Below are 461,373 nucleotides of genomic sequence, written 5' to 3' on the forward strand. Positions count from 1 at the left end.
GTAACCAGCGGCGTAATTCTTTACGAACTTTGGCATCCAATGCACCAAAAGGTTCATCCAGTAATAACACACGCGGTTCAACCGCTAAAGCACGTGCTAGTGCAATACGTTGACGTTGACCACCTGAAAGTTGAGCAGGGTAACGGTCAGCCAAGAAACCAAGCTGAACAAGATCAAGCAAACGAGTAACCCGCTTTTTGATCTCGGCTTCAGATGGGCGTGTTGCACGTGGGCGTACGCGTAAACCAAAAGCAATGTTGTCAAATACGGTCATATGACGGAATAGTGCATAATGTTGGAATACAAAACCAACTTCACGTTCACGGACATGAACTTTAGTGGCATCTTCACCTTCTAGAATGACTTGACCGCTATCGGCAGATTCAAGTCCTGCAATGATACGGAGCAGGGTGGTTTTACCACAGCCTGATGGGCCAAGCAACGCAACAAGCTGGCCATCAGGGAAATCTAAAGAGATATTTTTAAGTGCATGGAATGCACCAAAGTGTTTTTCAATATTTTTTACTTGAATACTCATGAGGTCATTCCTTAAGAAACTTGTGAATCTTCTTTACGCTTGTCTTGTCGTTCCTGACGTAGTTCAACCCATGTTTTTAAAATCAGGGTCACAATCGCCAAGAGCGCTAATAGTGAAGACACAGCAAAAGCAGCACTAAAGGTATATTCGTTATAAAGGATTTCTACGTGTAGCGGTAAGGTGTTGGTTTCGCCACGAATGTGACCTGAAACTACAGAAACAGCACCAAACTCACCCATTGCACGTGCATTACATAGAATCACGCCGTAGATTAAGCCCCATTTGATATTTGGAAGTGTCACTTTCCAGAAAGTCTGCCAGCCTGAAGCACCCAATACGATAGCTGCTTCTTCTTCCTCTGTCCCTTGAGCTTCCATTAATGGAATCAACTCACGTGCCACAAAAGGAACGGTAATAAACACAGTAGCAAGGACAATGGCTGGAACGGCATATAAAATTTTGATGTCGTTATCCATCAGCCAGCCGCCTAACCAACCTTGAGTACCAAAAATCAATACCAACATTAAGCCAGCAATAACTGGAGAGACTGAAAATGGCATATCAATAATCGTGGTTAAAATAGATTTACCACGGAAATTAAACTTGGCAACACACCATGCCGCAGCTACACCAAACACTACGTTTAGCGGTACGGCAATCACAGCTGTCAGTAGGGTAAGTTTTACTGCTGATAATGTATCTGGATGAACCAATGCTTGGAAGTAAACGCCAACACCTTGTTTAAAGGCTTCAACGAAAACCAAAACCAATGGCAGAATCAGGCAGCTTAAGAAGAAAATTAAAGCAATGATGATCAGGGTATAACGAACCCATGTCGGTTCACGCGTTGCATCACGCGACTGTAATTTTTCCGCAAGCGCATTACTGTTCGTATTCATCGTGCAGTTCTCCCTGTACGGCGACTTGCCCATGCTTGAACCAAGTTAATTAAGAATAAAATGGCAAAAGAAATCACCAGCATCACGACTGCAATCGTGGTCGCGCCTGCATAATCATATTCTTCAAGGCGAGAGATGATCATCAATGGCGCAATTTCAGTTTTGAAGGGTTGGTTACCTGCGATAAAAATCACCGATCCATATTCACCCACACCGCGTGCAAAGGCCAAAGCAAAACCTGTTAACAGCGCAGGAAATAGAATAGGTAAGATCACTTTGGTCACGATCTGAAAGCGATTTGCGCCCAGTGCCGAAGCTGCTTCTTCAAGTTCAGTTTCTAGATCACTCAGTACAGGCTGTACAGTACGAACCACAAAAGGAATACCAATAAAGATGAGGGCTAAGGTAATACCGATCGGGGTATATGCGACTTTAATGCCAATAGGTTCAAGGTACTGACCGATCCAACCAGTCGGTGCATATAACGAAGTTAATGCAATACCAGCAACGGCAGTTGGCAATGCAAAAGGTAAATCAACCAATGCATCGATAATACGTTTACCCGGGAAGGTATAGCGAACCAAACACCATGCTAAGAGCAAACCAAAAACCACATTGACTAACGCAGCAATAATGGCGGCACTAAAACTCAGTTGTAACGATTTTAAAATACGTTCTGAGCTTAAAATCTCCCATAGTCCTTCCCAACCGATACCTAACGATTTAATAAATACGGCCGAAAGGGGAATGAGCACAATTAAGGATAAATACGCTAGGGTAAAGCCTAGAGAAAGACCAAATCCTGGCAGCACTCGGGATCGCTGCGACATGATGACTCCTCAAAATGAGAAAAGCTGACTTAAAAGGTCAGCAAAATTGAATAAATGATTTTGCGACAAGCTTAATGCTCAGTACTTAAAAAGCAAATTGAAATAAATACTTGTTTTCATCAGTAAAGCTGATATGTTTCATGTGGTTTTCTGAAATTAAGTAATTGAAAATTTCAGGAAACGGCCCAAAACCTGATGCAACATTAATGTGACCCACAGCGCCCATATTCACAGGGTAAAGCTTCCAAGCACCTGCAAGTTGTTTTGCATCTTCAAAGCCAAGCCAAGGATCATTTTCACTAATCAACATCGTTGTCGGCACACGAATAGTTAGCTGATGAAAAAATGCTTTGTAATCCGTTGTACTGTCGCGTGCAAAGCCGTTTTCTCCAAAGCGTGCTGGATTGGCGGGTGCGACCAAAACTAAATTTTTGATTTTTTTATTGAGTTCTGGATGCAAGGCCAATGCTGCCACCGTGGTTAAACAACCAAAGCTATGCGCCACAATTTGAATTTCACCCTGTAACGGTCGTACGGTTTGAACGAATTGTTTAATCCATTCTTTTAGTACAGGGTGATTCCAATCCTTTTGCTGAACACGAGAGCTAGACATGAGCTGACGTTGTAACCAAGATTGCCAATGTGCGTGTTCACTACCGCCTACACCCGGGACAATTACTGTATGTGTCATGTCAAGTTCTCCTGATTCAGCCAATGACTGGTCTTATTTTCCATTGTTGGCTTTGACGATTTGGTCAAACACGCCGCCATTTTCAAAGTGTGCTTTTTGGACTTTATCCCAACCACCAAATTCTTTATCAATGGTTACGAGTTTAAGTGGCTTAAAGACTGATGCGTATTGTGCAAGCGTTGTAGCGTTACGTGGACGGTAAAAGTTCTGAGCTGCGATTTGCTGACCACGTGGTGAATAAAGGAAGTTTAAATAACCTTTGGCTAAATAAAGATTACCTTTTTTCTCTGCGTTTTTTTCTAAAACAGCAACAGGGGGCTCAGCTAAAATTGAAAGTGAAGGGGTCACAATTTCAAATTTACCCGGTTGTTCACGAATCGCTAAATGTGCTTCATTTTCCCAAGCCAGTAATACATCACCAATGCCACGTTCAGCAAAGGTCGTAGTCGAACCACGTGCGCCTGAATCGAGTACTTTGGTGTTTTTATAAATCTTACGGACAAATTCTTGAGCCGTTGTATCATTACCACCCGCTTGATGTTTTGCCCAAGCCCATGCTGCTAAATAGTTCCAACGCGCACCGCCTGAGGTTTTCGGGTTTGGGGTGATAATACCTACGCCTGGTTTAACCAGATCGCCCCAATCTTTAATCGCTTTTGGGTTGCCTTTACGGACTAAGAATACAATCGTTGAGGTATATGGCGTTGAGTTTTGTGGAAGTTTCTTCTGCCAATCTGCAGGTAAAAGTTTGGCTTTTTCTGCAATCACATCAATATCCGCTGCAAGTGCTAAAGTCACTACATCGGCATCTAAGCCATCAATGACTGCACGCGCTTGTTTGCCTGAACCACCATGAGATTGTTTAAAATTAATTTTTTGACCTGTACGGCTTTCCCAATATTTGCTGAAGTCTTTATTCACACTTTCATAGAGTTCACGCGTTGGGTCGTAAGATACGTTTAAAAAATCTTTCGCAGCTGCGCCAAAAGAAACCGTCGAAATGACTGCAGCAAGAACACCCAATTTTAACTTTGCGGAAATACTCATGTGAACCTCAATAATTTTTACTTTATCTGTAACATGGGTGAAGAATAGCGCCAATCTTTATGCATAAAAAATAATTAAAAATGAATTTTATATGAATAAAAAAGATAAAAGGCATGTCTATGAAAAAAAAGCATCGACCTTATGCGAAAGGAAGATGCTTTTCAGTATTTAAAGCATTATTTTGAATTATTGATCTTCACGATTTGATCAAAGACACCACCATTTTCAAAATGTTTTTTCTGCACTTTGCTCCAACCACCAAACTCTTTATCAATCGTGACGAGTTTTAAAGGTTTAAAAACATTTTTATATTTTGCTAAAACTGCCGCATTACGTGGACGATAATAGTTCTGTGCGGCAATAGTTTGACCTGCAGGTGAGTACAGATAATTTAAGTACGCTTTGGCTAAATTTTCATTGCCATCTTTCTTAGCATTTTTTCTACAATCGCAACAGGTGGCTCGGCCAAGATAGAAAGTGAAGGGGTCACAATCTCAAACTTACCCGGCTGTTCACGAACTGCCAAATGTGCTTCATTTTCCCAAGCCAATAACACGTCACCAATACCACGTTCTGCGAATGTAGTTGTTGCACCACGAGCACCTGAGTCGAGGACTTTGGTTTGCTTATAAATTTGACGGACAAATTCTTGGGCTTTTGCATCATTACCACCTGCTTGATGTTTTGCCCAAGCCCGCGCTGCTAGATAGTTCCAGCGCGCACCACCCGATGTTTTGGGGTTCGGGGTAATAATGTCGACACCTGGTTTAATTAAATCGCCCCAGTCTTTAATGCCTTTCGGGTTGCCTTTATGCACTAAGAACACAATGGTCGATGTATAGGGTGTTGAGTTTTGTGGGAATTTCTTTTGCCAGTCTTTTGCAACTAAACCACGTGCAGCAATTTCATCAATATCTGCAGCCAAAGCCAAAGTAACGACATCTGCATCTAGACCATCAATAACTGCACGAGCCTGTTTACCTGATCCACCATGAGATTGTTTAAAGTTAATGTCTTGGCCTGTGGTTTTTTTCCAGTAAACACTAAAGTCTTTATTGAAGTTGTCATACAATTCACGGGTTGGATCATATGACACATTTAAGAAATCTTTGGCAGATGCACTGAATGCTGTGGCAGAAATGAATGCAGCCAAAACTCCAAGTTTTAATTTAGATAGATTCATGTTGTCCTCAATTTTTATACATGTTTTGTTGGATGAGGCAAGAATATCTGTAGTTTTTATGCAGAAAAAATAATTAAAAAAGAATTTAATATGAACAAAAAAGAAATATATGCTGAACGATTATTTTTTAAAATAAAGAGATGTAATTGGGATGACGACGTATGCAGTGTTTTAAAAATGCGCAGCAAATAGAACAAGTTGATTTACTTGATCGAGCCTTTCACTATGGCGATGGCTGTTTTAGCACGGCACGTATTCGCCAAGGACAAATAGAACTTTTAGCTTTGCATATTGCACGATTAAAACTGAGTAATGAGCGATTAAAGCTAAATGCAGATTTAAGCCTCATTGAAGACACTCTAAAATTGTTACGTAAACAAGATGTCGTCAATGGCACTTTGAAAATCGTGTTGAGTCGTGGTATCGGTCAGCGTGGCTATAGTTTACCTGAGCATCCAGCAGATGTTTGGGTGTTTTATTACCCCAAAGCTGTTGCAGATTTTGAGTACGAAAATGTCGAAAGTGGTGTATTACATCAAGCCATTGGGTTAACCATGCCAAGTTTGGTGGGCTTGAAGTCCTTAAATCGATTAGAACAAGTCATGCTCAAAGCAGAGTTGGATCAAACCCCATGGGGGGAAGCTTTGGTGACGGATGTGCAAGGTACAGTTGTCGAAGGTGTGAGCAGTAATTGTTTTATTCGTACAAATGAAGGATGGATTACGCCCGAACTTCGTTATAATGGCGTGCATGGTGTCATGCGTGCAGAAATTTTAAAACGGATGCAGCAGCATCAAATTCCATGTACTCAACGTCACGTCAATATGGATGAAATTACGCATTTTCAGAGTGTTTTTTTCTGCAATGCTTTAAGTCCCATGAAAATTGCATCAACTCTGAATGGAGTTGAGTTAGATGTTCAAGCTTGTATTGAACTTTTCCGAACACTTCAATTAAGTCAGATTCGTTAATATGTCCACCGCGTCTAAAAAAACAAATAAGAAAAAATCTGCCACAGCAGGTTTTCCATTTAAAGCATGTTTGGTTGTGCTACTTGGTATCGTTGTACTTGTGGCGATTTTACTGTGGTCGAGTTTATTTAAAGCCTATCCCGTGGAAGGAAAAAAGCAAATGTTGGCGATTGGTGCAGGGGATACCTATTCAGGATTTATTGACCGACTGGCCAAAGAGAAACAAGTTAATTTTCCTATTATTTTGAAGCTGTACCAAAAGTTCATGATCAATGACACCCTGAAAGCGGGTGTATATGAAATCCATGAAGGCATGAGCGTACGTGAAGTCATGAAACTGATTTCTAACTCTGAAAATGCGCAAATGAATCGAATTTTAGTGATCGAAGGGACGACATTTAAGCAACTCATAGATGCTTTAAAAAATGACCCTTTGGTGACACATGACATCAGTCATTTACCATATGCACAAATTTTAAAAGAACTCGGTATTCCGTATTCGCACCCTGAAGGCTTATTCGCACCGAATACATATTTCTTTGCAAAAGGCGAGTCTGATCGAAAAATTTTGAAGGATTTGTATAACCGACAAATTAAAGCCTTAGATCAGGCTTGGACTAATCGAGCTCAAAATTTACCGTATAAAGATAAATATGAAGCCTTGATTATGGCGTCGATTATTGAAAAAGAAACCAGTCTTGATCGTGAGTTAGAGCAAGTATCAGGGGTGTTTGTCCGTCGTTTGCAACAAGGCATGCGTTTACAAACGGACCCTACGGTTATTTATGGCATGGGCGATAAATATCAAGGCAATATTACTCGCCAAGACCTACGTACACCTACAGCATATAATACTTATACGATCAATGGCTTACCGCCTACACCGATTGCTTTGCCAAGTCAAAAAGCTATTGAAGCCGCGATGCATCCAGATGCGTCAAATAACATTTATTTCGTGGCAACAGGTAACGGTGGTCATAAATTTAGCAGTAATTTGTCAGACCATAACCGAGCGGTACAAGAGTATTTATCGGTAATTCGTGCGAAAAATTGAGGAGTGAGCATGTTTATTAGTTTTGAAGGCACGGAAGGTGTGGGTAAAACCACATTGATTCGTAAACTACATGAGCATTTCCAACACTTAGCGAAAGATGTGGTATTAACCCGTGAGCCGGGTGGTACTCCCATGGCAGAGCAAATTCGCTCATTGTTGCTTTCAGTGAACCACGAAGAAACTATGAGTAATGATACTGAGTTATTGCTGATGTATGCGGCACGTGCGCAGCATTTAGAAGCCGTGATTCTGCCGGCGTTGGCTGCAGATAAAATCGTTTTATGTGACCGTTTTACAGATTCGAGTTTTGCATATCAGTGTGCAGGTCGTGGTTTGGACCGAGAAAAACTGAAAGTTTTAAATGACGGTTTTGTGGCGCGTATGCCAGATATTACCTTTTGGTTGGATGCTCCAATTGAAACGGGGATGTTACGTGCACGTGAACGTGGTGCTTTAGATCGTTTTGAGCAAGAGAAAGCAACTTTCTTTGAAAAAGTGCGTTCAGGTTTTGCTGAAATTCACGAAAATGAACCTGCACGCATGAAGCGCCTCGATGCGACGCAAACACCTGAAGAGGTTTTTCAACAGGCATTATTGCATTTGCAACAGATTTAAAATGCCATAGTAATCTTTGGGTATTTGATTTAAAAATCATTCATAGCATAAGTTATGGATGATTTTTTTATGCATGCTACAAAACAGGAGATTATCAATTTCCTTAAGACTGAATTTGCGCCAAGCTTAAAGCATTGCACTATTGTAGAAGTTGGAGAAAAGGCTGCCACTTTAATTTGGCATGTGACTGAAAAAGATTTGCGGCCTGGCAATACTGTTTCAGGCCCGACTATGATGACTTTGGCGGACTTTGCGCTATATGTGGCTATATTGGGGGAGATCGGGATTGTAGGACTGGCGGTCACGACCAATATGAATATTAATTTTTTAAGAAAACCCGAAGCCAATCAAGATTTAATAGGCGAGTGTCGATTGCTGAAAGTGGGCAAAAGTATAATTTATGGTGAGGTGTTGGTGTATTCAGCAGGTGTGGATGAGCCTGTTGCACATATAACAGGGAGTTATTCTATTCCACCAAAACGAATATAAAGGCTCAATTGCATTTGCTGATTCAAATAAAAAGCCGAATTTATATTCGGCTTTTTATGGTTTTTAGACATTTTAGATGTTTAAGAAACCAGTTCTGTATTCACCAATGGACATTCCACTTGGAAATCGGGTGGACTTAACACAGTTTTACGTAGTTCGTCTGCTTGTTCAGGATAGTCTAAAGTGAAATGCAGACCACGAGACTCTTTACGTTCCATTGCACAGCGCACAATCATTTCTGATACCAATACTAAGTTACGGAGTTCAATCAGATTTTTACTGACTTGATAATCTTGATAATACTCGGTGATTTCACGCTTAAGCATTTCAATACGATGGAGCGCTCGTTGAAGCCGCTTGGTCGTTCTGACAATGCCCACGTAGTTCCACATGGTTTGGCGAAGCTCGTCCCAATTTTGCAAAATCACTACATCTTCATCAGGGTTAGTCACTTGCGAGTCATCCCATTCTGGGACATGAGGCGCCTGATAAGTCCCTTGATGTTGTGCTGTGATATGTGTTGAAGCACTCATACCATAGACGAAACATTCAAGTAAGGAGTTACTTGCCATACGGTTTGCACCATGTAGGCCGGTATAAGAGGTTTCTCCAATGGCATATAGGCCTGGAATATCGGTCTGACTGTTTTCATCAACCACAACGCCACCACAGGTGTAGTGTGCTGCCGGAACCACCGGAATCATTTCTTTGGTAATATCAATACCGAGTTCCATTAAGCGTTCATACAATGTTGGGAAATGTTCTTTGACAAATTCTGCAGGTTTATGGGTGATATCAAGCCAAACATGACGGATTCCTAGACGTTTGATTTCATAATCAATAGCGCGCGCTACGATATCGCGTGGTGCTAATTCGGCACGCTCATCAAAGCGCAGCATAAAGCGTTCACCATCTGGAAGACGTAAATAGGCACCTTCGCCACGCATCGCTTCGGTAATTAAGAAAGAGCGAGCTTGAGGATGATATAAACAGGTTGGATGGAATTGGTTAAACTCCATATTGGCAACACGGCAGCCTGCACGATACGCCATGGCAATACCATCACCCGTCGCAATGTCGGGATTTGATGTATATAAATATGCCTTCATGGCACCACCACAGGCAAGGGCAGTGAACGGTGCTAAAAAGGTATGTACTTTTTCGGTTTTTTCATCTAAAGCATATAGACCGAGAGCACGGTTTTCAGCTTCAGGATTTAATTTTTGTGCGGTGATTAAATCGATTGCAATAAAATTTTCAAAAATATGAATATTGGCTTTTTCTTGCGCACGTTCAACCAATGTTGTGGAAATAGCACGACCTGTGGCATCTGCTGCATGGATAATCCGCCGGTGAGAGTGACCACCTTCACGTGTCAGATGTAACTGTTCTTGGTCGTCTAAAGTAAATTGCACACCCTGATTCAGTAGAAAATCGACAGAAGATTTACCACCTTCAACGGTTTGTTTTACCGCTGCCATTTCACATAAATGCGCACCGGCAATCATGGTGTCATTGATATGTTGTTCAATAGAATCTGTTTTATCGAGGACGGCAGCAACACCACCTTGGGCATAATATGTACTGGCATCCGTCAGCGTCGATTTAGCTAAAACAGCAATATTAAAATGATCTGGTAACGATAGGGCTAAACTTAGGCCTGCACCGCCACTTCCCACAATAATCACATCAAATTGATGTGTCGTGTTTAAATTAGACATGTCCATCAGCTAATTTTAAAAATGTCCGATCATCACAACTGTTTTTGCCTAAAAACGCAATGACTATAAATTAACTAAATAATGAAAAATATTCATAGATCTGTAATATTTAAGGAATGTTTAAGATTGTTTATCATAAATAATCATCAAACATTTTATTACGAAGCTTAGACTTGCATTGTGATAAAAACTAACGTATTTCAAATGATAAGCACAATTGAGTGAATGCTAACAATGAATAAATCGTATTTACAAAAGGGACTCTATGCAGCTGTGTTTACGGTTGCTAGCGTGCAGACTCAGGCAGCGGGTCCTGTTGATTTTTCCAATTTGGTTGAACAAGTCAGCCCAGCTGTCGTAAGCGTGAATGTGGTTAAAAAGCTTAGTCAAGAAGAGCTTTTGCAGCAACAAGTCCCAGAAATATTACGACGCTTTTTCGGTAATCAGGTCGTTATCCCGCAGCAAAAAATGCCGCAAGAAAAGACCGGTTATGGAAGCGCATTCTTTATTAGTAAAGATGGTTATCTATTAACTAATCACCATGTGGTAGAAGATGCATCGAAAGTCACCATCGTATTGAATGACCGCCGTGAAATTGATGCCACCGTTGTGGGGAGTGATGAGCGGACTGATGTGGCTTTGCTAAAGGTGAAAGGTTCAAATTTTCCAGAGCTACGCACAGGTAATGTTGACCGTTTACGTGTAGGTGAGCCAGTGTTGGCTATTGGTTCACCATTTGGTTTTGACTATTCAGCTTCGGCAGGGATTGTCAGTGCGAAAATGCGCAATATGATGGGAGAAACCTCGGTTCCATTTATTCAAACCGATGTGGCATTGAACCCCGGAAACTCAGGCGGCCCTTTATTTAACCAGTCTGGTGAAGTGGTTGGGGTGAACTCTCGTATCTTTAGTGGTACGGGTGGTTATATGGGTTTATCGTTCTCGATTCCTATTGATGTGGCGATGGATGTTGCAGACCAATTAAAGAAAAACGGCAAGGTGACACGTGCTTACTTAGGCGTTATGCTGCAAGATATCGATCGGAATCTTGCTGAATCCTATAACCTTTCAAAACCTGAGGGCTCATTGATTACTCAAGTTGCACCGAATTCACCCGCAGCAAAAGCTGGCTTTAAAGCGGGTGATGTCATTTTGAAATTTAATGGTACACCGATTTCACGTACTGGCGAACTACTGAATTATCTCAATCGTACAGGTCCTAATCAAAGTATTCAGCTTGAAGTATTACGTGATGATAAACGCCAAAACATTTCAGCAACCTTGATCACTGCACCAGATGATACGCCTGCAAAAGCTGAAATTGCACCTGTGAAAAAAGGCCCGGTGATTGGGGTGTCAATTCGTAATTTAACTGCAGATGAATTAAAGCAACTGAGTGTGAAAGGTGGTGTATTAATTCAAGATGTACGAGCTAGTGGTATTGCTGCACAAGCGCGAATTCAGCCGGGTGACGTTGTGACTCAAGTTAATAATAAAGCTGTGAATAATGCAGAAGATTTTGTGAAAGTTATTTCAGAATTGAAAAATGGCAGCATTGCACGTGTTTCTTTGATTCGTCAGGGGCAACGTGCGATTGTGGGCATGCGCATTCAATAATGATTTGCTGAATGAAAACCACTCCAAGCGAGTGGTTTTTTAACTTTAGCGTTTTTGCAATTCACCCTTAGATAAAAATGGGTAGACTGTGGGCCACAATTTAAAATTTGCAGGACGCTATGAGCGATATCTTTGATTTAAAAATTACAGTTCAAGCTGAACATATCGACACATTAAATCATGTGAATAACGTGGTGTACGTCAGTTGGATGCAAGATGTCGCGACAGCACATATTGAAGCTTTGGGTTTAGGCTTAAAAGAATATATTGAATTGAAGCATGCCATGGTCGCTGTTGAGCATCATGTGCAATATCGTAAAGCAGCGCTCGAAGGTGAGGAGATTATTCTGCGAACGTGGCTCAATGATATCAATGGATTGTATTCGTTTCGTCAGTATGTATTTTATCGCCCTAAAGACAAAGCGATATTATTTACAGGCAATACGCAGTGGGCATGCATTGAAATTGCCACAGGTCGTCCAAAACGCATGTCGCCAACCTTTACCCAAGCGTATCAACCTATTGCGGATAGCCTAAATCCGCTGGATTTTAGTGCTTATGATCTTTGAGTTTGATTTTATCGCAAAATTTCAAACCAAGACCAGCCAAGTTCTCCATGTGGGATGAATGACTTGCATAAAAGCAATGCATTATTTTCGATACTTTGAAAAATCCATCTGCTATAATCCTCGGCAATTTCTATTCGGCTTTTGCTATGCATAAAGAATTGCATGTATAGCGCTTTTATTTTTCCAAGGTAGCCCATGGCGCAAGCTAAAAAATCTGTTGATATAAAAAACATTCGTAACTTCTCGATCATTGCGCATATCGACCATGGTAAGTCGACACTTGCCGACCGATTTATTCAAACTTGTGGTGGTCTGCAAGATCGTGAAATGCAAGCGCAGGTTCTAGATTCTATGGAATTGGAACGTGAGCGTGGTATTACGATTAAAGCTGCGTCAGTGACTTTGTATTACACACATCCTAATGGTGAAGAATACCAACTCAACTTCATTGACACACCGGGGCACGTTGACTTTTCTTATGAAGTTTCACGTTCATTGGCTGCGTGTGAAGGTGCACTATTGGTTGTCGATGCTGCACAAGGGGTAGAAGCACAATCTGTAGCGAATTGCTATACCGCAATTGAACAAGGTTTAGAAGTCCTACCTGTTTTAAATAAAATTGATTTGCCGCAAGCAGAGCCAGAGCGTGTTATTCAAGAAATTGAAGACATTATTGGTATCGAAGCGACTGAAGCACCTACATGTTCAGCTAAAACCGGTCTAGGCATTGAAGGGGTGCTTGAAACACTAGTCAATGTCATTCCTGCACCCGAAGGCGATCGTAATGCACCATTACAAGCCTTAATTGTTGACTCTTGGTTCGACAACTATTTGGGCGTGGTTTCTTTAGTTCGTATTAAAGAAGGTCGTGTGCGTAAAGGCGATAAAATGTTGATGAAATCAACTGGTCAAACGCACATCATCACCTCAGTAGGTATTTTTAATCCTAAACATACAGAAACTGACATGCTCGAAGCAGGTGAAGTTGGTTTCGTGATCGCGGGTATTAAAGATATTTTTGGTGCTCCAGTTGGTGATACGATTACCTTGGCAACTACACCAGAAGTTGAAAGCTTACCGGGTTTCAAAAAAGTGAAACCACAGGTCTATGCAGGTTTATTCCCAATCGATTCAAGTGAATTTGAACCGTTCCGTGAGGCGCTGCACAAACTGCAAATTAATGACTCAGCGTTGTTCTTTGAACCTGAAAGTTCAGATGCACTTGGTTTTGGCTTCCGTTGTGGCTTCTTGGGTATGCTGCACATGGAAATTGTACAAGAACGTTTAGAACGTGAGTATGATCTGGACCTGATTTCTTCAGCACCAACCGTAATTTATGAAGCGGTGATGAAAAATGGTCAAACCATTTATATCGACAGTCCTTCTAAAATGCCTGATGGTTCAACAGTTGAAGACTTACGTGAGCCAATTGCCGAATGTCACATTTTAGTACCGCAAGAATACTTGGGTAATGTGATGACTTTATGTGTTGAACGTCGCGGCGTTCAAAAGAATATGAAGTTCATGGCGAACCAAGTGGCCATTACGTTTGAAATTCCAATGGCTGAAGTGGTAATGGATTTCTTTGATAAATTGAAATCATGTTCACGTGGCTTTGCATCGCTTGACTATAGCTTTGTCCGTTTTGAGAGTTCATCTCTCGTTAAGGTTGATGTGTTAATTAATGGTGAGAAGGTTGATGCCTTGGCCATGATTTGTCACCGCCAAGATGCTCGTCACCGTGGTATTGCTCTAGTTGAGAAAATGAAAGACTTGATTCCACGTCAAATGTTTGATGTGGCTATTCAAGCAGCAATTGGTGCGCAAATCATTGCACGTTCAACTGTAAAAGCGATGCGTAAAAACGTATTGGCAAAATGTTATGGTGGTGACGTGTCACGTAAGAAGAAACTTCTTGCGAAACAAAAAGAAGGTAAGAAACGTATGAAGCAAGTGGGTAGTGTTGAAATCCCTCAAGAAGCGTTCCTTGCGGTATTGAAAGTAGAAAGATAATAAATAGAGGTTTATGAGCTCATGGATTTTGACTTTAATTTGATCCTTGTTCCTGCCACAGTCATTTTTTTCTTAATTTGGCTGTTGGATAAGTTTGTCTGGAAACAACGACAGACCAAAGGTAAAGGGAATGAAAATGTCGTTATCGCATGGGCTTATGACTTTTGGCCGATTCTAGCGATAGTCTTGGTAATGCGTTCATTCTTATATGAGCCATTTAATATTCCATCAGACTCTATGGTTCCAACTTTAGAGACAGGTGATTTTATTGTGGTGAATAAATATCAGTATGGCGTACGATTACCTATTATCAATAAGAAAATTATTGATGTTGGTGAGCCTGAACGTGGTGATGTCATTGTATTCCGTTATCCACCACAACCAACCATCAGCTATATTAAACGTGTGGTCGGTTTACCAGGGGATCATATTATTTATGATCATGGTCAACTGAGTGTGAATGGTCAGAAAGTGGCAAAAGTTCCTGTGGAATTTAGTCGAGAAAAAGATCAACTCGACACACCTACATCGATTTATCATAAAGAAACCATGGGTAAGCATACGTTTACCATGCGTGAGCTTGAAGGCGTCAATGTTGCGCGCCAAGCGCCATTTATCAACTATGTTGAAAATGGTAAATATTCAACAGAAAATGGTTTATATTGGGAAGTTAAGGTTCCTGAAGGTCACTATTTCGCGATGGGGGATAATCGTGATCAAAGTGCGGACAGTCGTTTTTGGGGCTTTGTACCTGAAGAAAACCTCACTGGACGTGCTTTTTACAAGTGGATGCATAAGGAACCTGGTTTAAAACTGCCTTCATTTAGTCGTAATGGCAGTATTGATTAGTCTTACATCAGGAAAATAAAATGAGACATCAACGGGGAACGTCTTATATAGCAATTTTAATTGCTATTATTGGTTTTGCTTTTTTAGCTAAAGCATTAATTGCGGTTTGGGGACCGTATGTTGACGACCGTCTCGTCAACAATGAAATTGAAGATTTGATGAAGAGCAGTCCTAAAAATATTGCTCCTAGTAAGTTTGAGTCACAAATGTCACAGCGTTTAGATATGAATGGTGTACGTGATTTAAATTTTAAAGATATTGCTCAAGTCACTAATGTAGATGGTCTACAAGTGAAAACAGATTATGAAATAAGAAAACCTTTCTTATTGAATATTGATATTGTGTTGAAGTTCGAGAAAAGTTTTGATCAAAGCTCAGTCCAAGCTAAATGAAGCTCGTTTAGCAAGTCGTATCGGTTATCAGTTTAAACAACCTGAATTGTTACAACTGGCCTTGACCCACCGATCGGTGAGCCATAAATACAATTATGAACGCCTAGAATATCTGGGCGATTCATTATTGGGTATGATAATTGCCAATTATCTGTACCATGCCTACCCGCATGAAAATGAAGGGCGTCTAACGCGTATGCGTGCGACACTGGTTCGTCAGGAAGCGCTAGGAAAAATTGCCAATGACTTAAAACTCAGTCAAGAATTAATCTTGAGTACAGGTGAGTTGAAATCTGGCGGTCATCATCGTGAGTCTATACTTGCAGATACCGTTGAATCGATCATTGGTGCAATCTATGTCGATTGTCAGGATTTAAAAATTCTGGAACCGATTGTTCTTAAATGGTATGTGCCATATTTAGATCATATTGAACCGACCGATCAACTGAAAGACCCTAAATCACGTTTGCAAGAGTATTTACAAGCACGTAAAAAACCTCTCCCGGTTTACGAGGTTGTAGATATTCAGGGTGATGCTCCGAACCAACATTTTAAAGTTGAATGTACAGTCGAAGGGCTCCCTGTTAAATACGGTGAAGGTTCAAGCCGTCGCTTTGCTGAACAAGCTGTAGCGGCAGAAATCTTAGAAATTTTGGAGAAAAAGTCTTAATGACTACTCATTCCGATCACGTAGATGCTGATCACGAGTCGCAAGGCGACAGTAACGATTTAATTAGTCAGTTTTTTAGTGCACAAGGCACTGAAATCCCTGCCGATTTTAAAAGTGGTTTTGTGGCGATTGTTGGTCGTCCAAACGTGGGTAAATCAACGTTAATGAACCATATTTTGGGTCAAAAACTTTCAATTACGTCTCGTAAACCACAAACGACGCGTCATAAAATTGTGGGTATTGACTCACGTGAAAAGTCTCAAGCGGTATTTGTTGATACGCCTGGGATGCACAAAAAAGAAGTTCGTGCCATCAATAAAATGATGAACCGTGCGGCGCATTCTGCACTTCGTGATGTGAACTTGGTTTTGTTTGTGATTGATGCAGACAAATGGACACAGAATGATGATTTAGTGTTAGAGAAGCTAAAAAATGCCGATATGCCAGTTATTCTTGTGATCAATAAAATTGATACGCTAGAAAACAAAAACCATGCATTACCCTTGATACAAGAACGTGCGAAATTAATGAATTTTGCAGAAATTGTTCCTGTATCAGCGTTACGCGGTGCAAATTTGGATCATTTGCGCAGTACGATTGAGAAATATCTGCCGTTCCAACCACCACTGTATTCACTTGAGCAATTGACTGATCGTTCAGAGCGTTTCCTTGCATCTGAAATTATCCGTGAAAAAATCATGCGTCAATTGGGTGAAGAGCTGCCTTATGATTTAACCGTTCAAATTGAGTCGTTTAAAACAGAAGAAGCAACAATTAATCCAAAAACAGGTCGTCCTAAAGCGGCGTGTACCTATATTGATGCGACGATTTTTGTCGATCGCTCTGGCCAAAAAGCCATTGTGATTGGTGAGAAAGGTGCCAAACTGAAGAAAATCGGTATGGATGCACGTGTGGATATGGAAAAAATGTTCGAGCAAAAAATCATGCTGACACTTTGGGTGAAAGTCAAAGGTGGTTGGTCTGATGATGAACGTGCATTGAAAAGCTTGGGTTATAGCGATATTTAATTGCTAGACATTTAAAACTTTGAGGGAAGAGTAATGATGAAAGTATTAGCTGTAGTGGCATGTGTTTTGTTTCTACAAGGGTGTATTCATAAAATCGTTACTGTTCCTGTCAAAGTGGCTTATAAAACCACAAAAGGCGTGGTCAAAGGGACCGCTGCAGTTGTAGGTGCAGTCATTCCAGATGGGGGTGATGATGAAGAAGACGAAAAGAAAAAGAAAGACAAGGATTAATATCTTAAATCATGCGTAATGAGATACTGCATGGTTATTTAATTCACCATCGTAAATATCGTGAAAAAAGTCATATCGTGCACTTGTTTACGCAGGAGCATGGCCGAGTTGATGGTATTCTCAGGCAAACACCTCCGCCTCAGTATCAACCGATCTGCTTGCAAGCCTCCGGCAAGTCTGAGCTTAAAAATTTCAGTAAACTTGAAATTGTAAATCAACCCATATTCTTTTATGGGGATGCTTTTTTTTCAGGTTTTTATTTGAATGAAGTCTTATTGAGGTTATGTCCCTTAGAGGTCGAGATGCCAGAGACATTTGCTCAATATGCGCATACCTTAGAACAACTCCAATGCATGTCTGCGCAAGAAAATCCTGACCTGTTTTTGCGACAAATCCTTAGACAGTTTGAGCATGAGCTACTTGAAGAGTTGGGTTATGCGCTGGATTATTCAACTGATGCAAATCAACAGCAAATTCAGCTTCATGAAAATTATCAATTTCATTTAAATGAAGGTTTTCAACCTGTCATTAAAGCCTCACGCGCAACATTGTCAGGTCAACATATTTTAAGTATGTGTGATTATGAAAAAGGTGGGGAATTTAATTCTGAACAGTTACAATTACTGTCTAAGTTGTACCGACAAATGATTACTTCCTTGCTTGGCGATCGTCCATTAAAAAGTCGTCAATTGTGGATACAGAATTCTCAAACTCAACGTCATTAGGAAAGAATTATGGCAGCTTTGCTTGGTGTAAATATTGACCATGTGGCAACACTACGAAATGCACGTGGGACAACTTATCCAGATCCTGTGAATGCCGCAATTATTTGTGAGCAAGCGGGGGCGGAAGGGATTACGCTACATTTACGTGAAGATCGTCGCCATATTAAAGATGATGATGTTCGTCGTATGCGTTCTGTATTAAAAACCCATATGAATCTTGAAATGGCAGTGACCAATGAAATGGTTGAATTTGCCAAAGAGATTCAGCCGCATCATGTATGCTTTGTTCCTGAAAAGCGTGAAGAAGTCACGACTGAAGGCGGTCTAGATGTTGTTGGGCATTTTGAAGATGTAAAAAATGCGACTCAAGCACTCGCAGCGATTGGTTGCGAAGTTTCATTATTTATTGATGCTGACTTTGCTCAAATTGATGCGGCGATTGCCTGTGGCGCGCCAACGATTGAGTTGCATACAGGTGCATATGCAGATGCTGAAACACCTGAAGCGCAGAAAGCAGAGCTGGAGCGTATCATTCAAGGTGCTGAATATGCGGCATCTAAAGGATTGATTGTGAATGCTGGTCATGGCTTAAATATTGAAAATGTCACTCCAATTGCGCGCATTGCGCAAATTCATGAATTGAATATTGGTCACTCGATTATTGCTGATGCTCTATTTATTGGATTGGCACAGTCTGTGAAACAAATGAAAGCTGCGATTAAAGCCGCACGTTAATTTTTTAAGTAAAGTATATGTCAAATATTGATTATGATGCCCTAATGAAGCCAGTCATTGGCTTCTTGGGGTGTGAAACACCAAAAGCATGGCTAGATGAAGCTTTAAATAATTTGGATATCCTAATGCAGGATCATGCCAATTGTGAAAAGAAAGCTGCAAGTACAGCAATGAATTTGATGTTTCGTTATAGTTTTTTCTCTGATTTACAAATCAAACTAGCACAGCTAGTTCGTGAAGAAATGCTGCACTATGAGCAAGTGCTGGAACTGATGGCAAAACGTGGTCAGGAATGGACTGCAATCAGTGCTGGTCGGTATGCAGGTGGTCTACGCAAAGAAGTACGGACTTATGAGCCAGAAGCGTTAATTGATATCTTGGTGATTGGTGCATTCGTTGAGGCACGGTCATGCGAGCGTTTCTATGCGCTTGCACCACATGTGGATGAAGAGTTGGGGCGTTACTACCGCTATTTGCTAAAGTCTGAATCACGCCATTATGAGGACTATTTAGCATTAGCTATGGACGTAGCGACGACCAATAAGCTAAAGAACCCGAAAGAAGATATTCAGATGCGTATTGAGCATATTCGTGAAGTTGAAAAAAATCTGATTAGCAGCCCAGATGAATTATTTCGCTTTCATAGTGGTGTGCCCGTTAAAGCAGCCTGATAAAAGAGTCCTCCAGAATGGGGGATTTTTTATGCACTTAAAATAAACGATAATAAGAATTATTTACAATATGCTTGGGTGAATCTAAAATGAAACGATCTCTATGAATCAAACAATTTAAGCTCTCTTATTCAATATGAAATTACAATTCACTTTACTCTGTTTCGCTTTGTGTGCGGTTGGTCAGGCTGAAGCGCATTATCCTTATGTTGCGCCTCTAAACTATCAAACATTTAATAATCACAGTGCCATTCTTTCAGGTTTTTATGACAATCCGTTTGTTTCTGAAATAGCCATTAAAAATTTTAATTTCCATGTACATACACCGTCAGGTGAAAAGCTGCATTTAACGGATGCTGATTGGGCAAAAACTCAAACAGTCAGCAGTTATAGTTTAGAAAATAAGCAGGATGGCACGTATCGTATTCGTGGTGAAAAGCAGGGAAGTACAGCGCGTTTTGCTTATGATCAAAAGCAGTGGAAAGCGTTAATCAATGGTGTACGTGATCCTCAAAAAACTGCGAATGCAAATGTTATTTATACAGCCGAGTTGACTAAAAAGTCGCAAATCAAAAGTATTCAAACCCAAGAAATCATTGAAACTTTTGTATCGCGCCGTGTAACGTCTACAAATGTAGTGAATTATTTGCATGATGGTTTTGATGTGCAATTTAGAACCCATCCGAATGCCATTATGCAAAATGAGCCAGTACAACTGAAAGTGCTAGATCAGAAAAAAGCGGTTGCGGGTTTGCAGATTGAAATTTTGCAGCAAACAACGGATTACAGCCGTGAAGGAAAAGTTTATAAAACGCTTAAAACTGATCAAGAAGGAAACTTGAATTTTAGCCTATCAGATCGTGGTCAGTATTTACTGAAAATTGACTATCAGCAGCCTTTTGAAATGAAGGGAGACGCATTAAAACGATATAAATATACTTTGAGCTTTAATGTAATCTAAGGGTAGTTAAATGAGAAAAAGCTCTGCGATTTGCAGAGCTTTTTTATGAAAATGATTTAGCTATCTTTAGGTTCAAGATAAAACATCGATAAACCTATCAATAAAATTAAACTGGTTTGGGTGAAGAAGTGTTTATTAAAACCACCATAATATTGCTGCGAATAGCCTGCAATTAGTAAATAACCCGTTAAATAAAGCAATCGATAATATCGGCTCTCAAAACAATAACAGACACTTGCAAAACATAAAATCAGACAACCAATCACCATATAGTGGATATCCCAAATGATGGTGTTGATTACAAATAAAAGTGCTGAAAGTGCGCCGATAGATAAATTACGCAGGCTTTCAAACCCTTGAAAAATGTGCATCAAAGCTAAAATGAAGAGTGGCAATAGAGCAAGTGCATATTTTATTTTCATACTGTTTTGCGTCATGAGCATATAATTCTGCTGTTTCTCAACAATGGGGCTAGTACTGATGCTTAGCCTAAGCCATTGCAGGGTTAAGTGTTCAGGGATGTTGGCTTTAACTAAAAATTTGAGAGTGGCTTGTGGTGGAATAATATAATTTTCTTGGAAATCATGGCCATAAAAGATCCAAGATTTATTGGTCTCCAATGTGCGATATTGCGTATTTTTTTGAGTTGAGATGTTAAAAAGTTGTCCAGTTGCATTTAATCCAGCTTTCATACATGGTGTTTCTTTTTCGTTAACAATGCATAACGGCAGTACCGAAATTTCAAGATCTTTTCGTGTTTGTTGCTGACCTGCAAAATCGATATGAACATATAGCTGATCAGATTGGTTTTGCAGCGTAATCGGTGTGCTTGACCAATATAGTCCTTCTGTCATCTCGTTCAATACAGATTCAGATATTTCGGGAATAGTATTGTGATTTTGAAACTGCTGAGGTGGAATCAACCATTGTAGCTTGCTGTCAAGAAGGGTGTTCGATTCACTATTATATAAATTGGGTGGTGTTTTGAAATGTTGCTCAATTTCACTTTCGGGTGTGCAGCTCACCAAATAAATTGCAAATGGGCTGATAAAAATTAAAAGAAAAATGAATGCAGTGAGATAGTGTTTTAAGGCAGTTTTATTTGATTCAGCATCAACTTGAATGAACATTTTTTTATTTTAATGACAATGACTTATAGATTATATGTAAATCATAGGCATTAAAAAAGCCCATTTAAATAAATGGGCTTTAGAATTTGGCTCTCCAACCTGGGCTCGAACCAGGGACCTGCGGATTAACAGTCCGTCGCTCTACCGACTGAGCTATTGGAGAATCTGAATGCGATTATAATCAGATTTTGAGGAGGGTCAAGCTAAAAATACGAATATGAGGAGAAATGCGTGATAGATGTTTTTTATTTGAACAAAAAGAAGGATTTTTTAGAAAAAATGAATCTTAGGCTTGCAAAGAAAAAATTCAATTGATAGTCTGAATGCAACAACAGAGCGTTTAAACATATGTTTAAACAGTGTGGATTTAAACCCAACTTGCCAGCACTAAAATGGCTAAACAGGAGAAAGCGAATGAATACGCTGACTATTTCTCAGATTTTTTCAAATTTTTCTTTTTACCAAGAAAACTATCTTTCCATTATTAGTAATCAAGAGCAATATCAAACACCTGTCGAAGGTGCATACGTTGACGTTTGGCCTTTGGGTCGACGTGACTTGGTATTAGGTGATTTATTACAACTGTGGTTTAGTGAAAAATGGTTGATCAACGCGCCATGTCATTTACGTTTTGAACATCAAGATGATGGTCGTCGTGTGCCTTTACAACGCAAGCAAGATTTGTATTTATACCAATTGGCAGGTAATGCGTTATCAGGCTCAAATCGTTCTAAAGTATGGTCTATTTCAGAACAACGCGAACTTCGTGTTGAGTTAGATAGTGCTTTAAAATATTACTGCTTTCAAAAGGGCAGTAATCGCATTGATCTAAGCGAAGGCCAATTAATTCGTGCCTTACATTCAGCAATTTAAGTTTGAATCATCATCTGCTCGCATTGAATTGCGAGCAGAAAAATAAAATATTAAGGACGTATAATCATGCAGGTTGCAGTTGCATGTGCATAAAGTTTGCCATTGTCATCAATAATTTTCCCTTCAGAAATCCCTAAATTTGTACTGATATTAATGACTGTTCCTATCGCTGTAAGTTCAACATCCTTTGGGATTGGGCGACACATTTTTATATTTAAGTCGATGGTGCCATAACCTACACCTGCCTCTAATAACGTGTGAATGGCACAACCTGTCACAGAGTCGAGTACAGTAGCAGCAAAGCCACCATGCACGCCGCCTAGCGGATTTAAGTGTCGTGCATCTGCTTTAGCCTTAAAGCTAATACTGCCCTTAGATACTTCATAAGGCAATAGTTTCGCTAATACTTGCAGGAGGAATTTTCCCTGCACACATGGCTTGTAGAAGTTGCAGTCCGGTCATTTCTTTTGGGTTCATTATTCTGGCCTATTTTACGAGTTCTAAAAAGGAATCTAAGTTTAACATAGCTAATTGTTGAAATTATTGTCAAGTTGATTCTTTGAAGCTTTCATTGAGTAATCTTGCATTTAGTATTTTGGTATCGGCTAAAATCGGTGAGGAGTGTGTTCAGGAGGCATGGCATTTAACTGGCATACGCCGTCGTCTTATTATCCTTAAATGGAAACATAGCAAATATTATAAAATGGCTCAGATATAAAAAAACCCGCGAATATCGCGGGTTTTTTTGATTCGATCTTTAGATCAAATTATTTTTCAGCAGCAATTGAAGCAATCGCAGCGTCTACGCCTTCGATTGAGTCAGCAGCTTTCTTGATACGTGCAAGCGCATCTACAAGAACTTCATCTGCAGTTGCATAAGAAATACGCATGTAACCACCTAGACCGAACGCATCGCCAGGAACTACTGCAACACCAGTTTCTTCCAATAACCATGCAGAGAATTCTGTGCAAGATTTTAAACCTTTTGCACGAATCAATGGACGGATGTTTGCGTATGCATAGAATGCACCATCAGCAGGAAGGCAAGTGATACCGTTGATGTCGTTCAAGCCTTTCACAACTAGGTCGTGACGGCGTTTGAATGCTTCAATCATTGGCTCAAGAACGTCTTGAGGACCATTCAATGCAGCTTCAGCAGCAACTTGTGAAATAGAAGTTGGATTTGAAGTTGATTGAGATTGGATTTTTTTCATCGCACCAATAAGTTTAGCAGGGCCCGCTGCGTAGCCAATACGCCAGCCAGTCATTGCATAAGCTTTAGATACACCGTTAAGAACGATTACGCGATCGTAAAGGTCTGGTGCAACTGTTGCGATGTTGTAGAATTCGTCGTCCCAACGGATTGGTTCGTACATATCATCAGAAGCAACTAAAACTTCAGGGTATTTACGTAGAACGTCAGCTAAAGCAAGTAATTCTTCTTTAGTGTAGATCATACCTGTTGGGTTAGAAGGGCTGTTTAGAACCACTAAACGAGTTTTGTCAGTGATTGCAGCTTCTAATTGAGCAGGCGTAATTTTGAAACGTTGGTCTTCACCACATTTCACGATTACAGGAGTACCTTCAGCAATGATCACCATGTCTGGGTAGCTTACCCAGTAAGGAGCAGGGATAATTACTTCGTCACCTTTGTTTAACAAAGCAAGTGCCAAGTTAAAGAAAGATTGTTTACCACCACAAGAAACCAAGATTTGGTTTGCAGCGTAATCAAGGTTATTGTCGCGTTTTAATTTAGCAATAATTGCTTTTTTAAGACCTGGAGTACCGTCAACAGCTGTATATTTAGTGAAGCCATTGTTGATAGCAGCAATTGCAGCATCTTTGATGTGTTGTGGGGTATCGAAATCCGGTTCACCTGCGCCTAAACCAATTACGTTTTTACCAGCAGCTTTCAATTCAGCAGCTTTGTTAGTAACAGCAAGTGTAGGGGACGGTTTGATGCTATTTACACGATCAGACAGACGTACGTCCACGGCAGTATTCCTTCTTATAGGGATTAAAAAATAAAAAGCACACTATCTTAGCTTAAATGCACAGTAATGGGGAGTGGCAAAATCAACAATGTGCAAAAAAGTGTGATATTCTATCCTAACCATATAATTGAGAAAATTTACATTGAGTTACTTAAATTTTTAATCAAATTTTATGGCAAATTCTTAAAGTCACGGATAAAAAAAAGGCATAAAAAAGGCCACAATATCTGTGACCATTTTTAATAAAATTTTGTGCTTCAAATACTTTGCTTATTGAACAAAACGCGATAGATCTTCTTCGGGGCGAGCAGTTAGCACTTCTACACCATTTTTTGTTACAAGTAGCGTGTGTTCGTACTGTGCAGACAAGCTATGATCTTTAGTAACGACAGTCCATTTATCACCAAGAAGTTTGGTTTTCCAGTCGCCACCGTTCACCATTGGTTCGATGGTAAAGGTCATGCCTTCTTCTAAGATCATGCCTGTATTGGGTTGACCGTAGTGTAAAACTTGTGGTTCGTCATGGAAAACAGTACCAATACCATGACCACAATATTCACGTACAACGCCAAAACGTTCTGATTCAACATATTGTTGAATGGCATTACCAATATCACCCATGGTTGCGCCTGGTTTTACCACCGCCATACCACGGTACATGGCTTCTTGAGCAACTTTACATAAACGGTTCGCTAAAATAGATGTTTCACCGCCTACGATATACATCATGTTGGTATCACCGTGGTAACCATCTTTAATCACAGTGACATCGATGTTTAAGATGTCACCTTTTTTTAACTTTTTGCTTTCAGATGGAATACCGTGACACACCACATGGTTCACTGAAGTACAGATCACGTGCTGGAACGCTGGACGACCCGGCGCAGCACCATAACCTAAACAAGCAGGAATAGCTTCTTGTTTGTTGACAATATAGTCATGACAAATCGTATCAAGTTCTAGGGTAGTCACACCTGGAACAATATGCGGTTTGATCATATCCAAAACTTCTGCCGCCAGTCGACCCGCGACGCGCATTTTTTCAATTTCGTCAGGCGTTTTAATTAATCGACGTGGAGCTTCGTAAGTACTGTTCATGATCTCTAAAAACTTTTGGAAATTTGTATGTGACTATGGTATAAATAGCCGCCCATTTTATCAAATGCTTTTTCGTGAATATCTTTCACGAGCTTTGTGCGATGGGGCAATAAAATCCGCACATATATCGACACATTTCTCTGGGTGCCTTTTTAGGTGGAGAATGCGGGTATATGGAGGCCTAACCCAAACTTTAAGGTAAAGAAAATGGCAGATTACAACGTAAGCATGCGCGACCTTCTTCAAGCAGGCGCACACTTCGGTCACCAAACACGTTTTTGGAATCCAAAAATGCGCGAATACATCTTCGGCGCGCGCAACAAAATTCACATCATCAACCTTGAGCACACTGTTCCTGCGTTAAATGATGCTTTGAACTTTGCTAACAACTTGGCTAGCAAAAAGAACAAAGTTTTGTTCGTTGGTACAAAACGTGCAGCTTCTGCAATCATCCGTGAACAAGCTCAACGTGCAGGTCAACCATATGTTGATCACCGCTGGTTGGGTGGTATGTTGACTAACTGGAAAACTCTTCGCCAGTCAATCAACCGTCTAAAAGACCTTCAAACTCAATCTACTGACGGTACTTTCGCTAAACTTACTAAACGTGAAGCTTTAGAACGTACTCGTGAGATGGAAAAACTTGAACGCGCTCTTGGCGGCGTTAAAAACATGGGTGGTTTACCTGACGCATTATTCGTAATCGATGTTGATCACGAAGCAATTGCAATTAAAGAAGCTAAAAACCTTGGTATTCCTGTTATCGGTATCGTTGATACAAACTCTAACCCAGACAACGTAGACTACGTTATCCCTGGTAACGACGATGCGATCCGTGCAGTTACTCTTTACGCTTCTGCTATGGCTGATGCGATTCTTGCTGGTAAAGAATATGCTCAATCACAAGCAAATGCACAAGCTAAAGGCGAAGAAGCTCCTGCTTCTGAGGCTTAATGCGTTTGACGTAAGCTTGTCATTTTTGCGACACGTGATGGTGGCAAAGTAAGCGTCATGTATGCAGACGGCCCAAGAGACAGCTCTGGGCCGTTTCTGTTCTAAAAAGAATTCATTTTCTACCGTATTTAGGAGATTAACATGACTGCAGTTACAGCAAGCATGGTTAAAGAATTGCGCGATCGTACTGGTCTTGCAATGATGGAATGTAAAAAAGCATTAACAGAAGCGGGCGGTGACATCGAATTAGCGATCGACAACCTTCGTAAATCTGGTCAAGCTAAAGCTGCTAAAAAAGCGGGTAACATTGCTGCTGACGGCGCGATCACTATCGCTCAAGAAGGCAACAAAGCAATCCTTGTAGAAGTTAACTGTCAAACTGACTTCGTTGCTAAAGACGAAAACTTTGCTGGTTTCTCTGCTAAAGTTGCTGCTGCTGCGCTTGCTGCTGGTGTAACTGACGTTGCTCAAATTGCTGAATTGAAACTTGAAGATGGTGCTACTGTAGAAGAAGCTCGTATCGCGCTTGTTCAAAAAATCGGTGAAAACATCCAAGTGCGTCGTGCTCAAATCGTTGAAGGCGACAACCTTGCAGTTTACAAACACGGTTTAAAAATCGGTGTTGTAGTTGCATACGCTGGTGATGCTGATACTGGTAAAGGTTTGGCTATGCACATCGCTGCATTCAACCCAGTTGCTGTAAACGAAGCTGGCGTTTCTGCTGAACTTATCGCTAAAGAAAAAGAAATTGCTGAAGCCAAAGCAATTGAATCTGGTAAACCAGCAAACATCGTTGAAAAAATGGTAACTGGTTCAGTTCAGAAATACTTGAACGAAGTTGTTCTTGAGAACCAAATGTACGTTATCGACAACGATAAGAAAGTTGCAGAAGTTCTTAAAGCAACTGGTACTACTGTTGCTAACTTCGTACGTTTCGAAGTTGGTGAAGGTATTGAGAAAAAAGCTGAACTTTCTTTCGCTGAAGAAGTTGCTGCTGCTCAAGCTGCTGCAAAATAATCTCTGATTATTTGTAGAAAAAAGCCCTCGTTTTAGAGGGCTTTTTTTATGGCTGTAGCTTTACTGATTTCAAAGCTATTTAAACTTTATATTGTGTGCATTCTTGTGCATAGATTCTATTTTTATCCATATTAATGACTATAATGAGTTGAAAATTTAGATTTAAACTATCTTATGGCAAACAAAACAAATTTAACCATCGGCGGAATTATTGTTGCGCTTACAGCCGCTTATTTCGGAATCGATTTACAACAACAAAAATCTGCACCAGTTCAGACGACAGCGGAACAAAACGCACAGCCAAAAATAGAATCAGTACAACCTGTAGATGCTCAACAAAAAGGGCAGAGTGCTGAAGATATTATTGCACATGCATTTAAAAATAAACTCAGTAATGTTCAGGTTGAGGGTGCAGGTCAAGTCAAAGCGGTACTTCGAGATGATAATGAAGGTAGCCGACATCAAAAGTTCATTTTGACCTTAAATAATGGTCAAACGCTTTTGGTCGCACATAATATCGATCTTGCTCCACGCATTGATGACTTGGAAAAAGGCGATACAGTTCAATTTTACGGTGAATATGAATATTCAGATAAGGGAGGTGTGATGCATTGGACACATCACGATCCGAATGGACGTCATCAAGATGGTTGGTTAAAGCATCAAGGTAAAACCTATCAATAAAAATCACGTAGTCATTTTTAACTTTAGTCATTTAAATGATCATGATTCAGATGAAGCTATCAACATAAAATTGGATTAACCATATTGAGTAAAAGCCAGTGTTTAAACACTGGCTTTTTGGTCGTATAAATAGAAAAAATGATTGGAAATACCAGAGATAAATACACCTATAAACAATAGGGTTTTAAGCATCGAATATGAAGAAAACCAATGTCGAATAAGTGAAAAAGAGATCTATGAAATTAATCGTGCTCTAAATGCTCTTTATTTGCGATTTATGGTGTGTTTTCCAATTACTAAGTACTTTGCTTGCAAATGTATCTAAACACCAAATAGGGCCAATGAGGAGGAATTGGAGATCTTTGAAAAAAGAGGGCTTTTTACCTTCAATTTTATGGCCATAAAATTGACCAATCCATGCGAATACAAAGAGTGCGATATAAAAGCCATAACCAACTGGTAGTACCCAAATTAGCCATACCATGATTAACGTTAACGCGGCCATTGCAACAGCAAGGACAATGTCTAAACGTGCGTAAAAGATAAATGCTAAAGCAAGTAAGACAGCAGTAAGTAGCGCGCTAAAATGTGCCAATATGCCAACGATTGAAAAATAAATCGTGGGTACGCAAATCCAGTGAATAATTTTATTGGTTTTATTTTGATGACTTTCGCTGTATTCATCAAACCATTCGTTGATTGTTTTCATGATAGTCCTTAATCATGGGGAAGGACTTCAATATAAACAAGAATGCGGGAAGGGTCAAAATCAGGATTACTGAAGATTAGAAAGGCTAAGAGGCTTCAAATAAAAAACCACGCTAGGCGTGGTCTGTTAAATGCAGTCACTTCATTGGAGAATTAAGAATTTGGACCGTCTACGCGCTCAATGCTCACATTTGCAGTACCCGCACTGGTAATACCCAATTGCTTAGCAGCACCATAAGATAAATCAAGAACACGGTTACCATGGAATGGACCACGGTCATTTACTTTCACCACGACGCTTTTACCATTATTGCGATTCGTAACACGAATAAAGCAATTAAGTGGCAGGCTACGATGTGCTGCTGTAAGTGCGTTCATGTCAAACGTTTCACCGCTTGCTGTTTTACGACCGTGGAATTGACGACCGTACCAAGAAGCAGTACCTGTTTGAGTGAACTTACGAACAGTATTCGATGCAACAGTATTTAACTTTTCAATCACTGAAGGCTCATCTTCAGGAATTTCGATTTTAGCAGCGATTGTTTGACGACGAATTTTATCGCCAGAACGCTCAGTGATTGAAAGGCTACTTAAATTCGTAAAGTTTGAATTGAAGCTTTGAGCTTCTTTATTCAATACACGAGCTGCAAGACGAGAGTTGTCATTATCATGATTGAATGATGATGACTGAACCATCTCAGCTTGTGACTGACTTAGCGCAACTGCCGTGGCAACCGCTAAGGCATATTTAATAATTGATGACTGCATTGTTTATCTCCCAATGGCATATTTACTGGTTCAACTAAGTCGCTGATATCCATGTAAACACGTCTGATATTTCACTTTTGCAACTATATTTAACGAGATGGATAATATTCATGCCATCAATAGGCTGTCTAGTGTTTAATTAAAATACTTTGAAAATGTCTAAAAAATTAACAATAGTTGGTTAAAAAATAATCAATAATGTAACAAGGTGTGTAAAATGTCGAATAAATGCTCATTTTGGTGAAAATATTTGTTGACTTTTTTGCTCTATAAGAAAAAAACCAGTCTTATCGACTGGTAACTTCAGTGCCTAAAAGCCATAGTGCAGTCGCATACATACGGCTTTTGTTATAGGTTGTAATGACCTGAAAATTTGGATAAGTAATGTAATAAATTGGTCCATAACTATCTTGCAATTGGATGACATTGACTAAATCGAGATCATCGATTTTTACCAATGGATTCATAGGGGTTACACCTTGAGCCTTGAGTACACCATAGGGTGTTGGCTGGTTTAAATCCTTTGCAATAATAGCATCTGGGTTATTTCCGCTATAGCGAGCAGCAAAAGCAATCGGTTGATTACGCTGCCAACCATAATTTGCTAAATAATTTGCAATTGAACCAATGGCATCGACAGCTGAATTACGCAGGTCAACATGACCATTGCCATCGTAGTCCACACCAAATTTTGGAATGTTACTTGGCATAAATTGAGGATAACCCACAGCACCTGCATATGAACCGACGACAGAGTTGGTTGGAACACCATCTTTATATGACCAAGCAATCAGTGCAGCAAGTTCATCTTGGAAATATTGCGCACGGCGTTCATAGCCAAAACCAAGGGTCGCCAAAGCATCACGGGTAATAAAATTACCTTTATTGCTGCCATAGCCTGTTTCAACACCCAAAATGCCTAAAATCACGGATTGAGGCACACCAAATTGTTGTTCTGCACGATTTAAAGTGTCGGCATATTGATTTTTGAAGCGAACACCGCGTTGAATTGTACTTTCAGCTAAAAAATTGGTTTTATATTGATACCAAGGCTTTGATTCGCCGGGTCGATTCATAATGCTAATAATATTGGGTAGGTTTTTACTACCTTGCATTGCCCAATCAATTTGACTCTCACTTAAACCATAGGTTTGCATGGTATTTTGTTTAAAAGCTGCATAGGCTGGATGAGACTGAAAGTCGTTGGCTTGACAGAAACTAGTCAGTGAAATTGAACCGGCCATAATGGCAATATGTGATAGTTTTTTATAAAAATTTCGATTTAGCATAAATAAAAAATTTCCAGTTGCTTTAGCGATGAGTATGAACAAAATTTCGAGGGGAAAAGATCCTGAAAATTGTGATGACCTTCTGGTTTCATAGCTCATTAAAGGTAAACGTTACCAATAGCAACTAAGATACCACTGACAGCGCATGCTTTCATAAATAGATATACAAAAAAAGACAAAGCAAAGGGTTTTTTCGCAGTTAACATATTGAAAAGTGACATATTCATTTACATAACTTTCAAATATTCACAAATCATTTGAAATAAAGATGACTCTAAAACTCATGCGTCATAAAAACGCAGAACGAGTAAACTTTATCGCGTTGCGAAATACTGTTTAGAAGCTACAAAAGTTGCAATGTTATATCTAAAAATAAAGGGATAGGATTAAAAAGGTATCGGTCTAAAACACCCATATGCAAGCAGTGTTTTATTCATTACATAGTTTTTGTTCGCCAGCGCTTCAATGCTGTTGAAAACGTCGCTATATAGTAGAAATATAGACTGAATGATAAAAAAGAAAGAGATTGAATATTAAAATGGACGCATTGAAATTTAAGCCAAAATGACGGCTCACATTAAAATATGATCTATATTCAGGTTCTTCCTGTTCTTTGTAGATTTTTAAAAATTGTGGATATCAATGTACTGTCTTTCTTTTAATAAAAATCTGTTCAATTCTAGAACTGTGTTTGCATGACTATATAGTCATTGTATCGGGATTCGATTTTATGCGTTTAGCCATAAAAAAACCTAGCTGAAGCTAGGTTTTGACGAGTAGTGCGATTTATTTGTTAAACATCGAATCATGTGCTTCTGCAAGGGCACCTAGCTCTTCTTTGGTCAGATTTGGGAAAATCTTATCAATTGCAATATGAATAGCTTTAATCACAGCAGAAGAACCGATATCGGCTGCTTTACGCTTAATCATGCCTAAATCGAGTGTTTTATTAAAGTCATTCATAAAATGACGCACTGCAGCTTCAGCAAACTGTTTATACAGTTCACCAAAAGCAGCTTTATTGATATCTACACCCGATTTAATTTCGGCATAACTGTTCTTAAGGTTAGTGACCAATCCTGCATCTAAGCTCAGACCTACACGATAAGTGCCAGTCGCGTCTTGAAATAAACTTCGTTCTGAAAATTCAATGGATTGTTTCACCACATCATTCGGAGATTTACCCAATAGCTGCTTTAACAATACAGCGACTGTTGATTTGACATAGCCAGCCAGTTTTTCTGCTGTGTCGCGCTTATCGCTTGCAGGAAACAGATGAACAGGAGCTAATATAGTTGCACCAATGATTTCTTCATTAATCAGCAAAGCTGTTTTATCACGTAAAGGATAAAGGGGTTCACTCGAATTTTTTTTCGCGTGACCATTTTGGATACTGCTTAGAAGTTCCTCAGAAGGAATAAAACCAAAAAATGGCATCACTAACCTCAATTTTTTTATTGTCGCGCCAATCGAATGGGGCGAGGCATCCATGTTAAATCCGATACACGACAAGGGTTGATATCCAATCCACCACGGCGTGTATAGGCAGCATATACCATCAGCTGACTTGGTTTTAAATGTTGCCAAATATCGGCAAACATTTGCTCCACACATTGTTCGTGGAAACCATTATGCTGACGGTAAGAAATAATATAAGCCAGAATACTACGATAACAAGGCTTAGTACCTTTATACCGTATAAATACCGTTCCCCAATCAGGTTGACCCGTGACTGGACAGTTACTTCTTAATAAATGTGAATAAAGTTGAATTTCAACTTCTTCTTGCGCTGCATCTTCATCTAAAGAGAGTAAAGCTGCATTTGGATGATTTTCTAACTGGGTGGGTTCTAAGTCATCAATACAGATGCCTTGCGGTTTTGAAATTTCAACTTCATCAACATGAAATAGATCAATAGTCACAGCGGCATTGGCTGCAGCAGATAAGTCTTTTTCAACGGTTGCTTTAAACGCTGCCTGAGAATCAAATTTGGTAAAGTTCATACTATTAAAGTAGAGCTTTAAAGATTTCGATTCGATGAGGTTGTCTGAACTTGCAGGCAAAGTTAAACGGCCAATAGCGACTTGAGGCACACCAGAAGCATTTAACCAAGAAATTTCAAAAACATGCCACCAGTCTGTACCTTGGCGGATGCCTTCCACATGGGCATATTGTTCACGTGCAGTGGCACGTGCAATCGGAAACAGAATAGCAGGTTGATATTCTGTTGGGTAATTGGTGTCTTTGCCTAAAAGGGATTGTTCTACACTCATTATTCACGCATTCCTGAACCACGAGAAAGTAAATGATACGCCACGCCATAAAGTACAACGCAACATGCAGTAATAACTGTCAATGAAATGCCGACATTCACATCGCTATGACCTAAAATACCGTAGCGGAATGCATTGACCATATACACGACAGGGTTGATTAAAGAGAGATTTTGCCAAAAAGGACTCAGTGATGAGATGGCATAGAAAACACCGCCTAAATAAGTCAGCGGAGTCAGGACGAAAGTCGGGATAATCGAAATGTCGTCAAAAGACTTTGCATAAACAGCATTAATAAATCCGCCAAGAGAAAACAGCAGCGAAGTAATGAGAACTGTATATATAGTTACGAAGATATTGGTCAGGTGTAATTCAGTAAAAAATAGGCTCATCGCAGTGACAATAAAGCCGACTAAAACACCACGGCAAACACCACCGATCACATAACCCCAAAGCACCATGTGTAACGGCACTGGACTCATGATTAATTCTTCGATGCTTTTTTGAAATTTTGCACTAAAGAAACTGGATGACACATTGGCATAGCTGTTGGTAATGACCGCCATCATAATTAAGCCGGGCACGATGAACTGCATATAGCTAAAACCACCCATTTGCCCAATGCGTGAACCGACTAAATTACCGAAAATCACAAAGTACAAACTCATGGTGATTGCCGGTGGGAGAAGGGTTTGCGGCCAAATACGCATGAAACGGCGAATTTCTTTATACACTAAGGTGTAGAGGGCAATACACAGTTGGTTAAAATTCATTGTGCTGCACCTTCAAGATTTTTTTCGACCATACGGACAAACAGTTCTTCTAGTCGGTTAGATTTATTACGCATACTTCGAACCTGAATACCTTGAGATTCCATGAGTTGGAATAAATCATTCAAGGTATGGCCTTTATCCATAGTGACTTCTAAGGTGACAGGATCTACTAAGTTGAAACGGACACCAATAATTTCTATATGGATCGGTTCAATGGGTTCGGCTAGATCGAAAATAAATGTTTCTTCATTCAACTGGCTGAGGAAACCTTTCATGCTGGTGTCTTCTTTAATCACACCACGATCAATAATTGCGATTCGACGGCACAACATTTCAGCTTCTTCTAAATAGTGTGTCGTTAAAATAATGGACGTGCCTTTTTCGTTCATTTCAGTGAGGAAATCCCACATCGAACGGCGTAGTTCAATATCAACACCAGCAGTCGGCTCATCTAAAATCAGCAGTTTAGGTTCATGCATCATGGCACGAGCGATCATTAAACGGCGTTTCATACCGCCCGATAGCATGCGTGCTTGGGTGCTACGTTTTTCCCAAAGGCCAAGCTTTTCTAAATATTCCTCTGCACGTTTCTCTGCTATCTTTTTAGAAATACCGTAATAACCAGCTTGAGTCACCAAAATATCAAATGTTTTTTCAAATTGACCAAAGTTAAATTCTTGAGGTACAACGCCCAAACACTGCTTTGCATGCGAGGGATGGGTATCTAAATTGTGCCCAAAAATTTCGACAGTACCTGAAGTTTTACGGGTTAGTGAACTGATAATACTAATCGTGGTAGATTTTCCTGCACCATTGGGACCTAAAAGTGCATAAAATTCACCTTCGGGTACTGTTAAATCAATACCTTTAAGCGCCTGAAACCCATTTTTATAGGTTTTTGACAGCTGCTTTAACGTTAGTGCATCAGTCATAAATAATTCACTCTATAAATAGTATGAGTATTGTGCGATATCGGGGCAAATAAACCAAGTAAATCGTATGGAATTCTGCATTTTAAAAATAGAACGTTGTATAAAGCTTAAGCAGAAAAATACCTAACATCTATATAGTTGCTTTACCTTACAGTTTTTTTTGTTATGATGTGCGCAATCCAAAATAAGCGCTCATAGCTCAACTGGATAGAGTACAGGTCTCCGAAGCCTGTGGCGTGGGTTCGAGTCCCGCTGAGCGCACCATTTCCTTGTTTGATCATATCCGAATTAATCCTAATATTATTAAAAATTAATAACTTATATCTACTTATTGTCCGATAATGTCCGAGGGCGTTTTAGGATACCGTAATCTTTTACGGTATTTTTTACGGTACATTCCATTTCTGACAAAAATATACCGTAAAAATGCCTAAATTAGTTATCAGTCTGACTGACTCAAAAATTAAGTCTGCAATATCAATGCAAAAGAAATCATTTGAAAAGAATATTAAGCTTTCAGATGGTGGTGGCCTTTATTTATTGTTAGATAGAAAAGGTGGGGCATATTGGCGTTTTGATTATATTCGCCCAATCTCTAAGAAAAGAGCCACTATAGCTATCGGTATTTATCCAAGTTGTACATTGGCCAGAGCTCGTGCAAAACGAAGTGAGTTTAGAGAACTGCTTGCGCAGAATATTGACCCAGCAATTCAAAAGCAAGATAAACAGTCCCAATGTCGAAATAATAGTTTTAGATCAGTAGCAGATGAATACCGTAAGACTGAAGAGCTGGAATCAAGTACACAACGTCGGAATCAGTTTATCTGGGATAAGCTTTATGTTGCTATTGGTGAGTTCCCCATTGATTCGATAACAGCCACTCAAATTTTGGAAGTATGCCGTCTTTATGAAAGACAAGGTAAGACTGACTCAGCAAAGCGAATGAGAAGTAAAGCATCTCAGGTGTTTCGGTATGCGATTGCTTTGGGTTTATGTCAATTTAATGTTGCTGACCAAATTAGCGGTATTTTGAAGGTGGGTAAAACTAAGCATCGAGCGGCTATTACTGATGAGCAAAAGCTAGGACAACTATTAAAGAATATTAATACACATGCAGGTCGTGGGGATATTGCTATTGATTATGCAGTCAAAATCTTACCCCATGTATTTGTGCGTCCTGGAGAATTACGTGCAGCAAAATGGGCAGATATCGATTTTAAAAATAGAACATGGAGTTATACACCGCCTAAGACCAAAAATCAGACAGCCCTACAACATATTGTTCCTTTGTCTGATCAAGTCTTGAAGCTGTTCCAAGAATTGTATTGCATTACTGGATATACCGAATATTGTTTTGTGTCTATGCGAGATAAAACGAAAACCATCAGTGAATCAACTATTAATAAACGATTGAAACAATATGGTTTTGAAAATGGTGAGACAACAGGGCATGGCTTTAGAGCTACGGCAAGAACTTTATTAGATGAAGTTCTAAAATTTCCTATTGAACGTATAGAACAACAACTTGCACATCAGGTTCGCGATATGCATGGTCGAGCGTACAACCGTACTAAGTATTTGGAGGAGCGTTCAGTGATGATGCAAGCATGGTCTGATTATTTGGATCAATTAACGCATAAAAATGTAGAGTAATTAATTTAATAAATATTAGTAAGTTATAGTTTCAGTTAAGTTGACGCCACCTCTGCGAAATACATACTAAAGAAAAAATTTAAACGATAATTTGTACAACTGATGACATCTCCTGTCATTTTCATGCCTTATCTTCATTTTTCAATTGAATTGATGCTTTAAGTAGTTAAGTTTGATAGAAATATTGAAAGGAAATTTGTATGAAAATATGCCCAACTCCATTTACGAATAAACAAAAGAAGAACGCCTTACAACGTATTTCTAGGGCATTAATACTTGGGAAAATAAAGTGGGCTGAATCAAGAAAATTCTATTTAGCAATGTTGCACCTAGCGCGTTATTTAGATCGGCTAAACTTAATTTAAAGGAAATAAGACTTAATTTTTTTGTGAATTAGTGTAAATTTTTGTACCTTTAATGTGTTATATTTCAAATATAAATTTGATGTTACTTTTTAAAAATTAGAGATAATTAATGAAACGTGATGATTCTACTCATGAGCGTTTAGCTGACCGATTGGCCAATATTTTAACGAAATTAAATATGGGATATCAGTTAAGTATAAAAGAACTAGCCTCAGAATTTGGGGTAAGCACACGTACTATCTCGAGAGATTTCGATCGTCTCAATACTTATTTGCCATTGCTACAAGATAATGAAAATAAAAGATATTACTTAGAATCAAATTATTTAGGGAAAATTGCACCAAAAGATATCCGTAATTTTGCACAGCTCTCAGGAGTTAGTCATTTGTATCCTTCATTGGATATGTCCTTTCTGCGTGAACTTTTAGATAGTCGAGCTCATCAGATTTATAGTGCTAAGGGGTACTCTTTTGAAGATGCAAGTCAGTTTAAAGAACTATTCAAAGTTCTTGGAAAAGCAATTCAAGAATATCGACAAATTGGTTTTGTATATAAAGGAGAACCTAGACTGGTTCAACCTTATCGCTTGATTCATCATCATGGTAGTTGGTATTTGGCAGCAGTTAGAAAAGATCAATTGCGTACTTACCGCATTTCACATATTCAGCTTACGCACTCTCCGCATGAATATTCACAATTTATTCCAGATCAAAATATTGTAAAACTTGTAGAAGATGATGACAGCATCTGGTTTGGACAGGATAAACAGGAAATCATTTTATCTATTGATAGCCAGGTTGCTTTTTATTTTAAACAGAGATCAATATTACCCGAACAGCAAATTTTAAGAGAGTTGGGAGATGGTGGTTTGTTGGTGTCCTCAAAAATTAATCATGATATGCAGCTATTGCCTCTAATCCGGTTTTGGATTCCGCATCTTAAAATTGTAAATCCAGGAAGATTGCAAAATGAGATGGAAAAGGGATTGAAGGAATACATAAGCTCTAATTGATTTTAAAAAAATATAGATCTAAAAAACTTGTAAAGAACTTTAATAAGAGGAATATATAAATGGTATTGCCACTTGTACCGTTATTAATCGGTGTTGGAGCAGCGGCAGCAGGCGCCTATGGTGTTAAAAAAGGATCTGATGCTAAAGCTGGATTTGATACAGCTAAAAGAATTTTTCGTCAGGCTGAAAATAAATTAGATGAAGCTGATGAAACTCTTGAAGAAATGAGAGTGAAAACTAATGAGCGTTTAACTATTTTGGGAGCAACACGTATTGCCGTGGTTGAGCAATGCTATATCCCTTTTAAGAAAGCTTTAGAAGGAATTAAAAATATTGAAATTAGTCAAATACCGGAATTAAAAGGTATTGATGTAGAAAATAGGCTATTAGAGTTAGATAGACTATCTGTTTCATTACCTGAAATAGTATCTGGAGTAGGTGCTGCAGGAGCAAGTGGTGCATTAACAGCTTTAGCTGCGTATGGCGGTACACAAATGCTAGCTGCTGCTTCAACTGGAACAGCAATTAGTACACTCAGTGGTGCAGCCGCAACAAATGCTACATTAGCGTGGTTGGGTGGTGGAAGTTTGGCCGCTGGCGGTTTCGGGATGGCAGGGGGAATGGTTGTTTTAGGGGGAGTTGTTGCAGGTCCGATTTTAGCGGTTGGGGGGGCAATGTTAGCTGCAAGTGCAGAAACAGCTGTTGATGATGCAAAAAGAAATTTAGCTAAAGCTCATGCGATTTACAATGAAAAAATGATTGCAGCCAAAACAACACGTGCTATTGGTAACGCGGCTCATGCGATTGCAGGTTTAATTGGGCAATTGAGTGAAGTTGCAGATGAGTTAATCGCAGAGATAGAAAAAATACGTAAACACAAAGATGATTATCAAACATTTACTCAAGCCGAAAAAGCAATATTAGCAAATGCTTTTTTGTGTATGGGAGGGATTTCTGCATTGGTTAAAGCGCCATTGATTAAAGAAAATGGTGCTTTGGATGTGGCAATTCGTGATGTACGTGACCAAGCTAAAGACTTGGTTGATCGTTTAAATAGTATTTAAGGGGAAATGACATGAGTCAGGATGCTTCAGTAGAGTTGCTAGAAATTGAAAATAAAATTTCTAAAATTGAAGAGCGTATTGAAAGAATTGAGGATTTAATCCAAGAAAAGTGGGATGAGGAAAGTTCTGTTAAGAAAAAGATGTTTGAATCTTTTGATGATTTTAACGATAGACAAAATGCTATATATTTTAAAGCAGTAGAATTTGATCGTATAAAGTCACAAGAAATTAAAGATCTGAAAGAGGAAATATCTGCTCTAGAAGCACGTAAAAAACAATTAAATGAGGAGTTGTTTGCAGGCCTCGATAATTCAGATGATTTCTGATCTGATTTAAAGGAATGATTATGACCTACCTTGATGAAGTATTACATATCTTTGTGGATGATATATCAACAAAACTTAATGTTGATTTATCTTGGACATTGGAGCAGCGCAGTGAAAAGCTGTTGGATGCTTCTATGCAATATCGAGATGAGCTACAAGAGGTATTAAAAACTAAATCAGTTGGTCATAATCAAAACCCTAATCGTCAAGGTAATTTATTTGAAGTTAGGGATGCTTTTATTAATAATTTAGAAGAAGCTATTACGAATTCAGATAAAAAATTTGCAACAGCAGATTACTTGTATGAATTAAAGCAACAAGGAGTACCATTTACAAACTCTATTGCTAAGATGGCGAACTATAATGATAATGCGACAGATGTTGTAGCATTTATTAAAGGTAAAATACTAGAAAGTGAAAAAGCACAATATAAATCTATAAAAAATTTTGCTCAATTAGCGGCAGAGAGATATTTAGAAAATAATGAAAAGTTAGTTGTGCCTCTAGAGAATTTTGAAAAAGCCAGAGCTTTTTGGGAACTTAAAGCTGAATTAGGTGATGTAAATGCGCAAGCAGTATTAGAGAAATTAGTTTCTGGCAAAATTTCCCGTAGTTCTGTTTCATTACAGGGAACATGGATTGAAACAGTAGTGGTAACTTTTTCAGATGAAGAAAAAGCAAAAAAGAATTTACAGAATCTAGCAGATCATTTTTTAATAGCTGAATCTGAACTTTACCATAAGGGACATTTTGTTACTCATGAAGTAGTTAAGCAAGCTAACGTCAGTATAAAACAAGTAATTGCATATATGGTTGGGCGATGTGTAATTGAAATTCGTCAAGCATGGAAAGATGGAGCTATAGACTTTTCTACACGACTTCAAAATGTAATTAATGACACTAAGCGAAAATTTAAAGAAAAATTTGAAGAAGGCGTTATAAAAAACCTATCAAAATCCGCAATTGATTATATTATTGGATTGATTTTAGGCTTTTATAAAAATACTTACCAAGCCATTCAAAAAGGTGGTAAGTATTTTAAAGTTGTTTGCGATGAAATGTGGTTATTTATTTCAGGTGAGAATAAATCTTTATTCCAAACAGTTTTAAATATCTCTAAAGCAATCTCTGCTTTAGCAGTAATTACTTTCATTATGGGACTATATCAATATCTAATTAGTATAGGTATTCCAGAAGTATTTTCTGTTGCGATTACTTCATTTGTTTCAGCATTAGTGACGGTAGCAATTTTTCGTTTAATTGAAAAGGCTGCACAGATTACGGGTTCTGTATTTTATACACGAGATGTTGCCCGAGTCCGTCGTCAGGAAGTTGAGCGAATTTGTGAAGAAGTATTGCCTCTTATAGAAGAGAAAGTTGCTCAGCTAGATGGTTTAATTGAGCAGGAAGATAAAGAGCGGGAAGAAATTTTTAATAAGTCTTTTGTTCAGATCAAGGCATCTTTGAGGTCTGTAGATATAAATAAAATCGTTATCGCTTATCAAGAGTTATATCAGTATCTAGGACAGAAATTACCATTTACAAATGAAAATGAATTTGATGACTTTATGATGAGTAATAAGAGTTTTGAACTTTAATTTAAAAGTAGATGAGGGGGGAGGTTAATGAATAATAGAGATAGGGATAAGGCCGCTGGTCAAGCTGTAGCTTTATGGAAATCCGGTAATCCAGTTGGGCGCATTTTAGCTACAATAATTTTATTATTTCTTGGTCCTTTAGGGTGGCTTGCAATAGTTGTAATGTGGGGAATTCATTTTCTTGACAAGAAAAATTAATGTAATTTTTATCAAATTTAATGCGTAAAAAAGCGAGGGTATAAAATGAGTTTTTGGAATAAAGTCGGACAAGTGGCAAAAGTAGCAGGAGAATATGCAGCTAAAGAAGCTAAAACTCAGTATGAAGGAGCAAAAGAAAGATCTGCTCAATATGCGGAAGAAATGCCTAATCTAAGTGATCGTCAACTAGCTAAAATTTGCCTTACAGAAGCTCAGCGTTCACCTATTAAAGTGGTAGCAGCTCGAAAAGAGTTAAGAAATAGAGGTTATGAAACTATGGAAGATATTAAAAGTATTTAAATTTGTTTGAGATTTTTATCTTTTTTAGAGTAGGTAATCATTTATTAATTTGAACTCATTTATGAGAATTTAAAAGTTAATTAAGTTGCATCATCCTGCTCTAAAATAAATTCATATTTTTAGTCATTATTAAAAATAATTACTTAGTAGTAATTGAGAGGAAACCATGCCATTACCATTAATTTTAATTGGGGCTGCCGTTGCAGCGACTGCGGTTGGAGCTAAAAAAGCTTATGATGGTCATCAAGACAAAAGTCTTGCAGATGATATTATTGAACGCTCAAAAAATATTTATAAAAAGCATAAGGAAGCTCTTGACGAAGTAAATAATAAAACCAGTCAGTCATTAGAAAGCTTAGGCGAGTTAGAGCTCAAAATAGGTTCAGATTTTGATAAGTTTGATCGTTTAGTAGAAGAAATTTTAAAAAATAATAATTTTCAAAAATATAGCGATACAAAAATTCAAATTCCCCAGCATAAATTAAATCAAATAAAGGAAGTTGCTATTACAGCAACTGACTATTTGAAAACTGTTGTTGGTGGTGGTGTTTCGGGAGCAGCAGCGGGATTTGCTGTATACGGTGGAGTTATGGCTCTTGGAGCCGCATCTACAGGGACATCTATAGCATCTTTATCTGGTGTCGCTGCATATAATGCTACTATGGCGGCTATTGGTGGGGGTTCATTAGCTGCTGGCGGTTGGGGAATGGCTGGTGGTGCTATGGTGCTAGGAGGCGCAGTTGTTGCTCCTGTATTAGCTGTAGCTGGTATTGCTTATGCGATTCATGGTTCTAAAGCGCTAGATAAAGCAAGAGATATCCGTTACGAAGTTGACCAAGCTGTTACAAAAATGGAGATTGCACAAGAGCAGTTATTGCGAGTCCAATCTTATGCAGACCGAATTTATAATGAATTAACTAAAATATATAGCGTCTTCAATTTGTATTTTGAAAAGCTAAAAGAGATTAATCAAATACTAAAAGAGGGTAATCAGGAAAAAATACATAGCATTTCGGAAGAGACGATTAGATGCATTGAAAATGGTACAAGTTTAGCTGCAATTATGGCAAAAATGATTTCTACGCCGCTATTCAAGGTAAAACAAGATAATAAAGGTAAGCCTATTTTAGACAAAGATGGTAATGCAGAAATTCTTGTAGACGAGCATGGTATGCAAGTACTTGATCATCAAGGTCTTGAGAAAGTTTTAAAAGAAACCCATGAAGGTTTTAAGCGTTAATAAAATAATTTTAAAGTATGAAGAACTCCTCCTGTCAACACAGGAGGAGTTCTTATATTAGGAACAGATATGTCATCAAAAACATTTGATTGGTCAGATGAAATTAACCAAGTTGTCACTAAAAGTTTAGTGACTACCTTTGGTCTTGATTTTTTATTATTTGAAGATAAAAAAGGTGGAGATGTTGATACGATTCAAAATGTCAGACAAGACATATGGGCAACAGAAGCGGAAAAGATAAAGTATGAAAATCGTGAAAAATATGATTCGGCTGCTTATCATCAACATCATAATTATATTCAGAAAGGGCGGAATGATAAACAAGCGCAAGAAAATGGGACTTTGAAAGATAAATATCGTAAAGATAAAAATCTATCAAAAGGCCAAAACCGTGATTTGGATCATATTATATCGGCGCATGAGATTCATAATGATGCTGGAAGAATGCTAGCTGGACTGGATGGAGTAACATTAGCTAATCAAGACTCAAATTTATCGTCAACGGCTAGCAGTATAAATAGAACTAAAAAACAGCATTCTGTTGATAAATTTTTAAATAATTTACCCGAAACAATTAATAATCGTGAAATTGAATTAAGTAAGTTAAATCAGAAGCTTCATGGAATGCCACAATCTACACCTCAAGAACGGCATGAGTTTCAGCAAGTTCAAGATAAAATTAGAAAAAAACAGCAATCATTGGATGAGCTTAAACAAGTTGATAGTGAATCCATGAAAAAAGTTGATGAAAAGGCAAGAGCTGAAACTGAGAAGCAAATAAATAGTTATTATCAAAGTACTAAGTTTTTTAAGGCAAGCTTAACATCAGCAGGGATTGCTGGTTTAAAAATGGGTTTAAGGGAGACATTAGGACTTATACTTGCTGAAATTTGGTTTGAAATAAAAGCGGTAATTCCTTCTATATACGTGAAGTATAAAACAGTTGAATTTAGAATTAAAAACTTTTTAGATGATTTAAAAGATACGGTTTTAAATATTATTGAACGTGTAAAGCAGCGGTTTAAGGATGTAGTTTCTAGTTTTCGGGATGCAACAATTTCAGGTGTTTTTGCAAGTCTTTCTACAACGGTATTAAATATTTTTCTTACAACAACAAAGTTTTGGGGGAAAATTATAAGAGAGACCTGGTTAAATTTGATCAAAGTCATGAAGATGGCATTCTTTAATCCAGAGAACTTATCGACTGGTGAGTTAACTAAAGCCACTTTTAAAATTCTTTCAGCAAGTATTGGCATAATCGTAGGTATGCTTATGCATGAAGGTTTAGCTGCTCTTAACTCAATGCCTTTAGGAAATTTAGTTGTTGACTTCGCTAGCGCTTTGACAAGTGGTATTGTAATTTTGGCTTTAAATTATTTCATTGAGCAAAGTGAAATAATGCAAAAATTCTGGTCATATTTAGATCAGGTAAAAACAAAATATGAAAAAATACTAGATAACTTTAGAGAGATCAATAAAGAGTTAGACCAATATATTCTACAATTGACGCAATTAGAATTTGGCTTAAATATTGATGAGATTTCTGTATTTACAGAACAACTAAACAGTGCTAATTCTGAATTAGAGCGCAATATAGTTCTAAAGAAAGAAATAGAAAAGCAAGAAATTAAATTACCATTTGAAATGGGGAATTCAGAAAGTACTCGAAGCTGGTTATTAGGGTTGGCTAAAAATTGATTGCTTTTCCATGCACTCAGTGCGGAGCCTGTTGCAGGCATGTTAATTTATCAAACCAAACTGATTTTTTAGATCGTGGTGACGGCATTTGCCGTTACCACGATCTAACATCTCATTTATGTACAATCTATGAAAATCGTCCGGAAGTATGTCGAGTTGATACCTATTATGAGCAACACTTTAAACAAAAAATTTCTTGGGAACAATTTGTACATCTTAATTTGATCGCTTGTGAGCAGTTGGACCAACTTGAATGATTAATCGATTATATAATTTTAAATTCCTAAAACTACTTGATATGGTTTAAATCCTTCTAGTACAGCATCGGAAACTAATTGGATAAAAGCTTCAGTCTTTCCATAAGCCATCCATTGATCTAGGACTTCATAGTAGGCCAGTCGGTTTTCAACTGTGATGACGCAAGGTGGATAACCAGCTTTAAGCAATTCGAGATTCATCAATAGACGTGATGTACGGCCATTGCCATCAATGAATGGATGGATGCCTACAAAATCTGCATGTACTTTAGCTGCACGTTCAATGGGATGAAGCTTATGTGCCTCTGAGTTGTACCAGTCGACTAGTTGAGTCATCTTGTCATTTAATAACGTGTGATCAGGCGGGGTAGACGTAGCACCTGATATCAGGACATTTTGCTGACGATAACGTCCAGCATTATCATCATCAATATTCTTTAAGATAAGCTGATGGATATTACGAATTTGCCATTCAGAAAAAGGTTCTTCTTTTCGAATAATGTCTTCGACATAGTAGATGGCATTTCTGTGGTTGATTGCTTCAAAGTGTTCTCGTAATGCTTTTCCACCAACGGTAATGCCTTCCAAAACGACTTTAGTCTCTAGCAATGTAAGTGTATTACCTTCAATTGCATTTGAATGGTATGTCCAGCGAACAATAAGATCTTCTTGTAGATTCTTTACAATTGCAGGAGAAAGAGGACGATGTTTATCTAATTTTGTTTTTAAAGCATCAATATTTTCAAACATAACTTTTTCGCTGCAGTTGAATTCTTAAATGATACATCAAAAAAACAAATATAAAAAAGGAATGTTATAACATTTCTTTTAATTTTAAATGCATACGTGTTAAAATCAGTACACCATTTCAATTCCTGTTAATGGATTTGAACAAAATAAATTTTGTGATTCAATGCGCTAAATCTAATTTGGGTAAAAAATGGGTACAGGTAAAACGCTATTGACTTTATGGTTCACTAAATCAATAGCTTAGGAGTTGAGTTCAATTGACGCCATCACAGCTACTTTACTAAATATGGCTATGTATTACGTTATTGATAGCTGGAATGTTAAAGTCTAAAACGTGTTATTATTTCATATAAGATTTTGAAATATATAAAAATATAGGTTTATTTTTGTTTGTTTGTTTGTTTGTTTTTTTAATCAATATTATGAAAAAATTATAACAGTAAGAGAAATTAATTTAATAAAAATGGTGTGCTTTTTTAATTTGGTGTGTTGTAACTAAATTTTCATATATATTTAACTAGACATTAGGGTGTGTTGACATTTACAGCCGATAAATTGAGCTAAAGAGGCAACCATATAAATATACAAGCTAAAGCAACAGCGCTTTGATAGTTACGTTTTAGCTTATCGTATCTTGTGGCAATTCCTCTAAATTGTTTTAATCTACAAAATGCATTTTCAACTAAATGTCTGATTTTATACATATACCAGTCCATATCATCATTGCTAGATTTGGCATTTGATCTTCGAGGAATGTTTGCTTTCGTATTACTTTCTCTAATTTTCTTTCTGAAACTTTCTGAATCATAGCCTTTATCTGCACATAGCATTTCTGACTCTGTTAAATCTAATTTTGATACAAGATCAGGTGCAACCTTAATATCATGTGAAGTTCCATCTGAAATAATAAATTCAATAGGATTACCATTTGAATCGATTGCTAAATGTATTTTTGAACTATTACCACCAATACTTTTGGAAATACTTTGATTCTTAATACCAGCTGAATGTTGATGCGCTCGTACATGGCTCCCATCGATAAAAATCCACTCTTTATCAGCATGCTGGCTGAATAATTTAAAAATATTCATAAACTTACTATTTTTAGACCATCGATTATATTTCTTAAAAATAGAATTTGATTTACCAAACTCTTGAGGTAAATCACGCCAAGGACAGCCTGTTCTAATTCGAAATAAAATCGCTTCAATAAAATTCCGTAAATTTAATTTGAGATAAATATTAAAGTGACGGAAAATAGCAAGTAACTTGGACCAGTGTTGATCATTTAGCATTGTTCGAGGCATAGCGAGTGTAAAATTGGGTTTGGCGATTTAATTTTACTATCTCGCTATTTTTTTAATCAACAAATGTCAACAGACCCTAATTATTCGATTCAAAAACTTTTCTTTAATCTGGCTTGGAGAATGGAATTGCTTGTTATTCGCTATAAGCCTTGGATCATGATCATACTACTGGTTTTAGCTGTCAGTTTTGCTACATATCGCTGGTGGCAAGGACCATTGCTGCCTAGTTATGAAGTCGTATCTAGTCCATTGATTCAAACAGTTGTCGCTTCAGGACGGGTAGAGAAAGTATCTCGGACTCAGATTGGTAGTGAAATTACAGGGGTTGTTCTTGAGCGATTGGTTCAAGAGGGAGATCGGGTCTCTCGAGGGGATATTCTTTTAGTACTGAAATCTGATGAAATTTCAGCGCAAGTGCGGCAGGCAGAAGCTGAATTAAAAGAACTCGAAACCACTAGACGCCCGCAAGCAGAAGTTGATTTAGCGAATGCCAAAGTACAATTAGAACAGGCTCAAAGAGAGACGTTACGCAGACGAAATACCGAATCAGGAATATTATCAGCAGAGGAAAGGGAGAAATCGATAGAGGCAGAAAGACTCGCCCGTAATAATTTGGAATCAGCTCGATTAAAAGTTGCTTCACTTGCCCCAAATAAAGTTGAAGAGACAAAATTACGCGAACGACTCGCTGCACTACAAGCGCAACTTGCCAAGACCAAAATTCGTGCAGAAGTTTCAGGTATTATTTTAACGCGTAATGTTGAGCCAGGGGATCTGGTACAACCGAGTCAGACTCTCTTCACTATTGCACTGGATGGTGCGACTGAAATACGAGTGCCATTTGATGAACGAAATTTACCACTGCTGGCTTTACAACAAAAAGCCGCAGTGATTGCAGATGCCTATCCAAATCAATCTTTTCCTGCCCATATTAATTTTATTGCTCCAAGTATTGATGCTCAACGTGGCACAGTAGACGTCCGATTAACAGTTGATCCAGTCCCAGGTTTTCTGCGTCAAGACATGACGGTATCGGTAAATGTTGAAACCAACAAGCGCGAGCGAACCTTGGTCATTCCAAATGATGCTTTAAGCAGTATAAGTGGCAACAAGGCTATGGTTATTTTAGTAAGAGATAGAAAAATTCAACGTCATCCTATCACACTGGGTTTACGTGGTTTGGTTATGTCTGAAGTTGTAGCTGGAGTGAAAGAAGGTGATCACGTCCTTACCGATGCAGAATCAGTGCTTAAAGATGGAACTCGTGTCCGAATAGAGAAAACTAAACGTGTTTTCCAGAGTCAAACGGATCAGAAAAATAGCAAAAATGAATTACCGGTGAAATTCGATTGAAAAACTTTTTTAGGCGACTTTGGACCGAGTGGACCATCGCAATCAGTTTTTTGCGAGAGGGTCGCACACAGTCGATGATGATTACCATTGGCGTCGCGGTGGGGGTAGCCGTCATTGTGTTTATTAGCGCCTTAATTCAGGGTTTACAATCGAATATTGTAGAAAGAACTTTAGGGACACAGGCGCATATTCGTTTGCTCTCACCAGATGAGGTGAATCGTATTGTGCCACCAGCAGCAGGAACACTTCAGTTGTTACTAGAAGATCAGCGTGCACAACGCTTACGTTCTATTAATAATTGGCAGCAGATTACTGGGACTTTAGATCATTTACCGGTGTTGACTGCGGTTTCTCCTGTGGTCTCAGGTCCTGCATTTGTACAGCGCGGAGATGCGATTCAATCTATTGCATTGGTTGGTATCAACCTTGAACGTTATCAACAGATTATTCCGTTGAAGCAATATATGGTGAGTGGTGAATTACAGGTCAGTGCGGATAATGTATTAATTGGGCGTCAATTAGCCAAAGATTTGGGTGTGCAAGTTGGGAGCAAATTAAGATTAGATACCGGGCAACAGAAAAATGCAGTTGTGAACATCTCTGGAATATTTGAATTGGGTGTGCGTGAATTGGATGCGCGCTATGTCTATCTGGATTTGAAACAGGCGCAATCTTTACTTAATTTGCCTGGTGGGGTCACAGTGATTGATCTGACGATCCAAGATATTTTTCAGGCGGATCAAGTTGCCTCACAAGTTGGACGCCTGACAGGATTAAAAGCAGAAAGCTGGATTGAAACCAATGCTCAATTAATGAATGCGATTACCGCTCAAAGTCTTTCTACAAACATGATTATTGTTTTTGTAGGGATTTCAGTCGCTTTTGGAATTGCCAGTGTGATGTCGGTGAGTGTGGTGCAACGGACTCGGGAAATCGGTATTTTACGTGCAACTGGGGCTACACAAACGCAAATTTTAAGAGTTTTCTTATTTCAGGGAGCAATTTTTGGTCTGCTTGGTTCGATGCTTGGTAGTGTTGTCAGTTATTGTCTAATTTGGGGATTTAATCAGTTTGGTCCCGGTTTGTTTTATATTTCGATTTCAATCAAGCTTATCTTGTCAGCATTATTCTTGGCGACTTTAACGGGAGTTTTGGCTGCTGCAATACCATCCCGTCGGGCTGCTGCACTCGATCCTGTGGAGGCAATTCGTCATGTCTGATTCATCTGAGGAAGTACTACGTTTAGAAGCATTGCGAAAGTCCTATAATGTTGGGCAACCTAATGAAGTGGAGGTATTACATGGAATTGACCTGTGTATTCAACGGAATGACTTTGCTGCATTAATTGGTCCTTCTGGTTCAGGCAAAAGTACTTTACTGAATATTCTTGGCTTATTAGATCAGCCTAGCTGTGGTGAGTTGTACTTGTTGGGTCAGGCAACAAGTCGTATGGATGATATGGCTCGGACAGCATTACGTGGCAACAGTATAGGTTTTGTGTTTCAATTCCATCATCTTATACAAGCCTTTACTGCCTTAAATAATGTGCTTATGCCATTAATGCTGAAGCAAGGTAAGCCAGATCAATCTGCGTTGCAATATGCCCATGAATTATTGGCCGCTGTAGGGTTAGATAAGTTCGCTGACCGTAAACCCAATGAGCTTTCTGGAGGGCAACAGCAACGCATAGCGATTGCACGTGCACTGATTACTCAGCCTGCACTATTGTTGGCCGATGAACCGACAGGTAATCTTGATACTCAAACTGCTGCGGAAATGTTTGAATTATTTCGTAAAGTTCATCGCGAACATGGCTGTGCAGTATTATTGGTGACTCATGATCCTAGATTATCGGCAACCTGTGATCGAACCATTAATTTGGTGGATGGGAGAATTCAGAGTGATTTCAAAAAATGATATAAGCTCAGTGTGAATGTGAATCACGTATCTGGGAAAAGCAGTTCAAAGCATATACCTTCTGCGCTATTAATCGCCTGATACATCCCTTGATGAAGCGTCATAATAGATGCCACAATGGATAGTCCCAAACCACCTGTTTGATGATAACTTTGTCTACTGGAACTGCATTGATAAAATCGCTCAAAGAGATGAGGCAAATGCTCAGGAGCAACTTCCAAACCACTGGTGATCACAGATAATGTAATCATCTGCATATTATTAATGTTCTTTCTGTGGCTAAGCACATAAATAGTTCGGTAATTGCTGCCGTGAATGAGCGCATTTAATATTAGATTATACAGCGCTTGTTGTAACAGTTCAGGATCTGCCAATAGCTCAGTCGCTTCAAGCCTTAAAACAAAATTGCAGTGTTGTTCTTCAGCTTGATACTCGAAAATACTGAATATATTTTCTATAAATGATTGAAGTTGAATCTTCTGTTTGTTTAAGCAAACTTTGTGTGCATCTGCGCGGGCGAGAAATAACATGCTGTCAATCATTCTTTTTAAGCGTTGATAGTCCTCTAGGTTGGAAATCAGCACTTCCTGATATTGTACGGGACTGCGTTCACTCATGAGTAAAATTTCGGTTTGTCCTATTAAATTATTCAATGGTGTTCTAAATTCATGCGCAATGTCTTCTGAAAAACGATTCAGCTGGCTATATCCCAGCTCAATACGGTCGAGCATGGCATTGATATCGGAGGCTAGTTGTGCAATCTCTTGAGGGGGATAGGGCAGATTGAGTCGCTGTTCAAGTTGCTGAATATTTATCGCATGGGTTTGTTCTCGCAGGGTTCTTAATACTTTTAATCCCAGATGGCTAGCAATAGCACAAAGGATGAAAATCGCCAAGATACCTGTGAAAACATAAATGACAAGGCTCTTTTGAAAAGGTGCAATGATGCCTAAACGTTCAGACCACTGTTTGCCTGCAATTAACAGATACGGCTGGCGATTAATTTGAATAGTTTTCCAGGCAATGCGGGTGGGATAAGCATGCGCCGATAAATCTTGGAATTGAATTTGGGGCTGATGGGTAAATTCAGGTAGAGGAATGCCAAGAGGATTAATGCTGATCAGCGCCTGATCACCCTGAATCAATAAAAACAAATTATCCTGATTTCCCAACATGTTTTGATACAGCTTCGGGCGAGCGATAATCTGTTCAATATTACTACTGTCTTGCAGCAAAATTTCCAGTCGCTCAATTCGTTCAACCAAAGCCCGATCTTGCTGAGCAATTAAAATCTGGTTGATACCCAGATAGGTCATAAATGCTACAGCGCACAAGACCATTGCAGCACACCCTGTAACCAAGAGCGTTAATCGGAGTTCTAAAGAGCGAATGGGCTTGAACATTATGCTTCAACCGAAATTTTATAGCCCAAGCCACGGACAGTATGAATTAATTTTATCTCATGCTCCTCGTCAATTTTACTGCGTAAGCGTCGTACCGCGACATCAATAAAATTCGTATCGGTATCAAAATTGATATGCCAAACTTCGGAAGCAATTTGCCTACGCGTAATAATTTCATTTGGGTGCCGCAGCATAAAGTGCAATAAATTAAATTCTTTTTTACTGAGTTCAATTAACTGCTCATGTCGCCAAACTTTATGATGGATTAAGTCCATTTTTAAGTTGCCCATCCATAGCTCGTTTTCCTGAACATACTGTTGCCGTCTCAGTAAGCTTTTAATGCGCGCAAGTAATTCAATATAAGAAAAAGGTTTGGCCAGATAGTCATCGGCACCTAGTTCCAGACCTTTGACCCTATCAATAATCTGGTCTTTGGCAGTGAGAAAAATCACGGGTATATGGGAAAATTGACGCAATACTTTTAAGACTGCCCAGCCATCAATATCGGGCAGCATCACATCTAATATGACCAAGGTATAAGGTTGTATTTTTAGTTTTTCCAAGCCTTCGAGCCCTGAATGAACACATTCAGCGGCATAGCCAGATTCATTTAAGCCCTTCACGAGATATGAGGCGATCTTCACTTCATCTTCGATAATTAGAATACACATTTTGCTCAGACTCATTTTGAAGATGACAACTTTGTAATGTGATTGTCATGCTTCAAATCATTCAGGTTGTATAAGATTTTGTAAAACTTAATTCGGGGCAATCATTATGAACAACCTCAAAGGGTTTGTTTTAACAGTAATGCTGATGAGTAGCAGTACTTTTGCACAAACCATTCAATTGAATCAAGTTTATTCACTCGATTCCAACGCTGCACACATCCTTGTTGATGCCGCAGTGGCTGCTTGTCAAAAAATACAGCACAATATTGCTGTGGTCGTGGTTGATCGGGGAGGAAATACCTTGATGGCGAGTAGGCATGAAAATGTCGGCCCCCATAATTTGGGCGCAGCCGAAAAGAAAGCTTATACCGCTTTATCGACCAAAACAGCGACCTTGCTGTTAAGTCAAAATGCTCATGAAAACAGTGATGCAAAAAATTTAACCACTTTATCTAATTTGCTGTTGTTAGGAGGTGGTTTACCAGTGCGTTATGAAAATCAGGTGGTCGGTGCAATTGGGGTTGCGGGTGCAGGAGGCGCCAAAAATGATCAGTATTGTGCTGAGGCAGCCATTCAGTATAGTTTTAATCGTTAAGGATTCCATTATGTTTAAGAAGTTTTTACCACTCTCAACACTGTTATTAACATCAATGACGTTTGCACAAAATAACCCATTAAGTGTGCATGTGTTAAATCTAGAAAATGGCTTACCTTCTGCTGATGTTGAAGTAGTGCTCGAAAAGAGTTCTGGCAATAAATGGGTGCAGCTGAATCAGCAAGTTACAGGGTCGAATGGTCGTATTACAGCACTTTTTCCTGAAAATCAGCCGTTAGCGCAAGGGATTTATAAGGTCACGTTCAAAACTGGTGACTGGTTCAAAAAGAATAATCAGAGCACTTTTTTCCCAGAAGTCCCCGTTATTTTCAAAGTTGATGGCAGTGTCAGTCACTACCACATTCCCTTATTATTAAGCCCTTATGGATACTCGACCTACCGAGGTAATTGATAATCTAAAGGGCTGGTAAAACTAGCCCTTTTAATTGCTTATAATTAGTAAACGTTAGAAAGAATCACAAAAAATTCATGCCCATATTTTTATACTCTTCACCGAATCAGAATAGATTCAAGTTGTACAAGGGATGTGATGAGGCTTAAAGGCCAAAAATTAGCTTTTACTATTATTTGATTAAAAATGAGAATGGCGTGAATCAATTTGCTGAACAAGATTTATCAAGAATTATCGAAATGGCCTGGGAAGATCGAACTCCTTTTGAAGCTATCCAACGTGAGTATGGTTTAAATGAAGCGACTGTGATTCGTTTGATGCGAAAAAACTTGAAAGTATCTAGTTTTAAAATGTGGCGTGAACGGGTTACCGGTCGAAAAACCAAGCATTTGCAGCTGCGATCACCTGATGTAATTCGGGCTTATTGTTCAAGGCAGTATAAACGTTTCTAAGCGCTTGACTTTGTACACCGTCTGGACTCACGTTTACATCGTTCAGAACAGTATCTGACTTCTTCCCAGCAACGTTGCCATTTCTTACGCCAGTTAAATGGGCGTAAGCAGTGAATACAGATTTTTTTAGGAAGATGATGTTTTTTCATTTTATAACTCATCAATCCGACTAAGGAGCTGCTGCGCATGGGTGATAATCTGCTGCCGATCTTGAAGTTTATCGAGTTGTCGATAGATCATGCCCATACGTGGATGAGTACGAAATATCGCTTCATGCCGAATCATAAAAAACCAGTATAGACTGTTAAATGGACAGCTGTCCGGCTCGGTACGGGTTTTGACATTGTAGGTACAGTGCTTGCAGTAATCTGACATTTTATTAATGTAATTGCCCGAAGCGGCGTAGGGTTTGCTGGCCATTAACCCACCATCAGCGTGCATTACCATGCCCAGCGTGTTCGGTAGTTCTACCCATTCATAGGCATCTGCATATACCGCCAGATACCATTCACTGATCTGCTGCGGGTCTACAGCACTTAACAGGGCAAAGTTGCCAGTAATCATCAAACGCTGGATGTGATGCGCATAGGCATTTTGGAAAGTATTGCGAAAACATTCCGCCATACAGTTCATCTGGGTATGACCAGTCCAGTAAAATTGTGGCAGCGGTGACGAATGCTGCAGTGCATTGCGGTTGGCATATTCCGGCATGTATAGCCAGTAAATGCCTCGTACATATTCGCGCCAACCCAGAATCTGCCGGATAAAACCTTCAACTGCATTCAGTGGTACATGACCGGCATGGTAGGCAGCTTCTGCCGCATCACAGACTTCTTTGGGTAATAGTAGGCCACAGTTTAAATAAGGTGAGAGCAGGCTGTGAAACAGCGTGTCTGTACCCTGTGCCATAGCATCCTGATAATCACCAAAATAAGGCAAACTATAGGCAATAAAATGTTCCAGAACACGCTTGGCATTACTGCGTGTGGTGGCCCAACGGAAATTGGCAAGACTTCCAGAATGCTGGCAAAACTCACGTTTAACCAGTGCAAGCACATCTAAATCAATCTGATCTCGTTCAAAATTAAGTTGCGGGGGCAAGGGCGGACTGCCCAACCAAGCCTTGCGATTGGCGCTGTCATAGTTCCACTGTTGCCCTATGGGCTGCTGTCTCTGCATCAAGTAACCAGTCTGCTTGCGCATTTCTCGGTAAAAATATTCCATACGCAGTGTTTGGTAGCGACTGGCAAAGTGGCGGAACTGCTCCAGACTACAGAAAAAACGGTCGTCATTCAGGCACTGTACGGGCAGTTGTAGCCGTGGGCTCCAGTGCTGTTGAATCTGCTGCTGTAGGCGGTATTCTCCACAGTGTGTAATTACCAGTCCTGTTACGGGGAGCAGTTGTTGTTGTGACTGCACAAAATCCAGCAGGCTACGAATAGGACTATCAGATTCAAAAGCATGATACCGTACACGCCAACCATCAGCTTTAAGCGCCTTGGCAAAGTGACGCATCGCACTAAAAATCAGCGCAATTTTCTGCGGATGATGGGCGACATAAGTGGCTTCCTCAACCACTTCGGCCATCAGAATTACATCCTGAGTGCGATCCAGTACTTTGAGCGTAGCTAGCTGATGATGAAGCTGGTCTCCCAGAATTAAACCGAAACGCATACCAATCTCAAAGTTTATAAACACTAGAACAGTGTAAATGTAGGCAGCTCAATTTTTTGTGAAAATACAGATCATCCCAAAGAGACTGTGTCAGATGCGGATCAACCATTGCACAGAAATCATCATCACTTGAGCAAAGCTGTATTTATCTATAAAAATTTCAAACCATTTTACAATACTCGAATTTAATGATTGTTTAATGCATAGTCGGTGTGAAAATTATGTGATTTTAATCAAAAAGATACAAATTATTGTGTTTGTAATTCAGGCAGCTTTCGCCTAGTATCTGGCTAGAAGTTACTCCATGTAAGCTTCCTTAGTTTTGTCCCATACATCCTCTGTGTGGGATTTTTTTTAATCAAGGAATTGTCATGAGCATACATTCAAAAGCGTATATTTTTAGACAGCAACAATTACTGGTGGATGAGCATTTCCAGTTGCCGCATGTAGAACGACTGCAGCATGACCTGAACCTGTTGGAAAATGGCGCGATCATTGCTCGTGACCTGAAAGAAGACGAACCGATACCGGAAGGTTATCAGCTGGTTCCGATCCGGCAACTGGTGCAAGTTTGGAGCATACCGCAGTTTGAACAGGCCAGCCGTGCGGTACAGTTACTGGAATGGCGCCGTAACCACCGCTTTTGCAGTAAATGCGGTCACGCCACCCAACAACATACCAGCCAGTATGCCATGGTCTGTCCATCCTGTTGCTATAACCAGTATCCGCGGGTAAATCCTTGTGTGATTACCATCATTACTCGAGGTGCAGATGAAATTTTGCTGGCAAGAAATGCCCGCAATAAAACCCAGATGTACAGCCTGATTGCAGGCTTTGTTGAAGTTGGAGAAACTCTGGAAGAGGCAGTACGCCGCGAAACGCTGGAAGAAGTGGGGCTACAAATCAAAAATATTCAATATCTGGCCAGCCAGCCGTGGCCTTTTCCCAGCAACCTGATGATGGCTTTCAGGGCAGAGTATCACTCGGGTGAGATTCAGATTCAGGAAGATGAACTCAGCGACGCGCAATTTTTCAAGTATGATCAGTTACCCGAAATTCCGTTCAAGGGTAGTATCGCTTATGCCATGATTCAGCACGTGATGCATGAAACGCCTGTTGCAGATGACAGTAAAGAATGGCTTTGAAATTTAAAAAGAGAAATGTTTGAATATTTAGATGATAATTTCAGGCTGAAATAAGAACGGAAATCTAGAAAAGGAACTCTCAGCACTTGCCACGGACTTTGCCCGTTTTCACTCTATAGACTGAAATAAAGAGCTTGGCAATGATGGTGCTGCATAGTTTTTTAGTGTGGTATCATCGGTTCGACCATGTGAATGTGCTGTATTTTACAGACCTCTATAAACAGATGCCGTCCTGAATAGGTTGGGAATAATTTAGATAATCTTGAAAATTTTTCCACTTGAAGAACTTTGGAAAAACATATCAAAGCTAGGTCGAATATCTTCACCATCCACGGTTATATATTTGATATGGGAGTAAGACTGGCTAGCGTCAAAATGGTGATTAACTGTGGCCTGAATAGAATATTTGATTCCGAATTGATCTTTTATATTTAGATTTTGTTTAAGCATTTACATATACCTTTAATAACAGCACGAAAGAGAAACAATTACATGGCTTCATTATTCATAAATTTTTAGTTAAATCACTTTATGATTTAACTTAAATAATTGATTCATGGAGATATAAAATGTACGACTATCTAAATTTAAATCTACTTCAACGCCAGATTCTAGACGTACTTTTTTACCAACTTCGATCGTTTTAAACCCTTCACGTGTATTTTGCATTTTATTTAAAGGGATTAACGAGACAATAATTTCAGTACCATTTGAAGATTTTGCCACTAATTCATTATTTTTTAACAATGTGTATCCTATTTTTGTGATTTTTTCGAAGAATATGATTAACAACTTTTGAATTAAAAAAGTACAGCGACGTACTTTTTTAATTCATCTAATTACTTAGACCGCAGTAATATTAACTGCGTTTGGTCCTTTTTGACCTTGAGCGATGCTGAATTCAACTTGTTGACCTTCAAATAAGGTTTTAAAACCTGAACTGGCAATTTCACTGAAGTGAGCAAAAACGTCTGGGCCAGATTCTTGTTGAATAAAACCAAAACCTTTAGTTTCATTGAACCACTTAACCGTACCTTTAACAATATTTGAGTTTGACATAATAAATCCTACTGATTTTTTAATAATTTTAGCCATTTTATTGACTGCTGATAACTTGGAAAATAATAATGAATGAGACTTAAAATCTAAAAAAACGAAGGATTATGAATAAAACGACGATACTTAACAGAGATTGAATGAAACAAGACTTTTTTCTAGTTAGGATCACTATACATTAAAAATAAATTTAATCAAGTTTTTTTATATGTATATTTAATTATCTTATAAAAGACATCTGAATCTGGAAAGAGTCTGTTGATCTGGTTGACTTTTTTTAACAAGTCTATTGACAGCACTGATACATTCAAACAGAAAAAACTAATTTACCGCTTAAAAATGGGATCCAATAAAAATGATTTTACCTATTTTTTCAGGCTATAAAATTGAAATTTTGCCTACATTCGTCCTGCATTTAATCTTCACATTTTGTTCACATCGACTTGGGTTATCTTAATCTTGGAAATCAAATAAGGCTTAAAAATGAAAATGCTATTCAAGTCACTTTTTGCCGCTACAGCGCTGGTCACCATTAGCTTAAGTATGACCACCCGAGCTGAAACGGTTGCCCCTCAGGCAGTCGATCAGGTGGATATCCGGCAGTATGCGGGTAAATGGTATGAAATTGCGCATTTACCGATGTATTTTCAGCGTAAATGTGTCTTGGATATCTCGGCACACTACACTGTCAATGCCGATCAGACCATGGGCGTCTTAAATAGCTGCCGAATTGAAAATGGTAAAATGATCAGCTCTGAAGGGGTGGCCTATCCGCAAAATCAGGGCAACAGCAAACTGAAGGTCAGCTTTTTGCCGCCAGGTTTAAGATGGATTCCGTTTACCAAAGGGCATTACTGGGTATTACGCGTCGATCCGGAATATAAAGTGGCACTGGTCGGTGGACCGAGTACCAAATACCTGTGGATTTTATCGCGTGAACCGCAACTGGATGAAGCCATCTATAAGTCTTATCTGGAGACAGCAAAATATTATGGTTATGACATCACAAAACTGATCAAATTGTCGCATTAATCTGTTAACCTTTTGCCGAACTGACCACTCTCTCTACACAGTTCGGCTTTTTTTATTTCATTTCACATAAAATTCATATCTGACTGATTACACTCATCAAATAGAATAAAGACAATCGCTTGAAAATAGGATGAGTCCATGTTGAAAAGTCTGATGCGATGGATAGACAGCTGGTCTACACCCACAGCGCCCGAAACACTGACGGCTGAAAACAGCAAGATTCAGTGGCTGAGGATTTTACCCTTTATTCTATTACATCTAGCCTGTCTCGCCGTGTTCTGGGTGGGAGTGTCATGGTTTGCGCTGGGCTTTATGCTGGCGTTCTACCTCATCCGCATGTTTTCCATCACCGCTTTTTTTCATCGTTATCTGTCACATAAAACTTTTCAGACTTCGCGTTTAGTACAGTTCCTGTTTGTGTTGATGGGTACCATGAGTGCGCAGCGTGGCCCGCTCTGGTGGGCGGCGCACCACCGTTATCACCATCGCTATACCGATACCTTGCAAGACCCGCATTCCTCCACGCATGGTTTTTGGTACAGCCACGTTGGCTGGTTTTTAAACGAATATAACTTTGCCACGCGTAAAGAAGTCATTAGAGATTGGCTGAAATATCCGGAACTGATCTGGCTGGACCGTTTCAGTTTAATTGTGGTGCTGCTGACCGCGGGCGGGATTTATGCGCTAGGGGAGTGGCTGGCCACGGCTTTACCTCAACTCGGCACTTCCGGCCTGCAATTGCTGGTCTGGGGATTTGTGGTCTCCACTGTGTTACTGCTCCATGCCACTTTGTGTATTAACTCACTGGCGCATCATTATGGCAGCCGGGATTTTGACACTGAAGATCAAAGTCGCAACAACTTATTCTTATCCATCATTACCTTAGGCGAAGGCTGGCACAACAATCACCATTATTATGCCGGCAGTACCCGGCAGGGTTTTTACTGGTGGCAGATTGATGTGACCTATTACCTGCTGAAACTCATGTCTTTGTTCGGGCTGGTCTGGGGACTCAAGCCGATTCCGGCACGGGTCTATGAAGCCAGTAAAATTGCCCAGGCTCGGAAACAGAAAAAATCCGCTACGGCAGGCACTCACACGATTCAATCGAAGGAATCACCATGAAAATTGCGATTATTGGTTCAGGTATTTCCGGTCTGTATGCCGCCTGGAAACTCAGCAAAGTGCATGAAGTCACGGTCTTTGAAAAGAATAATTACTTTGGAGGCCATACCGATACCCATCAGCTGAATATAGACGGCGAACAGGTCGCAGTAGACAGTGGCTTTATTGTGTTTAACGAGCACAACTATCCACTGTTCTGCGCCATGCTGAAAGAACTCGGGATTCAATCGCAAAGCAGTGACATGGGCTTTTCGGTGAACAATCAGGTCACGGGCTTGCAGTACAATCCATCGAAAAAATTCTCGCTGCTGTTTAGACCGCAAAACTTTTTAAAGGCTGATTTTCGCGCGATGTTGTCGGATCTGTTCCGCTTCTATGCCGCCAATAAAGATCTGGATGTGGAGCAGGTTGATGCACAGCTCAGTATTGATGAATATCTGAATCAGCATGGTTATTCTGAAGCCTTCCGTCAGGAACATCTCTATCCGATGTGTGGAGCGCTGTGGTCCTGCCCGGTGGAGCAAGCCGGACAGATTCCCTATAAATTTGTGGTGAGCTTTTTCCAGCACCATCGCATGTTGCAATTAAAAGACCGGCCGTTATGGCTGACGGTCAAGGGGGGATCAGCTCTCTACGTTCGTGCGATTCAGTCCCAGGCGAATATTACCTTCCGCAAGATGGGTGTTCTGCATGTATCCCGCAGTGCCAATGATGTATTAGTTGAAACAGCACAGGGCACCGAACGTTTTGACTGGGTCATTTTTGCCAGCCATGCGGATGATAGCTTGAATTTACTTAAAGACCCGTCAGCGCAAGAGCGGGAAGTACTTGGCAAGTTTCGTTATCAGGATAACCATATGGTGGTGCATTCCGATACTCATATCATGCCCAAATCCAGACGCCAATGGGCCAGCTGGCATGTCCACGTAACATCTAGCCGTGCGACTAAATCAACTCCATTCCAGCATCGTGGCATGCATTATGGTTTCAGTTACTGGATGAACCAGTTGCAAAACCTGAATTGTAAAACCCAAATCTTTGCCACACTCAATCCTAACTTTAACCTCGATCCGAAAAAAATATGGGTGGAACGATATTACCGTCATCCAGTATTTGATGCTGCCGCGATTGAGGCACAACAACGTTGGGCCGAGGTCAATGGTCAGAACCGGACGTCATACTGTGGTGCCTACTGGGGCTGGGGCTTTCATGAAGATGGGGCGCGTAGTGCTTCATGGGTTGTCAATCAGTTACTGCAACACACTGAGCAAGCGGCTTAGGAGTACAGAATGCAAATGTATCCACTGGCTATCGCCTCTACCGAAATTCGCCATCGCCGCTATTTGCCCAAATCGCATGCTTTTGAGATGAAGCTTAGCTATTTATGGTTTGATCCGGATCAACTGGCAACTTTTACCCAAAAATCTTGGTTCTGGTCTTCTAGTCGTTGGAATTTATTGACTTTGGATGAGCGTGATTTTCTGAACATGGAATATGGCTCGATTCGGCAGAAAGTTGCACGTTTACTGATCAAGCACGAAAACTATCATTTACCACATGCTGTATCCATCCGTGTACTAGCTTTGCCACGCACACTGGGTTTTCGTTTTAATTCGGTGGTGTTTTACCTGATTTTTGATACAACCGATCTACTGATTTTTGTGCTGAGTGAAATCACCAATACGCCGTGGAATGAACGTCAGGTGTATATTCACGATTGTCGGCATAATGCAGACGAACATGCGCCGTACCAGAGTCACCAGTTTGACTTTAAAAAGGCCTTTCATGTGTCGCCGTTCATGCCGATGGGGCTGGATTATCGCTGGCGCTTCAGCTTTTCGGATCGGCAGAACGTGATTCATATGCAGCTGTTTCAGCAGGGAATCTTGCAATTCGATGCCACCCTGAAATTTTCCTTGCAGGCCATCACGGTTCCTTCACAGCAGCATCGCTATGCTGTACTGAAAGTTCTTGAACCCTTCAGGATGGTCAGCGGAATTTATCTGCACGCCTTTCGTTTATGGAAAAAGAAAATTCCGTTTTACCGACATCCTAAAAAAGAAAAAGGAAACACATTGCGATGAAGACACTATTCATGGGAGAGCAAAGCACACTGCCGGTGGTACTGCGCCACCTGCTGAAATTACGCCATGGTCAGCTGATTTTTAAAGGCGTCTGGAACGGGGCTGTCGGGGAAAATAGCGATTTACAGGCGGTGATACAGGTGCATGATGTCCGTCTGATGGATCTACTGTTCCGTAATGGTGTACTGGGTGCTGCCGAAGGTTTTATCCGTGGCTACTGGAGCAGTGAAGATCTGGTCGATGTGATCCGCATTTTGGCACGTAACCGCGATGTGCTGGATCTGATGAATCAGAATGCAGTGGCCAAAGCCAGCCAGTTACTGTTAAAGGTCTGGTATAAATCGCGCAAGAATTCGATTGATGGCAGCCGCAAAAATATTGCCGAGCATTATGACCTGAGCAATGACTTTTTCAAGCTGTTCCTGGATTACAGCATGATGTATTCAAGTGCTGTGTTTAAAGAGCCGGGCATGACCCTGGAACAGGCTTCGGATTATAAAAAAGAGCTGATCTGCCAGAAACTGCAACTCAAACCGATGGATCATTTGGTCGAAATTGGTAGCGGCTGGGGCGGTTTTGCCATTTATGCCGCGCAGCAGTATGGCTGCAAGGTCACCACCATCACCATTTCCAGAGCACAGTATGATGAAGCCGTGGCCCGGGTCGCTGCAGCAGGATTGTCACATCGTGTGACTGTTCAGCTGAAAGACTACCGTTTACTGGAAGGCAAATACGACAAGCTGGTGTCGATTGAAATGATCGAGGCCGTGGGTGAGCAGTATTTGTCGACCTATTTCCGTAAATGCCGTGAGCTGCTGAAACCGAACGGTCTGGCCCTGATTCAGGCCATCACCATTGAAGATGCCCGCTATGCCAAAGCCCTGAATACCGTGGACTACATCAAGCGCTATATCTTCCCGGGCAGTTTTATTCCTTGTATTAGTGTTATGACCCAGGCCGCGTCCGAGCAAAAACTGCGTCTCAAGCATCTGGAAGATATCGGTCTGAGCTATGCCCAAACCCTGAACTGCTGGCGTCAGCGTTTTCTGGAGCAGCGTGATCAGGTACGGGCGCTTGGCTTTGATGAGCGCTTTGTCCGTATGTGGGATTTTTATCTGTGTTATTGCGAAGGTGGCTTCCGCGAAGGCGTGATCAGTGATGTGCATCTGCTGTTTGAAGCCAGTGCTTATTAAGCCGAGATGAAACAGGAGGACTGAGATGCTGCTGAATTTACTGATGCTGAATGTCTTTATCATGCTCTGTAGCTGGCTGCTGGTGACCTATAACCGCAGAGCAGGGCTGGTCGATGTCGCTTGGAGTTTCAGTATTGCCCTCAATGTGATTATTGCCGCTTGGGCGATTGACAGTGCACCGATCTTGGTTCGCTTATTTCTGGGACTGGCGAGTGGGATCTGGTTTTCACGGCTGACTTGGCATCTGTTACGGCGCTATGCGAGTGAAACCCAAGAAGACACGCGTTATGCCAACATGCGCCGAGCGATGGGGGATTATCAGCATCTTGGTTTTCTGATGTTTTTTATATTTCAGGCAGGTTTGGCTCTACTGTTTTCTTACCCAATGCTGAAGCTGGTAAGTATCTCGACCGAGCAATGGAATGACTGGACTTTGGTCACTGTGATTGTGGCGGGCATGATCATGCTATCCGCTTTGATAGGCGAAAGCACTGCCGACCAACAACTTTACCGTTTTAAGCTAGATCCACAGAATCAAGGTAAAACCATGGATCAGGGACTCTGGAAATATTCGCGCCATCCGAATTATTTTTTTGAATGGCTGCACTGGTTTGCCTATCCGGTCCTTGGTCTGGCAGCAGGTGCCTATGGATTATGGATTTATCCGCTGCTGATGTGGCTGTTTCTGTACTACATCACCGGGATTCCCTTTAGTGAACAACAGGCGCTGGCACATCGCGGCGACAACTATAAAGACTATCAACGACGAACTTCAATGTTTATTCCGTGGCCACCCAAACAGTAGGTAAATACATGGACTTTATGATTCAACAATCTTTAAAACTGGTCGAAAGCGGCAAGCTGCCCGATTCAGTCATTCGCGCCGGCATTCGCAGCCTAAGCAAAAAACGTCTGGCACAGGAAGGACGCTTTGACCCGGCACTGGCAGCTCGGCGCTATATGGATGTGCTGCATATGCTGAAAAACAGCGAGATTGCCATCGAGACCGAAAAGGCCAATCAACAGCACTATGAACTACCCACCGCATTTTTCCAGGCGGTGCTGGGCAAGCGTCTGAAATACAGCGCTAGCCTGTTTGAACATACTCATACCACCCTGGATCAGGCGGAAGAAGCGGCACTTGCAAGCTATTGCCAGCGTGCACAGTTAAAAGATGGACAGGATATTCTGGAAATTGGCTGTGGCTGGGGATCTTTGAGTCTGTATATGGCCGAGCATTATCCCAAAGCCCGTATCACGGTGGTGTCGAATTCCTCGACCCAGCGCCAGTATATTCAGGAACAGGCGCGTCTGAAAAAACTGCAGAACCTGACGGTGATCACCTGCGACGTCAATGTGCTGCAACTGGAACCCGCGTCCTTTGACCGGGTGGTTTCGGTGGAAATGTTTGAACACGTACGTAATTACCAGAAACTGTTTGAAAATATCAGCAGCTGGCTGAAAGCGGATGGTCTGCTCTGGTGCCATATTTTCTGTCACCGTTTCCTGCATTATCCGTTTGAAGTGAAAAATGAATTCGACTGGATGTCGAGATATTTCTTTAGTGGCGGACTGATGCCGGCAGCTTCGACCTTTCTGCATTTCCAGCAGCATTTGCAATTAGAGCAGCACTGGCAATGGGCCGGCACGCAGTATGAACGCACCGCAAATGCCTGGCTGGAGAACATGGACCGGAAACAGGTCGAGCTGCAGCCCCTGTTTGAACAGACCTATGGTGCAGATGCCGCCATCTGGTGGCAACGCTGGCGGATTTTCTTTATGGCCTGTGCCGAGCTGTTCGGTTATGAGCATGGACGCGAGTGGGTGATCGGTCACTTTCTGTTTAAAAAGAAAACCGTATAATTGAATTGCGAATCGGATGGGCCAGCGGGGAATGCACCAATGTTAAAGCTGTTCAGGGACAAACACGATCATCCTCTGGGTGAGGTGTTTAACCGCTATTACTGGCTGCAAATCGGATTCATTGCCCTGTCTGTGGTGATCGGGATTGGCTGTAGTGCTTGGGTAATCAAGGGTTCCCTGCTCAGAACTGCGCTAGAACAGGAAATGTCACACTACTGGCAGCGGCTGGAACGTAATCCGGCTGCTGAACTGCCCGACACCAAAAACCTGTATGGTTACCGCTGGAGCGATGTGCCGCCAGTCCAATTTCGCCACATGCAGCTTGAGCAAGGGGTGAACCGGCATTTTGTCGATGGCAAGGAGCGCATGACCGTGTATGGTGAAAAAGACGGACAGCATGTGCTGCTGGTGTTTGGCGAAAGCAACGTCAACAAGCTGGTCTGGCTGTTTGGCCTGGCACCGCTGATGGTCAGCCTGTTTGTGCTATATAGCGTATTGTGGTGGTGGAACCGTCGGGCCCGACGTTATTTTTCCCCGATTACCCGGTTGGCCAATGCGCTGGAACATATCGACTGGGAACATCAGAAAAATCAGGCTTCGCCTTTTCAGGACATCCGCACCGACTCCAATCTGGAAGCTGAATACCTCAAGCAGGCGCTGGAAAAATATCATCAGGTATTAAGCGAATTTATTCAGCGTGAGCGTGAATTTACCGGAGATGTTAGCCATGAGCTGCGCACGCCACTGACCATTTTAAAAGGCAATGTGCAGCTGTGTCAGGCACGCTATGGCGACAACAAGTCCTTTACCCGCCTGCATAACACCATTGAAGACATGCAGCTGCTGGTCGATACCTTGCTGGCCATTGCCCGCAATACCACCAATACTTTAACTGCTGAACCGACCATGCTTTCTGAATGTCTGGACAATCTTGTGCAGGATCTGGAGAGTGTCAGTCATAACAAAGGCATGCAGATAGACCTGCAAAAAGACCTCGATGAACAGCCGCGTAAACTTTATCCATCCATGACCAAAATGGTGTTTGGCAATATTCTGCGCAATGCGCTGAACTATTCACAGGGCACAGAAATTGATGTGATTATGGAAAAAAATAAAGTACTGATTGCTGACAATGGAGTCGGCATGCCTTTACCTAACAATTCTAAAGTTCAGGAACTGTCTGGTCAGCAGCTACAACTGGAAATCAAAGGGCATGGTATTGGATTGCAATTGGTGCAAAAGCTATGCAAACAGCTAGGTTGGCGTGTGGAGCTGTTTGACAGGCAATATTATCTTGACACTCATCAGAATGTTGATCTAGCAATGACCACTGGACTGATTGTTGTTGTGTACCTAAATTAGGCTTCATCTTCGAAAGCAATCTTTAAACCAATCCCAGATATGGTGTGAATCAGCTTTTGTTCAAAGGGTTTATCGACCATTTTGCGTAAATTATAGATATGACTGCGCAGAGCATCACTTTCTGGCTCTTCGTCACCCCAAAGCTGCATCATAATTTCCTGTTTGGTCAGTACTTTAGGAGAATGTCGCATTAGTAGCTTCAAAAGTTTAAACTGAATCGGAGGCAATTCAATGTTCTGCCCAGCTCGAGTTAGCTGTTGTGTTGCTGGGTCCAAAATTAGGTCATGAATTTGCAGACGACTGCTAGATACTTCACCCAGGGAACGTTTGATCAGGGCCTTGACCCGAACCACTAGCTCGTTAAAGTCAAAGGGCTTGACCAGATAATCATCCGTGCCGGAATTGAAGCCTTTAAGTTTGTCATCCAAGGTATCCCGAGCGGTAAGCATCAAGACAGGTAAGTCCAACCCCTCTTCATTGCGTAACCACTCGCACAATTCATAACCAGAACCATCAGGCAAATTAATGTCTAGTAGCAAGATATGGTAGCGTTGCTGTTTCAGTAATTGTCTAGCAGCACTCAGATTGCGGGCGTGATCGACCACAAAGCCATGTTCTTCAAGAAACTCGCATAGGGTAGAGGCCAGTTCATAATGGTCTTCAACCATCAGGATAAAATGTTTCGACATAGCGGCAGACACTAATTTAATAATTGCTGTTTTAATTTAGCACTAAATGGCTGGGGACCCAGCCATATATTAAAATATTGTTGTGCCAGAGGATGTTTAAGCTGCCCTAAACTTTGCTGGTTCAAAGATAAGCTCAGGGTCTGTGTAGCATGGTTGTATTTTAAACGGTAGAGGTCGCCTGATCTGACCGGACGATACAAATCGGTGATTGGGTTGAATAGAGCATGTATTTTTGCGTCTTTAACATTACGTTTCAGTAAATGTGTGGCCGCACGCTTAAATGCCCATTCCGGAATATTCTGTGTATAGGAAAAGTCCATCTGTATATTTTGTTTTTCCCAGGACTGGCTACAGTTTTGGGCAAAATAACTGGCCATACCGACCTGTTTTTGACCCACCATCAGCGGACCATTGCCGCATTGATTCAGGCTTTGTGCCTGTGCCCATGGACAGAAGCTACATCCCATCACTAACGCTGTACTAATCGCTATTTTTTGAAAGGCAGTAGCCATGAGTAGACCCCTCCAACATAAGGCAGGGAACGGTACAGGCCATTCGCAGGGTCCCAGAAATCCTGCTGGAAAATAATCTTCTTGTTTTCGTTGATCTTGATTTCACTGATACCGTAAGAGTCCATACTGCGGGTCGTGCCGAACAATTTAAAATCATAGGCCATATGCCAGTGCACATAGGCAGAGTCCTGATGATAAGAAGCGTTTAACAGCTTGACGCTGACCTTGCTGACCCGTTTGTTCATGCCTTGAAAGTGCTCGAGTAGATTTTGACGGGATGAAAATTGCGATAGCGTATCGTTAATAAACAGCTGGTCGGCATACAGTGCTCCAGCATTTTCAACGAATTCAGGTGTGCCCAAGGTATTAAAGGCTGAGGTAAAGCGGAGGCCGATATCCTGAGCTTTAGCCTGATCCAGCGCTATCCCCTGAATACTGTTTCTGGATTGGGCGTAATCGGCTGAATAACTGGGAATACTTTTACATCCGGCTAACAACAGAAGCGGCAAGGATAAGGCTGTAGCAATTAGTGTTTTTACAAGTCTCATCATCAGTGTCCGTATGAAGTGTATGTTTATACCTTAGGCAGCACAGCGTGAACAGAATGTGAAATAGACGTTATAAATGAGCAATTGAATAGAATTTTTCAAATCAAAGATTAAATGTTTAACTTTTTTCTTCGGCCATTAACCAATCAATGATATTCATAACATCACGATTTTCGTTATTTTTTCTGACCATTGCATAAAAATTATAGTCACAATAGATAAAACCAAAAGGGGCAATGATCTTTCCATTTAACATTTCTTTTTCTACTAGAATTTGAGGTGCTATGGCAATTCCTAACCCAGACACGGCAGCTTCTATCATTAAATTCAGACTATCAAAATAACGGTCATTGGATTTTGGGGAAAAGCTTATTTGAAACTGATCAAACCATGTATGCCATGCACTTTTATTTGAGTGGGTATGAAGTAATGGATAGTTTAAAAGATCATTTACGGAATGAAGAAGATTTATTTCACGATTACAAATAGGACCCATGTTATCGGGAAATAACAGATATTTATTCAAAAAGTTGGGAAGTAGATGATGCTCACTGACGCTATTGATAAATATGTCAACTTTCTCTTTTTCTAACAATCTTAAGTCATTACATGTCATTAATTTGATATGGATATTGGGATAAATGACTTCGAGCTTTTCTAATCGAGGAATCAGCCAATTTGCCATAAAACTATGAGAAGCGCCTATGACAACTTCTACTTCTGAAGTTTTATTTGTTAACTCAAAGACGCATTGTTCTAAACGATTAAAAAACTCCATACAAACGAGCGATAATTCTTCGGCATCCGCCGTCAGAGAGATGGTCGAGGAATGTCGAATAAACAATTTTTTATCCAACCATTCTTCTAACTGCTTTATTTGATGGCTAATCGCACTATGGGTGACACATAATTCTTCGGCAGCTAAGCTGAAACTTTTATTTCTGGCGACAGCTTCGAAAGCTTTTAAAGCATTAAGAGGAGGTAATGTTCTGCGTTTCATGTTGTAAAATTTTCTAACACCATAAGCTCAAAATATATCAATTATCATAAAAATGAAAATATTTTAAGATCAAACAAGTTTTGATAGTAAAAGAGATATGAGATGACAACCCCTTATACAGGTAATGGTCCTGATGACTTGGGATTTTTTGGTAAATTTGGCGGATGTTACATGCCGGAGAGCTTAATGCCAGCACTTCAAGAATTAGAACAAGCCTTTAATACTGTTCGGCACAAACCTGAATTTTGGGCTGAATATCAGCAGATTTTAACGGACTTTGTTGGTCGTCCTAGTCCTCTTTTTTATGCAAAAAACCTAACAGCTTATGCAGGCGGCGCTCGAATATATTTCAAGCGAGAAGATTTGAACCATACGGGTGCGCATAAGATCAATAATTGTGTAGGGCAAATCTTATTAGCCAAATTTATGGGCAAAACCAGAATCATTGCAGAAACGGGTGCTGGTCAACATGGTGTCGCAACAGCAACGGTTTGCGCGCTGTTTAAGATGAAATGTACCATTTTTATGGGAGAAACAGATATTCAGCGCCAACAAATGAATGTTGAACGTATTAAATTACTCGGTGCTGAAGTCAGAAGTGTTCAAAAAGGTCGTGGGACTTTAAAAGATGCCATGAACGAAGCATTACGTGACTGGATTCGTCATGTGGATACAACCTATTACCTATTGGGTACGGGTGCAGGCCCTCATCCATATCCCACCATAGTGAGAGAATTTCAGAAAATTATTGGTTTAGAAGCCAGAAACCAAATACTCCTGAAAGAAAATAGACTGCCTGATGCTCTAGTTGCTTGCGTTGGTGGGGGATCAAATGCATTAGGGTTGATGTATCCTTTTCTAGAAGACCTGAATGTCAAAATGTTTGGCGTTGAGGCAGGTGGAAAAGGAACAAATAGTGGTGAACATGCCGCCTCTATTTGCAAAGGTCAAGTCGGTGTGCTGCATGGCAATTTAACCTATTTATTACAAGATTCAGATGGGCAGATTTTAGATGGACACTCTATATCAGCTGGCTTAGATTATCCTGGTGTTGGTCCTGAGCATGGCATTCTGTTTGAAACAGGACGTGTGACATACACGGCGATCACCGATCAAGAGGCTGTAAATGCATTTCAGCTTTTAAGTCAACAGGAGGGTATTATTCCTGCTCTTGAGAGTTCTCATGCGATTGCATATGCGATTCAACTTGCTCAAGAAATGCAACCAGAACAGATCATTATTGTCAATTTAAGTGGCAGAGGAGACAAAGACTTAAACACGGTCAAAAAATATCTTGCAGGAGCTACAGCATGAACCGACTAGATCAAAAATTAGAGCAATTGAAACTGGAAAATCGAAGCGGTCTGGTCTGTTATTTTACTGCTGGAGATCCTAATTTTACAGAAAGTTGTCGTCTGTTAAGCCAATTGGGTCAAGCAGGGGCTGACATTATTGAAGTGGGTATTCCATTTTCTGATCCAGTGGCAGATGGAGAGATCATTCAGGCAGCGCATCTTCGGGCTTTAGATGCAGGTCAAACGGTAAAACAGACCATTGAGTTGGTAAAAGTAATCAGGCTGCATGATGACCAGACACCAATAATTTTCATGACTTATTTAAATCCGATTATGCAATATGGTTTTGAGACACTTATCGCTGAAACAGAAAATCTTATAGATGGAATATTGATTTTAGATGCTCCATATGGATATCGAGAAAAATTTGAGGTGCAATTAAATGAAAAAAATATGCATTTAATTGCAATGACCGCGCCGACGACCCCAGTTGAAAGGTTAGAGCAAATTTCAGCGCGCGCGACAGGGTTTTTATATCATGTTGCAGAAAATGGATTAACAGGAGGAGACTTCAATCTATCTAATCTTGAGAAAAAGATGACTGAAATTAAGCCAATTTTTAATATTCCAGTTGCAATTGGCTTTGGAATCAAAAATGAAAGCCACGTTAAAGCATTAGCCAATAAAGTAGATCTTATTATCATTGGCTCAGCGCTTGTCGATACTTTTTTTAATAAGGGAATGAATGCAACTTTAGAAAAAGTGACGGTTTTTGCACAGATACTGAGACAAAATAAAGAATAGTCAGGCACCTTTCATAAATCTTCTTTAAAACCATAATTGAATATAAAACAATATTTTTTCTTGGCCTTCTCCCGAAAGGGAGATGGAACTTTATACGTGGGTTTTTTCTAAAAGTGATCGCTTTTTAAAAATCACTATTATCATATAGATGTGACATGCGTTTTTGCTTTGTTTCAAGATAAGCTTTGTTAAAGATATTTAAACCAACTTTTAAAGGAATACGTTCAACAACATTAATTCCTAAATCAGTTAAAGATTTAATTTTAAGGGGATTATTTGTAATGAGTTTTACATTCTTTATTTTTAAATAATCTAACATAATGGTACACATATCATATTTACGAGCATCTGCTGGTAAATTTAATAATAAATTGGCGTCAAGAGTATCATGTCCTTGGTCTTGAAGGGCGTAAGCTCGAATTTTATTGGTTAGTCCTATGCCGCGACCTTCTTGGCGCAAGTATAAGATCACACCTTGACCTGCATCATTAATCATTTTCATGGTGGAATGTAATTGGGGGCCACAATCACATTTGAGTGATCCAAAAGCGTCACCTGTTAAGCACTCTGATATACGCTGAATTATCAGGAGACTTTCCCTTGGGAGATTCTAGGCAGCCAACTTATAAAAGTCTTCGGCCATTTGATTTGGTGTCTTAAAACCCAAACCCTTTTGAATTCTTCGATGATTATAAAATAACTCAATGTATTTTATAATATCTGCTTTGGCTTCTTCTCTGGTTTGATAGTTGTAATGATGCACTAACTCATTTTTCAGTATTCCCCAAAAGCTTTCAATCGGTGCATTATCGTAACAGTCTCCGCGCTTGCTCATTGAACCTTGAAAACCATATTGCTCAAGTATATTTCGATATTCATGGCTGCAATATTGACTTCCTCTGTCTGAATGCACAATCAGTTCTTTGGTTGGTTTTTGATTGTGAATAGCCATATTTAGCGCATTACAAACAAGCTGTGTTGTCATGCGCTCATTTAAGCTATAGCCAACCACTTGCTTCGTGTAAAGGTCTTTTACCGCTGCTAAATACAGCCATCCTTCAACAGTCCATATGTACGTAATATCACTTGACCATGCTTGATTTGGTCTAGTCATTGAGAATTGTTGCTCCAGCAGGTTTTCATAGATCGCTCGATTATGGTCACTATTCGTAGTCCTTTTAAAACGCTTGTGTCGCTTACAATACAGGTGGTTCAGCGCTTTTATCTGACGTATAGCGTACATACTCATTTTTATACCCTGAGCTTGTAAGTATTTGGTTAATCGAATATAACCATAGCTCTGCCTTGTCTCCTCATGGGCTATTTTCACCAATATCGTCTGTTGATTTCGTTGAATCGTTCTTTTGCTCACGCCTCTCTTGAGCCAATCATAAAAACATGAAACTGAAACATGAAGTAATCGAGCCATTAAGGTAATTGGAAAAGAATATCTTTTTTGTTTCATATAGGCGTACCTTACTGACTTTCTTTGGCAAAGTACGCTGCTGCCTTTTTTAAAAATTCACGTTCCATTTCAGCTATTTTGAGCTGTTGTTTGAGTTTTTTATTTTCTTCGAGTAGAGCGTTTAGATCAGGTGAATACTGTTTTGTACCTGCTAAAGTTCCAGCCTTTGCTTTGGTATTCCAATTTGAAAGAGTTTGCATTGAAATGCTAAGTTGTCTAGCTGTTTCCGAGACATTGCCTTGATTGGCTTCAATTAATTTGATGGCTTCAGCTTTAAATTCTGTGGTGTAAGTCTTGTGTTTCTTGCTCATGGTAAACTCCTGATGAGTGTGTTTAGTTTACCAAGTTAAAACCTCCTGTTTTTTCAGCACACATCACTCTGAATGAATTCTAACGAGTACAGGTTGATTAGAAATAGTACCCATGCCTTTAGCAAGAGCGATATGTTCTTCACCAGTACTTTGGTCTTGAAACGCTATAATTTCAAAATCGCCAAACGCAGTAGGTAATTTTGATTTAGAAACAAATTCTATAGCCACAGAAGAATACACCTATATAAATTTATATTTGATACAATTTACTTAATCTATCTTAAAAGCATTGGCCGAATTTTTTGCAGTTATAAATTTCAGCGTTTTACTCTCAATTAAAGAGTATGTATCTGATAGTGAATTTTATGTGAAATGTTATTTAGAATATTTTTATTAGCGTTCTGCTTTGTTGCAAAAACACTCAAAAGCTGAGGCTTGTCTAAACCATCAATATTTAAGATAAGTTGGTTTTTTTTGTATAGTTAATTAAATTTATTAGATTTCTTTCATAAGTCATTTTTCACTCAGCTCCAAGTTATAAATTCCAGCAATTAGATTGAATCTTAATGCTAGTCTTTTGCCTCGATTGCGATATCGCTCAGCAAGAATTTTGAAGGTTTTCAAACTGCCAAATACATGCTCAATTCCAATTCTTCTTTTATTGATTTCCTGATTATAGATTTTTAGTTCGGAATCCAGTTTACAGCGCTTCTTTGCTTTTAATGGCAACAAGCTATTTGGATACACTGTATAAATTCCCTGATAACCCTTATCCGCAAGGATAAATGCACCTGCAGGAATCTGATTCAAGTTACGTTTGAAGAGTTCGAAATCATGTACGGCACCACGACTCGTACATAAACTCAGGATTTTTTGAGTTTGATAATGAATGATGGCCTGTACTTTGAAAGTGTGGGTCTTTTTCTTGCCGCTATAGCTTTTCTTCTGTTTTTTTAGGCCTTTGGATTGGAATTTCTGTGGCATCCACGATCACAACATTCCAATCGATGCCTTCGCCCTCGGGTAAATCTTTGGGTAAATTAAAGAGATTGGACCGAATCAGGCAGTCTTCAACATGACGGACAATTCTTGAGGCTGTGGGCTCTGAAACCCCGTAGCTCGTCGCAACGTGAAATAAGGTTCGGTATTCCCGCCAATAGCTTAGACAGAGCAGAACCTGGTCTTCCAGGCTTAACTTGGGCGGTCTGCCTTTGGCAGGGACATGTTTCTTCAATTGCTCAACCATCAAATAGAAAGTTGACCATGAGATGCCTGTGTATCACTTGAACTGAGGATCAGAAAGCTTGTTTGAATCGATGTATTTCATCCGCAGATTATGCACGAATGCTAAGAAATCCGGAGTGCAAATACTAACCAAAAAGAAGATCGTTTTTTGATTTATGAAAGAGATCTATTGAATAAGTTAATAAAATTAGGTTTGTGGTAAGGTCAATTCTTTGTATGATAGATTCTATGTGTAGGCTTCTTCATTCTGAAATTATATCGCTGAACAATTTTTTGATAACAGCATTAGGCAACAAGGCTCTAATAAATAAAATGTCCTAAGCAGCAGTACAAATAAAGAAATATATAAATGGGAGTAACTCTAAATTCCTAAAATTATCTGATATGGTTTAAATCCTTCGATCACTGCTTCAGAAATCAATTGGATAAAAGCTTCAGTTTTGTCATAAGCCATCCACTGATCCAAAGCTTCATAGTAAGCCACGCGATTTTTCAACTGTAATAACGCAAGGTGGATATCCAGATTTCAGCAACTTAAGGTTCATCAATAGACGTGATGTGCGTCTATTACCATCAATAAAAAATCCAGGTGTACTTTAGCTGCACGTTCAATAGGATGACGCTGATGCGCTTCCGACTTGTACCAACCGACTAGTTGAGCCATTTTGTCATTCAACAATGTATAGTCAGGTGGGGTAGTGGTAGCACCTGAAATCAATATATTTCGTTGGTGGTAATGACCTACATTGCCATCATCAATATTTTTTAGAATGCTGAATTTTTACGGTATTTTTTGCGGTACAATGATGTGGGTTGGGTTTAAATATTTATAATAAACAATTAGTTAAATTGTATTTACGGTGCGCGCTGAGCGCACCATTTTTTAGTTTTGATTGTTGAACTAAATTTTGCGAATCAATAGCTTTTATTATTACTACTTTTCTATTCAACCCGATCAATCTCAAAGCCCAATATTGCTTTAGCCATCATTGATGTATCTTTTTCTATATATAAAATTCAAAATATTTCTCAGTTCTTTTTATTCTAAGTTCAAAGTCATACAAAACATCTAAATTGAAAGCTTATAAAGAGTGAAAATAGAAAGTTCACTGTATTTATATCTGCATCTAAATGAAAAGAATCTATTGAAAACACGATTATAAAAGTCATGCACCAAAATAGTGGAGCTTGGAAACTTAATAGAACATTTATCCTTTTGTACTGGCTAAATAAAATAGGCAAATGATTGATAAAATATATTAAGATATTGAAAAATAAATAATAATTAGAGTTGGCATGATGTGTGCAACACAGTATTCAAACTTGGATACAAGAATGAGCACATCAATGAACTCAATAAAAACTTTAGGCTGGACCTTAGCGGAATGGAAAGCGGCCTACACGAATAACACAATTCAACTTGAAGACTTATATGCCTTGGTCGAGCAATTTGATCGCGTAGACCCAGCATGGATTTCCATTGCATCTATAGAGCAATTAACTTCTCAGATTAAAGCTTTAAAACAAATTGAAAATGCTACGGCCTTACCTTTATTTGGTGTGCCTATTGCAGTGAAAGATAATATTGATGTGGTGGGCTTTGCATCGACGGCTGCGTTTAAATTATTTACGGACATTAAAACTGAAGATGCCTCTGTGGTGCAGCGCTTAAAACAAGCAGGTGCCATCATTGTAGGTAAAACCAATTTAGATCAATTCGCTACTGGTTTAGTCGGTACGCGTTCGCCATTTGGTGCCGTGCCGAATACTGTTAATCCTGACTATGTAAGCGGTGGTTCAAGCTCTGGTTCAGGCAGTGTAGTAGCACGTGGTTTAGTCCCGATTGCACTCGGTACAGATACTGCAGGTTCAGGACGAATCCCTGCAGCTTTCAATAATATTGTCGGTTTAAAGCCGACCAAAGGTCGCTTTTCAAATACAGGCTTATTGCCTGCCTGTAAGAGCTTAGATTGTATTTCAATTTTTGCCTTAACCGTCGCTGATGCAACTGCAGTGGCAGAAGTTATGGAAGGTTTTGATGTAACCGACAGCTATTCACGTGTGAACCCAGCAACAGCGCCTGCAAAGTTCAGCGCACAATTAAAGTTAGCCATTCCAAAACAGTTAGAATTTTTTGGCGATGCTCAATCTGCTGATGCATTTCAGCAAGCACTAACTGAATTAAAAAACTTAGGTGCAGTACTAACTGAAATTGATTTCAGTCCTTTTGCAAAATTGGCTGCACAACTGTATCAAGGGTCATGGGTAGCAGAGCGTACGGCAGCCGTAGCTGAAATTTTAGACAGCCATGCAGATGACTTTGATCCAACAGTTTTAGAAATTATTCAAAAAGGGCAGCAGTACACTGCGGTGGATGCTTATAACGCCGAATATTTAAAGCAAGATTTGGCACGCCAAATTCAGCAAACCTTAGCGCAATTTGATGCTTTAGTGGTGCCAAGTTCGCCAACCATTCACACACTGGCTGAAATGGCAGAAGCGCCAATTGAAAATAATAGCCACTTTGGCACCTATACCAACTTTACTAATTTAGCTGACCTCAGTGCCATCGCTGTACCTACAGGCTTTCGTGCCGACGGGCTGCCTTTTGGAATCACATTCATTGCGCCGGCTTGGCACGATACGGCTCTAGCAGACTTTGCAGAAAAATGGCAAAACCACCTGCAATTACCGCTGGGTGCAGTAGCTAAAACATTGCCTGACGCAGCTTCAGTCATTTCTGCACCATCAGCACAGCATTTTCGTGTTGCTGTTGTAGGCGCACATCTCACAGGTATGCCACTCAATTTCCAACTGACAACACGCCAAGCCGTGCATGTTGAAACCACAACGACTTCTGCCGATTACGCCCTCTATGCACTGCCGGGCACAGTACCGCCGAAACCAGGTTTAGCGCGTCAGGAAGCGGGTCAAAAAATTATTGTCGAGCTTTGGGATATTCCAAAAGCACGCTTTGGTGAATTTGTCGCCGAAATTCCAACACCACTAGGTATGGGCAATGTCGAGCTTGCCGATGGACGTTGGGTGAAAGGCTTTATTTGTGAACCTTATGGCCTAAACGGTGCAAAAAATATCAGTGAATTTGGCGGCTGGCGCGCTTATATCCAATCACTGCAAGCAACAACAGCAAAATCAAATTAAAAAAATCGGGGAAATAATCATGTTTAAAACAGTTTTAATTGCAAACCGTGGTGAAATTGCTGTTCGTGCGATTCGTACTCTAAAAAAATTAGGTGTGAAATCTGTTGCCGTGTATTCAGAGACCGACCGTTATGCACAGCATGTGTTAGATGCAGATGTAGCGGTTTCACTTGAAGGTGTTAAACCTGCAGAAACTTATTTAAGTATTGAAAAATTGATTCAAGCAGCCAAACAAACTGGCGCTGAAGCAATATTTCCCGGTTATGGTTTTTTATCTGAAAGTGCCGACTTTGCCCGTGCATGTGAGGAAAATAACATTGCTTTTATGGGGCCAACGGCTGAACAAATTTTAGAGTTTGGTTTGAAGCATCGTGCACGTGAATTGGCTGCGGCCGCCAATGTACCCATGACACCAGGCACAGGTTTATTGGCAAGTTTGGATGAAGCACTCGCATCTGCTGCAGAGATTGGCTATCCAATCATGCTGAAAAGCACCGCAGGTGGTGGCGGAATTGGTTTAACCCGCTGTGATGATGAACAATCATTAAAAGATGCGTATGAAAGTGTAAAGCGTCTAGGCGAGCAATTCTTTAAGGATGCAGGTGTTTTCCTCGAACGTTTTGTCGATAAAGCCCGTCACGTAGAAGTACAAATTTTTGGTGATGGTTTAGGTCAAGTCGTTGCCTTTGGGGAGCGCGATTGTTCATTGCAGCGCCGTAACCAAAAAGTCGTTGAGGAAACACCTGCACCGCACTTACCAGAAGCAACCCGTCAAAAATTGCACCGTGCTGCTGTAGAGCTTGGTCAATTGGTGAAATACCGCAGCGCAGGTACGGTTGAGTTTATCTATGATGCTGCCCGTGATGAAGTGTATTTCCTTGAAGTGAATACCCGTTTGCAGGTTGAACACCCAGTCACTGAAATGGTGACGGGCTTAGACCTGATTGAATGCATGCTGAAAGTGGCGGCAGGTGATGCTTTAGATTGGGAAAAACTCAGCAATATTCAACCCAATGGTGCTGCCATTGAAGTGCGAATTTATGCGGAAGATCCAGTGAAAAACTTCCAGCCAAGTCCGGGTGTGTTGACGGATGTGTATTTCCCTGAAGATATTCGTGTGGATACTTGGGTGTCTACAGGTACTGAAATTTCACAATATTTTGACCCGATGATTGCCAAAATTATTGTGCATGCTGCAGACCGAGACAGTGCGATTGCCAAGTTAAAAACAGCCTTGGCTGAAACCCGCTTGAATGGCATCAGCACCAACTTAGACTATGCGCATACCGTAGTGTCTGATGCACGCTTTGAAAATATGCAAATTTGGACACGCCTGCTGGATGATTTTAAATATGTGCCAAATGTGATTGAGGTGCTGCAACCAGGTACACAAAGTACGATTCAGGATTATCCGGGGCGTGTGGGCTATTGGGATATTGGTGTACCGCCATCAGGCCCAATGGATGATTATGCATTTCAGTTGGCCAATCAAGTTGTGGGTAATCCAAAATCGGCAGCAGGCTTTGAATTTACCTTACAAGGACCAAGTCTTAAATTTCATGCCAACAGCATCGTAGCCTTAGCAGGTGCGCCATGCAGCGCGGCTCTAGATGGAGTAAATGTCGATTTTTGGCAGCCGATCAACATCAAAGCTGGGCAAACTTTGGTACTAGGACAAGTTGAATCGGGTTGCCGTACATATCTTGCAATCCGCAATGGGTTAAATGTACCTAAATATCTAGGCAGTCGTTCAACCTTTGCATTGGGTAATTTTGGCGGTCATGCAGGGCGAGTGCTGCGCGCAGGCGACATGATTAAAATGGTCAACCCTAGCCTGCCTTTGGATGGATTGGAAATTGCTACAGCAGCACCACAAGCTTTGGCAGCAGAGCGTATTCCAAGCTATGGCAAAGAATGGAAAATTGGCGTGCTGTATGGTCCGCATGGTGCACCCGATTTCTTTAAACCTGAATATATTGAAGAATTCTTTGCTTCAACATGGAATGTGCACTTTAATTCAAACCGTTTAGGTATTCGCCTAACAGGTCCGACACCAAGCTGGGCACGTGAAAATGGCGGTGAAGCAGGTTTACATCCATCCAATGTGCATGATTGTGAATATGCCATTGGGGCGATTAACTTCACCGGTGATTTCCCTGTGATTTTGGCTAAAGATGGCCCAAGCCTCGGTGGCTTTGTTTGCCCAGTAACCATTGCCAAAGCAGAACTTTGGAAGATTGGTCAGCTTAAAGCAGATGACAGCATCAGTTTCTATCCGATGAGTGTTGAACAAGCCAATGCCTTGGAAGTTCAACAAATTGCCGATATCCAAAACTTTGCTCAAGCACCTGAAGCAAAACAGGCGGCAACTTTTGAATGTAAGCCAGAAGGGATATTGGCAGTGCGTGAAGCAGATGCGTATGCGCCGAAAGCTATATATCGTCAGGCAGGTGACAGTTACATCTTGCTGGAATATGGCGAAAACGTTCTCGACCTTGCATTGCGCTTACGTGTTTATCGACTGATGCAGCTGATTCGTGAAGCGAATATTGATGGCATCTTAGAGCTTTCACCAGGTGTACGTTCACTGCAAATTAAATATGATGGATTGCGTTTCAGCCAAGCGAATTTGATTCAGTTCTTATTGGGTCTCGAAAATGAGATGGGCGATTTGAGCCAAATTAAAATTCCATCCCGTATTATTCACTTGCCGATGGCATTTGAGGATTCGGCAACTTTAGGTGCTGTAGAACGTTATCAAGAAAGTGTTTGTGCCAAAGCGCCATGGTTGCCAAATAACGTCGATTTCATTCAGCGTATTAATGGCTTAGACAGCCGTGAGCAAGTCAAAGACATCATTTTCGATGCAAATTACTTAATTTTAGGTTTGGGCGATGTGTATTTAACTGCACCTTGTGCAGTGCCAATTGATCCGCGTCATCGTTTGCTCAGCTCGAAATATAACCCTGCACGTACTTTTACTGCAGAAGGCACAGTGGGTATTGGCGGTATGTACATGTGTATCTATGGCATGGACTCACCAGGCGGTTATCAATTGATTGGCCGTACACTGCCTATTTGGAATAAGTTTAAAAAGAACAAACAGTTTGGCGATCAGCAATGGTTCTTACGCTTCTTTGATCAAATTAAATATTATGAAGTAACCGAAGCTGAACTGGATCAATTCCGTGCTGACTTTGCCAATGGTGTGGCGGAAATCAAAATTGAAGAAACTGAATTTGATTTTGCAGCCTATCAAGCCTTTTTAGAAACAGAAAAGGACAGTATTGCCGAATTTAAAGCGCAGCAGCTGCAGGCATTTACAACTGAAGTTGAACGCTGGAAAGATGAGTTTGATGCGCCTGCGGAAATGGAAATCCTGCAAGATGATACCGACTATAGCCAGTATGCAGCCTTGAATGCATCGATGACCGGCAACATTTGGAAAATTTTTGTCGAAGCGGGACAGTCTGTGAAGAAAGGTGAGACTGTAGCCATTATTGAAGCGATGAAAATGGAGCTTCCAGTCTATGCCGATGATGATGGTATCGTGAAAGCGATTATCTGCCGTGCAGGACAAACGGTACATAGCGGTGAGCCGCTGGTTTATATGGAATAAACATGACCACAACCACCATTGTTGGGAAAAGCTCAGACAACTTGTCTGAGCTGGTTTTCCAAAAAATAAAAAACGATATTTTTGATTTCCAGCTCAAACCGGGCGCACGTTTTACCGAATCTGAAATTGCCGAATTATATGAAGTAAGCCGTACACCCGTACGGCAGGCTTTATACCGTTTACAGCAAGATGGCTATGTAAGAGTACATTTTCGTAGCGGTTGGGAAGTGAAGCCGCTGAACTTTAGAGCTTATGAAGAATTGTATGATTTACGGATTTTGCTGGAATGCTATGCCATTGAGCAGCTCTGCAAAATGGAATCAGAACAACTCAAGCAGGCTTTACAGACATTGGTGAATTTGTGGTGTATTCCGCCTGAACAGTTTTTGCATGATTTAAAAACTTTATCGATGCAAGATGAAGCATATCACTGCCAATTGGTTGAAGCAATCGGCAATAGTGAAATGGCAAAGGTACATCGGGATGTAAGTGAAAAAATCCGTATTATTCGCCGTTTAGATTTTTCTAAAGATTATCGAATTGAAGCCACTTATGCAGAGCATCAACAGATTTTACAATTGATCCTTGGACATAACGTGACAGCGGCATTGGAGAAAATGCGCAGCCATATTCAGCAAAGTAAAGAAGAGGTGAAAAAAATTACTTTGGAAATGTTGGCGCGAATGGCATAGAAGTATTTGCAAAAGATCTACCTCACGATAATTCACGGTAGATATGTATTTTACGAGTCAATCTGTGTCGTTCGAGTAGCGCTTAGAGTTACAAATATCTGTATTCATTGGTTAATATGATGGAGAAAAATAAAAAAGACCACGAAGGGGAGATTCTTTATTTCAACTTTAGAAAATGCGATTTCTTTGGCGACTGAACGCCATTTCGGACAAGTCGATAAAGCGGGACAAGCCTATATTCAACATCCACTTCGTGTGATGCAAAATGTGCAACATCCCGACGCTAAAATCGTCGCTGTATTACATGACATTTTAGAAGATACAGAGACAACAACGGATGAGCTTCATGCTTTAGGTTTTCAAGCCCATATTATCGACGCAATACAGGCACTAACTAAAACAACAGGTGAGAACCGATTTCAAGCGGCGCAGCGTACTGCTAAAAATGCAATAGCGTGTGAAATAAAACTCAGTGATTTACACGACAATATGGATTTGTCTCGCTTAACTTCGGTCACAGTAAAAGATAAACGTCGGTATCAACAATATGTAAAAGTTAAACATAGATTAGAGTGTGCTCGGAGCGTCCATTTACATCTGATCAATTTAAATCTAACAACAGATTATCCGAGATTTCAATTTCAAAGTTCACAGCAAAATTTTCAATATCTTCTCAATGCGATGTTTGATCTAGAGCATTCATTAGGTGGCGTTCAGATTGGAAGTCCACAGGAATGGTGGATTTTATTTGAAGATGTCAGCGCATATTTTGCATATTGCCAAAGAAAGGGAGTAGTTCCCAAGCAGGCAACATTCTTAGATTTAATTTTAACTACAGATGGGGACTATTTCGGGGGCATTTTTCAAACTGAACAAGATCGGCAATTATTTGCCTCTATGTTTTGCGTCTTTATGCAAAATCATTTTTATCGCGTGGAAACCGAAGGTTGATTAGATAGATTGCATCAGCAATAGAATAAAATCACCTTTGATTGATGAATTTTATCTAGATAATTAGATGCTGAGTGTCATTTAAGAATATCTCGAAATGCGTGATTTCGAGACGTTTAAAGTGATTCCATCCATTGACATCTCCAATGAAACATGTGGCCATGCTTGCTGAACCTTATGCCTCAATCCTACATGGCATCATGGTGACTGCGGGATTTATCATTCCAACTTTGGTGTTGATGTGGTTGTATAAACGCAGTGAACGCCTGAGACAAACTGTATAAAAAAGCCCTCACATTTGAGGGCTTTTAATTATTTAACTTCGGGTAAATCAAACCAAATCACTTGAGCATCTTCAAGCGCTTCAATTTGGCTATCTTCTAAGAACGCAATTGCACCACCAGCTTCAACTTTATGTTCAGCAATTTGCACTGAACCTGAAATAACATGGATATAGTTGATATGCTGCGTTGCACGGATCTCTAAAGATTGACCTTTCGTCAAAAATGCGGATTTAACTTCCGCTTGCTGACGAATATACATAGCTGCATCGTCATTTGGACCGACAATTAAATGCCATTGATTGGGTTGATCGCGTGGATCACATTTAATTTGTTGATAGGTCGGTTCAGCATCACGTTCATTTGGAACGATCCAAATTTGTAGTAAATGTACATCTTCATCACCTTGGTTCATTTCGCTATGACGCACACCTGTACCTGCGCTCATCAGCTGCCATTCACCTGCAGAAATGCCACCATGGTTGCCCATACTGTCTTTATGCGTAATGGTGCCTTTTAACACACAGGTTAAAATTTCCATGTTGTCATGTGGGTGTTGACCAAAACCTTCATGTGCTGCTATTAAGTCATCATTAATTACACGAAGTGCACTAACGCCCATGTATTTCGGGTCATACCAGTTACCAAAAGAAAAGCTGTGTTTAGACTCAAGCCAGCCCATTTTTACGTGACCACGGTTTTCACTTGGATGTAAAAAAGCATTCATGGCATTCATCCTTATCTTAATTATTGAACATGTACCTATTTTAAGATTGAACTAAATTGGGATATATAGTTTTTTAGCGACAATTCATCCTATTTTTGCAACGCTCAGCCAAGATTGAGTCTTTTGTTATGCATGAATGCACAGCTATAAAAAAAGCCTGCACGATGCAGGCTTTTTTAAATATGACTAAAATTATTCTAAGAATTTAACAGTCACACCAGATTTCACTTTCTTACCTAAGTCATTTGCATCCCAGTTGGTCAAACGAATACAACCGTGTGACGCAGTTTTAGAGATAGCAGATGGGTTCGGTGTACCGTGAATACCGAATGATTTTTTGCTCAAGCCAATCCAGATATTACCAACAGGGCCATTTGGACCAGGTGGTAATGAAAGTGGTTTTTTGTTGTTGCCTTGAACAAAGTTAGACGGTGAGTAGCTGTACCAAGGGTTTGGTGCAACACCTGTGACTTTATATGTACCTGTAGGCGATGGAGTATCAGAACTACCAATCGTTGCAGGGAATGAACCGATCATTTGGTTGCGGCTATTAAACAAGTAAAGTTGTTTCGCGCCTTTATGTGCAACGATCAGGTGAATATCTTCAGGAACTTCGTTACGAATATTCGCTACTAAGATTTTTTCACCAGCTTTTTTAAATGTCGCTTTGGGATTCAACTTTTTCAAAAAGTCTTCATCCATGTGGAATTTTTCACCCAACATTTCAGTCACACGTGTGTAGTACAAGCCTTTCATTTTTGCTTGTAATGCATAGTCGTGTGGAATCGATGCTGCATAAGGACCTTTCAAGTCTGCGTCAGTCAACGTGTATTCAATAAATGCAGGTTTAGAACCTTGTTTCGCAATCAGCGCATCCCAAGTTTCTTTGGTTAAAGTCCCTGTAGGTTTCAAGCTATTCATTTGTTGGAATGAAGCGATCGCCTTTAAGGTATTTTTACCACTGGTACCATCAATTGCACCCGGTGAAGCATGTGCATTATTGAGCATGACATGAGCACGTGCATAAACAGGGAACTGACCTTTTCCAATGTTGTCATACCACTGTGCATTATTTAGGTCATTTAAACCCCAAGCAACTTTGGCAGCAGGCGAAGTTGATGTTGGAGTTGTAGCAGTCGCTGTAGCAGGTGCAGCACCGATGTCGGCTTTAACATCTTCTGATTGTTGCAGGCTGTCTAAAGTTTGCGATGCTTGGTTCAGATCTTCTTGTTCTTGAGCGCTAATCTGGCTAGTTGCAGATGAAGCTTCAGTCGCTAACGGATCAATGGGATCCTGAACTGCAACATTAGTCACTTTTTTTGGCGTTAATGGTTGTTCAGCAGTAGATGCGGCAATAGCTGTACCAGCAAATATGCAACTTAGGCTCAGTGCGAGCATGGTGCGAACGAACATGTAATTCAACCTTAAGAATTATTCATTTACTGTGTATTAAAAACTGGCTAAGTATTACAGAAAAAAAGTAGAGATGCAGTAGTTGTTTTGTGTAAATATCATTTTTGGCACTCAACATGATCGGTTTTTAAATGCTTGAGAAGTTATTATATTTACAACCTTTTTGATATGATGATGCCAATATCGAATTAAGTTGGGAAAGTGAATGACGACCTTAAAAAATGATCGTTTCTTGCGTGCCTTATTACGTGAACCGGTAGATGCAACTCCGGTTTGGATGATGCGTCAGGCTGGCCGTTATTTACCAGAGTATCGTGAAACACGTGCAAAAGCGGGTGACTTCCTATCCCTTTGTAAAAATACAGAATTTGCTTGTGAAGTTACTTTACAACCTTTGCGTCGTTATGACTTAGACGCAGCCATTTTATTTTCAGACATTTTGACAGTACCTGATGCGTTGGGTTTGGGACTGTATTTTGAGGCAGGTGAAGGTCCGAAGTTTCATAAAACTGTACGTACCGAACAAGATGTACTGAATTTACCTAAGTTTAATGCCAAATCTGACCTAGATTATGTCATGAATGCAGTGACTACGATTCGTTCAGCATTGGGCGGACAAGTCCCATTGATTGGTTTCTCAGGCAGTCCTTGGACACTGGCAACCTATATGGTGGAAGGCAGTTCAAGCAAAGATTTCCGTTTTACGAAACAAATGATGTATGCACAACCTGAAGTGTTGCATGCCTTATTAGACCGTTTAGCTGTGGCAGTGACTGAATATCTCAATGCGCAGATTGATGCAGGTGCCCAAGCCGTACAAATCTTTGATAGTTGGGGTGGGGCACTAGCACACCGTGAATACATCGAATTTTCACTAAACTACATGCAAAAAATCGTGGCAGGTTTACAGCGTGAAAAAGATGGACGCAAAGTCCCTGTGATTTTGTTTACCAAAGGTGGTGGTCAATGGTTAGAGCCAATGATTGCAACGGGTGCAGATGCCTTTGGTTTAGATTGGACTACGCCATTAAATGTGGCACGTCAAACAGTCGCAGGCCGTGCAGCATTGCAAGGTAACTTAGACCCAGCAACATTGTATGGTTCGCCTGAAGCAATTGCGAAAGCGACGCGTGCTATGTTAGATGACGCATATGCCAATGGTGAAAAAACCGGTTATGTGGCGAACTTAGGCCATGGTATTACCCAGTGGGTAGATCCAACCAATCCGAAAGCCTTTATTGATACGGTACACGAATATAGTGCCAAGTATTTATAAGGCTTCAGGGAAATAGGTTTAGGATTCAACCGTGGTCAAGATGATAAAATCATGTTTTGAGTTCTCTTATAAGGCAGCTTCGGCTGCCTTATTTGGGATATTACTGCTGATCGCTTTTGCATTCACTGCAGCAATGGGAAGTCAGGAATATTTTGGCTTTTACCGTTATGACTATTTATTGTTTTATGCACTGATCATTCAAGTGTGTTTACTCTACTTAAAACTCGAGTCTTGGGCGGAAGCCAAAGTCATAGCACTGTTTCATCTACTGGCTATGGGGATGGAAATATTTCTCACTCATCCACACATTGCTTCATGGCAATATCCGCAGCCTGCGGTTTTCAAACTGCTGACCGTGCCATTATTTGCAGGTTTCATGTATTCGGCGGTGGGGAGTTTCTTTGCACGTTCGTTACGTCTATATCAGGTGTCGTTCAGTAACTTACCGCGTTTTGGCAATATGCTGTGCTTAGCCGTTTTGTCATATCTTAATTTTATGACCAAATTTTTTGTACCAGATATTCGTATGTTTTTGTTTGCTTGGAGTGTGGTGATCTTTTGGAAAACCAAGCTGAGTTTTCAATTACAAAATCATGTGATTCAGTTGCCCATGTTACCAGTATTGTTGATTTTGGCATTCTTGATTTGGATCGCAGAAAATATCAGTACCTTCTATCAAATTTGGTTATATCCAAGTCAGGTCGATGCATGGCATATGGTCGGTTGGGGGAAACTCGGTTCTTGGTATTTGTTGCTATTACTCAGTCTGGTTTTAGTACTCAAAATCCTTGGAAAACGTGATGAAAATGGTACTTGGTTGCTCAAAAAATAGTGAAAAAGAACGTATTATTTTTAGCCAAAAGTTTTAGATGAAAATGTTTTGCCTTATCTGAAAGATCAAGTTAATCTACAGGTGTGTAATCAAAATTACACATGTTTTAATAATTAAAAACAATGGAATAAAATTCCCTGGAGAAGTGCCATGTTAAAAAAATTAGCTTTAGTTGCAGTCGTTGCACTAGGTTCTACAGCTGCTTTTGCTGACCGTGACGTAGGTTGTGGTGTTGGTTCTCAAGTTTGGGCTGGTCAATCAGGTAAAATTCCTAAAATTTTAGCTGCGACTACCAACGGTATTTTTACTAACCAGTTACTTGGTATTACTTTTGGTACTTTAGGTTGTAGCGGTACTGGTACAGTGACTGCTCAAGCGGTAACATTTACCAATGAAAATGCTGAATCACTTGCTCGTGATATGGCGGTTGGTCAAGGTGAGAGCCTGAATGTTTTGGCTGAGCTTTTAAACATCCAATCAACAGATAAAGCACGTTTCTTTGCTGTGTCTAAAGCAAATTTTGCTGAAATCTATTCAGCTGAAAACCAGTCTTCTCTACAAGTACTTGCTTCATTACAAAGCGTAATGGCGAAAGATGAAGTACTTAAAGCATACGTTTAATCGATGCTTTCAAAACCCTGTCTCTCGGCAGGGTTTTTTATTATCTAAAATATATAAAAATGGATTTGAATATAACTGAATGAAATCAATTGCTTTATTTTGTACCTTTATGATTCCGAGCATCTTATATGCTCAGCAAGTTGTAGATCCAAACCTCTCTAAAACCGTAGAGCTACAGCGATATATTGAACTTGCACAATCAAAAAAACTGTCTGAACACATCAGTTGGCAACGACTTTTATATACAGATCATAAAGGACAAAGTGAAGTTGCCTATACAGGTTATTTTTTAGCTGAAAATGGCCGCCAAAGTGCTCAAGCTGAATTAGAGGCAGATATCGCTGCACTGTTTCAACCCGCCGAACCTAATCAAGCCTTTCGTTGTCGTTTCCCTGCGCGTAGTCAGTGGCTGATGCAAGAATTATCCATCCGTTCAGAGCAGTTACCAGTGGTGAGTTGCCCTGAGTTTGATGAATGGTTTGGGAAAATTAAGCCGTATAAAGCGACATTAATTTACGCCACAGACTTTATGGGTAATCCAAGTTCTATGTTTGGACATACCTTATTGCGTCTCGATCCGAAAGATCAAAAAGAGCTAAATTTGGTGTCCTATGCCATTAACTATGCAGCGACAGTTGCAGGTGAAGATAACTGGTCTTATGCATGGAAAGGCTTAACAGGACAGTATCCTGGTGAATATTCCTTGATGCCGTACTACCGAAAGGTGAAAGAATATGGTGATTTTGAAAGTCGTGATTTGTGGGAATATGAGCTAGCACTGACCGAGCAAGAAACCAGTTATTTGGTTAAACATCTTTGGGAAATGCAAAATGTCAGTTTTCCCTATTATTTTGCCAGTGATAACTGTGCATATCGATTATTGGGCCTAATGGATTTGGTTCGCCCGACACTGAATTTAACCGAAAAATTTAAAGTCGCTTCCATTCCTGTTGAAACGATTAAAGCGATCAATGATGAACAACTGATTCAAGCAGCGGTGTATCGTCCTGCATTAGAAACGCAGCTTTTATCACAAGCGCAGCAACATGGATATCGTTTAGCACGTGAAGCGCATAAGCTCGCTGAAATTGAACCTGCGATGATGTCGACAGCACTCGCTCAGTTTAATGAAGCAGAGCAAGCGAAAATATTAGAAATGGCGTATGACCATCTGTATTTATTGCTGATTGGTCGAAAGGTGAGTGCGGAAGAAACGCAGCCTAAATTGCGTCAAATCTTGGCCTTACGTAGCCAATCTTCACAACCGAAACAACGGACTGAACCTAAGCAGCCAAGTCTAGACCCTGTCAATGGACATCATGCGCGAAATTTTTCAGCTACCGTGGGTGAAGTTCAAGGTGAAAAATATATCGAACTCGGTCATCGTCAGGCTTATCATGATTTGATCGATCCGCAAGGTGGCTTTCGGATTGGTACGCAGTTGATGTTTTGGGATGGCTCGATCCAATATCGTGACGAACAATTCAAGATCAATCATTTTGATTTTTTATCGGTCAATTCTTACAACCCAATCACGCCATTTAAAACACCACTAACTTGGGGTTTTAATTTTGGCTGGCAGCAAGTGTCTGTAGATGCAGGTCAATTTAGTGAAACGAAACAACATGGTGTAGCTGAATTAAAAGCTCAATCTGGATATAGCTGGGCCAATCAGGAACGCACACATTTGTGTTATGTGCAGTCTCAAATGCAGGTGCAGGGCGGCAAGTCACTCGATCAGGGATGGCGAGTTGGACTTGGGCCGACACTGGGTTGTCAAAATATTTGGTCTGAACGATTCAACAGTCTAGTGCAGGCAGAGCTTCCGTATTGGGAAGATGTACATCAGTGGAATCTGAAACTCGATGCTGAATTACAATATATCGTCAACCAACAAAATGCCTTAAGACTAGGTTATGAATACCAGCAGCAAGATGATCAAGCTTGGAATAAATTGAAATTGAGTTATGTATTTTTCTATTAATTTTTAAGATAGATAAAATGTGAAATATCAAATAAATTTGTTTTTTTATGTAAGTAAAGCAAGGTATGATTGCTAGCTTTGTAATAGCTGTGGTTTGTGTCACCGAATGAATCAAGAATGTATTACAGGTCTAAGTCAGACTTGGAAAAATATTTGTGATCAATATACTGAAAATGAACATCTTGCAGCATTGCAATTTATCCAAAGACATGTTGAACATTTAGTAACTGTTTTTTATGAACAAATGTCACGTGAGCCAGAGTCAGCTGAATTTTTTAAAGACGATATCATTCAAAAAAGGCTCATCGACACTTTAAGAAAATGGTTGTTAGAAACGTTTAATGTCGCACTGAATGGTGAATTTGAAAGCTCAGTCAAAAGACAGCAGAAAGTTGGAATGGTACACGCGCGTGTTGGTATTCCGTCATGGTTCATCATACGTGGTGTGCGTGAAATAGAACGTAAAATATTTGAAATTTTAGAGTTAAACCAAACACAAAATATTCTCCATATGTGTAGTTATATTGTACAAATTATGGGGTTCAGCACTGAAATCATGTGCCGATCTTATGAGATCAATACGGAAAAAAACCAAGAAACAAAACACAATTATCGCTTATTTTCTGCGATGCAAGATGTAGCAGTGCATAAAGATAAACAACGTGGTTCATTGCTCGATTGGGAAAATGAACTGATGTTTAAAATCTTTTCGGGCAATGTTGGTTTTTATCATCCCTTATTTTCAAAATCAGAGTTTGGGCTGTGGTTCATTCATAAAGCGGCATATGCTTTTTCTGGTTCAGATCAGGTGCAACTGATTATTGACCGAATTTATGAAGTGGATCAATTAACCCAGCAAACGATGCAGATGACGGAAAAAGATCAGCTGCAACAGTTGATTCAACAGATTCGTGAATTGAACCGTGAAATTCAGCATCTAGTCGATCAATTGTTTCAGGTGGCTGAATATATTGAGTCTGGCAATGATTCTTTGACTCAACTCCTAAACCGCCGCTATCTCAGTACGATTATTTCACGTGAAATTACCTTTGCGCGGCAAAATGAAACGCCGTTGTCTTTGCTCGCCTTTGACGCGGATTATTTTAAAATGATCAATGATAAGTTTGGTCATGCGGCAGGTGATCTTGCGCTCAAATTTATTGCCGAAGCTTTACAGCGTTATAGTCAAGGTAGCGATTATGCATTCCGTATCGGTGGTGAAGAGTTCTTATTACTCTTGGTCGATACTGGTGTAAACCGTGCGATGAAAATTGCAGAAAATATTCGCCAATATATTGAAAAGGGTTTGATCCGAACGGCACAAGGTCAGCAATTTAGTTTTACCGTAAGCATTGGTTGTGTGCAGTATGATGGCCATCCTGATTATCAGCGTTTCTTAGATGCCGCAGATCATGCGCTGTATGCGGCAAAAAATAATGGTCGAAACTGTATACAAGTCACAAAGCATTTGTCGTATATCTAATTTATCCTGAGAATAAAAAACTCCCATATGTGGGAGTTTTTTTATGGGTAAATATGTTTTATGGCGAGATGTGCCGTAATTTAAACTTCGACAACTACATAGTATTTTTTGACGGCTTCGACAACTTCAAACTTGCCCTGAAAAGATGGGGGAATAATGCCCGCATGGCCAGCGGAAACCTCGATATATCCACCTTGTTGATCATGAATACGTACTAAACCTTCAAGGATTGTAAAAAATTCTTGTTTATTGGGTGCAAAGACAATATTCCATGCGCCAATTTCACATTGCCAAATCCCGCAGTCCATATTGGGGTGTACATACAGGCTTGCAGTTTCACGTTTAGGATTGCCCTGAACCAAACGGTCTGGGCGAGGGTAATCTATGCTGTGTTTGGCTTGCGCTAAACCCTGACCGGCAATATATACATCTGACATGATTCATCCTGAAAATAGTGCTTTGCTATCAAAGCAAACGATTTGCGACATTAAAACACAAATAAAAAAGGCCTCAAGAGCTCGAGGCTTTTTTTATGAGTGCTAACGCTGAATGTTCTATTAATAGCTTTCAGGCACAGCACTTAAGAATTCACGGCGTTCTTCTTTATTGGTTTTAAAGTCACCGACAAAAGAAACGGTACGTGTTGTAGACTCTTGTTTACCTACACCACGCATCATCATGCACATGTGAGCTGAATCAATCACCACAGCAACACCACGTGCACCAGTCACTTCAGCCACAGCTTCAGCGATCTGCTGAGTGAGGTTTTCCTGAATTTGTAAGCGACGGGCAAACATTTCTGTAATACGTGCAAATTTTGATAAACCTAAAACATTGCCTTCTGGGAGATAAGCAATATGTACGCGACCATAAAAAGGTAATAAATGGTGCTCACACAAAGAATAGAATTCGATATTCTTAACTAAGACCATTTCACGGTTATCTGATGGGAAAACCGCATTGTTGGTCACTTCTTCAAGTGTCTGGCTATAACCAGAAGTAAGATATGAAAAAGCTTTAGCAGCACGCATAGGCGTATCTTTAAGACCCGGGCGATTCAGATCTTCACCAACGGCAGTTAGGATATTTGCGTAGGATTGCTGCATAGACATAAGACGTGTTCACTTACACTGAGAGATTGAACAAGGACGGCATTGTAGCAGAAAACTATTACAATGCCTTCTTTTGGAGTTAAATCCGATTATTGTTTAAACTGTGGGTTCTTTTCTGCACGTTTAAGCAGAACCAGTACAGCACCTGTGCCGCCTTGTTTTTCTGGGGCGCTCACAAATGCCAATACATCACGATGTTGACGTAACCAACTATTTACATAAGTTTTTAAAATTGCTTCTGGACCTTTGCCATGCACAATTTTAATGACGTTTTGATTGTCATCTTTCGCCATTTGAATAATTTGCAGCACGGCAGAACGGGCTTCTTCAACAGTGCAACCGTGTAAGTCGACAGCTTCAAACCAACGTAGATTACCAGCTTTTAAATCTTCAAAAACTTTATGTTGTAAGGTTGCAATGCGATAGCTTAAAGCAGCTTGACTGGCAACAGGGTTGAGCATCGCTTGCGTATCAGAAAGTAATGCATCATCTGTTTCCATAGGACCAATTGCAGCAGCACGTTTAGCCAACGTTTGCGCATCAGGTTTTTTACGACCCACTTTTTCCATTTTTGCAGTATTTCCTGCATTTATTTTTTGAACACCTTGCATTTGCTTTTGGAAAAGCGCGAAGTCTTCTTCCTGCTCTTGTTCAACAGTCTTTGGCGTTGGCTCAGGCTGTTTAGCAATCGTAGAGGAATGTGGATTCGTAATTTGCTTTTTAAAAGATTTCAGTAGGTTGTACTGATCTTTTGAAAGCGAAGAATCGTGTTTGCTCATAATGAAAAAACGGGAAATATACAAAAATTTAGAGCAATTATAGCCTTAAATGGCACTGATTTGAACTGGAAAGACTTTATATCAAGAAGATCTCTTAATTCATTACAAGTCCTATTTGGGCTTCAAAGTTGAATTAATTAATTTAATAACTTTTTTATTTTTATATTGTTCTGCAAGAGCTAATGCTGATTGTTCTTCATTAAATTTAGAAAGACACACGATTTCGGTTGAAGCGCCTTTTTCAAGTAAATAAGAAATTATCTGATATTGATTTAGGCGAATAGCTTTACCTAATGGGGAGCATCTAGTGAAATAATATGTTTGTGGTTCAACTTCATCTACTACAAGTTCATTTATTTTTCTCAGCTTCATTTTTTTGATGAAAGAAATATCTGTGTGCTCGATTGCCGCCATAATTAAGGTGGTATCATAAAATTCATTGTTTTCACCTAAATTTAAATATTCAAGATACAAATTTTTGGCTTTTTCATAATTATCAATATCATTTTTTTGTGTCAGGTTCTTTATCGCATTTTGGAAAAAATCATTCATATCATCAAAATCATTTATTGCTGCATGGAACATGAATAGATTTATTAAATATGGCTCATCAGCTAAATTCTTTTTCAATAAATGAGAATTATCTTTATAAAAAATCTGTTCAAAATGATTTAATTTTTCCATGGAAATAGGGTGAGATTTGATATTGATTGGTTTTGATAAAGAATTTTTATGTCCTTTAGAAATAGAAAAATAGGCTGAATTTTCAATATTCTTGTTTTTAGTATTGATTGAGAAATTAATGACTATTGGTAAGCCTTGATAACTAATGATTTCAATTTGATTCTTATTGAAAACATAATTTTTGCCCTTTAGCACGTTAGTATTTATATTTGGAAAAATTTGATTTAGGTCAATCTGCGCAGCAATGATGCCTTCGGGCATAGTGGAAATATTAAAGTAGAGGATATGATTTTGGTCAATATGATACGGTGAGCCAGTATACAGAGTTATATTTTTTGCCCAACTTATCTGGTGTATTGAAACCAAGATTAATGAAATGAATAGAAGAGTTGAAGAAATAATCGACTTCATTATTTTTAATTCTCAATTGAATAAAAATTATAAAAAGGATGTGTAATTTTTTAATATGGATGCAAAGGAGAAAAAGGGTGAGCGAACTCACCCTACATATTTCATTTATATTTTATCAGGCACACCAAACAGCTCCTTAAACGCCTGATCAGGACGTGGCTGCTTCATAAAACTTTCACCGACCAAGAAGGCATGAATATCATGTTCTTGCATCATCGCGACATCAGCAGGTGTTGCAATACCGCTTTCTGTCACCAGCAGGCGAGAAGGCTCGAGTAACTTTTTCAAACGTAATGATGTGTTGAGGTCAACATCAAAGGTTTTTAAATTACGATTATTGACGCCAAGTAGACAGTTGTCAGAAAGACGCATTGCACGCTCAAGTTCTTCTTCGTCATGTACTTCAACCAACACGTCGAGATTGTGCTCAAAAGCAGTTTTCGACATTTCTTCGAGTTGTTGATCAGACAAACAAGCCACGATTAATAAAATACAGTCCGCATGTAAAGCGCGTGCTTCAATTACGCCATAAGGATCAATTAAAAAATCTTTACGCAGCGCAGGTAAGTCACAGTTCTTACGTGCAATCTGAATGTTTTCATCGGCACCTTGGAAAAAATCCACATCGGTGAGAACAGACAAACATGCCGCACCAGCATCTTGATACTGCTGCGCAATTTCAGCAGGGTTAAAGTTTTCACGAATGATGCCTTTCGATGGTGATGCCTTTTTAATTTCAGCAATCACCCCCGGACGTTTAGAGCCGAGGTTTTGTGCAAAACCTCGAACGGGTGTAGCTGCTTGAGCTAGCTCTTCGACATCTTTATAGCTACGTTGTTTAAGACGGGCTGCAAATTCTTCTTTTTTACGGTCAACAATTTTACCTAAAATTGTATTGGCGATATCTACCATGATTTGAGTCCTAATCTTAAGCTTCGTATTCTTTTAAAGTTTTCGTAAATTCAGACAAAATGCCCATTTTCTCTAGTGCTTGACCGCCATAAATAATGTCATGTGCTAATGCAACACCTTGTTTATAGCTATTGGTTAAGCCTGAAACATAGATACCGGCACCTGCATTTAGGGCAATCATATTCGCGGCTTTATCACCGAGTGCAGATTTGTTTTTACCTAAAGCATCTTTGATCAATTTTAGACTTTCAGCAGCACTATCTACAGATAGACCTGTTAAGGTTTGCGACTCGATATCTACGGCTTCCGGCTGAATTTCCCATTCAGTGACTTCGCCATCTTTGAGTTCAGCAACATAAGTACTTGATGCAAGGCTAATTTCATCTAAACCGTCTTTTGAATGCACCACCAAGACATGTTCTGCACCGAGTTGTTTTAAAACTTCAGCCATAGGACGACATAATTCTGTAGAGAAAACACCAATCACAAAACGTTTTACGCCGGCCGGATTCGTAAGCGGGCCAAGTAGGTTGAAAATACTACGGAAGCCCAATTCTTTACGTGGACCAGCAGCATATTTCATGGCTTTATGATGATTAGGTGCAAAGAGGAAACCCACACCCATTTCACGAATACAGCGTTCAGTTTGCTGCATGCTTAGGTCAAGGTTAATTCCTGCTTGTTCTAAAAGATCAGAAGAGCCTGATTTTGATGAAACACCACGACCGCCATGTTTAGCAATGGTTGCACCTGCTGCTGCAATGACAAAACTAGACGCAGTAGAAACGTTAAATAAGTTTTGACCATCACCACCTGTACCAACGATATCCACCAAATGTGGCAGATCACTGACATCGATTTTGATCGCAAACTCACGCATTACACGTGCTGCGGCAGTGATTTCATCAATACTTTCACCTTTTTGGCGTAAGCCCATCATGAGTGCGCCAATTTGCGCATCGGTCGCTTCACCTTGCATGATGGTACGCATCACTTCTTCCATTTGAGGTTGAGTGAGTTCAATATTTTTAGTGATGTTATTTAAAGCTTGTTGAATATTCATAATATTTTTTGCACTCGATTAAGCGTAAATTTCTAAGAAGTTTTTAAAGATTTGATGGCCATGTTCACTAAGAATTGATTCAGGGTGAAACTGCACGCCTTCGACAGGCAATGTCTTATGTTTTACGCCCATGATTTCTTCCATCGTGCCATCTTCTTCATTGGTCCAGCAGGTCACTTCTAAACATTCAGGCAAAGTCGCTTGATCAATCACCAAAGAGTGATAACGCGTTGCTGAAAATGGCGAAGGGAGGTTGCTGAAAATGCCTTGATCGCTGTGATACATGTCAGATAAACGACCGTGCATCACTTTTTTAGCGCGAATAATATCGCCGCCAAAAGCTTGTCCTATGGCTTGGTGGCCTAAACACACACCGAGTAAAGGAATTTTTCCCGCAAAGTGTTGAATCGCAGGAATTGAAATACCTGCTTCACTTGGCGAACAAGGGCCAGGACCAATGACTAAATACTTCGGTTGCCATCGCTCGATATCTTCCAATGTCACGGCATCGTTACGTACAACTTTTACTTCCTGATTTAACTCGCCAAAATATTGGACGATGTTGTAGGTAAAAGAGTCATAATTGTCGATCATGAGAAGCATATCAAGCGTATCCCTAAGAAATTTATACTAATATTTTGTTTGGCGGTTTTTGTTACCCGCAACGTTACCCGTTTTAAGAACTTCAACTTAAATTAGGCACAAAATATAAAGCCTGCTAAGTGCAGGCTATATTATCAGATTCTTGTTTGTATTTTTCGACTTCTTTCTTCACTTGAGATTCGTGCCAAAAAACATCTTTTTCGCTTAAACGGATTGGCTCGGGAAGCTCTCCTTGCTTTAACATTCTATAGAACTTAGTTTTCCCAACAGAGAGAAGTTTCATAAAATCATTAGCCCGAACTCGACGATCAATTTCCATCAAGACACCTCCTTTAAAATTTGTTTCACTGATTCAAGAAAATCCTCAGAAATACTTTCATGTCCTATATCTGTATCTTTGCCGTTGGGATCCATCACGCCACCTTTAAAATAAGGGCCTGGGCTTGAAGGCGAAGAATAAATTCTTTGCCATTCTTTAGCCATAATTTAAGAAAAAGCTCATAACGCTTTTGAGCAGCACCATTCATGTTTCCCGCATTATCAATCTTCAAACCAGGTTTATTTGCTTTAGTGAAAACAGCTTCACCAACAATTTTATTAATTACGCATTGATATCCATCACTTGCTAAAAACATTGTGAAGGCCGGGACTAATGATTTAGGACAAATCATGAGCTCACCTCACTTGCTTGATTCTCAAGCTCGAAGCGACGCTTTTTAACGTAGTCCATTAACTTAGGTTGTATTTCAGGACTACGTGCAGAAACATCAATTTCCAAGGCATCCAATGCTGTTAAGTCTGGTGCATTTTGAATCTGAACCATAAGTGAAGGTGGAGTTTTAATTTCAGCTTCTGCAGGTGCAAGCTCACGTAGGCGCTTATGAATAGCATCCAACAATGGTTTGCGCTGTGCTTCAGTCCAGTTGCGTGTATAGCCGGTAAGGGCGGTGGCTTCTTTAGGTGTTTGAGCATTTGTTGCACGTGTTAGTAGATCATTTAAAAGATTTTGATAGTCGCCATCTGCTGATTCACAAGCTAACTTATTCTCCGCTACTAACTTTTCGGCCTCAACCTGCAAACGTTTGAGTTCTTCAACACTCAAGTTCTCAGCGGTATGTTCTGGCTTAGGTGTGTTTTGTTCGAATGCCTTTTCTTCAACATCATTTGATGTTTGAATTTGGCTATTTTTAGCTTCTGTAGCCGATTCATCCTCCCAAGGCAATGATGTATCAGAGGCAGGTTTCTCTTTATTTAAAGACCCGCCACTTACTGAAATCAATGCCTGAGCGTGAACTACCGCATTATCTTCATATAGATGAACTAAACCACGAGTGAGTAATTCCAAGTCAGATTCAGAGTTTTTCCATTTGAATGCTTTACTCAATTCAGCTGTTAAAAGTGATGGGGCAAAACATGGTGTACCTTTTGCTGGTGCTTCGGATATGGCTTCTGGAACTTGAATGGTGCCAATAGTCATATATACGACAGCAACACGGAATTCATGATCAGGGTCAAAAAAAACAGTCGCAGGAAAATTACGAATGCTATCAAAATCTAGATCAGATCCAGTATGACGACATTCAATGTTTTGACCTGCAGCCATGGCAGCAAATGCTTCTTGTCCGTTTAAGATAATCATGAATTTACTCCCGCTTTAGCAATTTGATCTATTTCCTGTTTTACTTCTTGAATTTTCGATACATCGATCTGCATCAGCGAATCTATACCCAGATGCTCGCATACAGTTTTTGTATCTAATCCACGCTCATCTATGAAGGCTAATAGATCATCACGTTGCGCATCTGATATGCCATTAAATTCAGGTGGACTAATCCATGTTTCTTTATTCTTATCAAAGGTACAATTCAGTTCTTTGGCCTTAAGTAGCATGGCTTGGCGCATGTTTTGGTAATACATATGGCTCTTATCAAGGGACTCAGTTAACTGGTTTAGGTCACTGGCATATAGCGCTTCATCACAGCTTTGTTTCCAGTTTTCCAAGTCTTCAAGTGCTTTAGCTGAAGCCAATTGCGCAGGGGTTAAAGTATTGATGTGTGCTTTAGCTGCTGAAATTAATTGTGCTAAAAACATCGGTTCTGTTTTTAGGTCAGGTACCCAAACTTCACCAGTTTCTCCACCAAGAGCACCTGAGTTTTTTGCATGGTGAGTAGGAGACGGTTTGAAGTTGATGACACGAGCATTCTTACCCACACCAGTAGTGACAGTAGTCATGTAGCCCATCATATCTGCGATACGGTACAGCTCATTTCTATTCTTACCGCCTAAGTCGGGACGGTAGATGATCTGATCGTTGTTTTGATCCTCAGAGGCGTGAGCAATAAAGACAACATCCTTACCCATGCTTATCAGGGTATTCACATACTGCTTAAAAGTTTGATTGGCCAAGCCTTGGGCTTTTAGTTTTAAAGCGCCATCTTTCTGCCGGTTGTTTGGATGAAGTAGTAGGTGAGTTTTAATGCATTCAAGCATTGCGCCTACAGTATCAATAACAACAGTGTTGTAAGGAGCTAAGTCTTGAGTTGTTAAACCTGCAACGTCAGACCATTGTTGAACCGGAATTACTGCACCGCGACGAAGTTCACCAGTACGATGTGCGCCACGGTCAAAGTCAAAGGAAACAGCTTTATCAGCAGTAAAGCCTAAAGAGGATTTACCGAGGCCTGGATCTGCATAGATGTAAGTGATGATGGCACTGACATTTAGAGCTTGGTCTGCTGGAATAATATTAATAGTCATCACACTTCTCCCAACAAACGGTTTTTAATCATGTGCTGCACCAACATTTCATTGATGTTGCGGTGGTCGTTGTAGTCTGTGAAGTCGGGGAAAGGGTTGCCGTATTCATCGGAGATCTGATCTACAGATAGCTGGGTAATTTCAGCGGTATCAAATTCACTACCGGGTACGCCGTAGCTGTCTTCAAATGGTTCAAAGTCAAAGCTTACGTCTAGGGTGAAGTTGTCTAAACGGATAACTGCATTACCTGAAGTTTTAGAAGTGAGTTGCATTGCTGCGACGGTAGTAACTTCAGGGATGCTTTTGTGAAGCACTTGAGTATTGGCAGCATGAGGCTTATAAGCGAATGCCAATGCACCGATTGTTACGGTTGCAGCGACAAGTGTTACCTTGAAGCTATTGAAAGGGGTTAAGGTTTTGTTCATACTTATCTCGCAGTTTGCAAAGCACATCGGGGGTAGAAGATCGATGTGCTTTTTTTGTTGTCTGTGAGCTGTAATTTAGTATTTACTAAATAATTAGTCAATAGTTTCCCTAAATAAAATTAGTAAAATATTTAGTAAATGATAATATAGACAAAAGAAAACCCACCGCTGTGGTGGGTTGTTTGGAGTTTATTATGGATAAGCTAAATTACTTGGCAGTAGAAAGCCTGCAGCATGATCCGCGTGCTCATATGGTTAATAGTTTAATTTTTAATGGTATTACAGACGCAGAGGTGCTGATTAGTGTTACTGATAAGCTCTTAAATTTTATCGGAGAAAGTGGATTGTTTGATAAAGCCACACAGGATGAAAGGGCTTTATCAAACTGGCGCAAGGATATGGTTGATCGCTTAATGCTTCAAGGTCTTACAGACGCTAATTTAATTATCGATACAGCAAACCAGATTCATGATTTCTTGATCTCTGAGATGCTGAAAGATCAAAAGAAAGCAAGAGAAAGCTTTAACGCTCAACAGGGAACTTAAACACATCAACTCCGTCTTTAAAATAAAAGATATGGTAGGTGTTTGTTATTTTTCCAACATACTCTTGAACTGCTGCAAGTGCATGGGCTGATTTGTTTAGGTCAAAAAGAAAAGCGTTAGGTGCAATTTTTTGAATCGACTCAAGGGAGTCTTTTGAAAGATATTTCATTTCTGAATCAGGTATATTTTGACCGTTAATTATAAGCAACCCGATCCAAGAGCCGCTCGGGTATGAGGCTTTTTATCAATCATTATTAATAGATTTAATTAAGACTTTATCCTGATACATTTTTTCATCTGCCTCTATGATAGCTGCTGATAGACCATATGTTGGATTTCGCATTGCAAGACCAATTGCCGCACTAACTTCAGCTTTCGCAAAAGCATTTTGAATTCTTGTTACAAGCTTCTCGGCATTCTGAAGATTAGTTTCGATACTAAGTACAGCAAATTCATCACCACCCAAGCGAGCAATAATATCATTGCTACGTACTATGCCTTTTAAAGTTACAGCCATTCTTTTGATCAGATCATCACCAGCAGCATGTCCTAGATTGTCATTAGTGATCTTTAGATCATTTAGGTCAATCATAAGCACAGCAGTAGGGTGACCATATCGCTTACACCGTTCTTCTTCTAACTCAACTAATCAATCCCAAGCACGACGGTTATAAAGTCCAGTCATTGGATCAGACAATGCTTCCATTTCAAAGCGTTCAGCTTTACGTATGTGTTCGGTTGCTCTTAATTCAGCTTGAATCGTGTAACTAAGCACCTTTCCTATAAGATCAAACAATGGAGCATCCTCAACAAGGACTTTAGACTGAGGTTCGGGATCAATTGCACAAAGAGTGCCAAACAAGGAACCATCTTCTTTTAAAAGAGGTTGACCGATATAGGCCTTAATAGTGACAAGTTTATTTATTGGTGCATCTGTATAAACTTGAACGTCGGGCGAGTAAGGGGCAATGCGAGGTGCATTATTTTGTACCATGTGCCAGCAGAAGGAGTCTGCCCAATGAAACACTTGCCCTGGCTTAACGTTATAGCCATTATCTTCACTTAGTAGCACGATCCAGTCATCACCCTCCGTACGCGTAATCATCCATAACTTGAAGCCAAAGCGTTGAGATAAGAAATTTAAAATAGCTTGACCTGCTTCTTCAAAGTTCTTAAAGCTAATATTATCCATTAAGTGAACTCGCTGTTTGTACAAAGAGAGGAGCAACAAAACCATAACTTCTAAATTACAAAATTATTCATTGCAATTTGAAAGTGATTAGCTTACCAATTATTCGAAAATTTAATTCACTTTAACCCAAATTGCTGAATATTCCATAAGTTAGAGAGGAGTTTTTAAAAAACTACAACACAAAAGGAAACCCGACATAGAGCCGGGTTAGTGATGCTTTACTTAGTTATTACAGACCTGGTCATGAGAGGTCTTAAGTCCAATATAAAGATTTAATATTTCAGAAGTAAGAAAGCTTTAGCACTGAATAGCATCTTTCTCTTTGTAGTGATCCAAAACCAAATCCATATCAGCCAAAAGCACAGCTTCAGAGTATTCACCTGGTGATAGCTTCAACAAGTTAGGCATATAGTTTTTTTCATACTCACGCGGATAGTCTCTGCATAAGATCTTTACCCGCACATCTTGAGTGGTGAACTCTGAATCTAACTTTTCCAGATATTTGCTAAGAATATTGTCTGAGTTCTCAAAAGCTGTAGCGGTGGCAATCGGATCTACATCTTCATCTGTTTCCTTTTGGCAGCCGGTAATTGAAAGAGTTAGAAGTAGGGTAGTGAATATCTTTGTTTTCATGGTTTGGTTTTGTTGTTATTGGTGAGTGAATTATAAGCGGAAATTGATAAAAGAAAAATCACCACTTGGAGTGGGGTGGCTAGGTTGTGAAAATTTATCGTCAAACACGATAATAAATCATCCAATAGCATTGATTAAATTTTTTAAAAACAATATCTTGTGTTGTCCTTGATAATGCTAGAAGAACTTATGCTCTCTGACGGAAATAGTAGTACATATAATAACGATTTCTATATTTTAGTTACTCTTATTTTTCTACCATTTTTTGTATTTTTGGATGGTCTTACACTGAGCTTATTTAATTTTTTTAGTGCAATTTTGCTGGCATCATGTCTTATCTGTTATTACTTCTTAGCATTTAGATATAATAAAATATATTGGTTAAAGATTTTTTTACTTATTATTTTTTTATCAATATATTTATTCTATTTTTTATTTTTCTTCTCATTTCTATACAATAAAAACAATAAATGGTCAGATGTAAGTGTTGATAATTTTAAAAAGCCATTAATTGTATGGATAGAAGACAAGTTGAAAGAATTAAAAGAGGATAAAAATTTACAAGCAAATGATATCAAAGTTGATATTACTGAGAAGAAGGAACAGATTGAATATGTAGAGGATGACTATTATGAAGAAGACTATGACGAAGTTGTTGAATATGAGGATGATGAGTCTTACTCTGATGAGTCATATCACTATTCTTCCTCAAATTCTGGTTACCATTCAGTAGAAGGATATACGCGCAGTGATGGAACGGAAGTAGGTGGTTATGTGAGAGGTAACCCTGATGGTATTGAAGAAAACAATATAGAATATATGCGTGATCACGGTGATCAAAATGGATTAGAACAAGCATATTCATTTTTAGATTAAATTTGAAAAATGGCAAAAAACCCACCGTGGTGGTGGGTTGAGAAGGATATTAAATCAATCTTGCTTGAACCTTTCTTTTAAAGTTTTGGTAGAGTTTTCCGCGCTCTCAACAATAGCTCTTTGAAGTTCTGGGTTCGAAAAAAAAGCATTCAAGGCATCTTGTAGTCCTAAAACAACATTCATAGGCATAACTACAGTAGCATTATTAACCACCTCATTATTCACTCTATAGCCAAGCACTAGCTTTAGGCCATTAGTCTCCATAGCTACTTGTAAAATATGATCTGCATAGATAGGTTGTAGATTAGGATTCAAAACAGTTAATACCTCTGTCTTTTCCTGAACGATCTTTGCTTTTTCTTTACTCATGATATGCAGCCTTCATGTCCTGTTTAAAATATGTAATATTGATTGGTTTAGGATTGGAGGTGATTTGCGGTGCGATAGAAACAGGGGAGGAAGATATATGCTTATCAAGTTGAGAAATACTTACATATAAGTCTTTTTCTTTACCGGCTAAAACCGCTTCAACAACTTGATCGCCAGTTTCTAGCTGAAAAACCACATTAACTGCTTCAATATTTTGATGTGATAGTACAGGACTAGGCAGAGTTTTATCACGATCTATTTGCCATGGCTGTTTTGGTCTTTCATAATTTTTATTATGAAAGACTATATCGAAATCATAGCCAAGTTCATGGGTAATAGTTGTGATTGTTTTGATAGTAAGATTCACATCACCAGATAAAACCTTTGTTACGCGTCCTTTGGACCAACCGAGTTTTTGAGCCAATTCAGAACGTGAAATTTTGTGATGGCGAAGCAAGCCTACAAGTTGAGATGCGACTTGTTCCATCTTAACGATAGACATATCAACATCATACTTATCACCAATTATTGATACTATGCTCATAATAACCTCACTAAAAAATCATGCGATTCAATAGGGTATTTAAAAATTGCTTTGACGCGCTCATCAATAACAGATTTTTCTGAGGCATCAATTTTATCCTTTCGCTTAGGTGCTAATCTAAACAAGACCATTACATCGCCTATCAATACCAAATATAAACGAATGCTCGCTTTTCTTATTCGGTAGACTGGCGTATCTTTTCCATCAATTTTAGTAGTATGAGCACGATGTATCTCACTAGAATCATAAAAATCGAATATTTCATTCATAATAAAACACTGCTCTAATTTTGAAGCTAGTTGAGTAAATAAACGAATTACATCAGAATCATCGCGCGCACTACTTAAAGCAAACTCTGCTCTATCACGATATAAAAATACGTCATTTTTATTACGTGATGACGAAAGCATATAAACCTTTATATTTTCAGGCAGCACAATACTATGTAGGTTTTTCGGAAAACCTATTTGATCCCACTTAAAAAAATAAGGGTCTATCATGAGCGAAAGTTACCTTATAAGTTAACTAATATCAATATGATTTAGATTAATATCGTAAATTTTTTGAAAATCTACTTAATTCCAAAAGCCGCATATAACAGCTAATCCCAACTAGATAAAAGCTGAATCCGCTTAAATTTCTTATTCGCTTCTATATGAGTTTTATAAAATTTATCTCTATCTTTTGAGTTAACAAAATCTTTAAACGTGCTGGCTTCAAGGAGCTTATAAATAAACCTCTCGCCAGTCTTTAACACCACCGTCAATAAGAAGTGTTGGTAGAGCAGGTGACTGATATTTCTGGAATTTACATCAACTCTTTGCATGCTTAATATTTAAACTTTCTATTGTGTGCAACAACAACGCCAATAATCGATATTTCAATTTGATTTGAATTAAGTATTGGAAAGTCTGGGTTTAGTGGAACAAGCTCGATAATATCAACGCCAAATTCATTAATGCCAATTACACGATATTTTTTAAAAGTAGTTCTTGCTTCACCATGCTTAACCTCTTGTGCAATAACAAGAGAGCCGGGCTTTGCTTCAAGCGAACCATCCACCACAATCTCATCACCAGGTTGGAATTCAGGAGACATGCTTTCTCCCTCAACCTTTAGGGAAAATACACATTCGGGACGTGCACTATTATAGGTGGTCCAACTGATGCCTAATGGGTTCAAACCATCATACCCAACTTCGTGAAACAGCCCGGCTTGAACATAATCAAGCAAGGGAATAGCTTGTAAAGGAGTGTCTATTGGAGAAACATTGCTTTCTTGTAATTTGCCTTCAAGACCACCTGAGCTAACTAATTCTTCATCAAGAAGACCCTCGATCCATCCTACTTTTTTCTCAAGATTCCTTGCTGCTCGCTCCCCAAAACTCCCATGCCCGTTAATGAGCTGAGAGATGTGGCTAGCATTCAAATCAAAGTGCTCACAAAAAGAGTTATCTGACTTAAACCCCAACTTTTTATTGGCAGCATCGATAGCTGTGCGCAAATTTTTGCGTCTTAATGCAATTTTATCCATATTTAGTATTTCACATAGTTTTTAGTAAAAAGTAAATTCGTAAAAACTAAAGTTTTGTTGACATGTTTAGTGATTAAAATTAGTATTTACTAAATAAATTAAATAAGGAGATTTTTATGTCTTCCTCAAATGTTGATCTACTCAAAAATTACCTCTCAGAACTAACTCCTGCTGCACGAGAAGAATTCGCAAAAGAATGTTTAACAACTGTTGGAAATCTTCAGCAGATTATCTATGTGAACAAGAAATGTGGCGCGCCTTTAGCTATTCGTATTGATAAAGCAAGTAAAGGTAAAGTTTCTTGCGATTCACTTTGCCCTGAGGCCGATTTTGATTATTTGAGAAATCAACCTATCCCTGCTTAACCAATTATCACTCGGTCAATGTTTTAAATAAACGTGAAATAAAACAAGGATTTCACAATGCAAGAAATAACACTAAGCCGTGAAGCGCAGACGGCAATTTTTAAAATGATTAATCAGACCAAGGGGATTTCACCAAAAGAAATCGCTCAAGTTACTGGTGATTCACATAACACGATTTGCAACTACGGAAACGTAGGCATGCCAAACCATTTACCGAGTTTAAAAAAGCTCGAGACCATCATCATGTATACGCAAAATCCTGAAATTTTACGCGTATGGGCACATCAGTTGGGTTATGCGCTTGTGCCAGTCGGTTGTGATTCAAGCAAACATCATGAGTTATCAATTTTTGAGGCAATGATGCTACACAACATTAAAAGCGGCAAAGCAAACCATGTTGTGTATGAGGCTTATGAGGATGGCGTTATTACACCTGCGGAATATGAAGAAATTCACCAGTTAACGCAGGGCTTAACAGAATTGATTGCAGCAGTAGATCAGGCTGCGCTTAAGCAAATGAAAAAATACACATCAAATTTAGAAATAGAAAAAGCCTGAGGTCAGATCTCAGGCTTTTAAATTCACTCAGAGAGGCAAATCACAAATGAATATGAAACCAAATATACCACAAAACAAAGACATGGCAAACGATGGGTTCCTCAATGGCGACGTCGTGGTCTTCACAGACCCAATCAAACCAGGCCATCTAATGACTGTACATAAAGTACAGGGTGATGGCGTACTACTGGATGGAAATCACAACTTTGCGCTGAGCCATTTAGTGCGTCCGGCAACGGTTGCTGAAGTCTTGGCTAAACGTCGTTTGACTGCTGCTGAACAAGCGCTTGCGGAGGTTCCATGATCACCAACAAGGCAATTAAAAAGCAGCCTGAGCATAAACACCTGCAAGGCGTTCAGAGTTGGTATAACCCAGCGCTACGCACGCTTAATGGTTTATTGGATATCCGAAAGGCCAACTTACGCAAGATCAATCGTGATGAAGCCAATGCTGCAGTCACACGTGATGAGTTTATCGAAATGCTCACCAATGAACATCGGATCTCGGCCTGGTATGCCGGTGAAATTATCTCAAGCTTACTACGTTCAGAAATGATTTTGATGTTTGGACGTTTTATACAGATTAATGAGGGTGAGGGGAAATGAGATATTCAGCAAAAAGAGAAGCGAAAAACGCTCAGGCTCCAGCACCGATTGAATCGATTATTCCTTTGCTTGATCCAGTAAAAATATATTCAGCAAAAGAATTGGCGGCGATGCCATTGTCCCAAATGAACGCTGCTATTGAAGCTCAAGAATCATATTACATCTTGGAGCACACCACCCAAATGGGGGGGCGAGCTATTTCTATTCGTCGACAAATGCAAAATGGCGAGAAGCTTGTTCAGGTCAAAGAAAAGTCACGTATCCGATACAAGATAAACAACGAATTTGTAGAGCCTCGAATTATACGCCAGTTGGAGAAACGTGGCCTGGTCAAATTGGAGTGTGCTAAGTGAGTCATTATTCAACATTAAAAGGGCTTGGTAGAGCGATTGCGTACTTCCCACAGCTTGGTATTCACCTTGGTAACCCTTTGGCTGGTATTTTTCTAAGTCAGCTTATTTACTGGCACGATAAAACAGACAATGAATTGGGGGTATACAAGACATCTGAAGAATGGTTGATGGAGACGGGTCTAACATATAGACAGCAAGCAACCGCGCGCGCACTGCTTAAAAATTTAGGTATTTTGAGTGAAACAGAGAAGCGTTTAGAGCATAAATTATACTTCAAATTAAACATTCAAGCGTTCGATTCATGGTTTGAGGACTGCATAAATTCCGATCAAATTAACATGGAAAAAGAGAGTAATTCCCGAACTGCGGATGATGCATTTCCCGAACGACGAATCCGCAATTCGGGGGAATACGAAAGCGCAATCCGCGGAGATACGGATGCGCAATTCGTTACTACAGAGAATACAACAAAGAATACTACAGATATAAACACACACAGTAACGCGCAAGCAGAAAATCAAAATGTGGATTCTTGGACACCAGATCTTGAGCAGCTGGCATTCGCTTTGAAAACCACAAAATACTCTCAACGAGTTTCTGAAATTCTAGGCATGGCAGATTTTCAATTCCATCTTGGGAACTTCAACGCTCACCACGAAAATAATCACCAGATCACGAACAACCAAAAACTTCGCAAGTTTGCACAATGGATTTTTCAGGAATTTGAAAAACAATTGGCCAAAGCTGAGCGTGAAGCAACAAAAACGAAAAACCATACCACTGAAAAACAAAATTCTCGAAACGTAAATGATGCTTGGGGTGAAGTACAGCAGTATGCACCTGCAAGTGATATCGACTGTGGAGGACTGCTATGAACGCCTCAATTTTAAATGCGCAGATCCAGTTGAGTTCTGAATACTGTGAAACACACCGAGCTCAAAAAGTCTTAGTTGGTCGTACTGCAATTTGCAAGCAATGTGCAACTGAAATATTGAATAAAGCCCATCAGGACCACGAGATTGAGGTAAATCGCATGGTTCGTGAAAAGCATTTTGAAGGAGCTAAGTTACCGGCTCGTCATGCAAACAATGGCTTTAGAGACTATGTAATTAGCAATAACGGACAGATGAATGCAAAGCAGCAATGTATGTCGTTTACCAGTGATTTCAAGAAAGACATCAAACGTAATTTAATCATGGTTGGCCGTACTGGTACAGGTAAAACACATCTAGCGTGTGCCGTTGCTAGAAATGTCCTTGAGAGTCGTAAGTACGCTCGTTACATCACATCTGAAGACATGGGTAACGAAATTGCCAATGCATGGAAAAAAGCTGATGACAACGAATCTAATGCAATTCACCGATTCACTGAATATGACCTGTTAATTCTTGATGAGTACGGCTTGCATGACCGGCACGAAAACCGATTGCAACTTGTGCATAAAGTTTTATATGCGCGTTATGACGCAGCAAAGCCAACCATGCTGATTTCAAACATGACCATGGCTGAGTTGCAAAAGGATTTGGGTGATCGTCTTTGGTCGCGGTTTCAACATGATGGCTTGGTCACAGTGGAATGCAATTGGGAAGATCAGCGAACAGGCGGTGCAGCATGAATACGTCATACGTTAAAAAATTTGAAGAGATTAAAAACGTACTTGTATACATCGCATTTTCTACTGGTGAGGTGACTGCTTTAGAGCTTGAGGAAAACGTGACTGATTGGGGGCGTTGCCAATTAAATTTACATCTTAAGAAACTTGTAGAAGCTGGGTATCTGCAGAGTAATGGCAAGCAAGTAGAACGTGCTTATACCGCTACTAACAAAACAAAGCAGTTATTTGGGGTGAAGTAGTGACTAGCTACTCAATTGCTGAATACAAACAAATGATTGGAGCTCCGAAATCTAAACGAAGCTCCAAAAGACCTAAGGTTAAAAGTCAAAAGGTACCCAATGAGTTTGAGGCGAAATTTGCGCTGGAGCTTAAAGCATTAAGGATAGATTTCGAACAGGAATTTAAGTTTCACCCGAGTCGTAAATGGAGGGCTGATTTCCACCTAAAGGGAAGAATGATTCTGATTGAAGTTGAAGGTGGTATCTGGACGAATGGTAGGCATACAAGGGGTAAAGGATATATCGGTGATATGGAGAAATATAACGCGGCAACTATGTTGGGTTATCAAGTTATACGGTTTAGTACAGAGCAAGTGAAGTCAGGTTTAGCAATTCAGCAGATTGAGAAAATGGTAGGGGATTTGGGATGAATGAAGTAACAGAAATAAAGCCAACAGTTCGTATGATGCAAAATGAACTAGCGCAATGGGGCAAGTGGGCCCGTCATGCTTCATACAATCCAAGTGAATTGACCTATACATCACCTACCTATGGCTTGATGCGCTTAAAAGAGGGTGTGAAGTCTTTGGGTGTGCAAGTGGTATTGGATGATGAGGCTTTGATTGCTATTGATCATCTGGTGACGCAGTTGAAGTTTTCACGGCCTGATTTGTTTCAGTGGATTGATTTTTACTATTTGAAAGGATATCCGGTTGCAGTTCTAGCATCTAAAACTAGTGTTGACCGTCGTAATATCGATAAATACTTATTAGCAGCGGAGTGTTGGCTTGATAGCAGACTTGAAGCAATTTGTGAAATTGTATGAGATATTATCCCCTTTATAAGAGGGGGTCTCATCTAAATGATAGACGAAATGAATGCAGTAAAGGCCACAATTGTAGCTGCAGAAATACAGAAAATGGGCACTATTTGGGCAGCAATTATAGGTGGATGTGCTCTTGCTGGAAGTGTGTTTGCATCATGGCGAACAGCCCTGCATCTTCAAAAAGTTGCAAGATTGGCGGAGACTAGAAAAAATGTTTATTTGCATTTGGCTGAATCATATTCAGAGCTAACTACATCTCTTTACTTACTTCTATTTAATATCCCGAAAAATATTCCTAAATATCACCAGGCGTTAATACAATTCGGTAGAGAAATAGATAAAACAATATTTATCTGCGAAACTGAGACGAAAGAGGAAATTTTTAAGTTCTTAAAGTTATTTGAAGAAAAAATAAACTCAATTGCTATTGAAGTTGAAGAATTGAAAGACATAGCTGAAGAGGTACAGACTTTATCTGAAAGACATAAAAAGTATATGGATAGGTTTGAAGAAGCCTCAAATGTTCTAGAGAGAATAAAAATAGAGGGAGGTATAACAAGTAAAGTTGAGTTAATACTTAAATATTTTGACGAGCAACTTAAATTAAGTGAAGAGTGTATTATCCTTATTGAGCAAAAAGAAAGTGAGTTGGATATTAAGATTGATAATTTTAAGCCAAAACTTGATTTACTAACTAATACACTAAATAGTGAAGTTTTGAATATAACGCATTTACTGCGAAAGGAATTGGGTGCTCGGACAGATGTTAACCTTGATAAAATGATATCAAGTGAATTTAACAAATAAAAAAGAGTGTTGCATTGCGCGCAGCAAAATGGCATATTTCCTTTATAGTGACTGAAGTGTATCTAAAGCACTAAGTTGATTTAAAAGCTCGCCAAACGGTGGGCTTTTTTAATGCCTGAAATTTCCTATAAACCTGAATCATTGGTAATCCTATGAAATAACGTCAACCGATTGGTAACTTGGATTTGTGACGCTGTGAGTAAATTCTCTCAGCTAAAAGCACAAACGGTGTGATGCAGAAACCAGCCGCATAAGTGGTTTGAATCCAGTGCGATTTCGTCACGCACTGAGTGAGCCTCAGAGTAAAACCTTAAGAAATGGGGTGACTCCCCAAATAATGACTGAATCGAAATCTAGATAGCACAATCCATAGCTCACTTGGGTATGTGTGGATTTAGTGAGTAGCGGTTAGCCCACGTTAAGGGCTTTAATGCCCTGAGAAATGTTTTTTGTGTAAGCAATATCAGGGCACCTATGGCGGTTCCTATTAATTTCTAGTGGTTTTTAAATTGATTACCGCCACCTAATTTAGGAGATCCACATGCTCCAATTTTTAAAATGCTTATTTGGCTTTCATGGCGTGACGGAGATTGACCACACGATTGATGGTGATGAAATAAAGGTTTGTCGTAGTTGTCTGAAAGAGATAAAGTGACTTAATTTAATTTAATAATTAAAATCACTTAGTAATTAATAGTTTATTTTTAAAATGAGTTAGATCTCAAATAAAATACATGCTATTTTATCAATTATTGAAAACCTCCATATTTTGGATTTTAAGTTTCGCCTACATCATCCCCAATGATGTGGGCATTTTTTTTGATTGAAAATTGCCGAACGTATTACGGCACGCAAAGCCCCTCGCATTCTAGATGTTGAGGGGTTTTTCTTTTCTTATTGGTGGTACCCATGACAGACAAAGTACAAGCGAAACAAGACTTAGAATTTTGCAGTGCTGAGCTGTCTAAATATCAGAATCTCAGTAGATCTGGGCTTAAGCGGCATCAAATGATTGCGATAGATGAAATCATGATTGAGCTTAAGGAGCGCATCCGAAACTTACGGAACGTACTGCAATGAGCAATGAAGTCGGACAAGCCATACCAGTTCGACCATACCCACCAAAAGAAATATTCGATTTAGATACGCCTAACTTTATCCCAGCACCAGAACTGTGGGCATGGATTAAAGCTGTATTCCTAAATGAACATTCTGAAGTATTTAACCCTGATCATATTCACCTGGACTCATTTTACTGGCCACAGATCGCCGTGATGTGGGCAAACGGCGGATTTATCAAACAGGGGCGCTTTGTCGTTGGTCAAGCTGAGAAAGTCATGATCAATGTGGGTGGATGGAAGAAAGCACGCCAAGAAGAACAATTTGAGCAATGGTTCGGTCAAGTTCCTGAATACCTCATTACCGTTGATGCCAAATTTGCCCAAGTGGCGAATGATATTGCCTTTTGTGCACTGGTTGAGCATGAGCTTTACCACATTGCACATAAGCGTGATGAATGGGGTATCCCACAATTTAACCGTGAAACAGGTTTACCAAAGCTTGAGATCAAAGGGCATGACGTGGAGGAATTCACTGGTGTGGTACGCCGTTATGGTGCAAGCGAAGAAGTTCAAACCATGATTGATGCAGCGAAACAGCGACCTGAAATTTCAAGAGCCGATATTTACCATGCGTGCGGTACTTGCTTTCTGAAGGTCGTTTAAATTTTTTTGTCCATTGAGTTGGACGAAGTTGGACGGATAAAGAGCAATGGCAACGCTAAATCAAAAGCACAAACTCTTTATCGTGCGTAGCTTAGCGCAGTGGAATACACCTACTGAAACCCTTGAGCTTGTCCAACAAGAGTTTGGCATCACTATTTCACGTCAGCAGTGTGAAGCATACGACCCGACCAAACGGACAGGGCAAAACCTCAGTAAAGCACTAGCTGACGAATTTTATAAAACCCGAGAGCAGTTCCGTAAAAACACAGATGAAATGCCCTTGGCGAATCTCGCCGTGCGCTTACGTCATTATGAGAACTTGCTGAATAACCCACAGAACAAACGTAATCCGATTTTACAGCTGACCATCCTTAAACAGGTGGCTGAAGATGTCGGTGGCAAGTACACCAATAAAACAGAATTGACTGGCGCAGGTGGTGGACCATTACAAAGCGAAAATGTTACCTACGTGGATGCTAGCCCTGAATTAGTGAAGCAGGTGTTAGATGAGCTCGAAAGTAAATACTAGACCGCTTGAGATAAAGATCGAACGTGAGAAATGCGAACGTGAACATTTGTTTTTCACACGGCGTTTCTTTAAGCCACGCATGGGCTTTAAATTCACCGTAAATTGGCACCACGTCTATATTTCATGGATTATCGACCAAGTCATTGCTGGTGAAATAGCCAACGTTGTGATTAATGTTCCACCTGGTGCAGGTAAAACAGAACTCATGACTAATTTGATTCCACGCGGCCTGGCATTAAATGCACGTTCACGATTCCTCTACTTATCTTTCTCCCAATCCTTAGTTGAAGGTGTTTCTGATGTGGCTAGGGATATTGTTAAGTCAAAAGACTTTCGTAGCATGTGGGATCTGAATGTATCGAATAGCACAGACTCCAAGAAAGAATGGAAGATCACAGTTGAGGACTACGATGTTGGTCATGTGTACGTAGCTTCAATGGGTGGTCAAGTTACAGGTCGTCGTGCTGGCACATTGGCTGATGATGGTTTTACTGGTTGTATCACCATTGATGACCCATTAAAGCCTGAAGATGCCTTTAGTAAGATTAAGCGGGACGCGGCGAACCGTAAATTGTTGAACACGGTGAACTCACGTAAAGCGAAGTCTGATACGCCGATCATCATGATTATGCAGCGACTCCACACTGAAGATCCGACTAACTTTGTAATGACTGGAAATCTACCTGGTGAATGGACTCAGATATCTATCCCAGCACTGATAGATGATGAATACATTGCAACCTTGCCAGAACATATCCAAAAGCTTGTACCGCGAGATGTTGAGTGTGATGAGCAAGGCCGTCAAAGCTATTGGCCTAAAAAGGAATCCTTACAATCGCTACTTCAGTTAGAGAAGGGTGGTAAGGATAAGGAAGGTGCAACCGTCTCACGTTACACCTTCAGCAGCCAATACATGCAACAACCTAAGAAATTGGGCGGGGATTTAATCAAGTCAGAGTGGTTTGGGTTCTATAAAGAAATCCCTACGCTTCAGTGGCGTGCAGTCCTTGTAGATACAGCTCAAAAAACCAAAGAGCACAACGATTACTCAGTATTTTTACTTGTTGGCCTGGGTATTGATGGAAAGCTATACCTATTGGATCTATTGCGTGGAAAATGGGAAGCACCAGAACTTAACCGTCAGGCGAAAGCTTTCCTCGACAAGCATAAGGAATATACATGGGAAACCAAGCCTATTCGCTATATGAAAGTAGAAGACAAGGCCTCTGGTACTCAGCTAATCCAAACTCTAGGGACATACTCCGGTGTTGCTGTCATACCAGTACAGCGTAATACAGACAAGCTATCCCGTTTCATGGATGTACAAGTCCACCTTGAAGCGAACTATAAAGATAAGCCGGAAGATCGCTTTGTGATGGTACCTAAGGATGCACACTGGGTTGGGGCATTCTTTGAGGAGTGTGAGGCCTTTAATGCTGCATTTACTCATGACCATGACGACCAAGTTGATACTTTGATCGATGCAATTGAAGACGCAGTAATCGCAATTAATTACAGCCCTCCGGCTGCATAGGTTTTATTTATGGCTAAGAAAAGAAAAAATCCTGAGAATAAAAAGCCGGAGTCTGGTGCACTTTATTCTCATGAGGCTGAACAGGCTTTAATCAGCTATCTAACCAAAATGCCTGACGGTGATGAGGTGCTACGAAAAGCTGGTGTTACTCGTCCACGCCTAAAAGTCATGATGTATGACGATGAGATTTATCAGGCAATTGAAAAACGCCAAGATAAACTTGAGAGCGCGGCATGGCGTGTAGAACCAATGGATCGACCTGAATCTAAAATCATCATGGAGCATTTGCGTGAATGGTGGTCAGAGATTCTACTTGGTGCACAGAATGCTCGCTGGTATGGGTATTCAGTATTAGAAGCCATTTATACAAAGCCTGAGGAGCCGAGCTTGCATATTGATGGCGATACAATTACACCATTTATTGGGTTAAAGTGGATTGGTGAAAAACCAATGCAATGGTATGAGCCGAAAAATGATGGACGTTTATTATTGCTCGCCAATTACAACGCAACTCGGCAAGATCAGGAAGTTGACCAACGGTTTAAGCACTTTCTAACACGTTGCAAATCTACTTATGAAAATCCATTAGGCGAGGCTTTATTAAGTCGACTGTATTGGGTGTGGTTCTTTAAAACATCGGGCTTCAAATTCTGGGCAAAGTTTGTAGAAAAATTTGGTTTGCCAATGCTGGTTGGTAAAACTGCTGGCAAGACTACAGATATGCGTGACGCACTACTCAAAGCTCATGCTAGCTCGGTTATTGCTCTAAGCGGTACAGATTCAGTTGAAATCCAAACTGCCAATACCAATGGCAATGCTTCTCAAACATTTGAAGTATTTGACAAGAATCTTGAACGTCGCATACAGAAAGTCATATTAGGTCAGACATTGACAAGTGGAACTGATGGAGCAGGCTCAAGGGCTTTAGGGGATGTTCATCTAGAAGTACAGAATGCGAAGTATAAAGCCGACGTGCGAATGATTATGCCTACGATCCAAGCCATTATTAATGCGCTATGTGATATCAATGGCTGGGAGCGTCACCGGGTTATCATTGGTGAAGAGAAGTCACTGGAAGAGCCTAAAGCAGACCGTGACGTGAAGTTAAAAAATGCTGGTGCAGTACTAACCCCACAATACTTCAAACGTGAGTATGGTCTGGAAGATGGTGATGTGATTGAGCAGGTATCTACTAGCTTCAACCAATTCTCAGCTATACCTAAACGTGCATTTAGCTTTAAAGCCCAGGCCAATAAACTTTCAGCTGAACAGCTAGAAGTTGAGGAATTAACCGATGGTCAAGCAGACTTGCAGCTTTTAAGTAATGAGCAGATAAAGCAGCTTGTTGTGGAATCTGATAGTCCTGAAGGCCTAGCATTCAATTTAATGCAGTTGATACCGTCTGTATCTGAGTCTCAGTTTAAAGCCAATTTAGATCAGGCTTTATATGCTGCAGATGTATTGGGGTACGCAACAGCACAGGGGGGGGAGTGATGAATAAGAAATGTGATTCGTGTCGCCGTGGCTTTAATGGCCGAAATGGTAATGGCTACTCGCCATGTAGTTGCAAAAAAGCTATTTATGCTACCCCCATGACTGCGATCGAGCATGAGGATTTTAAAGCGGCTATGGAAAAGGATTTACGTGAAAATCCTCTTTACTCTAAAAGAAATAGTATTGAGGCTATTCCTGATTTTGTGCCGCCACCCCCTTTGATTGCTCTGGATGATTCTGAATTTAAAATTATTCACCTATGGTTTTACCATGCCGCCATTTACTTTGTGTTGGGTTTAATAGTAGGGATTGTGGGGTGTTTATATGCAACCAGTCACGTTCCTTGAGGCGCTTCAGTACGCGCATGACAAAAAGATTGTGCTACCTGATGAATTTTACTCAATGGACTTAAAGACTCGGCAGATGGCGACAACTGTGAGCTTTCTATCAAGTCTAGAGCAAGTTGAGACAGTGATTAAGTCACTGAATAAAACATTGGCCAATGGAGGTACGTTTAACGATTTCCAAAAGCTCATTGTTGAGTCTGAAATCATTCTGCCAAAGCACTATTTGGATACAGTGTTTCGTACCAACATTCAAAGTGCTTATGGTCATGGACGATGGCAGCAACAGCAAAGGAATAAAGAAAAACGACCTTACTTGATGTATTCGGCTATCGATGATAGTCGCGTACGTCCCGCACATTTAGCTTTGAATCGTATTGTATTGCCAATTGATCATCCATTTTGGCTAACGCATTACCCGCCACTAGGCTTTCGTTGCAGATGTACTGTAATAGCTCTCACAGAGGCTCAGGCGCTCAAATACGGTATTACACCGGATGACAAGTTGCCGGAAGTTGCTGAGGCATTGGACTGGTCATCGCATCCTTTGCAGTTTGGTGATTTGGAAGCATTGGTTGATAAAAAGATCAATGTGTCAGTGCTAGATAAGGAATACCTCCTCGAGCAGAAGGAAGTCATCAAAGCTGAATGGACTGCATCGAAAAAGCTTACGAGCCTATTTGCTCCTATGGATGATAAGACTCGGGACCTATTCGATACGGTGGCCAAAACCGTTATTCCATTAGATCCATCGATTCGACCAAGTGCTATTCGTACTTTCTTGGACTATGTGCAAGGCAATGACCAGGCCATTACAGGTTATTTGAATGGCAAAGCTATTTCTAAGGCTGACCAAGTGCTTAAGCAATGGTTGGTTCAGGATATAGGAGCGATTCATGCTGTAGCTAAAAACACCTCAGGCGTTATTACCGGCACAACCACACTGGCTTACGCAGCTTCACTCGAAGTAGGCAAGGTGGTGACTTTGGATGCACCAATGCTTTTGGCAGGTCAGTCAAACATCATGATTCAGATTGAGAATGCCAAAGGCCTGGGGATTGATCTTGATCAGTTGAATGCCGGTGAAGGTGTCTTGCTACCTTTGGGAGTCTCATTTGAAGTTGTTTCGATGGAGATGGTTGAAGGGGTGATGGTTTATACACTGAAGGCATTGGTAAATTAAATTGAAATTAACTAGAGACCGTCCGAAAGGGCGGTTTTTTTATGGAGCATGAAAATGCCAGATCCAAATGAAGAGCGATTGAAGTATCTATTCAATGCTGCAGCTATTGAAGTCCCGAAGGCTGAAGAGGGGCAAAAACGAAAATTTAAAGGCACTGCTTATGCAGGTGGCCGTGTAGATGGTCATTGGTATTGGGGCCGTTCTGGTGTGGTCTTTGATCTTGATGGGATTGAGATTGATAAGCCAGCAGCCTTACTTGAAGAACACTTTAGCTCAAGTCGAATTGGTGTTGTTCAGACAGTAGATACAAACGGAAAGATTGATGTTTCAGGCGATTTTCTTACGAATGCTAAGGCGCAGGAAATTGTTCAGGACTCTGATGATGGCTTTCCATTCCAGATGTCAATGATGATTGATCCTGGATCTATTGAAGAAGTCTCGCAAGGCAAGACAGTCACTGTGAATGGTCAAGTATTTGAAGGTCCTATCACAATCTTCCGTCAAAACCGCATTCGTGAGTTCACGATCTGCTCGACTGGTGCCGATCGCAATACCTCAATTAAAGCCTTCTCAGGCAAAGCTAACCCTAACCCAACCAAAGAGGACACCGACGTGACCGAACTTGAAAAAGAAAAAGCTGCTCGTGAAAAGGCAGAGCAAGAACGCGATGCTGCACAAGCCGAACTTAAAAAATTCAAAGCCGATAAGCGTGAAGAAGACATCAAAGGCTTAGAAGCAGCAATGAATAAGCAATTCAGTGCTGAAGAAAAGAAATCCTATACGGAAATGGATGATGCTGCATTCGCATTCATGTCACAACAATTGAAGCAATTCTCTGCAGGTAATCAGCAATCAGCTGTTCAGCAACAACAGCCAGCACCGGGTGTAAATCCAGCATTTGCACACTTATTCACTCATCAAGCGAATAGCAATCAAAGTGGGCAACAAGGCCAAGGCGATCAGCAAGGTACAGCCTTAGATCATGCGTTTAACCAATTTGCTACAGCGCAACAAGGAGCAAAAAATTAATGGGAACCATTACTCAAACAATCACGACTACACAGCTTGTAGTCGGTGATGGCGTTCGTACGGAAAACGCCAAAGTAAAAACGGCGACTGCATATAAACGCGGTGATTTGTTGAAGGTGGCTACAAACAACCTCGCAGATCACCCCGTGGTAACAGAAGGTGTAGTTGGTGATTGGAATGCCATTGCCAATACAGATATGACTGTGGAGCAGGCTACGTACCATGCGGCCAATGGCCTGGAAATGCCAATTTACGTACAGGGTGCTTTTGATATTGCTGTGGTAACCGTGAATGGTACGCCGTTAACGGAAGCCCAATATGATGCGGTACGTGCCCAGGCCTTAATTAACAAAATTGAACTTCGTAAAGTCGTGGGGAAATAATCAATGAGTCAAACTTTTACATTTCAGAACGCTCCGGTTGAACTACTGGATGTACCTCAGTTGGTGTTATTAACGGATACCACTCAGAAGGTAGACACGTGGTTAATGGATCGCTTTTTCCCGCAGCGTGTGTCGTATACCAAAAAAGAAGTACCAGTGGGTGAACTAAATACAGCGACACCGCTTGCACCATTTGTAACGCCTACAGCAGCTGGTCGCCAAATTAAAGTCGGTGAGTCTGGTAACGTTAAATTCGTTAAGCCGGCATATTTAAAGCCGATGATGACGGTATTTCCAAGTGATGTGCAAAATACTGCGCTAATCACTCAACTGCGTAAATTTGGTGTGATTGCCACAGGTTCAAACCGTTTAAGTGATGCTGATCTATTGCTGATTGACCAAGCGCAAAAGGCTTTATATTTACGTCAATCGATTGAAAACCGAAAGTTGCTGATCGCCCGTGATGTTTTGCTATATGGCAAGACAACATTCGCTTCTGCTGACTTCCCAATGTATGAAGTAGATTATGAGCGTAATGCAGCTTGTACATTTGCTCCATTGATCAAATGGGGGCAAGCGGGTGCTACACCAGTAAAAGATATCCAGACCATGATTGATCTATCAGTAGAACATTCAGGTACTTCTCCAACAATGGCACTTACAACATCTAAGGTGTACAACACTTTAATTAAAGATCCAGAGTTTAAAGAGAAGTTCATTGCACCATATGCGGGTATTAGTGTTCCTTTGACTCCAACCTTTGATCAGATGGATAAACCGCAGTTCCGTGGTACGGTCGACAACATTGAAATTTGGACGTATGACGTTCAACACAGTATTGGTGGCGGTACACCGGATCGTTTTATTCCGGAAGACTTCTTTGGACTGATCTCTGATGCTAATGGTTGGATCGCTCACTGTGCTATCCAAAACGTAGAGGCTTTTGGTCAGGCTCTAGAGTTCTATCTAAGCCAATGGCAAGAAAAGAACCCTTCAAGCATTCAAATGCTTGCTGAATCATCTCCACTGGCGATTCCAAACAATAAGAATGGCCTGGTAGGCGGTCGCGGGTTCGTATAAGGAAATTATTATGACGAAGTACATTGCAAAGCAGTCACTTGGACCTTTTCGTCCAGGCCAAGAAATCACAGGGCTTGAAGCTAAACAACTTCAGGCCCTTTTAGCATCTGGAGCGATTGAAGAAGAAAAGGCTCCAGAAGAACCTAAGGCTGATGGTTCAGCCGCACGCTTAGTTGAACTGGAAAAAGCCAATACTGATCTTATTGCAGCAAATAAGCTGATGACTGATGAAAAGGTCAAATCGGATCAGGAAAATGGTGAGCTTAAAGCGAAGGTTGCAGAGCTTGAAAAAGCATTGGCTGCATCTGACGCTGCCCTGAAAAAAGCAGCTGCCGAAGCGAAAAAGGCTGCTACAGAAGCCAAGTAGGTGATCCATGTATGCGACTAAATCTGACTTGGTGGTGCGATTTGGTGATGAGCTAGAACAACTGTTAATGATGCTACCCAATGTCACCGCTGTAGATGATGCCATTCAGGACGCGACAGAGGAAATTAACGGTCACATAGGTGGCCGTTATTCTTTGCCGTTGCCAAATGTGCCAAGCAACTTAAAACGCATGGCATGTGATATTGCACGCTATCGCTTGTATTTCCAGCAACCAACTGAAGAAGTCCGAAAGCGCTATGAGGATGCAATCTCATTCTTAAAGCGCGTGGCTGAAAACAAGGCACATTTACAGATCCAGTCTGAGGAGTCGGACGAGATTATTGATGATGAGCCTACAAAGAAGCCAAGTACTTTACCTATCGGTAGTACTTATCGTGGTGGGGTATTTGGTGACGATGTCTTAAATATGATGCCTAGCATCAAGTGAGGCAATTATGGCGTTTGCAATCAAGATTGATTCAAATAGTTCAGCAATTGAGGCGGTAATGACTCAATTGCTGGATATTGATGCTGAAAAAGCTCGACTTTATGAAGATATTGGCCTGGCATTAACAACCAGTGTTCAAAAAAGATTCATTGGTGGGTTTGATGTTGATGGTAATCCATGGAAGATGTCTTGGCGTGCAAGCTTGCAGGGACGAGAGGGCATGCAAGGTGGTCAAACGCTACGTGATACTGGTCGTTTGATGAATTCTTACACATACAACGTTCTTTCGAATGGTGTTGAGGTAGGTACGAACGTCTTTTATGCGCCATACCTGCACTTCGGTGCTACGATTCTGCCAAAGACAAGCCAATACATTACCTTTGCTGTTGGTGGTCAATACAGAAAAGTAAAACAGGTGGTTAATCCTCCAAGGACACAATTAGGTATCAATTCTGCAGATGAAGAAATGATCCTAAATATCGTAGGAAGTTTTATTGATGAGTACCTTCTTCGCGGTACGTGATGAGATTGCAGAAAAACTGAAAGAAATTTCAGAATTTAAGCAGATTTATACCCCGCTAAATTCAGTAGTGGTCACAGAAATGTCGCAGGTCACTCCATCGGCGCATATCAACTTTGTACGCATAGACAAGAAAGCAAGCGCAGGTAAAGGCGGGATTAATCAGATTGGTCAGCAGTGGGCGGTGACTGTGGCGTGTCGCAATGCCCAGTCACAGAAGAATGATGGTCGAGCAGTTAGCGATGAAGCAGGGCTTTTAACTGAAAAAGTAATTCAGCTTCTTTCAGGTTGGAAGCCGCAATCTTCTCGCAATGAATTAGATCTGATTTCGGTTCGTGATGGCTATAGCCCCGGGTTTGCATACATCACTATTATCTTTGAATCACAAAAATTTATTTAGGAGCCATTCATGGCAAAACAATATAAAGCCCGGCAACCCGTCGGGCGTTTTTCTGCCGGCGATATTGTTGGTGGGCTGACAGAGAATCAAATCAGCAAATTACTCGCAGATAAAATCATTGAAGAAGTGAAGCCATCTGCTCCAAATAAACCCGCTAAAGAGGTAAAAACCGATGGCTAAAAATTATATTTCACTCCAAGGTAAATTCTATTTATCTGAGATTGCAAATGGTGTTGCAGGTGCGATGCGCCATATTGGTAACGTGCCTGAATTTGAGCTTGAAATTACAACTGATCAGGTTGAGCACACAGAAAGCACATCCGGTCAGCGTACAACAGACTTTGTGCTGACAAAGACCACCGGTGTTAACTTCTCGGGGCAACTTGAAGAAGTGGATGAAGCAAATCTTCAGTACATTCTGTCTGGCATGAAATCCGATGTTGCTAGCGATACAGTGACAGATCAAGCGCTGGGTACCGTGAAAGTCGGTGAAGAAATTAAATTAAATGGTTATAGCCTTACAACAGTTTCGTTTAAAGCTGGTTCTACAGCAGTGGATGAAAGCAAATATGACTTAGATGCTGTATTTGGTACTGTCATCTTTAAAGAGGCGATTACTGAGCCGGTCACCGCCACGTACACCACTGGTGCTGTAAGTCATACCACCATTGCGAGTGATTTCAATAAAGAATATGAGCTGTTCTTTAAAGGGATTAACACTGCAACTGGCGACAATATGGCTGTTCGCTTATGGCGCACCAAAAAATCACCAGAAACCACTTTCCCATTGATTCACGAAGAACTTGGCCAGTATGAAATTTCAGGTCAGGCTTTATCAGATGTCAGCAAAGGATCAGATGAAACACTTGGTCTATATGGCCATGTTGTGACAATTCCGAAAGCTTAAACCTATTCAGGCACAAAGAAATACATGGGCGCATAAGCGTCTTTTTTTGTGCCTGTGTTTTAGGTGACCCCCTGTAGGGTTTTACGAAACCCTTGACAAGAATCTATATTTTTCAAAGCGAAGCCGGCCTAACAAGTCGGCTTTTTTAATGCCTGTCTATTATTCCAAGTGCATTCGATAGATAGGTTCACACTCAACTCAAGGAGTTATACATGAATGCAAAAATTGAAGTTTTAAAAATTGTTGAAGTTGATAATGGGGTTCCCAAAACAACCACACTACAAATAGCCCTAGGTCTAGGTATTCAGCATAAGTCTGTAATTCAATTGGTGAGAAGTTATAAGTCAGACTTTGATGAGTTTGGCCCATTGGCATTTGAAATGCGGATGGGTGCACCACTTCCACAAGGTGGTTATGGCCACTCTTTACAGTATGCGGTGCTCAACGAGCAGCAAGCAACTTTACTCTTAACGTATATGCGAAACAGCCCCAAAGTTCGTGAATTTAAAAAAGCATTGGTAAAGGCGTTCTTTGAAGCTCGCGCCTTATTGCAGACTGATTACTTCTCACTTGTTCAGAAGCGCGAGGCCTTAAATGCAAAACTTGAATGCGAAAAAGATATCGCAAGTGCATGCGGAAAAGGCCTTTCTGAGTGGAAGAAACAGCGAGACACCTTGCAAACAGCGATAGCAAATGTAGATCGACAAATTCAACCATGTCTTTTCGATTAACAATCTATGCCACCTACGGGTGGCTTTTTTGAGATTCAATCATGAATGATTTCTTTTTAGCGAATAGCCGCTCGATCACAATTAAGGTGCTTGGCAATGATGTGGAAGTGAAGCAGCTGCAGATGCAAAACTTTGATATCTGGTCACCGATTGCATCAGTTATTCGTGACAGCTTAAAGCAAAGTGATTATTCAGATTTAATCGGCGCAGGCCTGGTAAAAGATTATGGCGCTCATGTATTTCAACTTTGCTCAATGTGTACAAGCACTGATGTAAAGATACTTTTAGATCTCGCTGAATCAGATCCTTTGGAGTTTAGCCATCTTCTTAAACATGTGATCGAAGTAAATGGTGCATATTTCAATGAAGACGTTAAGCCAGGCCCTAAAATTCGTAAGAAGAAAGGTGGTGTTGAACAAACTTGGTTTGATTCATTCCAGTACTTGATAGCTTATGGTCATCGTCATGAAGATATTCTGCAAATGACCTATGGGGCTTTTATTGGCTACTTAAAAGCGGCTGAAAAGTATCAACGAAACCGAGGCAAGTTTGATTCAAATATCATTCGGGCAGCGCACCATGCAGATAAAAAAGGATTTACAGCGTTCCAAGATGAGCTAAGTAAACATTGATGTAAGTTACGGTTTTCACTTAATATGTGCTCAATAATAAAATATTGAGGGTGTTGGGGTGAACTTAAAAGTTTTGATCGCTGTGGTTGTTTTGATTGTTGGCGGGTTGTTTTACTTCGTTAATCAGAGCAATAAGGCTGATATCGAACGTCTGAAGCAAGCTGAAGTTGCACATCAGCAGAAGCTGGAGCAAGAGAAAGTTGATGAGGCGAAAGCCCTCCAATTATCCGCTCAACGACAAGCTGAGCTGGAAAAGACAAAAGCCTTGAAAGTAGAACAGGAAAGGCTGAATGGAGAAAAAAGAGCGAAAGAGTATGAGCAAGCTAAACAAGATAAATTAACTCAAGAGATTAAATTTATTGAAGATAAGGCAAGGGTTGGGCTATTCGATCCAGAAGCTGCGAAATTTAGAAATATTAAAGGGAATTGCGGGGAAATAAACGCTAAAAACAAAGTTGGCGGATATATTGGTTATCGTCGTTTTATTTATGATGCTGATTTTGACACCGTGTCAATCGAAGATGAGAAGGATGGTTTATACAATCCTAAAATGATGGATATTCTTTGGGATAAGAAATGTCCATAAGATAAAAAGTGCCTTCGGGTGGATTTTATTACCAAATTTGAACAGCTCACTTCCGTGGGCTTTTTTTATGCCTAAAGAAAGAGGTCGCCATGTCCGGTAAAAATCTAACGTTTAAACTTATACTTGATGGCGATAGCAAAGGTTTGGTATCCGCTGCAAAGCAATCGGAAGATGTAACGAAAAGACTTTTTGATTCAATTAAGTCTGAATCAAAGAAAATTAAACAGGCTTCAGAAGCAGCATCTAGCCAAGTTGGAAATATCATCCCAAAGGGCACGACTGAATTAGCTGATAAATTAACTCAATCTCTAACAGCTGCAACTGGAATCATTCAGGATGCGGGGGATAATGCTAAATCCACAGCAGGTAATTTTTCTGATTTTGGGAATAAGGCTGAAAAAGCTTTAGGCCAATTAAAAAGCGACTTGACTGAAGCTAAGCGAAATTTAGAGGCATTCTCAAAAACAAATGCATCACCAGCCGATATTGAAGTTGCACAACGACAAGTCGATCAACTTGAAAAAGAAGTTCAGCAAGCAGACCAAGCATTTAATAATTTTCACGCTGAAGTTGGCAGGGCAAATAATAATTTAAAAGAAACTGATAATGCTGCTCAAACCGCCCAGAAAGGTATTGCTGGTCTTAAGACTGGGTATACAGCTCTTGTTGGTGCTATGGCTGCCATTGGTGTTGGCCTGGGCATTCGTGAACTAGCCGAAACAGCAGATGCTTATACTAATCTTTCAGCACGTATCAATATCGCCACCAGTGAAGGTGGTAATTTTCAGCAAGCCATGGCGGGTGTGCACCAAGTAGCGTTGGCAACAAATACCAGTCTAGATTCAACTGCTGGCTTGTTTACGAAAGTGAATGATGTTGGCAAGCAAATGGGGATGACTCAGCAGCAAAGCTTAGATCTGGTCAAGACCATTAACATGGCCATCCAAACAGGTGGTGGATCAGCGCAAGCGAGTGAAGCCGCAATTGTGCAATTAACTCAGGCTCTGCAATCTGGCGTACTTCGTGGTGATGAGTTCAACTCGATCATGGAGCAAGCTCCAGGCATTTCAACAGCATTAGCCAAGTCTCTAGGTGTTACCACTGGTGAGCTGCGTGCAATGGCAGGAGAGGGCCAGTTATCGGCTGAGAAGGTAATTAAAGCTTTACAGGATCAGTCAGCAGCGATTGAGGCTGATTACGCTAAATTCCCGACAACCATTGGGAATGCATTACAGCGTATTTCTACACAATGGCAAATCTTGATCGGCACCATGGATCAGGCGAACGGCGCATCAGCAACTGTAGCGCAATGGCTTGTGACACTTGCTGACAATATGGGTGTGGTTGAAACAATACTTAATGATGTTGGCACTGGTTTTGTTTGGATGGGTGATCAGCTTTCATTTATTGATGTATCTATATTTGAAAGCCTTAAATCTGCTCTAACAAGTGCTTATGATGCAATTAAGGATGTTGTATCAACTTTATTTGATCTCGGCAAAACGCTTGTTGATATTTTAGGAACATCAATTACCAATGCTTTGGCTGTCCTTTCATCATTTACAGGTGGGGCAACAGCAGCAGGAGAGCAGGTTAGTTTCCTAGAGCGAGTACTTCAAGGGCTATCTATCACTTTTGGCTTTATCGCTGACGGCGCTGCTGCAATAAAAATTGGTGTAAATCTTCTAGCAGGAGCATTCTTCGACTTAGCATCAGCTGCGAATAGTGTCTTAGCGGCAGTCACATGGGGTGATGTCAGTAAACAATTCGCTGCCAATGCTGATGTTATGAAAAACAAAGCAAAGCAGTATTATGCTGAAGCTGATAAGGATGCAATGGCATTTGAGTCGAAAGGCTTGAAGCGCATGGAGGAAGCTGCGCAAACTCAAGACGAAAAAAATGCTGAAACCCTCTCAAAAAACAAAGAGACTTTTGCTGAATTAACCAAACAAAACGAGGACTTTGCTCAAAAATCCAAGTCATTGGCAGATGAGCGTGCAGCAATTGATGCACAGCTCAATCAGGCTCGCAAGGACGGCAACCAGTCCACCATTGATTCAATCCTTCAGAAATCCAATGAACTGGAAGCTCGTGAAAAAGAACATGCCACAGCCAAAGCAAAACTGGATAGCGATTTATTAGCATCAGCGCAGGCAACTGCAGAAGCTGCCATTGCCGCCAATGGCGGTGTAATGGATGGCGTGATGCAAGCCGATCTATTAACCAAAGGCTACATCGTAACCATTGATGAAGCTGGCAAGGTATCTGTTCAGGCAGGTGAAAGCGCAGCGCAGGCAGCAGAAAATGCCAGAGTAAAGGAAGAAGCACTTAAGCTTGCTAAGGAGAATGTTAAAAAAGCTGACGAAGAATTGCTTGCCTACCAAAAACAAGCTGCTGCTGAGCGAGTTTTACTGGATAAGCAGATCGAGGAGGCAAAAAAGACCGGTGACTTAAACGCATTAGCTTCAGCACAAGCATCAATAGATGCTATTAACGCTAAGGAAATTGAGCTTAAGAATAACCGCGATATCCGTATTGCTGAACTCAATAATGCTTTAACTGGTTCTGGTCAAGTTGCTGAATCTGCGTACTCAAGAGCTTCAGCCGCGGCAAAACTATTTGGTGTTGATCTTGATGTTTCATTGAACAATGTTTCTAAATCATTTTCGAGTTCCGGAAATGAGTTAGAGGAGTTTAGAAATCGACTGAGTGAAGCAGGAATTACTGGTAAGCAAGCTGGCGATGTAACATACCAGGCCTGGTTAAAATGGCTAGAAACAGCCAAAAGTCAGGCTGAAATTGATGCAGCTAATGCCAAAATGCGCGAGTTTGAAGCGCAAGGGGTGTTTTCAACCAAGCAGGTCGAGTTAGGCATCATTGCAATAAAACGGGCAAACTCCGAACTATCCGATGATTTGGATGAAACTGGAAAAGCTTTTGAGCGACTTGGTATTAAAACCAAAGAGCAGCTTAAGCTTGCAGCACAATTGGCTTTGGCTGACTTTGAGCTTGTCCGCAAGAGTGGGCAAGCGACACAAGAAGATCTCCAGAAAGCCTATGAAGAAACTATTCGTTTAGCTTATGCATCTGGAGATGCACAAGCAATTGCTGCTGCAAATTCTAAAGCAGCTTCACTGGGTTTGAAGATTCAGGTTGACGAAACAGGTAAAGCCTCGGTTGTATCAATGTCTAACCTTGAACAGACAATGCACAAGGTAAAGAATGCCACGTCTGTCGCTGAAGATGGATTCCGTAACCTTGGCCAAACTGGTCGAGATGAAGCGGATTCTGTTAAAAGCGCATGGGAAGAAGCGGTTAGTGCAGCATCAAGTGGTATGCATGAGACTCGAAAAGGTACCAAAGGCAAGATGGCTAAAAATGCCGGGGATATCGAAGCTGAGCTTAAAGCCATGGGATATTCAGATGCAGCTGCTAAACAGCATGCCAAGGATATCTATGAAGGCACCAAGGGCGTAAATGGCTACAAGTCGTCAGGCTTTGGATTCTTTGGTGGCTTAAGCAACGTGGAGCAAGTGAATCGAGAATTAGAGCGTATGCAGCAATATGCGCCTAATAATGTGTCGACTAAGGCTATGTCAGGTGCGGCTAAATCTGAACCTCAAACCACTATTCGCATTGAGGCTAATGGCAAATCTGTAGATGTTCAAACAGATGCGAGTAATAAGGACGCGTTATCAGAAATTTTGGCAACGCTAGGAAAAGTGAGTAAGGCATCGTGAAAATAAAACGCATCTCAACATCAGAAACCGTCTCAATTGAAGACGGTTTTTTTTGGTCTGATGAATTTAGCTGGAAGGCCAAAGAGCAATCTTTGGAATATGCCATGGATGGTACGCCGATTATTCAAGAGGGCACCAAGCTTTCAGGTCAGCCAATCACTTTAGAGCCTGCTGACAGTGGAATGGGGTGGACTTCGTTAAGTGTCGTTCGTAAGTTGCAGGCCTGGTCGGTACTGAATGAGCAATTTGAATTGCAGTTTGAGTGGGCGCATGACACACGGAAATTTAACGTGGTTTTTAATCATATTGACGGTGCTTTAGAAGCCACTGCCGTGAAAGGAATCCCGCCAGTATCTCTGAATGATCCTATGAATTTAACGCTCAGATTTTGGAGTGAGTAATGCCAATTGAAACCAAAGATTTAGTGATCTATCACGCTGAGCGTGACACCGATAATGCTGATGGTGGTGGGAAATATAACGGTCAGATTGTTGTAGATGGTTTGAGTAATAATCTGTTTAACGACATCTCTGAGTTAGATCGTACCGTCGGCGATGTATCGATGCGAAAGATCTTTCCGGCTGTGACCACGAATGACACCGACTTACTTATGGGTGCCACAGTATTTGTATCTGAGCTTCCCGAGGATCCAAACGTCTCAGCATTATTGTTTAGTACCGAGTCTTGGACCGATGAGCGCCAGGCCGCACAAAACCGAGTTGAAAACTATCTGGCCAAAGGTGGCCAAATTGCTGGCACACCTCTCGATACCCATTGGCAAGGAATGTCTTCATTGCAAGTCGTGATGTTTCCACAAGAAACCGAATCTAGCGTGGGTGACACGATCGTGTTGATTTCAGATGAAGGAAAAGCACTTCAATTTGAACAATATGTGCGGATTACTAAGGTTGAGACCCGCACAGCAGTGATGGTGGTTGATCAAAAAACTGTTGAATACAAGGTAGCGACTTATCAAATCAATGATCCTTTGGAGCGTGACTTTGTAGGCTTATCGGCACGTCAGTGGTATGCAGGAGCTGCATCAAAAACAATCATTCGCGATACGCTTGTAGCAGACACCGGTTTGTATTACTCATCTACTCAATTGGCATCTGATGCAACCGTGGGTGAATACACGGTTAATGCGGATTCAATGTTTACTCAATTGATTCCATCCGCTCAAAGTGAAACACCGATCATTGATGTCAATGCTGCAGGTGAAAGTGTTGTGTTGGTGCCGGGCAGTGATGGATTGATTACAGTGAACTATGCATCGCAAGTCGTGAGTGAAAGCCAAAACCTATATATCGGTTCTGCAGTCATGCCAAGTTCTGTGTCATTTACCATGCAAGGCCAATCCATTACTGACCAAGGTGGATTGCTCAAGAACTCGCTTGGTACGCAGGTTGGTACGATCGACTATCAGCGAGGTCTAGTGAAATGGACCTCTGCTGCACCAACCGGCACTATGAGTTTAAGCATTACTTTTAAACCCGCTGCCGCACCGAATCAGTATTTCCAAAGCAGTGCTATTTCAGTGACTCAAAACAATCAAAGTACTAACTGGTCGGGCGTATTGATTCCGATCCCTGCACCCGGTGCATTGTCTATTTCTTACATGGCTCAGGGTAAGTTTTACGAGCTCAAGGATGATGGATCTGGTCAGCTAAAAGCGGCAAACAGTTCTTTTGGGTCGGGGATGATCAATTACGAGACAGGATCATGGCTTTTAACTGCAGGTGCATTGCCTGATGTGGATAGCGTGATTCTACTGAATTGGGGTACACCGATTGTGACTTTTGTACGCTCAAATTTGAGTGTTGAAAAAGCTGCCTTTGAGTTTGATCTAGGACATCTAGGGGTGTTACCGGGCGTGACGATTAATTGGTTGCTTGAAGGGGAAGCCAAAACGGCAACATCCAATGCTCAAGGAAGATTCACTGGTGATGCTGAAGGTTCAATAAATTATGCTTCAGGCAAAGGCAAAATTATACCTAACAAATTGCCGCAGAAATCGACAACTTTTAATGTGATCTATAACTTCGGTACTTCACTTTCACAAACAAAGAATGATGTGGTGCCTGATGCTAACCAAAAACTCGTATTCACAATTGGAACGGGATCGGCGATTCAACCCAACAGTGTTGAGCTGGAAATACCTGTATCTACTGAGACAGGAAATTTTGAAACCAATGTATTGCTGACGGATGTACCGGTGACTAGTTCATCGGGGAATTTAGTCAACACTCGTGGTGAAGTGCAAGGCAGTATCAACTACTCAACTGGCTTATGCGAAGTCACACCAGAAACGGTTTACAAGCAATTTATTACTAAATTTGAAGCAGCAGTTACTTATGGTACCGCTTAGGGGATTTCAATGGCTTTTTATAGTCCACAAACATCAAGTATTGTTGGCGAAGAAATTACTTTAAAGGCATTCAATACTGCTGATGTGAAAGTAAAGTACCGCGACACGTCAGGTTCAAATTCATCTACACATACGATGACTGCAGATAAACTAAAACTAGACTTGTCCTCAGGTTTTGATGAGCAAATCCTAACGGGTTCGGCCCGTTTCAAGGTTGGGAGCGATACCTTTTTAGACCGCTCTGGTTTGCTGTATCGCAATGTGGATCCTGCCAACAACTCCGGTATTCAGTCAGGTGTCATCCAGTATGGTACCGGCGTTATCGAAATTGATAGCTGGACGCCGAATGCCGATAACACGATTCAATTGCAGTCATTGACCACAACAACAGATCTACCACCGGTCAATAAGATTGCCTTTCGCACACCGGTAATTCCGCTGCGAGTGCAATCGCTTACGGTCGTTGTTGGAACGCTTGAGTATGGCCAACTCACACTGACTGCCGATGAGAACGGGGTGATTGAGACATCCCGTGCTCATGGCCTGGTGAATTGGGATAATGGTTTTGTGCAGATTTATTTCTACATCAAGACCGAAGTTACAGTTGATAATCGTGCGGAGTTAGAAGCACATGATTGGTACGATCCACTGCTTGAATATGAAGAAGCAGGTAAGACCTATATTAATTTACCCGTGTGGGTGGATGCTTCAAGTGTTCGCTATAACGCGATTGCTTATACCTATCTGCCGATTGATTCTGAATTACTGGGTTTGTCTGCCACGCGCCTACCCATCGATGGCCGTGTGCCAATCTTTCGAGTCGGTGGTATTGGTATTGTCAGCTCAACTAAGTCACAAGCATTACCAAGTGCGATTGCTGGTACGACGTACGACTTAAATGATCAACGTATTGCGTGGTGTGAGCTTGAGGATGCAAACGGCGTGAAAGTTAGTTATGACTTATACACCGTAGATTATGATTATGGTCGCGTGACATTGGGTGGTGATTTTGTTTTGGCAAGTTTGGTTGAGCCATTGGTTGCCAAGTATCGTTATCAAGATATGGGGCAGATCCGTGATGCGCAAATTAATGGCCAAGTCACTTTTACCAAGCCTTTGACGCATAACTATGAGGCCGACAATACGATCGTAGGCTCTGCATTGGTCATTAATGATATGCAAGCGCGTTATACCAAGAAATTCGTGCAGCAAGCATGGTCAAATCAATGGTTAGATGAGCCGACTGGAGCTTTGATCAGTGCGAATTACAATGATGCGCTTTACCCAATTCAAGTCACGAATAAAGGCGCAATTCAAGAACGTTGGTATATCCAGTTTACGGATGGGACAAACTTTAAGTGTGTGGGGGAATATACGGGGCAGATTGCAACAGGAACCATTAATACTGACTTTAGTCCGATAAACCCTGTGACAGGCGCTCCTTACTTTGTGATTAAAAAAGAAGGTTGGGGTAGTGGTTGGGCGAATGGCAACGTTCTTCGATTTAATACGATTGCTTGTAATTTCCCAGTTTGGGTCATTCGTACGGTGAAGCAGTCAGAACCTGCAGTAATTTCGGATTCATTCCAAATCATGTTGCGCGGCGACATTGACCGCGCTGTTTAGAATTTAAATCAAATATGGCCGCTTTATGCGGTCTTTTTTTATGGGTAAATAAAATGGCAAATACCGATATTAAGTGGTTTAGCTTTGATAATACCAATGCGCCGCAGTTTACTAATACATGGGGCTGCTTGGTTGATGTGTTAGATGCGTGTCTTGTAACAGGGTTTGGCTCGCAAGTTATCTCCAGTCTTGTTGTTGAGAATGGTATTGGTATTGCAACATTTGGAGGTGCTCATAATTTTAAACAGTTTCAAGTGGTTGAAATTTCTGGAGCAAATGAAGCTGCGTTGAACGGTGAATTTAAAGTATTCGGACTAACAGCGAATACTATTGAATTTGTTGTTGATGCTGCAGACCAGCTTGCCACCGGTAGTATTTCATGCAAAGTTGCCCCATTGGGCTGGACCAAGGTTTTTAGTGGTGAAAATAAGGCAGTCTATAGAGCTAAGAACACTGAGGCTAATTCTTTTTATCTTCGGGTAGATGACAGTCTCGATCCTGTTTACAACACTAATTATGCGAAATTTGCCAAGGTGGGGATCTTGGAGAGTTGTTCCCACATCGACGATTTTAGTGCCAATCAGGTCCCTTACGATGCTAGCAACCCGAATAAGAATTGGATTGGTACTGGTTCAGGCACATCGGCAGTGAACGGTTGGGCGAAATGGTACCACGCTGTATCTGAGAACGCCCCAACATCACAAATTGCTGACTCTACTTCTCCGGCAAACAATGAAAAAGAGTGGATGGTTATTGGTGATGAATCTTCATTTTATTTAGTTAGCACACCAGTCAGTAATTCACATGCAAACAAATATATTGCTACATACGTTTATGGTTTTTGTGTAACAGAGAAAAAAGGTTTTCGTGTACCATTCTTACTCGCCCATCAGCGAAATACTACTGCCGGTGCTTCAGATTTCTTCTTTAACGTCAACCCGTTGCGTTATGCGTGGGCTTCATCAACCATCACCATGACAACAAACACCGGTGTTTATAGTCAGGATTTAACAGCTTACCCACAATATTATTTGCCAGACAAAATAACTAGCCAAACACTAATGCGCTCAGGAATAATGAGCTTTAACTCTCTAGAACCAGGAATTCACTTTAGTAAAGTTATGCTACATTCGTCTAACAATGCATTCATGGGTGCTTTGCCTCTGCTTTATAGCATGCAGTCAAGTCATTTAGAGTATGCAGATCTACATACATTTATGGAAGATGATGAGTGCTTTGTGCTTAAAAAAGTTGCTCAAGGTAACAGCTTTGGAGCATTTGTGTTTAGTTTAGGTGAGCTATGAAGATTGATAGAAGGTTCAAATTGGCCAAAGCTGAAAAGGCAGAACTTTTAATCCAGGGTAAGACTCTAAAACAGGGCGTTCCGATTTCATGCAGAGTGCGCGTTTATAACCGAAGCACAGGGGAATTGCTAAATGAAACTACTTCAAAATCAAATGGCAATTACATTCTCTTAGGGGTGAGAAATGGTTCAAATTACATCATCGCCTTGGATCCTAAGAAGGAATACAACATTGTTGCACAGGATAACGTGAAATGATCCAAACTTCTTTAGAAGCCGGACTTGCTCAACTGCAAGCATTGGCAAATTACATAGATCAAGGTAGCGCAAATGCTACCTTTATTTTTTACAGTGACGAAAAGCCAACATCATTAGCTGTTGTGGGAGATGAAGCCGCGAAACTAGTCGTTTTAACCCTTCCCAAGCCATGTTTTAAAAATCTCAATCTAGACAATATTGAGCTTCATCAAACAGATGCAGGTACAGTAACGCAAGCAGGCATTGCCATTTGGGCTCGTCTTTTCAATGGTGAAGGAAAAGCGGTTGCTGATTTTGAGGTTGGAACTGATATTGCATTGGCAAATCCAAATCTGGTAATCGGTAGCACCTTAATGATGAACTCACTGATTTTACGACCATCAATATAAATGAGGTGGGCATGTGTCGAACTATATTCCACCAAATAGACACCAGGTAAACCTTAACTTTAAAGAGCCTGCCACGGGTTCGACTAATCTTGAATTTGGCGCTGATGATCAGAATATCGCATCACTCAATGCGATTGTTAGCACAGTAATTGCTGTTGAATTTAATGCTGAGAGCTATAGTAATGATGTACTAGATGCACAGATTAATACGGGCTTTTATGCTGAATTTAATGTTGTATCAGGTCAGTTTTCGCAACTCGTTGTAATTGTTCAGAATAGTTTTATTGCTGAATTTAAGGCTGTCCGGATTGATCAGTACGGTGCAATTGATACTGTAATTCAAACTAGTTTGACAGCACAATTTGAAGCACTATTTGATATCAATCACTTGGTGGGCGTGTCATATGGCTTTAATACGCAGTACCAAAAGGCGCTTGCATGTTTAAGCGTTATGGAAATACCGTGGGCTAAGCCAATATTAAGAGTCTCAAATGAGGCTCTTTTTTATGAGCGGAGTTTAGTGCTTTCTAACCAAGTGGATGTTCGGTTTGAACAAGCCGGCTCATTGAATCATGCTGTTAGATCTACGCATGAGCAAACCACTGGTTTGAATTCTGATGCTTACATGGTTTGGGAGCAAGGAGAGACTCGATTTATTCACCAGCTTTACGTACATGAAGAATCGATCAAGCTACGTCACAATCGTGAATCAAGATGGCAAGAAATGATTCGCAGGCGCAAGCAATTCACTTATTCACATGAACTCGCTAAGCAATTCGAAAAGCGCTTTTCGTTCGAGTGGGATAAGGGGCTTGAGATTGTCACCAAGTCTGATTTGCCATGGGATAAAGCCAAGTCCATTCACTACAGAAAACATCCAGTCCAACCTTGGCCAAAGCCCGACCAAAAGCCTAAACGGCAGCCAGTTCATTTAAATTTTTGTTGTCCATCAAAAAAAGTGAGTCGCTTTAATATCGTGCTCAACTTTGATGAAGACAAATGTGCAAAACAATATATTCCGCAGCTGAATAATCCAAAATGGTGGTATATCGTGAATAATTTAAGTGCTGAACGCTTAGATAATGCTGAACCGATTAAAGTCATTAACGGAACTTATAATTGTAGCCGTAGTACATGGTGTTGGTCTTATTCAATTACCGTGGCACATACGGAGAAAGAAAAACTGCAGCCGCTAAATGAGCAACCGGTGATTTTAAAATTAATCATCAATGGCTTTGAACATCATGTGTTACTTGAGACTGAAACAGAAACGATTAAGTTTGCGAATAAATCTTATACCTACGATGGTCGAAGTGTCACAGCGCTGAATGCAGCGGATTACGCCAATAAACGATCATTTATCCAAGATAATGAGCGAACCTCTGTGCAGCTCGTGCAAGCAGAAATTGATCGAGCTCAATCCGGTACTGAATTGGACTGGAAGTTGATTGATGACGTCGGCTGGATCGTGCCGGTTGAGAGTCTGAGCTATGCAGAACTTGCACCGATGGACGCAATCAAACAAGTGGTCGAAGCTGGTGGTGGTTTCATCTACAGCCAAAAGTCAGGTAATACGCTTTCAATCTTGCCTCGTTATAAAAATGGCTATTGGGATGCAATGACTGTGGACGACTACGATATTTTGATTTCACAAAGTATTGTGATTCAACAAACCATTGAGCAGAACAAGGATTATATTGCTGACCTCAATGCCATTAACGTCGTGAACAGTCGAAGTGGTGACAGCCTGACTGTGAAACAGCGCAATACTGCAGGTGATGTTCCTCTTGAAGCTGTGAGTGGCCCAATGTTTGATGTCGTGTCGGGTGCAAGCTTTGGCAAGATGGAGTTGATCAAAGCCAATATACAGGAATTTCACACTTTATCAGGTTTGCCAGTCGCTCAAGAAATTGGAGAAATGCTGCCGGGTAAAACCGTGGCATTCCACGGACAGTGGTGGGGAGTCATTGATTCGGTGAGCGGTTCGTTCAGTCATGGCAAAGTGACTGAATCCATCAAATTGGAGCGCATCCATCGTGAGTAATCCTTTATTTGAACTTCGCAAACTGCTGAATCCAACACACGTTGAGCTAATTGGAACAATCACTACTGCAAATCATCCTGAGTATCGTGTTCAAGTTGATGGAGGATCGGGGCCAGTACTTTGTACAAGTGGTACGACATACAACATTGGTCAACGTGTTTTTATTTCAAACCAACAAATCTTACGGCCAGCTCCATCAGGTCAACACAGTCAGATTGAAGTCTGAATCATTTAAACAATGGCACCGAAAGGTGCTTTTTTAATGCCTAAAAATTAGGGGGTGACATGTCTGAAACGACAGCAGCGGTGGCGGAAACATCAGCTGCAGCTTTGGGATCAAAAGCAACAGTGACTGGTGGAGCAGCAAGTTTTGCCGGTTTTTTTATGGGTATTGATTGGATGGGTTGGGTGGGTATAGGTGTTGCCGTGCTGGGCTTACTCATTAATGTTTATTTCTCATGGCAACGAAATCAGCGCGAAAAAGAAATTCACGAGCTCACTAAGCGAAAATTAAACGGTGAATGCAATGTCAAACAAGACTAAATTGATCGTAACAATGATCACAGCTATAAGTGCCACTGGCCTTTATTACACGCAAAGCAAAGAAGGTACTGTTTTAGTTCCATATAAAGATAGTGTTGGCGTGGCAACTATTGGTACAGGCACTACGGTGTACCCAAACGGTCAAAAAGTAAAAATGACCGATCCAAAAATCACACCTAAACAGGCTACGGAATATCTGAAATTTCACATCAATAAAGATGCTAAAAATTTCAATAAAACGCTCTTGGGTGTTCCGCTTTCACAAACTGAATATGACCTATATATGGACTTCACTTATCAGTTTGGAACTGGTGCATGGTCGCAATCTTCAATGCTTCGCAACTTAAAGCAAGGCAAGTATGTGCAGGCATGTAACTCATTGTTGAAATGGAAATATGCAGCAAAACGCGATTGTTCAGTTCGGTTAAACAATTGCTATGGCGTATGGATTCGACAACTAGAGCGTCATCAAAAATGCATAGGAGCTCAATAGTGCCATTACTAATTTGGAAATATAAAACATGGATCGCATTTGCGGTCTTTTTTGTTTTATGGCTGGGGCAAATTACTTATACAAATCACTTGGCAGGAAAACTGCGCAAGGCAGATGAGCAATGTAATGCAAAAATCCAAGAAATTGAGCAAAAGCACCTTAAAGCTTTGGCTGAAAAACAAAATCTAATCAATCAGGTAAGTGCAGACTATGAAACACTTAAATCAGAACAGCTCATTAAAACAGAAACAGTCACACGTGAAGTTCAAAAAATCATTGAGCGGCCTATTTTTCGCAACAACTGCTTTGATGACGACGGCGTGCAGCAACTCAACTCACTTATCGCCAGTGGTGCCAGCAAACCTCCTTGAGTCATGCGCAGATCTGCAACAACTAGAGTCCGGGCAGGGTAAAGCTTTAATGCTTTGGTCTGTTGATACGGTTGCTAAATACAATGACTGCAAGGCGCGACATGGTGCAATTGTAAAAGCCCTCAAGTGAGGGCTGTTTTATTATTCTTTTAATTTGATTAGCAAATCGTTAATATAAATTTGCTCAAAAGAACTTAATACTTTAACTAATTCACCATAATGGAAAGATAAAGTATCTCTTGAAGATTGCACGTTAGAGTAATCTACATCCTCACATTTTTTTAAGAAGTACCTAAAGTCAGACTTATATTTTTTTAGATCTTCATGAACGTCCTCGTAATTTCCTTCGACAATGCTGTACTTTTCAATCGCGTCAATCACCTTCAGAAACTGCATTTGTAACTCAAATAGAATTTCATATTTATTATCGTTAAGGCTCATAAATACAGGATCTGATGCTTCTATTTTTTCTCTATCATAAGTTTTAGAAATAGGACCATAAAAATATGAAAGCTTGTCATCAAAGTTATTAAATTTTTCCACAATATTTAAAATTAAACTGGATTCAATATTCTTATTATGTTGATCTTGCCATTTGTTAAATAGTAAAGATGCTATATAAGCCGCAGCCAAGGTAGCTATTCCGCCAAAATAACTACCATACAAAGTTATTGCATTGGAGATTGGCTTTTGTTCACCATTACAACCCGAAACGATTGCACAAACCACAATAATAGTCACACTCAACGCAGTAGTAATCCATAAAGTGTTATAAATACTCTTCCTAATATCCATGGTAATTATTCTAAAAATAAAGGGTTTATAAGAAATTAATCCCTAATAGTCAACATCCCCTCTACAGAAAAATAGTTCTGCGTCAATCGATTACGACTCATTGACCATCTACGATTTGGCAGCATACACGGTCCAATCGCAAGAATCTTATCCCCGAATTTTTCCTTCACATCTTCTAAAGTCGCCTGCAGTTTTTCATCCACTTCAATGGCATCTAAATCTGTTAGCAAGTCATGAATGTAGGAGGCTTTAGGCTCAATGCCTGTCAATATCACGCCGCATTTCTTAAACTCAATTCCTTCTTTATATATCTCATCAATTCGCTTCATTACCGCTTTTATCATGACTGCAGCCGAGTCAGTGGGTTCGGCAAATCCAATACTCACGGACTTATTATAAAAAGGGCGCTCCTTATCAAAAGGATTTGATTGCGCAAAAGCAATGACGCATCCGCAAAGACTTCCATCCTCACGCAGTCTTTTAACAGCTGATTGCAAAAAAGCACTCATGGCTTCCTTTAAAGAATCTAAGTCAGTTACTCGTTGGCCAAAGGATTTAGAGCTGATGATCTGCTTCTTACTTGGCGGAGTTTGTTCTAACTCAATACATGCAGTACCAGTTAATTCAAGTACAGTCCTTTTCATCACAACGGAAAATTGCTGTTCAATATATTGCGGATTCGTGAGAGCTAAATCTAAAACGGATATAATGCCCATCATTTCTAATTTTTTAGAATGCTTTCGACCAACGCCCCAAACTTCAGATACTTCAATATCATTAAGCACGTATTCTTTAATGCATGGATCCATTTCGACGAAATTGCAAATGCCATTAAAGTGCTTATTCTTCTTTGCTACATGGTTTGCTATTTTCGCTTCAGTCTTAGATCGACCAATTCCAACACAAACGGGAAGTGCAAGCCATTTCCATAACGCCTCTTTAATATTCTGTGCGATTAGATTCACATCCTGATTCGTGTACGACGTGAAATCTACAAAAGTCTCATCAATAGAGTATTGTTCAACATCCTTTTCGCTGACAAAGCATTTAATTGTATTTACGAATCGTCGACTCATTTCAGCATATACAGCGTAGTTGCTAGAAAGAACCTGTACGTTATGCTGCTCAACAATGTCTTTAATCTTGAATAATGGCACACCCATTTTAATACCGAGATCTTTAGCTTCTTGTGAACGTGCAACAGCACAACCGTCATTATTAGAAAGGACGATGACAGGGCGGTTTCTTAATTTTGGTTGGAATAGACGCTCGCAACTTACATAGCAATTATTGATGTCGATGAGCGCAATAATGCGATCTTGCGAACTCATCGAAAGCTCTTAATTACTCTTGTTACAACGCCCCAAATCTCAATAATTTGACCTTCATTAAAGTGAATGTCAGGAAAGTTAGGGTTTTCAGCTTTAAGCCAATGATTATCACCTTCAAGCATTAAGCGTTTAACAGTGAGTTCGTTATCAATGCAGGCGATAATAACGTCTCTATGCTTTGCTTCTAGACTGCGATCGACAATCAGCTCATCATTAATGTCAATTCCGATATTAAGCATCGAAAGCGAATCAACTTTAACAATGAATGTTGCATTTGCATTTTTAATTAAGTGCTCATTAAGATCGACTTTTTGATCGATATAATCTTGAGCAGGCGAAGGAAAACCAGCTTGCACACGTTCAACAGCAAGTGGAATTTCTAGATATGTAACTGGGTCAATTTGACGAATATTTGAAATTTCTGCTTCGTTTTTAGGCTTGTTGAGGTAGTCTTTAATCTCCATAATACGAGATTCGGGCACACGAATAACCTTTGTTGGCTCTAATTTTTTTCGACCAGCGCCAATTCTAAAGCCGCCGTGTGTTATGATTTCAGACATAATAAACTTGATAGGTGTAACAGATATCAAGATTTTAATAGTTGCTCAATTAGATTTCAAATTTATAAAATTAAGTAAATTCAATAAGAAGTCAAAATAAGTCGCGCTGTGGCTTTGTTTCAGATAAATGGTTTTTAGGAAAAGTTACAAACTCATCTGACATATCAAAGAAAAATTCATGAGCTTCTTCAAAGTTAGTATTCAGCCAATCTTCTCTATATTCTTCAGGTATAACGATAATGCTGCGCTTTTCATCCTGTGGGGCATGAAACTGTTTCATGAAAGGATGTTTGTCAGCGTTTATCGTCAACATACTCATTGAGCGGATCTGCTCTACATTGATCATTGCACTTTCATATATAGCAGCTACGGTAAACGGCATTCCGTCTTCGCGCGCTATACCATACCAGTGCGGTTTACCGTTGATATACTTTGGCTCATATATAGTTTCGACTGGAATTAAGGCAAACTGATTTTTATACCAAGCGTTCTTGAAACTCGGCTTTTCAGCAACGGTCTCAGTTCTAGCATTATATGTATGTCGGCCGTATTTAAGCTCTTTGGCCCATTTAGGGATCATGCCAAACTTCGCACTGCGCCATTCAATATTACCCTTATTGCTAAAAACTAAAGGGGAGTTATCGGTAGGAAAAATTTCATCAGGGAATTCGAGTTGAGTTGGCTCTGGCAGATTTAATAGAAAAGCCCGGTCACGCTTTATCGCTTCAAAGTTTGAGCACATAGACTTCTCCTTTCATTTTAATTATCATCCTTGCACAAATAATAACCCAAAAGAATAAAAAATGATTTCAAAGCAATTCAAATTAATGAGTTCAGCATTGGCAGTGTTAGGTGTGGCTGCATTTATCTATTTCCAATATCAAATGCGTCCTGAAGTACTTGGGGGATATAAAGATGGAACTGAGCAGTATTTTGGATATCGCTATGCACGTGATAATCAACTTAAATCTGCTGATCAATGTGACGATGAAAAAGATGATCCTGAGATGAATGTGAATGCAGAATTTATAGAGGGATGCATAAAGTACTTCAACGAAAGAAGTACCAAGCAACAATAGAAGGTTTTATTGCTTCCATCCATCTACCATATCAGCCCAATCTTGCATCATTTTTCTACGATCAGCTAAATATTTTGCGTGATTGTATGATGCTCGGGTTTTATTATCGTCAGCATGTGCAAGTTGAGCTTCGATCCATTTGTCATCATAGCCGTATTCATTCAGCAAAGTAGAAGCAGTGGCACGCAAGTCGTGAGCTGAAACATCTTCAATAGCTAAATGTTGAAACATTCTATTTAGGGTCATCTGGTTAAGCATTGAATCCGATTTATAAACCGAAGGGAACACATAAACTTTATTACCAGAATTTAAATATTGGTTTTTTAGAATTGCGTATACTTGATCTGACATCGGAAGAATATGTTCGCGGCTTTTCTTCATGGCAGTCTTAGGGAAAGTTACGATGCGATCGTCAAAATCCACCCACGACCATTCCATACGGCGTATTTCTATGGTTCTAAGCATCGTGTAAAGCAGCATAAGACCAGCATTTTTTACCGTTTCAGTGCCGCCGTAAGTTTCTAAGCGAGTTCTGACCTTGATGCGCTCATCTTTACTTAATGGTCTTGCATGGGTAACTTCAGGGCGGATAACCACATCACGAACAGCGTATGTTGGATCATTCTCAGCGCGTAGGGTGGCAATGGCATATCGCATAACAGCGCCAATAAACTTCCTATTCTGTATTGCTGTAACCTCACCAGTACCACGATTCTTTTGAGATCTAACTCGTTTAATAGTATTTTTCAAAATACCTAAAACATCAGCTGACGTTACAGCTTTAATGTCTTTAGATCCGATAGCCGGAAATACATCTTTTTCCATAGAAACTGAAAATTGGTTTTTATAGTTTTCAGTCTTAGAGCTTAGGCGCTCTGCATAGTATTCTAATGCAACATTTTTAAAAGTATTTGTTAGTTTGCTTTCTTCTTCAAGTTTGAGCTGCTTTCTCTCTAAAACAGGGTGAACTCCTCTAGCAAGTTTTGCCCTCATTTCTTCACGCAAAATGCGAGCATCAGCTAAACCGATTGATGGATACTCACCAAGACTCATAGATGACTCTTTACCTTGATGCGTAAATTTAAAACGCCAAACTTTCGTACCTGATGGGCGAACTTCAATATACAGGCGATCTGAATCTAATATTCGGTAAACTTTCTCTTGTGGTTTAAGTGTTTTAATTTTTGCATCTGTAAGCTTATTGGAGGCCATACGGGTAACGAACGGGTAAATTTAAGGATACCCGCAATATTACCCGTAAATGTACCGGATTAAGAAGAACTAAAAGGAACTAATACAAACCTATTTTGTAACAAATCAGACTGTTATGTAGATCAAAGGAACTAATGGGGAGCAGTATGAATCTCAGTACTTTTTTTCGATCATCAAAAGCATGAGCGTATTAACCTTTGAAATTTATGCACTTAACTGTGCTTAGAATAGTCCGAAATGATTCTAAATAGTTGTATATTGACCCAAATATCGTGTGGATATTTTAAATAGAAAAATAGTGAAATATTTAGAATGCAGCCAATCATAGCAAATATTATTCAATTTCTGCTGAACAATTTCGCCAAAGTTCATCGCAACTGAAATCATTTCAGCAAATTATCGACTTATAAATTTAGGATTTAAGTTGAACAAAGCAATAGGCTGAATTTAAGTGTTTAAAATGTGTTCAATTGATATTTTAAAAAGATCTGCTTACTGTCGTTAAAAATTGCAATTCAGGCTCTAGCTGGAAAAATATGAACCGTTTTGAAGCAAAATCACCAAAATGGAGCACAATTAATGCAAAGGTAGATTGATCAAAATTAAAACAAAATGGTTAAATCTACTTCAAAAAAAGAGTGCTTTAAGGGCTCAAAAAACCTAAATATCGATCATGAATATAGTTATCACGCTGGTATTTTTCCATCTAGAACTAGCTAAACCATTAGTTTCTATCGTATTTAAATTCGACCTTAAAGCTTTGATAAAATCTCAATGATTTTATCGTTGAAAGCGATTAATCATTTTGGTGCATACTAGTGCAAAACCAAGTTGCACTATTTTGATACACCTGCGAGAAGTTTTTAAACAAAAGTGATGAAGAGTGGCTGAATATGGTGCATTTACTGTTACACACAGTATAATAGTCGAAAAGCAAGGAGTTAAAATCTTCTATTCTGATAAGGAATTCAATATTTTAGCTTGGCTTTTAAAAGTTGGTACGGTAATTGCTTAATAACTACCAACTACTAACACGCACTTCAGTGTGCACAAAAAAATCATCGGAGCAAAATGAGCATGGCGAACAAGGTCCTTCAACTCATCCAAGAAAGTGGCGCAAAATGGGTCGATTTTCGCTTTACTGATACTAAGGGTAAAGAACAACACGTAACTTACCCAGCAGATTCAATCGACGAAGATACGTTTGAAGATGGCAAAATGTTTGATGGTTCTTCAATTGCTGGTTGGAAAGGCATTGAAGCATCTGACATGATCTTACGTCCAGATGCAGAAACTGGTTTTATCGACCCGTTCTTTGCAGAAGCTACAGTTGTTGTGACTTGTGATGTTATCGAACCTTCAACTGGTCAAGGTTATGAACGTGACCCACGCTCTATTGCTCGCCGTGCGGAAGAATACCTAAAATCAACTGGTATCGGTGATACAGCTTTCTTTGGTCCAGAACCAGAATTCTTTGTTTTTGACGAAGTAAAATGGGACATCGATATGTCTGGCGCGCGCCACACATTAATCGCTGAAGAAGCTGCTTGGTCTACTGGTAAAGATTATGAAGCGGGTAACTCTGGTCACCGTCCACGTGTGAAAGGTGGTTACTTCCCAGTTCCTCCTGTAGATTCTTCACAAGATATGCGTGCAGATATGTGTGCAAAAATCGAAGATATCATGGGCCCAGGTCGTGTAGAAGTACATCACCACGAAGTTGCATCTTGCCAGCTTGAAATCGGTGTAAGCTTCAACACTATGGTTCGCAAAGCGGACGAAGTTCAACAGTTCAAATATGCTGTTTGGAACGTTGCTCACCAATATGCTAAAACTGCTACATTTATGCCTAAACCAATGGTTGGCGATAACGGTTCTGGTATGCACGTTCACATGTCGATCTCTAAAGATGGCAAGAACTTGTTTGCTGGTGATGAATACGCTGGTCTTTCAGAAATGGCGTTGTACTTCATTGGCGGTGTGATCAAACACGCTCGTTCATTGAACGCAATCACAAACCCATCAACTAACTCGTACAAACGTTTAGTTCCACATTTCGAAGCGCCGATTATGCTTGCTTACTCAGCACGTAACCGTTCAGCTTCTATTCGTATTCCTTACGTTTCTAGCCCTAAAGGCAAACGTATCGAAGCACGTTTCCCAGATCCAATGATGAACCCGTACTTAGGTTTCGCTGCACTTCTTATGGCTGGTCTTGACGGTATTCAAAACAAGATCCACCCAGGTGAAGCTGCTGACAAGAACTTGTATGACCTTCCTCCTGAAGAAGAAGCTAAAATCCCTACAGTGGCTCATAGCTTAGATATGGCGCTTGAAGCGCTTGCTGCGGACCATGATTACCTTCTTAAAGGTGGCGTGTTCACTAAAGAAATGCTTGATGCTTACATCGAACTTAAAACTGAAGAAGTTCGTCGTCTTAACACGACAACTCACCCAGTTGAATTCGACATGTACTACAGCTTGTAATTCTGTACAGAATTACACTGTAAAAAGACCCGCCTTGTGCGGGTTTTTTTATGAGATGGGTTAAGATAAAGCAAAGAGTTGAATGAATATCTAAACATGGCAAAACCACGTAAAAAACATACCGGTTTTTTTCCTTGGATTGATCCATCGGATCAGGCAAAGGGCTTTAAACTCAACTTCTCAGAAGTGACTTATTTGGAAGTGGGGCGGACCGTTGAAGGTTATAAACAGGCTCAATTTATCGAGCTGAAAAACCCAGAGCTGGCATTGGACTTTGATTACCCTGAAAGTTTTTATATTACGACCGAAGGGCTGGTTTTAGTAAAAACGCCGCAAGGAAAGTTTGAAGCTATTGCCAAGACAGATAACTTTTAATCCAACACTAAAACTTGATCTAAAAATTGACCTGAAACACAGCAGGTCATTTTTTATAGTGCTTTAAGTGATTTGCTAACCGTCATTGCAAACCATGCTGTTTTAAATTGTCACCTTCATAAGGCGCATCTTCGGCGGGGTAGCGCAGCTGTGTAATTCCTTGAGTTTTGGCAATCGACCAAATCACACTTTCACCCGCAGGGATGTTTTGGCTGTGCTGTGCATATAACGGGTCTTGCAGGGCGCGCTCAGCTGAAATAAATGTCCAGCCATGCTGTTGAAAAGCAGTAATGGCATCCTTTAAAAATGCGGCATTAATGGCATTTACATGTAAAAGCAAAACATGCTGCGGTGAACGTTGTAAAGTGAGCTGCGCAAGCTGGTCATAATAATCCGCTCGGTGAAGCAGGTGAGCAATATACGCTTGTTTTAGACGCTCTAATTTGTCAAAGTCTTGCTGTTTGGCATAGTCGAGATATTTCCGGTTATAAAACCAGTCACTGGCATCAATACTCACACCGCCAATGCGGTATTGATGCTGCTCTAACCAGTGATAGACAGCATCACGTTTTTCAGCGTTATTACCTTCTTTTAAAAATGGATAACGGTAAATACGGATGTAATTCGGCAGCGTTTTTAGCACTGTATCTGCCTGTTCAATGCTGTGCAGATAATCGTGTACAGTGACATTTTCTTTATTCAGATTTTGGTGCAGTGCACTATGATTGCCAATCAGATGGCCAGATTGTCCCCACGCTTGAATCAGTTGTTTACCTTGATAATCGCCAATTTTAATCAGGCTAGGGAAGACAATAGTTTTGATTTGTTGATCATGCAGATGTTTTAAAATTTGGGCATTGATTTGTTCCGCTTGTGCGTTAAACACTGGATTTAATCCATCATCAAAACTGAGTGCAATAGATTTTGCTTGAACCGTGATATTGGCACAAAGTAAAACGAAAAAAATAAAAACATGTAGCGGGTAAAATGGAAACATTATGCTTGTGTAATTTAGTGGTTATCCACGACATCATACTGTGTATGTGAGGTTTGTGTTGATTGCAAATGTAATGAAGTACTTAAGCCGTTTTGTTTTGTTCATTTTACTGAAAACAAGCTATGGGTCATGAAAAACGATGTTGAGTTGGTTACACTAAGGATTCGCTATACTCAGCAAATGGTTATAAGGGAAATGGAATATGCAGCGTCAAGCATGCGAAATGCGGGATAAAAGAATGTCTCCTGAATTAAGAACATGGTTGTATGCTTCGGGTTCATTAACTCAACAATTAACAGATTTTGCCCAAGGCGTATTTAAGGTTGAGCCAAGTATTGAGCAATTTCAACGTATGACGCTTCAAGATGCACGGTGGCTACAAATGCCAATACAGCACACAGCTTGGGTACGTGAAAGTTATTTATATGGCTGTGAAGCTGAGCCGTGGGTCAAGGCAAAAAGTATATTTCCAATCCTCAGTATACAAGGCCGTGCGCGGATTTTTCGGCATATTGGTAAAAAACCCATCGGACATTTTTTATTTCAACGGACCAATCCGAAGTGTGAGCGGCGTGTATTGTGGCTAGACGATGGTTGGACACGTCAGAGCTGTTATACTTGGCATGGTTGTAAATTTATAGTTCAGGAAACTTTTTTAGCGAGTTTTGAGCAATATTTGCAGAAATAACATTACCAGATGAAGGACAGTCATGGCCGTGGTGCAACAGATTACTTGGCAGCAGCGTTTAGAAGCTTATTACTATTTATGTCGCTTCGATAAGCCAATTGGCACGGAACTGGTTTTTTGGCCAACCATGTGGGCACTGTGGATTGCCAATCAAGGAACACCGCAATTCAGTATTTTGATTCCCATGATTTTGGGCACGATATTTATGCGTGCAGCAGGTTGTGCGATTAATGACTTTGCTGACCGTAAAGTCGATGGTGCTGTGGAAAGAACCAAACATCGTCCTTTAGCCACTGGAGTGATTAGTGCTAAAGAAGCCATATATGTGTTCTTGATCTTGGTGCTTGCTAGCGCATGTATGTTGTTCTTTTTACCGATAGAAACTTTTTATTGGTCCTTTGGTGCATTGTTTTTAGCGTTCATTTATCCCTTTATGAAACGCTACACGCATCTGCCACAAGTATTTTTAGGCGCGGCATTTTCATGGTCGATTCCTATCGCTTATACCGCTGTGGGGCAAACACCTGATTTGACTTGCTGGTTATTGTACTTTGGTAATTTGGCATGGACCGTTGCATATGACACACAATATGCCATTACTGACCGTGAATATGATTTGAAAATTGGCGTGAAATCAACTGCGATTTTATTTGGTAAATATGATATTGAAATCATTTCTTTATTACAGGCGCTAAGCATTGTACTGATTGGTTCTGCGTTGTATTTAGAAGATCTCTTGATGCCATTTGGTTTAGTTGCAATGTTGGCTGTGGCTGCCGATTTTATTTACCAATGGACTAAAACCAGAGGCCGTGATCCGCAGTTATGTTTTTGGGCGTTTCGCCATAACCGCTGGGTAGGGTTTATGATTTTTATTGGAATTTTCATGGCCCTGACGCTTTAATGTCATTGATCTGAAACTTTTTAAAATGAACTAAAGCATCCTATTCGGGTGCTTTTTTTTATGCATTAATAAAAAGGCATGTAGTTTCATGTTTAAAGAATAATGATTAAAAAGGATATTTTATGAAACGTTCAAAAATAGCATTAGCTTTGACAGTTGCAGTTTCTATGCTGTCTTTAACCGCGTGTAATGACGATGGTAATGATTCATCATCTTCGAATCAAAAATCAACATTTGTGTCTGAAGCAAATTATGCTTTCAATACTGTAGACAATACATCGTCCATAAAAGTCATGACGTATAACATGACCAATGTACAGGGGAAAGCAGCGACTGCAACAGCCTTGGTGTTATTTCCAAAAGCTACACAACCTAAAGATGGGTATCGCGTTGTGGTGTGGGAGCATGGGACAGTCGGAGCAGGAGATGAGTGTGCGCCAAGTAGAAATGTAATTCATCCACGTTTTAAAATTCTAGCTAACACGCTTATGGCGGCAGGTTATGTAATTGTGGCGCCAGACTATGAAGGCTTAGGAACCAAAGGAGTTCATCCATACCTTAATTTATCAAGTGCGGCAAATTCGGCACTTACTGCGGTTAAAGCGGCAAAAGAACATTATGGTAAGCAACTCAATGGTCAGTGGATGTCGATCGGTCAATCGCAAGGTGGTCATGCATCCTTAGGGACGGCGGAATTTGCAAATACGGATGCAAACTATAAAGGGGCAGTGGCAGCCGCACCTGCATCGAGTTTGGGGACGATTATTAAGATCTATTTAGATCCAAAACTAAATGTTGATGCAAATGGTCAACCTAAACCCCATGGATTGAATAGATTGGATGAACAGTTGGCACAAGTGCGTTATGCACTTAGTATGGGGCAGCTTTCGGAGGTTCAAGCACAAGCGTTAATTGATCAAATTGCAGATGGCTATGCTGAGCTTTTGGCATATGCTGCATTGACCAGTTCAGGTATTAAAGCCTATGAGCCAAATTATGATTTAAAAAATATTTTTACTGCTGATGCCGGTGTTATTGCAGAAAAAGCCTATGGACGTACAGGGGATGACGGTGCATGTTTAAGTTATGCCGATCCAAATGGCGCAAATGGTTTGCAAGAACAGTTTAAAGCAGCTGTGATTGAATTCTTAAAAGATCCAACGCATACGGTTTCACAGTACGGAATTGATTTGAATAAAATTGATACCGATCCTGTCGTTCAGAAATTTTTAAATGATAATCAGCCAGCGACGAATGCAACTGCTGCCAAAGTAATTAAAGCCCCTGTTTATATTATTCAAGGTGAAGAAGATAAAGCTGTATTACCTCCTGTGACTCAAGCTTTATTTGAAAATATGAAATTGCAAGCGGTGAAATACTTCCCACAGGCAAAATATGAGGATGGATATTTATTGGATATTGTGCCAAAAGCAAGTCATACACAGGCGATTATCTGTAGAAATGCGCAAGCGGTCGAATTTATTCAAGCTAAAATGTCCGCAGGTACAGGTATTGATTTAACCAATGAGCAAAAAGATGCGAGCCAAAGTCCACATTGTACGGGTATAGTTGCTTCAAGCTAAGTTTTTAAATAATAAAAAAGGAGCATGTCTCCTTTTTTTATTGAATATTGGATTGTTAATCATTCAATCCGTGAAAATGAGGGGGTATAGTTGGTTAGAGTAAAGAATGATATGAAGGCTTGAGCGAATTTTGTTTTTTGCTATATTGGGCGTCGAATTATTTATGTAAATGAAAGAATCGTTATGTCTGAAGTTAAGCCAAAGCCCAATACCAAAAAGATGATCATTTTGATGGCACTTGGGCTATTGATTCCTATATTTTTGGTCAGTATGGCTTTTCTTGCAGTCAATAGTGATGCCAAAAACCAAGAAAAATATAAGCAACAACAAGCTGAAATGATTGAGCGCATTAAAGCTAAAGAAGCCCAAGATGAGGCTTTGGCTGCTGAGGCTGACCAAGCAGTATCAGAAGTGCTGGCTGCTCAAGAGTCAAATGCTCAATAAAATTCTGTTTACATTATCGATGTGAATGCAATGCGCATTCACTCAATGTTTGATTTTGATTTACGTATTTTACAACTATTTATTTATATCATGCCTGAGCGTGTGAACTGTTGGAATACTGGTGTAGCGGATTACACGGTAGCCCGCTTCTTCAAGCATTGCATCACGTTCAGCATCTTCTTGCTCTTTGCCTATATGACTAGGGTCATCCAGTTCGATAATCACAAGCACATTATAAGTTTGGTCAAGTATGACAAAATCAGTGACTTTTCGATTAAATCTATTCCTAATTTTATAATTTTGATTGGTGATCAGTGCGCTAAAAGCCACTTGGGCTAAAATGTGGTAGTTCGGAAATGCTTCATTTAAACGATGAAACATCTTACTTTCAAAGGCAGTGATTACACGACGTGGGAAAAACTTTTGTTTGCTTCTAAACAGTCTCGGAAAGACTAAGCAGACAAGTGCAAAAGTTGCCAAGCAACCAATAATAAAAAATATGAACTGACTGAGATCTGGCACGGAATAAACTACATATATGAAAAAAGCCCACGTCATGATGCGTGGGCTTTTTAGAATTTGGCTCTCCAACCTGGGCTCGAACCAGGGACCTGCGGATTAACAGTCCGTCGCTCTACCGACTGAGCTATTGGAGAATCTGCACGCATTCTATGGGGCAAATGCAGTGAGGTCAAGTCGGAATTGCAAAAAATAAGAAAATTTAGGCTGAATGTATTAAATATAAACACCTTTAATATAAAGTGTTTTTAAAACTTAAGCTTTGATAATTGCTTCTAATGTGGAAGGAGAGGTCGGTGAATAGCTTAGGTCATAGAGCAAGTGATTCTTATCTTAAAAATAAAAGCCTAGAGCATAAAAAAAGCCCACGACATAATGCGTGGGCTTTTAGAATTTGGCTCTCCAACCTGGGCTCGAACCAGGGACCTGCGGATTAACAGTCCGTCGCTCTACCGACTGAGCTATTGGAGAATCTGAAACGGATTCTAAAGATGTATGGCAGGGTGGTCAAGCCTGATTTAAATAAAATACAGAAAAATCAAATTAAGTGTTTTAAAAATAGCCGAATCAGACAAGTTAGTACTTATACGGATACTTTTAGGAAAGCATAAACAAAAAAGTAGGTATGCTTTGCTTAAACAACAGGCAATAAAAAACCCACTTCGCAATGAGTGGGCTTTTTAGAATCTGGCTCTTCCACCTGGGCTCGAACCAGGGACCTGCGGATTAACAGTCCGTCGCTCTACCGACTGAGCTATGGAAGAATAGATGGCTCTCCAACCTGGGCTCGAACCAGGGACCTGCGGATTAACAGTCCGTCGCTCTACCGACTGAGCTATTGGAGAATCTGATGCGCATTTTAGGGATGAAAGCTAAAGTGGTCAAGCAGATTTGATGAAATGACTATTTGAATGTTTTTTTATTGTTCAAGTCTAGAAATTTTTTCTTAAATAGCGGTTATTTTTGAAGTTTTTTATATCATCTAGGTTGCTGATTTGCTTTATCGTCAAATTTTGTAGATTTAAATTTTTAAGCGTAGTTATGCGTTTCTCTTGATCTAAAGGAATTATAATTTGGAATAATAAATATATTTCTAAAATTTGATGGTTTGCGAAGGTATCTAAATGAAATTTAGAAAAAGACATAACAGGTTTAATGGTGTTTTGGAGTAGATTAAAAAGATTTTGATTGTGTTTGAATACAATCCTTAATAAATATTCATTACCGACAGGTAATAGGTTGTAGTGACTTTTTGTGTTGTTAATGGATATGCTTTCTATTTGATCATAGTTAAACTGAATTTTCATTATATAAAGTTGAATTATACAATCACTTTCGAAAAATCTAATTTGTGGCAGTCCATTTTTGATGATAAGTAAAATTAAGACGAATTCCATAATTGATAATCCAGTCAATATTAGTGCTGAATTAAAGCTATATTTAATAGATTCTTGAACATAAGAGTAACTCACATACTGGATTATAGTGATAAAGATAAACATCACTAATATTTTGGTATATTTTGCTTTTAAGATTAGTAATGGTTCTTGATTCATTCTTTTGTGTAGTATTGATTGTTGTGGCAGTATGATATTTAAAGCATAAAAAATCACCCTAAAAGGGTGATTTTTTTGACTTTTGGATAAGTTTTAAAACTTATTTTTCAACGCCAGCAGCTTGACCTGCATATTTAGCGTTTGCATAGTCCCAGTTCACTAGGCTTTCTAAGAAAGTAGAGATGTATTTAGGACGAGCGTTGCGGAAATCGATGTAGTAAGCATGTTCCCAAACGTCGATAGTCAACACTGCAACTTTACCGTGAGCAAGTGGAGTGTCAGCATTTGAAGTTTTAAGGATAGAAAGGTTGCCGTTTACTTCGTCAGCAACTAACCAAGCCCAACCTGAACCGAACTGAGTTGCAGCAGCATTTGCAAATTCTTCAGCGAATTTTTCGTAAGAACCGAAAGCTTCGTCGATTTTAGCTGCTAAAGCGCCAGTAGCTTTACCGCCACCGTTTTTAGCCATACAGTTCCAGTAGAATGTGTGGTTCCATACTTGGGCTGCATTGTTGAAGATACCAGCTTTAGAAGCATCGCCTTTAACAGCAGTGATGATTTCTTCTAAAGTTTTGCCAGCAAGGTCAGTACCTTCAATTGCTTTGTTTAGATTAACCACATAAGTATTGTGGTGTTTGTCGTGATGGTATTCTAAAGTTTCTTTGCTGATGTGCGGAGCAAGATCTTCGTAACCGTAAGGTAACGCTGGTAAAGTAATCGTTGTCATGTTTTCAATTCCTTGCATTTTGCTGGGTTTTGACATTAAGTGCCGTTATTGTAATAGATTCTTGCAGTAAAATGCGCATTGCTTATAAATAACAATACAGAATAAAGCCTGAAAATATACGTATAAGGACTGAGCCAAAGACCAAGACGATTTAAATTAAATCGGGTTATTTAATTCGAAATAACTATACTCAATATTGAACTGTTCTGAAATAGCTTTCGCGAGTCGTTGTACACCATAACGCTCGGTTGCATGATGCCCACATGCATAATAATGCACGTTTAATTCTTGAGCCTCGTAAAAAGTACGTTCACTCACTTCACCTGAAATGTACGCATCACAATCTAATGCAGCCGCTTTACCGATAAAGTCCTGTGCGCCGCCTGTACAAAAACCAATTTTTTGAATAGATGGTTTATCTGCAGGCAGGTGAATGGCATCAAATCCTAATCTTTCAGAAACGAACTCTTTAAACGCTGCTGGAGTCATGGCTTGTTTTAAATAACCAACATTGCCAATAGGATTGCGTTCAGTAGGATCTAAAGCTTCAATATTTTCTAATTCGAGCAAATCTGCTATCGCTGCATTATTACCTAAAGTAGGGTGACTATCTAAAGGTAAGTGATAACCAACGAGTGAAATATCGTTTTTGATCAGGCTTTTGATGCGTTTGCCGCGCATACCTGTGATTGGGTAAGCTTCACCTTTCCAAAAATAACCATGGTGTACCAATAGCAAATCAGCTTTTTCTGCTATCGCGGCTTCAATCGCTGTTTGTGATGCGGTAACTGCACATAAAATTTTATGCACTTCTGCTGAGCCTTCAATTTGCAAGCCGTTGGGAGCATAGTCCTTAAATTCATGTGCTTTGAGTGTGCTGTCACACCACTGAATAATTTCACTTAACTGAGCCATATATTGTCCAAAATCTCAAAGAGATGAATCAAAATTTACGATTGTTTAAATTGTAACTAAAGAATCACAAATCTCTGTATTTATTTTTAATTTTGTTGAAAAGATTACATTACAATACGATATAAATTATTTAGCCATCAATGAATTATAAAATTTAGAGGATATAGACGTGCGTCGGACCTTTACATGGTTACCTTGGGTATTATTAATACTTGTGATCATCGGTTTCTTTACATGGCAACAGGTTCAAAAACCTAAAGCACCCATTGCCCCAGATGGGGTTAAAATGCCTGCAGAAAAGGTTGAGCCCCTCATCGATACGTCGCGTACAGGCGGTGTAGTTTCGTATAGTGCTGCGGTAAAAGTTGCTGCTCCAGCGGTTGTCAATATTTTCACTACGCAAAAAGTGAAACAATTGGATCATCCTTTATTAAATGATCCTGTTTACCGTGAGTTTTTTGGTAATCAACTTCCAGATCAAACCAATCAAAACGAAAATAGTTTAGGTTCAGGTGTGATTGTTCGTCCAGATGGCTATATTTTGACGAATAACCACGTGATCGCACAGGCCGATCAGATCGTTGTGGCTTTACATGATGGTCGTCGTGCTGAAGCGAAAGTTGTGGGTACAGACCCAGATACAGACCTAGCTGTGATTAAGATTGAAATGAGTCAATTACCGGTTTTGCCATTTAAGCTAAGTGGCAATGAAGTCGGTGATGTCGTCCTAGCGATTGGTAACCCTTTTGGCGTGGGTCAGACGGTTACGCAAGGGATTATCTCAGCTACAGGTCGTTCAGATTTGGGAATCAACACTTACGAAGACTTTATTCAAACAGATGCTGCGATCAACCCCGGCAACTCTGGTGGTGCTTTAATTGATGTTGCAGGGAACTTAATTGGTGTAAATACCGCGATCTTCTCGCAGTCAGGTGGCTCTTTGGGGATTGGTTTTGCCATTCCTGCAAAAGTATGTCAACAAGTGCTGAACGCTATTTTAAAAGATGGGCGAGTGGTTCGTGGTTGGTTAGGTATTAGTTTACTTCCAATTAAACAAGAAAATATTTTAGATCCACGTGTGAATGGTGTGATTGTCGCAGATGTCATTCGTAATGGACCTGCAGCACAGGCAGGTTTAAAACGTGGTGATAAAATCGTGAAAGTGAATAATGAGCTGATTACCTCGACCTCACATTTAATCAATTACGTTGCACAACAAGCGCCATTGAGCACTATGCAAATTGAGATTGAGCGAGACGGAAAGGCGATGACATTGCCGGTACAAGTGGGAGAGCGTAAACTGCAAACTCAAAACAGTGACTCGCAATATATTCCATTACCCCGCTAGCATAGAAAATCCCTCTTCATGAGGGATTTTTTTTGAGTTCCTTTTTTTGTATATCGCTTTGAAGAGCTTCGTTTGCGCCAAACAATGCGCTTTGAAATTGAAATATCAATTACAAAAATGCATTGCACGCTTTGCTGAATTTGGCTTAATTTATAAGCAATAATAATCAGATAAGCGTATAAGAATATGAGCTTTTTACCCGCTGAACATGCCAAAGTTTTATCCAGTCAAGCCAATTTAGATATCGCCTTATATAAGACACGTTTGGCTTTGCTGATTGAGGAAAATGCCAAACAGGGGAATACCGCCGTATTTACGGTTTTACCCAAGCATTTAGCTTTAGAAGAGATTCGAAGTTTATCTGCTGAGCTTACAGAATTGGGATATCAAGTTCGATTTGAAGTGAATGAATTCTTCTATAATTTTAATGTCTACTGGATTTGATTCGGGATTCACTGCATTTAAGGTCGTAAGTTAAAAACAAGATGAAACCCTTTAGAAAACCACGCTAAGCGTAGTTTTCTAAAACTGTTTTATAACGCAGTAACTTATTCAGATTTTTGATAGTCGTTAATGACTTCAAGCGCCGCACGAAAGGCTTCTTGAGTCGCTGGTGCACCACAATATGGCAAACTATGAAGTAATACTTCCTGAATTTCTTCTACAGTCGCCCCGTTATTTAAAGCACCTCGGACATGACCTTTGAGTTCTGTCGGACTTTTTTGTGCTGTTAAAAATGCAATAGTAATCAGTGAGCGATATTTACGGGGTAAAACGCCTTCACGCTGCCAAGTTGAACCCCATGCATGCTCATTAATCCAATCTTGCAAAGGTTGAGTAAATGGCACGGTATTGTCTTGAGCACGTTTAACGAAACTTTCACCCATAACTTCAGTACGAACTTTTAAGCCATTTTCATAATCTTGTTGTGACATGTAGCAAACCCTCTGTGATGTAATTTTGCAGTACAGCCTATACCTTTGACTCTGCGATACCATTGGCTGATGGTCGTATAAAAAAGCCATCCCATTGTTTAACAGTGGAATGGCTTTTATTTTGAGAAAAATAAAGCTCAAAATCGATGAAGAAGTTGATTAATAACGCAGGAAGGCTTCTGGTTCATCATCAGTGTGTTGTTGCTTTTTCACTTCTGGTGAAATGGTTAAATGTGGATTGGATAGCTCAAGTTCGTGGATGAGCTGCATGTCAAATACATCTGTGAGCATACTGTCATAGCGTTGAATGTTGTAAGTGCTGAGCTGTTCAGCTTCAGAGGCTGTAATGACTTTTTGTGCAATCGCATCTTCTATATGTGCTTCAAAAGTTAAACCTTTGAATTGGCCTTTAGATTCAGCTTTTTTAAATTGGTTCCACAGCGGTTCAATTTTCAACAATTGTAAAAAGGCATTTTCCATACGACCAGAAACTTCATCTGCTGCAGTGCTGTAATACACGTGCTTTTTCAGTTCTTGGCGGAAAGTATTGTCTAGCATCATTTGAGTGGCAACTTCACGTTTTAAACGGTCTGTCGGTTTAGCAACAACTCGTCCAAACGGAAAGCAGATGATTTTTACTACGCTTGCTGCTAGTCGCATTGGGAAGTTATCAAATAAGCCATGGAAAGCTTCTTCAACATTGTACAAAGCTTTATCTAATGCAAGTTGCGCATGTAATTGTTCAGCTTCACTTCTTTGACCTTGTTCATAATATTTAAGAATAGCTGTCGCGATAAATAAATAAGAGTGAATGTCTGCAAGTCGTCCAGAGAGCATTTCTTTACGTTTAATATCGCCGGCTAATAGGCCAAGACACATATCTGCAGTCAGCGCGAAATCGGCACTAAAGCGGTTAATTTTTTTATAGTAGGGGCGACTAAATTCATCTGCTGAAGCAGGTGAGTCTGATGGGCCACCAGTGAACGCATAAGCAAAGGCACGTGCAGTTCGGTTAAAAGTATAGCCCAAGTGCTTAAAGAGCATTTCGTTGAATGTATTGAGTGCAGTGTCCTTATCTTTGGCTTGAATTAATTGTAGCTCTTCAAATAAATATGGATGGCACCGCATTGAGCCTTGTCCAAAAATCATTAGAGAGCGACTTAGAATATTGGCACCTTCGACAGTAATTGACACAGGAATGGCCTGATAATTCAAAGCTAAAAAATTACGAGGTCCCATTTGCACGGCACGTCCACCGACGATGTCCATGCCATGATTCACCACTTTCCGCATGGTTTCAGTGGCATAGTATTTGGCCATTGCAGTCATTACAGCAGGTTTGCCGCCTTGGTTTAAACCACAAGTCACCAAATAGCGAAATGCTTCAAGCATATAAGCGTCTGATGCGATATCACTCGAAGCTTCTTGTACACCTTCAAAATTACCTACAGAAATTTTAAACTGCTGACGAACTTTGGCAAATGCGCCGACGTTTAAATATGCCATTTCTCCGGCTGCCGTTGACAATGCAGGAAGTGAAATACCACGACCAACCGCTAAGCATTCCATCAGCATACGCCAGCCTTTACCGGCATTTTCTATCCCACCAATGATCCAGTCTAAGGGAATAAAGACATCTTTACCTTCAACTGTCCCATTCATAAATGGTGAGCCTGGATTATGACGAGGGCCTGTAATGACACCGTCATGACTCGCCGGTAGCAGCGCGCAGGTGATGCCATATTCCGTTTTATTTTTATCTCCCAATAAGCCATCTGGATCGTATAACTTAAATGCAAGACCAATGACGGTGGCAATCGGTGCAAGGGTAATCCAGCGTTTAGAGAAATTCATGTTTAAGCCGAGCACTTGTTGTCCCTCAAAGGTGCCATAACAGACAACACCTGTATCTGGAATAGCGCCTGCATCTGAGCCTGCTTCAGGGCTTGTGAGTCCAAAACATGGAATTTCTTCACCTTTTGCAAGGCCAGGGAGGTATCTGTCTTTTTGTGCTTCGGTACCATAGTGTAGAAGTAATTCCCCCGGTCCAAGAGAGTTGGGCACCATACAACTGACTGCGGCAGTGAGTGAGCGAGATGCAATCTTGCTCATGACACGGCTTTGTGCATATGAACTAAATTCACGGCCCCCGTAAGATTTTGGAATCACTAGTCCTAAGAAACCATTATCCTTAATGAATTGCCAAGCTTCTGGTGGGAGGTCTTTATGTTTATGGTGAATATCCCATTCGTTGAGCATGGCACAAAGTTGTTCGACTTCATTATCAATGAAGGATTGTTCTTCAGCACTAAGCTGAGGATAGGGATAAGCCTCAAATTTTTTCCAATCAGGCGCGCCCATAAATAGCTCTTTTTCCCACCAACTTGTTCCTGCATCCAACGCTTCACGTTCCGTAGTACTCATATTCGGCATCGCATTTGCTAAGGTTTTATAGGCAGGTTTGGTGAGTAGATTGAGCCTCAGTGGATCAATCAACACAATTAAACTTAAAGCAATAAGCGGGATGCCAAGTATTAATGACCATGGGCTTAAAAAGGCGAGTGCAATTGAAACGAATATCAGTGTTATCGCGCCTACAGCTCGTGAAAGTTCAAAGAAAAAAACGGCCCAAAGAGCAAAAATAAAGAGTACGGCACTGAGTATAAATAGCATTTGTTATGGCTCCAGTGACAAGGGCCAGAGCGTTATGCGTTTAAAACAGCCTACATGCGTTTAAAAATGATCTCATCTTTTGTCTTTCTGATTTTAAAGTGCATGAGACTGTCAAAATGGCATCACTCGGCTGGTGAGTATGATTGGACAATTGCGCGAATATCATGAAAGCGCAAATAAAGTGTTATCAATAGATTGATTAATAAATAATCACAATACAATCCCTATCGGGCAAAGAAATGTCACATTACGTAAACTTGTATGATTCGATATGTTGGATACCGTTTAAAGGAACGCACTATTTTCGAAAGATCTTATATTGGTAAATGAATTGGGCTGAGTGTGAAAGCCATAAAAAAGCCCTCAATCAATGAGGGCTTTTAATTTGAGATGTTTTAAATCTAAGAGTGATTAAGCTTCAATCGTTTGAACTGCAATTTTCTTTGCAGGATCAGTTTTACGACGTACCGCAGGCACTGGCTCACCATAGTATTGACGGTCAGCAAAGTAACTTGAACGGACCATTGGTGCAGCCCAAATGTTTTTGAAACCAAGCTTTTGGCCATGTGCAGTGTAACGCTCAAATTCTTCTGGGCTTACAAAACGGTCAATCGGTGCATGTTCTTTAGAGGGCTGTAAGTACTGACCAATGGTGACATAGTCAACATCGTGTGCTTTTAAGTCGTCTAATAACGCGATCACTTCTTCTTCAGTTTCACCAATACCGACCATCAAACCACATTTGGTTGGAACATCTGGGCAGTATTCTTTAAACATTTTTAATAAGTTTAGAGAGTGTTGGTAGTCAGAACCCGGACGCATTGCTTTATACAAACGTGGCACGGTTTCAATGTTGTGGTTAAACACATCAGGTGGACACTCCGTCATAATACGAAGGGCAACATCCATACGACCACGGAAGTCAGGAACTAGAATTTCCAAAAGTGTTTTTGGACTCAAGTCACGAGCTTCTTTAATACAGTCAACAAAGTGCTGTGCGCCGCCATCAACTAGGTCATCACGGTCGACCGACGTAATTACGGCATATTTCAAACCAAGATTGGCAATGGTTTCTGCCATGTGACGTGGTTCATCTGGGTCAAGAGCATTGGGACGACCATGCGCAACGTCGCAGAATGGGCAACGACGAGTACAGATATCGCCCATAATCATAAAGGTTGCAGTACCGCCACCGAAACATTCAGGTAAGTTCGGGCAAGCCGCTTCTTCACACACGGTATGTAATTTTTGTGCGCGCAAAGTTGTTTTAATACGTTGAACTTCATCAGGGGCAGCCATTTTGACCCGAATCCAGTCAGGCTTACGAGGCGTTTCAACCGTTGGCACAACCTTCACAGGTATGCGAGCGACTTTTTCTGCGCCACGAAGTTTTACACCCTGTACAGGTTTACGGTTCTCAGACATATTCAACTTTTCCACTGTTTTTGACGAGGAGATATTCAAAAAAATTAGCTCGATCATTATAGCGGACTTGAGCTTAAATAGGGGGAAAACGATATTCATATAATAAATGTGGTTATCACATAATATATGTGAGCTAAATATCCAAAAAAGTTAGGATATACGTCATAATACAGCCTAGATTAAAGAATATTTGTAAAGGAGCGTTGAATGCCACGTAAGAAAGAGGTCGTTAGTGGAACTTTCGTGAAATACGATGCGGTAGTTCTGGGTTCTGGCCCTGCGGGTGAAGGCGCTGCAATGAAACTTGCTAAATCAGGTAAGCGAGTTGCAATTGTAGATATGCGTGAACAGCTTGGTGGTAACTGTACCCATGTAGGAACAATTCCAAGTAAAGCATTGCGTCAGACCGTTTCAAGCATTTTACGTTACCAACGTGACCCTATGTTCCAAAAAGTCGGTGAATGGAAACAGTTCACGATGAAACAGGTGTTACGTAATGCGCATAAAGTGATTCAACAACAAGTTGAAACTCATTCACGTTTTTATGACCGTAATAAAATTGATATTTTCCACGGCCGTGCGTATATCCAAGATCAAAACACTGTTTTGATTTTTAGCAATGAAGGTATGACGGAAACTTTAGTATTCCAGCAATTAGTGATTGCGACAGGTTCACGTCCTTACCGTCCAGCTGCTTTAGACTTTAATCATCCTCGCGTATTTGATTCAGACAAAATTTTGGATCTGGATTATTCAATCCAAAAAATCATCATTTATGGTGCAGGTGTGATTGGTTGTGAATATGCGTCTATCTTTATTGGTCTAGACCACAAAGTTGACTTGATCAATACACAACACAAATTACTCAGCTACTTAGACGATGAAATTTCAGATGCATTGTCATATCGTTTACGTGAGCAGGGTGTATTGATTCGCCACAACGAACAGATTGATCATCTTGAAACACATGATGATCATGTGGTTCTGCACTTGCAAAGTGGTAAGAAAATTAAAGCCGACGCGATTTTGTGGTGTAACGGCCGTTCTGGTAATACAGATGGTTTAGGCCTAGAAAATGTAGGTATCAAACCAAACAGCCGTGGTCAATTAACCGTGAATGATCAATATCAAACTGAAGTAGAGAATATCTTTGCTGCGGGTGATGTAATCGGTTGGCCTTCACTTGCATCTGCTGCATATGACCAAGGTCGCTGTGCCGGTTCTAACATGAGCGGTGAAGAAGGAATTGCACCTGTAACGGATATTCCTACAGGTATTTATACAATTCCTGAAATTTCTTCGATTGGTAAAACTGAACAACAGTTAACTGAAGAAAAAATTCCGTATGAAGTGGGTCAGGCATCTTTCCGTCATTTGGCACGTGCGCAAATTACGGGCGATACCGTGGGCGAGCTTAAAATCTTGTTCCATCGTGATACTTTAGAAATTTTAGGCGTTCATTGCTTCGGTAATAATGCTGCGGAAATTATTCACATTGGTCAGGCCGTGATGAACAGCCCGAACAATACGATTAAATATTTTGTAGAAACCACATTTAACTATCCGACAATGGCGGAAGCGTACCGTGTTGCAACATTGAATGGTATGAACCGCTTATTCTAAGGTTAAAGTGAACTTAGAATGTGCAATGAAAGACCCGTAAGTTTCGGCTTGCGGGTTTTTTATGGTTAGAATAAAGTGCATACAAAATATACAGTCAATCCACTTATAATCATCAACATTTTCAACTCATTTTAGGTAGCCCATGACGATCCGTTCAGTGACCATTCAAGGTTTTCGATCTATTCATCATATGAATTTGACCTTGTCGCGTCTGAATATTGTCAGTGGTCCGAATGGTTGTGGTAAGTCCAATCTATATAAAGCTGTACGTCTCTTGCATGAAGCTGCAAATGGCCAATTATCCCAAGCAATTGCAAATGAAGGCGGGATTCAAAAAATCATGTGGGCAGGTGGTCACCGTGCGGGTGATCGATCGAAAGACCCTAAGCGCATGAAGCTTGCAGTGGAGATGGAGCATTATGAATATCAACTTGAAATAGGTTTTCCTGAACCGCTCATCACCTTGTTTGCACTCGATCCTTTGGTCAAAGTAGAAGGGATTTGGTTAAGCGGCTATCAACGTCGAAAAATGAGTGAGTTGTTGGAAAGAACCAACCAAGCGGCATTTCTTAAAAATGTTGATGAAGAACGGATTGCTTATCCGATGGCATTAACACCAGAAGAGTCGGTGTTTGGACAATTGTCCGATCCACACTTATATCCCGAAGTTTCACAAGTGCGTGAGACCATGAAAAACTGGCGTTTTTATCATGAGTTTTCTGTCAGTGGAAATTCACCGATCCGTGTCCCACAGGTGGGCATTCGTTCGCCAGTTTTAGCGCATGATGGTACAAATTTAGCTGCGGCTTTTGAAACCTTGCGTGAGCGTGGTAACAGTGAAACCTTGTTTGAAGTACTAGAAAAAGCCTTTCCGCAGACCCAATTTTATGTGCAGGAAATGGGTGGGCGCTTTCAAATGATGATGCAAAAGCAAGGGATCTTAAGACCTTTGGAAAGTGCCGAATTTTCAGATGGGACTTTACGGTTTTTGTGTTTAGCTGTGGCTTTATTGAGTCCAAGACCCCCAAATTTTATGGCACTGAATGAGCCAGAAAATAGCTTACATCCCGATTTATTACCTGCCTTGGCGATGCTGATTGCCGAAGCAAGTCGCTATACGCAGCTTTGGTTGACCACACATTCCAATGAACTGGTTGAAATGATCAAACAGTATAGTGATGTGCAGCATTATCAACTGGATCAGGTCGAGGGGAAAACTGTGGTCAAGGGCGCAAGCTTAATCGATGAGGATTAATTTACTCCTTGAGTTCTAGTTTTTTTTGCTTAAGTTTAAAAAGGCAGAAAAGTTAAAAAAGCGTAATAGCCGATAAAACTGCTTATTAAGCTGAACCAAACTGGCAGTTTGCTGCGAAGTAAAGCAATAACGACGGCAACAAATATAAAGTCTGTCCATTGAATGATGTATTTTTGGCTCATTTGAAATAGTAGACACAGTAATAAACCAACGACAGCCGCATTGATTATTTTTAAGGTGCCAAAAAGCATCGGGTATTTCATCAACTTATTCCAATAGGGCAATAAGCCAAACATTAGTAAAAATGATGGTAAAAATATCGTCACAGTCGCGAGTACAGCATTTAAGAGTAGCACATCAGTCATGGGTAAAAGTGTGCCGAGATAGGCGGCGAAACTAAACAAAGGCCCCGGCATGAGTTGTGCAAGGGCATAGCCTAAGTCAAAATTTTCATTACTGATCAGTCCTGTCGAGACAAAGTCCTGATGTAAAAATGGCAAAATAATATGTCCACCACCAAAGACTAGGGACGCTGTGCGGTAGAAGCTTTCTAAGCTAAATGCCAAGACACTGCTGTGTTGTATATCGAAGAATGGCAGAACGAAAAAAGGGCTGATAAAGGCGAGAAGCCATAGCCAAGAGGTGCGAGTATTTTCATGTGCATTTTGGCTAAAACTGTCATGTTTGGGTGGAACTGTTTCGGCGATATTTGGCTTTTGGCTGCGTAATTGATTTGACGATAAAACTAAACCGATAATTGCAGCGCATAAAATCACCAAAACTTGATTTAGAGAAAATTGAAAGAAATAAATAAAAAATGCAGCTAAAAGCATGACTAGATACTGAAATTTTGTTTTACAGAAGCTTCGCATCATTTGCCAAAATGCCCATGTAACCACAGCAAGGACAATCAACTGAATAACATGAAAGAACTGTGTTGAGAGTTGATCGCTAAGTTTTAAGCTTAAAATCGCCGCGGCACACATCAGCAGGGCGGATGGTAAAGTAAAGCCTAACCACGCCAAACAAGCACCTTGATAGCGGTTGAGTTGAAATCCAATCGCCATGCCGAGCTGGCTACTGGTTGGGCCTGGAAGGACTTGAGTCAAGGCAAGCAAATGCGCATATTCATGCTCCGTTATCCATTTTTCTTGTTTCACAAAATATTGAAAAAACAACACTAAATGCGCAGCAGGTCCACCAAATGCAATACACCCTAATCTTAAAAAGGTGAGAAAGATGACAAGGTTTCGTTGTGGTATGGACTGGCTCATGCGTTACCAATATTAAAAATCGAAATAAGGTTATGAATTTCTAAAGGATATAAGTATGAAAGTTAAAAGATTTTAAAGGTTGATTATTGCAGTAGTATGTAAATCCTGCTTCAAAATTATTCTGAAGCGCTTAGCAGGGAAAAAGATAATTGGACGAAGTGACATAGTGCTGTCCCACATGCACATGGCATCAGTTTTCGCCGCTGATTAGCATCAGCACATACACATAAAAAATTTGTCTAAAAATGACTACTCCAAAATCAGACACATTAGCAGAAATTTTGAGCGCTTTATTAAAGTGGTTGATGAGTGGCATTGCATCGTTACTTTCAATCATGGCATTTTCAGATGATCAGCTACCTGCTTCACAACCATTAGCAAGTTATGCAGATCAAAACAGTTGGCAGGACATTCAGCACTATCTACCCAAAGAATACCATTTAGATGAAATTCAACGACCTAAAGAAGAGTGGTGGAACTGGCAAGGTCATACTATTCACTTAGATACTTATCGTAATCCACAGGCAAAAGTGAAGGTGATTCTGTTTCATGGTGTGGGAACAAATGGTCGACAAATGTCGATGATTTTGGGTCAGCCTTTGGCACAGAGTGGCTATGAAACTATCGCTATTGATATGCCCGGTTATGGCCTCACCCAAGTCAAAAAAGGCTCAAAAATTCGTTATGATGATTGGGTTCAAGCAGGCAATGACCTCATTGAAGCTGAGCTACAAAAAGATCATCGTCCTATCGTTTTGTATGGGCTCAGTGCTGGTGGTATGTTGACCTATCACGTGGCGGCAAAAAATAAACAGGTGAAAGGTATCGTCGGTATGACCTTTCTAGATACTTCAAATAAAACCGTGCGTGATCAAGTCTCTTTGAATAAATTTATGAGCCGCGTGGGCAGTCCAATGGCTCATGTGACGGCACATACACCATTATCAGCATTGCCAATGCCGATGCGTTGGGTAAGTAAAATGCATCGTTTGGTGAATAATGACGCAGCATTGCAGGTCTTTTTAAAAGATAAAACGTCAGCTGGGAATAGTGTATCGGTTAAATTTCTAGATTCGTATTTATATTATAAAAATGACACGCCACCGGAGCAGTTTGATGTCTGCCCAATTCTACTAACGCAGCCTGAACAAGACCGTTGGACGCCTTTGGCTTTAAGTCAGCCATTTTTAGCACGGATTCACCAAGTTCCAGTCGATGTCGTGCTGTTGAAAAACGCAGGACATTATCCTTTGGAACAGCCGGGACTCGATCAAATGGTCAATACAATCGATGAGTTTTATCAAAAAGTCACGCAATAATCTGTTGAAAGCGTGATGCGTAATTCATACCAACATAGATATAAAAAAACCGCCAGAAGGCGGTTTTTTTATTGGGACTTTATCGTGGAAATATTTAAGCAAAATGACCATGTTGAAAATCATAAAATGCCTGACGTATTTCATCTTCAGTATTCATGACGAATGGTCCATGTGCCGCAATAGGTTCATTTAAAGCTTCGCCACTTAAAATAAGCAGTTTGGTTGCTACAAAAGATTTAAGTTTCAAGGACGATACTTGGTCACTGACATATAAAGTCTGTTTCGCATCAAAGCGTTGACCTTCAATTTCGATCGCGCCACTTAATACAAAAATCATGTTATTCCACTGTGGGTTGAATGAAAATTCCTGTTCAACATTTGCATTCAAGCGCACATCCAAGACATTCATTGGGCTAAAGGTTTCAGCTGCACCCATTGTGTCTTCAAATTGGCCAGCAATGACGCGTACCACGCCTGCATTTTGTGCAAGTTTAACTTCAGCAATATTGGCTGTAGTCAGTTCTTGGTAGCGAGGTTCAGTCATTTTGGCATGACTAGGTAAATTGACCCAAAGTTGTACCATGTCTAAATTTCCGCCAGTTTTTGCAAAATCTTTAGAATGGTGTTCTTCATGCATAATGCCTCGACCCGCGGTCATCCATTGCACTTCGTCTTTGGCAATACTGCCGTGATTTCCTTTAGAGTCAAAATGCTCCAATTCTCCTTCATAAACAATGGTTACTGTTTCAAAGCCACGATGTGGATGTGATCCAACACCACGTTGATGATGACTTGGAGAGAAATGATATTGGCCGGTATAGCCCATAACGAGAAATGGACTGGTTTGATTGCTCATTTCTTGCATAGGGAGCATAGAGTTTGTTGGGAAGCCATCGCCCACCCAAGTACTACGATCACTATGATAAACACGTTTGATTGAATTCATAATTCAGCCCTCAATATATTGCTTCTGAGATCTATTATTGAGGTATAGTGAGGGAATGACAGGGCGAAAAACTCAACAGATTATTCTAAAAATGAAACAATCATGCAAAATTTAAATGACTATTACTATTTCGTGCAAGTGGTGAAATACCAAGGTTATACCAAAGCCAGTGAAGCATTGGGTATTACAAAATCTAAGCTATCACGCCGTATTACAGAGTTAGAGGCGCGTTTGGGTGTACGTCTGATTCAACGTAATACGCGAAAATTTACTGTGACTGAAATAGGACAACAGTTCTATTTACACTGCTTAAAAATTTTAGAGGAAGTCAGCGAAACGGAAAACTTTGTGCTTAGTACGTTGAATGACCAACTCTGTGGCCAAATTAAAATCTCTTGTCCTGTGGCTTTGGTGGAAATGCCTGTTGCCAAAATGGTCACTGATTTTATGCAGCAATATCCTGAGGTCAGTGTGCATCTAATGGCGACCAATCATCGGGTTGATGTCATTGAGGAAGGCGTAGATTTAGCCATTCGTGTGCGCAATATGCCTTTAATGGATAGTGATTTGATCGTTCGAGATTTAGATGCTTGTGATCATGTTTTAGTGGCATCGCCACAACTTTTCTTCGAGCGTGAAATGCCACAGCAATTGGCTGAGATTCAAAATTTTCCGTGTATTGGTTTTGACCGACCTAAACATTTTTGGGATTTCCGACATCGTGAAAAAAGTGAAACCCAACAAATTGAATTTCATCCACGCTTAAGAACTGACAGTTTTAGTGCGATGATTTCTGCTGCTCTTTCTGGCGTAGGAATCGCATCTTTGCCCAAAGTGTTTGTACGTGATGCTTTAAAAAGTGGTGAGTTAATAGAGCTATTTCCTGAATGGCAATTGCCGCAAGGGGTCATCCATGTTGCCTACGCGACACGACAAGGCATGCTGCCGGGTGTGCGTGCGATGTTAGATCATTTAATTTCAGGTTTTAAGGCATTAGATATAGATCATCCGTAATTTGAGCAGTGTTCTTATTGTTTTAAAATTTTAATTATTTGGAGTTATTGCTCAAACACGGATTTTACAGGGTTATTTATTTTTTATTGTTGGCATGAAGTTCAACATTAGTATGGTCGTCCTCCTGCTAGGCTAATTCGCTTTAATAAGCGGCGTTGGTCTGAAGGGAAAGGGCGGCGTGAGTGTAAAGTGGCTTGGTTATCCCAAAATACAATGTCACCTTCTTCCCATTGATGTTCATATCGAAACTCAGGTTTCAATAAATGTTCACGTAAGGATGCAATCAATTCACTGCCTGACTGATCATCGTAGTGAACCAATTCCACTTCAGATCGTTCATTTAACCACAGACCTTTACGGCCACTTTCTGGATGGGTACGTACAAGCGGATGTGGATAGGCATGTCCAACAATCGGTTGGTCTTTGAAACGGTAAAGCGGTGTAGCGCCATATCCCGTTGTGCCTTTATTATTTTTGGCACGGACAAATGGGTTGTATGTAATGAGTTGAAGTTGGTCTAAATGTTTTTGTGTCACTTCATCTAAAGCTTCATAGGCTTTAATGGTGTTATACCATGAGGTTTGTCCACCGTCTTGTGGCAGTTCAATGGCATAGAGTAATGAACCAAAAGATGGCAGCGGAGTCCACTGATGATCTGCATGCGCAGCCAATTCACCATGTCCAGTATAGTCACCTTTGCCGACTGCATTTGACACAGGTACGACGTCTGGTGGTGTACCGGTATCATCTTGTGACGCTAACACTGGAATATCTGCACCGGGACGGAAGATTGAACCGAAGTAGCTTGCAAACGCGAGATACTGTAAATCATCTAGACTTTGATGTTTAAAAATTAAAATCAAGTGTTCTGCCAGCGCTTGTTTTAAACGGTAGATGGTTTCCCCAGACTGTGCTTTACACGCATCTAAACCATAAACCACAGCCCCCAAAGCTTGGTCATGTTGCACTTCAATACGAATTTCATTGCCATCTTGAAAATGTTCTGCTTGATGCCAACGCGGAGCATCATGGATGGCTTGTGAAAGTTGAGTTAATGCGGTCATTTCATAAGTTCTCAAATTGTTCTTTATTGAGACTTAATCTATGGAAGAAAGCGCAGGATGGAAAATTAAAAAATAAGCTAAGTTTATGAAAAAACGTATGATTAATACTAATATGCTGAAAATGCAGCTTTTATTGAATCGTGTAGTAAATAGCTAAAAAACTGCTGTTGTAGTGTTGATAAAACAGCAGTTTGGATCGGAATTAAGATTTCAATACGTCTTTAATGTGCACAAAACGCTTGGTTAAAGTATTCGAATAATTCAGGCGTTTGGCTCCATAAGCCGATGGATAAAGCCAACAAGGCCAGAATACTGATAGCAATACTGAGTCGGAACCATAATGTTGAATTAGTCATGAATGACACTTTCCTCATTAACCATGAAATGTACCAATACCCCAAAAATACTCAGGACAATCGAAAAAATCCAAATGGCATCATAGTTACCGGTCATATCGTGGTTCACACCACCCAACCAGCCACCAAAAAATGAACCGACTTGGTGAGTAAAGAACACGATACCACTCAGCATACTGAGATATTTAACGCCAAACATATTGGCCACAATACCGTTGGTGAGTGGTACGGTAGAAAGCCATAATAGTCCCATAATGACGCCAAATGCATAGATTGTCCATGTGCTTAAAGGCAGCAAAAGAAAGGTAATAATGGCAATACCACGTAATCCATACAGTCCCATCAACAGCTTTGGTTTGGAATATTTGCCACCGAGCCAACCAGCTGTGTAGGTGCCGACAATATTAAACAGTCCAACGAGCGCGAGGAAAATAGTGCCCGTAGTGGCATTAAAGCCATGATCGATTAAATATCCCGGAAGATGGATGCCAATAAACACCACTTGGAAGCCACAGACAAAGAAACCGAGTGCTAGAAACCAAAAGGGTTTATGCTCCCAAGCCAATTGCAAAATTTGTTTAAAAGTCAGAGAGGCTTCATGCGTATTAGTTGCATTTGGTGCAACATACATTGGTGCTTTTAGCATCCAAGCTAAAGGAATAATAAGCGCAATTAAAATGGCGCTGACCACCAAAGCCGAAGACCAACCCAATTTTTGCAATAGCAGTAATGTAGAGGGCAGCATAATGAACTGACCAAAAGAACCTGCTGCACTGGCAATACCCATGGCTAAACTACGTTTGTCTGGATGCGCTGCACGTCCTACGGCAGAAAGTAATACTGGAAATGATGTGGCTGAGAGAGCCAAACCCAGGATTAAACCTGCGCTTAAATTAAGAAGTAAACCGGTAGAGCTGATGGCCATGAGTAATAGCCCTAGGGCATATAATGCACCCCCGACGGCGACCACGATCTTACTGCCATATTTATCTGCAAAAGCCCCAGTAATTGGCTGTACAGCACCCCAAATTAAGTTTTGCATGGCAATGGCAAGGCTAAAAACGTTATGTCCCCAACCAAATTCATCACTCATCGGCACGAGATAGAGGCCAAATGCATGACGCACCCCTAAAGACAATGCCAAAATAATAGCACTGCCAATGAGCATGTAAATCAGGGGCTTTGAGAAACGAGTATCAGACATACAGCAGGCTACATTCTTTAAATTTAATCCAATGGTATTCGAATAAACGCAGAGTTGCGATTAAATTTAATTCACCAAACAATAAATTTTTTTTATAGGTAACTATGGATGAATAAAGGAAATTGACACAGCAGAAATTCAAAAGTGTCTAAATGAGATTGAAAAGATATCTCAGAATAAAAGACCATATGTAGCCTAATAAAAAAGACGGCTGTAGCCGTCTTTTTATATTTAGGTTATTAATTAGAAACGCATACCGATACCTGCATACGCAAGGATCGGGTTTACTTCAATATCGGCTTTAGATTTGATCAGTTCACCATGTGTCGCATCTGTAACGGTAATGGTGGTTTCATTCTGTAGGTGTGCATAGCTAACAGAACCTACAGCAAACCATTTGTCATTGAAGTCATAAGTAAAACCAGCTGTCACAACAGGTGCAAAGGCATCAGTTGCATCTAGTTCCACTTTGGGTTTTGCATTTGGATTGGGACTACCATCTAGTGCAGCCCCAGCTTTATTATCAAGAATATTATAAATCATGTGACCAGCTGCGATGAGGTCTTTTTCGGTTTGTGGATTAATTTCAAGTTCATTGAAATAAGCATACATAAGACCCAATCCGACATATGGACGGAATTTATTGACGCCAGTTTTTCCGAAATGGTATTGGAACTCAAATGCAGGCGTCCAAGCACGTGCCGAAGCTGCAGCACCATGTGCTTCTAAATTAGTAATAAAAATATCATTGTCTAAATTTATGGTACCTACAATTGGTTTAGCAACAGCACTAAATGGAGCATAAATTTTACCTTTACCTTGTAGGTCAACTTTTGGAGGAACTCCAGCTTTCATTTCAAAGGAAATGTTATCGGTAAAGAAATAATTGGTCATAATCCCAAGTGTGGTTACGTCGTCGGCTTCAAGACCTGTACCAGGGTTATCCCAAGATTCTAAACCATAGATTTGTGCTGAACCACTCATAAAGCTAGGAAGACTACTATCTGGATTGAGTCCATTAATTAAATTTACGAGCCAATTAGCTAATCCACTAGAGTTCTCTACTCGATTGTCTATGACCGCTTGAGTTGAAATTTGTCCAACATCAGATTGAATACCTTCATAAGCGGCTGTTTTGACGTTAAATGGTTGTGCCTTACCCTGAGGCATAACATGTAATGCCCCGACAGAAACAGAGAAACGTTTGAAGCCATCGCCATCTTTTAAACTAAAATATGGTGAGTCTGCATGACTGAGCATAGGTAGGGCAGCCATAGAAGCAGCAATGCACAATACACTTTTTTTCATTTTAAAGGACTCCATGTCCGTAAATTGATAATAATTTTTCTAAGTGCTCATTATTCAAAATTAGTGCGTAAAAAATGTTATAGAAAACAAGAATAAACGTAATAGTCCTGTAACATTTTTGATGATTTGTATTATTTGAAGGCTTTAATTAGGTATTTGTGTAAAAAAAATCTAACTTTTTTGAAATTTAGAAATGGTTCTATCTATTTGTAAATACTCAATATTTATTGACATAAATGACAGTGCTTTGGTTGATTTGGGTCAATAAATTAGTTTAAAACGACCATATTTAAAGCAGTTTTTTGTGCTGTTGTCCTCTATAGATATAAAAATTCATAGCTAATTATGGAGTCTTTATATGTCAATCGAGGCTAATCACTCAAAGCCTTTTACACCAAAACCATTTTTTTTGTACAATAGCGCCAGATTCAATTGAGTTATTCGTATGAGTACGCAAAACCCTCCCAAGAAAAAGGCTTTAGTTAATTTGCCTTTTCCGATTAAAAAAGCTGAAGATAATGCTTCGGATGAAATCTTTGAAGATATGCGTCCTAAACCTCAGCGTTATGCTGACCGTACTTGGATGCCACCACGCGGTACACGTCGTTCGATGGGTAAGCGTTAAGAGATTTAAATAAAAAAGCCATGGTTCAAACCATGGCTTTTTTATTGCAAATTATTGATGTTAATTACGTATTTCAGACTGAATTCTGCGGTCTTTATTGAGATAATACTTTTTCTTCTGACGATACATGTCCAAATCGGCACGTTTAAGCATATCGTCCATCCGCTCATTCAGCCCATTGGTGGCACAGCCAATCGAGATACTCATCGGTTGATTAGAATAAAATTGGTTATCGACCAATAACAACTCATTCAAACTTTGTAAGCAGTTTTGCAGCGCTGCATCATCTGCACCCGGTAATAGAATGACAAATTCATCACCGCCAATGCGCGAAGCAGAATAGGGCGTATGCTGAATAAGTTGGTTTAAAATGTTGCCCAGACGTCTGAGGATACTGTCACCAGCATCGTGCCCAATACTGTCATTGAGTTCTTTTAGTCCATTTAAATCAATAAAAATACAAGAAACAGGACGTAATTGATTGCGTTCGAGACGATTGAGTTCTGCGATATAAAATGAACGGTTATAGAGTTTGGTCAGGACGTCATGTTTACCTAAATATTCAAGATAATTTTCAGCCTTTTTACGTGCGGTAATATCAGTCAGAGCAACCTGCACGGTGCTCCAGTCGTCGAGATAATCAGGAAATACAGTAAATTGTAGTAAGACGTGGCGAATACTGCCATCAAGTGCATAATTTATAGCTTCACGTTGATGATGTAAATTACCATTCCAAAGTTCAATCAACTGTTCTTTAAATGTTTGAAGCATCTCTTTGGCAAATACTTTATGTACATTTTTGAGCAATATTTCTTTGTTCGGAGCGCCAAACAAATCAAGGGTGGCCTGATTAACATCAACGATCAGTATTTCCTTGATACACTCTTGTACAAAATCGGGGTGAACATCCAAAAATGTCACAAAATCTTCTATACCTAAAGCGCGAAGTTGATCTAATTTTATTTTAATCCGGCTGAAATCTTCTACCCAAAGTGAGGTTGGCGAATAATGGAAACGCGCTTCTGCTAAATGACGACTTTGTTCTTGTAAACGGCAAGCTTCGGTATAAGACGTGATATCTTCAGTTGTAATTAAAACAGCTGATAAATCCTGCTCATGATTTGGTAGGACGATGCCTTTGAGTTGAATGTCTAAACGTTGCCCACTGAGCGGTATAGTTCACGGCAGAATGGGAAAAATGTGTTTCACCATTCCATAATGCAACCAATTCTCTAATATGTGTTTGACACATCTCCGCCTGAAAAACTAAATCAAGGTTTTGACATAAATGTTCAATATTACGCGCTTGATACAGTTCTAACGTTTTTGTGTTGACCTGTAAGATTTTTATTTTTCTTGCACATTGCAGAATACGTGATTCATCTTGTTGAGGAAAAGTGGAGAGATCCTGCACACCTTGCTGACGCCAGAGATCAAATTGTTTTTTGACTTCACTGTAATCTTCAAGCCACATGGCAATGGGGGATAGCTCAAAAAAAAGGAGAATCTAGCATGTCTATTTTATGTGCTCGTCATTCTTCATGATAATTACAGCATGTAGTATAAGACGAAAAAAATGATATTAAAATAATGTGATATGTAAAATAAGTTTTATTTTTAGTGTGACTTATGTCGCTAAAAGTCGTTAATTCAACTTAGATAAAAAGCCAATGTAGACTTTGGCTTTTTTAGGGGGGGAGATATGGTGAAAAAAGTCTTTAGCGGTTGGCTTTACGGGCTTTATTTTCAGGCTTTGGTGCAGCGATTTCACGTTCAGCTTTCCAAACATCAATGAAATCTTTTTCATTGATATTATAAAGTTCAAGTAGGGCTAAAATAACGCCGCCAAACATCATCGGGCCTTCAGAGTTGCTTTGAAATTCAAATATTTTCCCATTCAGCGCATGCAAAATATCTTCAATTTCAAAAATACGGTCACGACCATTACTGTCTGTTGGGTACATTTGGGTATTCAGGACAATTTTCGCAAGACTTTTTTCATTATCTGTTAAGGCCAGTACATCAACCAACTCATCTGTTGAAGGTGCGAAAATAACCGAATCTCGATAAATCGTATGTAAAAGTTTCGAGGTGAGTTTTGGTAATGCTTTTTCAACGAATGGACGGAAAGAAATAGGGAAAATCACATTGCTGGAAATCCCCTTAAACATGGGAGCAATTTCTTCAACTTTATAGCCAGCGACACCACAGCCAATCGAAGTAATGAAATATTTGGTCTTCGGATGATTCTTGGTATAGATTTTAAAATCATCAACATAATATTGAATCTGAGACAATGGCATTTGTTGTAAATGCTCATTCATGGTTGGAATAGCAAAACTTTGACCAGCCCATCCACGACCAATACCATTCATTGCACCAAAATGCTCTAGGGCAGTACGCGCTGCACCGCCAGTATGTTGACCTGCCATATTGCTGCCAAAAACAAAAATAGTATCTTCGGGTAGGTTTTTAACAATACTTTCGTCATGATATTGGTAAGTCATAAGTTTGATCTGTGGCGTCCTTTTGTTCATGTTGCAGGTGAAATTTACATAGGTCAAGTATCAATAAGGGATAAATGAACGCTTTATTCCTGAGTTTTTTTAGAGCCAAGAGTTTCCTCAAGAAAAACATGCGAAATCAGGCGAATTATTTTTCAAACATGAGAAAAATCTATGGGGTTATGTTGAATTATAATTTTACAGTCTGTACATGCCTCTGGTATTTACATAAATTTAGCGTTGTTTTGTGCAACTTTGCCCTCATAATAAAGCCATATAAAACTGTTGAAGAAGAGTGTGATGCAGGAACAGCCTTTTGAACTGGTAACACAATATCAGCCGGCAGGTGATCAGCCTCAAGCGATTGAGAAATTGGTGAAGGGGATTGAAAAAGGAATGCATGATCAGTTGCTCTTAGGGGTAACAGGTTCAGGTAAAACCTATACCATGGCAAATGTGATAGCACGCACGCAACGTCCAACGATTATTATGGCGCATAATAAAACTTTGGCTGCGCAGCTTTATGGCGAGTTTAAAGCCTTCTTTCCGCATAATGCCGTGGAATACTTCGTCAGTTATTATGACTATTATCAACCCGAAGCCTATGTTCCATCTTCAGATACTTTTATTGAAAAAGACTCATCGATTAATGATCACATTGACCAAATGCGTCTTTCGGCAACCCGAGCATTATTAGAACGTCGTGATGCAATTATTGTAGCGTCAGTTTCAGCCATTTATGGTCTAGGTGACCCGAATGCCTATATGAGTATGCTTTTGCATATCGTGGAAGGTGACCGTATCAGCCGTGATGACATCATTCGTCGTTTGGTGGAAATGCAATACACCCGAAATGAACTCGAATTCCTACGTGGCACATACCGTATCCGTGGTGAAATTATTGATATTTTCCCTGCAGAATCGGATCAAAATGCCATTCGTATCGAATTGTTTGATGACGAAGTTGATTCAGTTCGATGGTTTGACCCATTGACGGGCAAGCTAGTCCGTAAAGTGCCACGTATTACGATTTATCCAAAGAGCCATTATGTAACACCTAAAGATAATTTACAGCGTGCAATTGGGACTATTCGAGAAGAATTAACTGAACGACTCGGCTTTTTCCGCGCCAATGATAAATTACTCGAAGCACAGCGTATCGAACAGCGAACACGTTATGACTTAGAGATGATGCAGCAGCTTGGCTATACCAATGGTATTGAAAACTACTCACGGCATTTGTCAGGTCGTCCCTCAGGTGAAGCACCTCCGACTTTGTTTGATTATGTACCTGATGATGCTTTATTAATCATTGATGAATCGCACGTTACCGTTCCGCAAATTGGGGCTATGTATAAAGGTGACCGTTCACGTAAAGAAAATTTGGTCAATTACGGTTTTCGTTTACCAAGTGCGCTTGATAACCGCCCAATGAAATTTGAAGAATGGGAGCGGATTATTCCTTCGACCATTTATGTCAGTGCAACGCCTGCACATTACGAAATGGAAAAGTCTGAACAAGTCGTTGAGCAAGTGGTTCGACCCACAGGTTTGGTCGACCCTGAAATTGAAATTCGTCCAGTGTTAACGCAAGTGGATGATGTATTGTCAGAAATTAATAATCGTAAAAACTTAAATGAGCGTGTATTGGTTACGACATTAACCAAACGTATGGCAGAAGATTTAACTTCATATTTGAAAGAATATGGTATTAAGGTCGCTTATTTACATTCTGATATTGACACTGTTGAGCGCACTAAAATTATTCATGAATTGCGTTCAGGTGTATACGATGCAATCGTTGGGATTAACTTGCTGCGTGAAGGCTTAGATATGCCAGAGGTGTCTTTAGTCGCCATCTTAGATGCTGACAAAGAGGGGTTCTTACGTTCTGAGCGTTCTTTGATTCAAACCATTGGTCGTGCAGCGCGTAACTTAAACGGTAAAGCGATTTTATATGCAGATCGTATGACCGACTCCATGCAAAAAGCCATTGATGAAACGGATCGTCGTCGTAATTTACAAATTGCATTTAACCTTGAACATGGCATTACGCCACGCAGTGCAGTGCGTCAAAACGTCAATGATATTGATACAGGTGAAGTGCTGACAGATGATGAAATCGATGCAAAAATTTCAGATCAGGCTAAGGCATTAACTGCAGATGAAAGTCATTTGATGTCTGATCCAAAACTTTTAGCAAAACATATGAACAAGCTGGAAAAAGAAATGCTAAAAGCGTCTAAGGATTTACAGTTCGAACAAGCCGCTCGATTACGCGATGAAATCTTGCGTTTAAAAGCACAGATGATTTCATAATTTTGTTAGACAAGATGCGGCATATTGTTTGAATTACATACATAATTCAGACAAGAAAATGATTTTTAGAGCAATTTTTTCCGCTAGAGTAAAAACACGAGAGAGAGAATTACTTAATTTTCATCGAATGTTTTGCATCGAAATGAGGCATAAAATGACAACAACGAATCTTCCGAAAGCTGGTTTTAAGCTCGCAAAAATTGCACTTGGTGCAGCAGTGTTAATTGGTTTGGGTGCAGCCACAATGGCCTATGCACAGACGAAACCTTTACAGACTGTGGAAAAAGTCGAGCTCGATCGTTATTTAGGTATGTGGTATGAAGTTGCTCGTAAGCCTTTAGTCTTTCAAAAAAGCTGTGCTCGTGATGTTACAGCGGTCTATACCTTAAATGAAAACGGCAATATTAATGTCAATAATCGCTGTGTATCGAAAGATGGCACCAAGAAACAATCAATAGGCGAGGCATTTGTACAAAATGCACCGTTTAACTCAAAATTAAAAGTCAGTTTCTTACCTGAAGCGATTCGTTGGTTGCCTGTGGGGCGTGGTGATTATTGGGTGCTCAAAGCCGATGAAGACTATCAAACAGTCTTGGTGGGTGAACCCCGTCGTAAATATATGTGGGTGCTATCTCGTTCGGCTCATCCAGATCAGGAAGTGATTCAGGAATATCTAAATTATGCTCAATCTGTCGGTTATGACTTATCAGATATTATTCATACCAAGCAAACAGTAAAACCATAAAACCTAAATATTTGAACAAATGCTAAAAAACCATGCCTGTGCATGGTTTTTTATTTGCTAGAATGTCTCTGCGAAAAGCTTGATTGATCAAGCAAAATATCAAATTTATGGTGTATTTTGGACTGGAGTGGAAGATGTATAAAGGCGTTGCATTGTCTGTATTGGCATCGGTCACTTTTGGTATTTTGTATTTCTTTACCATCTTTTTAAAACCTCTAGATAGCGAGCAAACTTTTGCATGGCGCATGTTGGCGACCTTGCCATTTTTAACCTTATTTATGTGGTGGATGAAAGATTTAAACAAAGTCAGTGAAATTTTTTGGCGTGTGGTCAAGCAACCGATCTTTCTCATTTGGTTAATCATTAGTTCATTTTTATGTACTACACAGCTTTGGTTGTTTTTGTGGGGACCAATTAATGGCCGAGGGCTAGAAGTATCTTTAGGGTATTTTCTATTGCCCTTAGTGATGGTTCTGGTTGGATGTGTACTGTATAAAGAAAAGCTGTCTAAATGGCAGATGGCTGCCGTGGCATTGGCAATTTTAGGGGTCGGCCACGAAATTTGGCGTATTGGCAGTATCGCGTGGGAAACTGTCTATGTCGCTGTGGCTTACCCGATTTATTTCTTTTTACGTCGTACCTTTAAAACCGATCATTTGGGTGGTTTTTGGTGGGATCTTTGCTTAATTTTGCCTGTAGCCTTTTATTTAGGATTTATTCATAGCGATAGTTTAGAGCTAATGTCGTTATTCCCGTATCTGATTTTGGCGGTTTTAGGACTGGGTTTTCTGAGTGCGCTTGGCTTAGGTAGCTATATGTTGGCGAGTCGTTATTTGCCATTTGTGATTTTTGGTTTGTTGAGTTATTTAGAACCCGTGTTGTTAGCTTTTGCATCCATCGCATTGGGGGAGCGAGTAGAAGCCGAAGAATGGCTGACCTATATTCCAATTTGGGGTGCGGTATTGTTATTGGTGATAGAGGGTGTTTTGCATCTGTTTAAACAAAAGCAAAATGAACGTGCGCTAGCAAAAAATGTAAAAGCGTTAAATGATCGAATCGATTCTTAGACTGAAAATGCTGGTACGATAAATTGATCAGTTTACAATTAATGCTTGCTGTTTTTTAATAAAATCTTAAACTTAGAAAACTAAAACACGCCATGATTCAATTTATTGTTTAGGAAGAACAGCATTGAATGATGGTGTACAAAAATATTTATTTTAGATAAAAATAAACTGAAATCGATAAAAGATCGATTAAAGAACCAAGATACAGGAAGCAGTCAGTGGTTGTCCCATTTCATCAAAGCGCTAAACTTTTACAGCTAGAGCCTGTGTTGGATCAGCATTGGCGGAGTATTGTATCTGAAGTATGCACTGATCTTGATCAATCCAATTTAGCACAGATACAGCAGGTGTTATCGCAAAAAGGTATTCGTTGGGAGTCTTCATCACAGTCGTATCAAAGAGATGTACCGATGAATTTGGGCATGCTGATGAAAGTACTAAAATATGATGTCATGCGTGAGCATGCACAGTATTTGGCAACACAGCTCGAAGAACTTCGAACATTGACAATGAGTATTCAAGTTGCGCAAAAATTAGAAGAAAACCTAGCCTATATCAATAAAATAGATGCCGAAGAAGATTTTGAATTACAGCATGAAAAAAACGTATTACATCGGCATTTCATTTTAAATGCTGCACAAATCATCCGTGAAATGGATTTGATTGCGCCGAGTGATGCACGTGAACTCACTGCCCAGCAAGTCAAAATTTTCTTGATCGAAATTTTCTTAAAGTCACATATGTTGGGGCAATTTTTTGATGCCACTATCCCGAAATCGTCTGAGATTTGGCAACATCCGATTTTTAAATACTATTTAAAGCGTGAACAAAAAACGCGATATTTACAAATTGTACAAACATCTGAGTTTATTTATATTTTGTCACCTGATTTAGATTGGACGACGCAGTATTCAGCTACACGGTTTTTATCGACAAAGCACAATGATGCCTTAGCAGACGACGTTTTTGATGGGGTGGCCATAGATTTAACTACTGCTTTAGAGAATCAGCAAATAGAACAATTAAAAATTCAAGTGTCAAAGCTAGCATCCATTGCAGGTTTTATACATTTAGATCTACAAAATTTAATGCAGCAACTCCATATACGGGTAGATAAGCATCTACTTTTGATGCTGCATGTAGAGGATGCCACTCAACAATTGGCGACGGTTTTACCTGTTTTTGAGCAGCAGTTCAATGAATTGATTTTGAAGCCATTACATCAGACTGTTCAATTTCAACTAAGTGAGCAGATACAGCATGATTTTGTCTTTTTTCATTGCATGCAAATATCTCAGAAGCTCATCACGAGTCTAAATGTCTTGAGTAGTTGCCCTAAGTTTGAGGCAAGTTTGGAGTTGAAACGACTGCGACTTCAACTACAGGCTTGGCAAGTACTGTTGTTGAAACGGTGTACGCACATTTTTAATGTTCAAAACGAAGATGAGTGGGAGTTTCATCATCATCAGTCACAGCAAATTCATACGGCGCTGAAGGCGCTCTTGCAGTCGGTCGATGATCAACAGAAGATCTTTGCTACAGAAGCAACTGTAGAAAATATGGGTACCCATGGCGCGCATGTTGGATTTTCCAAACGCATGACGAAAACAGGGGATTATGAAAGCCTTGAAGCCGATGCTTTAAAAGCGCAGCAGCAAAAAAAACGACAAACTTATATGCAGGTTTTAATGTTGCTGAAGGAACATGCGTCACAGCTCGTCAATCTCGATTTTGAGCCATGTGAAAATGCCTTAAACGTGCGATCTTTTAGTGATCAGAGATATTTTGCGATTAGTGCTGGAGAGAATAGTTTAAATGCACTTCCGAAAATATTAGAGCTGAGTGCAAATTTCTTTGATTTTAATCTGGAAAAGTTTGCTGAGAATCTGAAAAATTAACAGAATTTTAAATATTGATCTGACTTTAAAACTAATGTTAGGCAGTAACATTAGAGGCGTAATTTGATTCAAATAAAAGAACGATACGCGGTAATGTCATCCGCAATTGTCTGAGACAAGGTTACTTCTAATAAAAAATGTTTTTGCGATACTTTGAATAAATTGACGGTAGTGAACGAGTTTTGCGGTGAGGAGCATTGCTCCGCAAGATTGTTTCCTTACGAAGCATGCTTCTCATTTTGCCAAATGAGAAACAACGTTTCGTAAGAGTACCTCCAGCTGAAGGCTAAACCCTTGATTCAAACCTCAGATGTAAGACTCCGTCGAATAGTTTTAAAAATCATTTAAAAATGTGAAATTATTATTACGAGCTTAACATCAGTAAAAATACTATAAATTGAGCAAAATAAAAAAACAGCACAATTTGAAAAATATAAATATTCGTTCATCTTTGAGCTAAATGTGCTGAGATCTGGTTGATAAAACTACATTTGAAATTTTGTGACAAAAATCTGCGAAAAAGCCGGTTTTTCAACTTTCGGCTATAAAATCATAATACTAATCATGATTATTTTGAAAATTGATAGTGAATATATAACAAAATAACCTTGTCGAAATCTGCTTTTAGATTCATTAATTTTCAGTTTTCCATTACAATTGTGGGGTTTTGAAATTTATGCTTAGATTTACAATTAATTAGAGGACGTATCTGTGAGCAAAGACACTATCGTTGCCCTACATGCAGAGCACCAAGGTCGCTGGAAAAACCGTGAAGAAATCGCGGAACGTATGATTGCCCTAGTGGGTCAGTTATATCGTGAAAAAAACATCGTAGCTACAGTATACGGTCGTTCTTTAATTAACCGTTCGGTTATCCAAATTCTTAAAGCGCATCGTCGTACTCGCGTACTTGACGTTGAACTTTCAGTTGTGAACACTTTCCCAATTCTTGAAGCTTTGGCAAAAATCGAAAACATCGGTACTGCTGAAATTGATCTTGGCAAACTTGCTGTTGAGTTCAAAGAAAAAGGCGGTGATGTTGACGCATTCGTTGCTGACGCTGTTAAATCACTTGAAGGCAATGCAACTAACGTTGAAAACCGTGATGTTGTACTTTACGGTTTCGGTCGTATTGGTCGTATCCTTGCACGTTTGATGATCAGCCAATCTGGTTTAGGCCGTGGTCTTAACCTTAAAGCAATCGTTGTTCGTAAATCATCTGACGGTGACTTAGAAAAACGTGCGTCTTTATTACGTCGTGATTCTATTCATGGTCCATTCGCAGGTACAATTTCTGTTGATGAAGAAAACGAAGCAATCATTGCTAACGGTAACTTCATCAAAGTGATCTATGCGTCTAACCCATCTGAAGTTGATTACACTGCTTACGGTATTAACAATGCACTTGTAATCGATAACACAGGTAAATGGCGTGATTCTGAAGGTCTTGCACAGCACCTTAAATGCGCTGGCGCTGCACGTGTAATTCTAACTGCACCTGGTAAAGGTGACATGAAGAACGTTGTATACGGTGTGAACCAAGCTGACATCCTTGATGAAGATACAATCATCTCTGCTGCAAGCTGTACAACAAACGCGATCACACCAACACTTAAAGTGTTAAACGACAAGTACACAGTGATCAATGGTCACGTTGAAACAGTTCACTCGTTCACGAACGACCAAAACTTAATCGACAACTACCATAAAGCTGACCGTCGTGGCCGTGCTGCTACTTTAAACATGGTAATCACTGAAACAGGTGCTGCTAAAGCTGTTGCTAAAGCACTTCCTGCTCTTCAAGGTAAATTGACTGGTAACTCAGTACGTGTACCTACTCCAAACGTATCTCTTGCAATTTTGAACCTTACTTTAGGTCAAGATGTTGACCGTGAAGAAGTGAATGAATATATTCGCCAAATTTCAATCAACTCTAACCTTCAAGGTCAAATCGGTTATACAAACTCAACTGAAGTTGTATCGTCTGACTTTATCGGTTCACGTACCGCAGGTGTATTTGATGCTCAAGCGACAATCACTTCTGGTAACCGTTTAACTGCTTATGTTTGGTACGATAACGAAGTAGGTTATAGCTGCCAAGTATTGCGTATTGCGGAACAAATGGGTGGCGTAAGCTATCCAAAAATTCCTGCTGAAACGAATGCATAATTTGTGAAAGCTAAAAAAGAGCCTCATTTGAGGCTCTTTTTTATTGTGGAAAATAAAGTTGGCCAATCAGCTTAATAAAATCATATACATTAATTGATGGAAAATTCACCTTGATACGCTCATATGAATCTGTTAGCTTACAAATGGTAAGTACATTAAAAATAGTAAGTAATAACTAAAAACCGTGATCAAGAAAGGAACTCTTCAATGACCAAGTATGCAATCAGTCCATTGTTGGGACAGGTGCTATCTAATGAATGCCCATCCCGTGAAATACTGGAACATCTCACCAATAAATGGTCAGTGCTAGTATTGCGCTGTTTAAGTGAAGGTGTACATCGCTTTAGTGAGCTGAAACAGCGAATTGAAGGGGTCAGTGAAAAAATGCTGGCGCAAACCTTAAAAATGCTGGAGCAAGATGGTTTTATTTTAAGAACGGTGTATCCGGTTGTGCCACCCAAAGTGGAATATCAATTGACCATTACCGGTTCGCAAGCAGCAGAAAAAATAAACTATTTGATTGGCTGGGTAGAGCGCAGTTTGCCAGAGATTTTGGAAAATAAAGAGCGTGTTACTAAATAAAAATTAAATTGCTTTTGGGGAAGCAATAGATGAAAAAATCAGAAAATTTGATTGCGACAGTGTTAGCAGTCTACGCAATTATCTTAACCTTATGCATCGCTATTTATGCAATTTTTAAAAGTTTAGAAGTTGATATTACTTTAGCGACAAATCTTTTGCTTTGGTCGGCGGGGATATTTGCTCCAATAGCGGTCTTAATGACTTACACGAATTGGCGAGAGCAAAAAGGCAGTGAATTAATTGCTGCTCAATCTAAAGATTTAATAATTTATTTAAAGGAATATAAAGCTCAAACTAATAAGCTTCTGGCGCTTGTACTTAATAACTATTTAAATGAATTAGATAATGAAATGATAAAAAAATTTTTAGGTCCTAAAATCGAGCCATGTGAAATCAGAAGGATATGGGGTTCTTTAAGTCCCCTAAGGCAAAATATAAATGATGCTTTGAGTTTTATAAATTTTAATCAAGATAATAAAAAATTAGGAAAACTGATCGACGAATATCGTGAGCTTGCTAGCAAAATTGACTCGCATATATATGGAATAAATAATGAGGAAATCTATCATCAGTTTTTTAGGATAGCATTTTCTGAAAAACTTGATGAATTGATTGAGGAGATGTACGAATATGCGTTATATCGAAAAACATTAAATTTTTAATTAGTAATGAGAAAAGGAATAAACCATTCGATTTATTCCTCATAAAACACTTAATTTTTAACCATCTTATTAAAATCCCACCGATCAATCAGTAAAATTCCAATCGAAAAAACCAAAGCTAGAATCACACAACCCATCCAACCAAAATGCTGCCAGGCATATACTGCACCGAGTGAACCTATAGCTGCACCAGTAAAGTAAATCGTCATATACACCGCATTAATTCGCGAACGGGATTTAAGATCAATCCGATAGACCAAATTTTGATTGAGCACGTGAAATGCTGTTAAACCAAAATATGCCATGAGTACGCCAATCGCATAAATCACGATATTTTGCTGGGCAAAAAATAGAGGGATAGTTGAGAAAAACATCAAAGCAATACAGAGTTTTGCTACAAAGTTTTCTCTACCTTGTCCCACAATTTTACCCGACCAACTTGATGAATAAATCCCGATCACACCAAGCAAGCCAAACAGACCAATTTCAAAATCAGTAAAGTAATATGGCGCACTGCCTAAGACAAAAGTCATAGAGGTAAAAATCATCGACAAAATACCAAAACCCAAAGCACCAGCACAGGCACGACGAATCAGATGTGGATTATTTTGAGCAATGATAAACAACGAGCGGTAAATTCCTATCATTGTTAAACCTGCTTGCGGCGTCGTGTTCGGAAGTTTTTTCCACATGATCATCGCAAAACCTAAAGTGATGATACCACTGGTGAAATACACAGCATTCCAGGACCAATAGGTCGATACAAAGCCTGCAAATGTTCGCGATAAAATGATGCCCATGACCAAGCCGCTCATGAGTTTACCTACAGTGGCTGCGCTGGATTCGGGTGGGCTAATACTCGATGCAAAAGGAATTAGGACTTGTGCCGAAATTGCGCCAAACGTCGCACAAAGGGTAAATAGATACAGCGTGCTTAAGTTGCTACTTAACGATAATAAAATCTGAGAAAGAGCAGCAAAGACCATTAAGCTAACAATGAGTTTGCGCTTATTTAAAAAGTCACCTAGTGGGACCAAGAGCATTAAACCTAAAACATAGCCAATTTGTGCAATCACTACAGTCAAACCAGCTTCACTAGTGCTAATGCCTAAACCTTTTTCAATCGAATAGATAAGCGGTTGATTAAAATATGCTGATCCTGCGCATAGACCACAAGCAAGTGCCATCAATAAAACAAATTGTGATGACAATGGACTGATAGTATTCCTTTCCTTAGGATTTGACATAACAAAAACTCTGATTGCAAGAATTGCACTATATGAAGATGTTACGACAAGCAGAAATAACAAAAAACAACCAACTTAGCGTTGCGAGCTATATGTACATCAGACGATCAATTCAAGCTGGATTGTACTTTTAAAATTTTGATACAAGCTCAAAAAAAATCTGCTTGAAATGCATGATCTTCATGGAATAGTGAATAAATATAGTCGAGAAATTCTTTAAAATATGGCAGAATAAGCGGTTTTAAAGTTTTTAGAGGATTGGCAAATATGCGCTTTGTTGATGAAGCAGTCATTACCGTAGAGGCTGGCGACGGTGGCAATGGCGTAGCCAGTTTTCGCCGTGAAAAATTCGTACCATTTGGTGGTCCAGATGGTGGTGATGGTGGTCGTGGCGGTAACGTATACGTTCAAGCCGACAACGACACAAGTACCCTAGTAGATTATCGTTATACACGTAAATTCCGTGCAGAACGTGCTAAAAATGGTCGTGGAGCGAACTGCTCAGGCCGTGGCGGTGAAGATACCGTATTGCTCGTTCCAGTGGGCACAACAATTGTAGATACAGAATCTGGCGATATCATCGGCGACTTAGTGGCTGACGGTCAGCGTGTGTTAGTGGCAGCAGGTGGTGAAGGTGGTTTGGGTAATACTCACTTCAAATCTTCAACCAACCGTTCTCCACGTAAATGTACACACGGCTCAAAAGGCGAATATCGTGAAATTCGTCTTGAATTAAAAGTACTCGCAGACGTTGGTTTGTTGGGTATGCCAAATGCGGGTAAATCAACCTTTATCCGTGCAGTTTCAGCAGCAAAACCAAAAGTTGCAGATTATCCATTTACCACTATGGTGCCAAATCTAGGTGTGGTTGATGCCGATAGTCACCGTTCATTTGTAATGGCGGATATTCCGGGTCTAATCGAAGGTGCTGCAGAAGGTGCAGGTCTAGGTATTCGATTCCTGAAACACTTGGCACGTACACGTATTTTATTACACATCGTAGATGTTCAACCGATTGATGGTTCTGACCCTGCGTACAATGCAAAAGCAATTTTGGAAGAGTTGAAAAAATTCTCCCCAACGCTTTCAAAATTACCTGTTGTATTGGTACTCAATAAAGTAGACCAATTGGCGGCTGAAACGCGTGATGAATGGTGTGATCACATTCTCGAAGAGTTGCAGTGGAAAGGCCCTGTATTCAAAACTTCAGGTTTAACGTTTGAAGGTACTAAAGACGTTGTGTACTACCTGATGGATCAAATTGAAGAACAGCGCGAACGCGAAACTGAAGATCCTGAATATGCAGCAGAAGTTAAAGCGTTCCGTGATCAGCTTGAAGCTGAAACACGTGAGCAAACGCTTGCTGCGAAAGAAGCATATCGTGAAATGCGTCGTCAACAACGTTTGGCAGGTCAAGGTGAAGACTTTGATGATGAATTTGAAGACGGTGATGATGAGGCAGAATCGTACTACGTACGTTAATTGCTGAATAAGTGTCAAAGCAAACAAGTCTGAGGACAAGATGATAGAAGTGGTAGATGGGCAACGTCAGCTCAAGGGTTGTAAACGTATCGTTGTTAAAATCGGATCATCACTACTCACAGCAAACGGAAAAGGGTTAGATCTGGATGCAATCTCGCATTGGGCGGGACAAATTGCAGAACTACACAATGCAGGACACGAGATCATTCTTGTGTCTTCCGGTGCTGTGGCTGAAGGGATGGTTCGTATGAATTTGGACAACCGACCCACAGATCTACCCAGTCTACAGGCTTGTGCTGCCATTGGACAAATGGGCTTAATTCATACTTGGTCTAGCGTATTAGAACAACGTTCGATTCGCACAGCACAAGTTTTGTTAACGCATGATGACTTGGCAGACCGTCGTCGTTATTTAAACTCTTGTGATGCCTTGCAGCATTTGATTGATTGGCGTGTGATTCCTGTGATCAATGAAAATGACACAGTGTCGACTGACGAAATCCGCTTTGGCGATAACGATACTTTGGCTGCGATGGTGGCTGGACAGGTTCATGCAGACCTCTTGGTGATTCTAACTGACCAAGAAGGCATGTTTGACTCTGACCCTCGTTCCAATCCAGATGCAAAACTGTTCCATACAGTACGCGCAATGGATGAATCATTATTCGATATGGCTGGCGGCGGCGGTAAATTCGGTCGTGGTGGTATGTTGACCAAAGTTCGTGCGGCACGTTTGGCAGCCAAGTCAGGTTGCCCAACAGTCATTGCGAGCGGTGATAGCGACAATGTGCTTTCACGCGTGATGGCAGGTGAATTACTTGGTACCTTATTCATTACCGATAATGACCGTGTCACAGCCCATCAACAATGGTTAGCTGCACATTTACAAACAGCTGGTCGTTTAGTGATTGATGATGGTGCAGTTAAAGCCATTCGTGATAATCACCGCAGTTTATTACCTGTAGGTGTGAAAGCAGTTGAAGGGCATTTCGAACGTGGTGATGTGGTGGAATGTGTCGATACACAAGGTCATCGTGTTGCCGTCGGTCGTGTAAACTTCAGTTCACGTTCGGCAGAAATCGTCAAAGGTTTGGCCTCAGATAAGGTTCATCAAGTTTTAGGGGAAGCCCGATCACTTGAAATGATCCATCGCAATCATATGGCTATTTACTAGCAAAAACATGCACTTACTTGCAGTGTATAAAACACTATGAAAGTGATTGAAAATCAATATTTTTATATCATTTTGTACTGTTAAGCAATAACAAGTAATTTCATTGAAACACCGTACACATGGAGGTTAAACTGGAGGTTAAATCAGTCTAACCTCTTTTTTTATGTGGTTCTAACCTCCATAGGTGTGCAATGCTTACTAAACAACAGATTGAAGCTATAAAGCCAAAAGAAAAGCTGCTCAAGGTCAGTGATGGTGACTTGCTTTATATATTTACCTTTCCAACTGGAAAGAAAGTCTGGAAGGTGCTTTATACGCTTGATGGGAAAAAAGGGACTATCACAATAGGCGAGTATCCGCTTATCTCTATTAAAGAAGCACGATTGAAACGTGATGAAATAAAAATCATGCTAGCCAGTGGTATAAGTCCAGGTCAGAAAAAGAAAGAAGAAAAGCAAAAGCAGCTTGAAGGCATGAGCTTTAGAGAGTTGATTGAATCTTATAGGGATGTTGTAGCTCCCACTCATAAAGGATATATACAGGAAGTTGCTTCTCTCAACTTATTTATCAGGTTGTTCCCTAAACTTATGCAGAAGCCAGTTAGCCAAGTGGATCAGCTCGATATGATTGAGTTTAGAAATGAACGCCTGAAGATGGTCAAGGCTGCAACAGTTAAGAGAGATTTAGGCTTGCTAGGTGGTGTGTTCAAATATGCACGACAGGAGCTTCGTATCATCACAGGTTCACCATTGACCGATATTTCAAAGCCAAGCGAATCAGATCATAGGGACAGGCGCATCTCTCAGAATGAAATAGATCAGATTCTAAAAGCATTCAGTTATCACCCAACATTCCAACCAGTGAATAAAAAACAACAGACCGCCTGGGCATTTTTATTTGCTATCGAAACGGCAATGAGAGCCAGCGAAATCGTTGGTATGAAATGGATGAATATCACTGATGATTATGTGCTTTTGCCTGATACAAAAAACGGTAGTTCGCGGAAGGTTCCGCTCTCCATGAAAGCAAAAGAATTGCTGGAGTTGATGAAGGGAATCCATGAAGAAACAGTTTGTACTCTCACAAGTGCAAATACTTTATCGAGCTACTTTTGGCAGGTCGTTACTGAAAAACTAAAAATTGAAGATTTAAATTTCCATGACACCAGGCATGAGGCCACCACAAGGCTATCCCAAAAGCTACCAGTTCAAGACTTGGCAAAAGTCACAGGACATAAAGATTTAAAAACGCTGATGAAGTATTACAACCCAACTGCTACAGAGCTGGCGAATAAAATTAATGGGGTGGGGTGATGGCTAGAAAAAGAGAAAAACAATGTGATGGCGGTTTTTTGAATACCTCTATATCTGAGCAGAGCTTATATTTATTTGATGGCTTGAATATTGATAGGCAATCTTTTTTAAATGATGCTGGTTTGATTCTAGGTAGATCAAAACTAGATATTCAGGTCAGAGAAACAAGGAATTCAGCGCAGGAGGATGTTATCCACCTTGAGAAAATGGAGAGATTAATTAAAAATTTAGTTGATGAAATTAACCTAACATCATTAAATCAAAATGCTTATATGCTTGAAGCCTGGTACAAGATGGGGCTAAGTAGCTTACTTGATGAAGAATTAAAATCCTCATTAATTAAATATCAATGCTCAATTATTTACTCAAAAGAAGAAATCAAAAAATATTCTAATTTAAAGGGAAGAAATACAAATCATATTGAGGCTAATCTTATCTGCACAATAAATTTTCTTTTTGAAAAGTGTAAAACTGGCAAGGTTAAGGCTGAAGATAAATATAGTTTTATTAGTGATTTTTTACGGTTAAATCAAATACCAACAGTACCAAAAGATATTGATAAGATTAGAAAAATTATAAGTAAAAATAAAAACAGGTAGTTATTCAACTTAAAGAGGCTGATTTTCTGCCCTGATGCACAAATCTTAGAAAAACGACACTGCACCTATGCAATAACGCATAACGTAATAGAAAGGTGCAGTATGCAAACACGCGAACAATTCTATCGAGCTAAACAAATCGCTTCAGCTCCAGCTACTCCCGAAAAAATCCACGTTTATAAGACTGGCGAAAATGCTGGAAAAACCCGAAAACTAAATGCCAAGCCAGCACGACAAGGTATTTTGCCAATCTCAGAAAAAACTCTATGGACTTGGACGCGTGAAGGTAAATTTCCGCAGCCGATCCGCATGGGTGGCAATGTCACTGTCTGGAGAGCTTCAGACGTTCAGAAATGGATTGAGGAGCAATCAGCATGAACAGCACCCAATTAAAGCAAGTCCTGGCACACCTCAAGCAAGGCAAAACTATCTCCCAGGCTGAAGCTATCGACCTTTTTAACTGCTACCGCCTGAGCGCAATTATTCAGCGTTTACGGTGTGCAGGTTACGACATTGTGACCCACTACGAGCGCAATAACTCAGGTATTGGCCGTCATGCACGGTATGAGCTTATTAAAGAGGTGGCGGCATGAAAGATTTTGTATTGGCTTCATACCGACCAATGAAAGACGCAGAAACCGAGGCACATTTATTCGTGAATGATGAATCAATGGTATTTGTTGAACTTGATGCGGTGGACGGTGCAGAACTGGAGATTTTAGCAACGCATGAAAAGTTGATGAAGAATCCCGATGCGGTGGACGTTGTGATTTTTCACTATGGCAGTTTAAAGACCTTGTTCGACAAATTGACAGAGGTGGCGGCATGAGCCAAATCATAGATTTTAAATCCGAAACTCAAGCCGACAACCAACCCATGACCGATGACGAAATGCGGTTAGCCAATATTTACGATGTTGCAGTCGGTTTAATTATTGATATTGAGGAAGGGCGCATCTTCTCAATGGCAGAAATCAAAGAGCAAATGATTGAAGTGCTAGAAATCATACAAGAGGAGTTTGATGTATGAAAAACAATCATAAGCACTATCTGAAATCACTTGTTGAATACATGAAGCCATTGGCAGCAGAAAGCTACTATTTTAAAAACTTCAAATTATCCCAGCAGCACCAGGGTATTAAAGGTGGGAAAAAATGAAACTATTTGAAAAATTCACATTGCAAAGACCAGATCATATTGGTTATAGTTCTCTTGCTTTGAGCAAAATCTCAAAGTTAGCTTTAGCAGGCTATAATTCAAAAGGCGCACAGTCCTTAAAGGACTTTTTTTGTGCGTATTCTCTCTATGCGTCTGCGTATCTCTATGCAGGCTTTGGGGGGTGGACACCTTCGGGTGTGCTGGTTTCCTTTTGTGCCAGTCTGCTAACCAACCCTCAGAGCTTGCACCAATCATTTAGCAGTGAAGTGCAAGCTCCAAAACTTACAAAAGGAGCGCATTCTCATGCCTAATCAAATCAATTCTACAAATACACCTAAAAAATATGATGTTCGTGACATGCACGACCTAGCTTCATTATCCGAATCAGATATGAACTGGATGTACACAGCAATCAGCCATATTAGAAAAGAAGTAATGAAGTTAAACAAGCTGGCAGAGAGTGGAAAAGAAGTCAGCCAGTATCATTTTTCTGAATTGGTCACTCATTTAGATATGTATGAATATTTAGCAGAAGATCGACACCGCAACCATGCTAAAGAGGCAGAAGCATATAAGACTGAATGGGAGAAAATGAAAGGGGGTGCGGAATGAATACAAAAGCATCCTGGGATACTACAGGCGATCTATTGGAATCCATTGACCCAAAGCCACAAAATGCAATTTTTTCTCACACTCATAACTATACTAAAAATGTAGTAGAAAGTTATTCACTGCATGATTTTGATTTAAATGTGTTGGTGCAAAATGAGGAAAAAGGAAATATCAGAACCGTGGCGGATGAAACGATCTATAAAGGTCGTGACATTTCTGGGTATAAAGCTATCCCTTTATATGATTTTGAAAGCTGGCAATTAACAGGTTATCAATTATTAGATATCAAAAAGAAATCCCAGTCGATTAAAGTCGGTGCTGGGATTCCAGTATCCAATATTAGCAATTCAAACCCATCAAATTTTATTGCTACCGATAATTTAAATCTATTTTTTCGGTTATCGCAACTTAATTATGTTTCTGTCTTTCATAGAGAGATTCGCACGGCTTTTGAATTGGTCAATAATTATTTTGATGAATGTAAGCCGAGGGTTATTGCTACTGATAAAAAGTTAGAATTTGATGCTGATTTAAAGATTCATTTTGATGCAGATGTATCCAGATTAACAAATCAGGAAATTAAAATAGCCTTACAAAGCAAAAATGATGAAATTAAACCAACAAGCCCTATTTCATCGCTCCAAATTGTAAATATGGCAAACATACAGGCTCAAGCTATTAATTGGCTATGGTATGGCTGGTTGCCACTTGGAAAAATGACTATTTTGGCGGGTGCTGGTGGTTGTGGAAAAACAAATCTATCACTTGCATTGATTGCAACAATAACCACAGGTGGAAGCTTTCCTGATGGCTCAAAGTGCGAGAATGTTGGGAAGGTATTAATTTATTCTACTGAGGACGATCCAGCGGATACCTTGCTACCGAGGCTGATGGCGAACGGTGCTGATGTAAGTAAAATTGATATTATTGCAGGTCGCATTAATGACAAAGGTGAAAATGAGCCTTTCGACCCTTCGCAAGACTTTCCAAAGATTGAGCAATATATAAAAGCCAATCCTGATATTAAATTATTAATGATTGATCCAATTGTATCTGCCGTTGGTGGCGACATGAATAAGGCCAATGATGTCAGAAAGTCACTACAGCCATTAGTTGACCTGGCTAATGAATACAAATTTGCAGTATTGGGTATTACTCACTTCTCAAAAGGTTCAGCAGGAAGTACGCCAGCGGATCGAATCATTGGTTCGCAAGCATTTACGGCACTGGCGCGAATGGCTTGGAGTGCTGCTAAACGTGAAGATGAGGGGGATTGTATTTTAGTTCGTGCTAAGAGCAATAACTCAATCCTAGAAGGTGGTGTCCGTTATCAAATCGAATCAGAAACAGTTTTAGATAATATTGAAACTACAAAAACAGCTTGGCTTGGTACAATCGAAGGTACTGCAAAAGAATTATTGAACGAAGCAGAATCGACAGAGGGTAGCGGTTCGACAGTAGATTTAGCCAAAGAGTTTTTGATTGATCTTTTAAGCCCAGTCGAAAAAATGCCAGCTTCGGAGGTGCAAGAAGAAGCTAAAAATGCTGGTTATAGTGTGGCATCTATCAGACGAGCAAAAGACAATTTAAATATAAAACCATTCAAAGAGGGTTCGGCTTGGTACTGGAAATTGCCATCAATTTTTAAAGACGTTCCAGAAGTATTGCCTGAACATAAACAACGCTACTAACCTATGAGCATCTTGAACACCTTGAGCATCTTGAAGATAACTTATTGAATTATATCAATAATGAAGATGCTCAAAGGGTAAATGCTTGAGCATCTTAATGAGCACCTTCATTTCTAATGAAAATCATGTACTTACATGGAAGATGCTCAACATGCTCAACATGCTCAAGGTGTATAGACCTAAAAAAGCTCCCGAAATAGGGAGCTAATTTAGCGAAAAAAATCACTGCATATAGTGCATATAGATAGTGGAATGTTGCAGGGCGAAAGTCAAGTTTATGAGGTATAGATGATGATGTTACCTATTGAGGTTATCGAGTCTGTTTTATATGAGAGTGGAATAAACAGAGCCAAAACAAGAGAAATAATAGAGCGTTCCAAGTTGGTTATGTCGGAGCGTTTAATTGATATTCAGCCATATATGAACAGCCTTTATATGAAAGCAATAGAATTGGGAGTGAAGCCAGCAGCAAATGGTACGATTTCAGAGCAGCAGGCAGTTAAGTTGCTGGGAAAATCAAAAGCATTTTTTAGGGTGGCTAGACTGCAAAAAAGATTAACTCCAGATTGTGTACTGGTGGGCAATGAGTACAGATACACGATTTATAACATTGCCGAATACTTGGCTAAACGAGATAGTTATAAGGCGTTATAAAGCCAAAACATAGAATAATAATTAATCTCTATATTTACTCATATCTTTTATATGAGTATTTTTTTATGAAAACCAATGTCACCACCTTAGTTAAAAGCATATTTGCTCAACGTCAGGCAGAAAAAGGGCATATTTCCCCACAAGAAGTAGCGGTCAAACACTTTGGCGCATCTTCAGCCGTTGCTCAGATGATGGCATCAAAAGGATTCACAGACCCAACACAGGCGGATTATGCAGCCATTGCAGCCAGTCAGCAGTTTATTAATTTAGTAAAAGAAAAAAGTTTGATTGGTCAGATACAGTTATTGGGTAAAAACCTATACATGCCACTAAATAAACCTCTTAGTGCCTTCGACTTGGCGCCTTGTGAGGTCGTTCCGCAAAAAGAACCTACTAAAATTTTGACTGAAAAATCTAAAATTGGAATTACTTTAGATTTCAAAAAAATTGGTGGCTATGCAATCTTTCCAGAGCGTTATTTTGAAAGCGACACTTACAGCCTGGTAGAGCCATTGATTAACACAGCTTTAATTAATAGCTATGTTGCTGGCGAGAATGCAGACTTTATCGAATCCGTTACAACAGACGCGACCACAGTCACAGCAACAGGCTCCACAATGCCGACACTACTGGCAGACATTACCAACGCCTTAGCTTCGATTGATGACCCACAGGACGCAATCCTACTGCTTAATCCGTTCACTGCTTTAAATATTGCGAATGAATTAGAGCTAGATAGCCTGGGTGTAAATGGTGGATCAATCCGAGGTATTCCAGTTATCACAAATAAATCAGTAAATGAAAATCAGAAGATTGTACTTGATCTAACCAAGCTCATTTTTGCCACCGATCCAACTGTAGAAATAAAACTTACTAATGAAGCCACAGTTACCACGATGACAAATGAGCCAGTTTATTTATTCCAGGAAAATAAGGTGGCGATTAAAGTAATGGGTATTAATGGCTACAAGTTCCTAGATGGATATAAAGCAACAGTGATTGAGGATGCTGAAGTGGTAGGAGGTTGATGATATGGAAAAAGCCTATTCAACATTGACAATAAAGTCAGTAGATAACGAAAAGCGAATCATTAAGGGGATGGCCTCCACCATTTCACCAGATAGGGCAAATGATATTGTTGAACCCAACGGCATGGTATTTGACCTACCTTTTCCTTTTCTTTGGCAACATGACCACTCGAAGCCTATTGGCAATGTAGTTGCTGCAAAGCGTTCCAGTAAAGGTTTAGAAATCGAGGTGCAGATTGCAAAAATCAAAGAGGCTGGAAGTTTAAAGGATCAGGTAGACCATGCCTGGAATGCAATCAAGGAAGGTTTAGTTCGTGGTTTAAGTATTGGCTTTAGACCTTTGGATTATGATGTTCGTTCAGGTGGTGGCATTCACTACACGGCTACCGAGATTTTTGAAGTATCAGCCGTAACAATCCCATGTAATGCTCAGGCCACAATTACCGAGATTAAGCGAGCATCTAATGCAGGGGTGCGGTTATCGGGATCAGGACATAGGACTGTTAAATTAAATACAGGCGGTGTGAAGTTATCACCAGTCAGTGCGGATATTGTAGCGGATGGATTAAGCCACCAGGAGAAGCTCCTAGCTGCTCAACTGGCCTATGCCGATCCAGTGAAGCGCAAGAGCTTGCTGGAGCCATTCATTAATGAGTTTGGTGAAGATAAAGCCAATAAGGTTCGATTGATGGCAGACAGTTTAAGGGGTGACTTATGAAACCAACATTTAAAACTAGAATGATGGCAATGCTACCGAAGAATGATTATAAGTTCCTCGAGTATTCTGTAGAGGTGCTTCAGCATAATGGCCGACAAATGAAGCCTCAAGAAACGGACTTTATATCCAGTGTGCAAAGGCTTCCACCTGAAGGAATTGCAGAGGTGCTGTGCTTATGGGAGAGCCAGGAGAATAAGCTGGAATTGGTTAAGATTGCTATGTTGTTTCATATTTATCGAAATGACTTTGATGCTTATCTGAAGAACAATAGAAGCAATCCGAAAGTTAAAAGAGCTTTTGAAATATGGGGAAGGATTAAAAGCAATCAGACCCGATCCTTTAAAGCATAGTTATTCAATACAGGTGGTGGGCTGGTCCCATCACTTTTTTATTTAGGGTGGAGTAATGGCAAGATTACCAACATTAAAACCACGGCTTCAGGTAGCAAAGACCAAGCCACGGATCGACCAGGTGCAGAGAGGGACAGCTCGATTATATGGCAACACTTGGCAGCGGATCAGACAACAGGTATTGCTTGAAGGTGAATACACTTGTGCTAAGTGTGGCAGGGTCAGCATGTTTGAGATGGAAGTAGACCACATAAAACCGTTATGGATGGGTGGATCGAATAACCTGAATAACTTACAGCTATTATGCAAATCACCTTGTCATGAGTTAAAGACAGCAGAAGAGGCGACCTTGAGAGGTGTGGGGGGCCTTGATTGATAAAAAAGAGAAGTATTTGTCGTTAATCGCCCACCTCCACATTCGCAAAAAAAATTGCCTTTTTAGGAATGTTTACCGATGGAGCTAACCAAGAAAAAACAGAAATTTATTGAGGGTATCAGGCAAGGCATGAATCGAAAGGAGGCTGCTATTTATGCTGGATGCCCTGAAAAATCAGCAAAGCAGCAAGGCTATAGGTTGATGCAAGATAAACAGGTGAGGTTTTATCTGGAGAGAGATATACAACCTAAAAATATTAACATTCCAGAGATTATTAACAATTCAACCGATCCGCTTGAGTTGCTCAGTCAATTTATGAATGATGAGCTGGTGGATATGCACACCAGACTGGAGGTAGCTATATTTTTACTACCTTATTTCCACTCAAAACACGCCTGAATTGACTATTTATTGAACTTGATGTATTCGCGCACGCGCGCGCACAACACTGCTAATTTGTGGTTCTAGGGCTTAAAATCCCAATAGAATTAAGATGAGTTTACCAGGGCGGTTCCTTATCTTTGATGTGCTGAAGAACAATAATCCCCCCAGTGGTCAAGATAACCATACCTGAGCCACTAATAAGAGGAGCAGCTTATTTAAAATCTCCAACTGCGGTCAAATAAACGCGACTGGATGCACGGTGCTTCAATTAAAAGTATTTCGTGATTTTTTAGAGTGCTGGAGGTTAGGATGGAGGTTAAAATTTAATACCTAAAATAAAATATAATAAAAACATAATGTTAAGCATTGAATAAATCGCAATCATATGGCGATTTACTAAATTGAAAGATCAAAATCCTGCTTCCGAGCGGGATTTTTTATGGCATGCCATTTGAATATAACGATAAAAATAGTAATAAGACGAGAAGAATATGAGCTAAATTTAATATTTAAACCTTCAAGATCTAAAAGATGAGCAGGCTCAACTGTGCGAATTATTGGCACAATGTGTGCAAGATGGTGCATCACTGGGTTTTTTAGCTAAAGAATCTAAGTCGCACTATGATGAATATTGGTCTGCTGTGACAAAGGATATTCAAAAGCATAAAACCTTTTTGTGGGCGGCGCTACAAAGCGGTGAAATTGTGGGCACAGTACAATTGGTTCGTGCCACCAAAGCCAATGCACTGCATCGTGCTGAGATTGAAAAACTTATGGTGCATCCAAAGGTACGTCAGCAAGGCATTGCTCACCAACTATTCACACTTGCAGAAGATAAAGCAAAACACTTGAACTTGAAATTACTTGTACTTGATACGCGTACAGGCGATGTCTATGAAAAGCTATATGAAAAATTTAACTTTATAAAAGCTGGGATCATTCCGCAATTTGCATTGAGCCATACGGGTACATTAGATTCAACGACATTATTTTATAAATTATTAGTTTAAGTTGAAACGGATGGATATTTTAGACCAAAACTCCTGTACAGATGCAGGAGTTTTTCATTAAAGGTTCTTTTGATTAACTCGTTTAGAGAGTTCTTCCGCACTTTCAACTCGTTCAGAATAGCGATCTGTGAGGTAGGCAGATTGACCACGTGTGAGTAGGGTAAATTTGTATAATTCCTCCATCACATCGACAATGCGAATGTAATAGGAGGAAGGTTTCATGCGATCATTTTCATCAAACTCTAAAAATGCTTTTGCAACGGAAGATTGATTTGGAATCGTGATCATCCGCATCCAACGCCCAAGGATGCGCATTTGGTTAACAGCATTGAAGGATTGAGAACCGCCACTGACTTGCATTAACGCCAGCGTTTTACCTTGAGTAGCACGAATGGCACCTGCCGCTAAAGGAATCCAATCAATTTGTGCTTTCAATATAGAGCTCATCGCACCATGTCGTTCTGGCGAACACCAAACCATGCCTTCTGACCATGTAAGCAATTCATGTAATTCCTGAACTTTGGGATGTGATGTTTCAGCATCTTCAGGCAGAGGAAGACCTTTAGGATGAAAGATTTTGACTTCTGCACCAAAATGTTCAAGGATTCGACCCGCCTCCAATACCGTTAAACGGCTAAATGAGCGTTCACGGTTAGAGCCATATAGCAGCAGAATGCGTGGCGGATGTTCAAGTGCTTTAGCTTGAACTTGTTCAAAACGCGGTGTTTCAAGTAGATCTAGTTGAATATTGGGGAGCTTCATTTTAGTTCTCTTTATACCATTTGCATTTTAACCATAGCGATACACTCACTAATGCAATAAGCACAGGCACTTCAACCAATGGGCCAATAATCGTGGTAAATGCAATCGGAGATGCAATGCCAAAGGTGGCGATGGCAACAGCGAGGGCAAGTTCAAAATTATTACCCGCTGCGGTAAAGGATATGGCAGTGGTTTTGGCGTAATTATTACCCATCCATTTGCTCATCAAAAAGCTAATGAAAAACATCACCACAAAGTAGATCGTGAGGGGAATGCCAATACGCAGTACATCCATTGGAAGGCTCAAGACATCTGCACCTTTGAGGCTAAACATCACCACAATGGTAAAGAGTAATGCCATTAAACTGATGGGGCTGATTTTGGGTATAAATTGATTTTTATACCAAGCCAGACCTTTTTGTTTTACCAATATGGCACGCGTCAGGAAACCGAGCAGGAAGGGAATACCTAGATACACCAATACTGCATGTGTGATGGTCCAAAAGCTGACTTGGATCACTTGTGCTTCTATACCAAAATAAGGCGGTAAAAAACTCAAAAAGAACCATGCGTAGGTACTAAAAAATGCAATTTGGAAAATACTGTTAAAGGCCACTAAAGCCGCTACGTATTGGTTATCCCCACAAGCGAGATCATTCCAAACCAGAACCATTGCAATGCAACGTGCTAAACCAATCAGAATCAAACCGGTCATGTATTCAGGGTAGTGTTGTAAAAACACGATCGCCAAAATAAACATCAGGCAAGGTGCGATTAACCAATTTTGAACCAGTGATAGGTATAAGGTACGTTTATCTTTAAACACTTCAGGCAGCGCTTTGTAATCCACTTTGGCCAAAGGCGGATACATCATCAGGATTAAACCAATGGCAATCGCAATATTGACATCACCGATATTGAGTTGATTTAAAGCTCTTGAAGCACTTGGAATATAGACGCCAATCGCAATGCCTAGCCCCATTGCGATAAAAATCCATAGCGTTAGATTGCGGTCTAGAAATGACAGTTTTGCAGCAGCCATTATTGGATCTCTGAAATTTTTTGGATTTCTAGGTTGAGTTCTTCACGACTTAATTGCGTAAAATCGAGTGCAAATAAAGCATCTAAACGGCGGTTAATATGCGCCACGGTATCAAGAAATGCTGCAAGTTTTATTTCATCTACAAGCTCTAAATGGGAAGGATCTTCTAAGCCCCAGTGGGCTTTGATGGCAGAGCCTAAGTAAATTGGGCAAGCTTCTTGAGCGGCAGAACCACAGACGGTAATTACCACATCGGGTTGGTATTGTTCACATGCTGCGATGGTTTTACTCGACAAACCCTCAGTCGGTAGATTGAGGTTTTGTAGGGTTTTCAAGGTAAACGGGTGGACTTGTCCTGAAGGTTTACTGCCTGCGCTATAGGCACGGAAACCTTCAGGGGTACGCTGGTTAAAAAGAACTTCGGATAAAATGCTGCGGCAGCTATTGCCAGTACATAGAAATAAAAAATTCATAGGGTGTCACACAATGTTGTCGTGTTTTTTGGGAAATTCAAATCGAGGTCTTTAAATCGTTCTTGGTGACGCATGACATCAATTATTTGTGTACACCAAGTAGGCAGTGCAGGGTGAATGGAGTAATAAACCCATTGACCTTTACGCTGATCACTCAGCACACCTGATGAACGCAGTAAAGCCAAATGACGTGAAATTTTGGGTTGGCTTAATTCAAGGTACTCAGTGAGTTCACAGACGCAGAGTTCACCTTTACATGCCAACAGCATGATGATGTTCAGACGAGTCTCATCTGCAAGTAATTTGAAAAATTCAGTCTGTTCCATGTTTATCTGCTTATATGGATTTACATATATCTTCACATATGAATATGTGGATGTCCATATGTATTGTTCAATAAAAATCCCACACGAGGTGGGATTTTGATATTTAGACCAGTTTAAAAGTCGAATGAAGTTTGTAAAAAGAAAGTACGTGGCTGACCAATATATTTACCACCGGTTGCATCTGATGAACGGGTGAAATACTGTTTATCAAATACATTCTTGATGCCAGCGGCAACTTTAACCCCTTGCAGCGAACCGCCAAAGTCATAGCCTGTACGTACAGCAAAAGTTGAATAGCCTGGAATATCGCCCAATTTACCATTTGCCGTTTCTTCAGTTTGGTAGATGCCAGAATCTTGGTTACCTGGGGCACGCTGTTTAGATTGTGCATACATGTCGGCATTGATTGACCAAGCATCATATTTATAGCCTAAGCCAAAGTTTGCGACATTTTGTGAGTAGAATGGCAAATCTTTACCTTTAAAGTTACCTGCTTCAGCAACCGCTTTGGTATAGGTGTAATTACCATAGGCTTTTAAGCCTTCGAGATTTTCAGCTAAATGTCCAAAGTCATAGCTAAAACCGGTTTCGATCCCTTTATGACTTGTAGCACCGAGGTCAGTCCAAATGCCATTGTTTGCAGCATCACGTTCTAAAATCAGTTCTTTGTCAAAATCTAGATAAAACGCAGTCAATTCAGCACTCAAACCATTGCCTAAATATTTGGTACCAATTTCATAGTTATAAGATTTTTCAGGATGTAAGCCATCTAAGGTGGTGACCGCTGTAGTGCCTTGCGTTGTTGCTAATTGGTTATATTGCTGTGGACCAAAAGAGACACCGGCATTGGCAAAGAAATTCCAATGGCCTGTTGCTTTATACAGGATAGCTAAACTTGGCAAAAATTCATCTGATTGGATTGATGGATGAACAGTATTTTGTAATACGCCATTTTTATAGGCACTAAAACTGTTTTGCGTATCAATCGATTCAAAACGAACGCCGGGTGTAATATTCCATTTACCCAGTTCTATACGGTTATCGATATAAGCAGCGTGTGCTTTGGTGCCACCCGCACTACGGGTACGTGCTATAAACTGACCAGGTTCTGCATCTGCTGCGTATTCAGTACGGCCTGCGAACTCGGTGCTCTCTTCGTCCATATAACGGTAACCGACAGTCACTTCATTCAGCGTACTTCCTAAGCTATAGCTACGTGAATAACGTGGCTCAATGGCAAAGACTTTATAATCACGTGGTGAGGTATCTAAGCGATGATTGCCATTGGCTAAAGTAGATTCAAGGTTGCTGGTACGGAATGAATCGATGTAATAACTTAAAAGTTCAAAGTTGTTCGTGTCGTCTTTATGTGTATAACGTAGGGATACATCTGAACGACGGCCAGTGAAAAAGTCACGATAATGCGACGTTTGATATGGATTTACTTCGAATTCAGCAGCGCTTAAACCTTCAGGCATTTCACCTGTACCATCGTAATGATGGAAATTTAATGCGATTTTATCCTGATCAGTGATGTCATAAGCGGTTTTTAACATGACATCATCAATGTCATTTTTATTGTTCGCTTCACGATAACCGTTGCCTTTAGTACCTGAATAAAGCAAGGCAAGACCTAAACCATTATCAAATGTTCCACCAACAAACAGACTAGGACTTAATTTTACCTGATCCGTACCAGTTGCATATTCAGAGTTTAATGCCACGGCACCTTTAAAGTCTTCAGGAATGCTACGTGTGGCAAAGTTGATAATACCGCCGACATTTTGTGGCCCAAAACGAACAGAACCTGCACCACGGACTACATCAACAGATTCTATATTTCCTAACGAAACAGGCGCCATCGAAAGTTGTGGTTGGCCATACGGTACAAATGACATTGGTATGCCATCGATCAACACGGTTGAACGTGGAGAGAGGCGAGAGGTTAATCCTCGAACGCCAATATTTAATGAAACATCGCTACCGCCAGTACCATTATTTTCTTGAACCTGAACGCCGGGAACTTGGCGTAACGCATCTTTTAGTGATGTTGCTGCGCTTTCGTTTAATCGTTTACGGTCAATGATGGTCCGCGCACCGGCATGCTTTTGCACCTTTTTTTCATTGGCGTTTTCTAGCCAGTTCCCTTGAGTTTCAATGGTGATGGTCGGTAAAACATCTGCTTGCGCTGCCTCTGTATTTTCAGCAGCAGAAGCCATAGTGGCAACCATGCTTATACCTACGGCAATACTCAGCGGTAAAAGCGGGAAATTTTGAAGCTTTGGAGATTTTTTGCTTGAACTATACATAAAAGTGTGAGCAATGGAGAGAGAGCGCGTATCATAATCTTGCGTGCGATAAATTTAAATAAGGATGATTATCATTTAAAACTATGAATATGATTAAGCTAATAGACTTTTAATTTAAATAAAGAATAGGTGTAATTTATAGTCAAAAAAACCGCGCTAAAGCACGGTTTCTTAAAATGAATTTAATTATTTGAACTGGATAGAGCCATTTGCACTGACCGTGATTTTAGATTCACCACCTGCCATTTCTTGTTCAGGAATAGCATCGGCACTTGCAGCTTTCATCATCGCCATACGCGGAACTGGCTGACCACCATAATTGCTGGCATTTAAATTAATATTAACCAAGTTGTAGCCTGATTTATTCCATGCCTGAGCGAGCGATTGGGCACGTTGTTGAAAGTTTTTGGATACTTCAACCATCAGTTCATTTTCAACTTTTTTTCGCTGTGCATCTGACACACTAAAGCTGATGGATTGAGTTTGGAAATTTTGTTGTAACTCGCTCACCAATTGGCTAGCTGCTTTAAAGTCTGTACTTTCTAAACGCACTTCGGCACGACCACGCCATTCTTTCAATTTACGACTGTCATTGTCATAAATCGGGTAGGTGCTTTGAGATCCCGTTTCGATTTTTACCGCAGGGTATTTACGGGCTGTGTTCACCGCTTGGGTCATCAATTGGTTGATTTGGGTAGCAAGTTCAGCCGGTTGTTTATTTGACTTTTCAATATATAAAACGGCATGCATTTGGTCGTTCGACACTTGGCGAGTGGCATCCGCCTGAATGTTCACGATGTTGTAATTGAGTGGGTCGGCTGCTTGAGTTGCTGCTGCCAAACCTAGACCGGATGCTAATAAAACAGTAGATAAGATAATTTTACGCATTGTTATGACCTATTCTTCTTTCAGAATGACTAATTTAGCTTATGCTCTTATCTTAAAAGGGGATTGTGATGGATTAAAGGAAAATCTGTGGTGGGATTGTAAATCTTTCAAGAAAAATAAATGCAGTGCTTGATGAATATTGCTTCAAATAATCAATACTTAATTGCGTAAATGTTTGAAGATTACAATAATCATTCATAAATTGTAAAAAAGCATAAAATAAAAAGGTTTTCTTTGTTTTGTCACACTGTAAGATGATAATTCAGGTTATCCATGGCATAGATCTGTTTTTTCTCTAAATTATCTTTTTATTTGATCATAAAAGTGATTTATTTTATTGAAAAAGTCTGTATCATCCGCCGTCTAGTTAGCCATTACACAAAGAGCTCTTAAAACTAACTAGAAACTCATAAAGCACCGAGTCAAAGGACCGCAAGTCACCCGACTTATTTCTTTCAACCCATATCAGAGATGGTAATTCGATATGAGCGTTTCTTCTGTAAACCCTGCCACTAATTCTACTAACGAATACTATTTGACTCGCCAAAGCCAGATGGAATCCAATGTTCGTAGCTATCCGCGTAAACTTCCACTTGCGATAGCAAAAGCTTTAGGTTGTTGGGTTACCGATGTTGAAGGTACAGAGTACCTCGATTGTTTAGCTGGGGCAGGAACATTGGCATTAGGCCATAATCATCCTGCGGTAATTCAAAGTATCCAAGATACACTTGCAAGTGGCCTCCCATTGCATACTTTGGATTTAACAACGCCTTTAAAAGATGCTTTTACTGAAGCACTACTTGAGCAATTACCTGGTGGTAAAGAAGAGTATTGTCTACAGTTCTGTGGCCCGTCTGGTGCAGATGGTACAGAAGCAGCAATTAAATTAGCAAAAACTTACACTGGTCGTAGTTCAGTAATCAGCTTCTCAGGTGGTTACCATGGTATGACTCACGGTTCTTTAGCAATGACAGGTAACTTGTCTGCTAAAAATGCTGTGAACGGCTTAATGCCGGGTGTTCAATTTATGCCGTATCCGCATGAATACCGTTGCCCATTAGGCATTGGTGGTGAAGCGGGTGTTGATGCATTAACGTATTATTTCGAAAACTTCATTGAAGACGTAGAAAGCGGTGTAACGAAACCTGCAGCTGTAATCTTGGAAGCAATCCAAGGCGAAGGCGGTGTAGTGACTGCACCTGTAAAATGGTTAAAGAAAATCCGCGAAGTGACTGAAAAGCACAACATCGTGTTGATTCTTGATGAAGTACAAGCAGGCTTTGCACGTTCAGGTAAAATGTTTGCCTTTGAACATGCGGGTATCGAACCTGATGTTGTGGTGATGTCTAAAGCAGTTGGTGGTAGTTTACCGCTTGCTGTGCTTGGTATTAAACGTAAGTTTGATGCTTGGCAACCCGCAGGTCACACGGGGACATTCCGTGGTAACCAACTTGCAATGGGTACAGGTCTTGCAACCATCAAAACCATCAAAGAACAAAACTTGGCTCAAAATGCACAAGAGCGTGGTGATTTCTTACAAGCTGAAATTAAAAAATTAGCTGTAGAATTCCCATGTATTGGTAACGTGCGTGGTCGTGGTTTGATGATTGGTGTTGAGATTGTTGATGAACGTCAAAAAGCAGATCACATGGGTTCTTTACCAGGTGATTCTCAATTGGCAGCAGCAATTCAAGCAGCATGTTTCAACAACAAATTGTTGTTAGAAAAAGGTGGTCGTAACGGTACAGTCATTCGTTTACTTTGCCCATTGATCATTAACCAAGCTGAATGTATTGAGGTGATCGTTCGCTTCAAGAAAGCACTTGCTGAAGCACTTGTTGCAACTCGAGGCGCATAAGTCATGGTAGATTTTGCAGAACATCGTAAAGCGTTATTCTGCAATGATGCACAATCCATTGCTGACTACCAGTCAGCAATGGGCGAAGCGGTAAAAGCCGTTTCTGCATGGTTGCAAAATGACAAAATGTACACCGGCGGCAGCATTAAAGAGCTTCGCAGTGCAATTGCATTCAATCCTTCAAAAGAAGGTATGGGTGTACAAAAATCACTAGACCGTATGGTTGAGCTCTTCTTAAACAAAAGCTTAAAAGTGCATCATCCGCATTCTTTAGCGCATTTGCATTGCCCAACAATGGTAACAAGCCAAATCGCTGAAGTGCTCATTAACGCGACTAACCAATCAATGGACTCATGGGATCAAAGCCCTGCAGGTTCATTGATGGAAGTTCAGTTAATTGACTGGCTTCGCCAAAAAGTTGGCTATGGTGCAGGTCAAGCAGGTGTATTCACCTCTGGCGGTACGCAGTCAAACTTGATGGGCGTTTTGCTTGCACGTGATGCATGTATTGCTAAAAACTGGAAAGACGAAAACGGCAATCCGTGGTCTGTTCAGCGTGATGGCGTACCATCTGATGCTATGCGTAACGTCAAAGTTATTTGTTCTGAAAATGCGCACTTCTCTGTGCAAAAGAACATGGCGATGATGGGCATGGGCTTCCAATCTGTCGTGACTGTTCCTGTAGATGCTAACGCACGCATGGATATGGATGCGCTTGAGAAAACCATGGCTCACCTTCAAGCTGAAGGCAAAATCGTGGCATGTGTAGTTGCAACTGCGGGTACAACCGATGCAGGCGCAATTGACCCATTGAAAGAAGTTCGTGAAATCACCAACAAATATGGCGCGTGGATGCATATCGATGCAGCATGGGGCGGTGCACTGATTCTTTCAAATGACTATCGTTCAATGTTAGACGGTATTGAACTGTCTGACTCAGTAACGCTTGATTTCCATAAGCATTACTTCCAAACGATTTCATGTGGCGCATTCTTGCTTAAAGATGAAGCGAACTATCGTTTCATGCATTATGAAGCTGAGTACTTAAACTCTGCTTATGATGAAGAGCATGGTGTACCTAACTTAGTGTCTAAGTCACTGCAAACCACTCGCCGTTTTGATGCGTTGAAATTGTGGATGACAGTTGAGGCGCTAGGTGAAGAGCTTTATGGTTCGATGATCGATCATGGTGTAGGTCTTACACGTGATGTTGCAGATTATATCAATGCAACTGACGGTCTAGAAATGCTGGTTGATCCGCAATTTGCATCGGTATTGTTCCGTGTGATCCCTGAAGGTTACCCAGCTGAATTGTTAGATACATTGAACCAAAACGTGGCTGACGAATTGTTTGCACGTGGTGAAGCGAATATTGGTGTGACTAAAGTTGGTCAAGTTCAATCATTGAAAATGACGACTTTAAGCCCAGTAGCGACTTTAGATAACGTGAAGAATTTGCTTGCTCTTGTGCTTGCAGAAGCGGATCGTATCAAAGGTCCAATCGCTGAAGGTACATATACTCCTGCAATTGACTAATCATCATTTTGTAGGTGTAGAAGAAGGAGCTCATTTGAGCTCCTTTTTTTTAAATGAAAAGGCGCTTAATTTATTACATGGCCACAATTTTTCATTGAAAGATGATAGTTTACTGCGTAGGCAGATTGTTACTTTGAGGGATCAAAGTAACTAAAATCCTTCTCAGGGAAAAGGTACTTCCATGTGACCATTACCTTATAGTGACATCCCTGTCGCCAGTCGCGATAGTCATTGATGTTTATCATTTGATGAATGAGATACCACAATATTTATAACCAATATAAGACTTGTAAAGGAGTTTCCCTCTCCTTGTAGGAGAGGGTTAGGGTGAGGTGAATGCAATACGATATTGATGTTATGCCGCAAATAATGGACTAAAACCTTTTTTACGCAATAATTTGCGGTACATGCTGGAACTGCGGTCCGCCGGGAAATGCGCTTCGATGCTTAAATCCAAAGGCAAATATTCAGGCTTTTGTGATTCAGAGACTAATCGGTCTTCCTCAAATATTTTCAGGTTAAAGTCGTAAACATCTTCGACAGGTAAGTCCTTGTCATAATTACGGCAAATGGGAGCAAATAGACGGGTGGAGCGGGCAGTCATCGGTGAAGCCACATTCATAATCACTTGCTTGCTGTCGTTTGGAAAATGTATGGTGAGTGTTGCAGTAAAAGGCAGATGAATTTCAAAATGCCGCAGCCATTGAAAGCCATCTTGTCCACGTTGTTCTAAACCAATCGGGTAGCGCCCAACACTGCTCCAATAATCCGCATTAAACCCTGTTTCAGTCTCAAATGTTTTATAGTCAGGTACTTCTACATTTTCAGGGTCACCAAAGGTATCGGGATGTACCCATGCAAAATGCGCAACATCAATAAAGCCTTCAAGCTGCCGGCCTGCAAAACATTGAAAATCGACCGTTGGGCACACCAATTGCTGAAACTCGGCTTCATCCCAATATGGCATTGCAGGGATATTCGGCGCAGTATCTTTAGCGGCAGTAAGTGAGCACCATATCAGTCCATAACGCTCAACAGCAGCATAAGTACGTAAGTTAAAGCGAGGTGAAATTTTGTGCTCAGGATGTGCAGGGATGCGATTGCAATGACCGTGTTCACCAAAGCGTAAACCATGATAGCGGCAGACAACGCCTAGACCATCATTTTTACCTAAACTTAGGGGTACGCCGCGGTGTGGGCAGGCATCTTTAGCGATAATCAGTTCATCTCCCATTTTATAAATGACGAGCGGCATATCTAAAAGCATGGTGCCATAAGGTTGTTCGCTGATTTCACGTGCTAATGCAATCGGATACCAATATTCTGCAAGTAAGTGCCAGTCATGTTCTTCAAAAGTCATATGCACAGGCAAGTCCGGATTAAATGTCGCAATGGCTTTGCTGGTCATTTTAGGCTCTGTTTTTATGTAAACTTGCATATTGAGCGAACTAAAAATGTAATGAAATTTCAATTATTGGAATACGGAGGAATAAAAAATCGAACATGCAAATGTGCAACATTCAGAAAAGGAGGGGAAATTGAAAAAAGAAAATAAGACAAAAGATGACAAGGACATGAATTCTTACGAATATCAAAGTAGAAATAAATAAGACCAATACTTTGATAAATTTCATTACATATTGAAAAATAAAGAATTATATTTAAATCAATGTGCAATCATCAATTATCATAAAAGCGTCATAAAGATGTAACCTAACTGTCATACTCTAAAATCAAAATGCAGATATCGAAAAAGTACAAGACTTTAAAAACAAAAGTGGCGTACTCCAATAAATGCATCAATTAAGAGAGATGAGAATGCGCTTAAATCATATCGCACTTGCTATGGTACTCACTACTGGGGCAACAGTCGCTACAACTGCAAATGCAGCTCGTGACACGATCCAAATTGCTGGTTCTTCAACTGTACTGCCTTATGCAAGTATTGTTGCAGAAGAGTTTGGTAATACATTCCCACAATTTAAAGCACCTGTCGTAGGTTCAGGCGGTACTTCAGGTGGTTTGAAACAATTCTGTAATGGTGTAGGCGACAACACAATTGACGTTGCAAACGCATCTCGTAAAATTAAAGATACTGAATTGGCTGCATGTAAAAAAGCCGGCGTTAACCAAATCTTAGAAATTAAAGTTGGATATGACGGTATCGTATTTGCGTCAAATGCGAAAAAAGCGGCATTCAAACTTCGCCCACAGCACGTATTTGCTGCACTCGCTGCTGAACTACCATCAAAAGGTAAATTGGTTCCAAACCCATACACACGTTGGAATCAAATCGACCCAACATTACCAAACGAAGCAATCACTTTAGTTATTCCTGCATCAAACCACGGTACACGTGAAGTGTTCCAAGAAAAAATGGTCGATGCTGGCTGTGAAACTTATGAAGCTTTCGCAAAATTAGATAAAGATGCTCAGAAAAAAGCATGTTCAACTTTCCGTAAAGATGGTCGTGTGATTGAAATCGCGGGCGATTATACAGAAACATTGGCACGCTTAAAAACCTCACCAAACGCGGTCGGTGTATTCGGTCTAGGCTTCTATGACCAAAACCGTGACAAGCTACGTGTAGCAACAGTCAATAACGTTGCACCTTCTGAGAAGACGATTTTAAATGGTTCATACCCAGTATCTCGTCCATTGTTCTTCTACGTAAAAGGTGAGCACTTAAAATCAATTAAAGGCTTAAAAGAGTTCACAGAATTCTTCCTTAGCAAAAAAGTATCAGGTAAAGGTTCTAAGCTAGAAAAAGCAGGCTTAATTTCAATGTCTGATAGAGAACGCGCTGCAGTTCTTGCAAACTTTAAAGCGGGTAAAGCAGTTAAATAATTGGATTGAAACAGCCAATGGCAGGATTGACCTGCCATTGGCTTTTTGCAAAGAAACAGTTTTTTCAAGAAGGGCTTTTGAAAAAACAGTGGAGATTACATGAATCTGCTACTTATTGGTGTGTTGCTCGCAATTATTGCAATCGCTTATCAAGTTGGACTGACCAAAAGTCGCAAACTTGCAGGTAAAGGCAATAACTCAGCAATGTTGCATTCACGACCGGGCTACTATGGTGTTTTGGTCGCTTTATGGTGTGGGATTCCCGCTTTTTTAATCTTGATTGTTTGGAACTTGGTTGAACCGAGTATTTTTCAACATGTTATTTTAAATAATGTCCCTGAAAATATTCGTTTAAGTTTAGATCCTGCAAGCACGAGCGTAATGGTTGACCGCGTTCAAGCGATTGCTTCTGGTTTTGGGGTGAGTGATACGCCAGCTGCATATGAACTTGCAGCAGCAGAACAATTAAAGAAAATTGAAAACATTGGCTCATATGCAAAATTGGCCATTGTGATTTGTGCGGCATTGATTGGTTTAGTCATGGCTAAACGCCGCATCGCAGAAAAATATCGTGCACGTAACCAAGTCGAAAAAGTCATTAATATCGCATTGGCACTGTGTTCGGGTGTCGCAATCCTGACAACAGTTGGCATTGTGATGTCGATGTTCAGTGAAGCCATGCGTTTCTTTAGTTTTGTCAGTCCACTAGATTTCTTCTTAGGCACTGAATGGAACCCCGGTTTTAGTACATCAGGGAATGCCGAAGGTAGTTATGGTTTGCTGCCACTCCTTTGGGGCACACTCATGGTCAGTGGTATTGCGCTATTGGTTGCTGTTCCTGTTGGTTTGATGATTGCCATTTACTTAGCTGAATATGCAAAGCCAAGTTTCCGTGCTTGGGCAAAACCTGCCATTGAAGTTCTCGCAGGTATTCCAACCATCGTTTATGGTGTATTTGCCTTAATGATTATTGGACCTTTTGCAAAACAGCTCGGCGCATATATCGGACTCGATATTAATGCAACCAGTGCTTTAACAGCAGGCTTTGTGATGGGGATTATGATTATCCCATTCGTTTCATCATTATCTGACGACATCATTACCCAAGTCCCTCGCGCGCTTCGTGACGGTTCACTTGGTTTGGGTGCGACAAAATCAGAAACCATTCGTCAAGTGGTGATTCCAGCTGCATTGCCGGGCATTATCGGTGCATTCTTATTGGCTGCATCTCGTGCAATTGGTGAAACCATGATTGTGGTGCTTGCAGCAGGGAACAGTCCTTTACTGCATATCAACCCACTCGAAGCGGTATCTACAGTCACCATTACCATCGTAAACCAATTAACAGGTGATACAGACTTTGCGAGTCCTCAAGCATTGGTTGCTTTTGCACTTGGTTTAACACTGTTTGTGATTACTTTAGGTCTGAATATTGTTGCACTGTACATTGTGCGTAAATACCGTGAGCAATACGAATGAGTACGACGAATATATCAAATATGGATCAAAAATTTGATTCACATGCAGCCGCTGAGCTTCGTGAAAAACGTAAGAAAATCATTGAAAACTCATTGGCAAAAAGACACCGTAAAGAAAATACCTTCCGTGTCTTGGGCTTTAGTGCAGTAGTGACTGGCTTATTGTTCGTCGTGCTATTGTTTGGCAGTATTTTAGCCAAAGGCTTACCAGCATTCTGGCAAAGCTCGATGACGGTGCCTGTGTTTTTTGATCCAAGTATCGTCAATGTAGGAGCGAAACCGGTTCAAAAAGAAGGTGAATCTCCTGCACAGTTCCAAGAGCGTTTTATTGCTTGGCAAACTGAAATGGGCATGGTGGATTGGGATGCGCTGATCGTAAATGGGATCATTGCAAAAGATCCAGCGATTGCCTCTCAACGTGATGATCTCAACAGTTTATATACCAGTTCAGAAGCATATCGCTTACGTGACATGGTTATGGCAGATCCGTCATTGATCGGTCAAAAACAAGATTTTAAAATCCTTGCAGATGCCAATGTCGATGTCTGGTTAGCCGGTAATATTGACCGTAGCTTGCCTGATGAACAGCAACAATTGAGCCCAGAAGTACGCCAACTTGCAGATAAACTTAAAGCTGATGGTGTTATTACTAACTCATTTAATACTGAAATATTTAAGAATCCAGACTCTCGTAGCTCACCTGCAACTTCAGGTTTAGCAGGGGCGTTTATGGGTTCACTCTTTATGATGCTGATCGTGATCATTATTTCGATTCCAATCGGTGTAGCATCCGCAATTTACTTAGAAGAATTTGCACCTAAAAACTGGATTACCGATGTTGTCGAAGTCAACATTAACAACCTAGCAGCGGTTCCTTCGATTGTGTTTGGTTTACTTGGTACTGCGATTTTTATTGGTTGGATGCACATGCCGCTTTCGGCACCTGTGGTTGGTGGTTTAGTCTTAAGTTTGATGACACTACCAACGGTCATTATTACCACACGTGCATCACTAAAAGCTGTCCCGCCATCGATTCGTCAAGCCGCATTAGGTTTAGGTGCATCACGTTTACAAACTGTATTTCACCATGTCTTGCCACTGGCATTGCCGGGCATCTTAACCGGTGCCATTATTGGTGTTGCGCAAGCCTTAGGTGAAACTGCTCCATTATTATTGATTGGTATGAGTGCCTTTGTGGCAAGTGTACCAGCCACTCCTTTAGATCAATCCACTGCATTACCTGTACAAATTTTCCTTTGGCAAGGTAACGAGCTACGTAACTTCTTTGAAGGGCGTACCGCAGCAGCAATCATTGTACTTCTTGCTCTCATGATCGGCTTAAACAGTTTAGCGATCTGGTTACGTAAGAAATTTGAAGTACGCTGGTAATTGAGGGCATTATATGAATAGCGTCGTTACAACAGAAAAGAATTCCTTAGATCAGGATAAGTCCGTGAATCCAGAACAAACACAATTTACCTCTGCTCAGGGCAGCCAAAAACAAACCAATACTGCGTTTGTGTCACAGTTCGATACGCAATCTAGTGCGAAAAAAGATGCGAAATCGACCAATGTGAAAATCAGTACCAATGATGTGCATGTGTACTATGGCGAATCTGAAGCGATCAAAGGCATAGATCTGAACATTTATGAAAATGAAGTGATTGCCTTTATTGGTCCGTCTGGTTGTGGTAAGTCAACTTTCCTACGTACGCTCAACCGTATGAATGACACGATTGATTCTTGTCGTGTGACAGGGCAAGTGCTTATGGATAATCAAGATATCTATGATCCAAATCTCGATGTGGTGTTACTGCGTGCCCAAGTGGGTATGGTTTTCCAAAAGCCGAACCCATTCCCAAAGTCTATTTTTGACAATGTCGCTTATGGTCCAAAATTGCATGGTTTGGCACGTGACAAATACGACATGGAAGAAATTGTTGAAAATAGTCTGCGTAAAGCAGGCCTTTGGGATGAAGTGAAAGACCGTTTGAACCAACCGGGTACAGGACTTTCAGGTGGTCAGCAGCAACGTCTATGTATTGCGCGAACCATTGCTGTCAGTCCTGAAGTGATTTTGATGGATGAACCTTGTTCAGCACTCGATCCGATTGCAACTGCAAAAGTAGAAGAACTCATCACTGAACTTTCAGCGCAATATACCATTGCGATTGTGACGCACTCGATGCAACAAGCAGCACGTGTATCTGACCGTACTGCATATTTCCATTTGGGTGATTTGATTGAAGTGAATTCCACTGAAAAAGTCTTTACTCAACCGGATCATCAATTGACTGAAGCGTATATTACCGGGCGTTTTGGCTAATCTAGTCTGTCTAAAAAAGAGCCGAAAGGCTCTTTTTTTATGAAGTCAATAATTAGGTCAAAAAGTCTTGATAAAAATAAAATGCTCAATTTGGCTCAATGAGAATTATTTTCAAAAAATAGATTGAATTTTTGTGATGCAACCCACATGTTATACAACATAAATATGAATTAAATGAGTTTCAATTTTATGCTATTTCATAATCCCAAGTTGCCTGCGGAAATTCGTGTAAGCCATTTAAATGCACGTATTAATGAACAACGAAAAAAAATTGCGCAAACGACTGCATCTAAACTTGAGCTGCTGCAACTAAGCCAACAATTATCAAAAGAAGCGCGCGCACGTAAAAAGAATAACCAAAAAATTTATGTAATCGATTTTAATGGTGATACCGCTGCATCTGCGGTAACGAGTCTACGTGAAGAAATTACCCTGATCTTAGCGACAGCAAAAGCAGGACGTGACCGCGTGGTTTTACGTTTAGAAAGTCCAGGCGGGATGGTGCATGGCTATGGTCTGGCCGCTGCACAATTGGTACGTTTACGTGATGCTGGATTTAACTTAACCATTTGCGTGGATAAAGTTGCTGCAAGCGGTGGCTATATGATGGCCTGCATTGCAAATGAGATCGTTTCAGCACCATTTGCCTTGGTGGGTTCGATTGGTGTAGTTGCACAAGTGCCGAACTTTAACCGTTTATTGAAAGAAAAACATATCGATTTTGAACTGTATACCGCGGGTCAGTTCAAACGTACCGTAACTATGTTTGGTGAAAATACTGCTGAAGGTAAAGCCAAATTTGAAGAAGAGTTACAGCAAACCCATAACTTGTTTAAACACTTTGTTGAAAAATACCGTCCTCAGCTCAATGTCGATAAAGTTGCCACAGGTGAGCATTGGTATGGTCAAGATGCCATTGATCTTAATCTAGTCGATAAATTGCAAACGTCAGATGAATATCTGTTAAGTCTCATGCCACAACATGATGTATATATGATTGAAACCCGCAAAAAACCAACACTTGGTGAGAAGTTGGGCTTACAAGCAGCGCAAATTGCGGACTCATTGGTTCCTGCAGTCATGTCTAAAGTGATGGAGTCATTGAGCAAAGCCAATTCGAGCCTCGTGCAGTTGCGTGACCCTAAACTCTAAAATTGTTTTTGTTATGAAGCATTTAAAGCCCACTTCGGTGAGCTTTTTTTATGCTAAACGATGCTGTTGTGATAGATTGCGTTGCGTACATAGATATTGATGATAATGATGTCTAATTTTCTGTTTATTTTAGGTGGTGTCATTTGCCTAATGGTTTGGCCTTGGCTATATTTGCTGCATTTTCAAAGTGTGAAAAAATCTGTGCTGAAACAGTATGCTGCGCTGTTTGGCCCAGCAGCAACACTGTTGGCAGGCTATATTTATTGTTCATCACTACAGGTAGATGTTCGCTCTGAAGCCTGCGGCACTGTTGTGGCCTATCAGAGTTATATGAGTAGCGGAAATATAAATAAAAGACAGCCTTTTGAGCGGGTTGAAATTTTAGTGAATCATACAAAATATACACGGCATTTTCGTATAGATGATGATCTACAAAAAATGCCAGCGGGAGCAAAAGCGTGCTTTCAGTATTATGACCGAAAATTGAATCCGCAAATGTCAGATTCAATCTTAATTCAATGGACTGCTTAAATATTTAACTGATGTTACGCAGTAACACCAGAAGTGCAATTTGATTCAAATAAAACAACGATACGCGGTAACGTCATCCGCAAGTGTTTGAGACAGGGCTGCTTCTAATCAAAAATGTTTTTGCGATACTTTGAATACGTAGACGCGAGCGAACGAGTTTTGCGGTGAGGAGCATTGCTCCGCAAGATGGTTTCCTTGCGAAGCTTCGCTTCTCATTTTGCCGAATGAGAAACATCGTTTCGTAAAAGTACCTCCAGCCGAAGGCTAATCCCGTTATTCAATTCCTAGATGTAAGACTCCGTCGAATAGACTTAAAAATCATTTTTAAAATGAGAAATTACTTCTAGGTGCGTAACAGAGGTGGATCAGGAAATTTGAACAACACTTATAAGTGATATTTTGCTCCCCAAATGATGTTATAAACATCAATATATGGAGTATTTTATGGCACGTAGACCAAGAAGAAATCATTCAAACGACTTTAAGGCTAAGGTAGCACTTGCTGCGATCAAAGCAGAAAAAACACTTGCTGAATTGAGTTCTGAGTTTGATGTTCATCAAAACCAAATTATTGACTGGAAAAATCAATTGATCTCAGCTTCCTCACAAGCTTTCGATCAATCAAAAGCTCCATCAGAACCTCCCATTGATCTTAAAAAGTTACATGCAAAAATCGGTGAGCAGGCATTAGAAATTGATTTTTTAGAAGGTGTGTTGAAGAAACTGGGCCGCTTCAACCACAAAAGTTAATCGATCACTCACTTCAGATTTCAGTATCTAAACAAGCTAAGTTACTGAAAGTCTCTCGTGGTTGTTATTATTATCGCCCAAAACCTGTTAGCTCATCAGATCTGAAGCTGATGCGATGTATTGATGAATTACATATGCAATATCCTTTTGCAGGCAGTCGTATGATGCGTGATTTGTTGAAACGTCAAGGGCATCATATAGGACGACGTCATACACGTACTTTAATGAAGAAAATGGGTATTCAGGCGTTATATTGCAAACCAAATTTAAGCCAGGCTAATCAAGCTCACCGTAAATATCCATATCTGCTCAAAGGATTGGCTATTCAGCGCAGTAATCAAGTGTGGTCTACGGATATAACGTATATCCCTATGGCAAAAGGCTTTGTTTATTTATGTGCTGTGATTGATTGGCATAGCCGCAAGGTACTTGCGCATAGGGTATCGATTAGTATGGAGGTGGATTTTTGTATTTCGGCTTTAAATGAAGCGATTGAAAAATATGGATCACCTGAAATATTGAATACAGACCAAGGCAGTCAGTTCACCAGTGATGCATTTATTGATGTATTGAAATCAAATGGCATTCAAATCAGTATGGATGGTAAAGGTCGATGGGTAGATAATGTGATGGTTGAACGATTATGGCGGAGCGTTAAATATGAAGAGGTGTATCTCAAAGCTTATAGCAGTGTCACAGATGCGAAAAAGCAATTGAGTGCATATTTTGAGTTTTATAATCTGAAACGACCTCATTCGAGTCTAGACATGAGAAGCACTGCTTCGCAAGGCTAAATGAGTTTTACTATGATCAGCTACCCCAACAAAACAAGGTGGCTTAACTAGAGCGGAATATCACTTATAAATACGCTTTTAGTTGTTCAAACATGTGGGACCACCTCTAAGTTTATGTATTTGGAAGTAACTATGGCCGTTGTTGAGGCATTTATTGCGACTCAAAATTGTTATTTTAACTATGAGTTTGAAGAACTTAATTTAACAGATGATTTTCCAGAAGAGCTCTCTGTATCTTTGCGGGGCATGATGTTTCGCCATGAAATTCAGTATCCCAATGCCACATATTATATTTATTACTCAGATGTTTTAACGGGTTGTGAATTACAGCGAATGAAAGATGATTGGGCGAAATATTGCCCTGCAGAATAAAATTGCGTCTAAATTTTCTATCTCCTTATAGGAGATGAGAATCCTCAGAATATATTCTGAGTTCGCAAGGGAGAGTTGGATAGTCTCATCTCCTTGCGGAGCATGCTCCTCATCTCAAAGAGAGCAGAAGTATTATAAATAAAAAACGAGGCATGAAGCCTCGTTTTTTTTGATCTATCTAAAATTAGATTTTAGAAATAAGATCTTTAATGTTTGCTGCTTGAGTTGATGCATTACCTGTATATGTTGCAGGTGTCATTTCTGCAAGACGCGCACGGTCAGCAGCTGGAACAGCTTCTAATTCGTTACCATTTACGAAATCAACCATCATTTCGCGAGTCATTGCTTGACCACGAGTTAGGGCTTTAAGTTTTTCGTAAGGTTTTTCAACTGCATAACGACGCATAACAGTTTGAATCGGTTCTGCAAGTACTTCTTGCGCATGGTCAAGGTCTTCAAGAATACGTTGAGCATTCAATTCAAGTTTACCAATACCTTTAGAGCAAGCTTCAAAAGCGATCAAGCTTTGTGCAAAACCAACACCCATGTTACGAAGCACAGTTGAGTCAGTTAAGTCACGCTGCCAACGAGATACAGGAAGTTTTTCACCAAGGTGAGCCAATACCGCATTCGCAATACCCAAGTTACCTTCAGAGTTTTCGAAGTCAATTGGGTTAACTTTATGTGGCATTGTTGAAGAACCAACTTCGCCTTCTTTCAAACGTTGTTTGAAGAAACCAAGTGAGATGTAGCCCCAAACGTCACGGTTAAAGTCGATCAAAATGGTGTTGAAACGACGTAGCGCATCAAAAAGTTCCGCCATGTAGTCATGTGGTTCGATTTGAGTGGTGTACGGGTTAAATTCTAAACCTAATGATTCAACAAATGCTTGTGAATGCGCAGGCCAGTTAATTTCAGGGTAAGCAGAGTAGTGCGCGTTGTAGTTACCTACTGCACCATTGATTTTACCAAGTAATTCAACTTGTTTGAATTGTTTGATTTGACGTGCAAGGCGGTAAGCCACGTTCGCCATTTCTTTACCCAAAGTTGTTGGGCTTGCAGTTTGACCATGTGTACGAGACAACATTGGTTGTTCAGCGTGTTGTTCAGCCAAAGCAACGATTGAATCGATGATTTGCTGCATTGCTGCAACTAAAACTTCACGGCCATTTTTAAGCATTAAAGCATGAGACAAGTTGTTGATGTCTTCAGATGTACATGCAAAGTGAATGAATTCTCCAGCATTTTTAAGCTCATCGATATGTGCGATTTGCTCTTTTAAGAAGTACTCAACTGCTTTTACATCATGGTTTGTTGTACGTTCAATTTCTTTAATGCGGTTTGCATTGTCTTCAGAGAAGTTCGCAACAATTGCATCAAGCGCAGCGTTAGTTTCAGCACTGAACGCTGGAACTTCAGTGATTTCAGGACGGTTTGCAAGTGCTTGTAACCAACGCACTTCAACAGTCACACGAGCATGGATTAAACCAAACTCAGAGAGGAAGGGACGTAGAGCATCACATTTGCTTGCGTAACGTCCATCTAATGGAGAAAGTGCGGTTAAAGCGTTCATAGCGATTCCTTAAATTTTGGAATTAAACGTAAAACAAAAAGCCCGTACTGCATCAGTTAAACCACCTGATACTGTAAACGGGCAAGATCTTGAATATCTTGTAGTAGCTTGCGCTTACTGAAAATCATACCCCATGAGCTACCACCGAGCTGACGCCATAAATGTGCCATTTGTAAGCCGGTAAATAAGGTGGCGCGAATGCGATTGGTATGAGAAGTGTCTTTAAATGCTTCGGCATTACCACGAACCATAATACGTGGATTAATTTGGCCTGCAGTTTCAATATAGGTTTGCGCTAAATTGGCAATGATACTTGGATGTAAATAATTATTATCAAAAAAGGAAAGCTGTCTTAGAATTTTTTGTTGGGATTGTTCAATGGTTTCGACAAATTTAGGATTGCTATAGACTTTCTTTTCTAACTGCAATAACGCCATCGCATACGTCATGGGTAGCTTAGTATTGGCAAGTTTAGGAAGTCTAGATTTGGGAGATGTATTGAAGGGTTGAGTAATGCTACTTTCTAAGGTTTTTAATCCCAGCGAAATATCCGCCAAGCCACTAAAAAAATCAAGCGTCTGACTAGACTGATTCGACTTAGGACGGATATTTAAACTGGCTTTAATGAGATGTTCAAAATAAAAGTTACCGCTTTCCCCGATACTCTGTTGCCCAGTCAATGCAGTCATGTGGGTCAGCTGTGTCGCTTGAAAAACAGCAGCTAACGCCAATGCACGATTTTGGCGAGTATTCAGAGTCTGAGGCTGTTGAAACGGTAACTCTGTCATCCGAAACAATCCTTATTCAATAAAATCCGGTTTAGGCGCATTGGTATGATGAATCACACCACCCCCTAAACAAACTTCACCGGTGTAGAACACCACACTTTGACCCGGTGTAACAGCACGTTGTGGCTCATCGAATTCGACACGCACACCATTTGGCGCTGTAGGGTCTTTAAATATTGTACAGTCTTGGTCAGGCTGACGATAACGAGTTTTCGCTGTGCAGCGGAAGCCTGATTCAGGAATCTCTTGTTCACCAGCCACCCAATCAATCGCTTCAGACCATAAAATGGTGCTTTGCATGAGTGGATGTTCATGACCTTGACCAACGACTAGGCGATTACCTTCGATATCTTTATGCAGTACAAACCAAGCGCCTTCTTCAGCACCTTTTAGACCACCAAGACCGATGCCACCACGTTGGCCGAGCGTATAGTACATTAAGCCGTGATGTTCACCAACCTCTTTACCCGTGTCTAGGACGATTTTTCCGGGTTGAGCAGGTAAATATTGCTTTAAGAAGTCATTAAATCGACGTTCGCCAATAAAGCAAATTCCTGTTGAATCTTTTTTCTTCGCGGTGATTAGACCTAATTCTTCAGCGATTTTACGCACTTGTGGTTTTTCAATTTCACCCACAGGGAACAAAGTTTTGTTAATTTCACGACCATGCACTGCATGTAGGAAATAGGTTTGGTCTTTGTTGTTGTCTAGACCACGCAGTAGAGGGGCATACTCTTCACCACGTGAATTTTTTAGCGTTTCACCACGGCGGCAATAGTGGCCTGTCGCAATAAAGTCAGCACCTAAGTTCACAGCATGGTCGAGAAATGCACGGAATTTAATTTCTTTATTGCAGAGAATATCTGGGTTTGGTGTACGACCTGCGGCATATTCTTCTAAGAAATGCTCAAAGACACGGTCCCAATATTCCATCGCAAAGTTTGCGGTATGAAGTTTGATTCCAATTTTGTCACAAACGGCTTGAGCATCGGCAAGATCTTCCATTGCCGTACAGTATTCCGTGCCGTCATCTTCTTCCCAGTTTTTCATGAAAAGACCTTCAACTTGATAACCTTGTTGAAGTAAAAGTGCTGCAGATACAGAAGAATCTACACCACCAGACATACCGACGATGACACGTTGTTGCATAGGATTAAGCATCCAAATTTGAAATTAAGGGAGAATTTTGGTGCTCGTAAATGAGCGATAAAGGAAATTTTTGACCTGAAAGAGCATCTTGCACAGCTTTGATGACTAATGGACTACGCGCACGGGCAGACTCAATGAGTTCATCAAGCGTCATCCATACTGCACCGACAATACCTGTGTCTAATTGTGCATCGGCATGGTGCTGAATGTCTTTAGCTAAGAAACAGAAACGGAAATAAGTACGATCAGGGAACATCGGAGGAGTATAAGTATACATGCCTAGGAGGTTCGTGATTTCTACATCGTGACCTGTTTCTTCCATGGTTTCTCGAATGGCGGCTTCAATAATGGTTTCGCCAGCTTCAACATGACCTGCAGGTTGATTAAATACAGTATGGGTCACACCTTCTGTATGTTCTTCAACAAATAGGAATTTTCCGTCTTTTTCAACGACTGTCGCAACAGTGACGTGAGCAGTCCAAGCGGTCATAGAAAAGCACCATGGGGTAAAAACGCTATTCTACAAAATTTAGGGAGCGGTGGCTACGATGGGAGGTGAATTCTTTGGATAGAGATATTTTTTAGCGTAGAAATTTATGGAACACTGTTTCATAAATGGGGTTGGAAACAATGAATCATAAAAAGCCCTGTACAGTTGATATAGGCTTTTTTTGTAATATGGATATGATTAATATTAAAAAATAATTAATACATGCACTATTTCAATTGTTACTTTCAATTGCCATTTCATAAGAACCCTGAAATTGGAACTTCATTGTTTCATCTGTAGTCGAGTTAATGAATTTTTCCATTTGTTCTTTATACTCACCATGTCCTGATTTATACATAGCTAATAAATATCCCCATTTAGCATACGGATAGGCTGGATCATCTTTGGGGATAGTCTTTAATTCATTCCTTATACCTTCTGCTACTTTACTCTGACAAGATCGCAGGTCATTTTGCGGATATTTCAAAATTTGCATTAGTTCACAGTGCTTAAATAATTTAGCTTGAGTTGGTCTCTCATTGAGTTGTTTCTTATTTAATTCATAAGCCTCTTGATACATTTCTAAAGAGAGATAAATATTCATTTCTATTTTTTCTCGCTCATTTTGAGCTTGGATTTTTTTTACATCTAATAAAATATTTTTTAATTTTTCTTTAGATTTAGGGTTATGAATGTCTATATCATTCATTAATATTCTGTATTTTTGGATGATAATATCATCTGATAGGGATATTTTTTGTTCTTCTACAACTTCATTTTTCTTTGGAATCTCTTGTGCATTAGAGCATCCAGTTATAGTGAAAACTGTACTAAAAAGAATAGTTAAAATTAGATATTTTTTCATGAAATACGTCTAGCAGCCGAAGTTAATGTGAATGTATGTGTTATAAATCTTGGATTTGGATAAATTATTCCGCCATCTAATTTGGCTTCATATCCCATTTGCATTTCAACTTTAATTAAAGACAAATTGGGCTCCGGAAGAAGAATTGTTCCTGATCCAACTAGTTCTTTCCCCTTTTCAGTATTCCAGACACCATTCCCTATTTCTAAATTTTTTTGTGAGAGTAGTTTAAAATCTCTTGCTTTTTCTCTAAATATTTTTACTGAAACAAAAGGTTTAATTTTAGCATCTCCTTTTAATGGAGGGGCTATATAGGAAACTGTTATAAATAATTCACGACCCTTTAAAATATAGCTAACAATATATTCACAAGTCCCAGAAATAGCTTGAGAAACAACTCCTACCCAACCTTTTTATCCTCATCATAAGGAAGAATTAAATTTTTGAATTTCACGTATTGTGTTCTATTTTGTTCTATATAATAATTTTCTTTGTTACGGCTAAAATTGTTTGCCAAATTATTACTTTGTTGAGATGTTGTCTGAAAATTTAAGACGGATGAATTACTAGGACCACCACTAGCTCCAACTACATGTACTTGCTTAGGGAGTAAGGTAGCACCACAAGTGAACTTATCGCCTACATAAGCTACAGCCTTGCCATCAAAAATAACGTGGTCATTACTTTTAATTAACGTAGACCAAGTTTTACATTTCGGACATGCGAAACCATCTCCAGCACGAAGAAAAAAGATTCCCCATCTGTGAACTTCTGAACTGAGTGGATATGACTGTTCCTCCGTGGCTCGTTGTAGACCCATGAATGCCGAATCCTTTAGACATTTTTTGAGTCTCCAATTGTTGTAGTCATAAAGCCTATAGGGGGTATCGCATCATGATATAAGCGTAATACATGAGATGTAATTGGACTATCAATAATTTCATCGCCATTTTCTAAAAATGAACCGATTAGAGCGGCTGATCGACCATCTACATTGAAAAGCGATCCTGCGCCAGAGATAATTTTTGCTGTTGAACCATCTAAGTATATGGCTTCATCACCTATCAATGCCAATGATATCCCTTGGACTTTAAAAGTATGATTTGATGCCCGAACAAGTCCACCATTTTTAGTTTTTGCACCGTTAAATGCTACATAATATTTTGTGTGAGGCTTATGATTCCAATATAGTTGTTCTGCCTCATGAATTTTTTTTATATCTTCTTTTGAAAGCTTTTGTAGCTGCTCTTTTGGCAGTTGATGCAAAAAAGTAGGGCTAGTCATACTATGTCCAAATATTGTAATTATATTCGAGCTTAATAAAATAAGATGACTAATAAAATTTGAAAATGTAACTAAGGAAATACTATCTAATTTTATATTTATTCTAATATATGCATTTTAGGTGCAAAACAATAAATAAATTTTTAGCATTGAAATAATGCTTTAATAAAAATTAACCTAAATAAAATCTATTTTATTTATAATTCCCCGACACCTTCACATAATTCTGCGCTGAATACGGTAAAAATGCTTTTTCTTTATCGGTTAGGGGGCGGACTTTTTTGACTGGACTGCCCACATATAAATAACCACTTTCCAAAACCTTATTTGGTGGAACAAGTGAACCAGCACCAATCATCACATCATCTTCAACAATTACATCATCTAAAATAATCGTACCTATACCGACTAAAACACGATTACCAATGGTACAACCGTGTAATTTTACATGATGACCAATTGTGACATCTTCACCAATAATCAGTGGAGAACCCTCAGGCTTATCGGCTTTTTTATGACTCACATGCAACATTGAGTGATCTTGCACATTAGAGTTTTTACCAATACGAATATGGTTTACATCACCACGAATCACAGCAAATGGCCAAACAGAGACATTTTCAGCCAATACAACATCGCCAATCACCACTGACATTTCATCGATATAGCAAGAGTCAGCAATACGTGGAACAGTGTGTAAATAAGGGCGAATGTTTTGGCTCATAGGAAAGTCATCTACAGGTTTTTAGGCATTATAAAATAAAAAAGCACCTAGACCGAAATCTAGATGCTTTCACTTTAGTCTTAAAGCTCAGTTTTCATTAAACTTAGAATAAGTTGCTAAAGAATTGTTTGATGTGATCAATCATTTTTGCAAAGAAACCAGCTTCTTCAACATTTTGTAGAGCTACAAGTGGTTTTTCAGCAATGACTTTGCCATTAAGCGTTGCAACGTATTTACCGACCACTTGACCTTGTTTTAAAGGTGCAGTCAATTTAGGTTGAACAACCAATTGAGTTTTAATGGCGTTCGCTTCGCCTTTAGGCATCGTCACGTTAAAGTTTTCAGCTAGACCTACTTGAACTTCATTGTCTTTACCGTACCAAACTTTTGCTTTTGCAAGCACTTGTTTAGCAGGTTGAACTTTTACAGTTTCAAAGTTTGCATAACCCCAAGCTAAAATTTCACGTGTTTGAGATGCACGTTCGTTCATGCTTGGCGCACCAAAGATCACTGAAATTAAACGTAAAGGACCACGTTTAGCTGAAGTCGTTAAGCAGTAGCCCGCTTCTTCAGTATGACCAGTTTTTAAACCATCTACACTTGGGTCAGTATAAAGCAGGGCATTACGGTTGCCTTGCTTAATGCCATTGAACGTAAATTCTTTTTCAGAGTAGATCGGATAGTATTTTGAACTGTCATGAATGATATGTTGCGCAAGAGTCGCCATATCTTTGGCAGTCGAGAAATGACCTTCAGCTGGCATACCTGTCGCATTGATGAATTGAGTATTCACCATGCCAATACGTTTCGCTTCTTGGTTCATCATGTGGGCAAAGGTGCCTTCATTGCCAGCAATATGTTCTGCCATAGCTTTAGAAGCATCGTTACCCGACTGAATGATAATGCCACGTAACATTTCTAATGCAGTTGCAGTACCGTTGAGCGGAACGTACATACATGACTCAGTGCTGCTGCCGCGACACCAAGCCGACTCATTCATACGTACTTTTTCATTTTCAGTTAGTTCACCGCTTAATAACTTTTGCTCAATGATGTAACTGGTCATCATTTTTGTCATTGAAGCAGGAGCTAATTTTTCGTTTTCATTTTTAGAAGCAAGGATTTGCCCTGTCTCATAGTCCATCAGCACATAAGATTTATTATTTAATTCAGGTGGTGCAGAAAGGACAGTTGCCGCGAATGAAAAACTAGGTGCAAGTAGTAATGCGGCAAGGGCGGTTTTTCGGGTCATTCTGGGTGGTTCCAATAACTTAGGTATAAGCACAAAGAGCCTAGCATTTTAGGACAAAGCTAGGCGGACTGCTATGGGGTGCAAGCGCTTATTTTAAAAGTATTGTAACCAATTGGTATTATTTGCTGTAAGCAGTCAATTCTTTGCAAATCGCACCATTTTTCTTATCGCCAGCTTTCTTCGCATCAGACTGCGCTTCTTTTAAAGCTTCTTTAAAACTTTTTTGTTTGCTGAGCTGTTGTAAGGCATTTACAGGGTTCTTTTCATTCGGCATATATTCTTTGGCTAATTTTGCATAACCCGCTTCAAACTTCGGCTGATCTTTGTCATTCACCAGTTTTGGACAAACTTCAGAAAGTACATAAATAGCTGCAAGTTCTTGACTGGTCACTTGAGGTGTAGGAGTCACTTCAATTTTTTCATCTGCGGCATGTGCAGACATGGTGGTGAACGCAAAAGCAGAAAGGCTAAGGGCACAAAGAGATTTTACAAAAAAGTTTTTCATTTAAATAACCTGTTAAATAACCTAAAAGATATCAAATAGCTAAAATTTATTAGCCAAGCTTAATCATATTTTGGGTAGAGATCAGTAGAAAATTGTATTGAAGCTGTTTAGAAATCAATACATTGTGAAAGAAAAAAGGATGAGGCTATAAGCGTCATCCTTTTTTGGCAGGTTTGATGCAATTAGGACTAACCTATTGAGAGGGCGTCCAAATCTGAATGATCAATTAACCTTCATAATTTAAAACGTCATCACAAACTGATTTTTGTTCAGCTTTATCAGTTTCTTTAGCAGCTTGACGTGCTTCTTCAAGAACTGATTTATATTCGCTGTCAGACTGTAGTTTTTCTAAAGTCATTGATTTATCAGAATAATCAGCAAGATATGTTTTAGTGAGTGCTTGAATGTTGGCATCAAATTTTGCATTTTGACCAATAATCGCAGGGCATACTTCTAACATGACTTGTGCAGATGCAATATCTTCTTTTACGATGGTATTGGCTTCTTCTTGAGTGAAGTCATTGTCTGCGACCACAGTTTGAGTCATGCAAGCTGCTAGAGCAAAGCCCAATAAACCACGAAGTGCTACGGTTTTATTCATTTTGTACACACACATTAATGCTGGATGTTGAAATGTAAATATATATAATTATTCATATATTTCAATAAAATGTTCTTGCGAGTCATTTTTAATTTTTTAGTAATGGAAATTTAGTTGTGAATATATTAATTGCCAATGATGATGGCGTTTTTGCTCCCGGTATCCAAGCTTTAGCACATGCATTGCGTCCTCTCGGTCGTGTGGTGATTGTTGCACCTGAAAGTGAACGCAGTGGTTTTTCAAGTGCACTGACTTTAGATCGACCATTACGACCTGTCGAAATTGCACCAAATATGTGGGCGGTAAATGGCACACCTGCGGACTGTGTGTATTTATCAATGAATGGTCTGTTCGATTTTGAATTTGATTTGGTGGTGAGTGGGATCAATAGCGGCGCAAATCTGGGTGATGATGTGCTGTATTCAGGGACGGTCGGTGCCGCATTTGAAGGTCGTCTAATGAAACAACCTGCGCTAGCCGTGTCTTTGGCTGGGCCGAATGTGCGTAGTTATAACAACCCTGAAGATTATGCCGTAGCTGCACAATGGGTGCATGACTTTATTGCCAATGGCTTACCTGCGCTACCTGCACGACATATTTTTAATATCAATATTCCAGATGTCGCTGAACTTCAAGGCACTAAAGTGACCTATCAAGGGCGACGTTTACAGTCCAAACCGATTACCAGTCATGTAGACCCGCGTGGTCGTCAAGTCTATTGGATTGGCTTGGCAGGTGAGGCTGTGGCAGAGCCTAAAAAAGGCTTAACGCATATCGAATCAGACTTCTTTGCAGTTGCAAATGGTTATGTCAGTGTAACGCCTATACAAATGGATGCTACAAACTATGAGATTTTGAATAACTTGCACTCAGAGTTATCTAAATCTTAAGTATTAATGTTATAACTTTGTGAAAATGGTTATGCCGCAACTTTTTTAGAGTGGATTTTTGCTAATCTTAGCCCATTCATAATGACTATATTTGAATTATTAGTGAGGAAGATGATGTCCCTGGTGTCACAATATCGCGTTATTGCCGCTCCTGCAGCATTATTTAAGACCCTTGTTTTATCTGCTGCGGTTGTTACGACTTTGGTCATGACTGGCTGTGCGTCAAAACCACAAATTAATAATGCGACCCGTTATGCGACTGCTCCGGATTATTATACAGTTCGTTCGGGAGATACTTTAAGTGGCATTGCAGCTCGCTATGGTTTGAGCTATGTCAGCATCGCAGAAATGAACGATATTGCCCAGCCTTATCGCATCTATGTTGGACAATCCATTCGCCTTAAAAATAGTGGCTCTCGTCGTACGACGTCTACACAAGCCATGACTCAAGCGGCACCAATTCAACGCCAAACGATTGCAATGCCAACGCAAACAGCGCCCGTGACTCAAGCTTCAACCACACCATCGACAGTGACGCGAACTACAGTTCCAACGCCTGTGGTCAGTTCTTCAAGTTTACGTTGGGTGAGTCCAGTATCGCGTCCTACGGTATTACAAGGCTATAACTTAGCATCGAATGTGAAAGGAACACGTTACGTAGGTAATACAGGTGATCCTATTTTTGCAGCAGCTGATGGTCAAGTGGTCTATGCCGCCGATGGTCTTAAAGAGTACGGCAATTTAATTTTGGTGAAGCATATTAATGGCTATATCACTGCATATGCACATAACAGTAAAATGAATGTCAAAAGTGGCGATACTGTGAAAGCAGGGCAGCAAATTGGTGAGATGGGTTCATCGGGTACCAACCGCACGATGCTTGAGTTCCAAGTGCGTTTAGATGGTAAACCAATCAATCCAACTTCAGTTTTACCAAATAATTAAATATATAATGCAAAAGCAAAATATCCCCGTATAATACAATGAGTTGCTTTTATCGAAAGATGAAGCTTCTCATAAGTTTATGAGGGAAATTTATGTTAGATCAACTTCGAGCAATGGGTGTCTTTGCTTGCGTTGTGGAAAAAAATTCGTTTAGCGGTGCTGCTCGTGAGTTAGGTATTACCACGAGTGCCGTGAGTCAGCAAATCCGCTCACTAGAGCAGGATATGGAAGTCATTCTTTTACATCGTTCAACACGTAAGTTAAGTTTGACAGAAGCTGGACAAGCTTTTTTTCATAGTTGCCAAGAGATGCTATCTGCCGCAGAGCGCGGCAAAATTCGTATCAATGAACTTCGTGACGACTTAGTCGGTGAATTACGTATTGCATCGACACCAGAAATTTGTGCGAATCATGTGATTCCTGCATTGTCACATTGGATGTCGGCACATCGCGGTTTATCCGTTCATCTAGAAGCAGATAATCAATATATCGACTTAATTGATGGCCGCATTGATATTGCGCTACGAATGAGTTCAAAAATTGATGATCAACAGTTTCATGTGGTGCCATTGGCACATGTTGAACAAGTTCTCGTTGCAGCACCAAGCTATATCAACCAAACCAGTTTAATTACACGACCAGAAGATTTACAAAATCATGATATGGTTCAAATAAATTTGGTTAAAAACTTTCAGCATTTTGCATTTGAAAATGCAGTGACTAAAGAGCAGGTTGCATTGGATGTGCACTCCCGATTTACAACAAATAATGTATTTGCTGCAAAAGCAATGTGTCAACAAGGACATGGCATTGCAAGAATATTATATCTAGATACGCAAAAAGACTTATTAAACGGTTCTCTTGTTGAAGTTTTACCAGAATGGCGTTTACCATCATTTACTCTATATGCGGTGATGTCTAAACGTGATCAACAGCCTACTAAAATTCATCGTTGCCTAGATGCATTAAAATTGTATTTCAGTCAATTACCAGGCGGACGTGTATACCAAGAAGCCTCATAAAAACAAAAAAGGTTTAAAAAGATATAAAAAAAGCCGCAATCAGCGGCTTTTTTTACTTTCGGCACAAATTACGCTAGAAAGTTTTTCACCATTTTAACAATGCGTTCAATCAAGATATCCGCTTGTTTTTTATTGATGTTCAGCGTAGGTAATAAACGAATCACAGAGCCTGCTGTTACGTTAATAATCAAGTGATGCTCATCACGTGCAATATTCACAAGTTCGCCACATGCTTTTGGTAATTCAATGCCGACCATTAAACCAAAACCACGAACAGTTACGTTTTGCTCTGCAAGTTGCTCTGTGAATTGCTCAACAAGATACGCCCCCATATTTGCAGCATTTTCAACAAGGTTTTCTTTTTGAATGGTATCAATCACGGTATAAACCACACGTGAACCTAATGCAGTACCGCTATAAGTTGAACCGTGGTTACCCGCTGTTAAAACCCCAACACCACGACCTTGAGTCATGACTGCGCCGATAGGGAAGCCATTGCCTAGACCTTTTGCTGTAGTTAGCACGTCAGGAATAATATTGGTATGTTGATATGCAAAGTATTTACCAGTACGGCCGTTACCTGTTTGCACTTCATCAAGCATCATTAACCAGTTGTGTTGGTTACAGATACGACGAATATCTTCTAAATAGCTAAAACCTTGAGGAGCAGTGTTGACGCCACCTTCGCCTTGGATCGGCTCAACCAAAATCGCTACGATGTCTGGGTGGTGAATTGCAGCTTCTTCAATTGCTTCAATATCACCGAAAGGCACACGAATGAAACCTTCAACCAGTGGGCCAAAACCTTCCTGAACTTTTTTGTTACCTGTTGCAGATAATGTCGCCATGGTACGACCATGGAATGAATGATCAGCAACAATAATTTTAGGGCTTGCAACACCTTGCATATGACCAAATTTACGTGCAATTTTGATTGCACCTTCATTTGATTCTGCACCACTATTTGAGAAGAAAACTTCTTCCATACCCGCAACTTCAGCTAATTTTTGCGCAGCAGCCGTTTGCCAAGGCACTTCAAATAAGTTACTGGTATGAATGAGGGTCGCTGCCTGTTCAGCAATTGCAGCTGTAATTGCAGGATGTGAGTGACCTAAACCACAAACAGCTATCCCTGTCAGTGCGTCTAAGTATTCTGTGCCATCTGCGGTATACAGGTGAGCACCTTGACCTCGGACAAAGCTGATCGGTTGGCGGCCAAATACTGGCATCAAGTGCGATGGTTGATCAGTTTGTACTGGGGCAAGGGTAATGTTATTCATGACTAACTCTAATTTGTCAGGTGATTGAAATAATATAGAGGAGACGCCATATATATATGAGCATCAAGAGGTCTATATAAGCAAAATATGACTCACTTGAAAAGCTGAAATGTAAATAAAACGTGAAATATTGCTTTAGTCATATTGTTTTACTCAGTTTTGGGTATAATGCGAAGCAGATTTATTGAGGATATATCAATGACTGAACAAGCACGCGATACAGAAGCGTTAATTCGTGACCAAATTGCTAAACACGCAGTTCTACTTTACATGAAAGGCACTCCACAGTTTCCACAGTGTGGTTTCTCTGCGCGTGCAGTAGAAGCGCTCAGTCAAATTGGTCGTCCGTTTGCTTATGTAAATATTCTTGAAAATCAAGATATTCGCGCAACTCTTCCACAAATTGCAAACTGGCCGACTTTCCCACAATTATGGATCAATGGTGAGTTGATCGGTGGTAGCGACATTATGCTTGATATGTTCCAAAAAGGTGAATTACAACCTTTAGTTGAACAATATAGCCCAGCTCCTGAAGCTTAATTGGATGTGTATTTGATGATTTTGATCATTGGATACAGATAAAAATAGCGCCTTTAAGGCGCTTTTTTTATGACTTATTTATCAAAAAAGTCGTGGTTTATGCGTTTTTCCACCATCCCCATACGCATTTAAAGCACAAAGGGTGGTGGAAAAATCAACAAATGAATAAACTCATCGAAGATTTATGACGGATTGTCTTCAGTCGGACTTTCTTCAACACGTTGCTCGTTTTCAGCAGTCCCATTTTTAGCAGTGCTGTCTTGAGCTTCAGACTTCTTTGCCTTTTTATCTTTATTCTTTTTTGACTTCTTCTTTTTTTTCTTTTTCTTTGGCTCTTCTTCCTCAAGCTCAGCACCGTCTTCAATCGCTTGCCAGTACTCAAGTTGCTCCATGACAGCAGCGTAGATTGAGCCTTTGCTATAACGACCTTTTTTATCAAGAGTGCCTACTGGACGCGCCATCAAAATTTCTAATGCTTGGTCAATGGTATCTATGGCGTGAATATGGAATTGACCTTGTTGCACAGCTTCAATCACATCTTTGCGTAACATTAAGTGCTGCATATTTTGGCGTGGAATAATCACACCTTGCTTGCCTGTTAACCCTTGTAATTTACATGCATCATAGAAGCCTTCAATCTTGGCATTTACACCCCCAATCGGTTGAACTTGACCCAATTGGTTCATGGAGCCAGTGATTGCCCAAGATTGATCGATCGGTAATTGGCTAATAGCGGAAATAAGAGCTGAAAGCTCTGCAACAGTTGCGCTGTCGCCATCCACTTGACCATAGCTTTGCTCAAAGGCGAGGGCAGCAGAGAAATGTAAAATTTGTTCACGACCAAAGTGTGCCTTTAAGAAACTCGACATCAATAGGACGCCTTTGGCATGCAGAGAACCACCGAGTTCTACGCTACGTTCGATATCTAAAATATCGCCACCGCCTTGATAAACCGAAGCTGTTAAACGTGACGGTAAACCAAATTCAACATCTGCATATTGAATCACAGAGAGGGCGTTGATCTGCCCGAATCGATGACCTTTGGTTTCAATTAATTGTGTGCCGCGACTGAGATCTTGCCAATACAATTCACGTAAGTAGCCTAGACGGTATTTACGATGATCAAGAGCGGTGTTGATATGTGTTTCTGTCACCATTTTATCGCCAGCGAGGGCTGCATGATGATGTGCTTCACGAATCAAATCACCTAAGGTGAGGGCATGTAATGACAAAGAGCTTTGATCTTCAGCTTGACGACTTGAATCAGTTAACAGTGCAGCAAGTGCTGTACGGTCAAACGGCAGAAGTTTGTCTGTTTGCACATAATCAGCAATTAGCTGCATATATGCCTGCTCATTAATGTCATTACGTTGTAATGTATCGGTAAAATCGGCACGAATTTTAAAGACACTGCCCAGTTCTGGTTCGAGTTCTAAAATATCGTAATAAATATCAGGTTCAGCAAGCAGGATCACTTTGATATTTAAATCAATAGCTTCAGGCTCAATCGAAATACTGCCTGTCAATGTAAGCATATGTTCAAGTGAAGATAGCTTTAAATGTCCTGACTTTAATGCACGTTTTAGACCTTGCCATGCATAAGGCTGCTCTAAAAGTTGTTCAGCTTCCAAGATGAGGAATCCACCATTGGCCTTATGCAATGCACCAGGACGGATTAACGTAAAGTCTGTGGTGATGGTGCCATTTTGGGTCAGTTGTTCGACATGACCTAGCAAATTGTAATGGGTTGGGAAATCTTCAAAAATAACTGGCGCACCAGCATTTGGTTTGTGTGTGGCGATAATGTTAGCTTGGTAGCGAGATGGCACGCGGTTAAATAGGCCAGGTGTAAAGTCATCTTCTTCTTGCTCAAGCACAAACTCAACATTTTGAATGATGTCATCTGCATATTGCTTCAGATAATCTTCCAAGCCTTCAACCATGCTGAATTTATTTTGAATTACATCAATACGCGGCATGACGACTTGTTTAGCAATTTCACGGTTTAAAACCTGAACTTTATCGCGTGCGTCATCTTCAAGATCACCAAGATGTAGACCAAGGCGTTCAAGTTTTTTATCCATATAACGGACGTTTGACGCAATTTCAGCTCGTTGTTTACTGCTTAGTGCATTGATGTCTTCTTTGGACATTTCTTGGTATTTGTTATCGACCAAATGCACGGGAACGAAACAATGATCATCATCCTGAGAAATCAGTTTAAGATCGAGCTCTTCACCTTCTCGGGTTAATTCAACTAAAGCAAGATGTTGTTCATCACCAGCATGTTGGCGAATCATTTCAATGCGATTGTGATAGGTTTCTGCGGTGAAGCGACGTTCAAGCTGTTTTAATATAGTTTGCCAACTTTGATGTAATAACGTTTGGAATTTTGTCGCTTGACCAGAAGGAAGTTTCAGCGCAATCGGTTCACGCGGAAACTTGAAATTATTGACATACACCCAGTCTGAAGGCGTTGGCATATTTTTAGCGTGTTGTTGTAATAAGCGCTTAATCATGGTGCGCTTACCTAAGCCTGCGGTACCTACAGCAAAAATGTTATAGCCTGAATAGGGCAATGCAATGCCAGCTTCAACCGAAGCACGGGCACGATCTTGTCCTAAAAAGTCATTGAGTGGTTTGATCCGCTTGGTAGACGTCGGTATTTTTTTAAGCTCAGGCGTATGCGTCAGCTGAAGCGGCTGCAACTGGGTTTTAGTTAAAGTATTCTGTATTTCGGGTTGATCAAAAGCACTCTTTAGTGTCGTTACTGTTTCTGCTAAGTTTTTTGTGTTGGTTTCATTAATGGTGGTTGATAAAGAAGAGTGAATTTGTTCAAGTCGCTGGGTCACTGTTGAATCCAAAAAACTAAAGAATAGAGATATGTAATTAAGGTATACAGGTTTAATGCCAAAGATCAAGCAACAGCATGCGAAATATCGATAAAATAAAACAATGATTTCATAAATGTTGTTGAAACCGTTGTCATTAAGCGCTTGAATAGCAACATTCGATTTTGACAAAAATAACTGAGTCATGACAACACAAGCTTCAGGATGGAAATCTGCTTTTACTGCATTTTTAGACCGACGTGCGCTGATTATGCTTTTTCTTGGCTTTTCGGCCGGTATCCCAATTTTACTGATCTTTTCCAGTTTATCGCTTTGGTTAGGTGAAGCAGGAATTGATAAAAGTGCAGTGACTTTTTTTAGTTGGGCAGCGCTTGGCTACTCATTTAAGTTTGTTTGGGCGCCATTAATTGATGAGTTGCCTGTGCCATTTTTAACTAAACAACTCGGACGGCGCCGTGCATGGTTGTTGATCGCTCAGGTTCTCATTATCTGTGCAATTTGTATCATGGCATTTTCAGATCCTGCTTTAGGACAAAGCTATATTTACCAAATGGCCGCTGGCGCTGTATTGCTAGGTTTTTCTGCCGCAACGCAAGACATTGTGATTGATGCTTATCGTATTGAGTTGGCAGAAACTGAAATGCAGACCGTTTTAGCTTCGACTTATAATGCAGGTTATCGTATCGGCATGATCGTGGCAGGTGCAGGGGCGTTATTTTTGGCGGCATATTTAGGCACGGCCAAAGGTAACTATATTTATGAAGCTTGGAAATATACTTACCTTGCAATGGCTGCTGTAATGGTTATCGGTATTATCACAACTTTATCGATACGTGAGCCGCAGGTTGACCGTGTACAAAAGCATTATAAACGGACCGACTATTATCGTTTAGTCGCTGTATTTTTTGCTGCGGTGGTTGCTTTTGTTTTGAGTTATATCTATTCAGGTGTTGCGGTTGAAAGCTTGAAAGAGCAGTGGCAAATTTCAGACTCATTTGCATTGTTTTGTTTAGAGGCTGTACGCTTTATTGGTTCAGCTATGGTTGCTTTTGGTGTCGGTTCTGTTTTAGTGAAATCAGGTGCTGTAAATAAGCAGATGGCATTTGAAACTTGGGTTAATCCAGTTGCAGATTTTTTTAAGCGTTATGGTCTAAAACTGGCTTTAGTGCTGTTGTTACTTATTGGTTTTTACCGTATTTCCGATATTATCGCCGGCGTCATTTCTAATGTGTTTTATCAAGATTTAAACTTCACCAAAGAGCAGATTGCTGAAGCTGTAAAAGTCTATGGTGTGATTTTTAGCTTGGTTGGCGGCTTCCTTGGCGGTTTGCTAGCGCAGCGCATGAACATTATGAAATTGATGTTTGTTGGTGCGATTTTAGCAAGTTCAACAAACTTGATTTTTATCGGTCTGGTCAAATCAGGTCAGCCATTGAGCGATGTCACTGTAAATGTAGCAGGGCAGCAATATACAGCGACGCCGGATGACACGGGAGCTTGGGCAGTTCAAATTCCAAAAGCAGTCTTGGCGGCTGATCAAAATATTCAGGTCAGTGCGGATTATCAGTCTAAGAATCAACATCCAATACAGGTGAGTTTGCCGTATCTGAATAATGCTTTTGCAAACTCAGCAATGATGTTGTTGCCAGTGACTTCAGATAACACGATTTCAGCTCAAGAGACTGCAAATAGTATCGTGGTCCGTGGACAATACTTGGCAGGCGAGTTAAAAGAAAATCAAAAAATTCAAATTATTTTGGATGCTAAACCATTCGACGCGAAGCTTGATAAAACCGGTGTTTTTAGTGCTGCAATTCCAGGGCAAGCGCTCGAAACAGCAAAGCAAAAAACATTAACGGCTCAACTGCTAGAAAATGATGTAGTGAAAAAGAGTGTCGATTTAGCATATCAAGTGAATACAGCGGCCAATATGGCGGGTGTGCTTGGTGTTGATATTCAACCGATTAATTTGGCTAGTGCTGAACAAAATGTGGACATCAAAGGTAAGGTCATTAAGCCTTATAGTTCGCTGTGGCTATATTTCGCGATTATTGTTGATAATTTGGCGTCAGGTCTTGCTGGTGCGGCATTTATTGCATTTTTATCGAGCTTGACCAGTGTTTCTTTCACAGCCGTTCAATATGCCATCTTTAGTTCATTAATGACTTTAACTCCTAAAATTTTAGGCGGTTATTCAGGTACGATTGTGACCAATATCGGTTATCCAAACTTTTTCTTGATGACGACTTTAATTGGTATTCCGATTTTGATTTTAGTGGTTTGGGTCGCCAAGCTATTGAAAGAACATGAACAAAAATCCAATTCATAATTCAATTTAAATTAAAAAAGCCCATTCAATCTGAACGGGCTTTTTTAATCTAAGCTTATAAATAGCCTAAGCATATCTGCGGTTTTGGACAAGGATATTTGAAATAAGCAGGTATATGCGTTCTAGACTTAAATTGAACTTTGCATGTTAAATCCCTATAGTATTCAGACATAATGATAGATTTAGGAAACTCGATTATGCGCATGCTGCATACCATGTTACGTGTAGGCAATTTAGAGCGTTCATTGGCGTTCTATACTGAAGTACTCGGTATGACTTTGCTTCGTAAGCGTGATTATGAAGAAGGTCGTTTTACTTTGGCATTTGTGGGCTATGGTGATGAAGAAAATCATACTGTACTTGAGTTAACGCATAACTGGGATACGGAGAGTTATGAATTGGGTAACGCTTATGGCCATATTGCTATTGCAGTAGATGATGCCTACAAGGCTTGTGAAGAAATTAAAGCACGTGGCGGAAACGTGGTACGTGAAGCAGGACCAATGAAAGGTGGTGTGACCGTCATTGCCTTTGTTGAAGATCCCGATGGCTATAAAATTGAGTTGATCCAACAAGACTCAAATGCACGAAATAATTAATCTGCAATTATTCATTTAAAGTCATCTGTAATTCTGAATATTCTTATTTATAAATTTTTTTGCGTTGAGCTCACTATCAACGTTTAAAATAATGAATATATCGGAGAAAAGCTGGCTTTATTTATATGGCCCAGTAAGATGAAATTTACTCAATGGTAAATTTAGCTTATTGGGCATTTTTGTGCCGATGAGCTTTAAAGGGAAATTTGTACAGGATGTTGTTATGCTAAAAATGTTGGCTTTGGATCGTTTTACCATTCTACTTTTTGTAATGGTCATACTTGCGACTTTTTTGCCTGTTAGTGGTCAAGCTGCAGAAATCTTTGGCTATATTACCACGGCTGCAATTGCCATTTTATTTTTCCTCCATGGTGCAAAGTTATCTCGTGAGGCTGTGGTTGAAGGCATTATGCACTGGAAGTTACATGCTTTAGTTTTTGCTTTTACCTTTGCATTATTTCCATTACTGGGTTTAATGGCGAAACCAATCCTCGTGCCGATGTTAGGGCAAGAGTTGTATTGGGGCTTTTTGTTTATGTGCTTTTTACCTTCGACAGTACAGTCTTCTATTGCATTTACTTCGGTAGCACAGGGTAATGTTGCTGGCGCAGTCTGTAGTGCATCATTTTCAAATATTATTGGGATGTTTATTACCCCAGTGATGGTGGCCTATTTTATTCTTGGTCAGTCACAACATAACTATGATCCGACGGCATCTATTATCCAAATTACCCTGTTATTACTGATTCCCTTCATTTTAGGGCAGCTCCTCCGTCCTTGGGTGTTTCCTTATATGAAGAAAATGCCAAAAATCGTGAAGGTATTTGATCAGGGCTCAATTTTGATGGTGGTCTATGGTGCATTCAGTAGTGCAGTGGTGGCAGGGCTATGGCATCAAGTGAGTGGTATGACCTTATTCCTATTGATTGTGGCGTGCTCTGCCTTGTTAACGATCATTATGTTATTGGCGCTATATGTACCACGTTGGTTGGGCTTTAGCCGAGCTGATCAAAAGACGATTTTCTTTTGTGGTTCTAAAAAAACCTTGGCGAGCGGCGTGCCCATGGCACAAATTTTATTTATTGGGCAGCCGATGGGGATGATAGTTTTACCGATTATGATCTTTCACCAAATTCAGTTGATGGTCTGTGGTGTGATTGCCAACCTTTGGGCAAAACAAAGCCGTGGGCAAGAATAGGGCGAGATGAGTACGTCCTTTTAAAATACCTTATATAGATGAAAAAAAATCATGAAAATTAAAAGAGGCTTCTTCATTTTATTCTTGGATTTGAACACAGTCGTTCATGCTCAAGAGGATTTATCTTTAAATAGTAACCGTGATGTCATTGAAAAAATGCCGCTCATCAGCCTACAGTCAATGCTAGATTTTTGTCGTGATCGACAACCACAGATCAATACGGAATTAGATCAGGCTTATCAAGCTGCAAAAACTTAAATTAATTGCTGCAGTTCAGGCTATCCGTTTTAATGGTGTAGAGCCATTAAAGGCAAAAGATGTTGATCTGTCAGTCGATGCACAATTTAAACAGCAGCTTCAAAGTATTTTAGAGGGTATGAGCAGATCATTACAGTCAGTAAATGCTACGACGTTTTGTCCTGCATTTATTGAAAGATTAAACCATTTTGATCAAGCCCAATTTCAGCGTACAGTCGAATTACAATATCAGAAATATTTAGAGCAAGCTCAACCCAAAGAGTAGAGCGATTCAGCCTTGAATATCTATTTATTAACATTAAAAAATCAGCTATAATTTGCCCCAACTTGTTGTGCTTAGCTCTGACGGTATCCGTCTCGGTGGGCCAAAAGAATGGTCTGTTATGGTGTTGGTCTGCTTTTTTAAGCCTTCCTTGTAGCGATACAAGAGTGATCAATTGCGATGACAGCTAAACCTTCTTAAATCTTAGGAGTAATCGACGATGCGCGCCGATATTCACCCAAAATATGAAACTTTAGTTGCTACATGTTCATGCGGTAACGTAATTGAAACTCGTTCAGCTCTTGGTAAAGAAACTATTTATCTAGACGTATGTTCTGCTTGCCACCCATTCTACACTGGTAAACAGAAAAGCGTTGACACTGGCGGTCGTATCGACAAATTCAAACAACGTTTTGCTGGTATGTCACGTTCTATCAAACGTTAATATCCAAAACGAAAAACGGGCTTTATGCCCGTTTTTTTGTGCCGATAAAAAGATAAACCTTAAATCGGTAATGTTCAGAACTTTATTGGTCCTGAACATCGATGAGATGGTCGAGTTTCTTCTGGAAATAATCACCTTGAATAAAACGAGCTTCGACATTCCAAGCATTGGCAAACAGGGTCATGTCATTTAATTCACGTAGCATGATTTCAACAGTTTTGATTTCATGATAAGTGGTAATTTTTTCTTGCAGCTCTTGGCATGACTTATCGTTTGCAAGCATTTTGGTCAAATTTGAATCTAATGTTAAGCAGTGAACATCCATTTGACGTAATAATGATTCACTAAACATCGAATGACCAAAATTACGTAAAGCCAGTTCGGCACCATTTTTACGAAGTTCAACAAATGCTTTTTGAGCGGCATCAATATTGAGCTGAATGTCTTCTTCTGCAAATTGTAAAATCAGTGGATTCTTCAATTTACTACGAATAATCGTAATGAGTTTTGAAATAAACTCAGGGAAGGTGCGGTCGTTATATAGCACTTCCTTGTTCAGGTTAACAATTAATTTAGCTTCAGGGAACTGAGTGATGAAGTTGTGTAGCTGTTTACACGATTCAACCAAGATCCAACGATCCAATTTAATGGATAGCTCTGAGTCTTCAGCCAATTCACGTAGTTGAGCGATATCTTTCCATTTATTTTCAAAAATAAAGCCGCTGGTTACTTCATAAGTATAAAGATGAGAATCTTCTTTATCATACAGTTGTTGATATTTAAGATGAATTTCACCGCGTTCTAAGCAGTTGCGAAGGGCCTTAATAACAGGAGCTTCATCACTAACGACAATCGGCGCAATTTGTGCTTCTGGTGTACCAAAATCCAAACTTGGTATATCAATTTCTAATGGAATAGTTAAATCGATTTCAGGTGCTTGTTGGTTGGTTGGTAGCGCAGTATTAAAGGCTTTCGCAATAAAGGTATCAAAATGTGCTTCATCACGAATATCGCTGTCTAAAACACTGTATCCTATGCGTAAATTTAATGGATAAGTTTCATTGTTTACACTGAGTAATTGAGGTTTGCTCAGGGTGTTAAGACCAATCAACTTAGACTCAAGTTTGAGCTGATTATCCGCTTGGAATAAGGCAACGATTGCACCATTATCTAAACTAAATAATGGAGCATGAGTCTGATCTTTCAAGAAGTCTTTAATATTGGTGAAATAGCTCTTATAAGTATTCCAATCTTTTTGAAAAATCGCATCAGAACAAGAAGCCAATGTAAATAGAACCAATGCATTTACATTAGCAGGTTGCTGGCCAATGGTGCGGTTGAGTTGTTGAAATGCTTTTGGTTTTTGTGGGCTAGCTTCAACTGGAGCGTTGCTTACAGCATTGCTGCTTTGACTGCCAATTTCAATTGCGAGCTGTAAAGCATCTTCTTCAGCCGCGGCAATAAATTCGAGTTTTAGTGGGTTTTGCCCAGCCACTGCGATATTTTGCGAAACAAGATCAAAACGTCCTAAATCGAGCTGTCCTTGGCTGATTTTTTTAAAACGTTGTTTAAAGTCATTGAGGTCAGTAGGTTGTAATAGATCGAGCAGGGGCAGACCAATTACATCATCTTCATTTTTTAGACCAAATAAAGTGAGATATTCAGCATTGGCTTGAATATGAATACCTTCTTGAATTACGGCAACCGCTTTACGACTATCTTCAACTAAAGACTGGGTTTGAATCTGAGCCGTTTCAAGCTCTTCCATTAAATGTTGTTGAGATTGTTGTAGGCGACTAAAAGACAATGCACGAATTAAACCAAAATAGAAACTTTCAGGTTCAGCAATATCGACGATGTCATAAATCCCTTTTTTGACTAAACTTGCATATTGTTCTGCTTGATAGTCTTCGGGTTTAAGTAAAATAATCGGTAAATTCGGTTGGCTCGATAGTTGAACTAAACTTAAAGCTTGTTCATATTTTAAATCATAAGCACGTCCAAAAATGATCAAGTCCCAATTGAGATTCAGCTGTTTTTCGAAATTTTGTAAATCATCAAGTAATATGGCATGAACTTGATGTTCGCTGTCTGTCAATAAATCACGTATCTGGTTAAAACGTATTTGATTATCATCAATAATGAGTAATCGAGTTTCCGTACGTTTTAGTTTTTTGGATAGTAATGGATTTCTCACTTTAATGCTTCCCATAAGTCGTTATTTTTGATCTCATTGCTCTGTTTCGCAATATAGTCTTTAACGACATTTTCTTGCTCTTCATTCAATAATTCATATTCAAAGCGAATAAAGCTTTGTGTCACCAACTGCGCTTTGGTGAGATAGACTTTGATGTCTTCTTTGCCTAAGCGAAGGTGGATCGTTTGTTTCTCTCGGAAGAGATTTGCCCCAGGTAAAATTAAGGTCGTAGACACTTGATCAAGTTGTGTGGTCTGTACCAATAAAGCAGGTTGATGATTTGTTGTATTGCGGTCGGTACGAATATGGGCTGAACATGGATACAAATCTTGAGCCAGTACTTCGAGACCCAATTCCAAACTTTTTTCAGTCGATTGTTTGATCCAACGAACAACACCGCCACGCCATTGGCTTTGAGCATTTTCTTGGATCAAAATAAATTCACCGGTTTTTAAATTAGCAGGGGTAGGGCCAGTCCATTTAATGCGATAACCATTCACACTAATATCTAAAACGTCAGCAGTATGAATCTGTTTTGCTTCACGATCTAGCGCTTTCGCATTAGTCATGCCTGTTGGCATATTTGAATCATGCGAATTGACAAAAGAGGCTTCATTGTGGAATTGATAATTGCCTTCTAAATCTAAAGTTTCGTGGAAGTTTTTACCTTTAGAGAGATAGAAATGCGCCACCATTAAGCTAAAGCAAATATTAATTTGCGCAGAATATTCATAACGCTCATGACGACGTTCAGTGTTGTTGGTCAAAATATTATGAATATGGAAATATAGCGCTGGGGTTAAGAATAACTTTTCATTTTTAGATAGATAATTGGCATTCTTAGTTTGCGTTTCAGTCAAATGATCGAGCAAGTTTTGCGTTGAAATGTACACATTGGCTTGATAAGACCGATCTTGTTTCGAGTTATAAATCGGTGGGTGATCTTTTTTCGTGTCCACAATATAGCGTGAAAGTGTGGTTTCTTTCGGTAAGATTTGAACCAATTTTGCCCAGTCAAAGCTACATAAATACAAACCTTGAATTTCAGCAGGGCGAATCTGATGATTATTGAAAATATCTAACAAGATCAATTGTGCATAAGCTTGGGCAATATTTGCAATTTGATGCTGGGTACCAAGTAATTGATTGACATTACTTTGATAGAAATTGTGTTCAATGGCACATTCAATCAGTTGATGTGCCGCAATCCATTGACCTGCAGTCGGTGTGGCATACAACATATGTTGTTGATACAACAACAGTGTCAGTTGTTGCAACGCATAGTAGATTGATGCAATTCGAGCGGTTTGTAAGCTTTTTTTATGGCCGAATGAAAAAATCGAAAACTTTTGTTGATTAAGCTGCTGATTACATCGTTTGGCAATATCAATATAGATTTTGGCAAAGTGACTGCGTAAAAGCATCGCCAATTCAATGATTTGGTCATTACGATCCGTGGTAATGAGGCTTTGATTGGTAAAGTGTTTTTCTAAGCTTGTGAGCACACTTTCCATAGTCGGATGTAAAATTTGAACCAAATCAAAACGTAACATCTCTTGGCATTTCAGCTCGGAGATTTCAAGTAAGGCATTGAATAAAGCTTTAGATGAGGTACCCAATTGTAAAATTGAAATACCGTTTAACCACTCTTGCAGACCTTTAGCATTGGTCGGACAAAAGCTTAATTTATCCAGCTTTAATTCAGTCGGATTGTAAAACGTATCTGAAGTATGCGTGGTCATCTTTATTATTTAACTCAAAAAGTTGAAGCCCCAAAAAGCGGTGTCTTGTTTTTTTCGCCCGCTATTTCCCGTACAAGTTTAGGAACCAAATAACCAGGTAGGTTCTCTAAAACTTTTTTATAAATTAAATCAATATCCTGAGCTGGTGTATCAAAATGATGAGCACCTTTTACTTTATCCAGAACATGCAAATAATATGGCATTACACCTGCGTCGAATAAGCGGTAACTTAAATCGACCAACACTTCTGCAGAATCATTAACCCCTTTTAATAAGACTGCTTGGTTCAGCACGGTGATTCCTTGTTTGACAAGCTGTTGAAGCTGGCTGCACGTGAAGTCATCTAGCTCTGATGGATGATTTGAGTGTACCACTAGAATAATGCGTAGCCTACTGTTTTTTAAATTAGAAACCAGCTCTTCATCGACACGGTTGGGGATTACGATAGGAACTCGTGAATGAATTCTCAAAAATTTAATTTGTGGCAAAGTCGATAAACGTTCAATCCACACTTGAAGTTTACGATTTGATAGTGTGAGCGGGTCTCCACCACTTAAAATCACTTCATTAATATCGGGTTGTTGTTCAATATATTGTTTAATGTTTGCCCAATCGTCATTTTTAGGCAGGTTTTCTTGGTAGGGAAAATGCCGGCGGAAACAATAACGGCAATGGACCGCGCAGGCACCGGTTAAAGTCAGTAAAAAACGAGACTTGTACTTATGTAATACCCCTGGCTGTTGGTTAGCCTGCTCTTCACCTAAAGGGTCGGTGACAAAACCGGCGTGTTCTTCAAGTTCCAAATGATGCGGTAGGACTTGGAGTAAAAGCGGATCAAGCGGATTACCTTTTTGCATTTTTTCGACAAAAGCGCGCGGCACACGTAGGCGAAACTCATCTGCTGCGAACTGAGCACCAGATAATAACTGATCATGCGAAAGTTCTAATACATCGAGTAATTCTTGAGGATTTGTAATCAAATCACTCAATTGGGTTTGCCAGTTTTGCTCTTGAAATAAATAGTTTATCATGCCGATTGTTTAAAAAATGCAGAAAGGTGAGTAGGGAATATTGCTGAAATTAATGCGTCGAACTTTTAAGTGTAAGCTGAAATAATTCCGATAAAGCTCACAACGGATGAAGCCTACGAAACATTTATTAAGTTTCAGTAAACAGCAATTTTACCTGTTTGTGGGCATTGTATAAACAAAGTTCTTTAATGTCTGAGTGTAAGTTAAGCAGCTTGACCCCTTTAATGGGGATTTTTTCGTTGCGACATGGTGCATTGGTCATTTAGAATACGCAATATCACATTAATGTGCATGTGGCAGCCAATGTTACAGTCAGTACTTGCTAAATGACATGTTACAGCCCATAGCATCTATAGATTAAAGTTAGTAAGTTTGGAGTGAGCCAGTCATGGCCTATTATTCTACGAATGATTTCAAGTCAGGCCTTAAGGTCATGCTTGACGGTAACCCATGTTCAATCATGGAAAACGAATACGTAAAACCAGGTAAAGGCCAAGCTTTTAACCGCGTAAAATTACGTAACCTTAAAACTGGTAAAGTTTTAGAAAAAACTTTCAAATCTGGTGATTCACTAGAAGCTGCTGACATCCAAGAAGTTGAAATGAACTACTTGTATAACGACGGTGAAATGTGGAACTTCATGGATCCAGAATCTTTCGAACAAATCGCTGCTGATAAAGTTGCTATGGGCGACGCGGCTAAATGGTTGAAAGATGACTCAAATGAACTTTGCACAATCATGCTTTGGAACGGTGTTCCTTTAACTGTGAGCGCGCCAAACTTCGTTGTATTAAAAATCGTTGAAACTGATCCAGGTGTACGTGGTGATACTTCAGGCGGTGGCGGTAAACCGGCTAAGCTTGAAACTGGTGCAGTTGTACGTGTTCCATTATTCGTACAGCAAGAAGAAAGCGTTCGTGTAGACACTCGTACTGGTGACTATTTAGAACGTGCATAATGGTTTAAAAATAGACTATTATCGAAAGGGATGAAGTGATTCATCCCTTTTTTTATACCTATTGGTTTAAATTTTTATGCCAAAGTATTAGATGAAAAAACCTATAACAGGAGTAGAGTTTCAAGGGAAGAAACAGCAGTACCTCGAACAAGAAAAATCAAGCTGATTTATTTCAACATTTATGAGGGATTGAGATGGAAACCATTCAACCGAAGTCAGGAATGGCTTCAAAGATTATCTGGCTGTTTGTAGCCATTCTAGGTGCCGTTTCATTCGGCATACTAGCACTCAGTCGAGGCGAGCATGTCAATGCAGTTTGGCTGATCCTTGCAGCAATCTGTGTGTATAGCATTGCATATCGTTTTTATAGTTTATTTATTGCCAATAAAGTCTTTGAACTGAATGAGCGACGTTTAACGCCTGCCCATCGCTTAGCTGACGGCTTGGATTATGTACCGACCAATAAAAGCGTTCTATTTGGTCACCACTTTGCTGCGATTGCAGGTGCAGGCCCATTAGTCGGACCGATCCTTGCTGCGCAAATGGGTTATTTGCCGGGAACAATTTGGCTCTTGGTGGGTGTTGTTCTTGCCGGTGCGGTTCAAGACTTTTTAGTCTTGTTCATCTCAACGCGTCGTGATGGTCGTTCACTCGGTGAAATGGCAAAACAAGAACTAGGTTCTTTTGCCGGAATCATCGTGATGCTTGGTGCACTTGGCGTGATGATCATCATTCTTGCGGTACTTGCTTTGGTTGTTGTAAAAGCGTTGACCAACAGTCCGTGGGGTGTTTTCAGTATCGCGGCCACTGTACCGATTGCGATTTTCATGGGTATCTACATGCGATTTATCCGTCCGGGTAAAATTGCAGAAGTGTCAATCATTGGTTTTGTACTGATGATGGCAGGGATTATTTATGGTGGTGACATTGCACAGCATCCGTACTGGGGGCCATTCTTTACACTTTCAGGTACTGAACTGACTTGGTGGCTGATCGGTTATGGTTTCGTAGCATCTGTGTTACCCGTATGGTTACTGCTTGCACCACGTGATTACCTATCGACCTTCTTGAAAATTGGTGTTATTGCAGGTTTAGCAATCGGGATTATGTTTGCTTTACCTGAAATGAAAATGCCAGCGGTGACGCATTTTATTGATGGTACAGGTCCTGTATTTGCAGGCTCAATGTTCCCATTCTTGTTTATTACCATTGCCTGTGGTGCAATTTCAGGTTTCCATGCGCTCGTTTCTTCAGGAACGACACCGAAGCTTGTGAATAATGAAAAAGATATTCGCATGATCGGTTATGGCGGCATGTTGATGGAGTCTTTTGTTGCGATTATGGCTTTGGTCTGTGCAACGATTCTTGAGCCTGGTGTGTATTTTGCGATTAATGCGCCAGCAGCGGTAATTGGTACAACGGTTGAGTCCGCTGCAGAAGCAGTTCGTACATTAGGCTTCGTGGTGACACCTGAAGCATTGACCTTACTTGCACAAGAAGTGGGTGAAAATTCGATTCTGTCTCGTACAGGTGGTGCACCAACATTTGCGATTGGTATGGCGCATATCATTACGGAAATTTTTAATAACCGTTCAATGATGGCGTTCTGGTATCACTTTGCGATTTTATTCGAAGCACTTTTCATTTTAACGGCAGTTGATGCGGGTACACGTGCATGTCGTTTCATGGTGCAAGATACTGTGGGTATCGTGATTCCTGCGGTTAAAAACTCACATAACTTCTTCGGAAATCTGTTAGGTACAGCGGTGGCTGTTGCAGGTTGGGGCTTCTTCGTTTACCAAGGTGTGGTGGATCCACTCGGCGGTATTAATAGCTTATGGCCGCTATTTGGTATTGGTAACCAAATTCTTGCTGCGATGGCATTGATCTTGGGTACAGTGATTTTATTCAAGATGAAAAAACAAAAGTATGTTTGGGTGACAATTATCCCAACATTATTCTTGTTTATTACTTCAATGACCGCTGGTTGGCAGAAGATTTTCCACGAAAATCCAAAAATTGGTTTCTTGGCTCAAGCAGATCGTTTTAATGCAGCCATTGCGAAAAATGAATTGTTGGCACCTGCGAAAACCATGGCTGAAATGCATACGGTTGCATTGTCGAATCAAATCAATGCCGGTCTTTGTGCATTCTTTATGATCGTGGCATTTGTGATGTTATTTGCAGCGATTGGTGTGGTGCGTCGTGCCTTGGCAAATCCAAATCCATCGGTGAATGAAGCAGAAGCGATTTACCGTGACCCAGCTGAAATTAATCCGTCAAATTCAGCACATTAATAGGGGAATATGAATGAACCTGAAGTTTACAAAAAGTGGAAAAACGGTGATTTATAAAATCATTAAAATGACCATTATGTCGCAGAAGGATTTAATTCTGAACCCGAAAAATTGGTCACGTATTGCGAAGTTGTGGCAACGTTTACAGCAAAGCTTCCGCCTGATGGTGGGTGTGCCAGATTACCAAAACTATTTGGAACATATGGCAAAACATCATCCTGATTTGGAAGCGATGGATGCAAAAACATTTTATCGTCACTGTGTAGATGCACGTTATCCATCAGCTGGTGGTGACATGAAGAAGTGTCCTTGCTAATGCAGTGACTCGAGCTAAAAATCTAAGAAAAAAGCGTTCTTCGGGACGCTTTTTTTATTGCTGATTTGTGAGCAGTCGAAGCGAAAACAACCCTTTTGTATACTCAATAAATATCAAGCGTATGTATTAAAAGTAATGAACTGGGTATAGCTTGGAGATAAACACTGTATTTTTAAATAAAACACTGTATTTTAGTCATTCATTTAACTTTTTTATTGGGGAATAAAAGGTGTTTTGGGGATCAGAGAAAAGCCAACAAAATAATACATCAACGCTTTTAAGTGAACAGAGCCTTGCCCCTTTTTACCCGAAAATAAATACATTCCTCGAACAAATTAACCAAATTATTTTGGATAAAAATCAGCAAACCAAATTGGCTTTAGCTTGTCTATTGGCAGGCGGGCATGTGCTATTTGAAGACTTACCTGGTTTAGGAAAAACGACATTATCTAGCGCCTTGTCACATTTGGCGGGATTAAAGTTTCAACGGATTCAATTTACCAATGACATGCTGGCCAGTGATGTGATTGGAGTAAATATGTTTAATCAAAAAGAACATCATTTTGAGTTTAAATCTGGGCCGATATTTACCCAAATATTATTGGCAGATGAAATCAACCGTTGTAGTCCAAAGACCCAAAGTGCCTTATTGGAAGCGATGGAAGAGGGCTACGTGACGGTTGATGGTGTGCGTTATGCTTTGCCTCAACCGTTTTGGGTGATTGCGACACAAAACCCCTTATTTCAAAGCGGTACGTATGCGCTACCTGAGTCCCAGTTGGACCGTTTTTTAATGCGCTTGTCTTTAGGTTATCCATCGCGTCAGGCAGAGAAATTATTGCTTCAACAAACTTCACGCCATGATCTGATTGCGGCATTAGCACATATCTTTAATGAATCAGAAATTTTACAACTACAAGGCTTTGTCGAGCAGATACATCTGAGTGATCGTTTGATGGATTACATTTTGGATCTTGCTGCTGAAACACGTAAAGGGAGACATGGTCTTTCTACGCGTGGTGTTTTAGCCTTAAAGAAAGCTGCGCAAGCCTATGCGCTGATTGAGCAGCGAAATTATGTGAATCCTGACGATGTACAAGCGGTGTTTACAGCTGTGGTATCTCATCGAATTGGATTGTCAGATCTTGAAGCCTCTAAGCTTTTAGAACAAGTTTCAATTCAATAAAGGAGTTAAACCTTGGCTTCGATGTGGCAGCAATGGATTGAACGTCGATTTAAAATCGATCAGCACAAGCAGCTGACTCAAAAAGATGTCTTGATCTTTATCTATCAGCAAGGCTACTTGTATTTGGTGTTAATTTTCATCACCTTTATTGCAGGTGTGAATTATGCCAATAACTTGATTTTAGGCTTTTGCTTTTTAATTAGCGCCGTATTGTGTATTAGTTTCTATATTACTTTTAAACAGCTTCATGCGTTGCAGATTCAAATAAATGTTGTTGATATCCCGCAAGCTGGGGAATTACTTTCGGTCGAAATTTATTTTAAACAAGAGGTTGAACAGGCGCGATATTTGTGGATTAAAACAGAAAATCAGCTACATAAATTACTGTTCAATACGCAACAGCAATGCTTTCAATTAAATTTTACAACCAGCCAACGCGGTGTTTTTCAGATTCCGCCAATACACATTTATAGTGTTTATCCTTTTGGTTTAGTTCGGGCCTGGACGTATTTGTATGCACAACACCCCGCGTGGGTTGCGCCACAAGCCAGTTTGCATTCCGTGGAAAATAAGCAACAACAGCAAAATTTTGAACCTGATCTTGATGAATTTCGCGAATTACGGAGTTTTCAGACGGGGGATTCACTTCATGCGGTGTCATGGAAACAAGCAGCACGAGGACAAGGCTTATATGTGAAAGTCTTTGAACAATATGAAGATCTAAAGAAATTGGAGATTCATTATCACCATATGCCAGCTCAAAGTCATGAAGAAAAACTTAGCCTCATGATGGGTTTGGTCGAGCAGGCTGAGCAAAATCACGATCACTATGCACTGTATTTACCTAATGCTGAGTTAGCATCAGGTACTGGAACACTGCATTATTCCGAAGCAAAACGGTTATTGGCGCAGGCTTAAGAGATGATTGAAAATACCATACGCCGCTCAATATTACTCACTTTAGCATTGGTGCTCATTGCACAAATGCTTTATATCCCTGTGGCGACATCATTGGTATTTTTAGTTATTTGGCTTATTTTATTACTCAATACCCGCGCCAGTAAAAAACCATTTTCTAAAATTTTAACCTATGTGCTGACATTGACAGCATTATTTAGCATTTATATAAGCCATAAAACCTTTATTGGTGTTGATGCAGGGGTTGCAGTACTCAGTACATTTTTATTTGCTAAATCTTTAGAAACAAAAACACGTCGTGATGCAATTATTTTATTTAACTTTGCGATGTTTGTGATTGCCAGTAGTTTTTTGTTTAGCCAGTCTTTTGCCATGGCATTGGTTATTTTATTGGCGTTGTTAAGCTGTTTTATTGGATTATACCGTTTACAGACCGTTGGTTTTAGCCAAAACTCAGTCGGTGAAGTACAAGCGATTAAACAAGATATTGGGCATGTGGGAAAATTTATTGCCTTAGCTGTTCCATTTTTTATTTTACTGTTTCTCTTTTTTCCACGCCTACCACCGCTATGGCACATTCCTATTCCTGAAAATAAAGCCACAACAGGGATCAGTGACAGCATGTCTCCGGGCGATATTGCTGAGTTATCACAGTCGAGTAGTTTGGCTTTTCGTATAATCGGAGATATTCAAGCCTTGCCACCACGTACAGAGCTGTATTGGCGAGCGATGGCATTAGATGAATATGATGGTTCTAAATGGACCAGTCATTTTTTTAACCAGAATGTTATACAGCTGAATCCAGCCGAGTTAAAAACCAAGCAGGCGTTGAATTATCAATATTTGGCTGCCGACCCAACTGTGATGTGGATTATGTCGTTGGAGCAATCCGTACCCAACGAAACACGTTTTGCTTTAGGTCAAGATGGTCGAATTACACCCTACCGATTAACAGCACATACAGAGCCGATTCAACTGAAATGGTTAGGAAGTGCAGAGCCGCCACAAATAAAAAATGTAGCTTTACTTGAAAAATTAAATATTCGCTATGTTGAAAACTTGGATGTTCAATCACAGCAATTGGCCCAAACTTTATGGCAGCAAAGTCATCAAAATCCTGAGCGTTATATTGCAGAAGTTTTGCAATGGTATAAACAAAATAGCTTTGCATATACCTTAAACCCAGGCGTATTGGGGCAAAATCGGATAGATGATTTCTTATTTGGATCAAGACAAGGCTTTTGCGAACATTTCGCTTCGAGCTTTGCAATGTTGATGCGCTATGTTGGCGTACCGTCGCGTATTGTCGTGGGATATCAAGGTGGTCAATTAGCACCAGATGGAAAAAGTTGGGAGGTTCGTCAGCTCGATGCACATGCGTGGACAGAGGTTTATGTCAATCAACATTGGCGTCGAATTGATCCTACAGCCATGATCGCACCTCAGCGTATCGATGGTGGGATGCAGGATTATATGGAACAAGATCGGACAATTTTTGGGAGACAGCAGTCGACTTGGGCCTATCAACAATTTTCGATGTTGAAAAAAGTCCGTGTATGGAGTGATTATGCGAGTTACCAATGGCAGAGTAAAGTAGTGGGTTACAATGCAGAATCACAGCAACAATGGTTTAAAAAGCTCGGTACAAATTCTGCTTATGCAGGTGTTTTAATTCTTATTTTGAGTATTGGTGGCATTGTAGCATTATATTTTATATGGATTTTGTGGAAAAAAAGAAAAAGCCTAAGCTCTCTTGAAAGAGAAATTGCCAAGTTTGCTAAGAATTTACCCTTGAGCCAGCAAAAAGTGGCTTCTGAAAGTTTTCGGCATTGGTTACAACGTTTGGCTGAAAATGTACCTGAACAGGAAAGGGCGGCATTTGAACAAGTTATTACGTTATTTGAGCAGGAAATTTATGTAGGTACCGCGCTAAGTTCTCATGATATTCAATATTTTAAGGCTTTGCTTAAAACTTGTACGCAAAGTTTAAAAAAGTCAGAAAAGGGCTTGTCATAAAAAATAAAAATGAATATGATTCTACGCATTCTAGGTTTATAGCTCAGTTGGTTAGAGCGCTACGTTGACATCGTAGAGGTCACCAGTTCGAATCTGGTTAAACCTACCAAATTCAAAAAGCAGAATCAAAATGATTCTGCTTTTTTTTATCTGAAATTATTAGGGTCTGTTGACATTTACTGTTCATAATTAACCCTATAAAGGTAGCCATAAAAATATACAGGCTAAAGCAACAGAACTTTGATAATTCCTTTTGAGCTTGTCATATCGAGTAGCTATTCCTCTAAATTGCTTTAATCTACAAAACATATTTTCAACTAAATGCCTGATTTTATATAAATACCAGTCCATATGGTCATTGTTCGATTGGCTATTCGTTTTCCTTGGTATATTCGCTACTTCTTTGGCTCATATTTCTGCGTTTATGACTATATAGCAGTGCTTTATACAATGTATGCTATAGCGGATTATTTGAAACAAAAAAGCCGCATTCTATGCGGCTCTTAATTGAACAAATAAATTATGCATCTTCAGTTTCTAAAATTTCGAAGTCATGGGTAATTTCTACACCACCATCCATCAGCATTTTACTAGCAGAGCAGTATTTTTCAGCAGAAAGTTCAACCGCTTTTGCAACTTGCTTTTCCTTCACGCCATGACCAGTGACTACAAAGTGCAAATGAATTTTAGTGAATACAGCAGGAATAGTGTCGGCACGTTCTGCATTTAATTCACAACGAACATTGGTAATGTCTTGGCGTGCTTTCTTTAAAATCGTCACAATATCGAAAGATGCACAACCACCAAGTCCTGTTAAAATCAGTTCCATTGGGCGCGGACCACGGTTCTCACCGCCATATTCTTGTGATCCATCCATCATAACAGTGTGACCACTTTGAGTTTTTGCTTCAAAAGCAACATTCTCTAGCCAATGAACACTAGTTTGCATTGCAAGTCCCTAAAAAAAGCTATAAATTTACGCAGTACCTGTACACTAACATAAATTGAGTTGATAAGGAATTTCAACTCTTACGTGTGACAAGTTCACTTTAGGTCTTGTGCGATCTATAAATTATCCATATTCGGAAACTGTTAGCATGACTTCAAACTTTTCACAACTTAGCACAGATGCGCTATCTCCGGGGCAGTTACCTGAGTCGGTGAAGGCATTATTAAAACGTGCATATATTAATCGTTACCCAAAACGTACAACAATCATTGATGCGGGCTCAGAATCTAAATCTTTGTATTTAATTCTTAAGGGTTCAGTATCTATCATTTTACGCGAAGATGATGAGCGTGAAATTGTGGTTGCGTACTTAAATGCGGGTGACTTTTTTGGGGAAATGGGTCTATTCGAAGCAAATGCACAGCGTACTGCAGAAGTGCGTACGCGTGATGTATGTGAAATTGCTGAGATTACCTATGAAAACTTTCATGAATTAAGTAAACAATACCCAGACTTAAGTTATGCGGTATTTGCACAGCTTGTACGCCGTCTTAAAAATACGACGCGTAAAGTAACTGACCTTGCGTTTATCGACGTGTCAGGTCGTATTGCACGTTGCTTAATTGATTTATCTTCACAACCAGAGGCAATGATTTTGCCGAATGGTCGTCAGATTCGTATTACTCGTCAAGAGATTGGTCGTATCGTGGGTTGTTCCCGTGAAATGGTTGGTCGTGTTCTAAAAACACTTGAAGAGCAAGGCATGATCGAAACTGATGGTAAAGCGATTCTAATTTTTGATGCATCGCTTGAAGAGAAAAGCCAATTGGCTTCTGACGATTTCGACGACGAAGAATAATCAGTCTTCCAAATCTAAAAAAGCAAACTCAGGGGTTTGCTTTTTTTATGTCTATTCATTTCTCACTATTTTAGCGGAAGAAACCTTTCTCACATTTTTTGACAAATAAACAGAAAATTATGATTTAAACAAAGCCGATATCTTAGGTAAGCTACTTCGTGACTTATATATTGATATTTAAAATAAAGAGGGAGTTTGCGGCATGCAATTTAAACCATTGGCACATACAGGCATATTAGTTCCAGAAATTTGTTTAGGCACCATGACGTTTGGTGAACAAAACACCCAAGCAGAAGCTTTCGAGCAACTGGATTATGCTTTAGAGCGTGGTCTTAACTTTTGGGATACTGCAGAAATGTATCCTGTCCCACCGAAACCTGAAACCCAAGGTTCAACTGAGACTATTATTGGTAACTGGATTGCAGCTCGCGGTGGACGCGATAAATTAATCTTAGCTTCAAAAATTGCAGGTCCGTCACAAGGTGGCAGTCATATTCGAGATGGGCAAACCAAATTTATTGCTTCGGAAATTGAGTCTGCACTGGATCATTCTCTTCAGCGCTTACAAACAGATTATCTTGACTTATACCAGTTGCATTGGCCGCAACGTCCAATCAACTTTTTCGGTAAATTGGGTTATGGCAATGCCGAAGCAAACAGTACGCAAACTATTACCAATTTAGAAGAAACATTAGTTGCTTTAAGTCATGAGGTTAAAAAAGGTCGAATTCGCTCAATTGGACTATCTAATGAAACGCCATGGGGAACGTTAAAATTCCTACAACTTGCAGAAAAGCATGGTTTAGAAAAAATTGTCAGTGTGCAAAATCCGTATAGTTTGTTGAATCGTACTTATGAAATCGGTTTATCTGAAATTGCACACTACGAAGGCGTGGGCTTATTGGCATATTCACCTTTAGCATTTGGTTATCTAACAGGTAAATTCCGTCATGGTGCGCGTCCTGCCAATGCTCGAGTGACACTATTTTCACGCTTTAGCCGCTATTCAAATGCGGAGAGTGAATGGGCAACAGAACAATATGCACAATTGGCAGAACAGCATGGTTTAACGTTGACACAGTTAGCACTTGCATTTATTAAGCAGCAATTCTTTGTCACCAGTACGATCATTGGTGCGACGAATCTAGATCAGTTGAAAGAAAATATTGATGCTTTTGATGTGAATTTATCAGAAGACATTCTAAAAGGGATTGAAGCTATTCATCGCCAACAGCCAAATCCTGCACCTTAAGTTGAATCTTTTGTTGGATTAAGCAGAAGCCTACATGTAAATGTGGGCTTTTTTGACATTTATACTATTTAAGCAAATGGAAAATCATTGAATTTTATTGTCAGAAAGTCATTTGAGTTGACATGAAAATTGCCTAAAAATACATATGTATTTAAATAACATAATAAAGTACTAAATTCTTCAATAAATGACTTGAAAAGTATTCTATTTATACCAATATTATAATTGAGATTTATCTTTATCTTAAAATTAACTCATTGAAAAATATTTAAAAAATGTATTTGAAATTTTAAATATGACTCCCATATATGCTTCAAGTACAGAATTTGTTGTGAGGAATAACAAGAATGCGATTCGAAAAATTCACAAACCGTTTGCAGCAAGCATTATCCGATGCCCAATCTTTAGCAATGGGGAAAGACCATACAGCCATTGAAGGAATCCATATTCTTTCGACATTGCTTGAAGAGCCGTCGAACCAAAGCTTGTTACAACAGGCAGGTGCTAATCTTCCTGAGTTAAAAACCAAGCTTCAGCAAGCCCTACAGGATACTGCCACCATTGCGACGCCGACAGGGGACATCAATCTAAACCCTGAAGCAGTCAAAGCGCTAAATTTAGCCGATAGTTTTGCGCAAAAAGCTGGAGATGAGTTTCTTTCTACAGATTGGGTGATTCTCGGTTTAGCTGAAACGGGTAAAACCAAAACCTTATTAAATAGTGTAGGCGTAACGACAGATAAATTACGCAATGCAATTGAACAAATACGAGGCGGTGAACAAGTCATGAGTAATAACCACGAAGATCAACGTGATTCACTCAACAAATATACCTTAGACCTCAATGCACGTGCATTAGAAGGCAAGTTAGATCCAGTTATTGGTCGTGACGAAGAGATTCGCCGTACCATTCAGGTTTTATCACGTCGTAGCAAAAACAACCCCGTACTGATTGGTGAGCCGGGTGTGGGTAAAACAGCAATCGTTGAGGGCTTAGCACAGCGTATCGTCAATGGCGAAGTTCCTGAAAGTCTGAAAGGTAAACGTGTACTTTCACTCGACCTTGGTTCATTGCTTGCAGGTGCAAAATACCGCGGTGAATTTGAAGAACGTCTTAAAGCAGTTCTAAAAGATTTAGCCAAATATGATGGCGAGATTATTCTTTTCATTGACGAATTACATACGCTTGTTGGCGCAGGTAAAGGCGATGGTGCAATGGATGCTGGTAACATGCTTAAACCTGCATTAGCGCGTGGTGAGCTACGCTGTGTAGGTGCAACCACCTTAGATGAGTACCGCCAATATATTGAAAAGGATGCGGCATTAGAACGCCGTTTCCAAAAAGTGATCGTTGATGAACCGAGTGTGGAAGACACCATTGCGATTTTACGTGGTCTAAAAGACAAATATGCAACCCATCATGGTGTGCAAATTTTAGACTCTGCGATTATTGCTGCGGCAAAAATGTCGCATCGTTACATCACAGACCGTCAGTTGCCAGACAAAGCCATTGATTTGATTGATGAAGCTGCATCACGTATCAAAATGGAAATTGACTCAAAACCTGAGCCACTTGACCGTTTAGATCGCCGTTTAATTCAGTTAAAAATGCAACTTGAAGCCGTGAAAAAAGATGCGGATTCAGTGTCTAAGGCTGAAGTTGAGCACTTAGAGAAACAAATTGCTGAAGTTCAAAAAGAATATAGCGATTTGGAAGAAGTGTGGATTGCGGAAAAACGTTTAGTTGACGGTACGAATCAGGCTCAAATTGAGTTAGATAAAGCACGTACAGCCTTTGAAAAAGCACAACGTGAAGGTGATTTAGCAGAAGCTAGCCGTTTGCAATATGGTGTTATTCCTGAGTTGCAAAAACGCTTGAATGAAGAAGAAGTTGCCGAGGTGAATGAAGAACCGAAACTGATTCGTACCAAAGTTACTGAAAATGAAATCGCTGAAGTGGTAAGTGCGGCTACAGGTATTCCTGTTGCGAAAATGCTGCAAGGTGAACGTGAAAAACTCTTACACATGGAGGAGTTCTTACATAACCGTGTAGTTGGTCAAGATGAAGCTGTCGTAGCAGTGTCGAATGCGGTGCGTCGTTCTCGTGCAGGATTATCCGATCCAAACCGCCCAAGTGGTTCATTCTTATTCCTTGGGCCTACAGGTGTAGGTAAAACTGAGTTAACCAAAGCTTTAGGTAATTTCTTATTTGACAGTGATGATGCGATTATTCGTATCGACATGTCAGAGTTTATGGAAAAGCATTCGGTGAGCCGTTTAGTAGGTGCGCCTCCGGGCTATGTGGGTTATGAAGAAGGTGGTGTGTTAACCGAGGCTGTTCGTCGTAAACCTTATAGTGTAGTGTTGTTTGATGAGGTTGAAAAAGCACATCCAGATGTCTTTAACATCTTACTTCAAGTGTTGGATGATGGTCGATTAACAGACTCACAAGGCCGTGTGATTGATTTCAAAAACACCGTGATCGTGATGACCTCGAACTTAGGTTCAACCGATGTTCGTGAATTAGGTGAAAACCCGTCGAAAGACGAAGTTCGCGCTGTGGTTATGGCTGCGGTATCTGAACATTTCCGACCTGAATTTGTGAACCGTATTGATGAGTTGGTGGTTTTCCACTCTTTACAAAAAGCGCAAATTCGTGGTATTGCGGATATTCAGTTGGATCGCTTACGTTCACGTTTGGCAGATAAAGACATGAGTCTGGCGGTTGAAGATAGTGCCTTTGAATTACTTATCGATGCTGGTTTTGACCCTGTGTATGGCGCACGTCCTCTGAAACGTGCTATCCAACAACAAGTTGAAAATACATTGGCACAGAAAATCTTATCAGGTGCTTTCCAACCTGGCGATACGATTGTCGTTCAAGCGGAAGGAGATCACCTAACTTTTGAAAAGTTAAAACTCAACTAAAAAGCACAAATCTGCTACATCCAGTTGTAAAAACAGAAACCCGGTTTAGGCCGGGTTTTTTAATTTTACGCTTGTCGTAATTTTCGTTTAAATACGTAAAGTTCATTGCATTTCATCATTTTCACTCACTAAGATGACGTCCGCACACATCCAACGAGATGACTGTGTTCTGTAAAACAAAAACAATATCGCTCGTTCATCATGAATGAATGGCAACAGGGAATTATGATTATGATGGAATTTAAACTGCTTAGGCAGATCAAAAAAGAACCTTATAGTTTATATAAACGTACAGATGACATCACTGTTCAAGAACTCAAACGCATGTATGGTATTTACCAAAAATATTATGCCAATACCCGTTATGAAATTTTTGAACGCGACTTCTTAGAAAAAACCGGTGTTTTTTTCATTATTGAACCGAAAAATAATCAAATTGTCGGATTCTCGACGGTTATGGAGCGTGACTTTATTGTTGATGGTAAAGCCCGACATGCTTTTTTCAGTGGTGATACCATTATTGAGAAAGAGTATTGGGGGAATCGTGCATTAACCCGAGCAATGTTCCGTTATATTATTAGTTTTAAATTTCGTCATCCAAGAACCCCTGTATATTGGATTCTAATTTCTAAAGGCTTTAAAACTTATCTGCTCTTAGCCAATAACTACTACAGCTACTATCCACATTATGGTGAGAAAAATGCTCATCTCAAAGACTTTGTCGAATCGTACTGTAAAGAATATTTCTCAGAATACTATAACCATGAAACGGGTCTGCTGAATTTTGGCGAAGACTACCAGCCACTCAAAGCAGATGTTGCGCCTATCACCCATGAGATGCGCGAAAACAATACCAAGATTGCCTTCTTTGAAGACAAGAACCCAACGTGGGTCGATGGAACTGAACTTCCGTGCATTGGTGAATTACGTTGGAGCGATTTATACCGTTATGTAAATCGATTCTTAACCAAGACCACCAGTGTGAGTAAACATGACAGCAAGTTACGTTATAAGTCACGTACATTGCATATTGCGACAGGTTCAGACTCGAAGGTGGCCTAATGGGATTGCTTCTCACCACAGCACATCAAGTCTTGAATATTGCCTGCCGTAAAGCATTTCAACGCTATACACAGCAGGCACATCAGTTGGAAAATGTGCAACGTAAAAAATTAAGTCATTTTTTAAAGCAGCACATTTCGCAAAATTTAAGTTATGAGCAATTTGCCAAAAAATATCCGCTTTCGCGTTATAGCAATTGGAAAAGCCAAATTGAACAATCCAGACAAAGTGGCAAAAATTGTTTAGGGCCTGAAAAAATTGTCCGATTTCAACCGACCAGTGGGTCGAGTGAAGCAATTAAATTCATTCCTTATACTCAGGCTTTTTTAGATGAGCTAGATGAAGCTATTGGGTTATGGCTCACCAATCTATACCGAACTCATCCACAACTGAAAAACTCAACGCATTATTGGTCGGTTTCATGGTTGCCTGAAAGCCAGCGAAAGCTTTTAGAAAATAGTAATTTGAATGATGATAGTGCGCTGCTTAATCTGTCGAAGCGAGTGCTGAGTAAAATTACCCAGTCGGTACCGACTGAAATTGCGATGGCGAATTCAGCCGAAGATGCCATGTTTGCAACCGCAGTGTATCTCGTTGCAGATAAGCATTTAGGCATGATTTCGGTATGGAGTCCTACATTTGCTTTGCAATTGTTGGATATCATTCATGAACATCAAGCTGAAATTGTGCAGGTCTTGAAAACTGGACAATGGCAACGTGAGGGTTTGAGTTTTCTGCAAGTTCCTAAATCTTGTCAACAATGCTATCGCTTACAAGACTTGGATTTGACCCAAGCAACGGCGTGGAAAAAACTGTGGCCTAAACTCAGTCTGGTTTCGAGTTGGGATACTGCGAACGCAGAGCAGTGGGCAGTACAACTCCAGCAACGAATTGCAGGTGTGGCATTTGAAGGTAAAGGTTTATGGGCAACTGAAGGCGTAGTGACGATTCCATTTGCAGAGCGTTTTACCTTAAGTTATCAGTCACATTTTTATGAATTTATTTTGCAAGACAGCCAAAAAGTGGTGCCATCGTGGCAACTGAAAGTAGGCGATATTGTTAGTCCTGTGATCACGACAGGTTCAGGATTAATTCGTTATGTGATTGATGATGAATTAGAAGTCACCGACTTTTATCAGCAAGTGCCATGTTTCAATTTTTTAGGTCGCAAAATGACGGTTGATCTGGTCGGAGAAAAGCTCGACCACAATGCTGCAGTTAAAGTTCTTGCAGAGTTTAAACAAGCGGATTATTTGCCGATTAGTATCTTGGGTATCGAACAATGTTCGGTTAAAAAACCGCACTATATTTTACTCAGTGAAGGCAATGTAGACAAACAACCATCCGCTCAAGCACTAGACCGTTTGCTTAAACATAATTTTCATTATGAATTGGCACGCGATCTAGGGCAGTTGGATGAACCTGAAGTAGTTCATGTACAAGATGCATGGGACTACTACAAAACATTAGCCATGAACAATGGCATGATTGAAGGGAATATTAAGCCTGAACCGCTTAAGAAAATGAAAACAAAAATAATTGAGTATTGAGATGGATATCGATGTGTTAGATGCACCGTTCGACGAAACGGTGCTATATCATTCAAAGAACGAGACTAAGTTTGCGGTTCGAAACGCGACGGTAGAAGATGATGTGCAACTAATGAAAATTAGTGCAGAGACTATGCCAAGCAATGGCATCACATTATCTTATGCGCGTCACCCCAGTTATTTTGATGCCAGCCACGCACAGTATAATCGTCCAGATTTAAAAGTGGTTGTCCCTGTGGAAGATCCATCTATCGTGATTGCGATGATGAATTTGGGATGGCGTTATTGTTATATCAATGGTCAGCCTGACCTGATGCGTTATGTCGCCGATTTAAGAATGAATCCAGCGTATCGTGGTGCTAAAGTCATGCGCTTATTGATGGACTATCTCCATGATGAAATACCACAAGACACGATTTTTGAAAGTGTGGTTTTAAACGACAATATTGTCGCTGCCAGTATTTTACATCATGAAAGATCTGGATTTCCGCTGCCATATTTTTATGATGAAATTCGAACCTTTACCGTTTCACAGGCAGTGAAACCAAAAACTTTCAATCAATATCAATTTAAAACGCTGACTGCTGAACGTGTAGATGAAGCAAATGATTTCATTTTAAAAATGAAAGACCATTATAATTTTTTACCTAGCTATGATTTTAATGCGTTGGTTGATGGTCAAAATCCATTTTGGGCAGGCTTAAATCTGGACGATTTTTATTTGATTTATGATCAGCACAATCAGTTGGTTGGACTCTATGGATTATGGAATCAAAAGAGTTTTAAACAAACCCGCGTAATCGACTATTCGCGTTCATTAAAGTTGATGAAGCCGTTTTATAATGCCTATGCCAGTGTGCGTGGTGTTTTATCACTGCCAAAAATTCATGGAACCTTTGATTATTTAATGTTGCATAGTCCGCTATGTCATCCTGAACATCTGGACGTATTTGCAAGTTTGATTTTTCATGCAAAACAGCAGACAAAGCAACGTGGTAAAGAAACCTATTGTATTACTTTGGCAGAGAAGGACCCACGTATTGAGTGGATGAAAAATACGACCTCACATGTGTTAAAAGCCAAGCACTATTTTCATAGTTTTAAAGCCAATCCATACGCTGCTTTTGATCGTAAACGTATTAGTTATTTTGAAGTTGGGCGTATATAGAGGAAGTGATAACGATCAAAAAATCAATTAAAACTGCCAAATCAATCATTTAAAATCATTCTAATTGTGTACTTATGTAACTGAGTTCTTCAGTATACTGCGCAAAGAATAATCAGAATGAGAAAGACATGTCGAAGTTGATGTGGGGAATTGGCAGTTTAGCGGTGCTTTCAGCAGCAGTGGTGGGAGGGAATTTATATGCAGATAAATCTCTTGCCCAATTTTATACACAGAATAATTGGTCCGCAGCTGTACAAGATGTTGATGTAAAGTACAGCAATTATCAAATGGGCTTGATGGGTGGAACAGTCGATTGGGTATTAACCCTGAAAACAGACCCGTGTAAACTCAAAGAAGTGATTGTGTTGAAGGGAACCGATCAGATTCAACGTGGGTTGAAAGGCTATAACATCAACTCTAACTTTAAGATTGTTCAACAACAAAGTACGTCCGAATATGCCAAGCTTTTTGGTACGGACTTAACGGCAAAAACCTTGGTCAATTGGATTGGTCAAAGTAAAACAGATTTACAGATTCCTGCATTTAAAACGACTGCACAAGGTGCAACGGTACAAGCTGATGCCAGCCAATTGCAAATTCGAATCAATAGTTTACCAGGGCAAGCCACTAAGGTATCTGAGCTTTCAATCCATTTACCTGTGGTTCGGTTGAGTGAAGGTCCAATGCAAACCATGGTGCAAAATTTTTCGATGAAGACCAATCAAGGTTTAAATCAGGAAAATCTTGAAAATGGTTTTCTTGAAATCCAAGCGGCTTCTATCAAACGTTTAGATCAAAAGTTCTCAGGCGGCATGCGTGGTATGCAACTGCGTTGGGAGACCGAACTAAATAAACATGATGTGGACTTTGAAGGCTACTTAAAAGCTGATGAGATGGATTTCCCAGGTTCACCGGTCACCAAAGATTTCGCACTGAATTTGGCATTGCATAAAGTTAATCTAGATAAAGTTCGTGCATTTAGTGAACTTTTGCATCAGGTGGAAAATTCCTGTGATGCAGTGGGTGAATCAAGTGAAGAAATGACTCAAGCTTTCTTAGCTATCGCAAGCCAAGGTTTTGATTTTGAGTCTAAAGATAACTCGATCAGTATTGGTGGAGGTAAAGCCTCTGCAAATGTCGTGGGGAAAGTCATGCCGGGTCACCATGCCTCAATGGAGTCTTTTATTAAAATGGTGCCGAGCTTACTGGATTTTCAAGCAGACTTAAGTTTTGATAAAAATATGATGACTGCAATCATGAATAACTTTTTGCAATTACAGGGCAAAAGTTTGTCAGGACAGGAAGCTGAAGCCATGTTTGCTGGTTTTGAAACATCAGGGCAAGGCAAGCGCGATGGCGATAACATGGTCATGAGTATGCAATATAAGTTCGGTCAAAAGCTTTTTGGTCAAGCCATACAAAAGAAATAAGCAACAAGTCGTTAGTCGTTTAGTTTGAAAATATAAAACCGTCATTGATTGACGGTTTCATATTTTTAGCTGCGGAATCATGATGTTCACTTTATCGGAACACAGCGGCCTAGCCATTGTTGAACAGTTGAAAAGTTGCTAGCGTCAATGGGCAACTAGCCAATCAAAACAACAATAGGAAAGACACGATGTCACACGATTATTTTTTTAGACGGAAACTTGTTCAATCATCCATGCCTAAATGTTCTTGGGTAAAACACAGTCTTATTAGTAGCATTTTTCTGATCGCTGTTCAGTCTACAGCTTTTGCGGGTACTTCAATTTCAGATCAACGTTTGTCGAATGAAACGCAAGGTAAAAAACAGTTTAGTGAAGAAACCTTAGATATTATTGAGAGTGAGGCAGCTAAACCCAAAGAAGAGCAGCAGCAAAATTCAAATCATAAATCTAATCGTAATAATAAGATCATTCAGGAGGCCCAGCTTGAAGGTTCAACTATGAGTGATTATTTGCTTCAAAAGAAAAGGGCAGCGGATCAGGTCGGGTTAATACAATCTCCAGAAGTAGCACCGATTAACCGTATCGTGCTGCAAGAGCGACACGAAAATATTCGAGTAACGTATCCAGATGGCGTCGTGGTTGAAATGAAGCACTGACGTGCTTCATTTCATAGATCAGGAATTTCTAAAGTTAAATCTTAGATTTGTGGATGGGTGATTTTCCATGCACGGTGAATTTTGGTATTACGTTTAAAGTCTAGGCCAATGGTTTCATTGCTGATTTCTTCAACGTCAAACATTGCCATGATCACATCGTCCATCTCAAAACCACGGTAGTTGTTTGAGAAGTAAAGCGTTCCGTCAGTGGTTAAACGGTTCATGGCACGTTTAAGCAAAGACATATGGTCGCGTTGGACATCAAACGTACCATAGAACTTTTTAGAGTTAGAGAATGTTGGTGGGTCAATAAAGATCAGGTCATATTGCTCGTGACCTTCTTTCAACCATTCAAAACAGTCGCTAGAGAAGAACTGATGTTGTTCATCTGCATGATCTACTGTCAAACCATTCAGTACAAAGTTCTCTTTAGACCAGTTTAGGTAGGTATTTGACAAATCGACACTGGTCGTACTTGCTGCACCGCCAAGCGCTGCATGTAAGCTCGCTGTAGAGGTATAGCTATATAAGTTCAGGAAGTGTTTACCTTTGGCTTCTTTGGCAATACGTAGACGCATTTGACGATGGTCAAGGAACAAACCTGTATCGAGGTAGTCTGTTAGGTTCACCAAAATCTTTGCTTTGCCTTCTTGAACGATAAAACGTTTAGACGCGGTACTTTGTTTGGTGTACTGATTTTTACCTTCTTGGCGGGCACGTGTTTTAATGAAAATCGCATCACGACCTAAGCCTGTCACTGCACGAATCGCTTGCAGTGCTAAGTTAAAGCGTTTTTTGGCTTTTTCCGGGTCAATTTTTTTCGGTGGTGCGTATTCTTGTACGTGTAAACGATCACCATACAAATCTACCGCGACATTAAAGTCTGGCAAATCGGCATCATATAAACGTAGACAGAAAATATTTTCTTTAACTGCCCATTTTTTAAGATTCTGCATGTTTTTTTGCAGACGGTTAGTAAAGTCTTCTGCACCTTCAATTTTTTCAAATTGTTGAGGTTCCCAATGCTCGAGGAAAGGCTTTTGAACTGCCGCAGGTTTGACTGTACCAAAACGGACGTAAATTGGCAGCTTACCATTCATCAAACGCAAAATTTGCGGATCATTAAAGGCAAGGACATCGGCCTGTTCAACTTGTGCTGCAATAATCGCAGCAGGCTGGTTCGGAAAGTTTTTTTGTAATAATGCTGATAGACCTAAATACAGTGCGCGGTTAGAGGCTTTATCACCTAAACGCTCGCCGTATGGAGGGTTGGTGACAACAAAGCTTTTCTTACCCGTCGCTTGGAAATCTGGCCAGTCCGCAAGTGTACGTTCTTCAATTTTAATTTGATCAAGTACAGATTCGAAACCTGCAGCGATAATATTTTGTTTGGTTGCTTTTACTGCTTCCCAGTCTGCATCAAATGCATAGAATTGTGGGAGAGGGTTTTCAAGTGCGGCTTTATGACGTTCAGCAGCTTCGCCTTTGATCGACATCCAAAGTTCATGGTCATGACCATTCCAACCATTAAAACCAAAACGACGAACAAGACCCGGCGCGCGGTCTGTCAAAATCATTAAAGATTCAATGATAAAGGTCCCTGAACCACACATTGGGTCCAAGATAATATCGGGTTGATGTTGTTTAAGTTTTGCTTTCTGTAAGATGGCAGCCGCTAGGTTTTCTTTAATCGGTGCATCTGTCATATAGCGACGGTAGCCGCGTTTATGTAGAGAATCACCTGATAAATCTAAGCAATAAGTATGTTCAGTTTTGCCAGCTAATACATACAACGTAATTTCAGGTTGCTTAATGTCAATGCTTGGACGTTTGCCCACAGCTTCCATAAAGGAATCGACCACACCATCTTTGACACGTAAAGTTGCGAACTGAGAATTGACTTTAATGTCACGTTCGATGTGTAAACGAACAGCAAATGTACTTTGTGGTGCAAAAATAAGTGACCAGTCAAAGTTTATTGCACCTTCATAGAGCTCTTCCGCTACATCACGTGCATCATGCGTGAACTCTAATTCATGTGTATGAATCGGGGTGAGTACACGAGAAGCCAAACGTGACCACATGCAAATACGATATGCATCTTCAAGTGTGCCTTTGAATACAAGACGACCCGGGAACTGTTCAATATTTTGAACACCTAAACCTTCAATTTCCTCGCGGAGTAAGGTTTCCAGTCCATCTGCACAGGTAACCCAATATGTAGAAAGACGCGGTTTCGAATTCATGTAAATTTCCAAAGGCAAAAAAGCAATCGCATATTTTAACGTATTTTCGTGGATTTGGGCGGACGATATTGCGCTGAAACGGGAGAAATATCGGTAGATTTGAATGACTTTATCAAATTTATTCTGTGTACATTGTGAGAAATATCACTTAATGGTACAAAAATTGCTATAACCCTGATCAAAATTCGATCTTTATAATATTGATATCATTAGGGGTATTTATGACAGGGCTGGCAATCAATAGTCAATCAAACGCATTTTCAATCGCCACTTTAATCTATGCGCGCTTACGTCGTGTGTCAGGTCGGGTTATTGACGCATTATATGTGGTTGAGAATGTCGAATACGCACGCTTTGTTTCTAACTTGGCTTTGGAAACGGCCGATCCTGAATTATCTCGTTTGGTTGCGCGGCTTTACAGCGAGTTGAATTTGCATGAAGCTGCCGTTTCTGAAGCAGAGGAACTGACGGACAGTTCAGTACAGCCTGAAACGGCAGAAATATTAATGAGCGAACCGACTGCGGAAGACATCTGTAAAGCACAGGTTGCACATCGTTATATTGGCGCATTGCGTTAATTCAATCCCGCTGTGAGCAGCAGCATAAATTTCCTGCTGCACACCGCCTGAAGTATCAACCATCTTTCCATGTTTCAAGAGCTGTTGAACTGTGCAGAAGGCGGTTGTTCATAGCTGAACTTTATCTGTTTGAAAGTATTCAATTCAATCAAAAATAAGGACAGATAGAAGTCCTGTTTGAAGGCTTTTTGAAAGGGGAAAGGTGAAGTTTAATTTAAAACGTTTAATTTATCTAATTGAAATGATAGATAGGAATTTGAAAATTCATTTTGAATAACATCATGCGTTTGCATTGAACGTTGAAAACTTCAACTGCCATTTGCCAAGATTCTCTGTATAATGCGTTAACTTAACGATAAGGAATCTCTCATGCACTTGGCGGCATTGCATACACCGAGCCAGATTCAACTCAACCAAGATGGTAACTTAAAACATTTCCTCACCATCGAAGGCCTTTCTAAAGAAACTCTCACAAAAATATTGGACACTGCACAGTCCTTTTTTAATGACCAAAATCAGCTGATTACCAACAACCTTTTAGAAGGTCGTACGGTAATGAACCTTTTTTTTGAAAATTCAACACGTACCCGTACCACTTTTGAAGCGGCAGCAAAACGTCTGTCTGCAAACGTATTGAACATTGATATTGCACGTTCAAGTACATCAAAAGGCGAGACACTGCGTGATACCTTGTGGAATTTAGAAGCGATGGCGACCGACATTTTTGTGGTTCGTCATTCATCGTCAGGTGCGCCACACTTTATTGCGAAAGATGTATGTCCGCATGTGGCAATCATCAATGCTGGCGATGGCCGTCATGCGCATCCTACGCAAGCCATGTTGGATATGTTGACGATTCGCCGCGAAACAAAAAAGAATTTTGAAGACATTTCCATTGCCATTATTGGTGATATTAAGCATTCTCGAGTTGCCCGCTCAGATGTCGCTGCATTGCAAACATTAGGCTGTAAAGATATTCGTGTCATTGCGCCAAATACTTTGCTGCCTTACGGTTTTGATGATTATGGCGAAGGCATTCGTCTGTTCAACAATATGGAAGCCGGCATTCAAGACTGCGACGTGATTATTACTTTACGTATTCAAAATGAACGTATTGATTCTCCTGCGCTGTCATCTCAAGCTGAATTCTACAAAATGTACGGTTTGAATAAAGAGCGCTTGGCTTTGGCAAAACCTGACTGCATTGTGATGCATCCGGGACCAATGAACCGTGGTGTTGAAATTGACTCGAGTATTGCCGATGGCACTCAGTCAGTGATTTTACATCAGGTGACCAATGGTATTGCGGTGCGTATGGCGGTACTGGCTTTGGCAATGCAAGGTCAGTTGCAAGAAAAAGGTTTAATTGAAGCGATTGCGGTTTAAGGGATAGTCATGAGTATTGTTAAAGTTGAAAATGTACGTGTCTTAGATCCAATCAATCAAACTGACAGCGTACAGACGGTTTATATTGAAAATGGCCGATTGGTTGCCGAAAGCAATGCCGCTGAAACCATTGATGGACAAGGCAAATGGCTAATGCCAAGTATGGTTGATCTCTGTGCGCGTTTGCGTGAGCCGGGTCAGCAGCAGCATGGCACTTTAAAGTCAGAAGGTAAGGCTGCGCGTGCGAATGGTATTTTGCATGTGTTTACCCCGCCAGACTCTAAACCGATTGTGCAGGACAATGGCGCATTGATTCATGGCCTGGTGGAAAAAGCCATGCTGGACGGCGGCATTTATCTGCAGGTGATTGGTGCGCAAACTCAAGGTTTGTTAGGCAAGCAGCCGGCGAATATGGCAGGTTTGAAAAAAGGTGGCTGTACTGCGGTATCGAATGCCAATGCGCCATTTATGGACGATGATGTAGTGATTCGCACCTTGGAATATGCTGCGGGTCTGAACATGACCGTTGTGTTCTATGCCGAAGAGCCGCAGATTGCCAAAGATGGCTGTGTGCATGAAGGTTTTGTCGCATCTCGTCAAGGTTTGCCGATGATTCCTGCATTGGCGGAAACCGTAGCCATTGCAAAATACTTATTGATGATTGAAGCTACTAAAGTGCGTGCGCACTTTGGTCTGTTGTCATCAGGCGCATCCGTTGAATTGATTAAACAGGGCAAAGCGAAAGGTTTGCCGGTCACTTGCGATGTAGCCATGCACCAATTGCATTTAACGGATCAGTTGATTGACGGCTTTAATTCACTTGCGCATGTTCGTCCGCCACTGCGTTCAGAACAAGATAAAGACTTGCTCCGCCAAGCAGTGAAAGACGGTGTAATTGACGCGATTTGTACGCATCATGAGCCACTGAGCAGCTCTGCGAAAATGGCGCCTTTTGCTGAAACACAGCCCGGTTTTACCGCATTTGATACCTTTGTACCTTTTGGTATTCAACTGATTCAAGAAGGTCTATTAAGCCCACTGGAATGGGTTGAGAAAGTCACACTCGCACCTGCTAAAGTAGCCAATATGCAACAACGTTGGGCAGATGAAGCGGGTTGGGTACTGGTCGATCCAGAGCTTGAGTGGACTATTAATAAAGACACGATTGTATCAAATGGTAAGAACACACCATTAATTCAGCAAACGGTAAAAGGTAAAGTAGTTCACGCTTTTTATGCCGTTTAAGCGCACGCTCAACATGGAAATTTGTTGATTCTCAGAATTTTGATTAGACATTAAAAAGTCAGCTTCGGCTGGCTTTTTTAGTGAAGATTGAAATTAAAAGATTGAAAATAAAAGAAGAAATTAAAGCGTTGACAAGTCCGAACAAATTATTACATTTGATCAAAAAATAAGCATATAAACTGAAGTACACATGAAAATAATGACAACTGCATGGAGTACAAATATGAGTATAGATTTATTAGCGCTTATTAAGCAGCACGTCTCCTCGATTGTGCTGGACGGTGATACACAACACTTAACTGAAAAAAATTCAGCCATTAGTCAATTTATTCCATTCCTGTTAAATATTTTTCGATCCAAACCTGAATTTATTGATGCCTTTCAAAAACAGTTAAACCCTCGTATTAGTGATATATTTTCGGCAAATTCCACATTAAAAGATCAATTTTTGCAACATCTCGGTGGCGGTACGGCCCCAACGTCAGAAATAGAGCAAACCTTAAACCACTCTATAGCTCCAACTTTAGGGGCACTTGAAAATGAAGCGGGTTCATCTGATCCCGTCGCAATCACGCATTTACTTGATAATCATGCAGATAGCATTTTGGCGGCACTACCACAATGGGCAGTGCCTTTACTCGCAGGTTTAGGGGTAAACACTGCAGCTAGCCGTACATTACACCAAGCGCCTGTTGTTGAACCAACACCTGTTATCGTTGAAGAAAAACGCTCGAATTGGTTATTGCCAATTATTGCGCTGCTTATATTATTGGGTCTGATCGCATTTTGGTTTAAGTCTTGTACTAATAAAGAAGAACCAACCACCTCTGCAACAACGGTTGCACAGCCTGCTGCATCTCAGCCAGCACATTTGCAATTTAGCACCGGTACAGATGGGCAGTTAACCAACTGTCAAATTCAAACTGGTGATTCAAATTATCTTGAAATTTTGCAGCAACAAGTCAAACAGATCTTTAACTTTAATACGGGTTGTGGTGCTTCATCTGATGCCAGTTACCTTACTCAATTTATTGATCAAGATACCATTCCAACGGTTCTGCAAAAACTTAAAGGTGTGCCAAATACCACTTTAACCTGGACAGAAAATCAGTTATCGATTTTGTCGCAAAATCCTGCGGATGCTCAAAGCCTTGCCAATCAAATTAAGCCTTTAGCAAAAAATATGACGGTATTGGTTCAAGAAGGCGTGAGCGAACAAACTGCAGTAGATAACAGTATTACTGATGCACAAAAAGCATTAGCGAGTATTAACCCTGAACAAGTTCGTGCGCTAGATGTTGCGACTGCGCTGAACTTACAAATTATTAATTTTGCGACAGGTTCATCTGATATTCCTGACGTGAATAAATCGATTTTGGATCAAGCGGCAGCGTTAATGCAGCGCGCTACAGAAGTACATCTGACTGTACAAGGTCATACCGATGCTGTGGGTAATGCGGAAGCGAATAAAGCTTTATCGCAAGAGCGTGCACAAGCTGTGGTGGATTACTTGGTGTCGAAAGGCGTTGATCCTGCACAGCTTCAAGCGGTGGGTTATGGTCAAGAAAAACCGGTAGCAGAAAACAGCACCAAAGAAGGTCAATTCAAAAACCGTCGTATTGAGTTTGAAGTTTTAAATACCGAGAATGGTAAAGTACGAGATGTCACCAGCGAAGGCGTAACTGAAAAGACCAATTAAAACCGTACTAAATGAGATGATATATAAAAAATCCCTGCACATGCGGGGATTTTTCTCGTCAAAGCGCTGTAATTTTGAGTAAAATACGCCCGAAGAATAAAATCATAATGGTACTTATACAATGAAAAAAATAGTCATCACGAGCCTCATGTTGTCTGCGGCATTAATATCCGGCTGTGATAATTTTAAAAATAAAAAAGATACAGAAGCCAAAACGGAAGCGCCTGCTTTGGAAGATTGGAGTTGTACTGCACAAGCCAATATTGACCAATTGCAAGATCATTTAAAAAAAGAATATCTCAAAGAATTAAACAAAGAAATACGTCAGTCAGATTATGAAGCCGATCAGCAACTCATGGATCTGATTGTAAAAAATCTAAAATTTAACATTCAAAATGTCACGACTTTAACTGAAGACCCTAATAAAGCCAAAACATTGGAATGTAGCAGTCAATTGTTGGTGGTTTTCCCGAAAGGATTACAAAAGCGTGCTGAAAACGCCTTTGCTGAACGACCATGTGATGAAGGCTGTGAAGAACGTGGTAATTATACTTTGAATGATTCACTCGAAGATGGTGAGTCAGGCTTAAGCATGGACAATGATCAGCTTAAAGGGAACTTTAGCTATAGCATCACTAAAACGGACAAAGATGGTTTAAGTTTAAGTGTCCCAAGTCAAAATGACGTAATTGATAGCGTTGTAACAGTGACACGTCATGCGGTGCTATATGCGGCATATAGTGCTCAAAATAAGCGAGATGAAGAATTCTATCAGCAAGGGATGGAGAGTCAATCTCAACAAATGAGCCTTGCACAAAAGGCAATGGATATTCGTAAGAAAGAGCTAGATCAGGATAATGCCAAAGTGGTGGATCGTCTCAATCAGACTTGGGATCGTTTTAGTGATGAACAAAAGGCGCAGTTACAGCAAGATCAAGCAGACTGGTTTGAAAAGCGTGATATCGACTGTAAAGTGCTTGCACAAAAAAGTGTTTATTCATTAAATGAAAGTGAAAAAGAGACTTATCAAAAGCATTCGCAATACTGGGATGATGCGATGAATACGCAAAATCAAGAGTTGCAATATACCAAATGTTTTAATCAGAAAACTACAGAACGAATTGTATATTTAAATAACGTGTTTAATTGATCTAAAAGAAGAAAAGCCCTCAATGAAGGGCTTTTCTTTGAATCTTAGTTTATTGCTTGATGATCAAAACAGGAATTGGGCACTGCGTTAAAATATTTTGTGCTACGCTGCCCAGCATGGCTTTTTTTAAACCTGTGCGTCCATGCGAACCCATGATGATTAAATCTGCAGAGATTTCATCAGCCACTTGTAAAATCCCTTCGGTTGGCGATACACCATGAATCAAACGGGTTTTAACTTCGATACCATCACGTACAAAGGTTTGTTTGATATCTTCTAAACGCAGCTGAGCACTTTTTTCAGCTTGCATAAAATATTCAGTGATTGCAGGTGCAACAGCATAGAAATCGACACCAACGAATGGATCAACAGCAACAACACTGACAATGGTCACTTGTGCATTTTGACTTTTAGCCAAGCTGAGCGCATGTTCAACAGCAGAATATGAAATTGGAGATTCATCCACAGGGACTAAAATTTGTTGATATTGACTCATATCTGCTTCCTTAATATTTTAAATGTTATCAATCTAATCTTGCTCTATTCACGATATTGTATGAATGAGACAAAAGGGTAAGCCTATGGGGGAAGGGTGTGCTGAATAGAAAAAAGCCCACATGATGTGGGCTTAGTCATCTTAAGCTTTTACAACCAACACAGGTAATTCAGTATTACTGAGTACATCTTGTGCGAAGCTGCCGAGTAGCATTTTCTTAAAGCCTTTACGACCATGTGAACCCATCACAATCAAATCGGCTTTGACTTCATTGGCTGCTTCTACCACACCTTCAGCAGAAACTTGGCCTTTAATGATTTTACTTTGTGCTTCTACACCCACTTCAGTTGTAATTTGCACAGCTTCTTTCAAAGCAGATTCAGCATTTGCATAAGCTTGTACGAAATATTCTTTCATGATTGATGAAGAATAATAGAAGTCTGCATCGGTAAATGGGTCTTCAGCAACAAGGCTGATTAAAGTGAGTTGGCTGTTAAATGCCTTGGCAATAATTGCAGCTTTTTTTACTGCAGAAAACGAGATTTCTGAACCATCGACAGGTACTAAAATGTTTTGATATGACATGGAACAATCTCCTGTAATTTTGCTTTTAAACCCTATAGATTATTGATAACACATTGTCGTGCATGGTTCAATTTATTAATCAAAAAAATATTGTAAATTCATAAAATTACATAAATTAATGTCGATAAGCCGTCAAATAAATCTGAGTGGAAAACTCGGACTTTGCTCAAAAAATATTAAAATAAAATCGACTAATTTTCTCGGATTTTGAGCTTAAAAGATCAATTTGAACTTTATAAAAATAAGCCTAAACTATATACAGTTTTAAATCTAAGATTTATAACAGAATTGATGCGATTGGATAGTTAGATATGTCATATAAAGTAGGGTTGGTTGTACTCAGCATGTGTTCAGTGTTGCATTTGTCTGGTTGTCAAAACACGCAAAGCAGTACCAAAGTGATTGCAGGTGCATTTAACTTATCGACACAAGTCCAAAAGACCTTTATTAACCTACATGCACCTGACAATGTCATTGTGCAGTCGAATATTCAATATCTACAAAATCCAAATTTAAGCTTGGATATCTATCAACCTGAAACAAGTACGGTTATTGCACCAAGACCAACGATTGTTTGGATTCACGGGGGCGGTTGGGTCTCTGGCTCAAAAGAACATGCAGGTGGATATTTTAAACGGCTCGCAGCCCAAGGTTATAATGTGGTTTCTGTTCAATATCAGTTTGCACCTGAAGCCATTTATCCCACACAGCTCAACCAAATAGATGCAGCACTGACGTTTTTGAATCTACATGCGGCACAATATGGCATTGATTCGCAAAATATGTATTTGGCTGGGGATTCTGCAGGTGCAAATATGGCCAGTCATTATGCCGCCTTGGTTACGAATCCCGATTTTGCGCAAGCGTCAAAGATTCAGCCTGTATTAAAGCCTTCACAGCTTAAAGGGCTGATTTTGCATTGTGGTATTTATGATTTAAACAGCTTTGTAAATACTGCACCCGCAGAGATTGGACTGATCGAGTGGGGCGTCTATAACTTAGTTCAGGCGTATACCGGAGACAAAAAAGATAATGCCGAGTTTTTAACGCGTATTTCAACGGCCTCAAATATTAATGCAAATTATCCACCAGTATTTATCAGCGGTGGTAATAAAGATTTTTTAACCAAAACGCAATCTGAGCCTTTTGTAGAAAAATTGCAGGCAAATAATGTACCTGTGACAGCGGTTTTTTATCCAGATTCGAAAGAATTTTTGGTACATGAATATCAATTTATGATGAGTAAAAAGGCCAGTCAGCAGACCTTTGATCGCACTTTAGAATTTTTGCAACAACACGTACAGTCCGTTAAAAATTAAAAACAGACTTAAAATGCTTGCAGAATAATCTCTAACTTAATAACATACCTACCAGTTGGTATGTTTGTTTTGGAATGAATAATGAATTCGGTAACATTGGCGTATGGCTTACTGTCATTGGCGATTATCTCAGAAGTAATTGGTTCGACATTTTTGGTGAAGTCAGAAGGGTTTACCAAACTTGCGCCTTCATTGGCTGTCGCAGTTTTATTCTGTTTGGCATTTTATTTATTGTCTCAGGTGATTAAAGTCATACCACTTGGTATTGCTTATGCCATTTGGGCAGGCGTTGGTATTGTTTTAACTGCACTAATTGGCTACTTTATCTTTCGTCAAAGTTTAGACCTCCCAGCCATGTTAGGGATAGGCCTGATTGTTTCAGGTGTGGTCGTAATTAACCTGTTTTCAACTTCTGCTGGACACTAGTATGGATAATCCGCATCAGCGCAAGAAAGAACCTCAACTGATACGCCAGAGTATTTTGCAGCATGCAATCCGTCTTGCTGCAGATAAAGGTGTCAACGGGGTGTCGATTCAAGCCGTTGCGGATTTAGTTGGGGTCACAAAAGGCGGTGTATTTCATCATTTTTCAAACAAACAAAAGCTCTTAGAGTCCATGATCGTCATGCTTTTGGCTCAATTAGACGAAGTCGTTGACCGTTTAATTGACGAAGACCCTGAGCCGTACGGTCGCTTTACCCGAGCCTATATTGAAATTACTTTAGAAAAACAAATCATGGGTTTGCAACAGTCTTGGTCCGCGATTTCGATGACCATGCTGACCGATAAAACTTTTAATGAATATTGGATTGAATGGATGAACTCACGTTTAGAGCGACATCATCAGACCGATTCAGATATAGAACTGAAAATTGTACGTTATGCAGCTGATGGTATTTGGCTCACCGCTTTTACAGAAGTGGAAGATGAAAGCGAAACCCAATTATTAAAACAAGAACTGATCGCCCGAACGTATCGAGCGAAATAGACTAAAGAACGCTGTTTGTAAATGTGCGCTTAATTTCTTTTATATTTGAAAATAGCATGCACGACTAAACCAAAGACCAAACCCCAAAATGCAGAGCCAATACCAAAAAACTGTACGCCCGATGCACTAAACAAGAAGGTGAGTAACGCGGCTTCACGTTCACTAGCTTCTTGGAAAGCAATGACGATGTTGTGTCCAATGGTGCCTAGTAGGGCAATGCCTGCTAAAGCGGTAATAAATACCAATGGGAAAGCGGTTAAGAAACTCACTAAAGTGGCTGCAAACAGGCCCATCAAAATATAAAAGAAGCCACAGGTCATACCTGCGATATAGCGCTTTTTCTCATCGGGGTGGGCTTGGTTATCTAGACTGATGGCAGCACTAATCGCAGCAATATTGACACTAAAACATCCAAATGGCGCGAGTAGCGTTTGGGCTGTCCCAGTCCAACCAATCAGTTGATTGACGTGGGGTTGATAACCATAACTTTTAATCATGGCTAAACCTGGTAAGTACTGAGAGGCCATATTGATTACAAAGAGTGGTAGCGCCAAACCCAGTATTGCTGAGATCGAAAATTCAGGTGTGACCCAAACCGGCTGTGCGAGTTCTAAATTAAGCGCCGGTAATTGAAAGCCAAGTAACAATGGACAAAGCATAATGCCAATGATCACCGTAATGACAATGCTATAACGTGGTAACAGTCGTTTACTGATGACATAAGCCGCGAGTAAACCCAGAACGAATGCCCATTCATTTTGTAAACTGACAAATAGCTCAATACCAAATTTAAGGAGTACACCCGCCAACATTGCACTAGTTAGACTTTGCGGGATATAGCGTAGTATTTTTTCAAAAATGCCTAAAAATCCAAGTATTGCTGTCAATAAGCCACAGACCAAGAAAGCACCTAGGGCGGCATTTATGCTGTAACCATTTGCAGTCGCTAAAATCAGTGCTAGTCCTGCAGTGGACCATGAAGTCGCAACGGGATATTTAAATTTCCAAGACAGAATCAGCCCGCTTAAGCCGATACCCAAACCTAGAGCCCAAAACCAAGAGGTTATTTCTGCTGTGTTGGCACCGAGCAGTTGTGCAGATTGGATCACTAAAACAGCCGAGACACTGATCCCGACTAAGAACGTAATAAAACCTGCAAAAGCAGCTGGAATGGAGAAGTCTTGGAGTAGTTTTTGCATAATGATCGAGCTATGACTATAGTTGGCGCAGATTTAGGATGTCATTTTTCAGGATGATACGCTCAAGTCCTGTACAGTAAAAGTGCTTAACAAGATGTTAGGGAAATACTTTATTTATTCAAGAACGACACTTTAATAAAAGGCACTTTAATAGTACGAACCGAAAACATAGATTGTGGATGTTTCATCCATTCAAAAGTTTAAAGGCATATAGATTTTTAAGTAAAAAAACAGAAATACTTTGCCCATGTCGGTTACATGGTAGATGTCGCAAGCTTTAGACCAAATCCACAAAATAGAAGACCAACTGCTGCTACACAGCATGCCGTAAATTTATAGCGATGGCTAAAATAGGTAGCCAGTTTTGCACCCGAAAAGATCAAAATCGTTAAATAGCTCATACTGATAATTTGCAATACGATCGCGAGTACGGTGAATGTAATCGCAGGATATGGATATGCAGGATCGACGAATTGTACAAAGAACGATAAGTAAAAAAGAATGGCTTTAGGGTTTAAAATACTGATGGTTAATGCAGTCTTAAACGGTTTCAGTTCGCTCAAACTCAGTTGTTTGGTGTCGAGTTGTTCTGGCGTTTGAACGGCATTCCAAGTTTGGTAGGCAGCCTTGAAAAGTTTGATACCTAAATAACTTAAATACAGCGCACCCACAATTTTTAATAATAAGAATAACCAAGGGAAGGCATGAAGTAAGGATGCAGCGCCGAGAGCAGTGAGTAAGATTAAGATCAAATCGCCAGTATAAACGCCAAAAGCACCTAAATAGCCGACCTTAATGCCATAGCGAGAAGCAACAGACATGACATAAAGTGAATTTGGCCCGGGTAAAATCACAATTAATATCGTACCAATAATAAAGGTCGTTAAGTCTGTGATTCCAAACACTGAAGACACTCAAATAAAAAACCGAAGCTGTAGTATACAACTTCGGTTCTAGATGAAACTGAAAATTTCTAATTTATGCTTTTATTTCAGCATCTAAGCCAAAAGTTTGACGCAGTAAGCTACTTAATTGCTCACGGGCTTTAATAAAACCATCAATACCGCCTTGTAATAGTTGGAAAGACATTAAGTCTTTTTCAACTTCAGCTTTGAAAGTTTGCTTGTCGAGCACTTGTACATCGTGTTGACAGTGTGCATGCGCATGATGATTAGACAATTGCACTTCCACGGTACGCAGATCTTTTTCCAGTTCTGCCAATAAATTTGGTGAAACTGTCAATAAATCACATCCTGCTAAGCCGAGCACTTGATCAATACTACGGAAGCTAGCACCCATAATCTCAGTTTTGATGTCATGTTGTTTGTAGTAGTGGTAAATCTGCTTCACTGATAACACGCCCGGATCTTTCTCAATCGGGTAGCTATCCACATTTTCAGCTTTTTTGTACCAATCTAAAATACGACCAACAAATGGCGAAATCAGCGTGACTTGAGCATCTGCACAGGCTTGAGCTTGATGTAAGCCAAACAATAACGTCAGATTACAGTGAATGCCTTCAGCTTCAAGGGCTTTAGCGGCTTGAATGCCTTCCCATGTTGAGGCAATTTTAATTAAGATACGGTTTTGATCGATACCATACTGTGCATATAAAGCCAATAACTCTTTAGCTTTTGCAATGGTGGCATCAGTATCATAAGACAAGGCTGCATCGACTTCTGTAGATACACGTCCTTCGATCAATTTTAAAATTTCAACACCAAATTTGACCGTAAGAATATCGATGGTGCGCTCAACCAGCTCATCGTTTTGATAACCTTCTTTACGCGCTTGTTCAAAAGCACTTTCAATCAGTTCTTTATTTTCAGGTTGATTTGCCGCTGCTGTAATTAAAGATGGATTTGTAGTCGCATCCAATGGACGGAATGTATTAATCGCAGCTAAATCACTGCTGTCAGCAACAATCGTTGTTAGGCTTTTTAATTGGTTTAACGCATTTTGAGTCATTTGAAATCTAGTTCTTAATGTTCTTGGTGTACATACTTTTATAACACAATCTGTTTAGAACCCAACCAAAAACTGCCCAATTAGGCGGTCTAAATCGTAGTTTTTCGTGAATTTCGGATGTGATTAATCAAAAAATGAGCAGCCGAGCCGAGAGGTTTTTCACGGTTCCAGACCAAGTCGACGAAATATTCAAATTTGGGTGTGAAATCTTGAAAGCTTAAGATTTTGAGTTGATCTTTGAGCGTCGGATTTTCATTAAACATCTCGAGGGGAAGCACACCCCAACCCAGACCTTGAATAATCATAGAACAGGCTGAGTGGTGGTTATCTGTACGCCAACTGTGTTTGGAAAATAACAATTCTGGTTTGATGCTTTTATCACGACTTGCAACCACGATTTGCCGACTTTGCAAAATTTGCTCAAAACTGACTTGCTTAAATTTAGACAGGGCATGTTTTGTCGCTGCAACAGGAACCAATGCTTCACGCTTCAATTCGACAAATTGTTCATAACTCTCAAGCTGTTCACGTTCAAACATTAGAGCAAGCTGCGCTTGACCCTGTAATAACATCTTTTGAGCATCTTCTTGAGGCGCAGAAAAAATATTGATTTGCAAAGATGGAAAATGAGTTTCTAGCAAAGAGATATAGTCGGTCCACTGCGTATGAAGCAGTTCTGATACCACCACGATATTCAGTGAAGACTCTAAACCATGACTCAGCGCAATCGCATGCTGTTTCCACTGATTGATTTCTATCAATAATTGTTCAGTTTTTTCATACAGGTTAAGCGCTTGAGTGGTGGGCACAGGCTCACGACCAACGCGCTCAAACAGTTTAAGGTTGAGATCAATTTCGAAATTCGCAATGGACATGCTGACAGCCGAAGGTACTTTGCCGAGTTGTCTGGCAGCTGCGGAAAATGATCCTGTTTCCATGACTGTTTTAAAAATCATCAGTTGTTCTTGATTAATATTCATGTGCATACAGAAAAAATAAAGGAATACAACCTTTCAATAATATTGAAAGAACCTAACTCGATTAATCAATAATATAAAAATAAAATAAGTTTTTTACAAATAATAGAGTGTTTCAAAATGACGATTTCCAAGAGAAGGATTATTCATGCGCTAAGCTATGAGATCATCCTATTGGTGATCATTGCTATTGCTTTAAGTTTTATTTTTAAAGTTCCGATGGAGGTGACAGGTACGCTCGGTATTGCAATGGCGGTCACTTCTGTGATTTGGAACATGATTTTTAATCATTATTTTGAAAAATTTGAAGCAAAAAGAAAGTTAAAAAGAACCTTTGGTGTACGTGTTTTACATGCAATTGGATTTGAGGGCGGTTTAATGCTTGCAACCATCCCAATGGTGGCTTATGCCATGCATATGACCTTATGGCAGGCGATTTTGCTCGATTTTAGTATGACCATGTGTATTTTAGTCTACACATTTATTTTCCAATGGTGCTATGACCAGATCGAGGCGCACTTGGGTTACCAACCACAATATCGTTAAATTTCAACAAGAAAATCACATTGGCCTGTATTGATAAGTACAGGCCTTTTTTGCATTAAAATAGTGCAAAAGTTTACAAATAACAATATATAAAAACATAATATAACTATAAAAAATTATACTAATTACATAACTTTTAAATATAAGAACAAAGAATGTTTTTATAAGTTGATTAAAAAAATATGCAAGACAAGGAGTTAGCATATGAAATTGATAAAAATTGTCACACCTGTTGTTTTACTTGGGCTTACACAATTTACATTTGCAGATGGTAACTTTAAACGTTTTTCTGTATCTGCGGGTTGGATGCATGTGATGCCGCAAGGAAAGGCAAATCCATTTAATATTAATACTGCGGTAGCAAATGGCACACAGGCTGAAGTAGGCACAATTAGTACTGAAGGTTTTCTAAAAGCGATTGATCCGAATGCAATTTATAATGAAGGGAGTAATTCTGCGAATCTTAAGGACACTTTAACCAACCTTGTGAATGGCCCTTTGGGAGGATTAATTAAATAAAGATAAGGATGGCAATATCAAGTCAGAGATTGCAGGGGTCGCAACGATTAATGGACTAGATAATTGGTCAGCTGAAGGGACGGGGCTTGAAGCAGAAGATGTTGATACATTAGGTTTAACATTTAACTACCATATTAATGATAATGTTTCTTTGCAAGTGATTGGCGGCATCCCACCTGAGGTAGATATTAAAGGTAAGGGTATGATTACGGCACCTTTATCTGGCAATGCAATGCCGGGAGGTCTTGCTGGTTTGCTGTTTCCGGACGGTTTACCTTTGGATTATGATGTACCAATTACCAATCTGGATGCTTATGGTAAAGCAGCAACAGCGCGTGCTTGGACGCCAGCATTTCAAGCTCAGTATCAATTTGGAAAATCGGGCGTGAATAAATTCAGACCTTATGTAGGTGCAGGGATTATGTATGCGTATTTTAATGATATTGAACTCAATAAAGGTATTGAATCTGACTTAATTGCTGCAGGGCATATGATTCAAAATATTAAGGATAATCTTGCAGGTGCTGCATTAGACGGTAAAGAATCATCAGGTAAAATGGTGGTCGATGTCGATGCGGATGATGCGATTGCTCCAATTGTCACACTCGGTTTTACCTATGACTTCACCCCAAATTGGTTTACAGCAGCTTCAGTGTCTTATGCAAAGTTAAATAATAAGACCAAGATCGATGTGATTAACCAAACGACCGGTGAACAGTTAATTCATGCAACGACAAAGATCGATATTGATCCCATCATTACTTATTTAGGTGTCGGTTATCATTTCTAAAAATTATGAAATCTCTGAAATAAAAAACCGCTCATAAGAGCGGTTTTTTGCTTTAAAGCATAAAGGATTATTTTTCAATAATTGCTGTCACACCTTGACCACCTGCAGCACAGATCGAAACAAGAACGCGACCTGAACCTTTTTGGTTCAGCAATTTTGCAGCAGTTGCGATAATACGACCGCCAGTTGCAGCAAATGGGTGACCTGCAGCAAGAGATGAACCTTTCACGTTCAATTTAGAACGATCAATTGAACCCAATGGTGCATCTAAGCCTAAACGTTCTTTACAGAATTTAGGATCTTCCCATGCTTTCAGTGTAGATAATACTTGAGATGCAAATGCTTCATGAATTTCATAGTAATCGAAATCTTGTAGCGTAATACCTGCACGTTCAAGCATACGAGGCACTGCATAAGCAGGCGCCATCAATAAGCCTTCTTTTTTCTCTACAAAGTCAACTGCCGCAGTTTCTTGGAAAGTTAAATAAGCAAGCACTTCGTGACCGTTTGCTTTTGCCCATTCTTCAGAGGCAAGAAGGACACATGACGCACCATCAGTTAGTGGAGTCGAGTTACCCGCGGTCATGGTACGCGCATCGCCTTTACCAAACGCTGGTTTTAACTTCGCAAGTTTTTCTACTGATGAGTCTGCACGTAAGTTGTTGTCACGCTCTAAACCAAGGAATGGCGTAATAAGGTCATCAAAGAAACCTTCTTCGTAAGCAGCTGCCATTTTTTGATGTGAAGATGCAGCAAGTTCATCTTGCGCTTCACGAGAGATACCCCATTCAAGTGTCGTAATTGCTTGATGATCACCCATAGAAAGACCTGTACGTGGCTCACCGTTTTTCGGCGCATCCATCAAGTCTTTTACATTAATTTTAGTTAATGCTTTAAGGCGATCTTTACCTGTTTTTGCGATGTTCAGTTCAAGTAGTGCTTTACGTAAACCATCACCAAAAGCGATCGGTGCATCAGAGGTTGTATCTACACCGCCTGCAACACCCACTTCGATTTGACCCAATGCGATTTTATTAGCAACCAAGAAAGCTGCTTGTAAACCTGTACCACATGCTTGTTGAATATCGTAAGCAGGTGTTTCAGGAGCAAGTTCGGTATTGAGTACACACTCACGGGTCATGTTAAAGTCACGACTATGTTTTAACACAGCGCCAGCAACAACTTCACCAAGGCGTTGACCTTGAAGGTTGAAGCGTTCAACAAGACCATTTAATGCCGCGGTGAACATATCGCTGTTCGATGCAGTGAAGTAAGCGCCGTTAGAACGAGCGAAAGGAATACGATTACCACCGATAATAGCAACGCGGCGAACTGTGTTTTGACTCATGGTATTATCCTGTTGAACAGACGTTTGAGTTGTTGATTTTAAAGCTGTTTTAGGGTTTGAAGCGGGTGTCTTAGTACGTGTAGATGCACGACGAGGACGGCTCGTTTTAGCGACATCACTTGTAGACTTGGTTGCTGTGCCCGTACTTTTAGCGGTACGTGGCGTACTCTTTGATGTATTTGACACAGTTTCCGTAGTCGGACTTTCGACTGCTGGATTTTCTTGAGTTGTTTTGCTCATAAGGCTTTTCCAAGCATGTTGATGATCTTCTTGACGGCTACATTAGCATATTCACCAAAGGGGTAAATTGACTAAAATGACATTCGCTAAAGCATTCAGGTCAAGCCATCTGCGGTTTAACTCAAGTATGATTCCATGGAAACTGATGGAACTATTGAAATATAAGTATCTGACATCATCTTGAAGTTAAAGGGATATCTTCAGATCCATCAAAAATTAATCTGTATGAGAGATAATAAACATGACTGATCAATACCAAACATTTGCAAAATCTCCTATTGGTAAATTTGTCATCAAAAATTTAGGTTTACCATCACCGACTTTTTTAGAGCGTTTTGAGTCTGCAACACCTGTAGTTAAAGGTGCGGTTTTATTCGGTGCAGCGCCTGCTTCAACATTATCTGGTGCTATTGCACAAGTCTTGGCAAATATTCATGCCAATAGCTATGCAGGCAATAATGCGGAACTACAGCAAGCTGCGGCAAAATCAGGTCTAAACTTAAGCGCATTCAACGAAGGCGATAAAGAGTCTAAGTTTAAAGTTGTGGTGTTTGATGCTTCAGGTATTCAAAACTCAGAACAATTGCATGCCTTATATGCCTTTTTTAACCCAATCGCACGTCAAATTCAGGCGTCTGGTCGCGTTGTCGTTGTTGGTACAACACCAGAGACTGCGAAAACTGTGAAACAAGCCATTGCACAACGTGCATTAGAAGGTTTTGTAAAATCAGTGGGTAAAGAGTTTAAGAAAGGGATTGCAGCACAATTAGTTTATGTGGATGAAGGTGCTGAAGCAAACTTAGAATCTGCATTACGTTTTGTGATTTCACCACGTTCAGCTTATGTATCGGGTCAGGTGATTCGTGTATCTAAAGCAGATGTTGTGGATGTTGACTGGAATAAACCGCTTGCAGGCAAAACAGCTGTAGTAACAGGTGCAAGCCGTGGTATTGGTGAAGCAATTGCACATGTATTGTCACGTGATGGCGCGCATGTGATTTGTTTAGACGTTCCACAGCAGCAAGCAGACCTTGACCGTGTTGCAGGTGAAATTGGCGGTTCTACGCTCGCGATTGATATTACTGCAAGCGATGCCGGTGAAAAAATCAAAGCGGCGGCAGCTGCTCAAGGTGGTTTGGATATCATCGTGCACAATGCCGGAATTACCCGTGACAAAACTTTGGCCAATATGAAGCCTGAGCTTTGGGATTTGGTGATTAACATTAACTTATCTGCGATTGAGCGTGTAAATGATTACCTTCTTGAAAATGATGGCTTCAATGCAAATGGTCGTATTGTTTGCGTATCTTCTATTTCAGGTATTGCAGGTAACTTAGGTCAAACCAACTATGCTGCTTCTAAAGCAGGTGTAATTGGTGTGGTTAAATTTACTGCTCCATTATTGAAAAATGGCGTAACCATTAATGCTGTTGCTCCAGGCTTTATTGAAACGCAAATGACTGCTGCGATTCCATTTGCAATCCGTGAAGCAGGTCGTCGCATGAACTCGATGAGTCAAGGCGGTTTACCTGTAGATGTTGCAGAAACGATTGCGATGTTTGCTTCAACTGCGTCGACTGGCTTGAACGGTAACGTGGTACGTGTGTGTGGTCAAAGCTTGTTAGGGGCTTAATTAATCCCTCCCGGCCTCCCTTTGAAAAAGAGAGGAGAAGTCCCCCTTTATCAAAGGGGGATGAGGGGGATTTAAAATATCCTTCTTTAAAAGGAAGGGAACTTTATAAAGATAAAACTTCCAAAGGTTTAGTATGAATACTCGCCATTTTAGTCAACTTCCAAAACCTTATTTAGCCTATCCAAAAGTGATTCAAGGCTTGATTTTTAAAAAGCCTAAAGCTGAAAAAGTGCTGCCGCAAGTTGAATATGTGGTGGATTCATTTAAGGTCGATCAAAAACATTTAAAAGCTTATAACGAAGTGTGTAGCTTTAAAAACAATGGTTATATCCCAGCGATTTATTTGGCTGTGCTTTCTCAAAGTTTGCAAATGCATATGATGACTACGGAAGCTTTTCCATTTGCGATCTTAGGTTTGGTACATATTCGTAACCAAGTGAAGCAATATCGCAAAGTTGGTGTGAATGAAACACTGTCATTGTCATGCAAATTTGGTGAATTACAGCCACATGATAAAGGCGTGCAATTTGACTTTATTACCACTGCAAAAGTGGGCGATGAAGTGGTTGTAGAATCATTAACCACGTATTTAGCACGTCAAAAAACAGAGAACAAAGCTGCGGCAAAATCTACCGAAACAAAGTCAGCTGAGTTGCAAGTTCAAGCTGAATGGAATGTTTCTGAAAATACCGGTCGCCGTTATGCGTTGACTTCTGGTGACTTTAACTTAATTCATATTCATGCTGTGACAGCTAAAGCGTTTGGTTTTAAACAAGCCATTGCACATGGTATGTGGAGTAAAGCCAAAGCTTTGTCGAGCTTAACTTTGCCAGATGCCTATGAAGTAGATGTATGGTTTAAATTACCCATGTATTTACCTTCTCAAGTCGAGTTTCTAACTGCGCAAACAGGTAAAGATACAGAGTTTGCCATTCGAAATAGTAAGAACAAAAAGCCGCATGTCGCGGGAAGTGTAAAGGCACTTTAAGACTTAAGCCTAAATCGATATCGGTTTAGGCTTTTTTGCTTTAATCTCAAGTTTTAATCTCAAGCGATTCATATTCAAAGGAATGATGATGCAGGCGCTCAAAGAATATCTATTTGCACAGAAGAATAATTTTCAAGGTACGGTTGACGAGGCGTTTCAAGATTTGGCGGCGCAATTTAGCCGGATGCAGGATGCTCGAACCCACTTAGGCGGAGCCGCCTTAGTGGTGTATTTTAAAGGTCAAAAAGTCGTAGATATTTGGACTGGTAAAAAGTCAGCCGAAGAAGCTTGGCAGGCCAATACACCCTCAGTCTGTTATTCCACGGGTAAAGGCGTACTTGCAACGCTTGCACATATCTTAGTGAGCGAAAGCTTTCTAGATTACGATACTCCCGTTGCAGCATATTGGCCGGAGTTTGCTCAAAATGGCAAGTCGGATATCACATTAAGGCACATGCTGAGTCACCAAAGTGGTTTATACGATATCCGTAATATCATTGAAACAGCATCCGAAATGGCTGATTGGCCACATATGCTTAAAGTCATCGAACAAGCTAAGCCACGTTTTGAGCCGACGACTGATGCGGCATATCAACCGTTAACCTTCGGCTGGCAAGTAGGTGGTATACTTGAAAAGGCCACAGGTCGACCGCTTGCTGAATTGATGCAACACTATTTGGTTGAGCCTTTGGCATTGGATCATGCATTTTTTGGCGTACCAGAGCATCAACTTAGTGAGGTTGCTCGCTTGATTCCGAAAAAGAAACAAGTAGAACGTGCTGTAGATACATCTGCACAAGAAAATACCCAAGCGCAGACAACGAAAAAAAAGACAGAGACACGAAAACCGTCAATCTTTGATCAGCTTCTGCAACTTTCTGGACAAAATTTGCAAGACTTTCAAGATGGTATGATTCCTAAAGGAATGCGCAAGTTTTCATTTTTTAGTGATGACGGTTTACAAGCCATTATACCTGCGGCTACTGGTGTATTTAGTGCCAATAGTTTAGCGAAAATCTATGCAATGCTGGCTAACCAAGGGCAGTGGCAGGGACAGACCTTAATCACGCCACAAGTTTTTGAATCTTTAAGTAAAATTCAATATAAAAAACGTGATCGTATTATGCCTTTACCGATGAATTGGCGTTTGGGATATCATCGAATTTTAACTTTAGGCAAATCTAGTCAAGGTTTTGGACATATAGGTTTTAATGGTTCTGGGGCGTGGTGTGATCCGCAGCGTGATTTAAGTTTTGCTTATACACATAACTTTGCGACGGGTTCAATCACCGGCGATTATCGCTTATGGGGCTTAACTCAAGAAACCTTACGCTGTGCAGATAAAGTATTAAAAGGTCGTAAAGGCTGGATTTAAGATACTTCGGAATAGAACAGAAATTGGGGAAATGTGAAAAATATGCTATTTTCCCTCGCAGTTTTAGACTGCTGTGATATCCCTATGAAAAAAGTTGTTTTGATTCCCTTAGTAGCAACGTCGGCAATGTTGGGTTGTCAGGATTCAACTCAAACGAAAGCAAAAGAGATAGAAGCGATTACTGCCGAAAAACAGCAAGCTGCATGGGTGGGTGATTTTAAAGGTACCACGCCGTGTATGGGCTGTCTTTCTCGTTGTGAAGATTGTCCCGGTATGGCTGTGGCTCTTGAGCTACATGAAGACCAAACCTATACACTTACTCAAGAAAGTCTAAGTGGTCATAACGACGTTGAAGTCCTGAAAGGTGTAATTCGTTTTAAAGATGAATCAAAGCAGCAACTGGAACTCATGAATGTACAAACGCGTAATCTTTTGTATGTAGATTTGGATCAGCAATTACTTGAAATTCGGGAAGACCAGACGGCGAAACGCTATCAAATGCAGAGTGATTTTTTGCTTAAGCGGGCAGAGACTTAATTATAATTAAATCGTTCTTTCTTTACGTAGTTTGTCAGTCATGATAAAAAACCACTTTATAGTCTAATTTTTATAAATAATGATAAAAAAAGAATTATCAATTACGGAGTTATTTGGAATTTTATCCATAGCAGCCCTCACAATTTCTGTTATTTCGAATGCATTTTTCTATTACTCTTTAGATGCTATATGGATAATGTCTGTTTTATCTCCATCATTTTATATTTTTGAAATTATTAAGGTATTAGTCTTAAGTTGTTCAGTCATAGCCGTAGTTGGTGTTCTATTAGATTTCTATAAATTTTTATTTAAACAATATTGCAAAAGTAAGCCTAAAAAGAAAATTTTAGTTTCTAATCATATTACGGAAGCAGAGCTGAAAGAAAAAATCGAACAGTTTTTAAAAAAGCATAAGCTGCTACAAGCTATATTTGTCATTATTGTATGTGTTAGTGGGCTAATTACGCTCTATGTAAATAACTTTATTGGTCAAACTTCAATGCTATGGGGTGCTGTTCTAATTGGTATAACTCTCAATATTTTTACCGATGATGAAGTGCGCAGAGATAAACCACTTAAATTTTTGGTGTTAACCATTCTTGCCATATTTGCTACCTGTTTTTCTGCACAGTTAAAATTAAATGATATAAAGAAGTCGCCTGTAGCTACATTGAAAATCAAAGACGTAAATAAATGGTATGTTCTGGACAGTTTTCAAGGTAATGTAATCTTGTTTAATGATTCAGAAAATAAATCAAATATTAAAGTCGTTAAATTCGAAGATATTGATCGAATTAGTTCCACTGACTAAGAACTTCATTCACTCTTAGACAAAAAAACAGTATGCTTACACCTGTAAAAAGGAGCATACATGTATCAAGTACTTGCACGAAAATACCGTCCACGAAATTTCATTGAACTCGTGGGGCAAAACCATGTGTCACGCGCACTTACCAGTGCCTTAGAACGTGGTCGGTTACATCATGCGTATTTATTTACAGGTACTCGTGGCGTGGGTAAAACCACCATTGCCCGTATTTTGGCAAAATGTCTGAACTGTGAAACAGGTGTAACCTCAACGCCTTGTGAAGTCTGCCCAACGTGTAAAGCAGTAAATGAAGGCCGTTTTATTGATTTAATTGAAATCGATGCTGCATCACGGACCAAAGTTGAAGATACTCGAGAACTTCTCGACAACGTTCCTTATGCTCCAACCCAAGGTCGCTTCAAGGTTTATCTAATCGATGAAGTGCATATGCTCTCTACGCATTCATTTAATGCGTTATTAAAGACTCTAGAAGAACCGCCAGAGCATGTGAAGTTCTTATTTGCTACTACAGATCCTCAAAAATTACCGATTACTGTCATTTCACGTTGCTTGCAATTTACTTTGCGTCCTTTAGCCGTGGATGAAATCACCACACATCTGACTGATATTTTACAAAAAGAACAAATTCAAGCCGAGCAAGATGCGATTTGGCAAATTGCTGAATCGGCTCAAGGCTCTCTGCGTGATGCATTGTCACTGACTGACCAAGCCATTGCCTATGGTCAGGGTTCAATTCAGCACCAAGATGTTAAAGACATGTTGGGCCTAATTGACCGTACGATTATTTATGATTTGATTTTAGCCATTCATCAAAATCAGCGTGAACGCGTGAGTGCTTTACTCATGCAATTCCGTCAACAAGCACTGGATGTTTCACTGGTATTGGATCAGTTAATTTCGACTTTGCATGAACTGGCATTATTACAATACTTGCCAGACTTAGCGTTGAAATATAGCGCTGAGATCAATCAAAAAATTATGCAATTGTCGCAGTTAATTTCAGCTCAAGACTTGCAGTTGTATTATCAAGTCGCATGCAAAGGTCGGGCAGACTTGCAGTTGGCAGTGACGCAAGAGCAAGGTTTTGAGATGTGTGTGCTACGTCTATTAGCATTCCGTCCATTACAGCCAAACGAAATGTTGGTTTCTGCCGTACAGCAAGAATCAGCCGCACAGCCACAGCTTGCTCAAATTCAAGTCAATACAGTTCAGCCGACTCAAGCACAGTCTTTGCAGCAACCCAATACAGTTGTTGAGTCTGCTGCGCAGGTTGTCGCTGTTGAGCAGCCTGAAGCTGTACCCGCTGTAGACACATCGCCAGCTTTCGATGATTTTGATGATTCACATTATGATGACGATGATGGCTATGTTTCTGCACCTGCAGTCGATGAACCTTCATCTGATGATTTTTTAGATGATCCTGAAGAGGATGTGATTAGCCAAACTTCTACAGCATCTACAGCAAATGGCACTCTAGATACGCAAGAGGTTGCATCGGTTGAATCTGTAGCGACACAGCAAAATGACACGCTTGTTATGGATGCCGTGGCAGAAGATACATTATTTGATTTAGATCCGACGCCGAGCACTGAAACTGAAGAAGTTGATGTGAGCGCTATAAATTTTGAAGATATTGCACCTTTAGAATCAACAGCTTTAGAGCCAACAAGTACACAGCCTGAAACAGCTCAGCCACATTTGATCAATGCCATTGAACCACAACATGTGGTGAATGAATCAGTTTCGGGTGCTAAAGGCGACAATGGTTTTGATCTAGCATCACCACAAGTTACGCAAAGTTCCGTTTCTTCGGATGCTGTTCAAACGGGTTCATCTTCTACCTTGATGCCACAAGATATTTTGACTTTACAGCCTCAAACCCTTGAAGGTGAGTGGACGGTCGAAAAGTGGGAGTATTGGTTCCGAAATAGTCAACTTTCACCTGCGGTACAAGAGTTGGCGCAGCATGGCATTATGCGCGGTACGATTGACGGTGAATCGACTTTCCATATTCCAAAGCGATACGAAGCTTTAGTGACTCAATTACAGCATGTATTGGAACAAGCCATTCATGCGCAATGGTCAAAATGTCGTTTCCATATCAGCTTTGAAGATGTCGAAGAAACCACACCGTATGCTTTACAACATGTCCGCAAGAAAAAGGCCTTTGCACGTGCAAATGAGTTATTACATGCAGAGTCTGTTGTGAAAGATTTGCTCAAAAGCTTTGATGGTGAGTTGCAAAATATCCAGCTCAAATAAGTTTCAAGCTGGATATAAAAATTAAAGTAAAAACTGAGTTAAAGCATCTCGCATATCATCGGGTATCGAGGTGCTTTTTCGTGTTTGGCGGTCGACAAACACATGCACGAAATGTCCTTGGGCTGCGGCCTCATTTTGTCCTTGTTTAAAAATAGCCAAGTCATAGCGCAGTGAAGAATTACCAATTTTTTCAATCGCAACTCCAACTTCAATGATTTCAGGATAGGACAGTTCCTGTAAAAAGCTGCAGGCTGAATCGACCACTAAACCGATGATCGGGGTCTTTTGCAAATCAAAACCAGCATGTTGAATCAAGAGTGCATTTGCAGCGGTATCAAAATAGCTGTAATAGGTGACATTATTGACATGGCCATACATATCGTTGTCTGCCCAACGCGTTTGGATTGGAAATAAAAATCGATAGTTTTGGTGGCGTTTAGTTTCAGGTTTCATCGTTGGTATTTTCTTTATTTCAAAAATGAGTGAACTTTAGGCATAAATTGATTGGTAAATCTGGCGAGCGTCTTCAAACTGCAGTTTTCGCGGATTATTTTGTAATAGTCGCGTTTGTAATAACGCGTCTTCTGCTAAACGATCGAGCATATTTTCAGGCACATTCAGTTGGCTGAGTTTTAGCACCAAACCACTCTGATCTAAATGATTTTGCATATGATCAATAAATAAATCACATAAACCATCGGTACAGCCCGTACTGTATGGATCTAGCCAACTCATAAGTTCTGCATAATGCTGTTTGGCCTGAGGTGCATTAAACTTTAACACTTCAGCGAGAACCAGTGCATTGGTATGACCATGCGAGAGATGAAAGTGTCCACCGAGTGGATAGGCGAGTGCATGCACCGCTGCAACTGGTGCATTAGCAAAGGCCTGACCTGCAAGCATTGAACCGACTAGCATGTGCTGACGCGCTTCGAGGTTATGTCCATCTTGTAAAACCAGTGCTAAGTTTTTATTTAATAAACGCAAAGCTTGTTTGGCGAGCATATCCGCATACGGATTTTTTTTAATTTTTGACGTATAGGCTTCAATGGCATGCACCATGGCATCGATACCTGTCGCTGCGGTAATATGTGCGGGAAGATTTAATGTAAAGTTCGCATCGAGGATACAGACATCGGCATACAGTACAGGGGAGACGATACCTGTTTTGGTGGTTTCACCTGTAGTGACGATAGAGATTGGTGTGACTTCAGAGCCGGTCCCTGCCGTTGTCGGAATCAAAATGAGCGGTAAGCGTGGTCGTTTTGCATTAGCTACACCATATAAATCACTGATCTGCTGTGTTTGCTTAGGATGAGCCAAGATCGCAATAATTTTAGCTACATCCATTGAACTGCCACCGCCAAAACCAATAATCAAATCCACTTTTTCATTCTTGGCAAATTGAACTGCATCCAAAACTATATGTTCTGCAGGGTCAGCTTGAATACTGGAATAAATCACATAATCTTGATGGATACTTTCTAAAATATCCAAAATGGGTAAATGTAATTGTTGTTGCAACATACCGGGGTCGGTCACAAGCATAACACGCTTGGCTTGAAAGTCGCCTAGGACCTCTCTCAGTTGGGAAATAGAGCCTAAGCCTGAAATAATATTGCTGACGGTTTGAAACTGAAATTGACTCATTGGCTTATCCCTAATTTTTTATATCCAAATAAACATTATTCTTGAGTGTTGATATAGGATTCATCCTGTAAATAACTTAACATAAGACGCTTGAAATAAAAGTAGTCTTGAGGTTGTTATGTCATCCAGCACGCCATATAAGGTGTTGTGTGTTTGTTTAGGAAATATTTGCCGTTCACCTACGGCTGAAGTGGTTCTCAGACATTTTTGTGATGAAGCGCAACTCAATATTCACGTCGACTCTGCGGGTACGAGCAATTATCATCCGGGTAAAGCGCCTGATCTTCGTAGCCAACAGCATGCAAAATTACGAGGCTATAACTTATCTGCATTACGCGCACGTCAGTTAACGGTTCATGATTTTATTGAATTTGATTTGATTTTGGCCATGGACTACGAAAATTTAGACAATATTCAAAACCTCATGCAAAAGGCGCAGCAACAATTCGGTCAACTACGTGCCCAAGTGTCTTTGATGAGTCAACATGATCACCAATATCCGCAACAAGAAGTACCAGATCCGTACTATGGTGGTGATGCAGGGTTTGAACATGTATTAGATCAATGCGAATCTAGCAGTCAGGCTTGGGTCAATTATTTAAAAACTCAGTTACAAGCACAGCAAAAAAATTAAGGTTTAAGAATGCAAATTCAAACACAGGTTCAGCTTAAGCCATTTAATACATTAAGCCTCGATGCTGTTGCATCTCATTATGTACGTGTTCAATCTGTCGAAGATATCCAAGCAGCGCTCGACTTTGCCAAAGCTGAGCAATTAAATGTATTGGTGCTTTCAGGGGGCAGTAATATGCTGTTGCCTGAGCAAATACATGCTTTAGTGATGCACATGGATATTCAAGGTATTGAATATGTACAAGACGATGCCGCAACCCAAACTTTAAAAGTGGGTGCAGGGCAAGTGTGGCATGACTTTGTGCTATGGACGACGGCACACCAGTTTTATGGCTTACAAAATTTAGCATTGATACCTGGTTTAGTCGGTGCTTCACCTGTGCAAAATATTGGAGCTTATGGTGTTGAGGCGGGTGAATTTATTGAATCTGTGCAGGTCTATGACCGAGTAACAGAACAGCAAAGTAGTATTAGCGCTGCCGATTGTCATTTTTCATATCGCCATAGTATTTTTAAAGATGAGCCAGAGCGTTTTATTATTACGCATGTCACGTTTAAACTTTTAAAACATGCCGATTTAAAATTAAATTATGGTGATTTAAAGCAGGCGGTAGGCGAAGACTTAAGTGCAGAAAACCTACAACAACAAGTCATTCATATCCGTCAAACCAAACTGCCAGATCCCAAAGAATTTCCAAATGTCGGAAGTTTCTTTAAAAATCCCGTGATTAGCCAGCAAGTCTTTGACCAAATTGCGCTGCAATTTCCAAATTTACCCCATTACCCGCAGCCGAATAATGCGGTAAAACTGGCAGCGGGCTGGTTGATTGATCAAGCGGGTTGGAAAGGGAAATCTGTGGGTTCAGTGGGTATGTTCCATAAGCAAGCTTTGGTATTGGTCAATTACCAAGACGGCACGCTGCAAGATGTACGTACAACATACAAAGCTGTACAACATGATGTTTTTGAAAAATTTAATATTGAACTACATCCTGAGCCTGTATTATTTGATACAAATGGCTTGATTCGATCTCACGCAGATCAATAACAACACTTAGGTTTTAGATTTATGCATAAAACACATTGGATGGTTCGCTTAGTACAAATTGCCGCAGTGCTATTTGTACTTTTGGGCTGTCTAATGATTTTTATCTATACGCCGTTTTATTCTAAATTGATCGTTAAAAGTTTAAATTATTTCGTTCCTGTAGAAGTCAATCAGCTTGCAGCGCAAAGTCAAAAACTCGGTGCTTTGAGTGACGATGATAACTATGAGCCGGGTTCTGACTTATGGATCGCGCGCCAAGCGTATTTAAAACTCATGGAGCAAGCCATACAGTCTGATGAGCCTCAAGATTTAACCCTTATACAAGCACGTTATAAGGCGTTACAGCAGCTCATTGAAGGAGAACATGAAAAAGAAAAGAATGATAGTCAAAAGGACATGCCGAAAGTTCCTTTGCTGAATCCTTCTGCGTCCGAGGCGGCATCTTCTGAGGCATTGGCGGAAAATCCTGCTCAAAAAATGAAAGAGCTGCTTGAGCTCAATAGTGCGGAAAATAAAGGCCTGATGACTCAATATACTGAGTTCTTAAAAACCCATGAAATTGAGCAAGCTGCTTCAGAAGCAGAACCGATCGATGATGAAACGTATCTTGATCTTGCCAAAATGAAAGATAAAACCCTGAAGCAGCCAACGGCAGAGCCGTATGCGATCGTGGTGCTAGGTGGTGGTTTAACCTTAGATAAAAATGATAAAGATATCGTAGTGAATGACTACACACGACTTCGACTGGAAAAAACACTCGATGTTGAACGAGCCAATAAGTTACCGATTGTACTGAGTGGTGTGGAAGCACCGTATATGCAAGCTTGGTTGAAGCAATATGATGTCGATGCGAAATTGCTTGAAGACCGCAGTATGAATACTTGCGAAAATTCGCGTTTTAGTTCGTTGCTTTTACAGAAAAAAGGTGGGGCACCGACGGTTATTTTAATCACTGACCAATATCATATGCCTCGAACACGTCGTTTATTTGCATTAAATGGTATCGAAACCATTCCTGTTGTTGCACCTATGCCAACAACATTAACTACATGGCGACCAAGTGAAAAAAATTATGACCATAGTCGTCGTGCTAATTATGAATTATTAGCTACCTTACGTGACGTTTGGTTTGGCTCAAGTGACTGTCGGGAGGTCCCATAATGTCAGATATCCCATTTCTTAATCCTTCGATCCTTAAACAATTAGATCTTCCTGTTCCAAGTCGAGAATTAACCCCACAATTATTAGAACCGCTAAATTTAAATCGGCCGTTTGAGCCTAGTGTCGAAATACAATCTTATCGACGACTCTACGGCTTAGATGCCTTGAACTGCGAACATTGGCAAGGCTATGTGGAAATGCCTTTGTTCAAATTACATGTACAAGTATTTCAACCGAAACTGAAAACTGAAACGGATGTCATTAAAGGCACTGTATTTTTATTGCATGGTTATTTAGAGCATAGTGGAATATATCAGCCGATTATTCGTGAGCTCTTAGATCAAGGTTTTAGTGTTTTGACCTATGATTTACCGGGGCATGGTCTAAGTAATGGATCGCCAGCCAGTATTCAAAACTTTGATCATTACCAACAAGTTTTGGAAGCGGTATATCGTTATGTGAAACATGCAGCTCAATTACCGACACCGTGGTTAGGGATTGGGCAGAGTACGGGTGGGGCGATTTGGCTGCATCATCTGTTAGATTTTGCTGAACATCGCAAAAACCCTTATGTCGAACGAGTTTTATTATTATCTCCGCTGATTCGCCCTGCAAAAACGGCATGGTGGCATAACTCGGTTGGATTAGGCATTATTCGTCGTATTAAACGTGAAGTGCCACGTCATTTTAGACGGAATAATCATAACCCTGAGTTTTTGCGTTTTGTACGTTTAAAAGATCCTCTACAACCTCGAATGATGGGGATGGACTGGATTTTGGCCATGTCAAAATGGATGCAGGAAATGGAAGAGCGACCTGCATGTCGTATTCCAGTGTGGTTAGCTCAAGGCGCACAGGATCAGACGGTGGATTGGCGTTATAACATTGAGTTTATACGTCGTAAATTCCGTTTACAGACGCTTCTCATGCTTGAAGAAGGTTCACATCAGCTGATTAATGAACGTGCCGATATTCGTGCTGCATTAACAGGTTTGATCCCTGCATTCTTGCATGCTCAATCGAATAGTAAGTCTTATTACTAACTGATGTTACGCACTAACATCAGGAGCGTAATTTGATTCAAATAAAAGTACGATACGCGGGAAGGTCATCCGCAAGTATTTGAGACTGGACTACTCCTAATCAAAAATGTTTTTGCAATACTTTGAATAATTTGACGCTAGTGAACGAGTTTTGTTGGTGAGGTGCATTGCACCGCAAGATGGTTTCCTTGCGAAGCACGCTTCTCATTTTACCAAATGAGAAACAACGTTTCGTAAGAGTACCTCCAGCCGAAGGCTAATCCCGTTATTTAAGCCCTAGATGTAAGACTCCGTCGAATAGGCTTAAAAATTATTTTAAAAATGCGTAATTACTTTTACGCGCGTAACATCAGTTACTAATTGACGATTGAGCACAGCCTACCTTAATCGGTGTGATGGATCTAGACGAAAAAAAGAGGCGTAGTCGCCTCTTTTTTTATGGGGTAGGAATCAGAACTTTTCTAGATGTGCCATATTCCACATACGGAAATAGAAGTTTTCTTCATCTTTATTTTCACAGCTGAGTAACTCCCCATCTTTTAACCAAAAATGTAGCTGTGCATAGTTTTTAATTTCACGGTTGTTAATACGCTGTGCTAGATGGTGTGCACGGATATCCGACGGGTGTTGTAAACCCGCAGAGGCAATAAGTTCAGATAAACCATGCAAGGTATTTTTGTGGAAATTAAAAACACGCTCTGCTTTAGTTGGGACATGAATGGCTTTTTGACGGTCTTTGTCCTGCGTTGCAACGCCAACTGGACATTGGTTGGTATGACAGCTTTGAGCTTGAATACACCCGACTGCAAACATAAAGCCACGAGCTGAGTTGACCCAATCTGCGCCAATCGCCATGGTACTAGCAATATCAAAAGCACTAATAATTTTACCACTGGCACCGACTTTAATTTTTGAACGCAAGCCTGCACCAATCAGGGTGTTATTGACAAAGAGTAGGCCTTCACGCAGTGGTGTCCCCATATTATCAATCAGTTCTATAGGTGCAGCGCCAGTCCCACCTTCAGAACCATCCACCACGATAAAATCAGGTGTAATCCCCGTATGTAACATGGCTTTTACGATACTCATAAATTGCCACGGTTGCCCGATACACAGTTTAAAACCCACAGGTTTACCTTCGGAAAGCTCGCGCAATTGCTGAATAAATTGCATCATTTCTATAGGGGTGCTAAAGGCAGGATGGCTAGATGGCGAGATACAGTCATGTTCACGGCTGACACCACGGATTTGAGCAATCTCTTCGGAAATTTTGTCTTTAGGTAAAATGCCACCATGGCCTGGTTTTGCACCTTGAGATAATTTGATCTCAATCATTTTGACTTGAGGGTGCTTGGCTTGTTCAGCAAAACGTACAGGGTCGAATTGACCATCAATCGTACGGCAGCCAAAGTAACCACTACCGAGTTCCCAGACAATGTCGCCACCATTTTCCAAGTGATACGGACTAATACTGCCTTCACCGGTGTCATGGTAGAAATTGCCCATTTTTGCGCCTAAGTTTAAGGCACGAATGGCATTGGCACTTAAACTACCAAAGCTCATCGCAGAAATGTTTAATATCGATGCGCTATACGGTTGCTTGCATTGTTCATTGCCAATGTTAATACGGAATGTTTCAGGAATGGCAGGAATGCAAGGTGACAAGGAGTGATTAATAAAGCGGTAATCATTTTGGTAAACATCAACAATTGAACCAAATGGTTTATCTGCATTTTGGTTTTTTGCACGTTGATAGACCAAACTACGCTGCATACGAGAAAAGGGCAGAGCATCTTGATCAGATTCAATAAAATATTGGCGAATTTCAGGTCGAAATTCTTCAAATAGAAAACGAAAGTGCCCCATGATGGGGTAATTTTTTAAGATCGAATGTTTGTTTTGTATGACGTCATACAAACCCAATAAACTCAAAAGCCCAGTAATGACCCAGATACTATTCAATAAGGTTTGTGGAATGAAATATTGAATATAACGAGGGGAATAACCTAAATGAAAACTCGAAATGAGTAGGAAGATAAAAATACAAGCAAACCAAATGGAATGCCGAGAAAAAAAAGTATTTAGTAGCTTGTGGCGAATAGTTTGCGCTGGACTGGCCATATTTTGAAAAATCTTATTCAGCTCATTTGCTCATAATTTGCCGAGTTTATGCACAATGCTCAAGCTTTAATTTGTTGATTCAGTGTAGCATTTATAAAAAACAGCACTGAAGTTGGATGAATTTTTCATTTAAAGCCAAATGAGATAAGAAAAGCAGGAATGTTCTTTAAGAAAATTTGTGAAAAGTAGCGCGGTTCTTGTTATTTCACAGTGCACAAAATGGAGGTTAAAGTGATTTTACTTTCTAAACACGAGGTGCTGAATATGACTATGAAATCTATTCGTTATAATAATGCCGACCTAGCCTGCCTATGTCAGTAATTGATTATAGCCATGAGAAATTAGCGCTACGGCATAAGGTATTCAGCAGGTACTTATGCTGTAGTTCCTTTGACCTAAACGACTAAAATTACAAAAATATTCTAAGAAATTATCCAGTCCCAGCGTTGGGACTTTTTTATGTGTTGATATTTTAAGGGAAAATCTAAGCATAAATAATGTACTAGATATTCATTATGCGTTAGAAGTTGTCACCTCAAATAAAAGAATGATACGCGGTAAGGTCATCCGCAAGTGTTTGAGACAGGACTACATTTATTTAAAAATGTTTTTGCGATACTTTGAATAAGTAGACGTTAGTGAACGAGTTTTGCGGATGACAATGGTTTTGGGTACTTTTGCCGAAACAAAAGTACCTCCAGCCGAAGGCTAATTCCTTTATTTAAACCCTAGATGTAAGACTCCGTCGAATAGACTTAAAAATCATTTTTAAAATGCGAAATTACTTTTATGTGCGTAACATTAGTTAGTATTTAAGGTAGCAGAAAACCTTAGATCGGTTTAATCATTGCGTTGTTGTACAACTATAGCGACTTCTTCAGGTTCAATTTTCTGAATCTTTTTACCAAAACTACGCAGCCACCATGTTAATTGAGAGGTAAAAGGTACTGTTGCACTAACTTCAACCGAGCCATCTTCGGTTTTTTGAATCACTTGATCTTTACTTAGCTGACTTTCTTCAAAATAAACAGCCTCTGCTTCAGACATGGTTAATTTGAGCTGAATCATTTCTGTAGGTTTATTAAAGTCTACACGGAAGCCAAGCGCTCCAGAGTCAATATAGGCATCAATATCAAAATCGACAGGGTGTAATGCACGTGAATTTAAGACCGTAGCTGATTTAAATCGATGTAAAGCAAAGGTTTGGATGTCTGTTTTGTCATGACGTGTGCACACCAAATAAATAATTGCACCTTTTTGGACCAAAGCGAGTGGATTTAAAATATAGGTCTTTTCTTCGCTTTGTTGTCCACGACCTTGATAAAGACATTCGAGTTGTTTGTCTTGTAGTAAGCCTTCATAAATTGATTGCTGTGCAGCTTTTTCAACCACAGGGGGAATCAATGGCTGAGTTGCTGGCACGATTCGCACGCGGTTAATCCACTGACGGACATTATTTTGCGTCGACAGGCTCCGACGTGCGAGGTCAAACCAAGGATTCATTTCTTCAATTAAGCTCGGCGGAAGCAAATGTTTTAGGTGTTCCTCAACCATCATAAAGGTGACCGCCTGCGAGCTGGTCATATGTGGCAAGCTTTGAATCGGTGCATCAGAACGCCAACGCCAGCCTTGCGGCGTTGTTTTACTGCTCTCAATTGGGAAACGTAGAGAAATTTGGTTTAAGTCACGCTGAATGGTGCGTAGGCTGATATCAATGCCTTCACGGTTCAGTATTTCTTGTAATTCACGCGTACCCATCCACTTACCTGTGGACAGTCGTGAAAGAATTTGCCACTGACGATAGAGGCTGTTCGACGTTTCTTTTTCTTGTGAAGACATAATCTAGTGCTTGAACTTGGACTTAAATGAATAAAATGATGCTGTGGGACACAATAAGAAATCTTCCTGCGTTAAGCAAGTCTTCATCTGAAAAAACTAAGATGATTTTAATAACGCAATTTGACACAACTTGAGCAGTTACATGCTGTACCACTTTGCAAAAATGATGCATAAATAATCAAAGAGAAGCAGCATATGTATTGATGGCATATATATTGCTTTATCTAGTTCATAAAACATGAGAAAAACATGGAGTTGCTATGCTGAAAGAAAATCGTAATACAACTTCAAATGGAATTGAGGGTTATGAGGCAAAGTTGGTCAATACTTCTGTCTCTACATTAAAAAATTTACCTCTTGCTCGAGGACATGCGCTGTTTAATCAATTTAATTCGAATTTTTTTAATGAAATGCGCGACAGTAAAACGGTAGCTAAAGAATCATGCCAACGGATAGAGCAGTGGTTATCACAGCATACACTTGATGAATTAAAACAACTAAATCAGGTGGCAAAACAACATTTTATCTATGAGGGTATTACCTTTACAGTGTATGGCGAAGATGAGGGCATTGAACGCACTATTCCTTATGATCTTATTCCTCGTGTGATTGCACGAAAGGAATGGAATAATTTATCACTGGGCTGTGCACAGCGCGTGAAAGCTCTCAATCTGTTTTTACATGATGTCTACCATCAACAAGATATTTTAAAAGCAGGAATTATTCCTGAACTGCAAGTCTTAACGCATGAAGCCTATTTGCCACAAATGTATATGCATGGGCTAAAAGGTAAAATTTATAGCCAAATCAGTGGCATTGATATCATACGTGATCAATCAGGCGAATTTTACGTCCTTGAGGATAATCTTAGAACACCGTCGGGTGTGTCATATATGCTAGAAAGCCGTAAGATCAGTCAAAAACTGATGCCTGAACTTTGCCAGCAAAGCAACATTATGGGGATTGAGCAGTATCCGCAGCTTTTACGTGAAATTCTTGCAGAAAATGCCTACGTCGATAACCCGTTTATCGTGGTTTTAACCCCAGGGCGTTTTAACAGTGCGTATTATGAACATGCCTTTTTGGCAAGGGAGATGGATGTACCCTTAGTGACATCGCGTGACCTTTATGTAGAAAACGATAAGGTTTATGTGAAAACCATCAAAGGTCGACAACAGGTTGATGTAATTTATCGTCGTGTGGATGATGCTTTCCTCGATCCATTATGTTTCAAACCTGACAGTACTTTGGGTGTAGCAGGGCTCATGTCAGCGTATATGCAACATAATGTGATCATTGCAAATGCACCGGGAACAGGCGTAGCAGATGATAAATCGATTTATCCATATGTGGATAAAATGATTCATTTCTATTTAGGCGAACAAGCGATCCTGAAAAATGTGCCGACCTATCAATGTCGTGAGCAGAACGAATTGGATTATGTGCTCTCGAATATCGAAAAATTGGTGGTCAAAGAAGCGCAGGGTTCAGGTGGTTACGGCATGCTGATCGGTCCACAAGCTTCTTTACAAGAATTAAATAGCTTTAAAGATAAAGTGGCCGCAGCACCACATTTATATATTGCACAGCCGACTTTAAATTTATCTGTCAGCCCAACCCTAAGTGAGGCGGGTGTTTCGGAACGCCATATCGATTTACGCCCATTTGTACTGAGTTCACCATATCGAACTGAAATTGTACCGGGTGGCTTAACTCGTGTCGCGATGCAAGCAGGTTCATTGGTAGTGAATTCTTCTCAAGGCGGCGGCATTAAAGATACGTGGGTAGTAGACGATTTACGCTCATAGCACTCCAGTGAAGGAGCAAAACATGATTTTATTAAACAGTAATGCAGAACATATTTTTTGGTTGGGGCGTTATTTAGCACGTACTCAATATTTATGCAGTATTTTCCCTTTTCAAGATGTTGATACGGCATTGAACTATGCACATGCTTTTTGTTTGCCAGCATTTGATGCCGACTCAATGAATGAGTTAGTTTTAAATGCGGAGCAGCCGGCGTCATTTTCCAGCCAATTTCAATATGCGCAAAGTAATATTCAGGACTTAAGGGGTGTACTTTCAGCAAAAAGTTATGCAGAACTCAGCCGTTTAATTCGTAATGCGAGTGATAACCCAGGTTATATCTGTGACGTGGTAACAGATTGCCAAGATGTTTTAGAGTCCGAATCTGAAGATGTATTTTTATTTTTTAGTTTAGGACAAGCCATAGAGCAGCTTGATCGCCAGTTACGCATGCAGCAGGACATTCAACACACCCTAGCGAAGATTGAACATATTGTCATGGCTTTGGTTCAGTTTGGATGGGAAAGCGTGCAAGAGGCATGGTTGGCACTTAAACAGCAGCCGAATAGCCAAAACTTCTACCATTTCAGTGATCATATCCAAAATATGTTTGAGGTGGCTGTATGAGGCTCATGATCAACCATCAGACCCATTATGTTTACACTGATGTGGTAAACAGAAGCATTCAATATATCAAAATGACCCCGTCCACCAATGCACACCAACAGGTGCAAAATTGGGATGTGAGTGTGCCGGGGCAGCGTGATATGCAATTGGATACTTTTGGTAATGTGTGGTTGACCACAACGCAGCGCGAACCTTATCTGCAAATGACCATTATGGCGCAGGGCATCGTAGAGATGAATTTGAGTTCAAATGATTCAAATGCGGATGATTTAAACCCGAAATTGTTTTTACAGCCAACGCCGAGTACGCAGTACGATATTCACATGAAAAGTTTTGCCGATTGCTATGTCCCTCGTATCAATCGTGCCAATCTGATTCGTTTGGCTGAAGCGATATTGGCGCATATTCCCTATGTATCGAATCAAACATCGGTACATACTTCAGCGATTGATGCTTTTCATCATAAGCAAGGGGTATGTCAGGATCATAGCCATGTCATGATCGCAATGTGTCGCTATTTGGGTATTCCTGCACGTTATATTTCTGGGTATTTATTTGTGCCGAATAGTAGCCACCTTGCCAGTCACGCTTGGGTAGAAGTCTATATCGAAAATAAATGGTATTGTTTTGATGTCAGTAATCAGCTATTTACACCACAATCACATATTTATGTTGCGATTGGGCGGGACTACTGGGATGTAGCTCCAGTTCGAGGCGTTCGTGATAAAGGTGGTATTGAGTCTATGAGCTCAATTGTACAAGTGCTGAGTTGTTAATCATTTGAGGGATAAAAATGACCTATTGTTGTGCATTACGGTTAAAAGATGGCATGGTATTTATCAGTGATACACGGACAAATGCAGGTGTTGACCATATTTCAGTTTTTCGTAAACTTTATACCTTTGGTATTGCGGGTGAGCGATTTATTACCATCCAAACCTCTGGGAATTTAGCTACTACACAAGCGGTCATCGGGCATTTACAAAATCAGCTAGAGGTCAAACAAGAGCCGAATTTATATAGTGTAAATACGATGTTCGAAGTGGCTGAATTGGTCGGGCATACCTTAAAAAAAGTCATCTCAGATGTCACATCAGATACTTTAGAACAAAGTAATTATTACTGTAGTTTATTGGTAGGCGGTCAAATTGGCAGTGCGGATATGCAGTTATATAACATCTATCCACAAGGCAACTTTATTTGTGCAACACCTGATACCCCATATTTTCAAATTGGCGAAAGCAAATATGGCAAGCCGATACTCGACCGAACTTTGCGTTACGATATGCCACTCGATGAAGCAATGCGTTGTAGCTTAATTTCTTTTGATTCAACGATACGCTCAAATGTATCTGTAGGTATGCCTTTAGATGCTTTGGTTTATAAAAAGGACAGTTTAGAAATACCAAATGGTAAGCGCATTTATGAAGAGGACCCATATTTCACCATGATCAGTAAAGGCTGGTCAGAAGCATTGCGTCAGGGTTTGATTGAATTGGCAAAACCAACAGCTGACTATTTTCAATAACCATTTGATCAACAAATCGATCAATTTAAAAAGTGAATAAAAAAAGCGAGATAAAAAAAAGCCCAGATTTGATCTGGGCTTTTTGATTTGGCGTAATTAAGCTAATTTACGTACAGGGCGCGCGCTCATACGGCATAATAATTCATAGCCAATGGTTCCGTTCGCTTCTGCAACGTCATCAACCAGACGATCTTTGCCCCAAAGCTCAACTTCAGTGCCTATCGGTGCATGCATACCGGTGATATCAATCGCAATCATATCCATGGCAACACGGCCAATCACACGCGTTTTCTGTCCATGGATGGATACATAGTTTTGTTTAGGGAAGGCACGTGGATAACCGTCACCATAACCAATCGACACAATCGCAAGATTCATTTCTTGTTCTGCAACGAAAGTCGATCCATAACCCACAGATTCACCAGCTTGAATGGTATTTAAAGCAATCACTTCAGCGGTAAAGGTCATCACCGGTTTAAGATCTAATGCTTCTACAGAACGGTCTGAGAAAGGTGTCGCGCCATATAGCATGATGCCTGGGCGAACAAAATCAAAATTCAGTTCTGGCCATTTGAAAATCGCAGCCGAGTTACAGCACGAACCCATGATTGGCGCACAAGCTTCTTTTACGTGTAAGAATTGTTCACGTTGTTGGTCATTTAAAGGATGATTTTCTGCGTCTGCATTGGCAAAGTGCATCGCCAGTACGCAAGTAAAACCTTCCGCCTTTAAAGCATTAATGACATCAATAATTTCAGGCACTTTAAAACCTAAACGGTTCATACCGCTGTTGAGTTTGACCCAAACTTTCAGACCTTGAGCGATATAGGCCTCTTTATGCGCACGTAACCAATCTAGTTGTTGCTGATGATGCACCACACATTCAATTTTTTTATCGATGATAATTTGCATTTCATCATCTGAGAAAATGCCTTCAATCAACGTAATGGGTTGTTCATAACCCAGTTCACGAATTTCTAAGGCTTCTTCTAGGCAGGCAACACCGAAGGCATCACTGTCTTTTAAGGCTGCTAAGCAGTCTTTAACTCCATGTCCATAAGCATTGGCTTTCACCATACTTACAATTTTAGCGGTTGGGGCAAGTTGTTTGACACGGTTTAAATTATATTGAAGTGCTTGTTGATCAATATAAACTGTAGCTTGGCGCACCCTAAATACTCCTACAGGGTCGATGAATTAATGGATGATAAAAAGTCTTTACTCTTCATCATCATACTGAGCATAAAACTCAGGGGAGAGGTTACTAAATTTGGTGTATTGACCTTCAAAGGCAAGACGCACAGTACCAATTGGACCGTTACGCTGTTTACCAATAATAATTTCTGCAGTACCCGCTTCTTTAGATTCTTTGTTATAAACCTCGTCGCGGTAAATAAACATGATCAAATCGGCATCCTGCTCGATTGCACCTGATTCACGTAAGTCGGACATCACTGGGCGTTTATTAGGACGGTTTTCCAGTGATCGGTTCAACTGTGACAGTGCAATTACTGGGCAGTGCATTTCTTTAGCCAGTGCTTTTAAGCTTCGGGAAATTTCTGAGATCTCGCCAACACGGTTATCGCCCATACCGGGTACTTTCATAAGCTGCAAGTAATCGACCATGATGCAGCCAAGTTTACCGCCGTGCATTTTGGCAATTCGGCGCGCGCGGGCACGTACTTCCGTTGGAGGTAGTGCAGACGAGTCATCGATATACAAATTCTTTTCTTGGAGATGCACAATGGTACTGGTTACTTTCGACCATTCATCTGCATCCATTTTACCTGCACGTAAATGCCCTTGGTGTACACGACCGAACGAGGATATCAAACGCATTGCAATCGAGTCCGCGGGCATCTCCATAGAGTAAACTAGAGCGGGCAGGTTGTTATTAAACAGCACACTTTCAACCAAGTTCATGGCAAAAGTAGTTTTACCCATCGATGGACGGGCCGCCACAATAATCAAATCGCCTGCTTGCATACCTGAGGTTTTATTATCAAGTTCTACAAATCCAGTGGTTAAACCCGTGATACTGCCTTCAGTTTGAGAAAGTTCATTCAACTTATCAAATACACTAGCAACGACAGAGTTAATGGCTTTAGGGCCTTGAGCTTTGGCGTTGTTGTTGTGTTGCTCGGCAATAGAGAAAATATTAGTTTCTGCTAGATCTAAAATTTCACTGACCGTACGACCTTTGGTGTCATAGGCATTTTGTAAAATCTCCGAGCTGACTTTAATCATGCTGCGTAAAGTTGAAAACTCTTTAATTTTTGCAGCATAAGTTTCAAGGTTATAGAAACTAGAAGGTGAATCTGACATCAGTTGCATCAGGTATTCTTCGCCACCAGCAGCATCGAGCAAGTTTTGTTTAATTAGCCAGTCATTGACTAAGACCGCATCATAAGGTGAGCTATCTTTTGATAGTTGATCGATTGCTCGGAAAATATATTTATGACGGGTCGCATAAAAATCAGCTTCAGTCAGTACATCACCCACTTGCTCAAATGATTCTGCAACGGTCATCAGTGCAGCAAGCACAGCTTGTTCAATCGCAAGGTTATGGGGTGGGGTACGAAACTCTTTCAACGAACTTTGTTCTGTGGTTTTTGCTGTTGGCGTAGAGTTTGGCTTGCTGGCATTCGCCTGTGACATAAAAATCCCTGATGCTGAAACCATTTAATGTGATGGAAATGGGTGCTAATTACAGTTTTTTCAACTCTTCATTAAACTGAAATGATAGGCGTTTTCTACAGAAATGCGAACAAGTATTTCCGATTAATTCGTCACACATTGAATTGAATGAAGAGTTGAAAATGTAAAAAAGTGGAGCACTATTTTTTACAGATAAAAAAAGAGCATGCGTAAGCATGCTCTTTTCTTTGCAAGAAATTACTCAGCTACGATAGTAACTAGAACTTCTGCAACAACATCATGATGCAATTGGATTGCGATGTTGAATTCACCAGTGTTGCGAAGCGCACCATTTGGTAAACGAACTTCTGCGCGGTCTACAACAAGACCAGCATTAGTTAACGCGTCAGCGATGTCACGAGTACCGATAGAACCGAATAGTTTACCTTCGTCACCAGCTTTAGCAGTGATTACGATGTTAACTTCGTTCAATTGGTCAGCACGTGCTTGAGCAGCAGCTAATACTTCAGCTTCTTGTTTCTCAAGTTCAGCACGACGAGCTTCAAATGCAGCAGTGTTAGCTTCAGTAGCAGCAACTGCTTTACCTTGAGGGATAAGGAAGTTACGGCCGTAACCAGCTTTAACTGAAACTTTATCGCCTAATTTACCAAGGTTTTTAATGCGTTGTAATAAGATAATATCCACAGCTCAACCTCACTTATGATTGTCAGTGTAAGGGATCAAAGACAAGTAGCGAGCTTGTTTGATAGCAAGCGCTAATTGACGTTGGTAACGAGCTTTAGTACCTGTAATACGGCTAGGAACAATCTTGCCGTTTTCAGTGATGTACTGTTTTAAAGTGTCGATATCTTTGTAGTCGATGTACGTAACGTTCTCAGCTGTAAAGCGGCAGAACTTGCGACGACGGTAAAAACGTGCCATGTTATGTTCTCCTTATGCTTCAGCAGAGTCTTGAGCTTGTTGTGCTTCTTCACGTTGAGCTTTACGCGCACGTTTTTCTTCAGCACTCTTAGCCAATAGTGACTCTTCAGTGATAGCGTTTTCACGACGGATGATAAGGCTACGAATGATTGCATCGTTGTAACGGAACAATTCTTCTAGCTCATCAAGAGTAGTTTGACCACACTCAACATTCATAAGAATGTAGTGAGCTTTGTGGATCTTGTTGATTGGGTAAGCCAATTGACGACGACCCCAGTCTTCAAGACGGTGGATTTGACCTTCAGCTTCTTTGATGTGAGTTAGGTAACGTTCTACCATACCCACAACTTGATCGCTTTGGTCTGGATGTACCAATAGTACGATTTCGTAGTGACGCATTGTCAGCTCCTTACGGTTTAGGCAGCCCCAATCATTAATTGATTGAAGCAAGGAGTCACAACCAAAGTTGTGTCGCAATAATTGCGAAGCGTGAATTTTAGAGCGTTTAGGTTTGAAATACAAGGCATGGATTTAAAATGCTTGAATTATTTATGGTTTAAGGCCGATTAGCGGTACGTAATAAAAACACCACATAACCTTTAAAATAAGGATCATTAATTAAATGTTGAGGTGCGTGCCAACGGCCATGTTGTACGAGGCCTATTTTATAGGGTAGTTTCAATTTTGAGACTTTATTCAGATAACTCGTGTAATTCTCGATCGTGGCACTACCACGATAAGTTTGAATGGCGATCTCATCAATATTGCGGCGCAATATACTGAGCGTTTGCTGATCTTGAACATTGGTCCAATCCATTAAACCAGTAATGCTTAAACGATATTTTTGAGGTAGTTGCTTTCGTATATTTTCAAGGAATAAGGCATATTGATGAATGTTTTTAGTTTTGGCGTCAAAATCGATTTGTAAGCCTTGGATCTGATTGCCGTTATTTTCCCAATGTTTAAGCCGCTGCAAAATTTGCTGAATATTGTTATTTGACCATTGTAAATGATGGCTACGGATTACAATCCAAATTTTCTGCTGTGGTTTATGGAGGACTTGAATGCCTTGAGGGATAAACTCGGATCGTTTTAAAGGTTTATTCCAATTCAATTCACCTTGTAAAATATAGAGCTCCGTGGCTTGCTGTAAGTAGGGGCTACTAGAAATATTGCCCCAAATCCAAAAACTTGAATAATGTGCTGCATCAACACGTTGCTGTAATTTGGTTTGAGCCTGTTGTGTTTTTCCAGATTGGGCAGGTGTGCAAGCAGAGCACAAACCTATACTCAAGATAAGCAAAAGTCGAAATGTTCTTGACCACTTGATCACCTGCAAAATCATCATCAATTACCAATAATATTTTAGAGATTTAGCCCAGCTGGTTTCTGGATAGTCGCGTTTGATTTGATCAAACCATTGTTTTCGAACCGACTTATTTACATCTTTGTCTTGGCATTCATTATTGCCACTTGGCGCATAACATTGAATGGCACGGTACAGCGCATAAGCCGTTAATTCAGATTTTGTCCCTGTTTTAATAATGTTTTTATATACATCGCCACGGGCAAAATAAGTACCCTTGAAACTTTGCAGTGAATGATCAGGCAGGTAGTTGAGATTTAGTATGGTATAGGCTTGTGAACTACGCGCATATTCACCTAAGCATAAATTAAGGCTCAGGTCTTTTGGGTTGACTTGCAATTGTTGGGTCAAAGTTGCCAAGTCAGGACATTTAATCGAATTGCTCACGCTTGCACCTTTCCATAAGAAATTTGCAAATGATGGCTGATTGCGAAACTTCTCTGCAGTGTTTTGTTCAGTATTAAATTGAGCCGCGTTGCTTGGTAATTCACGATACGCTTGGTTAAATAAATCAAAGTTTTGATAAGCCAATGACTTATTTAGTAGGGTATAAAGCGCAACATTTTTTTGATCTTGCGTGGCCACGTTATTTTTGACCACAGACATTAAACTTTGTTCATTCGCTGCATCGACTAAATATTGTTGCTGTAGATAAGCTTGCTTGATTTTGGCTGAAGAACCAATAAATTGTGCAGTATTTTGCTGTTGAGCATAGTAGCGATAGAGCATAAGTTCAGCCAATCCACGTTGTTCGGCGGTTTTGCTGATGGAAAGTAGGTTTTCCCAATATTTTTGAGTGGTTTGATTTCGCCCACTAGCTTCCAGAATGCGGCCTTTAAGTAGTAGCTGACTCAACTGTAGGTAACTGTTGATGCTGCTCGGTACTTGTTGTGGCAGATATTTGAGTGCTTCTTGTGCTTTGTTTTGCACATAAAATAAGTGATTTGCCTGCAAATACTGGAACAGTTCTAGTGAATCTTTAAAATAATTTTTCTGTGCGTTTAACTCAGCCCATGAAATGACCACATCATCTGCCGTTTCTTTTTTGCGCATATGCATAAGGTCATAAATGCTAAGAAAAAATGGATCTTTCAAATTTTTGACATTGAGTCTATTACTTTGAAAAACATGTCGATCTAATTCATAAGGTAGATTTGGCAATTCTAAATTATAGACGCTGGATGTTGGATGATTGATTTGCCAAACATATTCATTGATCAGTAAATCGTGTTTACCGCTGAGCCAAAAACCACGTCTTAATAAACCGCGTGCGCTTGCAGCATATTGACCCTGCGGATAGAGCTTAAAGTACTGAGTAATGTTATTAAAAAAAGTGGTTAATAAGTTTTGATTGAGTTTGTCATGTACTAAATCACCATATTCACCAACACCACTTTGATAGGCTTCATTTAAGGTGCTACGAATAAGCATATATTGAGAAGTTTCTTTTAACCACGCTTGATCAACATTGGTTAGTACTGAATAAATCTTAGTCGCTGTGGAAAAGTGAGTATTATAAAAAGAGATCGTTGCATTTAGATAGGATACATATTGACGTGCAGCGGCAGACCAATTTGGATTCACGCTCAGTAAAGCTAATGTGTTTTCACAATTATTAATTTTTTCACGCTCATGGATCAACATGTCTTTTTCACTGCTTGAAAGCTTAGTGTCCGTTTTGACTTGTTGAATAAACGCGTGCGCACCATTTTGCAGGCTATTGCAATGCTCGTTATAGCTTAAATCTGGTGCTTTTAGAGGTTTGCGTGCATTTGGCAATTTATTGTGGCTATTCACTAAAAGACTGGAAACTTCAAAAGGAACTTTGCTATAGCTAGTTGTCCATAAAGTGGATTTTTCTTCTTGAATATTAAATTTGGCAATGCCTAAATCGCTAAGCAACAGCAGCATATTGGTTTGATTGTCATTTGCCGGCGTGAGCGCAGGCAATTCATTGCATGCAGTATAGGCAGTGGTCTGAATTTCAGTCGAAGGTTCACAATAGACATCCATACCTGCATGACTGTGTGCACTAAAGAAAATGCCAAAAGGAATAAATGATGTGAAAAGAGCAGAGCGAAGAATTTTTTGTTGAGAAGACATAAGGCACAGTTATTTATAATTGTAGGTGCAATGATATCAAGTGGAGAAAGTTGATTGAAGATGCCTAGAAATAAAAAAGATAGAGTAAAACTCTATCTTCTTTAAAAAAATACAATTGGCTTTAGAGGGGCAGTGGAGGTAAAACTAAAAATTAAACTAATCACTGTGATCAATTTGACCGAAAACATGAAATATTGTTTTGCCCAAACTTGATCATCTTCAGCTTTGAATCCTTGAATGGTTAAATAAATCCAATACAGACTTAAGGCATTCAGGACAATCATATAAATCCAATTGGCATAACCATAAAAGTATAAGCCGTTCATGGTAATGCAGAACAAAAACACATAAACCAAAGACTCAACTTTGGTACGGTGAATTGAACGAGCTACAGGTAAAATTGGAATACCTGCATTTTTGTAATCATCAAATCGGTAAACAGCAATTCCCCAAGAATGAGGCATTTGCCAAAATGCATAACCAATAAAAATCAGTAATGCACCTAAATCAAACTGGTTTGCAACAGCCGTATACCCGATTACAGGTGGTGCTGCGCCAGAAAGACTGCCGATAATGGTTTGATGAATTGTTGTTCGTTTTGTCCATAAGCTGTAAAAACCAACGTATACGACAAAACCAATAACAGCAAAAAGAAAAGCGTAAGCATTTACCCAGAACCATAAAATGCTAAAACCAATTACACCTAAAACTAAAGCAAAAACTAAAGCAACAGGAATCGAGATTGATTTTTTAACCATCGCACGATTTTGTGTGCGTTGCATTTTTGAGTCGATGTCTTGGTCAATAACGTTATTGACAACACATCCAGAAGCGACCACAAAGAGGGTGCCTAAGAGGGTAAGAAGCAACAGAAGGAAATCTACAGAACCTTGGGCAGCTACAAAGTAGCCACCCAAAGCGGTAACAAAGTTACCAAAGAGAATTCCTGGTTTAGTCAGGAATAAATACTTTTTCAGCATGACGACCAGTTTAGATCATCATGTTGAAGTGAAGGTAGTTCATAATCCACACAGAACCTACTAAAAGGATAGCAATTGTGAGGATTGTATAAACAAATGCAATCACGTTCCAGCGTTGCTCTGAAGAAGAGTTCATATGCAGGAAGTAAACTAACTGAATAAGAACCTGAGCAACCGCAGTAATCGCGATTACGGCAACCAATAGACCGCGGCTAAAACCACCTGCCATTACCATACCGAATGGAATTACGGTAAGTAGAACAGAAAGGATAAAACCGATTGTATATTGTTTAACGTTACCGTGAGCTGCACCAGCAGAGTTATGATCGTGACTCATTAGATAACTCCCATCAAGTAAACAACGCTGAATACGCAGATCCAAACGATGTCAAGGAAGTGCCAGAACAAGCTTAGGCAAGCAAGACGACGAGTGTTTGGAAGTGTCAAACCATATTTCTTGATTTGGAACATCAACACAAGCATCCATACCAAACCAGAAGTTACGTGAATACCGTGCGTACCAACTAAAGTAAAGAACGCAGATAAGAACGCACTTGTGCTTGGGCCATGACCAGCATGAACTAAATGATTGAACTCATAAAGTTCCATGCCAATGAAGGCTGCACCAAATACCCAAGTAACTGCTAACCAAGTTAAAACTTGACCAACATTTTTCTTGTATGCTGCAAGAACAGCAAAACCAAAAGTTACAGAAGAGATAAGAAGGGCGAAAGTTTCAGTTAAAACGAAACCTAAAGATTCACCAAACAGCTCTTGTGCACTTGGCGTACCCACTGGAACGTGGCTACTTAATACAGCGAACGCGATGAAGAGTGTCCCGAAAAGAACCAAGTCACTCATCAAGTAAGTCCAGAAACCAAAGACAGTGATGTCAGTATCATCGTGATGATGATGCTCGTCATGTCCGTGGTTGTCGTGATGAAGTACTTCAGCCATTGTCTTAGTCCTTCTTCAAGTGTTTTTCAAGAAGCGCATAGCGTTCGTTTTCGATACGTTCAACTTCTGCAGCAGGAACATAGTAATCCACTTTCTTAGTGAAAGAAGAAACGATGAAGCTAATGATTGCAGCAATGAAAGTAACAACTACTAACCACCAAATATGCCAGATTAATGCGAAGCCCATAACTGTAATAAACATTGCAATTACGAAACCAGCCGCACGGTTTGTTGGCATGTGGATGTCTTCATAGGTAGTTGGTTTAGCGTATGCAACACCATTTTCTTTGTCAGTCCAGAAAGTATCAATACCATTGATCTTTGGAAGATAAGCAAAGTTATAGAATGGTGAAGGAGATGAAGTAGCCCACTCAAGAGTACGACCATCCCAGATATCGCCAGTAACGTCCATGTTGTCTTTGCGTTGAAGGAAACCAACAACAATTTGCATAACAAAACAGAAGATACCGATAGCAACCAATACAGAACCAAATAAAGCGATCGCTAAGTACGGATCCCATTCAGGGTTGTCATATGTATTCAAACGACGAGTCATACCCATGAAACCAAGGATATAAAGTGGCATGAATGCAAAGTAGAAACCGAAGAACCAGAACCAGAACGCTGCTTTACCCCAAGTTTCATTTAGTTTCCAACCAAACATTTTTGGCCAGTAGAAAATGATACCCGCGAACATCGCGAACACTACACCACCAATAATTACGTTATGGAAGTGAGCGATAAGGAATAAAGAGTTGTGTACTAAGAAGTCCGCTGGTGGAACTGCCATTAATACGCCTGTTAAACCACCAATACCGAAAGTCACAAGGAAGCCAAGTGTCCAAAGCATTGGAGTTGTATAGGTGATGCGGCCCTTGTACATGGTGAATAACCAAGAGAAGATTTTCACACCAGTTGGGATCGCAATGATCATGGTCATGATACCGAAGAACGCGTTAACGTTGGCACCAGCACCCATTGTAAAGAAGTGGTGAACCCAAACAACCAGTGAAAGAACACCAATTGCTACAGTTGCGTACACCATAGATTTGTAGCCGAACAACGCTTTGCGTGAGAACACAGCAGTAACTTCTGAGTAAATACCAAAAGCAGGTAATACCAAGATGTAAACTTCTGGGTGGCCCCAAGTCCAAATCAAGTTTACATACAACATTGGGCTACCACCCATGTCATTTGTAAAGAAGTGGAAGCCGAAGTAACGGTCAAGTGAAAGCATTGCAATAGTTGCAGTCAAAACTGGGAAAGTTGCAACGATAAGCACTACAGTAACTAATGCAGTCCAAGTGAAAATAGGCATGTCCATAAGTTTCATGCCAGGCGCACGCATTTTGATGATGGTAACGAAGAAGTTAACACCAGTAAGAAGTGTACCTAGACCAGAAACCTGAAGTGCCCAGATATAGTAGTCTACACCTACACCTGGAGAGTATTCGATGCCAGAAAGTGGAGGGTAAGCCATCCAACCTGTTGCAGCGAATTCACCAATTGCAAGAGAAGCCATCATTAAGCCCGCAGCGCCGGCAAATAACCAGAAGCTTAGAGAGTTTAATAATGGGAATGCTACGTCACGCGCACCAATTTGAAGTGGTACAGCAACGTTCATTAAACCAACAACTAGACCCATTGCTACGAAGAAGATCATGATTACGCCGTGGGCAGTAAAGATCTGGTCATAGTGTTCTGGGTGTAAGTAACCTTCACCGCCACCTTTTGCAAGGAACAGTTGAAGACGCATCATAATCGCATCGGCAAAACCACGCACAAGCATGACAATTGACACGAGGATATACATGATACCAATTTTTTTATGGTCTACAGATGTGAACCATTCGTTCCACAAGTAGCCCCATTTTTTAAAGTAGGTGATACCAGCAACAATTGCGATACCGCCAAGGATCATCATTGCAACAGTAACCAACACGATTGGGTCGTGTGGAATTGCATCTGGTCCTAACTTACCTAATAAGCTCATGTCTTATTCCCCTGCAACAGTCGCATGTTCAACGCCTGCATGAGCTTCAGAAGCAGCTGCTTCGTGTCCAACAGTAGCTGTATGATCAGCACCGTGGTAGTTACTCATGTATTTATTGATCACTGATTCGAACAATTTAGGTTCAACTGAAGAATAGTAAGTCACTGGGTGTGGCTTAGTAGGGTAAGGCTTCATTGCTTCAGCTAGAGCCTTCTCTTCAGGAGTAGTTGCTTTGGCAACTAAAACTTCGATCTGGTGTTTAGAGCGGTTGCCGTCACGTAAGGTTGCAAATTCAGCTTGGTCTAAAACAGTTTTTTGAACTGCTTGTGGATTCACTGAAGAACCATTACCAGCTTTAACAGCAGAAACCCATTCAGCAAACTGAGCATCAGTCACAGCATGTGCACGGAAGCGCATTTGTGAGAAGCCATAACCTGAATAGTTAGAAGAGAAACCACGGAAGCCTTCAGCAGGACTAGTTTCATCAGCTAATAAGTTCAAGTGAGTTTGCATACCTGCCATAGCATAAATCTGACCACCTAACGCCGGAATGAAAAATGAGTTCATTGTGAAGTTAGATGTTAAACGAAGGCTTACAGGAGTTTTCTCAGGGAAGCGGATCTCGTTTACAGTCGCGATGCCTTGTTCAGGGTAGATGAAGATCCATTTAAATTGTTCAGCAATAACTTGAACAGTTAAAGGAGCTTTATCTGACTCGAGTGGACGGTAAGGGTCATACTTGTGGGAACCCCACCAAGTTAACCAAGCTAAAATAGCGATAATAATTACGGGAATACCCCAAACTACAACTTCAATTGCAGTCGAGTGTGCCCAAGTAGGTTTATAGTCTGCATCTTTATTTGACGCGCGATATTTCCAACCAAACCATAACGCCATAAGTGCTGATGGAATAACGACCAACAACATTAGGTAGATCGCAGTAAGCATGAGGTTTGATTGACCTTCAGCAACTGGACCTTTTGAGTTTAGAAGTACCATATCACCACCACACCCAGTTAAGAGTGCAGCGATCGCAGATAAAGACAATACAGCTAAAATTGTTTGTCTCATTTTACAACCTCGGTGAAGAGTCCCATTCCCTAAATTTAAAATTTGGGATAGCGAATAAAGTGTCGCATGATTGTGATTTTTTCAGACATGAAAAAACAGTCACAATGATGCGACACCGCTACGTTGTAGGGCATTATGCCTGATATCGGCAAACTAAGCTATACATAAAGATGCTTTAAATGACTGTATTAAAACCCTATTTTGCTAGTCAGGATTGTATTTTTTTTATCTAAATTTTATTTTAATTTCAATATAATGCACAAAAAAGGGATGAAAAAATCATCCCTGAATAAAAGTGAAAATTATTGGTTTATTACCTTGGTTTTTGCCAATTTGTCATGCAAGGTTTGACGCTTCTTGCCGAAAATGAAAACGGAATCGATGATTACGCTTAATGGCATTGATAAAAAGTTCAGGAAAATAAATAAAACACTGCGTAAAGTGAAGCCACGCATGAGGTTTACAGGTTGACTGGTTTCGGCATCTACAATTTTAATTTTGGTGATTTTTTTACCAATGCTTTGACCTGATTTAGCAATCAAATATGCTTGAATGAAAAGCATAATGAAGAGATACGCAAACATTGCAATCCAAGCTTGGTTGGGAAACATTTCAACCATTTGTGTTTGTAGTGCTTGTAAAACATTGGGGTCAGCATTTGGGGTCATCACAGCTTGCATAAACTGTTCATTCAGATTTGCAAATTGTGTCTTTTCACTTGGACTAAAAAATGCCGTTAAGATAAAAGTTGCTGGTATCCAAAGCAGTAAATCGACGATTTTCGCCAAAACACGTTTAGGAATACTAGCTAGGCTAGTTTGCTCTTGTACCGCTTGAGGCTGTGCATAGGTATTTGATGGCGTAGTTGCAGTTTGATTTGATTCGAATGCTGTTGGTGCAGTATATCCTGCAGGCATATAAACCAACTGACCTTGAGTGAGTTCACCCAAAGCTTTCCATTCGGTCATACCTTGGTGCCAAACCAAGTCCGTGAGTAACACTTGTTGGCTCGCGAGCATTTGGTTAAGTTGTTCTAAGGTGTAGGGACCAGCTTGTTGGTTATTTCGTGCCAAGTAAATCTGCATAAAACTAAAATCTCAAAAAACGTCTGTAAAAGTATAAATAAAAAAAAAGACCCACATGTGGGTCTTTTTTTAACACAGTTTATTAAGCTTGTTGAGCTTTTTCTTCAGAAAGGAAGAACCAAGTGTCTAATACTGAGTCTGGGTTAAGCGAAACAGACTCAATGCCTTGTTCCATTAACCATTTAGCTAGGTCAGGGTGATCTGAAGGGCCTTGACCACAAATACCTACGTATTTGCCAGCTTTACGACAAGCATGGATTGCCATAGAAAGAAGTGCTTTAACGGCTGGATCACGTTCATCAAATAGGTGAGAAACGATACCAGAGTCACGGTCTAGACCGAGTGTTAACTGAGTTAAGTCGTTAGAACCGATAGAGAAACCGTCGAAGTGTTCAAGGAACTGTTCAGCCAACAATGCGTTAGTTGGAAGTTCACACATCATGATCACTTTAAGACCATTTTCACCACGTTTAAGACCGTTAAGCGCTAACAATTCAATAACTCGTTTCGCTTCAGCAACAGTACGTACGAAAGGAATCATGATTTGAATGTTAGTTAAGCCCATTTCATCACGTGCTTTTTTCAGTGCGCGGCATTCAAGTTCGAAGCAGTCACGGAAGTTGTCAGACACATAGCGGCTAGCACCACGGAAGCCTAGCATTGGGTTTTCTTCTTCAGGTTCGTATAACTTACCACCGATTAAGTTTGCATATTCGTTTGACTTAAAGTCAGACATACGAACAATCACTGGTTTGTCAGCAAACGCTGCAGCAAGTGTAGAAATACCTTCAACTAGTTTTTCAACATAGAATTCGATAGGAGATGCATAACCTGCAGTACGTGACATTACAGCAGCACGAGTTTCACGTGGTAAGCTGTCAATGTTAAGCAATGCTTTAGGGTGTACACCGATCATACGGTTGATGATGAACTCAAGACGAGCAAGACCAACACCTTCGTTAGGAATTTGAGCAAAGTCAAATGCGCGGTCAGGGTTACCTACGTTCATCATGATTTTGAACGGAAGTTTAGGCATAGATTCGATAGAGTTGCGTTGGATTTCAAAGTCCAAAGAACCTTCGTAAATAAAGCCTGTGTCACCTTCAGCGCAAGACACAGTCACTTCTTGACCGTCAATCAATACTTCAGTTGCATTACCACAACCTACGATTGCAGGAACACCAAGTTCACGTGCAATAATCGCAGCGTGACAAGTACGACCACCACGGTTAGTGACAATCGCAGCAGCACGTTTCATTACTGGTTCCCAATCTGGGTCAGTCATGTCAGATACAAGTACGTCGCCGTCTTGAACTTTGTCCATTTCTTTGATTGAAGTCACGATACGCACGCGACCAGAACCAATACGTTGACCGATTGAACGACCTTCACAAATCACATTACCTTTTTGTTTAAGAAGGTAGCGTTCCATTGTGCCTACATTTTGACGGCTCTTCACAGTTTCAGGACGTGCTTGAACGATATAGATTTGGCCATCATCGCCATCTTTCGCCCATTCGATGTCCATTGCTGAACCGTAATGGTTTTCAATGATCAATGCTTGTTTAGCAAGTTCTTGAAGTTCGTGGTCATTTAAAGCGAATTGTTGACGATCTGCTTTTTCAACGTCTACAACAACCACTGATTTACCCGCAGCACCTTCTTCACCATAAATCATTTTTTGGTGTTTAGAACCAAGGTTACGACGTAATACAGCGTGTTTTCCTGCATTTAGAAGTGGTTTAGATACATAGAATTCGTCAGGGTTAACTGCACCTTGTACAACCATTTCACCCAAGCCATAAGATGCTGTGATGAAAACTGCGTCACGGAAACCAGATTCTGTATCAAGTGTAAACATTACACCAGCAGCACCTGTTTCAGAGCGAACCATGCGTTGAACACCAGCAGATAACGCAACGACGTCATGTGCGAAGTTTTGGTGTACACGGTAAGAAATTGCGCGGTCGTTATAAAGTGAAGCAAATACTTCTTTAATCGCAACAAGGATGTTATCGATACCACGGATGTTCAAGAAAGTTTCTTGTTGGCCTGCAAATGAAGCGTCTGGTAAGTCTTCTGCAGTTGCAGATGAACGAACGGCAACCGCGATTTCAGGGTTGCCGTTTGAAAGAGCTGTGAAAGCTTCACGAATTTCTTTTTCAAGTTCAGCAGTCAGCGGAGTGTCTACAATCCATTGACGGATTTTCGCACCAGTTTCAGCAAGTGCATTTACATCGTCAACATTGAGTGCAGCAAGTTCAGCGTTAATTTTAGCGTTTAGGCCACTTTGCTCGAGGAATTCACGATATGCTTGAGCTGTAGTAGCAAAACCACCAGGAACAGATACACCAGCATTTGCTAGATGGCTGATCATTTCACCTAATGATGAGTTTTTACCACCCACGAGTTCTACGTCGTGTTTCCCTAATTTTTCTAGACCAATTACGCGCGCTTCCAAAGTTGTTACTCCACTTTTGCAGTATTAATCACTATCTTGGCATGAAATTATAACAAATTACTTAGCATTCTAAATTTACTAAGTGACAGTCATGTAAGATGGTTTACTATAAAGATTATATAGCACTAAGACAAATTTTGGAGGAGAATTTTAATGTCAGAAGGTAAACAGATTCAGCGTAGTGTTTTCTTTGTTTCGGATGGGACAGCGATTACCGCAGAAACGCTTGGTCATTCACTGTTAGCCCAGTTCCCTCATGTAGATTTTGACATTCATATTATTCCATATATTACCTCTGAAGAAGCTGCTACAAATGTGGTTGCAGAGATCAATCTTAGAGCGCAGCAAGACGGTCAAAAGCCTTTGGTGTTTGATACCCTTGTAGACCCGTATGTACGTGACATTATTAATACTGCAAATGCGATAAATCTTGATGTTTTTGAAGGGCTTATTAGTAAACTGTCTGACGAGTTAGGTACTGCGCCTACGACTTTAGTCGGTCAAACCCATGCAGTAACAGATTCTGAGTCTTATAAAGCACGTATTGATGCGGTGCATTTTGCTTTAGATAACGATGATGGGGCACGTACTCGTCATTATGATAAAGCCGACTTAATTTTAATCGGGGTATCACGTTCGGGTAAAACACCAACTTCCATCTATCTCTCTTTGCAATTTGGTATTCGTGTAGCGAACTATCCGTTGACAGAAGAAGACTTGGATGACAACCGTTTACCTGCAGTTTTACGTGAGCATAAACATAAGTTATTTGGCTTGATGATTGATGCAGAGCGCCTTGTAGCAATTCGTTCAGAACGTAAGGCCAATAGCCGTTATGCAAGTTTTAGTCAGTGCCAAATGGAACTACGTGCGATTGAAGGTATTTATATTTCAGAAGGAATTAAATACTTAAACGTGTCGGAAATGTCGATTGAAGAAATTTCAACACGTGTTTTACAAATGACAGGACTGAAACGTCGCATTGGTTAAGTGTAAATTGAGCCACTTCGGTGGCTCTTTTAATGATAATAAATTACTGTATAAATTATATAAAAATAGTATTAATTTCTGGTTTGTCATACTTTTAATGAATGATAAATATTTAAGATATTGATGAAAATTTTCCTCAATATTTAGACTTAAAATTTAAGCAAATTCTGTATTCAAATGTGTACCAATTTGATGAATTTTTTTGGCTGAAAATTTATAAAATATGGCCTAATTGACAGCTTCAATCTTTTAAAATAATCCGTGTATTGCTGTGTTTTTATCTATGAATTAAGCCTTAATAATCTACTTGATAAGAGTAGTGTATATACTAGATTTAGCACATACAGTTTAATATTTGATCATAATTTTAAAAAATACTGATTTAAATGCTAAAAAAATAGGCAGAAAATAGAATAAAAAATAATCAAACAGTCGCTTTTAGGTGTTAAATCTCAAGAAATGGCATCATTTATTTAATTGATGTGGGTGGGGAATGCTCGAATTGAGACTATTTAGGCTTTAAAAGCAGATATGAAGTGATATTAAAATTGGATTTTTAGCAGTTATTTTCTTATTGAATATAGATTAGAACATAAGTAAATGTCGGCTGAATATGAGCATCGGTATAAATTTTCCTACTTATAATTAGTCATTAAAAGAGTTGTGTAAGACAAAATTAAGAGACTGAAAATTTATTGGTTTGAAATAAAATTTTCATGAAGAATTGATCATAACTATTCAAAAATCGCACTTCTATAAATGAACTGTAGCTGATGATGCAGGTCGGAGGCATGATTTAAGTCTGAGCGCTGAAAAAGCATGTAGCACGATTAAAGCTATTTTCATTTATGGATTTTTAAGAATCCTTAGCCTTACCGAATAGAAGTATTCAATAACGTAGGGGATCTAGCAAAAGCCACCAGAGATGGCTATTGGTGTTGTGAGTTTTGATCAATCGGATAAATTCTAGTAATTGTCATGTGAAAATAATTGCAATGTAATTACTTTTCTTTAGGCTGGTTAGATTCGCTGCGCACAATGACATCACACTCAAACGTATGCTCATCTAAAGCCGTGATTGAATTATTCTGAATATTCGCAATTGGCCAAGTATTTAAGATGCAGTTTGGCTGCTGTAATGCTGCATAATAATGATCAGATTTTAGGAAGGTTTTGTTCTGAATTGCGGTATTTGGACTGAGTAAATGTCTTAACCAATTGTTCGGCACTTGATCTTCTAAAAAGCGAATCGCCAAAATACTCTTAATACGATTGCTAAATAAACGTCGATTTTTTGCAATCAGTGGATGTTGGATTAATTTATTCAGTAGACGTTCAGTTCGCGGTAAAACAAATTGCGGTTTGATTTGATAGACCATGATGTTATCTGCAACCTGACATAGATGATGTAGTTCAGAGACCACATGCTGATCTATCCCAATAATGGCGATTTTTTGATTCTTAAAATCATAATCTTTGATCTGTTCTGAACCGATTATCGTTCCACGAAAGTGTTCAAAATCTTCTAGATGATTATTAAAAATATGGTGGGTTGCATCCTGCTTGTTGGCCATATTTATTCCTTGTCTTTTCTTTTTTTAGTTGAGTCTTAGATAGGAATATATTCTGTGATGGGCCAGTTGGGGTAAAGCGTTTTTTCAGTCTGATGAGTCATGCAATTTGTCTAGAATTGATTTGCTTGGCCCTTGTCATTTATACATTTCTAGGAGTGAACTGATTTTTTTATGCGTTGTAGTTCATTAACCGCTCAAGCAGATCGATAAAACAATGAGCGACCTGCATGAACAGCTTTTGAGATCTATAAATTTTGTGAGTTTTAAAGTGGTTCATCATCTGGTGAGTTATAGTCAAGCTGACTCGTGGTTGAATGTTTAAGTTCGGGTTGGTCGGTGTGTGTACGTAAATAGTCCATATCACGAATATTTTTTTGTACAGCAACTGCACCAAACAAACTCATTAGGAAAGCCATCATGTAAAAACCTTTTTCACTTAATGCCAGTTCAGCATTCCAAAGGCCAATGGCAAGAAGTACAAGGCAAATAATGACGGATGCCCAGCAAAGTCCGAAGTAGATTGCAGTGACATGCATTCCTTCTAAACGGTCACGAATGATTTTTTGTAGTGAAACCGATGAAAATAATCCATAGAGCAATAAAATGAGATAAAAGCCTTTTTCATTCAACATCATATTTGCATTGAATAAACCTATGCAAAACACCACAGCGCCTAAGATCAGTGCACACCAACTTGCTGCGATAAATGCGGGTGTGGGTTTATTAATATATTGGCTCATCTGCTTATTTTTCTCTTTGTTTTGCTTGTGTTTAATATTTATACAGTAATAAAAATGAGTAAAGCAATTATTTCGTTGAGGCAATGATGGTTTTTAAGTGTAGCTTTAGTAAATGTTAGCCAAAGCATTGTTCTCGATTGTATCCGTCTAAAAGAGCCACAAAAGACGTAATCGCAATTCTGGCTTTAGACGGATCAAACGCTTGGATTAAATCATCAAGCTTAGAGTCTTAAGCTAGATCATTTTTGATTTGCATTAAACGTTCGAAATTTTCAATGCGCTTATCGGTATCGTAAATGTCGCAGGTGAAAATAAATTCATCAACGTCATATTTGGTGAGTAGGTTTTCTAAACCCGCTCGAACGGTTGCATTTGAACCGACTTGTCCCATAGCGTAGAAATTATCAACAGACAGCTTTTCTGCAGCAGACCATAAGCCTTGCATACTGTCGACTGGAGCCTTGAGTTTTAAACTTTGACCGCGCATTAAACCTAAAACGCGTTGATAAGCACTCGTTGCCAGATATTCTGCTTCTTCATCTGTTTCGGCGACAACCGTTGGTACGCCCATAGAAACATAAGGTTGATCTAAATATTCGGATGCTTGGAAAGTCTCACGATAGAGCTGAATCGCTTGTCCAAGCATGCGTGGTGCGAAATGTGACGCAAATGAATAGGGTAGACCTAAACGTGCAGCGAGTTGTGCACTGAACAGACTTGAACCTAAAAGCCATACAGGAACATGTGTATTTTGTCCCGGTGTGGCAATGATGCGCTGCTGTGGTTCAGGTGCTTTAAAGTATTGCAATATCTCAAGGACATCTTGTGGAAATTGATCTTCGGTTTCCTGACGCCCACGGCGTAAAGCGCGCATGGTGGTTTGGTCAGTACCCGGTGCGCGACCTAAGCCGAGTTCAATACGGCCGGGATATAGCGTTTCAAGCGTGCCAAATTGTTCAGCGACAACTAAAGGCGCATGGTTGGGCAACATAATCCCGCCTGAACCGAGCTTGATAGATTGTGTATTTGCTAAGAGATAACCAAGTAAAACCGCAGTTGCAGAACTTGCGATGCCGTCCATATTGTGGTGTTCGGCTAACCATAGACGTTCATAGCCAAGCTCTTCTGCTCTCTGCGCTAACTGGAGTGCATGTTTGAGTGAAAATTCGATGGTTTTATCATCTCGAACAGGTGCGAGTTCAAGTATTGAAAATTTTGTATCGGCTAGAGTACGCATGTTTTCTCTCAGAGATCTTTATATCGAAATAATACGATATAAATGGCCTAATGTATATCGAATAAATTCGATATGGTGGTGGGACGCTGTAAAAAAGTTAATTTTAGATATATCTAAAGTTTTTTATGAACATATTTCTATAAACAAAAAAAAGCACCCGAAGGTGCTGATTTTTTTCATTGAAATATATCGATTAACGTTTACCGTTTTTGTACCAACCTAAGTGACGACCATTGTCTCCACGGTAGCCTCGGTCGTTGTAGCTGTAATTATTGGTACGATAGCCACGGTTGTTATAACGACGGTCATAGCGATCATCATAGCGACGGTCTTCAGACACTTTTTTACCTAGTGCAGAACCACCAGCTGAACCAAGTGCAGCACCGATATAACCACCGTTTGTGCCGCCCATGTTTTTACCTACGGTATAACCACCTGCGCCACCAAGTGCACCACCGATGATGGCACCATTACGGTCACGTTTGTTTGCCGATGCTGCTGCACCTGCACCGCCACCAATTGCTGAACCAATCATTGCGCCAGTTTGGCCGCCAACTTGGTTACCGATTGCTGCACCAACAACACCACCTAAAGCAGATGTTAATGCAGTATTGGTGCTATTACCTGCATGTGTTGCAGTCATAGTAAGTGCTGAAGCGGCAATTGCTGCACTGAATAGAATTTTATTAATTTTCATTTTTAAACTCCTTACGAAGCATGATGTTTATCTGTTGATATCAATATATGAAAACACATAGCGAATATTTGGAGCGTGATGTGAAATAAAATACGTGTTCCGTTGCTGCAATGTAAATTTTGCACTTTATTTCTACATGATTGATGACTTGGTTGGAGGGAAGGCAAATCTAAATATTTATCAGGAGCAATAAATAAAGTTGTATTTATCATTTGAAAAATGGTGATACATAAAAAAGCACCCGAAGGTGCTATTTTCACTATTCAATAAGGACTCACTAATTTTTGAATTAGTGACGACGACGGTAACGTTTTTTGTATTTACGTTCTTGGTGTTTGTCGTAAGCTTTATCTTTAGAGATTTTATTACCTAGAGCAGCACCACCAGCAGCACCTAGTGCAGAGCCGATGTAACCACCGTTTGTACCGCCCATGCTTTTACCAACAGTATAACCTGTACCACCACCTAAAGCACCGCCGATAGCAGATTCTGTACGGTTGCGTTTATTACTTGCTACCGCAGCACCACCAGCACCACCAAGAGCGGCACCAATTGTAGCGCCGGTATTACCGCCCATGTTTTTACCAATTGCAGTACCTGCAACACTACCTAATGCACTAGCTGCAGCAACGCGTGTTGTACTATCTGCATTTGCAGACACAGTGAACATAGAAGCAGTTGCTAGAGTGGCTGTCATTAAAAGAGTATTCAGTTTCATAGTTCACTCCATGTCCTTCATAAACGCGAGGACTTTTTCATAATCATTTCGATGGCAGTAAATGTAACAAAACTATTCGCTATAAATATGGAGAGCTTTCTCTTTATTTGGTGATTTGAGTGTCTGGTTTGTATGAGTTTTATAAATATTGTGAAAAAAATGGTTGAATGCTGAAAATCTGTACGACTTTGTGGAGAAAGTTAGGAGTGATGAAGTTCACATTTTGATATTTAGGCTCATAGATAGGCCAAAAAACAATATATATGTCATTTCAGACCCATTATCGGTACACTAGCGCCATTATTTTGAATTTTGGCATATCCGTGAAAGTTTAGCGGTTGAGCCTGTGTATTGAGATTTTTTGAAAAATGAAAGAATCGTTACGTTTACGATTAGATCAGCTCTCTGACCGTCACGAAGAATTAAATGCATTACTCGCAGATGTAGAAGTCATTTCAGACAACAAACGTTTCCGTCAGTTGTCACGTGAGCATAGTGATTTAGCTGAAATCACTGAAGTTTGGAAAAAATACCGTCAAGCTGAAGAAGATATTGAGACTGCTGAAGTAATGATGACGGATCCAGATTTTAAAGAGATGGCCGTTGAGGAAATCAAAGAAAATAAAGCTTTGATCGGTCAGCTTGAAGCAGACTTAAACATTCTGATGATTCCAAAAGATCCGAATGATGCGAACTCTGCTTATTTAGAAATCCGTGCCGGAACAGGTGGTGACGAAGCTGCAATTTTCTCGGGTGACTTGTATCGCATGTACAGTAAATATGCTGAATCACAAGGTTGGCGTATTGAAGTGTTGTCTGAAAATGACGGCGAACACGGCGGTTATAAAGAAGTGATTTGCCTCATCAATGGTGAAGGCGTATATGGTCGTTTGAAATTTGAAAGTGGTGCACATCGTGTACAGCGTGTTCCTGCAACTGAGTCACAAGGTCGTGTGCATACTTCGGCATGTACTGTTGCGATTTTGCCGGAAATTGATGTAGACACCAGTGTAGAAATTAATCCTTCAGAACTACGTATTGATACCTATCGTGCATCAGGTGCGGGTGGTCAGCACATTAACAAAACTGACTCTGCTGTACGTATTACCCATATTCCAACGGGTACAGTTGTAGAATGTCAGGACGAACGTTCACAACATAAAAACAAAGCCAAAGCGATGGCGCTATTGGTTTCTCGTTTAGAAAATGCTAAACGCGCAGCGGCAGATGCAGCGACGTCTGAAATGCGTCGTGACTTGGTAGGTTCTGGTGACCGTTCTGAGCGTATTCGTACCTATAACTATCCACAAGGTCGTATGACTGATCATCGTATTAACTTAACACTTTATAAGTTAGATGCAGTGATGGAAGGTGATTTGACTGAATTGCTAGATAGTTTGCATCGTGAATATCAAGCCGATCAGTTGGCATTATTAGCACAGCAGAATGGTGGCTAATGAATATTGCACAGGCTTTGGCCTATCGTGGTGAACCTGAAAGTTATGAACGTCAGGAAAATGCGTGGTTGTTAGAGCACATCACCAAGATTGATTCTTTTGATTTAATCATGAAAAAGGATCAAGAATTGACGGCAGAACAAGAACAACTCTATGTCGACAGTCTTGCTCGTATTGCAGCAGGTGAGCCTTTGGCTTATGTCACAGGTTCTCAGCCATTTTGGACGCTAGATTTAAAAGTGACTAAAGATACTTTGGTTCCACGTCCTGATACGGAAGTACTCGTTGAAACTGTACTCCGTTTAGAACTTCCTGAAGATGCTCGTGTGGTCGATTTAGGAACAGGAACTGGTGCTGTAGCCTTGTCATTAGCCAGTGAACGTCCAGATTGGTCAATTGTGGCTTCAGATATTTACGAACCTACCTTGGAAGTTGCTGAGTTTAATGCCAAAAAGCATGATCTTGAACATGTGCAGTTTGTCTTAGGTTCTTGGTTGAAACCCTTTGGTCGTGCTTTCTTTGATGTAATTGTGTCAAATCCGCCGTATATCGATGCTGATGATGTACACATGAAAGATTTGGCGACAGAGCCTGAACGTGCTTTGGTTGCGGACAATCATGGGCTTGCAGATATTGAGCAAATCATTCTTCAAGCCAAAAAACATTTAACCGTGAATGGGTGGGTGGTGCTTGAACATGGCTATGACCAAGGTGAAGCAGTCAGACATTTGTTCTTACGAGTTGGATATCGAAATGTTCGGACTGTAAAAGATTATGGTGGCAATGACCGTGTCAGCTTAGGTCAGTGGCAACATTGATTTGGTATTAGAGATAGTCAAAAATAAAGCGCATTGAATGCGCTTTATTTTTTTGTTTTTGATATTCGATCAATACTTACATTGGGTAGTCTTGTAAGCTATCGAAAACTTCAACTTGTTCTAAAGCTGATGTTTCTACTGCAAGACAGTACGCAATAATTTTTGCAGTTGCATTTACTAAATTTTCATCTTTTAGATTTGCACCCGCTTGAATTGCTTCAATGTCATCCGCTTGGATATCCAGTGCATGAGCAACTTCAACTGCATTTTCAGTGCTAAAAAATTGTGAGATCAAATTTTGCAAATCGATATCTGCGACAGTTTTAAGCTGTTCATGAAACAGTTCATCAATTGCGTCAATCTGAGTGAAAAGAGAATCTGAAAAGTTTTGAACAAGTTGCTGTTCAAGAACATCAATCATCTTAAGCATAGGAAAGCCTTTCAAGGAGATGCAGGAGAATTGGAAAATAAATAAGCAAAACGCTTTAAATTGAGTGAAAAATAACCTAATTAGACTAAAGTAGCAATCATTCAAGGATGAATGGTCAGTCTATTTATTGAATATTTTTAAGTTATTGATTTTCTATTAATTAGATGAATATTCAATTTATAAATAGCGAATATCAAATTCTAGGCCTTGAATTCAGGCGCATTATTTTGTCGATATGCACCAGGACTGACACCTGTCCATTTTTTAAAAGCCCGATGAAAAGCACTCGGATTATGAAAATTTAGTTCTTCACTGATATCTTGCAAGCTTTTATCGGTATGGGTTAAAAAATCGATGGCGGTATCACGTCGGATATCATTTTTGAGTTGTTGATAACTCACACCTTCACTTTTAAGACGGCGATGCATGGTGGCTTCAGACATATTCATTTTGACTGCCAACTCATAAAACTCTAACCATTCAGCAGGAGAAACATCTAACAGTTGTTTACGAATTTGGCTGCTGAGCGCATAGGGGTTTTTAAATCGCACTAAGAGGTTTTCAGGCGTTTGTTGTAGGAATTGATACCATGAACGTGTGTCTTGTTTGATGGGAAGGGTTAAATAACTGGCATCTAGCTGAATATAGTTTTGACTGGCTTGGTAATGAATATTTTCACAGAAGCGAACTTTATAGTCGTGATCATCAAGCGGTGCATCACATTTAAATTGGATTTGGTTTAATAAAATCCGTTGTCCACTCAGCCAGCACAGTAGCGTGTGGATGAGCATCAAATATGTTGCATAGCTGAACATGCGTTTAGGCGCTTGTTGGTCATAGATCACGATATAAGCAAAGTGATCTTCAATGGTTAAATCACTATGCAAGTCATCTAAAACCAGATTTAAAAATTGTAGGATTTGCTTAAGTGCATCCCCCAAGGTGCTGTTATGCATGACCATTTTCGAAAGTAGTTTAAAACTACCACGTCGCATGGCATGCCGATCCATGCCAAAAAATTCATCATCCATCACATCTGCAAGATGAGTCCATAAAGCCGCATATTGAGAAACAGAAACTCTGGTTTTACTCGATAGCAGTAACTCAGAGGGAATACCCGCCTTTTGTAAAATAGCAGAAATATCAAATTGCTTTTTTTGCGCATCGTATAATGCTTCATGCACCAAGTCGATTGAAATCGTCCCTTTGCTGTATTCGAGTCCATGCTTCGGCATATGTGCGGATAGGTCCTTGTTCAGAATTGTCCAAATACATCAGAAAAGATGCAACATTTGGAAATTGTACTGAATAAATTCTCTGTTTACTCTGCATCTTAAGTCGAATTTAAAACAAGACATCGTAAATAGGGAATTGATATGGACATTAAAGGAAAAGTTTTTGTTGTGACTGGTGGTGCATCAGGACTAGGCGCTGCGACAGCAACACATCTGATTGGCCTGGGTGCAAAAGTGATTATTGTGGATATGAATCATGAGCATGGCGAAGCGATGCAACGTCAACTGGGTGATCATGCCAAATTTGTTCAATTGGATGTCACTGATGAACAAGCGGTCGGCGCTTTCTTTGCACAAGTTGAAGCGGAATTTGGTCAACTTAATGGCTTAGTGAACTGTGCAGGTATCGCACCTTCTGCAAAAGTTTTAGGTCGTGACGGATTACATGATTTGGCGATGTTCCAAAAAGTATTAAATATTAATGTTTCAGGTACATTCAACATGCTGCGCTATGCGGCACAACTGATTGCTAAATATGAATTAAAAGCAGGTGAAGAAGAGCGTGGCGTGATTGTGAATACGGCGTCGGTTGCAGCTTTTGATGGTCAAATTGGTCAGTCGGCTTATGCAGCATCTAAAGGGGCAGTGGTTGCAATGACATTACCTCTTGCACGTGAGCTTGCACGTGAGTCGATTCGTGTGATGACCATTGCTCCGGGCATTATGGAAACGCCGATGCTCAAAGGCTTGGCACAAAATGTACAAGATGCTTTGGGGCAAATGGTGCCTTTCCCACCACGTTTAGCAAAACCACAAGAGTTTGCAAAATTAGTGACGCATATTTTTGAAAATGCTTATCTCAATGGCGAAGTGATACGTCTTGATGGCGCGATTCGTATGCAGCCTAAATAGTTATTTATTAAAACTGCTTATTCAGGATTCTACGACGGAGTCTTATCGAGAATAACTTCGTTGACAGTAGCTCATCTCGTTACTTTTGTTTCGGCAAAAGTAACCAAAACCATTGTCATTTGCAAAACTCGTCATCAAGCATTTTTTTGATTTATAGGTCGCAGAAACATTTGAGATTAATGGCGTCCTGCGTCAGACAGTTGCAAATGGCGTCGTCGTGTATCCAACTTTGCTTTATACAGCCAAAGAATTTTTAATTCCGCAGTTATCCAAAAATTAAAGCTATACGCGCTATAAAAGATTTAGAAAAGGAAGTCCCATGATTTTAAATGATGAACAAAAAATGGTTCAGGACATGATGCGAAGCTATTCGCAAGAAAAACTGAAACCAACGGCTGCTGAGCGTGACAAAACGGCAGCATTTCCTGCACAAGAGCTAAAGGAACTTGGTGAGCTAGGTGCTTTAGGCATGACGGTTTCGGATGAATGGGGTGGTGCAGGTTTAGACTATGTGTCTTTGGTTGTTGCCTTAGAAGAAATTGCTGCTGGCGATGGTGCGATTTCCACAATTGTTAGCGTACAAAATTCACTGCCATGTGGCATCACGCAGCGTTATGGTACAGAAGCACAAAAAGAAAAATACTTAAAAAAATTAGCCACTGGCGAATGGTTAGGTTGTTTTTGCCTAACAGAACCACAAGTGGGTTCAGATGCGAGTGCGTTAGAATGTAAAGCGGAGCGTGATGGTGATGAGTGGGTGTTAAATGGCACCAAGCAATTTATTACTACAGGAAAACATGCCCAAGTAGCCTTGGTTTTTGCGGTAACGGATAAATCTGCAGGTAAAAAAGGGATTTCGTGCTTTTTAGTACCGACGGATGCACCTGGTTATATCGTATCGCGATTAGAAGACAAAATGGGTCAGCATTGTTCCGATACAGCAACTATAGTTTTAGATGACTGTCGTATTCCTGCGGATAGTCTTTTAGGCCAAGAGGGTGAAGGCTATAAAATTGCCTTATCGAACTTAGAGTCAGGTCGAATTGGTATTGCAGCGCAGTCTGTGGGTATGGCACGAGCAGCATTAGATGCAGCCGTTGAATATGCCAATGAACGCAAGGCATTCGGCGTAGAGATTGTACAGCATCAGGCCGTGGCATTTCGCCTCGCGGATATGGCTACCCAAATTGAGGCGGCTCGCCAATTGATTTTCCATGCAGCGACTTTAAAAGATGCAGGTTTTCCATGTTTAAAAGAAGCCTCGATGGCGAAACTTTTTGCATCGACGATGGCTGAACGGGTGTGTTCAGATGCGATTCAGATTCATGGGGGTTATGGTTATGTATCTGATTTTCCAGTAGAACGCATTTATCGTGATGTGCGTGTCAGTCAAATCTATGAAGGTGCATCGGACATTCAGCGGCTGGTGATTGCACGTGAAGTCACCAAAGGGTGAAAGGTTAAAAAATAGACTTTAGTCGATGTTCAAACCCTGCAATGGCGTTGATGGTTATGGAAATTGCAGGGCACATCCAAACATGGTTATCTAGGTATACACAGTCTAAGAATAGGTAATTTACGAATAGATTGTCGAAGAGTATAAGTTTCAAAACTAAAAAACCGACATTGCAATCGGTGTATAGAAAAGCAGTAAAAGCGGATGTGGCAAAGGAATCGTCACTAGTACGCAGCGGTACAACAACAAGATCAATAAACCTCAAAGTCTTGCACTTTGAGTCATAGAGAACAGGATAGGAATTGTCGTCATGAAGACACTAGAACAAGCATATCGTGATTTTAATTTTGAAAAGATTGTTACAGAACAATTGGTCGGTACGCCAAGTTCTATAAACGCTTATGATGAATGTTGTGGGCGCTATGTTGGGCAAAATAGAACTGCGCTGATCTGGGAAGGTAAAAATGGTGAATCTGAGCAATGGACTTTTGAGCAATTAGATTTAGCTTCTGCACAATTGGCAAATTATTATCAGCGCATTGGATTGAAAGCAGGTGATTGCATTGCAGGTCTATTACCCCGCACAGCAGAGTTATTGATCACCGTATTGGCAACATGGCGTATAGGGGCAATTTATCAGCCTTTGTTTACGGCATTTGAGTCCAAAGCGATTGAGCATCGGGTGCAAACTGCGGGAACAAAGCTGATTGTAACCAACACTGAGCAACGATCAAAACTCAATCATATTGATTTACCACATATTTTAACCGTGCATGCCGATCAAGCAATTCAGACAGATCCTGACTTTTGGTCAGAGCTGCAACTTCATGACACCACATATAACTCAGTACCACGTTCATTTGACGATGAATTTTTAATGATGTTTACATCGGGAACGACCGGTTTGGCCAAGTCTGTACCTGTGCCACACAAAGCGTTATTGGCATTTAAAGGGTATATGACACATGCGGTTGATTTGCGTGATGAAGATTCATTTTGGAATTTGGCAGATCCGGGTTGGGCTTATGGTTTGTACTATGGAATTGCAGGGCCATTAAGTTTAGGACACAGCATTATTATGGATGAACGTGCTTTTAGTGTTGATCATGCACTTCAAGTCATCAAAAAATATAAAGTCAGTAATTTGACCGGTTCACCAACGGCATTTCGTATGTTCTTTGGTTTTAAAGAAAAATTTGATGAATCCCTAAAATCACATTTACGGGTTGTGAGTAGTGCAGGAGAGCCACTAACGCCCGAAGTGATTCAATGGTTTAATCACGATTTAAACGTCAATATTTATGACCAATATGGGCAAACAGAACTCGGTATGGTGATTGCAAATCATCACGCTTTAGAACACTACAAAAAAGTGGGTTCAGCCGGTTTTGCTATACCGGGTCATCGTTTCGCGGTGCTTAATAAAGACTATCAAGAAATTGAACGCGGTGGCATTGGAACATTGGCATTAGATTGGTCGCAATCTCCACTCATGTGGTTCACAGGCTATGGTGGCAATAACCGTAAAGCCTTTGTCGGGAACTACTATTTAACCGGTGATACCGTTCGTTTAAACGAAGAAGGCGGCATTGATTTTGTAGGTCGTGCAGACGATGTCATTACAACGTCAGGCTATCGTGTAGGGCCTTTCGATGTGGAAAGCACATTATTAGAGTGCGAAGAGGTTTTAGAATCGGCAGTTGTCGGTAAGCCTGATCCTGAGCGTACAGAATTGGTCAAAGCTTTTGTGGTATTGAAACCACAATATCAAGCAAGTTCAGAACTCATGGATAAGCTACAAGCCTATGTGCGATCTCGTTTATCCAAGCATGCTTATCCAAAAGAAATTGAATTTGTAGATGGGTTGCCTAAAACATCGAGTGGAAAAATCCAACGTAATCTGTTGAAACAACAAGAAGTGGCCAAAGCGCAATTAATGCAAAAGGTCAGTTGAGTCAATTTATATACGCAAGAAAGGCTGCATGATGCAGCCTTTTTTAAATTGATGTTTGAGCTGGTGAAACCATTCATTCGAGATCATATATGTATTTGACTAACTATGGGACAATCCAAATTAACCTAAAATTAAAGCATTCATTCAAATCAATAAAATCATTTATTTTAAGTTCAGGGTATTATGTTCAGTATCAAGTTCTTGAGTTTTACCCGTTAAATTGCCCTTCAAAACTTTGAATAAATGGGTGACTTTATTGTCTTTGACATTCCAAAATTCTGCACTAATAGCATTAGCTATCAAAACGCGAACAGTAGGATCAGTCTTGCCATCGAACCAGTTTTCAGCCCAAGGATTCCATAATTTATCGATTAGGGCCGCATCTGTACTGATTTCTCCATGAGCACTAATTGATACATAAATATCGTCTGAAGATTTAGCGAATGCTAATCCAAGATGATTACGACCTGCATTGACTGCCTCTACAAGGTCATTATTTTCTTTCATAAGAAAATAGATATTTTCATGCTCATTCATCTTATCAGAATTAAGCATGGTCATGGGTTGAGAATGAATTTCTTGCTTGTCAGTAACATGGCTAATCATGGTGAAACGCACGTCTTTAATGAGTTCCCATAATTTTTGTCGCTGATCTTGTTCAACGTATTCTTGTGACATTTTATTCTCCACTTTTAAGTAATCACTTTGGGGTAAAGGGGTAAATATGACTGAGCACAAAGTATTTGAATAATGTGTGTTAGCTCATAAGTTTATCTAACATATTGTGTCAGCAATAGATTTCTTTCATAAGTCATTTTTCACTCAGCTCCAAGTTATAAATTCCAGCAATTAGATTGAATCTTAATGCTAGTCTTTTGCCTCGATTGCGATATCGCTCAGCAAGAATTTTGAAGGTTTTCAAACTGCCAAATACATGCTCAATTCCAATTCTTCTTTTATTGATTTCCTGATTATAGATTTTTAGTTCGGAATCCAGTTTACAGCGCTTCTTTGCTTTTAATGGCAACAAGCTATTTGGATACACTGTATAAATTCCCTGATAACCCTTATCCGCAAGGATAAATGCACCTGCAGGAATCTGATTCAAGTTACGTCTGAAGAGTTCGAAATCATGTACGGCACCACGACTCGTACATAAACTCAGGATTTTTTGAGTTTGATAATGAATGATGGCCTGTACTTTGAAAGTGTGGATCTTTTTCTTGCCGCTATAGCTTTTCTTCTGTTTTTTTAGGCCTTTGGATTGGAATTTCTGTGGCATCCACGATCACAACATTCCAATCGATGCCTTCGCCCTCGGGTAAATCTTTGGGTAAATTAAAGAGATTGGACCGAATCAGGCAGTCTTCAACATGACGGACAATTCTTGAGGCTGTGGGCTCTGAAACCCCGTAGCTCGTCGCAACGTGAAATAAGGTTCGGTATTCCCGCCAATAGCTTAGACAGAGCAGAACCTGGTCTTCCAGGCTTAACTTGGGCGGTCTGCCTTTGGCAGGGACATGTTTCTTCAATTGCTCAACCATCAAATAGAAAGTTGACCATGAGATGCCTGTGTATCGCTTGAACTGAGGATCAGAAAGCTTGTTTGAATCGATGTATTTCATCCGCAGATTATGCACGAATGCTAAGAAATCCAGAGTGCAAATATTAACCAAAAAGAAGATCGTTTTTTGATTTATGAAAGAGATCTAATTTAATTCTCACTGAATTCATACATATACCTACGGATTAAATCTCTTTGCATACATAAACGCTTAAAATGTCTTGAATTAAGTTTTATTTTTTGAGGCTAAGGTAGAAAAGAATCATTAAAATGAATCTAATGTAAGCAGCTCTAGTGCAACTAAATATGGTTAAAAATATAACTATATTTATTATTTTTAAAACATGTATACGCTATACCTCTATGATGTTTCTACATACTAAGGTGTTTGAGATACTGTATTTTAAATTGTGTAATTGAAGATACGCTAACTAAGAAAAATACCATGTCTACAGAGCATTTATTTTAACTTTAAGCTGTATATTGTCTTGCTCAAATAGCAGGGTGTTTTTACACTGTTTCGGGTTTGTACTCGAACAACATTTGATGGATATCGGTGTTTTAATCTTTTGCGTGCGATATAAACTCGCCCATTTTTTATGCTTGACGAATTTTAATAAGGAAATACTTTGTCTACGTTTAAATCGAATGAATCAACATCTGAATTTGAATTAAGTGATGATGAAATGCATTTATACAGCCGTCAAATATTACTTGATGGATGGGACATCGATGCACAAGAGAAGCTAAAACTTGCCAATGTACTCATCGTAGGGTGTGGTGGAATTGGGTGTACCACAGCCGAATTATTGGCACGTGCAGGCGTCGGACAAATTACTTTAATCGATGCAGATCGAATTGAAATCAGTAATTTACAACGACAAATCGCGTATACCAAAAATGACGTAGGTTTTTATAAATCGGAAATTTTGGCTAAACGCTTACAAGCGATTAACCCGCATATCCGAGTGCAAAGCTATACCACAAAATTAGATGAAAGCAACGCAAAGGCGTTGATTTCACAACAAGATTTGGTTCTCGACGGTTGTGATAATTTCAGTACACGGTATTTGGTTAACACAAGCTGTGTGGAAAATAATGTGGCGCTGATTAGTGCTTCAGCGATCGGCTTTCAAGGGCAGTTATTTATGGTTGAAGCCGATGCTGCCTGTTATGAATGTTTATTTCCAAAAGAACAGCATGCCAATGAAAGTTTGCGCTGTGCAGACTCAGGTGTACTTGCAACTACACCAAATGTTATGGCAAGTTTGCAAGCTCATCATGCTTTGCTTTATTTGGGTTTAGGAAAGACAGTATTGAAACAAAAACTTTTGTTGTGGGATGGTCTGTCAATGAAACAAAAAATTCTCGCTTTTGAAATAGATCCCGATTGTCCAATCTGTCAGGCAAGATAAAGCAGCAAGCCCTTATTTTTTTGCTACACTCACGTTAATTATTTTTTTCTAAGACATTATGAAAAACAATATCTGGTTAGATGGAATTCGCTCGGTTGCCCGAATGGGTGAGACCGCAGTCGTTGCGGCAAAAGCCGGCTTTAAATTTGCAACTGAAAAACCAAGTAACGCAAAACTCATGCGTGAAACTTTTGAATCACTGGGTTCAACCTATATTAAATTGGGTCAATTTATTGCCAGTACACCTTCTTTATTTCCACGTGAATATGTCGAAGAGTTTCAAGGTTGTTTAGATCAGACACCTTCATTGCCGTTTAGTTATGTGCAGCAGGTATTGGCTTCAGAATTTGCTGGCCGTAATTTAGATGAAATATTTGCTTCAATTGATGAAAAGCCTTTGGCTTCTGCATCGATTGCACAGGTGCATGCCGCTAAATTGGTCAGTGGTGAAAATGTTGTTATTAAGGTGCAAAAACCGGGTGTCGAGACGATTCTCTATACAGATTTAAACGTCTTACATTGGGCTACTAAACTGGTCGAAAAAGCTGTACCCAAAGTCAAATTTGCTTCACTTGCAGATATCGTTGAAGAAATTAAAGTTCGCATGGTACGTGAGGTGGACTTTATTGAAGAAGCTCAAAATCTTGACGACTTTGTGAATTATCTGAACGTAACTCAAAACAAAGCCGCAACAGCACCAAAGGTTTATCACCAATATTCAACACGTCGTGTCTTAACCATGGAGCGTTTATACGGCGTGCCATTGACCGATTTTGACGTGGTCAAGAAAGTCGCTAAAGATCCATCGCAAGTTTTGGTGACAGCGATGAATACATGGTTTGGCAGCTTGATGTTATGTAACAGTTTCCATGCAGACTTACATGCAGGCAACCTGATGCTGCTAGAAGATGGTCGAGTAGGCTTCATCGATTTTGGTATCGTGGGTCAGTTGAAACCTGAAGTGTGGACAGCATGTATTGCGTTTATGGATGCCCTACAAAAAACTGACTACAACTTGATGGCTGAAAACATGCTGAAAATGGGCATGACGGCTGTCAAAATTGACACACAAGTCTTAGCTGCCGATTTAGAGCGTTTATTTAGCGGTGTGCTTTTGGCTGATCCACAGGAATTATTAACCTCAAATCCTGCCGATTTGAATGACATCATGATGGATATGGTACAAGTCGGAGAGCGTCATGGTATTCGCTTCCCACGTGACTTCGCTTTATTATTCAAACAAATGTTGTACTTTGACCGCTTTATGCGCATCCTTGCGCCATATACTGATATTTATGCAGACCAGCGTATTCAAATGGTGCAGACTATGGACCCTAATTTATTGTTGAAGCAATAATTTAGCCGCAAGATATAAATAAAATCCTCCTTCTTTAACAGGAGGATTTTATCGATGTTTAAGATTTTAATTTGAGTGTAAGAATGGACGCAATTATCATTGAAGGTTTGAAAGTTGAGACCGTCATCGGCTGTTTCAATTGGGAGCGTCAGATTATTCAGCCTTTGATGCTCGACCTCAATATTCAAACCAGTTTAGCGCAGGCGGCTCAGTCAGATGAGCTTGAAGATACCTTGAATTATGCTGAAATTTGCGAAATATCAGCCAAAGTCATTCAAACTGCTCAACCTAAATTGATCGAACATGCAGCAAAACTGGTGATTGATGCACTTTTCGCTACCTATGACAGCATTGAATCTATTATGATTACCATCCGGAAGCCTGCCATTATCGCGCAAGCCAATTCTGTAGGAATTCGTCTTGAACGCCACCGAAACGATTTTCGCCCTAGCTCTGGCGAGTAATTTCAATCCAAAACCGCATTTTCAACTGGCTTTACGTCAAATTCAGGCTTTGGGTCATGCTGAATTTTCCAAAATTTATGTGATTCCTTGTCGTGATGGCATTGGGGCGGATTATTGGAATGCAGCCTGTTTGGTGAAAAGCAGTTTATCTGTAGATGAAATCAGCGCCTTACTGAAAAAAATGGAAGCAGACTCAGGTCGTGTTCGTCCGTCTCATAATATCGCTTTGGATCTGGATCTGATCGCGTGGGGCGAAAGCTTAGCGCACATGCAATTTAATCCGAAAAAACTGCCTTTAGCACTCGATGTTAAAATTCCAATGTTCGATATATGGAAAAATAAGATGTTTGAACATCCAGCACATCAATTTCCTATGGTGAGTTGTCAAAAAGTTTTAGTGGATTGAGTGAATGAAACGCAATGCTTTCAAAACTCATGACGTATATTTCAAATGTCCCTAAATATCCCAAGTAGACAATAACAAAAATATTCAAATCCTGTCATGGTATGCGCTAGCGTATAGGCTGTCTCAGGATTACATTATCTTTTTAGCTTCAAAATAATGATATGAACTGGACGGATCTGATTCAGCACTATGGCTATATTGCGATTTTTATTGGCACATTGTTTGAAGGAGAAACAGTGCTGATGATTGGCGCCTATGCCGTACATCAACACATACTTCATTTTCCAATGTTGATTGCAGTGGCGATGCTGGGCAGTTTTATTGGCGATCAGTTTTATTATCAAATGGGCGCTCGCTATGGGCAAAAACTTATCCAGTCGAATGCAGAATTTGCACAAAAATTCGATCGTGCGAGCCAGTTTATTGAATGTTATCCTATTTTGACCATTTTATTTATGCGCTTTGCTTGGGGTTTTAGAACTATTTTACCTATTGCAGTCGGTGTGCGTGCTTATCCTGTTTGGAAATATGTGCTGATTAATCTAGTTGCCTGTTTTATTTGGGCGATGTTGGTCGCAATGATTGGCTTCCAAATCAGTCATTATTTACATCTATTTTGGGCGAAAATGCTGCCTTATCATCAAGATATTTACATCGTTATTGCCGTTATTTTATGTATCGTATTCTTCCGTGTGCTCTATACGGTGTTGAAGTGGTGGTGTAAGCATCATCAACATTGATAAAGTGAACGTGGCTGATCTGATAAAGTCGTCAAAACATAATTAAAAGATTTAAAGGGATATTTAGTGAGCGCAATATGGGCTTAGGTTATGGTGCGGGTGCGGGAGGTTTCCTTATTATTTGCTTTGCAATTTTGGTGCTATTTATTGTCATTGCGATTTGGTTGAGTTGGAATAATTGGTATAAAAAGCAAAAAAATCGACCATATAAAGTAAATGCGGTACTTAAAATTGGTTTATCTGGCGTATTGTTTTTCCCTTTATTTGTTGCAGTAACGCTGTGATTGTTCGTGATTTCAGATCTTAGTTCTGACTATGCAGAGTGGCAGCATCAAAAGAAAATTCATATACAGTTGCAGGAACCCTTAAACTTTGGAGAGGTTGTACTGCCTGAAGGCACGTGGATTAACCGATCATTTGAAACCGACTATACTCTGGAACAGATGACTGATATTCGTCAAGGTTTGACATCGGCTCGTTTTCCACAGCCGATTCAAATAGCTGGATTTGATGTTATTGCATTTGAGCTGCATCGTCATTTATTGCTTGAGTTGGTACATGATCAAACCGTTATGATGAATAACCAAAAAGAAATTTGTCCGGCTGGATGGCTGCTTGAGTTAGGTGGAGCTGGTTATCCGTCCACTGCACAACGTTATAGTTTGAATTTTGATTGGTTTACACCAAGTCGATGGCAGCCTATAAACTGTTTTGATGGCGAAGGAATTATTGTATTAAAGTCAAAAGATTTCTCATAAAAAAGCCTGCATCATTGCAGGCTTTTTTTTCACTATTTATAAAACTTAGCAAAAATCATTAAATGTAATAACTGGTTTTGGTCATCAGCTTAGAAATACCAGTCATGGCAATACGAACTGGAACAGGAAGGTCTACACCACCTGCATTGAGTGCTGTATCACGGTGATGCAGCTCATCTTCATTCATTTGCACTAAAATTTTACGTGAACGTTCGTCTTGTTCAGGAAGTTGGCGGATGTGATCTTCTAAATGCAGGCTCACTTGACGCTCAGTTTCAGCGACAAAACCTAGGCTGTATTTATCACCGGCAATACCTGCCAATGCACCCATCCCAAAAGAAAGGCCGTACCAAACAGGGTTGAGCAGACTGGTATGGCTGTCTAATTCTTTTAAGCGGTCTTCACACCAAGCCAAATGATCTTGTTCCTCAATCGCAGCTTGTTCCATTTCACGGCGTACGTTCGGCAGTTTCGCGGTGAGGGCTTGGCCATGATAAAGCGCTTGAGCACACACTTCACCACTATGGTTGACCCGCATTAGACCTGCCACATGGCGTGCTTCGCTGACTGCAAGTTGCGTTTTTTCAGCAACAGACGGGTTTTCACGATGTGCAGCCGTTGCTCCGGGAACTAAACTACGTAAGGCCTGATCAAATGAGTGAATAAGTTTGTCGACACCTGTAAATTGACGCATGGATTAATCCTCCAGAGAGACTTGCGTAGTTTGAAGCAAAGGTTTGATGTGTAATAGCAGCCAAATACAAAAGATAGCACTGAGCACTGCGGTTATACAAAAAAGTATTTTAATATCAATCTTTAAAACACTTAGAATGATAATTGAAAATATAGCAGAAGATACCATAAATACCGCATTTAAAATGTTGTTTGCGGCAACGACTCGTGCACGATGTGAGCGTGGAGAGTATGCTTGCATCATTGCATAGAGCGGAACGATGTAAAAACCGCCACTAATACCCAATAAAGTCACGGCAATCATGACATGGTAATAGCCCCAACCTTGATGAAAAACTTCTGAAAGGGTAATGAGTGGGCCAGTTTGAGTCGGGACGAGGGTCAAACTAAATGCTAAATACAGTGCAAATACCGTTAAACCTACAGCACCGATGGGAACCATCTTAATATTGACTTGAGTGCCGCCTAATTTACGACAAAGTAATGAACCCACGCCCACACCGACAGAGAAAAAGGTCAATAGCAAGCTAACGACATTTTCAGAGGCATGTAGGTTTTGCTGGGTCATTTGTGGAATTTGGGTGAGGTAGGTTGCACCATAAAACCAATACCACGAGTTCCCCAATAAAATGGTAAAAATCAGCGGCAAACTTTTGGCATATTTCATCGTTTGGTAACTGGTACGGAAAAAGTTCCAATCGATTTTTAAATCAGGTGTTGTGACATTTTGCTTAAGAATAAAACGACTGGTGATATAACCTAAAATGGCGATGGTCATTACCGTCAGGCTGATCCACATTAAATTGCCTTGAGATGAAGCAATCACTGCACCGCCCAAAATCATCCCGAATAAAATTGCCATGGATGTTGCCGATTGGAAGAGCGCATTGCCTGACATCAGCTCATTGGGCTTTAAAATTTCAGGCAAAATTGCATATTTGATTGGACCAAAAAATGTCGAATGGGTCCCCATCAAAAATAAAGCCAGCAACAATAACCATAAATGACCGGTCAGAAAGCCAATACTGCCGATGATCATGATGATAATTTCTAAAATTTTGATGCCACGGACAAGTTGTGAACGTTCAAACTTATCTGCGATCTGTCCCGCTGTCGCTGAAAAAATAAAGTAGGGTAAAATAAACAATAATGCAGCCAGATTGTTTAGCGTGCTGATGGGTAATGCCTGTTGTTGGATTAATCCATAGGTAATGACCAACAATAAAGCCTGTTTATAGACATTGTCATTGAGCGCCCCAAAAAATTGGGTCAAAAACATAGGCAGGAAACGGCGTGTACCTAGCAGATGTTCGTTGTTATTCATAAGCGTCTTGCTACATTAAGTTTTATTAAGAAATGTGAGTGATTGGTAAAATCTCTAAAAAAATCATGTAATATGTTTTTGAGTTTGGAGATGGCGAAAAACCAATAGATATAAGATCTTTAGCTCTACATCTGGTTGACTAAGTCCATTACATAATGAAATTTGTTAGAGTTTGCTATGCCTGCAAAAATCAAGTTTAAAAAAACATTGCTTCATCACAGTATAGCTCACTGCATACGACAGCATCATAGCAATAAAAGTCTATATATGAGCATCTTTTTGACCTTGTGTGCTCAGCATAGTTTCGCCCAAACTCCCGCAGAAACGGTTCCAACATCTGCAGATACAAAAGCAGAGATTGTTACTGAAATCAAGGATGAGGCTGTAAAGCAAGGGCTATCGACGCCTGAAGCAATTGAAAAAATTGAAAATATAAATGAGCCGGAAGAATCTGTTGATAGCATGAAAATGCTGCAAGAACAGCAGCAAGCAGGAACACAACTACAAGAATTTAAACCCATTGAGTTTGAAGATTTAGAAAACTTACCCGTGACACCTGTTGATCAAAACATGGCGAATGAAATCTTCCAAGTTGCTGAAGAAGCCAAACGTCAAGCACAGGAGTACCGTGCAACACAGCAAACAGAAATTGCTGTTGCGGATATTACCCAAAAAGAGTTAACGGAAATTAACCAAGCGCCAGTCAATATTGATCAGCTCATGGGTGAAATTCGTTCGGATAATGAAATTACCGCGACACGAAATGAAAATGCCAATACTCTGCAAGAGCTGCATAACCCAACAGTTGAGGATGATGTAGAGCCAGGTATTTTCAAGCGCTTATTATATAAAGTACGTCCGCCACGTCAGATGAATACGGCAAAAGTGCCACGAATTAGTGCGGATGTTGAAATTACCTCAGCACATAACACCAGTCAAACGTCGAGTAAGGCCTACGGTGCGGCACTGGAAGATCTCAAAGCCAATATTAAAGGTAAGCTTTCAGGTTTTACTCAAGAATCCTTTAGTGATTTTCCATCGGCTTTGCCTCAATTACGTAGCTTGTCCAATCAAGCCGCGCAAGCCGTGGGTTTCTATCAATCAGAATTCAAATTTGAAAAAGTGTCTGACAGCAAAGTTCGTGTATTGGTTACACCAAATACGCCTGTGCAAATTGAAAAACAGAATGTTGAATTTTCTGGGGCTGGGGCGAACCAAGCTCAGTTTCAGGTGATTGGTGTTTTACCAGATCAGGAAGAAGGTGACATTCTTAATCATGGTGAATACGAAACGACGAAAGGCCGAATTAATGATGCAGCAACTAATAACGGTTATTTCGACTCGTACTGGCGTTTGCACGATGTAAGAGTGGCTCAACCACAAAATACAGCCGATATCAATTTGCGCTTTGAGACGGGTGAGCGTTATAAGCTTGGCGAAGTCGAATTTCGAATGAGTGATCCTAATGCAGAGTTTCCATTGGATCGCGATATTTTAGAAAGTTTGGTGACGTGGAAAGATGGTGCTGACTATACTTTCTGGCGTGTGAATGGTTTGGCTAATAACTTGACCAACTCTCGCTATTTTAACTACACCTTGGTTGATTCAATTCGACCAGACCCGATAGAAAAGCCACTTGAATTGCCCCCGGATATTCAAACCTTGGTCGATCAAAATCAGTTGTCAGAAAGTTCACAAGTAGTGAAAGACAAAACGGAAGTGATGTCGAATAAGGAAGTCACGCAAAAAGTGGTTAATGAAGACCAATTTGCGGGGGTGAATGATGCAGAGCAATCATCTAAATTACGCAGTTTGCAAGATACGCAAGATGCCAAACAAGCAGAACAAGAACGTTTAAAAGCGCAAGCACGTGAAGATAAAAAAGTCCCTGTGATCGTGACACTAAATGCAGATAAGTTGAATAGTGCAGAAATTGGTGCTGGTTTTGGTACCGACACCGGTACACGTGTTCGTGGCCAGTATCGTCGTGCCATTGTAAACAAACGTGGTCATTCTTTTGACGCCAACATGGAAGTATCCAAAATCCGTCAATCGATTGATGGACGCTATAACATTCCATATAACCACCCATTAAATGACTATGTCAGCTTAGTCGGTGGTTATGAACGTGAAGAACGTGATGATGTCGGTCAAGGTGTTAATCTTTCCATTGAATCTGCTGTAGCGGGTGTGGACCGGATTATTAAAAACCCCCGTGGTAGTTGGCAGCACACCTTTGGTTTACGTTATCGTTTGGACCGTATTACTGATGACGGTCTAAGTCCAAGTGATGACATTCCAGATGCATTCTTGGTGAATACCAACAATGAACAACAGTCCTTGATGTTTGGCTATGAAATTTCTCGAACCGACTCTGATAAACGTGTGAATCCGAGTAAAGGGATCAAGCAAACCTATAAAGTTGAAGTCGGAAGTGAAAGCTTACTTTCAGATGCTGATATGGCGATCTTGAATGCGGGCTGGCGCTTTATTTATTCGTTGGGTGAAAATGATAATCACCAAGTCGTTGGGCGCAGTGATTTAGGTTATATTCTGACAGAGAACTTTGATAAAGTTCCTTATAACTTACGCTACTTTACCGGTGGTGACCAAACCATTCGCGGCTTTGACTATAAGAGTTTAGCGGCCGAAGAAAATGGCTATAAAATTGGTGGTCAAGTCTTGGCAACGGGTTCATTAGAATATAACTACCAATTTAAAGAAGGCTGGCGTGCTGCGGTCTTTAGTGACTTTGGTAATGCGTACGATAAAGACTTTAATACACCGACTGCATATAGCGCAGGTGTGGGGATACGCTGGGCTTCTCCAATTGGCCCAATTCGTTTAGATGTTGCTACTGGACTTTCTGACGACAGCAAACCAATTCGTTTACATTTCTTTATTGGTTCACAATTATAATTTTTAGGTGATGTGTTTTTTATGACTGAACAAGAACAGCAAGAATCAGAAAACGAAACGCCGGTAGAGCAACTGCCGAAGAAGCGTCGTATTCTTCGAAGTGTCATTTTGACCTTCGTGTTCGTGCTTATCTTTTTGGTGGCTGCATTGGCGGTCATGTTCTCTACAGACAAAGGCAGTAAGTTTTTACTTGACCGTGTTCTGGAACGTCAGCAAATCATTCACTATGAATATGAAGGTGGTAACCTGTGGCGGGGCATTATTCTACGAAATGTCCTCGTTACGCTAAAACCTGTCGATGTAAAAATTGACCGTGCCGATATTACACTCGGTTGGCGCGCCATTATTAATAAAGAAATTCATTTAAATAAGGCAGATGTTAAAAATCTGCAAATTATTACCAAGACCCCACCTAGCGATAAACCTTTTGTATTTAGTGAAATCCGTTTGCCGTTCGTACTTCGTGTCGATCATGCAGATCTAGATCATATGCTGATTAAAACGCATAGTTCAGGTGTGGATTTTTATGATATTGAATTAAATGAAGCGCTTTGGTCTGGGACGGAATTAAAATTTGAAGATACCCGTATGGATATGGGCTATTTATCCGTGCGCCAAGCGTCTGGGAATATGAAATTTGAAGGCAAGTATCCGCTAAATGCTGTGGGGATTGTCAATTTACCTTCACTACGTGAAAGCTTGAATATTCATGATATTCAAGTGGTGGCTAAAGGATCGTTGGATACAATTCAAGCCGGTGTGGCAACACATACCCCAGATCTTTTAACTGGTTGGGCTGTGGTCCATCCGATGCGTCCACATGTCCCGATGTTTGGTGCGCTCAAATTTAAAAACTATCATTTACCGTTACTGACTGAGCAAAAGCTCTTTGCTAAAAATGGTCTGGCAAAATTCAATGGGGATATTCAGCGTCTCAATTTAGATTTAGACACGGACCTGAGCGGGGCCAATATTCCTGAAGGTAAATATACTGCGCTCATGAGTACGGACTTGGTCAATCAACTTGATATTACTAACCTAAATGGTCAAGTGATGGGCGGCGCTGTCAATTTGGGCGGCGTGGTGAGTTGGAAAGATCAGGTCACTTGGGATGTAAGCGGTCGTTTAGATAAAATTAATCCAAAACATAAGTTGATTCCGCAGGTGGTTCAAGATTTTCTACCTGTGAGTTTAAATAGTAAGATTGCGTCCAAAGGGACCCTTGAAAAAGGCATGCACCTGACGGCGTTGGTGGATTTTGATCAATATGAAACTTGGAATTTAAAACTCGATCAAGCGCCTGCTAAAAATAATAAAGCTCAGCCGATGCTGATGGATGTGTCTTGGAAAAATATAGACCGTGCAGTGCCATATGTTGGATGGTTGAGTAGTGATTCGGGCAATGTGCAATTGGCGCTTACAGAAGGTCAGCAGAACATCAACGTGGCGACCACAGTGTCACGACATGAAAAAGGTGCTCTGCCTGCTGGACAATATCAAGCCAAACTGAATCTGAAAAATAACAATCTCAATGTCCATGCCTTTAGTTATGTGGCCGACAAAGGTCAGCTCAAAGGTAACGCAGTTGTAGAATTGCCTGATCAAAAACGTATGCTGAAATGGCAAGCCAATGTACAAGCACAGCAGTTCAATCCGCAAACCATCGTAGCTGCTGCGCCTGTCGATCAAATTACAGGGTCATTAAAAGCCAATGGTTATGCAAAACCAAATCAACAGATTATTCAGCTGAATAATATTGATTTGTTAGGCCGACTAGCACAGCAAAATGAAACGGTTCATTTAACAGGTAAATCTACTGCTGCGCTGACTTTCCATGATGAGAAACAAGGTGGAGGCTTTAAAGCTTTTGCTGTGAATTATGATGGTGGCCTCAATGCAAGCCAAGTTGCCGCAAGTAAAGGCAGTTTGATTTTCAAAGTATCTGGCACACCTGAATTAATTAAAATAGCCGAGCTGCGTCATGATGGCGTGGCAGGTAAAATTTCTGCCAATGGACAAGTTTTACTACAAAAAGCCATTGGTTGGGATATTAATGCATCACTGGTGCATTTTAAGCCGCATTATTTTGCCTCAAATGTACGGGGTGAATTATCTGGAAATTTAAAAACCAATGGTGTGTGGTCAGATGCGCTAAAACGTATTCAAATTGAACGTCTGAATTTGGCAGGTATGATCAATAACAAACCTGTCCGTGGTCAAGGTAACTTGGCGATGGTGATTAATTCAAATCAATCCGGCTTTATGCCAAAACAGTTTGAAGCGAATAATTTGCTGTTGGCTTATGCCAATAACCAAATTCAAGCCACTGGTAATGCACAAAATTTACAATTGAAAATTAATGCACCAGCGTTATATGAAATTTATGCAGGCCTACGTGGACGTGCTCATGGCTACTTAAATGTTCAAGCACAGCCACGACTGCAAGCATCTGCCAATATCGCAATAGATGACTTCGCTTTTAATAATTTATTCAGTGTGAAAAAAATACGGGTGCAAGGCGAGTTGCCAACTTCTGCGACTTCACCAAGTTTATTAACGGCAACGATGGATAATTTACGCAGTAACAACCGTGAGATTGTGAAAGGTCAAATTTCACTGGCCGGTACACGTAATGCGCATTTATTAAAAGTCAGTGCTGAAAATAAATTATCAAAATTTTATGTGCAGTTAGCTGGTGGTTTTAACGCACAAAATAATTGGCTTGGTCAGATTCAAAAAGGCGACTTTGACTCCTTGCGTACACGTCTTGTGCAGCGTCAAAATGCATCGATTATTTACAACACTGCACAGTCTGACTTATTTGTCGGCGCACATTGTTGGATGAGTCAGCAAAGCGAATTATGTTTTGATCAGCCGATCCGTGTGAATAAAAACCGCGGCAATGTATCTTTTGTGACAAAAAACCTAGACCTAAACGACTTCGCAGCATTTATGCCTGAAGGCCTGGCGATTACGGGTAAAGTGAATGGTTATGCGAAAGCGTCTTGGGCGAAAGGTGCAAAACCTAAAATTGATGCACGTTTAGTGACTCGTGACGGTTTACTCGGTTTAGCGGCTGAAGATCCACAGTATTTAGCATCCACTTTAAAATATGACGAAGTAGGTTTGATTGCGAAAAGTGTCGCTGAAGGGCTACAAATTCGACTCGATAGCAAAGCTCCAGATATTGGTACAGGTTATGCCAATATTATTATTGACCCGTATAAAGCCAACAAACCGATCCGTGGTGAAGTGGCCTTTAACCAAGTTCAATTGAAAATCTTAAAACCATTTATACAAGATGTCCGTTCAATGGGCGGTACGTTGTCTTATGCGGCAAAAATTAGCGGAACATTGTCTCAGCCTTTAATGGATGGTGAGATTCGAGTGAAAAATGGCTCGATTAGCATGATTTCATTGCCTGTGAACTTGACCAATATTCAGTTGTATTCTGCTGTGCGTCAAAACTACGCGACGATTGATGGTGCATTTAACAGTGGGCGTGGTGTGGGCAAATTAACCGGAAATATTGACTGGAAAAATGATCCACGTATCCAGTTGAATTTAACGGGTAATGAAATGTTGGTCCGTCAAGCGCCATTGATCACCGCTGTTGTAACGCCTGATTTATCTTTAGATGTGCTGCCTTTCAGTAAGAAATTAACCTTAAAAGGTAAAATTGATGTGCCGCGTGCATTGATTTCGATGCCAGAATCGTCTGCAACAGTGGTTGGGGTATCTTCAGATGTACGTGTGGTACATGAAGGTGATAACCAACTTGAAATCTTAAAATCAGCACGTCCTTGGGATATTCGCGCTGACGTACAGGTGAATATTGGTAATCAAGTGATTTTCCAAGGTTTTGATAGCCGAATTCCGTTGATTGGTCGTTTGAATTTGACACAACGTGGTTTAGAAACAGCAATGCGTGCCAATGGTGCAATCGGTGTTTCTCAACGTGTGAAAATTGAAGCTTATGGTCAAAGTCTGGACTTGAACCGTGCGATTGCTCGTTTCAATGGACCATTGGCAAACCCAACTTTAGATATCGATGCCAATAAAGCCGTGCAAGGTAGTACTGTTGGGGTTCGTGTGACGGGTACGGCATCAAGTCCTGCAATTCAGGTGTATAACGATGCAGGTCTGTCTGAACAAGAAGCCTTAAATGCCTTAATTACAGGTCGTATTAATGAAGGAAGTTCAGGTTTAAGTCAGGCGGAAGGTTTCCGTTCTGATGTGAACAACACGATTGCTGCTGCCGGTATTAGTATGGGCTTGGGTGGTACACGTGCATTGACCAACCAAATTGGTCGTACATTTGGTCTGAGTGGTTTGGCACTAGATGCTCAAGGAACAGGGGATGATACTCAGGTTTCTGTGACGGGTTATATCACACCTGACTTATTCATTCGTTATGGTGTCGGGGTATTTACACCAGTGAATAAACTGACCTTACGTTATCAAATGAATCAACGTTTGTACTTGGAAGCGAGTCAGTCTTTAGAACGTGCAATCGACTTGTTTTATAATTGGCGTTTCTAAGGTATTGAATTATAAGTGATAATCTAAGTTTTTAATAAAAATTCTTGTTTATGGCTGATCTAATAATTTTTAGACTAGACAAAAATAGGTCTATAAAGCGGTTTTGTGTAACACAACCCTTTAAGAAAGATCCTACAATCATACATATTTGAAGTGCTTAAAGCGGGTGTAGAGCTATTAAAAAATAAAAGAGGTGTGTTTCCACAAACAGTAGCTCAAACAATTGGCCTCAAAAAAGTATTAAATTTGTTGAGAGAAGGATCAGGAAATTTGGACAATTGACATAAGTATATTTGTCTCTCTAAATGATGTTGTAAACATCAATATATCAGTATTTTATGGCACATGGACCAAGAAGAAATCATTCAAATGATTTTAAAGCTAAGTGAGCATTTGCTGCGATTAAAGCGGAAAAACACTTGTTGAATTAAGTGCTGAATTTGATTTTATCAAAACCAAATTATCGACTGGGAAAATCAATTGATCGCAGCCTCATTGCAAGCTTTCGATCAATTAAAAGCTCTTATAGAACTGCAAATTGATCTAAAAAAAACTACATGCAAAAATCGGCGAGCAGGCATGAAAAAGTGATTTTTCAGAAGGTGTGTTGAAGAAAATGGGGCGCTTCAACCACAAAAGTTAATTTGCAGCTCACTTCAAATTTCAGTTTTAGTTGTCCAACAAGTGAAATCACCTCCAAGTACATCATCATAAGATGAAAGCCACTTTGAGACTCGGTTCTGCGGTAACATAACTGTTGTTCCAACATGAGTTTTTACCGAGCCTGTATGCTTTACCCAATGCCTAAAAAAATCCAATTTGCACCTTCTCAAGCGAAATGGCAGCTGTCATCAACACAGTCGGTATTGGTGCTGGTTGGTTTACAAAATTTACGCATGCAGCAGGGCATACAAGATACGTAGTTGATGGAAAATTTGATCCAACTGACCAATAAAGCCAAAGCCTTAGAGATTCCTATTGTAGATTTATATGGTGATGATTTACTTCAAGGCATGCAGCAGCTCGGTGAATATGCAACAACACACCCGCAGCTCATCTTTGCAGGGCAAATCACGCCTATGCTGAAACAGATCTTGCCGCATCTATACAGCGTGACAGAGCAAATCTGTATTGTTGATGACGCAATTGTGCTGAATAATCAGGAACAGCATATTCTGTGGGTGGACTCCATATCAGGCCAAGGTATCCATCATATGAGTAGTTATAATTTGATGCGGCTTTGGAATCTGTCAGCGCCAACGGAATTTGTTTTGTCAGCCAAAGGCATATTATTGGCTATTGCAGAGCAGCTAGATATGGACGCTTTGGAAATAGATCCCTTAACCGATTTACGCAGTTATGGGCTTGATTCCGTTGCCATGGTCAGCTTAATTGGTTTGTGGCGTGCCAATGGTGCAAACATCCGTTATGAAGACTTTTTAGATGATGCAAGTCTAAAAGCATTGCTAGAAAAATTGCTCAGTACAGACTAAACAAAGCCAATTGGAATTATTTTTGTTCTAAATCGGAAAATACGTCGGGAAATATGGCTTTGTGCATTGTAATTGTTGGCTAAGCTTTTTATTATTGCCGCCTTGTTTTTCGAGATCAGAACTGGATTGAACTTTGAGTAATTTTCTAACCGAACACCTGATACATCGTGACAATGACTTTATGGTGATTCATAAACCAGCAGGTTTACTCACAGTTCCGGGAAAAACAGCAGATTTACAAGATTGTGTTATCAATCGTTTATTGGAAATTGAACCTAAAACGTTATTGATTCATCGTCTAGATCGAGATACTTCGGGGATTTTGGTTTTTGCACTCTCCCGTCAAGGGCAAAACCGTATTTCACGACAGTTCCAAGAACGTCAAACCTCGAAAACTTATCAAGCTTTGGTTGCAGGAACACTTGAAGGTGAAGGTACAGTCGACGTGCCTGTGGTGTATGATCCAGCACACCCACCGTTACATATTGCAGATCCTGCACATAACAAACCCGCGCTGACACATTGGAAAGCCACTGAACATTTTGAAATTCAGGGTAATCCAGTCACGCGTGTCGCTTTAACCCCCATTACCGGTCGATCACATCAGCTTCGTGTTCATATGCAATATTTAGGTCATCCTATTGTAGGTGATACTTTGTATGCAACACCTGAGCAACAGCAGCTGATGCCGCGCTTATGTTTACATGCTGAGCGCTTGAGTTTTAACCATCCTGAAACTGAGCAAACAGTGGAATTTCACTGTCCTGTACCATTTTAGGAAAATCATTTAAATCCCTAAGAATTCTGCTCACTATTTAGTGGGCTTTATGTCAAAATATATTGCTTTATGGTCTAGATTTTTGCTCAAATAACGTTCACAGTTTGAGCATAATATTTTCAGACCGAACTTGAGAAAAAGGTGGAAAAATTGCAGCAGTTTGCTATTGGTCAACGTTGGTTATCAGATACAGAAACGGAACTGGGTTTAGGTGTTCTTATTGATGTTGATGAGCGATCGGTCAGCATTTTATTCCCGAAAAGTGATGAAACTCGTGTCTATGCCCGTCACAATGCACCTTTATCTCGTATTGTTTTCAATGTAAATGACGAAGTCCAAGACCAAGAAGGTCAAATTTGGATTGTCGAATCGCTTGAAGACCGTGGTGGTGTGGTTCGTTATAACGCGGTACGTAAACTGGCCGACGGTACAGAAGAACGTAAAGCACTGAATGAAACACGTATTGGTGCAAGTATTCAGTTAGCAAAACCATTAGACCGTTTACTTGCAAGCCAAGTAGACTATAAAGAATGGTATGACCTGCGTATCGAAGCATTGCTTCTTCAAGCCAATATGAAGTCTAGCCCTTTACGTGGCCTAGTGGGTTCACGTGTGGGTCTCATTCCACACCAACTGTATATTGCGCATGAAGTGGGTAAGCGTTTTGCCCCACGTGTATTACTTGCTGACGAAGTCGGTTTAGGTAAAACCATCGAAGCCGGTCTGATCATTCATCAGCAACTCAAAACGGGTCGTTCAGAACGTATCTTGGTCTTAGTACCTGATTCATTGCAATATCAATGGATGATTGAAATGCGTCGTCGTTTCAATCTTGAGTTCTCATTATTTGACTTGACGCGTACAGCTTCGATTAAAGAACACGATCCAGACCTCAACCCATTCTTAACTGAACAATGCATTATTGCTAGTGTTGATTTGATGATCGACCATGATGACTTGCGTGAACAAGCGCTTGAAGCTGGTTTTGATTTGCTCGTGGTCGATGAAGCCCATCATTTAATGTGGTCAGAAGAAGAAGGCGGCAATGACCGTTATGACCTTGTTGAAGAACTTGCTGAAAAAACTCCGGGTGTCTTGTTATTAACCGCAACACCTGAACAATTAGGTGTGGAAAGTCACTTTGCTCGTTTACGTCTACTTGATCCACAACGTTTTAGTTCGCTTGATCGTTTCTTGGATGAAGAAGAGCAGTATCACCAAACAGCTAAAATTGCTGAAGTGCTTATGTCTGATCTGCCACTCGAAGAAGGGCATTTGGCAGCGATTGAAAGCCTATTAGGTCATCGAATTACTGACGAGCCAGAACAACGCTTCCGTGCCATTCACGAATTATTAGACCGTCATGGTACTGGTCGTATTTTATTCCGTAATACCCGTGAAGCGATTCAAGGCTTCCCAGGTCGTGACTGTCAGCCTGCACCATTACCTGCACCAGAAAACTGGTCTAAAGATGGCAAACTACGTGAACAAATGTGGCCTGAAGAAGCGCAGCTTGATGGCTCGTGGATGGAAACCGACCCACGTGTGATGTGGTTGATGGAACGTCTGCGTACAGATCTGAAACACAAAAAAGTGTTATTGATTGCACGTAGTGGTCCAGTGGTTGAGTCTTTAGAAAATGTACTTCGTTTGCATGCGGGTATTCGTACAGCGATGTTCCATGAAGGCATGAGCTTATTAGAGCGTGACCAAGCAGCAGCTTACTTTGCTGAAGAGTCATACGGTGCGCAAATTTTACTATGTTCAGAAATTGGTTCTGAAGGTCGTAACTTCCAGTTTGCATCGGACTTAGTTTTGTTTGACTTGCCTGCAAACCCAGATGTACTTGAACAACGTATTGGTCGTTTAGACCGTATTGGTCAAGAAAATCGTATTCAAATTCATGTGCCTTATCTGGTTGGTACTGCTCAAGAGCGTATGTTCCGTTGGTATAACGAAGCATTAAATATTTTCTGTAATATCTCCCCGACAGCGCAAACTCTCCAAGAAAACTTCATCGTCAATCTGAAAGATTGTTTGTTGGCAGATAAAGGCCAAGAGTTTGAAGATCTGCTCGAAGCGGTGAGTGTACAACGTGAAGCACTTGAAGCTGAACTTCAAGAAGGTCGTGACCGTTTACTTGAGTACAACTCTTGCCGTCCAATCGTGGCGCAAGAAATTGTGACTGCACTTGAAGACTACGACGACAATACAACCTTACCAATGTTTATGAAGCGCTTCATGGCGTCTACAAACATTGATTTTGATGAGCAAAGTAATGGTACCGTGATCATCAAACCTACGGATCAAATGCAAGTTCAAGGTCTGACTTTGGACGAAGAAGGTATGACGGCGACGTTCTATCGTGACCAAGCACAGATTCGTGAAGATGCTCAGTATTTAACACTTGAGCATCCATTCACTGAAAGTGTGATGGAAATGATTAATACACAAAGCTTTGGTAGTACTAACGTTGCTGTATTGAAATCAGCAGCTTTACCACAAGGTTCTGTGTTAATGGAAGTGTGGTTTAAAGTCGATGTCGTTGCACCGAAAGCACTGAATTTGCCGTCAAGTTTGCCACAACAGTTGGTTCGTGTATTACTAAGCGAAAAAGGTCAGGATTTATCGCAAAAAATTGCACCTGAAATTTTACGTCCTTATTTACATCATCTTGATGGCAACAGTTGCCGCCAAGTGGTTAAGGCGCGTCGTGATGTCATTGAACAGCGTTATACGCAAGCGCTTGAAATTGCTCGTGGTGCATTACCGGGCTTTAAACAACAAGCCAAAGAAATCTATGGTAGCAAATGGCAGTATGAAATTGACCGTTTGACTTATTTGAAGCAGTTCAACCCAAGTATTCGTGAAGACGAAATTGCACGTTTACAAAAACTGCAAAAAGAAGGTTTAACACTGCTTGATGGTCTAGCGGTTACACCAGAAGCGATTCAAATTATGGTAGTGGTTAAGCCATAAGTTAAGAATCTTAAAAAAGCACCTTCGGGTGCTTTTTTTTATGGCTAAAATTATAACTGTAAAATTAATCACGACAGATTTAAGCTAAATCTTAGTTTTGTATTATTTTTTTAATCTAAATTGTCGACATCGGCATAAAAAAAGTAACTATTTTTCAGTAATTCTACAGCTTGATCAAAATCTTCTAGTTCATCCAACATATAAAATATGGCTTCGAGCTTGGTAAAGTCCGGATGATTTTTTGCTAACTGAATTTGGATCGTACATCGGTCTGCTTGGCTGCGTGTTGCATAATGAGCAGTAAGTAAATCAAAGTTGATGTCAATGCATAGCGGCTGTTTTAAAGCAATGGCACCAGAATAAGCATGTATTTCAGGTAATAAACGTAAGACTAAATCAGCCTCTTTGCTTTCCGCCACGATGAGCTCTGGGTCTGCGGTCTTACACAAGGCGAGTACTTCAGTTAACAGGGTTGAGTCATCTAGTGTATGGTCTAACACGATGACTTTTTGCGGTTGGGTTAAATCAAAGTCATTTATTAAAATCATAAAACCTCCTGAAAATAGAATGGTTATGCTTTATTTATCTGCGCTATAAAATGAAATGGTGCTATGTATCGAATCTAAAATTTTCTAAAAATGGTTTTGAATAATGTGTTCAATCTATGAACGATCTAAAGTTAATCATGGTGTAGAAACACACCTTGTTCTGATTCGAAGCTCAGTTAAATACTGAAATTGTAAAATAGGGCGCTATGCTTCATGCTCATTGCTAGACCCAATATACATGCTTTGATTAGTAAAAGAATCGGCATTGCGACATAAGCTGTCGTTGTTGGTGTCGATTGAATTATGAAAGTGAAATTATTAAATGTATTCGGACATATAGCGATAGCATCATACTTAAATGATTGATCACGAACTGTCTTAATGTCGTGTTTTGATGATTTAGTTAAGTAAAGTTTTGGCTTGGTTAAATTTATACGTCGATGCTGGCGAGTTGAGGGCAGTTCCGTTAAAATGCTTCAAATTTCAGCGGTTCGTTAGAAGAAAATAAAAATATGAAATCCTTAATTACTTTAGGTAGTAAAACGTCACACGGTGGTGTGGTTTCAGAATGTGAACCTTCATTTGTGATTAATGGTATTGCGGTACATTTAAATGGCATGAAACATTATTGCCCGAAATGCAATTCGACTGTGGCTGCGATTGCGGCAGATCAAAGTACAACGGTCAAGGGGCGTGGTGTTGTGGTTGCTGGAGATAAAACCACTTGTGGCGCAACCTTCTTACCAAATCAATCAATGGTCGGTTCACAAAAATAATCTGCATACTGACTTTTAGGTCATCTAGATAAGCTCTTTGAGTCCTGTTTAAATCGTATTGATCTCTTTATGATGGGTCATCATCAGTTGATTGGATGAGTTTTAGATGAAAAGCGCGATCCATTTTACCCATGCCAATGGTATTCCTGCCGCGAGTTATCGAAAGTTTTTATCCTACTTTTCACCGCAATTTGATGTGAAGGCGATTCCGCTGATTGGTATGGATGAGCGCTATCCGATCACCAAAGATTGGCGATATTTGGTCGATCAAGTCATCGCAGATATTGAGCACCAATTTCCAAAGCAACAAGTGATTGGGCTAGGGCATTCTTTTGGCTCTTTAGTCACCCTGATGGCGGCTTATAAACGTCCAGATTTGTTTTCACAACTGATTATTATGGATCCACCTTTTGTAATCGGTCCTAAGTCCGCCATTTTTGAAGGCATGCAAAAATTAAAGTTCAAAACTGTCGATAAAATCACGCCTGCGGCGATTACGCTGAAGCGCAATGATCATTGGTCAAATTTGGATGAAGCCTATACGGCTCTGCGGAATAATCGTTTATTTAAAAGTTTTGATTCGCAGTGTTTTGAAGATTACTTTGCACAAGGCATTCAAGCTGATGAAAAACGCGGTGGCGTGACCCTCAGCATTCCAAAAGCCGTCGAAGCACAAATTTTCCGTACAGTGCCTGCATGGTGGTGGCGTACCCCACGGAAAGCCCCTCAAATGCCTGTACACCTTATCACCGCAAATGACAGCCATTTTTATAAACAAGGTTTGCCTGACGGAATGAAGAAAACCTATGGTATAGATTATAGTGTGGTTGATGGTGGGCACATGTTTCCACTTGAGCAGCCGAAACAGACAGCGCTACACGTCATGCAGTACTTACAGCATTAGAAAAATATATTTTGCTCATAAAAAAGGAGACCTGAACGTCTTCTTTTTTTCTCACCGTTAATTTTTAGCGAATTTGGGCTTCGTCTAGATGGCGAGCACCTTCCAATATCATACGAATCATAATCATGGTTTGTTCGGCAACTTCTTTGCGTTGTTCTGTCGGTAGATCAATGACTTTCGCACCCATGTTAAACACCAATTGGGTAATACCACGTGCCACGATGTCAGGATGAGCCAACTTGCTCTGATTTAAACGCTCTAGGACGATTAAATCTTCTCTTAATTCTTGTTGGAAATAGTTGAGTTGACGCTCAACTGCATTTTTATAAGAATGCGAACCAGTATAGCCTTCACGAAGCAACAGGCTTAAGTTGCCTTCATCGGCATCTAGCTGCTGAATAAATACTTCAACTGAACTACGAATAATACTGCTTTGGCGTGATGCCTGAAGGCGTGCTTCATGCAAAATTTGACGTAACACACCGCCAGCTCGATCAATCAACTCAATGGCTAATTCATCAATATCTTTGAAATGACGATAGAAACTATTTGGAGCAATGCCAGCTTCACGTGCAACTTCACGCAAACTCAGTGATGAAATACTTTTTTGTGGACCAATTAAATTAAGCGCTGCCTGAAACAGTTCTTCCTTGGTAATTGTTGCTTTACGACCTACAGTGCGAACTGTAAGTGGAGTTTCAGCTTCAGAATGTAAATCTTCCTGGTACATGTTAACCATATTCGTCTGTGCAGACTGAGTCATATTTTTTAATAGATTAAAAACATTAACATATTATAGCGTCTGCTAATAGCTTTTGTGAAAATGTCGATTAAATGCACAAGCGTATATACAAATATATATACATGTGTATAATAATTAAAAACCTCCCATGAGTTGTATTTGATTATGCATGTACTCGAAAAAGCGAAAAAGCCTTTAAACGCAATCAAAGACAGTGTTGTAGACGTCAATGCGGTAAATTTCTGGTTGCAGAAATTTAATCCGTTATGGTCTGGTAATCAAGCACTCGGCAAAATTGTACAAAAAGAAAATGCAGCAAATGAGATGGTTAGCCTAACCATACAGGTGAACCGTTTGTTTAAAATTGGTGAAGCTGGTCAGCATCATCCTGTTTTTGCTTGCGTAAATGGTATCCGTTACGAACGTACTTATAGTTTGACTCAGTTGGATGATCAACACGTATTACTTAGCGTAAAAAAAGTGAATACGGGTATTGTGAGTACTTGGCTCGTAGAACAAGCGCAAGTGGGTGATATCTTAGAATTTGGTCAGCCTTTTGGTGATATGACTTTGGTGTCAAATTCTGCGCCGTTGCTACTATTGGCTGCGGGTAGTGGTATTACGCCAATGTTGAGTTTGTTGAAAGGGATGAGCAAAACTAAGCAAATTGCGGAGCAACCAATTCAGTTAATGTACTGGGTTAAGTATCACGATGATGCCGCATTTAAATTACGCTTCGAAGCTTTGGCAAGTCAATATCCAAACTTTAAATTTCAAATTTTCTTTACCCAAGAAGATGTTGCTGATCCACGATTAAATGGCTCTCACGCTGCTCAAATTAACAACATTGAGTACACTACAGTGTTTGCATGTGGTCCATCGGGTTTCGTCACTCAGGCCGAAGCGTTATTTGATCATGCACAGTGCTTTATGAGTGAAGCATTTAGCATGAGTCCAATCGCAACGGATGATATTGGCTTTGTGAATGTCACGCTTACACAATCCAATAAAACCGTCAGTATTCCAAAAGGCCAATCAATTCTAGCGAGTCTTGAACAGCAAAATATCAAACCAAATCACGGTTGCCGTATGGGCATTTGTAATAAATGTGCCTGCAACAAAGTTGAAGGTTCGACTAAAAATATGGTCAATGGTAGCCAAAATACAGAACCGGGTAATTTACTCAAAATTTGTGTGAACTCAGCACAGTCAGATCTCGTTATTGATTTATAAGGTAGAAAAAATATGAACATGCCTGTAAAAATTGAATATTTTAAAAATCCTAAAAACCGTGAGTTAACCCAATCGCAATTAGATGAACTTGCGCGTGAGCTTGACGCGATTAAGCAAGAAGTTTTAGATGACTTAGGTGAAAAGGATGCGAAATACATTCGTCGTGTGTATTCGACTATTCGATATTCATCTATGGCTGGTCGTGCATTATTGTTTGCAGGTTGGTTTCCGCCAGCGTGGATTTTAGGCACAGGTCTTTTAGGTTTTGCCAAAATCATGGAAAACATGGAATTAGGTCATAATGTCATGCATGGTCAATATGACTGGATGAATGATCCTAAATTCAATGGTCAGACTTATGAATGGGATATCGTGGGTACTGCAGATAACTGGCGCCAAACTCACAATTTTAAACATCATACCTATACCAACATTAAAGGTATGGATGATGATATTGGTTATGGTCTCGTTCGTTTGTTCCCAGAACAGCGTTGGAAGCCGGGCTATCTATTACAACCGATTTATAGCATTCCATTTTGCTTATTGTTTCAATGGGGTGTTGCCATTCAAAACCTTGAATTGGGTAAATACTTTAAAGGTCGCAAAACAAAACAGCAGACCAAAGAAGAATGGAAGCCAATGCAAGCCAAAATCGGCAAGCAATTATTTAAAGACTATGTGTTTTTCCCGCTTATTGCAGGGCCGGCAGCATTACCTGTGCTCACAGGGAACCTCGTTGCGAATGGTCTTCGTAACATTTGGACGTTTAGTATTATTTTCTGTGGTCACTTCACCAAAGATGTTGAAGTTTTCCCGAAAAAAGTACTTGAAAATGAAAGCCGTGGACATTGGTACATGCGTCAAATCCGTGGTTCTTCAAACCTTACTGGTTCAGAAGCATTTCACATTTTGACAGGGCATTTAAGCCATCAGATCGAACACCATTTATACCCTGATGTTCCTGCGCGTCGTTATCGTAAAATGGCGCCAAAAGTACAGGCCGTATGTGAAAAATATGGTTTGAACTATAACAACGCAAGCTTAGTGAAACAGTACGGCAGTGTACTAAAACGTATTGTGAAATATGCGTTTCCATTTAAAAAGTAATAAACGCTACACTAAATTTACGGGAAAAAAAGCCATGCAATTGCATGGCTTTTTTATATTAACTTTGGGGAAATATCTATTTTACTTTTTGATATGTAATTTGAGGATCTTAATCAAATTCATATAATTTCCTTTTTTAGCCATACGAATGACCAATTCAATTTCTTCTTTCGTCCACATCTGGCGAGTGGCTGAGAAGGCAAATTGAGCAAGGAGTACAAATGGATTTTCGCCAAATTTAATATGGAGGCCTTTGACATATTTCGGTGGATTGAATTGATTCATATTCTTTTCCCGCTTTTAATATTTGACCGCATTATTTCTAATTAATGAGAAAAATAGCACACTATAAAGTCAAAATAAAAGCAGAATTTTCAAAATTTACCCATATATTAGAGCGACTTAAATTTAAGTTTGTGATTGTTAACTTTGATTAATAAAACAAACTAAATTACTCGACTTTAGTCGAGTTCTGGTAGGCACTTATCCTGTCCATTCATGAAATGGTGGGTGGCCAATTCAAACATGGCGAGGTCTTCATCGCTATTTCCATAGGCATAAACATGCTCATAGTCTTGAAGGTTAAATTGCTCCAAAACGCGAATTTTCTTTTGCTCACCACTACAGTCTAAGGTTTGATACAAACCAGTCAGTATTTGGTCATTGGCTGCTGTTTCGGTACAAATCAGTTTGACCCCGAGCTTTTCAGCCACAGGTTTAAGATATAAATCGACGGAGGCCGAAACTAAAACGACTTCATGACCGCGTTTTTGGTGTTGCTGTAATTGTTCATACAGTGAAGGATTGAGTTCTGCCATCAAATGTTCAGCATATTGCGCTGCTTGATTTAAAATGTGCTCATGATTGGCTTGGCTAAACATTGCGGCATATAGGCGAGGACGCATTGCATGTGCAGGATATAGCTTGAGATAATAGCCTTGAATCCAAGGAAGAATTTTAATCCCTTGGCGCACGATATGCCTTTTAGGCAGGGAATAGAAGATGAACCCTGTAAAACTGTCTTTATTACACAGGGTTCCGTCAAAATCAAATAAGGCTAAAGTTTTAGGTTTTTGATGCGGCGCATGCATGTTTGATAACGTCCATCGACTCGTGTGGCAAACCAATTGGTATTGTAATCACGGCTTAATTTTGGCCCCGAAATTACGACTTCAGGCATCATGGCGTAAAACGGTTCTTTACCAGTCTTTTCTTGGTACAATTTTTTGACCGCTTTATACGTCAAAGTATCTTCAAAGTCCTGATCTTTTTCTTTTTTAAGATCTGAACGAATTTGACGTGGCGTCGCGATCACATTGTTTTCTGCAAAAACGGCAATCAACGCGGTTTCAGACTGGCTTTTTGCAGAACGTGGAGAACCATCTTTATTATAAAGTAAGAGGTCACCATCTAAGCCGAGCTCAGCAGGGGTCAAGTCATTCAACATGCTTTGGAATGCCGCATTACGACTCGAATAACGACCCGAGTTATAATCTGCAAAACGATAAATCGGTTTGTCATATTCAGCCGGATACATCATTAAACGGTGGATGCCATAATACAAACCGCCATATTGGCTATACATGTCTGTGCGTAGTGCGGCAATATTTCCACCTTGGCGTTTGTGGTCTTTGGCATAGCCTATATGGACTTGCATCGAACCCAAAGTAGTAATTGGGTTGAGCTTTTCACCAATATCTTGTCCAACCAGTTTCGCTGCGCCCGTCAAAGCACTCACGTGATAATGTTTAGACATATAGTCAAAAATTTCACGATATAACTCGTCTAGTTCACGTTCAGTTTGTACACGGCGCATTTGGCTCAGATAGTTATCTTCTGGACTCGGTTGATTTTTTAACACATCTTGGAAATAGCCAGCGACTGTACCACCGATGCCATCACCCAATTTATCTTTAAACTTTTCTTCAAGACGATCTTGAACTTCTTTGACGGCTTTTTCACCGAGTCCCGGCACATGCGGGTCGGCAACAAAATTGGACTCTTGATCGACTACAGCAACAATCGTACAAACATTTTCTTTCGTGGTTGGAATACCGAGCTGATCACTAATGTCGTAGATATCATTGGCCCATGACAGACGTTCATTCACGCGAGGTGGAATGGCTTTTTTGATCTGTTCCGCTTCCATAGTGGGTTCATCTTTGCTCCACCATGAACCATTACCACAGGCAGCCAAGCCAATGGATAAAGCCAGTACAGAAAGGGATTTAAAGCATAATGTGGTCGAAAAAGTTTTGTTCATATTTTCCAATAAACTCAGCCATATGGGGGCGACAAAGCAGGTGCAGTATACTATGCAAAATACATAAGTAATGAATAAATATGTATATGTCTCATAGGGGACTGTCAATCTATTTATGGAGATCTACGCGTGTAAAAACAAGCAGTTCTGTCAGGATGATTGGAAAAAGAATGCTTTTTGAGCTAAATAGATGAATATTCCAATATCATTTTCAACAGATTATAAAAAATGCAGGTATATACTAGCTGAAATCCATAAATTTTTTAAGGGGATTATTATGCCAGCTAAATTTTTCAGTCGTTTCTTGGGTTTGATTGCGTTAGTTATGGTATTGGGGGCAATCATTATTAACTTTGTTGTGGCTAAACCGATGGTGGAATATTGGATCTTACTCTTACTACCTTGTTTTGCCGTTCCAATTTTAACCTCAGTGATGATCACGAAGGATGAAAATCTTTAACATCATCGTTCAGTAAATCTATATTTCAATCCAATAGATGATGAATACTCAGTCTGTGCAAAAAGCTCACATCGGGTGGGCTTTTTGTTGATGTGTCTAAAGTATTTTATACTGTGCAAATGAGAAATTTAAAACGCCAGCACAAATTAAAGGTATCAAACGTGATTTGGTCAACTGAACAAGATGCCGTGTTGATCGAACATGCAGATTTAGCTATGTCTGAATTAATCCAGCACTTGGGATTTAGTGAAGAAGACATTTTACAAAGAAAAAAAGTATTGGGTTTAAACCGGCGGGCACGTCAAATTCAACGTTTATATTTTAAATAATTGAAATCAAATTCATTGAAAGCTGCGACAGATCTAAAATGTCTGTGAATTTAAAAACCCACAATCTGTGGGCTTTTAAATTTTTGCTCAATTATTTTGCAACAGCTTCAGAAGCAGGAGCCGCTTCAGTTGCATCTTGAGCAACTTCAGTTGTTTGAGCTTCAGATGCAGCAGCTTCAACTTTTTGTTCTTCAGCAGCAAATGTAGTTGCAGCAGCAGCAGAGATAAGTGTAGCGAAAAGTACTTTGTTTAAAGTTTTCATGATTCAATCTTCAGTCTATTTTTTTGGAAAAAACAACTTAATGTATTAATCATGATAAAAGTGTAATTAAAATGAGTTGTTATGTGTCTAGATTGTGAACATTTGCGAAAAACTTATCAAAATAAATCAATAGTTTGAAATCCATTACAAAATAATATGTGTCATTCAAATGTCGTTTAATATTTGAAAGGCTTTAAAAAGAAAAACCCGAATAAATCGGGAAGTGTATTTTACATTGTTATTACAGCGAAACTTACACACTTTTCGCTTAATAACAATTTATCGCACAATTGTGACGCCATGATGAAAGGGAGATTATTCAGCAGGGCATTCAATTTTGAGTTTTTCTTTGTAATAGTCCTGTGCAATCTTTAAATCATTCAACATTTTATCTTGAGTATAGTCTTGGGCTGCGAGTTTGAGCATGGCAGGCATGTAGTTAGTTTTATATTCATGAGGGTAGTCATGACATAAGACTTGGGTTTTTTCCTTGATCGATGTACTTGGAGCATCTAAAACATCAAGGTATTGACTGATTTGCGCATCTGACTGCTCAAATTGTTGAGTCGCTTGTTCCGTTGTTAAATCAGCGTTTTGGCTTTCAGCTGCAGCCATCTCGTCATTGGGTTGTTGGCAGGCAGTCAAAAAAGTAGCGAAAAATATAAAAGAGAGAATTTTCAATTTTTTCATAAATTTCAACTCACAGATGTGAATTTATCGGGTTTAAGTTTTCAATGATTTTAGCAGTATCCCTCTATAGTAACACCTGTACAGGCAGATCTGCTGAAAGTCTGATGTTGAATCGATAGTGTGTTAACTACATGGCTGATGCATAAGTTTCAACGACTCTTAAGCAAAAGCGTAGAAATTTTTGTATGGAATTACTAAACTATCGCATTGCAAATTTGCCGTCCAATTCCGAGGCTTCAAATTCCTCAATTCAATCGTTGAGCAATGTTGATATTCATTGTCATCATTCAATTGTATAATCATTGCCATGAAACGTTTTTACGCTCAACAGATTTTGCGAACATACATTTGAATTTAGCATTGTTAAAAGTGGCTTCGAAGATTTCGAATGTGGTTCGGGCATCATTTGCTAAATATAGCTAGAGGTTAAAACATTGAGTCAACATCCTGTCATTCAAGAATTGTTCGATCGTCCCATCGAGAGAAAACTGTGGGTGGCACCTATGGCAGGGGTTACAGATCGCCCATTTCGTACACTTTGCAAATACTTTGGTGCAGGTCATGCGGTCAGTGAAATGATGACGGCAGATAAGACACTACGCATGAGTAAAAAGAGTCTTTATCGTGCCAATTTTGATGGTGAAATAGCGCCTATTTCTGCCCAAATTGCAGGGTCAGATCCAGCTGAACTGGCTGAAGCCGCTCGCTATCAAGTGGCAAATGGTGCGCAAATTGTCGACATTAATATGGGATGTCCGGCGAAGAAAGTCTGTAATAAGTTAGCAGGTTCAGCGCTGCTCAAAGATGAAGACTTAGTGGCTCGCATTTTAGATGCTGTGGTTGATGCAGTTGATGTGCCCGTGACCTTAAAAACCCGTTTGGGCTATCTCAATGGTCATGAAAACATTATGCGCGTTGCGAAACGTGCCGAAGAAGCTGGGATTGCTGCATTGGCGCTTCATGGTCGTACACGTGAAGATATGTATCTGAATACGGCGCGTTATAGCTTAATTAAAGATGTGAAATCGTTGATCAATATTCCTGTGATTGCCAATGGTGATATTGATACACCTGAAAAAGCCAAATATGTATTGGATTATACTGGTGCCGATGCAGTCATGATTGGTCGCGCAGCTCAAGGTCGCCCATGGATATTCCGTGAAATTGGACATTACCTGACGACAGGTGAGCATATGGCTGCGCCAAGTATTATGGAAGTTCGTGACGTATTGCTCGGACATTTGTCTGAATTATATGGTTTTTATGGTGAATATTCAGGTTGTCGAATTTCACGTAAACATATTGCTTGGTACACAAAGGGTTTACGCTCTAGTAATGAGTTCCGCCAAAATATGTATAAAGTTGAATCTACAGCAGATCAATATAAAGTCGTCGAAAACTATTTTAATCACTTACTCGATCATGGTCAGATCATGAGTGATGTTCAAGTTGATCAGGTCAATTTGCTTGAAACCAAATAACTTAAAGCCAATCGAAATGGATCTGTGCAATGTGATACAAAGTAAGTCGATTTAAGCTAGTTAGATTTATTTGAAATAGATTTAACTAACTTTATTCAAATGATCTAAAACAAATATTTAAATTGTGCATCGATGACAGCCTAAATTGCACATAAAAAGCCCTCAATGTTGAGGGCTTTTTATTAGGCATTCATGTTTAAATGATGCGTTGAGCGAGGTCTTAGTTAAAGCGCATTTCTAAAACCAATTGATTGATCAAGTCGGGTGCTTCCAATTCACGTATTTGAGAGACATTAGTTCCTGCCCAAAATGCACCATATTCATGTACGCCATGCTTGCTGGCTGCTGCATGTAATTGTTTGCCTAAATCATAGCTATATGGGTAAGCCGGAACGGTTGGGCGAGTCGGCGTATCAATATCTGTGTGCCAGTTATTGATAATGCCACGTGCAGGCCGGCCTGAAATACTTGATGTAATCTGCGTGATGGGCGCATCAAATAGTGCTTTGCGATAAGCCTCATTTGCATTTGATGTTTTGCATTGCACAAAAGCAGTGCCCAGTTGAACAGCATCTGCACCCAACTCCATAATTTGATAGGCTTGATGTCCATTCATAATGCCACCAGCCGCAACGACTGGACATTGAATATGGCGTTTCAAGAGCTGAACTAAGTCACGAGTCTTGACGCTGCTATCAAAGTTTTCATTGAAAATGCCACGGTGACCACCAGCTTCAATACCTTGAGCAATCACGATATCAATGCCTGCAGCTTCAATCAATTTGGCTTCTGCTAAGTTGGTTGCAGAAACTAGAGTCAAAATACCCGCTTGTTTTAAGGCCTGGATTTGATGTGGGTGCGGAATACCAAAATGAAAGCTTACCGCTTTAGGGCGCGTTTCCAGTACGAGGTTTAGAAACTGGTCATTGTCTTTAAAGCTTGGATAAATACAGTTCAGTGCTTCTGGAGCTTCTGCATTATATTGAGCAAAGCGTGATTTAAATTGCATGATCCATTTGGCAGCAACTTGTTCATCGAGTTCTACTGTATCATGACAAAAGAAATTCACCTGAAAAGGTTGGTCAGTAAGTTCTTGAGTTTGTAAAATTTGCTGACGTGCATTCTCAACACTGCTTGCACCTAAACCCAGTGAACCAAGTCCACCTTGATTTGACACTTCTGCAGCAAGCTCAGGTGTAGAAACACCTGCCATTGGGGCAAGAAATATAGGGTGTTTGATGCCAAGTTTTTCTAATAAAGTCATGTGCATACTCCAATCACTCTAATTACTTTGCCCAAGCGAGTGAAATTAAGCAAATAATATTCGTTATTTCATATCAAAATGGTCTTATGCTTACACGAAAGTTGTACTTGAAATTAAGCGACACCTCGTGTCGTAGTAATGATGTATGACCCGACTTTTGAGGTTGATCCTATTAAAATTAATGCTCTGATCATTTTAAGTTTTAAAACTCTCCTATGTCTGAACGTATCCGTGAAAAACTGCAAATTTTAGCCGATGCTGCCAAATATGATGTCTCATGTTCTTCGAGTGGTAGCAAGCGCCAAAATAAAGACAAAGGTCTGGGTAATACTGGAAACGGCATTTGCCATAGCTATACCGAAGATGGTCGCTGTGTTTCGTTATTAAAAATTCTATTTTCCAATGTCTGTATTTTTGACTGCGCATATTGTGTGTCCCGTCGAAGTAACGACGTAAAGCGCGCAGCATTTACGGTACAGGAAGTGGTCGATTTGACCATGAATTTTTATCGTCGGAACTATATTGAGGGGCTATTTTTAAGTTCGGGAATTTTTAAATCAGCAGATTACACCATGGAGCGCATGTTGCAAGTGGTGAAAAAGCTGCGTTTAGAAGAAAATTTCAATGGTTATATTCATCTGAAGACCATTCCGGGGGCATCTCAGGAAATCATTACCGAAGCAGGTTTATATGTCGACCGTATGAGTATTAATTTGGAAATGCCGACAGAAGATGGGTTAAAAAAATTTGCACCTGAAAAAAGCCATGTCGAAGTTCAAAAAGACTTAGGTATCGTCCGAGACCGTTTGATTCAATTTAAAGATGAACGAAAAATAATACGTACAGTGCCTAAGTTTGTACCCGCAGGACAAACGACGCAAATGGTGGTGGGCGCACATCAAGAGTCTGACCGTGATGTCATACTGATGGCAGACCGTCATTACAAAGAGTTTAAGCTTAAGCGTGTGTATTACTCAGGTTATATTCCAATTAATGAAGAGGAGCGTGCGCTGCCAGCTGTGGGTTCTGCGCCACCGTTATTACGAGAAAATCGGTTGTATCAAAGTGACTGGTTGATGCGTTTTTATGGGTTTGAAGCGACAGAGTTGGTCGATGAAGAGCATCCAAATTTAGAATTGGATATTGATCCAAAATTAGCGTGGGCACTGCGTCATCCAGAGCAATTTCCCGTGGATATCAGCCGTGCAGAATATCAGATGATCTTGCGAGTGCCGGGTATTGGTGTACGTTCTGCTAAAAAAATTGTTCAAGCACGACGTTTTGGGAAAATCCATATCGACCAATTAAAACGTATGGGTATTTCCTACAACAGAGCACAACATTTTATACGCTGTGAAGATTCTCCCAAATTTATTCGAGATCAACAGCCACATCAAATACGTCAGCAGATCTTGCAAAGTGGTCAGTCGAAATATACTCAGCAGATTTCACCTCAATTGAACTTAGGTTTTTAGGATACAGTCGTGAGTATTTATGTCTTTGATGGCACGATGACAGGATTACTAAGCTGCATTTTTCGGGCCTTTCAATTTAAGGAATTTGACGTACAGATTTGCACGGATGGGCAAGTACAGGCGGGTCTTTTCGCCGATGTCATTGATGTAGCAAGTCATGATGAACATGCACAGCGGGTATGGCAGGGTTTAAAACTCAAAGCATCTGATCGTGCGTTGAAACAGTTTTATTATGCATTTTTATCCGAGCAGCAGCAGGCTTTTCAGCATTGCTTTAATTTTGCAGTGTATGTGTTTCAGCAGCAGCGAGATGTATCAAAGAATTATGGTCATGCAGACGTATTGGGTCTGAGTCAATGGGCGAAGCAAGTGGGACGTGAAAAACATCGTATGGAAGCTTTTGTGCGTTTTAAAAAATGTCAGGATGGTTTGTTTATTAGTTTAGTCTCACCTGATTTTAATGTATTGCCTTTGATCGAGCGGCATTTTAAGGCACGCTATCAAGATCAACGTTGGCTAATTTACGATGAAAAACGTAACTATGGCATTTACTATGATCTACAGCAGGTGCATCAAGTGGATATGGATGCCACAACCATAGACGGGCAAATACTGTCAGGTCATAGTCAATCCTTCAATATCGAACTGGATGATGATGAAATTTTATATGATCAGCTTTGGAAAGATTATTTTAGAAGTGTCAATATTGAAGCTCGACGTAATATGAAATTACATGTGCAGTATGTGCCACGTCGTTATTGGCGTTATATGAATGAGAAAGCGATTTAAGTGTGAATCATCTAGTTGTTTTCGGGCATAATGATTGCGCTTTTGATTGTTTAAGTGAGACCTTGATGAAATTATTTCTTGTTACGACCGTTCTGACGGCAATGACGCTCACGGCGTGTTCTGCAAATGAACAAGAAAAGAAAACATTCAATCCGCAAAGTTATCAAGTTGCCGATACTACTGGATTACAACTACGCTTTGAACAATTAAATCAAACTCTAGCAAAAGATTTTAGCCAACTAAAAAAAGTAGAAAGTATGGCTTTTTCAGATCAATCCGCTTTAGATGTTCAGAACTTAAAAACTTTAAATCAGCATTTTGTTGCCAATACCGCTTTAAAAAGCTCCAAAATTGCCTATTGCGAAGTAATGAATCATTATTTTACCGAAATGTATCATCGTGGACATGTGAACTTGGCCTTGGTGAAAGATGTTAAACTGCCAAATGCCGCAAGCGAAGATTTGAGTCAGGTATTTGCAAATGCTGACCAATTTTATGATTTTATTATCAACCGCTATACCACATACAAACAGGCACAAGAAACCATGCAATATGGTTGTAATCTAAAAGGTGCACTGACAGATTAAAAAAAAGCCCCTCACTTGAGGGGCTTTTTATTTCACAGATATTAGCAGCCTGTTAATTTTTCAGGTTGTGGACGTTCGCCAGGGAAGAAGATTGGACGTAATTTGACGCCGATACCGTTCCCAATGAAGGCAAATACTAACCATAACCAGCCGTGTAAACTACCTGAAGCGATACCGCTGAAATATGCACCAATGTTACAGCCGTATGCTAAACGTGCGCCATAACCCAACATCAAACCACCGATCACAGCTGCTAGCAGTGAGCGTTTTGGGATATTAAAGTTCGGTGCAAATTTGCCTGCTAGGCTCGCTGCGAGTAAGGCACCGAGCATGATGCCGAAATTCATCATCGACGTAATATCAAACCATAATGATTCGGTCAGTGCTTTGGCATTTGCAGGTTGTTGCCAATATGCCCAAGATGCAACATCGATCCCCATGACACTTGCTGATTTTGCGGCCCAAACGGCTAAGGCAGAGGTTACGCCCCAAGGACGGCCTGCAAGTGCGAGTGTGGCAAAGTTCAGTAAAGTTAGGATAATTCCGCCCCAAACTAAAGGCCATGGACCACGTAGAAAACGTTTCCAACCGTGTTGCATGGCTTGCGGCTCGACCTCAAGCTGACCATGGCGTTTCTTTTCAAAGTAAACTGTTGCTGCGGCAATCAATATAAAGAGCACAAAGTTTAATGCCAGTGCAGGGACTACACCAAAGCTTTTGACTAAAGAAATCGGCTCAAAGTGGGGAAGGTCAAACCACCATTGAATATGTGAAGTTGCAATCAGTGAACCTGTACAGAAGAAGATCAGCGTTACAATCATGCGTGCACTACCTGCGCCCACAGTGTACAGGGTGCCTGATGCACAACCGCCGCCAAGTTGCATACCAATACCAAAAATAAAGGCACCGATCATCACGGACATTGAAACAGGATTAACGTTACCTTTGACTGGGTTGCCAAATAATTCACCCGCACCTAAAGCAGGGAAGAAGAGCAGTACAGCCAAAGCCAACATGATCATTTGTGCACGTAAGCCACGACCACGACGCTCTTTAATAAAGACACGCCAACTTGAGGTAAAACCAAAAGATGCGTGATAAAGCGTCATACCCAAAGCACCGCCAATTAAAAATAGCAATGCTTGGTTAACGCCTACAACCAGATAAGCACCAATGGTGCCTAAAATTAATAAAACAAAAGCCACCCAAATCGATATATTGGATCGATTGGCTGGCGCAGCAATAACAGACATGGAGAAAAAAGCTTAAAAAATGTATCTCTATTTTACGGTTTTTATATATTGTAAAAATGAATATTGTTGAAAAATCACACAATCATTACTGTATATAATTGATTTAACATATATGAAAAACTGATAAAGCGAGCGTTAAACTGGATTTACATTAAATAAAGAACCAATCCAGCTAGAAAATAGCATGGCTGCAATGCCCCACAGAGCAACACGTAGACTGCCTTTCAACATAGAAGTGCCTGCTGCATAACTGGCTAAGGCACCGAGGAGTGCTAGGGAAATCACGCCAACGGCCATAACAGTTTTTTCAATATGCATGTCAGCACTGATCAAGATCGCAACCATCGGAAATAGTGCACCAATTGAAAATGCTAAAGCCGATGATAGTGCTGCTTGAACGGGTTTTGCTGCGGTATTGTCATGGATTCCAATTTCATCTCGTGCATGGGCCTCTAGTGCATCATGGGCCGTCAATTGGACTGCAACTTCATGTGCTAGGTTCGGCTCTAACCCACGATTTACATAAATTTGAGTCAGCTCTTTAAGCTCCATATCTGGGTTACGTTGTAATTCTTTATGTTCCATGTGAAGATCTGCTTTTTCGACGTCTTCTTGAGATTTCACAGAGATATATTCACCCGCAGCCATAGATGTTGCACCAGAGATGAGTCCTGCAATACAGGTAATGAGTAAGGTATGGCTAGAAGCACCACTTGCTGCCATGCCCATAATTAAACTGGTGACGGAAATAATGCCATCATTTGCACCGAGTACAGATGCACGTAGCCAACCAGTACGTTCCATAAAATGTTTTTCGGTATGATGTGAATAAGACATTCTTTTCTCTAAATTTGTTATATATATGACGTCATAAGATTGACCTGACGTCAGTTAAATTTCAAGTTAAAAATGGATTGAAACAACACGCTGAGCAAAAGACAAATATAAAAAAAGCACCCGAAGGTGCTTTTTTTAAAGAATGCTTATTGTTGAGCTTTTTCTTTCACGTTTGCTGCACCTTGCTCAACAGCACCTGCTGTTGCAGCAGTCGCGTCTTTAGCTGCTTCTTTTGCATTGTGTGCAGCAGCTTCAGCATTTTCTGCTGCATTATCAGCTGCTGTCGCAGTTGCAGTTGCAGCATTATCTACAGCAGTAGCTGTCGCAGTTGCTGCTTCTGAAGTTGCATCAGCGATGTCATGGCCTGCTTGGTCAGCAGCGTTTTCTAGGTGTTCACCAGTTGTTGCACCTGTTTCTGGCGCTTTGTCTTTATTACAGCCAACAAGTGCAACAGTTGCAGCCAAACCTAAAGCAACAAGTAATTTATTCATTTTGATCTTTCCTTTTTTTGTTATGCCCGTAGCATGGGCTGAATTTATATTAGCTGAAAAAATATTCAAAAATCGATCAAAAATTGTTGATTTAGTGTAATTTTATCCAGCTTATTTTGTAGTTTAAAAGCCTTTATATCTACTTATAGCGTTAAGTGTTTTGAGTAAATAATTCTTCAATTGAGTTAACAAGTAGATAGATAAATTCACTGTCTTCATGGCGCCATAAATATATTTCTTCCCCCAATTGTGTATCGTCTATCGTATGCATCAATAAATAATCGCCATCACCGTTATGTGCAATGGCAATGCTGTTTTCAGGGAAGTCTTCAATTTTACTTATAGTTTGATGTTCTGCGGCTAGATGATTCGTTGTGCGTTTTATTCTTTTCACATCGCTGGTGTCCTGGAAGGGGAAGAGCCACCATGCTTCGATATCATCACCATCTTCAAATTCATCCGCACTAGAAAAGCTAATGCCGAATTCGCCACCATTTTCAATTTGCATTTTGGCTTTATATTTTTCTGGAAACTTAAATCCTAATTGTTCTTCAGTTGCAGTAATAAATTTTAAGTCTAATGGAAAGGGCATGATATTGTTCTTAAATTATTTTGGTGTTTTATGAATAAGCTAGGCGTAAATTTTAGTCAATATTTTTTACACTAGTTATTTTTATCCTAGATGTTTTAGTTATGGACATATGGGGCATAAAAAAGCCTGCAATTAATGCAGGCTTTTTTGAGAAATTAATCTATTAAGATTAAAGACCAGCAGATGCTTTAAGCGCTTCCACTTTGTCAGTTTTTTCCCATGTGAATGCGGTATCAGAACCTTCACGACCAAAGTGACCATACGCAGCAGTTTGTTGGTACATCGGTTGGATCAAGTTCAACATACGAGTAATACCGTATGGACGTAAGTCAAAGTGTTCACGTACAAGTGCAATAATCAAATCTTCAGATACTTTTGCAGTATTGAATGTGTTGATCGAGATAGATGTTGGTTCTGCAACACCAATCGCATAAGACACTTGAATTTCACATTTGTCAGCTAGACCAGCAGCCACAATGTTTTTAGCAACATAACGACCTGCATAAGCAGCAGAACGGTCAACTTTTGATGGATCTTTACCAGAGAACGCACCACCACCGTGACGAGCCATACCACCGTAAGTATCTACAATGATTTTACGGCCTGTTAAACCACAGTCACCTACAGGGCCGCCAATCACGAACATACCTGTTGGGTTGATATGGAATTTAGTGTCTGCATGGAACATTTCAGCAGGAATCACTTTTTTCACAATTTCTTCAATTACCGCTTCTTTCAATTGAGCTTGAGTAATTTTTGGATCGTGCTGAGTTGAAAGTACAACTGCGTCTAAGCGAACTGGCATGCCATTTTCATAAGCAAATGTTACTTGGCTTTTTGCATCAGGACGTAACCAAGCAAGTTTACCTTGTTTACGTAGTTCAGCTTGTTTTTCCATTAAGCGATGCGCATATGAAATAGGTGCTGGCATAAGCACATCAGTTTCACGGCTTGCATAACCAAACATTAAACCTTGGTCGCCCGCACCTTGATCTTCTGGTTTTTGACGGTCAACACCCTGAGCAATTTCAGGTGATTGCTTACCGATCATGTTGATCACGGCACAAGTTGAACCATCAAAGCCAAGATCTGAATGGTGGTATCCGATACCATTTACGGTATTACGAACAATCGCTTCAAAGTCAACATTTGCAGTTGTTGTGATTTCACCGGCAAGTACAACCGCACCCGTTTTTACAAGCGTTTCACAAGCAACCCGTGCATATGGGTCTTCTTTTAAGATTGCATCCAAAATAGCATCACTGATTTGGTCAGCCATTTTATCCGGATGGCCTTCGCTTACAGATTCCGAGGTAAATACAGCGTACTCGCGCATAAGTCCTATCACAGTTAAATTTAAAGACGCAATATGTTACATCGAGAATGCGTTTAGGACTAGCTCAACATGACCAAATTGGATGAAATTAATTCATTTCAATGACTTTTTAATTGATATATGCATCTAAAAAATTGATATGAGCTATGGATTTCTCAATTTAATTTTTTATGATGAGATAAAACAGAGATATTGGGCTTTGGCACAAGCAACAATGTGATTAGGCGTTCAATTGCCTAAATTGTTTTTTTAAGTGAATCAATTATAAGAATAAATCAAATCCATATCCTGAGATTTATCATTGATGAACGTCATGAACTGTCAGAATATGACTGTAAACGACAATTATTCGTTTAATTTAAAAAATCAAACACAATAAGTACGGGCTTTTGAGACTTGGTATGCAAATTGCCTATTTGTCATTACGTTGAATGGGGGAAACGTAATGAAACAGTCTGGTTTTACACTCATTGAAATTATGATCGTTGTGGCAATCATCGGTATTTTGGCTGCAATTGCTACTGTATCTTACAATGGCTATGTTGCTCGGGCGCAAGTGGCTGAAGTATTAACAATGATTTCACCCTATAAATTAAAACTGATTGAAAATTATTCAGCGGAACAAAGCTGTGTAGATTTGAATACAGCGCTAAATGAAAGTATCAGTACCAAGTATATTGCGAGTAGTGAAATTACTGATGTGGCAGGAACGTGTTCAGTGGTTTTTACGTTTAAATCAACAGATGTCAATTTTGCTCTTCGCTCAAAGCAGATCTATTTTAGTATTCCAGATGGTTTAAATGGTGCTTGGAATTGTCAATCGGATGATATTTCGCAGCGAAATTTACCTGCTACATGTCGTGGTATCTAAAGTGCCGTATGTACGGTCTTGAACATACTGGATAAGTACTGATTTCATAAGGATGAGTACGACGTTTGAGTTACCCAAACCGTAGTGGGTGTATTTTATATGAAATCAAATTTCAAATGGTCATTTATCTGGACAAGCTTTGGCTGCTATTTATATTCACATTTTCCATTCGATGTATTGGACTTTTATCAGTTATAAAGCATTTGCTTTCTTTACAAAACTCTAAATATGCATTGCGCTGTCATTGATTCGCCATATAAAAGCGTCACTGTATACAAAATAAACGACATGCATAGGCTTGAAATTGAGCAATAAGCGCCCAAAATACAGGTGGTGCAGGAATAATTAGCGAAAATTTGCCCCTGAGGCTTTACCCATTCCGCTTTTTTTAAGACAATATGCTCATCTTTGAATTCTTATTCATCTTACTCTTTTAAACCATTTGTTTGGACTCTGACCTATGACAACCCCGCTTAACGAACGTCGTATTGCAAACGCAATTCGTGTATTGGCAATGGATGCTGTGCAAAAAGCAAATTCAGGACATCCAGGTGCTCCAATGGGGATGGCAGATATTGCTGATGTGGTATGGCGTGAATTCCTCAACCACAACCCTGCAAACCCACAATGGGCAAACCGTGACCGTTTCGTATTGTCAAACGGCCATGGCTCTATGTTGCAATATGCGCTATTGCACTTAACAGGTTATGACCTGTCTATTGAAGATTTAAAATCTTTCCGTCAATTGCATTCTAAAACTCCAGGTCACCCAGAATTGGGCTATGCACCGGGTATCGAAACAACTACGGGTCCATTGGGTCAAGGTATTGCAAACGCTGTAGGTTTTGCACTTGCTGAAAAAACTTTAGCGGCTCAATTCAACAAAGAAGACATCACAGTTGTAGATCACAACACTTACTGTTTCTTAGGTGATGGCTGTTTAATGGAAGGTGTTTCTCACGAAGCATGTTCATTGGCTGGTACTTTGGGTCTAGGTAAATTGGTTGTTTACTACGATGACAACGGCATCTCAATTGACGGTGAAGTGGAAGGTTGGTTCTCTGACGACACAGAACAGCGTTTCTTGGCATACGGTTGGCAAGTGCTTAAAGTTGATGGTCATGATGCAGACGCAATCCGCGCAGCAACTGTTGAAGCAAAAGCTGAAACTACCAAACCAACTTTAATTATCTGTAAAACCATTATTGGTTTAGGTTCGCCAAACAAACAAGGTAAAGAAGATTGCCACGGTGCGCCGCTTGGTAATGATGAAATCGCTTTAACTCGTGAAGCTTTGGGCTGGACAGAAGGTCCATTCGAAATTCCTGCTGATGTATATGCAGCTTGGGATGCAAAAGCGAAAGGTACTACTTCTGAATCTGCTTGGAACGACACATTTGCGGCTTATGCTGCTAAATATCCAACAGAAGCGGCTGAACTCAAACGTCGTCTTTCTGGTGAATTACCTGCTGACTTCGCTGTAAAAGCGGATGCTTATATTGCAGAAGTAAATGCAAAAGCTGAAACAATCGCTACTCGTAAAGCGAGCCAAAATGCCATTCAAGCATTTGCACCACAGCTTCCAGAAATTCTAGGTGGTTCTGCTGACCTTGCAGGTTCTAACCTGACTTTATGGAAAGGCGCAGAAGGCGTTGAATCTAACCCAGCGGGTAACTACGTTCATTACGGTGTACGTGAATTCGGTATGACTGCAATTGCGAACGGTGTAGCGCTGCATGGCGGTTTCGTTCCTTATGTAGCAACATTCCTGATGTTCATGGAATATGCGCGTAATGCAGTACGTATGTCTGCATTGATGAAACAGCGTGTAATTCATGTGTATACCCATGACTCAATTGGTCTAGGTGAAGATGGTCCTACACACCAACCTGTAGAGCAAATTGCATCTTTACGCGGAACACCAAACCTAAACACTTGGCGTCCATGTGACACTGTAGAAGCGTCTATTTCTTGGAAATCTGCATTGTTACGTAGCGAAGGCCCTACAGCGTTAATCTTCTCTCGTCAAAACTTGCCATTCCAAACTCGTACAGCAGATCAAATTGCTGACGTTGCGAAAGGCGGTTATGTACTTGCAAAAGAAAAAGGCGAATTGAAAGCAATCATCATTGCGACTGGTTCAGAAGTTTCATTGGCAATGGATGCTTACGCACAGCTTGAAGGCGTACGTGTTGTTTCTATGCCATGTGCTGAAGAATTCGTAAAACAAGACGCTGCTTACCGTGAAGCGGTTCTTCCTGCTGCGATCCGTGCGCGTGTTGCTGTTGAAGCTGCGCATGTGGACTACTGGTGGAAATTTGTTGGTCTTGATGGTCGTGTAATCGGTATGACGACTTACGGTGAATCTGCTCCAGCAAAAGACTTGTATCAACACTTTGGTATTACTGCTGATGCTGTTGTTGCTGCTGTGAAAGAAATTACCGCTTAATCTGTAAAGATTAACCGTAATAAAGACGCCCCAGAGAAGGGGCGTTTTTTATTGCAGAGATTAAATTTATTTTAAATTGTGAAATAACGATTTGTAACGAATGAATTAAAGCATTGGTTTAAAATTAATTCATTCATGCAGTATTCAGCCACGGGTGCAATGTTGCCCCAAGTGAGGAAACGATGAGCCTTTATGATCAGATAAATGATGAAATTGTACTGATGGATGCTGGTGAACAGAAATGGATTGGCACAGACTTAGAGCTTGAAGCCATGGTTGCAGTAGAGTTGATGTTGCAAGATTTGCAAGAAGACAAAGTGATTAAGATTCGCCGTAAGAACCATGAAAAGCATACAGGTTTAAAGCAGGTAGATCGGATCTTGGTTGAAAAGCTATAAGCTGAATGGTTAAAAAGTCCGAATCTTCGGGCTTTTTATTTGCCTATCGTATTTATAAAACAGATAAGAAAACGTTCTTTCAAGACTCATCATGTTTAAAAAGAGCGCATAAAATACAGTGTTTTCAACACAAAAAGCTTTATTTCAGTTATAAAAATCCAGTGATCATTTAAAAAAGCCATTGAACGTGCAAATACAAATTAAAAATTTAACTGAAATTTCAAAAAGCCAATGGCAGCCGCTCTGGGAGCTGTATTTAGAATTTTATAAAAGTCAGGTGGCGGATGCAGTGACCGAGCGAACATGGCAAAGGTTACATGCTGCTGAGTGCGAACATATGTATGGCTTTGCAGCCGTAATTGAACATCAAGTGGTTGGGATCGTGCATGTCATAGAACATGAGAGCTGCTGGACATTGCAGCCTTATGCCTATTTGCAAGATTTATATACGCTTGAAGAATATCGCGGGCAGGGTATTGGCAAGGCGCTGATCGCGAAAGTGAAAGAATATTGTGATCAGCGGCAGTGTGACCGTGTGTATTGGCTTACGCATCAGGACAATGAAACTGCGCAAAAGCTGTATGATCAAATCGCGAGAAAAACCGGATTTATCCAATACCGCTGTCATTAACTCAATGTAAAAAGCTATTCCAAATCAACAGCAGCTTTTGCGCATCTCAGTATTAAGCTGAAACTTTAAAGTTTTTAGCTGAGTCAGCATCTTGCTGAATGATCCATTCTCCACCTACGCGGAATGATGATGCAGAGGCATAGGTATCTTCCATAAATTGGAAAAAGCTGATTAAACCGTTTTGAACTTTGGCTTTAATTGAAAAAGGCGAGGTGAAAGTATTTTTTGCATAGACTGAGGTGTAGGTGAATTGACCAAATACAGCTACAGTTTCATCTTCAGCGATCATATCGGTGATTTGAAAGTCGTCGATATTCCAGTAGGTCCCGACGTTGGCAAAGGTATAAATATAGATGGCTCTGCCTGTGCCAGACCCAGCCCACGGCTCAATTTGTTTCAGTTCTGGGTTGCTGAAGTTTAGGGAAACATACGCCGCATCTTCTGCAACCAACAGCTGAGTTGCATTTTCGACGAGTTCTTTTGAAGTATTCATAAGAAATGCCAAAACGACATCTTTGGGAGTTTTTTGTGTTTAAGGCTTTTTCAATAGCCAGCGATTGTTCTGTCATTTTTGGGTACTCAGATTTTTATGATGTCTAAAAATCTTAAGTGGATTTGTTTAGAAAACCTACGACTCAGATAGGTTGATGTTTCCTAAATTTAGGATAAATAACTCATGGATCAATTAAATTATTAATTATTTGAAATATATGGGAAATTTAATAATTGAGAGTGGTTGTAGATGCTGCTACAGATTTTACAAAACTATCGTTCTAAACATGCAACAAAACGTTTTATCTTTAAAGCTGTAATACGGCTAAAAACCTATAGACTTAATGGTATTCGAAAGTGAGATAAAAACATGAACTTTAAAGCATTAACAATCGGTTTGGCGGTAGCATCAGTTACAACAATTTCTATGGCAAAACCTGTTGCCTATCAAATTGATCCTACTCATACAGCAACAGTATTTACTTGGAATCATTTTGGTTTCTCAACGCCTTCTGCAAACTTTAGTGACATTCAAGGGACAATTAATGTCGATCATGCAAAACCTGCAAATTCGTCTGTGAACGTGACGATTCCATTATCAAGCTTAAATACCAATGTCAAAGCATTAGATGATCATTTAAAAACAGCTGATTTCTTTGATGCTGAAAAGTATCCAAATATCACGTTTAAAAGTACAAAAGTTCAAGCGATCAGCAAAACTAAATACAAAATCACGGGTGATTTAACAGTTAAAAATGTGACTAAACCAGTGGTATTGGACGCTGTATTGAACAAGCAAGCCGTTCACCCAATGACTAAGGCGGAAACGATTGGTTTCAATGCAACGACTTCTTTTGATCGTTCAGCATTTGGTGTCGGTGCATATGTACCGAATGTAGGCGACAAAATTACGGTAAATATTACGACTGAAGCGGCTGTGTCTACAGCAAAGGCAGCAGCGAAATAAGATTTAGCTCCCTCAGCTAAGTTAGGAAAGCACCCATTTGGGTGCTTTTTTATGTTTGGCAGATATTTAATTGGTGCTTGATCAATCGCGATTGATCAGTAACAGGCAGCCAAAACTGATAAAAATTCCACCGGTAATTGCGTCAATTTTTTTACTAAATTTTTGATAGTAAAGGGTCATTTTAGGCGCTGAGAATAAGACCGCAACCAATGCAAACCAAATCAAACTTTCAATAAAGACTAAAGCCAATAAAGAGCTTTGATCAAAAATACTGACCTTTGCACTGATCCCAATAGAAAATACACTACTGAAATAAACCAATGCTTTAGGATTGGCCATATTGGTCAAGAAACCTTGGAATAACAGCGTCAAAGGCGATTTTTTCTGTACTGCTTGCTCGGTTGGCTTTGTACGCGTACCTAGATCTTTACTCCACGCAGACTTTAATAACTGAGTGCCTAAATATAAAAGATATAGGCCACCCAAAATCATGAGGCATTGTTGTAACCAAGCCATTTTTTGAAATAGAAAATGTAAGCCACTTATTGCACAAATTGACCAAACTAAAATACTGAGTGATATACCTAATGCGGCAAATAATGCATGTGATCTGGATTGTCGAATGGCACTTTGAGTGACGAAAAAGAAGTCTGGGCCTGGGCTGATGAGAGCAAAAAAGTGGATGAGCGCAATACTGAGTAAGGGAGTCATTCTAATGGCTTATACGTTTTGAAGTGCAACTGTTATAAGCCATTTAGCTTTAAATTAATAGCTATTTTAAAGCTCAAGCTGTTGTAAAAATTGTTGCAAAATCATGGGAGCAACACGTTCTAAATGAGGTGTATGTTGTTGGCTTTCCATGCGCAAATTTGGGATGTTAATTTGTGCTTTATGCAGTTCACATGTATGCCCAATTAGCCATTTTTCCATGGCCTGTGTTTCTGCTTCAATATGAAACTGTAGAGCTAGAATATTGGGCCCATAGCTAAACGCTTGATTTGGATAAATTGCTGAGCTGGCGAGTAACTGTGCATTTACAGGTAAATCAAAGGTATCACCATGCCAATGCAGTACAGGCACTTGATCTAATGGCGCTAATATATTGTGAGTAATAGCATGAAGTTCTAAGTTGCTCCAACCGATTTCTTTGCTATGACCTGCATAAACTTTCGCTCCCAATGCATGCGCAATTAGCTGAGCACCTAAGCAAATGCCTAAAGTCGGTAAATTACTCTCTAAACGTACTTTAAGTAAGTCTATTTCTTTTTGTAGGAAAGGGTAGTCATTAGTTTCATAAACTCCGATCGGGCCGCCCAAAATGATGGTAAGCCCTGTATGTTGCATAGCTTTACTCAGGTCATCGACACCAGCTTCGAAGTATCTCACCCGATAACCCAGTTGGTAAAATACATCTTCCAATGAACCCAAATCTTCAAATGCAAGGTGTTGAATGACATAGATGGTTTCGTTTAATGCAGTACTCATAGGGATTTTTCAGGATTAAGATTTCAAAATAGAATGTAGCTTGAATTCTCTGAGAATAAAAAGGAAAACTGTAAATTTTTCACAATTACGAAAAGAGATAAATATAGAAGTTGGTTGAAGCGGATTGTTTTTTCTTTGAGTGATTATGTTCGACGATAGAACTTAGCATTTAAAACTTTGGTGCTGTGAATTAAGGGATCCCGCAAGGCTTTATTGGTAAAATTTATGAGAAAAAGTGCATGAAATTTTGATAAAGCTTTGGTTTAGTATAAAAAAAAGATGAAAAACCAATGGAAAAGCGTTTAGAGATGCGTATGATGAAATCTTCGACAAACAACAGTTCATTTTTCTTTTAATATCATCACATAATTAGATAACTGATTTTAAAAGTAAAAAAATATAAGCCAGGGAACTTGTATGCAGTCAAAACATAATCGAGATGCCAGTCTCTTGCATGCGATACATAAAATTTTATTAAAGGAATGGGACCCGTTAGGGATTCGCCGTATTCCTGCTTTACGTGATGAGTATGATGATTATTTGCCCAATATTTTTAAATTAATTCAAGAGGATTCAAGTGAATCAGAAATTTTTGAATATTTATGGTGGGTTGAGCAAAAAGTCTTAGAGAAAAAAGGACAGAAGGAACATACCCTAAAAATTGCGAAAATGCTGAAGGCAATTGAGCGCTAGTTTGCGGTCGTGTACGCATAAAAAACCGATACATATCCGTATCGGTTTTTTATATTGAATCTCTTAGAAGTCTATTAGAAACGGTTTAGAATTTCTTTTCTAAGGTAAACATAAAGCTTGGAATTGCTTCATTGATACGAGATTGGTATAGCGCGCCAGAACTTTGTTCTTTTAACACTTCTTTATAATCTGAGCTGAGGATATTACGTGCATTCACCGATGCAGACCAATTTTGATCAAAGCGTTTAGTAAAACTCACATCCATGTTAACACGTTCATTGCTGGTGCGATTGTACGGTTCGTTACTCAGTGCACGTGTATATTCAGGGGTGTAATTGAGGTTCACACTTGTTGCAATACGCCACGGTTGATAGTTATAAGATAAACCTGCACTAGCGGTATAAGGTGCAACATCGCTTGCCAAACGATCAGAGCCGTCAGCTTCTTCAATCTTTGCACGTACAGTTGAAAGCTGAGCATTCAACATAAATGAATGGCCATTCTCCGTTTGCTTCAGTGCATAACGTCCAGCAATTTCTACACCATAAGTAGTTGCACTGTCTTGGTTATATGGGCGTTCGACAAAACGGCAATCGGTATTTCCTGTTTCGCAACGACCGCCTGTAGCATTTTCTAACAGGATCGATTTTTCGATATAGTCATTAATTTTTCGATAATAAGCAGTGATATTTACGCCGCCAGCAGGGGTGTTATAGCCTATGGTTGTTTCGTAAGCATTGATGGTTTCAGGTCGTAAGTCAGGATTACCCCCACGGTCAGGGTTGTTTAGTGTCCCTGCATCACTATCTGTAGAAGCTGAAACAGTCGGCATCAATTGATTACTACGTGGGTTTTTAAAAGCCTGACTCAAATTGGTTTGGAGTGACCATTGGTCATTAAAGTCAAAACGGTGCGCTAATACTGGACTCAAATGCTGATCTTGATAATCCACTAAACCTGAACGATCAATCCACTCTTGGCGTACACCTAGAGTTAAGGTTTGGCGCGGCGTATATTTCCAACTTCCTTCAACATAAGCAGCATATAATTGTTCATCTAAGGTCTCTGCAATATTGCTTTCAAGTTCATTGCTACGTAGATCAGTACCAAATTTTATTTGGCGTTTTGAGTTGAACTTGCGCACACCGTCGTAGCCTAAACCATATTCATTAATTTGTTCATCAATATACGATTGAGAATCTCTGAATTCGGTCAATTCTGTTTCATTTTGCTGTTCGATTGATAAGCGAATTTTGTCAGAATTACCTTGGTCTTTATGCTCATATCGTGTGTTGAGTCGAATGCTGTCATTTTTATCTTTTTGGACTTGGGTGCCACTTGTGCCTTCGCTTTCATTGTTGCGATAAAACATTTCAGCGACCAATTTTTGTTGATCATCAAGTTGATATTCAACACGTGGGGTGAGCATTTGCGACGTACGATTGGTGATGCGTTTTTGAGTTTTCGTTCCTGTTGCATCTTGTGTACGGGTGAGCGTATCTGAGTCATTCCACATTTGGCTCCCAGATAAACTATAGATCCAAGGGTCTGAACGACCATCAATTTGAAAGTTTAAATTGGTGCGTTCTTCTTCACGTGTATTTGACTTCGTCAGACCATAACCAGCACGTACAGATCCACTCAAACGCGTGCCATTCAGTGGTTCTTTTAAAATAATATTGATGACTGCGGAAGAAGCAACCGAGCCTTGAGCGACACTCGGTTGTTTGGTGATTTCAAGGCGTTCGATCATTTCCGGTGTAATGCTATCAACAACTGACATGCCACCACGAGGACCACCTTGTACAGGTTCACCATTGATTAAGAACACGGGTGCACCACCACCACGGAAACGCATGCCGCCAGCACCTGCACCACCACGTGGACCACCGCCAGCACCGGGGAGTTGAAATCCTGCAGCACGACGCAGCGCATCATTGATTGACTGATCGCCAAATTTCAACATTTCATCACGGCTTATAATAGTTTTTGCGACAGCACTGATATCTGGGTCTTTGGGCTTAGTGCTTGCTGTTGGAACTTCAAATGTTAAAGCTTCCATTTGCTGAACTGCTGCAGATTCTTGCGGATTTTGAACAGTATCTGCGGCCCAAATTGATGTTGAGATCGTAAGTAATGCGTAACTTAAGCTGGTCAGTTTGAGTGTGGTGTGCGCGCCGTGCATTATTTGGTTGTCCAAATGTAATTTTGGCAAAGAATAACGGAAAATTATGGAGAAAAATTGAGGAAAATAGCCGAGATGAACATTTCGTTAGATTATTTTTAACAGGTAGACGAAAGGTCATATTGCAATAGGGAAGTTTAAATGGTTGGAAGATAATTCAGGCCTATTAACGTCGCTACAATATAATAAATAACTGAGGTGACGCAGTTACTTTAGAAGTGAGCTTTGCATCAAATAAAAAAAGATATGCGGTAATATCATGCGCAATTGTTTGAGACAGGACGTCTTCTAATCAAAAATGTTTTTGCGATACGTTGAATCATTTGACGGTAGTGAACGCGTTTTGTTGGTGAGGTGCATTGCACCGCAAGATGCTTTCCTTGTGAAGCTTCGAATCTCATTTTGCCGAATGAGAAACAACGTTTCGTAAGCGGACCTCCAGCCGAAGGCTAATCCCTGTATTCAATCCCTCAATGTAAGACTTCGTCGAATAGACTTAAATATTATTTTAAAAATGCGAAATGGCTTTTATGTGCATAACATGAGTAAATACATCTAAAAATAAGCCGTTGAAGAAAAATTTAGACATAAAAAAACCCTCATCTTTCGATGAGGGTTTTTCGTATTCTGGAGCGGGAAAGGAGACTCGAACTCCCGACCCCAACCTTGGCAAGGTTATGCTCTACCAACTGAGCTATTCCCGCAATGAGGTGAATTATAGAGAATTTCACACAACTGTCAACTCTCTATGCTTCTTTTTGCTTAATTAATCAGCACGGCGCCAAATAGTGCCTTGACGAGTATCTTCAAGAACAACCCCTTGATCTAACAAAGATTGACGAATTTCATCTGCTTTGGCAAATTCTTTGGCCTTTTTCGCATCTTTACGTTGTTGAATTAAATCTTCAATTTGCTCTTCAGAGAGACCTAGTGCTTCTTGACCAATATCTGATTTTAAAAATTCATCAACATTGTGCTGAACCAAACCTAAAATATTGGTCAAGTGACGCAATGTCGAATAATACACAGCCGCTTGTTCAGCATTTTCATCTTTTACGGCACGGTTCAATTCTTTGTTGACTTCAAACAATACCGCAATTGCTTCTGCGGTGTTGAAATCATCACGCATAGCGGCATTAAAGCGCTCAACTAAAGCATCATCCAAAGTTTCTACGGTTTTTTCACCATAGACTTGCTGATAAGCTTTAAATGAATGATAGAAACGGGAAAGGGTATTTTTCGCTTCTTTTAAAGCAGTGTCAGAGAAGTTTACTGGGCTACGGTAATGTGATGACACAATAAAGAAGCGAATCACTTCAGGGTGGAATTTATCCATCACATCACGAATAGTGAAGAAGTTACCTAAAGACTTCGACATTTTTTCGCCATCGACATTAATAAAGCCGACATGCATCCAGTAATTAACATACTGTTCGCCAGTAGATGCCTCAGATTGCGCAATTTCATTTTCATGATGCGGGAAAGTTAAGTCTGAACCGCCACCATGAATATCAAAATGGTTGCCTAAGCAGCAGGTCGACATCGCTGAACATTCAATATGCCAGCCCGGACGGCCATTACCCCAAGGTGAAGCCCAAGAAGGTTCATTTTCTTTGGCATGTTTCCAAAGCACGAAGTCAAAAGGATGTTTCTTTTCTACTTCTACATCAACGCGTTCAGAAGCACCAGCCTGCATATCGTCAAGTTTACGACCCGAAAGACGACCATATTTGGCAAACTTTTCAACTTCAAAATAAACATCGCCATTTGCAGATGGGTAGGCTGTACCTTTGTTAACCAAGCTACCAATCATATTCTGCATTTGATCGATATAGTCTGTTGCACGTGGTGCTTCATCAGGTGCTGCACAACCTAAATTGGCAGCATCTTCGTTCATGGCCTTGATAAAGCGATCGGTTAAAGCAGTAATGCTTTCGCCATTTTCATAGGCACGGGCAATGATCTTATCGTCAATATCGGTAATATTGCGAACGTATTTAACGTTCCAGCCCTGACTGCGCAGGAAACGGATAATGTAGTCGAATGCAACCATAACTCGAGCATGACCAATATGACAGTAGTCATACACGGTCATTCCACAGACATACATGTCGATATGTCCTTCTTTACGAGGTACGAATTCTACTTTTTTACGTTGCTCTGAGTTATATAGAACAAAAGGTTGCATAGCTCTTCAAATTGTTTCTACCAAAAGATGGCTCATCTTAACCTAAGCATTTTTTTTCATAAAGTTAAAACCCAAAAAAGCAGATATTTTTTAATGATTGATGTCTTTGCGTTGCTAAAAATAGCGTAGAAGGCTCATTGGGTTCGGGCTGAATCTAATTCGAATACTGAATTTGATTTATCTGTCCGTAAGATAAAAATGAAGAAATGCATCTTTTCTGCATAATTCATGAATTCTTATACATTTGGAAACGTGCTATTTGCATAGATATGATAAAATTGTGAAAATTTTTTATTTTGAAAGTGAGAGCGCACCTCTCACGGCTTAAGGTATAACAACTTTGAATCCACCAAATATGCCGAATCAAGTCGATTTTCAGAAAGTCGCATTAGAAACTTTGCGTATTGAAGAGCATGCTTTACAAGTATTAGCGACGCAAATAGATGATCGTTTTAGCCAAGCCTGCGAAATCATTTTACAGTGCAAAGGGCGTTTAGTGATTACTGGTATGGGCAAATCGGGGCATATCGGTCGTAAAATGGCCGCTACGTTTGCCTCGACAGGTACGCCATCTTTCTTCATGCATCCGGGTGAAGCTGGGCATGGTGATTTGGGCATGTTGGTTAAAGGAGATGTGCTCATTGCAATTTCAAACTCAGGTAAGAGTGATGAAATTATGATGCTCATGCCATTAATCAAACATTTGGGCATTCCTCTAATTACCATGAGTGGCGACAATAAAGGCCCAATGCCACAAAATGCCGATGTCGCATTGACCTTGGGTAATATTCAAGAAGCATGCCCTTTGGGTCTAGCGCCGACCTCAAGTACCACTGCAACATTAGCCTTAGGTGATGCCCTTGCAGTTGCATTATTGGATGCACGTGGTTTTACCTCAGATGATTTTGCACGTTCTCATCCTGCTGGAGCGTTGGGTAAGCGTTTGTTATTGCATGTAAAACATCTCATGCATACAGGTGAAGACTTACCCAAAGTGTCGCCAGAGACACCTATGAATAAAGTTCTGTATGAAATTTCAAATAAACGTTTGGGACTCACCACGATTGTCGATGAAAACGATACCTTATTGGGTATCTTTACCGACGGTGACTTACGTCGTTTGATTGATAAACAGCAAGGCTTTGATGTGAATATGAAAGTCTTAGAAGTGATGATTAAAAATCCTTTGACGATTTCACAAGAAGAACGAGCGGTACATGCTTTAGAACGCATGAACGATAAGAAAATTACACAATTTGTAGTTGTTGATGATGCCAATAAAGTGATTGGGATTATCAGCATGCATGATCTGATTCAGGCTGGGGTAAATTAAGAAAATGGCATCGTATGTATTGCTAGAACAAGCGCGTCACATAGAAGCACTGGTACTGGATGTAGATGGAATCTTAAGTGATGGATTTGTAACGTTGACCAATAGCGGCGATGAAATCAAATCTTTTGATATTCGAGATGGCTTAGGCATGAAGTTGGTGCAAAAAGCGGGTATCAAAGTCATCATTATTACTGGCCGTAAAAGTAATATTGTTGAAAAACGCATGTCTGACTTAGGTGTGGACTTGGTTTTTCAAGGTCGTGAAGATAAAGGAGTTGCCTTGACTGAAGCCTGCGCACAGTTTGGTATTGATCCTTCAGATTGCCTATATATGGGCGATGATTGGCCCGATCTTTCAGCCTTTGCTATTGCAGGGATGAAAGTGACCGTACCGAATGGACATTTAGAAGTACGTCGCCGTGCAGATCTTGTTACTCAGGCGATGGGTGGACGTGGTGCTGTTCGTGAAATCTGCGATATGCTTTTAGTGTCTAAAGGTGTATACCAGGAACTACTTGAAAAATATGCAAGTGCACCTTATTAATAAATTGATGCAGTCATTGGATTGAATCTCCGCTTATGGATACTAAAGTTTTATACGTGACAGCTGTGGTCATTGCTGCAGTAAGCGGTGGTTTTTACTATTTCGGTGGAAAGGGTAATAAGCTTCAGGCGGACTCTTCGAAAAGTATGACTTACTCAGCTGAAAACATTAACCTGACGCAGACTGATGAGCAGGGAAAATTGCATATTCGTGCGCAAGTCGATCGACTTGAGCAGGATTTGCAAAAGCAAACGTCTCATTTGGTCAATCTGAAAGCATCGACCTATCAAGATGGTGCTGTCGATGCCACGTTCTTTGCCAAACAAGCCAATGGTATGGATGATAACCAAAAAGTCGTACTGAGTGACAATGTGGTTGCAACGAAATTGATGCGTGAAGGGCAAATGGAGTTTCGTACTGAGGAACTGACTGCTTTTCCAAAAAAGCGTGAAATAGAAACGGACAAGACTGTAACGGTGATTTCACCACAAGCCGAATTTGTCAGCCAAGGTTTAAAAGCAAATTTAAACGACGGTCAATACGAATTTTTTAATATTCGAGGAAAGTATGAACCATAATTTTAATCGAAAAACTGCAAAAACTTTCCTAAAACGTACAGCGCTACTCGGTTCACTGGCGTTATGTTCAGTTGCAGCTTTTGCTTTGCCTTCAGACCGTAATCAACCGATTTCACTGGTTGCTGATCGTGCAACATTTAATGAAAAGACCGGGATTACGACGTATACCGGTAATGTCATCATTGAACAGGGTTCGATGAAGCTTCAGGCAAACTCAATCGTTGCGAACTTAAACAGCAAAAAAGAGATCAGTACGATTACAGCAACGGGTGGGCCAGCACATTTCCAACAAAAAACTGACCCTGCCAAAGGCTTTGCAAAAGGTCAAGCGCAAAAGATCGTCTACAATGCTGAAACGGGTATTATCACCATGACGGGCGGTGCTTTGTTGCAACAAGATGGTGCGAGTATTCGTGGTAATAGCCTGAAATACAGTATGAATAAAGGCGATATCGTTGCTGAAGGTACACCAAACAAATCTGGATCTTCTTCAGGTCGTGTTCAAATCGTGATTCCACCGTCAAGCACTAAGTCCTTCCCAGGAGCACGTGATTAATGGAGCAAACCTCGCAAATTCAAACTTTATGTATTAAGCATTTAGCCAAAAACTACAGTAAGCGTTGGGTGGTAAAGGACGTGTCCTTTAGCATGCAAAGTGGTCAAATTGTGGGTTTACTTGGTCCAAATGGTGCAGGTAAAACCACAAGTTTCTATATGGTTGTTGGTCTAGTGCGTATGGATAAAGGTGAGATTCATTTAGATGATCTTGATTTGTCTGACTTGGCAATGCATGAGCGCGCACGTAAAGGTATTGGTTATCTACCTCAAGAAGCATCTATTTTTAGAAAATTAACGATTTCTGAAAATATCATGTCTATTCTAGAAACTCGTAAAGATCTGAATAAGCAACAGCGTCAGCAACGTCTAACAGAATTGCTTGCTGACTTTAAAATCACACACATCAAAGATTCTCTTGGTATGAGTGTGTCGGGTGGTGAGCGTCGTCGTGCGGAAATCGCGCGTGCGTTAGCGGCAGACCCTAAATTTATGTTGCTAGATGAACCTTTTGCAGGGGTCGATCCTATTTCAGTGGGTGATATCAAAGACATTATCCGAACATTGAAAGATCGCGGTATTGGTGTATTAATTACCGACCATAATGTGCGAGAAACTCTAGCGATTTGTGAGCATGCCTATATCGTGAGCGAAGGTTCAGTGATTGCAGAAGGTACTCCAGAAGAAGTCCTTGCGGATGAAACTGTACGTAAAGTTTATCTTGGTGATGATTTTACCGTTTAATTGAATAAAATAAGAAATTGCCCGTTGAATGGCGCTAGTTTGGTTCAGCGGGTTTATCTTATTGTCGGAAATGACAAAAACTGAGTAATTAATCTAAAAATTAACAAAAATATCAGTATACATTAGGGTGTGTTGACATTTACAGCCGATAAATTGAGCTAAAGAGGCAACCATATAAATATACAAGCTAAAGCAACAGCGCTTTGATAGTTACGTTTTAGCTTATCGTATCTTGTGGCAATTCCTCTAAATTGTTTTAATCTACAAAATGCATTTTCAACTAAATGTCTGATTTTATACATATACCAGTCCATATCATCATTGCTAGATTTGGCATTTGATCTTCGAGGAATGTTTGCTTTCGTATTACTTTCTCTAATTTTCTTTCTGAAACTTTCTGAATCATAGCCTTTATCTGCACATAGCATTTCTGACTCTGTTAAATCTAATTTTGATACAAGATCAGGTGCAACCTTAATATCATGTGAAGTTCCATCTGAAATAATAAATTCAATAGGATTACCATTTGAATCGATTGCTAAATGTATTTTTGAACTATTACCACCAATACTTTTGGAAATACTTTGATTCTTAATACCAGCTGAATGTTGATGCGCTCGTACATGGCTCCCATCGATAAAAATCCACTCTTTATCAGCATGCTGGCTGAATAATTTAAAAATATTCATAAACTTACTATTTTTAGACCATCGATTATATTTCTTAAAAATAGAATTTGATTTACCAAACTCTTGAGGTAAATCACGCCAAGGACAGCCTGTTCTAATTCGAAATAAAATCGCTTCAATAAAATTCCGTAAATTTAATTTGAGATAAATATTAAAGTGACGGAAAATAGCAAGTAACTTGGACCAGTGTTGATCATTTAGCATTGTTCGAGGCATAGCGAGTGTAAAATTGGGTTTGGCGATTTAATTTTACTATCTCGCTATTTTTTTAATCAACAAATGTCAACAGACCCTAAACTAAAAATACGATCTGCAAAAATCATGCGATTACGAAAGATGAATGGTCTTCAATCAAGCCTCCAGTATTGGGGGCTTTTTTGTGGATGTAAGTCTTTCAAAAAACGCTATAATATCCGTTGATAGAGGATCTAAAGACGTTATGCCATTTACACTTGCCGCACAGTTTGAATATGAAGAAGACATAAAAAAAAGTCGTTTTCAAGCCATCGCAGTTCCTGTGGAAAATGAACAAGCCGTTAAAGAATTTCTCGAAGCCAATAAGGATATCTCAACAACACATCAGTGTTGGGCATGGAAAATTGGACATACCGTACGTTTTAATGATGATGGTGAGCCTTCAGGCACAGCAGGTCGGCCCATTCTAGCAACCATAGAAGGGAATGACCTAACCAATGTTTTGGTCTTGGTTAATCGTTGGTATGGCGGAATTAAGCTCGGGACTGGGGGCTTGGTACGTGCCTATGGTGGCTGTGCCGGTCAATGCCTTTTACAAGCTGAAAAAATTGAACTCATTGAGAAGAAAAAAGTGCAATTTAGTTGTCAGTTTAATGAGTGGGCAATTTTCCAATATGAACTCAATCAGCAGCAAATTGAATTTCAGGAAGACTACACAGTGGAAGGTGTAAATGTACTTGCATCATTGCAAATTCATCAAATCCAACCGCTACAGTTAAAGATTCAAGATGTAACTCGCGGACGTGAACAACTGCATATCGTAGAGGCTGCTGAAGATGAATGAAATAGATCCATTATTGAAATATCGAGAGCAACATAAGCATCGTCTGAATTATATGCCTTGGTTGTATTGGTCACTTAAACCGAAAAATCGTGGTTGGGCCGAAGCTTGGCAACAGGAATATCAAGACTATCTCAAATCGATGGAAACCGTTGAAATTGGTGAAAACTGTTTTATATCGCCATTGGCTCATATTTTTGCCGAACCGGGACGTAAGATTGTTATTGGAGATAACAGCTTTATTGCGGCGGATTGCACTTTGCATGGCCCAATAGAAATAGGCAATGAAGTGGCGATCAATCATCACTGTATTTTAGATGGTGGGCGAGTGGGCATCAAAATTCACGATCAGGTTCGTATGGCGGCATATTGCCATTTATACGCTTTTGATCATGGAATGGATGTTAATCAACCCATTTATCAGCAGGCTGTACGATCACAAGGGATTGAGATAGAGCGTGATGTTTGGTTAGGGGCGCATGTTGGAATCAAGGATGGCATTCACATTGCTGAGCAGGCTGTGGTCGGTATGAACAGTATGGTGACGAAAAATGTTGAAGCACGTGCCATTATTGTGGGTAATCCTGCAAAATTCATTCGATATCGTGAATAAATAATCACCAAATAGGTCATAAATCATTTTTATGCTTACACAAATGCATGCACAGTGAAACAGAGTTGTGATAAGTTAAAAATAACAAACAACATTTTATAGCCAAGCAATAATAAAACGAGGGCTAATCATGAAACGAGTTATCGCCTGTATCGACTCTTCTCCATGCATTAATGCACTAGCTGATGCTGCTGCTTGGGTTGCTAAACAAACGCACCGTGAGTTGGTTTTACTACAAATACTAGATTACTATCCGGCAAGTTATCACTTAGGTGAAATCAGTGGCGTGATTGGGTTTGAAAGTAATGCTATGCTCTTGAAAGAACTTGCGGAGTTAGAACAAAAACAAAGTGATTTAGCGTTAGATTATAGTAATAACTTGCTCAAACACATTTCTGAAATGATCCAAGACAAGCATGGTATTCAAACCACCCATATTCAGGAAAAGGGCGACTTTTTAGAGCAAAGTTTTAATGTACTGCAAGATGACGATATTGTTTTAATTGGTCGGGTGGGTGAACGTTCAGCAGAGCGCAATAAGCCGCTTGGTAGTAATGTTGAAAACTTTATACGTGGTGCAAGTTGTACCGTTATGACCGTAGGGCCAACGTTTAAACCACCGACACGTTTTATTTTTGCCTATGAATATTCGCCTAAATGCGTTGAGCTAATGAAGCGTGTGGCACAAAGTGATCTACTCAAACTCTTACAATGTCATTTGGTTTATGTTGGAGATCACCCACAAATCTTGGATGATCCAAAAAATTATTTAACCAATGCCGGTCTCGATGTGGTGACAGAATACCGTTATGGCGATGTTTCGGAAAATATTCTGGACTATCAACAAGAGCATGGCATTCAGTTAATCGTACTTGGCGCTTTTAGCCACAGTAAAATCCATCAGTTCTTCTTGGGCAGTATCACCACCAGTATTTTCAGAAATTCGAGTGTTCCATTGTTGGTTGTAAAATAAGTTGAGCAAACGAACAGAGTTGATTTAAAAACAATCAGAGTTATCCTCATAAATTGTGGATAACTCTGTGTGCAGTGTTTATAAGTAATTGTTTTGAAAATAAAATACTGTATTGATTATTTTTTATACCTTTACTCAAGATGTCTAAAAAACACCTCGATTGAGATTATTTGACGATTGCAATTGCAAAACCATCATGACCTTTACAACCTACAGTTTGAAGTGCCGTGCAGGATAAAATTTTCGGATGATTTTGCATAGCTTTGAACATATCACGAATACCTTCAATGCTTGGTTTATGGTTTTCAGCATTCAGAATCTCACCTGCACGAATCACATTGTCTAAAACAATCACTGTACCTGAATGAGATAAATTTAAGCTTAATTCTAAATATTCAGGGTAGCTCTGTTTGTCTGCATCGACAAAAATAAAGTCAAAAGGTTCGGTATCTTCAGGAAGGGCACGTAAAATATCTGCCGCACGACCACATTTCAGTTCTATCGTTTGTGCAAGCTTTGCATTATCAATATTTTCTTGACCGAGGGCAGCATGTGTATCACGACCTTCAATGGTCAGAATGTAACCATCTTCAGGTAAGGCACGTGCTAACCACATGGTGCTATAGGCTGCAAAAGTTCCAAGTTCTAAAACGCGTTTACACTTGTTCATTTGGATTAACATTTGAAGCAGCATGCCTTGATTAGCCGCTACAGCAAGATGATCAGGAAAGCCACGTTCATCCGTATGTTGAAGTGTTTGGGTCAATATTGGATCTTCAGGAATTAAATGTGAATCGATGTAAGCATCAATGTCTGTCCACATTTGTTGCATGTTGTCGCACCTCGTGATTGATGCAAGCATTTTAAACCTTTCCACCAACATCGCAATTTATTGTTCTATATTTGAATATTTTATGTACAAAAAAGACCTCCGAAGAGGTCTTGATATGACGATGTAATGTTTTAGTAATTACACATTGATGAGCGACTTGAGTGATCAGGCCCCCAAGTACGGTAGCCTTGAGTATCAATATGAATTTGTCCGCTGGCATATAAACCTAATCCCATATTGAGACTCTGCCCGTGTTGTGACCAAAATTGGCATAAACGGAACTTGGTATTTTCAATATAACTGTAGTCTTCGGGCTGCGGGTACGCAGGTCCAATACGGAAATCAATCGCAGAGTTGTATAAGTGACGAGATGAACTTGCACCACCGGCACACTGGTTCAAAGGCAAATCACGATAAACCGATGTCACTTCAAAGTCCGTTAAGATATTGGCAGCTACTAAATATTTAAAGACACGTAAGGTTGCAATTTGGTTTTGCCATAATTCACGGTTAGGTACCATATATTCTGAGCGACCACATTTTTGCCAGTCACGTGCAGTACGCATCAACTCAAATGAAGGAATGATATTGCCTACACCATTTTTCTCTAAAAAGACTTCATAGTCTCGAACGCGACGTAAATTATCGACAGACGCGACCCACGAATTGTAGGCATAAGGCACCACTTTAGGCGGGGCTTGTCTGATGGTCGTCACTTTTTCTTGAGGTATGTAAATACGTTTACCGTCGGGAGTTGTAATAGTGTGACCTTGTTTTTGTGGTGTAGTTGTACAACCAATGAAAACAAGAGGGAATATTGCAACGGACAATAATCCCTTGAGTAAATGCTTCATTATAGAAATCAATTATTTATAAACTCGTTCTATTTTAATCCAATTTGATTGAGAAAATTTGAATAATTTGCAATGAAATGTGTGCTTTAAGTATAAAAAAAGATCAGCATGTGCTGATCTTTTCATGAAAGCGTAAAATTACTTTTCAAGATATTGTAATTTATCAGCTTTACCGTTCCACTCTTCACGGTCGGCAGGTTGATCACCAATTTGAGTGATGTTCGGCCATTTTTGAGAAAGTTCAGTATTAAGTTCGATAAATACTTCTTGACCTTCAGGTAACTCATCTTCAGAGAAAATCGCGTTAGCTGGACACTCAGGTTCACATAGCGCACAGTCGATACATTCATCTGGATTAATAACAAGGAAGTTTGGACCTTCATAGAAACAGTCAACAGGGCAAACTTCTACGCAGTCTTGATATTTACATTTAATACAGTTTTCAGTGACAACAAAGGTCATGGCGACAGCTACCTAAAAAATATGGTTCTAATAAACTAATGGTGTATTTTAGGCAAAAAATAGGGTAACTAACAATTCCTTTTATTGATAATTATTATATGCAGTGCTGTTAAAATCACTAAAAACTGAACAATTTATGTAAATTTCACAATGAATGAGAATCATACTCAAAAACTAATTAAATTACATCTGTTTATCGAACAATATTTTTATGTGCATTTTAAGCATGAAACATTTTAGAACATTAATTTTTTATCAATTTATTGCTGAATAGCCGCAGTAGTAGATAGCAAACATTCACTAATTTACGCGTTTGAATGGTGTCAATGCAAAGAACACCTTCATTGGTGTTCTTTGCATATCTCATCTATCGCTTCTGCTCAATTTAGATCTTAAGTAAATCCTTTAAAGTGTAAAGCTGTTGTAATGCTTCACGTGGACTTAAGTTATCGATATCAATATCTGCTAAGGCATCAAGTACGGGCGATGTTTTTTCAACTTCAACTACGCGTTCAATGACTTCAGGCTCTGCGAGTGCCGAGAATAGATCGGTTTGTACAGCCGTATTGAGTTGCTGTTTTTGCTGAGTTTCTAATATACGAAGGCGATTTTGCGCTTCTTTGATCACAGCTGCAGGAATACCTGCAAGCTTTGCCACCTGTAGACCATGACTTTGACTCGCCGGGCCTTGTTGAACTTTATGCAGTAAGATCAGGTTGCCATTTAGCTCACGAGCAGTCACATGATAGTTATCTATATTGGCGTCTTTGCCTAACTCGGTGAGCTCAAAATAATGCGTTGCAAATAGGCATAAACATTTAATGCGACGCGTGAGATCGAGCACACATGCCCACGCCAAAGATAAGCCATCATAGGTACTCGTACCACGTCCGACTTCATCCATCAGTACCAATGATTGATTGGTCGCATGATGTAGAATCTGTGAGGTTTCAGTCATTTCCACCATGAAGGTTGATTTGCCTGTAGACAAGTCGTCGGCAGATCCTATACGGGTAAATATCCGATCGATCGGCCCTAATACGGCAGATTGGGCAGGGACAAAGCTACCACAGTAGGCTAATAAGCTGATTAAGGCAGTTTGGCGCATAAAGGTCGATTTACCGCCCATATTTGGCCCTGTGATAATCGCCATGCGGTGATTAAAGTCCAAACTAGTATCATTTGGAGTAAATGCTGATTTGCTCAGAGATTCCACAACTGGGTGACGTCCGGCTTTGATTTTGATCCCAACTTCAGGGCTATATTCAGGACGTGACCAATTTCGTAATCGAGCTTGATGGGCAAAATTAGCCAGTAAATCAATTTGCGCTATAGCGGCGCTCATCATTTGTAAGTTGCCAATATCTGCACGTAATTCATCGAGTAATAGTTCAAAAAGCATTTTTTCGCGCGCTAATGCACGTGACTCACTCGAAAGTACCTTATCTTCAAAAGATTTCAACTCAGGGGTAATGTAACGTTCCGCATTTTTTAGGGTTTGGCGGCGAATATAATGATCAGGTGCTTGCTCAGCCTGCGCTCGAGTCAGTTCAATATAGTAGCCACTGACACGGTTATAGCCAATTTTTAAGGTTGAAATTCCGGTTTGTTCACGCTCTTTGATTTCGAGATCAATGAGGAATTGTCCTGCATGGTCACGAATTTTACGCAGTTCATCCAGTTCAGTGTCGAAGCCCTCAGCAATCACATTTCCATCACGTAAAAGCACCGGCGGGTTTTCTACGATGGCAGACATGAGACGCTCATGTAAGCCGTGAAAATCACCCATTTCATCATTTAACTGAGCGATCAGCTTAGATTGATGTGCCTGAATGATCGGTTCAAGTGCATGTCGAAGATAGGGAATTTGTGCACAAGTTTGACGTAACTGAACTAGGTCTCGTGGACGAGCACTGCCGAGCGCTACACGAGATAGCACACGTTCAATATCGCCAATTTCTTTGAGAACTAAGCGGATCGGAGACTCATGATAGCCTTGCAGCATCGCTTGTGAGGCATCTAAACGCGCATCCAATAAAGCGGTATCTCGTAAAGGCTGCATCAAGGTACGACTCAATAGGCGGCCGCCCATCGCAGTTTGGCAATCATTGATTAGTTGGAACAGGGAAGTACCATGTTCAAATAGGGGATCAATCAGTTCTAAGTTACGACGAGTGACGGGATCGAGCGCCACGAAATCACTACTTTGTTCGAGTTGAATGCTGCGGATATGTGGTAAAGCGGTTTTTTGAGTGACTTTTGCATAGTGAATCAAAGCCGCTGCGGCAGCTTTCGCCAAAGGCAAATGGTCAATACCAAAACCTGAAAGTGTGGCTACTGCAAATTGGTCACACAGCGTTTTTTGCGCGTTATTTAAATTGAAGTCGACATTTGGACGTTTAGTAACAGGGCAGTCTAACTGACGTTTAATTTGCTCGACAATATTCGGGTCAATGAGATCTTCATCAATCAAAATTTCGCTCGGCATTAAGCGAGAAAGTTCGATTGCCAATTGTTCCAGTTGATAGTCCATTTGCTGAACTTTGAAAATACCTGCACTGAGGTCTAGTAAAGCAATCCCGATTTGATTTTGTTGTAAGCAGATCGCGACTAAATTGGAACTTTGATGAGAGGCAATCAGTGCATCGTCTGTTAATGTTCCCGGGGTAATGATACGGACAATTCCGCGCTCAACCGGCCCTTTGCCAGTTACTTCACCAATTTGTTCGCAGATCACCACCGTTTCACCTTTTTTTACAAGGCGGGCTAAATAGCCTTCAGCAGCATGGTATGGGACACCTGCCATTGGAATAGGCTCACCATTGGCTTTACCACGATGTGTCAGTGTAATTCCTAAGAGTTTTGCTGCTTTATGCGCATCTTCAAAAAAGAGCTCATAAAAATCACCCATCCGATAAAACATCAGTGAATGCGGATTTTGCATTTTGACTGACATGTACTGTTGCATCATCGGGGTCAGGGTTGAAAGGTCAACTTTGGAATTATCAGCTTGCATGAAACGAAATACCTTAAAATAAAAATTTGTGCGCTGCTAAACGAAAAACACTGTTTTGATGAAAATTGGATTTAGAAAAAGTCCTTATATTTATTTTGTCTCTTCATTCAAAACCACAGGTGTACGTTAACAAATCGTGTTGCTGATTCTAGCAAAAAAAGTGACAGGAAAATGCCAGAAAAGGTTTGTCTGCATGTAAAAAAAGCAGTCAAAATATTATTTATAAACGCTAAAAAGTCTGTGTGTAAATTCAACAATGGATAAATTCATAAAGCAATAGACTGACTCAAATATCAAGCTGCGCTTTAGCCTACGCTAATCGGTATTGGTTTCGACCACTGCCTTTTGCAAGGTAAAGCGCTTGAACGGCAGCCAATATAAATTTTTGAATTTGATCAGATTCAGATGGAATGATCGTTGCCGCGCCGATGCTAATCGTTACAAATTTGGAAATATGGCTGGCCGGATGTGGAAGTTCGAGAGATTGAATACGGCGTAATAAATCGGCTGCCAAAGGTTCAATCTCAGCTTCAGTTAACATCGGAAAGAGGAGTAAAAACTCTTCGCCACCATAGCGCGCGGCCAATTCACCACTTCTATTGGTAATTTGAGATAAGACCTCTGCAATTTGGGTCAGGCAGATGTCACCCGCCTGATGTCCTAAATGATCATTATAATTTTTAAAAAAATCGATATCGATCATCATGATGCTTAACGGTTGTTGATGACGTAGGGCATAACGCCATTGCTGTTCTAAAGCTTCAGATAACTGACGACGGTTTGCAAGCCCAGTCAATGGGTCATGCTCTGTCATTTTTTTCAATTGTTCAGATTGTTTTTGCATCTCATTTTGATGCAGTTCAATAATACAATTTTGTAAGAAGTTTTCACGGTGTTGGCGGTCAATTACATAGGCAATCGCCATACCCAGAAAGCTACTATAGGTATATGTACGATTTAAGAACGTCCAGTCAATTTGAAAATCAAAAGCTTTAGTAATGATGTATCCAATCAAGCCACCGCACCAACCCGCAACCACGACAGTATAAAAACGCATACCAACAAAGGCATAGATGATGACCACGGCATACATCATGGCAGCATGTAATAGCGCATCATTGTGATAATTACCAATCATAGTAATGATGATAAATGTGATCGCAACAGCGCACATCGAACCTAGACAAGTATAAGCATCAAAATAAGGGTTTAAACGCGGAACAAAAGATAAAACCCATGCACTCAGAATGATAATCCCCACCCAAATGTACAGAGAAATCCATAAAACTGCGTCATGACCCGCAGGGATCACTTGATAAATCCCTGAACATAACAGGGCATATAGGAAAAAAATAATGATCCCGCGAAAACGAAATTCTTTCGCCGCTTCATCACGGTAGAGCGGCTGATAAATGGATTCTAAATTTGGCGTAAAATAAACTTTATTTAATCTAGTTTTGATTAAACCCTCAATTTCATCCCGATGAAGTAACTTTGAGCCTTTTAATTTCATAATTCGATATGCTCATAAAAAATTTAGGATATGCGCACAACATTTTGTCTATATTTAACCCGTATTTATCTCTAATATAAGATTTGTATAAAATTTAACAAGTGATTTTGAGTTTTAAAATGATTAAAAAATAAAGGCTTATATAATAATTATGTGAATATTGGCATATTCAAGTAAATGCAGAAATAAAAAAACCGATCTTGAGATCGGTTTTAAAATATGTAGATCGAATTAAATGCTGTATTGCATTATGGTTTATAGAGGCCAAGTTCAATCAAATGCAGTCGTAGTATACGGCGCAGTTCGAGTACAGCTTCTGGGGTTTCTTGAATTGAATGACCACCTTTAATGATCTTTTCTGAAACAGCACCCTCTAAATGCGCACTGGTGTATGGCACGACATCATCCGATATTACATTTTTATCTTGGCTGTTGGTGTTATTTCCCATAATTGAGTGAAACTTCAAACCTTTACGCGGCTGAATATCTTCAGTGAGCGCAATAAATTTGGATTGGTGGCTTAAGTCACTTGGTCCATTTTGGATTAAGCCGTGGTCGATTTCACGGAATAAATCTTTCAGGTCTTCTTCTTGAGTTAATACATCACCCATAGCCGATAAGAAAGCGCCAGGAAGTTTAATGATTTTTCGAGCAGCTTTGGTAAACCAACGATCTGCATATTCAGTACCACGATGCGGTGCAGCCAAGAAAATCGCACGGCTGAAATTTGGAATATCGTCAATCACCATACGCTGCTTCACGACTGGAATATTGCGGTACTGATTTAATTGACGTGAGTTCATCATTTTCAAAGCAGATTGTGTGGTATCGGCTTGGCTAACCAGTAGTCGAGCAATAATTCCGCCCATACTATGACCAACTAAAACCGCATCTTTTTTAGCTGCAGCATTGGCGTCGACTTTGTTAAAGGTCTGGGTCAATATGGAATATATTTGGAAGCGACTTTCAATAATCGGCATGTTGGTTGAATAGAACACTTGCCACACTTGATAATGCTCACGTAGCACAGAATCGCCCATAATATCGTTGGTGAGACGAATCCATGCTTCAGGGCTACTAGCAAGACCATGTACCAAGACGATGACTTTTTTGTCAGGATTATATGGTTCAAGCATGTATAGATGTGGCATCGTGAGTTTTTCATCACGGTCAATTAGGGATAAATACGCTGCCTTGCCCAAGTTGTTTTGTGCTAACCAAAGACCATAAGGTGCAGAAAAATTGGCTGCAAGGGCATAGTTTTTATTGGCAATATTGACCTGTTCATATTTGTACGGGTCGTAAGCCTTAATTTGAAACTCATGCTGATTCAAAATTTGATCAACTGAAGTTGTGGTGCTTAGAGGTTCAGCCGTTAAGGTTGCAGCTAAATAGCGCGCTTGATGGATATTAGGGTTTGAACCAGACGGATATTTAAAATCTATTGGGTTGATAATGTATTTGGCTTTTCCTGTTTCAACCGTATGTTCTTCGGGTAAAACCACAAGAAATTCGGAACCAAAACCATCACGACGGGTAATTGAACGTAAACCTGAGAAGTTGAGGTTATAGGTTGACATCAATTGTTCAATTTTACGATTTTTGAGTTCTGGGTAATGGCTGAAGTCAATATGATAGGTGGTTTGTCCGACTTTGATCTGTTGGGTGACTTCTTGAGGTTTATAACGTAGTGCATAACTGCTGACCAGTTTGGCAATCCCTTGATTATAGAAATCTCGGATTTGAACTTGGCGGTTATCAAAAATACGGTCAGCAGGCGCACGTTTGGTTTTAAACATATAGGCATAGCTATAGCGGATACTCTTATCCAATAGTGTCAGCTGTTGATCTAAACATTTGTTATACGTGTCTTGCTCAATTTTTTGTTTTTCTTCTGATTTGTGGCTACTCAGTAAACCTATTTTACAGGCTGAAGAAGACTCATATTCGATGGCTTTGGCTAAATATAATTCACTTGCCGTAGACAATAATTGTTCATCTTGAATTTGAGGGATCTGTTGTAGTTCATCAACACAGGCTTTCGGGTCTTCTATACACGCTTTGGCTTCACGACCTGTCATCGACAAGACATTTAAACTGGCTTCGCTGAGTTTGTTTCGAGAAATAATACTTTCACGTTCATTGGCAATAGAAACGTTGAGTTTTTGGTTTTTGACACTGACGACCTGACATCCACTCAGTACGCTGGTACTCATGATTCCAAGGAGCAGTATTGTTTTAGTATTTAGCTGCATAAAGGGGTCGCACATTGGGTTGAATATTTTCAAATCATACGATAATTGTCAGGATTTTCAATTCGCCTTAAATGAAAAAAGACCGTTAAAACGGTCTTTTTTCAAAAGAATTTTCTAAATCGTTACAATTAAGATGTAGCTTTAGGTGGATTTAGAACTTGCCAAACATTCCAACGGCCTTGCTTTTCAATTTCTTGAATTAAGCGGTCAGCGACTTCGCCTTCTTGTGGGTATTTCACTTTATAGTTCTTTAAGACCTGAATTGCGTTCTTTTTTTGTTCCATCGCAATGTAGTTATTTGCTGCAGAAAGATACGCTTCTTGAACACCCGCTTTCATCGCTTTGTCTAGGTATGGAATCGCTTCACGTTGACCGCCACCTTCAGATAAACCGAAACCGAACCAGAAGTTTGCTTCTGCATCATCTTGGTTGATTTTTAAAATACGTTGTGCGTAAGTTAATGATTTAGTTGTGTACACAGAACCCAAATCAAGGTTACGTGCCATCACACTGGCTTTAAATGCACGAACTAAAATATCAAAAGAGGCGTTGTCTTTAGACGCAAGCGTATCTAATTTTTGCGTAACTTCCTTGAGTTTAAGCTCAAACCCTTTGCGTTCTTGGCGTTGAACAAAACGTGGTGGATAGTGACGTGCTTTACCTTCAACAAGCTGTAAGAAATCATCAATTTCAGTAATGTCGATTTCATTGTCACCTGCTAAAGCAGCAAATTTCATCGAACGTTCTTTGCTGTCAACAGTGGGGATAATCAGGCGGTTTTCTTCAAGGGTTAATTGCTTAGATGGGTCGGTTGGGCTAGTTACCACCATCTTAGTCACAGGCTGTGCTGCAGCTTTTTGTAAATTTAATTCAAAAGGAGGTGGTGCATCGTAGTTAAATGGGTTGAGTGCGTAGAAAGGTGGAGTCAGTTCAGGCTCTACAAAAATCATGGCATCTTTAGGAGCATTATTTTTAGTTGGGGCGCTTCCACAAGCGGCAAGGGTTAAAGCAATACAAGCAACTGCCAAGGGCTTAAGCGTCATATTATTCATCCATTAAATTTATTTTATACAAAAAAGCATGTTGGTCAGTCTAAAAAAACTCTGAACAACATGCAAGTTAAAGGCAATTTATTCTGATTGCTTTTGGTTAAGCCTTAGATTGACTACTTTGAGCTTCGCATTCGCGGCGCACATCTTCAATGATTTTAAGTTCTTCCTGACTAAAAGGTTGTTCATTAAGCTGTTGCTTTTTGAACGTTGGGTCAAGGAGAGACAAACGCTGACACAAATTATTCATACGTTTTTCATTGTGCTGAATACGATCTAACAATACACGCATACCTTCTAACATCGGGTCAGTTTGGTCTTGGGTTGCAGCATAAGGCTGAAAACCAATACTTTCTGCATAGTCGCGACGACGTGTTTCCGCTTCATCTTTTGGTTTATCTTTGGTGATAAAGCGTGCTGGATTGCCCACAGCAGTAGTATTTGCAGGAACTTCTTTAGTCACGACGGCATTTGAACCGACTTTGGCATTTTTACCCACCGTAAATGGGCCCAAGATCTTTGCACCAGCGCCAACCACTACACCATCTTCCAAAGTTGGGTGACGTTTGCCTTTGTTCCAAGTCGTGCCACCTAAGGTCACACCATGGTAGAGGGTGACATCATCACCAATTTCAGCTGTTTCACCAATCACCACACCCATACCGTGGTCAATAAAGAAACGACGACCGATTTTCGCACCCGGATGAATCTCAATGCCTGTGGCAAAGCGGCTAAAAGAAGACAATAGACGAGCTGAGCCTTTACACTCTTTTTTCCAAAGTTCATGTGCCATACGATGCATGATTAAGGCATGAATTCCTGGATAAGTCGTTAAGACTTCGAGCGTATTTCGTGCAGCAGGATCGCGCGCGAATACAGCCTGTATATCTTCTTTGAGCTGCTTAAGCATTAGATTGATCCTCATTGTCTGTAGATTTTTTCCATGTTCCGTTATTTAATGCCTGTACTCGGCTAAAGATGCCACGTAATAAGTGGTATTCCATACGATCTAATTGTATACGTCCAAATAGGCGACGCAAGCGTAAAGGTAATAATCTTGGATTTTTTGGATCCATAAATTCAATCTCTGCCAGCATTTTTTCAATATGCGGGTAGAACTGTTCCATCATTTCATGGGTCACCAAAGGTTCGTCCCATTCCATATCGATGTTATTGGTAACATGCATGTTGGCATCAGGATTTGCAGTTAACTCGGTATGTGCAAGGGCGGCCATGCGCATTTCATAGCAAATGACTTGAATCGCTTGAGCAACGTTTAAGACGCCATATTCAGTATTTACTGGAATAGTGACATGGTAGTTGGCCATTGCCAATTCTTCATTGGTCAAACCACGGTCTTCACGGCCAAATACCACGGCAATTTCTTGTTGTTGTTCACAGACCGCTTTGAGAGACATTTCAGCAGCAGGGCGAGCGTCAAGTAATGGCCATGGGATGGTACGACTACGCGCACTGGTCCCAAAGACAATATGACAATCTTTAATGGCATCTTCTAATGATTCAACGATTTCAATTTGATCAATTAAATCGACAGCACCGGCAGCCAAAGCATTAATGTCAGGATGCGGGTAAGTCTTAGGTGCAACTAAGACCAGCTTTGAAAGTCCCATGGTTTTCATGGCACGTAATGCACTACCAATATTTGCGGGTAATGTTGTATTCACCATGACAATACGCACATGGGAGAGATGTGCTGAAACCGCAGCATTGTCAGTTTGATTCATGATATTTCCAATATGTTTATTTAAAAAAGCAGTTCAAACAGCGTTTAAACTTTAAGAAAATTGATTGGCTTCTGCTTGGTATAAATCCATGGCATCATCCATGCTCATCCCATCTGGCGGTGGAGGAACTTGCGCAGGAATAGAAGCTTGTTCATAACTCACCGCTTTGGCTGCTTTGGATTTGACATGATATTCAACATGCAAAGATTCTTTACCAAAGTAGTCACGCAGCTTAGACAGTAGCTCATCTAGCGGGGCAACTTTCCAGTTTAAGCCCAAATGAATGTCAGCCGTCGCATATGGGTAGTCAATATATAACTGCACGGGAATATGCGTACACATATCGACATTGCAGAAAGGCAGCAGAATATTTTGGATATCGCGTGAGAGCGTTTTACTAAAATGTTCCGGCGTTAATTTGATTTGAATCGCATTGGCACGTTTTTGACGGATTTCATTCAGACTGAAGGCTTTAGTTAGACGACCCATTGGGCGATCAAAACCTTCACGTTCATAAATTTCACCTTCAATTACCACCACTTTTTCGTTTTGAATCACGTCTTTGAAGCGGTTAAAACGTTCGTGATTCGCAGACACTTCAATACGTGCAGTACCATCATCTAGCGTTACCATCATGCGGTTTGGGAAGTTGGCAACATCGACTACTAGGCCTGCAAATACTGTAGTGACACCACGTCGTGTAGGCGTAAGTTCATTAATACGCTGTGAAATAAAGGCTTTTAACTCTGGGCGATACACATCAATCGGGTGACCTGTTAAATATAGGCCGAGTGTGTCTTTTTCGCCTTTAAGACGAACTTCATCAGACCAAGGTTTGACTGGTTTGGCTGGTTTACGCTGAACTTCTTCTACTTCGCCAAACAGGTCCATCATGCCTGTTTCGCGGTTGGTACGTGCTTGATCCGCCGCTTGAACGGCCTCAGGGAGCTGTGCCATCAAGTCAGCACGTTCTAAACCTAAACAATCCAGTGCGCCGCCACGAATCAATGCTTCAAGGGTACGCTTATTGATTTTTTTCAGGTCAATACGATGACAGAAGTCAAACAGGTCTTTATATGGACCATCTTGGATACGTGAGTCAATCACAGACTGCATGGCAGCTTCACCGACACCTTTGATCGCACCTAAACCGTATACGATCGTTTCGGGATCACTGGCATGGAAGTTGTACAAAGACATATTGACTGATGGCGGTAAAACTTCAAGACCGTTAATTCGACAGTCATCGATCAAGAACACCACGTTGTCAGTGTTCTGCATTTCCGAGGTCATCACCGCTGACATAAATTCAGCAGGGAAATGTGCTTTTAACCAAGCGGTTTGATATGCAACAAGGGCATAGGCTGCGGCATGGGATTTGTTAAAACCATAGCCTGCGAATTTTTCCATATAGTCGAAGATATGGTTGGCCGTATCCGCATCAATGCCTTTGGTTGCAGCACCTTCAGTAAAGATCTGACGGTGCTTAATCATTTCTTCGACTTTCTTTTTACCCATGGCACGACGAAGTAAATCCGCGCCACCCAAGCTATAGCCAGCACAGAACTGCGCTGCCTGCATTACCTGTTCCTGATACACCATAATGCCGTATGTCGGTTCAAGGACACTTTCTAGTAATGGATGTAAGTATTCAAACTCGCCACCATGCATACGGTAAATAAAGTCAGGAATCAGATCCATCGGGCCTGGACGGTATAAAGACACGAAAGCAATAATTTCTTCGAACTTACTTGGACGTGCCTCTTTCAGCATTTTTTTCATGCCGACGGATTCAAACTGGAAGACTGCTGTGGTATTTGCATCTGCGAACACAGCATAGGCAGGTTTGTCATCCAAAGGAATCAAGGAAATGTCGACAGGTGTAGTGATATCTGGACGGGCATTAATGTGCTTAATGGCATCTTCAATTACCGTTAAGTTACGTAAGCCCAAGAAGTCGAATTTAACTAGACCTGCAGCTTCCACATCGTCTTTATCGAATTGGGCTACACGGTTAGTTCCATCTGCATCACATAGGACAGCCGAATAGTCAGTTAACTTAGTTGGTGCAATAACCACACCACCGGCATGTTTACCTGTGTTACGGGTAATGCCTTCAAGTTTGAGTGCCATTTCCCAAATTTCGGCTGCATCGTCGTTATCTGGATTCGATGGGTTGGTGACAATATCTTTTAGCTGTGGTTCGGCCTCAATGGATTCTTCCAAACTTAAACCTAAAGGCTTGGTCGGAATCATTTTAGAAATACGGTCAGCCAAACCATAAGATTTACCCAAGACACGGGCTACGTCACGAATTGCACCTTTTGCCGCCATGGTCCCGAAAGTTGCAATCTGAGAGACCGCATCTCGACCATAGGTGCGTGCAACATAGTCAATAACACGGTCACGACCTGCAATACAGAAATCGACGTCAAAGTCGGGCATTGATACACGTTCAGGGTTTAAGAAACGTTCGAACAGTAGGTCATAACGTAGTGGGTCTAGGTCAGTAATTTTTAAACTATAGGCAACCAAGGAACCTGCACCCGAACCACGGCCTGGACCAACAGGGACGCCATTACCTTTAGACCATTGAATAAAGTCCATGACAATTAGGAAATAACCTGGGAATTGCATGGTCAGGATGATCCCAACTTCATAAGCCAAACGTTCATCATAAGGCTTACGAATTTCTGGCCAGTCGTCACCACGTTGTTCGACAGGGTACAAATGCGCTAAACGTTCTTCTAAACCTTCTTTTGATAAATGTTCAAAATAGGTGTCAATGGTATGACCTTCAGGGATTGGATAATCGGGAAGGTCATGGAAGCCTAAACGTAATGACACATTACAGCGTCGTGCAATGTGATAGGTGTTTTCAATAGCCGTTGGAATGTCTGAAAAGAGCTCAGTCATTTCCGCTGCAGTTTTGAAATATTGTTCAGGGCTATAATTTTTAGGGCGACGATTGTCACCAAGGACATAACCATCGGCAATACAAACACGTGCTTCATGTGCCTCGAAATCTTCTTTACGTATAAAATGCACATCGTTATGAGCAACCACACCAATGTTAAATTTCTTCGCAAGTTTTACTGCTTCGTGAATAAAGTCTTCTTCACCCGAGCGCTCAGTCCGTGTAATCGCTAGATAAACACGATTGCCAAATTTTTCGACCCATTCAGCTAACAGAGGTTCAGCTTTTTGCGGGTTGGACGAGCAAAGCATTTTGCCGACATCACTTTGCATACCCAGTAAAACAATCAAGTCTTGGTGTTGATTTAAAATCCAATCTTTTTTTACGCAAGGAATATCAAGCTGTTGACCTGAAATATAACCTTCAGAAACCAACTCTGTTAGACTGCGCCAACCTTTATTGGTCATCGCTAGAAGAGTAGCTTTGTGTTCAGCATCATTCAAACGAATGGTTGAACCAAATATGGGTTTAATGCCTTTATCTAAGCACTTTTTATAGAATTTTACAGCAGCATGTAGATTTGAAAGGTCAGTAATGGCCAGAGCGGGCATTTCATCTGCAGCTGCAGCTTTTACAAGATCAGGTATACGTACAATAGATTCAGTAATGGAAAATTCTGTAAAAATACCAAGATGTACAAAGTGCATAGATGAGTCCCTGCGAAAACAGCTGCTGATTTTAGCATGCTCTGAGATCAAACTTGCGTTTATTGCATGGCTTTATGCAGATTTATAAATTCACTGTTTAAGCAATAAACGCTGTATGACAATCACGGTTTAGCAAGCAATACCTTGATTAACTGAAAAAGCTATTAATTTGCTATTTTTAAAGTTGAAGGCTAGATTGCCAATATAGGGTAAATCATAGTTATGCGGCTCTTTCAGCACGGATTTTGCATGAGTCGGTGAGAGTAAAATCACTTAAGCCACTTCATTTGGATTGGCTAATTTTGCACTTTTGGTAAAGTCTTTTACAAATTGTTGATAGTCATATTGGCTTATCCGATGTTTTGACCCAATTTGAATTTTAACGCGTATTTGAGTGGATTTATCCCATTCCATCCAAACATTCCCTTTGGTTTGTCCAAGTTGGGCGAAGCTGCTTTTATTTTTATAGAATGAATCATTTTTAACTTGAGAATTGTCCTCAGCATAAATTTCAAATTTTAGAAATTTACCTTTTGATGTGACATGAAATTCAGTATTGCCGGCACATTCTGAATATTCATATTTAAGCTTTACTGGATTTTTGCTGATTAATGCATTTGCTTTTGATGCAGGCAAGGGTCAGGCTAAGTCAACATCATTTACCTTAATACTAGTGACATAGTCATAATCAGCAATGGATGCAGATGCTGCTGAAGTGATCAATATCCACGTTGTGAAAAAAGTTAAGCGTAAAATTTGTGTTAGCAGTATTGTTTGCATGGGGAATATAAAATCCTGTTCTTTTGATATTTTGTACTCAATCAAGTTTTTGTAAACGTAATATTGAAGGTTATATTTTAAATTTTATGGTGTTGCTAATTTGCCGTCAAAATAATTTAAAACTAAAAAAAATTTTGGTTTAATTTTAGCTTAAAAAAAAACCAAATCTTAAACATTAAAAAGCCCTCCGAAGAGAGCTTAAATATATGAATTATGCAGGCTTAGCGCAGTTTTGATAACCAGTCTCCCAGACTTTGAACAATTTGCACCAAAATCAACAAGACAATCACGGTCATGATGACCACGCTACTATCAAAACGTTGATAACCATAAGAAATGGCAAGATCACCGATACCGCCTGCACCTACTGCACCCGCCATGGCTGTTGCACCAATTAAGCTAATGGTTGCAGTCGTTAAGTTTAAAATTAAAGAGCTACGAGACTCTGGTAGGACAAATTTAGTAATGATTTGCAGCGGAGATGCACCCATTGCTTGAGCAGACTCAATAATGCCGTCATTTACTTCGAGCAACGATGTTTCAATCAGACGACCAATGTAAGGACCAACATAGATTGTGAGCGGAACAATCGCAGCCCAAGTCCCAATTGATGTCCCTACAATGACTTTGGTCAAAGGAATGACCGCAATCAAGAGGATAATAAATGGCAATGAACGCAGCGCATTCACTATCGGGTTCAAACCATGGTAGATGACACGGTTAGGCAAAATGCCTTGTGGACGTGAGACATATAAGATCACGGCCTGGATAAAACCCCAAATACAGCCGAAGAGCATGGCAAAGAACACCATGTGAAAAGTTTCTTGTAGGGCAGTGACGAACTGATCCATAGACAAAGAACTTTTCCAAAAGGGTGCTGTAATTTGAGTCAGCCATTGAACAATTAAATCTCTCATTGCTGAACTCCTGCTTGAGTGACTTCAACACCATGTTGTTCTAAGAACGCCACCGCTTGTTGAATCAATGCTGTATCACCTAATAGCTGAACGAACATTTGTCCAATCACCGCACCATTAATTTCAGTCATATTGGCAAACAAAATATTCAGGCTAATATCAAACTGTTTAATTACCGCCTGAATCACAGTTTCTTGTGCCGAACTGCCGAGGAATTTTAAACAATAAATACTGTTATGATTTTGATTTTCTAAATTATTTAAAATATTAACAGGGAGCTGTTGCTGTAATACAGTTTGAATAAAGTTTTTCGTTGTATTGTGTTTTGGCTGACTAAAAATCTCTAAAGTTGAGCCATGTTCGATGACTTTCCCTTGTTCCATTACCGCAACATAATCACAAACGGATTCAATCACATCCATTTCATGGGTGACCATGACAATGGTAATGCCTTGTTCTTGATTGATTTTCTTTAATAACGCCAATACCGATTTGGTGGTTTGCGGATCGAGAGCAGATGTTGCTTCATCACACAGTAAAATTTTAGGATGATTGGCAAGCGCACGGGCAATCCCGACACGTTGTTTTTGACCACCAGAGAGCTCATCTGGATAAGCATTTTTCTTATGTTTTAAGTCAATAAATTCGAGCAACTCTTCTAAACGTTTTTGGCGTTCAGCTTTAGACACACCTAAAAGTTTAAGCGGCATTTCAATATTTTCTGCAACTGTTTTGGTTTGCAGTAAATTGAAGTGCTGGAAGATCATGCCAATATTGGTTCTTTCTTGACGCAGCTCTGCCGAATTTAAAGCAGTAAAGTCTTTATCATGAATAATAATTTGCCCTTCACTCGGACGTTCTAGCAAATTAATTAAACGGATTAAGGTACTTTTGCCTGCACCACTGTAGCCAATTAAACCGAAAATACAGCCATCTGGAATGTCCAGATTAATCTGATCCAGTGCTGTAACGGTTTGGCCTTTTAGCTCAAAATGCTTGGAGATATTTTTAAATTGGATCATAGCGTCAAAAAAGGGTTCAAAAATGAAAAAACAGGCAAAGTAAACTTTGCCTGTTTATTTGAAGAAATTATATTACTATTTTGCTTCAGTGAGGTAGCTAGTTGGTTTGTTTACATCAATTTTAGTACCACCAAAATGTTCATCGATGTAAGCTTTAACTGCTGGAGTGTGGTAAAGCGCGCCCACTTTTTGTAGAACTGGGTCATTTTGACGGTCAGCAGCAACAGCAAGAATATTCACGTTCATTTTTGTACTTTGATCGATTGGCTCATAGTAAACCGCATCTTTCAGTACGTTTAAACCACCTTCCATTGCAAGGGTATTACCCAAAACAATCGCATCAACTTCGTCTTTAACACGAACCGCAGTCGCCATTTGGATTGGCTTGATTACGATTTTCTTCGCATTTTCAGTGACGTCAGCAGGTGTACCTTTTACATCGTCAAAATCAGCTTTAAGTTTGATTAAGCCAGCAGATTGAAGTAGTAACAATGCACGTGATTCGTTTGCGCCATCATTTGGAATCGCAATGGTTGCACCTGTTTTAAACTCTTCAAGTTTTTTAACTTTGCTTGAATAGATACCCATTGGTTCTAAATAAGTTGTCGAAAGCGGTGCAATTTTATCTTTATTGTTGTCGTTAAACGCAACCATATAGGCATATGACTGGAATGCATTAACATCAATTTCTTTGTTCGCTACAGCAGTGTTCATAGACACATAGTCAGTAAAGTTTTTCACTTCAAGTTTAATGCCAGCTTCTTTAGTTTCAGGAAGCGTAGCAATATAGCGCCAAATATCAGCATCTGAACCAGTCGAAGCCATGGTAACGGTTTGCACTTCTGCAGTGTCTTTTTGTTGTGCGGCGTCAGTTGCAGGAGCTTCTTGTTTACCACAGCCTGAAAGGCCAACAGATAAACCGAGAACTAATCCTAGGAGCTTTTTCATATATTCACCCGAGTAAATTTATAAAATTAATAAATTCACAAATCATATTATGGAGAGATTTACTTAAGTCTTTTATCAGACAGGCTGATAGATGCTTAATAATTTAAAATGCTACACAGACTTATACAATTAGATCTGAGTCTATTTCCAAATGGGAAAAGATAGCCATTGCAAGCTGCTGTAAACAAAAGATTTAATAAAGTAAATCTCTATATTTCGCTAGGCATCATATCAATTTTTTATTATTCAATATAGTGATTTAAAAAGTTATGCTTAGCAGCAAAAATGTAAATGGAATATGTTTAATTAAATAATTTAATAAGTAAAAACAATATATTATTTATAATTAAACTATTTAAGTACGTCATTTGTATATGTTTAGGTATATATAACAAATTTTAAAATGTATTGCTGAAAATATGATAAAAATGAAATAAGTCCTGTCATTCACAAAATTTGTAACATTCATATGTGAAAATAACGGAGAGCTTCAATCTAATCTGCATTGAAATCTTTATTGATATATTTGAAGTTCAACTCTGATTCATGGTTTTTCAAAATCTTAGATCTAAATCTGAGGAATATTGAATCCGCTACATTGTTTAATATAAACTGCTTAATAATTGATCATAATAAATTACTATGTGAGGCACGCTATGTCAAATCAGTTTGATTTCGTCTCAGTTGTAAAAAAGCCTACGGTTCATTATGATGGCGGTAGATCGGTGAGCCATGTTTTAAAAATGGAAGATGGTAGTCAAAAAACCATCGGTGTATTTTTGCCATCAAACCAACCCATGACGTTTGAGGCACATGTGAAAGAGCGTGTTGAAATCACATCTGGGCAGTGTGTCGTGCAAATTGGGGAGCAGGGCGAGTTTGTTCAATATACGTCTGGCGAAAGCTTTATTGTTCCACAAGATTCTATTTTTAAAGTGCAATGTACTGATGTCGTTGATTATGTATGCCATTTTGATTAAGCATGCTTAGACAGGTTTGCAGTTGCTTCAGCTTTCCAACTTATGATTTTTTATTTCTAAGTCATAGCAATTGTTATGTTTAGAGTTTAAACCCCGCACTTAGCGGGGTTTTTTATATGATTACATGAATGATTTTGCTGTCTTATACGAAATCCTGCGGTGACTAAAATTAAGCTTTTTAACATCATCTATAACCACTGTTTGGCAGAGTTAATGTGCTTTGGTTTTGCTGTGAATAAATATTCAATTAGCAAAATGGAATGTGTAAATAGTCACTACGCTGTATTTCATAGAGTACATGACGGTTTAATGGGTGATCCGCAGCTACACGTGGATGATTAAATTCACGGATTTTTTGTATACCAATGCGTTGCATCACACGTTCTGATGGTGTGTTCAAACTTGCAGTGAAGGAAATAACTTTATCTAGTCTTAAGTTTCTAAAAGCATGTTTGAGTACAGCTTTTGCTCCATCGGTGGCATAACCTTGATGCCAATATTGCGGTAGTAGTCGCCAGCCGATTTCAGGTGCATCGACTATTTCAAACTCAGGTGGGTGTACGTGTAAGCCGATAAAACCAATAAATTCGCCTGTGGCTTTCAACTCAACGGCATATAAACCCCAACCACGTGTTTCTATTGCATCGCGTAGGCGCTGCATAAATGTGGTGGCTTCTGAAGCATCGAGTTTTTTTAGAAAATAACGCATGACGTCGTCATCTGCACACATTTGGATAAATGGGGCAGTGTCGGAGTCTTTCTATTGGCGGAGGATGAGGCGAGGCGTTGCGATAAACTGATTCATGCTAATTCATCTTTATCTTTTAATTGCTTTGCTTTCTAATAAATATAGTTCATTAATCAATAAAAATTCACGTATTTGTTGTGAATAAGGCTTATCAACTTCACTATGTGCACGTTCATTTCTATAAGCAGTAAATATATTGGTAAATAGACAACCTAGGGCATTTGAAACCTTTTCATTGTTTGTATCCCATGAATAAATTGATTTGCGTTGTTTATCTGAAATGAATGCGGTTTTTAAAAGACTGTTAGAAAACAGACTATGATCATTAATTTTATCTTTGACAATATCTTCTAATCTTGTATATGCCGTTAAGATTGAGTAATTGGGATCATCATTAAATTTAAGAGCAAGATCGAAAATTCGAGAATCAACCAAGTGGAAAGGTAATTCTGTTGGATAGAAACGGTCATTATTGATTTGGTATTCCGTAGTTTTATAAATTGCATAGATGTATTCGTATATGTTAATTGGCCTTACAACTCTAGCTGTGAACATTGTTTCAAGATCTGCATCTGATAATGAACTATGATTTACTTTCTTCATTAATTTTTCAGAAATATTAGGGTGTGTTGACATTTACAGCCGATAAATTGAGCTAAAGAGGCAACCATATAAATATACAAGCTAAAGCAACAGCGCTTTGATAGTTACGTTTTAGCTTATCGTATCTTGTGGCAATTCCTCTAAATTGTTTTAATCTACAAAATGCATTTTCAACTAAATGTCTGATTTTATACATATACCAGTCCATATCATCATTGCTAGATTTGGCATTTGATCTTCGAGGAATGTTTGCTTTCGTATTACTTTCTCTAATTTTCTTTCTGAAACTTTCTGAATCATAGCCTTTATCTGCACATAGCATTTCTGACTCTGTTAAATCTAATTTTGATACAAGATCAGGTGCAACCTTAATATCATGTGAAGTTCCATCTGAAATAATAAATTCAATAGGATTACCATTTGAATCGATTGCTAAATGTATTTTTGAACTATTACCACCAATACTTTTGGAAATACTTTGATTCTTAATACCAGCTGAATGTTGATGCGCTCGTACATGGCTCCCATCGATAAAAATCCACTCTTTATCAGCATGCTGGCTGAATAATTTAAAAATATTCATAAACTTACTATTTTTAGACCATCGATTATATTTCTTAAAAATAGAATTTGATTTACCAAACTCTTGAGGTAAATCACGCCAAGGACAGCCTGTTCTAATTCGAAATAAAATCGCTTCAATAAAATTCCGTAAATTTAATTTGAGATAAATATTAAAGTGACGGAAAATAGCAAGTAACTTGGACCAGTGTTGATCATTTAGCATTGTTCGAGGCATAGCGAGTGTAAAATTGGGTTTGGCGATTTAATTTTACTATCTCGCTATTTTTTTAATCAACAAATGTCAACAGACCCTAATTTCTTCAACTTCTATATTGTGCTTTAAAAGAAGTTGCAGTGATGATGCTAATCCTTTAGGTCCTTCACCAGAATAGCCTGAACTAAAGCCTGATCTGATAATGTAAGTATTTCTATTAGATTTGATTAAATATGCATGTATTTGATTGCAAGATAAAAGTAATGCTTTTTCAATATATGTTTGAGTTTGGAGAATGACACCAATAGCGTCTAAACAATCTTGAGTATAAGGTGTCCCTAAATATTGTATTTCTTCAGATGGTCGATTAAATAAATTAAAGATCATTTTAATAAAGTATTTGTTTGATATTTAATTGAATATATCAAAAAAAACCCGCACTCGGCGGGTTGTTTATTTAATTTAAATTAAGATTAAGCATTTTCACGCGCAATTGCGCGGTAACCAATATCTTTACGGTATTGAACACCATCAAAAGTCACTTTTTCGCATAGTTCAAGCGCTTTGGCTTGTGCTTCACCAATCGTGTTGCCTAGAGCAGTCACACAAAGTACACGACCACCAGCAGTCACAATGTCACCATTCTCAAGCGCTTTTGTACCTGCATGGAATACTTTTGCATCAGCCATTTCTGTGTCTAAACCAGAAATCACATCACCATTGCTAGAAGTTTCTGGGTAGCCTTTAGATGCAAGTACGATACCTACAGTCTTACGCTCATCCCATTCAGCTTCCGCAGGTAAGTTACCAGCGATACCAGCTTCAACCAAATCAACTAAAGATGATTTTAAACGCATCATAATTGGTTGAGTTTCAGGGTCGCCAAAACGACAGTTGAACTCGATCACTTTTGGTTGACCTTGTTCATCAATCATTAAGCCTGCGTATAAGAAACCTGTATAAACATGACCGTCTTTTTTCATACCTTCAACGGTAGGACGCATCACTTCATTCATGGTTTTTTCAAATACGTCAGCAGTCACAACAGGCGCAGGAGAGTAAGCACCCATACCGCCAGTGTTTGGACCTTGGTCACCTTCAAAGATACGTTTGTGATCTTGAGACGTTGCCATTGGCAAAATGTTGTCGCCATCAATCATGCAAATGAAAGATGCTTCTTCACCTGCCAAGAACTCTTCGATGACAACGCGTGAGCCAGCATCGCCAAATTTGTTGCCTGCAAGCATGTCATCAATCGCATCAAATGCTTCTTGATTGGTCATGGCAACAATTACGCCTTTACCCGCAGCAAGACCATCTGCCTTGATTACGATTGGTGCACCATTTTTTTCAACAAATGCTTTTGCTGCATCTACTTCTGTAAATACATCATAGAAAGCAGTTGGGATGTTATGGCGTTTTAAGAAGTGCTTCGCAAATGCTTTAGAGCCTTCAAGCTGTGCAGCAAATTGAGTTGGGCCCCAAATTTTTACACCCGCTTCACGGCAAGCATCCACAACACCATTTACAAGCGGTGCTTCAGGGCCAACCACGATTAAATCCACCGCATTGTTTTTAGCAAAGTCGATAATCGCAGCATTGTCTAAAATATTTAAGGCAACATTTTCGCATTTATTTTCAGTTGCAGAACCCGCATTGCCCGGTGCTACAAATACTTTTGCAACTTTGTCATCTTGTGCGATTTTCCATGCCAATGCATGTTCACGACCGCCATTACCCAAAACTAAAATATTCATCGGTTCATACTCCATGAATCGAAAATGACATAAAGTCCTCAACCTGAAAGCAGGAGAGGACTTTATGCAAGATTAGAAATCTAGTGTATTAAGCAAAAGACTGTGCTTAATTGTCATGATCAAGTTGCCAACTTAGTGACGGAAATGACGCATGCCAGTGAAGACCATTGCAATACCAGCTTCATCAGCTGCAGCAATCGTTTCGTCATCACGCATAGAACCACCCGGTTGGATAATGCATTTGATGCCCGCTTTTGCAGCGTTATCAATGCCATCACGGAATGGGAAGAATGCGTCAGATGCCATTACCGCACCTTCAACCACTAAACCAGCATGTTCAGCTTTAATTGCAGCAATACGAGCAGAGTTAACGCGGCTCATTTGACCTGCGCCAACACCAATGGTTTGACGACCTTTTGCATAAACAATAGCGTTAGACTTAACGTATTTCGCAACTTTCCAAGCAAAGATCAAGTCATCAATTTCTGCTTCAGTTGGCGCACGTTTAGTCACAACTTTAAGGTCATCTTTCGTGATCATGCCTAAGTCTTGGTCTTGAACCAACAAACCGCCATTCACACGTTTGTAATCTAACTGAGCTTTACGTTCAGTAATTGCAGGAAGCTCGCCGCATACCAGTACACGTACGTTTTTCTTCGCGCCAGTCACTTCAAGCACGCCTTCAGCAACGCTTGGAGCAATGATCACTTCAACAAATTGACGGTCAACAATGGCTTGCGCAGTTGCAACATCTAATTCGCGGTTAAATGCAATGATGCCGCCGAATGCAGATTCAGGGTCAGTTGCATAAGCAAGGTCATAAGCCGCTTGGATGCCGTCTAAAGATACTGCTACGCCACATGGGTTTGCGTGTTTTACGATGACACATGCAGGCTTAGCAAATGATTTTACACATTCAAGTGCAGCGTCAGTGTCTGCGATATTGTTATAAGATAATTCTTTACCTTGAAGTTGTTTCGCAGTAGAAACAGATGCTTCAGTTGCTGTGTCTTCTACATAGAAAGCAGCAGATTGATGCGGGTTTTCACCGTAACGTAAGTCTTGAACTTTATTTAATTGTGTATTGAAAGTACGCGCAAATTTATCTGCTTGACCTTCTTCCTTACCTACGCGAGCGCCTAAGTAAGATGCAATCATGCCGTCATACTGTGCAGTATGTTCAAATGCTTTAACCGCAAGGTCAAAACGAGTTGCATGTGATAATGCGCCTTCAGCTTTTAACTCTTCAACAACAGTTCCATAGTCAGATGCATTTACTACGATACCTACAGATGCATGGTTTTTCGCAGCAGCACGAACCATAGTCGGACCACCGATGTCGATATTTTCAATCGCATCAGCAAGTGAGCAGTTCGGTTTAGCCACAGTCGCAGCGAAAGGATAAAGGTTAACAACAACTAAATCGATTGCATCGATGTTGTGTTCAGCCATCACAGCTTCGTCTAGACCGCGACGAGCTAAGATACCACCATGAATTTTCGGATGTAGCGTTTTTACACGGCCGTCCATCATCTCTGGGAAACCTGTGTGCTCTGAAACTTCAACTACGGCAACATTATTGTCTTTCAACAATTTGTATGTTCCGCCAGTAGATAAAATTTCTACCCCTAGAGCAGTAAGTTCTTGTGCAAATTCAACAATTCCAGTCTTGTCAGACACAGAGATTAAAGCGCGTTTAATAGTCATGATCTTCGTCACAGTTTTCAAGGAACAGATTAAAACAAAATTAGCAAAATGCAGGTTAAAAAAAATGCCTGCGGAAGCCGCAAGCATTTTATCATTTATTCACTCATTAAACCGTGAGCTTTCAACTTTTTACGTAAAGTACCACGGTTTAAGCCGAGAATCTCAGCAGCACGGGTTTGATTACCACGTGTATATTCAAGAACTACAGATAGAAGAGGCTTCTCCATTTCCGCCAGCACCATATCGTATACCTGAGATGGTTGCTCGCCTTGCAATTGTGCAAAGTAATGGCGAACTGCGCGATCTACGTGAATACGAAGAGCGACATCAGATTGTGCAGTAAAAATAGGAGATTTGCTATTCATGCGAATTAATCCGAAAAATCAAATATCACTTGGGTAAAGTGATTTGTTAAAAGTGGTCTATAAACTTGAATGAACTCCGTTTTAGTTCCTAATGCGGAGTTCTAAAACTTGTACATTACTTGTAGCTTGACACAACTCGCAAAATTGTTCGAAAAATAAGCGTAACAATAGATTAATAATTGTTACAGCCTAAAAAAACAAACAAAAAATCTACTCAATACGCAATAAATATTAAAGCGCACGGTTGGGATTGTATTTGTTGTGAAAAATTAGCGAGGAGTTTGCAGCACAAAGCTTTCGTGGCGCGTATCATACCATTGTCTAGGAAAAAGTGAGCAAGAAAACTGCATTTTTTTTATGTTTTTTTTACTTTTTTAATAGTTTTTTTCAATATTAGGGGCGAATCAACTCAATTGAATAATTATCGAAGCTTTTGCGTGCAATTGGTAGGCTAAATTGGAATTTAAAAGGACTACTTTTTGGGATCCGTTGGATGCCATGCAGACTTTCGTCCAAATACTCTTCAGGTAAAAGCGTATAGTTTGCTATTTCAGTACCATTTTCTTTTAGTGAAATTTTCATATTGGGTAAGGCAAGGCTACGGTCATGAAAATTGATCATTTCACCAGTAAAACGTGTTTCATTATTTCCAATGCTACGAATTTTGACTTTTTTGGTACTAATTAAACTGTAGTGTTCTTCGAGACGTGAACAATTAAAGACATCACACACTGCTGTGAATGCAGCACCCATTACTGGGCTGTTTTTTAAATATTGAGGATTGAACCAGAAAAACTGGAATATAAGTGCACCAAATAAGAAGGCATTAATACAGAACCACATAAAATAGTTCAGTGGGGTACGTTTTTTATCCTTTTCAGCCTGTTCTGCCCAATTTACAGCAGGAAGGTTGCCGATCGGTTCGGTGCTGAAATAATTTAAGTTATTTAAATAAGTTTTTAGATCGATATTAGAGTTTTCGACTTTTTGATCAAATAGTTTTAATAAATGGTGGGTTGGTGTTTCTTCAACAGTCACTGGTGTAAGCGTATTATTAAATTCGCTGACATTAATAATAGTATTGGAGTTTTTTTGAGGTGCATTTTCTTGCTCAGGGGTAGAAAAAGACAACGCTTTATCTACCACCAAATGAGACAGTGAATTAAAAGATGTAGAGCACTTTGGGCAACAAACCATGCCCTGAGCGACAGTAAGCTGCGGAACAGTTACTTTATATGTTGTAAAACAAGTTGGGCAGTTAGTTAATTTGTCGCTCATAAGTACACATTTTAAATTTTAATACTGTTGGCGTTTACCCGAAATTCGGCACCATGTTTCGTCACGTTTTTCTACGTCTAATATATCAAAAAATTCAGAATAAACACTAGAAACATCAGAAACTTGCTCTTCAATTACACCTGCAAGTGCGAACTCGCCCTCAGATTTAATTAAAGTTGAGAATTCTGCAGCCAAGGCCATTAGAGGGCCTGCAAGAATATTAGCAACAAACACATCGGCTTTTTGTCCAGCGAGCTCTTGGTTGAACTCTTCAGGTAGGCCTACATACAGATTTTCCAGTACACCATTCAATTCTGCATTTTGTTGTGTTGCTAAAACGGCTTGTGGGTCAATATCAGTGGCATAAACTTTTTTTGCACCCAAAAGTAAAGCGGCAACACCTAAAATACCAGAACCACAACCGTAGTCGATTACGATTTTATCCTTAAGATCAACTTTACCTAACCATTGTAGGCATAAGAATGTTGATGCATGGTTACCAGTACCAAATGCCAGACCTGGGTCTAGTTTGATGTTTACGGCGTCTGCTTCTGGTGCTTCCATCCATTCTGGTACGATCCAGTATTTTTCACCAATTTTAATAGGCTCGTAAGCATCCATCCATGTGCGTTCCCATTCTTGGTCTTCAATGAATTCGCTACGCATTAGTGCTTCAGGAAGTTGAGCTTTAATAAATGTTTTTAATGCAGCAACATCAATTTCTTCATCATCTTCTTGTGCATAGATACCAGTAACGATCACTTTATTCCAAAGTGGTGTTTCACCTGGAAGTGGTTCAAGTAAATCCTGATTTTCTGCATCATCTAGCGTGACACTGACTGCACCTAAAGAACTGAGCAGCGTTTCAGTGTAATCAACTTGAGCTTTTTCAACAGTAATATGAATTTGTAACCACTTCACGGACATAACCTAAATGAGTTTTATAAAAAGCTATTGTAACGGAACTCGGCAACTTGCAGCTAGCGATTATCAAAATTGACAAAAAATAAAAGGATGCACGTAGCATCCTTTTAATTTTTCAATGACTTAACTTTTAATTGTTTCGGTTGTAGTTGTCGAGATTGGTGCAAAACGCGTAATTAGGAAGCCAAATACAGCGGCAAAGATGTACATAAAGATTGAATATACCGCCGCAGGCATTGCTACAGCAGAGCTTGCCATCACCGTTAAGGCGATGGTCATGGCTAACGTACTGTTATGAATACCGATTTCAAATGCACAAGCACGTGCCTGAGCACTATTGATGCCGAACAGTCTTGGAACAAAATAACCGATACATAAGCTGAAAATACAGAATAGAACCGTAGCTAAGCCAACTTGGGTTAGATAAGCCGCAATATTATGTCGTTCAGAGTAAATAGCACCGATAATAATTAAGATGAGAAAGACCACAGCAAAGATGCGGAGTGGTTTATGCAGTTTCTCAGTCAGTTTAGGTGCATAGTGACGAAGCAGCATGCCTATACAGACGGGGATGATAATGATGCCGAAAACTTGGAGGATTTTTCCAAACTGCAGACTGATTTGTTGCCCTTCTTGCATGAAGTGCATGATCGAAAAATTCACGATCAATGGAAGGGTTAATGCTGCAATGACTGAGTTGATGGCGGTCAGGGTAATATTTAAAGCCAAGTCACCTTTAAATAGATAGCTAAATAAGTTAGCTGTGCTACCACCGGGTGAGGCTGCGAGTAGCATCAATCCGACAGCAAGCAGTGGTGGTAATGCTAGCAGTTTACATAGTAGAAAGGCGATACCAACAAGCAACACGAGCTGGCAAAATAATGCGATCAACACGGCTTTAGGGTGCTTGGTGACACGTGCGAAATCTTTGGGGGTAAGTTCTAACCCAAGCCCGATCATAATAAAGGCCAGTGCTAATGGCAAAAGAACCGTAATAATTCCAGAATCCATCTTATTTATTCTCCTTGAGCATATTTAATGGTTTTTCACCAAAGTCCTTATGGTGATTGCGTTAGAAAAAATAGTTTAGGTTTTCACTTGTTGAATCAAGTGACTGCCACGGCGCGTCAAAATAAAACCAAATAAGGTCGCCAATAAATACATAAAAATAGAATAAACACCGGCAGGTATCGCCACTGTGGTGTTTTCAAGCACACTCAGTGCGATGGTTAGGGCGATACTGGTGTTATGAATACCAATCTCAAAGGTACACGCACGAGCCTGTTTTTCAGGCACACCCGAGAGGAATGGAATTAAGTAACCCAAAAATAGTCCACTGAAACAGAGTAAACAGGTTGCAATGCCGACGCTGGCAAAATACGTAATAATGTTGGATTGTTCGCGCAAAACTGCGAGTGTAAAGATAAGAATTAATAAAAAAATAGATAACATTCGCATCGGTTTGTTGATGTGATATGCAATGGTCGGAAAGGAGTTACGAATAAACATACCGAAACATACCGGTATCAAAATAATCAGAAATACATGGGTGATCTTATCGATAGGCATGCCAATACTGGTACTTTCACCAACAAAATGCAAAATGGAAAGGTTGACAATAAAAGGCAATGTAAAGCACGAAACAACTGAGTTAATGGCCGTTAAGCTAATATTTAATGCAACATCACCTTTATATAGGTAGCTATAAAGGTTTGCTGTGGGGCCACCGGGTGAAGCCGCAAGCAACATGAGCCCGACCGCGAGTAAAGGGGGTAACTCAAGCAACTTACACAGGAAAAACGCAATGCTGGTCAGTAGAATAAGCTGAGTAAATAAAGCGATGAAAATAACTTTTGGATAGCGTCCAACGCGTAAAAAGTCTTTGACTGAAAGTTCAAGTCCCAAACCCATCATCATAATGGCTAAAGCAATGGGTAGAAAAAATGCAAATAATCCCGAATCCATGGAATTTCCTGATATTTTTATCCTTATAGTGTTTTTGAGTTTATCTCAGTTTGATAAATAAGCAATAAATAAAAGCGAGTAAAAACTGATGTTTTACCCGCTTTATTTTTGATCTGTTAATTGGTCGATATTTTTATCGACAACTGTTTATTTAGGACGAGGAGGAGTGAACCCTAAAGCACATTTTCCTTTAATTTCTTGTCCATTAATCGTTGCAGTAGTGGCTTTTGCATCTGCACTACATGTGCTTAATAATTCGGCTTCTTCGCCATGAAGATTTGCATTTTTGGAAGAACTAAAAAATTGTGGTTCGCAAGTACCATTCCAGATAATACCGCGATAGGCAAATGAAACTTGAGCGCCTTGGCTTTTACCTTTACAGACTTGTTGATATCGCTGTGTATCATACACTTTCTCAACTTTATCATTGGCTGAGGCAGCAAGTGGTGATAAACATAAACCGCATAAAACCGTGGATAGCAAAATATTCTTATTCATGCTTATAGTCCTTATGATTCTCATGGGATCTATAACAGAATAAAAAATCATCAGAATAAAACAACAATCTTCGAGTAACATTTGCTTGAGAAATGTGTATTTTTATGTGGAATATGCAAAGTATGTATGTTCATAAAGAAATATATAGGCATAAAACAGTAGCCAATAACAATAAAATCGAGTTAATCAGTCAACTTATCGGTGAATTTTTGCTATAATCTTCCGTCATCCTTTTTTAATCTCCTTTACCACTATGCATTATCCTAAAGTTTACGATGTCATTGTTATCGGCGGCGGTCACGCGGGTACTGAGGCAGCTCTTGCTGCGGCACGTATGGGTCGACAGACTTTACTCTTAACTCATAATATTGAGACTTTAGGGCAGATGAGCTGTAACCCAGCCATTGGTGGTATTGGTAAATCACATTTAGTCCGTGAAATTGATGCGCTTGGCGGTGCAATGGCATTGGCTGCCGACAAAGGTGGTATTCAATTCCGTATTTTAAACTCACGTAAAGGTGCAGCAGTACGAGCGACTCGTGCCCAAGCTGACCGTGTACGTTTTAAAGCTGCGATTCGTCATACTTTAGAAAACCAGGCGAATTTGGATATTTTCCAACAAGCCGCTGATGACCTTATTGTTGAAGGCGATACCGTTAAAGGTGTAGTCACCCAAATGGGTATTCGCTTTGATGCGAAAACTGTTGTATTAACTACAGGGACATTCTTGGGTGGTGTGATCCACGTAGGTCTAAATAATGCTTCAGGCGGTCGTGCGGGCGATCCTCCTTCAATTTCATTGGCTGCGCGCCTTCGTGAATTGAACTTACCTGTAGGTCGTTTAAAAACAGGTACACCGCCACGTATCGATGCACGATCAGTTGATTTCTCTGTAATGACGCCACAGCCGGGTGATTTCCCATCTCCGACTATGTCGTTCATGGGTGATGCGTCGATGCATCCTGAGCAAATCAATTGCTATATCACACATACCAACGAGAAAACTCACGATATCATTCGTGGTGGCTTAGACCGTTCACCAATGTATACCGGTGTGATTGAAGGTGTGGGTCCACGTTACTGCCCATCAATCGAAGATAAAATTCATAAATTTGCCGATAAAGATTCGCATCAAGTGTTCTTGGAACCTGAAGGTTTGGACACACATGAGCTTTATCCAAATGGTATTTCAACTTCTTTACCATTCGACGTTCAGTTTGAATTGGTACGCTCGATTCGTGGTATGGAAAATGCGCACATTTTGCGTCCGGGTTATGCAATTGAGTATGATTATTTCAACCCACAATCATTGAAATTCTCTTTAGAAACCAAATCGATTAATAACCTGTATTTTGCGGGTCAAATTAACGGTACAACAGGTTATGAAGAAGCGGGTGCACAAGGTTTGCTTGCAGGCTTAAACGCAGCACGTCGTGCATGGGATCAAGAGCAATGGACACCAAAACGTGATGAAGCGTACATGGGTGTATTGGTTGATGACTTGATTACTTTGGGTACTAAAGAACCGTACCGTATGTTTACTTCGCGTGCGGAATACCGTTTGATGTTGCGTGAAGACAATGCGGATCAGCGTTTAACTGCGATTGGCCGTGAAATGGGTCTGGTGGATGATGCGCGTTGGGATTCGTTCTGCCAAAAAATGGAAGCAGTTGAAACTGAAAAAGGACGTTTACAACACCTTTGGGCAGCGCCAAACAATCCACTAGGCAAAAAATTCGTTGAAATGACTGGTGATGACCTGTCTAAAGAAACCAATGCAATTGATTTGTTAAAACGTCCAAATATCAACTTTGCGCAAATTGCTGAATTGACGGGTTCAGAAGTTTCAGCATTTGTGGGTGAGCAAATTGAAATTGCAGTGAAATATGCGGGTTATATTAACCGTCAGCAAGAAGACGTTGCGCAAATGAAGCGTTTGGAAGATACACGTATTCCTGCTGATTTTGATTATGATGTCGTTTCTGGTCTTTCACGTGAAATCACCATGAAGCTGAAGAATGTATTGCCTGAAACATTGGCACAAGCAAGTCGTATTCCAGGTGTAACACCTGCAGCTGTTCAATTGGTGATGATTACGATTCGTAAGAATAACCAAGCGAAAAAATCTGCATAAGATTTTGAGTTAAATAAAAAACCCGCTCAGTTGCGGGTTTTTTATTGCCAATAAATTATTGGCTATTGGTATTTGATCGGATTAAATGAATATTTTGATCATCATTAGTTTTAGCTATGGTTTGATTATTAAAATCTTTCATAAACTTAAGTGATTGATAATGAATTATAAATGCAAAAAATAAGATCTAAAACTATTGATATACAAAGTTTTAAGTCTTAATGGTGGGCTTTTGGTCGTGTGAATTCCGACCTTTGTAGTGGTATTTATTCTACCCAATAAAGCCGAAACTTCAGGGCATGGCGTACAAGTGGGTTTACGCTACATGAATGGAGTTCGATTATGGCAAATCAACAATCGGGAAAAATGCAAAAATTTCTAACGGTATTTTTGTGTTTCTGGGTGGCATTTTTTGAAGGTTTTGACCTACAAGCACCCGGTATCGCAGCAAAGGGAATCGCAGCGACATTTTCCTTAGATCAGGTACAAATGGGCTATGTGTTTAGCTTAGGTGTGTTTGGTATGTTATTTGGCGCGTTCTTTGGGGGGCGTGTCGCTGACTATTTGGGACAGAAGAAAGTCCTGATGTTGTCGATTTTTATCTTCGGTGTATTTATGTCTATCACGGCAGTTGCACCAAGCATTGAAATTTTATATATCGCACGATTCTTTACAGGTTTAGGTTTGGGTGCTGCGATGCCAACGATGATCTCGGTGGTGGGTGATGAAGCGACGGATGCTAACCGTGGGCGCTTAAATAGTTTGATGTACTGTGGCTTACCCGTAGGTGCAATCTTTGTTGCTGGCTTGGGTATTGTCTTTAAAGATATCTCATGGCATACACTATTTTTAATTGGTGGTTTAACGCCTTTAATCTTGATTCCATTCATGGCGATTATCTTAAAAGATAAGCGTACAGAAAAAGTTCAGGCAGAAACCAAGGAAACGGTTCCAGCGATGGGGCAAATCCTTTTTGCTGAACAGCGTTATAAGTATACATTGCCGCTCTGGCTGAGTTTCTTCTTTACCTTAATGGTGAACTATATTCTGATCAGTTGGTTGCCTAACTTGCTTATGGAACAAGGGTTGGAAAAGCAACAAGCTTTTATGATCATGTTGATGTTCCAAGTGGGCGCAGTGATTGGTACGCTGGGTTTAGGCTACTTGCTGGATCGCCTAAAATTATGGCAAATGGCAGTGATTATCTATTCAGGTTTGTTTGTGGCATTGTTTGTGCTGTTTACAACAAATTCCATTCCTGTACTCATTGCTGCAGGCATCATGGGCGGAATTTTCTCTACAGGTGGTCAATCGATTTTGTATGGGATCTCTCCAATTTTCTATACACCAGCTGGGAAAGTGACAGGTGTGGGAAGTGCAATTTCATGGGGACGTTTGGGTGCAATGACAGGTCCATTACTTACAGGCAAGATTTTGGCGCTAGGTCTAGGAACGACAGGTATTTTAATTGCAAGTGCGCCGGGTATTGCTTTGTCGGCTATCGCGGTGGCTGCATTATCTGCCTATAAATCATCCCTCAAGAAATAATCGAAATCAGTCATATTTAAAGGAGCTACGGCTCCTTTTTTATTGAATAAATATCTTTAGCTGAAACTAAGTTTTGTTAGAATAAATCTAATATTCATGAATAAATTTACTTCTATGTCTTATCAATTGATCGAACTTGATATTTCTCCTTCAGATAACATTCAGTGTCCACATTGTCAGCAGCAAGTGATTGATTGGTCAGAAGAGCAGTATGTACAGCCATGTGAGCATGTGCTGTTTATTGCAATGGATATTGGTTTTGAGTTTATTACCGATGAATTTGAGCAAACTATGCAGCATACAGTCGATGACTTGCATGCCAATGATGATCAATATCATATGTTTACTGAAATTACCGCCTCAAGTTTCCCTGAGTTTCTGATATATAAGTCTGATTTAGGGGTGGAAGGTTATTCACGTTATGTCGGCTTTACGGCATAAAATATTGCTAAAAAATCTCAAAATAAAAAAGCCAGTTAAGTGACTGGCTTTTTTAATGAAAATCAGAAAATTAACTTTCTAATTCTTCTTCGACATCATCTTCGGCACTGTCCATACCGAGTTCTTTAAGTTTACGGGTTAAGGTATTACGACCCCAACCTAAAAGTTCTGCTGCATGGCGCTTACGCCCACGTGTTTGCTGTAGTGCAGCATTGATGAGGGTGCGTTCAAACATTGGTGTGGCAATGTCGAGAATTTTCATCTCACCATTTTTAAGTTTTTGTACGGCCCATTGACCAAGTAACTCATCCCAGTGATGCACACCAATACGATCAATCCCTTGAGTAGCAGGATTGCCATCTGTGCCTTGAATTGGAATCTGTTTTAATTCAGACGGTAAATCTTCTGGATAAACTTCACGGCCTGTGATCATAACCGTTAACCAACGACAGGTATTTTCAAGCTGACGCACATTACCTTGCCATGGCAGTTTTTGCATGTATTCTTGCGTTTCAGGACGCAGAATCTTCGGACTTACCCCAAGTTCTTTACCTGCACTTGCAAGGAAATGCTGTGCAAGCATCGGAATATCTTCACTACGATGTGCAAGTTTTGGAATATGAATACGAATCACGTTTAGACGGTGGTACAAGTCTTCACGGAAGCGACCTTCATGTACTAACTTTTCTAAGTCTTGGTGCGTTGCAGCAACGATACGGACATCCACCTTGACTGGGATGTGACCACCGACACGGTAGAATTCGCCATCCGCTAAAACACGCAGTAAACGTGTTTGAGTTTCAAATGGCATGTCGCCAATTTCATCAAGGAAAAGAGTCCCGCCATTGGCTTGTTCGAAACGCCCTTGACGCTGTGTGTTAGCACCGGTGAATGCGCCTTTTTCATGACCAAATAATTCAGTTTCGATCAAATCTTTTGGAATTGCTGCCATATTGAGCGCAATAAAAGGCTTGTTGCCACGTGGTGAATGCTTATGCAGCGCATGCGCAACCAATTCTTTCCCTGTGCCTGATTCACCATTAATTAATACAGTAATGTGTGATTGAGAAAGACGACCAATGGCACGGAAGACTTCCTGCATAGCAGGAGATTCACCAATAATCTCTGTAGATTGAATCGGTTGAACGGTTTTAGCAGATTCTTGTTGTTGTAATTTGGCGATATGTAAAATTGCACGGTTTACAAGCGCTAAGGCTTCATCAATATCAAAAGGTTTTGGTAGATATTCAAATGCACCCGTTTGATAGCTCGACACAGCAGATTCTAAATCTGAATGTGCAGTCATAATGATCACAGGTAAGTCAGGGTAGTTGCCTTTGACTTTACCTAAAAAGGTCAGTCCATCAATACCCGGCATACGGATGTCTGTCAAAATAACATCTGGCGCATCGACACTTAACTGATCTAAAGCGGATTGTGCTTCTTCAAAACTGGTAACATCAAAACCTTCTTCTTTGAATGTTTTTTCCAGCACCCAACGCATGGCGCGATCATCATCGATGACCCAAATCTTATTACGCGACATGATCTGACTCCCAAGGTAAATATAGGCTAAATACTGTTTTTCCAGGAACTGATTGGCATTCAATCATTCCGTTATGTTGATGCATAATATTTTGTGCAATGCTAAGGCCGAGACCTGTGCCTTTCGCTCGTCCTGTCACTAAAGGATAAAATACGGATTCTAATATTTCTTGTGGGACACCCGGTCCATTGTCCTCAATGTCAATGCGTACCGCAGAACGTTTTAATACACCATTGATGGTGACTAAGCGTTGAATACGTGTGCGCAAGGTTAGTTCTGGTTGATGCTCAACAAAGAACTCTTTATTTTCAGTCATCGCCTGAACAGCATTAACACTGATATTCAGCATGACCTGAATTAATTGATCACGATCTGCCAGTACATCTGGTAAAGAAAGGTCGTAATCACGGGTGATTTTAATTTTCTTTTTAGTTTGGTTGACGATCAGTGAACGAACACGTTCAAGTGGTTCATGTACATTGACTGGTTCGTAACTCGGTAATTGTCTTGAACCAAGCATGGTGTCAGCAAGATTTCTTAATCGATCCACTTCACTAATAATAATGTCGGTGAATTCGCTGTACTTCGGATCATTTAAGCTACGTGCTAAAAGCTGTGTCGCCCCACGGATACCACCGAGTGGATTTTTAATTTCATGGGCAACACCACGAATCAGTTGTCGTGCAACTTGATGTTGTTGAATCAGGTTTTCTTCTTTAGAGATTTTCAACATCCGGTCGATTTGATTCAGCTCAATCAATAGCAAAGGATGGTAGGGTTTACCAGAGTTGAGTTGTGACACGGTGTAATCGACATGAATGTCTTTAAAGTTGACATTAATCGTTGCTTCTCGGCGCGTATAGTGCTGGCCAGAAGTTAATGTATTCATTAATGCATCATGCGTATTGAACTCATCATCGGGCATATGGAGTAAATTTAATACAGGCTGACCTGATGCACGAAGTAAGCTGATGTCAAAAAGCGCTTCACAAGATGAATTTAAATAAAAAATATTCAGGTTGCTATCGACCAATAAAATGGCAGTGGTTAAATTATCCACTAAAAGCCGGTAATCAATCGTCATAGTCTGATCCATTAGCGAGAGGTTCCTGTCTTAAAATGGCGCAATGGCATCTTCATAAAGCAAATCGTTCAATCTAATAAGGTTCGAATTGATGCAAGTTATGCAAGATATAAGCCAACTATTTGAGAAATACGCTAAGTTTTGATGCTTATTTGAATAAATGCGCTTATTTAAGACTTTAAATAAAGTGTATAGCCGATTAAAAACAGGCTGTAAATCAAAAATGCATTAAAATGGTGCAAATGAAATTATATGGATGAATTTATAGCATTATTTTGGTGCGTGATATAAAGAGTGGCCTTTTCACCTGTTTTTATGTTTTGAAAAGACATACAATACGCGGATTATAGTGGAGCGCAGATTCATGAAATCCCCCAAAGTCGGTTTTGTTTCTTTAGGTTGTCCTAAGGCATTGGTAGATTCCGAACGAATTTTAACTCAGTTAAAGACTGAAGGTTATGATGTAGCATCAGATTATGATGGTGCCGATTTAGTAGTTGTAAATACCTGTGGTTTTATTGAATCTGCAGTACAAGAGTCGCTAGATGCCATTGGCGAAGCGATGAGTTCAAACGGTCGCGTAATTGTGACTGGTTGTTTAGGTAAAGACGAAGACAAAATTCGCCAAATGCACCCAAATGTCTTAAAAGTGACAGGTGCTGCGGCATATCAAGAAGTGATGGAAGCTGTGCACGAATACGTGCCTGAGCCACCGAAACACAATCCGTTTATTGATCTAGTACCTGAACAAGGTATTCGATTAACACCAAAACATTATGCTTATTTGAAGATTTCAGAAGGTTGTAACCATCGTTGCACATTCTGCATTATTCCGAGCATGCGTGGTGATTTGGTTTCTCGTCCAGTAGGTTCAGTATTGACTGAAGCTCAAGCGCTGAAAAAAGCAGGTGTAAAAGAAGTCCTTGTGATTTCTCAAGATACATCGGCTTATGGCGTAGACACCAAATACAAATTGGACTTCTGGAACGGTCAGCCCGTTAAAACCAAATTCTATGACATGTGTGAAGCATTGGGTCAATTGGGTATCTGGGTGCGTCTGCACTATGTATATCCATATCCACATGTAGACGCTGTGATTGACTTAATGGCACAAGGCAAAATTTTGCCGTATTTGGATATTCCATTCCAACACGCAAGTCCTAAGATTCTAAAACTCATGAAGCGTCCTGCGCACAGTGAAAATACACTGGAGCGTTTAAAAGTTTGGCGTGAGAAATGTCCTGATCTTGTGATTCGTTCTACATTTGTTGTGGGCTTCCCGGGTGAAACTGAAGAAGACTTCCAAATGTTGCTTGATTGGTTAAAAGAAGCGCAGCTTGATCGTGTGGGTTGTTTTACTTACTCACCAGTTGAAGGTGCGACTGCAAATGATTTGCCAGATCATGTGCCTGAAGAAATCAAACAAGAGCGTTATGAGCGTTTCATGCAAGTTCAGCAAGAAATCTCTGCTGCGAAATTGCAAAGTCGTATCGGTCAGAAAATGACAGTACTTGTGGATGATCTTGAAGAAGAGTTCCCAGTTGCTGTTGCGCGTTCTTATGCAGATGCACCTGAAATTGACGGTAATGTTTTTGTTGAAGATATCGATAAGTCAGTGATTAAAGCAGGTGATTTACTTGAAGTAGAAATCACAGATGCAGATGAATATGACTTATTTGCAAAACTGATCTCGGTTAAGTCTGCTTAAACGATTCATTAAAAATAATTGAAATTAAATAATTCGGAGTTGATGATGCTTGATTCTAAAAAACCACGTTTTGGTCGCATCCTGCTTAAGCTTTCAGGTGAAGCTTTAGCGGGCAATAAAGAGATGGGTATCGATGCACAAGTGCTCGATCAAATGTCACTTGCAATTGCGCACCTTGTTGGTTTGGGTGTTCAAGTGGGTATCGTTGTCGGCGGTGGTAACCTTTACCGTGGCAGCCAATTACAAAAAGATGGTTTGGTTGGCCGTGTAACAGGTGACCAAATGGGTATGTTGGCCACTGTAATGAACGGTTTGGCACTTCGTGATGCTTTGGTACGTCGTAATATCAAAACTCGTCTAATGTCAGCTTTACCCATTGGTGCAGTAGTTGAATCATACTCTAGCCGTGATGCAATTCGTCATTTAACTCGTGGCGAAGTTTGTGTATTTGTTGCAGGTACGGGTAACCCATTCTTTACGACAGATACAGCAGCATGCTTACGCGGTATTGAGATTGAAGCCAATCTTATCCTTAAAGCGACTAAGGTTGATGGCGTATACAACAAAGATCCAAGCAAATATGAAGATGCAGTGAAATACGATGCATTAACATTTGACCAAGTTTTAGATGAAAAACTGGGTGTGATGGATTTAACAGCGATTTGCTTGTGCCGTGACCACAACGTTCCACTTCAAGTATTTGATATGAACAAATCAGGTTCATTACTTTCAGTGGTAATGGGTGAAAAAGAGGGTACTCACGTTACGAACTAATGTACGTGGGCCCTAAAGCTCTTTATACTACAAGCTATTTTAGAATTTACATCTTTTCGAATTAAGTAAGGAAGATCACATGATTAACGATCTTAAAAAAGACGCAGAAGACCGTATGAACAAATCTCTAGATTCTCTAGAGCATGGTTTTGCCAAAGTTCGTACAGGCCGCGCGCACCCATCAATTTTAAACGGTGTTATGGTTCCTTACTATGGCTCTGATGTGCCATTAAACCAAGTAGCTAACGTGGGTGTAGAAGACTCTCGTACTTTACTTGTTCAGCCTTTTGAACGTTCAATGGTTGCTGCAATTGATAAAGCAATCCGTGAATCTGACTTGGGCTTAAACCCGATTACTGCTGATGCGATCCGTGTTCCAATGGCTGCATTAACAGAAGAAACACGTAAAGACATGCAGAAAGTTGCACGTAACGAAGCTGAAAATGCAAAAGTTGCGATCCGTAACATCCGTCGTGATGTTTTAGGTGATATCAAAGCATTGTTGAAAGAAAAAGAAATTTCTGAAGATGATGAGCGTCGTGCGGGTGATGACATTCAAAAAATCACAGACAAATTCGTTGCTGAAGTTGAAAAACGTCTGGCTGCAAAAGAAGCTGAATTGATGAAGGTCTAAGTTTTAATGACCTCATCTGAAGAAACTTCCCGTCTTCCAAAACATGTTGCCATCATTATGGATGGCAACAATCGTTTTGCCAAAAAGAATCAAATGCAAAAAGGTGAAGGGCATCGTTCTGGAAAGGACATCCTAGATCCCATCGTTGAACATTGTCGTAAAAGAAATATCCAAGCACTGACCGTTTTTGCTTTTTCGAGTGAAAATTGGAATCGTCCTCAGTTTGAGGTTGATTTGTTAATGGCTCTTCTCGAAGAAACCATTCATGAGCAGTTGCCACGCATGGAAAAATTTAACATTTCCCTACGTTTTATTGGTGATCGTTCTCGTTTATCTCCTAACTTACGTGACTTAATGTTGCAAGCCGAACAAAGGACTGCTAATTTCGACAGCATGACTTTAACTATTGCAATTAGTTACGGTGGTATGTGGGATATGGCACAGGCTGCAAAACAAATCGCAGCAGATGTTTTAACTAACAAAATAGATCTTGAAGCAGTGGATGCTGAAGTCTTTGGTCAATATGTCAGTTTAAGTGATCTACCTCCGGTAGATTTGTTAATTCGTACAGGTGGTGATTTCCGTCTCTCGAACTTCTTGCTTTGGCAAGCTGCGTATGCAGAACTTTATTTTACCCAGACATTATGGCCTGAATTTACCATTGAAGAATTTGACGACGCACTAGCAGTATTTGGTGGTCGTGAACGTCGTTTTGGTAAGACCTCAGAGCAGATTCAACAAGAGCAGTTTGAGAATAAATAAATGTTAGAGCGGATAATAACCGCATTGGTACTGGTTTCAGTTGTACTGAGTTGCATGTTTGCAACCGAGTCTAAATACCCAATGCTTGTGCTGATGATTATTGCATCAGCTGTCGCGGGTTATGAGTGGTTCAAACTCATGCCGCGGAATACACAAAATGTGATTAAACCTTTCGCTTGGGGCTATGGTCTAGTCACTGCTATTCTTTCAGCACTAGCATTGCATTTTACAGATGTTGCATTACTGCTTTGGGCGGCTTCGATCTTTACTTGGATCTTAAGTGTCTATTGGGTGAAGTCTTATCCTGATTACGATAACTGGTATAACCCGAGTCTGAGTGGTATTGGTTTAGTCTTAGTTCCTGCTGCGGTAACTGCTATTTTTTCTGTGTGGATGAACTCACCGTGGTGGCTCATGTATCTGTTCCTGTTGGTATGGGGTGCAGACAGTGGTGCATACTTCGTGGGACGTAAATTTGGTAAGAAAAAACTTGCACCAGATGTGAGCCCAAATAAATCGATCGAAGGTTTATATGGCGGTCTATTCACTGCAATGCTAATTGTTATTGTTGTTGAAATTATTTATCTTGATTTAAGCATCGCTGAACATATTTTATTTTTAATACTTTCAGTAATAACAGTATTTAGTTCAGTACTTGGTGATTTATTTGAATCGATGATCAAGCGTCGTGCAGGGATCAAAGATTCTGGTCGTATTCTTCCCGGACATGGTGGTGTGCTGGACCGTATCGACTCGTTGCTTGCTGCAGCACCTATCTTTGCAGCAGGTATGTATGTTTTAAAATTAATTGGCGTAGATTTATAGATGTCACAATCTGTTTGTATATTGGGTGTAACAGGATCCATTGGTCAAAGTACTTTAAAGATTCTGCAACAGCACCCCGAAGAGTATTCAGTTTTTGCAGTCACTGCACATAGCCGAATTGTAGAACTTGTCGAAATATGCAAACAATATCGACCGAAAATCGCAGTTGTTCCATTCAATAAAGTGGATGAACTGCGCCAATTACTCGTAGCTGAAAAATTAACTGATATTGAAATCTTGCATGATGAAGCCGGATTAATCGCAGTAGCAGAACATCCACAAGTTAATGTGGTCATGGCCGCTATTGTGGGTGCAGCAGGGTTGCTACCGACATTGGCTGCTGCGAAAGCGGGTAAACGTGTCTTACTTGCAAATAAAGAAGCGCTGGTGATGTCGGGTGACATCATGATTCAGACCGCACGTGAAAATAATGCTTTGTTACTGCCGGTCGATTCTGAACATAATGCAATCTTCCAGTGCTTGCCTGAAACTTATCTACAAGGTGAGCGTCATGGTCAGCCAAAATTGGGTGTCAAACAGATTTTACTCACCGCATCTGGTGGTCCATTTTTACATCATAGTTTAGAACAATTACAAAGTGTAACGCCTGCTCAAGCCTGTAAGCATCCAAACTGGTCGATGGGGCAAAAAATTTCTGTTGATTCTGCAACGCTGATGAATAAAGGCTTGGAATTGATCGAAGCCTGTCATCTTTTTGCAGTTGAAGAACAATTTGTAACAGTTGTTGTCCATCCACAGAGTATCATTCATTCAATGGTTCAATATGTAGATGGTTCAACTTTGGCGCAAATGGGTAATCCTGATATGTGTACGCCTATTGCTCATGCATTAGCATGGCCGAAGCGTATTCAAACACATGTGCCTCCATTAGATTTATTTATTCATTCTCAGTTAAATTTTGAACAGCCTGATATACAGCGATTCCCAGCGCTAAAATTAGCACGTCAAGCCATGAAGGCTGGAGGCTTAGCTCCTACGATTTTAAATGCAGCCAATGAAATCGCCGTGGCAGCATTTTTGCATGAGAAAATTGGCTTTACTCAAATCCCTCAAATTGTGGAACATGTGTTGGGGCAAGTTGAAAACTCAGCTGCAAATAATATTGATGTTATTTTGCATGCAGATAAATCGGCACGTATGGTTGCTGAAAAAGCAGTATTGAATTCAGGAAGTTAAGACATGAATGCCTTGTTTATGATTATTGCAGCAATATTGCTACTTGGACCGCTAATAGCGATTCATGAATTTGGGCATTATTTTGTTGCACGTAAACTGGGCGTAAAGGTTTTGGTGTATTCGATTGGTTTTGGCCCAACACTGCTCAAGTGGACGTCGAAGAAATCAGGTATTCAATATCAACTGTCTGCATTGCCACTGGGTGGTTATGTCAAAATGTTGGATGAACGTGAAGGTGATGTCGCAGCAGAAGACTTACCGAAAGCATTTAACAGACAACACCCTTGGAAACGTATTGCAATTGTTGCTGCAGGGCCACTCATCAACTTGGCTTTTGCTGTGGTGTTGTTTTGGATTTTATTTTTACCTGCACAGGAACAGCTGAATACGCGCGTAGGTAAAATTTTACCGAATACGCCTGCAGCAGCTGCGCAAATGCAGTCTGGTGATAAAATTACTGCCGTAGATGGCACTCAAGTATCCACTTGGGAGCGCTTGAATTATGCCTTGGTTGATCGTGTAGGTGAAACTGGCAATATTCAAATTCAAGCTGAACGAGCAGGGCAAATTCAAAACTTCAGTTTACCGATTCAAAGTTTCTTACGCGATCAAACTCAGTCACCACTCGATGTTCTTGGTTTTACACCGTATCGTCCTGAAATTCCTGCAGTGGTTTCAAAACTCAGTGAAGATGGCGCAGCAATACGCCAAGGGATGCAAGTGGGTGATCGAATTGTTTCGATTGATGGCGTAAAAATGAAAGACTGGTTTGATGTTGTACAAGTTGTACAAGCTTCTCCAGAAAAGTTACTTAAAATTGATGTTTTACGACAAAATAAAATTGTGCATTTAAGCGTGATGCCGCAAGGTAAGCGTGACCAAATGGGTAAAGTCACAGGGCTTTTAGGTGTACAAAGCGATCCGGGTAAAGTCAATATTCCAGCCGAATACAAACAAACCATTCAATACACGCCTGTAGAAGCGATGGGCAAAGCAGTAGAAAAAACAGGTCAGATCTCTAGTATGATACTGAATTCTATTGTAAAAATGGTGCGTGGATTGGTTGGTTTAGATAATTTATCTGGTCCGATTACCATTGCGAAAGTGGCTGGACAAAGTGCTGAAATGGGGTGGCAAACCTTCATTTCCTTTATGGCACTGATGAGTGTAAGTTTAGGTATTTTAAATTTACTACCAATTCCTATGCTCGATGGCGGTCATTTAATTTACTATTTTATTGAATTAATTCGTGGTAAACCTGTTTCTGAACAAATACAATTGGTTGGATTAAAAATTGGTATGGTATTGCTGGGTAGCATGATGCTACTGGCTCTATTCAATGACATTATGCGTTTATAAGAACGTTATACGAAATAAATTAACAGCGGAAAAGACTGGCATGCAGCACAAACATTTATTTATGCCATTGGCACTGGTTAGTGCTATGGCCGTAGCACAACAAGTATATGCAGCAGATGATTTTGTAGTACAAGATATTCGTGTTGATGGCTTAGTGCGTTTAACTCCTGACAATGTAGCCGGAATGATCCCATTCTCCGCTGGTGATCGTGTCAATGATCAAATCATTTCAAACTCAATTCGTAGCATGTTTGCGTCGGGTTTGTTTGATGATGTGAAGTCTTCACAAGTCGGTAATACCCTTGTATATACAGTGGTTGAACGCCCAGTAATTTCTAAAGTTGAGCTAAAAGGCAATAAACTTATTCCTAAAGAAGCCTTGGAAGAAGGCTTAAAGAAAATGGGTCTGTCCGAAGGTGAAGTTTTAAAGAAATCATCTTTGCAAACGGTTGAAACTGAATTAGAACAACAGTACATGCAGCAAGGTCGTTATGATGCTGATGTCAAAGTTATTACAACCGCTCAACCAAACAACCGTGTTAATGTCTTAATCGAGTTTGAAGAAGGCCAATCTGCCAAAGTATTTGATATCAATATCATTGGTAATACGGTCTTTAAAGAAAGCGAAATTAAACAAATTTTTGCATTAAAAGAAAGTGGTTGGAACTCGATCATTTCTCGTAATGACCGTTATGCACGTGAAAAGATGGCTGCGAGTTTAGAAGCTTTACGTGCGATGTATCTCAACAAAGGTTACATCAACTTTAACATTACCAATTCAAGTCTGAATTTGAGTGAAGATAAAAAACACGTCTTTATCGAAGTTTCGGTGGATGAAGGTGAACAATTTAAGTTTGGTAAAACTCATTTCTTAGGTGATACGCTTTATACGCAAACTGATTTAAACGCTTTAAAACTCTATAAAGATGGCGATTTATATTCACAAGAAAAAGTGAATGGTGTTAAACAACTTTTACTTCGTAAATACGGTAACGCAGGTTACTACTTTGCAGAAGTGAACATTGTTCCTGAAATCAATAAAGACACCAAATTGGTCGATTTAAATTACTATGTGAATCCGGGTCAGCAAGTCACTGTTCGCCGCATTAATTTTACAGGTAACTCGAAAACAGCTGATGAAGTTCTACGTCGTGAAATGCGTCAAATGGAAGGCGCATTAGCAAGTAACGAAAAAATTGATTTGTCTAAAGTGCGTTTAGAGCGTACAGGCTTCTTTAAAACCGTTGATGTTAAACCTGCACGTATTCCGGGTACGCCAGATCAAATTGATTTAAATGTGAATGTTGAAGAACAGCATTCAGGTACAAGTACTTTGGCTGTTGGTTTCTCACAAAGTGGCGGTGTAACTTTCCAAGCAGGTTTGAGTCAAACCAACTTCTTGGGTACAGGTAATGCAGTTTCTATCGATTTGTCACGTTCTGAGACTCAAGATTACTACAACCTCAGTGTAACTGACCCGTATTTCACTATTGATGGTGTACGTCGTGGTTATAATATGTACTACCGTAAAACCAAGTTAGATGACGACTATAACGTTAACAACTACGTCACTGACAGTTTTGGTGGTGGTATCAACTTTGGTTATCCGATCGATGAAAACCAAAGTATCAGTATGGGCTTGAATATTGATAATACCGAAGTAACTACAGGCCCATATGTTTCTACTTATGTGCGTGATTATTTACTAGCAAATGGTGGGAAGGCGACGGATACCACATCATTCTGTCCTACGGATGCGTCTGGTAACTCACAATTAACTGTGCCTGTATACAAAACTGATGCGAATGGAGATTTTGTACTAGATAGTGAAGGTAATAAAATTGTTACTCACAACACTTGCGCAGTACCTGAAGAATCATACGATAGTGCGTTTAAAGGTGATTTCTTAACTTATAACCTTAACTTGGGTTGGTCATACAATACCTTGAATCGCCCGGTATTCCCTACATCGGGTATGTCACACCGCGTCAATGCCGAAATTGCATTACCAGGTAGTGATGTTGAATATCAAAAAATCACTTACGATGCACAAGCCTATTTCCCACTGGGTAAAGACTTTGTATTACGTGGTTACGGTAAGTTAGGCTATGGTAATGATTTGCCGTTCTATAAAAACTTCTATGCAGGTGGTTTTGGTTCGGTACGTGGCTATGATAACAGTACTTTAGGGCCTAAATATCCTGGTGTGTATTATGATGCGCAAAATAAGGTTGACTATGATCCAGAAGAAGTGGGTGGTAATGCTTTAATTCAATTTGGTACTGAATTAGCTTTACCTGTGCCATTTAAAGGCGATTGGGCTCGTCAAGTCCGTCCAGTTTTATTTGCTGAAGGTGCGCAAGTATTTGATACGCAATGTGACGTTCCTAAATCTAGTGAAGACCGTCAATACTGTAAAGATAACTACGGCTTTGATATGAACAATATGCGTTATAGCGTTGGTGCAGGCTTTACTTGGATTACGATGATTGGTCCAATTTCACTCAGTTATGCATTCCCGCTTAATGATAAAGCTGGCGATGAAACAAAAGAAATTCAATTCGAGATTGGTCGTACGTTCTAAGTACGACCCTTCTGGGAATAACAAAATTACAGGTTGATAAGATGAATAAATTATTTGCTAGTTTGGCGGTATTGGGTATGTCGTGTTCTGCTGTGGTAAATGCAGCAGGTTACGGTGTGGTTGATTTAGAAAAGGTGGTGGATCAAAGTACTTATCTAAAACAACAAAATGCTCAAATTCAACAGCAGTTGAAACCACAAACCACTAAAATTGAATCACTGGCTAAAGAGCTGGAAGCAATGCAGCAAAAAGCTCAGCAGGGTGGTGATAAGTTGACTGCTGCGCAAAAGCAGCAAATGGGTCAACAGTATCAAACTAAACTTAAAGAGCTGACTGATTTACAGCAAAAAGTTCAAGCTTCGGTTCAAGGGAATATTCAGTCTTTAAATCGCACGATGGATACACGAATCAAGCAAGTTGCAGAACAATTGCGCACAGAAAATAAGTTAGATGTTGTTTTGAATAAAAATTCAGCACTTGCGTATGACCCTAAGTTTGATTTAACTGATAAAATGATTCAAAAGGTTAATGCAATTAAATAATCAATGAATTCTCAAAAATTCAGTTTAGAAAAGCTTGCTCAACTTGTTCAAGGTCAATGTATTGGCCAGCTAGATTTGCTATTCAGTGGAATGGCAAGTTTAGAGAGTGCTCAACCGCATCAGCTTGCATTTTTAAACGCAGATAAATATCTGAATGAAGCTCAACAGTCTCAGGCTGGTGCGCTGATTGTGACTGCAGAGATGCAGTCACAAATCCCTTCACAGCAAAACTTCATTGTCGTACCCAATCCGTATCTGGCTTTCGCTATTCTGACGCATGTTTTTGAAAAAAAATCTGTAGAAACAGGAATTGAAAGTACTGCCCAAATTCATCCTTCAGCAATCATTTCTGATACTGCTTATATTGGGCATTATGTGGTGATTGGTGCGAATAGCGTGGTGGGTGAAGGAACTCGAATTGAATCACAAGTGAAGATTGATCATGGTGTTGAAATTGGTAAAGATTGTTTTATCGATTCGCATGTGACGATTACTGGTGAAGCTAAGTTAGGTGATCGTGTACGTATCCATGCAAATACGGTGATCGGTGGTGAAGGGTTTGGTTTTGCGCCTTATCAAGGGAAATGGCATCGTATTGCTCAATTAGGTTCTGTACGCATCGGGAATGATGTGCGTATTGGCTCAAATTGTAGTATCGACCGTGGTGCTTTAGATGACACAATTTTGGAAGATGGTGTCATTATTGATAACCTTGTGCAAATCGCACATAACGTCAAAGTTGGTGCAAATACAGCAATGGCTGCGAAATGTGGCATTGCGGGTAGTACAACTATTGGCAAAAATTGTGTGCTTGCAGGGGCTGTTGGTATCGTAGGTCACATTAATATTGCAGATAATGTGACAATTACCGGTATGTCAATGGTCACAAAAAGTATTTCCGTTGCTGGAAGTTATTCTTCAGGCACGCCAATGCTTGAAAGTGGTTCTTGGAAAAAGGCAGCAATCCGCTTTAAACAATTAGCAGATGTGCCATTGACCCAATTGGTCAAACGACTTGATCATATGCAGTCTCAAATTGAGTCCCTTGAATCAACATTTAAATTGCGTAAATAATTATGATGACAGAGTCGAATACCCCAGCTTTCACAAAACCTGAATTACCAATGACTATTCAGACTATTCGTGAATATTTGCCACATCGTTATCCGTTTTTATTGGTTGATCGTGTTGTTGAAGTGACTGACAACGGGATTGTAGGCTATAAAAATGTAACGATTAACGAAGAATTTTTACAAGGCCATTTCCCTGAATACCCAATTATGCCGGGCGTGCTGATTGTTGAGGCATTGGCGCAAGTATCGGGTATCTTAGGTTTCATTATGAATAATGAGAAACCTTCAGCTGGTTCGTTGTTCTTATTTGCTGGTGCAGAAAAGGTCCGATTTAAAAAACAAGTCGTTGCAGGCGATCAACTTGTATTAAAATCAGAATTAGTGATGCAAAAGCGTGGCATTTACAAATATAATTGTGTTGCCACTGTAGATGGCGTAGTCGCAGCAACCGCGGAAATTATGGTTTCGCATCAGAAAACAGAGACAGCATGAGCAATAACGAATTAATTCATCCTACCGCCATTATTGACTCATCAGCAGTAATTGCTCCGGATGTGCAAATTGGACCATATTGTATTATTGGTCCTCAAGTCACAATTGGAGCGGGTACTAAACTGCATTCACATGTTGTGGTGGGTGGTTATACCCGTATTGGTCAACATAACGAAATTTTTCAATTTGCCAGTGTTGGTGAAGTCTGCCAAGACTTGAAATATGCTGGTGAAGAAACTTGGTTAGAAATCGGGGATCATAACTCGATTCGTGAACACTGTAGTTTACACCGTGGTACTGTTCAAGATCAGGGTCTAACTAAAGTTGGTAGTCATAATTTATTGATGGTGAATACACATATTGCACATGACTGTGTGGTAGGTGATCATAATATCTTTGCTAATAACGTCGGCGTTGCAGGTCATGTCCACATTGGTGATTATGTCATCGTAGGTGGTAACTCTGGTATTCATCAATTCTGTAAAATCGATTCATACAGTATGATCGGTGGTGCATCGCTTATTTTGAAAGATGTACCTGCTTATGTCATGGTATCTGGTAATCCAGCCCATGCTTTTGCCATGAACATTGAAGGCATGCGTCGTAAAGGTTGGTCTAAAAATGTGATTCAAGGTTTACGTGAATCCTTTAAATTGATCTATAAAGATGGATTAACGACGAATGAAGCGATTGAACGTATTCGTACTGAAATTTTGCCTGAAGTGGCAGAAGCGCAATTGTTGATCGACTCACTTGAGCAGTCTAAGCGCGGTATCGTACGCTAAATGCTGCGAATAAAAAAAGACACCTTATAAGGTGTCTTTTTTTTTTGCGTTAAAAAAAGTCCTATTTTTTAACAAAGCCTGCTTCTTCAGATTTTGGGTACTTTTGGGTAAGCTTGGTTTTGAGCTGCGTTGCTAAACTGCTGTTTCGATCTACGTCTTTTGCAATGCTATACAGTTGATATAACGCTCTAGGTGCACGAGTCGACTCAGGGTATTGATCTACTACAATACCATAGTTCTTTTTCGCTTCTGCGTAGTTAGTCGGTTCAACAGCAAGGTTGAATTCAGCTAGCCAAAAATATGCATTGCTAATATAAACACTGTTAGGATTATTTTTAATAAAATTTTTCATCGGTGCGATGGCTTTTTTCGCACCACCTTGTTTATATGCATCTAAAGCAACGGTATAAGCTGCTTTCTCAAGCTCAAGTGAGTCACCACCTGCATTTACAGGTTGTTTTGCAGATGAGCTTAATGTTGCTTGGGTCGTAGGTTGTTTAGCTGGTGTAGGGGCTATATTAGCTGCTACTGGGTGCAGTACCTTGTTGGTTATCCTCCGCAGCCTCTGTGTCTTCACTCGGATCTACTTTTTGTTGGAGTAGCTCTAAACGTTGATCTAAATCTGCATAGCGGTTTGTAAGTTCACTTTTTAATTGTTCGATAATATTGTCTTGCTCTTCCATTTTACCGCGTAAGCTACGCAATTCATTTTCGAGCTGTTGGTTCTTCTGCATGAGCTGCCAATTCAAATTGGTTGGCGTAGGGGTAGAGCCAGCACCTGTTTGAATGGCTGTATTATTTGCTGTATACACAGTGCCATTATCTGCGCCACTCAAACCGCGAGATTCAATTGGAATATTGGCAAATAGCGTACCTGAGCAAGTCAATGTAAGGGCACACAATACATGCTGTTTAAACATCATAAAAATTCCATGTAGTTGCAAGCATGTCCGTATTGAATAGTTTTATTACAGACTGCTTTAGATAAAACGATAAGCACATTAAAAACGCCAAAGTTCTGAATTGCAATAAGCTTTTACAATCTTGTTGTGTATTAAAGTAAAAATATAGTGATGATGTTTCACGTTTTCTACATCATCGACCATCATATTGATTTATAAATAATCAAACAGTGTTTTCTACTCAGGAATTCTTGGTTTTAGGCTTGCATGTTTATCAAAAATCTCTATACTCTGTTCTTGCAATGGTAGCCCTGCCGGTTACTTCGCAATTGTACTCTACAAACCCCGCCAGGACCGGAAGGTAGCAACGGTAGTAGAAATATGATGTGCCGAAGTCTTGCTGGTAGGGTTGCCACCAGTTTCAATCATAATAAATTAAACTTCCTCTCATTTTTTTAATCCTAGATTCTTCTTTATTTTATTTTTATTAATTCTTCATTTAGATCTATATCTTTGTTATTCGGCATCAAATTCTTTACGTGCAATCACTTTAAAAATCGTATCGAGATCGAATCCTCGATATTGTAAAAAACGTATTTGTTTGGCTTTTTGTTTTGGATCACGTTCAACAGCTTTGCCAAATTTTTTGATCTTGAGCTGGTAGGCTTCGGCGACCCAATCTGTTTCTTTTAATTCATCCTGAATTAATTCACTGTCTACTTTTTTATTTTTTAAAGCGAGCTTTATACGGTTGGGACCTTTACCTTTACGCTTTTGACTCGACAACAGCATTTCTGCTACACGTTGATCGCTTTGATAGTTCTCACGTGCGAGTTCTTCCACCAAGTGTATGACTTCTTCACGACTATCCGCATACAGTGCTAATTTTTCAATTAAATCCGCTTTTGAGTATTCTTTACGTGTGAGTACTGCAAAGGCGTAGGAGCGTAAACGAGAGCCGCGCAGTCCTGGTTTTTTTTCAGCATGAACATCTTTACCATTGGCATCAAAATGCAACGCAGAGTGATCGGTCACCGAAGTATTGTCATGTGAAATGTCAGTTTGTGCAGTATGATTTGCGCAGGTAGGTTCTTCAGCTTCTGCGAACTGTTGTTTTAGTGCTTCGTAGTCGAGCAAGAGTGGAAAATGGTCTTTAGTCATGGGGTCATTTTAATACAAATTTTGAGTGCAAAACAAAACGCCCCGTAGGGCGTTTCGTCTACTATTAAAGTATGCTGTAATTAAGCATCTAAAAAGTCTGGTTCTTCTTCGTCTTTGTCTTCTACAGGTGCTGTACCCGTAGTCAGAAGTTGTTCACGAATCAGTTTTTCGATAGTTTGCACAAGTTCAGGGTGTTCTTCTAAGTGGCGAATGGTATTGTTTTTACCTTGCCCAATCTTGTCACCTTGGTATGAATACCAAGCACCTGCTTTTTGAACAATTTCTTGTTGTACTGCGAGGTCAACAAGCTCACCTAAATGGTTCACGCCTTTACCATAAAGAATTTGGAAAATCGCTTCACGGAATGGAGGAGCCATTTTGTTTTTCACAACTTTCACTTTGGTTTCTGAACCAATGATTTCGTCGCCTTCTTTCACTTGACCAATACGGCGGATATCTAAACGTACAGATGCATAGAATTTAAGTGCATTACCACCAGTTGTGGTTTCTGGGCTACCAAACATTACACCAATCTTCATACGGATTTGGTTAATGAAGATCACCATACAGTTCGAACGTTTCGCATTACCGGTAATTTTACGCAGTGCTTGGCTCATCAGGCGAGCTTGTAAGCCCATGTGTGAGTCACCCATTTCGCCTTCAATTTCGGCGCGAGGGGTCAGTGCAGCTACAGAGTCGACAACGATCAGGTCAATGGCACCTGAACGTACCAGCATGTCTGCAATTTCAAGTGCTTGTTCACCATTGTCTGGCTGTGAAACAAGTAAGTTATCAATATCTACGCCAAGTTTACGTGCGTATTGAGGGTCTAATGCATGTTCAGCATCGATGAATGCACAAGTACCGCCAGCTTTCTGACATTGTGCAATAGCTTGTAATGTCATAGTCGTTTTACCAGAAGATTCAGGACCGTAGATTTCTACGATACGACCTTTAGGCAAACCACCAATACCTAGTGCGATATCTAATGTTAAAGAACCTGTAGAGACAGCTTCAACTGCCTGTACAGTATTATCGCCAAGACGCATAACGGTGTTTTTACCAAACTGCTTTTCAATTTGGCTTAAGGCCGCATTTAACGCCTTGCTTTTATTATCATCCATCTTACAACCTCAATACGATGTCACGAAACAATATACTCAAGTGGATGTATTCAGTTTAGATCTGTTCCACGAGGGTATAGTGACAGAAATCATCCTTTTGTTCTATGAAAATCACAACAGGTGCGACATGTTGTGACGCTTTAACTTAATCATCATTATAAGACCATTGCTGGTCAAACTGTTGATCATTTTCTCTTTTAAATTTACCAATATCTCGACGATCTTTTTTACTTGGTCGATGATCTGGCCGAGCTAGATTATGCAACTTTCTTTGGGATGCGAGCAATTCCCGTTTTGCAATACTGACCTCAGTTTCATCATAAAGCAGCTGAGCGGTGGGGGCAGGCCCACGAACATCCGACAGTGCTTTCACCACCACGGTTTTTTTCTCAAGGCCTTGGGCAATGGTTAATTCCATGCCTACACGAACTTCACGAGAAACTTTAACGCGTTCGCCATTATGATGAACTTTACCGCCTTCAATCGCATTTTTGGCAATAGAGCGTGTTTTAAAAAAACGTGCAGCCCACAACCATTTGTCTATACGCATACCAACTGCATCTTCGGCTAGATTTGATTTACGCATATTTTTTCTGTTCCTCGGCTTGCTCAGTCATTTGAGCTTCTAAAATAGGGATTAAATCTGTTAATGCGGACAGCATTGGATAATTACAAGTCTCGCGAGGCACTTTGGCAGATGAAGGCTGCTGAATCGAATAGAGCTGTTCAATCCCAAAAAGTTTTGCACCATTAAGCACTTTTTCTGTGTCATCAATGAAATAACAGTTTTTTGCATCGAAGGGGTGTTTGCTTGCTAATATTTGCCAAAACTCAATAAACTCTTTGGCATGACCGAGAGTTTCTGAACTGACGATAACATCAAAATAATCACGAAGACCGGTTTGTTCGAGTTTGAATTGTAAGCCTGCAAAGTCGGCATTGGTCGCAAGCCAAATAGGATAGCCATTTTCTTTAAGATAGGTAAGCAGCTCAATGCAGCCTTCGCGTTTGGCTACTTTGGCTTTTTGTTCTATCTGCATTTCCAGAACATCAACGCCAACTTGTGACGTCCAAAAGCGAGAGGAGTACCATTTTAGGGTATGATTATGCTGTTGATAAAAACTAAATAGGGTTTGCTTGCTTTGTTCGAGTGAGCACTGATGCTGTTCAGCATAGCGAATTGGCAGCAGCTCATTCCAAATGAAATCATCATAAGCAAGATCGAGTAAAGTACCGTCCATATCGAAAATGATAGTCGGCTTTTCTGAGTAATTTGGCATATAAAGGTATTCTATGTTTAAAACAACAACAGCACCGCAAGACCCACTGATTTTGCAGTTGGTTCCCATTGTGACACAAGCTTGTGAAATTTTGCGAGAAGAATATCGGCGTTATTGCTCAGGTGCAGATTTTGATGTGGAACGTAAAAGTGATGATTCACCTGTAACGCAAGCTGACTATCGTGCAAATAGCTATATTACCCAAGCATTATCTAAAGTTTCTAGCTTGCCTGTATTGTCAGAGGAAGGTGACAAGTCTGAACGTATGCAATGGCAAAAATTTTGGCTGCTTGATCCCTTGGATGGTACCAAAGAGTTTTTACATAAAAGACCTGAATTTACCATTAATCTGAGTTTGGTAGATGGGGCCAATACCACTTTTGCCATATTGGCGATCCCGGGGGAATATAGCGTATATATTTGCCCCTTTGCGGGACTGCCGCTGAAATATGATAGCCAGTCCACTGCATGGTATGAATATGTTCAAACCTCTGCAGAGAGTGTCGTACACGTTGGCTTGAGTCAAAGTGCCAAAAATAAGCCGATTTATACGGACTATCTAGACGCTTTAGAAAAACTCACTCCTTTTCAGGCCTACCATGCTGGTAGTGCATATAAGTTTTGTATGATGTTAGAAGATCGAGTGGATATTTATCCGCGTTTTCATCCGACTTGTGAATGGGATACGAGCGCTGGACAATGTTTAATCGAGCGTATTGGTGGTGGTTTGGTTGATTTTAAAGGTCGCGCATTTCTATATAACCAACGCACGACTTTATTAAATGGTGGATTTATTGCATTTAAAAATGCCGAAATGAAAGAATTGGCCTTAAATGCTTTGGCAAACATGCCTGACAAAACTTGAGCTAAATCGGGTTCATGCTATAGTGTCAGCACACTCCGTTAAATCTCCTGCATTTAAGAACTGTCAATTATGGCCCTAGATTTGCTCCCTCCTAGTATGCTGAAAGCAATAGACTTATTGCCGGATGAAAAGACGCCTGTAACATTGTTTACACGTCATTCCATTCGTGAAGTTGTACAAGGACAAGGCTTGGCCGGTTATGACTTGCAACTGACCCATCAAGGACGTGATTTAGCCGAAGCGTGGGGCAGCTATTTGGTTGAAAATACCGATCGTGTTATTCAGCACTGTATTTCGAGTCCAATTCAGCGCTGTGTGGATACGGCGGCATTGATGATTCAAGGTGCAGATAATGTCACGATTGAACCGAATACCCACCATATCGAGATCATTGAACAAGGATTATTGGTCGAGCCGGGAAGTTTTGTGCTCGATATTAAAAAAGCAGGACCATACTTTCAAAAGCAAGGTGCTTTAGGCTTTATCAATAGTTTTGTGAATAATGCTTTGCCGGGTATGAAACAGCCCATTCATGGGGTGGTAGATGTTTTGGAGTTGATTTACAACACTCATCCAACCAATGATTATGGTCTGAGTCTAGCGGTGAGTCATGATACGATTTTGGCTGCAATTCTTGCCATTATTTCAGGTAAAAATATCGTGACACGCGAAGACTGGCCGAAAATGATGGAAGGTTTATTTGTTTGGTTTGAAGGAGATGTATTCCTTGAGTCAAAACTGAAATGGATTTGGCGTGGAGAACTAAATGAATTAAATATTCGTGAATTTCAGCAGGCTGAGCAGCAACTCTAAGTATTTTTGCGCATACAAAATATTTAAAAAAGGCATCCATGTACGGGATGCCTTTTTATCTGCTTCAATATTTCATTAAATAAAAGATTAAATATTGGCTTTAATTCGTGCAGGATACTGATTTAAATCAATACTTGAACCGTCGTCACTATAAGGCCAGCGGCTAGTATTGACAGGGAGATGTTGTTGGTGGATTCGACTGTATTTGTCTGCGGCAATCAATGTGGCAATGTCATGATCTTTAATGCTATACGCTTGCACGAGTTCAACTGGATATTGTGTGCGTTCAAAAAATGCAGCTTCCGTTTCCCCTTGATGCAGCGCAAAGATGCGTTCTACAGCCGGTAAATACACGCCATATGCTAACCATGAGTCTACGCCTTGAGAGGCTTGAATCTCAGCGGTTGATTTCATATTTGAAATGACTTTACCTAAAATGTCTTTTTCACCTTTCGATGTAAAATATTCAATATATTGATTTTCTGCTTCTGCAAATTTTTCTAATGATGGCAAAAATTGGTTAATCGACATTTTTATCCCTCTTTTCATTTGTACAGCAATGGCTGCCTAGGATGAAAATTAAAATACCATAAAAAATATATGGGATTAAACCATTTCTAAAAGTTTTTATTTACAAAGTTTCTAAAAATATCCTGACAATTTTTGTCGGGAATATACGATTGTATTTAAAGGACTACACCTTAATTTTAGTTGATAAGTGAAGTACCTGTCACAGCAATCGTGATTCAGCCAATACTAAATATTTAGATTTAATTTGAATTGTTAATAAGTGACAAAACGCGGCAATTGAATGATTAATAAAAAGAAAATAGCATTATATTTGTTGTAACTTATTGATTTATATATTTTATGTAAGTCTCTTTATTGGATTTTTTTGTGGCTAATTGGGGAATAGTAGTGAAAAGTGTGATAGATTTTTCATATAACAAATTATCAATTTGTATTGTGTCATTCATGTTAGTTGCTTGTGGTGGTGGAGGCGGTGGTGATAGTTCAAGTGGTTCTGCATCAACTGCAAATTATCCAGAACCGACCCAAGACATAGTCGATGATACCAGTATTGGCTTTTATGACTACGATGCAAATGATGCTGTTCGTGAAATACGAAATGATTTAGTCGGCAACTTTTCAGCGCAAGTTCAATTTGGTCAAAGTCATGTCGTCGATCCGAATGCGAACGAAGCCAAGAAAATGCCACAGTTAACCAGTGAAAAAGAAGCGCTGCTTATCGTGACGCCAACACTTGATATGCAAAACATCAAGCAACTCAAAGTAGAAATCTATCAAAACAACCGCTTAATTCGTACCGCGACATTGGATGATCCAACGCAAATGCCTGTTTCAGACCAGAGTGGGCAAAGAGGTCGTCCAGATGTTTGGTACAGTAAACGCGCGTGGACCACGAAACTCAATTGGGATGAAGTTAAACCCGGTCTAAGATTAAAATTTATCGATGCAAATAAAGTCAGCGGTGAATTGGCTGAAGATAAAATCGATTTTGCTGCACCAGGTGAATTGGTTTTAAATAATATCCGTGTTGGTATGTTGGCAGATAAGCCAAATTCTACCGGTCACTATATGCTGCTTGAGCCTGAAAAAGCGGGTACCGATTATTTCCAAACCATTCCTGCAGCAGAAATGACCGTTGCACAATATGATGATATGCAGTTAACACGTGCAATGGTTTCCTCAGGTGTTATTTATGACAGTAAAAGTGCCGGAGATGGTGGTGTTTATGCAGGAGACATGCGTGAGGATGTCGGTAAATCAACCTTTAGTGTTGGTATAAACCTTGCTAACTGGGGTATTACCAGTGCATCTATGGCCAATCAAAGTCAGCCACAATTAACCCAAACAGTAGTTGTCCATCATACGAAGGGGAACTATGCCAATGGTGTGCATACTCATGGACTGAGTGGTGGTAATGGCATGCTCACGCTTTATGATTCTGTAGGGAATGAATTTAGCCATGAAATTGGCCATCACTATGGTTTAGGACATTACCCTGGTCAGGTAGGTGACAATCTATTTTGGGCTGCACATCATGCGGACAGTGGATGGGGTTATATTGCCAATCGCAATATAATGCGCGGAAATCTATCATGGACGGCGACATGGAAGTGGGATGGTAGCAATGGGATCCCAAATTTTAAAAATTTGTTCCCGTACGGAAAAGATGCCATGTCCGGCGGGTATCCTGATAGTAATGTATCACGCTACACACACTATACGGGTTACAGCACATTCCTGAAAATTCAACCGCACTTTGACCGTTATGTCTGGGATGAAACATCACCTACCGGCTACAAAAAGTGGAATAAAACCACTCGTGAAATGGAAGTCGCTCAACCGAAGATGCCAAATTCTACGGCTCCGGTTTGGTATAACGCAGATCAAAATTATCCACGACCACGGGTCTTTGGTCAGCCCGTAATTACCATTTTAGGGGGCTATGATCCAGTCAATCAAGTTGGTTTGTTGTATCCTGCGGCACGTTCAAACTGGGGTAATGTGTATGACTTAAATGCTGCCAATACCGCTTTGGATCAAGCGGCATGTTGGTTGAATGTGCAATACACGAATAAAGTCAACAATATTGCTTTAGCAGCTGTACGACTAGGTAGTAATGCCAATAAACTGCATGTCAATTTAGCTTTGGCAGATCAACCACAGAAGGTCAATTTATATTGTAAAAAAGCAGGTGAAGAAGCCAAATTATTAGCAAATATTGATATTCCAGTTTACAGCACAGCGATCAAGCCGGCCGTCAAAATTGGACGTCAGCATGGTTATAGTGCTTTGCGTGCTATCGAACTTCCTCAATTAGAAAGTGCTTTGGAAGCGCAAGCTGCAAATGCTGTTGTTGCTCTTAATCCAACTGAAAAAATGCTGTATGAGTCATATAAAAATGACAAGTCATTGATGAATAGTGTGGCGCGTCAGCAATTAACCCGTTATGAGTCGCAACAAAACACAGCATACCGACTAAATCGTTGGATGAATGTGTATGCACAAGACCTAACCAATCAAGTACCTGAGGCGCAAAGCGCGCTCGAAGCATTTATGAAAAAGCTTTCAGTCACTCAAGAAGGTATGTTTGAGCAGGCGACATTGATCAAAAATGGTAACAACTGTTTGAAATCTGAAACCTTAACTGATGGAACATTAAATTTATACATCAGTGGCCCAAGCGGTTGTACGGCGGATGATACTGAACAGTGGGTATATGATGCCATTGGTCGTATACACAGTAAGTCAAATCCAGATCAATGTATTACAGGCAACGGTGGTTCAGCTAAAGTGACGCTAGAACGTTGCGTGTTAAACCAAACCAACCAAATTTGGACCATGGACCCTGCGACTACAACGATTCGTCAAAGTGGTCAATGTATGGATTTAAATACGGGACGTTTGCAAAATAACCGTGCGGATTTAATTCGATATAGCTGTACCAATGGTGGCAATCAACGTTGGACAAATTTGACAGCAAGCCAAAACTTATTATGGACATATTTATCAGCGACGAATATGAAACTGATTAATAAATAATCTGTAAATAGAAAATAAGGTCCTTATTGGACCTTATTTTTTTGCCTTTAAAAATCGATAGGTACAAAAAAAGCCCTAAAAAGGGCTTTTTTTATCGCAACAAATTAGTTAGCTAAAGCTTTAACTTGTGCATTTAAACGGCTCTTATGACGAGCAGCTTTGTTTTTATGGATGATGCCTTTATCAGCCATACGGTCAATTACAGGAACAGCTTTTTTGTAAGCTTCTGTAGCGACAGCATAATCACCAGCAGCAATAGCAGCTACTGTGCGTTTAAGATAAGTACGAACCATAGAACGTAAGCTTGCGTTGTGTTGACGTGCTTTAACGTTTTGACGAGCACGTTTTTTTGCTTGAGCAGAGTTTGCCACTCGTGCACTCCTTGAAATAGATTGGTCTGGGCGGGCTGAAATTACATCTGAAAACCAACATCAGAAGAACTATCACCAGCCCGTAAACAAGTGCCATATTGTGATTAAACTAAGCGCTTAAGTCAAGTCTTGACATGCTTTGACAACATTTTAGATGCAGAAAAATTTTAAAGAAAACGTTAGATTAGTCTAAAGTTATTGAGATTGTATGAAAAATGACTAAAAGTATAGAGAATGCAATTGTCATTGGGGCAACAGGATTGGTCGGGCGGGAACTGGTTCGTCAGCTCAGTCAAAATGCAAGATGTAAGAATATTACTGCTGTGGTACGTCAGCGTGACCATGAACTGAATGGACTGGCAAAAGTTCAACAAATGGTGATCAGTGACTTTCTTTCTCTGACTCAGGATGATGTGAGAGATTATAGTCATGCCTTTAGTTGTTTAGGTTCGACCATTAAAAAAGCAGGGTCTAAAGATCATTTTTATCATATCGATTTTAGCATCAATACGCATTTTGCTGAATTATTAGAATATACAGATACACAATTGATCATTGTCAGTGCTATGGGCGCTGACGCCAATTCCGCATTTTTTTATAATCGAGTCAAAGGGGAATTGGAATATTATTTAAAAACCTTAAAGTTAAATCAACTTTCGATATTAAAGCCTTCGCTGTTACTTGGCGAGCGTCATGAATCTCGGCGTTTAGAAGATGCGACACAGAAACTTTATATGCGCTTTTCGCATTTTGTACCAGACCGTTTCAAATTTAAGCCAGTGACAGCACAGCAAGTGGCTCATACTATGGTCGATGCAGCACAAACTCAGACTGAAAAGTTCGAGATTTATGATAATTTACGCATACTAACAATTAAATGAGGGAAATACCGTGTCTACAGTTCCATTCGTCACCTGTGATTTACTTGATGATCATCCAGATAAAGAATTACAAGTGGTGATCCCGTCGTTGGATGGTAAATTCTTTCAAAGTTATGGTGCACGAAAAAGTTTTGGCGGTCAGGTGATGACGGTCAAATGTTTTGAAGATAACTCTCGTGTTAAAGAATTATTGGCAACCGATGGTACGGGTAAAGTATTGGTTGTGGATGGTGGTGCGTCGATGCGCTGTGCCTTGATGGGTGATATGATTGCTGAATCTGCAGTTAACAATCATTGGAATGGCGTCATTATTTACGGCTGCGTGCGTGATGTTGATGCGATTGCCGAACTTGATTTAGGTGTGCATGCTTTGGCTGCGATTCCACAAAAAAGTAACCGCAAAGGCGTGGGTGAAACAGATATTCCATTAAGTTTTGGTGGTGTAAACATTCAGTCTGGTGATTTTATTTATGCTGACAATAACGGCATTGTTGTTTCAAAAGAGCAATTGGTTGTTCTTTAAGTGGGTTTGAGTTTTTAGTCATGGAATCAGTTGGCATTGCTTACTTATATACGACGATATAAATCTGGAAAAAATACAAACTTCAGCTGAGGACTCTCGGCTGTTGTATAAAAATACGAAATAAAAGAAGAAAGGAAGAATATATGTTGTTGCATCAATTAAAAGTGGCGCAAGCGTTGCTCTCAGGCGTAGCAGAGGGCGGACGTGGTACAAATGGAACGCCTTATCCGAAACAACCTGAAAAAGCCCTTAAACTGTACGAATTTGAAGGTTCTCCGTATTGTCGTCGTGTACGTGAAGTTCTGACCACGCTCAATTTGGATTATGAGGTCTACCCATGTCCAAAAGGGGCTAAAAAGTACCGTTTGGATGTGCAAAAATTAGGTGGAAAACAACAATTTCCTTTCTTGGTAGATGACAATACTGGGGATCGTTTGTACGAATCACAGCAAATTATTCATCATCTATTTAAACATTATGGCAAAACAGGCCAAACCCCTAAGAAATATGCCAGTTATCCTAAAATTCCGTATGTTGCCTATGTTGGTACCTTAATTAATGGGGCTCAAGGGGTGTGGGTGCAGCGAAAAGCCATTCATCGTGATGCACCAACTCAACTGTTAGAACTGTGGGGCTTTGAAGCGAGTCCATATACACGCATCGTACGTAGTGCATTGTCTGAAATGGAGTTGGCATATACCTTTCATAATGTGGCTAAGGAGCGTTGGCAAGATCAGGGATTAGCGGTAATGCGCCTAAAACCTGGTAAATATGTACCCCTGAAAGGCGGTAAGCGTGAACAAGTGTTAAAAATCATGGGGAACAATATTCAAGTGCCATATTTGAGAGATCCCAATACAGGTGTTGAACTTTTCGAATCTGAAAAAATTGTAAAATATCTGAAGAAGCAATATTTGAGCTAATCTCACTCAAGTTTAAGCTAAGTGCAGTGTATAGTCAGACTGATGGCTATACACATATTGTAATGTTAAATGGATTTAAAATTAGAAGAAAAATGCATCATAGCTGCATCAATTGAATTAGAATAAATTGTTAAAAAATAAGAAATTTACTTAATTATAGGGATATCCTAAAAGGATTAAACTGATTAATGTAAAAGACATTTCATTTTTTCGGGGGAAGTAAATCATGTCACCACAAGAAGTCATACTACCCGTACCGGTGCTCGTCGTTGAAGATGAGGAAATTATTCAATTACGTTTACGTCAAATTTTGACAGAGCTGGGTTATAAGCGTGAAGAGCTTATCTTCACCAAAAATGTTAAAGAATCTATTCAAGCCGTAGAGACCCAACCGATATCCTTAGCCTTAGTTGACTTAGGTTTGCCTGATGGTAGTGGTATCGAAATTATTGAAAAAATACGTTCCCTCGAAAGTAATACCATGATCTTGGTTGTCTCTGCATGGAGTACACAAGAAAGCTTATTTGCCGCAATTAAAGCAGGTGCAACGGGCTATGTATTAAAAGAACGTGATGATGCTGAAGTACTTTTATCTATTCGGAGTATTTTACGTGGTGGGGCGCCGATTGACCCATTTATTGCACGAGAAATCCTTAAACAAATATCCGAAGCCGAAGCGCCAAGTCCAGAACAAACAGTCGCCGATGAAGCAGACCTGAACCTCTTGACCAGTCGTGAAAAAGAAATTTTATGTTTGGTTGCTCAAGGTTTGAGTAACCGTGAGATTGCTGAACAGCTTTTTGTTTCTCGCTATACGGTAGAAAGCCATATTAAACATATTTATCGCAAATTAGCCGTAACGAAACGAACCAAAGCCGTGAGTACAGCAAGATCTATGGGTATTCTATAATGCGTAAAGGAGGATATTTTTTCTTATTTATCCTCTGTTTAGTATGGGGGAGCTTGAGTCATGCAGAGCAAGTTTTCCCTGTAAATGATCAATGTAATGTAACTGTGAATAGCATTTCACGGGTGAAGACACCATCCAATCAAGAATTACCCAGAACTGGATGGAAAACCACGCAATTACCTGACCGTTGGAAAGAAGATAAAGACTGGGAGGGTTATCAAGGTGGTGCTTGGTATAAATTAGACTGGTCTTGGTACTGTAAAAATAATGCGCGTTTGGCAGAACCCATCGCACTATATGTTGATTACATTATTAATACGGGTTCAGTCTTTCTGAATGGCGACTTGCTGTGGACCAATAAAAATCTTCAAGAACCGGTCTCTAAAAGTTGGAATGTTGCACGCTATTGGATTTTACCGATAAGTGGAATCAAGCATGATCATAATGAAACCTTGATCTATGTTTATGGCTACTCGAGTCTAAATGCTGGCTTGGGTCCGGTGAAATTTAACAATGTCATGGCAACAATAGAGCAGGCCGAAGAAGCCACTTGGACTCGTCGAACCATATTACAATTAAATATTTTTCTTTCCGGGGTCTTGGGTCTAATTTGCTTCATTATTTGGTTGATGCGTCGCAGTGATACGAGCTTTGGGTGGTTTGCGCTTTCAACCGTGTTATGGATTCTATTTATCAGTAATGCACTGACCACTGAAACCTTTCCATATCCAAATTCGATTTTTTCCACCAAAGCCAATTTGATATTTTCAATGCTGTACTTTCAGTGTTTTAGCATCTATATCTTGCGCTTTGTTGGACGTAAATTTCCGCGAATTGAATTGTCCTGTACTATGCTCACTGCGGCTCTGATTGGTGTAGTGTGTATTTGGCCATTTGAACAAAATGCGGAAATTTCGAGCCTCATTTTCTTATTATATTGCATCCTCTTTTTTATCACTTACATTTATCTTTGCTGGATTAGTTTTAAAGAAAAACGTAGAGACTACACTTTATTAGCAATGTGTATGACTGCGATCATTGTGATTGTTATTGCAGACATCACAGCCTTGGTATTCTTTCCAAAAGAAGGTTTTACACCGTTATCTCCCTTTACTTCACCGATTATTACCCTATTTATCGTGGTGATTTTGGGGGCGAGGCTCAATCGTAATATTCAGAAAATTGAAAAATATAATGATGATTTGGCATTTGAAGTTCAGAAAGTCAGTGATGAATTATGCAGTAGCCTAAACGATAAACATCAGCTTGAACTCAGTAATGTACGCCTACAAGAACGAATTAAATTATCACATGATCTACATGACGGTCTGGGCGCATCTATTGTGCGCTCGATGATCTTGGTTGATCAGTGTGAAAGTAATATTCCAAACAGACAGTTCTTGTCGATGTTGAAATTACTACGGGATGATTTAAGGCAAATTATTGATAGTGGATCATCTTTGGACAGCAAAGTGCCAGATTCACCCTTGCTATGGATTGCACCAGTTCGACATCGTTTTAGTCAGTTGATGGATGAAGTTGAAATGAATGCCAAATGGTGCATTCCTTCGCAGTGGGCGATCAAACCAACAGCAATTCAGTGCCTGACTTTAATACGAGTAATTGAAGAAAGCCTGACCAATATTGTGAAACATAGCCAAGCTAATCATGTCAATGTAACGCTGTCACATTTCGAGAATGGCGCATTGTTATTAACCATTGAAGATGATGGCGTAGGTTTTGATGTTGAGAGTGTTTCAAATCATGGCATGAGTATCGGCATGCGAAGTATGAAAATGCGTGTAGAACGGATAGGTGGGAATTTCAAAATTCATTCTCAGCAAGGCTGCACGATTATTCATACAGAAATTAATTTAAAATCAGCTGCATAAATATCTCTAGATGAGCATAATTAAATATCAACAGACTCTACTGGTGAAAGCGAAAAATTTTGGGGCTTAGTCGCTGACAAATTAAAATCTTATACAAAAGATGAAGCAAGTGCTGCGAAGACGACGGCGAAAATGGCAAGTTTTGCAGCAGGTTTGGGTACGGTTTTGTTCTTTGAAGATTTAAATGTGGTCAGTGGTCTACAAGCACAGTTTCCTTCTTATGCAGAAAACTTTCCGATTTGGGCAGAACATTCAACTGCCATTGCCCAATTTGCAACTTGGACAGCGTTGCACACCGAAGGTTTAGGCGCATCACTACAGCATTACAACCCAATTGTGGATGAACAAGTGCATGCTGAATGGGACATTCCTGCGCATTGGAAACTTCGTGCTCAATTGGTTTTTGGTTCAGTGGAAGGTGAAGCGAAAGAAAAAGGCTATATGGATGATGCCGCTCGTTTTAAAGTCTTCCAATAATTGCAGTGTATAACACACAATTTCGATAAAAAAGGAACGAAAACTAAGTTCCTTTTTTATTGCAATTTTATTGAAATAGATAGGGTTGGACAAGATTTTCATCCGTGAAAACCTTGTCCAGATTAGCCCATTGAGGACTGAGCTAAACGGGTGACTAGAACCAACTTTCTTGCATGTTGAGGCAAGTATCATCAAGTTCTAGCAATAACTTGGCTTGATGTTCTATTTCAGGTAATTCCCAGCGGATAAAATATTGCGCGGCTTGTAATTTACCGGCTAAGAATTGTTGATCTTCAGCTAAATCTGAATGTTCAAATTTCACTAGGGCTTGATTAGCCATTTCAAGCCATAGCCATGAAATGATGACTTTGCTCATCATGTCTAGATACAAGGCAGAATTACCCAGTACCTGATCGACACGACCTTGTGCGAGGACTTGTCCCAAACTTTGTGTGGTTTTCTTCACCGTGTTTAAATGCCCTGAAAAAATCGCTGCAAGCGCTTCCGTTTTTGGATCTTGAGCTTGATCAATCGTATTTTGCATACGTTGTAATAACAGCATCAAACCTCTGCTGTTGTGCTGCCAAAGCTTACGACCCAACAAATCCAAAGATTGAATACCAAATGTACCTTCATGGATCGGATTTAAGCGGTTGTCGCGATAGCATTGTTCAAGTGGATATTCGCGGGTATAGCCAGCGCCACCTAAAACTTGAATGGCTAAATCATTGGCTTTTGGTCCATAGGCGGAAGGGAATGATTTGACGACAGGGATAATCAAATCTAATAACAACGCGCTGTCTTCATTGTTAGCGGCTTGATGTTCATCAATTAAACGTGCAGCAAATAGGCATAATGCAAGTGCGCCTTCCACATAGGATTTTTGTGCCAAAAGCATCCGTTTAACATCTGTATGTTGAATAATATTGACAGGTTTTGAGGCAGGATTTTTATCTGATACTAAGCGACCTTGTGGACGGTTTTTGGCATATTCGAGTGACTCTAAATAGCCACGGTATCCAATCATGGCTGCACCTAAGCCGACACCGACTCGTGCTTCATTCATCATCTTAAACATATATTTAAGACCAGCACCTGCTTCACCAATCAGATAGCCTGTACATTGGTCTTTTTCACCAAAGCTCAGTACTGTCGATGTTGTACCTCTGTAGCCCATTTTATGTAATAAGCCAGCCAGTTGAACGTCATTGGCGCC

Annotated in this window: 449 protein-coding genes, 8 tRNA genes, 1 other RNA gene and 18 pseudogenes (2 of these 476 cut by a window edge); 271 read left to right on the forward strand and 205 right to left on the reverse strand. The window is 40.0% G+C overall.

Annotation, left to right across the window (positions count from 1 at the left end):
• The 6 genes and pseudogenes from MST17_RS05145 to MST17_RS05170 all read right to left on the reverse strand — a co-directional run.
• On the reverse strand, window positions 1–538 hold the 5' portion of the coding sequence (locus tag MST17_RS05145; RefSeq protein ID WP_111883965.1) for a sulfate/molybdate ABC transporter ATP-binding protein. Its footprint begins 524 nt before the window's first position; only the first 538 of its 1,062 coding nucleotides appear in the window; the start codon lies at window positions 536–538; its stop codon lies beyond the left edge, outside the window.
• Window positions 539–549: 11 nt separating this feature from the next.
• Entirely contained in the window at window positions 550–1,437 is an 888-nt protein-coding gene (gene cysW / locus MST17_RS05150) for a sulfate ABC transporter permease subunit CysW (protein ID WP_078190343.1), read from the reverse strand.
• Entirely contained in the window at window positions 1,434–2,267 is an 834-nt protein-coding gene (cysT, locus tag MST17_RS05155; RefSeq protein ID WP_180003266.1) for a sulfate ABC transporter permease subunit CysT, read from the reverse strand. The genes cysW and cysT overlap by 4 nt, the downstream gene beginning before the upstream one ends.
• Window positions 2,268–2,352: 85 nt before the next feature.
• Window positions 2,353–2,958 carry an alpha/beta hydrolase gene (locus MST17_RS05160; RefSeq protein ID WP_180003264.1) on the reverse strand — a complete coding sequence of 202 codons (606 nt, stop codon included), beginning with the start codon at window positions 2,956–2,958 and terminating at the stop codon, window positions 2,353–2,355.
• Window positions 2,959–2,991: 33 nt separating this feature from the next.
• Window positions 2,992–4,005 (reverse strand): sulfate ABC transporter substrate-binding protein, encoded by a 1,014-nt coding sequence (locus tag MST17_RS05165; RefSeq protein ID WP_111883967.1) that lies wholly within the window; start codon window positions 4,003–4,005, stop codon window positions 2,992–2,994.
• A gap of 176 nt (window positions 4,006–4,181) precedes the next feature.
• Window positions 4,182–5,188: pseudogene (locus tag MST17_RS05170) on the reverse strand (sulfate ABC transporter substrate-binding protein).
• Between the two features lie 161 nt (window positions 5,189–5,349).
• Between MST17_RS05170 and pabC the strand changes: the two are divergent.
• The 4 genes from pabC to MST17_RS05190 all read left to right on the forward strand — a co-directional run bounded on the left by pabC (window position 5,350) and on the right by MST17_RS05190 (window position 8,317).
• Window positions 5,350–6,159, forward strand: coding sequence for an aminodeoxychorismate lyase (pabC, locus tag MST17_RS05175; protein ID WP_180026881.1), 810 nt, complete (start codon window positions 5,350–5,352; stop codon window positions 6,157–6,159).
• A 1-nt stretch (window position 6,160) separates the two neighbouring features.
• The gene (gene mltG, locus MST17_RS05180) at window positions 6,161–7,213 is read left to right on the forward strand and encodes an endolytic transglycosylase MltG (protein WP_180003258.1); all 1,053 of its coding nucleotides are present in this window, start codon (window positions 6,161–6,163) and stop codon (window positions 7,211–7,213) included.
• A gap of 9 nt (window positions 7,214–7,222) precedes the next feature.
• Window positions 7,223–7,828 carry a dTMP kinase gene (gene tmk / locus MST17_RS05185; RefSeq protein ID WP_180003256.1) on the forward strand — a complete coding sequence of 202 codons (606 nt, stop codon included), beginning with the start codon at window positions 7,223–7,225 and terminating at the stop codon, window positions 7,826–7,828.
• A gap of 69 nt (window positions 7,829–7,897) precedes the next feature.
• Window positions 7,898–8,317 (forward strand): PaaI family thioesterase, encoded by a 420-nt coding sequence (locus MST17_RS05190; protein WP_180003387.1) that lies wholly within the window; start codon window positions 7,898–7,900, stop codon window positions 8,315–8,317.
• A gap of 80 nt (window positions 8,318–8,397) precedes the next feature.
• Here MST17_RS05190 and nadB read toward each other — a convergent pair whose 3' ends face one another.
• Window positions 8,398–10,044 carry an L-aspartate oxidase gene (nadB, locus tag MST17_RS05195; RefSeq protein ID WP_180026880.1) on the reverse strand — a complete coding sequence of 549 codons (1,647 nt, stop codon included), beginning with the start codon at window positions 10,042–10,044 and terminating at the stop codon, window positions 8,398–8,400.
• A 228-nt stretch (window positions 10,045–10,272) separates the two neighbouring features.
• On the opposite strand from nadB, the gene MST17_RS05200 reads away from it, so the two are divergent.
• From MST17_RS05200 to MST17_RS05255, 12 genes are all read left to right on the forward strand, one after another.
• Window positions 10,273–11,655 carry a Do family serine endopeptidase gene (locus MST17_RS05200; RefSeq protein WP_168378034.1) on the forward strand — a complete coding sequence of 461 codons (1,383 nt, stop codon included), beginning with the start codon at window positions 10,273–10,275 and terminating at the stop codon, window positions 11,653–11,655.
• 119 nt (window positions 11,656–11,774) lie between these two features.
• Window positions 11,775–12,224, forward strand: a complete 450-nt coding sequence (locus MST17_RS05205) for a thioesterase family protein (protein ID WP_180026879.1) — start codon at window positions 11,775–11,777, stop codon at window positions 12,222–12,224.
• Window positions 12,225–12,419: 195 nt separating this feature from the next.
• Window positions 12,420–14,237: a translation elongation factor 4 gene (gene lepA, locus MST17_RS05210; RefSeq protein ID WP_168378033.1), complete on the forward strand. Its 1,818-nt coding sequence runs from the start codon at window positions 12,420–12,422 to the stop codon at window positions 14,235–14,237.
• Between the two features lie 21 nt (window positions 14,238–14,258).
• Complete coding sequence (lepB, locus tag MST17_RS05215; protein ID WP_168378032.1) at window positions 14,259–15,086, forward strand: signal peptidase I; 828 nt, start codon at window positions 14,259–14,261, stop codon at window positions 15,084–15,086.
• 20 nt (window positions 15,087–15,106) lie between these two features.
• Window positions 15,107–15,478 carry a DUF4845 domain-containing protein gene (locus MST17_RS05220; protein ID WP_180007637.1) on the forward strand — a complete coding sequence of 124 codons (372 nt, stop codon included), beginning with the start codon at window positions 15,107–15,109 and terminating at the stop codon, window positions 15,476–15,478.
• Window positions 15,450–16,148 (forward strand): ribonuclease III, encoded by a 699-nt coding sequence (rnc, locus tag MST17_RS05225; RefSeq protein ID WP_111883979.1) that lies wholly within the window; start codon window positions 15,450–15,452, stop codon window positions 16,146–16,148. Before MST17_RS05220 ends, rnc begins: the two co-directional genes overlap by 29 nt.
• A complete protein-coding gene (gene era, locus MST17_RS05230) occupies window positions 16,148–17,176 on the forward strand; it encodes a GTPase Era (protein ID WP_180007638.1) in 1,029 nt (342 codons plus the stop codon). Before rnc ends, era begins: the two co-directional genes overlap by 1 nt.
• A gap of 33 nt (window positions 17,177–17,209) precedes the next feature.
• Window positions 17,210–17,407, forward strand: coding sequence for an NF038104 family lipoprotein (locus tag MST17_RS05235; protein WP_180009944.1), 198 nt, complete (start codon window positions 17,210–17,212; stop codon window positions 17,405–17,407).
• Window positions 17,408–17,415: 8 nt separating this feature from the next.
• Window positions 17,416–18,132: a DNA repair protein RecO gene (recO, locus tag MST17_RS05240; protein WP_180010013.1), complete on the forward strand. Its 717-nt coding sequence runs from the start codon at window positions 17,416–17,418 to the stop codon at window positions 18,130–18,132.
• A gap of 9 nt (window positions 18,133–18,141) precedes the next feature.
• The gene (gene pdxJ, locus MST17_RS05245) at window positions 18,142–18,867 is read left to right on the forward strand and encodes a pyridoxine 5'-phosphate synthase (protein WP_180009943.1); all 726 of its coding nucleotides are present in this window, start codon (window positions 18,142–18,144) and stop codon (window positions 18,865–18,867) included.
• A gap of 17 nt (window positions 18,868–18,884) precedes the next feature.
• The gene (locus MST17_RS05250) at window positions 18,885–19,538 is read left to right on the forward strand and encodes a tRNA-(ms[2]io[6]A)-hydroxylase (protein ID WP_078190322.1); all 654 of its coding nucleotides are present in this window, start codon (window positions 18,885–18,887) and stop codon (window positions 19,536–19,538) included.
• Window positions 19,539–19,674: 136 nt separating this feature from the next.
• Entirely contained in the window at window positions 19,675–20,499 is an 825-nt protein-coding gene (locus tag MST17_RS05255; RefSeq protein WP_180026878.1) for a DUF4198 domain-containing protein, read from the forward strand.
• Window positions 20,500–20,555: 56 nt separating this feature from the next.
• Here MST17_RS05255 and MST17_RS05260 read toward each other — a convergent pair whose 3' ends face one another.
• Together MST17_RS05260 and MST17_RS05265 are read right to left on the reverse strand one after the other, a co-directional pair.
• The gene (locus MST17_RS05260; protein WP_180026877.1) at window positions 20,556–21,629 is read right to left on the reverse strand and encodes a hypothetical protein; all 1,074 of its coding nucleotides are present in this window, start codon (window positions 21,627–21,629) and stop codon (window positions 20,556–20,558) included.
• 87 nt (window positions 21,630–21,716) lie between these two features.
• Window positions 21,717–21,792 (reverse strand) — tRNA-Asn (locus tag MST17_RS05265).
• A gap of 251 nt (window positions 21,793–22,043) precedes the next feature.
• Here MST17_RS05265 and MST17_RS05270 point away from each other — a divergent pair.
• Window positions 22,044–22,502, forward strand: coding sequence for a hypothetical protein (locus MST17_RS05270; protein WP_180026876.1), 459 nt, complete (start codon window positions 22,044–22,046; stop codon window positions 22,500–22,502).
• Between the two features lie 50 nt (window positions 22,503–22,552).
• Here the strand turns inward: MST17_RS05270 and MST17_RS05275 are convergent.
• The 3 genes and pseudogenes from MST17_RS05275 to map all read right to left on the reverse strand — a co-directional run bounded on the left by MST17_RS05275 (window position 22,553) and on the right by map (window position 25,594).
• Window positions 22,553–22,982: pseudogene (locus tag MST17_RS05275) on the reverse strand (PaaI family thioesterase).
• Between the two features lie 287 nt (window positions 22,983–23,269).
• The gene (locus MST17_RS05280) at window positions 23,270–24,496 is read right to left on the reverse strand and encodes a pyridoxal phosphate-dependent aminotransferase (RefSeq protein WP_111883988.1); all 1,227 of its coding nucleotides are present in this window, start codon (window positions 24,494–24,496) and stop codon (window positions 23,270–23,272) included.
• Between the two features lie 270 nt (window positions 24,497–24,766).
• Complete coding sequence (gene map / locus MST17_RS05285) at window positions 24,767–25,594, reverse strand: type I methionyl aminopeptidase (protein WP_168378021.1); 828 nt, start codon at window positions 25,592–25,594, stop codon at window positions 24,767–24,769.
• A gap of 207 nt (window positions 25,595–25,801) precedes the next feature.
• On the opposite strand from map, the gene rpsB reads away from it, so the two are divergent.
• The 3 genes from rpsB (at window position 25,802) to MST17_RS05300 (ending at window position 28,249) form a co-directional block, all read left to right on the forward strand.
• Window positions 25,802–26,548 (forward strand): 30S ribosomal protein S2, encoded by a 747-nt coding sequence (rpsB, locus tag MST17_RS05290; protein WP_078190314.1) that lies wholly within the window; start codon window positions 25,802–25,804, stop codon window positions 26,546–26,548.
• Window positions 26,549–26,689: 141 nt separating this feature from the next.
• Window positions 26,690–27,565, forward strand: a complete 876-nt coding sequence (tsf, locus tag MST17_RS05295) for a translation elongation factor Ts (protein WP_180007644.1) — start codon at window positions 26,690–26,692, stop codon at window positions 27,563–27,565.
• Window positions 27,566–27,739: 174 nt separating this feature from the next.
• Window positions 27,740–28,249, forward strand: coding sequence for a DUF3465 domain-containing protein (locus MST17_RS05300; RefSeq protein WP_180007645.1), 510 nt, complete (start codon window positions 27,740–27,742; stop codon window positions 28,247–28,249).
• A gap of 253 nt (window positions 28,250–28,502) precedes the next feature.
• Here MST17_RS05300 and MST17_RS05305 read toward each other — a convergent pair whose 3' ends face one another.
• The 7 genes from MST17_RS05305 to MST17_RS05335 all read right to left on the reverse strand — a co-directional run bounded on the left by MST17_RS05305 (window position 28,503) and on the right by MST17_RS05335 (window position 34,992).
• On the reverse strand, window positions 28,503–28,958 hold the full coding sequence (locus MST17_RS05305) for a DUF962 domain-containing protein (protein ID WP_180007646.1): 456 nt from the start codon (window positions 28,956–28,958) through the stop codon (window positions 28,503–28,505).
• Between the two features lie 152 nt (window positions 28,959–29,110).
• Window positions 29,111–29,725, reverse strand: a complete 615-nt coding sequence (locus MST17_RS05310) for a septal ring lytic transglycosylase RlpA family protein (protein ID WP_078190310.1) — start codon at window positions 29,723–29,725, stop codon at window positions 29,111–29,113.
• 287 nt (window positions 29,726–30,012) lie between these two features.
• On the reverse strand, window positions 30,013–31,014 hold the full coding sequence (gene mltB / locus MST17_RS05315) for a lytic murein transglycosylase B (RefSeq protein WP_180007648.1): 1,002 nt from the start codon (window positions 31,012–31,014) through the stop codon (window positions 30,013–30,015).
• Window positions 31,015–31,800: 786 nt separating this feature from the next.
• Window positions 31,801–32,451: a hypothetical protein gene (locus tag MST17_RS05320; protein ID WP_180007649.1), complete on the reverse strand. Its 651-nt coding sequence runs from the start codon at window positions 32,449–32,451 to the stop codon at window positions 31,801–31,803.
• A 17-nt stretch (window positions 32,452–32,468) separates the two neighbouring features.
• Entirely contained in the window at window positions 32,469–33,287 is an 819-nt protein-coding gene (gene queF, locus MST17_RS05325) for an NADPH-dependent 7-cyano-7-deazaguanine reductase QueF (protein WP_180007650.1), read from the reverse strand.
• On the reverse strand, window positions 33,287–34,060 hold the full coding sequence (locus MST17_RS05330; protein WP_078190306.1) for an ABC transporter permease: 774 nt from the start codon (window positions 34,058–34,060) through the stop codon (window positions 33,287–33,289). The genes queF and MST17_RS05330 overlap by 1 nt, the downstream gene beginning before the upstream one ends.
• Window positions 34,057–34,992 (reverse strand): ABC transporter ATP-binding protein, encoded by a 936-nt coding sequence (locus MST17_RS05335; RefSeq protein ID WP_168378014.1) that lies wholly within the window; start codon window positions 34,990–34,992, stop codon window positions 34,057–34,059. The genes MST17_RS05330 and MST17_RS05335 overlap by 4 nt, the downstream gene beginning before the upstream one ends.
• Before the next feature lie 188 nt (window positions 34,993–35,180).
• On the opposite strand from MST17_RS05335, the gene MST17_RS05340 reads away from it, so the two are divergent.
• The 11 genes from MST17_RS05340 to MST17_RS05390 all read left to right on the forward strand — a co-directional run bounded on the left by MST17_RS05340 (window position 35,181) and on the right by MST17_RS05390 (window position 44,703).
• Window positions 35,181–35,256, forward strand: a tRNA-Arg gene (locus MST17_RS05340).
• Between the two features lie 162 nt (window positions 35,257–35,418).
• Window positions 35,419–36,645: an integrase arm-type DNA-binding domain-containing protein gene (locus MST17_RS05345; RefSeq protein WP_120401118.1), complete on the forward strand. Its 1,227-nt coding sequence runs from the start codon at window positions 35,419–35,421 to the stop codon at window positions 36,643–36,645.
• A 474-nt stretch (window positions 36,646–37,119) separates the two neighbouring features.
• Complete coding sequence (locus MST17_RS05350; RefSeq protein ID WP_180026875.1) at window positions 37,120–38,022, forward strand: YafY family protein; 903 nt, start codon at window positions 37,120–37,122, stop codon at window positions 38,020–38,022.
• A gap of 59 nt (window positions 38,023–38,081) precedes the next feature.
• Window positions 38,082–39,086 (forward strand): hypothetical protein, encoded by a 1,005-nt coding sequence (locus tag MST17_RS05355; protein ID WP_180026874.1) that lies wholly within the window; start codon window positions 38,082–38,084, stop codon window positions 39,084–39,086.
• An 11-nt stretch (window positions 39,087–39,097) separates the two neighbouring features.
• Window positions 39,098–39,412 carry a hypothetical protein gene (locus MST17_RS05360; RefSeq protein ID WP_121533130.1) on the forward strand — a complete coding sequence of 105 codons (315 nt, stop codon included), beginning with the start codon at window positions 39,098–39,100 and terminating at the stop codon, window positions 39,410–39,412.
• Between the two features lie 20 nt (window positions 39,413–39,432).
• Window positions 39,433–41,010, forward strand: coding sequence for a hypothetical protein (locus MST17_RS05365; protein ID WP_180026873.1), 1,578 nt, complete (start codon window positions 39,433–39,435; stop codon window positions 41,008–41,010).
• A 27-nt stretch (window positions 41,011–41,037) separates the two neighbouring features.
• Window positions 41,038–41,208 carry a hypothetical protein gene (locus MST17_RS05370; RefSeq protein ID WP_171406454.1) on the forward strand — a complete coding sequence of 57 codons (171 nt, stop codon included), beginning with the start codon at window positions 41,038–41,040 and terminating at the stop codon, window positions 41,206–41,208.
• A gap of 45 nt (window positions 41,209–41,253) precedes the next feature.
• Window positions 41,254–41,508 carry a hypothetical protein gene (locus MST17_RS05375; RefSeq protein WP_180026872.1) on the forward strand — a complete coding sequence of 85 codons (255 nt, stop codon included), beginning with the start codon at window positions 41,254–41,256 and terminating at the stop codon, window positions 41,506–41,508.
• 166 nt (window positions 41,509–41,674) lie between these two features.
• On the forward strand, window positions 41,675–42,748 hold the full coding sequence (locus MST17_RS05380) for a chemotaxis protein (RefSeq protein WP_180026871.1): 1,074 nt from the start codon (window positions 41,675–41,677) through the stop codon (window positions 42,746–42,748).
• A gap of 69 nt (window positions 42,749–42,817) precedes the next feature.
• Window positions 42,818–44,446: a DNA repair protein gene (locus MST17_RS05385; RefSeq protein WP_180026870.1), complete on the forward strand. Its 1,629-nt coding sequence runs from the start codon at window positions 42,818–42,820 to the stop codon at window positions 44,444–44,446.
• Entirely contained in the window at window positions 44,443–44,703 is a 261-nt protein-coding gene (locus tag MST17_RS05390) for a YkgJ family cysteine cluster protein (protein ID WP_180026869.1), read from the forward strand. The genes MST17_RS05385 and MST17_RS05390 overlap by 4 nt, the downstream gene beginning before the upstream one ends.
• An 18-nt stretch (window positions 44,704–44,721) precedes the next feature.
• Here the strand turns inward: MST17_RS05390 and MST17_RS05395 are convergent, their stop codons facing one another.
• Together MST17_RS05395 and MST17_RS05400 are read right to left on the reverse strand one after the other, a co-directional pair.
• Complete coding sequence (locus MST17_RS05395) at window positions 44,722–45,453, reverse strand: Fic family protein (RefSeq protein ID WP_180026868.1); 732 nt, start codon at window positions 45,451–45,453, stop codon at window positions 44,722–44,724.
• 560 nt (window positions 45,454–46,013) lie between these two features.
• Window positions 46,014–46,760, reverse strand: coding sequence for an IS5 family transposase (locus MST17_RS05400; protein ID WP_026056797.1), 747 nt, complete (start codon window positions 46,758–46,760; stop codon window positions 46,014–46,016).
• Window positions 46,761–46,886: 126 nt separating this feature from the next.
• On the opposite strand from MST17_RS05400, the gene MST17_RS05405 reads away from it, so the two are divergent.
• From MST17_RS05405 to MST17_RS05415, 3 genes are read left to right on the forward strand one after another with little or no spacing between them, the layout of a single operon-like run.
• Complete coding sequence (locus MST17_RS05405; RefSeq protein ID WP_180027299.1) at window positions 46,887–48,113, forward strand: efflux RND transporter periplasmic adaptor subunit; 1,227 nt, start codon at window positions 46,887–46,889, stop codon at window positions 48,111–48,113.
• Entirely contained in the window at window positions 48,110–49,333 is a 1,224-nt protein-coding gene (locus MST17_RS05410; RefSeq protein ID WP_180027297.1) for an ABC transporter permease, read from the forward strand. The genes MST17_RS05405 and MST17_RS05410 overlap by 4 nt, the downstream gene beginning before the upstream one ends.
• Window positions 49,326–50,030 carry an ABC transporter ATP-binding protein gene (locus MST17_RS05415; protein ID WP_180027296.1) on the forward strand — a complete coding sequence of 235 codons (705 nt, stop codon included), beginning with the start codon at window positions 49,326–49,328 and terminating at the stop codon, window positions 50,028–50,030. The genes MST17_RS05410 and MST17_RS05415 overlap by 8 nt, the downstream gene beginning before the upstream one ends.
• A 23-nt stretch (window positions 50,031–50,053) precedes the next feature.
• Here MST17_RS05415 and MST17_RS05420 read toward each other — a convergent pair whose 3' ends face one another.
• Both MST17_RS05420 and MST17_RS05425 read right to left on the reverse strand, forming a co-directional pair.
• On the reverse strand, window positions 50,054–51,436 hold the full coding sequence (locus tag MST17_RS05420) for a heavy metal sensor histidine kinase (protein ID WP_180027298.1): 1,383 nt from the start codon (window positions 51,434–51,436) through the stop codon (window positions 50,054–50,056).
• A complete protein-coding gene (locus MST17_RS05425) occupies window positions 51,433–52,104 on the reverse strand; it encodes a heavy metal response regulator transcription factor (protein ID WP_168378005.1) in 672 nt (223 codons plus the stop codon). Before MST17_RS05425 ends, MST17_RS05420 begins: the two co-directional genes overlap by 4 nt.
• A 106-nt stretch (window positions 52,105–52,210) precedes the next feature.
• On the opposite strand from MST17_RS05425, the gene MST17_RS05430 reads away from it, so the two are divergent.
• The 3 genes from MST17_RS05430 to MST17_RS05440 all read left to right on the forward strand — a co-directional run bounded on the left by MST17_RS05430 (window position 52,211) and on the right by MST17_RS05440 (window position 53,563).
• Window positions 52,211–52,699, forward strand: a complete 489-nt coding sequence (locus tag MST17_RS05430; protein WP_180027295.1) for a heme-binding protein — start codon at window positions 52,211–52,213, stop codon at window positions 52,697–52,699.
• Window positions 52,700–52,709: 10 nt separating this feature from the next.
• Window positions 52,710–53,111, forward strand: coding sequence for a hydroxyisourate hydrolase (uraH, locus tag MST17_RS05435; protein WP_168378003.1), 402 nt, complete (start codon window positions 52,710–52,712; stop codon window positions 53,109–53,111).
• 239 nt (window positions 53,112–53,350) lie between these two features.
• Window positions 53,351–53,563 (forward strand): TIGR03643 family protein, encoded by a 213-nt coding sequence (locus MST17_RS05440; protein ID WP_373692683.1) that lies wholly within the window; start codon window positions 53,351–53,353, stop codon window positions 53,561–53,563.
• On the opposite strand, the gene MST17_RS05445 is transcribed toward MST17_RS05440, so the two are convergent.
• A complete protein-coding gene (locus MST17_RS05445) occupies window positions 53,560–53,712 on the reverse strand; it encodes a DUF2256 domain-containing protein (RefSeq protein ID WP_168379796.1) in 153 nt (50 codons plus the stop codon). The genes MST17_RS05440 and MST17_RS05445 overlap by 4 nt on opposite strands.
• Before the next feature lies 1 nt (window position 53,713).
• The gene (locus MST17_RS05450) at window positions 53,714–55,237 is read right to left on the reverse strand and encodes a cryptochrome/photolyase family protein (RefSeq protein WP_180027294.1); all 1,524 of its coding nucleotides are present in this window, start codon (window positions 55,235–55,237) and stop codon (window positions 53,714–53,716) included.
• 371 nt (window positions 55,238–55,608) lie between these two features.
• Here MST17_RS05450 and nudC point away from each other — a divergent pair, with 371 nt between their 5' ends.
• Window positions 55,609–56,382 carry an NAD(+) diphosphatase gene (nudC, locus tag MST17_RS05455; RefSeq protein WP_180027293.1) on the forward strand — a complete coding sequence of 258 codons (774 nt, stop codon included), beginning with the start codon at window positions 55,609–55,611 and terminating at the stop codon, window positions 56,380–56,382.
• A 252-nt stretch (window positions 56,383–56,634) separates the two neighbouring features.
• On the opposite strand, the gene MST17_RS05460 is transcribed toward nudC, so the two are convergent.
• The 3 genes from MST17_RS05460 to MST17_RS05470 form a co-directional block, all read right to left on the reverse strand.
• Window positions 56,635–56,832 carry a hypothetical protein gene (locus MST17_RS05460; RefSeq protein WP_180027292.1) on the reverse strand — a complete coding sequence of 66 codons (198 nt, stop codon included), beginning with the start codon at window positions 56,830–56,832 and terminating at the stop codon, window positions 56,635–56,637.
• 69 nt (window positions 56,833–56,901) lie between these two features.
• A complete protein-coding gene (locus MST17_RS05465) occupies window positions 56,902–57,129 on the reverse strand; it encodes a hypothetical protein (RefSeq protein WP_180027291.1) in 228 nt (75 codons plus the stop codon).
• 96 nt (window positions 57,130–57,225) lie between these two features.
• Entirely contained in the window at window positions 57,226–57,441 is a 216-nt protein-coding gene (locus MST17_RS05470; protein ID WP_067670082.1) for a cold-shock protein, read from the reverse strand.
• A 480-nt stretch (window positions 57,442–57,921) separates the two neighbouring features.
• On the opposite strand from MST17_RS05470, the gene MST17_RS05475 reads away from it, so the two are divergent.
• From MST17_RS05475 to MST17_RS05510, 8 genes are all read left to right on the forward strand, one after another.
• Window positions 57,922–58,470 carry a lipocalin family protein gene (locus MST17_RS05475; RefSeq protein WP_180027290.1) on the forward strand — a complete coding sequence of 183 codons (549 nt, stop codon included), beginning with the start codon at window positions 57,922–57,924 and terminating at the stop codon, window positions 58,468–58,470.
• A 138-nt stretch (window positions 58,471–58,608) separates the two neighbouring features.
• Entirely contained in the window at window positions 58,609–59,595 is a 987-nt protein-coding gene (locus MST17_RS05480) for an acyl-CoA desaturase (RefSeq protein WP_180027289.1), read from the forward strand.
• Window positions 59,592–60,875 carry an NAD(P)/FAD-dependent oxidoreductase gene (locus MST17_RS05485; RefSeq protein ID WP_180027288.1) on the forward strand — a complete coding sequence of 428 codons (1,284 nt, stop codon included), beginning with the start codon at window positions 59,592–59,594 and terminating at the stop codon, window positions 60,873–60,875. The genes MST17_RS05480 and MST17_RS05485 overlap by 4 nt, the downstream gene beginning before the upstream one ends.
• A gap of 9 nt (window positions 60,876–60,884) precedes the next feature.
• A complete protein-coding gene (locus tag MST17_RS05490) occupies window positions 60,885–61,679 on the forward strand; it encodes a DUF1365 domain-containing protein (RefSeq protein WP_180027287.1) in 795 nt (264 codons plus the stop codon).
• On the forward strand, window positions 61,676–62,872 hold the full coding sequence (locus MST17_RS05495) for a cyclopropane-fatty-acyl-phospholipid synthase family protein (RefSeq protein ID WP_180027286.1): 1,197 nt from the start codon (window positions 61,676–61,678) through the stop codon (window positions 62,870–62,872). Before MST17_RS05490 ends, MST17_RS05495 begins: the two co-directional genes overlap by 4 nt.
• A gap of 25 nt (window positions 62,873–62,897) precedes the next feature.
• On the forward strand, window positions 62,898–63,677 hold the full coding sequence (locus MST17_RS05500) for a DUF1295 domain-containing protein (RefSeq protein WP_174560767.1): 780 nt from the start codon (window positions 62,898–62,900) through the stop codon (window positions 63,675–63,677).
• Window positions 63,678–63,685: 8 nt separating this feature from the next.
• Entirely contained in the window at window positions 63,686–64,735 is a 1,050-nt protein-coding gene (locus tag MST17_RS05505; protein ID WP_180027285.1) for a cyclopropane-fatty-acyl-phospholipid synthase family protein, read from the forward strand.
• A gap of 39 nt (window positions 64,736–64,774) precedes the next feature.
• Complete coding sequence (locus MST17_RS05510; RefSeq protein WP_373685452.1) at window positions 64,775–66,097, forward strand: sensor histidine kinase; 1,323 nt, start codon at window positions 64,775–64,777, stop codon at window positions 66,095–66,097.
• Here the strand turns inward: MST17_RS05510 and MST17_RS05515 are convergent.
• The 4 genes from MST17_RS05515 to MST17_RS05530 all read right to left on the reverse strand — a co-directional run bounded on the left by MST17_RS05515 (window position 66,094) and on the right by MST17_RS05530 (window position 68,846).
• Window positions 66,094–66,786, reverse strand: a complete 693-nt coding sequence (locus MST17_RS05515; protein ID WP_005177281.1) for a response regulator transcription factor — start codon at window positions 66,784–66,786, stop codon at window positions 66,094–66,096. The two genes, MST17_RS05510 and MST17_RS05515, sit on opposite strands and share 4 nt — an antisense overlap.
• 11 nt (window positions 66,787–66,797) lie before the next feature.
• Window positions 66,798–67,298, reverse strand: a complete 501-nt coding sequence (locus MST17_RS05520; protein ID WP_005177287.1) for a chalcone isomerase family protein — start codon at window positions 67,296–67,298, stop codon at window positions 66,798–66,800.
• Complete coding sequence (locus tag MST17_RS05525) at window positions 67,274–67,846, reverse strand: nuclear transport factor 2 family protein (RefSeq protein ID WP_180022749.1); 573 nt, start codon at window positions 67,844–67,846, stop codon at window positions 67,274–67,276. Before MST17_RS05525 ends, MST17_RS05520 begins: the two co-directional genes overlap by 25 nt.
• A gap of 118 nt (window positions 67,847–67,964) precedes the next feature.
• Window positions 67,965–68,846 carry a LysR family transcriptional regulator gene (locus tag MST17_RS05530; protein WP_180027284.1) on the reverse strand — a complete coding sequence of 294 codons (882 nt, stop codon included), beginning with the start codon at window positions 68,844–68,846 and terminating at the stop codon, window positions 67,965–67,967.
• A 102-nt stretch (window positions 68,847–68,948) separates the two neighbouring features.
• Here MST17_RS05530 and trpB point away from each other — a divergent pair, with 102 nt between their 5' ends.
• Together trpB and trpA are read left to right on the forward strand one after the other, a co-directional pair.
• On the forward strand, window positions 68,949–70,160 hold the full coding sequence (gene trpB / locus MST17_RS05535) for a tryptophan synthase subunit beta (protein ID WP_180027283.1): 1,212 nt from the start codon (window positions 68,949–68,951) through the stop codon (window positions 70,158–70,160).
• Entirely contained in the window at window positions 70,157–70,945 is a 789-nt protein-coding gene (trpA, locus tag MST17_RS05540) for a tryptophan synthase subunit alpha (RefSeq protein ID WP_180027282.1), read from the forward strand. Before trpB ends, trpA begins: the two co-directional genes overlap by 4 nt.
• A 124-nt stretch (window positions 70,946–71,069) precedes the next feature.
• On the opposite strand, the pseudogene ribA reads toward trpA, so the two are convergent.
• The 6 genes and pseudogenes from ribA to MST17_RS05570 all read right to left on the reverse strand — a co-directional run.
• Window positions 71,070–71,519: pseudogene (gene ribA / locus MST17_RS05545) on the reverse strand (GTP cyclohydrolase II); the annotation flags it as partial.
• Window positions 71,520–71,555: 36 nt separating this feature from the next.
• A protein-coding gene (locus tag MST17_RS05550) for an IS3-like element ISAba22 family transposase (RefSeq protein WP_180022740.1) occupies window positions 71,556–72,721 on the reverse strand; the annotation gives its coding sequence in 2 pieces (ribosomal slippage) (window positions 71,556–72,463 and window positions 72,463–72,721; 1,167 coding nt in all).
• Between the two features lie 66 nt (window positions 72,722–72,787).
• Window positions 72,788–72,949: pseudogene (locus tag MST17_RS05555) on the reverse strand (GTP cyclohydrolase II); the annotation flags it as partial.
• A gap of 285 nt (window positions 72,950–73,234) precedes the next feature.
• Window positions 73,235–73,705 (reverse strand): IS5/IS1182 family transposase, encoded by a 471-nt coding sequence (locus MST17_RS05560; protein ID WP_039254797.1) that lies wholly within the window; start codon window positions 73,703–73,705, stop codon window positions 73,235–73,237.
• Entirely contained in the window at window positions 73,653–73,955 is a 303-nt protein-coding gene (locus MST17_RS05565; RefSeq protein ID WP_171260786.1) for a transposase family protein, read from the reverse strand. The genes MST17_RS05560 and MST17_RS05565 overlap by 53 nt, the downstream gene beginning before the upstream one ends.
• Window positions 73,956–74,327: 372 nt before the next feature.
• A pseudogene (locus MST17_RS05570) lies at window positions 74,328–74,738 on the reverse strand (Fic family protein); the annotation flags it as partial.
• Between the two features lie 575 nt (window positions 74,739–75,313).
• On the opposite strand from MST17_RS05570, the gene atzF reads away from it, so the two are divergent.
• From atzF to MST17_RS05595, 5 genes and pseudogenes are all read left to right on the forward strand, one after another.
• Complete coding sequence (gene atzF / locus MST17_RS05575; RefSeq protein ID WP_180007652.1) at window positions 75,314–77,128, forward strand: allophanate hydrolase; 1,815 nt, start codon at window positions 75,314–75,316, stop codon at window positions 77,126–77,128.
• Window positions 77,129–77,147: 19 nt separating this feature from the next.
• Entirely contained in the window at window positions 77,148–80,747 is a 3,600-nt protein-coding gene (gene uca, locus MST17_RS05580; protein WP_180026404.1) for an urea carboxylase, read from the forward strand.
• Between the two features lie 2 nt (window positions 80,748–80,749).
• Window positions 80,750–81,439 (forward strand): GntR family transcriptional regulator, encoded by a 690-nt coding sequence (locus MST17_RS05585; protein ID WP_180026403.1) that lies wholly within the window; start codon window positions 80,750–80,752, stop codon window positions 81,437–81,439.
• Between the two features lie 159 nt (window positions 81,440–81,598).
• Window positions 81,599–82,000 (forward strand): annotated as a pseudogene (locus MST17_RS05590) (guanosine-3',5'-bis(diphosphate) 3'-pyrophosphohydrolase); the annotation flags it as partial.
• 536 nt (window positions 82,001–82,536) lie between these two features.
• Window positions 82,537–82,674, forward strand: a complete 138-nt coding sequence (locus MST17_RS05595) for a hypothetical protein (RefSeq protein ID WP_180007655.1) — start codon at window positions 82,537–82,539, stop codon at window positions 82,672–82,674.
• A 28-nt stretch (window positions 82,675–82,702) separates the two neighbouring features.
• On the opposite strand, the gene MST17_RS05600 is transcribed toward MST17_RS05595, so the two are convergent.
• Window positions 82,703–83,398: a pirin-like bicupin family protein gene (locus MST17_RS05600; RefSeq protein WP_180007656.1), complete on the reverse strand. Its 696-nt coding sequence runs from the start codon at window positions 83,396–83,398 to the stop codon at window positions 82,703–82,705.
• Window positions 83,399–83,590: 192 nt separating this feature from the next.
• Window positions 83,591–84,811 carry a L,D-transpeptidase gene (locus MST17_RS05605; RefSeq protein ID WP_078190280.1) on the reverse strand — a complete coding sequence of 407 codons (1,221 nt, stop codon included), beginning with the start codon at window positions 84,809–84,811 and terminating at the stop codon, window positions 83,591–83,593.
• A 205-nt stretch (window positions 84,812–85,016) separates the two neighbouring features.
• Between MST17_RS05605 and hemE the strand changes: the two genes are divergently transcribed.
• From hemE to MST17_RS05630, 5 genes are all read left to right on the forward strand, one after another.
• Window positions 85,017–86,087 carry a uroporphyrinogen decarboxylase gene (gene hemE / locus MST17_RS05610; RefSeq protein WP_180007657.1) on the forward strand — a complete coding sequence of 357 codons (1,071 nt, stop codon included), beginning with the start codon at window positions 85,017–85,019 and terminating at the stop codon, window positions 86,085–86,087.
• Between the two features lie 40 nt (window positions 86,088–86,127).
• Complete coding sequence (locus MST17_RS05615) at window positions 86,128–86,919, forward strand: DUF817 family protein (RefSeq protein WP_180007699.1); 792 nt, start codon at window positions 86,128–86,130, stop codon at window positions 86,917–86,919.
• A 150-nt stretch (window positions 86,920–87,069) separates the two neighbouring features.
• The gene (locus tag MST17_RS05620; protein WP_078190276.1) at window positions 87,070–87,540 is read left to right on the forward strand and encodes a DUF3015 family protein; all 471 of its coding nucleotides are present in this window, start codon (window positions 87,070–87,072) and stop codon (window positions 87,538–87,540) included.
• A gap of 109 nt (window positions 87,541–87,649) precedes the next feature.
• The gene (locus MST17_RS05625) at window positions 87,650–89,524 is read left to right on the forward strand and encodes a DUF4105 domain-containing protein (RefSeq protein WP_373685449.1); all 1,875 of its coding nucleotides are present in this window, start codon (window positions 87,650–87,652) and stop codon (window positions 89,522–89,524) included.
• A 106-nt stretch (window positions 89,525–89,630) separates the two neighbouring features.
• A complete protein-coding gene (locus MST17_RS05630; protein WP_180026402.1) occupies window positions 89,631–91,007 on the forward strand; it encodes a diguanylate cyclase in 1,377 nt (458 codons plus the stop codon).
• A gap of 80 nt (window positions 91,008–91,087) precedes the next feature.
• Here the strand turns inward: MST17_RS05630 and MST17_RS05635 are convergent, their stop codons facing one another.
• The 12 genes from MST17_RS05635 to MST17_RS05690 form a co-directional block, all read right to left on the reverse strand.
• A complete protein-coding gene (locus MST17_RS05635; protein ID WP_180026401.1) occupies window positions 91,088–91,444 on the reverse strand; it encodes a cupin domain-containing protein in 357 nt (118 codons plus the stop codon).
• 120 nt (window positions 91,445–91,564) lie between these two features.
• Window positions 91,565–92,113 carry a GTP cyclohydrolase I FolE gene (gene folE / locus MST17_RS05640; protein WP_171262632.1) on the reverse strand — a complete coding sequence of 183 codons (549 nt, stop codon included), beginning with the start codon at window positions 92,111–92,113 and terminating at the stop codon, window positions 91,565–91,567.
• Window positions 92,114–92,208: 95 nt separating this feature from the next.
• A complete protein-coding gene (locus MST17_RS05645) occupies window positions 92,209–92,898 on the reverse strand; it encodes a Smr/MutS family protein (protein ID WP_180026400.1) in 690 nt (229 codons plus the stop codon).
• 111 nt (window positions 92,899–93,009) lie between these two features.
• The gene (locus MST17_RS05650; RefSeq protein ID WP_180026399.1) at window positions 93,010–93,993 is read right to left on the reverse strand and encodes a hypothetical protein; all 984 of its coding nucleotides are present in this window, start codon (window positions 93,991–93,993) and stop codon (window positions 93,010–93,012) included.
• Between the two features lie 105 nt (window positions 93,994–94,098).
• Window positions 94,099–94,905, reverse strand: a complete 807-nt coding sequence (gene trpC, locus MST17_RS05655) for an indole-3-glycerol phosphate synthase TrpC (protein ID WP_180026398.1) — start codon at window positions 94,903–94,905, stop codon at window positions 94,099–94,101.
• A gap of 16 nt (window positions 94,906–94,921) precedes the next feature.
• A complete protein-coding gene (trpD, locus tag MST17_RS05660; RefSeq protein ID WP_180026397.1) occupies window positions 94,922–95,968 on the reverse strand; it encodes an anthranilate phosphoribosyltransferase in 1,047 nt (348 codons plus the stop codon).
• Window positions 95,969–95,986: 18 nt separating this feature from the next.
• Window positions 95,987–96,571 carry an aminodeoxychorismate/anthranilate synthase component II gene (locus tag MST17_RS05665; RefSeq protein ID WP_078190263.1) on the reverse strand — a complete coding sequence of 195 codons (585 nt, stop codon included), beginning with the start codon at window positions 96,569–96,571 and terminating at the stop codon, window positions 95,987–95,989.
• Between the two features lie 115 nt (window positions 96,572–96,686).
• Window positions 96,687–96,890: an AlpA family transcriptional regulator gene (locus tag MST17_RS05670; protein WP_111884584.1), complete on the reverse strand. Its 204-nt coding sequence runs from the start codon at window positions 96,888–96,890 to the stop codon at window positions 96,687–96,689.
• A 94-nt stretch (window positions 96,891–96,984) separates the two neighbouring features.
• Complete coding sequence (locus MST17_RS05675) at window positions 96,985–97,242, reverse strand: hypothetical protein (protein WP_180026396.1); 258 nt, start codon at window positions 97,240–97,242, stop codon at window positions 96,985–96,987.
• A complete protein-coding gene (locus tag MST17_RS05680) occupies window positions 97,239–98,210 on the reverse strand; it encodes a hypothetical protein (RefSeq protein WP_180026395.1) in 972 nt (323 codons plus the stop codon). Before MST17_RS05680 ends, MST17_RS05675 begins: the two co-directional genes overlap by 4 nt.
• Window positions 98,207–99,328 (reverse strand): ATP-binding protein, encoded by a 1,122-nt coding sequence (locus tag MST17_RS05685; protein ID WP_180026394.1) that lies wholly within the window; start codon window positions 99,326–99,328, stop codon window positions 98,207–98,209. The genes MST17_RS05680 and MST17_RS05685 overlap by 4 nt, the downstream gene beginning before the upstream one ends.
• Entirely contained in the window at window positions 99,328–99,753 is a 426-nt protein-coding gene (locus MST17_RS05690; RefSeq protein WP_257224003.1) for a hypothetical protein, read from the reverse strand. Before MST17_RS05690 ends, MST17_RS05685 begins: the two co-directional genes overlap by 1 nt.
• A 194-nt stretch (window positions 99,754–99,947) precedes the next feature.
• Between MST17_RS05690 and MST17_RS05695 the strand changes: the two genes are divergently transcribed.
• Window positions 99,948–100,298 carry a hypothetical protein gene (locus MST17_RS05695; protein ID WP_168377704.1) on the forward strand — a complete coding sequence of 117 codons (351 nt, stop codon included), beginning with the start codon at window positions 99,948–99,950 and terminating at the stop codon, window positions 100,296–100,298.
• Here the strand turns inward: MST17_RS05695 and MST17_RS05700 are convergent.
• From MST17_RS05700 to MST17_RS05710, 3 genes and pseudogenes are all read right to left on the reverse strand, one after another.
• Window positions 100,276–100,467, reverse strand: a complete 192-nt coding sequence (locus tag MST17_RS05700) for a hypothetical protein (protein WP_180026392.1) — start codon at window positions 100,465–100,467, stop codon at window positions 100,276–100,278. The two genes, MST17_RS05695 and MST17_RS05700, sit on opposite strands and share 23 nt — an antisense overlap.
• Window positions 100,468–100,542: 75 nt before the next feature.
• Window positions 100,543–101,490: pseudogene (locus MST17_RS05705) on the reverse strand (diguanylate cyclase).
• Window positions 101,491–101,787: 297 nt separating this feature from the next.
• Window positions 101,788–102,123 (reverse strand): hypothetical protein, encoded by a 336-nt coding sequence (locus MST17_RS05710; RefSeq protein ID WP_180026391.1) that lies wholly within the window; start codon window positions 102,121–102,123, stop codon window positions 101,788–101,790.
• Between the two features lie 174 nt (window positions 102,124–102,297).
• On the opposite strand from MST17_RS05710, the gene MST17_RS05715 reads away from it, so the two are divergent.
• A complete protein-coding gene (locus tag MST17_RS05715; RefSeq protein WP_115736954.1) occupies window positions 102,298–102,999 on the forward strand; it encodes a hypothetical protein in 702 nt (233 codons plus the stop codon).
• Window positions 103,000–103,053: 54 nt separating this feature from the next.
• On the opposite strand, the gene MST17_RS05720 is transcribed toward MST17_RS05715, so the two are convergent.
• The 5 genes from MST17_RS05720 to MST17_RS05740 form a co-directional block, all read right to left on the reverse strand.
• Entirely contained in the window at window positions 103,054–103,368 is a 315-nt protein-coding gene (locus MST17_RS05720) for a hypothetical protein (protein WP_180026390.1), read from the reverse strand.
• Complete coding sequence (locus MST17_RS05725; protein ID WP_180026389.1) at window positions 103,361–103,912, reverse strand: helix-turn-helix domain-containing protein; 552 nt, start codon at window positions 103,910–103,912, stop codon at window positions 103,361–103,363. Before MST17_RS05725 ends, MST17_RS05720 begins: the two co-directional genes overlap by 8 nt.
• Complete coding sequence (locus MST17_RS05730; protein WP_180026388.1) at window positions 103,909–104,412, reverse strand: hypothetical protein; 504 nt, start codon at window positions 104,410–104,412, stop codon at window positions 103,909–103,911. The genes MST17_RS05725 and MST17_RS05730 overlap by 4 nt, the downstream gene beginning before the upstream one ends.
• Before the next feature lie 101 nt (window positions 104,413–104,513).
• Window positions 104,514–104,738, reverse strand: a complete 225-nt coding sequence (locus MST17_RS05735) for a KTSC domain-containing protein (protein WP_180026387.1) — start codon at window positions 104,736–104,738, stop codon at window positions 104,514–104,516.
• Window positions 104,739–104,740: 2 nt separating this feature from the next.
• Window positions 104,741–105,445: a LexA family transcriptional regulator gene (locus MST17_RS05740; RefSeq protein ID WP_168377696.1), complete on the reverse strand. Its 705-nt coding sequence runs from the start codon at window positions 105,443–105,445 to the stop codon at window positions 104,741–104,743.
• A gap of 116 nt (window positions 105,446–105,561) precedes the next feature.
• Here MST17_RS05740 and MST17_RS05745 point away from each other — a divergent pair, with 116 nt between their 5' ends.
• The 42 genes from MST17_RS05745 (at window position 105,562) to MST17_RS05950 (ending at window position 137,819) form a co-directional block, all read left to right on the forward strand.
• Window positions 105,562–105,810: a helix-turn-helix domain-containing protein gene (locus MST17_RS05745; RefSeq protein ID WP_168377695.1), complete on the forward strand. Its 249-nt coding sequence runs from the start codon at window positions 105,562–105,564 to the stop codon at window positions 105,808–105,810.
• Window positions 105,811–105,867: 57 nt separating this feature from the next.
• Window positions 105,868–106,368: a phage regulatory CII family protein gene (locus MST17_RS05750; protein WP_180026386.1), complete on the forward strand. Its 501-nt coding sequence runs from the start codon at window positions 105,868–105,870 to the stop codon at window positions 106,366–106,368.
• A 46-nt stretch (window positions 106,369–106,414) separates the two neighbouring features.
• Window positions 106,415–106,672: a hypothetical protein gene (locus MST17_RS05755; protein ID WP_257224002.1), complete on the forward strand. Its 258-nt coding sequence runs from the start codon at window positions 106,415–106,417 to the stop codon at window positions 106,670–106,672.
• A complete protein-coding gene (locus MST17_RS05760; RefSeq protein ID WP_180026385.1) occupies window positions 106,669–106,974 on the forward strand; it encodes a hypothetical protein in 306 nt (101 codons plus the stop codon). The genes MST17_RS05755 and MST17_RS05760 overlap by 4 nt, the downstream gene beginning before the upstream one ends.
• Entirely contained in the window at window positions 106,971–107,327 is a 357-nt protein-coding gene (locus tag MST17_RS05765) for a hypothetical protein (protein WP_180026384.1), read from the forward strand. The genes MST17_RS05760 and MST17_RS05765 overlap by 4 nt, the downstream gene beginning before the upstream one ends.
• Window positions 107,324–108,202, forward strand: coding sequence for a hypothetical protein (locus MST17_RS05770; RefSeq protein WP_180026383.1), 879 nt, complete (start codon window positions 107,324–107,326; stop codon window positions 108,200–108,202). The genes MST17_RS05765 and MST17_RS05770 overlap by 4 nt, the downstream gene beginning before the upstream one ends.
• Window positions 108,199–108,942 carry an ATP-binding protein gene (locus MST17_RS05775; RefSeq protein WP_180026382.1) on the forward strand — a complete coding sequence of 248 codons (744 nt, stop codon included), beginning with the start codon at window positions 108,199–108,201 and terminating at the stop codon, window positions 108,940–108,942. Before MST17_RS05770 ends, MST17_RS05775 begins: the two co-directional genes overlap by 4 nt.
• Window positions 108,939–109,181 carry a hypothetical protein gene (locus MST17_RS05780; protein WP_078190839.1) on the forward strand — a complete coding sequence of 81 codons (243 nt, stop codon included), beginning with the start codon at window positions 108,939–108,941 and terminating at the stop codon, window positions 109,179–109,181. Before MST17_RS05775 ends, MST17_RS05780 begins: the two co-directional genes overlap by 4 nt.
• The gene (locus tag MST17_RS05785; protein ID WP_180026381.1) at window positions 109,181–109,591 is read left to right on the forward strand and encodes a hypothetical protein; all 411 of its coding nucleotides are present in this window, start codon (window positions 109,181–109,183) and stop codon (window positions 109,589–109,591) included. Before MST17_RS05780 ends, MST17_RS05785 begins: the two co-directional genes overlap by 1 nt.
• The gene (locus MST17_RS05790) at window positions 109,588–109,986 is read left to right on the forward strand and encodes an antiterminator Q family protein (protein ID WP_180007954.1); all 399 of its coding nucleotides are present in this window, start codon (window positions 109,588–109,590) and stop codon (window positions 109,984–109,986) included. The genes MST17_RS05785 and MST17_RS05790 overlap by 4 nt, the downstream gene beginning before the upstream one ends.
• A 48-nt stretch (window positions 109,987–110,034) precedes the next feature.
• Window positions 110,035–110,793, forward strand: coding sequence for a hypothetical protein (locus MST17_RS05795; protein WP_180026380.1), 759 nt, complete (start codon window positions 110,035–110,037; stop codon window positions 110,791–110,793).
• Window positions 110,794–111,702: 909 nt separating this feature from the next.
• On the forward strand, window positions 111,703–111,873 hold the full coding sequence (locus MST17_RS05800) for a hypothetical protein (protein WP_171521958.1): 171 nt from the start codon (window positions 111,703–111,705) through the stop codon (window positions 111,871–111,873).
• Window positions 111,870–112,517, forward strand: a complete 648-nt coding sequence (locus MST17_RS05805) for a putative metallopeptidase (RefSeq protein ID WP_111884564.1) — start codon at window positions 111,870–111,872, stop codon at window positions 112,515–112,517. Before MST17_RS05800 ends, MST17_RS05805 begins: the two co-directional genes overlap by 4 nt.
• A 46-nt stretch (window positions 112,518–112,563) precedes the next feature.
• Window positions 112,564–113,046 carry a DUF2280 domain-containing protein gene (locus tag MST17_RS05810; protein WP_180026379.1) on the forward strand — a complete coding sequence of 161 codons (483 nt, stop codon included), beginning with the start codon at window positions 112,564–112,566 and terminating at the stop codon, window positions 113,044–113,046.
• On the forward strand, window positions 113,024–114,580 hold the full coding sequence (terL, locus tag MST17_RS05815; protein WP_180026378.1) for a phage terminase large subunit: 1,557 nt from the start codon (window positions 113,024–113,026) through the stop codon (window positions 114,578–114,580). Before MST17_RS05810 ends, terL begins: the two co-directional genes overlap by 23 nt.
• 9 nt (window positions 114,581–114,589) lie before the next feature.
• Window positions 114,590–116,074, forward strand: coding sequence for a DUF935 family protein (locus MST17_RS05820; protein WP_180026377.1), 1,485 nt, complete (start codon window positions 114,590–114,592; stop codon window positions 116,072–116,074).
• Window positions 116,074–116,421, forward strand: coding sequence for a hypothetical protein (locus MST17_RS05825; protein WP_180026376.1), 348 nt, complete (start codon window positions 116,074–116,076; stop codon window positions 116,419–116,421). Before MST17_RS05820 ends, MST17_RS05825 begins: the two co-directional genes overlap by 1 nt.
• Entirely contained in the window at window positions 116,399–117,601 is a 1,203-nt protein-coding gene (locus MST17_RS05830) for a phage minor head protein (protein WP_180026375.1), read from the forward strand. The genes MST17_RS05825 and MST17_RS05830 overlap by 23 nt, the downstream gene beginning before the upstream one ends.
• Before the next feature lie 54 nt (window positions 117,602–117,655).
• Window positions 117,656–118,630 carry a hypothetical protein gene (locus MST17_RS05835; RefSeq protein WP_180026374.1) on the forward strand — a complete coding sequence of 325 codons (975 nt, stop codon included), beginning with the start codon at window positions 117,656–117,658 and terminating at the stop codon, window positions 118,628–118,630.
• A complete protein-coding gene (locus tag MST17_RS05840; protein ID WP_078193411.1) occupies window positions 118,630–119,013 on the forward strand; it encodes a hypothetical protein in 384 nt (127 codons plus the stop codon). The genes MST17_RS05835 and MST17_RS05840 overlap by 1 nt, the downstream gene beginning before the upstream one ends.
• Window positions 119,014–119,016: 3 nt before the next feature.
• Window positions 119,017–120,093 (forward strand): major capsid protein, encoded by a 1,077-nt coding sequence (locus MST17_RS05845; RefSeq protein ID WP_078190824.1) that lies wholly within the window; start codon window positions 119,017–119,019, stop codon window positions 120,091–120,093.
• 10 nt (window positions 120,094–120,103) lie between these two features.
• A complete protein-coding gene (locus MST17_RS05850) occupies window positions 120,104–120,460 on the forward strand; it encodes a hypothetical protein (RefSeq protein WP_180026373.1) in 357 nt (118 codons plus the stop codon).
• A gap of 7 nt (window positions 120,461–120,467) precedes the next feature.
• Window positions 120,468–120,908, forward strand: coding sequence for a gp436 family protein (locus tag MST17_RS05855; RefSeq protein WP_180005170.1), 441 nt, complete (start codon window positions 120,468–120,470; stop codon window positions 120,906–120,908).
• A gap of 7 nt (window positions 120,909–120,915) precedes the next feature.
• Entirely contained in the window at window positions 120,916–121,431 is a 516-nt protein-coding gene (locus MST17_RS05860) for a phage virion morphogenesis protein (RefSeq protein WP_180026372.1), read from the forward strand.
• Complete coding sequence (locus MST17_RS05865) at window positions 121,406–121,828, forward strand: hypothetical protein (protein WP_168377672.1); 423 nt, start codon at window positions 121,406–121,408, stop codon at window positions 121,826–121,828. The genes MST17_RS05860 and MST17_RS05865 overlap by 26 nt, the downstream gene beginning before the upstream one ends.
• Window positions 121,829–121,837: 9 nt before the next feature.
• Window positions 121,838–122,008 (forward strand): hypothetical protein, encoded by a 171-nt coding sequence (locus MST17_RS05870; RefSeq protein ID WP_168377671.1) that lies wholly within the window; start codon window positions 121,838–121,840, stop codon window positions 122,006–122,008.
• A complete protein-coding gene (locus MST17_RS05875) occupies window positions 122,001–122,735 on the forward strand; it encodes a hypothetical protein (protein WP_180026371.1) in 735 nt (244 codons plus the stop codon). Before MST17_RS05870 ends, MST17_RS05875 begins: the two co-directional genes overlap by 8 nt.
• Window positions 122,736–122,947: 212 nt before the next feature.
• Window positions 122,948–123,466, forward strand: coding sequence for a Rha family transcriptional regulator (locus MST17_RS05880; RefSeq protein ID WP_180026370.1), 519 nt, complete (start codon window positions 122,948–122,950; stop codon window positions 123,464–123,466).
• 41 nt (window positions 123,467–123,507) lie between these two features.
• Window positions 123,508–124,098, forward strand: a complete 591-nt coding sequence (locus MST17_RS05885; RefSeq protein ID WP_180026369.1) for a hypothetical protein — start codon at window positions 123,508–123,510, stop codon at window positions 124,096–124,098.
• Window positions 124,099–124,156: 58 nt separating this feature from the next.
• Window positions 124,157–124,684 carry a hypothetical protein gene (locus tag MST17_RS05890; RefSeq protein WP_180026368.1) on the forward strand — a complete coding sequence of 176 codons (528 nt, stop codon included), beginning with the start codon at window positions 124,157–124,159 and terminating at the stop codon, window positions 124,682–124,684.
• Window positions 124,685–124,773: 89 nt separating this feature from the next.
• Entirely contained in the window at window positions 124,774–128,424 is a 3,651-nt protein-coding gene (locus MST17_RS05895; protein WP_180026367.1) for a tape measure protein, read from the forward strand.
• Window positions 128,421–128,825, forward strand: a complete 405-nt coding sequence (locus MST17_RS05900; protein WP_180026366.1) for a hypothetical protein — start codon at window positions 128,421–128,423, stop codon at window positions 128,823–128,825. Before MST17_RS05895 ends, MST17_RS05900 begins: the two co-directional genes overlap by 4 nt.
• Entirely contained in the window at window positions 128,825–130,792 is a 1,968-nt protein-coding gene (locus MST17_RS05905; RefSeq protein WP_180026365.1) for a hypothetical protein, read from the forward strand. Before MST17_RS05900 ends, MST17_RS05905 begins: the two co-directional genes overlap by 1 nt.
• Window positions 130,793–130,801: 9 nt before the next feature.
• Window positions 130,802–132,418 (forward strand): hypothetical protein, encoded by a 1,617-nt coding sequence (locus MST17_RS05910; protein WP_180026364.1) that lies wholly within the window; start codon window positions 130,802–130,804, stop codon window positions 132,416–132,418.
• A 53-nt stretch (window positions 132,419–132,471) separates the two neighbouring features.
• On the forward strand, window positions 132,472–133,722 hold the full coding sequence (locus tag MST17_RS05915; RefSeq protein ID WP_180026363.1) for a hypothetical protein: 1,251 nt from the start codon (window positions 132,472–132,474) through the stop codon (window positions 133,720–133,722).
• Complete coding sequence (locus MST17_RS05920; protein ID WP_180026362.1) at window positions 133,719–133,979, forward strand: hypothetical protein; 261 nt, start codon at window positions 133,719–133,721, stop codon at window positions 133,977–133,979. Before MST17_RS05915 ends, MST17_RS05920 begins: the two co-directional genes overlap by 4 nt.
• A complete protein-coding gene (locus tag MST17_RS05925; protein ID WP_180026361.1) occupies window positions 133,976–134,368 on the forward strand; it encodes a hypothetical protein in 393 nt (130 codons plus the stop codon). The genes MST17_RS05920 and MST17_RS05925 overlap by 4 nt, the downstream gene beginning before the upstream one ends.
• A 13-nt stretch (window positions 134,369–134,381) precedes the next feature.
• Window positions 134,382–136,412: a hypothetical protein gene (locus tag MST17_RS05930; protein ID WP_180026360.1), complete on the forward strand. Its 2,031-nt coding sequence runs from the start codon at window positions 134,382–134,384 to the stop codon at window positions 136,410–136,412.
• The gene (locus MST17_RS05935; protein ID WP_180026359.1) at window positions 136,405–136,638 is read left to right on the forward strand and encodes a hypothetical protein; all 234 of its coding nucleotides are present in this window, start codon (window positions 136,405–136,407) and stop codon (window positions 136,636–136,638) included. The genes MST17_RS05930 and MST17_RS05935 overlap by 8 nt, the downstream gene beginning before the upstream one ends.
• 59 nt (window positions 136,639–136,697) lie before the next feature.
• On the forward strand, window positions 136,698–136,955 hold the full coding sequence (locus MST17_RS05940; RefSeq protein ID WP_180026358.1) for a holin: 258 nt from the start codon (window positions 136,698–136,700) through the stop codon (window positions 136,953–136,955).
• On the forward strand, window positions 136,939–137,448 hold the full coding sequence (locus tag MST17_RS05945) for a lysozyme (protein WP_180026357.1): 510 nt from the start codon (window positions 136,939–136,941) through the stop codon (window positions 137,446–137,448). Before MST17_RS05940 ends, MST17_RS05945 begins: the two co-directional genes overlap by 17 nt.
• On the forward strand, window positions 137,430–137,819 hold the full coding sequence (locus MST17_RS05950) for a hypothetical protein (protein ID WP_218949180.1): 390 nt from the start codon (window positions 137,430–137,432) through the stop codon (window positions 137,817–137,819). The genes MST17_RS05945 and MST17_RS05950 overlap by 19 nt, the downstream gene beginning before the upstream one ends.
• A 141-nt stretch (window positions 137,820–137,960) precedes the next feature.
• Here the strand turns inward: MST17_RS05950 and MST17_RS05960 are convergent, their stop codons facing one another.
• The 4 genes from MST17_RS05960 to MST17_RS05975 all read right to left on the reverse strand — a co-directional run bounded on the left by MST17_RS05960 (window position 137,961) and on the right by MST17_RS05975 (window position 141,247).
• Window positions 137,961–138,614 (reverse strand): hypothetical protein, encoded by a 654-nt coding sequence (locus MST17_RS05960; protein ID WP_180026356.1) that lies wholly within the window; start codon window positions 138,612–138,614, stop codon window positions 137,961–137,963.
• Window positions 138,615–138,649: 35 nt separating this feature from the next.
• Window positions 138,650–139,945: a Y-family DNA polymerase gene (locus tag MST17_RS05965; protein WP_180026355.1), complete on the reverse strand. Its 1,296-nt coding sequence runs from the start codon at window positions 139,943–139,945 to the stop codon at window positions 138,650–138,652.
• Window positions 139,942–140,505, reverse strand: coding sequence for a LexA family transcriptional regulator (locus MST17_RS05970; RefSeq protein ID WP_180026354.1), 564 nt, complete (start codon window positions 140,503–140,505; stop codon window positions 139,942–139,944). The genes MST17_RS05965 and MST17_RS05970 overlap by 4 nt, the downstream gene beginning before the upstream one ends.
• 91 nt (window positions 140,506–140,596) lie before the next feature.
• On the reverse strand, window positions 140,597–141,247 hold the full coding sequence (locus MST17_RS05975) for an SOS response-associated peptidase family protein (protein ID WP_180026353.1): 651 nt from the start codon (window positions 141,245–141,247) through the stop codon (window positions 140,597–140,599).
• 61 nt (window positions 141,248–141,308) lie between these two features.
• Between MST17_RS05975 and MST17_RS05980 the strand changes: the two genes are divergently transcribed.
• Window positions 141,309–141,584, forward strand: coding sequence for a hypothetical protein (locus MST17_RS05980; RefSeq protein ID WP_180026352.1), 276 nt, complete (start codon window positions 141,309–141,311; stop codon window positions 141,582–141,584).
• 6 nt (window positions 141,585–141,590) lie between these two features.
• Here the strand turns inward: MST17_RS05980 and MST17_RS05985 are convergent, their stop codons facing one another.
• Window positions 141,591–142,796, reverse strand: a complete 1,206-nt coding sequence (locus MST17_RS05985; protein ID WP_180026351.1) for a tyrosine-type recombinase/integrase — start codon at window positions 142,794–142,796, stop codon at window positions 141,591–141,593.
• Window positions 142,797–143,867: 1,071 nt separating this feature from the next.
• Between MST17_RS05985 and glnA the strand changes: the two genes are divergently transcribed.
• Together glnA and MST17_RS05995 are read left to right on the forward strand one after the other, a co-directional pair.
• Entirely contained in the window at window positions 143,868–145,283 is a 1,416-nt protein-coding gene (gene glnA, locus MST17_RS05990) for a type I glutamate--ammonia ligase (RefSeq protein WP_171262625.1), read from the forward strand.
• A gap of 96 nt (window positions 145,284–145,379) precedes the next feature.
• Complete coding sequence (locus tag MST17_RS05995) at window positions 145,380–145,658, forward strand: hypothetical protein (protein WP_180026350.1); 279 nt, start codon at window positions 145,380–145,382, stop codon at window positions 145,656–145,658.
• 82 nt (window positions 145,659–145,740) lie between these two features.
• Here MST17_RS05995 and MST17_RS06000 read toward each other — a convergent pair whose 3' ends face one another.
• Window positions 145,741–146,655, reverse strand: coding sequence for a polysaccharide deacetylase family protein (locus tag MST17_RS06000; RefSeq protein ID WP_180026349.1), 915 nt, complete (start codon window positions 146,653–146,655; stop codon window positions 145,741–145,743).
• A gap of 202 nt (window positions 146,656–146,857) precedes the next feature.
• Here MST17_RS06000 and MST17_RS06005 point away from each other — a divergent pair, with 202 nt between their 5' ends.
• The 4 genes from MST17_RS06005 (at window position 146,858) to MST17_RS06020 (ending at window position 150,274) form a co-directional block, all read left to right on the forward strand.
• Entirely contained in the window at window positions 146,858–147,343 is a 486-nt protein-coding gene (locus MST17_RS06005) for a chorismate lyase (RefSeq protein ID WP_180022631.1), read from the forward strand.
• 22 nt (window positions 147,344–147,365) lie between these two features.
• Window positions 147,366–148,247 (forward strand): 4-hydroxybenzoate octaprenyltransferase, encoded by an 882-nt coding sequence (gene ubiA, locus MST17_RS06010; protein WP_180026348.1) that lies wholly within the window; start codon window positions 147,366–147,368, stop codon window positions 148,245–148,247.
• A 122-nt stretch (window positions 148,248–148,369) separates the two neighbouring features.
• Complete coding sequence (locus MST17_RS06015; protein ID WP_180026347.1) at window positions 148,370–149,830, forward strand: S9 family peptidase; 1,461 nt, start codon at window positions 148,370–148,372, stop codon at window positions 149,828–149,830.
• A gap of 183 nt (window positions 149,831–150,013) precedes the next feature.
• Window positions 150,014–150,274 carry a hypothetical protein gene (locus MST17_RS06020; RefSeq protein WP_168379169.1) on the forward strand — a complete coding sequence of 87 codons (261 nt, stop codon included), beginning with the start codon at window positions 150,014–150,016 and terminating at the stop codon, window positions 150,272–150,274.
• Window positions 150,275–150,349: 75 nt separating this feature from the next.
• Here the strand turns inward: MST17_RS06020 and MST17_RS06025 are convergent, their stop codons facing one another.
• From MST17_RS06025 to MST17_RS06060, 8 genes are all read right to left on the reverse strand, one after another.
• Window positions 150,350–150,832, reverse strand: a complete 483-nt coding sequence (locus MST17_RS06025) for a DUF2726 domain-containing protein (protein WP_218945491.1) — start codon at window positions 150,830–150,832, stop codon at window positions 150,350–150,352.
• A gap of 22 nt (window positions 150,833–150,854) precedes the next feature.
• A tRNA-Asn gene (locus MST17_RS06030) sits at window positions 150,855–150,930 on the reverse strand.
• Window positions 150,931–151,188: 258 nt separating this feature from the next.
• Window positions 151,189–151,264, reverse strand: a tRNA-Asn gene (locus tag MST17_RS06035).
• A gap of 217 nt (window positions 151,265–151,481) precedes the next feature.
• Window positions 151,482–151,557: transfer RNA gene (locus MST17_RS06040), tRNA-Asn, on the reverse strand.
• A 5-nt stretch (window positions 151,558–151,562) separates the two neighbouring features.
• Window positions 151,563–151,638, reverse strand: a tRNA-Asn gene (locus MST17_RS06045).
• An 87-nt stretch (window positions 151,639–151,725) separates the two neighbouring features.
• Window positions 151,726–152,349 carry a hypothetical protein gene (locus MST17_RS06050; RefSeq protein WP_180160507.1) on the reverse strand — a complete coding sequence of 208 codons (624 nt, stop codon included), beginning with the start codon at window positions 152,347–152,349 and terminating at the stop codon, window positions 151,726–151,728.
• 100 nt (window positions 152,350–152,449) lie between these two features.
• Window positions 152,450–153,076, reverse strand: coding sequence for a superoxide dismutase (locus tag MST17_RS06055; RefSeq protein ID WP_078192384.1), 627 nt, complete (start codon window positions 153,074–153,076; stop codon window positions 152,450–152,452).
• Between the two features lie 156 nt (window positions 153,077–153,232).
• A complete protein-coding gene (locus MST17_RS06060) occupies window positions 153,233–153,991 on the reverse strand; it encodes a Nif3-like dinuclear metal center hexameric protein (RefSeq protein WP_180026345.1) in 759 nt (252 codons plus the stop codon).
• A 169-nt stretch (window positions 153,992–154,160) separates the two neighbouring features.
• On the opposite strand from MST17_RS06060, the gene MST17_RS06065 reads away from it, so the two are divergent.
• Both MST17_RS06065 and MST17_RS06070 read left to right on the forward strand, forming a co-directional pair.
• Window positions 154,161–155,339: a S1C family serine protease gene (locus tag MST17_RS06065; protein ID WP_180026344.1), complete on the forward strand. Its 1,179-nt coding sequence runs from the start codon at window positions 154,161–154,163 to the stop codon at window positions 155,337–155,339.
• Between the two features lie 186 nt (window positions 155,340–155,525).
• On the forward strand, window positions 155,526–155,783 hold the full coding sequence (locus tag MST17_RS06070; RefSeq protein ID WP_078191893.1) for a hypothetical protein: 258 nt from the start codon (window positions 155,526–155,528) through the stop codon (window positions 155,781–155,783).
• 104 nt (window positions 155,784–155,887) lie between these two features.
• On the opposite strand, the gene MST17_RS06075 is transcribed toward MST17_RS06070, so the two are convergent.
• The 3 genes from MST17_RS06075 to lipA form a co-directional block, all read right to left on the reverse strand.
• Window positions 155,888–156,274, reverse strand: coding sequence for a carboxymuconolactone decarboxylase family protein (locus tag MST17_RS06075; protein WP_005008801.1), 387 nt, complete (start codon window positions 156,272–156,274; stop codon window positions 155,888–155,890).
• 159 nt (window positions 156,275–156,433) lie between these two features.
• A complete protein-coding gene (locus tag MST17_RS06080) occupies window positions 156,434–158,947 on the reverse strand; it encodes an acyl-CoA dehydrogenase (protein ID WP_180026343.1) in 2,514 nt (837 codons plus the stop codon).
• A gap of 411 nt (window positions 158,948–159,358) precedes the next feature.
• Entirely contained in the window at window positions 159,359–160,372 is a 1,014-nt protein-coding gene (gene lipA, locus MST17_RS06085; RefSeq protein ID WP_078190238.1) for a lipoyl synthase, read from the reverse strand.
• 207 nt (window positions 160,373–160,579) lie between these two features.
• Here lipA and sthA point away from each other — a divergent pair, with 207 nt between their 5' ends.
• On the forward strand, window positions 160,580–161,995 hold the full coding sequence (gene sthA / locus MST17_RS06090) for a Si-specific NAD(P)(+) transhydrogenase (RefSeq protein WP_078190237.1): 1,416 nt from the start codon (window positions 160,580–160,582) through the stop codon (window positions 161,993–161,995).
• 142 nt (window positions 161,996–162,137) lie between these two features.
• Window positions 162,138–163,250, forward strand: a complete 1,113-nt coding sequence (locus MST17_RS06095) for an AAA family ATPase (protein WP_180004940.1) — start codon at window positions 162,138–162,140, stop codon at window positions 163,248–163,250.
• 35 nt (window positions 163,251–163,285) lie between these two features.
• Here MST17_RS06095 and chrA read toward each other — a convergent pair whose 3' ends face one another.
• Window positions 163,286–164,524 carry a chromate efflux transporter gene (gene chrA / locus MST17_RS06100; RefSeq protein ID WP_180026342.1) on the reverse strand — a complete coding sequence of 413 codons (1,239 nt, stop codon included), beginning with the start codon at window positions 164,522–164,524 and terminating at the stop codon, window positions 163,286–163,288.
• Window positions 164,525–164,859: 335 nt separating this feature from the next.
• Here chrA and MST17_RS06105 point away from each other — a divergent pair, with 335 nt between their 5' ends.
• The gene (locus MST17_RS06105; RefSeq protein WP_257224004.1) at window positions 164,860–165,843 is read left to right on the forward strand and encodes an alpha/beta hydrolase; all 984 of its coding nucleotides are present in this window, start codon (window positions 164,860–164,862) and stop codon (window positions 165,841–165,843) included.
• Between the two features lie 94 nt (window positions 165,844–165,937).
• Here the strand turns inward: MST17_RS06105 and MST17_RS06110 are convergent, their stop codons facing one another.
• On the reverse strand, window positions 165,938–166,789 hold the full coding sequence (locus tag MST17_RS06110; RefSeq protein ID WP_180026340.1) for a pirin family protein: 852 nt from the start codon (window positions 166,787–166,789) through the stop codon (window positions 165,938–165,940).
• Between the two features lie 102 nt (window positions 166,790–166,891).
• Here MST17_RS06110 and MST17_RS06115 point away from each other — a divergent pair, with 102 nt between their 5' ends.
• Window positions 166,892–167,803 (forward strand): LysR substrate-binding domain-containing protein, encoded by a 912-nt coding sequence (locus MST17_RS06115; protein ID WP_180026339.1) that lies wholly within the window; start codon window positions 166,892–166,894, stop codon window positions 167,801–167,803.
• A 107-nt stretch (window positions 167,804–167,910) separates the two neighbouring features.
• Here MST17_RS06115 and MST17_RS06120 read toward each other — a convergent pair whose 3' ends face one another.
• The 4 genes from MST17_RS06120 to MST17_RS06135 all read right to left on the reverse strand — a co-directional run bounded on the left by MST17_RS06120 (window position 167,911) and on the right by MST17_RS06135 (window position 171,735).
• On the reverse strand, window positions 167,911–168,867 hold the full coding sequence (locus tag MST17_RS06120) for a TauD/TfdA family dioxygenase (RefSeq protein ID WP_180026338.1): 957 nt from the start codon (window positions 168,865–168,867) through the stop codon (window positions 167,911–167,913).
• 221 nt (window positions 168,868–169,088) lie between these two features.
• Complete coding sequence (locus MST17_RS06125) at window positions 169,089–169,223, reverse strand: hypothetical protein (protein ID WP_257221407.1); 135 nt, start codon at window positions 169,221–169,223, stop codon at window positions 169,089–169,091.
• Entirely contained in the window at window positions 169,216–170,427 is a 1,212-nt protein-coding gene (locus MST17_RS06130; RefSeq protein ID WP_180026337.1) for an MFS transporter, read from the reverse strand. The genes MST17_RS06125 and MST17_RS06130 overlap by 8 nt, the downstream gene beginning before the upstream one ends.
• 243 nt (window positions 170,428–170,670) lie before the next feature.
• Window positions 170,671–171,735 (reverse strand): OmpW family protein, encoded by a 1,065-nt coding sequence (locus MST17_RS06135; RefSeq protein ID WP_180026336.1) that lies wholly within the window; start codon window positions 171,733–171,735, stop codon window positions 170,671–170,673.
• Window positions 171,736–172,180: 445 nt separating this feature from the next.
• Here MST17_RS06135 and MST17_RS06140 point away from each other — a divergent pair, with 445 nt between their 5' ends.
• Window positions 172,181–172,360 carry a hypothetical protein gene (locus tag MST17_RS06140; RefSeq protein ID WP_078190224.1) on the forward strand — a complete coding sequence of 60 codons (180 nt, stop codon included), beginning with the start codon at window positions 172,181–172,183 and terminating at the stop codon, window positions 172,358–172,360.
• Window positions 172,361–172,420: 60 nt separating this feature from the next.
• On the opposite strand, the pseudogene MST17_RS06145 reads toward MST17_RS06140, so the two are convergent.
• Both MST17_RS06145 and MST17_RS06150 read right to left on the reverse strand, forming a co-directional pair.
• A pseudogene (locus MST17_RS06145) lies at window positions 172,421–173,880 on the reverse strand (diguanylate cyclase domain-containing protein).
• Window positions 173,881–174,078: 198 nt separating this feature from the next.
• The gene (locus MST17_RS06150) at window positions 174,079–174,867 is read right to left on the reverse strand and encodes a hypothetical protein (protein ID WP_180026335.1); all 789 of its coding nucleotides are present in this window, start codon (window positions 174,865–174,867) and stop codon (window positions 174,079–174,081) included.
• A 294-nt stretch (window positions 174,868–175,161) separates the two neighbouring features.
• Here MST17_RS06150 and uvrB point away from each other — a divergent pair, with 294 nt between their 5' ends.
• From uvrB to MST17_RS06185, 7 genes are all read left to right on the forward strand, one after another.
• Window positions 175,162–177,183 carry an excinuclease ABC subunit UvrB gene (gene uvrB, locus MST17_RS06155; RefSeq protein ID WP_180026334.1) on the forward strand — a complete coding sequence of 674 codons (2,022 nt, stop codon included), beginning with the start codon at window positions 175,162–175,164 and terminating at the stop codon, window positions 177,181–177,183.
• A 154-nt stretch (window positions 177,184–177,337) separates the two neighbouring features.
• The gene (locus MST17_RS06160; protein ID WP_180026333.1) at window positions 177,338–177,928 is read left to right on the forward strand and encodes a lipocalin family protein; all 591 of its coding nucleotides are present in this window, start codon (window positions 177,338–177,340) and stop codon (window positions 177,926–177,928) included.
• A gap of 134 nt (window positions 177,929–178,062) precedes the next feature.
• Window positions 178,063–178,995 (forward strand): EamA family transporter RarD, encoded by a 933-nt coding sequence (rarD, locus tag MST17_RS06165; RefSeq protein WP_180026332.1) that lies wholly within the window; start codon window positions 178,063–178,065, stop codon window positions 178,993–178,995.
• Window positions 178,996–179,213: 218 nt separating this feature from the next.
• The gene (locus MST17_RS06170; protein WP_180026331.1) at window positions 179,214–180,893 is read left to right on the forward strand and encodes a hypothetical protein; all 1,680 of its coding nucleotides are present in this window, start codon (window positions 179,214–179,216) and stop codon (window positions 180,891–180,893) included.
• 711 nt (window positions 180,894–181,604) lie between these two features.
• Window positions 181,605–183,062 (forward strand): glyceraldehyde-3-phosphate dehydrogenase, encoded by a 1,458-nt coding sequence (locus tag MST17_RS06175; protein ID WP_168379186.1) that lies wholly within the window; start codon window positions 181,605–181,607, stop codon window positions 183,060–183,062.
• 207 nt (window positions 183,063–183,269) lie between these two features.
• Entirely contained in the window at window positions 183,270–183,644 is a 375-nt protein-coding gene (locus MST17_RS06180) for a helix-turn-helix domain-containing protein (protein ID WP_125278388.1), read from the forward strand.
• A 29-nt stretch (window positions 183,645–183,673) separates the two neighbouring features.
• Window positions 183,674–184,306 (forward strand): hypothetical protein, encoded by a 633-nt coding sequence (locus tag MST17_RS06185; protein ID WP_257218977.1) that lies wholly within the window; start codon window positions 183,674–183,676, stop codon window positions 184,304–184,306.
• Between the two features lie 50 nt (window positions 184,307–184,356).
• On the opposite strand, the gene MST17_RS06190 is transcribed toward MST17_RS06185, so the two are convergent.
• A complete protein-coding gene (locus tag MST17_RS06190; RefSeq protein WP_180026330.1) occupies window positions 184,357–185,553 on the reverse strand; it encodes an MFS transporter in 1,197 nt (398 codons plus the stop codon).
• Between the two features lie 267 nt (window positions 185,554–185,820).
• On the opposite strand from MST17_RS06190, the gene cgtA reads away from it, so the two are divergent.
• The 19 genes from cgtA (at window position 185,821) to MST17_RS06280 (ending at window position 198,101) form a co-directional block, all read left to right on the forward strand.
• The gene (gene cgtA, locus MST17_RS06195; protein ID WP_078190204.1) at window positions 185,821–187,035 is read left to right on the forward strand and encodes an Obg family GTPase CgtA; all 1,215 of its coding nucleotides are present in this window, start codon (window positions 185,821–185,823) and stop codon (window positions 187,033–187,035) included.
• A gap of 40 nt (window positions 187,036–187,075) precedes the next feature.
• Window positions 187,076–188,209, forward strand: a complete 1,134-nt coding sequence (gene proB / locus MST17_RS06200) for a glutamate 5-kinase (protein ID WP_078191872.1) — start codon at window positions 187,076–187,078, stop codon at window positions 188,207–188,209.
• Between the two features lie 191 nt (window positions 188,210–188,400).
• A complete protein-coding gene (locus MST17_RS06205; protein ID WP_180026329.1) occupies window positions 188,401–189,522 on the forward strand; it encodes a site-specific integrase in 1,122 nt (373 codons plus the stop codon).
• Window positions 189,522–190,121, forward strand: coding sequence for a hypothetical protein (locus MST17_RS06210; RefSeq protein ID WP_180026328.1), 600 nt, complete (start codon window positions 189,522–189,524; stop codon window positions 190,119–190,121). Before MST17_RS06205 ends, MST17_RS06210 begins: the two co-directional genes overlap by 1 nt.
• 102 nt (window positions 190,122–190,223) lie before the next feature.
• A complete protein-coding gene (locus MST17_RS06215; protein ID WP_100328749.1) occupies window positions 190,224–190,499 on the forward strand; it encodes an AlpA family transcriptional regulator in 276 nt (91 codons plus the stop codon).
• Entirely contained in the window at window positions 190,496–190,714 is a 219-nt protein-coding gene (locus MST17_RS06220) for a helix-turn-helix domain-containing protein (protein ID WP_100328748.1), read from the forward strand. Before MST17_RS06215 ends, MST17_RS06220 begins: the two co-directional genes overlap by 4 nt.
• A complete protein-coding gene (locus MST17_RS06225) occupies window positions 190,711–190,950 on the forward strand; it encodes a hypothetical protein (protein WP_180026327.1) in 240 nt (79 codons plus the stop codon). The genes MST17_RS06220 and MST17_RS06225 overlap by 4 nt, the downstream gene beginning before the upstream one ends.
• Window positions 190,947–191,150: a hypothetical protein gene (locus tag MST17_RS06230; RefSeq protein WP_180026326.1), complete on the forward strand. Its 204-nt coding sequence runs from the start codon at window positions 190,947–190,949 to the stop codon at window positions 191,148–191,150. Before MST17_RS06225 ends, MST17_RS06230 begins: the two co-directional genes overlap by 4 nt.
• Complete coding sequence (locus MST17_RS06235; RefSeq protein ID WP_257223998.1) at window positions 191,147–191,278, forward strand: hypothetical protein; 132 nt, start codon at window positions 191,147–191,149, stop codon at window positions 191,276–191,278. The genes MST17_RS06230 and MST17_RS06235 overlap by 4 nt, the downstream gene beginning before the upstream one ends.
• Window positions 191,275–191,589, forward strand: coding sequence for a hypothetical protein (locus MST17_RS06240; RefSeq protein ID WP_180026325.1), 315 nt, complete (start codon window positions 191,275–191,277; stop codon window positions 191,587–191,589). The genes MST17_RS06235 and MST17_RS06240 overlap by 4 nt, the downstream gene beginning before the upstream one ends.
• The gene (locus MST17_RS06245; RefSeq protein WP_180026324.1) at window positions 191,582–191,890 is read left to right on the forward strand and encodes a hypothetical protein; all 309 of its coding nucleotides are present in this window, start codon (window positions 191,582–191,584) and stop codon (window positions 191,888–191,890) included. Before MST17_RS06240 ends, MST17_RS06245 begins: the two co-directional genes overlap by 8 nt.
• Window positions 191,887–193,581, forward strand: coding sequence for an AAA family ATPase (locus tag MST17_RS06250; RefSeq protein WP_180026323.1), 1,695 nt, complete (start codon window positions 191,887–191,889; stop codon window positions 193,579–193,581). Before MST17_RS06245 ends, MST17_RS06250 begins: the two co-directional genes overlap by 4 nt.
• A 288-nt stretch (window positions 193,582–193,869) precedes the next feature.
• Window positions 193,870–194,235, forward strand: coding sequence for a hypothetical protein (locus tag MST17_RS06255; RefSeq protein ID WP_225876409.1), 366 nt, complete (start codon window positions 193,870–193,872; stop codon window positions 194,233–194,235).
• A 65-nt stretch (window positions 194,236–194,300) separates the two neighbouring features.
• Entirely contained in the window at window positions 194,301–195,263 is a 963-nt protein-coding gene (locus MST17_RS06260) for a hypothetical protein (RefSeq protein ID WP_180026322.1), read from the forward strand.
• 4 nt (window positions 195,264–195,267) lie between these two features.
• Complete coding sequence (locus tag MST17_RS06265) at window positions 195,268–195,981, forward strand: HK97 family phage prohead protease (RefSeq protein WP_180026321.1); 714 nt, start codon at window positions 195,268–195,270, stop codon at window positions 195,979–195,981.
• Window positions 195,978–196,331, forward strand: coding sequence for a hypothetical protein (locus MST17_RS06270; RefSeq protein WP_180026320.1), 354 nt, complete (start codon window positions 195,978–195,980; stop codon window positions 196,329–196,331). The genes MST17_RS06265 and MST17_RS06270 overlap by 4 nt, the downstream gene beginning before the upstream one ends.
• A gap of 235 nt (window positions 196,332–196,566) precedes the next feature.
• Window positions 196,567–196,707, forward strand: a complete 141-nt coding sequence (locus MST17_RS17190; protein ID WP_373692684.1) for an HNH endonuclease — start codon at window positions 196,567–196,569, stop codon at window positions 196,705–196,707.
• A 78-nt stretch (window positions 196,708–196,785) separates the two neighbouring features.
• Complete coding sequence (locus MST17_RS06275) at window positions 196,786–197,106, forward strand: terminase small subunit (protein ID WP_180026318.1); 321 nt, start codon at window positions 196,786–196,788, stop codon at window positions 197,104–197,106.
• A gap of 542 nt (window positions 197,107–197,648) precedes the next feature.
• Window positions 197,649–198,101, forward strand: a complete 453-nt coding sequence (locus MST17_RS06280; protein WP_168379189.1) for a GNAT family N-acetyltransferase — start codon at window positions 197,649–197,651, stop codon at window positions 198,099–198,101.
• A gap of 57 nt (window positions 198,102–198,158) precedes the next feature.
• On the opposite strand, the gene arsH is transcribed toward MST17_RS06280, so the two are convergent.
• The 6 genes from arsH to MST17_RS06310 form a co-directional block, all read right to left on the reverse strand.
• Window positions 198,159–198,863: an arsenical resistance protein ArsH gene (arsH, locus tag MST17_RS06285; RefSeq protein ID WP_180026316.1), complete on the reverse strand. Its 705-nt coding sequence runs from the start codon at window positions 198,861–198,863 to the stop codon at window positions 198,159–198,161.
• A gap of 1 nt (window position 198,864) precedes the next feature.
• The gene (gene arsB / locus MST17_RS06290) at window positions 198,865–199,905 is read right to left on the reverse strand and encodes an ACR3 family arsenite efflux transporter (protein WP_180026315.1); all 1,041 of its coding nucleotides are present in this window, start codon (window positions 199,903–199,905) and stop codon (window positions 198,865–198,867) included.
• Window positions 199,905–200,378, reverse strand: a complete 474-nt coding sequence (locus MST17_RS06295; RefSeq protein ID WP_180026314.1) for an arsenate reductase ArsC — start codon at window positions 200,376–200,378, stop codon at window positions 199,905–199,907. Before MST17_RS06295 ends, arsB begins: the two co-directional genes overlap by 1 nt.
• Window positions 200,375–200,704, reverse strand: a complete 330-nt coding sequence (locus MST17_RS06300; RefSeq protein ID WP_180026313.1) for a metalloregulator ArsR/SmtB family transcription factor — start codon at window positions 200,702–200,704, stop codon at window positions 200,375–200,377. Before MST17_RS06300 ends, MST17_RS06295 begins: the two co-directional genes overlap by 4 nt.
• Before the next feature lie 113 nt (window positions 200,705–200,817).
• Complete coding sequence (locus tag MST17_RS06305; RefSeq protein ID WP_373685411.1) at window positions 200,818–202,935, reverse strand: TonB-dependent receptor family protein; 2,118 nt, start codon at window positions 202,933–202,935, stop codon at window positions 200,818–200,820.
• A gap of 264 nt (window positions 202,936–203,199) precedes the next feature.
• Window positions 203,200–203,901, reverse strand: coding sequence for an SIMPL domain-containing protein (locus MST17_RS06310; protein ID WP_180026311.1), 702 nt, complete (start codon window positions 203,899–203,901; stop codon window positions 203,200–203,202).
• Between the two features lie 484 nt (window positions 203,902–204,385).
• Here MST17_RS06310 and MST17_RS06315 point away from each other — a divergent pair, with 484 nt between their 5' ends.
• A complete protein-coding gene (locus tag MST17_RS06315) occupies window positions 204,386–205,759 on the forward strand; it encodes a diaminobutyrate--2-oxoglutarate transaminase (RefSeq protein ID WP_180026310.1) in 1,374 nt (457 codons plus the stop codon).
• 3 nt (window positions 205,760–205,762) lie between these two features.
• On the forward strand, window positions 205,763–207,295 hold the full coding sequence (locus MST17_RS06320; RefSeq protein ID WP_180026309.1) for an aspartate aminotransferase family protein: 1,533 nt from the start codon (window positions 205,763–205,765) through the stop codon (window positions 207,293–207,295).
• Window positions 207,296–207,650: 355 nt separating this feature from the next.
• Here the strand turns inward: MST17_RS06320 and MST17_RS06325 are convergent, their stop codons facing one another.
• Window positions 207,651–208,703, reverse strand: coding sequence for a Rieske 2Fe-2S domain-containing protein (locus tag MST17_RS06325; RefSeq protein ID WP_180026308.1), 1,053 nt, complete (start codon window positions 208,701–208,703; stop codon window positions 207,651–207,653).
• Between the two features lie 410 nt (window positions 208,704–209,113).
• Between MST17_RS06325 and MST17_RS06330 the strand changes: the two genes are divergently transcribed.
• From MST17_RS06330 to MST17_RS06365, 8 genes and pseudogenes are all read left to right on the forward strand, one after another.
• Complete coding sequence (locus MST17_RS06330; RefSeq protein ID WP_180026307.1) at window positions 209,114–210,142, forward strand: substrate-binding domain-containing protein; 1,029 nt, start codon at window positions 209,114–209,116, stop codon at window positions 210,140–210,142.
• 99 nt (window positions 210,143–210,241) lie between these two features.
• Complete coding sequence (gene pstC, locus MST17_RS06335) at window positions 210,242–211,621, forward strand: phosphate ABC transporter permease subunit PstC (RefSeq protein WP_168379200.1); 1,380 nt, start codon at window positions 210,242–210,244, stop codon at window positions 211,619–211,621.
• Window positions 211,618–213,009 (forward strand): phosphate ABC transporter permease PstA, encoded by a 1,392-nt coding sequence (gene pstA, locus MST17_RS06340; RefSeq protein ID WP_180026306.1) that lies wholly within the window; start codon window positions 211,618–211,620, stop codon window positions 213,007–213,009. The genes pstC and pstA overlap by 4 nt, the downstream gene beginning before the upstream one ends.
• 13 nt (window positions 213,010–213,022) lie before the next feature.
• The gene (gene pstB, locus MST17_RS06345) at window positions 213,023–213,946 is read left to right on the forward strand and encodes a phosphate ABC transporter ATP-binding protein PstB (protein WP_168379202.1); all 924 of its coding nucleotides are present in this window, start codon (window positions 213,023–213,025) and stop codon (window positions 213,944–213,946) included.
• A gap of 189 nt (window positions 213,947–214,135) precedes the next feature.
• Window positions 214,136–215,098 carry a protease SohB gene (sohB, locus tag MST17_RS06350; RefSeq protein WP_180026305.1) on the forward strand — a complete coding sequence of 321 codons (963 nt, stop codon included), beginning with the start codon at window positions 214,136–214,138 and terminating at the stop codon, window positions 215,096–215,098.
• Between the two features lie 105 nt (window positions 215,099–215,203).
• The gene (locus MST17_RS06355) at window positions 215,204–215,629 is read left to right on the forward strand and encodes a hypothetical protein (protein ID WP_252725857.1); all 426 of its coding nucleotides are present in this window, start codon (window positions 215,204–215,206) and stop codon (window positions 215,627–215,629) included.
• A gap of 444 nt (window positions 215,630–216,073) precedes the next feature.
• Window positions 216,074–217,220 (forward strand): annotated as a pseudogene (locus MST17_RS06360) (IS3 family transposase).
• Between the two features lie 85 nt (window positions 217,221–217,305).
• Window positions 217,306–217,545 carry a hypothetical protein gene (locus MST17_RS06365; protein ID WP_180004910.1) on the forward strand — a complete coding sequence of 80 codons (240 nt, stop codon included), beginning with the start codon at window positions 217,306–217,308 and terminating at the stop codon, window positions 217,543–217,545.
• A 184-nt stretch (window positions 217,546–217,729) separates the two neighbouring features.
• Here MST17_RS06365 and purB read toward each other — a convergent pair whose 3' ends face one another.
• The 11 genes and pseudogenes from purB to MST17_RS06420 form a co-directional block, all read right to left on the reverse strand.
• Window positions 217,730–219,118 carry an adenylosuccinate lyase gene (gene purB, locus MST17_RS06370; RefSeq protein ID WP_168379206.1) on the reverse strand — a complete coding sequence of 463 codons (1,389 nt, stop codon included), beginning with the start codon at window positions 219,116–219,118 and terminating at the stop codon, window positions 217,730–217,732.
• 56 nt (window positions 219,119–219,174) lie between these two features.
• The gene (gene hflD / locus MST17_RS06375; protein ID WP_218945479.1) at window positions 219,175–219,906 is read right to left on the reverse strand and encodes a high frequency lysogenization protein HflD; all 732 of its coding nucleotides are present in this window, start codon (window positions 219,904–219,906) and stop codon (window positions 219,175–219,177) included.
• A gap of 12 nt (window positions 219,907–219,918) precedes the next feature.
• The gene (gene mnmA / locus MST17_RS06380; protein ID WP_168379207.1) at window positions 219,919–221,055 is read right to left on the reverse strand and encodes a tRNA 2-thiouridine(34) synthase MnmA; all 1,137 of its coding nucleotides are present in this window, start codon (window positions 221,053–221,055) and stop codon (window positions 219,919–219,921) included.
• Between the two features lie 4 nt (window positions 221,056–221,059).
• Window positions 221,060–221,545 carry an NUDIX hydrolase gene (locus MST17_RS06385; protein ID WP_078190179.1) on the reverse strand — a complete coding sequence of 162 codons (486 nt, stop codon included), beginning with the start codon at window positions 221,543–221,545 and terminating at the stop codon, window positions 221,060–221,062.
• A gap of 232 nt (window positions 221,546–221,777) precedes the next feature.
• Window positions 221,778–222,410, reverse strand: coding sequence for a hypothetical protein (locus MST17_RS06390; RefSeq protein WP_168379209.1), 633 nt, complete (start codon window positions 222,408–222,410; stop codon window positions 221,778–221,780).
• Between the two features lie 568 nt (window positions 222,411–222,978).
• A pseudogene (locus MST17_RS06395) lies at window positions 222,979–223,252 on the reverse strand (PAAR domain-containing protein); the annotation flags it as partial.
• Complete coding sequence (locus tag MST17_RS06400; RefSeq protein WP_168377839.1) at window positions 223,245–223,694, reverse strand: PAAR domain-containing protein; 450 nt, start codon at window positions 223,692–223,694, stop codon at window positions 223,245–223,247. The gene MST17_RS06400 and the pseudogene MST17_RS06395, both read right to left, overlap by 8 nt.
• Before the next feature lie 193 nt (window positions 223,695–223,887).
• Window positions 223,888–224,418 (reverse strand): gamma carbonic anhydrase family protein, encoded by a 531-nt coding sequence (locus tag MST17_RS06405; RefSeq protein WP_180009363.1) that lies wholly within the window; start codon window positions 224,416–224,418, stop codon window positions 223,888–223,890.
• A 103-nt stretch (window positions 224,419–224,521) separates the two neighbouring features.
• The gene (gene dacC / locus MST17_RS06410; RefSeq protein ID WP_078191838.1) at window positions 224,522–225,670 is read right to left on the reverse strand and encodes a D-alanyl-D-alanine carboxypeptidase PBP5/6; all 1,149 of its coding nucleotides are present in this window, start codon (window positions 225,668–225,670) and stop codon (window positions 224,522–224,524) included.
• A 118-nt stretch (window positions 225,671–225,788) separates the two neighbouring features.
• On the reverse strand, window positions 225,789–226,175 hold the full coding sequence (locus MST17_RS06415) for an MCR_0457 family protein (protein ID WP_180026459.1): 387 nt from the start codon (window positions 226,173–226,175) through the stop codon (window positions 225,789–225,791).
• Between the two features lie 226 nt (window positions 226,176–226,401).
• Complete coding sequence (locus tag MST17_RS06420) at window positions 226,402–226,776, reverse strand: MCR_0457 family protein (RefSeq protein WP_168377836.1); 375 nt, start codon at window positions 226,774–226,776, stop codon at window positions 226,402–226,404.
• Between the two features lie 116 nt (window positions 226,777–226,892).
• On the opposite strand from MST17_RS06420, the gene surE reads away from it, so the two are divergent.
• The 3 genes from surE to MST17_RS06435 all read left to right on the forward strand — a co-directional run bounded on the left by surE (window position 226,893) and on the right by MST17_RS06435 (window position 229,633).
• The gene (surE, locus tag MST17_RS06425; RefSeq protein WP_078190173.1) at window positions 226,893–227,666 is read left to right on the forward strand and encodes a 5'/3'-nucleotidase SurE; all 774 of its coding nucleotides are present in this window, start codon (window positions 226,893–226,895) and stop codon (window positions 227,664–227,666) included.
• Window positions 227,667–227,780: 114 nt separating this feature from the next.
• Window positions 227,781–228,611, forward strand: coding sequence for a peptidoglycan DD-metalloendopeptidase family protein (locus tag MST17_RS06430; protein WP_180026461.1), 831 nt, complete (start codon window positions 227,781–227,783; stop codon window positions 228,609–228,611).
• Window positions 228,612–228,703: 92 nt separating this feature from the next.
• Window positions 228,704–229,633 carry a LysR family transcriptional regulator gene (locus MST17_RS06435; RefSeq protein WP_180004878.1) on the forward strand — a complete coding sequence of 310 codons (930 nt, stop codon included), beginning with the start codon at window positions 228,704–228,706 and terminating at the stop codon, window positions 229,631–229,633.
• 68 nt (window positions 229,634–229,701) lie between these two features.
• Here MST17_RS06435 and MST17_RS06440 read toward each other — a convergent pair whose 3' ends face one another.
• Window positions 229,702–230,913, reverse strand: a complete 1,212-nt coding sequence (locus MST17_RS06440) for an aspartate aminotransferase family protein (RefSeq protein ID WP_180022917.1) — start codon at window positions 230,911–230,913, stop codon at window positions 229,702–229,704.
• 198 nt (window positions 230,914–231,111) lie between these two features.
• Between MST17_RS06440 and grxD the strand changes: the two genes are divergently transcribed.
• Complete coding sequence (gene grxD / locus MST17_RS06445; RefSeq protein ID WP_067762767.1) at window positions 231,112–231,453, forward strand: Grx4 family monothiol glutaredoxin; 342 nt, start codon at window positions 231,112–231,114, stop codon at window positions 231,451–231,453.
• Window positions 231,454–231,635: 182 nt separating this feature from the next.
• Here grxD and MST17_RS06450 read toward each other — a convergent pair whose 3' ends face one another.
• On the reverse strand, window positions 231,636–234,284 hold the full coding sequence (locus MST17_RS06450; RefSeq protein ID WP_373685421.1) for a Lon protease family protein: 2,649 nt from the start codon (window positions 234,282–234,284) through the stop codon (window positions 231,636–231,638).
• A 205-nt stretch (window positions 234,285–234,489) separates the two neighbouring features.
• Between MST17_RS06450 and MST17_RS06455 the strand changes: the two genes are divergently transcribed.
• From MST17_RS06455 to rpmE, 6 genes are all read left to right on the forward strand, one after another.
• Window positions 234,490–236,634 carry an MFS transporter gene (locus MST17_RS06455; protein WP_180026457.1) on the forward strand — a complete coding sequence of 715 codons (2,145 nt, stop codon included), beginning with the start codon at window positions 234,490–234,492 and terminating at the stop codon, window positions 236,632–236,634.
• Between the two features lie 197 nt (window positions 236,635–236,831).
• Window positions 236,832–237,233 carry a lactoylglutathione lyase gene (gloA, locus tag MST17_RS06460; RefSeq protein WP_078191833.1) on the forward strand — a complete coding sequence of 134 codons (402 nt, stop codon included), beginning with the start codon at window positions 236,832–236,834 and terminating at the stop codon, window positions 237,231–237,233.
• Between the two features lie 223 nt (window positions 237,234–237,456).
• Complete coding sequence (locus tag MST17_RS06465; RefSeq protein ID WP_180026456.1) at window positions 237,457–238,431, forward strand: bile acid:sodium symporter family protein; 975 nt, start codon at window positions 237,457–237,459, stop codon at window positions 238,429–238,431.
• 51 nt (window positions 238,432–238,482) lie between these two features.
• On the forward strand, window positions 238,483–238,689 hold the full coding sequence (locus MST17_RS06470) for a hypothetical protein (protein ID WP_180026455.1): 207 nt from the start codon (window positions 238,483–238,485) through the stop codon (window positions 238,687–238,689).
• Window positions 238,690–238,807: 118 nt separating this feature from the next.
• Window positions 238,808–238,954 (forward strand): hypothetical protein, encoded by a 147-nt coding sequence (locus tag MST17_RS06475; protein WP_180026454.1) that lies wholly within the window; start codon window positions 238,808–238,810, stop codon window positions 238,952–238,954.
• Window positions 238,955–239,171: 217 nt separating this feature from the next.
• Entirely contained in the window at window positions 239,172–239,396 is a 225-nt protein-coding gene (rpmE, locus tag MST17_RS06480; protein WP_078190165.1) for a 50S ribosomal protein L31, read from the forward strand.
• Window positions 239,397–239,478: 82 nt separating this feature from the next.
• On the opposite strand, the gene MST17_RS06485 is transcribed toward rpmE, so the two are convergent.
• Genes MST17_RS06485 through epmB form a run of 3 tightly spaced genes read right to left on the reverse strand, consistent with a single transcriptional unit; the run spans window position 239,479 to window position 244,366 of the window.
• Window positions 239,479–241,608 (reverse strand): EAL domain-containing protein, encoded by a 2,130-nt coding sequence (locus MST17_RS06485; RefSeq protein ID WP_180026453.1) that lies wholly within the window; start codon window positions 241,606–241,608, stop codon window positions 239,479–239,481.
• Window positions 241,590–243,335, reverse strand: coding sequence for a GTPase (locus MST17_RS06490; protein WP_180026452.1), 1,746 nt, complete (start codon window positions 243,333–243,335; stop codon window positions 241,590–241,592). Before MST17_RS06490 ends, MST17_RS06485 begins: the two co-directional genes overlap by 19 nt.
• A gap of 14 nt (window positions 243,336–243,349) precedes the next feature.
• Window positions 243,350–244,366, reverse strand: a complete 1,017-nt coding sequence (epmB, locus tag MST17_RS06495) for an EF-P beta-lysylation protein EpmB (protein WP_180010399.1) — start codon at window positions 244,364–244,366, stop codon at window positions 243,350–243,352.
• Window positions 244,367–244,754: 388 nt separating this feature from the next.
• Between epmB and efp the strand changes: the two genes are divergently transcribed.
• The 7 genes from efp (at window position 244,755) to MST17_RS06530 (ending at window position 252,166) form a co-directional block, all read left to right on the forward strand.
• The gene (gene efp / locus MST17_RS06500; protein WP_067762759.1) at window positions 244,755–245,324 is read left to right on the forward strand and encodes an elongation factor P; all 570 of its coding nucleotides are present in this window, start codon (window positions 244,755–244,757) and stop codon (window positions 245,322–245,324) included.
• Window positions 245,325–245,518: 194 nt separating this feature from the next.
• Window positions 245,519–247,621, forward strand: coding sequence for a carbon starvation CstA family protein (locus MST17_RS06505; RefSeq protein WP_180026451.1), 2,103 nt, complete (start codon window positions 245,519–245,521; stop codon window positions 247,619–247,621).
• Window positions 247,622–247,634: 13 nt separating this feature from the next.
• Window positions 247,635–247,937, forward strand: coding sequence for a YbdD/YjiX family protein (locus MST17_RS06510; protein WP_180026450.1), 303 nt, complete (start codon window positions 247,635–247,637; stop codon window positions 247,935–247,937).
• Window positions 247,938–248,166: 229 nt separating this feature from the next.
• Window positions 248,167–249,123 carry a MoxR family ATPase gene (locus MST17_RS06515; protein ID WP_180026449.1) on the forward strand — a complete coding sequence of 319 codons (957 nt, stop codon included), beginning with the start codon at window positions 248,167–248,169 and terminating at the stop codon, window positions 249,121–249,123.
• Between the two features lie 12 nt (window positions 249,124–249,135).
• The gene (locus MST17_RS06520; RefSeq protein ID WP_180026448.1) at window positions 249,136–250,041 is read left to right on the forward strand and encodes a DUF58 domain-containing protein; all 906 of its coding nucleotides are present in this window, start codon (window positions 249,136–249,138) and stop codon (window positions 250,039–250,041) included.
• A 3-nt stretch (window positions 250,042–250,044) separates the two neighbouring features.
• Window positions 250,045–252,057, forward strand: coding sequence for a DUF3488 and transglutaminase-like domain-containing protein (locus MST17_RS06525; RefSeq protein ID WP_180026447.1), 2,013 nt, complete (start codon window positions 250,045–250,047; stop codon window positions 252,055–252,057).
• Between the two features lie 32 nt (window positions 252,058–252,089).
• A tRNA-Val gene (locus tag MST17_RS06530) sits at window positions 252,090–252,166 on the forward strand.
• Between the two features lie 67 nt (window positions 252,167–252,233).
• Here the strand turns inward: MST17_RS06530 and MST17_RS06535 are convergent.
• Together MST17_RS06535 and MST17_RS06540 are read right to left on the reverse strand one after the other, a co-directional pair.
• A pseudogene (locus MST17_RS06535) lies at window positions 252,234–252,453 on the reverse strand (IS5/IS1182 family transposase); the annotation flags it as partial.
• A 124-nt stretch (window positions 252,454–252,577) separates the two neighbouring features.
• The gene (locus MST17_RS06540; RefSeq protein ID WP_180009335.1) at window positions 252,578–253,006 is read right to left on the reverse strand and encodes an OsmC family protein; all 429 of its coding nucleotides are present in this window, start codon (window positions 253,004–253,006) and stop codon (window positions 252,578–252,580) included.
• A gap of 148 nt (window positions 253,007–253,154) precedes the next feature.
• Here MST17_RS06540 and crp point away from each other — a divergent pair, with 148 nt between their 5' ends.
• The 8 genes from crp to MST17_RS06580 all read left to right on the forward strand — a co-directional run bounded on the left by crp (window position 253,155) and on the right by MST17_RS06580 (window position 263,910).
• Window positions 253,155–253,865, forward strand: coding sequence for a cAMP-activated global transcriptional regulator CRP (crp, locus tag MST17_RS06545; protein ID WP_078191819.1), 711 nt, complete (start codon window positions 253,155–253,157; stop codon window positions 253,863–253,865).
• Window positions 253,866–254,067: 202 nt separating this feature from the next.
• Window positions 254,068–255,117, forward strand: a complete 1,050-nt coding sequence (locus MST17_RS06550) for an NADP(H)-dependent aldo-keto reductase (RefSeq protein WP_180026446.1) — start codon at window positions 254,068–254,070, stop codon at window positions 255,115–255,117.
• 347 nt (window positions 255,118–255,464) lie between these two features.
• Complete coding sequence (gene clpB, locus MST17_RS06555; RefSeq protein ID WP_180026445.1) at window positions 255,465–258,044, forward strand: ATP-dependent chaperone ClpB; 2,580 nt, start codon at window positions 255,465–255,467, stop codon at window positions 258,042–258,044.
• A gap of 225 nt (window positions 258,045–258,269) precedes the next feature.
• On the forward strand, window positions 258,270–259,106 hold the full coding sequence (locus MST17_RS06560) for a hypothetical protein (protein ID WP_306441826.1): 837 nt from the start codon (window positions 258,270–258,272) through the stop codon (window positions 259,104–259,106).
• Window positions 259,106–260,656 carry a GH3 auxin-responsive promoter family protein gene (locus MST17_RS06565; protein WP_180026444.1) on the forward strand — a complete coding sequence of 517 codons (1,551 nt, stop codon included), beginning with the start codon at window positions 259,106–259,108 and terminating at the stop codon, window positions 260,654–260,656. Before MST17_RS06560 ends, MST17_RS06565 begins: the two co-directional genes overlap by 1 nt.
• A 1-nt stretch (window position 260,657) precedes the next feature.
• On the forward strand, window positions 260,658–261,824 hold the full coding sequence (locus MST17_RS06570) for a GNAT family N-acetyltransferase (protein WP_180026443.1): 1,167 nt from the start codon (window positions 260,658–260,660) through the stop codon (window positions 261,822–261,824).
• A gap of 128 nt (window positions 261,825–261,952) precedes the next feature.
• The gene (locus MST17_RS06575) at window positions 261,953–263,254 is read left to right on the forward strand and encodes a DUF945 family protein (protein WP_180026442.1); all 1,302 of its coding nucleotides are present in this window, start codon (window positions 261,953–261,955) and stop codon (window positions 263,252–263,254) included.
• A 188-nt stretch (window positions 263,255–263,442) separates the two neighbouring features.
• Window positions 263,443–263,910: a hypothetical protein gene (locus tag MST17_RS06580; RefSeq protein WP_180007880.1), complete on the forward strand. Its 468-nt coding sequence runs from the start codon at window positions 263,443–263,445 to the stop codon at window positions 263,908–263,910.
• Between the two features lie 41 nt (window positions 263,911–263,951).
• On the opposite strand, the gene rlmKL is transcribed toward MST17_RS06580, so the two are convergent.
• Window positions 263,952–266,156, reverse strand: coding sequence for a bifunctional 23S rRNA (guanine(2069)-N(7))-methyltransferase RlmK/23S rRNA (guanine(2445)-N(2))-methyltransferase RlmL (gene rlmKL / locus MST17_RS06585; protein WP_078188622.1), 2,205 nt, complete (start codon window positions 266,154–266,156; stop codon window positions 263,952–263,954).
• Between the two features lie 221 nt (window positions 266,157–266,377).
• Here rlmKL and MST17_RS06590 point away from each other — a divergent pair, with 221 nt between their 5' ends.
• The 5 genes from MST17_RS06590 (at window position 266,378) to MST17_RS06610 (ending at window position 272,214) form a co-directional block, all read left to right on the forward strand.
• Complete coding sequence (locus MST17_RS06590) at window positions 266,378–266,734, forward strand: hypothetical protein (protein ID WP_180026441.1); 357 nt, start codon at window positions 266,378–266,380, stop codon at window positions 266,732–266,734.
• A 369-nt stretch (window positions 266,735–267,103) separates the two neighbouring features.
• Complete coding sequence (locus tag MST17_RS06595; protein ID WP_180023479.1) at window positions 267,104–268,120, forward strand: aspartate carbamoyltransferase catalytic subunit; 1,017 nt, start codon at window positions 267,104–267,106, stop codon at window positions 268,118–268,120.
• Window positions 268,121–268,129: 9 nt separating this feature from the next.
• Window positions 268,130–269,365, forward strand: coding sequence for a dihydroorotase (locus tag MST17_RS06600; RefSeq protein ID WP_180026440.1), 1,236 nt, complete (start codon window positions 268,130–268,132; stop codon window positions 269,363–269,365).
• A gap of 223 nt (window positions 269,366–269,588) precedes the next feature.
• Complete coding sequence (locus tag MST17_RS06605; protein WP_180026439.1) at window positions 269,589–271,064, forward strand: OmpA family protein; 1,476 nt, start codon at window positions 269,589–269,591, stop codon at window positions 271,062–271,064.
• Window positions 271,065–271,185: 121 nt separating this feature from the next.
• Window positions 271,186–272,214 (forward strand): DUF1311 domain-containing protein, encoded by a 1,029-nt coding sequence (locus tag MST17_RS06610; protein ID WP_180026438.1) that lies wholly within the window; start codon window positions 271,186–271,188, stop codon window positions 272,212–272,214.
• A 49-nt stretch (window positions 272,215–272,263) separates the two neighbouring features.
• Here MST17_RS06610 and MST17_RS06615 read toward each other — a convergent pair whose 3' ends face one another.
• Together MST17_RS06615 and MST17_RS06620 are read right to left on the reverse strand one after the other, a co-directional pair.
• Window positions 272,264–272,710: a universal stress protein gene (locus MST17_RS06615; protein WP_078188616.1), complete on the reverse strand. Its 447-nt coding sequence runs from the start codon at window positions 272,708–272,710 to the stop codon at window positions 272,264–272,266.
• 141 nt (window positions 272,711–272,851) lie between these two features.
• Window positions 272,852–273,295 carry a universal stress protein gene (locus MST17_RS06620; RefSeq protein ID WP_078191806.1) on the reverse strand — a complete coding sequence of 148 codons (444 nt, stop codon included), beginning with the start codon at window positions 273,293–273,295 and terminating at the stop codon, window positions 272,852–272,854.
• 311 nt (window positions 273,296–273,606) lie between these two features.
• On the opposite strand from MST17_RS06620, the gene MST17_RS06625 reads away from it, so the two are divergent.
• The 3 genes from MST17_RS06625 to MST17_RS06635 all read left to right on the forward strand — a co-directional run bounded on the left by MST17_RS06625 (window position 273,607) and on the right by MST17_RS06635 (window position 275,602).
• A complete protein-coding gene (locus MST17_RS06625) occupies window positions 273,607–274,614 on the forward strand; it encodes an alpha/beta hydrolase (protein ID WP_180026437.1) in 1,008 nt (335 codons plus the stop codon).
• Between the two features lie 81 nt (window positions 274,615–274,695).
• Window positions 274,696–275,040, forward strand: a complete 345-nt coding sequence (locus MST17_RS06630) for an SMR family transporter (protein WP_078188613.1) — start codon at window positions 274,696–274,698, stop codon at window positions 275,038–275,040.
• Between the two features lies 1 nt (window position 275,041).
• Window positions 275,042–275,602, forward strand: a complete 561-nt coding sequence (locus tag MST17_RS06635; RefSeq protein ID WP_168377764.1) for a TetR/AcrR family transcriptional regulator — start codon at window positions 275,042–275,044, stop codon at window positions 275,600–275,602.
• 29 nt (window positions 275,603–275,631) lie between these two features.
• On the opposite strand, the gene MST17_RS06640 is transcribed toward MST17_RS06635, so the two are convergent.
• The 4 genes from MST17_RS06640 to MST17_RS06655 all read right to left on the reverse strand — a co-directional run bounded on the left by MST17_RS06640 (window position 275,632) and on the right by MST17_RS06655 (window position 279,749).
• Window positions 275,632–276,801: a benzoate/H(+) symporter BenE family transporter gene (locus MST17_RS06640; RefSeq protein ID WP_180026436.1), complete on the reverse strand. Its 1,170-nt coding sequence runs from the start codon at window positions 276,799–276,801 to the stop codon at window positions 275,632–275,634.
• A gap of 254 nt (window positions 276,802–277,055) precedes the next feature.
• Window positions 277,056–277,706 (reverse strand): leucine efflux protein LeuE, encoded by a 651-nt coding sequence (gene leuE, locus MST17_RS06645; protein ID WP_180026435.1) that lies wholly within the window; start codon window positions 277,704–277,706, stop codon window positions 277,056–277,058.
• A 73-nt stretch (window positions 277,707–277,779) separates the two neighbouring features.
• Window positions 277,780–278,769, reverse strand: a complete 990-nt coding sequence (tal, locus tag MST17_RS06650; RefSeq protein WP_180026434.1) for a transaldolase — start codon at window positions 278,767–278,769, stop codon at window positions 277,780–277,782.
• Window positions 278,770–278,858: 89 nt separating this feature from the next.
• On the reverse strand, window positions 278,859–279,749 hold the full coding sequence (locus tag MST17_RS06655) for a LysR family transcriptional regulator (RefSeq protein WP_180026433.1): 891 nt from the start codon (window positions 279,747–279,749) through the stop codon (window positions 278,859–278,861).
• Between the two features lie 117 nt (window positions 279,750–279,866).
• Here MST17_RS06655 and aceI point away from each other — a divergent pair, with 117 nt between their 5' ends.
• Both aceI and MST17_RS06665 read left to right on the forward strand, forming a co-directional pair.
• A complete protein-coding gene (gene aceI / locus MST17_RS06660; RefSeq protein ID WP_168377760.1) occupies window positions 279,867–280,292 on the forward strand; it encodes a chlorhexidine efflux PACE transporter AceI in 426 nt (141 codons plus the stop codon).
• 204 nt (window positions 280,293–280,496) lie between these two features.
• Window positions 280,497–281,601: pseudogene (locus MST17_RS06665) on the forward strand (OmpW family protein).
• 67 nt (window positions 281,602–281,668) lie between these two features.
• Here MST17_RS06665 and MST17_RS06670 read toward each other — a convergent pair.
• Complete coding sequence (locus MST17_RS06670) at window positions 281,669–283,189, reverse strand: acetyl-CoA C-acetyltransferase (protein ID WP_180007893.1); 1,521 nt, start codon at window positions 283,187–283,189, stop codon at window positions 281,669–281,671.
• Window positions 283,190–283,430: 241 nt separating this feature from the next.
• On the opposite strand from MST17_RS06670, the gene MST17_RS06675 reads away from it, so the two are divergent.
• The 6 genes from MST17_RS06675 to dnaX all read left to right on the forward strand — a co-directional run bounded on the left by MST17_RS06675 (window position 283,431) and on the right by dnaX (window position 290,813).
• A complete protein-coding gene (locus MST17_RS06675) occupies window positions 283,431–284,822 on the forward strand; it encodes a 3-oxoacyl-ACP reductase (RefSeq protein ID WP_180007894.1) in 1,392 nt (463 codons plus the stop codon).
• Between the two features lie 133 nt (window positions 284,823–284,955).
• Window positions 284,956–285,810 carry a MaoC/PaaZ C-terminal domain-containing protein gene (locus MST17_RS06680; RefSeq protein WP_180026432.1) on the forward strand — a complete coding sequence of 285 codons (855 nt, stop codon included), beginning with the start codon at window positions 284,956–284,958 and terminating at the stop codon, window positions 285,808–285,810.
• A gap of 88 nt (window positions 285,811–285,898) precedes the next feature.
• Window positions 285,899–287,185 (forward strand): serine hydrolase, encoded by a 1,287-nt coding sequence (locus MST17_RS06685; RefSeq protein ID WP_180026431.1) that lies wholly within the window; start codon window positions 285,899–285,901, stop codon window positions 287,183–287,185.
• Between the two features lie 84 nt (window positions 287,186–287,269).
• Complete coding sequence (locus MST17_RS06690) at window positions 287,270–287,722, forward strand: copper resistance protein NlpE N-terminal domain-containing protein (RefSeq protein ID WP_180026430.1); 453 nt, start codon at window positions 287,270–287,272, stop codon at window positions 287,720–287,722.
• 79 nt (window positions 287,723–287,801) lie between these two features.
• Entirely contained in the window at window positions 287,802–288,533 is a 732-nt protein-coding gene (locus tag MST17_RS06695) for a hypothetical protein (protein WP_180010374.1), read from the forward strand.
• 60 nt (window positions 288,534–288,593) lie between these two features.
• Entirely contained in the window at window positions 288,594–290,813 is a 2,220-nt protein-coding gene (gene dnaX / locus MST17_RS06700; protein WP_180026429.1) for a DNA polymerase III subunit gamma/tau, read from the forward strand.
• 21 nt (window positions 290,814–290,834) lie between these two features.
• On the opposite strand, the gene MST17_RS06705 is transcribed toward dnaX, so the two are convergent.
• Entirely contained in the window at window positions 290,835–291,266 is a 432-nt protein-coding gene (locus MST17_RS06705; RefSeq protein WP_180026428.1) for a thioesterase family protein, read from the reverse strand.
• A gap of 36 nt (window positions 291,267–291,302) precedes the next feature.
• A complete protein-coding gene (locus tag MST17_RS06710; RefSeq protein ID WP_180026427.1) occupies window positions 291,303–292,463 on the reverse strand; it encodes an iron-containing alcohol dehydrogenase in 1,161 nt (386 codons plus the stop codon).
• A gap of 118 nt (window positions 292,464–292,581) precedes the next feature.
• Between MST17_RS06710 and MST17_RS06715 the strand changes: the two genes are divergently transcribed.
• The 4 genes from MST17_RS06715 to MST17_RS06730 are packed head-to-tail and all read left to right on the forward strand — an operon-like array spanning window position 292,582 to window position 296,348.
• The gene (locus MST17_RS06715; RefSeq protein ID WP_111884272.1) at window positions 292,582–293,097 is read left to right on the forward strand and encodes a low molecular weight protein-tyrosine-phosphatase; all 516 of its coding nucleotides are present in this window, start codon (window positions 292,582–292,584) and stop codon (window positions 293,095–293,097) included.
• Window positions 293,098–293,106: 9 nt separating this feature from the next.
• Complete coding sequence (gene murB / locus MST17_RS06720) at window positions 293,107–294,144, forward strand: UDP-N-acetylmuramate dehydrogenase (protein WP_180026426.1); 1,038 nt, start codon at window positions 293,107–293,109, stop codon at window positions 294,142–294,144.
• 21 nt (window positions 294,145–294,165) lie between these two features.
• Window positions 294,166–295,305, forward strand: a complete 1,140-nt coding sequence (locus MST17_RS06725) for a YdcF family protein (protein ID WP_180026425.1) — start codon at window positions 294,166–294,168, stop codon at window positions 295,303–295,305.
• Window positions 295,305–296,348 carry an alpha/beta hydrolase gene (locus tag MST17_RS06730; RefSeq protein ID WP_180026424.1) on the forward strand — a complete coding sequence of 348 codons (1,044 nt, stop codon included), beginning with the start codon at window positions 295,305–295,307 and terminating at the stop codon, window positions 296,346–296,348. The genes MST17_RS06725 and MST17_RS06730 overlap by 1 nt, the downstream gene beginning before the upstream one ends.
• A gap of 450 nt (window positions 296,349–296,798) precedes the next feature.
• Here MST17_RS06730 and MST17_RS06735 read toward each other — a convergent pair whose 3' ends face one another.
• Window positions 296,799–298,469, reverse strand: coding sequence for an FMN-binding glutamate synthase family protein (locus MST17_RS06735; protein WP_078188593.1), 1,671 nt, complete (start codon window positions 298,467–298,469; stop codon window positions 296,799–296,801).
• Between the two features lie 840 nt (window positions 298,470–299,309).
• On the reverse strand, window positions 299,310–300,308 hold the full coding sequence (locus tag MST17_RS06740) for a YafY family protein (RefSeq protein ID WP_180026423.1): 999 nt from the start codon (window positions 300,306–300,308) through the stop codon (window positions 299,310–299,312).
• 374 nt (window positions 300,309–300,682) lie between these two features.
• Here MST17_RS06740 and MST17_RS06745 point away from each other — a divergent pair.
• The 4 genes and pseudogenes from MST17_RS06745 to MST17_RS06760 all read left to right on the forward strand — a co-directional run.
• Window positions 300,683–302,116: pseudogene (locus tag MST17_RS06745) on the forward strand (circularly permuted type 2 ATP-grasp protein); the annotation flags it as partial.
• Window positions 302,117–302,138: 22 nt separating this feature from the next.
• Window positions 302,139–302,741: an alpha-E domain-containing protein gene (locus tag MST17_RS06750; RefSeq protein WP_168377743.1), complete on the forward strand. Its 603-nt coding sequence runs from the start codon at window positions 302,139–302,141 to the stop codon at window positions 302,739–302,741.
• Window positions 302,738–303,517 (forward strand): transglutaminase family protein, encoded by a 780-nt coding sequence (locus tag MST17_RS06755; protein ID WP_168377742.1) that lies wholly within the window; start codon window positions 302,738–302,740, stop codon window positions 303,515–303,517. The genes MST17_RS06750 and MST17_RS06755 overlap by 4 nt, the downstream gene beginning before the upstream one ends.
• A 17-nt stretch (window positions 303,518–303,534) precedes the next feature.
• Complete coding sequence (locus MST17_RS06760; protein WP_180007906.1) at window positions 303,535–304,269, forward strand: proteasome-type protease; 735 nt, start codon at window positions 303,535–303,537, stop codon at window positions 304,267–304,269.
• A 96-nt stretch (window positions 304,270–304,365) separates the two neighbouring features.
• Here the strand turns inward: MST17_RS06760 and alr are convergent, their stop codons facing one another.
• The 14 genes from alr to ppsA all read right to left on the reverse strand — a co-directional run bounded on the left by alr (window position 304,366) and on the right by ppsA (window position 319,864).
• Window positions 304,366–305,439, reverse strand: a complete 1,074-nt coding sequence (gene alr, locus MST17_RS06765; RefSeq protein WP_180007907.1) for an alanine racemase — start codon at window positions 305,437–305,439, stop codon at window positions 304,366–304,368.
• Window positions 305,440–305,487: 48 nt separating this feature from the next.
• Window positions 305,488–306,927, reverse strand: a complete 1,440-nt coding sequence (gene dnaB, locus MST17_RS06770) for a replicative DNA helicase (RefSeq protein ID WP_078188586.1) — start codon at window positions 306,925–306,927, stop codon at window positions 305,488–305,490.
• A 237-nt stretch (window positions 306,928–307,164) separates the two neighbouring features.
• Window positions 307,165–307,611, reverse strand: a complete 447-nt coding sequence (gene rplI / locus MST17_RS06775; RefSeq protein WP_078188585.1) for a 50S ribosomal protein L9 — start codon at window positions 307,609–307,611, stop codon at window positions 307,165–307,167.
• A gap of 9 nt (window positions 307,612–307,620) precedes the next feature.
• Window positions 307,621–307,848: a 30S ribosomal protein S18 gene (gene rpsR, locus MST17_RS06780; protein WP_004278792.1), complete on the reverse strand. Its 228-nt coding sequence runs from the start codon at window positions 307,846–307,848 to the stop codon at window positions 307,621–307,623.
• Window positions 307,849–307,860: 12 nt separating this feature from the next.
• Window positions 307,861–308,247 carry a 30S ribosomal protein S6 gene (gene rpsF, locus MST17_RS06785; protein WP_004696436.1) on the reverse strand — a complete coding sequence of 129 codons (387 nt, stop codon included), beginning with the start codon at window positions 308,245–308,247 and terminating at the stop codon, window positions 307,861–307,863.
• Between the two features lie 157 nt (window positions 308,248–308,404).
• The gene (locus tag MST17_RS06790) at window positions 308,405–309,193 is read right to left on the reverse strand and encodes a DUF3142 domain-containing protein (RefSeq protein ID WP_180026460.1); all 789 of its coding nucleotides are present in this window, start codon (window positions 309,191–309,193) and stop codon (window positions 308,405–308,407) included.
• A 6-nt stretch (window positions 309,194–309,199) separates the two neighbouring features.
• Window positions 309,200–311,317 carry a hypothetical protein gene (locus MST17_RS06795; protein WP_180026421.1) on the reverse strand — a complete coding sequence of 706 codons (2,118 nt, stop codon included), beginning with the start codon at window positions 311,315–311,317 and terminating at the stop codon, window positions 309,200–309,202.
• Window positions 311,318–311,418: 101 nt separating this feature from the next.
• A complete protein-coding gene (gene cyoE / locus MST17_RS06800) occupies window positions 311,419–312,297 on the reverse strand; it encodes a heme o synthase (protein WP_180007909.1) in 879 nt (292 codons plus the stop codon).
• Window positions 312,298–312,307: 10 nt separating this feature from the next.
• Window positions 312,308–312,634: a cytochrome o ubiquinol oxidase subunit IV gene (locus tag MST17_RS06805; RefSeq protein WP_078188582.1), complete on the reverse strand. Its 327-nt coding sequence runs from the start codon at window positions 312,632–312,634 to the stop codon at window positions 312,308–312,310.
• Complete coding sequence (gene cyoC, locus MST17_RS06810) at window positions 312,634–313,254, reverse strand: cytochrome o ubiquinol oxidase subunit III (protein ID WP_078188581.1); 621 nt, start codon at window positions 313,252–313,254, stop codon at window positions 312,634–312,636. The genes MST17_RS06805 and cyoC overlap by 1 nt, the downstream gene beginning before the upstream one ends.
• Window positions 313,255–313,258: 4 nt before the next feature.
• Window positions 313,259–315,247, reverse strand: coding sequence for a cytochrome o ubiquinol oxidase subunit I (gene cyoB / locus MST17_RS06815; protein ID WP_180026420.1), 1,989 nt, complete (start codon window positions 315,245–315,247; stop codon window positions 313,259–313,261).
• A gap of 3 nt (window positions 315,248–315,250) precedes the next feature.
• Window positions 315,251–316,318, reverse strand: coding sequence for a ubiquinol oxidase subunit II (cyoA, locus tag MST17_RS06820; protein WP_180026419.1), 1,068 nt, complete (start codon window positions 316,316–316,318; stop codon window positions 315,251–315,253).
• A gap of 302 nt (window positions 316,319–316,620) precedes the next feature.
• Entirely contained in the window at window positions 316,621–317,403 is a 783-nt protein-coding gene (locus tag MST17_RS06825) for an RDD family protein (RefSeq protein WP_180005233.1), read from the reverse strand.
• An 82-nt stretch (window positions 317,404–317,485) separates the two neighbouring features.
• Window positions 317,486–319,864, reverse strand: coding sequence for a phosphoenolpyruvate synthase (gene ppsA / locus MST17_RS06830; RefSeq protein ID WP_180026418.1), 2,379 nt, complete (start codon window positions 319,862–319,864; stop codon window positions 317,486–317,488).
• Between the two features lie 153 nt (window positions 319,865–320,017).
• Here ppsA and MST17_RS06835 point away from each other — a divergent pair, with 153 nt between their 5' ends.
• Window positions 320,018–320,854: a pyruvate, water dikinase regulatory protein gene (locus MST17_RS06835; RefSeq protein WP_078193964.1), complete on the forward strand. Its 837-nt coding sequence runs from the start codon at window positions 320,018–320,020 to the stop codon at window positions 320,852–320,854.
• A gap of 1,001 nt (window positions 320,855–321,855) precedes the next feature.
• Here MST17_RS06835 and MST17_RS06840 read toward each other — a convergent pair.
• From MST17_RS06840 to MST17_RS06860, 5 genes are all read right to left on the reverse strand, one after another.
• Window positions 321,856–322,428, reverse strand: a complete 573-nt coding sequence (locus MST17_RS06840) for a flavoprotein (RefSeq protein ID WP_180026417.1) — start codon at window positions 322,426–322,428, stop codon at window positions 321,856–321,858.
• Between the two features lie 263 nt (window positions 322,429–322,691).
• A complete protein-coding gene (gene yiaA, locus MST17_RS06845; protein WP_180026416.1) occupies window positions 322,692–323,168 on the reverse strand; it encodes an inner membrane protein YiaA in 477 nt (158 codons plus the stop codon).
• 229 nt (window positions 323,169–323,397) lie between these two features.
• Window positions 323,398–324,405 carry an LLM class flavin-dependent oxidoreductase gene (locus tag MST17_RS06850; protein WP_180026415.1) on the reverse strand — a complete coding sequence of 336 codons (1,008 nt, stop codon included), beginning with the start codon at window positions 324,403–324,405 and terminating at the stop codon, window positions 323,398–323,400.
• A gap of 193 nt (window positions 324,406–324,598) precedes the next feature.
• Entirely contained in the window at window positions 324,599–325,102 is a 504-nt protein-coding gene (locus tag MST17_RS06855) for a hypothetical protein (protein WP_180026414.1), read from the reverse strand.
• 289 nt (window positions 325,103–325,391) lie between these two features.
• A complete protein-coding gene (locus MST17_RS06860) occupies window positions 325,392–325,820 on the reverse strand; it encodes a glycine zipper domain-containing protein (protein ID WP_078193959.1) in 429 nt (142 codons plus the stop codon).
• Between the two features lie 368 nt (window positions 325,821–326,188).
• Here MST17_RS06860 and prfA point away from each other — a divergent pair, with 368 nt between their 5' ends.
• The gene (gene prfA, locus MST17_RS06865) at window positions 326,189–327,277 is read left to right on the forward strand and encodes a peptide chain release factor 1 (RefSeq protein ID WP_180026413.1); all 1,089 of its coding nucleotides are present in this window, start codon (window positions 326,189–326,191) and stop codon (window positions 327,275–327,277) included.
• Complete coding sequence (gene prmC, locus MST17_RS06870; RefSeq protein ID WP_180026412.1) at window positions 327,277–328,095, forward strand: peptide chain release factor N(5)-glutamine methyltransferase; 819 nt, start codon at window positions 327,277–327,279, stop codon at window positions 328,093–328,095. The genes prfA and prmC overlap by 1 nt, the downstream gene beginning before the upstream one ends.
• 76 nt (window positions 328,096–328,171) lie before the next feature.
• Here the strand turns inward: prmC and MST17_RS06875 are convergent, their stop codons facing one another.
• Window positions 328,172–328,525 carry a hypothetical protein gene (locus MST17_RS06875; protein ID WP_180026411.1) on the reverse strand — a complete coding sequence of 118 codons (354 nt, stop codon included), beginning with the start codon at window positions 328,523–328,525 and terminating at the stop codon, window positions 328,172–328,174.
• 200 nt (window positions 328,526–328,725) lie between these two features.
• Window positions 328,726–329,760 (reverse strand): AraC family transcriptional regulator, encoded by a 1,035-nt coding sequence (locus tag MST17_RS06880; RefSeq protein WP_180026410.1) that lies wholly within the window; start codon window positions 329,758–329,760, stop codon window positions 328,726–328,728.
• Window positions 329,761–329,901: 141 nt separating this feature from the next.
• Between MST17_RS06880 and MST17_RS06885 the strand changes: the two genes are divergently transcribed.
• The 3 genes from MST17_RS06885 (at window position 329,902) to MST17_RS06895 (ending at window position 334,082) form a co-directional block, all read left to right on the forward strand.
• Window positions 329,902–330,672 carry a 3-hydroxyacyl-CoA dehydrogenase gene (locus MST17_RS06885; protein WP_078188564.1) on the forward strand — a complete coding sequence of 257 codons (771 nt, stop codon included), beginning with the start codon at window positions 329,902–329,904 and terminating at the stop codon, window positions 330,670–330,672.
• Between the two features lie 319 nt (window positions 330,673–330,991).
• Complete coding sequence (locus MST17_RS06890; RefSeq protein ID WP_078193952.1) at window positions 330,992–332,128, forward strand: acyl-CoA dehydrogenase family protein; 1,137 nt, start codon at window positions 330,992–330,994, stop codon at window positions 332,126–332,128.
• Between the two features lie 310 nt (window positions 332,129–332,438).
• Complete coding sequence (locus MST17_RS06895; RefSeq protein ID WP_180026409.1) at window positions 332,439–334,082, forward strand: AMP-binding protein; 1,644 nt, start codon at window positions 332,439–332,441, stop codon at window positions 334,080–334,082.
• A gap of 162 nt (window positions 334,083–334,244) precedes the next feature.
• On the opposite strand, the gene MST17_RS06900 is transcribed toward MST17_RS06895, so the two are convergent.
• From MST17_RS06900 to MST17_RS06910, 3 genes are all read right to left on the reverse strand, one after another.
• Entirely contained in the window at window positions 334,245–334,760 is a 516-nt protein-coding gene (locus MST17_RS06900; protein ID WP_180026408.1) for a pyridoxamine 5'-phosphate oxidase family protein, read from the reverse strand.
• A 133-nt stretch (window positions 334,761–334,893) separates the two neighbouring features.
• A complete protein-coding gene (locus tag MST17_RS06905; protein WP_257246855.1) occupies window positions 334,894–335,364 on the reverse strand; it encodes a transposase family protein in 471 nt (156 codons plus the stop codon).
• On the reverse strand, window positions 335,312–335,707 hold the full coding sequence (locus MST17_RS06910) for a transposase family protein (protein ID WP_071851480.1): 396 nt from the start codon (window positions 335,705–335,707) through the stop codon (window positions 335,312–335,314). The genes MST17_RS06905 and MST17_RS06910 overlap by 53 nt, the downstream gene beginning before the upstream one ends.
• Window positions 335,708–336,332: 625 nt before the next feature.
• Here MST17_RS06910 and MST17_RS06915 point away from each other — a divergent pair.
• The 7 genes from MST17_RS06915 (at window position 336,333) to MST17_RS06945 (ending at window position 340,786) form a co-directional block, all read left to right on the forward strand.
• On the forward strand, window positions 336,333–337,061 hold the full coding sequence (locus MST17_RS06915) for a HesA/MoeB/ThiF family protein (protein ID WP_180027057.1): 729 nt from the start codon (window positions 336,333–336,335) through the stop codon (window positions 337,059–337,061).
• 58 nt (window positions 337,062–337,119) lie between these two features.
• A complete protein-coding gene (locus tag MST17_RS06920; RefSeq protein WP_180027033.1) occupies window positions 337,120–338,418 on the forward strand; it encodes an AarF/ABC1/UbiB kinase family protein in 1,299 nt (432 codons plus the stop codon).
• 83 nt (window positions 338,419–338,501) lie between these two features.
• Window positions 338,502–338,882 carry a dihydroneopterin aldolase gene (gene folB / locus MST17_RS06925; protein WP_078188558.1) on the forward strand — a complete coding sequence of 127 codons (381 nt, stop codon included), beginning with the start codon at window positions 338,502–338,504 and terminating at the stop codon, window positions 338,880–338,882.
• Entirely contained in the window at window positions 338,839–339,288 is a 450-nt protein-coding gene (locus tag MST17_RS06930) for a 2-amino-4-hydroxy-6-hydroxymethyldihydropteridine diphosphokinase (RefSeq protein WP_180007921.1), read from the forward strand. Before folB ends, MST17_RS06930 begins: the two co-directional genes overlap by 44 nt.
• Window positions 339,289–339,449: 161 nt before the next feature.
• Window positions 339,450–340,028, forward strand: a complete 579-nt coding sequence (locus MST17_RS06935) for a DedA family protein (protein ID WP_257224029.1) — start codon at window positions 339,450–339,452, stop codon at window positions 340,026–340,028.
• 77 nt (window positions 340,029–340,105) lie between these two features.
• Window positions 340,106–340,312 (forward strand): hypothetical protein, encoded by a 207-nt coding sequence (locus MST17_RS06940; RefSeq protein WP_180027034.1) that lies wholly within the window; start codon window positions 340,106–340,108, stop codon window positions 340,310–340,312.
• Window positions 340,313–340,318: 6 nt separating this feature from the next.
• On the forward strand, window positions 340,319–340,786 hold the full coding sequence (locus tag MST17_RS06945) for a hypothetical protein (protein WP_180027035.1): 468 nt from the start codon (window positions 340,319–340,321) through the stop codon (window positions 340,784–340,786).
• Between the two features lie 58 nt (window positions 340,787–340,844).
• Here MST17_RS06945 and coq7 read toward each other — a convergent pair whose 3' ends face one another.
• On the reverse strand, window positions 340,845–341,480 hold the full coding sequence (gene coq7, locus MST17_RS06950; protein ID WP_078188555.1) for a 2-polyprenyl-3-methyl-6-methoxy-1,4-benzoquinone monooxygenase: 636 nt from the start codon (window positions 341,478–341,480) through the stop codon (window positions 340,845–340,847).
• A 3-nt stretch (window positions 341,481–341,483) separates the two neighbouring features.
• Window positions 341,484–342,803 carry an MFS transporter gene (locus MST17_RS06955; RefSeq protein ID WP_180027036.1) on the reverse strand — a complete coding sequence of 440 codons (1,320 nt, stop codon included), beginning with the start codon at window positions 342,801–342,803 and terminating at the stop codon, window positions 341,484–341,486.
• 177 nt (window positions 342,804–342,980) lie between these two features.
• Here MST17_RS06955 and MST17_RS06960 point away from each other — a divergent pair, with 177 nt between their 5' ends.
• From MST17_RS06960 to rapA, 6 genes and pseudogenes are all read left to right on the forward strand, one after another.
• On the forward strand, window positions 342,981–345,722 hold the full coding sequence (locus MST17_RS06960) for an autotransporter assembly complex family protein (protein ID WP_180027037.1): 2,742 nt from the start codon (window positions 342,981–342,983) through the stop codon (window positions 345,720–345,722).
• A gap of 21 nt (window positions 345,723–345,743) precedes the next feature.
• Window positions 345,744–350,264, forward strand: coding sequence for a translocation/assembly module TamB domain-containing protein (locus MST17_RS06965; RefSeq protein ID WP_180027038.1), 4,521 nt, complete (start codon window positions 345,744–345,746; stop codon window positions 350,262–350,264).
• Between the two features lie 338 nt (window positions 350,265–350,602).
• Window positions 350,603–350,933: pseudogene (locus MST17_RS06970) on the forward strand (IS3 family transposase); the annotation flags it as partial.
• A gap of 119 nt (window positions 350,934–351,052) precedes the next feature.
• Window positions 351,053–351,757, forward strand: a pseudogene (locus MST17_RS06975) (phosphopantetheine-binding protein).
• A gap of 133 nt (window positions 351,758–351,890) precedes the next feature.
• Window positions 351,891–352,535 carry an RluA family pseudouridine synthase gene (locus tag MST17_RS06980; protein ID WP_180027039.1) on the forward strand — a complete coding sequence of 215 codons (645 nt, stop codon included), beginning with the start codon at window positions 351,891–351,893 and terminating at the stop codon, window positions 352,533–352,535.
• A gap of 141 nt (window positions 352,536–352,676) precedes the next feature.
• On the forward strand, window positions 352,677–355,514 hold the full coding sequence (rapA, locus tag MST17_RS06985; RefSeq protein ID WP_078188819.1) for an RNA polymerase-associated protein RapA: 2,838 nt from the start codon (window positions 352,677–352,679) through the stop codon (window positions 355,512–355,514).
• Window positions 355,515–355,624: 110 nt separating this feature from the next.
• Here the strand turns inward: rapA and MST17_RS06990 are convergent, their stop codons facing one another.
• The gene (locus tag MST17_RS06990; protein WP_180027040.1) at window positions 355,625–356,062 is read right to left on the reverse strand and encodes a hypothetical protein; all 438 of its coding nucleotides are present in this window, start codon (window positions 356,060–356,062) and stop codon (window positions 355,625–355,627) included.
• Window positions 356,063–356,574: 512 nt separating this feature from the next.
• Here MST17_RS06990 and MST17_RS06995 point away from each other — a divergent pair.
• Together MST17_RS06995 and MST17_RS07000 are read left to right on the forward strand one after the other, a co-directional pair.
• Window positions 356,575–356,838 (forward strand): PAAR domain-containing protein, encoded by a 264-nt coding sequence (locus MST17_RS06995; protein ID WP_078193592.1) that lies wholly within the window; start codon window positions 356,575–356,577, stop codon window positions 356,836–356,838.
• A 106-nt stretch (window positions 356,839–356,944) separates the two neighbouring features.
• Window positions 356,945–357,742, forward strand: a complete 798-nt coding sequence (locus MST17_RS07000) for an alpha/beta fold hydrolase (RefSeq protein ID WP_180027041.1) — start codon at window positions 356,945–356,947, stop codon at window positions 357,740–357,742.
• Window positions 357,743–357,806: 64 nt separating this feature from the next.
• Here the strand turns inward: MST17_RS07000 and fabR are convergent, their stop codons facing one another.
• Complete coding sequence (fabR, locus tag MST17_RS07005; RefSeq protein WP_078188804.1) at window positions 357,807–358,505, reverse strand: HTH-type transcriptional repressor FabR; 699 nt, start codon at window positions 358,503–358,505, stop codon at window positions 357,807–357,809.
• Window positions 358,506–358,649: 144 nt separating this feature from the next.
• Between fabR and MST17_RS07010 the strand changes: the two genes are divergently transcribed.
• Window positions 358,650–359,717, forward strand: a complete 1,068-nt coding sequence (locus MST17_RS07010; RefSeq protein WP_180027042.1) for a flavin reductase family protein — start codon at window positions 358,650–358,652, stop codon at window positions 359,715–359,717.
• A 12-nt stretch (window positions 359,718–359,729) separates the two neighbouring features.
• Window positions 359,730–360,824 carry an acyl-CoA desaturase gene (locus MST17_RS07015; protein ID WP_078193588.1) on the forward strand — a complete coding sequence of 365 codons (1,095 nt, stop codon included), beginning with the start codon at window positions 359,730–359,732 and terminating at the stop codon, window positions 360,822–360,824.
• An 81-nt stretch (window positions 360,825–360,905) separates the two neighbouring features.
• Here MST17_RS07015 and MST17_RS07020 read toward each other — a convergent pair whose 3' ends face one another.
• From MST17_RS07020 to MST17_RS07030, 3 genes are all read right to left on the reverse strand, one after another.
• Complete coding sequence (locus MST17_RS07020; RefSeq protein ID WP_078188800.1) at window positions 360,906–361,109, reverse strand: hypothetical protein; 204 nt, start codon at window positions 361,107–361,109, stop codon at window positions 360,906–360,908.
• 176 nt (window positions 361,110–361,285) lie between these two features.
• Complete coding sequence (locus MST17_RS07025; protein WP_180027043.1) at window positions 361,286–361,915, reverse strand: HAD-IB family hydrolase; 630 nt, start codon at window positions 361,913–361,915, stop codon at window positions 361,286–361,288.
• Entirely contained in the window at window positions 361,882–363,087 is a 1,206-nt protein-coding gene (locus MST17_RS07030) for a DUF1615 domain-containing protein (protein ID WP_180003816.1), read from the reverse strand. The genes MST17_RS07025 and MST17_RS07030 overlap by 34 nt, the downstream gene beginning before the upstream one ends.
• Window positions 363,088–363,364: 277 nt before the next feature.
• On the opposite strand from MST17_RS07030, the gene MST17_RS07035 reads away from it, so the two are divergent.
• The gene (locus MST17_RS07035; RefSeq protein ID WP_168377709.1) at window positions 363,365–363,547 is read left to right on the forward strand and encodes a hypothetical protein; all 183 of its coding nucleotides are present in this window, start codon (window positions 363,365–363,367) and stop codon (window positions 363,545–363,547) included.
• Window positions 363,548–363,708: 161 nt separating this feature from the next.
• Window positions 363,709–363,876 (forward strand): acyl-CoA thioesterase, encoded by a 168-nt coding sequence (locus MST17_RS07040; RefSeq protein ID WP_373683444.1) that lies wholly within the window; start codon window positions 363,709–363,711, stop codon window positions 363,874–363,876.
• Between the two features lie 91 nt (window positions 363,877–363,967).
• On the opposite strand, the gene MST17_RS07045 is transcribed toward MST17_RS07040, so the two are convergent.
• Both MST17_RS07045 and MST17_RS07050 read right to left on the reverse strand, forming a co-directional pair.
• Window positions 363,968–364,138 (reverse strand): hypothetical protein, encoded by a 171-nt coding sequence (locus tag MST17_RS07045; protein WP_171262568.1) that lies wholly within the window; start codon window positions 364,136–364,138, stop codon window positions 363,968–363,970.
• Between the two features lie 315 nt (window positions 364,139–364,453).
• On the reverse strand, window positions 364,454–364,828 hold the full coding sequence (locus MST17_RS07050; protein ID WP_180027044.1) for a hypothetical protein: 375 nt from the start codon (window positions 364,826–364,828) through the stop codon (window positions 364,454–364,456).
• Window positions 364,829–365,331: 503 nt separating this feature from the next.
• Here MST17_RS07050 and dusB point away from each other — a divergent pair.
• Window positions 365,332–366,309 (forward strand): tRNA dihydrouridine synthase DusB, encoded by a 978-nt coding sequence (gene dusB, locus MST17_RS07055; RefSeq protein WP_249679974.1) that lies wholly within the window; start codon window positions 365,332–365,334, stop codon window positions 366,307–366,309.
• Window positions 366,310–366,529: 220 nt separating this feature from the next.
• Here dusB and MST17_RS07060 read toward each other — a convergent pair whose 3' ends face one another.
• Window positions 366,530–367,573 (reverse strand): nitronate monooxygenase family protein, encoded by a 1,044-nt coding sequence (locus MST17_RS07060; protein WP_180027046.1) that lies wholly within the window; start codon window positions 367,571–367,573, stop codon window positions 366,530–366,532.
• Window positions 367,574–367,788: 215 nt separating this feature from the next.
• Between MST17_RS07060 and MST17_RS07065 the strand changes: the two genes are divergently transcribed.
• The 3 genes from MST17_RS07065 to MST17_RS07075 all read left to right on the forward strand — a co-directional run bounded on the left by MST17_RS07065 (window position 367,789) and on the right by MST17_RS07075 (window position 370,424).
• On the forward strand, window positions 367,789–369,048 hold the full coding sequence (locus MST17_RS07065; RefSeq protein WP_180027047.1) for a putative DNA modification/repair radical SAM protein: 1,260 nt from the start codon (window positions 367,789–367,791) through the stop codon (window positions 369,046–369,048).
• A 9-nt stretch (window positions 369,049–369,057) separates the two neighbouring features.
• Window positions 369,058–369,837 (forward strand): TIGR03915 family putative DNA repair protein, encoded by a 780-nt coding sequence (locus MST17_RS07070; RefSeq protein WP_180007739.1) that lies wholly within the window; start codon window positions 369,058–369,060, stop codon window positions 369,835–369,837.
• A gap of 65 nt (window positions 369,838–369,902) precedes the next feature.
• On the forward strand, window positions 369,903–370,424 hold the full coding sequence (locus tag MST17_RS07075; protein WP_180027048.1) for a hypothetical protein: 522 nt from the start codon (window positions 369,903–369,905) through the stop codon (window positions 370,422–370,424).
• 41 nt (window positions 370,425–370,465) lie between these two features.
• Here MST17_RS07075 and MST17_RS07080 read toward each other — a convergent pair whose 3' ends face one another.
• From MST17_RS07080 to metK, 5 genes are all read right to left on the reverse strand, one after another.
• Entirely contained in the window at window positions 370,466–371,677 is a 1,212-nt protein-coding gene (locus tag MST17_RS07080; protein WP_180027049.1) for a YeeE/YedE family protein, read from the reverse strand.
• Between the two features lie 135 nt (window positions 371,678–371,812).
• A complete protein-coding gene (locus MST17_RS07085; RefSeq protein ID WP_180027050.1) occupies window positions 371,813–372,514 on the reverse strand; it encodes a VIT family protein in 702 nt (233 codons plus the stop codon).
• A gap of 146 nt (window positions 372,515–372,660) precedes the next feature.
• Window positions 372,661–373,005: a hypothetical protein gene (locus MST17_RS07090; protein ID WP_078188782.1), complete on the reverse strand. Its 345-nt coding sequence runs from the start codon at window positions 373,003–373,005 to the stop codon at window positions 372,661–372,663.
• Window positions 373,006–373,156: 151 nt separating this feature from the next.
• A complete protein-coding gene (locus tag MST17_RS07095; RefSeq protein WP_180007743.1) occupies window positions 373,157–373,597 on the reverse strand; it encodes an SMI1/KNR4 family protein in 441 nt (146 codons plus the stop codon).
• A 169-nt stretch (window positions 373,598–373,766) separates the two neighbouring features.
• Complete coding sequence (metK, locus tag MST17_RS07100; protein WP_078188779.1) at window positions 373,767–374,933, reverse strand: methionine adenosyltransferase; 1,167 nt, start codon at window positions 374,931–374,933, stop codon at window positions 373,767–373,769.
• A gap of 445 nt (window positions 374,934–375,378) precedes the next feature.
• Between metK and MST17_RS17195 the strand changes: the two are divergent.
• The 5 genes and pseudogenes from MST17_RS17195 to MST17_RS07125 all read left to right on the forward strand — a co-directional run.
• Window positions 375,379–375,475 (forward strand): annotated as a pseudogene (locus tag MST17_RS17195) (prepilin-type N-terminal cleavage/methylation domain-containing protein); the annotation flags it as partial.
• Between the two features lie 32 nt (window positions 375,476–375,507).
• Window positions 375,508–375,804, forward strand: coding sequence for a pilin (locus MST17_RS07110; protein ID WP_252725787.1), 297 nt, complete (start codon window positions 375,508–375,510; stop codon window positions 375,802–375,804).
• Window positions 375,805–376,264: 460 nt separating this feature from the next.
• Window positions 376,265–378,253, forward strand: a complete 1,989-nt coding sequence (tkt, locus tag MST17_RS07115; protein WP_180027051.1) for a transketolase — start codon at window positions 376,265–376,267, stop codon at window positions 378,251–378,253.
• Between the two features lie 182 nt (window positions 378,254–378,435).
• The gene (locus tag MST17_RS07120) at window positions 378,436–378,651 is read left to right on the forward strand and encodes a hypothetical protein (RefSeq protein ID WP_078188774.1); all 216 of its coding nucleotides are present in this window, start codon (window positions 378,436–378,438) and stop codon (window positions 378,649–378,651) included.
• A gap of 187 nt (window positions 378,652–378,838) precedes the next feature.
• A complete protein-coding gene (locus MST17_RS07125; protein ID WP_227591806.1) occupies window positions 378,839–379,282 on the forward strand; it encodes an N-acetyltransferase in 444 nt (147 codons plus the stop codon).
• A 52-nt stretch (window positions 379,283–379,334) separates the two neighbouring features.
• Here MST17_RS07125 and MST17_RS07130 read toward each other — a convergent pair whose 3' ends face one another.
• Window positions 379,335–379,775, reverse strand: a complete 441-nt coding sequence (locus tag MST17_RS07130; RefSeq protein ID WP_257223249.1) for a hypothetical protein — start codon at window positions 379,773–379,775, stop codon at window positions 379,335–379,337.
• Window positions 379,776–380,144: 369 nt separating this feature from the next.
• Between MST17_RS07130 and MST17_RS07135 the strand changes: the two genes are divergently transcribed.
• On the forward strand, window positions 380,145–380,741 hold the full coding sequence (locus MST17_RS07135) for a YceI family protein (protein ID WP_180003836.1): 597 nt from the start codon (window positions 380,145–380,147) through the stop codon (window positions 380,739–380,741).
• A gap of 81 nt (window positions 380,742–380,822) precedes the next feature.
• Here the strand turns inward: MST17_RS07135 and MST17_RS07140 are convergent, their stop codons facing one another.
• Together MST17_RS07140 and MST17_RS07145 are read right to left on the reverse strand one after the other, a co-directional pair.
• Complete coding sequence (locus MST17_RS07140; RefSeq protein ID WP_180027052.1) at window positions 380,823–381,452, reverse strand: LysE family transporter; 630 nt, start codon at window positions 381,450–381,452, stop codon at window positions 380,823–380,825.
• Window positions 381,453–381,518: 66 nt separating this feature from the next.
• Complete coding sequence (locus MST17_RS07145) at window positions 381,519–382,226, reverse strand: glutamine amidotransferase (protein WP_180027053.1); 708 nt, start codon at window positions 382,224–382,226, stop codon at window positions 381,519–381,521.
• Between the two features lie 417 nt (window positions 382,227–382,643).
• On the opposite strand from MST17_RS07145, the gene MST17_RS07150 reads away from it, so the two are divergent.
• On the forward strand, window positions 382,644–382,919 hold the full coding sequence (locus tag MST17_RS07150) for a hypothetical protein (RefSeq protein WP_078193570.1): 276 nt from the start codon (window positions 382,644–382,646) through the stop codon (window positions 382,917–382,919).
• 85 nt (window positions 382,920–383,004) lie between these two features.
• On the opposite strand, the gene MST17_RS07155 is transcribed toward MST17_RS07150, so the two are convergent.
• The 3 genes from MST17_RS07155 to cysS form a co-directional block, all read right to left on the reverse strand.
• Entirely contained in the window at window positions 383,005–385,104 is a 2,100-nt protein-coding gene (locus tag MST17_RS07155) for a TonB-dependent siderophore receptor (protein ID WP_180027054.1), read from the reverse strand.
• A gap of 628 nt (window positions 385,105–385,732) precedes the next feature.
• Window positions 385,733–385,808, reverse strand: a tRNA-Gly gene (locus MST17_RS07160).
• A gap of 62 nt (window positions 385,809–385,870) precedes the next feature.
• On the reverse strand, window positions 385,871–387,292 hold the full coding sequence (gene cysS / locus MST17_RS07165) for a cysteine--tRNA ligase (protein ID WP_180007748.1): 1,422 nt from the start codon (window positions 387,290–387,292) through the stop codon (window positions 385,871–385,873).
• A gap of 355 nt (window positions 387,293–387,647) precedes the next feature.
• Here cysS and MST17_RS07170 point away from each other — a divergent pair, with 355 nt between their 5' ends.
• From MST17_RS07170 to lptB, 5 genes are read left to right on the forward strand one after another with little or no spacing between them, the layout of a single operon-like run.
• Window positions 387,648–388,625, forward strand: coding sequence for an SIS domain-containing protein (locus MST17_RS07170; RefSeq protein WP_180027059.1), 978 nt, complete (start codon window positions 387,648–387,650; stop codon window positions 388,623–388,625).
• A gap of 4 nt (window positions 388,626–388,629) precedes the next feature.
• Complete coding sequence (locus tag MST17_RS07175; RefSeq protein WP_078188762.1) at window positions 388,630–389,169, forward strand: HAD family hydrolase; 540 nt, start codon at window positions 388,630–388,632, stop codon at window positions 389,167–389,169.
• Between the two features lie 35 nt (window positions 389,170–389,204).
• Complete coding sequence (lptC, locus tag MST17_RS07180; protein WP_180027055.1) at window positions 389,205–389,747, forward strand: LPS export ABC transporter periplasmic protein LptC; 543 nt, start codon at window positions 389,205–389,207, stop codon at window positions 389,745–389,747.
• A complete protein-coding gene (gene lptA, locus MST17_RS07185; protein ID WP_168377635.1) occupies window positions 389,737–390,303 on the forward strand; it encodes a lipopolysaccharide transport periplasmic protein LptA in 567 nt (188 codons plus the stop codon). Before lptC ends, lptA begins: the two co-directional genes overlap by 11 nt.
• Window positions 390,303–391,046 (forward strand): LPS export ABC transporter ATP-binding protein, encoded by a 744-nt coding sequence (lptB, locus tag MST17_RS07190; RefSeq protein WP_180027056.1) that lies wholly within the window; start codon window positions 390,303–390,305, stop codon window positions 391,044–391,046. Before lptA ends, lptB begins: the two co-directional genes overlap by 1 nt.
• A 158-nt stretch (window positions 391,047–391,204) precedes the next feature.
• On the opposite strand, the gene MST17_RS07195 is transcribed toward lptB, so the two are convergent.
• Window positions 391,205–391,951, reverse strand: coding sequence for an IS5 family transposase (locus MST17_RS07195; RefSeq protein WP_026056797.1), 747 nt, complete (start codon window positions 391,949–391,951; stop codon window positions 391,205–391,207).
• Window positions 391,952–392,174: 223 nt separating this feature from the next.
• Between MST17_RS07195 and MST17_RS07200 the strand changes: the two genes are divergently transcribed.
• From MST17_RS07200 to MST17_RS07210, 3 genes are all read left to right on the forward strand, one after another.
• Window positions 392,175–392,774: a YigZ family protein gene (locus MST17_RS07200; RefSeq protein ID WP_180027308.1), complete on the forward strand. Its 600-nt coding sequence runs from the start codon at window positions 392,175–392,177 to the stop codon at window positions 392,772–392,774.
• On the forward strand, window positions 392,767–393,384 hold the full coding sequence (locus tag MST17_RS07205) for a DapH/DapD/GlmU-related protein (protein ID WP_180027307.1): 618 nt from the start codon (window positions 392,767–392,769) through the stop codon (window positions 393,382–393,384). Before MST17_RS07200 ends, MST17_RS07205 begins: the two co-directional genes overlap by 8 nt.
• 130 nt (window positions 393,385–393,514) lie before the next feature.
• Window positions 393,515–394,357: a universal stress protein gene (locus MST17_RS07210; RefSeq protein ID WP_078188753.1), complete on the forward strand. Its 843-nt coding sequence runs from the start codon at window positions 393,515–393,517 to the stop codon at window positions 394,355–394,357.
• Window positions 394,358–394,523: 166 nt separating this feature from the next.
• Here MST17_RS07210 and MST17_RS07215 read toward each other — a convergent pair whose 3' ends face one another.
• The 14 genes from MST17_RS07215 to MST17_RS07280 form a co-directional block, all read right to left on the reverse strand.
• The gene (locus MST17_RS07215) at window positions 394,524–395,189 is read right to left on the reverse strand and encodes an O-methyltransferase (RefSeq protein WP_078193558.1); all 666 of its coding nucleotides are present in this window, start codon (window positions 395,187–395,189) and stop codon (window positions 394,524–394,526) included.
• A 131-nt stretch (window positions 395,190–395,320) separates the two neighbouring features.
• Entirely contained in the window at window positions 395,321–396,043 is a 723-nt protein-coding gene (locus MST17_RS07220) for a D-Ala-D-Ala carboxypeptidase family metallohydrolase (RefSeq protein WP_078188751.1), read from the reverse strand.
• A gap of 138 nt (window positions 396,044–396,181) precedes the next feature.
• Window positions 396,182–396,505, reverse strand: coding sequence for a ferredoxin FdxA (gene fdxA, locus MST17_RS07225; protein ID WP_004651686.1), 324 nt, complete (start codon window positions 396,503–396,505; stop codon window positions 396,182–396,184).
• A 385-nt stretch (window positions 396,506–396,890) separates the two neighbouring features.
• Window positions 396,891–399,521 carry a DNA mismatch repair protein MutS gene (mutS, locus tag MST17_RS07230; protein WP_180027306.1) on the reverse strand — a complete coding sequence of 877 codons (2,631 nt, stop codon included), beginning with the start codon at window positions 399,519–399,521 and terminating at the stop codon, window positions 396,891–396,893.
• Window positions 399,522–399,831: 310 nt separating this feature from the next.
• Window positions 399,832–401,034 (reverse strand): diguanylate cyclase, encoded by a 1,203-nt coding sequence (locus tag MST17_RS07235; protein WP_180027305.1) that lies wholly within the window; start codon window positions 401,032–401,034, stop codon window positions 399,832–399,834.
• Window positions 401,035–401,282: 248 nt separating this feature from the next.
• Window positions 401,283–403,250, reverse strand: a complete 1,968-nt coding sequence (locus tag MST17_RS07240) for an esterase/lipase family protein (protein ID WP_373685425.1) — start codon at window positions 403,248–403,250, stop codon at window positions 401,283–401,285.
• A 167-nt stretch (window positions 403,251–403,417) separates the two neighbouring features.
• Window positions 403,418–404,332 carry an ABUW_2363 family tetratricopeptide repeat lipoprotein gene (locus MST17_RS07245; RefSeq protein ID WP_180027303.1) on the reverse strand — a complete coding sequence of 305 codons (915 nt, stop codon included), beginning with the start codon at window positions 404,330–404,332 and terminating at the stop codon, window positions 403,418–403,420.
• A 106-nt stretch (window positions 404,333–404,438) separates the two neighbouring features.
• Window positions 404,439–405,248: a serine O-acetyltransferase gene (gene cysE, locus MST17_RS07250; RefSeq protein ID WP_111883774.1), complete on the reverse strand. Its 810-nt coding sequence runs from the start codon at window positions 405,246–405,248 to the stop codon at window positions 404,439–404,441.
• Window positions 405,241–406,083 (reverse strand): RNA methyltransferase, encoded by an 843-nt coding sequence (locus MST17_RS07255; protein ID WP_180027302.1) that lies wholly within the window; start codon window positions 406,081–406,083, stop codon window positions 405,241–405,243. Before MST17_RS07255 ends, cysE begins: the two co-directional genes overlap by 8 nt.
• Window positions 406,084–406,134: 51 nt before the next feature.
• Complete coding sequence (gene dnaE / locus MST17_RS07260) at window positions 406,135–409,707, reverse strand: DNA polymerase III subunit alpha (protein ID WP_180027301.1); 3,573 nt, start codon at window positions 409,705–409,707, stop codon at window positions 406,135–406,137.
• A 273-nt stretch (window positions 409,708–409,980) separates the two neighbouring features.
• Window positions 409,981–410,343: a hypothetical protein gene (locus tag MST17_RS07265; protein ID WP_257223247.1), complete on the reverse strand. Its 363-nt coding sequence runs from the start codon at window positions 410,341–410,343 to the stop codon at window positions 409,981–409,983.
• 365 nt (window positions 410,344–410,708) lie between these two features.
• On the reverse strand, window positions 410,709–411,404 hold the full coding sequence (locus tag MST17_RS07270) for a methionine ABC transporter permease (protein WP_078188742.1): 696 nt from the start codon (window positions 411,402–411,404) through the stop codon (window positions 410,709–410,711).
• Window positions 411,401–412,426 carry a methionine ABC transporter ATP-binding protein gene (locus MST17_RS07275; RefSeq protein WP_168377623.1) on the reverse strand — a complete coding sequence of 342 codons (1,026 nt, stop codon included), beginning with the start codon at window positions 412,424–412,426 and terminating at the stop codon, window positions 411,401–411,403. The genes MST17_RS07270 and MST17_RS07275 overlap by 4 nt, the downstream gene beginning before the upstream one ends.
• Before the next feature lie 75 nt (window positions 412,427–412,501).
• Window positions 412,502–413,374, reverse strand: a complete 873-nt coding sequence (locus tag MST17_RS07280; protein WP_180007758.1) for a MetQ/NlpA family ABC transporter substrate-binding protein — start codon at window positions 413,372–413,374, stop codon at window positions 412,502–412,504.
• Window positions 413,375–414,030: 656 nt separating this feature from the next.
• Here MST17_RS07280 and MST17_RS07285 point away from each other — a divergent pair.
• Window positions 414,031–414,354, forward strand: a complete 324-nt coding sequence (locus tag MST17_RS07285; protein ID WP_180007759.1) for a pyrimidine/purine nucleoside phosphorylase — start codon at window positions 414,031–414,033, stop codon at window positions 414,352–414,354.
• Between the two features lie 247 nt (window positions 414,355–414,601).
• Here MST17_RS07285 and MST17_RS07290 read toward each other — a convergent pair whose 3' ends face one another.
• The 12 genes from MST17_RS07290 to MST17_RS07345 all read right to left on the reverse strand — a co-directional run bounded on the left by MST17_RS07290 (window position 414,602) and on the right by MST17_RS07345 (window position 424,977).
• Window positions 414,602–415,084 carry a GNAT family N-acetyltransferase gene (locus MST17_RS07290; RefSeq protein ID WP_257246882.1) on the reverse strand — a complete coding sequence of 161 codons (483 nt, stop codon included), beginning with the start codon at window positions 415,082–415,084 and terminating at the stop codon, window positions 414,602–414,604.
• 87 nt (window positions 415,085–415,171) lie between these two features.
• A complete protein-coding gene (locus MST17_RS07295) occupies window positions 415,172–415,738 on the reverse strand; it encodes a hypothetical protein (RefSeq protein WP_180027300.1) in 567 nt (188 codons plus the stop codon).
• A gap of 19 nt (window positions 415,739–415,757) precedes the next feature.
• Entirely contained in the window at window positions 415,758–416,504 is a 747-nt protein-coding gene (locus tag MST17_RS07300) for an IS5 family transposase (protein WP_026056797.1), read from the reverse strand.
• A 66-nt stretch (window positions 416,505–416,570) separates the two neighbouring features.
• On the reverse strand, window positions 416,571–416,870 hold the full coding sequence (locus MST17_RS07305; protein ID WP_180027012.1) for a hypothetical protein: 300 nt from the start codon (window positions 416,868–416,870) through the stop codon (window positions 416,571–416,573).
• A gap of 86 nt (window positions 416,871–416,956) precedes the next feature.
• Window positions 416,957–418,240 carry a phosphoribosylamine--glycine ligase gene (gene purD / locus MST17_RS07310; protein WP_078193712.1) on the reverse strand — a complete coding sequence of 428 codons (1,284 nt, stop codon included), beginning with the start codon at window positions 418,238–418,240 and terminating at the stop codon, window positions 416,957–416,959.
• Window positions 418,241–418,372: 132 nt separating this feature from the next.
• Window positions 418,373–419,947 carry a bifunctional phosphoribosylaminoimidazolecarboxamide formyltransferase/IMP cyclohydrolase gene (purH, locus tag MST17_RS07315; protein ID WP_180027013.1) on the reverse strand — a complete coding sequence of 525 codons (1,575 nt, stop codon included), beginning with the start codon at window positions 419,945–419,947 and terminating at the stop codon, window positions 418,373–418,375.
• Between the two features lie 95 nt (window positions 419,948–420,042).
• Window positions 420,043–420,312: a DNA-binding transcriptional regulator Fis gene (gene fis / locus MST17_RS07320; RefSeq protein ID WP_001086304.1), complete on the reverse strand. Its 270-nt coding sequence runs from the start codon at window positions 420,310–420,312 to the stop codon at window positions 420,043–420,045.
• Window positions 420,313–420,705: 393 nt separating this feature from the next.
• Window positions 420,706–421,590, reverse strand: coding sequence for a DUF3426 domain-containing protein (locus MST17_RS07325; protein WP_180003876.1), 885 nt, complete (start codon window positions 421,588–421,590; stop codon window positions 420,706–420,708).
• Window positions 421,591–421,608: 18 nt separating this feature from the next.
• Window positions 421,609–422,511: a 50S ribosomal protein L11 methyltransferase gene (gene prmA, locus MST17_RS07330; protein ID WP_168377617.1), complete on the reverse strand. Its 903-nt coding sequence runs from the start codon at window positions 422,509–422,511 to the stop codon at window positions 421,609–421,611.
• A 126-nt stretch (window positions 422,512–422,637) separates the two neighbouring features.
• Window positions 422,638–423,525, reverse strand: coding sequence for a bile acid:sodium symporter family protein (locus MST17_RS07335; RefSeq protein ID WP_180003877.1), 888 nt, complete (start codon window positions 423,523–423,525; stop codon window positions 422,638–422,640).
• A 75-nt stretch (window positions 423,526–423,600) separates the two neighbouring features.
• Window positions 423,601–424,479 carry a bile acid:sodium symporter family protein gene (locus tag MST17_RS07340; protein WP_180003878.1) on the reverse strand — a complete coding sequence of 293 codons (879 nt, stop codon included), beginning with the start codon at window positions 424,477–424,479 and terminating at the stop codon, window positions 423,601–423,603.
• A 147-nt stretch (window positions 424,480–424,626) separates the two neighbouring features.
• Entirely contained in the window at window positions 424,627–424,977 is a 351-nt protein-coding gene (locus tag MST17_RS07345) for a hypothetical protein (protein ID WP_180027014.1), read from the reverse strand.
• 253 nt (window positions 424,978–425,230) lie between these two features.
• Between MST17_RS07345 and mnmG the strand changes: the two genes are divergently transcribed.
• The 3 genes from mnmG to MST17_RS07360 all read left to right on the forward strand — a co-directional run bounded on the left by mnmG (window position 425,231) and on the right by MST17_RS07360 (window position 429,100).
• The gene (gene mnmG / locus MST17_RS07350; RefSeq protein ID WP_180027015.1) at window positions 425,231–427,111 is read left to right on the forward strand and encodes a tRNA uridine-5-carboxymethylaminomethyl(34) synthesis enzyme MnmG; all 1,881 of its coding nucleotides are present in this window, start codon (window positions 425,231–425,233) and stop codon (window positions 427,109–427,111) included.
• Between the two features lie 342 nt (window positions 427,112–427,453).
• Complete coding sequence (mhpT, locus tag MST17_RS07355) at window positions 427,454–428,659, forward strand: 3-(3-hydroxy-phenyl)propionate transporter MhpT (RefSeq protein ID WP_180027016.1); 1,206 nt, start codon at window positions 427,454–427,456, stop codon at window positions 428,657–428,659.
• Between the two features lie 114 nt (window positions 428,660–428,773).
• Entirely contained in the window at window positions 428,774–429,100 is a 327-nt protein-coding gene (locus MST17_RS07360; protein ID WP_078193710.1) for a hypothetical protein, read from the forward strand.
• A gap of 70 nt (window positions 429,101–429,170) precedes the next feature.
• Here the strand turns inward: MST17_RS07360 and glnG are convergent, their stop codons facing one another.
• Both glnG and glnL read right to left on the reverse strand, forming a co-directional pair.
• Window positions 429,171–430,646 (reverse strand): nitrogen regulation protein NR(I), encoded by a 1,476-nt coding sequence (glnG, locus tag MST17_RS07365; RefSeq protein ID WP_078188728.1) that lies wholly within the window; start codon window positions 430,644–430,646, stop codon window positions 429,171–429,173.
• Window positions 430,636–431,742: a nitrogen regulation protein NR(II) gene (gene glnL, locus MST17_RS07370; protein ID WP_078188727.1), complete on the reverse strand. Its 1,107-nt coding sequence runs from the start codon at window positions 431,740–431,742 to the stop codon at window positions 430,636–430,638. The genes glnG and glnL overlap by 11 nt, the downstream gene beginning before the upstream one ends.
• A 352-nt stretch (window positions 431,743–432,094) precedes the next feature.
• Between glnL and rimO the strand changes: the two genes are divergently transcribed.
• From rimO to lpxA, 12 genes are all read left to right on the forward strand, one after another.
• Window positions 432,095–433,438, forward strand: a complete 1,344-nt coding sequence (gene rimO / locus MST17_RS07375; protein ID WP_111883759.1) for a 30S ribosomal protein S12 methylthiotransferase RimO — start codon at window positions 432,095–432,097, stop codon at window positions 433,436–433,438.
• Between the two features lie 45 nt (window positions 433,439–433,483).
• On the forward strand, window positions 433,484–434,212 hold the full coding sequence (pyrH, locus tag MST17_RS07380) for a UMP kinase (RefSeq protein ID WP_078193535.1): 729 nt from the start codon (window positions 433,484–433,486) through the stop codon (window positions 434,210–434,212).
• Between the two features lie 79 nt (window positions 434,213–434,291).
• Window positions 434,292–434,846, forward strand: a complete 555-nt coding sequence (gene frr, locus MST17_RS07385) for a ribosome recycling factor (protein ID WP_078188724.1) — start codon at window positions 434,292–434,294, stop codon at window positions 434,844–434,846.
• Window positions 434,847–434,852: 6 nt separating this feature from the next.
• The gene (uppS, locus tag MST17_RS07390; protein ID WP_078188723.1) at window positions 434,853–435,608 is read left to right on the forward strand and encodes a polyprenyl diphosphate synthase; all 756 of its coding nucleotides are present in this window, start codon (window positions 434,853–434,855) and stop codon (window positions 435,606–435,608) included.
• Entirely contained in the window at window positions 435,609–436,433 is an 825-nt protein-coding gene (locus MST17_RS07395; RefSeq protein ID WP_078193533.1) for a CDP-archaeol synthase, read from the forward strand.
• Window positions 436,434–437,630, forward strand: a complete 1,197-nt coding sequence (ispC, locus tag MST17_RS07400) for a 1-deoxy-D-xylulose-5-phosphate reductoisomerase (RefSeq protein WP_180027017.1) — start codon at window positions 436,434–436,436, stop codon at window positions 437,628–437,630. It begins immediately after the preceding gene.
• Window positions 437,631–437,633: 3 nt separating this feature from the next.
• Window positions 437,634–438,989, forward strand: a complete 1,356-nt coding sequence (gene rseP, locus MST17_RS07405; RefSeq protein ID WP_078193531.1) for an RIP metalloprotease RseP — start codon at window positions 437,634–437,636, stop codon at window positions 438,987–438,989.
• A gap of 40 nt (window positions 438,990–439,029) precedes the next feature.
• The gene (bamA, locus tag MST17_RS07410) at window positions 439,030–441,573 is read left to right on the forward strand and encodes an outer membrane protein assembly factor BamA (RefSeq protein WP_180007770.1); all 2,544 of its coding nucleotides are present in this window, start codon (window positions 439,030–439,032) and stop codon (window positions 441,571–441,573) included.
• A 41-nt stretch (window positions 441,574–441,614) separates the two neighbouring features.
• A complete protein-coding gene (locus tag MST17_RS07415) occupies window positions 441,615–442,115 on the forward strand; it encodes an OmpH family outer membrane protein (protein ID WP_180007771.1) in 501 nt (166 codons plus the stop codon).
• 3 nt (window positions 442,116–442,118) lie between these two features.
• Window positions 442,119–443,189, forward strand: a complete 1,071-nt coding sequence (gene lpxD, locus MST17_RS07420) for a UDP-3-O-(3-hydroxymyristoyl)glucosamine N-acyltransferase (protein WP_180007772.1) — start codon at window positions 442,119–442,121, stop codon at window positions 443,187–443,189.
• Between the two features lie 5 nt (window positions 443,190–443,194).
• The gene (gene fabZ, locus MST17_RS07425; protein WP_171263789.1) at window positions 443,195–443,680 is read left to right on the forward strand and encodes a 3-hydroxyacyl-ACP dehydratase FabZ; all 486 of its coding nucleotides are present in this window, start codon (window positions 443,195–443,197) and stop codon (window positions 443,678–443,680) included.
• Entirely contained in the window at window positions 443,677–444,465 is a 789-nt protein-coding gene (lpxA, locus tag MST17_RS07430; RefSeq protein WP_168377606.1) for an acyl-ACP--UDP-N-acetylglucosamine O-acyltransferase, read from the forward strand. Before fabZ ends, lpxA begins: the two co-directional genes overlap by 4 nt.
• Before the next feature lie 61 nt (window positions 444,466–444,526).
• On the opposite strand, the pseudogene MST17_RS07435 reads toward lpxA, so the two are convergent.
• Window positions 444,527–445,388: pseudogene (locus MST17_RS07435) on the reverse strand (YbgF trimerization domain-containing protein).
• 291 nt (window positions 445,389–445,679) lie between these two features.
• Between MST17_RS07435 and ffs the strand changes: the two are divergent.
• An RNA gene (gene ffs, locus MST17_RS07440) (signal recognition particle sRNA small type) lies at window positions 445,680–445,776 on the forward strand.
• Window positions 445,777–445,883: 107 nt separating this feature from the next.
• Here the strand turns inward: ffs and MST17_RS07445 are convergent.
• The 4 genes from MST17_RS07445 to MST17_RS07460 all read right to left on the reverse strand — a co-directional run bounded on the left by MST17_RS07445 (window position 445,884) and on the right by MST17_RS07460 (window position 448,932).
• Window positions 445,884–446,528: a regulatory protein RecX gene (locus MST17_RS07445; RefSeq protein WP_180004627.1), complete on the reverse strand. Its 645-nt coding sequence runs from the start codon at window positions 446,526–446,528 to the stop codon at window positions 445,884–445,886.
• 80 nt (window positions 446,529–446,608) lie between these two features.
• On the reverse strand, window positions 446,609–447,652 hold the full coding sequence (gene recA / locus MST17_RS07450) for a recombinase RecA (RefSeq protein ID WP_078193524.1): 1,044 nt from the start codon (window positions 447,650–447,652) through the stop codon (window positions 446,609–446,611).
• A 145-nt stretch (window positions 447,653–447,797) separates the two neighbouring features.
• Window positions 447,798–448,238 (reverse strand): RNA-binding S4 domain-containing protein, encoded by a 441-nt coding sequence (locus tag MST17_RS07455; RefSeq protein WP_168377604.1) that lies wholly within the window; start codon window positions 448,236–448,238, stop codon window positions 447,798–447,800.
• Window positions 448,231–448,932 carry an HAD-IA family hydrolase gene (locus tag MST17_RS07460; RefSeq protein WP_180027018.1) on the reverse strand — a complete coding sequence of 234 codons (702 nt, stop codon included), beginning with the start codon at window positions 448,930–448,932 and terminating at the stop codon, window positions 448,231–448,233. Before MST17_RS07460 ends, MST17_RS07455 begins: the two co-directional genes overlap by 8 nt.
• A gap of 13 nt (window positions 448,933–448,945) precedes the next feature.
• Here MST17_RS07460 and MST17_RS07465 point away from each other — a divergent pair, with 13 nt between their 5' ends.
• Window positions 448,946–449,797 carry a 3'(2'),5'-bisphosphate nucleotidase CysQ gene (locus MST17_RS07465; RefSeq protein WP_180027019.1) on the forward strand — a complete coding sequence of 284 codons (852 nt, stop codon included), beginning with the start codon at window positions 448,946–448,948 and terminating at the stop codon, window positions 449,795–449,797.
• Between the two features lie 69 nt (window positions 449,798–449,866).
• Window positions 449,867–450,610, forward strand: a complete 744-nt coding sequence (locus MST17_RS07470) for a histidine phosphatase family protein (protein ID WP_078188709.1) — start codon at window positions 449,867–449,869, stop codon at window positions 450,608–450,610.
• 87 nt (window positions 450,611–450,697) lie between these two features.
• Here MST17_RS07470 and MST17_RS07475 read toward each other — a convergent pair whose 3' ends face one another.
• Window positions 450,698–451,141: a hypothetical protein gene (locus tag MST17_RS07475; RefSeq protein ID WP_180004630.1), complete on the reverse strand. Its 444-nt coding sequence runs from the start codon at window positions 451,139–451,141 to the stop codon at window positions 450,698–450,700.
• A gap of 444 nt (window positions 451,142–451,585) precedes the next feature.
• On the opposite strand from MST17_RS07475, the gene MST17_RS07480 reads away from it, so the two are divergent.
• On the forward strand, window positions 451,586–454,180 hold the full coding sequence (locus MST17_RS07480) for a M66 family metalloprotease (RefSeq protein WP_180027020.1): 2,595 nt from the start codon (window positions 451,586–451,588) through the stop codon (window positions 454,178–454,180).
• A gap of 104 nt (window positions 454,181–454,284) precedes the next feature.
• Here the strand turns inward: MST17_RS07480 and rpsT are convergent, their stop codons facing one another.
• Window positions 454,285–454,551 carry a 30S ribosomal protein S20 gene (rpsT, locus tag MST17_RS07485; protein ID WP_078188707.1) on the reverse strand — a complete coding sequence of 89 codons (267 nt, stop codon included), beginning with the start codon at window positions 454,549–454,551 and terminating at the stop codon, window positions 454,285–454,287.
• Window positions 454,552–454,766: 215 nt separating this feature from the next.
• Here rpsT and MST17_RS07490 point away from each other — a divergent pair, with 215 nt between their 5' ends.
• The 6 genes and pseudogenes from MST17_RS07490 to MST17_RS07515 all read left to right on the forward strand — a co-directional run.
• Window positions 454,767–455,432, forward strand: coding sequence for an NAD(P)H-binding protein (locus MST17_RS07490; protein ID WP_180027021.1), 666 nt, complete (start codon window positions 454,767–454,769; stop codon window positions 455,430–455,432).
• 10 nt (window positions 455,433–455,442) lie between these two features.
• Window positions 455,443–455,955, forward strand: coding sequence for a ribonuclease E activity regulator RraA (gene rraA, locus MST17_RS07495; protein WP_168377554.1), 513 nt, complete (start codon window positions 455,443–455,445; stop codon window positions 455,953–455,955).
• Between the two features lie 143 nt (window positions 455,956–456,098).
• The gene (locus tag MST17_RS07500; RefSeq protein ID WP_180027022.1) at window positions 456,099–456,878 is read left to right on the forward strand and encodes a glutathione S-transferase N-terminal domain-containing protein; all 780 of its coding nucleotides are present in this window, start codon (window positions 456,099–456,101) and stop codon (window positions 456,876–456,878) included.
• A gap of 226 nt (window positions 456,879–457,104) precedes the next feature.
• Window positions 457,105–457,788 (forward strand): response regulator transcription factor, encoded by a 684-nt coding sequence (locus MST17_RS07505; protein ID WP_078188703.1) that lies wholly within the window; start codon window positions 457,105–457,107, stop codon window positions 457,786–457,788.
• A gap of 53 nt (window positions 457,789–457,841) precedes the next feature.
• Window positions 457,842–459,680 (forward strand): ATP-binding protein, encoded by a 1,839-nt coding sequence (locus MST17_RS07510; RefSeq protein WP_306669802.1) that lies wholly within the window; start codon window positions 457,842–457,844, stop codon window positions 459,678–459,680.
• Window positions 459,681–459,722: 42 nt separating this feature from the next.
• A pseudogene (locus MST17_RS07515) lies at window positions 459,723–460,157 on the forward strand (nitroreductase family protein); the annotation flags it as partial.
• A 154-nt stretch (window positions 460,158–460,311) separates the two neighbouring features.
• Here MST17_RS07515 and MST17_RS07520 read toward each other — a convergent pair.
• Window positions 460,312–461,373 carry the 3' portion of an acyl-CoA dehydrogenase gene (locus MST17_RS07520; protein WP_180027024.1) on the reverse strand. 726 nt of this gene lie beyond the right edge of the window, so only the last 1,062 of its 1,788 coding nucleotides appear in the window; the start codon falls outside the window, past its right edge; the stop codon is at window positions 460,312–460,314.

This window comes from Acinetobacter sp. YH16056_T (genome assembly GCF_024605895.1).
In the GTDB taxonomy this organism is placed as follows: Bacteria; Pseudomonadota; Gammaproteobacteria; order Pseudomonadales; family Moraxellaceae; genus Acinetobacter; species Acinetobacter amyesii.

Bases quoted from the DNA above. Each gene is read 5' to 3' on its own strand.
- MST17_RS05450 (WP_180027294.1), bottom strand. From the start codon at position 55,237: ATGCGTTTCGGTTTAATTCTGGGAGACCAGCTTCATCATCAGCTAGCT.
- MST17_RS07150 (WP_078193570.1), top strand. From the start codon at position 382,644: ATGCAGTCAAAACATAATCGAGATGCCAGTCTCTTGCATGCGATACAT.
- MST17_RS06190 (WP_180026330.1), bottom strand. From the start codon at position 185,553: ATGTCAAATCCTAAGGAAAGGAATACTATCAGTCCATTGTCATCACAA.
- MST17_RS06920 (WP_180027033.1), top strand. From the start codon at position 337,120: ATGAAAAACAATATCTGGTTAGATGGAATTCGCTCGGTTGCCCGAATG.
- MST17_RS06990 (WP_180027040.1), bottom strand. From the start codon at position 356,062: ATGATTTTAATAAATGACTTTGATTTAACCCAACCGCAAAAAGTCATC.
- MST17_RS05830 (WP_180026375.1), top strand. From the start codon at position 116,399: ATGCAACCAGTCACGTTCCTTGAGGCGCTTCAGTACGCGCATGACAAA.
- MST17_RS05635 (WP_180026401.1), bottom strand. From the start codon at position 91,444: ATGTCAGATGTATATATTGCCGGTCAGGGTTTAGCGCAAGCCAAACAC.
- rpsR (WP_004278792.1), bottom strand. From the start codon at position 307,848: ATGGCACGTTTTTACCGTCGTCGCAAGTTCTGCCGCTTTACAGCTGAG.
- rimO (WP_111883759.1), top strand. From the start codon at position 432,095: ATGAAATCCCCCAAAGTCGGTTTTGTTTCTTTAGGTTGTCCTAAGGCA.
- MST17_RS06125 (WP_257221407.1), bottom strand. From the start codon at position 169,223: ATGACTAATTCAACATTATGGTTCCGACTCAGTATTGCTATCAGTATT.
- MST17_RS07015 (WP_078193588.1), top strand. From the start codon at position 359,730: ATGAACATGCCTGTAAAAATTGAATATTTTAAAAATCCTAAAAACCGT.
- MST17_RS07050 (WP_180027044.1), bottom strand. From the start codon at position 364,828: ATGAAAAAATTGAAAATTCTCTCTTTTATATTTTTCGCTACTTTTTTG.
- cysE (WP_111883774.1), bottom strand. From the start codon at position 405,248: ATGCTTAAGCAGCTCAAAGAAGATATACAGGCTGTATTCGCGCGCGAT.
- MST17_RS06995 (WP_078193592.1), top strand. From the start codon at position 356,575: ATGAAATCCTTAATTACTTTAGGTAGTAAAACGTCACACGGTGGTGTG.
- MST17_RS07145 (WP_180027053.1), bottom strand. From the start codon at position 382,226: ATGAGTACTGCATTAAACGAAACCATCTATGTCATTCAACACCTTGCA.
- cyoB (WP_180026420.1), bottom strand. From the start codon at position 315,247: ATGAGCTTATTAGGTAAGTTAGGACCAGATGCAATTCCACACGACCCA.
- MST17_RS06550 (WP_180026446.1), top strand. From the start codon at position 254,068: ATGCAATTTAAACCATTGGCACATACAGGCATATTAGTTCCAGAAATT.
- pyrH (WP_078193535.1), top strand. From the start codon at position 433,484: ATGCTTGATTCTAAAAAACCACGTTTTGGTCGCATCCTGCTTAAGCTT.
- MST17_RS06005 (WP_180022631.1), top strand. From the start codon at position 146,858: ATGCAGCGTCAAGCATGCGAAATGCGGGATAAAAGAATGTCTCCTGAA.
- MST17_RS07025 (WP_180027043.1), bottom strand. From the start codon at position 361,915: ATGCATGCGCCGCATCAAAAACCTAAAACTTTAGCCTTATTTGATTTT.
- MST17_RS05680 (WP_180026395.1), bottom strand. From the start codon at position 98,210: ATGATTATCTTAAACGGACAAGAAGCATTTGCTGCCATGGCTGCAGGT.
- MST17_RS07020 (WP_078188800.1), bottom strand. From the start codon at position 361,109: ATGAATCAATTCAATCCACCGAAATATGTCAAAGGCCTCCATATTAAA.
- MST17_RS05995 (WP_180026350.1), top strand. From the start codon at position 145,380: ATGGCAAAACCACGTAAAAAACATACCGGTTTTTTTCCTTGGATTGAT.
- efp (WP_067762759.1), top strand. From the start codon at position 244,755: ATGGCCTATTATTCTACGAATGATTTCAAGTCAGGCCTTAAGGTCATG.
- crp (WP_078191819.1), top strand. From the start codon at position 253,155: ATGACTTCAAACTTTTCACAACTTAGCACAGATGCGCTATCTCCGGGG.
- MST17_RS07030 (WP_180003816.1), bottom strand. From the start codon at position 363,087: ATGAACAAAACTTTTTCGACCACATTATGCTTTAAATCCCTTTCTGTA.
- MST17_RS05235 (WP_180009944.1), top strand. From the start codon at position 17,210: ATGATGAAAGTATTAGCTGTAGTGGCATGTGTTTTGTTTCTACAAGGG.
- trpC (WP_180026398.1), bottom strand. From the start codon at position 94,905: ATGGTAGATATCGCCAATACAATTTTAGGTAAAATTGTTGACCGTAAA.
- MST17_RS06740 (WP_180026423.1), bottom strand. From the start codon at position 300,308: ATGTCTTCACAAGAAAAAGAAACGTCGAACAGCCTCTATCGTCAGTGG.
- MST17_RS06250 (WP_180026323.1), top strand. From the start codon at position 191,887: ATGAATACAAAAGCATCCTGGGATACTACAGGCGATCTATTGGAATCC.
- MST17_RS07075 (WP_180027048.1), top strand. From the start codon at position 369,903: ATGAAATTATTTCTTGTTACGACCGTTCTGACGGCAATGACGCTCACG.
- MST17_RS05620 (WP_078190276.1), top strand. From the start codon at position 87,070: ATGTTAAAAAAATTAGCTTTAGTTGCAGTCGTTGCACTAGGTTCTACA.
- MST17_RS05645 (WP_180026400.1), bottom strand. From the start codon at position 92,898: ATGAGCAAACACGATTCTTCGCTTTCAAAAGATCAGTACAACCTACTG.
- MST17_RS05650 (WP_180026399.1), bottom strand. From the start codon at position 93,993: ATGAAGTCGATTATTTCTTCAACTCTTCTATTCATTTCATTAATCTTG.
- cgtA (WP_078190204.1), top strand. From the start codon at position 185,821: ATGCGCTTTGTTGATGAAGCAGTCATTACCGTAGAGGCTGGCGACGGT.
- map (WP_168378021.1), bottom strand. From the start codon at position 25,594: ATGAACAGTACTTACGAAGCTCCACGTCGATTAATTAAAACGCCTGAC.
- MST17_RS05775 (WP_180026382.1), top strand. From the start codon at position 108,199: ATGAACGCCTCAATTTTAAATGCGCAGATCCAGTTGAGTTCTGAATAC.
- MST17_RS06675 (WP_180007894.1), top strand. From the start codon at position 283,431: ATGACTGATCAATACCAAACATTTGCAAAATCTCCTATTGGTAAATTT.
- MST17_RS05360 (WP_121533130.1), top strand. From the start codon at position 39,098: ATGAGTCAGGATGCTTCAGTAGAGTTGCTAGAAATTGAAAATAAAATT.
- ispC (WP_180027017.1), top strand. From the start codon at position 436,434: ATGTCACAATCTGTTTGTATATTGGGTGTAACAGGATCCATTGGTCAA.
- MST17_RS06385 (WP_078190179.1), bottom strand. From the start codon at position 221,545: ATGACCGCTTGGACTGCTCACGTCACTGTTGCGACAGTCGTTGAAAAA.
- MST17_RS06615 (WP_078188616.1), bottom strand. From the start codon at position 272,710: ATGAGTCAATATCAACAAATTTTAGTCCCTGTGGATGAATCTCCAATT.
- MST17_RS06075 (WP_005008801.1), bottom strand. From the start codon at position 156,274: ATGTCACAACAAGATTATGAAAATGGCTTAAAAGTTCGTACTGAAGTT.
- MST17_RS07035 (WP_168377709.1), top strand. From the start codon at position 363,365: ATGCCAGCTAAATTTTTCAGTCGTTTCTTGGGTTTGATTGCGTTAGTT.
- MST17_RS06755 (WP_168377742.1), top strand. From the start codon at position 302,738: ATGAGGCTCATGATCAACCATCAGACCCATTATGTTTACACTGATGTG.
- MST17_RS06595 (WP_180023479.1), top strand. From the start codon at position 267,104: ATGCACTTGGCGGCATTGCATACACCGAGCCAGATTCAACTCAACCAA.
- MST17_RS07480 (WP_180027020.1), top strand. From the start codon at position 451,586: ATGTTAGTTGCTTGTGGTGGTGGAGGCGGTGGTGATAGTTCAAGTGGT.
- MST17_RS06210 (WP_180026328.1), top strand. From the start codon at position 189,522: ATGGCTAGAAAAAGAGAAAAACAATGTGATGGCGGTTTTTTGAATACC.
- MST17_RS07080 (WP_180027049.1), bottom strand. From the start codon at position 371,677: ATGTCTGTTATTGCTGCGCCAGCCAATCGATCCAATATATCGATTTGG.
- frr (WP_078188724.1), top strand. From the start codon at position 434,292: ATGATTAACGATCTTAAAAAAGACGCAGAAGACCGTATGAACAAATCT.
- MST17_RS07045 (WP_171262568.1), bottom strand. From the start codon at position 364,138: ATGAAAACTTTAAACAAAGTACTTTTCGCTACACTTATCTCTGCTGCT.
- MST17_RS05870 (WP_168377671.1), top strand. From the start codon at position 121,838: ATGGCAAAACAATATAAAGCCCGGCAACCCGTCGGGCGTTTTTCTGCC.
- glnG (WP_078188728.1), bottom strand. From the start codon at position 430,646: ATGTCGCGTAATAAGATTTGGGTCATCGATGATGATCGCGCCATGCGT.
- MST17_RS05730 (WP_180026388.1), bottom strand. From the start codon at position 104,412: ATGATAGACCCTTATTTTTTTAAGTGGGATCAAATAGGTTTTCCGAAA.
- MST17_RS05365 (WP_180026873.1), top strand. From the start codon at position 39,433: ATGACCTACCTTGATGAAGTATTACATATCTTTGTGGATGATATATCA.
- MST17_RS05375 (WP_180026872.1), top strand. From the start codon at position 41,254: ATGAGTTTTTGGAATAAAGTCGGACAAGTGGCAAAAGTAGCAGGAGAA.
- MST17_RS05460 (WP_180027292.1), bottom strand. From the start codon at position 56,832: ATGCTTAAACAAAATCTAAATATAAAAGATCAATTCGGAATCAAATAT.
- MST17_RS05425 (WP_168378005.1), bottom strand. From the start codon at position 52,104: ATGTGTATTCTAATTATCGAAGATGAAGTGAAGATCGCCTCATATCTC.
- MST17_RS06440 (WP_180022917.1), bottom strand. From the start codon at position 230,913: ATGAATAACATTACCCTTGCCCCAGTACAAACTGATCAACCATCGCAC.
- MST17_RS06750 (WP_168377743.1), top strand. From the start codon at position 302,139: ATGATTTTATTAAACAGTAATGCAGAACATATTTTTTGGTTGGGGCGT.
- MST17_RS07465 (WP_180027019.1), top strand. From the start codon at position 448,946: ATGTTTAAAACAACAACAGCACCGCAAGACCCACTGATTTTGCAGTTG.
- MST17_RS07155 (WP_180027054.1), bottom strand. From the start codon at position 385,104: ATGCACGGCGCGCACACCACACTCAAACTGACCAGCTTAAGTTACGCA.
- uraH (WP_168378003.1), top strand. From the start codon at position 52,710: ATGTTTAAGAAGTTTTTACCACTCTCAACACTGTTATTAACATCAATG.
- MST17_RS07340 (WP_180003878.1), bottom strand. From the start codon at position 424,479: ATGGATTCGGGATTATTTGCATTTTTTCTACCCATTGCTTTAGCCATT.
- dnaX (WP_180026429.1), top strand. From the start codon at position 288,594: ATGTATCAAGTACTTGCACGAAAATACCGTCCACGAAATTTCATTGAA.
- MST17_RS06605 (WP_180026439.1), top strand. From the start codon at position 269,589: ATGAGTATAGATTTATTAGCGCTTATTAAGCAGCACGTCTCCTCGATT.
- MST17_RS07275 (WP_168377623.1), bottom strand. From the start codon at position 412,426: ATGATCCAATTTAAAAATATCTCCAAGCATTTTGAGCTAAAAGGCCAA.
- MST17_RS05720 (WP_180026390.1), bottom strand. From the start codon at position 103,368: ATGAGTAAAGAAAAAGCAAAGATCGTTCAGGAAAAGACAGAGGTATTA.
- atzF (WP_180007652.1), top strand. From the start codon at position 75,314: ATGAACTCAATAAAAACTTTAGGCTGGACCTTAGCGGAATGGAAAGCG.
- MST17_RS05585 (WP_180026403.1), top strand. From the start codon at position 80,750: ATGACCACAACCACCATTGTTGGGAAAAGCTCAGACAACTTGTCTGAG.
- MST17_RS17190 (WP_373692684.1), top strand. From the start codon at position 196,567: ATGGAAGTAGACCACATAAAACCGTTATGGATGGGTGGATCGAATAAC.
- MST17_RS05845 (WP_078190824.1), top strand. From the start codon at position 119,017: ATGAGTCAAACTTTTACATTTCAGAACGCTCCGGTTGAACTACTGGAT.
- lptA (WP_168377635.1), top strand. From the start codon at position 389,737: ATGAACCATAATTTTAATCGAAAAACTGCAAAAACTTTCCTAAAACGT.
- purH (WP_180027013.1), bottom strand. From the start codon at position 419,947: ATGACTATTAAACGCGCTTTAATCTCTGTGTCTGACAAGACTGGAATT.
- MST17_RS07065 (WP_180027047.1), top strand. From the start codon at position 367,789: ATGTCTGAACGTATCCGTGAAAAACTGCAAATTTTAGCCGATGCTGCC.
- MST17_RS05965 (WP_180026355.1), bottom strand. From the start codon at position 139,945: ATGAGTTCGCAAGATCGCATTATTGCGCTCATCGACATCAATAATTGC.
- MST17_RS07300 (WP_026056797.1), bottom strand. From the start codon at position 416,504: ATGCCTCGAACAATGCTAAATGATCAACACTGGTCCAAGTTACTTGCT.
- MST17_RS06635 (WP_168377764.1), top strand. From the start codon at position 275,042: ATGGATAATCCGCATCAGCGCAAGAAAGAACCTCAACTGATACGCCAG.
- uca (WP_180026404.1), top strand. From the start codon at position 77,148: ATGTTTAAAACAGTTTTAATTGCAAACCGTGGTGAAATTGCTGTTCGT.
- MST17_RS05385 (WP_180026870.1), top strand. From the start codon at position 42,818: ATGTCATCAAAAACATTTGATTGGTCAGATGAAATTAACCAAGTTGTC.
- MST17_RS06540 (WP_180009335.1), bottom strand. From the start codon at position 253,006: ATGCAAACTAGTGTTCATTGGCTAGAGAATGTTGCTTTTGAAGCAAAA.
- MST17_RS06315 (WP_180026310.1), top strand. From the start codon at position 204,386: ATGAGCGTTTCTTCTGTAAACCCTGCCACTAATTCTACTAACGAATAC.
- MST17_RS06365 (WP_180004910.1), top strand. From the start codon at position 217,306: ATGGCCGTTGTTGAGGCATTTATTGCGACTCAAAATTGTTATTTTAAC.
- MST17_RS06505 (WP_180026451.1), top strand. From the start codon at position 245,519: ATGGAAACCATTCAACCGAAGTCAGGAATGGCTTCAAAGATTATCTGG.
- MST17_RS05715 (WP_115736954.1), top strand. From the start codon at position 102,298: ATGCTAGAAGAACTTATGCTCTCTGACGGAAATAGTAGTACATATAAT.
- MST17_RS06215 (WP_100328749.1), top strand. From the start codon at position 190,224: ATGCAAACACGCGAACAATTCTATCGAGCTAAACAAATCGCTTCAGCT.
- pdxJ (WP_180009943.1), top strand. From the start codon at position 18,142: ATGGCAGCTTTGCTTGGTGTAAATATTGACCATGTGGCAACACTACGA.
- MST17_RS07245 (WP_180027303.1), bottom strand. From the start codon at position 404,332: ATGACGCTTAAGCCCTTGGCAGTTGCTTGTATTGCTTTAACCCTTGCC.
- MST17_RS05795 (WP_180026380.1), top strand. From the start codon at position 110,035: ATGAATGCAGTAAAGGCCACAATTGTAGCTGCAGAAATACAGAAAATG.
- MST17_RS07500 (WP_180027022.1), top strand. From the start codon at position 456,099: ATGTTGTTGCATCAATTAAAAGTGGCGCAAGCGTTGCTCTCAGGCGTA.
- MST17_RS07295 (WP_180027300.1), bottom strand. From the start codon at position 415,738: ATGTCAACACACCCTAATATTTCTGAAAAATTAATGAAGAAAGTAAAT.
- MST17_RS05710 (WP_180026391.1), bottom strand. From the start codon at position 102,123: ATGAAAACAAAGATATTCACTACCCTACTTCTAACTCTTTCAATTACC.
- MST17_RS07170 (WP_180027059.1), top strand. From the start codon at position 387,648: ATGCCGAATCAAGTCGATTTTCAGAAAGTCGCATTAGAAACTTTGCGT.
- MST17_RS07215 (WP_078193558.1), bottom strand. From the start codon at position 395,189: ATGCAACAAATGTGGACAGACATTGATGCTTACATCGATTCACATTTA.
- MST17_RS06300 (WP_180026313.1), bottom strand. From the start codon at position 200,704: ATGGAACAGACTGAATTTTTCAAATTACTTGCAGATGAGACTCGTCTG.
- MST17_RS06600 (WP_180026440.1), top strand. From the start codon at position 268,130: ATGAGTATTGTTAAAGTTGAAAATGTACGTGTCTTAGATCCAATCAAT.
- MST17_RS05945 (WP_180026357.1), top strand. From the start codon at position 136,939: ATGTCAAACAAGACTAAATTGATCGTAACAATGATCACAGCTATAAGT.
- MST17_RS07240 (WP_373685425.1), bottom strand. From the start codon at position 403,250: ATGAGTACCAGCGTACTGAGTGGATGTCAGGTCGTCAGTGTCAAAAAC.
- MST17_RS06420 (WP_168377836.1), bottom strand. From the start codon at position 226,776: ATGAATAAAACCGTAGCACTTCGTGGTTTATTGGGCTTTGCTCTAGCA.
- pabC (WP_180026881.1), top strand. From the start codon at position 5,350: ATGCAGTGTTTTAAAAATGCGCAGCAAATAGAACAAGTTGATTTACTT.
- cyoA (WP_180026419.1), bottom strand. From the start codon at position 316,318: ATGAGACAAACAATTTTAGCTGTATTGTCTTTATCTGCGATCGCTGCA.
- MST17_RS06310 (WP_180026311.1), bottom strand. From the start codon at position 203,901: ATGCGTAAAATTATCTTATCTACTGTTTTATTAGCATCCGGTCTAGGT.
- MST17_RS05895 (WP_180026367.1), top strand. From the start codon at position 124,774: ATGTCCGGTAAAAATCTAACGTTTAAACTTATACTTGATGGCGATAGC.
- MST17_RS05605 (WP_078190280.1), bottom strand. From the start codon at position 84,811: ATGTTCGTTCGCACCATGCTCGCACTGAGCCTAAGTTGCATATTTGCT.
- MST17_RS05810 (WP_180026379.1), top strand. From the start codon at position 112,564: ATGGCAACGCTAAATCAAAAGCACAAACTCTTTATCGTGCGTAGCTTA.
- MST17_RS07130 (WP_257223249.1), bottom strand. From the start codon at position 379,775: ATGAATACTTCAAAAGAACTCGTCGAAAATGCAACTCAGCTGTTGGTT.
- rpsF (WP_004696436.1), bottom strand. From the start codon at position 308,247: ATGCGTCACTACGAAATCGTACTATTGGTACATCCAGACCAAAGCGAT.
- MST17_RS06655 (WP_180026433.1), bottom strand. From the start codon at position 279,749: ATGAATATTAATCAAGAACAACTGATGATTTTTAAAACAGTCATGGAA.
- sthA (WP_078190237.1), top strand. From the start codon at position 160,580: ATGCCACGTAAGAAAGAGGTCGTTAGTGGAACTTTCGTGAAATACGAT.
- MST17_RS05915 (WP_180026363.1), top strand. From the start codon at position 132,472: ATGGCAAATACCGATATTAAGTGGTTTAGCTTTGATAATACCAATGCG.
- MST17_RS06710 (WP_180026427.1), bottom strand. From the start codon at position 292,463: ATGAGTCAATTTCAGTTTCAAACCGTCAGCAATATTATTTCAGGCTTA.
- MST17_RS05335 (WP_168378014.1), bottom strand. From the start codon at position 34,992: ATGACTGATGCACTAACGTTAAAGCAGCTGTCAAAAACCTATAAAAAT.
- MST17_RS05395 (WP_180026868.1), bottom strand. From the start codon at position 45,453: ATGTTTGAAAATATTGATGCTTTAAAAACAAAATTAGATAAACATCGT.
- hemE (WP_180007657.1), top strand. From the start codon at position 85,017: ATGACGACCTTAAAAAATGATCGTTTCTTGCGTGCCTTATTACGTGAA.
- dnaB (WP_078188586.1), bottom strand. From the start codon at position 306,927: ATGTCACAGGCGAATGCCAGCAAGCCAAACTCTACGCCAACAGCAAAA.
- MST17_RS05780 (WP_078190839.1), top strand. From the start codon at position 108,939: ATGAATACGTCATACGTTAAAAAATTTGAAGAGATTAAAAACGTACTT.
- MST17_RS06070 (WP_078191893.1), top strand. From the start codon at position 155,526: ATGAGCTTTTTACCCGCTGAACATGCCAAAGTTTTATCCAGTCAAGCC.
- sohB (WP_180026305.1), top strand. From the start codon at position 214,136: ATGCTATTTCATAATCCCAAGTTGCCTGCGGAAATTCGTGTAAGCCAT.
- lepB (WP_168378032.1), top strand. From the start codon at position 14,259: ATGGATTTTGACTTTAATTTGATCCTTGTTCCTGCCACAGTCATTTTT.
- MST17_RS06115 (WP_180026339.1), top strand. From the start codon at position 166,892: ATGCAAAATTTAAATGACTATTACTATTTCGTGCAAGTGGTGAAATAC.
- MST17_RS05905 (WP_180026365.1), top strand. From the start codon at position 128,825: ATGCCAATTGAAACCAAAGATTTAGTGATCTATCACGCTGAGCGTGAC.
- MST17_RS06560 (WP_306441826.1), top strand. From the start codon at position 258,270: ATGATTATGATGGAATTTAAACTGCTTAGGCAGATCAAAAAAGAACCT.
- MST17_RS06160 (WP_180026333.1), top strand. From the start codon at position 177,338: ATGACAACAACGAATCTTCCGAAAGCTGGTTTTAAGCTCGCAAAAATT.
- MST17_RS05615 (WP_180007699.1), top strand. From the start codon at position 86,128: ATGATAAAATCATGTTTTGAGTTCTCTTATAAGGCAGCTTCGGCTGCC.
- arsB (WP_180026315.1), bottom strand. From the start codon at position 199,905: ATGGCTGCTGCAAAACTGTCATTTCTAGACCGCAATCTAACGCTATGG.
- MST17_RS07325 (WP_180003876.1), bottom strand. From the start codon at position 421,590: ATGAGCGACAAATTAACTAACTGCCCAACTTGTTTTACAACATATAAA.
- MST17_RS06230 (WP_180026326.1), top strand. From the start codon at position 190,947: ATGAGCCAAATCATAGATTTTAAATCCGAAACTCAAGCCGACAACCAA.
- MST17_RS06295 (WP_180026314.1), bottom strand. From the start codon at position 200,378: ATGAATTTTTTATTTCTATGTACTGGCAATAGCTGCCGCAGCATTTTA.
- MST17_RS05820 (WP_180026377.1), top strand. From the start codon at position 114,590: ATGGCTAAGAAAAGAAAAAATCCTGAGAATAAAAAGCCGGAGTCTGGT.
- MST17_RS05690 (WP_257224003.1), bottom strand. From the start codon at position 99,753: ATGAACAAAACCTTAACCCCTTTCAATAGCTTCAAGGTAACACTTGTC.
- MST17_RS06110 (WP_180026340.1), bottom strand. From the start codon at position 166,789: ATGAATTCAATCAAACGTGTTTATCATAGTGATCGTAGTACTTGGGTG.
- MST17_RS06940 (WP_180027034.1), top strand. From the start codon at position 340,106: ATGGGCTTAGGTTATGGTGCGGGTGCGGGAGGTTTCCTTATTATTTGC.
- MST17_RS05445 (WP_168379796.1), bottom strand. From the start codon at position 53,712: ATGAAAAAACATCATCTTCCTAAAAAAATCTGTATTCACTGCTTACGC.
- MST17_RS05480 (WP_180027289.1), top strand. From the start codon at position 58,609: ATGTTGAAAAGTCTGATGCGATGGATAGACAGCTGGTCTACACCCACA.
- tal (WP_180026434.1), bottom strand. From the start codon at position 278,769: ATGACTCAAAATGCGTTAAACCAATTAAAAAGCCTAACAACGATTGTT.
- MST17_RS06265 (WP_180026321.1), top strand. From the start codon at position 195,268: ATGGAAAAAGCCTATTCAACATTGACAATAAAGTCAGTAGATAACGAA.
- MST17_RS05525 (WP_180022749.1), bottom strand. From the start codon at position 67,846: ATGAGACTTGTAAAAACACTAATTGCTACAGCCTTATCCTTGCCGCTT.
- MST17_RS05835 (WP_180026374.1), top strand. From the start codon at position 117,656: ATGCCAGATCCAAATGAAGAGCGATTGAAGTATCTATTCAATGCTGCA.
- MST17_RS05400 (WP_026056797.1), bottom strand. From the start codon at position 46,760: ATGCCTCGAACAATGCTAAATGATCAACACTGGTCCAAGTTACTTGCT.
- MST17_RS07280 (WP_180007758.1), bottom strand. From the start codon at position 413,374: ATGAAAAAGCTCCTAGGATTAGTTCTCGGTTTATCTGTTGGCCTTTCA.
- MST17_RS05330 (WP_078190306.1), bottom strand. From the start codon at position 34,060: ATGAATTTTAACCAACTGTGTATTGCCCTCTACACCTTAGTGTATAAA.
- MST17_RS06685 (WP_180026431.1), top strand. From the start codon at position 285,899: ATGCAGGCGCTCAAAGAATATCTATTTGCACAGAAGAATAATTTTCAA.
- MST17_RS06325 (WP_180026308.1), bottom strand. From the start codon at position 208,703: ATGACCAGCAAAGCCATTGCGACATTTAATCCGGACTTGCCTGTGCAT.
- MST17_RS05885 (WP_180026369.1), top strand. From the start codon at position 123,508: ATGAATGATTTCTTTTTAGCGAATAGCCGCTCGATCACAATTAAGGTG.
- MST17_RS05760 (WP_180026385.1), top strand. From the start codon at position 106,669: ATGATCACCAACAAGGCAATTAAAAAGCAGCCTGAGCATAAACACCTG.
- rpsB (WP_078190314.1), top strand. From the start codon at position 25,802: ATGGCAGATTACAACGTAAGCATGCGCGACCTTCTTCAAGCAGGCGCA.
- MST17_RS06835 (WP_078193964.1), top strand. From the start codon at position 320,018: ATGTCAGAAGGTAAACAGATTCAGCGTAGTGTTTTCTTTGTTTCGGAT.
- MST17_RS05355 (WP_180026874.1), top strand. From the start codon at position 38,082: ATGGTATTGCCACTTGTACCGTTATTAATCGGTGTTGGAGCAGCGGCA.
- rlmKL (WP_078188622.1), bottom strand. From the start codon at position 266,156: ATGAATTCGAAACCGCGTCTTTCTACATATTGGGTTACCTGTGCAGAT.
- MST17_RS06855 (WP_180026414.1), bottom strand. From the start codon at position 325,102: ATGAAAATTAATAAAATTCTATTCAGTGCAGCAATTGCCGCTTCAGCA.
- coq7 (WP_078188555.1), bottom strand. From the start codon at position 341,480: ATGCGTCAATTTACAGGTGTCGACAAACTTATTCACTCATTTGATCAG.
- MST17_RS06610 (WP_180026438.1), top strand. From the start codon at position 271,186: ATGAAAAAAATAGTCATCACGAGCCTCATGTTGTCTGCGGCATTAATA.
- MST17_RS06185 (WP_257218977.1), top strand. From the start codon at position 183,674: ATGAAAAAATCAGAAAATTTGATTGCGACAGTGTTAGCAGTCTACGCA.
- MST17_RS07490 (WP_180027021.1), top strand. From the start codon at position 454,767: ATGACTAAAAGTATAGAGAATGCAATTGTCATTGGGGCAACAGGATTG.
- cysW (WP_078190343.1), bottom strand. From the start codon at position 1,437: ATGAATACGAACAGTAATGCGCTTGCGGAAAAATTACAGTCGCGTGAT.
- MST17_RS06510 (WP_180026450.1), top strand. From the start codon at position 247,635: ATGAACCTGAAGTTTACAAAAAGTGGAAAAACGGTGATTTATAAAATC.
- mnmG (WP_180027015.1), top strand. From the start codon at position 425,231: ATGCATTATCCTAAAGTTTACGATGTCATTGTTATCGGCGGCGGTCAC.
- MST17_RS06790 (WP_180026460.1), bottom strand. From the start codon at position 309,193: ATGATTTTGCAGGTGATCAAGTGGTCAAGAACATTTCGACTTTTGCTT.
- MST17_RS05750 (WP_180026386.1), top strand. From the start codon at position 105,868: ATGCAAGAAATAACACTAAGCCGTGAAGCGCAGACGGCAATTTTTAAA.
- MST17_RS05380 (WP_180026871.1), top strand. From the start codon at position 41,675: ATGCCATTACCATTAATTTTAATTGGGGCTGCCGTTGCAGCGACTGCG.
- MST17_RS05515 (WP_005177281.1), bottom strand. From the start codon at position 66,786: ATGTCGAAACATTTTATCCTGATGGTTGAAGACCATTATGAACTGGCC.
- MST17_RS06590 (WP_180026441.1), top strand. From the start codon at position 266,378: ATGACAGGGCTGGCAATCAATAGTCAATCAAACGCATTTTCAATCGCC.
- MST17_RS07290 (WP_257246882.1), bottom strand. From the start codon at position 415,084: ATGTGTGCAGATGACGACGTCATGCGTTATTTTCTAAAAAAACTCGAT.
- MST17_RS05920 (WP_180026362.1), top strand. From the start codon at position 133,719: ATGAAGATTGATAGAAGGTTCAAATTGGCCAAAGCTGAAAAGGCAGAA.
- MST17_RS06915 (WP_180027057.1), top strand. From the start codon at position 336,333: ATGCATTTATACAGCCGTCAAATATTACTTGATGGATGGGACATCGAT.
- fdxA (WP_004651686.1), bottom strand. From the start codon at position 396,505: ATGACCTTTGTTGTCACTGAAAACTGTATTAAATGTAAATATCAAGAC.
- MST17_RS05975 (WP_180026353.1), bottom strand. From the start codon at position 141,247: ATGTGCTCAAACTTTGAAGCGATAAAGCGTGACCGGGCTTTTCTATTA.
- MST17_RS06000 (WP_180026349.1), bottom strand. From the start codon at position 146,655: ATGTTTCCATTTTACCCGCTACATGTTTTTATTTTTTTCGTTTTACTT.
- MST17_RS05305 (WP_180007646.1), bottom strand. From the start codon at position 28,958: ATGAAAACAATCAACGAATGGTTTGATGAATACAGCGAAAGTCATCAA.
- fabR (WP_078188804.1), bottom strand. From the start codon at position 358,505: ATGACTCAGTCTGCACAGACGAATATGGTTAACATGTACCAGGAAGAT.
- pstC (WP_168379200.1), top strand. From the start codon at position 210,242: ATGAATCTGCTACTTATTGGTGTGTTGCTCGCAATTATTGCAATCGCT.
- MST17_RS07085 (WP_180027050.1), bottom strand. From the start codon at position 372,514: ATGTCTTATTCACATCATACCGAAAAACATTTTATGGAACGTACTGGT.
- mutS (WP_180027306.1), bottom strand. From the start codon at position 399,521: ATGCAAGCTGATAATTCCAAAGTTGACCTTTCAACCCTGACCCCGATG.
- MST17_RS07475 (WP_180004630.1), bottom strand. From the start codon at position 451,141: ATGTCGATTAACCAATTTTTGCCATCATTAGAAAAATTTGCAGAAGCA.
- MST17_RS06180 (WP_125278388.1), top strand. From the start codon at position 183,270: ATGACCAAGTATGCAATCAGTCCATTGTTGGGACAGGTGCTATCTAAT.
- MST17_RS06135 (WP_180026336.1), bottom strand. From the start codon at position 171,735: ATGAAAAAAAGTGTATTGTGCATTGCTGCTTCTATGGCTGCCCTACCT.
- MST17_RS07220 (WP_078188751.1), bottom strand. From the start codon at position 396,043: ATGAAGCATTTACTCAAGGGATTATTGTCCGTTGCAATATTCCCTCTT.
- MST17_RS07060 (WP_180027046.1), bottom strand. From the start codon at position 367,573: ATGACTTTATTAGAAAAACTTGGCATCAAACACCCTATATTTCTTGCC.
- MST17_RS06890 (WP_078193952.1), top strand. From the start codon at position 330,992: ATGATTTTAAATGATGAACAAAAAATGGTTCAGGACATGATGCGAAGC.
- folE (WP_171262632.1), bottom strand. From the start codon at position 92,113: ATGCAGCAATCCTACGCAAATATCCTAACTGCCGTTGGTGAAGATCTG.
- MST17_RS05510 (WP_373685452.1), top strand. From the start codon at position 64,775: ATGTTAAAGCTGTTCAGGGACAAACACGATCATCCTCTGGGTGAGGTG.
- dacC (WP_078191838.1), bottom strand. From the start codon at position 225,670: ATGACCCGAAAAACCGCCCTTGCCGCATTACTACTTGCACCTAGTTTT.
- MST17_RS06140 (WP_078190224.1), top strand. From the start codon at position 172,181: ATGAGTACGCAAAACCCTCCCAAGAAAAAGGCTTTAGTTAATTTGCCT.
- MST17_RS05475 (WP_180027290.1), top strand. From the start codon at position 57,922: ATGAAAATGCTATTCAAGTCACTTTTTGCCGCTACAGCGCTGGTCACC.
- MST17_RS05270 (WP_180026876.1), top strand. From the start codon at position 22,044: ATGAATACGCTGACTATTTCTCAGATTTTTTCAAATTTTTCTTTTTAC.
- MST17_RS06625 (WP_180026437.1), top strand. From the start codon at position 273,607: ATGTCATATAAAGTAGGGTTGGTTGTACTCAGCATGTGTTCAGTGTTG.
- MST17_RS05415 (WP_180027296.1), top strand. From the start codon at position 49,326: ATGTCTGATTCATCTGAGGAAGTACTACGTTTAGAAGCATTGCGAAAG.
- recA (WP_078193524.1), bottom strand. From the start codon at position 447,652: ATGGATGATAATAAAAGCAAGGCGTTAAATGCGGCCTTAAGCCAAATT.
- MST17_RS05470 (WP_067670082.1), bottom strand. From the start codon at position 57,441: ATGTCAAACTCAAATATTGTTAAAGGTACGGTTAAGTGGTTCAATGAA.
- MST17_RS05790 (WP_180007954.1), top strand. From the start codon at position 109,588: ATGAATGAAGTAACAGAAATAAAGCCAACAGTTCGTATGATGCAAAAT.
- MST17_RS06150 (WP_180026335.1), bottom strand. From the start codon at position 174,867: ATGACTTACCAATATCATGACGAAAGTATTGTTAAAAACCTACCCGAA.
- prfA (WP_180026413.1), top strand. From the start codon at position 326,189: ATGAAAGAATCGTTACGTTTACGATTAGATCAGCTCTCTGACCGTCAC.
- MST17_RS06955 (WP_180027036.1), bottom strand. From the start codon at position 342,803: ATGAATAACAACGAACATCTGCTAGGTACACGCCGTTTCCTGCCTATG.
- MST17_RS06305 (WP_373685411.1), bottom strand. From the start codon at position 202,935: ATGGTTGCCACTATGGCTTCTGCTGCTGAAAATACAGAGGCAGCGCAA.
- folB (WP_078188558.1), top strand. From the start codon at position 338,502: ATGGACGCAATTATCATTGAAGGTTTGAAAGTTGAGACCGTCATCGGC.
- MST17_RS06390 (WP_168379209.1), bottom strand. From the start codon at position 222,410: ATGAAAAAATATCTAATTTTAACTATTCTTTTTAGTACAGTTTTCACT.
- MST17_RS06455 (WP_180026457.1), top strand. From the start codon at position 234,490: ATGACAACACAAGCTTCAGGATGGAAATCTGCTTTTACTGCATTTTTA.
- MST17_RS05190 (WP_180003387.1), top strand. From the start codon at position 7,898: ATGCATGCTACAAAACAGGAGATTATCAATTTCCTTAAGACTGAATTT.
- MST17_RS06875 (WP_180026411.1), bottom strand. From the start codon at position 328,525: ATGCTTAAGATGATTGATGTTCTTGAACAGCAACTTGTTCAAAACTTT.
- fis (WP_001086304.1), bottom strand. From the start codon at position 420,312: ATGAATAGCAAATCTCCTATTTTTACTGCACAATCTGATGTCGCTCTT.
- MST17_RS06105 (WP_257224004.1), top strand. From the start codon at position 164,860: ATGGCATTTTCAGATGATCAGCTACCTGCTTCACAACCATTAGCAAGT.
- MST17_RS06885 (WP_078188564.1), top strand. From the start codon at position 329,902: ATGGACATTAAAGGAAAAGTTTTTGTTGTGACTGGTGGTGCATCAGGA.
- nadB (WP_180026880.1), bottom strand. From the start codon at position 10,044: ATGGACATGTCTAATTTAAACACGACACATCAATTTGATGTGATTATT.
- MST17_RS05440 (WP_373692683.1), top strand. From the start codon at position 53,351: ATGGCCTGGGAAGATCGAACTCCTTTTGAAGCTATCCAACGTGAGTAT.
- MST17_RS06525 (WP_180026447.1), top strand. From the start codon at position 250,045: ATGATTGAAAATACCATACGCCGCTCAATATTACTCACTTTAGCATTG.
- MST17_RS06050 (WP_180160507.1), bottom strand. From the start codon at position 152,349: ATGAATCAAGAACCATTACTAATCTTAAAAGCAAAATATACCAAAATA.
- MST17_RS05755 (WP_257224002.1), top strand. From the start codon at position 106,415: ATGAATATGAAACCAAATATACCACAAAACAAAGACATGGCAAACGAT.
- MST17_RS05345 (WP_120401118.1), top strand. From the start codon at position 35,419: ATGCCTAAATTAGTTATCAGTCTGACTGACTCAAAAATTAAGTCTGCA.
- MST17_RS06060 (WP_180026345.1), bottom strand. From the start codon at position 153,991: ATGGCTCAGTTAAGTGAAATTATTCAGTGGTGTGACAGCACACTCAAA.
- rseP (WP_078193531.1), top strand. From the start codon at position 437,634: ATGAATGCCTTGTTTATGATTATTGCAGCAATATTGCTACTTGGACCG.
- MST17_RS05530 (WP_180027284.1), bottom strand. From the start codon at position 68,846: ATGAAACGCAGAACATTACCTCCTCTTAATGCTTTAAAAGCTTTCGAA.
- metK (WP_078188779.1), bottom strand. From the start codon at position 374,933: ATGCGCGAGTACGCTGTATTTACCTCGGAATCTGTAAGCGAAGGCCAT.
- MST17_RS05725 (WP_180026389.1), bottom strand. From the start codon at position 103,912: ATGAGCATAGTATCAATAATTGGTGATAAGTATGATGTTGATATGTCT.
- MST17_RS05925 (WP_180026361.1), top strand. From the start codon at position 133,976: ATGATCCAAACTTCTTTAGAAGCCGGACTTGCTCAACTGCAAGCATTG.
- MST17_RS06400 (WP_168377839.1), bottom strand. From the start codon at position 223,694: ATGACTAGCCCTACTTTTTTGCATCAACTGCCAAAAGAGCAGCTACAA.
- terL (WP_180026378.1), top strand. From the start codon at position 113,024: ATGAGCTCGAAAGTAAATACTAGACCGCTTGAGATAAAGATCGAACGT.
- MST17_RS07110 (WP_252725787.1), top strand. From the start codon at position 375,508: ATGATTTCACCCTATAAATTAAAACTGATTGAAAATTATTCAGCGGAA.
- MST17_RS06935 (WP_257224029.1), top strand. From the start codon at position 339,450: ATGAACTGGACGGATCTGATTCAGCACTATGGCTATATTGCGATTTTT.
- MST17_RS06260 (WP_180026322.1), top strand. From the start codon at position 194,301: ATGAAAACCAATGTCACCACCTTAGTTAAAAGCATATTTGCTCAACGT.
- MST17_RS05370 (WP_171406454.1), top strand. From the start codon at position 41,038: ATGAATAATAGAGATAGGGATAAGGCCGCTGGTCAAGCTGTAGCTTTA.
- MST17_RS06735 (WP_078188593.1), bottom strand. From the start codon at position 298,469: ATGGCCAGTCCAGCGCAAACTATTCGCCACAAGCTACTAAATACTTTT.
- MST17_RS06430 (WP_180026461.1), top strand. From the start codon at position 227,781: ATGTCCCTGGTGTCACAATATCGCGTTATTGCCGCTCCTGCAGCATTA.
- queF (WP_180007650.1), bottom strand. From the start codon at position 33,287: ATGAGTGTAGAACAATCCCTTTTAGGCAAAGACACCAATTACCCAACA.
- MST17_RS06205 (WP_180026329.1), top strand. From the start codon at position 188,401: ATGCTTACTAAACAACAGATTGAAGCTATAAAGCCAAAAGAAAAGCTG.
- mltB (WP_180007648.1), bottom strand. From the start codon at position 31,014: ATGCTAAATCGAAATTTTTATAAAAAACTATCACATATTGCCATTATG.
- MST17_RS07470 (WP_078188709.1), top strand. From the start codon at position 449,867: ATGGCCCTAGATTTGCTCCCTCCTAGTATGCTGAAAGCAATAGACTTA.
- MST17_RS07235 (WP_180027305.1), bottom strand. From the start codon at position 401,034: ATGAAATTAAAAGGCTCAAAGTTACTTCATCGGGATGAAATTGAGGGT.
- MST17_RS05310 (WP_078190310.1), bottom strand. From the start codon at position 29,725: ATGCAGTCATCAATTATTAAATATGCCTTAGCGGTTGCCACGGCAGTT.
- MST17_RS05320 (WP_180007649.1), bottom strand. From the start codon at position 32,451: ATGCCATTTTTTGGTTTTATTCCTTCTGAGGAACTTCTAAGCAGTATC.
- MST17_RS06080 (WP_180026343.1), bottom strand. From the start codon at position 158,947: ATGCTATTTATACTCAGTGCCGTACTCTTTATTTTTGCTCTTTGGGCC.
- MST17_RS05840 (WP_078193411.1), top strand. From the start codon at position 118,630: ATGGGAACCATTACTCAAACAATCACGACTACACAGCTTGTAGTCGGT.
- MST17_RS06965 (WP_180027038.1), top strand. From the start codon at position 345,744: ATGACTGAACAAGAACAGCAAGAATCAGAAAACGAAACGCCGGTAGAG.
- gloA (WP_078191833.1), top strand. From the start codon at position 236,832: ATGCGCATGCTGCATACCATGTTACGTGTAGGCAATTTAGAGCGTTCA.
- MST17_RS06055 (WP_078192384.1), bottom strand. From the start codon at position 153,076: ATGACAACGATTACTTTACCAGCGTTACCTTACGGTTACGAAGATCTT.
- era (WP_180007638.1), top strand. From the start codon at position 16,148: ATGACTACTCATTCCGATCACGTAGATGCTGATCACGAGTCGCAAGGC.
- cyoE (WP_180007909.1), bottom strand. From the start codon at position 312,297: ATGCTGAAAAAGTATTTATTCCTGACTAAACCAGGAATTCTCTTTGGT.
- MST17_RS05350 (WP_180026875.1), top strand. From the start codon at position 37,120: ATGAAACGTGATGATTCTACTCATGAGCGTTTAGCTGACCGATTGGCC.
- glnL (WP_078188727.1), bottom strand. From the start codon at position 431,742: ATGGATCAGACTATGACGATTGATTACCGGCTTTTAGTGGATAATTTA.
- fabZ (WP_171263789.1), top strand. From the start codon at position 443,195: ATGACAGAGTCGAATACCCCAGCTTTCACAAAACCTGAATTACCAATG.
- MST17_RS06725 (WP_180026425.1), top strand. From the start codon at position 294,166: ATGCATAAAACACATTGGATGGTTCGCTTAGTACAAATTGCCGCAGTG.
- MST17_RS07455 (WP_168377604.1), bottom strand. From the start codon at position 448,238: ATGCGTAAATCAAATCTAGCCGAAGATGCAGTTGGTATGCGTATAGAC.
- MST17_RS05220 (WP_180007637.1), top strand. From the start codon at position 15,107: ATGAGACATCAACGGGGAACGTCTTATATAGCAATTTTAATTGCTATT.
- MST17_RS07195 (WP_026056797.1), bottom strand. From the start codon at position 391,951: ATGCCTCGAACAATGCTAAATGATCAACACTGGTCCAAGTTACTTGCT.
- MST17_RS06475 (WP_180026454.1), top strand. From the start codon at position 238,808: ATGAGCAGATCATTACAGTCAGTAAATGCTACGACGTTTTGTCCTGCA.
- cysT (WP_180003266.1), bottom strand. From the start codon at position 2,267: ATGTCGCAGCGATCCCGAGTGCTGCCAGGATTTGGTCTTTCTCTAGGC.
- MST17_RS06795 (WP_180026421.1), bottom strand. From the start codon at position 311,317: ATGTCTTCTCAACAAAAAATTCTTCGCTCTGCTCTTTTCACATCATTT.
- MST17_RS06130 (WP_180026337.1), bottom strand. From the start codon at position 170,427: ATGTCTGATACTCGTTTCTCAAAGCCCCTGATTTACATGCTCATTGGC.
- MST17_RS06680 (WP_180026432.1), top strand. From the start codon at position 284,956: ATGAATACTCGCCATTTTAGTCAACTTCCAAAACCTTATTTAGCCTAT.
- MST17_RS06025 (WP_218945491.1), bottom strand. From the start codon at position 150,832: ATGACGTGGGCTTTTTTCATATATGTAGTTTATTCCGTGCCAGATCTC.
- MST17_RS06465 (WP_180026456.1), top strand. From the start codon at position 237,457: ATGCTAAAAATGTTGGCTTTGGATCGTTTTACCATTCTACTTTTTGTA.
- MST17_RS05880 (WP_180026370.1), top strand. From the start codon at position 122,948: ATGAATGCAAAAATTGAAGTTTTAAAAATTGTTGAAGTTGATAATGGG.
- MST17_RS05745 (WP_168377695.1), top strand. From the start codon at position 105,562: ATGTCTTCCTCAAATGTTGATCTACTCAAAAATTACCTCTCAGAACTA.
- MST17_RS05825 (WP_180026376.1), top strand. From the start codon at position 116,074: ATGAATAAGAAATGTGATTCGTGTCGCCGTGGCTTTAATGGCCGAAAT.
- MST17_RS05670 (WP_111884584.1), bottom strand. From the start codon at position 96,890: ATGGAAATTGATCGTCGAGTTCGGGCTAATGATTTTATGAAACTTCTC.
- MST17_RS05600 (WP_180007656.1), bottom strand. From the start codon at position 83,398: ATGAATGCTTTTTTACATCCAAGTGAAAACCGTGGTCACGTAAAAATG.
- MST17_RS05160 (WP_180003264.1), bottom strand. From the start codon at position 2,958: ATGACACATACAGTAATTGTCCCGGGTGTAGGCGGTAGTGAACACGCA.
- MST17_RS07415 (WP_180007771.1), top strand. From the start codon at position 441,615: ATGAATAAATTATTTGCTAGTTTGGCGGTATTGGGTATGTCGTGTTCT.
- MST17_RS06575 (WP_180026442.1), top strand. From the start codon at position 261,953: ATGTCGAAGTTGATGTGGGGAATTGGCAGTTTAGCGGTGCTTTCAGCA.
- MST17_RS05675 (WP_180026396.1), bottom strand. From the start codon at position 97,242: ATGATTTGTCCTAAATCATTAGTCCCGGCCTTCACAATGTTTTTAGCA.
- MST17_RS06435 (WP_180004878.1), top strand. From the start codon at position 228,704: ATGTTAGATCAACTTCGAGCAATGGGTGTCTTTGCTTGCGTTGTGGAA.
- cysS (WP_180007748.1), bottom strand. From the start codon at position 387,292: ATGCAACCTTTTGTTCTATATAACTCAGAGCAACGTAAAAAAGTAGAA.
- MST17_RS05560 (WP_039254797.1), bottom strand. From the start codon at position 73,705: ATGCCACAGAAATTCCAATCCAAAGGCCTAAAAAAACAGAAGAAAAGC.
- MST17_RS06690 (WP_180026430.1), top strand. From the start codon at position 287,270: ATGAAAAAAGTTGTTTTGATTCCCTTAGTAGCAACGTCGGCAATGTTG.
- MST17_RS07335 (WP_180003877.1), bottom strand. From the start codon at position 423,525: ATGGATTCTGGAATTATTACGGTTCTTTTGCCATTAGCACTGGCCTTT.
- MST17_RS06020 (WP_168379169.1), top strand. From the start codon at position 150,014: ATGTCTGAAGTTAAGCCAAAGCCCAATACCAAAAAGATGATCATTTTG.
- trpD (WP_180026397.1), bottom strand. From the start codon at position 95,968: ATGAATATTCAACAAGCTTTAAATAACATCACTAAAAATATTGAACTC.
- MST17_RS05940 (WP_180026358.1), top strand. From the start codon at position 136,698: ATGTCTGAAACGACAGCAGCGGTGGCGGAAACATCAGCTGCAGCTTTG.
- MST17_RS05850 (WP_180026373.1), top strand. From the start codon at position 120,104: ATGACGAAGTACATTGCAAAGCAGTCACTTGGACCTTTTCGTCCAGGC.
- MST17_RS06405 (WP_180009363.1), bottom strand. From the start codon at position 224,418: ATGAGCCAAAACATTCGCCCTTATTTACACACTGTTCCACGTATTGCT.
- MST17_RS05490 (WP_180027287.1), top strand. From the start codon at position 60,885: ATGCAAATGTATCCACTGGCTATCGCCTCTACCGAAATTCGCCATCGC.
- MST17_RS05505 (WP_180027285.1), top strand. From the start codon at position 63,686: ATGGACTTTATGATTCAACAATCTTTAAAACTGGTCGAAAGCGGCAAG.
- MST17_RS05700 (WP_180026392.1), bottom strand. From the start codon at position 100,467: ATGAAATATCTTTCAAAAGACTCCCTTGAGTCGATTCAAAAAATTGCA.
- MST17_RS07120 (WP_078188774.1), top strand. From the start codon at position 378,436: ATGAGCCTTTATGATCAGATAAATGATGAAATTGTACTGATGGATGCT.
- MST17_RS05485 (WP_180027288.1), top strand. From the start codon at position 59,592: ATGAAAATTGCGATTATTGGTTCAGGTATTTCCGGTCTGTATGCCGCC.
- MST17_RS05960 (WP_180026356.1), bottom strand. From the start codon at position 138,614: ATGGATATTAGGAAGAGTATTTATAACACTTTATGGATTACTACTGCG.
- MST17_RS07200 (WP_180027308.1), top strand. From the start codon at position 392,175: ATGCCATTTACACTTGCCGCACAGTTTGAATATGAAGAAGACATAAAA.
- MST17_RS05260 (WP_180026877.1), bottom strand. From the start codon at position 21,629: ATGTTCATTCAAGTTGATGCTGAATCAAATAAAACTGCCTTAAAACAC.
- MST17_RS05910 (WP_180026364.1), top strand. From the start codon at position 130,802: ATGGCTTTTTATAGTCCACAAACATCAAGTATTGTTGGCGAAGAAATT.
- MST17_RS06805 (WP_078188582.1), bottom strand. From the start codon at position 312,634: ATGAGTCACGATCATAACTCTGCTGGTGCAGCTCACGGTAACGTTAAA.
- MST17_RS06905 (WP_257246855.1), bottom strand. From the start codon at position 335,364: ATGCCACAGAAATTCCAATCCAAAGGCCTAAAAAAACAGAAGAAAAGC.
- arsH (WP_180026316.1), bottom strand. From the start codon at position 198,863: ATGAAGCTCCCCAATATTCAACTAGATCTACTTGAAACACCGCGTTTT.
- rarD (WP_180026332.1), top strand. From the start codon at position 178,063: ATGTATAAAGGCGTTGCATTGTCTGTATTGGCATCGGTCACTTTTGGT.
- MST17_RS06565 (WP_180026444.1), top strand. From the start codon at position 259,106: ATGGGATTGCTTCTCACCACAGCACATCAAGTCTTGAATATTGCCTGC.
- MST17_RS07285 (WP_180007759.1), top strand. From the start codon at position 414,031: ATGTCAAATCAGTTTGATTTCGTCTCAGTTGTAAAAAAGCCTACGGTT.
- MST17_RS06850 (WP_180026415.1), bottom strand. From the start codon at position 324,405: ATGCGTACTCTAGCCGATACAAAATTTTCAATACTTGAACTCGCACCT.
- glnA (WP_171262625.1), top strand. From the start codon at position 143,868: ATGAGCATGGCGAACAAGGTCCTTCAACTCATCCAAGAAAGTGGCGCA.
- MST17_RS07270 (WP_078188742.1), bottom strand. From the start codon at position 411,404: ATGAGAGATTTAATTGTTCAATGGCTGACTCAAATTACAGCACCCTTT.
- MST17_RS07175 (WP_078188762.1), top strand. From the start codon at position 388,630: ATGGCATCGTATGTATTGCTAGAACAAGCGCGTCACATAGAAGCACTG.
- rpmE (WP_078190165.1), top strand. From the start codon at position 239,172: ATGCGCGCCGATATTCACCCAAAATATGAAACTTTAGTTGCTACATGT.
- MST17_RS05740 (WP_168377696.1), bottom strand. From the start codon at position 105,445: ATGGATAAAATTGCATTAAGACGCAAAAATTTGCGCACAGCTATCGAT.
- MST17_RS06255 (WP_225876409.1), top strand. From the start codon at position 193,870: ATGATGATGTTACCTATTGAGGTTATCGAGTCTGTTTTATATGAGAGT.
- MST17_RS06715 (WP_111884272.1), top strand. From the start codon at position 292,582: ATGTCATCCAGCACGCCATATAAGGTGTTGTGTGTTTGTTTAGGAAAT.
- MST17_RS06015 (WP_180026347.1), top strand. From the start codon at position 148,370: ATGAAACGTTCAAAAATAGCATTAGCTTTGACAGTTGCAGTTTCTATG.
- mhpT (WP_180027016.1), top strand. From the start codon at position 427,454: ATGGCAAATCAACAATCGGGAAAAATGCAAAAATTTCTAACGGTATTT.
- chrA (WP_180026342.1), bottom strand. From the start codon at position 164,524: ATGAGCCAGTCCATACCACAACGAAACCTTGTCATCTTTCTCACCTTT.
- lepA (WP_168378033.1), top strand. From the start codon at position 12,420: ATGGCGCAAGCTAAAAAATCTGTTGATATAAAAAACATTCGTAACTTC.
- MST17_RS05985 (WP_180026351.1), bottom strand. From the start codon at position 142,796: ATGGCCTCCAATAAGCTTACAGATGCAAAAATTAAAACACTTAAACCA.
- MST17_RS06270 (WP_180026320.1), top strand. From the start codon at position 195,978: ATGAAACCAACATTTAAAACTAGAATGATGGCAATGCTACCGAAGAAT.
- MST17_RS05865 (WP_168377672.1), top strand. From the start codon at position 121,406: ATGAGTACCTTCTTCGCGGTACGTGATGAGATTGCAGAAAAACTGAAA.
- ubiA (WP_180026348.1), top strand. From the start codon at position 147,366: ATGGCCGTGGTGCAACAGATTACTTGGCAGCAGCGTTTAGAAGCTTAT.
- tkt (WP_180027051.1), top strand. From the start codon at position 376,265: ATGACAACCCCGCTTAACGAACGTCGTATTGCAAACGCAATTCGTGTA.
- mnmA (WP_168379207.1), bottom strand. From the start codon at position 221,055: ATGCAACAACGTGTCATCGTCGGTATGTCTGGTGGTGTAGATTCTTCT.
- MST17_RS06960 (WP_180027037.1), top strand. From the start codon at position 342,981: ATGCCTGCAAAAATCAAGTTTAAAAAAACATTGCTTCATCACAGTATA.
- MST17_RS06900 (WP_180026408.1), bottom strand. From the start codon at position 334,760: ATGTCACAAGAATACGTTGAACAAGATCAGCGACAAAAATTATGGGAA.
- MST17_RS05860 (WP_180026372.1), top strand. From the start codon at position 120,916: ATGGCGTTTGCAATCAAGATTGATTCAAATAGTTCAGCAATTGAGGCG.
- MST17_RS06705 (WP_180026428.1), bottom strand. From the start codon at position 291,266: ATGAAACCTGAAACTAAACGCCACCAAAACTATCGATTTTTATTTCCA.
- MST17_RS06910 (WP_071851480.1), bottom strand. From the start codon at position 335,707: ATGAAATACATCGATTCAAACAAGCTTTCTGATCCTCAGTTCAAGCGA.
- lptB (WP_180027056.1), top strand. From the start codon at position 390,303: ATGGAGCAAACCTCGCAAATTCAAACTTTATGTATTAAGCATTTAGCC.
- MST17_RS06120 (WP_180026338.1), bottom strand. From the start codon at position 168,867: ATGACCGCATTAACTCAACTTTCACAAGCCATCCATGATGCTCCGCGT.
- MST17_RS06470 (WP_180026455.1), top strand. From the start codon at position 238,483: ATGAAAATTAAAAGAGGCTTCTTCATTTTATTCTTGGATTTGAACACA.
- MST17_RS05500 (WP_174560767.1), top strand. From the start codon at position 62,898: ATGCTGCTGAATTTACTGATGCTGAATGTCTTTATCATGCTCTGTAGC.
- hflD (WP_218945479.1), bottom strand. From the start codon at position 219,906: ATGACAGAGTTACCGTTTCAACAGCCTCAGACTCTGAATACTCGCCAA.
- proB (WP_078191872.1), top strand. From the start codon at position 187,076: ATGATAGAAGTGGTAGATGGGCAACGTCAGCTCAAGGGTTGTAAACGT.
- trpA (WP_180027282.1), top strand. From the start codon at position 70,157: ATGAACCGACTAGATCAAAAATTAGAGCAATTGAAACTGGAAAATCGA.
- MST17_RS07395 (WP_078193533.1), top strand. From the start codon at position 435,609: ATGTTAGAGCGGATAATAACCGCATTGGTACTGGTTTCAGTTGTACTG.
- MST17_RS06630 (WP_078188613.1), top strand. From the start codon at position 274,696: ATGAATTCGGTAACATTGGCGTATGGCTTACTGTCATTGGCGATTATC.
- MST17_RS06895 (WP_180026409.1), top strand. From the start codon at position 332,439: ATGAAGACACTAGAACAAGCATATCGTGATTTTAATTTTGAAAAGATT.
- MST17_RS06670 (WP_180007893.1), bottom strand. From the start codon at position 283,189: ATGAGCAAAACAACTCAAGAAAATCCAGCAGTCGAAAGTCCGACTACG.
- MST17_RS06840 (WP_180026417.1), bottom strand. From the start codon at position 322,428: ATGGCCAACAAGCAGGATGCAACCCACCATATTTTTAATAATCATCTA.
- MST17_RS06880 (WP_180026410.1), bottom strand. From the start codon at position 329,760: ATGCCGAAGCATGGACTCGAATACAGCAAAGGGACGATTTCAATCGAC.
- MST17_RS05430 (WP_180027295.1), top strand. From the start codon at position 52,211: ATGAACAACCTCAAAGGGTTTGTTTTAACAGTAATGCTGATGAGTAGC.
- MST17_RS07095 (WP_180007743.1), bottom strand. From the start codon at position 373,597: ATGCCCTTTCCATTAGACTTAAAATTTATTACTGCAACTGAAGAACAA.
- MST17_RS05255 (WP_180026878.1), top strand. From the start codon at position 19,675: ATGAAATTACAATTCACTTTACTCTGTTTCGCTTTGTGTGCGGTTGGT.
- MST17_RS07445 (WP_180004627.1), bottom strand. From the start codon at position 446,528: ATGACTAAAGACCATTTTCCACTCTTGCTCGACTACGAAGCACTAAAA.
- trpB (WP_180027283.1), top strand. From the start codon at position 68,949: ATGACAACCCCTTATACAGGTAATGGTCCTGATGACTTGGGATTTTTT.
- MST17_RS05165 (WP_111883967.1), bottom strand. From the start codon at position 4,005: ATGAGTATTTCCGCAAAGTTAAAATTGGGTGTTCTTGCTGCAGTCATT.
- clpB (WP_180026445.1), top strand. From the start codon at position 255,465: ATGCGATTCGAAAAATTCACAAACCGTTTGCAGCAAGCATTATCCGAT.
- MST17_RS05695 (WP_168377704.1), top strand. From the start codon at position 99,948: ATGGATAAGCTAAATTACTTGGCAGTAGAAAGCCTGCAGCATGATCCG.
- MST17_RS07505 (WP_078188703.1), top strand. From the start codon at position 457,105: ATGTCACCACAAGAAGTCATACTACCCGTACCGGTGCTCGTCGTTGAA.
- purB (WP_168379206.1), bottom strand. From the start codon at position 219,118: ATGAACGCTTTAACCGCACTTTCTCCATTAGATGGACGTTACGCAAGC.
- MST17_RS05765 (WP_180026384.1), top strand. From the start codon at position 106,971: ATGAGATATTCAGCAAAAAGAGAAGCGAAAAACGCTCAGGCTCCAGCA.
- MST17_RS06235 (WP_257223998.1), top strand. From the start codon at position 191,147: ATGAAAAACAATCATAAGCACTATCTGAAATCACTTGTTGAATACATG.
- MST17_RS06220 (WP_100328748.1), top strand. From the start codon at position 190,496: ATGAACAGCACCCAATTAAAGCAAGTCCTGGCACACCTCAAGCAAGGC.
- MST17_RS07010 (WP_180027042.1), top strand. From the start codon at position 358,650: ATGCATGTACTCGAAAAAGCGAAAAAGCCTTTAAACGCAATCAAAGAC.
- MST17_RS05685 (WP_180026394.1), bottom strand. From the start codon at position 99,328: ATGACTATTAATATTATTCCAGCAGACCAAGCTCTAAATGTCAGTGCC.
- mltG (WP_180003258.1), top strand. From the start codon at position 6,161: ATGTCCACCGCGTCTAAAAAAACAAATAAGAAAAAATCTGCCACAGCA.
- MST17_RS06760 (WP_180007906.1), top strand. From the start codon at position 303,535: ATGACCTATTGTTGTGCATTACGGTTAAAAGATGGCATGGTATTTATC.
- MST17_RS06240 (WP_180026325.1), top strand. From the start codon at position 191,275: ATGAAACTATTTGAAAAATTCACATTGCAAAGACCAGATCATATTGGT.
- murB (WP_180026426.1), top strand. From the start codon at position 293,107: ATGCAAATTCAAACACAGGTTCAGCTTAAGCCATTTAATACATTAAGC.
- cyoC (WP_078188581.1), bottom strand. From the start codon at position 313,254: ATGGCTGAAGTACTTCATCACGACAACCACGGACATGACGAGCATCAT.
- MST17_RS07140 (WP_180027052.1), bottom strand. From the start codon at position 381,452: ATGACTCCCTTACTCAGTATTGCGCTCATCCACTTTTTTGCTCTCATC.
- MST17_RS07460 (WP_180027018.1), bottom strand. From the start codon at position 448,932: ATGCCAAATTACTCAGAAAAGCCGACTATCATTTTCGATATGGACGGT.
- MST17_RS05970 (WP_180026354.1), bottom strand. From the start codon at position 140,505: ATGTCTGAAATCATAACACACGGCGGCTTTAGAATTGGCGCTGGTCGA.
- yiaA (WP_180026416.1), bottom strand. From the start codon at position 323,168: ATGAGCCAATATATTAATAAACCCACACCCGCATTTATCGCAGCAAGT.
- MST17_RS05665 (WP_078190263.1), bottom strand. From the start codon at position 96,571: ATGCTTCTCATGATCGACAATTATGACTCTTTTACCTACAACATCGTC.
- MST17_RS06620 (WP_078191806.1), bottom strand. From the start codon at position 273,295: ATGTCATATCAAAACATTTTAGTACCTGTCGATGGTTCAGAAATCTCG.
- aceI (WP_168377760.1), top strand. From the start codon at position 279,867: ATGACGATTTCCAAGAGAAGGATTATTCATGCGCTAAGCTATGAGATC.
- MST17_RS05300 (WP_180007645.1), top strand. From the start codon at position 27,740: ATGGCAAACAAAACAAATTTAACCATCGGCGGAATTATTGTTGCGCTT.
- MST17_RS06485 (WP_180026453.1), bottom strand. From the start codon at position 241,608: ATGGGAAGCATTAAAGTGAGAAATCCATTACTATCCAAAAAACTAAAA.
- MST17_RS07210 (WP_078188753.1), top strand. From the start codon at position 393,515: ATGAAACGAGTTATCGCCTGTATCGACTCTTCTCCATGCATTAATGCA.
- MST17_RS06355 (WP_252725857.1), top strand. From the start codon at position 215,204: ATGATGTCTAATTTTCTGTTTATTTTAGGTGGTGTCATTTGCCTAATG.
- MST17_RS06275 (WP_180026318.1), top strand. From the start codon at position 196,786: ATGGAGCTAACCAAGAAAAAACAGAAATTTATTGAGGGTATCAGGCAA.
- lpxA (WP_168377606.1), top strand. From the start codon at position 443,677: ATGAGCAATAACGAATTAATTCATCCTACCGCCATTATTGACTCATCA.
- MST17_RS05735 (WP_180026387.1), bottom strand. From the start codon at position 104,738: ATGCAAAGAGTTGATGTAAATTCCAGAAATATCAGTCACCTGCTCTAC.
- MST17_RS06825 (WP_180005233.1), bottom strand. From the start codon at position 317,403: ATGCAGATTTACTTGGCACGAAATAACCAACAAGCTGGTCCCTACACC.
- lipA (WP_078190238.1), bottom strand. From the start codon at position 160,372: ATGTCTGAGAACCGTAAACCTGTACAGGGTGTAAAACTTCGTGGCGCA.
- MST17_RS06320 (WP_180026309.1), top strand. From the start codon at position 205,763: ATGGTAGATTTTGCAGAACATCGTAAAGCGTTATTCTGCAATGATGCA.
- MST17_RS06490 (WP_180026452.1), bottom strand. From the start codon at position 243,335: ATGACCACGCATACTTCAGATACGTTTTACAATCCGACTGAATTAAAG.
- MST17_RS06095 (WP_180004940.1), top strand. From the start codon at position 162,138: ATGACGATCCGTTCAGTGACCATTCAAGGTTTTCGATCTATTCATCAT.
- pstA (WP_180026306.1), top strand. From the start codon at position 211,618: ATGAGTACGACGAATATATCAAATATGGATCAAAAATTTGATTCACAT.
- MST17_RS05875 (WP_180026371.1), top strand. From the start codon at position 122,001: ATGGCTAAAAATTATATTTCACTCCAAGGTAAATTCTATTTATCTGAG.
- dusB (WP_249679974.1), top strand. From the start codon at position 365,332: ATGGCAGGGGTTACAGATCGCCCATTTCGTACACTTTGCAAATACTTT.
- lpxD (WP_180007772.1), top strand. From the start codon at position 442,119: ATGAATTCTCAAAAATTCAGTTTAGAAAAGCTTGCTCAACTTGTTCAA.
- MST17_RS06580 (WP_180007880.1), top strand. From the start codon at position 263,443: ATGTCACACGATTATTTTTTTAGACGGAAACTTGTTCAATCATCCATG.
- MST17_RS05520 (WP_005177287.1), bottom strand. From the start codon at position 67,298: ATGGCTACTGCCTTTCAAAAAATAGCGATTAGTACAGCGTTAGTGATG.
- purD (WP_078193712.1), bottom strand. From the start codon at position 418,240: ATGAATATTTTAGTTTTGGGTAATGGCGGTCGTGAACATGCATTGGCA.
- MST17_RS06695 (WP_180010374.1), top strand. From the start codon at position 287,802: ATGATAAAAAAAGAATTATCAATTACGGAGTTATTTGGAATTTTATCC.
- MST17_RS05630 (WP_180026402.1), top strand. From the start codon at position 89,631: ATGAATCAAGAATGTATTACAGGTCTAAGTCAGACTTGGAAAAATATT.
- MST17_RS05980 (WP_180026352.1), top strand. From the start codon at position 141,309: ATGATTTCAAAGCAATTCAAATTAATGAGTTCAGCATTGGCAGTGTTA.
- MST17_RS07090 (WP_078188782.1), bottom strand. From the start codon at position 373,005: ATGAATAAATTACTTGTTGCTTTAGGTTTGGCTGCAACTGTTGCACTT.
- MST17_RS05595 (WP_180007655.1), top strand. From the start codon at position 82,537: ATGAAACATGTGGCCATGCTTGCTGAACCTTATGCCTCAATCCTACAT.
- MST17_RS05800 (WP_171521958.1), top strand. From the start codon at position 111,703: ATGACAGACAAAGTACAAGCGAAACAAGACTTAGAATTTTGCAGTGCT.
- MST17_RS06330 (WP_180026307.1), top strand. From the start codon at position 209,114: ATGCGCTTAAATCATATCGCACTTGCTATGGTACTCACTACTGGGGCA.
- MST17_RS07345 (WP_180027014.1), bottom strand. From the start codon at position 424,977: ATGAATAAGAATATTTTGCTATCCACGGTTTTATGCGGTTTATGTTTA.
- MST17_RS05205 (WP_180026879.1), top strand. From the start codon at position 11,775: ATGAGCGATATCTTTGATTTAAAAATTACAGTTCAAGCTGAACATATC.
- uppS (WP_078188723.1), top strand. From the start codon at position 434,853: ATGACCTCATCTGAAGAAACTTCCCGTCTTCCAAAACATGTTGCCATC.
- MST17_RS07205 (WP_180027307.1), top strand. From the start codon at position 392,767: ATGAATGAAATAGATCCATTATTGAAATATCGAGAGCAACATAAGCAT.
- dnaE (WP_180027301.1), bottom strand. From the start codon at position 409,707: ATGCACTTTGTACATCTTGGTATTTTTACAGAATTTTCCATTACTGAA.
- MST17_RS06415 (WP_180026459.1), bottom strand. From the start codon at position 226,175: ATGAAAAACTTTTTTGTAAAATCTCTTTGTGCCCTTAGCCTTTCTGCT.
- MST17_RS06225 (WP_180026327.1), top strand. From the start codon at position 190,711: ATGAAAGATTTTGTATTGGCTTCATACCGACCAATGAAAGACGCAGAA.
- nudC (WP_180027293.1), top strand. From the start codon at position 55,609: ATGAGCATACATTCAAAAGCGTATATTTTTAGACAGCAACAATTACTG.
- MST17_RS07305 (WP_180027012.1), bottom strand. From the start codon at position 416,870: ATGATCTTTAATTTATTTAATCGACCATCTGAAGAAATACAATATTTA.
- bamA (WP_180007770.1), top strand. From the start codon at position 439,030: ATGCAGCACAAACATTTATTTATGCCATTGGCACTGGTTAGTGCTATG.
- tsf (WP_180007644.1), top strand. From the start codon at position 26,690: ATGACTGCAGTTACAGCAAGCATGGTTAAAGAATTGCGCGATCGTACT.
- MST17_RS07255 (WP_180027302.1), bottom strand. From the start codon at position 406,083: ATGAATCAAACTGACAATGCTGCGGTTTCAGCACATCTCTCCCATGTG.
- grxD (WP_067762767.1), top strand. From the start codon at position 231,112: ATGACTGAACAAGCACGCGATACAGAAGCGTTAATTCGTGACCAAATT.
- epmB (WP_180010399.1), bottom strand. From the start codon at position 244,366: ATGATAAACTATTTATTTCAAGAGCAAAACTGGCAAACCCAATTGAGT.
- MST17_RS06860 (WP_078193959.1), bottom strand. From the start codon at position 325,820: ATGAAACTGAATACTCTTTTAATGACAGCCACTCTAGCAACTGCTTCT.
- MST17_RS05805 (WP_111884564.1), top strand. From the start codon at position 111,870: ATGAGCAATGAAGTCGGACAAGCCATACCAGTTCGACCATACCCACCA.
- MST17_RS05950 (WP_218949180.1), top strand. From the start codon at position 137,430: ATGCATAGGAGCTCAATAGTGCCATTACTAATTTGGAAATATAAAACA.
- MST17_RS05250 (WP_078190322.1), top strand. From the start codon at position 18,885: ATGTCAAATATTGATTATGATGCCCTAATGAAGCCAGTCATTGGCTTC.
- tmk (WP_180003256.1), top strand. From the start codon at position 7,223: ATGTTTATTAGTTTTGAAGGCACGGAAGGTGTGGGTAAAACCACATTG.
- MST17_RS05625 (WP_373685449.1), top strand. From the start codon at position 87,650: ATGATTCCGAGCATCTTATATGCTCAGCAAGTTGTAGATCCAAACCTC.
- MST17_RS07135 (WP_180003836.1), top strand. From the start codon at position 380,145: ATGAACTTTAAAGCATTAACAATCGGTTTGGCGGTAGCATCAGTTACA.
- MST17_RS06640 (WP_180026436.1), bottom strand. From the start codon at position 276,801: ATGCAAAAACTACTCCAAGACTTCTCCATTCCAGCTGCTTTTGCAGGT.
- MST17_RS05200 (WP_168378034.1), top strand. From the start codon at position 10,273: ATGAATAAATCGTATTTACAAAAGGGACTCTATGCAGCTGTGTTTACG.
- MST17_RS07000 (WP_180027041.1), top strand. From the start codon at position 356,945: ATGAAAAGCGCGATCCATTTTACCCATGCCAATGGTATTCCTGCCGCG.
- prmC (WP_180026412.1), top strand. From the start codon at position 327,277: ATGAATATTGCACAGGCTTTGGCCTATCGTGGTGAACCTGAAAGTTAT.
- pstB (WP_168379202.1), top strand. From the start codon at position 213,023: ATGAATAGCGTCGTTACAACAGAAAAGAATTCCTTAGATCAGGATAAG.
- MST17_RS06570 (WP_180026443.1), top strand. From the start codon at position 260,658: ATGGATATCGATGTGTTAGATGCACCGTTCGACGAAACGGTGCTATAT.
- MST17_RS05855 (WP_180005170.1), top strand. From the start codon at position 120,468: ATGTATGCGACTAAATCTGACTTGGTGGTGCGATTTGGTGATGAGCTA.
- lptC (WP_180027055.1), top strand. From the start codon at position 389,205: ATGGATACTAAAGTTTTATACGTGACAGCTGTGGTCATTGCTGCAGTA.
- MST17_RS05495 (WP_180027286.1), top strand. From the start codon at position 61,676: ATGAAGACACTATTCATGGGAGAGCAAAGCACACTGCCGGTGGTACTG.
- MST17_RS06730 (WP_180026424.1), top strand. From the start codon at position 295,305: ATGTCAGATATCCCATTTCTTAATCCTTCGATCCTTAAACAATTAGAT.
- MST17_RS07360 (WP_078193710.1), top strand. From the start codon at position 428,774: ATGTCTTATCAATTGATCGAACTTGATATTTCTCCTTCAGATAACATT.
- MST17_RS06245 (WP_180026324.1), top strand. From the start codon at position 191,582: ATGCCTAATCAAATCAATTCTACAAATACACCTAAAAAATATGATGTT.